The sequence below is a fragment of the Halobacillus sp. ACCC02827 genome (assembly GCF_030291935.1).
Classification (GTDB): Bacteria; Bacillota; Bacilli; order Bacillales; family Halobacillaceae; genus Halobacillus.
Genome location: NZ_CP128168.1, coordinates 2,011,221 through 2,472,593, shown reverse-complemented (window position 1 = coordinate 2,472,593; position 461,373 = coordinate 2,011,221). Strand labels below are relative to the sequence as shown.

470 protein-coding genes, 7 tRNA genes, 1 other RNA gene, 2 pseudogenes, 4 riboswitches and 6 other annotated features (2 of these 490 running past the window's edge) are annotated in these 461,373 nt (G+C 46.2%); of the genes and pseudogenes, 394 read left to right on the top strand and 86 right to left on the bottom strand.

Annotated features, from left to right (window positions below; all coding sequences use genetic code 11):
* Nucleotides 1-395 carry the 5' portion of a free L-methionine (R)-S-oxide reductase MsrC gene (gene msrC, locus QRD89_RS13135; RefSeq protein WP_008635418.1) on the bottom strand. 85 nt of this gene lie to the left of the window's left edge, so 395 of the gene's 480 nt are visible here — the first part of the coding sequence; it begins with the start codon at nt 393-395; its stop codon lies off the left edge, out of view.
* Between the two features lie 123 nt (nt 396-518).
* Between msrC and refZ the strand changes: the two genes are divergently transcribed.
* Entirely contained in the window at nt 519-1,118 is a 600-nt protein-coding gene (gene refZ, locus QRD89_RS13130) for a forespore capture DNA-binding protein RefZ (protein WP_286095421.1), read from the top strand.
* On the opposite strand, the gene hisJ is transcribed toward refZ, so the two are convergent.
* Nucleotides 1,108-1,911, bottom strand: a complete 804-nt coding sequence (gene hisJ / locus QRD89_RS13125; RefSeq protein WP_286095420.1) for a histidinol-phosphatase HisJ — start codon at nt 1,909-1,911, stop codon at nt 1,108-1,110. The two genes, refZ and hisJ, sit on opposite strands and share 11 nt — an antisense overlap.
* Before the next feature lie 158 nt (nt 1,912-2,069).
* Between hisJ and ezrA the strand changes: the two genes are divergently transcribed.
* From ezrA to QRD89_RS13100, 5 genes are all read left to right on the top strand, one after another.
* Nucleotides 2,070-3,761 carry a septation ring formation regulator EzrA gene (gene ezrA, locus QRD89_RS13120; protein WP_286095419.1) on the top strand — a complete coding sequence of 564 codons (1,692 nt, stop codon included), beginning with the start codon at nt 2,070-2,072 and terminating at the stop codon, nt 3,759-3,761.
* A gap of 12 nt (nt 3,762-3,773) precedes the next feature.
* Nucleotides 3,774-4,115, top strand: a complete 342-nt coding sequence (locus tag QRD89_RS13115; RefSeq protein WP_008635400.1) for a hypothetical protein — start codon at nt 3,774-3,776, stop codon at nt 4,113-4,115.
* Nucleotides 4,116-4,241: 126 nt separating this feature from the next.
* Nucleotides 4,242-5,381 (top strand): cysteine desulfurase family protein, encoded by a 1,140-nt coding sequence (locus QRD89_RS13110; protein ID WP_008635399.1) that lies wholly within the window; start codon nt 4,242-4,244, stop codon nt 5,379-5,381.
* A gap of 6 nt (nt 5,382-5,387) precedes the next feature.
* On the top strand, nt 5,388-6,593 hold the full coding sequence (gene thiI / locus QRD89_RS13105) for a tRNA uracil 4-sulfurtransferase ThiI (protein ID WP_286095417.1): 1,206 nt from the start codon (nt 5,388-5,390) through the stop codon (nt 6,591-6,593).
* A 107-nt stretch (nt 6,594-6,700) separates the two neighbouring features.
* Nucleotides 6,701-8,287 (top strand): amidohydrolase, encoded by a 1,587-nt coding sequence (locus tag QRD89_RS13100; protein ID WP_286095416.1) that lies wholly within the window; start codon nt 6,701-6,703, stop codon nt 8,285-8,287.
* A gap of 63 nt (nt 8,288-8,350) precedes the next feature.
* On the opposite strand, the gene QRD89_RS13095 is transcribed toward QRD89_RS13100, so the two are convergent.
* Entirely contained in the window at nt 8,351-9,157 is an 807-nt protein-coding gene (locus QRD89_RS13095; protein WP_008635394.1) for an NAD kinase, read from the bottom strand.
* A 246-nt stretch (nt 9,158-9,403) separates the two neighbouring features.
* Between QRD89_RS13095 and QRD89_RS13090 the strand changes: the two genes are divergently transcribed.
* The 4 genes from QRD89_RS13090 to QRD89_RS13075 all read left to right on the top strand — a co-directional run bounded on the left by QRD89_RS13090 (nt 9,404) and on the right by QRD89_RS13075 (nt 13,153).
* A complete protein-coding gene (locus tag QRD89_RS13090; protein WP_008635392.1) occupies nt 9,404-10,396 on the top strand; it encodes a class I SAM-dependent methyltransferase in 993 nt (330 codons plus the stop codon).
* A 122-nt stretch (nt 10,397-10,518) separates the two neighbouring features.
* Nucleotides 10,519-11,706: an acetate kinase gene (locus QRD89_RS13085; RefSeq protein ID WP_026577097.1), complete on the top strand. Its 1,188-nt coding sequence runs from the start codon at nt 10,519-10,521 to the stop codon at nt 11,704-11,706.
* A 104-nt stretch (nt 11,707-11,810) separates the two neighbouring features.
* The gene (locus QRD89_RS13080) at nt 11,811-12,638 is read left to right on the top strand and encodes an EcsC family protein (RefSeq protein ID WP_286095415.1); all 828 of its coding nucleotides are present in this window, start codon (nt 11,811-11,813) and stop codon (nt 12,636-12,638) included.
* A 2-nt stretch (nt 12,639-12,640) separates the two neighbouring features.
* The gene (locus QRD89_RS13075; protein ID WP_286095414.1) at nt 12,641-13,153 is read left to right on the top strand and encodes a MogA/MoaB family molybdenum cofactor biosynthesis protein; all 513 of its coding nucleotides are present in this window, start codon (nt 12,641-12,643) and stop codon (nt 13,151-13,153) included.
* A 35-nt stretch (nt 13,154-13,188) separates the two neighbouring features.
* Here QRD89_RS13075 and QRD89_RS13070 read toward each other — a convergent pair whose 3' ends face one another.
* Nucleotides 13,189-13,641, bottom strand: a complete 453-nt coding sequence (locus tag QRD89_RS13070; protein WP_008635381.1) for a universal stress protein — start codon at nt 13,639-13,641, stop codon at nt 13,189-13,191.
* Nucleotides 13,642-14,166: 525 nt separating this feature from the next.
* Here QRD89_RS13070 and QRD89_RS13065 point away from each other — a divergent pair.
* The gene (locus tag QRD89_RS13065; protein ID WP_008635379.1) at nt 14,167-14,931 is read left to right on the top strand and encodes an SDR family oxidoreductase; all 765 of its coding nucleotides are present in this window, start codon (nt 14,167-14,169) and stop codon (nt 14,929-14,931) included.
* A gap of 41 nt (nt 14,932-14,972) precedes the next feature.
* A complete protein-coding gene (gene ald / locus QRD89_RS13060; RefSeq protein ID WP_026577099.1) occupies nt 14,973-16,091 on the top strand; it encodes an alanine dehydrogenase in 1,119 nt (372 codons plus the stop codon).
* Between the two features lie 41 nt (nt 16,092-16,132).
* Here the strand turns inward: ald and QRD89_RS13055 are convergent, their stop codons facing one another.
* Nucleotides 16,133-17,098: a bile acid:sodium symporter family protein gene (locus tag QRD89_RS13055; protein ID WP_286095413.1), complete on the bottom strand. Its 966-nt coding sequence runs from the start codon at nt 17,096-17,098 to the stop codon at nt 16,133-16,135.
* A 222-nt stretch (nt 17,099-17,320) separates the two neighbouring features.
* Here QRD89_RS13055 and QRD89_RS13050 point away from each other — a divergent pair, with 222 nt between their 5' ends.
* The 6 genes from QRD89_RS13050 (at nt 17,321) to QRD89_RS13025 (ending at nt 21,958) form a co-directional block, all read left to right on the top strand.
* Nucleotides 17,321-17,833 (top strand): DUF4178 domain-containing protein, encoded by a 513-nt coding sequence (locus QRD89_RS13050; protein ID WP_286095412.1) that lies wholly within the window; start codon nt 17,321-17,323, stop codon nt 17,831-17,833.
* Nucleotides 17,834-17,848: 15 nt separating this feature from the next.
* Nucleotides 17,849-18,520 (top strand): PspA/IM30 family protein, encoded by a 672-nt coding sequence (locus tag QRD89_RS13045; protein WP_008635361.1) that lies wholly within the window; start codon nt 17,849-17,851, stop codon nt 18,518-18,520.
* A 64-nt stretch (nt 18,521-18,584) separates the two neighbouring features.
* Nucleotides 18,585-19,250 (top strand): DUF4247 domain-containing protein, encoded by a 666-nt coding sequence (locus QRD89_RS13040; protein WP_008635356.1) that lies wholly within the window; start codon nt 18,585-18,587, stop codon nt 19,248-19,250.
* A 16-nt stretch (nt 19,251-19,266) separates the two neighbouring features.
* Nucleotides 19,267-19,662 (top strand): DUF350 domain-containing protein, encoded by a 396-nt coding sequence (locus QRD89_RS13035; protein ID WP_008635354.1) that lies wholly within the window; start codon nt 19,267-19,269, stop codon nt 19,660-19,662.
* A 127-nt stretch (nt 19,663-19,789) separates the two neighbouring features.
* On the top strand, nt 19,790-20,470 hold the full coding sequence (locus QRD89_RS13030) for a metal-dependent hydrolase (RefSeq protein WP_286095411.1): 681 nt from the start codon (nt 19,790-19,792) through the stop codon (nt 20,468-20,470).
* Nucleotides 20,471-20,644: 174 nt separating this feature from the next.
* Nucleotides 20,645-21,958: a CBS domain-containing protein gene (locus QRD89_RS13025; protein ID WP_286095410.1), complete on the top strand. Its 1,314-nt coding sequence runs from the start codon at nt 20,645-20,647 to the stop codon at nt 21,956-21,958.
* A gap of 34 nt (nt 21,959-21,992) precedes the next feature.
* Here QRD89_RS13025 and QRD89_RS13020 read toward each other — a convergent pair whose 3' ends face one another.
* Nucleotides 21,993-22,295 carry a YtpI family protein gene (locus tag QRD89_RS13020; protein WP_286095409.1) on the bottom strand — a complete coding sequence of 101 codons (303 nt, stop codon included), beginning with the start codon at nt 22,293-22,295 and terminating at the stop codon, nt 21,993-21,995.
* A 120-nt stretch (nt 22,296-22,415) separates the two neighbouring features.
* Here QRD89_RS13020 and QRD89_RS13015 point away from each other — a divergent pair, with 120 nt between their 5' ends.
* The gene (locus QRD89_RS13015; RefSeq protein ID WP_008635347.1) at nt 22,416-23,375 is read left to right on the top strand and encodes a DHH family phosphoesterase; all 960 of its coding nucleotides are present in this window, start codon (nt 22,416-22,418) and stop codon (nt 23,373-23,375) included.
* Nucleotides 23,376-23,407: 32 nt separating this feature from the next.
* On the opposite strand, the gene ytrI is transcribed toward QRD89_RS13015, so the two are convergent.
* Together ytrI and ytrH are read right to left on the bottom strand one after the other, a co-directional pair.
* On the bottom strand, nt 23,408-23,905 hold the full coding sequence (gene ytrI, locus QRD89_RS13010; RefSeq protein WP_008635346.1) for a sporulation membrane protein YtrI: 498 nt from the start codon (nt 23,903-23,905) through the stop codon (nt 23,408-23,410).
* Complete coding sequence (gene ytrH, locus QRD89_RS13005; protein ID WP_008635344.1) at nt 23,906-24,238, bottom strand: sporulation membrane protein YtrH; 333 nt, start codon at nt 24,236-24,238, stop codon at nt 23,906-23,908. It abuts the gene before it with no gap.
* A gap of 131 nt (nt 24,239-24,369) precedes the next feature.
* On the opposite strand from ytrH, the gene dnaE reads away from it, so the two are divergent.
* From dnaE to QRD89_RS12965, 8 genes are all read left to right on the top strand, one after another.
* Complete coding sequence (dnaE, locus tag QRD89_RS13000; protein ID WP_286095407.1) at nt 24,370-27,717, top strand: DNA polymerase III subunit alpha; 3,348 nt, start codon at nt 24,370-24,372, stop codon at nt 27,715-27,717.
* Nucleotides 27,718-27,837: 120 nt separating this feature from the next.
* The gene (ystJ, locus tag QRD89_RS12995; RefSeq protein ID WP_008635333.1) at nt 27,838-29,076 is read left to right on the top strand and encodes an NADP-dependent malic enzyme; all 1,239 of its coding nucleotides are present in this window, start codon (nt 27,838-27,840) and stop codon (nt 29,074-29,076) included.
* Between the two features lie 80 nt (nt 29,077-29,156).
* The gene (locus QRD89_RS12990) at nt 29,157-29,753 is read left to right on the top strand and encodes a FadR/GntR family transcriptional regulator (protein ID WP_008635331.1); all 597 of its coding nucleotides are present in this window, start codon (nt 29,157-29,159) and stop codon (nt 29,751-29,753) included.
* A gap of 98 nt (nt 29,754-29,851) precedes the next feature.
* The gene (accD, locus tag QRD89_RS12985) at nt 29,852-30,712 is read left to right on the top strand and encodes an acetyl-CoA carboxylase, carboxyltransferase subunit beta (protein ID WP_008635329.1); all 861 of its coding nucleotides are present in this window, start codon (nt 29,852-29,854) and stop codon (nt 30,710-30,712) included.
* Entirely contained in the window at nt 30,709-31,671 is a 963-nt protein-coding gene (accA, locus tag QRD89_RS12980; RefSeq protein ID WP_008635326.1) for an acetyl-CoA carboxylase carboxyl transferase subunit alpha, read from the top strand. Before accD ends, accA begins: the two co-directional genes overlap by 4 nt.
* Nucleotides 31,672-31,886: 215 nt before the next feature.
* Entirely contained in the window at nt 31,887-32,846 is a 960-nt protein-coding gene (gene pfkA / locus QRD89_RS12975; protein WP_008635324.1) for a 6-phosphofructokinase, read from the top strand.
* Between the two features lie 31 nt (nt 32,847-32,877).
* Complete coding sequence (gene pyk, locus QRD89_RS12970) at nt 32,878-34,641, top strand: pyruvate kinase (protein WP_008635323.1); 1,764 nt, start codon at nt 32,878-32,880, stop codon at nt 34,639-34,641.
* Between the two features lie 105 nt (nt 34,642-34,746).
* Nucleotides 34,747-35,139: an FxsA family protein gene (locus QRD89_RS12965; protein WP_008635321.1), complete on the top strand. Its 393-nt coding sequence runs from the start codon at nt 34,747-34,749 to the stop codon at nt 35,137-35,139.
* 85 nt (nt 35,140-35,224) lie between these two features.
* Here QRD89_RS12965 and ytvI read toward each other — a convergent pair whose 3' ends face one another.
* A complete protein-coding gene (gene ytvI / locus QRD89_RS12960; protein WP_286095403.1) occupies nt 35,225-36,352 on the bottom strand; it encodes a sporulation integral membrane protein YtvI in 1,128 nt (375 codons plus the stop codon).
* A gap of 247 nt (nt 36,353-36,599) precedes the next feature.
* Here ytvI and citZ point away from each other — a divergent pair, with 247 nt between their 5' ends.
* The 25 genes from citZ to QRD89_RS12835 all read left to right on the top strand — a co-directional run bounded on the left by citZ (nt 36,600) and on the right by QRD89_RS12835 (nt 61,246).
* Complete coding sequence (citZ, locus tag QRD89_RS12955; protein WP_026577105.1) at nt 36,600-37,718, top strand: citrate synthase; 1,119 nt, start codon at nt 36,600-36,602, stop codon at nt 37,716-37,718.
* 116 nt (nt 37,719-37,834) lie between these two features.
* Nucleotides 37,835-39,109: an NADP-dependent isocitrate dehydrogenase gene (gene icd / locus QRD89_RS12950; RefSeq protein WP_008635318.1), complete on the top strand. Its 1,275-nt coding sequence runs from the start codon at nt 37,835-37,837 to the stop codon at nt 39,107-39,109.
* A 25-nt stretch (nt 39,110-39,134) separates the two neighbouring features.
* Nucleotides 39,135-40,073, top strand: a complete 939-nt coding sequence (gene mdh, locus QRD89_RS12945; protein WP_026577106.1) for a malate dehydrogenase — start codon at nt 39,135-39,137, stop codon at nt 40,071-40,073.
* Nucleotides 40,074-40,149: 76 nt separating this feature from the next.
* Nucleotides 40,150-40,626 (top strand): MaoC/PaaZ C-terminal domain-containing protein, encoded by a 477-nt coding sequence (locus QRD89_RS12940; RefSeq protein WP_286095402.1) that lies wholly within the window; start codon nt 40,150-40,152, stop codon nt 40,624-40,626.
* Between the two features lie 194 nt (nt 40,627-40,820).
* Nucleotides 40,821-41,516 (top strand): response regulator transcription factor, encoded by a 696-nt coding sequence (locus tag QRD89_RS12935; protein WP_008635304.1) that lies wholly within the window; start codon nt 40,821-40,823, stop codon nt 41,514-41,516.
* Nucleotides 41,517-43,271 carry a two-component system histidine kinase PnpS gene (gene pnpS / locus QRD89_RS12930; RefSeq protein ID WP_286095401.1) on the top strand — a complete coding sequence of 585 codons (1,755 nt, stop codon included), beginning with the start codon at nt 41,517-41,519 and terminating at the stop codon, nt 43,269-43,271.
* 196 nt (nt 43,272-43,467) lie between these two features.
* Complete coding sequence (gene hflK / locus QRD89_RS12925; protein ID WP_286095400.1) at nt 43,468-44,451, top strand: FtsH protease activity modulator HflK; 984 nt, start codon at nt 43,468-43,470, stop codon at nt 44,449-44,451.
* The gene (gene hflC / locus QRD89_RS12920) at nt 44,448-45,374 is read left to right on the top strand and encodes a protease modulator HflC (protein ID WP_286095399.1); all 927 of its coding nucleotides are present in this window, start codon (nt 44,448-44,450) and stop codon (nt 45,372-45,374) included. Before hflK ends, hflC begins: the two co-directional genes overlap by 4 nt.
* Before the next feature lie 161 nt (nt 45,375-45,535).
* Nucleotides 45,536-48,175 (top strand): DNA polymerase I, encoded by a 2,640-nt coding sequence (polA, locus tag QRD89_RS12915; protein ID WP_026577109.1) that lies wholly within the window; start codon nt 45,536-45,538, stop codon nt 48,173-48,175.
* Nucleotides 48,176-48,192: 17 nt separating this feature from the next.
* Nucleotides 48,193-49,032, top strand: coding sequence for a DNA-formamidopyrimidine glycosylase (mutM, locus tag QRD89_RS12910; RefSeq protein WP_008635297.1), 840 nt, complete (start codon nt 48,193-48,195; stop codon nt 49,030-49,032).
* Between the two features lie 48 nt (nt 49,033-49,080).
* Nucleotides 49,081-49,680 carry a sporulation membrane protein YtaF gene (gene ytaF, locus QRD89_RS12905; RefSeq protein ID WP_286095398.1) on the top strand — a complete coding sequence of 200 codons (600 nt, stop codon included), beginning with the start codon at nt 49,081-49,083 and terminating at the stop codon, nt 49,678-49,680.
* Nucleotides 49,681-49,736: 56 nt separating this feature from the next.
* The gene (gene coaE / locus QRD89_RS12900; protein WP_008635285.1) at nt 49,737-50,336 is read left to right on the top strand and encodes a dephospho-CoA kinase; all 600 of its coding nucleotides are present in this window, start codon (nt 49,737-49,739) and stop codon (nt 50,334-50,336) included.
* A 131-nt stretch (nt 50,337-50,467) separates the two neighbouring features.
* Complete coding sequence (locus QRD89_RS12895; RefSeq protein WP_008635284.1) at nt 50,468-51,502, top strand: glyceraldehyde-3-phosphate dehydrogenase; 1,035 nt, start codon at nt 50,468-50,470, stop codon at nt 51,500-51,502.
* A 246-nt stretch (nt 51,503-51,748) separates the two neighbouring features.
* The gene (gene speD / locus QRD89_RS12890; RefSeq protein WP_008635283.1) at nt 51,749-52,126 is read left to right on the top strand and encodes an adenosylmethionine decarboxylase; all 378 of its coding nucleotides are present in this window, start codon (nt 51,749-51,751) and stop codon (nt 52,124-52,126) included.
* 153 nt (nt 52,127-52,279) lie between these two features.
* A complete protein-coding gene (locus QRD89_RS12885) occupies nt 52,280-52,654 on the top strand; it encodes a hypothetical protein (RefSeq protein WP_008635282.1) in 375 nt (124 codons plus the stop codon).
* A 38-nt stretch (nt 52,655-52,692) separates the two neighbouring features.
* Nucleotides 52,693-53,157 carry a transcriptional regulator NrdR gene (gene nrdR, locus QRD89_RS12880; protein WP_008635281.1) on the top strand — a complete coding sequence of 155 codons (465 nt, stop codon included), beginning with the start codon at nt 52,693-52,695 and terminating at the stop codon, nt 53,155-53,157.
* 69 nt (nt 53,158-53,226) lie between these two features.
* The gene (locus tag QRD89_RS12875) at nt 53,227-54,582 is read left to right on the top strand and encodes a replication initiation and membrane attachment family protein (protein ID WP_286095396.1); all 1,356 of its coding nucleotides are present in this window, start codon (nt 53,227-53,229) and stop codon (nt 54,580-54,582) included.
* 16 nt (nt 54,583-54,598) lie between these two features.
* Nucleotides 54,599-55,531: a primosomal protein DnaI gene (gene dnaI / locus QRD89_RS12870; protein WP_008635274.1), complete on the top strand. Its 933-nt coding sequence runs from the start codon at nt 54,599-54,601 to the stop codon at nt 55,529-55,531.
* Between the two features lie 128 nt (nt 55,532-55,659).
* A complete protein-coding gene (ytxC, locus tag QRD89_RS12865; protein ID WP_008635272.1) occupies nt 55,660-56,478 on the top strand; it encodes a sporulation protein YtxC in 819 nt (272 codons plus the stop codon).
* Nucleotides 56,479-56,825: 347 nt separating this feature from the next.
* The gene (gene thrS, locus QRD89_RS12860; RefSeq protein ID WP_026577112.1) at nt 56,826-58,769 is read left to right on the top strand and encodes a threonine--tRNA ligase; all 1,944 of its coding nucleotides are present in this window, start codon (nt 56,826-56,828) and stop codon (nt 58,767-58,769) included.
* Between the two features lie 182 nt (nt 58,770-58,951).
* Nucleotides 58,952-59,072: a sequence feature (ribosomal protein L20 leader region), on the top strand.
* 84 nt (nt 59,073-59,156) lie between these two features.
* Complete coding sequence (infC, locus tag QRD89_RS12855; RefSeq protein ID WP_026577113.1) at nt 59,157-59,660, top strand: translation initiation factor IF-3; 504 nt, start codon at nt 59,157-59,159, stop codon at nt 59,658-59,660.
* Nucleotides 59,661-59,692: 32 nt separating this feature from the next.
* Nucleotides 59,693-59,890 (top strand): 50S ribosomal protein L35, encoded by a 198-nt coding sequence (gene rpmI / locus QRD89_RS12850; protein ID WP_008635267.1) that lies wholly within the window; start codon nt 59,693-59,695, stop codon nt 59,888-59,890.
* A 32-nt stretch (nt 59,891-59,922) separates the two neighbouring features.
* The gene (gene rplT / locus QRD89_RS12845; RefSeq protein WP_008635265.1) at nt 59,923-60,279 is read left to right on the top strand and encodes a 50S ribosomal protein L20; all 357 of its coding nucleotides are present in this window, start codon (nt 59,923-59,925) and stop codon (nt 60,277-60,279) included.
* A 77-nt stretch (nt 60,280-60,356) separates the two neighbouring features.
* Nucleotides 60,357-60,638 (top strand): DUF1294 domain-containing protein, encoded by a 282-nt coding sequence (locus QRD89_RS12840; protein WP_286095395.1) that lies wholly within the window; start codon nt 60,357-60,359, stop codon nt 60,636-60,638.
* A gap of 35 nt (nt 60,639-60,673) precedes the next feature.
* Entirely contained in the window at nt 60,674-61,246 is a 573-nt protein-coding gene (locus QRD89_RS12835) for a TVP38/TMEM64 family protein (RefSeq protein WP_008635262.1), read from the top strand.
* Between the two features lie 103 nt (nt 61,247-61,349).
* Here the strand turns inward: QRD89_RS12835 and QRD89_RS12830 are convergent, their stop codons facing one another.
* Nucleotides 61,350-61,757 carry a hypothetical protein gene (locus tag QRD89_RS12830; protein ID WP_008635260.1) on the bottom strand — a complete coding sequence of 136 codons (408 nt, stop codon included), beginning with the start codon at nt 61,755-61,757 and terminating at the stop codon, nt 61,350-61,352.
* Between the two features lie 113 nt (nt 61,758-61,870).
* Between QRD89_RS12830 and QRD89_RS12825 the strand changes: the two genes are divergently transcribed.
* Both QRD89_RS12825 and QRD89_RS12820 read left to right on the top strand, forming a co-directional pair.
* Nucleotides 61,871-62,353 carry a dUTP diphosphatase gene (locus QRD89_RS12825; RefSeq protein ID WP_026577114.1) on the top strand — a complete coding sequence of 161 codons (483 nt, stop codon included), beginning with the start codon at nt 61,871-61,873 and terminating at the stop codon, nt 62,351-62,353.
* A gap of 84 nt (nt 62,354-62,437) precedes the next feature.
* Nucleotides 62,438-63,523, top strand: coding sequence for a M42 family metallopeptidase (locus QRD89_RS12820; RefSeq protein ID WP_008635258.1), 1,086 nt, complete (start codon nt 62,438-62,440; stop codon nt 63,521-63,523).
* A gap of 40 nt (nt 63,524-63,563) precedes the next feature.
* Here QRD89_RS12820 and sspI read toward each other — a convergent pair whose 3' ends face one another.
* Nucleotides 63,564-63,779 carry a small acid-soluble spore protein SspI gene (gene sspI / locus QRD89_RS12815; protein WP_008635257.1) on the bottom strand — a complete coding sequence of 72 codons (216 nt, stop codon included), beginning with the start codon at nt 63,777-63,779 and terminating at the stop codon, nt 63,564-63,566.
* 104 nt (nt 63,780-63,883) lie between these two features.
* Between sspI and QRD89_RS12810 the strand changes: the two genes are divergently transcribed.
* The 3 genes from QRD89_RS12810 (at nt 63,884) to pheT (ending at nt 68,422) form a co-directional block, all read left to right on the top strand.
* On the top strand, nt 63,884-64,618 hold the full coding sequence (locus tag QRD89_RS12810) for a TrmH family RNA methyltransferase (protein ID WP_286095394.1): 735 nt from the start codon (nt 63,884-63,886) through the stop codon (nt 64,616-64,618).
* A gap of 55 nt (nt 64,619-64,673) precedes the next feature.
* Nucleotides 64,674-64,895: a binding site (T-box leader), on the top strand.
* Nucleotides 64,896-64,944: 49 nt separating this feature from the next.
* Nucleotides 64,945-65,979, top strand: coding sequence for a phenylalanine--tRNA ligase subunit alpha (gene pheS, locus QRD89_RS12805; RefSeq protein WP_008635255.1), 1,035 nt, complete (start codon nt 64,945-64,947; stop codon nt 65,977-65,979).
* Nucleotides 65,980-65,995: 16 nt separating this feature from the next.
* Complete coding sequence (gene pheT, locus QRD89_RS12800) at nt 65,996-68,422, top strand: phenylalanine--tRNA ligase subunit beta (RefSeq protein WP_286095393.1); 2,427 nt, start codon at nt 65,996-65,998, stop codon at nt 68,420-68,422.
* A 49-nt stretch (nt 68,423-68,471) separates the two neighbouring features.
* Here the strand turns inward: pheT and rnhC are convergent, their stop codons facing one another.
* Nucleotides 68,472-69,407 carry a ribonuclease HIII gene (gene rnhC / locus QRD89_RS12795; RefSeq protein ID WP_286095392.1) on the bottom strand — a complete coding sequence of 312 codons (936 nt, stop codon included), beginning with the start codon at nt 69,405-69,407 and terminating at the stop codon, nt 68,472-68,474.
* 149 nt (nt 69,408-69,556) lie between these two features.
* Between rnhC and zapA the strand changes: the two genes are divergently transcribed.
* From zapA to uvrC, 12 genes and pseudogenes are all read left to right on the top strand, one after another.
* Entirely contained in the window at nt 69,557-69,844 is a 288-nt protein-coding gene (gene zapA, locus QRD89_RS12790) for a cell division protein ZapA (protein WP_008635251.1), read from the top strand.
* Nucleotides 69,837-70,379 carry a CvpA family protein gene (locus tag QRD89_RS12785; protein ID WP_026577119.1) on the top strand — a complete coding sequence of 181 codons (543 nt, stop codon included), beginning with the start codon at nt 69,837-69,839 and terminating at the stop codon, nt 70,377-70,379. Before zapA ends, QRD89_RS12785 begins: the two co-directional genes overlap by 8 nt.
* A 101-nt stretch (nt 70,380-70,480) precedes the next feature.
* Nucleotides 70,481-72,199 carry a DNA polymerase/3'-5' exonuclease PolX gene (gene polX / locus QRD89_RS12780; RefSeq protein WP_286095390.1) on the top strand — a complete coding sequence of 573 codons (1,719 nt, stop codon included), beginning with the start codon at nt 70,481-70,483 and terminating at the stop codon, nt 72,197-72,199.
* 21 nt (nt 72,200-72,220) lie between these two features.
* A complete protein-coding gene (locus QRD89_RS12775) occupies nt 72,221-74,569 on the top strand; it encodes an endonuclease MutS2 (RefSeq protein ID WP_008635249.1) in 2,349 nt (782 codons plus the stop codon).
* A gap of 27 nt (nt 74,570-74,596) precedes the next feature.
* Complete coding sequence (locus tag QRD89_RS12770) at nt 74,597-75,004, top strand: DUF350 domain-containing protein (RefSeq protein WP_286095389.1); 408 nt, start codon at nt 74,597-74,599, stop codon at nt 75,002-75,004.
* Nucleotides 75,005-75,239: 235 nt separating this feature from the next.
* The gene (locus tag QRD89_RS12765; RefSeq protein WP_026577122.1) at nt 75,240-76,940 is read left to right on the top strand and encodes an AMP-binding protein; all 1,701 of its coding nucleotides are present in this window, start codon (nt 75,240-75,242) and stop codon (nt 76,938-76,940) included.
* Between the two features lie 97 nt (nt 76,941-77,037).
* Complete coding sequence (fadR, locus tag QRD89_RS12760) at nt 77,038-77,631, top strand: fatty acid metabolism transcriptional regulator FadR (RefSeq protein ID WP_026577123.1); 594 nt, start codon at nt 77,038-77,040, stop codon at nt 77,629-77,631.
* A 14-nt stretch (nt 77,632-77,645) separates the two neighbouring features.
* Nucleotides 77,646-78,419 (top strand): enoyl-CoA hydratase, encoded by a 774-nt coding sequence (locus QRD89_RS12755; protein WP_008635238.1) that lies wholly within the window; start codon nt 77,646-77,648, stop codon nt 78,417-78,419.
* A gap of 18 nt (nt 78,420-78,437) precedes the next feature.
* On the top strand, nt 78,438-79,211 hold the full coding sequence (locus QRD89_RS12750; protein WP_162129297.1) for an electron transfer flavoprotein subunit beta/FixA family protein: 774 nt from the start codon (nt 78,438-78,440) through the stop codon (nt 79,209-79,211).
* Nucleotides 79,212-79,236: 25 nt separating this feature from the next.
* Nucleotides 79,237-80,217 (top strand): electron transfer flavoprotein subunit alpha/FixB family protein, encoded by a 981-nt coding sequence (locus QRD89_RS12745; RefSeq protein ID WP_008635233.1) that lies wholly within the window; start codon nt 79,237-79,239, stop codon nt 80,215-80,217.
* Nucleotides 80,218-80,354: 137 nt separating this feature from the next.
* Nucleotides 80,355-80,672 (top strand): annotated as a pseudogene (trxA, locus tag QRD89_RS12740) (thioredoxin); the annotation flags it as partial.
* A 117-nt stretch (nt 80,673-80,789) separates the two neighbouring features.
* Complete coding sequence (gene uvrC, locus QRD89_RS12735) at nt 80,790-82,577, top strand: excinuclease ABC subunit UvrC (RefSeq protein ID WP_008635229.1); 1,788 nt, start codon at nt 80,790-80,792, stop codon at nt 82,575-82,577.
* Between the two features lie 38 nt (nt 82,578-82,615).
* On the opposite strand, the gene QRD89_RS12730 is transcribed toward uvrC, so the two are convergent.
* Nucleotides 82,616-83,059 carry a YslB family protein gene (locus tag QRD89_RS12730; protein WP_026577126.1) on the bottom strand — a complete coding sequence of 148 codons (444 nt, stop codon included), beginning with the start codon at nt 83,057-83,059 and terminating at the stop codon, nt 82,616-82,618.
* Between the two features lie 323 nt (nt 83,060-83,382).
* Here QRD89_RS12730 and QRD89_RS12725 point away from each other — a divergent pair, with 323 nt between their 5' ends.
* From QRD89_RS12725 to QRD89_RS12655, 15 genes are all read left to right on the top strand, one after another.
* The gene (locus QRD89_RS12725) at nt 83,383-84,003 is read left to right on the top strand and encodes a succinate dehydrogenase cytochrome b558 subunit (protein WP_026577127.1); all 621 of its coding nucleotides are present in this window, start codon (nt 83,383-83,385) and stop codon (nt 84,001-84,003) included.
* Nucleotides 84,004-84,063: 60 nt separating this feature from the next.
* Nucleotides 84,064-85,815: a succinate dehydrogenase flavoprotein subunit gene (gene sdhA / locus QRD89_RS12720; RefSeq protein ID WP_026577128.1), complete on the top strand. Its 1,752-nt coding sequence runs from the start codon at nt 84,064-84,066 to the stop codon at nt 85,813-85,815.
* 18 nt (nt 85,816-85,833) lie between these two features.
* Nucleotides 85,834-86,598 carry a succinate dehydrogenase iron-sulfur subunit gene (sdhB, locus tag QRD89_RS12715; protein ID WP_008635214.1) on the top strand — a complete coding sequence of 255 codons (765 nt, stop codon included), beginning with the start codon at nt 85,834-85,836 and terminating at the stop codon, nt 86,596-86,598.
* A 129-nt stretch (nt 86,599-86,727) separates the two neighbouring features.
* Nucleotides 86,728-89,052 carry a sensor histidine kinase gene (locus QRD89_RS12710; RefSeq protein WP_008635213.1) on the top strand — a complete coding sequence of 775 codons (2,325 nt, stop codon included), beginning with the start codon at nt 86,728-86,730 and terminating at the stop codon, nt 89,050-89,052.
* Nucleotides 89,049-89,702, top strand: a complete 654-nt coding sequence (locus QRD89_RS12705) for a response regulator transcription factor (protein ID WP_008635212.1) — start codon at nt 89,049-89,051, stop codon at nt 89,700-89,702. Before QRD89_RS12710 ends, QRD89_RS12705 begins: the two co-directional genes overlap by 4 nt.
* A gap of 94 nt (nt 89,703-89,796) precedes the next feature.
* Entirely contained in the window at nt 89,797-90,021 is a 225-nt protein-coding gene (locus tag QRD89_RS12700; RefSeq protein ID WP_008635211.1) for a helix-turn-helix domain-containing protein, read from the top strand.
* 176 nt (nt 90,022-90,197) lie between these two features.
* Nucleotides 90,198-90,659 (top strand): MarR family winged helix-turn-helix transcriptional regulator, encoded by a 462-nt coding sequence (locus QRD89_RS12695; protein ID WP_008635210.1) that lies wholly within the window; start codon nt 90,198-90,200, stop codon nt 90,657-90,659.
* 19 nt (nt 90,660-90,678) lie between these two features.
* The gene (gene racE, locus QRD89_RS12690; protein ID WP_008635209.1) at nt 90,679-91,500 is read left to right on the top strand and encodes a glutamate racemase; all 822 of its coding nucleotides are present in this window, start codon (nt 90,679-90,681) and stop codon (nt 91,498-91,500) included.
* A gap of 98 nt (nt 91,501-91,598) precedes the next feature.
* Nucleotides 91,599-92,690, top strand: a complete 1,092-nt coding sequence (locus QRD89_RS12685) for a GerMN domain-containing protein (protein ID WP_008635208.1) — start codon at nt 91,599-91,601, stop codon at nt 92,688-92,690.
* A 137-nt stretch (nt 92,691-92,827) separates the two neighbouring features.
* A complete protein-coding gene (gene rph / locus QRD89_RS12680; RefSeq protein ID WP_286095387.1) occupies nt 92,828-93,586 on the top strand; it encodes a ribonuclease PH in 759 nt (252 codons plus the stop codon).
* Nucleotides 93,586-94,179 carry an XTP/dITP diphosphatase gene (locus QRD89_RS12675; RefSeq protein ID WP_008635206.1) on the top strand — a complete coding sequence of 198 codons (594 nt, stop codon included), beginning with the start codon at nt 93,586-93,588 and terminating at the stop codon, nt 94,177-94,179. The genes rph and QRD89_RS12675 overlap by 1 nt, the downstream gene beginning before the upstream one ends.
* A gap of 15 nt (nt 94,180-94,194) precedes the next feature.
* A complete protein-coding gene (locus QRD89_RS12670) occupies nt 94,195-94,719 on the top strand; it encodes a metallophosphoesterase (protein ID WP_286095386.1) in 525 nt (174 codons plus the stop codon).
* 90 nt (nt 94,720-94,809) lie between these two features.
* A tRNA-Gly gene (locus QRD89_RS12665) sits at nt 94,810-94,883 on the top strand.
* An 18-nt stretch (nt 94,884-94,901) separates the two neighbouring features.
* A tRNA-Arg gene (locus QRD89_RS12660) sits at nt 94,902-94,975 on the top strand.
* A gap of 821 nt (nt 94,976-95,796) precedes the next feature.
* Nucleotides 95,797-95,988 (top strand): hypothetical protein, encoded by a 192-nt coding sequence (locus QRD89_RS12655; protein ID WP_286095384.1) that lies wholly within the window; start codon nt 95,797-95,799, stop codon nt 95,986-95,988.
* Nucleotides 95,989-96,166: 178 nt separating this feature from the next.
* Here QRD89_RS12655 and QRD89_RS12650 read toward each other — a convergent pair whose 3' ends face one another.
* Entirely contained in the window at nt 96,167-96,556 is a 390-nt protein-coding gene (locus QRD89_RS12650; protein ID WP_286096883.1) for a thiol-disulfide oxidoreductase DCC family protein, read from the bottom strand.
* Between the two features lie 127 nt (nt 96,557-96,683).
* Between QRD89_RS12650 and QRD89_RS12645 the strand changes: the two genes are divergently transcribed.
* Together QRD89_RS12645 and QRD89_RS12640 are read left to right on the top strand one after the other, a co-directional pair.
* Nucleotides 96,684-96,848, top strand: a complete 165-nt coding sequence (locus QRD89_RS12645; RefSeq protein WP_162129296.1) for a hypothetical protein — start codon at nt 96,684-96,686, stop codon at nt 96,846-96,848.
* A 93-nt stretch (nt 96,849-96,941) separates the two neighbouring features.
* A complete protein-coding gene (locus QRD89_RS12640; RefSeq protein ID WP_193743873.1) occupies nt 96,942-97,106 on the top strand; it encodes a hypothetical protein in 165 nt (54 codons plus the stop codon).
* 96 nt (nt 97,107-97,202) lie between these two features.
* On the opposite strand, the gene sda is transcribed toward QRD89_RS12640, so the two are convergent.
* Nucleotides 97,203-97,346, bottom strand: a complete 144-nt coding sequence (sda, locus tag QRD89_RS12635) for a sporulation histidine kinase inhibitor Sda (RefSeq protein WP_008635096.1) — start codon at nt 97,344-97,346, stop codon at nt 97,203-97,205.
* 360 nt (nt 97,347-97,706) lie between these two features.
* On the opposite strand from sda, the gene QRD89_RS12630 reads away from it, so the two are divergent.
* The 8 genes from QRD89_RS12630 (at nt 97,707) to QRD89_RS12595 (ending at nt 107,453) form a co-directional block, all read left to right on the top strand.
* Nucleotides 97,707-98,687: a tetratricopeptide repeat protein gene (locus tag QRD89_RS12630; RefSeq protein WP_286095380.1), complete on the top strand. Its 981-nt coding sequence runs from the start codon at nt 97,707-97,709 to the stop codon at nt 98,685-98,687.
* A gap of 160 nt (nt 98,688-98,847) precedes the next feature.
* Nucleotides 98,848-100,134, top strand: a complete 1,287-nt coding sequence (gene tig / locus QRD89_RS12625; RefSeq protein WP_286095378.1) for a trigger factor — start codon at nt 98,848-98,850, stop codon at nt 100,132-100,134.
* Nucleotides 100,135-100,458: 324 nt separating this feature from the next.
* Entirely contained in the window at nt 100,459-101,736 is a 1,278-nt protein-coding gene (gene clpX / locus QRD89_RS12620) for an ATP-dependent protease ATP-binding subunit ClpX (protein WP_008635093.1), read from the top strand.
* A 276-nt stretch (nt 101,737-102,012) separates the two neighbouring features.
* Nucleotides 102,013-104,343, top strand: a complete 2,331-nt coding sequence (lon, locus tag QRD89_RS12615) for an endopeptidase La (protein WP_008635091.1) — start codon at nt 102,013-102,015, stop codon at nt 104,341-104,343.
* Nucleotides 104,333-104,920: a ribosome biogenesis GTP-binding protein YihA/YsxC gene (gene yihA / locus QRD89_RS12610; RefSeq protein WP_008635084.1), complete on the top strand. Its 588-nt coding sequence runs from the start codon at nt 104,333-104,335 to the stop codon at nt 104,918-104,920. The genes lon and yihA overlap by 11 nt, the downstream gene beginning before the upstream one ends.
* Nucleotides 104,921-105,156: 236 nt before the next feature.
* Nucleotides 105,157-105,972 (top strand): transporter substrate-binding domain-containing protein, encoded by an 816-nt coding sequence (locus QRD89_RS12605; RefSeq protein ID WP_026577146.1) that lies wholly within the window; start codon nt 105,157-105,159, stop codon nt 105,970-105,972.
* A gap of 115 nt (nt 105,973-106,087) precedes the next feature.
* Nucleotides 106,088-106,702: an amino acid ABC transporter permease gene (locus tag QRD89_RS12600; RefSeq protein WP_051348872.1), complete on the top strand. Its 615-nt coding sequence runs from the start codon at nt 106,088-106,090 to the stop codon at nt 106,700-106,702.
* 16 nt (nt 106,703-106,718) lie between these two features.
* Nucleotides 106,719-107,453, top strand: a complete 735-nt coding sequence (locus tag QRD89_RS12595) for an amino acid ABC transporter ATP-binding protein (protein WP_026577147.1) — start codon at nt 106,719-106,721, stop codon at nt 107,451-107,453.
* Between the two features lie 35 nt (nt 107,454-107,488).
* On the opposite strand, the gene QRD89_RS12590 is transcribed toward QRD89_RS12595, so the two are convergent.
* Complete coding sequence (locus QRD89_RS12590) at nt 107,489-107,968, bottom strand: LiaI-LiaF-like domain-containing protein (protein WP_026577148.1); 480 nt, start codon at nt 107,966-107,968, stop codon at nt 107,489-107,491.
* A gap of 249 nt (nt 107,969-108,217) precedes the next feature.
* Here QRD89_RS12590 and hemA point away from each other — a divergent pair, with 249 nt between their 5' ends.
* The 7 genes from hemA (at nt 108,218) to spoVID (ending at nt 115,671) form a co-directional block, all read left to right on the top strand.
* Complete coding sequence (hemA, locus tag QRD89_RS12585) at nt 108,218-109,591, top strand: glutamyl-tRNA reductase (protein WP_286095371.1); 1,374 nt, start codon at nt 108,218-108,220, stop codon at nt 109,589-109,591.
* Between the two features lie 12 nt (nt 109,592-109,603).
* Complete coding sequence (locus QRD89_RS12580; RefSeq protein ID WP_008635073.1) at nt 109,604-110,422, top strand: cytochrome c biogenesis protein; 819 nt, start codon at nt 109,604-109,606, stop codon at nt 110,420-110,422.
* Between the two features lie 18 nt (nt 110,423-110,440).
* The gene (gene hemC, locus QRD89_RS12575; RefSeq protein WP_008635072.1) at nt 110,441-111,370 is read left to right on the top strand and encodes a hydroxymethylbilane synthase; all 930 of its coding nucleotides are present in this window, start codon (nt 110,441-110,443) and stop codon (nt 111,368-111,370) included.
* Nucleotides 111,370-112,143, top strand: coding sequence for a uroporphyrinogen-III synthase (locus QRD89_RS12570; RefSeq protein WP_286095366.1), 774 nt, complete (start codon nt 111,370-111,372; stop codon nt 112,141-112,143). Before hemC ends, QRD89_RS12570 begins: the two co-directional genes overlap by 1 nt.
* 2 nt (nt 112,144-112,145) lie before the next feature.
* A complete protein-coding gene (gene hemB / locus QRD89_RS12565; protein WP_286095365.1) occupies nt 112,146-113,123 on the top strand; it encodes a porphobilinogen synthase in 978 nt (325 codons plus the stop codon).
* Between the two features lie 25 nt (nt 113,124-113,148).
* The gene (gene hemL, locus QRD89_RS12560; protein ID WP_026577151.1) at nt 113,149-114,435 is read left to right on the top strand and encodes a glutamate-1-semialdehyde 2,1-aminomutase; all 1,287 of its coding nucleotides are present in this window, start codon (nt 113,149-113,151) and stop codon (nt 114,433-114,435) included.
* Nucleotides 114,436-114,666: 231 nt separating this feature from the next.
* Nucleotides 114,667-115,671, top strand: a complete 1,005-nt coding sequence (spoVID, locus tag QRD89_RS12555) for a stage VI sporulation protein D (RefSeq protein ID WP_062513879.1) — start codon at nt 114,667-114,669, stop codon at nt 115,669-115,671.
* Here the strand turns inward: spoVID and QRD89_RS19275 are convergent.
* Nucleotides 115,668-115,871, bottom strand: coding sequence for a YszA family small membrane protein (locus tag QRD89_RS19275; protein ID WP_008635067.1), 204 nt, complete (start codon nt 115,869-115,871; stop codon nt 115,668-115,670). The two genes, spoVID and QRD89_RS19275, sit on opposite strands and share 4 nt — an antisense overlap.
* Before the next feature lie 111 nt (nt 115,872-115,982).
* Nucleotides 115,983-116,216, top strand: a binding site (T-box leader).
* A gap of 53 nt (nt 116,217-116,269) precedes the next feature.
* On the opposite strand from QRD89_RS19275, the gene QRD89_RS12550 reads away from it, so the two are divergent.
* The 41 genes from QRD89_RS12550 (at nt 116,270) to yajC (ending at nt 152,824) form a co-directional block, all read left to right on the top strand.
* Nucleotides 116,270-118,912, top strand: coding sequence for a valine--tRNA ligase (locus QRD89_RS12550; RefSeq protein ID WP_286095362.1), 2,643 nt, complete (start codon nt 116,270-116,272; stop codon nt 118,910-118,912).
* 64 nt (nt 118,913-118,976) lie between these two features.
* Nucleotides 118,977-120,272: a bifunctional folylpolyglutamate synthase/dihydrofolate synthase gene (locus QRD89_RS12545; protein ID WP_062513878.1), complete on the top strand. Its 1,296-nt coding sequence runs from the start codon at nt 118,977-118,979 to the stop codon at nt 120,270-120,272.
* A 169-nt stretch (nt 120,273-120,441) separates the two neighbouring features.
* Nucleotides 120,442-121,722 (top strand): VanW family protein, encoded by a 1,281-nt coding sequence (locus QRD89_RS12540; RefSeq protein ID WP_286095358.1) that lies wholly within the window; start codon nt 120,442-120,444, stop codon nt 121,720-121,722.
* A gap of 30 nt (nt 121,723-121,752) precedes the next feature.
* Nucleotides 121,753-123,387: a GspE/PulE family protein gene (locus QRD89_RS12535; RefSeq protein WP_286095357.1), complete on the top strand. Its 1,635-nt coding sequence runs from the start codon at nt 121,753-121,755 to the stop codon at nt 123,385-123,387.
* Entirely contained in the window at nt 123,384-124,424 is a 1,041-nt protein-coding gene (locus QRD89_RS12530) for a type IV pilus twitching motility protein PilT (protein ID WP_008637913.1), read from the top strand. The genes QRD89_RS12535 and QRD89_RS12530 overlap by 4 nt, the downstream gene beginning before the upstream one ends.
* A 3-nt stretch (nt 124,425-124,427) precedes the next feature.
* The gene (locus tag QRD89_RS12525) at nt 124,428-125,633 is read left to right on the top strand and encodes a type II secretion system F family protein (RefSeq protein ID WP_008637914.1); all 1,206 of its coding nucleotides are present in this window, start codon (nt 124,428-124,430) and stop codon (nt 125,631-125,633) included.
* Between the two features lie 134 nt (nt 125,634-125,767).
* A complete protein-coding gene (locus QRD89_RS12520; protein WP_008637915.1) occupies nt 125,768-126,157 on the top strand; it encodes a competence type IV pilus major pilin ComGC in 390 nt (129 codons plus the stop codon).
* Between the two features lie 72 nt (nt 126,158-126,229).
* Nucleotides 126,230-126,982 (top strand): prepilin peptidase, encoded by a 753-nt coding sequence (locus QRD89_RS12515; RefSeq protein ID WP_008637916.1) that lies wholly within the window; start codon nt 126,230-126,232, stop codon nt 126,980-126,982.
* An 18-nt stretch (nt 126,983-127,000) separates the two neighbouring features.
* A complete protein-coding gene (gene pilM, locus QRD89_RS12510) occupies nt 127,001-127,954 on the top strand; it encodes a type IV pilus biogenesis protein PilM (protein WP_286095354.1) in 954 nt (317 codons plus the stop codon).
* 17 nt (nt 127,955-127,971) lie between these two features.
* A complete protein-coding gene (locus tag QRD89_RS12505) occupies nt 127,972-128,544 on the top strand; it encodes a PilN domain-containing protein (RefSeq protein ID WP_026577159.1) in 573 nt (190 codons plus the stop codon).
* Entirely contained in the window at nt 128,541-129,317 is a 777-nt protein-coding gene (locus QRD89_RS12500) for a hypothetical protein (protein WP_026577160.1), read from the top strand. The genes QRD89_RS12505 and QRD89_RS12500 overlap by 4 nt, the downstream gene beginning before the upstream one ends.
* A 93-nt stretch (nt 129,318-129,410) precedes the next feature.
* A complete protein-coding gene (locus tag QRD89_RS12495; protein WP_286095353.1) occupies nt 129,411-130,211 on the top strand; it encodes an SPOR domain-containing protein in 801 nt (266 codons plus the stop codon).
* A 164-nt stretch (nt 130,212-130,375) separates the two neighbouring features.
* A complete protein-coding gene (locus QRD89_RS12490) occupies nt 130,376-130,942 on the top strand; it encodes a Maf family protein (RefSeq protein WP_353477953.1) in 567 nt (188 codons plus the stop codon).
* Nucleotides 130,943-130,983: 41 nt separating this feature from the next.
* Nucleotides 130,984-131,673 (top strand): RadC family protein, encoded by a 690-nt coding sequence (gene radC / locus QRD89_RS12485; RefSeq protein ID WP_026577163.1) that lies wholly within the window; start codon nt 130,984-130,986, stop codon nt 131,671-131,673.
* Nucleotides 131,674-131,837: 164 nt separating this feature from the next.
* Entirely contained in the window at nt 131,838-132,878 is a 1,041-nt protein-coding gene (locus QRD89_RS12480) for a rod shape-determining protein (protein WP_008637929.1), read from the top strand.
* 10 nt (nt 132,879-132,888) lie between these two features.
* Nucleotides 132,889-133,770: a rod shape-determining protein MreC gene (gene mreC, locus QRD89_RS12475; RefSeq protein WP_008637931.1), complete on the top strand. Its 882-nt coding sequence runs from the start codon at nt 132,889-132,891 to the stop codon at nt 133,768-133,770.
* Entirely contained in the window at nt 133,767-134,294 is a 528-nt protein-coding gene (mreD, locus tag QRD89_RS12470; protein ID WP_008637932.1) for a rod shape-determining protein MreD, read from the top strand. The genes mreC and mreD overlap by 4 nt, the downstream gene beginning before the upstream one ends.
* A gap of 35 nt (nt 134,295-134,329) precedes the next feature.
* Nucleotides 134,330-135,016, top strand: coding sequence for a septum site-determining protein MinC (minC, locus tag QRD89_RS12465; RefSeq protein WP_026577165.1), 687 nt, complete (start codon nt 134,330-134,332; stop codon nt 135,014-135,016).
* Entirely contained in the window at nt 135,009-135,806 is a 798-nt protein-coding gene (gene minD, locus QRD89_RS12460; protein ID WP_008637934.1) for a septum site-determining protein MinD, read from the top strand. The genes minC and minD overlap by 8 nt, the downstream gene beginning before the upstream one ends.
* A 112-nt stretch (nt 135,807-135,918) precedes the next feature.
* A complete protein-coding gene (locus QRD89_RS12455) occupies nt 135,919-136,689 on the top strand; it encodes a M23 family metallopeptidase (protein WP_062513865.1) in 771 nt (256 codons plus the stop codon).
* The gene (locus tag QRD89_RS12450) at nt 136,676-137,533 is read left to right on the top strand and encodes a M50 family metallopeptidase (protein ID WP_286095351.1); all 858 of its coding nucleotides are present in this window, start codon (nt 136,676-136,678) and stop codon (nt 137,531-137,533) included. The genes QRD89_RS12455 and QRD89_RS12450 overlap by 14 nt, the downstream gene beginning before the upstream one ends.
* A gap of 17 nt (nt 137,534-137,550) precedes the next feature.
* Nucleotides 137,551-138,981: a ribonuclease E/G gene (locus QRD89_RS12445; RefSeq protein WP_286095350.1), complete on the top strand. Its 1,431-nt coding sequence runs from the start codon at nt 137,551-137,553 to the stop codon at nt 138,979-138,981.
* Between the two features lie 36 nt (nt 138,982-139,017).
* Nucleotides 139,018-139,089, top strand: a sequence feature (ribosomal protein L21 leader region).
* Nucleotides 139,090-139,102: 13 nt separating this feature from the next.
* Entirely contained in the window at nt 139,103-139,411 is a 309-nt protein-coding gene (gene rplU / locus QRD89_RS12440; protein ID WP_008637938.1) for a 50S ribosomal protein L21, read from the top strand.
* Nucleotides 139,412-139,422: 11 nt separating this feature from the next.
* On the top strand, nt 139,423-139,752 hold the full coding sequence (locus QRD89_RS12435; protein ID WP_008637939.1) for a ribosomal-processing cysteine protease Prp: 330 nt from the start codon (nt 139,423-139,425) through the stop codon (nt 139,750-139,752).
* Between the two features lie 14 nt (nt 139,753-139,766).
* On the top strand, nt 139,767-140,057 hold the full coding sequence (gene rpmA, locus QRD89_RS12430) for a 50S ribosomal protein L27 (RefSeq protein WP_026577166.1): 291 nt from the start codon (nt 139,767-139,769) through the stop codon (nt 140,055-140,057).
* Nucleotides 140,058-140,211: 154 nt separating this feature from the next.
* On the top strand, nt 140,212-140,727 hold the full coding sequence (locus QRD89_RS12425) for a Spo0B domain-containing protein (protein WP_008637945.1): 516 nt from the start codon (nt 140,212-140,214) through the stop codon (nt 140,725-140,727).
* Nucleotides 140,728-140,740: 13 nt separating this feature from the next.
* Nucleotides 140,741-142,024, top strand: coding sequence for a GTPase ObgE (gene obgE / locus QRD89_RS12420; protein WP_008637947.1), 1,284 nt, complete (start codon nt 140,741-140,743; stop codon nt 142,022-142,024).
* 14 nt (nt 142,025-142,038) lie between these two features.
* The gene (gene thrR, locus QRD89_RS12415; protein ID WP_008637949.1) at nt 142,039-142,488 is read left to right on the top strand and encodes a transcriptional regulator ThrR; all 450 of its coding nucleotides are present in this window, start codon (nt 142,039-142,041) and stop codon (nt 142,486-142,488) included.
* Nucleotides 142,489-142,503: 15 nt separating this feature from the next.
* On the top strand, nt 142,504-143,379 hold the full coding sequence (gene pheA, locus QRD89_RS12410) for a prephenate dehydratase (RefSeq protein ID WP_008637956.1): 876 nt from the start codon (nt 142,504-142,506) through the stop codon (nt 143,377-143,379).
* Nucleotides 143,380-143,553: 174 nt separating this feature from the next.
* On the top strand, nt 143,554-144,471 hold the full coding sequence (gene safA, locus QRD89_RS12405; RefSeq protein WP_286095349.1) for a SafA/ExsA family spore coat assembly protein: 918 nt from the start codon (nt 143,554-143,556) through the stop codon (nt 144,469-144,471).
* A complete protein-coding gene (locus QRD89_RS12400; protein ID WP_008637960.1) occupies nt 144,461-145,420 on the top strand; it encodes an aminoglycoside phosphotransferase family protein in 960 nt (319 codons plus the stop codon). The genes safA and QRD89_RS12400 overlap by 11 nt, the downstream gene beginning before the upstream one ends.
* Before the next feature lie 35 nt (nt 145,421-145,455).
* Entirely contained in the window at nt 145,456-146,193 is a 738-nt protein-coding gene (gene nadE, locus QRD89_RS12395; RefSeq protein ID WP_062513858.1) for an NAD(+) synthase, read from the top strand.
* Nucleotides 146,194-146,263: 70 nt separating this feature from the next.
* On the top strand, nt 146,264-146,818 hold the full coding sequence (locus QRD89_RS12390) for a YhcN/YlaJ family sporulation lipoprotein (RefSeq protein ID WP_008637964.1): 555 nt from the start codon (nt 146,264-146,266) through the stop codon (nt 146,816-146,818).
* Nucleotides 146,819-146,896: 78 nt separating this feature from the next.
* On the top strand, nt 146,897-147,649 hold the full coding sequence (locus QRD89_RS12385) for a YebC/PmpR family DNA-binding transcriptional regulator (RefSeq protein WP_286095348.1): 753 nt from the start codon (nt 146,897-146,899) through the stop codon (nt 147,647-147,649).
* Nucleotides 147,650-147,727: 78 nt separating this feature from the next.
* Nucleotides 147,728-148,297 carry a BofC C-terminal domain-containing protein gene (locus QRD89_RS12380; RefSeq protein WP_008637966.1) on the top strand — a complete coding sequence of 190 codons (570 nt, stop codon included), beginning with the start codon at nt 147,728-147,730 and terminating at the stop codon, nt 148,295-148,297.
* Nucleotides 148,298-148,496: 199 nt separating this feature from the next.
* Complete coding sequence (ruvA, locus tag QRD89_RS12375; RefSeq protein ID WP_008637967.1) at nt 148,497-149,114, top strand: Holliday junction branch migration protein RuvA; 618 nt, start codon at nt 148,497-148,499, stop codon at nt 149,112-149,114.
* 13 nt (nt 149,115-149,127) lie between these two features.
* Nucleotides 149,128-150,129: a Holliday junction branch migration DNA helicase RuvB gene (gene ruvB / locus QRD89_RS12370; protein WP_286095347.1), complete on the top strand. Its 1,002-nt coding sequence runs from the start codon at nt 149,128-149,130 to the stop codon at nt 150,127-150,129.
* Nucleotides 150,126-150,323: a DUF2905 domain-containing protein gene (locus QRD89_RS12365; RefSeq protein WP_008637970.1), complete on the top strand. Its 198-nt coding sequence runs from the start codon at nt 150,126-150,128 to the stop codon at nt 150,321-150,323. Before ruvB ends, QRD89_RS12365 begins: the two co-directional genes overlap by 4 nt.
* 31 nt (nt 150,324-150,354) lie before the next feature.
* Nucleotides 150,355-151,380 (top strand): tRNA preQ1(34) S-adenosylmethionine ribosyltransferase-isomerase QueA, encoded by a 1,026-nt coding sequence (queA, locus tag QRD89_RS12360; protein WP_008637972.1) that lies wholly within the window; start codon nt 150,355-150,357, stop codon nt 151,378-151,380.
* 34 nt (nt 151,381-151,414) lie between these two features.
* The gene (gene tgt, locus QRD89_RS12355) at nt 151,415-152,551 is read left to right on the top strand and encodes a tRNA guanosine(34) transglycosylase Tgt (protein WP_008637974.1); all 1,137 of its coding nucleotides are present in this window, start codon (nt 151,415-151,417) and stop codon (nt 152,549-152,551) included.
* A 15-nt stretch (nt 152,552-152,566) separates the two neighbouring features.
* Nucleotides 152,567-152,824 carry a preprotein translocase subunit YajC gene (gene yajC / locus QRD89_RS12350; protein WP_008637976.1) on the top strand — a complete coding sequence of 86 codons (258 nt, stop codon included), beginning with the start codon at nt 152,567-152,569 and terminating at the stop codon, nt 152,822-152,824.
* A 53-nt stretch (nt 152,825-152,877) separates the two neighbouring features.
* Here yajC and QRD89_RS12345 read toward each other — a convergent pair whose 3' ends face one another.
* Nucleotides 152,878-153,258, bottom strand: coding sequence for a TIGR04086 family membrane protein (locus QRD89_RS12345; RefSeq protein ID WP_008637977.1), 381 nt, complete (start codon nt 153,256-153,258; stop codon nt 152,878-152,880).
* A 127-nt stretch (nt 153,259-153,385) separates the two neighbouring features.
* Between QRD89_RS12345 and QRD89_RS12340 the strand changes: the two genes are divergently transcribed.
* Both QRD89_RS12340 and QRD89_RS12335 read left to right on the top strand, forming a co-directional pair.
* Complete coding sequence (locus QRD89_RS12340; protein WP_008637978.1) at nt 153,386-154,675, top strand: ArsB/NhaD family transporter; 1,290 nt, start codon at nt 153,386-153,388, stop codon at nt 154,673-154,675.
* 58 nt (nt 154,676-154,733) lie between these two features.
* Nucleotides 154,734-155,390, top strand: a complete 657-nt coding sequence (locus QRD89_RS12335) for a DUF421 domain-containing protein (RefSeq protein ID WP_008637979.1) — start codon at nt 154,734-154,736, stop codon at nt 155,388-155,390.
* Between the two features lie 37 nt (nt 155,391-155,427).
* Here the strand turns inward: QRD89_RS12335 and spoVB are convergent, their stop codons facing one another.
* A complete protein-coding gene (gene spoVB / locus QRD89_RS12330) occupies nt 155,428-156,984 on the bottom strand; it encodes a stage V sporulation protein B (RefSeq protein ID WP_286095346.1) in 1,557 nt (518 codons plus the stop codon).
* A gap of 109 nt (nt 156,985-157,093) precedes the next feature.
* Here spoVB and QRD89_RS12325 point away from each other — a divergent pair, with 109 nt between their 5' ends.
* From QRD89_RS12325 to dtd, 7 genes are all read left to right on the top strand, one after another.
* Nucleotides 157,094-157,378, top strand: coding sequence for a post-transcriptional regulator (locus QRD89_RS12325; protein WP_026577171.1), 285 nt, complete (start codon nt 157,094-157,096; stop codon nt 157,376-157,378).
* A 144-nt stretch (nt 157,379-157,522) separates the two neighbouring features.
* Complete coding sequence (secDF, locus tag QRD89_RS12320; RefSeq protein WP_286095344.1) at nt 157,523-159,805, top strand: protein translocase subunit SecDF; 2,283 nt, start codon at nt 157,523-157,525, stop codon at nt 159,803-159,805.
* Nucleotides 159,806-160,124: 319 nt separating this feature from the next.
* On the top strand, nt 160,125-160,451 hold the full coding sequence (locus QRD89_RS12315; protein ID WP_286095343.1) for a LapA family protein: 327 nt from the start codon (nt 160,125-160,127) through the stop codon (nt 160,449-160,451).
* Nucleotides 160,452-160,507: 56 nt separating this feature from the next.
* Nucleotides 160,508-162,835 (top strand): single-stranded-DNA-specific exonuclease RecJ, encoded by a 2,328-nt coding sequence (gene recJ / locus QRD89_RS12310; protein ID WP_286095342.1) that lies wholly within the window; start codon nt 160,508-160,510, stop codon nt 162,833-162,835.
* Nucleotides 162,825-163,337 carry an adenine phosphoribosyltransferase gene (locus QRD89_RS12305; RefSeq protein ID WP_008639488.1) on the top strand — a complete coding sequence of 171 codons (513 nt, stop codon included), beginning with the start codon at nt 162,825-162,827 and terminating at the stop codon, nt 163,335-163,337. Before recJ ends, QRD89_RS12305 begins: the two co-directional genes overlap by 11 nt.
* Before the next feature lie 138 nt (nt 163,338-163,475).
* Entirely contained in the window at nt 163,476-165,680 is a 2,205-nt protein-coding gene (locus QRD89_RS12300; protein ID WP_008639490.1) for a RelA/SpoT family protein, read from the top strand.
* A gap of 20 nt (nt 165,681-165,700) precedes the next feature.
* A complete protein-coding gene (gene dtd, locus QRD89_RS12295; RefSeq protein ID WP_026577174.1) occupies nt 165,701-166,147 on the top strand; it encodes a D-aminoacyl-tRNA deacylase in 447 nt (148 codons plus the stop codon).
* A gap of 46 nt (nt 166,148-166,193) precedes the next feature.
* On the opposite strand, the gene QRD89_RS12290 is transcribed toward dtd, so the two are convergent.
* Entirely contained in the window at nt 166,194-167,693 is a 1,500-nt protein-coding gene (locus QRD89_RS12290) for an N-acetylmuramoyl-L-alanine amidase family protein (RefSeq protein ID WP_286095341.1), read from the bottom strand.
* 160 nt (nt 167,694-167,853) lie between these two features.
* Nucleotides 167,854-168,072, top strand: a binding site (T-box leader).
* A 72-nt stretch (nt 168,073-168,144) separates the two neighbouring features.
* Between QRD89_RS12290 and hisS the strand changes: the two genes are divergently transcribed.
* From hisS to ssrS, 3 genes are all read left to right on the top strand, one after another.
* Complete coding sequence (hisS, locus tag QRD89_RS12285) at nt 168,145-169,425, top strand: histidine--tRNA ligase (protein ID WP_008639496.1); 1,281 nt, start codon at nt 168,145-168,147, stop codon at nt 169,423-169,425.
* 1 nt (nt 169,426) lies between these two features.
* Nucleotides 169,427-171,199, top strand: coding sequence for an aspartate--tRNA ligase (aspS, locus tag QRD89_RS12280; protein ID WP_286095340.1), 1,773 nt, complete (start codon nt 169,427-169,429; stop codon nt 171,197-171,199).
* A gap of 73 nt (nt 171,200-171,272) precedes the next feature.
* Nucleotides 171,273-171,465: non-coding RNA, 6S RNA (ssrS, locus tag QRD89_RS12275), on the top strand.
* An 89-nt stretch (nt 171,466-171,554) separates the two neighbouring features.
* Here the strand turns inward: ssrS and QRD89_RS12270 are convergent.
* Nucleotides 171,555-172,208 carry an RsfA family transcriptional regulator gene (locus tag QRD89_RS12270; RefSeq protein WP_008639500.1) on the bottom strand — a complete coding sequence of 218 codons (654 nt, stop codon included), beginning with the start codon at nt 172,206-172,208 and terminating at the stop codon, nt 171,555-171,557.
* An 82-nt stretch (nt 172,209-172,290) separates the two neighbouring features.
* Nucleotides 172,291-173,568, bottom strand: a complete 1,278-nt coding sequence (locus QRD89_RS12265; RefSeq protein WP_026577178.1) for a replication-associated recombination protein A — start codon at nt 173,566-173,568, stop codon at nt 172,291-172,293.
* 119 nt (nt 173,569-173,687) lie between these two features.
* On the opposite strand from QRD89_RS12265, the gene QRD89_RS12260 reads away from it, so the two are divergent.
* From QRD89_RS12260 to QRD89_RS12165, 20 genes are all read left to right on the top strand, one after another.
* Nucleotides 173,688-174,371, top strand: a complete 684-nt coding sequence (locus QRD89_RS12260) for a YczE/YyaS/YitT family protein (RefSeq protein WP_008639503.1) — start codon at nt 173,688-173,690, stop codon at nt 174,369-174,371.
* Nucleotides 174,325-174,744, top strand: a complete 420-nt coding sequence (gene cymR, locus QRD89_RS12255) for a cysteine metabolism transcriptional regulator CymR (RefSeq protein ID WP_008639507.1) — start codon at nt 174,325-174,327, stop codon at nt 174,742-174,744. The genes QRD89_RS12260 and cymR overlap by 47 nt, the downstream gene beginning before the upstream one ends.
* Before the next feature lie 22 nt (nt 174,745-174,766).
* Nucleotides 174,767-175,909 (top strand): cysteine desulfurase family protein, encoded by a 1,143-nt coding sequence (locus QRD89_RS12250; RefSeq protein WP_286095338.1) that lies wholly within the window; start codon nt 174,767-174,769, stop codon nt 175,907-175,909.
* A 15-nt stretch (nt 175,910-175,924) separates the two neighbouring features.
* The gene (mnmA, locus tag QRD89_RS12245) at nt 175,925-177,037 is read left to right on the top strand and encodes a tRNA 2-thiouridine(34) synthase MnmA (protein ID WP_286095336.1); all 1,113 of its coding nucleotides are present in this window, start codon (nt 175,925-175,927) and stop codon (nt 177,035-177,037) included.
* 9 nt (nt 177,038-177,046) lie between these two features.
* On the top strand, nt 177,047-177,766 hold the full coding sequence (locus QRD89_RS12240; protein ID WP_153017407.1) for a tetratricopeptide repeat protein: 720 nt from the start codon (nt 177,047-177,049) through the stop codon (nt 177,764-177,766).
* Nucleotides 177,767-177,786: 20 nt separating this feature from the next.
* A complete protein-coding gene (gene recD2 / locus QRD89_RS12235) occupies nt 177,787-180,114 on the top strand; it encodes an SF1B family DNA helicase RecD2 (protein WP_026577180.1) in 2,328 nt (775 codons plus the stop codon).
* A gap of 13 nt (nt 180,115-180,127) precedes the next feature.
* Nucleotides 180,128-180,946 carry a sugar phosphate isomerase/epimerase family protein gene (locus tag QRD89_RS12230; RefSeq protein WP_236096516.1) on the top strand — a complete coding sequence of 273 codons (819 nt, stop codon included), beginning with the start codon at nt 180,128-180,130 and terminating at the stop codon, nt 180,944-180,946.
* A 49-nt stretch (nt 180,947-180,995) separates the two neighbouring features.
* A complete protein-coding gene (locus tag QRD89_RS12225; RefSeq protein ID WP_201029303.1) occupies nt 180,996-181,172 on the top strand; it encodes a YrzR-like zinc ribbon domain in 177 nt (58 codons plus the stop codon).
* Nucleotides 181,169-182,230: an AI-2E family transporter gene (locus QRD89_RS12220; protein ID WP_286095334.1), complete on the top strand. Its 1,062-nt coding sequence runs from the start codon at nt 181,169-181,171 to the stop codon at nt 182,228-182,230. Before QRD89_RS12225 ends, QRD89_RS12220 begins: the two co-directional genes overlap by 4 nt.
* A 362-nt stretch (nt 182,231-182,592) precedes the next feature.
* Nucleotides 182,593-185,229 (top strand): alanine--tRNA ligase, encoded by a 2,637-nt coding sequence (gene alaS / locus QRD89_RS12215; protein WP_286095333.1) that lies wholly within the window; start codon nt 182,593-182,595, stop codon nt 185,227-185,229.
* Between the two features lie 64 nt (nt 185,230-185,293).
* Complete coding sequence (locus QRD89_RS12210) at nt 185,294-185,566, top strand: IreB family regulatory phosphoprotein (RefSeq protein ID WP_008640318.1); 273 nt, start codon at nt 185,294-185,296, stop codon at nt 185,564-185,566.
* Nucleotides 185,563-185,979 (top strand): Holliday junction resolvase RuvX, encoded by a 417-nt coding sequence (ruvX, locus tag QRD89_RS12205; protein ID WP_008640319.1) that lies wholly within the window; start codon nt 185,563-185,565, stop codon nt 185,977-185,979. Before QRD89_RS12210 ends, ruvX begins: the two co-directional genes overlap by 4 nt.
* Nucleotides 185,980-185,994: 15 nt before the next feature.
* A complete protein-coding gene (locus QRD89_RS12200; RefSeq protein WP_008640320.1) occupies nt 185,995-186,279 on the top strand; it encodes a DUF1292 domain-containing protein in 285 nt (94 codons plus the stop codon).
* A 243-nt stretch (nt 186,280-186,522) separates the two neighbouring features.
* Complete coding sequence (mltG, locus tag QRD89_RS12195) at nt 186,523-187,653, top strand: endolytic transglycosylase MltG (protein WP_201029302.1); 1,131 nt, start codon at nt 186,523-186,525, stop codon at nt 187,651-187,653.
* Nucleotides 187,654-187,748: 95 nt separating this feature from the next.
* On the top strand, nt 187,749-188,378 hold the full coding sequence (locus QRD89_RS12190) for an O-methyltransferase (protein WP_008638369.1): 630 nt from the start codon (nt 187,749-187,751) through the stop codon (nt 188,376-188,378).
* A gap of 51 nt (nt 188,379-188,429) precedes the next feature.
* Nucleotides 188,430-189,083, top strand: a complete 654-nt coding sequence (udk, locus tag QRD89_RS12185; RefSeq protein ID WP_008638367.1) for a uridine kinase — start codon at nt 188,430-188,432, stop codon at nt 189,081-189,083.
* Nucleotides 189,084-189,238: 155 nt separating this feature from the next.
* On the top strand, nt 189,239-189,715 hold the full coding sequence (greA, locus tag QRD89_RS12180) for a transcription elongation factor GreA (protein ID WP_008638365.1): 477 nt from the start codon (nt 189,239-189,241) through the stop codon (nt 189,713-189,715).
* Between the two features lie 144 nt (nt 189,716-189,859).
* The gene (locus tag QRD89_RS12175; protein ID WP_286095332.1) at nt 189,860-190,522 is read left to right on the top strand and encodes a YrrS family protein; all 663 of its coding nucleotides are present in this window, start codon (nt 189,860-189,862) and stop codon (nt 190,520-190,522) included.
* Nucleotides 190,523-190,538: 16 nt separating this feature from the next.
* Entirely contained in the window at nt 190,539-191,231 is a 693-nt protein-coding gene (mtnN, locus tag QRD89_RS12170) for a 5'-methylthioadenosine/S-adenosylhomocysteine nucleosidase (protein WP_062513834.1), read from the top strand.
* Nucleotides 191,232-191,299: 68 nt separating this feature from the next.
* Nucleotides 191,300-191,524, top strand: a complete 225-nt coding sequence (locus tag QRD89_RS12165) for a YrhC family protein (protein ID WP_008638358.1) — start codon at nt 191,300-191,302, stop codon at nt 191,522-191,524.
* A gap of 43 nt (nt 191,525-191,567) precedes the next feature.
* On the opposite strand, the gene sigK is transcribed toward QRD89_RS12165, so the two are convergent.
* From sigK to QRD89_RS12125, 8 genes are all read right to left on the bottom strand, one after another.
* On the bottom strand, nt 191,568-192,278 hold the full coding sequence (gene sigK / locus QRD89_RS12160; RefSeq protein ID WP_008638357.1) for an RNA polymerase sporulation sigma factor SigK: 711 nt from the start codon (nt 192,276-192,278) through the stop codon (nt 191,568-191,570).
* A 136-nt stretch (nt 192,279-192,414) separates the two neighbouring features.
* On the bottom strand, nt 192,415-192,801 hold the full coding sequence (gene mnhG / locus QRD89_RS12155) for a monovalent cation/H(+) antiporter subunit G (RefSeq protein WP_008638354.1): 387 nt from the start codon (nt 192,799-192,801) through the stop codon (nt 192,415-192,417).
* Nucleotides 192,782-193,093: a Na(+)/H(+) antiporter subunit F1 gene (locus tag QRD89_RS12150; RefSeq protein ID WP_008638352.1), complete on the bottom strand. Its 312-nt coding sequence runs from the start codon at nt 193,091-193,093 to the stop codon at nt 192,782-192,784. The genes mnhG and QRD89_RS12150 overlap by 20 nt, the downstream gene beginning before the upstream one ends.
* Nucleotides 193,093-193,569 carry a Na+/H+ antiporter subunit E gene (locus QRD89_RS12145; protein ID WP_008638349.1) on the bottom strand — a complete coding sequence of 159 codons (477 nt, stop codon included), beginning with the start codon at nt 193,567-193,569 and terminating at the stop codon, nt 193,093-193,095. The genes QRD89_RS12150 and QRD89_RS12145 overlap by 1 nt, the downstream gene beginning before the upstream one ends.
* Nucleotides 193,570-193,575: 6 nt before the next feature.
* A complete protein-coding gene (locus QRD89_RS12140; protein ID WP_008638347.1) occupies nt 193,576-195,060 on the bottom strand; it encodes a Na+/H+ antiporter subunit D in 1,485 nt (494 codons plus the stop codon).
* Entirely contained in the window at nt 195,053-195,391 is a 339-nt protein-coding gene (locus QRD89_RS12135; RefSeq protein ID WP_008638344.1) for a Na(+)/H(+) antiporter subunit C, read from the bottom strand. Before QRD89_RS12135 ends, QRD89_RS12140 begins: the two co-directional genes overlap by 8 nt.
* 3 nt (nt 195,392-195,394) lie before the next feature.
* A complete protein-coding gene (locus tag QRD89_RS12130; RefSeq protein ID WP_008638341.1) occupies nt 195,395-197,728 on the bottom strand; it encodes a Na+/H+ antiporter subunit A in 2,334 nt (777 codons plus the stop codon).
* A gap of 269 nt (nt 197,729-197,997) precedes the next feature.
* A complete protein-coding gene (locus QRD89_RS12125; RefSeq protein WP_081594838.1) occupies nt 197,998-198,150 on the bottom strand; it encodes a sporulation histidine kinase inhibitor Sda in 153 nt (50 codons plus the stop codon).
* Nucleotides 198,151-198,492: 342 nt separating this feature from the next.
* On the opposite strand from QRD89_RS12125, the gene QRD89_RS12120 reads away from it, so the two are divergent.
* Genes QRD89_RS12120 through QRD89_RS12085 form a run of 8 tightly spaced genes read left to right on the top strand, consistent with a single transcriptional unit; the run spans nt 198,493 to nt 203,529 of the window.
* Nucleotides 198,493-199,017: a YqeG family HAD IIIA-type phosphatase gene (locus tag QRD89_RS12120; RefSeq protein WP_008638337.1), complete on the top strand. Its 525-nt coding sequence runs from the start codon at nt 198,493-198,495 to the stop codon at nt 199,015-199,017.
* The gene (gene yqeH / locus QRD89_RS12115; RefSeq protein ID WP_026577188.1) at nt 199,017-200,117 is read left to right on the top strand and encodes a ribosome biogenesis GTPase YqeH; all 1,101 of its coding nucleotides are present in this window, start codon (nt 199,017-199,019) and stop codon (nt 200,115-200,117) included. Before QRD89_RS12120 ends, yqeH begins: the two co-directional genes overlap by 1 nt.
* A gap of 11 nt (nt 200,118-200,128) precedes the next feature.
* Nucleotides 200,129-200,965, top strand: coding sequence for a shikimate dehydrogenase (gene aroE / locus QRD89_RS12110; protein WP_286095331.1), 837 nt, complete (start codon nt 200,129-200,131; stop codon nt 200,963-200,965).
* Between the two features lies 1 nt (nt 200,966).
* Nucleotides 200,967-201,257, top strand: coding sequence for a ribosome assembly RNA-binding protein YhbY (gene yhbY / locus QRD89_RS12105; protein ID WP_026577189.1), 291 nt, complete (start codon nt 200,967-200,969; stop codon nt 201,255-201,257).
* A gap of 12 nt (nt 201,258-201,269) precedes the next feature.
* Nucleotides 201,270-201,842, top strand: coding sequence for a nicotinate-nucleotide adenylyltransferase (locus QRD89_RS12100; protein ID WP_008638329.1), 573 nt, complete (start codon nt 201,270-201,272; stop codon nt 201,840-201,842).
* Nucleotides 201,826-202,386: a bis(5'-nucleosyl)-tetraphosphatase (symmetrical) YqeK gene (gene yqeK / locus QRD89_RS12095; RefSeq protein WP_286095330.1), complete on the top strand. Its 561-nt coding sequence runs from the start codon at nt 201,826-201,828 to the stop codon at nt 202,384-202,386. Before QRD89_RS12100 ends, yqeK begins: the two co-directional genes overlap by 17 nt.
* A 50-nt stretch (nt 202,387-202,436) precedes the next feature.
* Nucleotides 202,437-202,790 (top strand): ribosome silencing factor, encoded by a 354-nt coding sequence (rsfS, locus tag QRD89_RS12090; protein ID WP_008638324.1) that lies wholly within the window; start codon nt 202,437-202,439, stop codon nt 202,788-202,790.
* A 16-nt stretch (nt 202,791-202,806) separates the two neighbouring features.
* Nucleotides 202,807-203,529: a class I SAM-dependent DNA methyltransferase gene (locus QRD89_RS12085; protein ID WP_286095329.1), complete on the top strand. Its 723-nt coding sequence runs from the start codon at nt 202,807-202,809 to the stop codon at nt 203,527-203,529.
* 232 nt (nt 203,530-203,761) lie between these two features.
* Here the strand turns inward: QRD89_RS12085 and comER are convergent, their stop codons facing one another.
* A complete protein-coding gene (gene comER, locus QRD89_RS12080) occupies nt 203,762-204,574 on the bottom strand; it encodes a late competence protein ComER (RefSeq protein ID WP_008638321.1) in 813 nt (270 codons plus the stop codon).
* Between the two features lie 76 nt (nt 204,575-204,650).
* Here comER and QRD89_RS12075 point away from each other — a divergent pair, with 76 nt between their 5' ends.
* From QRD89_RS12075 to QRD89_RS12065, 3 genes are all read left to right on the top strand, one after another.
* On the top strand, nt 204,651-205,226 hold the full coding sequence (locus tag QRD89_RS12075) for a helix-hairpin-helix domain-containing protein (protein ID WP_008638319.1): 576 nt from the start codon (nt 204,651-204,653) through the stop codon (nt 205,224-205,226).
* A 64-nt stretch (nt 205,227-205,290) separates the two neighbouring features.
* On the top strand, nt 205,291-205,845 hold the full coding sequence (locus QRD89_RS12070; protein WP_008638315.1) for a ComE operon protein 2: 555 nt from the start codon (nt 205,291-205,293) through the stop codon (nt 205,843-205,845).
* Complete coding sequence (locus tag QRD89_RS12065) at nt 205,842-208,097, top strand: DNA internalization-related competence protein ComEC/Rec2 (RefSeq protein ID WP_353477919.1); 2,256 nt, start codon at nt 205,842-205,844, stop codon at nt 208,095-208,097. The genes QRD89_RS12070 and QRD89_RS12065 overlap by 4 nt, the downstream gene beginning before the upstream one ends.
* Before the next feature lie 40 nt (nt 208,098-208,137).
* On the opposite strand, the gene QRD89_RS12060 is transcribed toward QRD89_RS12065, so the two are convergent.
* A complete protein-coding gene (locus tag QRD89_RS12060; protein ID WP_008638311.1) occupies nt 208,138-208,272 on the bottom strand; it encodes a YqzM family protein in 135 nt (44 codons plus the stop codon).
* A 343-nt stretch (nt 208,273-208,615) separates the two neighbouring features.
* On the opposite strand from QRD89_RS12060, the gene holA reads away from it, so the two are divergent.
* Nucleotides 208,616-209,629 (top strand): DNA polymerase III subunit delta, encoded by a 1,014-nt coding sequence (gene holA / locus QRD89_RS12055; RefSeq protein WP_026577193.1) that lies wholly within the window; start codon nt 208,616-208,618, stop codon nt 209,627-209,629.
* A 245-nt stretch (nt 209,630-209,874) separates the two neighbouring features.
* Here holA and rpsT read toward each other — a convergent pair whose 3' ends face one another.
* Entirely contained in the window at nt 209,875-210,135 is a 261-nt protein-coding gene (gene rpsT, locus QRD89_RS12050) for a 30S ribosomal protein S20 (RefSeq protein ID WP_008638309.1), read from the bottom strand.
* Nucleotides 210,136-210,296: 161 nt separating this feature from the next.
* Here rpsT and gpr point away from each other — a divergent pair, with 161 nt between their 5' ends.
* The 37 genes from gpr to QRD89_RS11865 all read left to right on the top strand — a co-directional run bounded on the left by gpr (nt 210,297) and on the right by QRD89_RS11865 (nt 246,387).
* Nucleotides 210,297-211,388, top strand: coding sequence for a GPR endopeptidase (gpr, locus tag QRD89_RS12045; RefSeq protein ID WP_026577194.1), 1,092 nt, complete (start codon nt 210,297-210,299; stop codon nt 211,386-211,388).
* Between the two features lie 77 nt (nt 211,389-211,465).
* Nucleotides 211,466-212,629, top strand: coding sequence for a stage II sporulation protein P (gene spoIIP, locus QRD89_RS12040; RefSeq protein WP_008638301.1), 1,164 nt, complete (start codon nt 211,466-211,468; stop codon nt 212,627-212,629).
* Nucleotides 212,630-212,645: 16 nt separating this feature from the next.
* A complete protein-coding gene (locus QRD89_RS12035) occupies nt 212,646-212,930 on the top strand; it encodes a hypothetical protein (RefSeq protein WP_008638300.1) in 285 nt (94 codons plus the stop codon).
* A 101-nt stretch (nt 212,931-213,031) separates the two neighbouring features.
* Nucleotides 213,032-214,849, top strand: a complete 1,818-nt coding sequence (lepA, locus tag QRD89_RS12030) for a translation elongation factor 4 (protein ID WP_008638299.1) — start codon at nt 213,032-213,034, stop codon at nt 214,847-214,849.
* A gap of 73 nt (nt 214,850-214,922) precedes the next feature.
* On the top strand, nt 214,923-216,062 hold the full coding sequence (gene hemW / locus QRD89_RS12025) for a radical SAM family heme chaperone HemW (RefSeq protein WP_286095326.1): 1,140 nt from the start codon (nt 214,923-214,925) through the stop codon (nt 216,060-216,062).
* 99 nt (nt 216,063-216,161) lie between these two features.
* Complete coding sequence (hrcA, locus tag QRD89_RS12020) at nt 216,162-217,184, top strand: heat-inducible transcriptional repressor HrcA (RefSeq protein WP_008638297.1); 1,023 nt, start codon at nt 216,162-216,164, stop codon at nt 217,182-217,184.
* A gap of 124 nt (nt 217,185-217,308) precedes the next feature.
* Nucleotides 217,309-217,842: a nucleotide exchange factor GrpE gene (gene grpE, locus QRD89_RS12015; RefSeq protein WP_008638295.1), complete on the top strand. Its 534-nt coding sequence runs from the start codon at nt 217,309-217,311 to the stop codon at nt 217,840-217,842.
* 35 nt (nt 217,843-217,877) lie between these two features.
* Nucleotides 217,878-219,698 carry a molecular chaperone DnaK gene (gene dnaK, locus QRD89_RS12010; protein ID WP_008638293.1) on the top strand — a complete coding sequence of 607 codons (1,821 nt, stop codon included), beginning with the start codon at nt 217,878-217,880 and terminating at the stop codon, nt 219,696-219,698.
* A 160-nt stretch (nt 219,699-219,858) separates the two neighbouring features.
* A complete protein-coding gene (gene dnaJ, locus QRD89_RS12005) occupies nt 219,859-220,986 on the top strand; it encodes a molecular chaperone DnaJ (protein WP_026577197.1) in 1,128 nt (375 codons plus the stop codon).
* A gap of 118 nt (nt 220,987-221,104) precedes the next feature.
* Nucleotides 221,105-222,043 carry a 50S ribosomal protein L11 methyltransferase gene (prmA, locus tag QRD89_RS12000; protein WP_008638290.1) on the top strand — a complete coding sequence of 313 codons (939 nt, stop codon included), beginning with the start codon at nt 221,105-221,107 and terminating at the stop codon, nt 222,041-222,043.
* 6 nt (nt 222,044-222,049) lie between these two features.
* Nucleotides 222,050-222,802 carry a 16S rRNA (uracil(1498)-N(3))-methyltransferase gene (locus QRD89_RS11995; RefSeq protein ID WP_286095324.1) on the top strand — a complete coding sequence of 251 codons (753 nt, stop codon included), beginning with the start codon at nt 222,050-222,052 and terminating at the stop codon, nt 222,800-222,802.
* An 86-nt stretch (nt 222,803-222,888) separates the two neighbouring features.
* Nucleotides 222,889-223,560 (top strand): deoxyribose-phosphate aldolase, encoded by a 672-nt coding sequence (gene deoC / locus QRD89_RS11990; RefSeq protein ID WP_286095323.1) that lies wholly within the window; start codon nt 222,889-222,891, stop codon nt 223,558-223,560.
* A gap of 165 nt (nt 223,561-223,725) precedes the next feature.
* Nucleotides 223,726-223,899: a 30S ribosomal protein S21 gene (rpsU, locus tag QRD89_RS11985; RefSeq protein ID WP_008638284.1), complete on the top strand. Its 174-nt coding sequence runs from the start codon at nt 223,726-223,728 to the stop codon at nt 223,897-223,899.
* 20 nt (nt 223,900-223,919) lie between these two features.
* The gene (locus tag QRD89_RS11980; protein ID WP_008638282.1) at nt 223,920-224,366 is read left to right on the top strand and encodes a GatB/YqeY domain-containing protein; all 447 of its coding nucleotides are present in this window, start codon (nt 223,920-223,922) and stop codon (nt 224,364-224,366) included.
* Between the two features lie 123 nt (nt 224,367-224,489).
* Nucleotides 224,490-225,830: an NfeD family protein gene (locus tag QRD89_RS11975; RefSeq protein ID WP_008638281.1), complete on the top strand. Its 1,341-nt coding sequence runs from the start codon at nt 224,490-224,492 to the stop codon at nt 225,828-225,830.
* A gap of 14 nt (nt 225,831-225,844) precedes the next feature.
* A complete protein-coding gene (gene floA, locus QRD89_RS11970; RefSeq protein ID WP_008638279.1) occupies nt 225,845-226,837 on the top strand; it encodes a flotillin-like protein FloA in 993 nt (330 codons plus the stop codon).
* 29 nt (nt 226,838-226,866) lie between these two features.
* A complete protein-coding gene (locus tag QRD89_RS11965; protein ID WP_008638277.1) occupies nt 226,867-227,343 on the top strand; it encodes a YqfB family membrane protein in 477 nt (158 codons plus the stop codon).
* A 72-nt stretch (nt 227,344-227,415) separates the two neighbouring features.
* The gene (gene yqfC / locus QRD89_RS11960; protein WP_008638275.1) at nt 227,416-227,718 is read left to right on the top strand and encodes a sporulation protein YqfC; all 303 of its coding nucleotides are present in this window, start codon (nt 227,416-227,418) and stop codon (nt 227,716-227,718) included.
* Nucleotides 227,715-228,896, top strand: a complete 1,182-nt coding sequence (gene yqfD, locus QRD89_RS11955; protein ID WP_286095321.1) for a sporulation protein YqfD — start codon at nt 227,715-227,717, stop codon at nt 228,894-228,896. The genes yqfC and yqfD overlap by 4 nt, the downstream gene beginning before the upstream one ends.
* Nucleotides 228,897-228,898: 2 nt before the next feature.
* Nucleotides 228,899-229,861: a PhoH family protein gene (locus tag QRD89_RS11950; RefSeq protein ID WP_008638272.1), complete on the top strand. Its 963-nt coding sequence runs from the start codon at nt 228,899-228,901 to the stop codon at nt 229,859-229,861.
* A 62-nt stretch (nt 229,862-229,923) separates the two neighbouring features.
* A complete protein-coding gene (locus QRD89_RS11945; protein WP_286095320.1) occupies nt 229,924-232,044 on the top strand; it encodes an HD family phosphohydrolase in 2,121 nt (706 codons plus the stop codon).
* Nucleotides 232,041-232,520, top strand: coding sequence for an rRNA maturation RNase YbeY (ybeY, locus tag QRD89_RS11940; RefSeq protein ID WP_062513813.1), 480 nt, complete (start codon nt 232,041-232,043; stop codon nt 232,518-232,520). Before QRD89_RS11945 ends, ybeY begins: the two co-directional genes overlap by 4 nt.
* The gene (locus QRD89_RS11935) at nt 232,495-232,875 is read left to right on the top strand and encodes a diacylglycerol kinase family protein (protein WP_286095319.1); all 381 of its coding nucleotides are present in this window, start codon (nt 232,495-232,497) and stop codon (nt 232,873-232,875) included. The genes ybeY and QRD89_RS11935 overlap by 26 nt, the downstream gene beginning before the upstream one ends.
* Before the next feature lie 72 nt (nt 232,876-232,947).
* Complete coding sequence (gene era / locus QRD89_RS11930; RefSeq protein ID WP_008638268.1) at nt 232,948-233,853, top strand: GTPase Era; 906 nt, start codon at nt 232,948-232,950, stop codon at nt 233,851-233,853.
* Between the two features lie 96 nt (nt 233,854-233,949).
* A complete protein-coding gene (locus QRD89_RS11925) occupies nt 233,950-234,102 on the top strand; it encodes a YqzL family protein (RefSeq protein WP_008638267.1) in 153 nt (50 codons plus the stop codon).
* A 17-nt stretch (nt 234,103-234,119) separates the two neighbouring features.
* Entirely contained in the window at nt 234,120-234,863 is a 744-nt protein-coding gene (gene recO, locus QRD89_RS11920) for a DNA repair protein RecO (protein WP_008638260.1), read from the top strand.
* A 283-nt stretch (nt 234,864-235,146) separates the two neighbouring features.
* Nucleotides 235,147-236,034, top strand: a complete 888-nt coding sequence (glyQ, locus tag QRD89_RS11915; protein WP_008638258.1) for a glycine--tRNA ligase subunit alpha — start codon at nt 235,147-235,149, stop codon at nt 236,032-236,034.
* Nucleotides 236,027-238,114, top strand: a complete 2,088-nt coding sequence (glyS, locus tag QRD89_RS11910; protein ID WP_286095318.1) for a glycine--tRNA ligase subunit beta — start codon at nt 236,027-236,029, stop codon at nt 238,112-238,114. The genes glyQ and glyS overlap by 8 nt, the downstream gene beginning before the upstream one ends.
* 81 nt (nt 238,115-238,195) lie before the next feature.
* A complete protein-coding gene (gene ccpN / locus QRD89_RS11905; protein ID WP_026577201.1) occupies nt 238,196-238,825 on the top strand; it encodes a transcriptional regulator CcpN in 630 nt (209 codons plus the stop codon).
* A 16-nt stretch (nt 238,826-238,841) separates the two neighbouring features.
* Nucleotides 238,842-239,663, top strand: coding sequence for a pyruvate, water dikinase regulatory protein (locus QRD89_RS11900; RefSeq protein ID WP_035387971.1), 822 nt, complete (start codon nt 238,842-238,844; stop codon nt 239,661-239,663).
* A gap of 254 nt (nt 239,664-239,917) precedes the next feature.
* Nucleotides 239,918-240,379: a YaiI/YqxD family protein gene (locus QRD89_RS11895; RefSeq protein WP_008638248.1), complete on the top strand. Its 462-nt coding sequence runs from the start codon at nt 239,918-239,920 to the stop codon at nt 240,377-240,379.
* 37 nt (nt 240,380-240,416) lie between these two features.
* Nucleotides 240,417-242,231, top strand: coding sequence for a DNA primase (dnaG, locus tag QRD89_RS11890; protein ID WP_286095317.1), 1,815 nt, complete (start codon nt 240,417-240,419; stop codon nt 242,229-242,231).
* 38 nt (nt 242,232-242,269) lie between these two features.
* Nucleotides 242,270-243,403 (top strand): RNA polymerase sigma factor RpoD, encoded by a 1,134-nt coding sequence (rpoD, locus tag QRD89_RS11885; protein WP_008638243.1) that lies wholly within the window; start codon nt 242,270-242,272, stop codon nt 243,401-243,403.
* A 72-nt stretch (nt 243,404-243,475) separates the two neighbouring features.
* Nucleotides 243,476-244,012, top strand: coding sequence for a hypothetical protein (locus QRD89_RS11880; RefSeq protein ID WP_286095316.1), 537 nt, complete (start codon nt 243,476-243,478; stop codon nt 244,010-244,012).
* Nucleotides 244,013-244,121: 109 nt separating this feature from the next.
* On the top strand, nt 244,122-244,490 hold the full coding sequence (gene cccA / locus QRD89_RS11875) for a cytochrome c550 (RefSeq protein ID WP_008638240.1): 369 nt from the start codon (nt 244,122-244,124) through the stop codon (nt 244,488-244,490).
* 62 nt (nt 244,491-244,552) lie between these two features.
* The gene (locus QRD89_RS11870; RefSeq protein WP_235601472.1) at nt 244,553-245,272 is read left to right on the top strand and encodes a tRNA (adenine(22)-N(1))-methyltransferase; all 720 of its coding nucleotides are present in this window, start codon (nt 244,553-244,555) and stop codon (nt 245,270-245,272) included.
* A complete protein-coding gene (locus tag QRD89_RS11865; protein WP_286095315.1) occupies nt 245,269-246,387 on the top strand; it encodes a Nif3-like dinuclear metal center hexameric protein in 1,119 nt (372 codons plus the stop codon). The genes QRD89_RS11870 and QRD89_RS11865 overlap by 4 nt, the downstream gene beginning before the upstream one ends.
* 135 nt (nt 246,388-246,522) lie before the next feature.
* Here the strand turns inward: QRD89_RS11865 and QRD89_RS11860 are convergent, their stop codons facing one another.
* Entirely contained in the window at nt 246,523-247,479 is a 957-nt protein-coding gene (locus QRD89_RS11860) for a 4-hydroxy-3-methylbut-2-enyl diphosphate reductase (protein WP_008638233.1), read from the bottom strand.
* 173 nt (nt 247,480-247,652) lie between these two features.
* Between QRD89_RS11860 and QRD89_RS11855 the strand changes: the two genes are divergently transcribed.
* A complete protein-coding gene (locus QRD89_RS11855; RefSeq protein WP_286095314.1) occupies nt 247,653-248,972 on the top strand; it encodes a DEAD/DEAH box helicase in 1,320 nt (439 codons plus the stop codon).
* A 17-nt stretch (nt 248,973-248,989) separates the two neighbouring features.
* On the top strand, nt 248,990-249,883 hold the full coding sequence (locus tag QRD89_RS11850; protein WP_286095313.1) for a deoxyribonuclease IV: 894 nt from the start codon (nt 248,990-248,992) through the stop codon (nt 249,881-249,883).
* Between the two features lie 38 nt (nt 249,884-249,921).
* On the opposite strand, the gene QRD89_RS11845 is transcribed toward QRD89_RS11850, so the two are convergent.
* Nucleotides 249,922-250,206, bottom strand: coding sequence for a DUF2624 domain-containing protein (locus QRD89_RS11845; protein ID WP_286095312.1), 285 nt, complete (start codon nt 250,204-250,206; stop codon nt 249,922-249,924).
* 208 nt (nt 250,207-250,414) lie between these two features.
* On the opposite strand from QRD89_RS11845, the gene QRD89_RS11840 reads away from it, so the two are divergent.
* The gene (locus QRD89_RS11840; RefSeq protein WP_008638224.1) at nt 250,415-250,951 is read left to right on the top strand and encodes a hypothetical protein; all 537 of its coding nucleotides are present in this window, start codon (nt 250,415-250,417) and stop codon (nt 250,949-250,951) included.
* Between the two features lie 38 nt (nt 250,952-250,989).
* Here the strand turns inward: QRD89_RS11840 and ispG are convergent, their stop codons facing one another.
* Nucleotides 250,990-252,096, bottom strand: a complete 1,107-nt coding sequence (gene ispG, locus QRD89_RS11835) for a flavodoxin-dependent (E)-4-hydroxy-3-methylbut-2-enyl-diphosphate synthase (protein ID WP_193743888.1) — start codon at nt 252,094-252,096, stop codon at nt 250,990-250,992.
* 258 nt (nt 252,097-252,354) lie between these two features.
* On the opposite strand from ispG, the gene QRD89_RS11830 reads away from it, so the two are divergent.
* The 17 genes from QRD89_RS11830 to phoU all read left to right on the top strand — a co-directional run bounded on the left by QRD89_RS11830 (nt 252,355) and on the right by phoU (nt 266,410).
* Nucleotides 252,355-252,975, top strand: coding sequence for an NfeD family protein (locus QRD89_RS11830; protein ID WP_026577204.1), 621 nt, complete (start codon nt 252,355-252,357; stop codon nt 252,973-252,975).
* Nucleotides 252,976-253,068: 93 nt separating this feature from the next.
* Nucleotides 253,069-254,052: a PDC sensor domain-containing protein gene (locus tag QRD89_RS11825; protein ID WP_286095311.1), complete on the top strand. Its 984-nt coding sequence runs from the start codon at nt 253,069-253,071 to the stop codon at nt 254,050-254,052.
* A 15-nt stretch (nt 254,053-254,067) separates the two neighbouring features.
* Nucleotides 254,068-254,844, top strand: a complete 777-nt coding sequence (locus tag QRD89_RS11820) for a methyl-accepting chemotaxis protein (RefSeq protein ID WP_286095310.1) — start codon at nt 254,068-254,070, stop codon at nt 254,842-254,844.
* A 209-nt stretch (nt 254,845-255,053) separates the two neighbouring features.
* Nucleotides 255,054-256,691 carry a Na/Pi cotransporter family protein gene (locus QRD89_RS11815; RefSeq protein ID WP_286095309.1) on the top strand — a complete coding sequence of 546 codons (1,638 nt, stop codon included), beginning with the start codon at nt 255,054-255,056 and terminating at the stop codon, nt 256,689-256,691.
* Between the two features lie 193 nt (nt 256,692-256,884).
* Nucleotides 256,885-256,961, top strand: a tRNA-Met gene (locus tag QRD89_RS11810).
* A 21-nt stretch (nt 256,962-256,982) separates the two neighbouring features.
* Nucleotides 256,983-257,058 (top strand) — tRNA-His (locus QRD89_RS11805).
* Nucleotides 257,059-257,061: 3 nt separating this feature from the next.
* Nucleotides 257,062-257,138, top strand: a tRNA-Ile gene (locus QRD89_RS11800).
* Between the two features lie 12 nt (nt 257,139-257,150).
* Nucleotides 257,151-257,243: transfer RNA gene (locus QRD89_RS11795), tRNA-Ser, on the top strand.
* Nucleotides 257,244-257,259: 16 nt separating this feature from the next.
* A tRNA-Phe gene (locus QRD89_RS11790) sits at nt 257,260-257,332 on the top strand.
* A gap of 309 nt (nt 257,333-257,641) precedes the next feature.
* A complete protein-coding gene (locus tag QRD89_RS11785; protein ID WP_008636963.1) occupies nt 257,642-258,256 on the top strand; it encodes a superoxide dismutase in 615 nt (204 codons plus the stop codon).
* A gap of 103 nt (nt 258,257-258,359) precedes the next feature.
* Nucleotides 258,360-259,595, top strand: coding sequence for an MFS transporter (locus QRD89_RS11780; RefSeq protein WP_008636964.1), 1,236 nt, complete (start codon nt 258,360-258,362; stop codon nt 259,593-259,595).
* A gap of 84 nt (nt 259,596-259,679) precedes the next feature.
* Nucleotides 259,680-261,848 (top strand): peptidoglycan D,D-transpeptidase FtsI family protein, encoded by a 2,169-nt coding sequence (locus tag QRD89_RS11775; RefSeq protein ID WP_286095308.1) that lies wholly within the window; start codon nt 259,680-259,682, stop codon nt 261,846-261,848.
* Between the two features lie 142 nt (nt 261,849-261,990).
* A complete protein-coding gene (locus tag QRD89_RS11770; RefSeq protein WP_286095307.1) occupies nt 261,991-262,965 on the top strand; it encodes a PstS family phosphate ABC transporter substrate-binding protein in 975 nt (324 codons plus the stop codon).
* A 79-nt stretch (nt 262,966-263,044) separates the two neighbouring features.
* The gene (gene pstC / locus QRD89_RS11765; RefSeq protein ID WP_008636970.1) at nt 263,045-263,992 is read left to right on the top strand and encodes a phosphate ABC transporter permease subunit PstC; all 948 of its coding nucleotides are present in this window, start codon (nt 263,045-263,047) and stop codon (nt 263,990-263,992) included.
* A complete protein-coding gene (gene pstA, locus QRD89_RS11760) occupies nt 263,992-264,870 on the top strand; it encodes a phosphate ABC transporter permease PstA (RefSeq protein WP_062513782.1) in 879 nt (292 codons plus the stop codon). Before pstC ends, pstA begins: the two co-directional genes overlap by 1 nt.
* Before the next feature lie 105 nt (nt 264,871-264,975).
* Nucleotides 264,976-265,731, top strand: a complete 756-nt coding sequence (pstB, locus tag QRD89_RS11755) for a phosphate ABC transporter ATP-binding protein PstB (protein ID WP_008636974.1) — start codon at nt 264,976-264,978, stop codon at nt 265,729-265,731.
* 19 nt (nt 265,732-265,750) lie between these two features.
* On the top strand, nt 265,751-266,410 hold the full coding sequence (phoU, locus tag QRD89_RS11750; protein ID WP_008636976.1) for a phosphate signaling complex protein PhoU: 660 nt from the start codon (nt 265,751-265,753) through the stop codon (nt 266,408-266,410).
* Nucleotides 266,411-266,441: 31 nt separating this feature from the next.
* Here the strand turns inward: phoU and QRD89_RS11745 are convergent, their stop codons facing one another.
* Nucleotides 266,442-266,885 (bottom strand): hypothetical protein, encoded by a 444-nt coding sequence (locus QRD89_RS11745; protein ID WP_008636979.1) that lies wholly within the window; start codon nt 266,883-266,885, stop codon nt 266,442-266,444.
* Entirely contained in the window at nt 266,882-267,268 is a 387-nt protein-coding gene (locus tag QRD89_RS11740; RefSeq protein WP_008636981.1) for a response regulator transcription factor, read from the bottom strand. Before QRD89_RS11740 ends, QRD89_RS11745 begins: the two co-directional genes overlap by 4 nt.
* A 180-nt stretch (nt 267,269-267,448) precedes the next feature.
* Here QRD89_RS11740 and rpmG point away from each other — a divergent pair, with 180 nt between their 5' ends.
* From rpmG to QRD89_RS11720, 4 genes are all read left to right on the top strand, one after another.
* Nucleotides 267,449-267,598, top strand: a complete 150-nt coding sequence (gene rpmG, locus QRD89_RS11735) for a 50S ribosomal protein L33 (protein ID WP_008636983.1) — start codon at nt 267,449-267,451, stop codon at nt 267,596-267,598.
* Between the two features lie 55 nt (nt 267,599-267,653).
* A complete protein-coding gene (locus QRD89_RS11730) occupies nt 267,654-268,223 on the top strand; it encodes a 5-formyltetrahydrofolate cyclo-ligase (protein WP_008636986.1) in 570 nt (189 codons plus the stop codon).
* Between the two features lie 81 nt (nt 268,224-268,304).
* The gene (yqgO, locus tag QRD89_RS11725; protein WP_008636994.1) at nt 268,305-268,496 is read left to right on the top strand and encodes a protein YqgO; all 192 of its coding nucleotides are present in this window, start codon (nt 268,305-268,307) and stop codon (nt 268,494-268,496) included.
* A gap of 95 nt (nt 268,497-268,591) precedes the next feature.
* Nucleotides 268,592-270,124 (top strand): rhomboid family intramembrane serine protease, encoded by a 1,533-nt coding sequence (locus QRD89_RS11720; RefSeq protein WP_286095305.1) that lies wholly within the window; start codon nt 268,592-268,594, stop codon nt 270,122-270,124.
* Here the strand turns inward: QRD89_RS11720 and QRD89_RS11715 are convergent.
* Nucleotides 270,118-270,978: a hypothetical protein gene (locus QRD89_RS11715; protein ID WP_062513776.1), complete on the bottom strand. Its 861-nt coding sequence runs from the start codon at nt 270,976-270,978 to the stop codon at nt 270,118-270,120. The genes QRD89_RS11720 and QRD89_RS11715 overlap by 7 nt on opposite strands.
* Before the next feature lie 202 nt (nt 270,979-271,180).
* On the opposite strand from QRD89_RS11715, the gene QRD89_RS11710 reads away from it, so the two are divergent.
* The 6 genes from QRD89_RS11710 to QRD89_RS11685 all read left to right on the top strand — a co-directional run bounded on the left by QRD89_RS11710 (nt 271,181) and on the right by QRD89_RS11685 (nt 277,624).
* Complete coding sequence (locus QRD89_RS11710; protein WP_051348876.1) at nt 271,181-272,584, top strand: spore germination protein; 1,404 nt, start codon at nt 271,181-271,183, stop codon at nt 272,582-272,584.
* Nucleotides 272,585-272,650: 66 nt separating this feature from the next.
* Nucleotides 272,651-272,869, top strand: a complete 219-nt coding sequence (locus QRD89_RS11705) for a YqgQ family protein (RefSeq protein WP_026577210.1) — start codon at nt 272,651-272,653, stop codon at nt 272,867-272,869.
* Entirely contained in the window at nt 272,866-273,825 is a 960-nt protein-coding gene (locus tag QRD89_RS11700) for an ROK family glucokinase (RefSeq protein WP_008637000.1), read from the top strand. The genes QRD89_RS11705 and QRD89_RS11700 overlap by 4 nt, the downstream gene beginning before the upstream one ends.
* 289 nt (nt 273,826-274,114) lie before the next feature.
* Nucleotides 274,115-275,995, top strand: a complete 1,881-nt coding sequence (locus tag QRD89_RS11695; protein WP_286095303.1) for an LTA synthase family protein — start codon at nt 274,115-274,117, stop codon at nt 275,993-275,995.
* A gap of 139 nt (nt 275,996-276,134) precedes the next feature.
* Nucleotides 276,135-276,821: an ABC transporter ATP-binding protein gene (locus QRD89_RS11690; RefSeq protein ID WP_026577212.1), complete on the top strand. Its 687-nt coding sequence runs from the start codon at nt 276,135-276,137 to the stop codon at nt 276,819-276,821.
* Nucleotides 276,822-276,835: 14 nt separating this feature from the next.
* Nucleotides 276,836-277,624 carry an ABC transporter permease gene (locus QRD89_RS11685; RefSeq protein WP_008637003.1) on the top strand — a complete coding sequence of 263 codons (789 nt, stop codon included), beginning with the start codon at nt 276,836-276,838 and terminating at the stop codon, nt 277,622-277,624.
* A gap of 49 nt (nt 277,625-277,673) precedes the next feature.
* Here the strand turns inward: QRD89_RS11685 and QRD89_RS11680 are convergent, their stop codons facing one another.
* Nucleotides 277,674-277,841, bottom strand: a complete 168-nt coding sequence (locus tag QRD89_RS11680; RefSeq protein ID WP_008637004.1) for a DUF2759 family protein — start codon at nt 277,839-277,841, stop codon at nt 277,674-277,676.
* 159 nt (nt 277,842-278,000) lie between these two features.
* Between QRD89_RS11680 and QRD89_RS11675 the strand changes: the two genes are divergently transcribed.
* The gene (locus QRD89_RS11675) at nt 278,001-278,624 is read left to right on the top strand and encodes an MBL fold metallo-hydrolase (protein ID WP_062513774.1); all 624 of its coding nucleotides are present in this window, start codon (nt 278,001-278,003) and stop codon (nt 278,622-278,624) included.
* Nucleotides 278,625-278,674: 50 nt separating this feature from the next.
* On the opposite strand, the gene QRD89_RS11670 is transcribed toward QRD89_RS11675, so the two are convergent.
* Nucleotides 278,675-278,920, bottom strand: coding sequence for a DUF2626 domain-containing protein (locus QRD89_RS11670; protein WP_008637009.1), 246 nt, complete (start codon nt 278,918-278,920; stop codon nt 278,675-278,677).
* Between the two features lie 242 nt (nt 278,921-279,162).
* Between QRD89_RS11670 and QRD89_RS11665 the strand changes: the two genes are divergently transcribed.
* Nucleotides 279,163-279,546: a Spx/MgsR family RNA polymerase-binding regulatory protein gene (locus QRD89_RS11665; RefSeq protein ID WP_008637011.1), complete on the top strand. Its 384-nt coding sequence runs from the start codon at nt 279,163-279,165 to the stop codon at nt 279,544-279,546.
* 149 nt (nt 279,547-279,695) lie between these two features.
* On the opposite strand, the gene QRD89_RS11660 is transcribed toward QRD89_RS11665, so the two are convergent.
* Genes QRD89_RS11660 through comGA form a run of 7 tightly spaced genes read right to left on the bottom strand, consistent with a single transcriptional unit; the run spans nt 279,696 to nt 283,539 of the window.
* Complete coding sequence (locus QRD89_RS11660) at nt 279,696-280,094, bottom strand: hypothetical protein (protein WP_062513772.1); 399 nt, start codon at nt 280,092-280,094, stop codon at nt 279,696-279,698.
* Nucleotides 280,054-280,470, bottom strand: coding sequence for a ComGF family competence protein (locus QRD89_RS11655; RefSeq protein WP_062513770.1), 417 nt, complete (start codon nt 280,468-280,470; stop codon nt 280,054-280,056). The genes QRD89_RS11660 and QRD89_RS11655 overlap by 41 nt, the downstream gene beginning before the upstream one ends.
* On the bottom strand, nt 280,454-280,780 hold the full coding sequence (locus QRD89_RS11650; RefSeq protein WP_008637016.1) for a type II secretion system protein: 327 nt from the start codon (nt 280,778-280,780) through the stop codon (nt 280,454-280,456). Before QRD89_RS11650 ends, QRD89_RS11655 begins: the two co-directional genes overlap by 17 nt.
* A complete protein-coding gene (gene comGD, locus QRD89_RS11645; RefSeq protein WP_008637017.1) occupies nt 280,770-281,216 on the bottom strand; it encodes a competence type IV pilus minor pilin ComGD in 447 nt (148 codons plus the stop codon). The genes QRD89_RS11650 and comGD overlap by 11 nt, the downstream gene beginning before the upstream one ends.
* Nucleotides 281,203-281,502 carry a competence type IV pilus major pilin ComGC gene (comGC, locus tag QRD89_RS11640; protein ID WP_026577216.1) on the bottom strand — a complete coding sequence of 100 codons (300 nt, stop codon included), beginning with the start codon at nt 281,500-281,502 and terminating at the stop codon, nt 281,203-281,205. Before comGC ends, comGD begins: the two co-directional genes overlap by 14 nt.
* A 20-nt stretch (nt 281,503-281,522) precedes the next feature.
* On the bottom strand, nt 281,523-282,575 hold the full coding sequence (locus QRD89_RS11635) for a type II secretion system F family protein (protein ID WP_286095300.1): 1,053 nt from the start codon (nt 282,573-282,575) through the stop codon (nt 281,523-281,525).
* Nucleotides 282,529-283,539 carry a competence type IV pilus ATPase ComGA gene (gene comGA / locus QRD89_RS11630; RefSeq protein WP_062513765.1) on the bottom strand — a complete coding sequence of 337 codons (1,011 nt, stop codon included), beginning with the start codon at nt 283,537-283,539 and terminating at the stop codon, nt 282,529-282,531. Before comGA ends, QRD89_RS11635 begins: the two co-directional genes overlap by 47 nt.
* Before the next feature lie 98 nt (nt 283,540-283,637).
* On the opposite strand from comGA, the gene QRD89_RS11625 reads away from it, so the two are divergent.
* The gene (locus QRD89_RS11625; protein WP_008637026.1) at nt 283,638-284,120 is read left to right on the top strand and encodes a shikimate kinase; all 483 of its coding nucleotides are present in this window, start codon (nt 283,638-283,640) and stop codon (nt 284,118-284,120) included.
* 49 nt (nt 284,121-284,169) lie between these two features.
* Nucleotides 284,170-284,355 (top strand): YqzE family protein, encoded by a 186-nt coding sequence (locus QRD89_RS11620; protein WP_008637028.1) that lies wholly within the window; start codon nt 284,170-284,172, stop codon nt 284,353-284,355.
* A 202-nt stretch (nt 284,356-284,557) separates the two neighbouring features.
* Here QRD89_RS11620 and QRD89_RS11615 read toward each other — a convergent pair whose 3' ends face one another.
* Together QRD89_RS11615 and QRD89_RS11610 are read right to left on the bottom strand one after the other, a co-directional pair.
* A complete protein-coding gene (locus QRD89_RS11615) occupies nt 284,558-285,364 on the bottom strand; it encodes a YqhG family protein (RefSeq protein ID WP_062513763.1) in 807 nt (268 codons plus the stop codon).
* Nucleotides 285,361-287,004 carry a DEAD/DEAH box helicase gene (locus tag QRD89_RS11610; RefSeq protein ID WP_286095299.1) on the bottom strand — a complete coding sequence of 548 codons (1,644 nt, stop codon included), beginning with the start codon at nt 287,002-287,004 and terminating at the stop codon, nt 285,361-285,363. Before QRD89_RS11610 ends, QRD89_RS11615 begins: the two co-directional genes overlap by 4 nt.
* Nucleotides 287,005-287,181: 177 nt before the next feature.
* A riboswitch (glycine riboswitch) is annotated at nt 287,182-287,270 on the top strand.
* 3 nt (nt 287,271-287,273) lie between these two features.
* Nucleotides 287,274-287,369, top strand: a riboswitch (glycine riboswitch).
* Between the two features lie 66 nt (nt 287,370-287,435).
* Between QRD89_RS11610 and gcvT the strand changes: the two genes are divergently transcribed.
* From gcvT to gcvPB, 3 genes are read left to right on the top strand one after another with little or no spacing between them, the layout of a single operon-like run.
* Nucleotides 287,436-288,536, top strand: a complete 1,101-nt coding sequence (gene gcvT, locus QRD89_RS11605; protein ID WP_286095298.1) for a glycine cleavage system aminomethyltransferase GcvT — start codon at nt 287,436-287,438, stop codon at nt 288,534-288,536.
* A 22-nt stretch (nt 288,537-288,558) separates the two neighbouring features.
* Nucleotides 288,559-289,908 (top strand): aminomethyl-transferring glycine dehydrogenase subunit GcvPA, encoded by a 1,350-nt coding sequence (gene gcvPA / locus QRD89_RS11600; protein ID WP_026577217.1) that lies wholly within the window; start codon nt 288,559-288,561, stop codon nt 289,906-289,908.
* Nucleotides 289,901-291,364: an aminomethyl-transferring glycine dehydrogenase subunit GcvPB gene (gene gcvPB, locus QRD89_RS11595; protein WP_286095297.1), complete on the top strand. Its 1,464-nt coding sequence runs from the start codon at nt 289,901-289,903 to the stop codon at nt 291,362-291,364. Before gcvPA ends, gcvPB begins: the two co-directional genes overlap by 8 nt.
* Before the next feature lie 81 nt (nt 291,365-291,445).
* Here gcvPB and QRD89_RS11590 read toward each other — a convergent pair whose 3' ends face one another.
* Nucleotides 291,446-291,826 carry a rhodanese-like domain-containing protein gene (locus QRD89_RS11590; protein ID WP_008637042.1) on the bottom strand — a complete coding sequence of 127 codons (381 nt, stop codon included), beginning with the start codon at nt 291,824-291,826 and terminating at the stop codon, nt 291,446-291,448.
* Nucleotides 291,827-292,180: 354 nt separating this feature from the next.
* On the opposite strand from QRD89_RS11590, the gene QRD89_RS11585 reads away from it, so the two are divergent.
* The 3 genes from QRD89_RS11585 (at nt 292,181) to QRD89_RS11575 (ending at nt 296,364) form a co-directional block, all read left to right on the top strand.
* Nucleotides 292,181-294,754, top strand: coding sequence for a vitamin B12-dependent ribonucleotide reductase (locus QRD89_RS11585; RefSeq protein WP_062513754.1), 2,574 nt, complete (start codon nt 292,181-292,183; stop codon nt 294,752-294,754).
* Nucleotides 294,755-294,924: 170 nt separating this feature from the next.
* Nucleotides 294,925-295,356: a transcriptional regulator MntR gene (gene mntR, locus QRD89_RS11580; RefSeq protein ID WP_008637045.1), complete on the top strand. Its 432-nt coding sequence runs from the start codon at nt 294,925-294,927 to the stop codon at nt 295,354-295,356.
* Between the two features lie 120 nt (nt 295,357-295,476).
* On the top strand, nt 295,477-296,364 hold the full coding sequence (locus tag QRD89_RS11575; protein ID WP_008637046.1) for a patatin-like phospholipase family protein: 888 nt from the start codon (nt 295,477-295,479) through the stop codon (nt 296,362-296,364).
* Between the two features lie 27 nt (nt 296,365-296,391).
* On the opposite strand, the gene QRD89_RS11570 is transcribed toward QRD89_RS11575, so the two are convergent.
* Nucleotides 296,392-296,793 (bottom strand): SA1362 family protein, encoded by a 402-nt coding sequence (locus tag QRD89_RS11570; RefSeq protein ID WP_062513750.1) that lies wholly within the window; start codon nt 296,791-296,793, stop codon nt 296,392-296,394.
* 313 nt (nt 296,794-297,106) lie between these two features.
* Here QRD89_RS11570 and QRD89_RS11565 point away from each other — a divergent pair, with 313 nt between their 5' ends.
* The 27 genes from QRD89_RS11565 to spo0A all read left to right on the top strand — a co-directional run bounded on the left by QRD89_RS11565 (nt 297,107) and on the right by spo0A (nt 320,042).
* Nucleotides 297,107-297,622, top strand: coding sequence for a YqhR family membrane protein (locus QRD89_RS11565; RefSeq protein ID WP_008637049.1), 516 nt, complete (start codon nt 297,107-297,109; stop codon nt 297,620-297,622).
* Between the two features lie 42 nt (nt 297,623-297,664).
* Entirely contained in the window at nt 297,665-298,120 is a 456-nt protein-coding gene (gene aroQ / locus QRD89_RS11560) for a type II 3-dehydroquinate dehydratase (protein ID WP_008637050.1), read from the top strand.
* 2 nt (nt 298,121-298,122) lie between these two features.
* Nucleotides 298,123-299,184 carry a M24 family metallopeptidase gene (locus tag QRD89_RS11555; protein ID WP_008637053.1) on the top strand — a complete coding sequence of 354 codons (1,062 nt, stop codon included), beginning with the start codon at nt 298,123-298,125 and terminating at the stop codon, nt 299,182-299,184.
* 18 nt (nt 299,185-299,202) lie between these two features.
* Complete coding sequence (efp, locus tag QRD89_RS11550) at nt 299,203-299,760, top strand: elongation factor P (protein WP_008637056.1); 558 nt, start codon at nt 299,203-299,205, stop codon at nt 299,758-299,760.
* A 156-nt stretch (nt 299,761-299,916) separates the two neighbouring features.
* Entirely contained in the window at nt 299,917-300,894 is a 978-nt protein-coding gene (gene spoIIIAA / locus QRD89_RS11545; RefSeq protein WP_008637058.1) for a stage III sporulation protein AA, read from the top strand.
* Entirely contained in the window at nt 300,839-301,348 is a 510-nt protein-coding gene (gene spoIIIAB / locus QRD89_RS11540) for a stage III sporulation protein SpoIIIAB (RefSeq protein WP_026577219.1), read from the top strand. The genes spoIIIAA and spoIIIAB overlap by 56 nt, the downstream gene beginning before the upstream one ends.
* A gap of 17 nt (nt 301,349-301,365) precedes the next feature.
* Nucleotides 301,366-301,572 (top strand): stage III sporulation protein AC, encoded by a 207-nt coding sequence (spoIIIAC, locus tag QRD89_RS11535; protein ID WP_008637060.1) that lies wholly within the window; start codon nt 301,366-301,368, stop codon nt 301,570-301,572.
* Nucleotides 301,573-301,575: 3 nt separating this feature from the next.
* Nucleotides 301,576-301,968 (top strand): stage III sporulation protein AD, encoded by a 393-nt coding sequence (spoIIIAD, locus tag QRD89_RS11530; protein ID WP_008637061.1) that lies wholly within the window; start codon nt 301,576-301,578, stop codon nt 301,966-301,968.
* A gap of 14 nt (nt 301,969-301,982) precedes the next feature.
* Entirely contained in the window at nt 301,983-303,161 is a 1,179-nt protein-coding gene (spoIIIAE, locus tag QRD89_RS11525) for a stage III sporulation protein AE (protein WP_062513746.1), read from the top strand.
* Between the two features lie 13 nt (nt 303,162-303,174).
* Entirely contained in the window at nt 303,175-303,777 is a 603-nt protein-coding gene (gene spoIIIAF / locus QRD89_RS11520) for a stage III sporulation protein AF (protein WP_008637063.1), read from the top strand.
* Nucleotides 303,770-304,399 (top strand): stage III sporulation protein AG, encoded by a 630-nt coding sequence (spoIIIAG, locus tag QRD89_RS11515; protein ID WP_008637064.1) that lies wholly within the window; start codon nt 303,770-303,772, stop codon nt 304,397-304,399. Before spoIIIAF ends, spoIIIAG begins: the two co-directional genes overlap by 8 nt.
* Before the next feature lie 15 nt (nt 304,400-304,414).
* On the top strand, nt 304,415-304,960 hold the full coding sequence (locus tag QRD89_RS11510) for a SpoIIIAH-like family protein (RefSeq protein WP_235601470.1): 546 nt from the start codon (nt 304,415-304,417) through the stop codon (nt 304,958-304,960).
* A gap of 143 nt (nt 304,961-305,103) precedes the next feature.
* Nucleotides 305,104-305,601 (top strand): acetyl-CoA carboxylase biotin carboxyl carrier protein, encoded by a 498-nt coding sequence (gene accB / locus QRD89_RS11505; protein ID WP_026577221.1) that lies wholly within the window; start codon nt 305,104-305,106, stop codon nt 305,599-305,601.
* Between the two features lie 16 nt (nt 305,602-305,617).
* Nucleotides 305,618-306,976 carry an acetyl-CoA carboxylase biotin carboxylase subunit gene (gene accC / locus QRD89_RS11500; RefSeq protein ID WP_008637070.1) on the top strand — a complete coding sequence of 453 codons (1,359 nt, stop codon included), beginning with the start codon at nt 305,618-305,620 and terminating at the stop codon, nt 306,974-306,976.
* Between the two features lie 14 nt (nt 306,977-306,990).
* A complete protein-coding gene (locus QRD89_RS11495; protein ID WP_008637072.1) occupies nt 306,991-307,392 on the top strand; it encodes an Asp23/Gls24 family envelope stress response protein in 402 nt (133 codons plus the stop codon).
* Between the two features lie 159 nt (nt 307,393-307,551).
* Nucleotides 307,552-307,929 (top strand): transcription antitermination factor NusB, encoded by a 378-nt coding sequence (gene nusB, locus QRD89_RS11490; RefSeq protein WP_008637074.1) that lies wholly within the window; start codon nt 307,552-307,554, stop codon nt 307,927-307,929.
* A gap of 23 nt (nt 307,930-307,952) precedes the next feature.
* Nucleotides 307,953-308,810 carry a bifunctional methylenetetrahydrofolate dehydrogenase/methenyltetrahydrofolate cyclohydrolase FolD gene (gene folD, locus QRD89_RS11485; protein WP_008637076.1) on the top strand — a complete coding sequence of 286 codons (858 nt, stop codon included), beginning with the start codon at nt 307,953-307,955 and terminating at the stop codon, nt 308,808-308,810.
* 12 nt (nt 308,811-308,822) lie between these two features.
* Complete coding sequence (xseA, locus tag QRD89_RS11480; RefSeq protein ID WP_062513743.1) at nt 308,823-310,169, top strand: exodeoxyribonuclease VII large subunit; 1,347 nt, start codon at nt 308,823-308,825, stop codon at nt 310,167-310,169.
* Complete coding sequence (locus QRD89_RS11475; protein ID WP_008637088.1) at nt 310,166-310,402, top strand: exodeoxyribonuclease VII small subunit; 237 nt, start codon at nt 310,166-310,168, stop codon at nt 310,400-310,402. Before xseA ends, QRD89_RS11475 begins: the two co-directional genes overlap by 4 nt.
* 12 nt (nt 310,403-310,414) lie before the next feature.
* Entirely contained in the window at nt 310,415-311,284 is an 870-nt protein-coding gene (locus tag QRD89_RS11470; protein WP_026577223.1) for a polyprenyl synthetase family protein, read from the top strand.
* A gap of 707 nt (nt 311,285-311,991) precedes the next feature.
* Nucleotides 311,992-312,591, top strand: coding sequence for a hypothetical protein (locus QRD89_RS11465; protein WP_008639239.1), 600 nt, complete (start codon nt 311,992-311,994; stop codon nt 312,589-312,591).
* Nucleotides 312,592-312,609: 18 nt separating this feature from the next.
* Entirely contained in the window at nt 312,610-314,502 is a 1,893-nt protein-coding gene (gene dxs / locus QRD89_RS11460; protein ID WP_062513742.1) for a 1-deoxy-D-xylulose-5-phosphate synthase, read from the top strand.
* A 7-nt stretch (nt 314,503-314,509) separates the two neighbouring features.
* Nucleotides 314,510-315,334: a TlyA family RNA methyltransferase gene (locus QRD89_RS11455; RefSeq protein ID WP_008639235.1), complete on the top strand. Its 825-nt coding sequence runs from the start codon at nt 314,510-314,512 to the stop codon at nt 315,332-315,334.
* A 62-nt stretch (nt 315,335-315,396) separates the two neighbouring features.
* Nucleotides 315,397-315,846 carry a transcriptional regulator AhrC/ArgR gene (ahrC, locus tag QRD89_RS11450; protein ID WP_008639233.1) on the top strand — a complete coding sequence of 150 codons (450 nt, stop codon included), beginning with the start codon at nt 315,397-315,399 and terminating at the stop codon, nt 315,844-315,846.
* A gap of 15 nt (nt 315,847-315,861) precedes the next feature.
* Nucleotides 315,862-317,589, top strand: coding sequence for a DNA repair protein RecN (gene recN, locus QRD89_RS11445; RefSeq protein ID WP_008639230.1), 1,728 nt, complete (start codon nt 315,862-315,864; stop codon nt 317,587-317,589).
* 189 nt (nt 317,590-317,778) lie between these two features.
* Nucleotides 317,779-319,020, top strand: coding sequence for a SpoIVB peptidase (gene spoIVB / locus QRD89_RS11440; RefSeq protein WP_008639228.1), 1,242 nt, complete (start codon nt 317,779-317,781; stop codon nt 319,018-319,020).
* A 242-nt stretch (nt 319,021-319,262) separates the two neighbouring features.
* Complete coding sequence (gene spo0A / locus QRD89_RS11435; RefSeq protein WP_008639226.1) at nt 319,263-320,042, top strand: sporulation transcription factor Spo0A; 780 nt, start codon at nt 319,263-319,265, stop codon at nt 320,040-320,042.
* 36 nt (nt 320,043-320,078) lie between these two features.
* Here the strand turns inward: spo0A and QRD89_RS11430 are convergent, their stop codons facing one another.
* Nucleotides 320,079-320,351: a hypothetical protein gene (locus QRD89_RS11430; protein ID WP_008639223.1), complete on the bottom strand. Its 273-nt coding sequence runs from the start codon at nt 320,349-320,351 to the stop codon at nt 320,079-320,081.
* Nucleotides 320,352-320,559: 208 nt separating this feature from the next.
* Between QRD89_RS11430 and QRD89_RS11425 the strand changes: the two genes are divergently transcribed.
* The gene (locus QRD89_RS11425) at nt 320,560-321,909 is read left to right on the top strand and encodes an aspartate kinase (RefSeq protein ID WP_286095295.1); all 1,350 of its coding nucleotides are present in this window, start codon (nt 320,560-320,562) and stop codon (nt 321,907-321,909) included.
* 51 nt (nt 321,910-321,960) lie between these two features.
* On the opposite strand, the gene QRD89_RS11420 is transcribed toward QRD89_RS11425, so the two are convergent.
* Genes QRD89_RS11420 through QRD89_RS11410 form a run of 3 tightly spaced genes read right to left on the bottom strand, consistent with a single transcriptional unit; the run spans nt 321,961 to nt 324,876 of the window.
* Nucleotides 321,961-322,707: a 3'-5' exonuclease gene (locus QRD89_RS11420; RefSeq protein ID WP_051348855.1), complete on the bottom strand. Its 747-nt coding sequence runs from the start codon at nt 322,705-322,707 to the stop codon at nt 321,961-321,963.
* Nucleotides 322,708-324,615: a DUF294 nucleotidyltransferase-like domain-containing protein gene (locus tag QRD89_RS11415; RefSeq protein ID WP_008639016.1), complete on the bottom strand. Its 1,908-nt coding sequence runs from the start codon at nt 324,613-324,615 to the stop codon at nt 322,708-322,710.
* A gap of 24 nt (nt 324,616-324,639) precedes the next feature.
* Nucleotides 324,640-324,876, bottom strand: a complete 237-nt coding sequence (locus tag QRD89_RS11410; protein WP_008639018.1) for a DUF2627 family protein — start codon at nt 324,874-324,876, stop codon at nt 324,640-324,642.
* A 134-nt stretch (nt 324,877-325,010) separates the two neighbouring features.
* On the opposite strand from QRD89_RS11410, the gene QRD89_RS11405 reads away from it, so the two are divergent.
* From QRD89_RS11405 to QRD89_RS11355, 11 genes are all read left to right on the top strand, one after another.
* Nucleotides 325,011-327,086, top strand: a complete 2,076-nt coding sequence (locus QRD89_RS11405; RefSeq protein WP_008639020.1) for a sigma-54-dependent Fis family transcriptional regulator — start codon at nt 325,011-325,013, stop codon at nt 327,084-327,086.
* A gap of 96 nt (nt 327,087-327,182) precedes the next feature.
* Nucleotides 327,183-328,085, top strand: coding sequence for a phosphate butyryltransferase (gene yqiS / locus QRD89_RS11400; RefSeq protein WP_286095294.1), 903 nt, complete (start codon nt 327,183-327,185; stop codon nt 328,083-328,085).
* Between the two features lie 15 nt (nt 328,086-328,100).
* Entirely contained in the window at nt 328,101-329,204 is a 1,104-nt protein-coding gene (bcd, locus tag QRD89_RS11395; protein ID WP_008639024.1) for a branched-chain amino acid dehydrogenase, read from the top strand.
* Nucleotides 329,167-330,303: a butyrate kinase gene (gene buk, locus QRD89_RS11390; RefSeq protein ID WP_051348877.1), complete on the top strand. Its 1,137-nt coding sequence runs from the start codon at nt 329,167-329,169 to the stop codon at nt 330,301-330,303. Before bcd ends, buk begins: the two co-directional genes overlap by 38 nt.
* Before the next feature lie 14 nt (nt 330,304-330,317).
* The gene (gene lpdA, locus QRD89_RS11385) at nt 330,318-331,739 is read left to right on the top strand and encodes a dihydrolipoyl dehydrogenase (protein ID WP_008639030.1); all 1,422 of its coding nucleotides are present in this window, start codon (nt 330,318-330,320) and stop codon (nt 331,737-331,739) included.
* Between the two features lie 21 nt (nt 331,740-331,760).
* Nucleotides 331,761-332,753 carry a thiamine pyrophosphate-dependent dehydrogenase E1 component subunit alpha gene (locus tag QRD89_RS11380; RefSeq protein ID WP_008639033.1) on the top strand — a complete coding sequence of 331 codons (993 nt, stop codon included), beginning with the start codon at nt 331,761-331,763 and terminating at the stop codon, nt 332,751-332,753.
* Between the two features lie 15 nt (nt 332,754-332,768).
* A complete protein-coding gene (locus tag QRD89_RS11375; protein ID WP_026577229.1) occupies nt 332,769-333,752 on the top strand; it encodes an alpha-ketoacid dehydrogenase subunit beta in 984 nt (327 codons plus the stop codon).
* Between the two features lie 18 nt (nt 333,753-333,770).
* Nucleotides 333,771-335,075, top strand: coding sequence for a dihydrolipoamide acetyltransferase family protein (locus QRD89_RS11370; RefSeq protein ID WP_062513732.1), 1,305 nt, complete (start codon nt 333,771-333,773; stop codon nt 335,073-335,075).
* A 109-nt stretch (nt 335,076-335,184) separates the two neighbouring features.
* A complete protein-coding gene (locus QRD89_RS11365; protein ID WP_193743892.1) occupies nt 335,185-335,652 on the top strand; it encodes a BrxA/BrxB family bacilliredoxin in 468 nt (155 codons plus the stop codon).
* A 95-nt stretch (nt 335,653-335,747) separates the two neighbouring features.
* The gene (locus tag QRD89_RS11360; protein WP_008639045.1) at nt 335,748-336,698 is read left to right on the top strand and encodes an aromatic acid exporter family protein; all 951 of its coding nucleotides are present in this window, start codon (nt 335,748-335,750) and stop codon (nt 336,696-336,698) included.
* 46 nt (nt 336,699-336,744) lie between these two features.
* Nucleotides 336,745-337,257, top strand: a complete 513-nt coding sequence (locus tag QRD89_RS11355) for a L,D-transpeptidase (RefSeq protein WP_008639046.1) — start codon at nt 336,745-336,747, stop codon at nt 337,255-337,257.
* A gap of 47 nt (nt 337,258-337,304) precedes the next feature.
* On the opposite strand, the gene prli42 is transcribed toward QRD89_RS11355, so the two are convergent.
* Entirely contained in the window at nt 337,305-337,418 is a 114-nt protein-coding gene (prli42, locus tag QRD89_RS11350; RefSeq protein ID WP_235601469.1) for a stressosome-associated protein Prli42, read from the bottom strand.
* A gap of 174 nt (nt 337,419-337,592) precedes the next feature.
* Here prli42 and QRD89_RS11345 point away from each other — a divergent pair, with 174 nt between their 5' ends.
* From QRD89_RS11345 to QRD89_RS11305, 10 genes are all read left to right on the top strand, one after another.
* Nucleotides 337,593-339,242, top strand: coding sequence for an acyl-CoA mutase large subunit family protein (locus QRD89_RS11345; protein ID WP_286095293.1), 1,650 nt, complete (start codon nt 337,593-337,595; stop codon nt 339,240-339,242).
* Between the two features lie 15 nt (nt 339,243-339,257).
* A complete protein-coding gene (mce, locus tag QRD89_RS11340) occupies nt 339,258-340,070 on the top strand; it encodes a methylmalonyl-CoA epimerase (protein WP_286095292.1) in 813 nt (270 codons plus the stop codon).
* A complete protein-coding gene (locus QRD89_RS11335) occupies nt 340,070-341,617 on the top strand; it encodes an acyl-CoA carboxylase subunit beta (RefSeq protein ID WP_062514126.1) in 1,548 nt (515 codons plus the stop codon). Before mce ends, QRD89_RS11335 begins: the two co-directional genes overlap by 1 nt.
* 68 nt (nt 341,618-341,685) lie before the next feature.
* Nucleotides 341,686-342,810, top strand: coding sequence for a M20/M25/M40 family metallo-hydrolase (locus tag QRD89_RS11330; RefSeq protein ID WP_008639051.1), 1,125 nt, complete (start codon nt 341,686-341,688; stop codon nt 342,808-342,810).
* A 157-nt stretch (nt 342,811-342,967) separates the two neighbouring features.
* Nucleotides 342,968-344,215, top strand: a complete 1,248-nt coding sequence (locus QRD89_RS11325) for a DNA polymerase IV (RefSeq protein ID WP_008639052.1) — start codon at nt 342,968-342,970, stop codon at nt 344,213-344,215.
* Between the two features lie 59 nt (nt 344,216-344,274).
* Nucleotides 344,275-344,403 carry a YpzI family protein gene (locus QRD89_RS19250; protein WP_008639053.1) on the top strand — a complete coding sequence of 43 codons (129 nt, stop codon included), beginning with the start codon at nt 344,275-344,277 and terminating at the stop codon, nt 344,401-344,403.
* A gap of 17 nt (nt 344,404-344,420) precedes the next feature.
* Entirely contained in the window at nt 344,421-344,573 is a 153-nt protein-coding gene (locus tag QRD89_RS11320; RefSeq protein WP_026577233.1) for a small acid-soluble spore protein P, read from the top strand.
* A 74-nt stretch (nt 344,574-344,647) separates the two neighbouring features.
* On the top strand, nt 344,648-344,872 hold the full coding sequence (locus tag QRD89_RS11315; protein WP_008639055.1) for a DUF3892 domain-containing protein: 225 nt from the start codon (nt 344,648-344,650) through the stop codon (nt 344,870-344,872).
* Nucleotides 344,873-345,066: 194 nt separating this feature from the next.
* Nucleotides 345,067-345,768: an ABC transporter ATP-binding protein gene (locus QRD89_RS11310; protein WP_286095291.1), complete on the top strand. Its 702-nt coding sequence runs from the start codon at nt 345,067-345,069 to the stop codon at nt 345,766-345,768.
* A complete protein-coding gene (locus QRD89_RS11305) occupies nt 345,765-347,999 on the top strand; it encodes an ABC transporter permease (RefSeq protein ID WP_286095290.1) in 2,235 nt (744 codons plus the stop codon). The genes QRD89_RS11310 and QRD89_RS11305 overlap by 4 nt, the downstream gene beginning before the upstream one ends.
* Before the next feature lie 97 nt (nt 348,000-348,096).
* Here QRD89_RS11305 and QRD89_RS11300 read toward each other — a convergent pair whose 3' ends face one another.
* From QRD89_RS11300 to QRD89_RS11285, 4 genes are all read right to left on the bottom strand, one after another.
* On the bottom strand, nt 348,097-349,458 hold the full coding sequence (locus QRD89_RS11300; protein ID WP_286095289.1) for an aldehyde dehydrogenase: 1,362 nt from the start codon (nt 349,456-349,458) through the stop codon (nt 348,097-348,099).
* A gap of 12 nt (nt 349,459-349,470) precedes the next feature.
* Entirely contained in the window at nt 349,471-350,397 is a 927-nt protein-coding gene (gene rnz / locus QRD89_RS11295) for a ribonuclease Z (RefSeq protein WP_008639255.1), read from the bottom strand.
* 121 nt (nt 350,398-350,518) lie between these two features.
* Nucleotides 350,519-351,535, bottom strand: a complete 1,017-nt coding sequence (gene namA / locus QRD89_RS11290) for an NADPH dehydrogenase NamA (RefSeq protein WP_026577237.1) — start codon at nt 351,533-351,535, stop codon at nt 350,519-350,521.
* Nucleotides 351,536-351,691: 156 nt separating this feature from the next.
* Nucleotides 351,692-352,438 (bottom strand): glycerophosphodiester phosphodiesterase, encoded by a 747-nt coding sequence (locus QRD89_RS11285; RefSeq protein ID WP_008639260.1) that lies wholly within the window; start codon nt 352,436-352,438, stop codon nt 351,692-351,694.
* Nucleotides 352,439-352,517: 79 nt separating this feature from the next.
* Between QRD89_RS11285 and QRD89_RS11280 the strand changes: the two genes are divergently transcribed.
* Nucleotides 352,518-354,140 carry a M20/M25/M40 family metallo-hydrolase gene (locus QRD89_RS11280; RefSeq protein ID WP_008639268.1) on the top strand — a complete coding sequence of 541 codons (1,623 nt, stop codon included), beginning with the start codon at nt 352,518-352,520 and terminating at the stop codon, nt 354,138-354,140.
* A 58-nt stretch (nt 354,141-354,198) separates the two neighbouring features.
* Here the strand turns inward: QRD89_RS11280 and QRD89_RS11275 are convergent, their stop codons facing one another.
* Nucleotides 354,199-355,728, bottom strand: coding sequence for an AbgT family transporter (locus tag QRD89_RS11275; RefSeq protein ID WP_008639270.1), 1,530 nt, complete (start codon nt 355,726-355,728; stop codon nt 354,199-354,201).
* A gap of 215 nt (nt 355,729-355,943) precedes the next feature.
* Between QRD89_RS11275 and QRD89_RS11270 the strand changes: the two genes are divergently transcribed.
* The 15 genes from QRD89_RS11270 (at nt 355,944) to QRD89_RS11200 (ending at nt 367,154) form a co-directional block, all read left to right on the top strand.
* Nucleotides 355,944-356,909: an MBL fold metallo-hydrolase gene (locus QRD89_RS11270; RefSeq protein WP_286095287.1), complete on the top strand. Its 966-nt coding sequence runs from the start codon at nt 355,944-355,946 to the stop codon at nt 356,907-356,909.
* A 4-nt stretch (nt 356,910-356,913) separates the two neighbouring features.
* Complete coding sequence (locus QRD89_RS11265; protein WP_008639274.1) at nt 356,914-357,708, top strand: SDR family NAD(P)-dependent oxidoreductase; 795 nt, start codon at nt 356,914-356,916, stop codon at nt 357,706-357,708.
* Between the two features lie 162 nt (nt 357,709-357,870).
* Nucleotides 357,871-358,575, top strand: coding sequence for a response regulator transcription factor (locus QRD89_RS11260; protein WP_008639276.1), 705 nt, complete (start codon nt 357,871-357,873; stop codon nt 358,573-358,575).
* Nucleotides 358,572-360,041, top strand: coding sequence for a sensor histidine kinase (locus tag QRD89_RS11255; protein ID WP_008639278.1), 1,470 nt, complete (start codon nt 358,572-358,574; stop codon nt 360,039-360,041). The genes QRD89_RS11260 and QRD89_RS11255 overlap by 4 nt, the downstream gene beginning before the upstream one ends.
* A gap of 2 nt (nt 360,042-360,043) precedes the next feature.
* Nucleotides 360,044-361,111 carry a LolA family protein gene (locus QRD89_RS11250; protein WP_026577239.1) on the top strand — a complete coding sequence of 356 codons (1,068 nt, stop codon included), beginning with the start codon at nt 360,044-360,046 and terminating at the stop codon, nt 361,109-361,111.
* Nucleotides 361,112-361,138: 27 nt separating this feature from the next.
* Nucleotides 361,139-361,291, top strand: a complete 153-nt coding sequence (locus QRD89_RS11245) for a hypothetical protein (protein ID WP_008639281.1) — start codon at nt 361,139-361,141, stop codon at nt 361,289-361,291.
* Between the two features lie 58 nt (nt 361,292-361,349).
* Nucleotides 361,350-361,556 (top strand): hypothetical protein, encoded by a 207-nt coding sequence (locus QRD89_RS11240; protein ID WP_008639283.1) that lies wholly within the window; start codon nt 361,350-361,352, stop codon nt 361,554-361,556.
* Complete coding sequence (locus tag QRD89_RS11235) at nt 361,549-361,734, top strand: hypothetical protein (RefSeq protein WP_008639285.1); 186 nt, start codon at nt 361,549-361,551, stop codon at nt 361,732-361,734. The genes QRD89_RS11240 and QRD89_RS11235 overlap by 8 nt, the downstream gene beginning before the upstream one ends.
* 144 nt (nt 361,735-361,878) lie before the next feature.
* A complete protein-coding gene (locus QRD89_RS11230; RefSeq protein WP_286095286.1) occupies nt 361,879-363,153 on the top strand; it encodes a Y-family DNA polymerase in 1,275 nt (424 codons plus the stop codon).
* Nucleotides 363,154-363,217: 64 nt separating this feature from the next.
* Nucleotides 363,218-363,547 carry an iron-sulfur cluster biosynthesis family protein gene (locus tag QRD89_RS11225; protein ID WP_008639289.1) on the top strand — a complete coding sequence of 110 codons (330 nt, stop codon included), beginning with the start codon at nt 363,218-363,220 and terminating at the stop codon, nt 363,545-363,547.
* The gene (locus QRD89_RS11220; RefSeq protein WP_008639291.1) at nt 363,544-363,768 is read left to right on the top strand and encodes a YqkE family protein; all 225 of its coding nucleotides are present in this window, start codon (nt 363,544-363,546) and stop codon (nt 363,766-363,768) included. Before QRD89_RS11225 ends, QRD89_RS11220 begins: the two co-directional genes overlap by 4 nt.
* Nucleotides 363,769-363,894: 126 nt before the next feature.
* Nucleotides 363,895-363,995: riboswitch (purine riboswitch) on the top strand.
* A 72-nt stretch (nt 363,996-364,067) separates the two neighbouring features.
* Entirely contained in the window at nt 364,068-365,360 is a 1,293-nt protein-coding gene (locus tag QRD89_RS11215; RefSeq protein ID WP_026577243.1) for an NCS2 family permease, read from the top strand.
* 121 nt (nt 365,361-365,481) lie between these two features.
* Nucleotides 365,482-365,979 carry a hypothetical protein gene (locus QRD89_RS11210; RefSeq protein WP_008639294.1) on the top strand — a complete coding sequence of 166 codons (498 nt, stop codon included), beginning with the start codon at nt 365,482-365,484 and terminating at the stop codon, nt 365,977-365,979.
* Nucleotides 365,936-366,715, top strand: coding sequence for a class I SAM-dependent methyltransferase (locus QRD89_RS11205; protein WP_035387979.1), 780 nt, complete (start codon nt 365,936-365,938; stop codon nt 366,713-366,715). The genes QRD89_RS11210 and QRD89_RS11205 overlap by 44 nt, the downstream gene beginning before the upstream one ends.
* A 46-nt stretch (nt 366,716-366,761) precedes the next feature.
* Nucleotides 366,762-367,154: a VOC family protein gene (locus QRD89_RS11200; protein WP_286095285.1), complete on the top strand. Its 393-nt coding sequence runs from the start codon at nt 366,762-366,764 to the stop codon at nt 367,152-367,154.
* Nucleotides 367,155-367,174: 20 nt separating this feature from the next.
* Here the strand turns inward: QRD89_RS11200 and QRD89_RS11195 are convergent, their stop codons facing one another.
* Nucleotides 367,175-368,296 (bottom strand): DUF2515 family protein, encoded by a 1,122-nt coding sequence (locus tag QRD89_RS11195; protein ID WP_286095284.1) that lies wholly within the window; start codon nt 368,294-368,296, stop codon nt 367,175-367,177.
* Between the two features lie 263 nt (nt 368,297-368,559).
* Between QRD89_RS11195 and QRD89_RS11190 the strand changes: the two genes are divergently transcribed.
* The 4 genes from QRD89_RS11190 (at nt 368,560) to QRD89_RS11175 (ending at nt 372,244) form a co-directional block, all read left to right on the top strand.
* Complete coding sequence (locus QRD89_RS11190) at nt 368,560-369,183, top strand: putative glycolipid-binding domain-containing protein (protein WP_286095282.1); 624 nt, start codon at nt 368,560-368,562, stop codon at nt 369,181-369,183.
* Nucleotides 369,184-369,291: 108 nt separating this feature from the next.
* Nucleotides 369,292-371,430 carry a type IA DNA topoisomerase gene (locus QRD89_RS11185; protein WP_286095281.1) on the top strand — a complete coding sequence of 713 codons (2,139 nt, stop codon included), beginning with the start codon at nt 369,292-369,294 and terminating at the stop codon, nt 371,428-371,430.
* 98 nt (nt 371,431-371,528) lie between these two features.
* A complete protein-coding gene (locus tag QRD89_RS11180; RefSeq protein ID WP_008639303.1) occupies nt 371,529-371,732 on the top strand; it encodes a hypothetical protein in 204 nt (67 codons plus the stop codon).
* 143 nt (nt 371,733-371,875) lie between these two features.
* Nucleotides 371,876-372,244, top strand: coding sequence for a rhodanese-like domain-containing protein (locus QRD89_RS11175; protein ID WP_008639304.1), 369 nt, complete (start codon nt 371,876-371,878; stop codon nt 372,242-372,244).
* Nucleotides 372,245-372,271: 27 nt separating this feature from the next.
* On the opposite strand, the gene QRD89_RS11170 is transcribed toward QRD89_RS11175, so the two are convergent.
* Nucleotides 372,272-373,795 carry a BCCT family transporter gene (locus QRD89_RS11170; RefSeq protein WP_286095280.1) on the bottom strand — a complete coding sequence of 508 codons (1,524 nt, stop codon included), beginning with the start codon at nt 373,793-373,795 and terminating at the stop codon, nt 372,272-372,274.
* A gap of 392 nt (nt 373,796-374,187) precedes the next feature.
* On the opposite strand from QRD89_RS11170, the gene QRD89_RS11165 reads away from it, so the two are divergent.
* The 15 genes from QRD89_RS11165 (at nt 374,188) to panF (ending at nt 392,921) form a co-directional block, all read left to right on the top strand.
* Nucleotides 374,188-375,444 carry an ammonium transporter gene (locus tag QRD89_RS11165; RefSeq protein WP_008639306.1) on the top strand — a complete coding sequence of 419 codons (1,257 nt, stop codon included), beginning with the start codon at nt 374,188-374,190 and terminating at the stop codon, nt 375,442-375,444.
* Nucleotides 375,445-375,466: 22 nt separating this feature from the next.
* Complete coding sequence (locus tag QRD89_RS11160; RefSeq protein ID WP_286095279.1) at nt 375,467-376,429, top strand: DUF294 nucleotidyltransferase-like domain-containing protein; 963 nt, start codon at nt 375,467-375,469, stop codon at nt 376,427-376,429.
* Nucleotides 376,430-376,431: 2 nt separating this feature from the next.
* Nucleotides 376,432-377,157, top strand: coding sequence for an exonuclease domain-containing protein (locus tag QRD89_RS11155; protein WP_286095278.1), 726 nt, complete (start codon nt 376,432-376,434; stop codon nt 377,155-377,157).
* Between the two features lie 130 nt (nt 377,158-377,287).
* Entirely contained in the window at nt 377,288-378,316 is a 1,029-nt protein-coding gene (locus tag QRD89_RS11150; RefSeq protein WP_062513693.1) for a phosphotriesterase family protein, read from the top strand.
* A gap of 124 nt (nt 378,317-378,440) precedes the next feature.
* A complete protein-coding gene (gene dcuS / locus QRD89_RS11145) occupies nt 378,441-380,051 on the top strand; it encodes a DcuS/MalK family sensor histidine kinase (protein ID WP_062513690.1) in 1,611 nt (536 codons plus the stop codon).
* Nucleotides 380,044-380,751: a response regulator gene (locus QRD89_RS11140; RefSeq protein ID WP_008639312.1), complete on the top strand. Its 708-nt coding sequence runs from the start codon at nt 380,044-380,046 to the stop codon at nt 380,749-380,751. Before dcuS ends, QRD89_RS11140 begins: the two co-directional genes overlap by 8 nt.
* 128 nt (nt 380,752-380,879) lie before the next feature.
* Entirely contained in the window at nt 380,880-382,205 is a 1,326-nt protein-coding gene (locus tag QRD89_RS11135; protein ID WP_026577248.1) for a 2-hydroxycarboxylate transporter family protein, read from the top strand.
* A gap of 234 nt (nt 382,206-382,439) precedes the next feature.
* A complete protein-coding gene (locus tag QRD89_RS11130) occupies nt 382,440-384,344 on the top strand; it encodes a PTS mannitol transporter subunit IICBA (RefSeq protein WP_286095277.1) in 1,905 nt (634 codons plus the stop codon).
* A gap of 89 nt (nt 384,345-384,433) precedes the next feature.
* Nucleotides 384,434-386,512 carry a BglG family transcription antiterminator gene (locus tag QRD89_RS11125; RefSeq protein ID WP_008639316.1) on the top strand — a complete coding sequence of 693 codons (2,079 nt, stop codon included), beginning with the start codon at nt 384,434-384,436 and terminating at the stop codon, nt 386,510-386,512.
* A gap of 5 nt (nt 386,513-386,517) precedes the next feature.
* Nucleotides 386,518-387,660 (top strand): mannitol-1-phosphate 5-dehydrogenase, encoded by a 1,143-nt coding sequence (locus tag QRD89_RS11120; RefSeq protein WP_286095276.1) that lies wholly within the window; start codon nt 386,518-386,520, stop codon nt 387,658-387,660.
* 115 nt (nt 387,661-387,775) lie between these two features.
* On the top strand, nt 387,776-388,600 hold the full coding sequence (locus tag QRD89_RS11115) for an MBL fold metallo-hydrolase (protein WP_062513684.1): 825 nt from the start codon (nt 387,776-387,778) through the stop codon (nt 388,598-388,600).
* A gap of 105 nt (nt 388,601-388,705) precedes the next feature.
* Nucleotides 388,706-389,644: a nucleoside hydrolase gene (locus QRD89_RS11110; RefSeq protein WP_008639322.1), complete on the top strand. Its 939-nt coding sequence runs from the start codon at nt 388,706-388,708 to the stop codon at nt 389,642-389,644.
* Nucleotides 389,645-389,768: 124 nt separating this feature from the next.
* The gene (locus tag QRD89_RS11105; RefSeq protein WP_008639324.1) at nt 389,769-390,983 is read left to right on the top strand and encodes a NupC/NupG family nucleoside CNT transporter; all 1,215 of its coding nucleotides are present in this window, start codon (nt 389,769-389,771) and stop codon (nt 390,981-390,983) included.
* A gap of 193 nt (nt 390,984-391,176) precedes the next feature.
* On the top strand, nt 391,177-391,458 hold the full coding sequence (locus QRD89_RS11100) for a YhdT family protein (protein WP_286095275.1): 282 nt from the start codon (nt 391,177-391,179) through the stop codon (nt 391,456-391,458).
* Complete coding sequence (panF, locus tag QRD89_RS11095) at nt 391,455-392,921, top strand: sodium/pantothenate symporter (protein WP_008639328.1); 1,467 nt, start codon at nt 391,455-391,457, stop codon at nt 392,919-392,921. The genes QRD89_RS11100 and panF overlap by 4 nt, the downstream gene beginning before the upstream one ends.
* 44 nt (nt 392,922-392,965) lie before the next feature.
* Here the strand turns inward: panF and QRD89_RS11090 are convergent, their stop codons facing one another.
* Entirely contained in the window at nt 392,966-393,976 is a 1,011-nt protein-coding gene (locus tag QRD89_RS11090) for an LLM class flavin-dependent oxidoreductase (protein WP_008639330.1), read from the bottom strand.
* A gap of 408 nt (nt 393,977-394,384) precedes the next feature.
* Nucleotides 394,385-394,494, top strand: a riboswitch (TPP riboswitch).
* An 89-nt stretch (nt 394,495-394,583) separates the two neighbouring features.
* Here QRD89_RS11090 and QRD89_RS11085 point away from each other — a divergent pair.
* The 12 genes from QRD89_RS11085 (at nt 394,584) to QRD89_RS11030 (ending at nt 404,313) form a co-directional block, all read left to right on the top strand.
* A complete protein-coding gene (locus QRD89_RS11085) occupies nt 394,584-395,159 on the top strand; it encodes a thiamine phosphate synthase (protein WP_051348856.1) in 576 nt (191 codons plus the stop codon).
* Nucleotides 395,156-396,277 (top strand): glycine oxidase ThiO, encoded by a 1,122-nt coding sequence (thiO, locus tag QRD89_RS11080; protein ID WP_286095273.1) that lies wholly within the window; start codon nt 395,156-395,158, stop codon nt 396,275-396,277. The genes QRD89_RS11085 and thiO overlap by 4 nt, the downstream gene beginning before the upstream one ends.
* Nucleotides 396,261-396,464: a sulfur carrier protein ThiS gene (gene thiS, locus QRD89_RS11075; RefSeq protein WP_286095272.1), complete on the top strand. Its 204-nt coding sequence runs from the start codon at nt 396,261-396,263 to the stop codon at nt 396,462-396,464. Before thiO ends, thiS begins: the two co-directional genes overlap by 17 nt.
* Before the next feature lie 7 nt (nt 396,465-396,471).
* Entirely contained in the window at nt 396,472-397,233 is a 762-nt protein-coding gene (locus QRD89_RS11070) for a thiazole synthase (protein ID WP_286095271.1), read from the top strand.
* Nucleotides 397,233-398,249, top strand: a complete 1,017-nt coding sequence (locus QRD89_RS11065) for a ThiF family adenylyltransferase (RefSeq protein WP_353477952.1) — start codon at nt 397,233-397,235, stop codon at nt 398,247-398,249. Before QRD89_RS11070 ends, QRD89_RS11065 begins: the two co-directional genes overlap by 1 nt.
* A gap of 50 nt (nt 398,250-398,299) precedes the next feature.
* A complete protein-coding gene (locus QRD89_RS11060; protein ID WP_286095268.1) occupies nt 398,300-398,803 on the top strand; it encodes a GNAT family N-acetyltransferase in 504 nt (167 codons plus the stop codon).
* Nucleotides 398,804-398,914: 111 nt separating this feature from the next.
* On the top strand, nt 398,915-399,766 hold the full coding sequence (locus QRD89_RS11055; RefSeq protein WP_062513660.1) for a VOC family protein: 852 nt from the start codon (nt 398,915-398,917) through the stop codon (nt 399,764-399,766).
* Nucleotides 399,767-399,819: 53 nt separating this feature from the next.
* Nucleotides 399,820-400,079: a binding site (T-box leader), on the top strand.
* A 66-nt stretch (nt 400,080-400,145) separates the two neighbouring features.
* Nucleotides 400,146-401,402, top strand: a complete 1,257-nt coding sequence (locus tag QRD89_RS11050; protein ID WP_062513657.1) for an MFS transporter — start codon at nt 400,146-400,148, stop codon at nt 401,400-401,402.
* The gene (locus QRD89_RS11045) at nt 401,390-402,046 is read left to right on the top strand and encodes a DUF429 domain-containing protein (RefSeq protein ID WP_008639358.1); all 657 of its coding nucleotides are present in this window, start codon (nt 401,390-401,392) and stop codon (nt 402,044-402,046) included. Before QRD89_RS11050 ends, QRD89_RS11045 begins: the two co-directional genes overlap by 13 nt.
* Nucleotides 402,047-402,186: 140 nt before the next feature.
* Nucleotides 402,187-402,879 carry a DUF1538 domain-containing protein gene (locus tag QRD89_RS11040; RefSeq protein ID WP_008639360.1) on the top strand — a complete coding sequence of 231 codons (693 nt, stop codon included), beginning with the start codon at nt 402,187-402,189 and terminating at the stop codon, nt 402,877-402,879.
* Entirely contained in the window at nt 402,876-403,643 is a 768-nt protein-coding gene (locus QRD89_RS11035; RefSeq protein ID WP_502875575.1) for a DUF1538 domain-containing protein, read from the top strand. The genes QRD89_RS11040 and QRD89_RS11035 overlap by 4 nt, the downstream gene beginning before the upstream one ends.
* Nucleotides 403,603-404,313: a P-II family nitrogen regulator gene (locus QRD89_RS11030; RefSeq protein WP_035387983.1), complete on the top strand. Its 711-nt coding sequence runs from the start codon at nt 403,603-403,605 to the stop codon at nt 404,311-404,313. Before QRD89_RS11035 ends, QRD89_RS11030 begins: the two co-directional genes overlap by 41 nt.
* A 41-nt stretch (nt 404,314-404,354) precedes the next feature.
* On the opposite strand, the gene cyoE is transcribed toward QRD89_RS11030, so the two are convergent.
* Complete coding sequence (gene cyoE / locus QRD89_RS11025; RefSeq protein ID WP_008639369.1) at nt 404,355-405,272, bottom strand: heme o synthase; 918 nt, start codon at nt 405,270-405,272, stop codon at nt 404,355-404,357.
* Between the two features lie 400 nt (nt 405,273-405,672).
* On the opposite strand from cyoE, the gene QRD89_RS11020 reads away from it, so the two are divergent.
* Nucleotides 405,673-406,527, top strand: coding sequence for an AraC family transcriptional regulator (locus QRD89_RS11020; RefSeq protein WP_008639371.1), 855 nt, complete (start codon nt 405,673-405,675; stop codon nt 406,525-406,527).
* A gap of 135 nt (nt 406,528-406,662) precedes the next feature.
* Here QRD89_RS11020 and QRD89_RS11015 read toward each other — a convergent pair whose 3' ends face one another.
* Nucleotides 406,663-407,088, bottom strand: a complete 426-nt coding sequence (locus tag QRD89_RS11015; RefSeq protein ID WP_026577265.1) for a hypothetical protein — start codon at nt 407,086-407,088, stop codon at nt 406,663-406,665.
* A 129-nt stretch (nt 407,089-407,217) separates the two neighbouring features.
* Between QRD89_RS11015 and QRD89_RS11010 the strand changes: the two genes are divergently transcribed.
* Both QRD89_RS11010 and QRD89_RS11005 read left to right on the top strand, forming a co-directional pair.
* On the top strand, nt 407,218-407,634 hold the full coding sequence (locus QRD89_RS11010) for a VOC family protein (protein ID WP_286095267.1): 417 nt from the start codon (nt 407,218-407,220) through the stop codon (nt 407,632-407,634).
* 21 nt (nt 407,635-407,655) lie between these two features.
* Nucleotides 407,656-408,672, top strand: a complete 1,017-nt coding sequence (locus QRD89_RS11005; RefSeq protein WP_286095266.1) for an NAD(P)H-dependent flavin oxidoreductase — start codon at nt 407,656-407,658, stop codon at nt 408,670-408,672.
* A gap of 84 nt (nt 408,673-408,756) precedes the next feature.
* Here the strand turns inward: QRD89_RS11005 and QRD89_RS11000 are convergent, their stop codons facing one another.
* Both QRD89_RS11000 and QRD89_RS10995 read right to left on the bottom strand, forming a co-directional pair.
* The gene (locus QRD89_RS11000) at nt 408,757-410,655 is read right to left on the bottom strand and encodes an LTA synthase family protein (protein WP_062513645.1); all 1,899 of its coding nucleotides are present in this window, start codon (nt 410,653-410,655) and stop codon (nt 408,757-408,759) included.
* Between the two features lie 243 nt (nt 410,656-410,898).
* Nucleotides 410,899-411,075 (bottom strand): hypothetical protein, encoded by a 177-nt coding sequence (locus QRD89_RS10995; protein ID WP_008639380.1) that lies wholly within the window; start codon nt 411,073-411,075, stop codon nt 410,899-410,901.
* A 406-nt stretch (nt 411,076-411,481) separates the two neighbouring features.
* On the opposite strand from QRD89_RS10995, the gene QRD89_RS10990 reads away from it, so the two are divergent.
* From QRD89_RS10990 to QRD89_RS10955, 8 genes are all read left to right on the top strand, one after another.
* Nucleotides 411,482-412,756, top strand: a complete 1,275-nt coding sequence (locus QRD89_RS10990; RefSeq protein WP_062513643.1) for an ABC transporter substrate-binding protein — start codon at nt 411,482-411,484, stop codon at nt 412,754-412,756.
* 60 nt (nt 412,757-412,816) lie between these two features.
* Nucleotides 412,817-413,770: a carbohydrate ABC transporter permease gene (locus QRD89_RS10985; protein ID WP_062513640.1), complete on the top strand. Its 954-nt coding sequence runs from the start codon at nt 412,817-412,819 to the stop codon at nt 413,768-413,770.
* Complete coding sequence (locus QRD89_RS10980; RefSeq protein WP_008639859.1) at nt 413,771-414,604, top strand: carbohydrate ABC transporter permease; 834 nt, start codon at nt 413,771-413,773, stop codon at nt 414,602-414,604.
* Nucleotides 414,605-414,649: 45 nt separating this feature from the next.
* The gene (locus QRD89_RS10975; RefSeq protein ID WP_255358519.1) at nt 414,650-415,705 is read left to right on the top strand and encodes a LacI family DNA-binding transcriptional regulator; all 1,056 of its coding nucleotides are present in this window, start codon (nt 414,650-414,652) and stop codon (nt 415,703-415,705) included.
* A 24-nt stretch (nt 415,706-415,729) separates the two neighbouring features.
* On the top strand, nt 415,730-417,073 hold the full coding sequence (locus tag QRD89_RS10970) for a GH1 family beta-glucosidase (protein WP_062513637.1): 1,344 nt from the start codon (nt 415,730-415,732) through the stop codon (nt 417,071-417,073).
* 598 nt (nt 417,074-417,671) lie between these two features.
* Nucleotides 417,672-418,421 (top strand): TerC family protein, encoded by a 750-nt coding sequence (locus QRD89_RS10965; protein ID WP_008639854.1) that lies wholly within the window; start codon nt 417,672-417,674, stop codon nt 418,419-418,421.
* Nucleotides 418,422-418,929: 508 nt separating this feature from the next.
* Nucleotides 418,930-419,262, top strand: a complete 333-nt coding sequence (locus tag QRD89_RS10960; RefSeq protein WP_286095264.1) for a hypothetical protein — start codon at nt 418,930-418,932, stop codon at nt 419,260-419,262.
* Nucleotides 419,263-419,487: 225 nt separating this feature from the next.
* Nucleotides 419,488-420,585, top strand: a complete 1,098-nt coding sequence (locus QRD89_RS10955; protein ID WP_286095263.1) for a hypothetical protein — start codon at nt 419,488-419,490, stop codon at nt 420,583-420,585.
* A 45-nt stretch (nt 420,586-420,630) separates the two neighbouring features.
* Here QRD89_RS10955 and asnB read toward each other — a convergent pair whose 3' ends face one another.
* From asnB to QRD89_RS10940, 3 genes are all read right to left on the bottom strand, one after another.
* Complete coding sequence (asnB, locus tag QRD89_RS10950) at nt 420,631-422,457, bottom strand: asparagine synthase (glutamine-hydrolyzing) (RefSeq protein WP_026577275.1); 1,827 nt, start codon at nt 422,455-422,457, stop codon at nt 420,631-420,633.
* Between the two features lie 212 nt (nt 422,458-422,669).
* Entirely contained in the window at nt 422,670-423,341 is a 672-nt protein-coding gene (locus QRD89_RS10945; protein ID WP_026577276.1) for an NAD(P)H-dependent oxidoreductase, read from the bottom strand.
* A 231-nt stretch (nt 423,342-423,572) separates the two neighbouring features.
* Nucleotides 423,573-425,129: an ABC-F family ATP-binding cassette domain-containing protein gene (locus tag QRD89_RS10940; RefSeq protein ID WP_008639841.1), complete on the bottom strand. Its 1,557-nt coding sequence runs from the start codon at nt 425,127-425,129 to the stop codon at nt 423,573-423,575.
* A gap of 151 nt (nt 425,130-425,280) precedes the next feature.
* On the opposite strand from QRD89_RS10940, the gene QRD89_RS10935 reads away from it, so the two are divergent.
* Nucleotides 425,281-426,177 (top strand): NAD(P)/FAD-dependent oxidoreductase, encoded by an 897-nt coding sequence (locus tag QRD89_RS10935; protein WP_286095262.1) that lies wholly within the window; start codon nt 425,281-425,283, stop codon nt 426,175-426,177.
* A gap of 118 nt (nt 426,178-426,295) precedes the next feature.
* Nucleotides 426,296-427,789, top strand: coding sequence for a potassium/proton antiporter (locus tag QRD89_RS10930; protein ID WP_026577278.1), 1,494 nt, complete (start codon nt 426,296-426,298; stop codon nt 427,787-427,789).
* 37 nt (nt 427,790-427,826) lie between these two features.
* Here QRD89_RS10930 and QRD89_RS10925 read toward each other — a convergent pair whose 3' ends face one another.
* Both QRD89_RS10925 and QRD89_RS10920 read right to left on the bottom strand, forming a co-directional pair.
* Entirely contained in the window at nt 427,827-428,333 is a 507-nt protein-coding gene (locus QRD89_RS10925) for a peroxiredoxin family protein (RefSeq protein WP_008639674.1), read from the bottom strand.
* A 121-nt stretch (nt 428,334-428,454) separates the two neighbouring features.
* Nucleotides 428,455-428,535: pseudogene (locus QRD89_RS10920) on the bottom strand (YjcZ family sporulation protein); the annotation flags it as partial.
* Between the two features lie 238 nt (nt 428,536-428,773).
* On the opposite strand from QRD89_RS10920, the gene QRD89_RS10915 reads away from it, so the two are divergent.
* The 3 genes from QRD89_RS10915 to QRD89_RS10905 are packed head-to-tail and all read left to right on the top strand — an operon-like array spanning nt 428,774 to nt 430,277.
* Nucleotides 428,774-429,367 carry a DUF7010 family protein gene (locus QRD89_RS10915; RefSeq protein ID WP_008639678.1) on the top strand — a complete coding sequence of 198 codons (594 nt, stop codon included), beginning with the start codon at nt 428,774-428,776 and terminating at the stop codon, nt 429,365-429,367.
* The gene (locus QRD89_RS10910) at nt 429,364-429,825 is read left to right on the top strand and encodes a GyrI-like domain-containing protein (protein ID WP_286095259.1); all 462 of its coding nucleotides are present in this window, start codon (nt 429,364-429,366) and stop codon (nt 429,823-429,825) included. The genes QRD89_RS10915 and QRD89_RS10910 overlap by 4 nt, the downstream gene beginning before the upstream one ends.
* On the top strand, nt 429,822-430,277 hold the full coding sequence (locus QRD89_RS10905) for an SRPBCC family protein (protein ID WP_062513623.1): 456 nt from the start codon (nt 429,822-429,824) through the stop codon (nt 430,275-430,277). Before QRD89_RS10910 ends, QRD89_RS10905 begins: the two co-directional genes overlap by 4 nt.
* A 33-nt stretch (nt 430,278-430,310) precedes the next feature.
* On the opposite strand, the gene QRD89_RS10900 is transcribed toward QRD89_RS10905, so the two are convergent.
* Complete coding sequence (locus tag QRD89_RS10900; protein ID WP_286095258.1) at nt 430,311-431,477, bottom strand: iron-containing alcohol dehydrogenase; 1,167 nt, start codon at nt 431,475-431,477, stop codon at nt 430,311-430,313.
* Between the two features lie 233 nt (nt 431,478-431,710).
* Here QRD89_RS10900 and QRD89_RS10895 point away from each other — a divergent pair, with 233 nt between their 5' ends.
* Together QRD89_RS10895 and QRD89_RS10890 are read left to right on the top strand one after the other, a co-directional pair.
* Nucleotides 431,711-432,754: a HEAT repeat domain-containing protein gene (locus QRD89_RS10895; protein WP_286095256.1), complete on the top strand. Its 1,044-nt coding sequence runs from the start codon at nt 431,711-431,713 to the stop codon at nt 432,752-432,754.
* Nucleotides 432,751-434,181, top strand: coding sequence for a glycosyltransferase family 2 protein (locus QRD89_RS10890; RefSeq protein ID WP_286095255.1), 1,431 nt, complete (start codon nt 432,751-432,753; stop codon nt 434,179-434,181). Before QRD89_RS10895 ends, QRD89_RS10890 begins: the two co-directional genes overlap by 4 nt.
* Nucleotides 434,182-434,284: 103 nt before the next feature.
* Here QRD89_RS10890 and QRD89_RS10885 read toward each other — a convergent pair whose 3' ends face one another.
* A complete protein-coding gene (locus QRD89_RS10885; protein WP_286095254.1) occupies nt 434,285-436,468 on the bottom strand; it encodes a hypothetical protein in 2,184 nt (727 codons plus the stop codon).
* A gap of 138 nt (nt 436,469-436,606) precedes the next feature.
* Between QRD89_RS10885 and QRD89_RS10880 the strand changes: the two genes are divergently transcribed.
* Nucleotides 436,607-437,686, top strand: a complete 1,080-nt coding sequence (locus QRD89_RS10880; RefSeq protein ID WP_286095253.1) for a GGDEF domain-containing protein — start codon at nt 436,607-436,609, stop codon at nt 437,684-437,686.
* A 54-nt stretch (nt 437,687-437,740) separates the two neighbouring features.
* On the opposite strand, the gene guaC is transcribed toward QRD89_RS10880, so the two are convergent.
* Nucleotides 437,741-438,724: a GMP reductase gene (gene guaC / locus QRD89_RS10875; RefSeq protein WP_062513616.1), complete on the bottom strand. Its 984-nt coding sequence runs from the start codon at nt 438,722-438,724 to the stop codon at nt 437,741-437,743.
* A gap of 123 nt (nt 438,725-438,847) precedes the next feature.
* Nucleotides 438,848-439,486 (bottom strand): FusB/FusC family EF-G-binding protein, encoded by a 639-nt coding sequence (locus tag QRD89_RS10870; RefSeq protein WP_286095252.1) that lies wholly within the window; start codon nt 439,484-439,486, stop codon nt 438,848-438,850.
* Between the two features lie 514 nt (nt 439,487-440,000).
* Between QRD89_RS10870 and QRD89_RS10865 the strand changes: the two genes are divergently transcribed.
* A complete protein-coding gene (locus tag QRD89_RS10865) occupies nt 440,001-440,708 on the top strand; it encodes a DUF421 domain-containing protein (RefSeq protein ID WP_062513610.1) in 708 nt (235 codons plus the stop codon).
* Between the two features lie 11 nt (nt 440,709-440,719).
* On the opposite strand, the gene QRD89_RS10860 is transcribed toward QRD89_RS10865, so the two are convergent.
* Nucleotides 440,720-440,923: a hypothetical protein gene (locus tag QRD89_RS10860; protein ID WP_008639707.1), complete on the bottom strand. Its 204-nt coding sequence runs from the start codon at nt 440,921-440,923 to the stop codon at nt 440,720-440,722.
* Nucleotides 440,924-441,187: 264 nt separating this feature from the next.
* Here QRD89_RS10860 and QRD89_RS10855 point away from each other — a divergent pair, with 264 nt between their 5' ends.
* The 4 genes from QRD89_RS10855 to uvsE all read left to right on the top strand — a co-directional run bounded on the left by QRD89_RS10855 (nt 441,188) and on the right by uvsE (nt 444,832).
* Nucleotides 441,188-442,078 (top strand): LPXTG cell wall anchor domain-containing protein, encoded by an 891-nt coding sequence (locus tag QRD89_RS10855; protein WP_062513606.1) that lies wholly within the window; start codon nt 441,188-441,190, stop codon nt 442,076-442,078.
* Between the two features lie 61 nt (nt 442,079-442,139).
* Nucleotides 442,140-442,769 carry a class D sortase, LPxTATN-specific gene (srtD, locus tag QRD89_RS10850; RefSeq protein WP_062513604.1) on the top strand — a complete coding sequence of 210 codons (630 nt, stop codon included), beginning with the start codon at nt 442,140-442,142 and terminating at the stop codon, nt 442,767-442,769.
* Nucleotides 442,770-442,795: 26 nt separating this feature from the next.
* Complete coding sequence (locus QRD89_RS10845; RefSeq protein ID WP_286095250.1) at nt 442,796-443,260, top strand: SRPBCC family protein; 465 nt, start codon at nt 442,796-442,798, stop codon at nt 443,258-443,260.
* 594 nt (nt 443,261-443,854) lie between these two features.
* Complete coding sequence (gene uvsE, locus QRD89_RS10840; protein WP_286095249.1) at nt 443,855-444,832, top strand: UV DNA damage repair endonuclease UvsE; 978 nt, start codon at nt 443,855-443,857, stop codon at nt 444,830-444,832.
* 2 nt (nt 444,833-444,834) lie between these two features.
* Here the strand turns inward: uvsE and QRD89_RS10835 are convergent, their stop codons facing one another.
* Nucleotides 444,835-446,028 carry an acyl-CoA dehydrogenase family protein gene (locus QRD89_RS10835; RefSeq protein WP_026577287.1) on the bottom strand — a complete coding sequence of 398 codons (1,194 nt, stop codon included), beginning with the start codon at nt 446,026-446,028 and terminating at the stop codon, nt 444,835-444,837.
* Between the two features lie 12 nt (nt 446,029-446,040).
* Complete coding sequence (locus QRD89_RS10830; RefSeq protein WP_286095248.1) at nt 446,041-447,228, bottom strand: CaiB/BaiF CoA transferase family protein; 1,188 nt, start codon at nt 447,226-447,228, stop codon at nt 446,041-446,043.
* Between the two features lie 280 nt (nt 447,229-447,508).
* Between QRD89_RS10830 and QRD89_RS10825 the strand changes: the two genes are divergently transcribed.
* The 5 genes from QRD89_RS10825 (at nt 447,509) to QRD89_RS10805 (ending at nt 453,473) form a co-directional block, all read left to right on the top strand.
* On the top strand, nt 447,509-448,684 hold the full coding sequence (locus tag QRD89_RS10825; RefSeq protein ID WP_286095247.1) for an aminotransferase class I/II-fold pyridoxal phosphate-dependent enzyme: 1,176 nt from the start codon (nt 447,509-447,511) through the stop codon (nt 448,682-448,684).
* Nucleotides 448,681-450,336 carry a thiamine pyrophosphate-dependent enzyme gene (locus QRD89_RS10820; RefSeq protein WP_286095246.1) on the top strand — a complete coding sequence of 552 codons (1,656 nt, stop codon included), beginning with the start codon at nt 448,681-448,683 and terminating at the stop codon, nt 450,334-450,336. The genes QRD89_RS10825 and QRD89_RS10820 overlap by 4 nt, the downstream gene beginning before the upstream one ends.
* Nucleotide 450,337: 1 nt before the next feature.
* Nucleotides 450,338-451,834 (top strand): aldehyde dehydrogenase family protein, encoded by a 1,497-nt coding sequence (locus QRD89_RS10815; protein WP_286095245.1) that lies wholly within the window; start codon nt 450,338-450,340, stop codon nt 451,832-451,834.
* Between the two features lie 27 nt (nt 451,835-451,861).
* Complete coding sequence (locus tag QRD89_RS10810) at nt 451,862-453,010, top strand: saccharopine dehydrogenase family protein (protein ID WP_286095244.1); 1,149 nt, start codon at nt 451,862-451,864, stop codon at nt 453,008-453,010.
* Nucleotides 453,011-453,173: 163 nt separating this feature from the next.
* Nucleotides 453,174-453,473, top strand: a complete 300-nt coding sequence (locus QRD89_RS10805; RefSeq protein ID WP_008639745.1) for a hypothetical protein — start codon at nt 453,174-453,176, stop codon at nt 453,471-453,473.
* A gap of 29 nt (nt 453,474-453,502) precedes the next feature.
* Here the strand turns inward: QRD89_RS10805 and QRD89_RS10800 are convergent, their stop codons facing one another.
* Complete coding sequence (locus QRD89_RS10800) at nt 453,503-453,928, bottom strand: YusW family protein (protein ID WP_286095243.1); 426 nt, start codon at nt 453,926-453,928, stop codon at nt 453,503-453,505.
* Nucleotides 453,929-454,059: 131 nt separating this feature from the next.
* Between QRD89_RS10800 and QRD89_RS10795 the strand changes: the two genes are divergently transcribed.
* The gene (locus QRD89_RS10795; protein ID WP_286095242.1) at nt 454,060-454,767 is read left to right on the top strand and encodes a GDSL-type esterase/lipase family protein; all 708 of its coding nucleotides are present in this window, start codon (nt 454,060-454,062) and stop codon (nt 454,765-454,767) included.
* A gap of 17 nt (nt 454,768-454,784) precedes the next feature.
* Here QRD89_RS10795 and QRD89_RS10790 read toward each other — a convergent pair whose 3' ends face one another.
* Together QRD89_RS10790 and QRD89_RS10785 are read right to left on the bottom strand one after the other, a co-directional pair.
* Entirely contained in the window at nt 454,785-455,156 is a 372-nt protein-coding gene (locus tag QRD89_RS10790; RefSeq protein WP_286095241.1) for a fluoride efflux transporter FluC, read from the bottom strand.
* Complete coding sequence (locus tag QRD89_RS10785; protein WP_008639752.1) at nt 455,153-455,530, bottom strand: fluoride efflux transporter FluC; 378 nt, start codon at nt 455,528-455,530, stop codon at nt 455,153-455,155. The genes QRD89_RS10790 and QRD89_RS10785 overlap by 4 nt, the downstream gene beginning before the upstream one ends.
* 127 nt (nt 455,531-455,657) lie before the next feature.
* On the opposite strand from QRD89_RS10785, the gene QRD89_RS10780 reads away from it, so the two are divergent.
* Nucleotides 455,658-456,797 carry an FtsW/RodA/SpoVE family cell cycle protein gene (locus QRD89_RS10780; RefSeq protein ID WP_286095240.1) on the top strand — a complete coding sequence of 380 codons (1,140 nt, stop codon included), beginning with the start codon at nt 455,658-455,660 and terminating at the stop codon, nt 456,795-456,797.
* Nucleotides 456,798-456,832: 35 nt separating this feature from the next.
* On the opposite strand, the gene QRD89_RS10775 is transcribed toward QRD89_RS10780, so the two are convergent.
* Entirely contained in the window at nt 456,833-457,228 is a 396-nt protein-coding gene (locus QRD89_RS10775) for a sporulation protein (protein WP_008639755.1), read from the bottom strand.
* Nucleotides 457,229-457,506: 278 nt separating this feature from the next.
* On the opposite strand from QRD89_RS10775, the gene QRD89_RS10770 reads away from it, so the two are divergent.
* From QRD89_RS10770 to QRD89_RS10755, 4 genes are all read left to right on the top strand, one after another.
* Nucleotides 457,507-458,055, top strand: a complete 549-nt coding sequence (locus QRD89_RS10770; protein WP_286095239.1) for a GNAT family N-acetyltransferase — start codon at nt 457,507-457,509, stop codon at nt 458,053-458,055.
* A 160-nt stretch (nt 458,056-458,215) separates the two neighbouring features.
* On the top strand, nt 458,216-458,485 hold the full coding sequence (rpsN, locus tag QRD89_RS10765) for a 30S ribosomal protein S14 (RefSeq protein WP_008639759.1): 270 nt from the start codon (nt 458,216-458,218) through the stop codon (nt 458,483-458,485).
* Nucleotides 458,486-458,513: 28 nt separating this feature from the next.
* Nucleotides 458,514-459,650 (top strand): FAD/NAD(P)-binding protein, encoded by a 1,137-nt coding sequence (locus QRD89_RS10760; protein ID WP_286095238.1) that lies wholly within the window; start codon nt 458,514-458,516, stop codon nt 459,648-459,650.
* A gap of 16 nt (nt 459,651-459,666) precedes the next feature.
* Entirely contained in the window at nt 459,667-460,836 is a 1,170-nt protein-coding gene (locus QRD89_RS10755; RefSeq protein WP_286095237.1) for a GTP-binding protein, read from the top strand.
* 83 nt (nt 460,837-460,919) lie between these two features.
* Here QRD89_RS10755 and QRD89_RS10750 read toward each other — a convergent pair whose 3' ends face one another.
* On the bottom strand, nt 460,920-461,373 hold the 3' portion of the coding sequence (locus QRD89_RS10750) for a peroxiredoxin family protein (protein ID WP_286095235.1). 80 nt of this gene lie beyond the right edge of the window; 454 of the gene's 534 nt are visible here — the last part of the coding sequence; its start codon lies beyond the right edge, outside the window; its stop codon occupies nt 460,920-460,922.

The window sequence follows — 461,373 nt, the reverse complement described above, 5'->3', positions numbered from 1 at the left end:
ATATCAAGGACCCCATAGACCTCCCCATCTTTGTAAATAGGAACAACGATCTCAGAACGGGAGGCGGCATCACAAGCGATATGACCAGGGAAAGCATGGACGTCAGCGATTCGCTGCACTTTGCCTTCGGATACAGCAGTCCCGCAGACCCCTTTGGCCGCCGGAATTCTGACACAGGCAGGAAGGCCTTGGAACGGCCCTAATACAAGTTGGTCCTCTTTCCACAGGTAAAATCCAACCCAGTTCACATCCTCAAGGAATTGGTTGAGAAGAGAAGAAGCATTGGCTAAGTTGGCAATTGCGTCGGATTCATCCTCAATTAATGCTTTTAATTGTTTGTTTAATAGATCATAATTTTCCTGCTTCGTTCCAGTGTACATAGATGTTTGAAACACAATATTACCTCCATATTCAATAGATTCGACAAAATCAAGGAGCGATCTGTCGGGATTTGGTGCACGATTACCGGCAGGAATAACCACAAAGGTGGAGAATTTATTCCCAGAGGGGGAAAAGCAATGAACCGACAGAATGTAACTCGTGACAAAGTCTTAGATGTCGCCTGCCGTCTTTTCTACAGCAACGGTTTCCATGGCACCTCTGTACGCGATATAGCCAAGGCGGCCGATGTCAATGTCTCGTTAATCCATTATTACTTCAAAAGTAAACAAGGTCTGTTTGAATCTCTCGCCGTCAGTTATTTCGAACCTTACTTGGAAATGCTGGAAAGCGAGCAGCCCTCTGCTGCTGAGAATAACATGAATGAATTAGTGAAAAAAATTCTACATTATAAGCAATCCCATTATCAACTATCTTGTTTGCTGTACAGAGAATTATCGTTGAATACTGTATTTGCACGGGAGATGCTTGTGACGTATCTTGCGAAGGAAAATCATTTGTTCAGCCAGCTTTTATTCAGCAAGAGCTCACAAATGGGCATCACTTTTAAGGAAAAAATCTGCCTCCTTCAGTGGAAGGGTTTATTAAATGCTCCCTTTATGATGCCGCAGGAGTTTAAAGACCCGTTCATTACAGAAGCTTCTATCGACCACTTCGTCCGTGTGTATAGTGAGCTTATGGAAGAACGTAAGTCCGTCCAGATGATCTCTAACGTGTAAGAAGCTGGGTTGAAATGTCCGACAGTCCCTGGCCGAGAGCAGTGGCTTGGTGTGCGTCAGATCCATATATAAGAGGTATTCCCATAGCATAGGCCTTTCTTGCGATCTCCACCGGCGGATAGGTCTCTTTGCAATGGGCCTTTTTCAACCCGGCGCCGTTATAGTCAAGCGTCATGGCGCAATCTTTAACAACATGTAGAACGTGGGAAGACAGAGTTTCCCATCCTTCAGGGGCGGGATACAGCTCCTGAAACTTTTTCACCAACGTCATATGACCGATTCGTCCGGGCTTCCATGGCCCTAAATCAGCCCTTACAGAATCAATCAAACGCTGGTTGTATGCCGCATACAGCTGTTGGAGATCTCCAAAGTCCTTAACGGCTTCTTGAAACATTTCCGGACTGTAATCAATACAGTACCAGCCTTGACTGCCTTTGAGGAAGTGGACGGATAATATGCTGTCATCGAGAGAAGGCCCGTACGTATCCAGCAGAGCTGTCGTTTCTGACTCATGCCCTTTTATATAATCGATTTCCAGCCCCTTTTGCACCAGTATATCTCCACTGTATTCATTTTTCACTACATCAACCGCATGTAAATAGGCCTCTAAATCTTCCAATTTCATACCGCTGTCTTTTTCCGGAACAGGATCCTGGAAGGTAGCGGGGAGAGGGGCGTGTTCCGTGAATGTCATGGATTGATAGCCTAGTTCGATTGCCTGCTCCACGTACATTTTTAAGCTGTCAGATGTACCGTGAGGGCAGTAAGGGGAGTGAATATGTCCATCTTTCATAAGTGGTTTCTCCTTTGTGATAGAATTTTTTGTCAATAAGTAGATATTTTTGAAATAATTTAGCCAAAAAGTTGATTTACATGGTATCATTATAAACAATAAAAACATATATCGGAACGTAATTAATCCGTTGTACAGTCAGGGTAAGGAGGCTATTTATGAAGTTCGTCATAGGGGCTATATTACTACTAGTGGCATTTTTCATCATAGGGATGATCTGGCGGAAAAGAGTCTATGATGAAGTAGATCGCCTGGAGAGTTGGAAGATGGAAATCATGAACCGTCGAGTGAGCGAAGAGTTATCCAAGGTTAAGAACTTGAACCTCTCCGGTGAAACGCAGGAGAAGTTCGAAGCGTGGCGCGAGCGCTGGGATCGGATCCTCACCGTAGAACTGCCAAGCTTGGAAGAAGACCTTTTTGATGCCGAGGAAGCTGCTGACCGCTATCGGTACAGAAAAGTGAAAACGACCATTCAGCAGACGGAGAGGAAGCTGATCTCTGTCGAGGAAGATATCGACGGTATGCTGCAGGAACTGGAAAATCTCCTTGACTCAGAGAAACAGAGCAGGCAGGAGATTGAAGCGATTGAACCGGAATTAAAAGAGCTGACGAAAATCCTGATTCAAAACAGGCACCAGTACGGAAAGGCTGTACGGATCTTTGAAGAGCGTGTCGATGCTCTTAAAGAAAAATTAGCTGAGTTCGAGCGTTTAACGGAACAAGGGAATTATTTGGAGGCAAACGCTCTCGTGCAAAGTGCGCGTGAAGAGATTTCCGCACTTCAGGAAGATGTTGAATCCTTCCCGGATCGTTTTAAGAAGGTAAAGACGGAACTTCCGGGGCAGTTGAAAGAATTGAAGAGTGGAATGGAAGATATGAAAGCCGATGGATATCGAATTGAACATTTCGATTTTCTCCCGGAAGTCCACGACTATGAGAGCCTTCTCGCGGACAAGTTAGTGAAAATGGAGCAAGCAGACCAGTCAGGTGTAGAAGAAACGGTTGTAGAGATAGAATCAAGAATTCAAGAGATGTATCAGCTTTTGGAAAGTGAAGCGGTAGCACATCATCATGTAGAGAAGCAGTTCCTTCCCCTTAAAAATCAGCTGGAAGACCTAGAACGAGTCATCGTTTCCACCGAAAATGAGCTGGATGAGATGCAGACAACTTACCAGCTGGAAGATGGAGATACGGAAACATATCGCGGGCTGAAGCATGCTTTTAGTCAGCTTGCTAAGAAGATGATGAGCATTGATTATAAGAGGGATGACGGGGAAACAGCTTTCGTTGAACTTCGTGATGAGTTGAAGCAGGTTCAGGAGCAGTTGAAGGAGTTGAAAGAGCAGCATGAATCCTTTGATGAACGGGTCCAAACGCTTCGTAAAGATGAACGTGAGGCGAAGCAGAAACTCGGCAGGATGGAAGATCTGCTCCTGGAGACACATCGACGCTTGAAGCGGAGCAATATACCTGGAATACCGACGTCTATTTATGCAGATATGAAGGCTGCAAGTGAGAAGATCGATGAGGTCTTTCTGAATCTTGAACAACAGCCGTTGGATATGCCGCTCGTTCTTGAGAAGCTGGAGGAGGCAGTCCAGATGACAGAACGATTAAATGAAGATGCCGAGTCGGTGATGGAGAAAGCTGCATTGGCTGAACGTGTGATTCAATACGGCAACCGCTACAGAAGCAAATACCCGCTCCTCGCTGCCAAGCTGCTGGAAGCGGAAGAGAAGTTCCGAACGTATCATTACGAAGAAGCTTTGAACGAGGCTGCGAGAGCAGTGAAAGAGGTCGATCCTCAGGCAATGGCTAAAATCGACGCGGAAGAAGAAGTGATGGTTTAGGATGTGGAGCCTATGAAAGAGAAGTGGTTGGCTGCCGGACTGGGCGCCGGAATGTGCCTCGTTTGGTTCGGTGTTCTGGCTGTTTATCTTTGGATGCCTGAAAGCGCAGATGATAGGACAGCGAGCAATCACAGCATGCATGCACCGCAAATGAAGGATAAAGCGGTCAGCTCTCAAGAGCTTGCCCGGCGGTATGTAAGTTCCGGCGAGGAGGCGGTCGAGCACAACACCGTCCTCGGAAAACAGATGCTCACGAAAGAGTGGACAGAAGATATGCAGAAAGACGGTAAGGTCAGTATCGATACAGTATTGAACTCATTGGAACTGCAAGTTTCTGTTGCAGATAACAGTTGACGAAGCACCTGCTGAAGCGGGTGCTTTTATTTTGTGGTGATGGGATGATACGGTGCAGCGGTTTTCATTACCCTGAGATTATGGTACAATTATGGACTGCAATTTGATAAAAAGGAGTCAATTCCCATGATTTATTTAGACAATAGCGCGACTACTCATCCACTGCCGGATGTATTGGATAGTTATCGGAAAGTAGCAGATCAATACTACGCTAATCCGTCCTCTGTCCACCGTTTTGGTAGTGAAACCGAACGTCTGCTCCATCATTCCAGGAAGCAGGCCGCTTCTCTCCTGGGAATAGGGGAGAACGAAGTTGTTTTCACTTCAGGCGGCACGGAAGGCAACAATATGGCGGTCAAAGGTATAGCGCTTCAACACCAGGCTCGTGGAAGACACCTGGTCACTTCGAAGGTTGAACACCCTTCTGTATTGGAAGCATTCCGTTCCTTGGAATCTTTGGGTTTTGACGTTACTTATATAAATGTAGGGCGGGACGGGAAGGTTAACGTGCAGGAACTGAAAGAGAGCCTGCGGTCCGATACAATTCTAGTCAGTATTATGTCTGTGAACAATGAGCTTGGAACAGTGCAGCCGATAAAAGAAATAGGAGCCTTGCTTAAGGATCGTCCGAAAACGTTCTTCCACGTCGATCATGTTCAGGGGCTGGGCAAGGTAGATATGCCTATACAGCAATGGGGGATTGACCTTTGTACGGTTTCCGGACATAAGATCCATGGTTTGAAAGGGACCGGTGCCCTTGTGGTGAGGAGTCATGTCACTCTCTTTCCACTCCTCCATGGTGGGAGTCAGGAGGTGGAATTCCGGGCTGGAACCGAGAACCTTCCAGGAATCGTATCCTTTGTAAAGGCATTAAGATTGTTGATGGAAGACCGGGACAGTAAATCGGAACGGCTTTCCTTGTTGAGAACGAAGATCGTTAATGAGCTCTCCAAAAGGGATGACTGCAAGGTGAATTCCCCGGAGGATGGTGCTCCACACATTATTAATTTTTCCATCCCGGGATTCAAGCCGGAAGTAGTGATCCATGCTCTCGGCGAACAGGATATATTTATATCCACTAAGTCAGCCTGTTCTTCCAAGCAGCCGGACGTTAGTGCGGTGTTAAAAGCGTGCAACATGGATTATGAACGGACGACATCGGCTTTACGGGTAAGTTTAAGTTATTTGAATACATTGCAGGAAGTGGAAACGTTTTTGACAGCATTATTTACTACGATAGATAAATTAAAAGCAACGATGAGGTGAGCATCCATGAACTTTGATCGGATTATGATTCGGTACGGAGAGATGGCGTTAAAAGGAAAGAACAAGCGGGCATTTGAACAGAAGCTCCAAAGGAATTTAATCAGCAAGTTGAAAGATTTTCGTGTGACTAGAATAGAGAAGACGCAGGGGCGTATGTATGTTCTATTGAACGGTGCTGACCCCCAGGAAGTGATGCAGGCCTGTCAACAGGTCTTCGGCATCCACAGCTTAAGTTTCGCCGTGAAAGTCGAGAAGGATGAAGAACAGTTAAAAGAAGCTGTCCTCCTTGCTTTCCAAGATGCAGAAAATGCGAGTACATTCAAGATCTCATCCAAAAGGACGGATAAGACCTTTCCGATTCCCTCTCAGGAGCTTAATCCGCTCCTGGGTGGTCATATTCTAAGAAATACAGAAGGTGTCACCGTGGATGTGCGAGACCCGGATGTGGATATTAAAGTAGAAGTCCGCCATGAAGGAGCGTATATTACAGCCCAGGTGTATCCTGGGGCTGGAGGTTTGCCTGTAGGAACGACAGGGAAAAGTTTGTTGATGCTGTCTGGAGGAATTGACAGCCCGGTTTCCGGGTACCTGACGATGAAGCGTGGAGTAGCTATCGACGCGATTCATTTCCACTCCCCTCCATATACCAGTGATCGAGCTAAACAAAAGGTGATTGAACTTGCACAGGAACTATCCAAATTCGGGACAAACATCAAGATACATGTGATTCCTTTCACTGCTATCCAACAGAAAATTCAACGCGAGATGCCACAAGGATACAGTATGACAATCATGCGTAGAATGATGATGCGGATCAGTGAGAGGGTGGCCGAGCAGAATAATATTCTTTCTATCACGACAGGAGAGAGTCTTGGTCAGGTCGCGAGTCAGACGATGGAGAGCATGAGTGCTATTAATGAGGTGACGAATTATCCTGTTATTCGTCCGCTCGTAGCGATGGACAAACTCGAAATCATAGACATTGCACGAAAAATAGGCACGTATGATATCTCCATCCGTCCATTTGAAGATTGTTGTACCGTCTTTGTACCGAAAGCACCAAAGACGAAACCGAATCGCCAGAAGGCGAATTATTATGAATCGAATGTCGACTTCACAGAAGATATTGATAAAGCTCTCACCGAGTCTTATGTCATAGATACAGCTCAATATAAGCATGAGGAATTGGAAGAATTCGATGAACTATTTTGACCTCTGCACCTTCCCCCGCTTCTGTAAAGCGGGGGTTATTATAAGGGGGGAGTTCTCGTTTTCTTCCGGGACGATATAGATAGTAATAGAACAGGAGGAGTGATCTGATGGAACTTTGGTATGGTGGGAAAATCTATACGATGGAACAAGAAGGCGAATGGGTGGAAGCCGTTATTAGTCATAATGGCGTTATCGTTGCAGCTGGCGATACGCAGGATCTTTATGGATCGTATCAAGACAAGATTGAGACAGAGCACGATTTGAAAGGTGCGGTTATGTATCCTGGATTCACGGACAGCCACCTTCATATTATCGGTCACGGGGAAAGATTAATGCGGCTTGATCTTTCATTTATGAAGTCGGCGGAAGAAGTGAAGCAAGCGTTGAAGCTTCACTCGGAGCAGGTACCGGCAGGAGAATGGATCATCGGTGATGGTTGGAACGAAAACCAGTGGGAAGACAAACGAATTATACATAGAGACGAGCTGGATGAGGTTTCTTCGGATCACCCGATCATGTTAACGCGTGTTTGCAGGCATGCGTTACTTGCTAATTCGTATGCCATGGATACGGCCGGCGTCGATGACAAGACTCCTGATCCTCAGGGGGGTGTCATCGTCCGGGATAAGGACGGAAAGGCGACCGGGTATTTTCACGATCAAGCGCAGGAGCTGATTAAAGGAGCTATGCCTGCAGTCAGCCCTGAATATTTAAAGAAGGCAACACAGCTTGCTGTAAGTGATATGCATGCGAATGGTCTGGTTGGTGGTCACAGTGAAGATTTGAACTATTACGGAGGCTTCCGTAAAACGTTCGATGCTTTCCTTCACGTTATCGATGGGGAGGAAACAAAATTCCGCGCTCACCTGCTTATTCATCACGGCGTCATTGAACAGGTGGATGGAGAGAATCTCGGCTTTAAAAAAGGGACAGACTTCGTGGAGCTTGGTGCGTTGAAGATCTTTTCAGACGGTGCTCTCGGTGGCAGAACGGCATGGCTCAAGGAAGAGTACGCAGATGATCCCGGAAATTACGGAGTAGCCATCCATTCGGAACAAGAGTTGGATGGATTGGTGGCAGAAGCAAGAAAGCGGTCCATGCCTGTTGCCGTTCACGCTATCGGGGACGGAGCTGTGGAAGCTGTAGTCGACGCTATTGCGCGTAACCCGCTGAAGACAGGAGAAAGAGATCGGATTATCCATGCTCAAATTTTAGATGCTGCAATCATTGAGAAGATGAAGTCATTGAATGTCGTCCTTGATTTACAACCGACTTTCGTTTCCTCGGACTTTCCGTGGGTGATCGATCGTCTTGGAAACCTGCGTATGAAGACTTCGTATGCTTGGAAGACCTTGATTAATGCAGGAATCAAATGTGCCGGCGGCTCGGATGCACCGATTGAAGAGATCAACCCCTTGCTTGGGATTCGAGCAGCAGTGGATCGCCGCGCGACTTATGATCACGAGGTTTATCAAACCGAAGAAAGGCTATCTGTATATGAAGCGGTCTCTTTATATACGAAGGGCAGTGCCCAGGCCATTCATAAAGAAAATAGTCAGGGAATGATTGCGAAGGGTTTTGTAGCGGATTTCACCATTCTTGATAGAGACCTGTTCGCATTGAAACCGCATGAGTTGGCGGACGCGAACGTAATGATGACGGTCGTTGACGGGGAGATCATGTATCAAAGGTGACGAAAAAAATAATCAGATAAGAAAAGAACGATCAGGGATTTCTGATCGTTCTTTTTTCTGTGGTCAATCTAGGAACGTGCGTTTGACGCGGTCCCAATAGGTATTATTTTTCAGTTTCACTGTTTTAACAACTTTATCGCTTAAACTTACGGTAATGTCTTGAATGTTGCGAATCGAGAATGCTTCGTTGTCCATGCCGATAATCGGAAAATCGTTCCCGTCCTGGCGTACATCCAGCCGCAAGGTTCTTTCCCCGCTGAGGATAAATGAGGAGCCTAAGGTGCGGTAGCGGTTGTTGTTTAAAGAAGCAAGCTCGCTGATTTGGAAACAGGGAAGTTTCGGATCGACGACCGCTCCTTTTGTCGATTTATTGTATCCTGTACTGCCGGTAGGGGTAGCGATGATCAGCCCGTCTCCTCGAAATGTTTCAAAGTGTAGATCGTCGATGTGAACATCAATAACAATCGATTTAATAAGTGTGGAACGTACGCTGCACTCATTGAGGCAAAGGAACGTCGATTCATCATTGACGGTCGTTTCAATGAGAGGAAACCTTCTTACTTCCACTTCCGAGTTCTTCATAGAAGCAATCATTTCGTCGTGATCGTCGATGTGAAAGTCACAGTACAAACCAGCTTCGCTCTTCGTACGAATCCCTACATAAAGACAATCCTGACGGAAGCCCGTTTTCCTGACCGCCTGAAGGAAATTGCCGTCTCCCCCGACAGAAATGATGATGTTGGCGTCTTTGGAATCTTCCACGATATGAAAGGCGTTGTCTCTCGCCAACTGGAACAGTTTCTCCAGTTTATCTGTTAATTCTTCCTTTTTATGATAATAAAAATAGAGATTTCTTCTTTGATCAGTCATGGAACTTCCTCCTTCTATGTAGTAACCTTGCCTATATTTTATCATTTCATTCTTGAAAACGTACACAATTTTCGCGCAAATCCGTAAAGTTTCTCATTGTTGAATTGCCGGCCATATTTCGATATGGTTGATATAGACAACCATGAAAGTGGATACGTTGGTAGAAGGGAGGCGCACTTTTCTCGATCGTTGAAAGAAGGTGCGCCGATTTTCTGTGAAAACTCTTGATAGTTAAGGAGAATGATGATGAAGCAAGCACAAGTGGAGAAACTGTTTCAATGGGTAGATGATACGGCTACGACCATTTCTGAAGATATGAACATTACGTACCTTGAAGCCATTGCGGAAACAATGGACGTCCTTTTCAATGGCAAACCCTTCGATGATATGGGGGACAGTCTGCAAACCTTTCTTACCAATGAATTGGTGAAGGTGAAAAAAGAGGATTTTGAAAAAGAGGAAGTCCGCAAAGCGGTCCAACTAGCCATTTTGAAAGGGATGAAAGGTGCTACCCAGCAGCAGCATTTAATTACCCCTGACTCTGTAGCAATGTTCCTCGGGTACCTTGCTACAAAGTTATTTGATGGGGAAGAAGCATTAAAGCTGTTTGACCCGGCCGCAGGTAGCGGGAACCTTCTTACATCCGTCATGAATCAGCTCGGTATGCCTTTGACGGCTTATGCCAGTGAAGTGGATCCTACATTGGTCCAACTGGCTGTCGCTAATGCCAACCTTCAGGAGAATGAAATTGAGTTTTTCCACCAGGACAGTCTCAAACCTTTCTTAATGGAACCGGTCGATCTTGTGTTAGCAGATCTGCCTGTCGGATATTATCCGGATGATGTTAACGCAGAAAGGTTCGAACTCCAAGCGGAGGAGGGCCACTCCTATGCCCATCACCTATTTATCGAGCAGGGAATGAGCTATACAAAAGACGGCGGCTATCTCATGTTCATCGTTCCAAACTTCCTGTTTGACAGCGATCAGTCCAAATCCCTGAACGCCTATCTGCGTGAACATGCCCATATCGTCGGGATGCTGCAACTGTCTGATTCCTTATTCAAAGACGAAAAACACGGAAAGAGCATCCTTATTCTTCAGAAGAAAGGGAAAGAAACCAAAGCACCGAAGCAGGCATTGCTTGCGAAGCTGCCTTCCTTCAAGAATCCGAACGCCATGGCGGATATCCTCTCTCAGATGAACGGGTGGTTTGATGCTTATAAAGCCGGAGAATTGTGAGAAAATAATGAATATATGAAGTAAACGTTATCATCACGTAACCGCCTTGAAATTGGCAGGATCGGGTGATTAAATAGTAATGGTAGAAAGTTACGAACCTAAATTTAAGGGGTTGAGCAACATTGAGTAATAACATTCTTGCTATTAACGCAGGTAGCTCATCATTGAAGTTCCAATTGATTGAAATGCCTGAAGAGAAAGTCATCACTGTCGGCCTTGTTGAGCGTATCGGGCTGGATGATGCGATTTTCTCTATTGAATTCAATGGGGAAAAAGATAAAACGGTCACGAATATTCCTGACCACGAAGAAGCAGTTAAGATTCTTCTAAATAAATTGACAGCCAACGGTATCATTAAATCATTGGATGAAATTAACGGTGTTGGTCACCGAGTTGTTCACGGTGGAGAGCGTTTTAACGAGTCCATTCTGATCACAGATGAAATCGTTAAGGAAATTGAAGATATTTCTGATTTGGCTCCACTTCATAACCCGGCAAACCTGACGGGGATTAAGGCGTTCCGTGAAGTACTTCCAAACGTGCCTCACGTAGCTGTATTCGATACGGCGTTCCACCAGTCTATGCCGGAGCAATCGTTCCTTTACAGCCTTCCTTACGAATACTATGAAGATTACGGCATTCGTAAGTACGGGTTCCATGGAACTTCTCACAAATACGTATCCGAGCGTGCCGCAGAGATGATCGGTCGTCCTGTTGAGGAACTTCGCCTGCTTTCCTGTCACTTAGGTAACGGGGCAAGTATTGCCGCTATCGAAGGCGGGAAATCCATCGATACATCTATGGGCTTCACTCCGCTTGCAGGGGTGACGATGGGAACGCGTTCCGGTAACATCGACCCTGCCTTGATTCCGTTTATTATGGAAAAGACAGGTAAAACTGCGGATGAAGTCATGAACGTCCTGAACAAGGAAAGTGGCCTGCTGGGACTTTCCGGTGTATCCAGCGACCTTCGTGATGTGGAGAAGCGTGCGAATGCAGGAGACGAGCGTGCAGAAATGGCGCTGGAAGTATTCGTTACCCGTATCCATAAATATATCGGCTCTTACGCTGCGCGTATGCATGGAGTAGACGGAATCATTTTCACTGCCGGTGTTGGAGAAAATAGTATTACGATGCGCGAACGTATCCTGAAAGGGCTGGAATTCATGGGCGTATACTGGGATCCATCCTTAAACCAGACACGTTCGGAAGCTTTCGTTAACTATCCACACTCACCAGTAAAAGTCATGGTCATTCCTACGAACGAGGAAGTCATGATTGCACGTGACACGGTTGAAAAAGGTCTATAATGTTTTTTCGCAACGGTCCTTCTATGACTAGAAGAGCCGTTGCTTTTTTTTATCCTTTAGGTCTACAATAAATGGAAAGTAGTGAAAATACAGGGGGTGTCGTCGTGTCCTATAACCGAATTTCTTCTGAACTGGATAGTTGGCTTGCCCAATATGAACAATATCAACCTAATGATTTTGAGAGTATCTATGACGAGTGGATCCGTCAGAGCTTCTTATCGCTGAATCCGGTTGTGCGCAGGAAGTTCTTTACGCAGCTGGATACTTGGTTCTTTCACACGCATGCCTTTCTTCAAGGTACCTCTTATCAGCATGAAGCGAGGGAGCGCATTCTGACCGTGGGGCGTGTATTCGATGAAAATATTGAACGCGTTTCTGACATGAAGGAGCGGCTTACCGTTGACCAGCTGACGTATATCGCTGAACAGCAAACGACACGAGGCCGTTTTTATTCTTTCGCGCAAGGTGGGTTGACCGGGACCGGGGGATGGCTTTTTTTAGGAGTGGATTATCCACTCATGATGTTCATGAACCTTCGGGCGGTTCAATTAATTGGATTGACATTCGGTCATGAAATGAATCATCCGTATGAAATGATGGTCTCCCTTAAGGTCTTCCATGCAGCCACGCTGCCCAAACGGTTGAAGGCGGCCGCCTGGGACGATCTTGTGAAAGAAATAAAAAGCAAGGAACATCCTTACATTTACGAGGGAAATGACAGCCTGACGGATGAGGGATGGCTGGAGCAGCCGTTAAAACAATGTTTTAAGTCCTTGTTCATCCTCATGTTCCGTAAAAAGCTGATCCAGGGTCTTCCGTTCATCAGTATTGCAATCGGCGCATATTCCAATTTTCACTTGACGAAGCAGGTGACGGAGTTTGCGATGAAGTTCTATCAATACAGATTTATTCTGGAGAAGGAGGAGGATTGAAGATGGCGGTACATGAACATAGGAGAAAAACGGAAGAATCTATCCGTTGCCTTGTGCTCACCGTAAGTGATACGAGAGATGAGCGAACGGATAAAAGTGGGAAGTTGATCATGAAAGGACTGGAAGAGGCAGGACATGTTACTTCTGACTATGGAATCGTGAAGGATGAAAAAGGAGCGATCGCTTCCTGGATTCATAAAGGCGTGGAAGAGGCTTCCATCGATGTCATTCTTTTGAACGGGGGGACCGGAATTGCCGGGCGCGATGTGACGGTGGAGGTCGTGGATGGATTGCTTGATAAGGGGATGCCGGGATTCGGAGAGATATTCCGGATGCTCAGCTTTACGGATGATATCGGTTCCGCCGCCATCTTGTCCCGTGCAACGGCGGGAGTTATCAAGCGAACAGCGGTCTTTGCGATGCCTGGTTCGACAGGTGCTGTGAAGCTTGCAATGGAACGCCTGATTCTTCCTGAGTTAAATCACGTGGTAAATGAGTTGAAGAAAGATACATAAGGAAAAGAGACCGGTCTACTACCGGTCTCTTTTGTCTATTTTTTATCTTCATCTGCCCGTACCACCAGTACGTCACATTTTGCATACCGAGTAATATGTTCGGAAACACTACCGATGAAAAACCTTTCCATGGCATTCAATCCTGTAGCGCCGCATATAATTAAGTCCGCATGAAATTTGGGAGCGACATCTTTGGCAATCTTCACCTTTGGTGATCCGTATTCAATATGGACGACTACATTGGTTACACCGGATTTCAATGCTTTTTCCCGATATTCTTCCAAAAGCTCGGACGCATACTTTTCTGCTCGGATCGCCAATGATCTGTCATAGGCCTCCACAGTCGCAAAAGCCCTTGTATCTACAACATGGGACAAAACGAGATTTGCATCATTCCTATTTGCGATGTCGATCGCTTTTTTAAATGCCACCTCTGCCGTTTCCGATCCATCCACTGCAACCACAATATCTTTATATTCAAACGTCATGCCTTGATGCCCCCTTCCTTGTAATTATTTTCATTATATCACGCAGGAAGCTTCTCTAGACCATTCTTCCATGTATAAAAATGTGAATTTTGCGAACATTATTTACCGAGGTGATAAAGGTGAAGAAAAAACCGATCAATCCATTGGAACGCGAGAATGAAAGACAGCAGGAAGAGACGGCGCCACTTAATGAAACGTATCAATCGGGTAGAAAAGGTAAATAAACAGAAACAATCCCCCGCACTTTAGTTGCGGGGGATTTATCTCTGTCAGCAAAAGGGTACAGAGTAGGAAAGAGAAATTTCAACCTGCTCGGAAGCATTAACAATGATGGGATGGGGGTATTTATAGTAAAGTAAAAGGTAAGCACCTGTTAAAGGTAAGGTGCCCCGCAAAAGATATCCCCTGCTGGAAAGAACTCTGTAAGCAGTGCGATCAGGGTTCACAAACATTTTACTCATCCCCTGAGTCGAAGTCATATAAATGGCTTACATAGAACGTTTTGACGGAAGAGGAGGAAGGAATATGGTTAGGAGACACGCAGTCATTACAGCAGGAACGAAAGGGTTGGGGCGGAAAGTCACAGAAAAGATGCTGGAGAACGGTCATAGTGTGACAGTCACTTATTTAAATGACACAGAAAAAGCCGAATCGTTACGGAATGACTTTAAAGAATGGGAAGAGAGAATACAACTGATTCGGGCTGATGTTACGCATAAAGAAGATGTAAAGTCTGTTATTCAGGAAGCGTTTAGTCAATTCGGAAGAATCGATTTTCTAATCAATAATGCAGGTCCATATATTTTTGAGCGAAAGAAATTGATGGATTATTCAGAGGCAGAGTGGGATGCTATGATCAGAGGGAATCTTGATGCTGTCTTCTATTTGATGAAAGAAGCGGTTCCGCACATGAGGAATCAAGGATTCGGTCGAATTATAAATTATGGTTTTCAAGGTGCGAATGCAGCATCTGGGTGGATTTATCGTTCTGCATTTGCTGCAGCAAAAGTCGGACTTGTTTCTTTAACAAAGACCATCGCCTTTGAAGAAGCGGAATACGGCATCACATCCAATATGATTTGTCCCGGTAACATTGTGGGAGAATGGAAGGAAGCTTCTATAAAAGAAAGCAGGAAAGTTTCGGATGAAGAAACACCGATCGGCAGACCGGGTACAGGAGAAGATATAGCCAGAACCATTGATTTTCTCTGCAGGGAAGATTCAGATATGATTACAGGATCCATTTACGAAGTGACTGGGGGTTTAGATGTCATTCACCGACATCGGTAAGAAAGGGGAAGTATTTAATTTAGACAGGAGGTTCGATCTTTATGAAGATCGGAATACCAAAAGAGACGAAGAATAATGAGAACCGGATTGCAATGACTCCTGCTGGTGTCGTCAGTTTGACAGGAGCGGGTCACGACGTTTACGTCGAGACAGGAGCAGGGTATGGCTCAAGCTTCACGGATGAACAGTTCCAGGAAGCAGGTGCGACGATCGTCCCGTCTGCAAAAGAAGCATGGGATCAGGAAATGGTGATGAAGGTGAAAGAGCCTCTGCCTGCAGAGTATCATTATTTCAGGGAAGGCCTTATCTTGTTCACCTACCTGCATTTGGCGCCGGAACCGGAGCTGACTCGTGCTTTAATGGACAGCAAGGTCATTTCCATCGCTTACGAGACTGTCCAGCTTGCAAACGGCTCCCTCCCTTTACTGACTCCGATGAGTGAGGTTGCAGGAAGAATGGCTTCCCAAATCGGTGCTCAGTTTCTTGAGAAATCCCACGGAGGCAAGGGCATTCTCTTAAGTGGAATACCAGGAGTCCCAAGGGGCCGGGTGACGGTTATCGGAGGAGGCGTAGTCGGCACGAATGCTGCCAAAATCGCCCTTGGTCTGGGAGCGGATGTAACCATTATTGATGTCAATCCCGAGCGCCTTCGCCAATTGGATGATATATTCGGGGATTCAATTCAGACACTCATGTCCAATCCACTGAACATCCAGGAATCCCTGGCAGTGTCCGATTTAGTCATTGGAGCTGTATTAATTCCCGGAGCGAAAGCCCCTAAGCTGGTAACGGAGGAAATGGTTAAGGCGATGCCGGAAGGGTCGGTAATCGTTGATGTAGCTATCGACCAAGGTGGTATTTTCGCGACGACGGATCGAATTACGACACATGACGATCCAACCTATCTAAAGCACGGCGTGCTGCATTATGCCGTTGCGAACATGCCTGGAGCAGTTCCCAGAACATCTACAATCGGGTTGACGAACGTCACGGTTCCCTATGCGCTCCAACTGGCAGGTAAGGGATATTTGCAGGCCTTGAGAGAGAATGAAGCGTTGAAGAAGGGCCTGCATACAGTGGATGGATATCTTACTTATAAAGCCGTAGCTGACTCCCAGGGGTTGGAGTATACGCCGCCAGAGGATCTATTGCATGCATAATAAAAAAGAAGCAGGGAATTTACCATTCCCTGCTTCTTTTTTTACGCTGATTTGTGAAAGTTCTCCGCCTTTGTCTCTTTCTTCTCTTGTTGTTTCCGAAAAATTGTCGCAATGATCGGTCCGGAAATGTTATGCCATACGCTGAAGATGGCACTAGGTACAGCTGCAAGTGGACTGAAGTGGACAGCTGCGAGCGATGCTCCGAGTCCGGAATTCTGCATTCCGACTTCAATAGCGATGGCGCGTTTTTGAGGTGCTTTCATGCGGAACAGCTTGCCAAGCCCGTAACCTGCCGCGTACCCGAGTATATTGTGAAGAAAAACAATAGCAAAAATGACAGCTCCGGTTTGAGCGATTTGTGCTTGGTTGACGCTCACGACCGCACCGACAATGGCTACGATGCTGACGACAGATACGAGCGGCAGTGCTTTAACCCCCGCTTCCACCTTCTCTTTCAAAACAGCCTTCACTACCAATCCCAGCAGAATAGGTACGAGTACCACCTTTACAATGGATATAAATAAGTCAGACGCCGATACGGACAGCCACTGGCTTGCGAAGACCCAGATTAAAAACGGAGTCAGGAATGGTGCCAGCAGCGTCGATACAGAGGTGACGGCTACAGAAAGTGCGGTATCCCCCTTGGATAAATAAGTCATGACGTTGGAGGAAGTACCTCCAGGACAGCATCCGACGAGGATGACTCCTACCGCAATTTCCGGAGAAACAGGAAGAATGTTTACAAGTAGGAATGCAAGGATCGGCATGAGTACAAACTGAGCCCCGACTCCGATGACAACGTCTTTGGGACGCTTGAACACTTCTTGGAAGTCCTTTTTGGAGAGGGTCAGCCCCATTCCGAACATGATGATTCCGAGAAGCGGAACGATATAAGGAGCGATCCATGTGAAACCGGAAGGCAGAAAAAAGGATAATGCCGCAAATAAAACGACCCAGAGGGCGAAGGTACTGCTTACGAATTGACTTGCTTTTGCTAATGCTCTCATTTAATGTCAGCTCCTCAAGTAGAAATATATTTTCTGATTATACTCTCTTTTCAGAAAAAACAAAGGTTGAAGAAGGGGAAAAAAACGAAAAAAAAATGAAGAGCAGTTATTGATTTAGATAAAGACGGAAATACGATAAAATATTTAGAAAGAGTGAAACCTTTGAAACGTTCATTCGTACGTATAGTACACAGGAGCAAAGCAAGAAGGAGAGGTGAGGATTTGGGTTTCTTTTCAAGGCTTTTTTCAAAAACAGAAAAACAGCAATCAAGCGTAGAAGAAAGAACGGTCTTAAACATACAGGTCGGGGATATCATCACCTACGATTTGGCAGACTATGAAGTAGTAGGTAAAATCACGTATAGAGATGGATCATATGAATGGTTCTCTTATCAACTTCTCGAAGGGGATACGACCAAATGGCTCGCTGCTGAAATGGATGATGAATTGGAACTGGGGATCTATGAAACCGTTCAGATGCCCGTTCAAATGCCTTACCCGAAGCAGCTGACACACGAGGGGAAGACTTTCTATAAGGACGAGGAAGGCGAAGCGCGTGTCACCGGTGAAGGAAGAAGTAAAAACATAAACGGAAGGACGACGAGGTATGCGGAGTATGTTTCGGAAGATGAGGAGACTTACTTGAGTCTGGAGTCCTGGGGCAGCGAAGTGGAAGCAAGTACAGGATATGATATTGAACCATACGAAATAAAAATTATTGCAGGTTCGAAATAATAAGGAGGAACTAGAATGTTTAAATTTTTCAAGCGAGTGAAAACAGTGGTTGGATCGGAATTGAATGCGATGTTGGATAAAGCAGAAGACCCGGTGAAAATGCTGGATCAGTTCATGCGCGATATGGAGAACGATATTCGGGAAGCCGAGAGTGCTGTAGCCAAGCAGATTGCGAACGAGAAAATGTTAAAGCGTAAGTACGATGACTCTCAGGCATTAGCTGATAAGCGGATGAAGCAGGCGGAAAAAGCGCTGGAAGCAGGTAACGAAGATTTGGCACGACGCGCTTTAGAAGATAAGAACAACCACCAGGAACAAGCAGAGCAGTTGAAAGCTTCCTGGGAACGTGCGCAGCAGGATGCCAATACGCTTAGAGAAAAGCTCGATGACATGAAGAAAGAATATCAGGAAATGAAATTGAAGAAAGACTCACTGAAAGCACGTGCAGAATCGGCGAAGACAAGGACAAAGATGAACCGTACGATGTCCAGTATCGGAGGGGACGAATCACGTCAGGGATTTGAGCGTATGGAAGAGAAGGTCATGCAGTTTGAGGCGGAGGCGGAAACGAGCGATGACATGACATCTGCCAGCCGTTCTCTTGATGATGAATTCGAAGCGCTTGATGATAAGGGTAATGTGGATAGCGAACTCGAAGCCTTGAAGCGTAAAATGAATAAAGAATAAGACAGAACGTGCCTAACTGAATCTTAGTTAGGCACGGCTGTTTTTTGTGAAAGGAGGAGATAGGGTGAAGAATTATACCGGTCTCATCTTCATTGGTATCATCGCACTTGCTGTCATTATTAATCTTTTTAACAGCGGGGATGCACAAAGAGGGATGTCGGGGTCTGTTGCCGAAAGTACTTATGAGAACCTTCCTGAAGAACCGGATCGTTCGGAAATTCTGGAAGATATTGAAAATTCGGATGCGCAGTCTGCAGAAGTATTGATTCGAAACAATTTTCCTTTATTGGATGTAGTGAATACGGATCAAGGTACGTCAGAGGTGTATGCGACCCGCCAATTATCCTTGCCGGAAACAGCAGATGCCTTGTCAGAAGCGATTCCCCCGGAGGAAATTAGTGAAAGGCAGGATGGGAAACAGGTTCTTGTATATGATGATGACTTTGTCATCATACAAGAGAGTGAAGAAGAACCAGGGGTTGTAACCATGGAAATAGCTTCCGATGAGTTCGTAAGGAATAATTACTCACCGAGCTTCTTCAATGGATTATTCGCCGGATACCTTCTTAATCGGATGCTGGGTTCAAATAATTGGTATGATCAGCGCCGTTCTTCCTGTCAGGCAGCTGGAGATTGTTATGGCGGTTATGGAAGCTACAATTCTGGTTCCGGCGCCGGATCAATCAGAAGTTCGAATAATCGCGGGGGCGGCCCCGGAGTAGGGAAATAAAAGGAGGCAGATATAAATGGAGCCATTTTTAATTACACTGGGTTACTTTGCAATTGCCATTGCAGTCGTAGTCATAGGGTTAGTCATCTTTGAATGGATGACCAGACAATACAAGGACTGGGATGAAGTGAAAGAGGGAAATCAAGCAGTGGCGTTGTCCATTGCTGGAAAAGTGATCGGAATCTGTATCGTTCTTTCGTTCGCTATTTATCACAGCCTTACTGTATGGGATACGTTGATATGGGGAGCGTTCGGTGTCGTATTGCAAATGGTCGCATATGTGTTATTCGAGCTTTTCACTAGAAAGTTCTCTGTAGAGACGCAGTTGAAGAATAATAATACGGCAGTGGGGATCATTTCTGTAGGGGTCTCCATAGGACTGGCGCTTGTCATTGGAGCTTCGATTACATAAGGGAGCGCTGACTTTCCACCCAGGAATCCCTGGTGTTTTGAAAGGAAAGAGAAAGGGAAAATCCCCCGTGAGGTAGTAGGCCTGACTGTAATCCGACTTAACAATAATGGTGAAGGAGTGTTGGAGAATGAAAGTATCCTATCATGGACATTCAGTTATCAAGGTTGAAGCGAATGGAAAGACGATCCTGTTCGACCCATTCATTTCAGGGAACGGGAATACAGATTTAAAGGCAGACGAAGTAGAAGCAGACGTCATCCTTCTGACGCACGGGCACAACGACCACGTCGGGGATACGGTGGAGATAGCAAAGCGCACCGGTGCTAAAATCGTGGCTCCCTTTGAGTTAGCAGAGTATTTGGGGAATAAAGGAGTCGACACCCATCCGATGTCGATCGGCGGAGGTCATGAATTCGACTTTGGACATGTGAAGTTCACGCAAGCCTTCCACGGTTCTTCCTATACGGAAGAAGACGGTACGATCGTTTACACAGGAATGCCGATGGGGATTTTATTAACGATTGACGGGAAAACGATCTACCATGCAGGTGATACCGGCTTGTTTTCTGATATGAAATTGATTGGTGAAAGAAATGATATCGACTTGGCTTTTCTTCCAATCGGTGATAATTTCACCATGGGGCCGGAAGATGCGTTGACGGCAGCAGAGTGGATCCGAGCAAAACAGGTCGTTCCAATCCATTACAACACGTTTGAGTTAATTGAGCAGGATGGGAAAGGTTTTGCGAACAAGGTGCAACCTGGAAAAGGAACAGTGCTTGAACCTGGAGATGAAATTACAATATAAAGGCCGTAAAACAGCCATCTGTCGACTTTTCGGGCAGATGGCTGTTTTAGTTAGAAGTTTGTGCAACGGGTTTTTTATTTGGATTTTTGTGGGAAAAATTGCGGAAGTACTGTATCAGTTGTATAATAACAATAATAAACAAATGACTGGTACAGTTAGAAAGAATGGTGAGTTATGGCTACAAAGCACGAACAAATTCTTGAACACATCGAATCACTCTCCGTTGGAAGCAAAATATCCGTGCGCGGAATCGCTAAAGCATTGAACGTAAGTGAAGGAACGGCATACAGGGCAATTAAAGAAGCGGAAAACCAGGATCTTGTCAGCACAATGGAACGCGTGGGTACAATCCGAATTGAGAAGAAAAAGAAAGAAAACATCGAGCGGCTCACGTTTGCTGAGATTGTAAATATTGTAGATGGTCAGGTGCTTGGTGGCAGAGAAGGGCTGTACAAGACACTAAATAAGTTCGTTATAGGCGCGATGAAGCTGGAAGCCATGATGCGATACACAGAAGCAGGGTCTCTTCTTATCGTGGGGAACCGCACGAATGCTCATGAACTGGCCGTCCAGGAGGGTGCTGCAGTATTGGTAACCGGTGGTTTCGATACGAGCGATGCGGTTAAGAAGCTTGCAGATGAAAAGAAGCTGCCTGTCATTTCAACCAGTTACGATACATTTACCGTCGCAACGATGATCAACAGGGCGATATACGATCAGCTGATCAAAAAGGAAATCGTATTGGTGGATGATATTTATACAGCCTACGAGGATTCTAAGTTTTTAAAGACAACGGACAGCGTTGATCACTGGCATGACCTGAACGAAGAAACAAAACACAGCCGCTACCCCGTCGTGGATTCTCAAAATCGAGTGGTCGGCATCGTCACTTCCAAAGACGTAATAGGAAAGAGTGCCGATACGAAAATTGACAAGGTGATGACGAAGAACCCTATGACCGTCCATCCGAAAACATCGCTTGCCAATGCTGCTCACGTAATGGTATGGGAAGGAATCGAGTTGATGCCTGTCGTAGATGCCGCTCAGAAACTGCAGGGAATCATCTCCAGGCAGGACGTGCTGAAGGCTCTCCAGCATATACAACGGCAGCCACAGGTTGGTGAAACCATCGACGACCTTGCCACAAACCGTATGGAAGTACTGGCGGAAGAAGGTGAGCCTGTAAAGTGGAAGACAAAAGTCACACCCCAAATGACCAACCAGCTCGGCACGATGTCCTATGGCGTCTTTATATCGCTTATTACAGAGTCCTCCTCAAGGCTGCTTCGGAAACATAAAAAAGGGGACCTTGTCGTTGAGAATATATCCGTTTATTTCATCAAACCGGTTCAGATCGATAGCGAAATTGAAATAAGTCCGCAGATATTAGAAGTCGGTCGGAAATTCGCTAAGGTGGATGTAGAGGTCCATCAAGGGAAGGCAATTGTTGGAAAAGCCTTGCTCATGGCCCAATTAATTGATAGATGAGAAAAAGCCGCTGTATGTTGACAGCGGCCTTGGCTCAAGGGGCGGTTGGTGTTTCATGTTTTCGGTATTCCGCCTGGTAATGTTTACTTGCTTTCCAGCCGAGTCTCGCTTGAAAGATACCGAGTAGAAGAAAAACGATTCCTATAAACAAGGACAGCTTGGTCTGATAAAATACATACTGGTTAATACCGAAAAAGAAAATGAAGCTTCCGAGGAAAACCCGGGATCTGCTGTTCAAGTATTCCTGGGTCAGCGGGTCTTTTGTCCGGAATATCATCACTTTGTAGTACAGGTAAAGAACAAAGGAAACCAATATGAGAATCGGAAAAATAATCATCCATGATCGACTCCTGATTAGATTAATTTGTCTTTATTGTAGCGTTTTTTGTTGGGAATAGCTACCTGTCAGGTGGAAATCTATGGTTTAATTGTGAGGAAGATAGAGAGGGAGGCGCTTATGAGTAAGCCAAAACAAATAGTCGAACAGATTAAGAAATATGAAACCATCATTATTCACCGTCATGTCCGCCCAGATCCGGACGCTTACGGCTCTCAAGGAGGGCTTGCCGGGATTATTAAAGAATCGTTTCCGGAGAAAAAAGTCTATGTGACTGGAACGGGTGAACCGTCTCTTAACTATCTCCAAACGATGGATGCTGTTCCGGATGAAGCGTTTGAGGAAGCACTGGTAATCGTGTGTGATACTGCCAATCAAGCGAGAATCGACGATGCTAGATACGACAGCGGTGCGGCGCTTATTAAAATCGACCACCATCCCGAAGTGGATAAATATGGTGACATCCAGTGGGTTGATACGTCATCCAGCTCTACTTCCGAAATGATTTATCAATTATATAAAGAGAATCAAGAGGAAGGTCTGCGGTTAAATGACAATTCAGCCCGGCTTATATACGCGGGGATTGTCGGAGATACCGGCCGATTCCTGTTCCCCAGTACAACAAACAAGACGCTCGGCTATGCGGCGGAATTGGTTCGATTTGACTTTGACAGACCAGCTTTATTTAAGGAAATGTACAAAACTCCTTTGAATGTAGCTCGATTGAAAGGGTATGTCCTGCAAAATTTTGAACGGCATGCTTCTGGTTATTCCACGATCCGTCTGGATAAGGAAACACTGAAAAAGTTTGATGTAACAGTCACAGAGACGAGTCAGCTTGTCGGCCTGCTCGGGGATATTGAAGGTATTCTTGCATGGGCGTTCTTTGTGGAAGAGGAAGATACGATCCGTGTCCGTCTTCGCTCCAGAGGTCCTGTCATAAATGGGGTTGCAGCCAAATTTAACGGCGGAGGACATCCGATGGCTTCCGGTGCTTCTGCTTCATCCTGGGAGGAAACAGAACAATTGGCAGCGGAGCTCGAATCCGTATGCCGGCAATACAAAGAAGAGCAGCAGTGATTTGCTGCTCTTCTTTGTATCTGCCTGTCTTTTCATGGGGATATGATGATTTCTAGATTCAACGAAAGGGTTTCGTAGACGACCAGGCGTTCTACCTTAAGTTCATAGGAGAGGTCGTCAACAGCATAACTTTTACTTTCCACTGATGCGATCATCAGATCGACTTGACTACCCACGACTTTAATATCTTTCCCGGGGATGGACGCTAATTGTTGTTTAACAAGGGTTGTTAATTCGTGCTGTGTCAACAAATCAATATTCAGTTTCTTTGCATTGGTGTAGGATACGGCGATGTCTTTGACGCTCAGCGGCTTCGCTTGTGGATCTTCTTCCTGGTTTTTTAGAAGCCCTTCATACTTTGCTTCCATTTCGTTCATCTTGGCATTCATTTCAATATATTCTTCTGTATATTTTTCTTGGAGCTGTCCATGTACATAAAGGAAAAACAAATAGCCGATGACCGCTCCTAATACAATGCCGGCAAATAAACGCCTCCACTCCTTTTTTTTATGATAAGGAGGAAACTGCATTCACGTCACCTCTTCACCTAGCAGCCATTCAAATAAAAGGAGAGCGGCTTTCACTCCACCCATGGCAGCGACGATTATCATCACTTGCTTGAAGATATCGAAGGTAGAACCATCGAATATCCCTTTTTCAAAATTGCTGATGGCATCGAATGTTCCACCAATAGCGGCGACTATGGCCCATATCCTGAGCCCTTTTGCAATCCGGAACATGGAGGTAAGAGGAGCTTCTCCGGTCAGATAACTCCCGATGCTGCCGATGATTGTCCCTCCTACAATAACTCCAAAAGCGATAAAGAAGCACTGTATCATCGAAATAACCAGACGATCTTCCATTTTGTCCCTCATTTCAAAGACGCAATAGTATCCATATATTGAAAAATATTCCCCGGCCCGTCCAATTATGCAGGAGGCTTTCATCCTCCTGTTCTTATCGATATAATTTAGTGGAAAGAAGGTGTTCGTGAATGACTTTTACTCATTTGAATGTAAAGAGCGGTTTCAGCTTAATGGAAAGCACGGTGAAAATTCCCGAACTTGTAGATGAAGCAAAAAGGTTGGGGTTTCAATCGCTTGCTTTGACGGATGAGAATACGATGAGTGGATCGGTCTCCTTTTACCGGGCCTGCAAGCAGAAGGGGATCAAACCTCTAATCGGGCTTAAAACGAGAATCGAGGATCAGGACCTTCACTACCCTGTCCTTCTTTTCGCAGAGAATAACGAAGGCTATAAAAATCTTTTGCAGCTCAGTTCCGCTATCCAGCTGGAAGGGCGGCCGGTATCCCTGGACCTGCTTGAACAGAAGCGCAGCGGTCTGATCGTCGTTCTGCTGACCTCTCAGTCCCCCTGGGCGCAGACGATTGCCGGTCGTATGTTTGACCATATAAAGGACTCCTTAAACCGGTGGCGGCATATGGTAGGAGAGGATAATTTCTATTTGGCAATCCAGGATCTCGATCTTCATGAAGAAAGACAGCTTCATCAACCGCTCCAGGAGTGGTCAAAGAGGGAGGGGGTCCCGGTCGTCGCAATTGGAGACGTCCGTTACCTGAAAAAAGAGGATGCTGCGGCATATGAAAGCTTGAAGGCTATAGAAGCGAATACCCGCTTCTCAGGGGAAACAGCAGGAGCGCGCTTCTATTTAAAAAAACCGGAGGAAATGGAAAACTATTTTCAAGAATGGTGGCCGGGAGTGTTGAGAGCGACGGAGGAGATTGCAGAGAGGGTAAACCTTGCACTTTCGTTCGACCAGCAGCTTCTGCCCACGTACCCAACACCTGGAGGCGTCCGTGCGGATCGTTATCTGGAGGAACTTTGTTTAAAAGCTTTAGCAAAGAAATACCCGGCAACTTACAAGGCGGCGGAAGAGCGCTTACATAAAGAGTTGTCCGTTATCACATCGATGAATTTCAGCGATTATTTTCTAATTGTATGGGACTTTCTTGCTTATGCGAAGAAGCAGGGCATACACGCAGGCCCGGGACGTGGATCCGCAGCAGGATCATTGGTGGCGTATCTTCTTAATATTACTCAAGTCGACCCGTTAGAGTATGATTTACTCTTTGAAAGGTTTTTGAATCCTGAACGGATCACTATGCCTGATATTGATATCGATTTCCCTGATCACCGCAGGGATGAAGTCATCGCCTACGTTGCTGAAAAATATGGAGCGGATCATGTTGCTCAGATTTGTACGTTCGGCACATTCGCCGTCCGAAGTGTCCTGAGGGAGCTCTTCAAAGTTCTCGCGGTTGATGAAAGTGATGCAGCCTTCATATTAAAACAAATACCAAAAACGGCACCGTCCACGATCACGGAAATCGTGAGAGATTCAGAAGAATTGAGTGACTACATCCGAAACTCACCGAAATTGCAGCGACTCTTTCAAATTGCTACGAAGTTGGAAGGTCTGCCGCGGCACGTTTCCACCCATGCGGCAGGTGTTGTAATCAGCGAGCGGCCGCTCCAGGAATATACAGCACTCATGGACGGACATAACGGGATTCCATTGACGCAGCTGGCCATGGGGGACTTGGAAAAAGTCGGATTGTTGAAGATCGACTTCCTTGGACTGCGGAACCTGACCTTCATCGAGAAGATGGAGGGGAAAATAAAGCGGTTCCGGGATTCCAGTTTCTCTGTAGAGCGTATACCGCTTGATGATGAGAAAACGTTCCAGCTGCTCGCACAAGGACGTACAAACGGGGTCTTCCAATTGGAATCCCAGGGAATGAAAGGTGTGCTGCGTCGTCTTCGTCCCTCTCATTTCGAGGATGTCGTAGCTGTTAACGCTCTTTATCGGCCCGGCCCTATGGATTATATACCGGATTTTATATCGCGGAAACAAGGGAACCAGGCAATGGAACTTCCACATCCCGATTTGAAAGGGATTCTGGACAAGACGTACGGTGTCCTTGTCTATCAAGAACAGATTATGCAGGTTGCGCAACTGGTCGCCGGATATTCTTTAGGCGAGGCGGATTTACTGCGAAGAGCAATCAGTAAAAAGCAGTCCGGAATACTAGAAGACGAACGGGAGAAGTTTGTAAAAGGATGCAGAAATCGCGGCTACACCGAGGCGGTCGCCCGGCAGGTGTTCGAATGGATTGTCAAATTTGCCAACTACGGATTTAACCGAAGTCACGCGGTCGCCTATAGTCTGATATCCTATCGTCTCGCGTATATGAAAGCACATTACCCTTCTTACTTCCTTGCAGAGCTGATCAACTCTTATGTAGGTGACAGGGATAAGCTCACCCTTTACTTGCGAGAGGCGAAAGAAAGTGGACTGAAGGTACTTCCTCCTTCGATCAACCGCAGTCACATTGTTGCAAAAGATGAACAAGGTGCCATCCGCATCGGCCTCCTTTCCGTGAAGGGGGTAGGCTATCAAGCGGCCCAGGCTGTTGTAGAAGAAAGAGGCAATGGAAGATTCCGCAGCTTGAATGACTTCTGTCTTCGTGTTCGGACGAAGATCGTCACTCGCGGGGTGATAGAGTCGTTAATACTTGCGGGTGCCTTTGATGAAACCCATGAGAATCGTGCGGCGCTGCTTGCAAGTATCGACCAGGCACTGGAACAGGGAGAGTTATTTAAAGAATTCCAGGACCAGCCCGGCTTCTTCGGAAATGAATTCGAAATGGAACTGATAGAAGTGGACCCGTTTCCTCCATTAAAACTTTTGGCTATGGAAAAAGAAGTTCTGGGTACTTATATGTCAGAACACCCCTTGGAACACCACCGGCAGCTGCTTCAGGAGAGAGGGATCAATTCTTTGAATAAGGTCGTTAACATCAAAGGAACGGTCAAGACAGCAGGTGTAGTAGAGACGATAAGGGAAATCAGGACCAAACGGGGAGAGTCGATGGCATTTGCCACGCTCGGTGATGAAACGACAGAGCTGGAGGCGGTTATTTTTCCTGATTCTTACCGTAATATAAAGCGATGGCTGCAAGAGCAGATGCTTGTAACGGTTACAGGTAAAGTCGAGGAAAGGAACGGCAGAAAGCAGTTGATCATCAACGAAGCGTCTGTTTTCAATGTCGAAGAGAAACCGACAGCTTCCGAGCAACGTCTGTTCATTAAAGTAACCAAAGAGACAGAACCGATTGCAATGGAGAAACTGAAAAAAGTGTCCGGCTATTTCCCGGGGAATATTCCGGTCTTCATATTTAAATCACAGGAAAGAAAGACATACAGGTTGGGGGAATTGTACAACCTGTCTGCATCTCCTGAGTGCATGGAGATCTTGACGGGGTACTTCGGGGATGATTCCGTAGCGTTGAAAGAGTACAGCAAAGATACGAAAAATTAAAAACTCAGTCCGAAGTTTTGAAGTTCTTTACACGCCAAATTCATCTGTTATAATTAAGGAGTTAATGGTGGTCTGACCACCTGGATCGGTACAATTAATAGTTAAAGGGAGCGTGTCGACGTGTCAAATTTGCGAGATGAAGCACTGCATATACACCGTGTAAACAAAGGGAAGCTGGAAACCACTTCTAAAGTACCTGTAAGAAATTCCAAAGACTTAAGCCTGGCGTATTCTCCAGGGGTAGCAGAACCTTGTAAGGAAATTTACGACCATAAGGAAACAGTTTACGACTATACCATGAAGGGGAATATGGTGGCTGTCGTAAGTGACGGTTCAGCGGTGCTCGGATTGGGAAATATCGGGGCGGAAGCATCTCTTCCTGTCATGGAAGGGAAGGCTGCATTATTTAAAAGCTTCGCGGGAGTAGATGCGTTCCCTATATGTCTAAGTACGAACGATATTGATGAAATCGTGCAGACGGTTAAGCTTATGGAACCGACATTCGGAGGCGTCAACCTTGAAGATATAGCTGCTCCGAACTGTTTCATTATTGAAGATCGTCTTAAGAAAGAAACCAATATCCCGATTTTCCATGATGACCAGCACGGCACTGCCATCGTTACCGTTGCCGGACTGGTGAATGCTCTGAAAATCACCGGCAAGAAGTTCTCTGACATCAAGGTGATTGCTAATGGTGCAGGAGCCGCCGGAATAGCTATTATTAAACTGCTTTACCATTTCGGTGTGCGCGATATCATTATGTGTGATTCTAAAGGCGCGGTATATGAAGGCCGTGAGTACGGTATGAATGATGTGAAAGATGAAATTGCTAAGATTACGAATAAAGATCGTATGGACGGCAGTCTTGAAGAAGTGATGGAAGATGCCGATGTGTTTATTGGTGTATCTGTTGGCGGACTGTTGTCTAAAGAGATGGTCTCTCGTATGAATGATGATGCCATCATTTTTGCAATGGCGAACCCTGATCCGGAAATTATGCCGGAGGATGCCAAAGAAGCCGGGGCCCGTGTCATCGGGACTGGCCGTTCCGATTTCCCTAACCAGGTGAACAATGTGCTGGCCTTCCCGGGAATCTTCCGTGGAGCTTTGGATGTGCGAGCTACAAGAATTAACGAGAAGATGAAGATTGCCGCTGTGGAAGCCATTGCTTCCCTTGTCAGTGAAGATGAATTAAGTGAAGACTACGTCATCCCTGCCCCATTTGATCCGCGTGTTGCACCGGCTGTTGCTGCAGCTGTTGCGAAGGCGGCAATGGAGTCCGGTGTAGCCCGTCATCACGTCGATCCTGAAGAGGTGGCAGACAAGACGAGACAACTCACCTTAATAGACGAAGATTGATTTGGACAGGAGAAAAGTGTAAACTTTTCTCCTGTTACATAGAATTCTAAGGGAAAGCTAAAGAGAGGTGTTCGTGAAACGTGACCCGAGTGCAGCATGGAAAAGTCTACGAAGGTGTCCTTCATCAGTTGAGAACCTACATCGAAGAGCATAAACTGGGCCCCGGAGATAAGTTGCCGTCTGAACGGGAGTTAAGCGAACAACTCCATGTAGGAAGGTCTTCGATCAGAGAAGCTTTCCGGGCGATGGAGCTCCTTGGGTTGATTGAAACCAGACGCGGCGAAGGCACGTTCATGAGAGCTTATCGTCCTTATCATATGGTAGAGCTATTATCCAATTTTTTACTCAATGAGACGAGAACGAAAGATGAACTCGTTACAGCGAAGCAGATGCTGGAGAAAGAAGTGTTATGTCTCGTGAAGGACAGGCTTACACATATTCATTATGCTGAGATGGAAGAAATTTTGAACATACAATCCCTGGAAACCCGCCATCAAGCTCTGTTCCTTTATTTGTTTGAAAGGTGTGAACATCCGCTGCTGCTTTCCATGTGGCAATTCATTTCCGGATTCACCCGAACGGTCCATGACCTGCATTTCAAGGAAGATTGGTACCTGGCCCTGCTTAAGGCTCTCCGGAGTAAAGACACCTTAGAAATTCTTAAGTTATTCAGGTAATGATTTTGTCGAACTCCCTTCGACAGAATCAGTGATATTACGTAAGGGACTTTCAGTATATTGTAAAGAGGAAGCTTTGTCCCAAAGGAGGAATCACCTTGCTACGAGATATATTCAGCAAGAAAAAAAGATACGCATCCATTCCCAGACAGGAAGCAAAGCAGGATGTACCGGAAGGTCTGATGCAGAAATGTCCAAACTGCCAGAAGATCTTCTACAGAAAAGAACTGAATCGAAATATGAACGTTTGTCCACACTGTGACCATCATCACCGTATCAGTGCTTACGAAAGAATTGAGCATTTGTTTGATGAAGGAAGTTTTGTTGAATGGGACAAGCATATGATATCCAATAACCCTTTAGGGTTCCCTGAGTATGAAGATAAATTGGAAAAAGACCGCAAAAAATCCGATCTTAATGAAGCGGTAGTCACCGGTAAAGCATCCGTTAACGGTTTCCATACAGCTGTGGCGGTCATGGACTCCCGTTTCCGAATGGGAAGCATGGGTTCTGTCGTCGGTGAAAAGATAACGAATGCCATTGAGCAGGCACGGAAAGAAAAAATTCCTTTCGTCATATTTACGGCATCCGGTGGAGCTCGAATGCAGGAAGGCGTTTTAAGTCTGATGCAGATGGGGAAAACTTCAGTAGCCCTTCAGCGGCTTCATAAAGATGGAGGTTTATTCATATCCGTCATGACTCACCCGACTACTGGTGGTGTTTCTGCAAGTTTTGCCTCCCTTGGAGACTATAATTTTGCAGAACCGGGAGCCTTAATTGGTTTCGCCGGCAGAAGAATTATTGAGCAGACGATACGGGAAAAACTTCCGGAAGATTTCCAAACAGCAGAATTCCTGTTGGAACATGGCCAGTTGGATAAGGTCGTGCACCGTCACGATTTAAGGAAAACACTGACAACTGTGTTGGACATCCATTCTGCAGGAGGCGAAGAATCGTGAAGCACGTTTTAGAATTTGAAAAACCCGTTATTGAATTAAGAGAAAAAATCGCTGAACTGAAACGTCTTACGGAGAACAGCGAAATGGATCTGACCGATGAAATCGATACACTTGAACAGCGGCTGGAGAAGTTGGAAAGCGACGTTTATGATCGCATGGCTCCCTGGGACCGTGTCCAAATGGCCCGTCATCCGGAGCGCCCGACGACGACAGATTATATAGATCATTTGTTTACAGACTTCATCGAGCTGCACGGGGATCGTACGTATGGAGACGATGCGGCCATCGTTGGTGGGATCGCCAAATTTGATGGGACCCCCGTAACGGTAATCGGCCACCAGCGCGGGAAGGACACGAAAGAGAATATCCACCGCAACTTCGGAATGCCGCATCCGGAAGGCTACCGTAAAGCGCTTCGCTTAATGAAACAGGCGGATAAATTCCACCGTCCGATCATTACTTTCATTGATACAAAAGGTGCTTATCCCGGTAAAGCAGCGGAAGAGCGCGGCCAGAGCGAAGCCATTGCCAGGAACTTGATGGAAATGGCAGGTTTCACTGTCCCAATCATCTGTGTCGTCATCGGAGAAGGTGGAAGCGGTGGAGCACTTGGGCTTGGAATTGGAGACCGTATCTTCATGCTTGAGAACTCTACTTATTCCGTTATTTCTCCAGAAGGCGCTTCTTCTATTCTTTGGAAGGATTCGGGTCTCGCTCAGGAAGCAGCTGAATCCATGAAAATTACCTCCTATGATTTGAAGAAATTAGAAGTGATTGATGGTGTTGTTCCGGAAGTCAGGGGTGGAGCCCATCGTGACATTCCTGCACAAGCAGAGCAAATTAAAGCCGTCCTCAAGCAAGAGCTGGAGGAGCTATCCAGAAAATCGGAAGAAGATCTGCTGGAGGAAAGATTTGTGAAGTATAAAAATATTGGCGATTACACTCATCTTGATTTATAATGATATGGTTGAAAAACATGTCCGTATGTAAAAGGTCGCACGTATGTGCGGCTTTTCACATCTTAACTGAATGGTAACGTTACCATATGGTCGGATTGTTGATGATCCAATCAGTTGTATAGACTAGAGGATAGCCTGTGCATGTCCGTTTGGACGGATGTTTCCTTCCATGTGCGTTTATGGACAGAACTAAGAACTTTTGAGGTGATGAAAGAATGAAGAGAATTGGAGTGCTTACCAGTGGAGGAGATGCTCCCGGTATGAACGCCGCGATCAGGGCGGTCGTAAGGAAAGCTATCTACCATGAAGTAGAAGTGTACGGCATCAAATACGGCTACCAGGGCCTGATTGATGGAGACATCGAGAAGATGGAACTCGGTTCGGTCGGAGACATCATCCAACGTGGTGGAACGAAACTGTACTCTGCCCGATGTGAAGAGTTTAAGACAGAAGAAGGCCAATTGAAAGGTATTGAGCAATTGAAGAAACATGGCATTGAGGGCTTGATAGCTATCGGTGGTGATGGTACCTTTATGGGGGCAAAAAAATTAACCGAAAAAGGATATCCTTGCATCGGTGTGCCTGGGACAATCGATAATGATATTCCGGGAACGGATTTTACTATTGGTTTTGACACGGCTCTGAATACGATTATCGACGCAATTGACAAAATTCGTGATACAGCGACTTCTCACGAGCGTACGTATGTAATCGAAGTCATGGGCCGTGACGCCGGAGATCTTGCCCTTTGGGCTGGTCTTGCTGACGGAGCGGAAAGTATTCTTATTCCCGAAGTGGAGGATGAATTCGATGATGTTATCGATCGTCTTAAGCGTGGACATGAGCGGGGCAAGAAACACTCCATCATTCTGCTGGCTGAAGGAGTAGGAAGCGGAATGGAGTTCGGTAAACGAATTGATGAAGCTGCCGATCTCGAGACCCGAGTGACCGTTCTTGGACATACGCAGCGTGGAGGAGCACCAAGTGCTGCCGACCGTGTTCTTGCCAGTCGTCTGGGGGCGTACGCTGTCGATCTGCTTCTTCAAGGAAAAGCAGGCCGCATGGTAGGTATTCAAAAGAACCAATTGGTCGATCATGATATCGTAGATATCTTAGGTCAAAAGCACGTTATCGACATGGATATGTACCGCCTTTCCAAAGAACTATCTATATAATTTGCAAGAGGCATCTGAGGAGGAAATAAATATGTTTAGAAAAACCAAAATCGTTAGTACGATCGGTCCTGCATCGGAATCAGTAGAGAAATTAACTCAGCTTATGGAAGCAGGTATGAACGTCGCCCGTCTGAATTTTTCACACGGTGACTTTGATGAGCACGGAGCACGAATCATCAACATCCGTGAAGCTTCCAAAGCTACAGGCAAAACAGTAGCGATCCTATTGGATACGAAAGGTCCTGAAATTCGTACCCGTACGCTTAAAGATGGCGAAGCATACCTTGAGAAAGGTGCGACGGTCTACGTGACGATGGAGGATATTGAGGGCGATGCAGAGCGCTTTTCCGTCACTTACACAGGCTTGATCAACGATGTTCATCCTGGTTCCAAAATCCTTTTGGATGATGGACTGGTAGAACTAGAGGTAGAAGAAATAGATAAAGAAAACAATGAAATCAAGACGACTGTCCTTAACAACGGGCTTCTTAAAAATAAAAAAGGCGTAAACGTTCCGAATGTCAGCGTGAATCTTCCAGGAATTACAGAAAAAGATGCCAATGACATCGAATTTGGAATTCAGCAGGGTGTAGATTTTATTGCGGCATCCTTCGTGCGTCGTGCTTCTGACGTATTGGAAATCAGAGAGCTTCTTGAAAAGCACGATGCTTCTCATATTCAAATCATTCCTAAGATCGAAAACCAGGAAGGTGTCGACAACATCGACGATATTCTTGAAGTCAGTGACGGTCTGATGGTTGCGCGTGGAGATTTAGGTGTGGAAATTCCAGCCGAAGATGTTCCACTTGTACAGAAACAGCTGATTCGTAAGTGTAATGAAGCAGGTAAACCAGTCATTACAGCTACTCAAATGCTTGACTCTATGCAGCGTAACCCTCGCCCGACACGTGCAGAAGCTTCTGACGTAGCTAACGCCATTTTCGATGGTACGGATGCAATCATGCTTTCTGGCGAAACAGCTGCCGGTGACTACCCTGTAGAAGCTGTGCAGACGATGCACAATATCGCAAGCAAAACGGAAACGGCGCTTAACCATTTCCAACTGCTTCAAGAGCGTTCCAAGCACAGTGACATGACGATCACGGATGCGATCAGTCAGTCGGTTACACACACAGCCATTAATTTGGATGCAGCTGCAATCGTCACACCGACGGAGAGTGGCCATACTGCTCGTATGATTTCTAAATACCGTCCGAAAGCACCGATTGTAGCCATTACTTCTGATGAAAAAGTACACCGTAAGCTATCTCTTGTCTGGGGCGTGTATGGCGTCATGGGATCCCGTGCTTATTCCACAGACGAAATGCTTGATGTAGCTGTTGAAAACAGCCTGGCCTCCGGTCTTGCATCTCGCGGAGATCGCGTTGTCATCACCGGCGGTGTGCCTGTTGGTGAAAGTGGTACGACGAACTTGATGAAGGTTCATGTTATCGGTGACGTTCTCGTCAAAGGGCAGGGTGTAGGACAGAAAAGTGCCTATGGCCGTGCTGTCGTAGCCAACAATGCCAAAGAAGCTTTGGATCGTGTAGAAGACGGCGATATCCTCGTTACTCATGGTACAGATAAAGATATGATGCCTGCTATAGAAAAAGCAGCAGGAATCGTTACCCTTGAAGGTGGTTTGACTTCCCATGCAGCGGTTGTCGGCTTGAGCTTGGGCATTCCTGTCATCGTTGGTGTTCAAGACGCATTGAACATCATCAAAGATGGCTCTGATATTACAATTGACAGTTCCCGCGGGGACATTTACGAAGGACATGCAAGCGTCCTGTAAAAGGAAGATAAAGGCAGAGAAGACACCTTCTCTGCCTTTTCTTTTTATAGAGGAGATCATTCCCGGTATAATAGAAGTATAAGTCGGGAAGAAGGGAAGGATCCTATGTTTCGTTGGTTATTTCTATTAATAATAATTGTTCCTGCACTGGAAATCGGATTATTCGTTTGGGCAGGCAGCTATATCGGACCTTGGTGGATCATTCTGCTTATCATCTCTACAGGTGTCGTTGGGGCCTGGCTTGCAAGAAAGCAGGGCCTTGAAACGATCCGGAACGTCCAGACTTCCATGTCGAGAGGTCAGATGCCTCAGGATGCCTTGTTAGACGGGGCTTGTATTCTTATCGGCGCAGCTTTTTTGTTAACGCCCGGCTTTATTACGGATGCAGCAGGTTTCGGTCTACTGCTTCCCGTGACGAGAGGGCCGATCAAGCACATCATCCGAGGTGCGATTCAAAAAGCACTTCAAAAAGGTACCGTAACGATATACAGACGATAACAGCATAGTTTTGAAATATATATTCGGACGTTTGTGCAGTGTGTTTTTAGAAGCTGCAGGCGTCCGTTTTTTTATAAGAAAAAATTCAAGGTCTATCTCCTTTAATGAATGCGGTTATTTCCTTAGTCAGTCCTGTTTTATTCAAGGTCTGTACGATCATTAGAACCAGCGGACTCAATATGATTCCATACCCTCCAAAGAGCTGGAAACCTGTGAACATCGCAGCTAATAAAATTATGGGGGGCACGCCGAAGTGATCGCCGAGGAGCTTCGGCTCAAGTACCTGTCTTGTAATAATGACCACCATGTAGACAATGATCAAACCGATGGTCATTCCATAGGAACCTGTGAAGAACTGAAAGATTATCCAAGGGAGAAAAACGACACCTGTACCAATGTAAGGAATGAAGTCTACAAAAGCAGTGAAGAGTGTAATCGGTAAAACATAGGGAGCACCGATGATGGTTAGTCCAATACCTGTGAGAACAGACGATATTAGGACAAGTGTACATTGAGCTTTGATCAGCCCGGTCCAAGTATAGTGCCACTCTTTACGAAAAGCAAAGGCCTTGGCGGTGAGTACCGGGGGGGTACATGTATAGACAGCTGTTCTGATGGTTTCCCAATCTTTACATAAGAAGAAAGTTGCCAGAAACGTAATAAAGACCATGGCGATAGAGGTGGGGAGACTTGTTAATAATACGCCCAGGCTTTCCAAAATCTCATTAAGGACCGTCAACCCTCCCTCCGTAACCTTTTCCTGAACGGTATCCAAGTAGGTATTCAAACTCAACTGCTGATCCATATTCAAATTTCCGGTAAGGGATTCGAAGGAACCAATGATTTGTTTGGATAATTGAACGGCTTTGCCTGTCAGATAAGTAGAGAATAAATGGAAATACTCCGGCAATCCGGCTGCGATGTACTGCATCCCTTTAATCAATTCGGCGATGACCAAGGCAACAAGGCTTGCCGCTAAAGTTCCTACAAGGGCAAGTACAATCAGAACCGCTGCAGCACGTGGTAATCTAAGTCTCCTTTGAAGGAGAAGGATGAACGGGCGTAGTATTATGGACAGCAGGACTGCAAACAGGAAGGGGTATAAGTATGTCCAGACGAAAGTTGTCACGTACACAAACCCGGCAGCAAGAAGAAGGACGACGATGAATCGGATAAAACCAAGGAGAAAAGTCTGATTTCGAATAGAAAACACTCCTTTCCCTAAATCTTCCTCTACACCGGTTATACAGAGGAATTCAGCCTTTTTATTACATAATTATCCATAAAATGAAGAATAAAATTTCGATAAATTCCTTCAAATTAAACGGTTTCAATTCACATTCTCTTCAGAATACTTTATAATTAGCCTTGGGGTTGATTTCCAATCATAGGGGACAACAGTAATTTAAGCGTTTTCTTGTCTTTTCGACAAGTGGAATTTTTTAAAAAGGAGAGATTATATGTCATCATCAACCAAAGGTCTTGAAGGAATTACCGCAACGGAATCTTCCATCAGTTCCATCATCGATGATAAGTTGACATACGTCGGCTATGATATCGATGATTTAGCGAATAACTCCAGCTTTGAAGAAGTTATTTATCTTCTTTGGAACAAAAAGCTTCCGAAACAAGAAGAATTAGATGCATTTAAATCAGAACTGATCTCTAACATGGATATTCCATCCGAGATCGTTGACCATCTTAAATCGTATGATCTATCAACGGTTCATCCTATGGCAGCTCTTCGTACTGCTGTATCGATGCTTGGACTATTCGATCCTGAATCTGACGTCATGGAAGAGGAAGCGAACAATCGTAAAGCGCTCCGCCTCCAGGCAAGAATCCCTACAGTCGTGACCGCGTTCTCACGCATCCGTAACGGCCAGGAACCTGTCTCCCCTAGAAAAGACCTCAGTTTTGCAGGGAACTTTCTTTATATGCTGAACGCAAAAGAACCCGAGGAGTTGGAAGTTACCGCATTTAATAAAGCGTTGGTGCTTCATGCCGACCATGAATTGAACGCGTCCACTTTCACTGCACGAGTGTGTGTGGCTACTCTCTCTGATGTTTATTCAGGCGTAACAGCTGCCATTGGTGCACTTAAAGGTCCTCTTCACGGCGGAGCTAACGAGCGTGTCATGAAGATGCTTACAGAGATCGGCAGTGTTGAGAATGCCATTCCTGCCATTGAAGAGAAGCTTGCCAACAAAGAAAAGATCATGGGTATGGGACACCGCGTGTATCGCTCCGGAGACCCTCGTGCCAAACATTTGAAGGAAATGTCCCGGGAATTAACTGAATTGACCGGTCAATCCAAATACTATGACATGTCTATTAAAATTGAAGAATATATCAAGGAGAACAAAGGCCTGCCTGCAAACGTAGACTTTTACTCTGCATCTGTCTACCACAGCCTCGGTATCGATCATGATATCTTCACACCGATCTTTGCTGTAAGCCGTGTATCCGGATGGCTTGCACATATTTTGGAGCAATACTCCAACAACCGCTTGATCCGTCCTCGCGCGGAATATACCGGTCCTAAAGGACAAACGTACACTCCGATTGCAGAGAGATAATCAGGCATGCCGGTTAAATACCGGCCTCCCGCTACTTTTTATTCAACTTAATTTAACGTATGATAGAAATGGATGATCCATCCATAAATTGTTACAAATTTTTAGGAGGGTTTATTTTGACACAAGCACAGAAAATTTCAGTAGAACAAGACGGAACTTTGAACGTACCAAACACACCAGTAATCCCATTCATCGAAGGAGACGGCATCGGACCGGATATTTGGGCAGCAGCCAGCCGTGTAATTGAAGCTGCAGTAGATAAAGCGTACAACGGTGAGAAGTCTATTGAATGGAAAGAAGTTCTTGCTGGTCAGAAAGCATTTGATAACACGGGCGAATGGCTTCCTGCTGAAACGCTGGAAACGATTCGTGATTATAAAATTGCCATTAAAGGTCCATTAACTACACCAATCGGAGGCGGAATCCGTTCCTTGAACGTAGCACTTCGTCAAGAACTTGATTTATTCACATGTCTTCGCCCTGTCCGCTACTTTGAAGGAGTACCATCTCCAGTGAAACGTCCGGAAGATACAGACATGGCTATTTTCCGTGAAAATACGGAAGATATTTATGCAGGAATTGAATGGCAGAAAGGTTCTCCAGAAGTGAAGAAAGTCATCGAATTCCTTCAGAATGAGATGGGTGTACATAAAATTCGTTTCCCTGAAACGTCCGGAATCGGTATCAAGCCGGTATCGGAAGAAGGTACGAAGCGTCTGGTCCGTGCAGCGATTGATTATGCATTGAACGAAGGACGTAAGAGCGTCACACTTGTGCACAAAGGAAACATCATGAAGTTCACAGAAGGTGCATTTAAAGCTTGGGGATACGAAGTAGCAGAAGAAGAGTATGCTGATAAAGTATTCACTTGGGCTGAGTATGACCGTATTGTGGAGAAAGATGGCAAAGAAGCTGCCAACAAAGCCCAGGAAGCTGCCGAAGCAGAAGGTAAAATCATTGTGAAAGATGCCATTGCAGACATCTTCCTTCAGCAGATCCTTACACGTCCGAAAGAGTTTGATGTCGTAGCGACTATGAACTTGAACGGTGACTACATCTCTGATGCACTTGCTGCCCAGGTTGGCGGTATCGGAATCGCACCTGGAGCTAATATCAACTTCGAAACAGGACATGCTATTTTTGAAGCGACTCACGGGACAGCCCCTAAGTATGCCGGTTTGGACAAAGTGAACCCGTCTTCTGTCATCCTGTCTGGTGTTCTTATGCTTGAGCACCTTGGCTGGAGAGAAGCGGCTGATTTGATTACCAAGTCTATGGATAAGACGATTGCAAGCAAAGTTGTCACGTATGACTTTGCACGTATGATGGATGGCGCTACAGAAGTGAAGTGCTCTGCATTTGGTGATGAGCTTATCAAGAATATGGGTTAATCTCTCATAAAGGAAGGGGATCGTTATGGCCATTCGTAGAAATAAAATATCTGTGATAGGTGCGGGATTCACCGGCGCGACGACAGCCTTGATGCTCGCGCAGAAAGAACTGGGTGATGTCGTCATCGTGGATATCCCCGATATGGAAGATCCGACGAAAGGAAAAGCGTTGGATATGCTGGAAGCCAGTCCGGTTCAGGGGTTTGATGCCGACATTACGGGTACCTCCAATTATGAGGACACGAAAGGTTCTGACCTTGTTATCATCACCGCAGGAATTGCCCGCAAGCCGGGCATGAGTCGTGATGATCTTGTCAGCACGAATGCCAAGATAATGAAAAGCGTCACTAAGGAAATCGTGGCGCATTCCCCGGATTGCTTTATCGTCGTTTTGACCAATCCGGTCGATGCTATGACTTATTCCGTCTTTCAGGAAGCAGGATTTCCTAAGAACCGGGTCATTGGTCAGTCGGGTGTGCTGGATACTGCCCGTTTCCGTACATTCGTAGCGGAAGAGCTGAACGTGTCCATCAAGGACATTACCGGCTTTGTCCTTGGGGGTCATGGGGATGATATGGTCCCGATGATTCGATATTCTTTCGCCGGAGGTATTCCGCTTGAAAAATTGATTTCGAAAGAGCGCTTGGATGCCATCGTTGAACGGACGCGCAAAGGCGGGGGAGAAATCGTCGGCCTGCTCGGAAACGGCAGTGCCTATTATGCTCCAGCCGCATCCTTGGTGCAAATGGCAGAAGCTATCTTGAAAGATCAGCGAAGAATTCTTCCGTCCATTGCTTACCTTGAAGGAGAGTATGGATACGACGGTATCTACCTTGGTGTTCCTACTATCCTTGGAGGAAATGGGATTGAGGAAATTCTTGAACTTGAACTGACGGATGAGGAAAAGCAGCAGCTTGATAAATCTGCGGATTCTGTTAAAAGTGTGCTGAATGTATTAGAATAAACACAAAGGGATTCGAGGCCAACCCTCGGATCCTTTTTTTACCCATTAAAGAAAACGCTTACGAGGAGGTTTGCTGATGCTTGGTAAAAAGAGAAAGCTTGGAAAGAAACTTCAGGATTTAAAAGTAGGGGAGCGCTACAATGCCGCCTTTACTATCGAAGACCGTGATTTGTTGATATACCTCGGCTTGACCGACGACGCCAACCCTTTATATGTTCAGCACGATTATGCCTCACAAACACCGTTCAAACAACCGATTGTACCTGCTGTGATGCTGTTTGGTATGGTATCGTCGATTGTTTCCATGCACCTTCCCGGGCCTGGAAGCCACATTCTTAGTCACTCTATCGAATATCCGAAACCGGTCTACCATTATGCGGATGTACGCTTCCAATTAGAAATTACGGAAATCGACAAACGCAGCGAAGTGATAACGCTTCACGTGAATGGATACGATACGGACGGGGAGGAAGTCGTCAAAGGTTCGCTTGTCGTCCGCCCCCCTTCTGAACCATATTCTATGAATGCCACGTCTTTAGAAAATTTTTATTGAGAATAGGAAAAAGGAAACGATGTCTTGCTATTCTCATTAAGACAGAAAGAGCAGCCTTTACATGGCTGCTTTTTCTTTTTGAGTATAAAAGGCGTCAAAGAGTATATTAAGATTAAGTAAAGTTTGTAAGGATCTGTATTCAAAATGTAAACTTCGTTGTATGATGAAGAAAAATGCTGGTTGGGGTGAGGGTTTTGGAACAAAAAATATTGATAGTGGATGATGAAGAATCGATTGTGACTTTATTGAAATATAACATAGAGCAGGCCGGTTATGTGACGGAGGTTGCTTACTCCGGTACCGAAGCTTTGGAAAAAGCATCGAATACGGCGTTCGACTTTATTGTTCTGGATATCATGCTGCCGGGTATGGATGGGATGGAAGTTTGCAAGCAGCTGAGGCAAAAGCAGGTACAAACACCAATCCTTATGCTGACGGCCAAAGATGATGAGTTTGATAAAGTCCTGGGACTGGAACTCGGGGCGGATGATTACTTGACGAAACCATTCAGTCCGCGGGAAGTAGTTGCCCGAATAAAAGCAATTTTAAGAAGGATGGACAGGGATACACCAACCCAGGTATATGATGAAATAAAGGTAGGCAGCTTATCAATCTACCCTGAACAATACGAAGCGACTATGAACGGGGAAGCATTGACGTGTACACCTAAAGAATTTGAACTACTTCTGCACCTGGCTAAGAATCTGGGCAGAGTTTTGTCGAGAGATCAGCTGTTACGTTCTGTTTGGAATTACGATTTTGCGGGAGATACACGGATCGTTGATGTCCATGTGAGTCATCTGAGAGAGAAAATTGAGCCGGATACGAAAAAGCCGGTCTATATTAAAACCATCCGCGGGCTCGGCTATAAAATGGAGGAACCGAAGTAAATGTCCTCCAGTACTCGTCCGCTTTTGACGTATGCGATTTTAATTGTCATCGTCATGATCGGTTTAGGCGTGTTGCTGGCTCAGTTGACCAGGGGATACTTCGTCAATATTCTGGAAGACAGGGTGGAAGTGGAGAGCCGCTATTTTGTAACGTATTTGGAGAGCTTTACAGAAAATAGTGAGGTATCTCGGGATGAGTTGGAAGAATTTAGTTCACAATTAGACACCGGCATCGTCTTTCTGGATGAGTCAGAGGAGATTATTATCGATACCGTTGACGCCGTAGACTCTATTTCCAATGCGGAGAAGGAAAAGATTCTTTCAGCTGTTCCTTCAAATGGAGAAATAAGCAACAGCGGTCGTCTGATAGGGGATGTTTTCTTCTACCCTACTACTATTGAAGTAAGCAACTTGGAAGGCACACTCGTGCTGCTTTCACCAGTCGATTCATTATCAAGCATTACACGGAATATATGGCTCCTGATCAGCTGTACGATGTTTCTCGGCCTCTTGGTCATCTTTATCATAGGATTTAATGTGTTTGGTAAGTATGTTCGGCCGATAAGGGCGGCCACTACTGCTGCGAAAAAGCTGGCTAAAGGGGATTACCGGGCTCGAACATATGAAGGTTACTTCGGTGAAGCGGGAGAACTTAGTCAGGCAATCAATATCCTTGCCCGCAATCTTCAAGAAGTGAACCAGACGAAAGGCATGCAGGAAAATCAGCTGGAGGCTGTTATCAATCACATGGGGAACGGCTTAGTGCTGATAGACGAAAAAGGCTATATTCTTTTGCAGAATCGTGCGTTCCTTGAAACTTTCGGTGGTGAAAAACAACAATATGTAGGCTACCTGTACCATGATGCGATCCCATATACGGCGATACATGAAACGGTGCAGCGTGTATATATGTTTGAAGAAACTGTGAGAGAGACCTTCGTTCTTCCGGTTAACATAAGCAGAAAGCACTTGGAGGTTACCGGTGCACCAATTTTGAGTGAGGACCAGAAATGGAAGGGTGTCGTTCTTGTCTTCCATGATATAACAGACTTAAAGCAGTTAGAACAGACAAGGAAGGACTTCGTAGCCAATGTCTCTCATGAACTGAAAACTCCGATTACATCCATTCGTGGATTTTCGGAGACCCTTTTAGATGGAGCGATGAAAGATGAGCAGATGCTGGAGCAGTTTTTGAGGATTATCCTGAAGGAAAGTGGCCGGCTGCAGTCCTTGATCCAAGACTTATTGGACCTTTCTAAGCTCGAACGGGAAGACTTTCACTTGAATATTGAACAGGTAGATGTCGGTCGGCTGTTCCAGGACTTAGGTCCGATTGTCGAACAGCATGCTGGAAGAAAAGGGAACGTTTTATCTATGGATTGGAAAGACGGAGTTCTCATCGAAGGTGATTCAAGCCGGCTTAAGCAAGTATTTATGAATCTGATCACCAATGCTGTCAACTACACACCAGAAGGCGGCCGGGTAGCACTTTCCGTGGAGGAGCAGGAGGAATCCGTCACCGTAATTATATCGGATACGGGTGTGGGAATTCCTGAGTCGGAAATATCGCGGATTTTCGAAAGGTTTTACCGGGTGGATAAAGCAAGAAGCAGAAATTCCGGGGGAACCGGTCTCGGGCTTGCCATTGTGAAGCATATTATTGAAGCTCATCGTGGAAATATCCGCGTGGAAAGTGCTGTCGATGAAGGAACGACTTTTTATGTAGAAATACCGAAGAAGTTTACGGAAAATTAATACAAGCATAAGATTACTTTAACAATATCTAGATATAATACCAGTGAAACCCTTTCATCCAAGGTGTTTTCTCTTTTAAGCAGAAGCTTCCCTCGCTTCTGCTTTTTTTTGTGATTTTTGGTAAAAATGTACTCGTCTTGAAACCTTTTTGTAACAAAAACGTAACTAAAATATACATAGGTGAGGGGGATTCCGGATGAGTATGAAGCAGTTCTATACATGGGTTGGTCTCGGACTGGCCGGATGTCTATTAATTCTTGTACTTATTACTACGTGGTACACGGTGGATGAGTCGGAGCAGGCGGTCGTTTTAACCTTCGGTAAGGCGGAAGAAGGGGTCAGCGAACCAGGACTTCATTTCAAGATGCCGTGGCCGATACAAGAGGTCGAAAAATTATCGAAGGAAACGTTCAGTCTGGACTTCGGTTTTAATGATGGAGAAGAGGCAGATAAAGTTACGATGATTACAGGGGATGACATGATCGTACAGGCAGACCTTGTCGTTCAATGGAAGATTACCGAGCCCACTGGGTACTTATTCGCGTCCGAAGATCCGGAGCAGGTACTTTTCAATGCCACCTCTTCTTCGTTAAGAGGGGTAATCGGAAGCAGTCAAATTGATGAGGCGCTTACTTCCGGGAAAGCCGAGATTGAGAACCAAGTGCGTGAAAATCTCGTTTCCTTGATGGATCAATACGATGTCGGCATCTCGATCATTGATGTCCGTCTGCAGGAGGTGGATCTGCCGAATGAAGAAGTGAGAGAAGCTTTCACGAAAGTTACAGATGCCAGAGAACAAAAACAAAGCAAAGTCAACGAAGCGGAGAAGTATGCCAATCAGATGAGAGAGGAAGCGCTCGGGGAGAAAGATGCAATTATTCAACGTGCCGAAGGGGATAAGGTAGAACGAATCCAAAATGCAAACGGGGCCGTTTCCAGGTTCGAGGCTTTATTATCGGAGTATGAAAGTCACGAAAATATCACCAAAGACCGGCTGGTCATGGAGACGTTGGAAAGTGTATTACCGGACGCGAACGTATATATTATGAACGACGATGGGGATACCATGAAGTATTTGCCGATACAGCAGCAACCGGTCCTTGATGGGTCTGTCCAACAGGAGAAAAAGCAGGAGCAAAGTCCGGAAGCGGATCAGTCTGAAGAGGAGGGTGCATCTTGACGGACGATATATTTGAAAAAAAGAAGACGAAGAATAGAGATATAAAGAAATACGTGAAGGCGGGGGTTGCTCTGCTTGTCATCATCTTTCTTCTCTTAACAGGAATAAGCTCTGTTGTTATTGCGAAGGAAGGGGAGTACAAAGTAGTCCGGCAATTTGGTGATATTGTGAAGATCCATGAAACACCCGGACTCAAATTCAAGGTTCCTTTCGTTCAGGAAGTATCGACATTGTCAAAGAAGAAGATGGTGTACGACGTAGAAGAGAAAGAGATTACCACATTGGATAAAAAGCGTATGATCATCGACAATTACGCCGTTTGGAGCATTGAAGATCCGGAGAGAATGATTGCCAATGCCAGGACGGTAATCGGTGCGGAAGCAAGAATGGGTGAGTTCATCTTCTCCATTGTCCGCTCGGAGCTTGGAAAGATGGACTTTTCGGAAATTATTAACGAAGAAGAGAGTTCCCGAGGTGTGCTCAATGATGAAATTACATCGAAAGTAAATGAATATCTGGCTCGTGACAACTATGGAATTGTCGTGGACGACGTCCGGATTAAACGGTCGGACCTTCCCGAATCGAATGAAGCAGCTGTCTTCAACCAAATGATTACGGACAGAGAAAAGATAGCGCAACAGTATTTGTCGGAGGGGGAAGCGGATAAGAGCAGAATCAGGGCGGAAGTCGACAGGGAAGTACAGGAGATGTTGTCGACAGCCAGAGCAAATGCAGAGAAAATCCGTTCGGAAGGAGAGCAGCAGGCAGCGGCTGTTTACAATGAATCTTTCTCCAAAGACCCTGAGTTTTACCGACTCTACCGAACCCTTGAATCCTATGAAACGACAATTGATGGAGAAACGACGATTATTCTCCCTCAGGATTCTCCTTATACCGATCTCTTGCAGGGTTATATCGAATAACAGGAAGGTGGCGTCTTTTTCTTCTCTGCTGTAATCATGGTAGAATGAAGAAAAAGGCGTTTTATTCATGCTCATGGGGTAACATAGGATGGAGAGGACAGGACGAATGACGTCGCCCCCTGTGATCCCGGATCGCCGTTTTTAAGAATAGGAGTGAGTTCATGGCTGAGAAGGTCATTTTAATTGATGGAAATAGTATAGCTTACCGGGCATTCTTCGCTCTCCCTTTACTGAACAATGATAAGGGAGTTTATACGAACGCTGTCTATGGTTTTACGACGATGCTGCTAAAAATACTGGAAGAAGATAAACCGGATCATTTACTTGTTGCATTTGATGCAGGGAAGACCACTTTCCGCCATGCTACGTATAAAGAATACAAGGGCGGCCGTCAGAAGACACCGCCGGAGCTCTCGGAACAGTTTCCTGTACTGAAAGAACTGCTCGAGACATTCGGGGTTCACAGTTACCAGCTGCAAAATTATGAGGCGGATGATATCATCGGTACGCTTGCCACAGAAGCCGGCGAGAAGGGAATGGATGTCCAAGTCATTTCCGGGGACAAAGACCTGCTGCAATTGGTCAACGAACAGATTACGGTCCGTCTTACGAAGAAGGGGATTACAAATGTCGATACATATACGCCTTCTTTCCTTCTGGACAAAATGGAGGTCAGACCGGATCAGATCATTGATTTAAAAGCGCTTATGGGAGACAGCTCTGATAATATCCCCGGAGTACCGGGTGTCGGTGAAAAAACAGCGGTCAAGTTGTTGAAGCAGTTTGAAACGCTCGAGAACCTGTATGAGAACATAGATCAGGTGAGCGGGAAGAAGCTGAAAGAAAAATTGGAGGACAATAAGGAAGAAGCTTTCATGAGTAAGCAGCTTGTGACGATTGAGAGACAAGCGCCGATTGAAGTGGGTCTTAAGGATATTGCGTATGAGGGATATCCCTCCCAAGCAGTCAGTAACTTCTTTAAAGACCTTGGATTTCAATCCCTGCTTTCCCGCATTCAAGGGGAAGAAGGAGAATCCGAAGCGAAGACGGAACTTCCCGATATAGAAGTGGAAGTGATAGAAGAGCTGAAAGAAGAAATGTTTACGGGCAGGGAAGCGCTTGTGGTGGAAATGCTTTACGAGAATTATCACACGGCTCCCATAGAGGCCATTGCTATAGTTAATGAGGAGAAGAAATATGTCCTGACTCTCGAGCAGGCGGTTAAATCCCCGGTCTTCAAAAAATGGGCTGAGGATGACACACGGGAGAAATGGGTGTTCGATGCCAAGAGAACGCTTGTAGCGATGCTTCGGTATGGAATTGAATTGAAAGGAATTACCTTCGATTTACTTTTAGCTTCTTATTTGATCAATCCTTCTGAGAACAATCACGACATCCCGGCTGTCGCACACAGACTTGGGGAGGCGGAAGTGAACTATGATGAAGAAGTGTACGGAAAGGGTGCGAAGCTGAAGCGTCCGGATGAAGATCGTACGTTCTACGAACATATCAGCAGGAAAGCATCTGCCCTATACCATATGAAGAGTAAAATGGAGGATCAGCTCGTCCAAAATGAACAGTTTAACCTCTACAATGATTTGGAAATGCCGCTTGCGCTGATCCTTGGCAGAATGGAACACAGAGGTGTCCGTGTGGATGTTGGTCGTTTGGAAGAGATGGGAGAAGAACTGGAAGCACGCTTAAACAAGGTGGAGGAAGAAATTTATGAACTTGCCGGTGAGCCGTTTAACCTCAATTCGCCTAAACAGCTCGGCCCTATTCTGTTCGAAAAGCTCGAACTTCCCGTCATTAAGAAAACGAAAACGGGGTATTCCACTTCGGCGGATGTATTGGAGCAGTTGGAAGACAAGCATCCAATCATTACGAAAATATTGTTGAATCGTCAATTAAGGAAGTTGAAATCGACCTATATCGAAGGCCTTCTGAAGGTTGTTCACAAGGATACACACAAAATTCATACCCGCTTTAATCAAGCTCTCACACAAACAGGTCGGTTGAGCTCGACGGATCCAAACCTTCAGAACATTCCAATCCGCCTGGAAGAAGGACGGAAAATCCGTCAGGCCTTCATCCCTTCAGAAGAAGGATGGGTGATGTTCGCAAGTGACTATTCCCAAATTGAACTGCGTGTTCTTGCTCATATTGCCCAGGACGAAAAGTTGATTGAGGCGTTCCGTGGAGGCGAGGATATTCATACACAAACGGCTAGTGAAGTGTTTGGAGTTGCGCCGGAAGAAGTTACGAGTAATATGAGGAGACAGGCGAAAGCGGTCAATTTCGGAATCGTTTATGGAATCAGTGATTACGGCTTGTCTCAGAGCCTTGGCATCACGAGGAAGGAAGCTCAGGCGTTTATTGATAAATATTTCGAATCCTATCCAGGCGTCAAATCCTATATGGATGAATCGGTTCGTGAGGCTAAGGATACCGGGTACGTGAAGACGTTCATGAACCGGAGACGTTACCTTCCTGACATTAAGAGTCGTAACTTCAATAAACGCGGGTTTGCCGAGCGGACTGCTATGAACACCCCGATCCAGGGGAGCGCAGCCGATATCATCAAGAAGGCGATGGTCGATTTGGAAAAACGCCTCGTGGAAGAAAAACTGGAGGCGAAAGTGTTATTACAGGTACATGATGAATTGATCATTGAAGCACCGAAAGAAGAAATTGAGAAACTGCAGGATTTAGTAGCCTCCGTCATGGAAAGCACCGTGGAACTGGATGTACCTTTGAAGGTGGATTCCTCTTACGGAGATACTTGGTACGATGCAAAGTAAGTGAGGAGAATGAAAGAATGCCAGAACTACCGGAAGTAGAGACGGTCAGGAGAACGCTCCACCATCTCGCCATTGGAAAAGAAATCGCCTCCGTATCCGTCTATTGGGGGAACATCATCAAACATCCGCAGGATCCAAAGGAATTTGATCGTCTACTGAGAGGGCAGACGATCAGGGATATCGAGCGAAAGGGGAAGTTTTTGATTTTTCAACTGGATGACCTCTCTCTCGTTTCCCACCTGAGAATGGAAGGGAAATTCGGTGTCTATGAATCCTCGATGGAGAAGCCTAAACATACGCACGTCATTTTCCACTTCACGGACGGCACGGAACTCCGTTATAACGATGTGAGGAAGTTTGGCACGATGCATGCGTTTCGAAAAGGGGAAGAGTCTTCGGTGAAGCCGTTAGTACAGCTTGGACCTGATCCATTTGAGGAAGCATTCACTTTGGATTACTTCTATATGAAACTTATGAAGACGTCCCGTAACATGAAGGCCGTTCTCTTGGATCAATCCATCGTAGCGGGGCTCGGCAACATTTATGTGGATGAGGCACTCTTCCGCGCCAAAGTCCATCCGGAGAGAATAGCGAACACGTTGACACGAGAGGAAGCTGCAAAAGTACGCGAGGCGAGTATTGCTGTTATTCTCGAGGCGATCGAACAGGGGGGTACCACCATTCGCTCCTACTTGAACAGCCAGGGGGAGATCGGTATGTTCCAACAGAAGCTGCGTGTCTATGGAAAACAGGACGAGGATTGTGTGGAGTGCGGGACGCCTATTGAGAAGCGGAAGGTGAGCGGTCGCGGCACCCATATATGCCCAAATTGCCAGCGGCTGGTTGTCTCCGAGTAACCTCAGGTCTGTGAACCCATATCCTGTGTAGCAGGAGGGTGATCGACCTTGAGTATCGGTTTGTTCGTTTTTTTGTTTGTGACAGCAGTCAGCATCGACAGCTTTGGAATCGGCTGTGTATTAGGTTTGAAGAAAGTAACCATTGCAAAGAGAGCTGTCCTATCGATCGCTTGTTTGTCCGGTGTTGTGTTTCTGCTTTCCTCCTATTTCGGGCATTTGCTGATCGCTTATGTCTCACCGGAAGTGGCGGAGAAAACGGGAGCATCAGCCCTGATTTTCATAGGTATATTCTTTCTTTGGCAGTTTTTTAAGAAGAGGAAGCCGCAGAAGGAAGATGATTCATGGTTTAAGCCGGCGGAGGTACTGAATGATCCCGTCGCGGCAGATGTGGATCATTCCGGGGGTATCCGGGGGAAAGAAGTGTTTCTCTTGGGTATCGCCTTGTCCCTGGACTCTATCGGAGCGGGAGTAAGCGGAGCTATGATCGGGATGCCTACACTAATGACGTCGTTGTTTATTACACTGGCTACGTTTCTCATGCTGGCAGGCGGTATATGGAGCGGCAGACATTTAAGTGAGAAAGTGGAGAGTATATCCATCCTGCCGGGCGTCCTGCTCATTATCATCGGCTTAATTAAACTTTCATGAGTGTTGGAATAAGAGGAGAGCCATGTCTCTTCTCTATACATAAAGGGGGTCGTGTCATGACTGTTGTCATCGGATTAACCGGCAGTATAGCCAGCGGTAAAAGCACTATCTCTGCTATGTTTAAAGAATTGGGTATCCCGGTTGTAGATGCCGATGTGATATCGAGGAAAGTGGTGGAACCTGGTGAAGCTGCATACACACGTATTGTTGAAGCATTCGGCTCTGATATTTTGTTGGAGGACAGGACGATTGACCGTAAGAAACTCGGGGGCGTTGTCTTCTCCAATGAAGAAAAGCGTAAGGAATTAAACGGCATCGTTCACCCTGAAGTGAGAAAAGAAATGGTTCGTCAACGGGAATGCTATAAGGAAGAAGGACACCGTGCTGTTGTATTGGACATCCCGTTACTTTTTGAAAGCAAGCTGACGGATTATGTCGAGAAGACGTTAGTCGTTTATGTAGAGGAAGAAACGCAGCTCCGACGTTTGATGGAACGTGATCAGTCGACCAGTGAGGATGCAGAAGCAAGAATTGCTTCCCAAATCCCGGTAAAGAAAAAAGCGGCTCTTGCCGATGCGGTCATTGATAATAATGGATCTGTCGAGCAAAGCTTCGACCAATTAAAAGACATACTTCAAAGGTGGAACATCGTATAATAACACGTCGGGATTCCGACGTGTTATTTTTTTGTGAAAAAATGCACTCTTTTATGTAAAAGCGCTTGCAATATGTTATACTGTTTCTGTGAAAAGGGTTAAAAAGTATATCATATATAGGGGGCTGGAACATGGGAAAAACAAAGATTGCCATTAATGGGTTGGGAAGAATTGGCCGTATGGTTTTTAGAAAGGCTGTCATCGATAATTCTGTAGAATTGGTGGCTGTAAACGCCTGTTATCCAGCTGAAACCATTGCTCATATGCTGAAATATGATAGTGTTCACGGTCGATTTGAAGGCAAAATCCAAGCGGCGGAAGGGAATCTTGTCGTCGATGGGAAGGTCATTCGCTTGTGTTCAACACGAGATCCGCATGAGCTGCCGTGGGATGAACTGGGTGTCGATATTGTCATTGAGGCTACAGGCAAATTCAAAACGAAGGATGAAGCGTCCCAACATATCGAAGCAGGAGCAAAAAAAGTCATCATAACAGCTCCCGGTAAAGAAGTAGATGCTACGATTGTTATGGGAGTAAATGAAGATAGTTATGTACCGGAACAGCATCACGTCCTGTCCAATGCTTCTTGTACGACCAACTGTCTTGCTCCTGTTGTAAAAGTATTGGAAGACCAATTTGGTATCGTCAACGGCTTGATGACTACTGTTCACTCTTTTACAAACGATCAGAAGAACCTGGATAATCCACATAAGGACCTCCGCCGCGCCCGGGGCTGTACACAGTCAATTATCCCGACTTCGACAGGGGCTGCAAAAGCATTGGGAGAAGTGATCCCGAGCATGCGGGGGAAACTGAACGGAATGGCGCTGCGGGTGCCTACTCCAAATGTATCCCTTGTTGATCTCGTCGTTGATGTGAAACGCGATGTGACGAGAGAAGAAGTGAATGAGGCGTTTGCTGGTATGGCAAGGTATGAAATGAAAGGAATCTTGGAATTTAATGAGGAGCCGCTCGTTTCCATAGATTATACGACGTCCCCTTCTTCTGCGATCATCGATGGATTGTCCACCCAGGTGATCGAAGAGCGTAAAGTGAAGGTGCTGGCTTGGTATGACAATGAGTGGGGATACTCCTGCCGGGTTGTTGACCTTGCTAAATATGTCGGGAATATGATGCAGCAGGAGAAAGCGGTCCGCGTGTCTTGAGAAAGCACTAGAAAGCATCCCGAATGTATCGTATACTAGGACCCGGTGACTATGGTTTGCTATATTTGAAATAAATCTTGCAAATTACGGGTAAACCATATATACTTTCTTTTGAACTTCTGAATTTCTTATGTTTTCATGTCTACTCAAAGGGTTAGGACCTCTCAGGACTAACTTTCCCCCATGGTAGTGCATGACTGTTATTTCAGAGGGGAAGAAGTTAATGTACAAAGGGGGATCCTTAATATGGATACAATGGGAAGACACGTAATTGCTGAACTATGGGATTGTAATGAAGAGAAATTGAATGATATGTCGTATATAGAGCAGGTTTTTGTTGATGCTGCTTTGAAAGCGGGAGCAGAAGTAAGAGAGGTCGCTTTTCATAAGTTCGCTCCACACGGGGTGAGCGGAGTGGTCATCATTTCCGAATCGCACTTGACGATTCACAGTTTTCCGGAGCATGGATATGCAAGTATCGATGTCTACACGTGCGGCGACCGTATTGATCCGAACGTTGCAGCCCACTACATCGTTGAAGCACTGGAAGCAGGGAAGAATGAAACCGTGGAAGTACCGAGAGGGATGGGACCTGTGGAAGTACAGGAATCTCGTGCCCTTTAAAAAGAGAAACGCAGTAAATCGAGCCGCGCAGAGAAGTCTGTGCGGTTTTTTTGTATGGGGTCAACTCTCCTTTGGTAACTGTTATTTCTTATTTTGAAGAATCATGTTAAAATGATGGAAGATCATGTCGAATGGATTGAAGGGGCCAGATAAGTGAAAGCATTTATATCAAGATATATCAGTAATCACTCAGAAACCAGTGAACAGCATAAGGATGAAGAACTTGTCACACACTATTATAAAGCAAAGCGTGATGACGTTTTCCGTGCCGTGGAAGAACTGTTTCCCGCACCCTCACAGATTGTAGCATCCTCGAAGGAACGCGGCGAACTTACGATTAAATATAAAGGGAAAAGGCGTGCTTTCATTGTTGTGACTATCATTATGGTCCGTCCTTTCCGTACCGCTGTTGATTTTTCCGTAACAACGGATTCCGGTGGACCCGTTGATTTCGGATACAGTCGGAACACCATTGTTTCGTTGTATAAGCAGTTGGACAGCCAATTTCAGCCTGTCGATCCATCATAAGCGATGTGGAAACGAAGACGATGTGGAGTTGATCAATTTTGAAATGCCCTAATTGCCACTACAAGAGTACGAAGGTGCTTGATTCGCGGCCGATTGAGGATGGCCAGGCCATACGCAGGCGGAGAGAATGTGAACAGTGTGACTTCCGCTTTACCACGTTTGAACGAATTGAAGAAGTTCCTTTGATTGTAGTGAAAAAAGAAGGCACAAGAGAAGAATTCAGTAGAGAGAAATTGATGCGGGGCTTGATCAGAGCTTGTGAGAAGCGCCCGGTTGCGGTCGAGGAACTGGAAGGTGTGACACTGGACATCGAGAAAGAACTCAGGAACCGCGGCGTCTCGGAAGTGTTGAGTAAAGATATAGGAGAAATGGTCATGGGGCGTCTTTCTGGAATTGACGAAGTCTCTTATGTCCGTTTCGCATCCGTCTATCGACAATTTAAGGACATCAATGTTTTTATTGATGAACTGAAGGATTTAATAAAACACGAAGATGACAAATGAGCCGGCATTGGCTCATTTTCTTTTTCAAGGGAAACCGGGTAATATGAAAGGAAGAAGGAGGTGCGGAAGATGAATCATTCGATAGGGAAGTTACTCCCGGTAGATGGTTTTCGAGTTGTGAAGCGGGGGGAGCTGCCGAGGAATTTTCATCGTTCGTTATCCCATTTGTATCAACCGATCGTCGGTCGTCTGGCGATTTCTTTATATCAGATTTTATTATCGGAGTCTGAAATGAATGCTGCAGAACAAGTACAGACCCACCACACGTTGATGGGCTATCTGTCTGCGCCATTGGATAAGATCTATGAAGCCAGGAAGAAGCTGGAGGCAATCGGCCTTCTGCGTTCTTTCCAGGCAGAAGGGGGAGGGGCTCATGCCGAATACATGTATTACCTGTATCCTCCCTTCTCTGCGGAGGAATTCTTCATGGATGATATGCTCTCCCTTCTGCTTTACCATGAAATCGGACAGCGCAAATATGAAAACTTAAAAGAACGGCTCATCTGCAAAGAGTACGTTCTGGATGGTTTTGGAGAAGTCACTGCAACTTTCGATCAGGTATTTCATGCGAAAATGCTTGAGACCGTACAGGCCGAGACCACCTCCCTTGCGGATAAGCAGAATCAGAAAGAGAGCCGAGGGCCTGTGACGTCCCAAACGAAAGTGGATTTCGACTGGCTCCATCATGCTCTAAAGAAACGGATGTATCCGAGTGAACAGATTCTTACAGGACGGAATAGAAAGTTAATTCTTCAGCTAGCCACGCTGTATGATTTATCAACGATCGACATTGAAAAAGCCGTGACGTGGGCGATTGATGAAAATCATTATCTCGTAGAAGAAGAATTTAAAGCCGCCTGTCATGATTTTCTGAAGGAAAAGCCTGTCCCGAAGAAGCAGTCTAATATAGATGCTCGAGAAAAAACACAGGACACAGGAGCGGAAGAAAGTGTGAGTAAAGAAGATCAGTTTATTGCCATGCTTGAAAGAAAATCACCAAGGGAACTTCTTGAAGACCTTTCTCAGGGCAACAGGGCATCTGACCAGGATTTGAAGCTGATTCGGGACGTCATGACAGAGCAGGGAATCAACCCCGGGGTCATGAATGTTCTTGTTCACTACGTGCTTTTGAAAACAGATATGAAATTGTCCAAGTCTTATTTGCAGAAAATAGCCGGGCACTGGGCACGGAAAAACGTGACTACTGTGCGTCAGGCGATGAATCTTGCTAAGGCTGAGCATCAGAAGTATCAGCAGTGGGGTCAGCAGAAGTCACAGAGACGTGTGAATACGAAAGAAGAAGTCATTCCGGCTTGGTTCAACAAGGACGCAGGATCCGGTGAGAAAGTTTCTGCTTCGGTTAACGTGGATACGGATGATATCGCTGCACGTATAAGGAAGTTGACAAGCAGAGAGAACGGATGAATGAGGAGGTGGCAGAATGGAACCGATCCAGAAATCATTGAAGAAATGGATGAGAAACAATAAAACCTTTCAAGATCGAATGAACAAAATGAAAGAAGAAGTGCTCCAGTCGGAAGATGTACGGCAGCTGATAGAACACCATCCGGAGTTGACGGAGAAGAGCATGGAGAAGAATCTCATTAAGCTCTATGAGTACCAGTCCCAATCGAAAAACTGTGAAAAGTGTCCGTCACGTGAAGCGTGTATTAATATTCTCCCTGGATACGTGCCGCGTGTGGAAGTAGATGGCCAGGAAGTGAAGCTTGCTTACGATAAGTGCAGCCGACAAAGGAAGCGGGAAGAGCATGAACAGCAAAAGTCACTTGTCCGGAGTCTTCACATGCCGAGGGAGATCTTGGAAGCCTCTCTTTCAAGACTGGATCTTCAAGACCCCGACCGCAGTGCGGCAGTGGAACAAACGGTCCGTTATATTGAAAGTCTTTCTGAAGAGCTTCCGAGCAAAGGGTTGTATTTTCATGGACCTTTCGGTGTCGGGAAAACGTATTTTCTCGGAGCTATAGCCAATGAATTGAGCGAAAAGCATATTCCATCCATGGTCATCTACATGCCGGAATTCGTCAGAGAGATGAAAGCGTCTATAAAGGACGATTCCATCAATGATAAAATCAATGCGTTTAAAGAAACCCCCGTATTAATGTTAGATGACATTGGTGCAGAATCACAATCAGCATGGTTCCGGGACGAAGTATTGGGGAGTATTCTTCATTACCGAATGATGGAGAGACTTCCTGTGTTCTTCACATCGAACTACACGATCGATGAGTTGGAGAAAGTCTTGATGACATCCAATCGCGGCGATGTAGATCAAGTGAAGGCGAAGCGGATTACCGAACGAATTCGCCAGCTCAGCGAGAGTGTGTTAGTGACCGGCCGGAACCGAAGAGGGTAACAATGAGGAAAGATGAAGATGGAAATGGCATGATTTCTTCTGGACTGACATAAACATAACAAGGAATAGACGGCGTCGCAGGCGCCTTCTAATACCGTATCGGAAAGTCGGGATGAGGGGGAATCTTGGTGTTTGGCATTCACTTTTCTAATCGCGCGGAAGCGGTTATCTTTTATAATGCAATTGTCACGGAGCAGAGGTTGTGGTTGTTCAAGGAGTACAATGAATTCTATGAAGTCGAGTTGGTCAACGCCTCTCTGAACGGCAAGGCTTACGTCGAGGCAATCCGTTCTTTTCTTCAGGTCATAAGGAAAAGGAAGATGCTTGGTTGGATGGAAGGAGTCCTGAAGCATCGTTACCATTACGAAGATATGGAAGAGATACACCGCATGCTCGAGATCGGACAGGACTTTGAAGCGCATCCCCCGGCAGGTGTAAAGCTTCCGCCCGTTTATCACTATCTGCGCGCCTTCATCCAGGATTATTTGGCCGGGCGGACGTACGTGGAATTTGATGAGATGGCTGCTGCCTGTTTAGAAAACGTTCATGAGTCTGTTATTGAATACACGGGTAAAATCATTGACGAGTACAAGCAGGAGGAGTCCTATCAGTTGATGCTCGATTCCTGGCGGCAGCGTGTCCACCATAAAGATACCGGTGTCCAACTGCTTCATCTCCTGGATGATGGCGGACTGGTTTATTACCATGATGAAGGAAATCCTGTCCGGGATTCGGAAACAACGCTATACAAGAAACAATATCCGGATGCATCCATTTCAGAACTCCCAATCAAGTGGCCGGTCACGACCGCTCTTGTTCATGCCCCTGAACAGTTGATCATATATTCAGATCGATCGCAGGATTCCAACCTGGAGCTCTTGATGAATATTTTTGAAGAAAAAGCATCTTGGAAACCGAAATCGAACTTTCCATTCGACAACGCTTGATTTCCTCTTTGTTAACGGATATAATACCTACATATTAATAAATCAGCATGGAAGAGGACACGAGCGATTAGTGACGCATGACCAGAGAGAGGGGCCTATAGGCTGGAAGCTCCTTCCTGACGGCTACATTGTTTACCACCTCCGAGCTCTGCCTGTGAACAGTTTTTAGTAATGGGCAGCGTTTGATCCGCGTTAAGGATGACGAACGAGCCGCGTACGTCCTGGACGGAAGCGGAAACTAGGGTGGAACCACGAGTGCTAACGCTTGTCCCTTGGCTTATTTTGCCGAGGGATAAGCGTTTTTTGATTTGTCTGCAAGGAAGAAAGTATAGAAGGAGTGTTGGGAAATGGCAACAATTCAAATGAAATTTCCAGATGGTAACGTAAAGGAATTTGAACAAGGAACTACAGGGGAAGCAATTGCCCAGTCTATTTCACCGGGGTTGAAGAAACAGGCGCTGGCTGTCAAATTAGATGGAGAACCTTATGATCTGCGACGTCCGATAAATCAGGATGGATCCATTGAGATTCTGACTTATAAAAACCAGGAAGGCATTGAAATCATGCGTCACTCCACAGCTCACTTGATGGCGCAGGCGATCAAGCGCATTTATGGGGATGTGAAGTTCGGTGTAGGCCCTGTGATTGAGAACGGTTTTTACTATGATATCGATATGGAAGAATCGCTGACGCCGGAAGATCTGCCTAAGATTGAGAAAGAAATGCAAAAAATCATTGATGAGAACCTGGAAATTGAGCGCATTGAGGTATCCAGAGAAGAAGCAATCGAGAAGTTTAAAGAGATTGGTGATGACCTTAAATTGGAACTGATCGACGCTATTCCGGAAGGAGAGCAGGTTACCCTTTATCAGCAAGGGGAATTCTTCGATTTGTGCCGCGGGGTCCACGTTCCGCAGACGAGCAAAATCAAAGTGTTTAAGCTGTTGAGCATTTCAGGAGCTTACTGGCGCGGGAACAGTGATAACCAGATGCTCCAGCGTATTTACGGGACTGCTTTTGAGAAAAAGGCGCACCTCGATGAGCACTTAAAGATGCTTGAGGAAGCGAAAGAGCGTGACCACCGTAAGTTGGGGAAAGAGCTGGAGATTTTCACAATCAATCAGAAAGTCGGACAAGGTTTGCCGATGTGGCTTCCTAAAGGTTCCACCATTCGTCGCACAATCGAACGTTATATCGTGGATACTGAAGAACGACTCGGTTACGATCACGTCTATACGCCGGTGCTTGGAAGTGTAGATTTGTATAAAACGAGCGGTCACTGGGACCACTATCAGGACGATATGTTCCCGACAATGGAAATGGACAATGAAGACCTCGTTCTCCGCCCGATGAACTGTCCGCACCATATGATGGTTTACAAGAATCAGCTTCATAGTTACCGGAATCTGCCGGTACGTATTGCGGAGCTTGGTACGATGCACCGCTATGAGATGTCTGGAGCTCTTGCCGGCCTTCAACGTGTTCGTGCGATGACGTTGAATGATGCCCATATCTTTGCAAGACCTGACCAGTTGAAAGATGAATTCATGCGTGTCGTTCGACTCGTCCAGGAAGTGTACCGCGATTTTGGTATTGAAGATTATTACTTCCGCTTGTCCTATAGAGATCCAGAAGACAAAGAGAAGTATGTTGACAACGACGCTATGTGGGAAAAAGCACAGGCGATGCTGAAAGAAACAATGGAAGACATGGAACTTGAGTATGTGGAAGCAGAAGGAGAAGCTGCTTTCTATGGTCCGAAGCTTGATGTCCAAGTGAAAACAGCTCTCGGCAAGGATGAGACGCTGTCAACGGTTCAGCTGGACTTCCACCTCCCTGAGCGCTTTGACCTTACGTATGTAGGGGAAGATGGAGCGGATCACCGTCCTGTCGTTATTCACCGTGGAGTCGTATCCACGATGGAGCGCTTCGTTGCTTTCCTTATTGAGGAATACAAAGGTGTCTTCCCAACCTGGCTTGCTCCTGTTCAGGCGAAAATCATTCCGGTTTCTGCAGATGCGCATCTGGAATATTCTAAGAAGCTTGAGGATGAACTCCGTGAAGCCGGCATTCGTGTCGAGGTGGATGAGCGCAATGAGAAGATCGGATATAAGATAAGAGAAGCACAAATGCAGAAAATTCCGTTCCAGCTTGTTGTCGGAGACCGTGAGATGGAAGAGAATGCAGTGAACGTTCGCCGATACGGCCAACAGAATTCAGAAACGAAACCACTGGAGCAGTTCAAATCTGAAATTCGTAACGAAATCGATCAAAAACTGCTCCGTAAGTAATGCCAAAGAGATCGGAAGTGTCTGCTTCCGGTCTCTTCTTCCTTTCCAGATGGGAAAAAGCTCTTGATTTTTCCTCGTCTTTCCCTTATCCTAGGAAAGGTAGTCATGAAGACACCTCGTTAGGTGTTGACATGTACCATCAGGCATGCTATTATTATTTAGGTAACTGAATGAACGGATCTAGAGACAAGTAGAAGCACCCGCTTCTCACCTGATCGACGCGTAAGCAGTTGGCAGGTCACTATTCCTTTGATTTATTAGGAGACGTGTGGGTGCAGTATGTGCCGACACTTTTTTTATTTGCAACAGGAAATCTCTTGTCGATGACAGATCTCATATAAGTTTTCTAAAATATGTTGGAGGTGGCTCGATATTAGCAAGGATAACATGAACGTTAATGAAAAAATCCGTGCCCGTGAAGTTCGTCTGATCGATGTGAATGGGGAGCAGCTTGGAGTTAAATCCCGTAACGAAGCCCTGGATATTGCTGCAAATGCAAATCTTGATCTCGTTATGGTGGCGCCAAATGCGAAGCCTCCGGTTTGCCGAGTGATGGACTACGGAAAGTATCGCTTCGAGCAGCAGAAGAAAGAAAAAGAAGCTCGTAAGAAACAAACCGTCATCAAAGTCAAGGAAGTTCGTCTCAGCCCTGGGATCGAAGACCATGACTTTAACACGAAACTGCGTAACGCACGCAAGTTCCTCGAAAAAGGTGACAAAGTGAAAGCATCTGTCCGTTTCCGCGGTCGTGCAATCACACACAAAGAACTTGGACAGAAAGTACTCGAACGCCTTGCCGAAGAGTGCAAAGATATTGCCCAAGTTGAGACCAAGCCTAAAATGGAAGGTCGCAGTATGTTCTTAATGCTTGCTCCTCTAGGCGAGAAGTAAGTATGTGTATCAAGTAAAAGGAGGAAATTCACATGCCAAAAATGAAAACCCATAAAGGTTCTCAAAAACGCTTCAAAAAAACCGGAACAGGTAAGGTGAAACGTTCTCACGCTTACACTAGCCACTTGTTCGCAAACAAATCTACGAAACAAAAGCGTAAGCTACGTAAAGATGCATTGGTTTCTGCTGGAGATTATCGCCGCATCAAGCACATGCTTCCAAAAGACTAATAACGATATCGATTTAATCAGGAGGGATTATTATGCCACGAGTTAAAGGTGGAACAGTGACACGTCAACGTCGTAACCGTGTCCTTAAACTAGCAAAAGGTTATTATGGTTCTAAACACGCACTATTCAAAACAGCTAAGCAACAAGTAATGAAATCCGGTCAGTACGCTTACCGTGACCGTCGTCAGAAGAAACGCGACTTCCGTAAGCTTTGGATCGCACGTATTAACGCTGCGGCTCGCTTGAACGATATTTCTTACAGCCGTCTAATGCACGGTTTGAAACTTGCGGGTATCGAAATGAACCGTAAGATGCTTGCTGATCTAGCTATCAACGATGCTCAAGCTTTCTCTGCACTTGCAGAGCAGGCAAAAGCAGCACTTAAATAAAAAAGATTGTAGAAGAGTCATTTCCGTTCGGTAGGAAATGACTTTTTTTATATAAAAAGATAAAGGGGGTACATTCTATGGGTTTTCTGGGTGCTTTATTTATCGTTTGGGGGAGCATGAGTATCTGGCTGTTTCTTTTAATGGGGTCGGATAAGAAGAGAGCAGTGAAGCAGGCATGGAGGACCCGGGAGCGTACCATTTGGTTACTAGCAGTCCTTGGCGGTGCACTTGGCGGCTGGGCAGGAATGAACGTGTTCAGACATAAGACGAAACACCGGGCATTCGCGTTCGCCCTTCCTTTCCTGTCCCTTCTTCACATTGCGGGAGCGGGCTATCTCATCGGTAAGTTCTACCTTTGATTCTCCTGTCATAATATGTAGACAGGGGGGATGAAATGGGCGAGATAACAACATCCGTATTGGCATGGTTGGAACAGCAGGAAGCTTGGGCACCGCTCTTATTCATCGGTATTCATTTACTGCGTCCATTCTTATTTCTGCCTGTTATGCTTGTATGCATCACAGGCGGGGTACTATTCGGACCAATTGCCGGCACCGCTTATTCCGTGATCGGGACAATGTTATCCAGTCTGGTTTTTTACAAAATGATCCGCATCTTACCATCAGGATTGAAGAAACTTAAACGTGTGAAGGAGAAATGGCTGAAGAAACAAACCAACCTTTCGGTAAAGCAGGTGGCGGTTCTTCGACTTGTCCCGTTTATTCATTTTCATCTACTATCCTACTGTCTCTTGGAAATCAGTTCGGATTTCAAGGAATATACGAAATCCTCGCTGTTTGCAAATTTTCCGCTGGCAGTGGTTTATACATCGGTAGGTCAATGGATCACTTTGTTGTCTCTTCCAATGATGATTATTTTTTCCGGCGCCCTGATCGGCCTCACTTTCTTGATCAGGAAGAAATACGAAGTGGTGCTCTGGCGTGACTTCTTTCAGCCGGCACCTTAAGAATTCATGGAATATCAGCATGCAGGAAGTTCTTTCTCTCCCATGTGAAAAATCCGACCATTCCTGGTCGGATTCTTTTGGTTGGAGACACTGTATCGAGCTCTTAGAGCTGTTCGTCATCGTTCCAACGGCTTAGAATAAGGCGGTTCATCGGATATTTCCATTCAATAGTGGCGTACGGGTACCGTATGAGGATTTCCTTCTCCATGAAATAGATATCCTCCCGGTCAAGTCCTTGCAGCCGTTCCGGATGATGTGCGCTGACGCTGATATTGACGACTTCAAATGCATCTTCGGTTGCCCCCAGGTACTTTTCACCTTCGAAAACCAACCCTTTCCATGTAAGTAGAAAATTTTCCTTGGAATTTTCTTTATTGTCATGGAAGTAGAACTGTTTTTTATCTTTAGCGGTGTCTAGTTTCCTTCGTGGGTTGATGAGGAACTTGTAGGCTGTATAAAGGATGAAGGCGATAGCGACCAATAATAACAAGCGGAACAGGATGATAATCATGTGTATCGACTCCCTATATATAGCATCATAGCTACCATACGATTGTGCATGTCCTTTTGTTTCAAAAAATGATACATTTATTGAAGACAATTTTTGAGTAGAGGAGAATTTTAATGGAATGGAATCGATTGTATGACATGCAGCGAGCGTTGGATCAATATATTGAAGACCAGCACGACATTAAACAAGGGACAAAAACAGAGGAAAAAATCCTTGCCCTGCTAGTGGAAATCGGGGAACTCGCGAATGAAACCAGGTGCTTCAAATTCTGGAGTAGTAAAGGACCTAGTGAAAAAGAGGTCATTTTGGAAGAGTATGTAGACGGAATACATTTTCTGCTGTCGCTCGGCCTCGATTCAGGCTTTCATTTTGAGCCGGGCGCCTATGTTTGCCGGGAAACGGAAACCGAGGCGTTTCTTAATGTATATAAAGCGGTGGAAGCGTTTCGGGAACAGAAGGACAAACAATCCTATCACGCACTGTTCCTTGGGTATTTACAGCTGGCAGCGACCATCGGCTTGACGGAGGAAGAATGGTTTCACGCCTATCTATCAAAAAATGAAGTGAATTACCAACGTCAGGACGAAGGATATTAAAGGAATAATAGACGCAATTTTTTGTGAAATCGCTTTAAAGAGGTTATAATATGGTTGGAATGAGTAAAGGAGGATGCAGTACATATGTCTAAAAGAGATGAAACGTTGAATATGCTTAAGGATTTGACAGATGCCAAAGGTGTGCCCGGAAACGAACGTGAAGCTCGCGATGTGATGAAACGTTATATCACACCATACGCAGACGAAGTATTCACGGACAATCTTGGCAGCCTCGTTGCCAAGAAAGTCGGAAATAAAAAAGGCCCGAGTATCATGGTGGCTGGTCACTTGGATGAAGTGGGCTTTATGGTCACCCGGATTGACGATCATGGATATATCTATTTTCAGACTGTGGGAGGCTGGTGGAGTCAGGTTATGCTCGCGCAACGTGTGACAATCATGACTCGTAAAGGCGACCTGACGGGGATCATCGGCTCCAAGCCGCCTCATATTCTTCCTGCAGAACAGCGTAAGAAAGCTGTTGATTTGAAGGATATGTTTATTGATATCGGTGCATCCAGCAGGGAGGAAGCAGAAGAGTTCGGTGTCAAGCCGGGGGATTCTGTTGTTCCATATTTTGAATTCACCCAAATGAAGAACGAGAAGATGCTCCTTGCTAAAGCATGGGACAACCGTATCGGATGTGCCATAGCGATTGACGTACTTAAGCAGTTGAAAGGGCAAAAGCATCCGAACATCGTCTATGGTGTCGGGACAGTTCAGGAGGAGGTAGGGCTTCGAGGCGCCCGTACTTCTGCCAATATGATCAATCCTGATATTGCTTTCGGTGTCGATGTCGGTATTGCCGGCGATACACCAGGTGTATCAGATAAAGAAGCTGCAAGTAAAATGGGAGACGGTCCACAGATCATTCTTTATGATGCCTCCATGGTTTCTCATAAAGGTTTGCGTGACTTCGTGACAGATACTGCAGACGCACACAACATCCCGTATCAATTTGACTCTATGCCCGGCGGGGGGACGGATTCCGGTTCCATTCACTTGAGCCACAACGGTGTACCTGCGTTGTCCATCACGATTGCGACACGTTATATCCATTCTCATGCTGCTATGCTCCATAGAGATGACTTCGAGAATGCTGTGCGTTTAATCGTGGAAGTGATCAAAGGATTAGATGCAGATAAAGTAAAAGAAATTACCTTCCAGTAAAGGGAAGAAAGCCAACCTGATTTTCAGGTTGGCTTTCTTATTAATTCGTCTGTCTTAACCCTTGCTCAAGCGTGTCCAGAATTTCCTGTCTTTCCTGTTCATCAGACTCTCTCCAAAGCGTCTCGAAGAAAACGCCAAGGCCTGGTAACGTCTTCTCTTCGCCTTTTTGCATGGCATCATCGATCGTCGCTTCCAGCTGCTCTGCACTGTGGCCGGTCACATTGGACAGAATAGCTCTTCTCAAATCCAAATTCATCGTAACATCCTCCTTGCTTATGCGTAATATTCCACCTTAGTTTGACCAACCCGGCCTTTGCTATGTATGATAGTTGAGAAATAACATGTAAATGAGGGAATAACATGCTGACTTCGGTACAAAACACCAAAGTGAAAGAATGGAAAAAGCTGCATAAGCGTAAATATAGAAAACAGACAGGTCAATTCCTGGTGGAAGGACATCATCTGGTGGAGGAAGTCCTTGCAAGTGATTGGACAGTCCTTGAACTCATAAGACGTGAAGGAACAGACTTTACAGCACCGCCCGAAATCAAGGTGACAGAAGTAGACGCACAGGTATTTGCTGCGGTTGCGGAAACGGAAACACCACAAGGCATTGCGGCGGTTGTCGAACAAAAAACGTACGAATTCCTTCCAGCGAAAAGGACCCTCATGATTGATGCAGTCCAGGACCCGGGTAATATCGGAACGTTGATTCGAACGGCAGACGCGGCCGGGTTTGATCAGGTTTTGTTAGGAACAGGATCAGTGGATCCGTTCAACGATAAGGTCATCCGTGCAACGCAGGGATCTATTTTTCATCTTCCCATCCTGACTGGTGAACTTACAGAGTTTATGAATGAATTAAAAGCGGAAGGTGTCGAGATCTGGGCAGCGGCTCTGCAGGAAGCAAAGCCCTATAAGGATATGAAGACCCCGGATCGAGTGGCGCTGCTGGTCGGAAACGAGGGCCAGGGAATTGCAGAGCACTTACTGGAGCAGTCCGAGAAGAAAGTCTACATTCCAATTTACGGCCGGGCTGAGTCATTAAATGTAGCCGTAGCCGGTGCTGTTTTGATGTATCACCTGCAAAGCTGAACTTGCATGAACGCTCATCTTTGACTATAATATATTCAGTTGAATGAAATATGTTTAATAAGCGTAGAAAGAGCCTAGTAGGTGAATGTAAATCGTTAAGAGGGAGGGAACGCCCTGGACTGTAAGTGTTCCCAACGTGTCATTCATTGAAATTTCACTCTGGAGCTTGACCTTTAATGGTCCGGATGCCAAGTCCGTTATTGTAATCGAAGTGGGCACATAGAATGTGTCAACAAGGGTGGTACCGCGAAACAACCATACAAGTCTCGTCCCTTTTTACAGGGAGGAGGCTTTTTTATTTTTATTCATAAGGAGGAGTTGGAGTCATGAAGGAACGTTTAGAACAGTTGAAGCAGGAAGCTTTGCAGAAAGTAGATGCTGCAGAAGCTGTCCAAGGGTTGAAAGATATCCGTGTCGAGTACTTAGGTAAGAAAGGCCCGATCACAGAAGTGCTGCGGGGAATGGGGAAACTATCCAAAGAAGAACGTCCGGTCATCGGACAGCTAGCGAATGATGTCCGTGAGAACATTGCTGCGGCAATTGAAACGAAACAAACGAAACTGGAGGACGAAGCGCTTGAGAAACAGCTGGAAGAAGAGAGTATTGATGTGACGCTTCCGGGACGACCTGTCCAAGTCGGAGGTCCTCATCTGCTTACAAGCATCGTTGAAGAAATCGAGGATTTATTTATTGGGATGGGATTTGAAATTAAAGAAGGTCCGGAAGTGGAGACGGATTACTACAACTTCGAAGCCTTGAATCTTCCGAAGGGGCACCCGGCACGCGATATGCAGGATTCTTTCTATGTGACGGAAGAGCTGCTGATGCGAACCCACACTTCTCCTGTACAGGCACGTACAATGGGGGCAAAAAACGGTAACGAACCGGTCAAAATGATCTGTCCGGGGAAAGTGTACCGTCGTGATACGGACGATGCGACACACTCCCACCAATTTACTCAGATTGAAGGACTTCTTGTCGATAAAGATGTGCGCATGAGTGACTTGAAAGGTGTCCTGAACGCATTTGCCAAGCAGATGTTCGGTTCCGACCGTGAAATCCGCCTACGTCCAAGCTTCTTCCCATTCACAGAACCCTCTGTGGAAATGGATATTTCCTGTAAAGTGTGCGGGGGTAATGGTTGTTCCGTTTGTAAAGGAACCGGCTGGATCGAAATTCTCGGAGGTGGAATGGTTCACCCGAACGTTCTGGAGATGGCTGGATACGATCCGAAAGAATATTCCGGATTTGCATTCGGTATGGGACCGGAGCGAATTGCCATGCTGAAATACGGAGTAGACGATATCCGTCACTTCTACACAAACGATATTCGATTTATTGAGCAGTATCATAAAGCATAAGGGGAGGAACTGAATCATGCTCGTATCACTAAATTGGTTACAAGAATATATTGATGTCAGCGCGTATAAGCCTGAAGAGCTGGCTGAAATTATAACGAAAACAGGAATTGAAGTGGAAAGCGTGGAGCCGGTAGCCGAAAATGTCACCGGTGTGGTTGTCGGACACGTGCAATCCTGCCTACAGCATCCGAATGCGGATAAACTTAACCTTTGTCAGGTGGATGTAGGAGAAGAAACGCTTCAAATTGTCTGCGGAGCTCCAAACATTGGAGAAGGCCAGAAAGTAGCGGTGGCTGCTCCGGGAGCTGTTCTGCCGGGTAATTTTAAAATCAAAAAAACTAAACTGCGCGGAGAAGTCTCCAATGGTATGATCTGTTCGCTTCAGGAACTTGGTGTGGATGAGAAAGACGTACCGAAGGAGTATGTGGACGGAATATTTGTGTTTCCAGAAGATGCAGAAGTGGGAGCGGACGCTGTTTCCCTTTTAAATCTCGACGATCTGATCATCGAACTCGGATTGACTCCGAACCGGGCGGATGCAATGAGCATGGCTGGTGTTGCCTACGAGGTAGCAGCAGCCATTGACGGTGAATACCAATTAGCAGAAGAGCACGTGGAGACATCGGATGAGAAAGCATCCGACTACATTTCTGTAAAGGTAGAGGATCAGGAAGCAAACCCGTATTACGGTGCGTTTGTAATTAAGGATGTGACAGTGGGACCTTCCCCGCTGTGGATGCGTAATCGTTTGACTGCGGCAGGCATACGTCCTATTAATAACGTTGTCGATATCACGAACTATGTCTTGATGGAATACGGGCAGCCCCTTCACGCCTTCGATTATGATCGTTTCGGATCGAAAGAAATCGTGACTCGTCGTGCAGAAGAAGGAGAAACGATAGAAACGCTGGATGGCCAGGAGCGCGAATTGAGTGCCGGCCACCTTGTCATTACGAATGGATCCAAGCCGCATGCCATCGCAGGAGTCATGGGTGGTGCGCATTCCGAGGTCCACGATGATACAACGACGATTCTTTTGGAGGCAGCCTACTTCGCTCCAGCTGTTGTGCGTCAGGCATCCAAAGATCACGGCTTAAGAAGCGAGTCCAGCAGCCGTTTCGAGAAAGGTGTCGATCCAAACCGCGTGGAACGTGCAGGGAAACGTGCATGTGAACTTCTTGCCGAATATGCTGGGGGGACGGTACTGGACGGAGTGGTCCGTTTTGATGAACTCGACAAATCCGAGAAACAAGTAACCATAGAAACAGATCGTATCAACGCCCGTTTAGGTACGGAAATATCCGCCGGGGAAATCGCAGACATTCTTCGCCGTCTTCAATTCGGCTACGAGCAGAAAGAGGAAGTATTTACAATCTCTGTTCCTACAAGACGAGGAGACATCACGTCTTTCGAGGATATTCTTGAGGAAGTTGCTCGTATTTACGGTTATGACAACCTTCCGTACACGCTGCCGCAAGGCGCATCTCAGGCAGGCGGATTGACAACTCGTCAAGCGCTTAAACGTAAAGTGAAAGCGTACCTGCAAGGTGCCGGTCTGCATGAGACGATCACGTACTCCCTGACACATAAGAATAAAGTGCATCAATTGGTAAGTCCGGAGATTAAGGCAAAGGCGAAGGGTTCCGTAGACCTGGCTATGCCGATGAGTGAAGATCATGGATCCCTGCGTTTAAGTCTGCTTCCGGAATTACTGGAGTCTCTTTCCTACAACGTAGCGAGAAAACAGGAAAATATTGCTTACTATGAAGTCGGGACAGTGTTTGTTACTGAGGAAGAGAAAGTGACGAAACAGCCGGATGAAGTGCTCCGCGCTTCCGGAGCTTTGACAGGCCAATGGCTGGTTCATCCATGGCAGCAGGAAAAGAAAGCGGCCGACTTCTTTGTTGCAAAAGGAATGGTGGAAGGGTTGAGCAATCTGCTGGGTATATCTTTCACTTATGAAAAAGCAAAACTTGAGGATCTCCACCCAGGGAGAACCGCTGTCATCCGCTGTGGTGGGAATACTGTCGGTTTCATAGGACAAATTCATCCGAAGCTCCAAAAAGAGCTTGGATTAAAAGAGACGTTCGTCTTCGATATTAACTTAGAGGCACTGTTTGAGCAGTATGAAAAAGAAGAGACGTTCCGTGCTATTCCAAGACATCCGTCAGTATCAAGGGATATTGCTCTCGTCGTGGACGAAGAAGTGTTTGCCGGTGACATACAAGCTACCATTGAGCAGGCGGGATATCCTCTCGTTCAGAATGTTCAAGTATTTGACGTATATCAGGGAGAACACCTGGAAGAAGGGAAGAAATCACTTGCCTTCAATCTGCTTTACCTTGATCCAGTCCGTACGTTGAAGGACGAGGAAGTAGAAACAGCACACGAGAAGATCCTTGCTGCTGTAAAAGATCAGCATCAGGCTGAACTGCGTGGATAATATAATAGAAGAAAAGAGGAACCTCCTTTCCGGAGGTTCCTCTTTTAATTTATGGACGGACTAGTTTTTTCGCTTTCTGCGTGTTGGCGAAGTGCACCTTCGCCAATTCTTCCAGCTTTTCTTCTCCATAAGCCTCGATAACGGCCGCGGCAGCCTGATCGACTTTGGAAGAAGCTCCTTTCGGTATCGGTAGACCGGTATCGAATTCTAAAGTGTTCATTGCTTTAACGAATGCGGACCTTGCAAGGATCGATGCCGCTGCAACGGCGATGGAATAGCTTTCTGCTTTCGTCATGAAATAAACATTATCCTGAAGCGTAAAGTTCTCACTCTTCAAATGCTTCTGGTACACATGCGGCTCAGAAAACTGGTCGATAAGAATTCCATGCGGCTTTACCGGTGCTATTTTTTTCAGGAGCTTGTCCAGAGCCTGGTGGTGAAGCATGGTTTTCATTTTGCCCTGACTCCAACCTCTTCGCTGCCATTGGTTATACCGTTTGTTTGGTAGTCGCAGAAGACTGTAGGGAATCTTCATCTGGACGATGTCTTTGGCCAGTTCAGTAATCTGTGGATCGGATAAGTGTTTGGAGTCCTTTACTCCAATCGCCTTCAGTTGTGGAACCTGCTCTGCTGTGACATAGGCAGCTGCTACGGTGATCGGTCCGAAATAATCGCCGGTACCCGCTTCGTCCGATCCGATATGGGAACTGGTGAAGAGGCTTTCTTCCGGGTGATACGCATGTCTGCCTGCCCCGGCTTTTTTGGAAGGTGCACTTGAGGTAATGGGAGATCCCCACTTGGAAGCTTCCTCCTCAGGTCTGCTTCCCTGGAATAATACTTTTCCTGATCGATAAGCGGTGATGGTGCATGCGCTTGTTTTAGCAGCAAAAACGGCATTGGCAGGTGTCGCTTTCGTCTGGCTTCTATAATGAGCTTTCATCTCTTCTATTTTGGTAGAGGTTACTTTTAGTACGACTTGGGGCATAAGGCATTCCTTTCTGTTACTTCTAGGATAGGAACAGTATAGCAAAGGGATTGGAAAAAGAGAACATTTGTGAAAAACATGTATATTGGTTTCCTAATTGTCAGCCTTCATGTTAATATAAAGTTTAGGATTGAGAGAAACTAGGGGGTATGAATGTGTCGCAGTCAGACCAAGAGAAAAAAAGAATTACAGTGGAGATCAACAGGAGATCTTACACTATAGTTGGTCATGAAGAGCCCCATCATATCCGTATGGTATCTAGTCTTGTGGACCAGAAAATGCGTGAAATCCATGAAGCAAACCCTAGTCTAGATACAGCAAAGCTGGCCGTTTTGACCGCTGTCAACACAATGAATGAGTATATAAAGCTGAAAGATGAGTGTACAGAACTCATGAACTATATTGATAAGATAGAGGAAGAGAAGGACAATGATTGATTTACTTATACTATTTCTATTGCTGATCGGAGTCATAACCGGGCTCAAGAGAGGCTTCATATTGCAATTATTTCATTTAATCGGTTTTGTGGTAGCTTTCGTTGTTGCTGTCATTTACTATGATGACCTTGCGCCTAAGCTGACACTATGGGTTCCTTATCCGGAACTGCCGGCGGACTCTTCATGGGCCGTGTTTTTGAACGATCTTCCCCTTGAACAGGCATTTTACAATGCGATAGCCTTTGCCATCCTATTCTTCGGAGCAAAGATTATTCTTCATATTATCGCTTCCATGCTGGACTTCGTCTCCGAACTTCCGATATTGAGTTCCATTAATACGTTATTGGGCGGAATCCTCGGTTTTGTCGAGAACTACGTGATTCTTTTCATTGTATTGTATATAGCCGCACTCGTTCCCGCAGCAGGTGTCCAGAACGCGTTGGACAGCTCGATACTTGGGCAGCTGATTATAGAACATACACCAGTGTTTTCCGATCAGTTGAAAACACTGTGGATCGACCGTGTAGCCGGCTGATGAGACGTGTTTAGAGGAGATGCAGGTGGAGCCGCTATGATTTCGATCATGGCGGTTTTTTTATTCAGAAATAAAGATTATAGGAACAAGGAGTGGTTGGAATGGCCGTCGATAAGAAGCAAGTCATCAAATTACTGGAGACGATTGCCGTCTATCTGGAACTGAAAGGGGAGAACCCTTTCAAGATTTCCGCTTACCGTAAAGCCGCTCAGGCATTAGAGCGCGATGATCACTCTTTAAGTGAAATAGATGATTTTACGAAAATGAAAGGGATCGGGAAAGGCACAGCTGCCGTTATTGATGAGTATGTGGCGGCTGAAACCTCGGAAACGCTGCAGCAGCTTCAGGCGGAAGTGCCGGCAGGCCTTGTCCCTCTTTTAAACATACAGGGACTCGGTGGAAAGAAACTGGCCAAGCTCTATCAACAATTGGGCGTAACGGATGCAGAATCTCTGAAGGAAGCGTTGGAAAGCGGAAAGGTGGAGGCATTGGAAGGCTTCGGTAAGAAATCTGCCGAGAAGATGCTGAAGGCATTAGAAGACGCTCATTCCCGACCTGAGCGTCTCCCTGTTGCCGTCATGCTGCCGCTGGCTGAGAAAATTGAAGCATTTCTTGCGAGTGCAAATACTTTCCATCGTTATTCCAGAGCAGGGAGCCTCAGGAGGATGAGAGAGACGATTAAGGATCTTGATTTTATCATCGCTTCTGAAGACCCTGCAGCTACGAGAGACGAGCTTCTCGCTTATCCGGACATCAAAGAAGTTATCGCTTCCGGCGAAACGAAAGTATCGATTGTCGTCCATGAAGGATATGACATCGGCATCGATTTCCGCATTGTTGCTCCTGATGAATTCGTTACGACCCTGCATCATTTTACAGGGTCGAAGGATCATAATGTGGCCATGAGACAGCTCGCCAAAACAAGGAACGAAAAGATCAGTGAATATGGCATAGAGAATGCTGAAAGCGGGGAAATCCAAACGTTCGAAAGCGAAGAAGAATTCTTCCGTCACTTTGGTCTTCATTTCATACCGCCGGAAGTCAGAGAGAATTACGGAGAAGTAGAGCGGTTTAAAGAGCCCGTTGATCTTATTGAGTTATCCGATATCCGTGGGGATCTCCATATGCACTCGACTTGGAGCGATGGTGCTCAATCGATCAAAGAGATGGCCGAAAAGGCCCGTTCCAAAGGATACGAGTATATTTCCATCACCGATCACTCCAAGTATTTGAAAGTAGCCAACGGCCTTGATGAGGAAAGACTGAGGCTGCAGAGGGAAGAAATAAATAAGATCAATGCCGAAATGGAAGACTTTCATATTTTTGCAGGAGTAGAGATGGATATCCTTCCCGATGGTAGCCTGGATTTCCCGGATGAGTTTTTGCAGGAAATGGATTTCGTCATCGCTTCCATTCACTCCAGCTTTTCTCAATCGGCAGATGACATTATGAAACGGATGTGGGCAGCGCTTGAGAACCCTAACGTTCATATGATTGCCCACCCGACAGGCAGGCTGATCGGCCGGCGGGATGGGTATGCTGTAGATTTGGATGCATTGATTAAAGGCGCGGTGGAGACCGGAACCATTCTTGAGTTAAATGCTAATCCGAACCGGCTTGATTTAAGCTGGGAGTGGTTGATGAAAGCGCAGGAAGCAGGTGCGAGTATTGCCATCAACACGGATGCCCACAGCTATCCGATGCTGGATCATATGAGGATCGGGGTAGGTGCGGCGCGTAAGGGCTGGCTCAGGAAGGATACAGTAATGAATACATGGACGAAACAACAGTTGATGGATAAATGGAACATCCATCAGTAGCAATAAAGGAGACGGTAATGCATGAATGAACGAATTCTCCGTACACTGGAATTCAAAAAAATTATTGATCAATTGAGCGGTAAAGCGGCTTCCTCGCTTGGAAAAGAGAAGACTGCCGCTCTTAAACCCTCTTCCGATTTGGGAGAGGTGCTGGTGAAGCAGCAGGAAACAGATGAAGCGGCACAGGTCCTGCGCTTGAAAGGACATATTCCTTTAGGGGGAATTTTTGATATTAAACCGAGTTTGAAACGGACCACGATCGGTGGGATACTCAGCGCCACCGAGTGCTTGGATATTGCCAGTACCATTTACGGCGGTCGTCAGCTCAAACGCTTCGTAGAAGAAATGGAAGAACCGGAAATGCCGATCCTTCGGGAAATGGTCCTAGGTATTGACCCGATGAAAGAATTGGAAGATGAGATCAGACACTGCATTGATGAAAATGGAAAGGTGATGGACGGAGCCTCGGATAAACTCCGTACCATTCGTTCTAAAATCCGTACGAATGAAAGCCGCGTACGGGAGAGAATGGAGTCTTTCACCAGGTCTAAGTCCAAAATGTTGTCCGATTCCATCATTACCATCCGAAATGAACGCTATGTCCTGCCCGTAAAGCAGGAATATAGAGGATCGATAGGTGGTATTGTACACGACCAGTCTTCATCAGGAGCCACCTTGTTCATTGAACCCCAGACGGTAGTCGATTTGAACAATCAGCTCCAGGAAGCACGGGTGCAGGAAAAGAATGAAGTGGAACGCATCTTGAAAGAGTTGTCCCAGACCATCGCGGAGTACAATAGTCCACTCTATGAAAACGTGACAATCCTGGGGGATATCGACTTTATGTTCGCCCGGGCTAAACTCGGTGCAAGTATGAAAGCGTCCATGCCAAAAATGAACGATAAGGGCATCATTAAGATGAAACAGGCCCGACACCCGCTCATTCCAGCCGAAGAAGTCGTTCCGAACGATGTAGAACTTGGAGAGGATTATACGTCCATCGTCATCACAGGACCAAACACCGGTGGTAAAACCGTAACGCTTAAACTGGTCGGATTATTTACCTTAATGGCTCAATCCGGTTTACAGGTGCCGGCTTTAGATGGCTGTGAGCTGGCTGTGTTTGATGAAGTGTTCGCTGACATTGGGGATGAACAGTCCATAGAACAAAGTCTATCCACCTTTTCTTCCCACATGACGAATATTGTTGACATCCTGAATCGTGTCGACCACCGTTCGCTCGTTCTGTTTGACGAGCTGGGTGCGGGGACGGACCCTCAGGAAGGTGCCGCTCTTGCCATGTCCATTTTGGATGAAGTCGTAAGAAGAGATGCCCGTGTTATTGCAACGACCCACTACCCGGAATTGAAAGCATATGGTTATAATCGCCCTGGTGTCATCAATGCATCCGTAGAATTTGACATTCAAACATTGAAACCGACGTACCGTCTTTTGATCGGCGTCCCGGGTCGCAGTAATGCATTTGAGATCTCCAGAAGACTCGGACTGGATGAATCCATCATCGATGATGCCAAGGGGCATGTCGGTGTCGATTCTCAGAGCGTCGAGAACATGATTGCCTCCTTGGAAGAATCCAAACGGGGAGCAGAAAAAGATTACGAAGAAGCAGAGCAGATGCTGGAGGAAGCAGAGAAGCTTCGTAACGAGCTTCAGGTTAAGTGGAACCAGTTTGAACAACAACGGGAGAAGCTTTATGAGAAAGCAGAAGCGAAGGCGGAGAAGGCGATTAGGAAGGCGAAAGAAGAAGCCGAGGAAATCGTTAGTGTAATCCGCAACATGAAGTCCCAGGCAGGTATGAAAGAACATGAATGGATTGAAGCCCGCAAGATGTTCGAAGAGGCACAACCGGAACTTACAAGCAAGAAACCTAAGGCACAGCCTGCCAAGCCTAAGCAGACGCAGAAGGAATTACAGCCTGGGGATGAAGTCAAACTTCTTACCCTCAACCAACAGGGTACCATCGTTGAAAAGACAGGCAAGAATGAGTATCAGGTACAAGTAGGCGTTATGAAGGTAAAAGCAAAACAAAAAGACTTGGAATTCGTCAAAGCCAAAGAACCGTATAAAGAAAAACCGATGGCTACGGTCAAAGGGAAGAGCTTCCATGTGAAAGCGGAACTCGATTTGCGCGGGGAAAGGTATGAAGATGCTCTTAATCGTCTGGAGAAGTATATCGACGACGCGCTTCTCGCCGGATATCCGACGGTGTCCATTATTCACGGAAAAGGAACAGGGGCGCTGCGTACCGGTGTTCAGAATTTCGCAAAGAACCATCGTAGTATTTCCGGACACCGTGCCGGAGGTATGAACGAAGGAGGCAGCGGAGTCACCGTCTTGGAGCTCCGTTAAACTTCAGTAGAGAAAGGAGCAGTAAGAATGGATGGTTTTTGGGAAATTCCGCTTGTGGAAACCGCAGCCAGATACAGCGTCGTCGTTCTCTGTCTGGTCGTTTCCATGGCGGTATTCGAAGCAGTAACATCCTATAATAATTGGAAAGAGATAAAAAAGGGGAATATGGCCGTGGCAATGGCTACAGGGGGTAAGATATTCGGAGTGGCGAATATCTTCCGCTTCTCCATCCAGCATAATGACTCCTTGCTGATGACGATGGGGTGGGGCCTTTACGGCTTCGTTCTTCTGTTATTCGGCTACTTCATCTTTGAGTTTCTCACTCCCTCTTTTAAAATCGATCGGGAAATTGAAGAGGATAACCGTGCGGTAGGATTTATCTCCCTTGTCATTTCTGTCGGACTTTCCTACGTCATTGGTGCGAATATCATTTAAGGGGGAAGCCATGGAAACGCTGGCGAAAATATTGTTGGTCGTAGCTGCATTATTTTTACTTATTGGTGTCCTTTTCTTCATCTTATGAAAGCTCTTCTTAACAGAAGGGCTTTTTTTACAGTTTTGTGCGAAAAATGTCGTTTGAAATATTTTCAAAATTAGAAATTATATTTCAAATGTCCCGGTTGAATAGTTATAATGGAGTAGAAGACCTAAATAAGGGAGGCATTTACGTATGACAACCTTTCAGCGTCCTTGGCATCAATATTATCCGCCGGAGGTCCCTGTCCAAATCGATTACGATAAGCGTCCGATCCACGATTATTTGAAAGAAAGCGCCGAACGTCACGGAGAAAAGAAAGCGCTTTATTTTATGGGGAAGGAAATGACGTATCAGGAAGTCTACGAACAGGCTGTCACCGTGGCCGGGTATCTCCAATATCTTGGTTTGGAGAAGGGGGATAGGGTTTCGATCATGCTCCCCAACTGTCCACAGTCGGTCATCTCTTACTATGCGGTACTGATGGCAGGAGGAATTGTAGTACAGACAAACCCGCTGTATATGGAAAGAGAGCTGGAATATCAATTGAAGGATTCCGGGGCGAAAATGATCATCTGCCTCGATATTCTGTACCCTAAAGCCGCAAATGTAAAAGCGGAGACTTCGCTGGAACATATCCTTGTGACCGGTATAAAGGATTATCTCCCCTTCCCGAAAAATAAAATCTATCCGTTCATCCAAAAGCGGCAGTATCAAGTATTGGTAAAGCCGGAGCAGTCGATGGATACTCATTTGTGGCCCGGCGTGCTGAAGAAGAACCATTCCTTCAAAGCGGTGGACGTGGATGCCGTGGAAGATTTGGCGCTGCTGCAGTACACAGGAGGAACGACAGGGTTTCCGAAAGGTGTCATGCTCACCCATTACAATTTGGTAGTTAATACTCAAATGGCACAGAAATGGCTGTATAAATGTGAAGAAGGGAAAGAGTCTGTTCTTGCAATACTTCCTTTTTTTCATGTGTACGGGATGACCTCTGTCATGAACCTTTCAGTCATGATGGCTAATGAAATCATTCTGATGCCGAAGTTTGAAGCAGAAGACGTGCTGAAAGTGATTGAAAAAAGAAAGCCTACTTTATTCCCCGGAGCGCCTACTATCTATATCGCTCTTCTCAATCATCCGAATCTGCAGAAATATGATCTTTCTTCTATTGAAGCGTGTATCAGCGGGTCTGCGCCGCTTCCAGTGGAAGTACAGGAACGTTTCGAGGCGGTTACCGGAGGTAAGCTTGTCGAAGGGTATGGTTTGACGGAAACGTCACCGACGACACACTCCAACTTGATTTGGGGCAAACGGGTGAGTGGAAGTGTAGGAATCCCTTGGCCGGATACAGATGCCAAAATTATTCAAATGGAGTCTGATGTGGAAGCTCCTTTTGGTGAAATAGGAGAAATCGCCGTCAAAGGACCGCAGGTGATGAAAGGGTACTGGAATAAGCCGGAGGAAACAGCTCAGGTGTTGAGCGAGGACGGTTGGTTCCGGACAGGTGACATGGGGTACATGAACGAGGACGGATATTTCTACATTGTTGATCGGAAAAAGGATATGATCATTGCCGGAGGTTATAACATCTATCCAAGAGAAGTCGAAGAGGTACTTTATGAGCATTCGGAGATTCAGGAGGCAGTCGTTGTCGGTGTGCCGGACCCTTACAGAGGAGAGACCGTCAAAGCTTTTATCGTGAAAAAACAAGGAAGCGACATCACGGAAGAAGAATTAAATGAATACTGCAGAAAAAATATTGCCGCTTATAAAGTACCGAGGCTCTATGAATTCCGGGAGGAACTTCCCAAGACGGCTGTAGGTAAAATACTGAGGCGGTCGTTAGTGGAAGAGGAGCGGCAGAAATATGAGGATGCAGAGAGCATCCAGTAAATTTCTCGAAGAAAGTTGACAGAATATTCTCCTGTATGTAGAATAATAGATGAATGATGATTCATTCATTTTCAGTGAAGATGGGCAGGAGATATTCATGAAGAAAGACAAACCAAAGTTCAAACAAATTATAGATGCAGCAGTCGAAGTCATTGCTGAAAATGGCTACCATTCCTCACAGGTATCAAAGATAGCCAAAAAAGCAGGAGTGGCAGATGGAACCATCTATCTTTATTTCAAAAACAAAGAGGATATTCTCGTTTCTTTGTTCCAGGAAAAGATGGGGCAATTCATCGAAAGGATCGAGCAGGAAACAACCTCGAAGCAGTCAGCGGAAGAGAAGCTCTTAACGTTGATCGAAACACATTATGAGCAGCTGGCAGCGGACCACCATCTTGCGGTCGTCACACAATTGGAGTTGAGACAATCCAACAAAGACCTGCGGTTGAAGATCAACCAGGTATTGAAAAGATATTTGGATGTCATCGATCAGATCGTGGAAGAAGGTGTAGAGGAAAAGCTGTTCCGGAGCGATTTGGACCGCCGTCTCGTTCGTCAGATGATTTTCGGAACGATGGATGAGACGGTGACAAATTGGGTAATGAACGAGCAGCGCTATAACATAGCAGACCAGGCGGAAGAAGTCCATAGCTTGATCATTCGTGGGTTGACCCGCAATCATTCATCATAAAGGAGCGAATCGCTTTGTCCACACTGGCATGTAAAGTCAAAGGTAATGTTGCGGAGGTCACTATAGAAAGTCCCCCTGCGAACGCCTTATCATCCGCAATTTTAAAGGATTTAGAACAACAGTTGAACGAAATAGAAGCAGACAAATCCGTAAAAGCAATCCTCTTGAAAGGGGAAGGGAAGTTCTTCTCAGCGGGCGCGGATATTAAAGAATTCACCTCTTTACAGGGGGCGTCCGACTATGAGGCGCTTGCCGGCAGAGGACAGCAGCTCTTCGACCGAATTGAGAAGTTCCACATTCCAGTCATCGCTGTCATTCACGGGGCTGCCTTGGGAGGCGGGCTTGAACTTGCCATGGCTTGTCACATCCGGGTCGTTTCTTCGGATGCCAAGCTTGGTCTTCCTGAAATGAATCTCGGGATTCTGCCCGGTTTCGCAGGGACGCAGCGTCTTCCGCGTTATGTAGGAGTGGCAAAGGCTTATGAAATGATACTTACAGGGACCCCGATTTCGGGGGAGGATGCTGTCCGGCTTGGTCTCGCCAACCACAGCTATCCTGTAGAAGAGCTGCACGCACAGGCTGAAAAGCTTGCTGCGAAGATAGCTGCTAAGAGCGGCCCCGGCATCCATCAGGTCATGAAGTTGATTCCTTATGCCCACACCTCCCGTTTGGAAGAAGGCGTAAGGGCAGAAGCAGAGGCATTCGGTGCCGTGTTCGGCAATGAGGACGCCAAAGAGGGAATTCAAGCGTTTATCGAAAAACGGAACCCTGCGTTCCGAGATCAATAGTACTGGAGGGTATGAAGGATGAATATTTACGTGTTGTTGAAGAGGACGTTTGATACGGAAGAGAAAATAGCAGTTAAAAACGGAGCTATCCAGGAGGACGGTGCGGAATTTATCATTAACCCGTATGATGAGTATGCCGTTGAGGAAGCGATCACCCTCCGCGACGCTCACGGGGGAGAAGTGACGGTCGTGACGATCGGGGAAGAAGAGTCTGAGAAACAGCTTCGTACAGCACTTGCAATGGGAGCGGATAAAGCTGTATTGATCAATACGGAGGATGATCTGGAAGACGGGGATGCTTTTACGACCGTGAAGATATTAGAAGCCTTCTTTGAAGATAAAGACGTGGATATCATCTTAGGTGGAAATGTTGCGATCGATGAAGCCAGTGGGCAAGTCGGTCCCCGCTTAGCGGAAAGACTGGATATCCCTTGTGTAACGACGATTACAAATATAGAAATCGATGGCACAACGGTCCAAATCGAACGCGATGTTGAGGGAGATGTGGAAAAAGTCGAAACGTCTCTGCCACTTCTTGTCACCTGTCAGCAAGGGCTTAACGAACCTCGTTATCCCTCTCTACCGGGTATTATGAAGGCCAAGAAGAAACCACTCGAGGAACTGGAGTTGGATGACTTGGATCTGGAAGAAGACGATGTAGAGGCGAAAACAAAGACGGTGGAAATATACCTTCCTCCTGAGAAAGAAGCAGGTAAAGTTCTTGAAGGTGAAGTGGATGAACAGGTGAAAGAACTTGTTTCCTTACTGAAAACAGAAGCGAAAGTACTGTAAATAGAGAAGGGAGAGGAGAATGGTTATGAGTAAGAAGGTACTGGTAATCGGAGAAGCAAGAGAAGGAAGCCTGCGTAATGTCACGTTCGAAGCGATCGCGGCTGCTCATTTGATCAGCGACGGTGGAGAAGTCGTCGGAGTTTTGTGCGGTGATGGTAACCTCGAAGCGATGGGACAGGAAATGGTTTATCATGGTGCAGCGAGGGTCATCACTATTTCAAACCCAGAATTGAAAACGTATACATCTGACGGGCACGGTCAGGCAGTCCATCAAGTCATTCAGGATGAATCGCCAGACGGGATCGTCCTTGGTCATACGGCAGTAGGAAAAGACCTTGCGCCGAAACTGGCAAGCAAACTTGGTTCCGGTCTTGTATCTGATGCGACGGAGGTCGTCGTGGAAGGTGGAGAAACGATTTTCACCCGTCCCATCTATTCCGGGAAAGCTTTTGAAAAGAAAAAAATCACGGAGGGCCTCATTTTTGCAACGATCCGTCCTAACAACATACCAGCTCTGACCCGTGACGATTCTCTGACCGGGGACGTCTCCACGAAAGATGTAGAGATCTCTAACATTCGTACAATCATTAAAGATGTTATTCGCAAATCTTCAGACGGTGTCGATCTATCAGAGGCGAAAGTGATTGTGGCCGGAGGCAGAGGAGTGAAGAGTGCGGAAGGATTTGAACCATTAGAGAAGCTTGCAGAAGTCCTTGGCGGGACAGTGGGAGCTTCCCGTGGAGCGTGTGATGCAGGCTACTGTGATTACTCCCTCCAAATCGGTCAGACCGGAAAAGTCGTTACGCCTGATTTGTACATTGCCTGCGGAATTTCAGGAGCGATCCAGCACCTTGCCGGTATGTCGAACTCTAAAATCATTGTCGCCATCAACAAAGATCCGGAAGCGAATATTTTCAACGTCGCGGATTACGGGATTGTCGGAGATCTTTTTGATGTCGTACCAAAATTGATTGAAGAAGTGAAACAAATAAAAGTGAATGCATAAGCTGAACTTAGAAGCCGAAGCCAAATATTTGGCTTCGGCTTTCATACATGTTTAAATAAGGTATAAACAAATTGTTAGTCACTAAAAATAGATAGTGATATACTCTAAACAGACTTAAAAGGTCGAGGAGGAATTATTGTATGGCAATTGTAAAAGCAACTGACCAAAACTTCACCGAAGAAACAAGTCAAGGACTTGTTCTTGCAGACTTCTGGGCACCATGGTGCGGTCCATGTAAAATGATCGCTCCTGTCCTTGAAGAATTGGACGCTGAAATGAGCGACAAAGTGAAAATCGTCAAACTTGACGTGGATGAAAACCAAGAAACAGCCGGCAAATTCGGTGTTATGAGTATTCCGACACTGCTTCTGTTCAAAGACGGTCAAGTCGTTGATCAAGTAATCGGATTCCAACCTAAGGAAGCTCTAGCTGAATTGGTTTCGAAACACGCATAAGGGGATACCATTCCTTTCAAGCCGCGCTGCTCAGCAGCGCGGCTTTTAACATGCATAATTTCCTGCCATTGTGGTATTTTCAATATATAACTTCTTGAAGGGATGGGGTGAACGTGTATGAATTCAATTATTAAAGAGAAACTGGCCGTTCTGCCCGACCAACCCGGCTGCTATTTGATGAAAGATAAGAACGATACCGTTATTTATGTGGGGAAATCCAAAGTTTTAAAAAACCGCGTACGCTCTTATTTTACCGGCGCTCATGACGGGAAGACCCAGAGGCTGGTGCGGGAAATTGTAAACTTTGAGTATATTGTAACGACTTCTGAAATTGAAGCCCTAATTCTCGAGATGAACTTAATTAAGAAGTACGACCCCAAGTACAATGTCCTGTTGAAGGATGATAAAACTTATCCATACTTGAAAGTAACAGGAGAACGTCATCCTCGCCTGATTGTCACGAGAAACGTGAAGAAGGATAAAGGGAAGTATTTCGGACCGTACCCGAACGTTATTGCCGCTCGTGAAACGAAGAAGCTTCTTGATCGACTGTATCCTCTTAGGAAGTGCAATACGATGCCGGACCGTGTTTGTTTGTATTACCACATGCATCAGTGTCTCGGCCCCTGTGAATTTCCTGTTTCCAAGGAAACAAATGAAGACATCGTACAGAGCATCACCTCTTTCCTGAGCGGAGGACATAAAGAGATCAAGAAAGACCTGAAGAACAAGATGCTTCAGGCTTCGGAAGCGCTGGACTTTGAGCGTGCGAAGGAGTTAAGGGATCAAATCGAACATATTGAATCGGTCATGGAACAGCAGAAAATGACGATGAACGATCAAGTAGACAGAGACATTTTTGGTTATGCTGTGGATAAAGGATGGATGTGTGTTCAGGTATTCTTCGTGCGTCAAGGGAAGCTTATTGAAAGAGACGTCGCTCTTTTTCCATTTTTTGACGACCCGGAAGAGACGTTCCTCAGCTATATCGGACGATTTTATCTCCATCAAAATCATCCGTATCCGAAGCAGGTGTTGGTCCCTGTGGCTACGGATGTGAATGTTCTGGAAGGAGCGTTGGATACGAAAGTCCATATTCCGATGCGGGGGCGTAAGAAGGAACTGGTGGAACTCGCCAGGAAGAACGCCCAGATTTCTTTAGAGGAGAAGTTCGCCTTAATTGAGCGTGATGAAGAGCGGACAATTAAAGCCGTGGAGTCGTTGGGCAGCCATCTGCATATCGAAACGCCGCACCGGATAGAAGCTTTCGATAACTCGAACATCCAAGGAGCGGATCCGGTGTCTGCGATGGTCGTATTTATTGATGGAAAGCCGAATAAGAAGGAATACAGAAAGTATAAGGTAAGAGACGTAAAAGGGCCGGATGATTATGAGACCATGCGGGAGGTCATTCGAAGAAGATATACGCGGGTTCTTAAAGAGAATCTCCCTCTTCCGGATCTTATTGTAGTGGACGGCGGGAAAGGGCAGATGACAGCGGCTCTTGACGTCCTGGAGAATGAGCTGGGTCTTGACGTCCCGCTCTGCGGGTTGGCGAAGGACGATAAACACAAGACGAGTGAACTTCTTTATGGAGAACCGCCTGTCCCGATAGATCTTGACCGGAAATCGCAGGAGTTTTACCTTGTCCAAAGAATTCAGGATGAAGTGCACCGTTTTGCTATTTCTTTTCACCGCCAGCTGCGCGGAAAAGGAGCGATCCAGTCGGAATTGGACAGCATCCCCGGCGTAGGGGAAAAACGCAGACGGCTTCTGCTCCGTCATTTTAAATCTATACAGGCCATTAAAGAAGCGGACCCGACTGAAATTACGAAGCTCGGTGTACCCGAACCGGTCGCGCAGACGATTCTCGACCATTTAAATGAAGAAGAACCAGCTGAATGACAGCTGGTTCTTCTTTTTATGGTCGGAGTTAAGTACCTTCAGCCTTTCAGCGCCTTTATTTCCACCAAATTTTGTTTTTTATCCAATTCTTCAAAACACTCGTATGTATCGCCTGCGATCGCTTGGATCATTTCTGATAAGAAGCCGCACTCCAAACGAAAGTCGACGGGGAACAGCTTTTGATGAAGGCGCTTCTCAATGATGTGGCCCTTCAAATGAAACAGCATTTCTTTCTTCTTATCGTGAATGAGAACAAGTTCTCCCCATCCCATGTACTGGAAAAATTCATAAAGTTCATCAAAGGTTTCCATTTCTGTTTGTCTTGCCATGTTTTTACCCATGTAGTAGAGAAGGTAAGGGGCGTCTTTCCCTAAGAAATCCGGTAAGGTGTAGTACCGCATCAGGTCGAATCCGGCCCCTGTGCCTACAAGCGATGAAATGTTGCTCGTTGTTAACTTCGTAGATTCTTTCAAAACGCTCATTCCTTTCTACCCTCATTATCACTCGAAACGAAAAAGTCCGCAATATCCTTTCTGTATTTTTACGGGGGCGATGGCAAAAAAGTGAACAAAAAGAAGGGATATGAAGGGAATAGGAAATAAATGTGTTTTTTTGAGCAATATATGGATTAGCTTTCTTGACGCTAATAAAGGATAGAAGTACAATGAACTTGTCACAAATTGCACATTGGTCAGACAACTTGGGAATTTGGGGCTTTTCCTATTATTTTTTTAAGCGTTATTAAAGCGCTTAACTGTCTGAATAATGTTCATTTTCAATCAGTTATCATCTGAGGGGGGTAAATATGGCGGGAACACGCGGATACGTCAATCGAAGACTGCATTCACTGCTAGGAGTAGTACCGATCGGGATCTTTTTGATCCAACACTTGACTGTGAACTATTTTGCAACACGTGGTCCAGAAGCATTCAACGCGGCGGCTCACTTTATGGAGAGTCTGCCATATCGTTATGTACTGGAGATTTTCATTATCTTTTTACCACTACTTTTCCACTCTATTTATGGGGTGTATATTGCATTCACAGCTACGAGTAACATCTCCAATTTCGGTTATTTCAGAAACTGGATGTTCATCTTTCAGCGGATTACAGGAATTATTACGCTCATTTTCATTGCGTGGCACGTATGGGAAACAAGAATTGCCATCGGCTTTGGCTGGGCGGATCTGAACTATCAACTGATGGAGAGTATCCTTACTGAACCGTTCTTCTTCTGGTTCTACATAGTAGGGGTGGTTTCAACTACTTTCCACTTCTCTAACGGTCTATGGTCCTTCTTTGTCAGCTGGGGAATCACTGTTTCTCCACGCTCTCAAAAGATCATGACTTATGTAAGCATCATCGTCTTCCTGGCGATTTCTTACGTAGGTGTACGTACACTGATTCAATTCGCATACGGAATATAATAGATTTATAGAAACATAACTTTGATCGATTTATAGTATTCAAGGGAGTGAGCTTCAATCATGACTAATAAAAATATTGTTGTTGTCGGTGGAGGACTTGCCGGCCTAATGGCAACAATTAAAGCAGCTGAACAAGGGGTTCACGTGGATTTGCTCTCGATCGTTCCTGTTAAACGTTCTCACTCTGTCTGTGCCCAGGGCGGTATCAACGGGGCGGTTAACACAAAAGGAGAAGGGGACTCTCCTTGGGAACACTTTGACGATACGGTTTACGGAGGGGACTTCCTTGCCAACCAACCACCTGTTAAGGCTATGTGTGAAGCGGCGCCTGGGATCATCCACCTGCTCGATCGTATGGGGGTCATGTTCAACCGTACACCGGAAGGACTGCTTGATTTCCGCCGCTTCGGGGGAACACAGCACCACCGTACAGCGTTCGCCGGTGCAACAACGGGGCAGCAGCTGTTATATGCGTTGGATGAACAAGTCCGTAGACACGAAGTAAACGGCCTTGTAACAAAATATGAGAATTGGGAATTTCTTTCCGCCATTATCGATGATTCGGGTGTCGGCAGAGGTGTCATCGGTCAAAACCTCAGCTCCCATGAAATAAAGGCGTTTCCTTCTGATGCTGTCATCATGGCTACCGGAGGTCCTGGAATCATTTTCGGTAAATCGACGAACTCTGTCATTAACACTGGTTCAGCTGCAGCAGCTCTTTACCAGCAGGGTGTCGATTATGCAAACGGTGAGTTCATTCAGATTCACCCGACAGCGATCCCCGGCGATGATAAACTCCGACTGATGAGTGAGTCTGCCCGCGGGGAAGGCGGCCGTGTTTGGACGTATAAGGATGGCGAACCTTGGTATTTCCTTGAAGAGAAATATCCGGCCTATGGAAACTTGGTGCCGCGTGATATTGCAACCCGTGAAATTTTCGATGTATGTGTCAACCAGAAGCTTGGTATTAACGGTGAAAACATGGTGTACCTGGACCTGTCCCATAAAGATCCAAAAGAATTGGATGTCAAATTGGGAGGGATCATCGAAATTTATGAGAAGTTCGTAGGCGAAGATCCTCGTAAAGTACCGATGAAGATCTTCCCTGCCGTTCACTATTCCATGGGTGGTATGTGGGTCGACTATGACCAAATGACAAACATTCCTGGTATTTTTGCTGCTGGAGAATGTGATTACACGCAGCACGGTGGAAACCGACTTGGGGCAAACTCTCTGCTTTCTTCTATTTATGGCGGCATGGTCGCAGGACCGAACGCAGTGAAATATTTGGACGGGCTGGAGAAGCTTGCTGATGATATGTCTTCCACGCTCTTTGACGCGAAAGTGAAGGAAGAACAGGAGAAATTCGATGAAATTCTGAAGATGGACGGCGATGAGAACGCCTACCAGCTTCATAAAGAACTAGGGGAATGGATGACGGATAACGTGACTGTGGTTCGTCAAAATGACAAGCTTCTGAAAACAGATGAGAAGATTGTCGAATTGATGGAACGATACAAGCGGATCAACATCAATGATACTTCCAGGTGGAGTAACCAGGGAGCTATGTTTACCCGTCAGCTGTGGAATATGCTGCAGTTGGCCCGTGTTATTACTCAGGGAGCTTATAACCGTAACGAAAGCCGCGGCGCCCATTACAAGCCTGATTACCCGGAACGTAATGATGAAGAATGGTTGAAGACGACCGTCGCCAGCTACGATAAGGAAAACAATAAACCGGTCTTCCGTTATGACAAAGTAGATACATCCCTGATTGAACCTCGTAAACGAGACTATTCGAAGAGTAAATAATAAAGGAGGTCATGGATGATGAGTGAAAATAAAACGATTACGTTGATTATTACCCGCCAGGATCATCCGGATGAGCCGTCATACGAAGAGAAGTTTGAGGTGCCATACCGTCAGAATATGAACGTCATCTCTGCTCTCATGGAAATTCGTCGTAACCCCGTAAATGCGGATGGCGAAAAGACGACGCCTGTCTATTGGGATATGGGCTGCCTGGAAGAAGTCTGCGGCGCCTGCTCCATGGTCATCAACGGCACGCCGCGTCAATCGTGTACGGCGCTTGTCGATCAGCTGGAACAGCCGATCCGCCTGCAGCCGATGTCCACGTTCCCGATCAATAGAGACCTTGCTGTCGATCGTTCCCGTATGTTCGACTCGCTGAAAAAAGTGAAAGCCTGGATCCCTATTGATGGAACGTACGACCTTGGTCCGGGACCGAGGATGCCGGAAAGCAAACGCCAATGGGCTTACGAACTATCCAAGTGTATGACATGTGGTGTCTGCTTGGAGGCTTGTCCGAACGTTAACAGCAAATCAGATTTCATTGGTCCTGCTCCTCTATCGCAGGTGCGTCTATTTAACTCCCACCCAACTGGAGAGTTGAATAAGAGCGAGCGACTGCAGACGATCATGGATGAAGAAGGCTTAATGGGCTGCGGTAATGCGCAGAACTGTGTGCAGGCTTGTCCGAAAGGGATCCCTTTGACGACATCCATCGCAGCACTTAACCGCGATACAGCAATCGAATCCTTTAAGAGCTTCTTTGGAAGTGACAAACGCATATAAGTGGAAAAACCCCCTTCGGTCTTCTCAGGCTGGAGGGGGTTTTTGACTCTAAGAGGTTTCGTGGGGTTGATGGTCGATAGATCGATAGTATAATAGGAATGATTGACTTTAGTTAAAGGGTGAGTCTTCTTGCAGAAATTCAAATGGCAGCAGTGGATAATCTTAGCGTTCTTCCTTATATCTGCCTGTTACTTAATCTTATTATCCATCACGCAGCCGTTTCTCGGGATCGATGTTGAATTTAAAGACGGGACCTGGGTGACGACAGATGTGCAGAGCGGCAGCTGGGGGGACAAGCATCAGGTTCCTGAAGGGGCAGAGCTGCTTTCTGTTGACGGTAAGGATCCGGGAGAGCACCGGTCGGTCAACATGTTCCATGAAGTGGAGATGGCCTCTTCTTTCACCGTTCAATATCAAGGCGAGGAGATTCAATACGACCATATTGATCACTCGAGTCCGTGGCACTGGGCTTTATATATTATCCTTCCCGCCGTTTTCTTTGTATTTATATTAGGAATCTCTTATTTAGTTCATAAACGAGTGCCGGAACGCTTTTCAGCCAAGCAGTTGATTTTGTTCTTTTTGGCCATCGCCACTGGATACATCAGCAACAGCGGGGCAGTCCGGGATGACTTGTACAGTCTTTTTCTCAACACGAGCCTGTTTCTGGCGGCTCCCGTTATGTTGATGCAATTTATTTATAACTACTTTAAAGAATTAAAAATAACCTGGTTTTCCAAGAAGGTAGTTTACTGCTTATACGTGCTTGTCTTAGCAGTATCTCTTGCGGAAAGTTTCTTTTTAATGCGTCGTGATTACCCGGGATGGTTTGATCCTGTCCCGCCGTATCTTCTGCTTGGTCTATATATTGTTCTGTTCCTGATCGTTTTCAGGGGGCTCTATATTCACAGAGACTTCCCGGAAGCACCAATATTCAAGTACATGGCCATCGGTATCACCATCGCTTTCGGTCCATATATAGCTCTTTATCTCCTTCCAGCGCTGGTATTCGGTGTCAAAGTTATTTCGTTGGAATTGGCGGCGATGTTTCTGCTTGCACTTCCTGTAACGTTTCTATACTTAGTGACGAGGGAGCGGCTGATTGATATCAATTTCGTCATAAGCAGGGTGCGGTACTATTCCCTGTTATCGGCCCTTCCCAGTCTTCTGTTGACAACAGCAACAAACTTCTTTGTACAGGCGGAAATGTCCATTGTAACGAACGTTCAAATTTATCTTTCTTATCACATCGTGCTTATCATTTTCTTATCCATCAAAGAAGTTCTGGATTTCCGGCTGCAGCCCTATATGTTCTCAGCACGATACAGTTACCAGGAAAGTATGCACCGGATGGCGCAGGATATGAAGGAACAGTCCAACGCGGTCGATCTGATGAGGGTGATGCGCGAAGAGGTAAAGAATGTCCTGAACGTCCGGGAAATGTACTTCTATTCCAAACATAATAGAAGAAAAGTCTATTGTGTGTATGACCCCATTCCGCAGGATATCATTGATCATTTTGATAACCATTACCAAGACTATTCTTACGATATCGGTTCCATTATCGAGACGGATAAGGGCTTCGGGTTCGTCGTAGGTTACACCATGGATAAGGTCACGATGATGTGGTGTAAAGGGAAGAAGGACTACACATCCTTGAACAGAGATGAGAAGACGTACCTTCAGACGATTTCCTATAATGCGAACATCGCTATTCAGAACATGAGCCTGATTGAGGATCTTGTAAAGGAGTTACGCAAACTGAGAAGCGATCAGACACAGAAGTATCCAACGTGGCTTTCCCGACTTCTTTTCACGATCGCAGAGAATCAGAGGAAGCAGCTTTCCATTGACCTGCACGATACGGTTCTTCAGGAGCAGCTGTACTTATATCGGCGCATGGACGATTTGATCAGTCAGCGAAAAGACCTTCCAAAGAGTCTTCATTCAGAACTGCTGATGTATAAGGAGTCACTCCTTGACAGCATTCATTTAATTAGAGAAACATGCAACGAGCTCCGTCCTGCTTTCATAGAAGAGCTTGGACTTGTACAATCCTTGAAAAATCTGATTCAGCAATATCAGCTCCGCTCTAATTTTACGGTGTATTTTGCGCATGAGCGTTTCGACGCTGAATTGGATCAGGAGCGGATTCTGGCAATCTTCCGAATTGTACAGGAACTGTTGACAAATGCGATGAAACATTCCGATGCGAAGATCGTAAAACTGTCGCTGTCCAGTAACGAAGATCATGTAATGCTTTTATATTCTGATAACGGTAGAGGGATGGACTACTCGGTTCAACGGGATTTATTTTCCCATATCGGCCTATCGGGAATTGAACAGCGGGTAAATGGTTTAAACGGAAACTTATCGATAGAAACATCGCCTGGGGAAGGATTTAAAACAATTGTTACTTTTCCTTGTACGGCGAGCAAGGAGGTCCATGTATGAAGCAAGTATTAATTGTAGATGACCACCCGGCTGTTGGAGCCGGAACGAAAGCAATGCTGGAACAAGAAGGAGATCTTGTCGTGGATGTCACCCACGATAATGAAATGGTTCTTTCCATTATGGAAGAAAACGATTATGATATCGCTTTGCTGGATTTATACATGCCCGGCATAAATGGTATTGAACTCGCGAAAAAAATACGCAATAACTATCCGGACATCAAGCTTCTCATCTATACAGGGTTCGACTTGAGCACACACTTCAATATGCTGGTCGAAGCAGACATTAACGGTTTTGTAAGCAAAACCGCGACAAGTGAGCAGCTGTTGACCGCTATTCGATGCGCCGCAAGAGATGAAGTCGTTATTCCCCTTCATCTCTTTAAACAGCTGCGCCGCTCAGAAGCAAGCGTCAGTGGAAATGCGGAGGAGAAAGAGAAGAATAACGGCCTCTCCTTAAATGAGAAAGAACAGTCGATTCTTAAGGAAGTGGCATCCGGCTTAACGAACCGTGAGATTGCACAGCTGCTGCATATGTCACAGCGGAGTGTGGAATACACGCTTACCGGGATTTTCAATAAACTGAATGTAAGATCCCGTACAGAAGCCCTCTTCAAAGCGCAGGAACTCGGGCTTGTGACTAAATCTTGAAAGCGAAGCACAGGGCAACCTTATGCCTCATACGATAACATTGACTAAATAATTCCCCTCGTTCAGCTCAGAGACAACAAGGAGGGGTACGCTTGTGAAGGAGGACGGCTATCGGCCAACACAAATTCTTACCAAGCGGGAGCGAGAAGTTTTCGAGCTTCTGGTGCAGGATAAAACGACTAGGGAGATCGCAAAAGAGCTCTTCATTTCAGAGAAGACTGTGCGGAATCACATTTCAAATGCCATGCAGAAATTGGGGGTCAAAGGTCGCTCGCAGGCAGTCGTAGAGCTGTTGCGGATGGGTGAACTGGAATTATAATCTCCATAATAGAAAGTTGTGGCGGGATTATTTGAGGTGTACGGAGTCCTTTCAGGTATAGTCACTATACTGATACCTGAAAGGGTTTTTTGTTTAAAAGGAACATTTATGTTGAATTTTTCTCCAATACGAGTGAAAATGGAGTTTATTAAGTATTTTCGTTAGGGGTGCTGATTGTGTCTAACAGACAACAGACGTCTATAGTGGCGGATATAGAGAAAGAGTTAAGATACATATCCGGAATCATCAAGCAAAGAGGACGGGAAATCCTGAATCATTACCCGATCACAGCCCCGCAGTTTGTTGCACTGCAGTGGCTGCTGGAGAAGGGGGATATGACGATCGGTGAGCTCTCCAACTATATTCATCTGGCGTGTAGTACGACGACGGATTTAGTGGACAGGATGGAGAAGAACGGGCTTGTCGAGCGGGTGCGGGACACGAAGGACCGCAGGGTAGTCCGCATTCACGTGCAGTCCAAAGGTGAGGAAATTATTCATGAAGTAATTGCCAAACGTCAAAACTATCTGGAAGATGTACTGAAAGACGTACCGGTAGAAGATGTAGAGACGCTGAATCGGCTGCTGCATGTTCTGCATGCCGAAATGAAAGAGACAGAGCACGAGGGACAACAATGAGAAAAAGAGGGATGAAACAATGAAACGACCGATAGGGGTGATCGATTCCGGCGTAGGCGGGTTGACGGTGGCGCGGGAATTGATGAGACAGCTGCCCAGAGAAACGTTTGTCTATCTAGGGGATACGAAGCGCTGCCCGTACGGACCGCGTTCAGAAGAAGAGGTGCGTGCGTTCACATGGCAGATGGTCAACTATCTTTTGAGCAAAAACATTAAAATGCTTGTGATCGCCTGTAACACGGCGACTGCGTATACGCTCAAGGAGCTGCAAGAAGAATTGTCTATACCTGTGCTTGGTGTCATTGAGCCGGGCGCCCGGGCAGCTATCAAAGTCAGTCAGAATAAACGGATCGGCGTCATCGGGACAGAAGGAACCATTCAAAGCCGTGCATACCCGAACGCTCTTAAGGCGATTGATCGCTCGATCCGCGTGAATGACCTCGCCTGCCCTCCGTTTGTACCCATGGTGGAAGATGGTATCTTGTCCGGTCCTGAAGCGGAAGGGATCGTTTCCAACACCCTCAAGCCGTTGAAGGAGATGAATCATATAGATACGCTCATTCTCGGCTGCACCCATTATCCTTTGATCAAGGATCTGGTTCAACGGGAGATGGGCAACCATATCCAGGTAATCAGTTCTGGGGAGGAAACCGCCCGGGAGGCAAGCCTGATCCTGTCTTATCAAAAAGCGCTGGAGACGGAGGACCATCAGCCGGTCCACGAATTCTACTCTACCGGTGACATCGAGAAATTCCGTGTAGTGGCGAACAGCTGGTTTGATGAGCCGGTACAGGTACTGAAAACTGTAGAATTGGAACATGTTCAAAACTCTGCCTATTGAGGGCAGGGTTTTTTTATATTCGGATGAAAATTTATCTGGTCTAAACCCTCCAGGTGCTCGTATATATGGTAGTACAAACTATCTCGGGAGGGAAAGCTATGAAGAAATACAGATACAAACCATTATGGATCGCGCTTCTATTATTAATGTGTACAGGGCTGCTCTCCGGCTGCCTTTTTGAAGGGGAACAATCAATGGAGAAGATGGATGCTCCGGAAGAGGCGGTTACGACAACGCCGTCTGCTGAGAGTGAAGAACCGGCAGCAGAAGGCGAAGAAGAAGGAGCCGAAGAAGGGGAAAGTACAGAGGAGGAATCAGCTTCTACGGTAGAAAGGGAATTGTACTTGATGGATGCCAATGGCATGGTCGCCCCACAGACGTTAGAGCTTCCTGCCTCGAAGGAAGTGGCGACTCAGGCTTTGGAATATATGGTTAAAGACGGACCGGTTACAAACCTGCTTCCGAATGGATTCCAAGCTGTCCTGCCTGCAGGGACGGAGATACTTGGAGTAAATGCTCAGGAGGATGGTACCTTGGTCGTTGACGTATCCGAGGACTTTAAGAATTATGAAGCACAGGATGAAGAGAAGATCCTTCAAGCCATGACGTACACGTTGACTCAGTTCGAAGGTGTCGATCGGATCAAGCTGTGGGTTAACGGCCATGAGCTTACAGAAATGCCTGTCAACGGGACTCCGATTTCGGAAGGAGTCTCCCGTTCCGACGGGATCAATAATCATATCGGTGTCAACACAGATATCATGAATTCCGAAGCAGTCACCGTTTACTTCCCGGCACAAAACGGAGATCAGGTCTACCACGTTCCGGTCACGACGCGCATCGAGAAGAACGATGATGATTATGCCGCAATGGTACAAGCGCTTCTGAACGGTCCTGAGCTGGGAACTTCCCTCATGAACCCGTTTAATGACGGTGCGGAGATGGTCAGTTCGAAATTAAGTAACGGGGTGCTCGCCGTGTCCTTTAATGAAAAACTGCTGAGCGGCGAGGACAACCCATCTTTATCCGACGAAGCTTTGGCAAGTCTCGTCATGAGTCTGACAGAGCTTAAGGATGTAGAATCGGTTGAGGTTCACGTGGATGGAGCAGAGCAGGTGATGACCGAATCCGGGCAGCCACTTGCCGAGCCGGTCTCCCGTTCTGATATCAGCGGGGCAGAGGAATTGTAGAAAGCCGACAAGATAAGAAGCGTTCCGAAAGTTCGAACTTTTGGTGCGCTTTTTACATTTAGCTAGAACTATCGGGCGGCGGTAATATGTGTTAAGATGGGCAAGGATAATGGTGAAGAAAAAGGAGGTCGATATCGATGAGAAGTGATCATCGAGAAGTGAATGAATTGAGAACCGTAACAATTGAAACAGACTATGTGAAGCATCCGGAGGGTTCGGTGCTGATCAGTTTTGGAGATACGAAAGTCATTTGTAATGCCAGCGTTGAGGATCGTGTACCTCCTTTTTTACGTGGTCAAGGAAAGGGCTGGATTACAGCGGAATATGCCATGCTGCCAAGAGCTACCGAGCAGCGTAACATCCGCGAATCTTCTAAAGGTAAAGTCTCCGGCCGTACGATGGAGATTCAGCGTTTGATCGGTCGTTCCCTGCGTGCCGTTGTCGACTTGGACAAGATTGGGGAGCGGACCATTTGGGTGGACTGTGATGTCATCCAGGCGGACGGCGGGACTAGAACAGCTTCCATCACAGGAGCCTTTGTAGCGGTTGTCCTTGCTTTAGGCAAACTTGTGAAGAAGGGGACGCTGAAAGAGCTTCCGATTACGGACTTTCTGACCGCGATTTCTGTAGGTGTCCTGCCTGACGGGAAGGAAATTCTTGATTTGTGCTATGAAGAGGATAGTAAAGCCCAAGTCGATATGAACGTCATCATGACAGGCAAAGGCGAATTTGTGGAGCTTCAAGGTACGGGAGAAGAAGCTACTTTCTCCATGCAGCAGCTGCAGAAGATGCTTTCTCTTGCCGAAAAAGGCGTTTCTGACTTAATCGTCCTTCAGGAAGAAGCGATTGGAAAATGGGCGGAAACTATCAGTAACAAATCCGGAGCGGCAAAATAATGAAAGAATTGTTGATAGCGACAAAGAACGAAGGGAAAGCCCAGGAGTTCAGGCAGATGTTTTCGAAATACGGCATTTCAGTAAAGTCTCTGCTTGACTTTGATTATGCTCCTGATATTGAAGAGACCGGTACGACATTCGAAGAGAACGCAATAATCAAGGCAGAAGCTATGATGAAAGAGTGGAATATTCCCGTCGTCTCCGATGATTCCGGTCTTGAGGTCGATGCACTCGACGGAGAGCCTGGGGTTTACTCAGCGAGATATGCTGGATTAGAGAAAGATGATAAAAAAAACATGGAGAAGCTGCTCCGGGAGCTCGGCGATACGCCATCCCATCAGCGTACAGCCCGTTTCGTCTGTGCCGTAGCAGTCGCCCGTCCGGGACAAGATACGTTTACGAAGCGCGGCACTTGTGAAGGTAGAATAGCGGAATCGCCACAAGGGACCAATGGATTCGGATACGATCCGGTTTTCATTCCGGAAAACGCTGATCGAACGATGGCACAGCATACCGCGGATGAAAAAAATGCAATCAGCCACAGACACCATGCTATCAAACAGTTGGAAGCATGGCTTGAGAAAGAGGCATAAAAGGGAGAGATCAGCGTGCCTAAAGTGTTAATCATGAGCGACAGCCACGGACTGGAACAGGAAGTTCAGGTCATCAAAGCAAGGCATAAAGACGCAGATGCGATGATCCATTGCGGCGACTCAGAGCTCGCTTATGGATCAGAAACGTTGAACGGCTTCTATTATGCTAAAGGAAACTGTGATTTTGAACCGGACATGGAAAATGAACAAGTGTTAACAGTCGGAGACGTTACTTTTTATGTGACGCACGGCCATCTGCATCAAGTAAAAACGACGTTGATGCCTCTTAAGTACAAGGCGCAGGAAAACGAAGCGCAGGTCGCCTGTTTCGGGCACTCCCATATAGCGGGAGCGGAAGTCGTCGATGGTGTCCTCCTGATCAACCCGGGAAGCGCAAGGCTTCCAAGAGATCGGGAAGAGCCGACATATGCTCTCCTTGAATGGGATGACCCGGCAGAAGCTACCCTTCAGTTCTATCATGTGAACGGGGAGAAAATGGACGGATTGGTTCTTTCAACAGACCTTACAGCAAAGAATTAATTTCTTTGCTGTAACCTGTTGACTTTCAGCCAAATTCCTTATATAATAATTCTTGTCCGCTTCTGATGGAGGCGAAAAAATACATAACCTGCGGGTGTAGTTTAGTGGTAAAACCTCAGCCTTCCAAGCTGATGATGAGGGTTCGATTCCCTTCACCCGCTCCATACATATTTTAATCTTGTGTCCCAGTAGCTCAGCTGGATAGAGCAACAGCCTTCTAAGCTGTGGGTCGGGAGTTCGAATCTCTCCTGGGACGCTAACGAAAAAACGCTGAAACCTTTGTTGGACAAGGGATCCAGCGTTTTTTAATGTTGTCAGTATTTGGGACGAAATATAATCATCAAAAAAGAAACAATAACGTTTCCTAATAAGAGAGGTAAAGGGGCGGAGCTCTCCTTTACCATTTTAAATGCCTTTCTGGAAAATTATTGCTCACATGTTTGACTTAACAGCACCCCCTTTTATCTAAGTGTTTAGTCTATGGATGAAATGTAAAGTGGTATATGGATATGAAATACTCAAGGATTGAGACCCGAGCGTTCCTGCTCGTCATCGTTCAATAATCTCTGAACGACCAGCAGCTTGCCTTCTTTCATCCATTTAAACCCAAAAGTTTTCATGTTATTCTTTTAATGAGTAGGTAATATTTGGCTGAATCGCGAGGGGCGAACGCCATTGCGGCAGGAGAGACTTTCCTGTTCTTTTTATGAACACCATGCGAAAGAAAGATGAGGTAAGATGTTGGACAAAATGATGGATTGGTTAGGTGTCCTGGCTTTTGTCGGGTATATGTCCGCCTAGATAGTTGAGAGGACGAGTAGAACCCTTCCGTTTCCATCCGGCCGTTTACGGCATGCTCTCTATGGCCGCCGTCTTTTCCTTTGGTTACAGGTATTACTTACGTTATGGCAGGAAATGGTGGGGAATGATCTACATGAGCATCACCGGCAAATTTTTTTCATTTCCCTTATATGGACATTAGCATAAAGGTGCGGGTGGATTTTATGGGAAACCGCGCAACATCCCTGTCTATACAATGATTTGAGGAGCTGCCGAGATAAGAAAGGGTGTGTTGAAATGCTCGAGAGTATCAATCAGCTGGGGGTATTATTATTTCTCCTCTGCGGCTTTGCTTTCTATTTACATCTCCGTCGGATCAAGAAGAAAAGAGGGTTTACGTTTTACGAGCGAATCATGTATGTGACCGTCCAACTTGCTTATCTTCTGTGGGCGGGAAGTTACTTGTTGATAATGATCAGTGAAGCGTAATACTTAAAAAACGAACGATGCTTTCTTTTTTAAGGAAGCATCGTTCGTTTTTTTATTTTTTGCGGCTATGATTGGCGGACAATAGCCCTATGAAAATGGTTATCCCGTACGTCCTGTAATTATTTTTATATAGCAACGTACCTGTTGGGAATAGTGGATAGCTCTGGACGATTGGATGTCATAGAAAACGCTGTCGAATTTCCGGAGAAGGGATGGTGCATGCTTCTTTCTTTCCGAACCAGCGGTAACGATTTTTGGCGATATACTTGTAAACGAGATCCCGCAGCGGCTTCGGAATGAGAAGCAGGCCATAGGCTAACTTCCACCCGCCATTCAATTTACCAGCGATACGCAGCGCCGCTCCCGATTGATCGAATGCTTTACTGCCGTCGATCAAGATCAGACTGTCCAAATCTTCGCTTACGTTAAGCTCAGCCATCAATCGACGGCCGGTATCACTCTGCTGGGATGCGAATCGAAAGTGAGCTTTAGTATCCCGTTTAATAATGAATTGGACGCTTTGGTCACAGAAGTTACAGTCCCCGTCAAATAGAACGATCATAGCAATCCCTCCTTCTATGATCAGTGTAACACGGAACCCATATGCCATGCGCAAAAAATTCTTACCTTGCTTTTGGAGTGGAGTCACTCGCTGTCTGTTCCTCATACCTTATGCATGAGAGGAGTGATTTGCGGTGATGGCATTAGCCTATGTTCTTATTGGTACGTTTTTCTGCTTCTTTCAACGGGAGCCTGTTCATGCCGGTAAAGAAGAGCAGACCGTATATATGTTCTACATGCTGGCATGGCTTATATTCTGGCCGTTCTTACTGATATGGAAGTTGTTCAAAGGGAAATAACGGCAGATTACTCGGATTTTTACTCGTGTTTATCCTGAAGGACGAGGGATATTAAGAGTGGCCTCAGGCCGAATGATTAGAGGAGTGATCGTAATGGAGAAGAAAAATGTCCAGTGGCTTCCGGTTATTGCATCAATCGGTATCGGAGCAGCTACGTACAGCATGATGACAGGTCAGGCGGGACAGCTGCAGAAGGTCATACCGACGCTCAGCAAAATGTCCGGACAAATGCAGAACGGTTCCAACTCTTATCAGTAAAAGAATCAGGCAGGTATTAATACCTGCCTGATTTTTCATCTAAAAAACGCCATTTCCTGCCGGGGAGGAATGACGTTTGGTGTGTATTCGTGTATGTTAATTTGCTTGTACGGGCAATTCGATAGAACGCTTGTCAATTTCCTGTGTGACGAGGTGCAGGAATTCATCATCTAATTGAAGTTTCACGGACTCCAAATACGTCTCTAATAATGTTTGATCATCTAGCAGTGACAAAACCATACAGCTCCTTAAATGATTTAATTCGGTGTTTTTTTATTCACATTTACTTATTCTAACAAAAAAAACGGAATCATCATGAGTCTTTAGTCTTATTTTCGAAAAGGTTTATACATATTGAGATATTATCTTGAAATAAAATTGTGGACGCATGGAGAGGAGTGTCTGCTTTTGTCATGTCTTCTCATAAGCCGTATGATAAAGGAAAGTCAGTCACATTTTTCGATCGGTTTCTTTGAGTTTCTCTTCTTTATCCGATAGTATTACTAAACAGGTTCATGGAGATGGTATGAAAAACAGGTTTGAAACATACGGATTAAGGAAAGACTGAGGGGAAGTATGAATTCCAGGGAAGGGTGCCTTATGGACAATAAGAACGGGAATCTAGTAATGTTTCCCAAATGGAAAACAGCGTTGGAACGAGTTGGTATGGAAGCTCTGAAAGACAAGCGTTACGAGGAAGCGGCGGAAGCCTTTGAACCGCTTGCGGAATATGGCGTAGCTTCTCATGACATTAATACAGGGTTGTTAATGAGCTGGATCGAACTCGGAAAGTTCGATGATGCCGAATCGTTATGTCATCATTTAATGAAAGAAGAACATGACCAGTACTACCACTATCTACATATTTATATAACAGTCCTGTTCCAGAGCAGCAGGTATCAGGAGATCGTGGATCTACTGGATGAAGTATTTGAAGCAGAAGACATTCCGCATCAAAGCCGCACACAGCTCTGGCAGATGTATGAAGTGAGTGGTAAACTGTTGGAAGATCAACAGAAGGAAATAGGCAGCAGTCTTATGGAAGATTTTCGATCCGCAATGGAAAATGAGGATATACATAAGCAATGGCAAGTCATGGAGCAAATGAAGAACCAGCCGTCTGCTCCTTATATAGAAGAAGTTGAGCCGGTATTGCAGAATGATTCTGTCCATCCTGTCATAAAGTCAGCGGTTATTGAATGGTTCCGTGATGAAGAAGTGGACAAGGAAATGACAGTGGTGAAGTTCGGTCAGGAAATGAAAATAGTTCCGGCTGAATTGACACAACTGCACTCGGATTACATCATTAAACAGATCCAGATGCGTCTTGGTCAGGTAGAGCAGAATAATCCATCTATGTATGAGATGATCAATAAACTGCTTTTTCATTACTGCTATGTCCGTTATCCGTTTTTCCCGGATGAGGAGGAAGTGGTTCTGTTGGTGGAGGCGCTGAAGCAGCTTGGACACGAGTACCTACAGCTTCCTTACGAACCGCAATACTCTTCGGAGGACGTTGCCAAGTACAAGGAAGAAGTGGAGATTTGCGAACAGCACTATATGATGATTGCAGGGGAATGAAAAACACCCGCTAACCGAACAGTCCCTCCTTGAAAGCCAGGGGGATTATGTTATAATGTAGTGGTTGCAAACGAGATTCGTATGTATTCAGAGTCATAGAATCATTAAACCATCGTCCTCTGGACGAAAATGAATGAATAGATGTTGGAGGGAATTTTTTATGTCAGTAAAATGGGAAAAGCAAGAAGGCAACCAAGGTACACTAACAGTAGAAGTACCGGCAAGTGAGTTCGATCAAGCACTTGACCAAGCCTTCAAAAAAGTAGTTAAACAGGTACAGGTACCTGGATTCCGTAAAGGTAAAGTACCACGTAAGCTGTTTGAACAACGCTTCGGTGTGGAGTCCCTTTATCAAGATGCTCTTGATATCGTTCTTCCAAAAGCATACGCAGAAGCTGTAGATGAAGCGGGTATCGAGCCTGTCGATCGTCCGGAAGTAGATGTGAAGCAGCTGGAAAAAGGCCAGGACGTTATTTTCACAGCGGAAGTTACTGTGAAGCCTGAAGTGAAGCTTGGCGACTACAAAGGCCTTGAAGTGGAAGAAGTGAATACAGAAGTAACAGATGAGGATGTTCAGAACGAATTGACTCAACTGCAGGAGCGTCAGGCTGAGCTTGTCGTTAAAGAAGAAGGCGAAGTAGCAAACGGCGATACAGTCGTTATGGACTTCGAAGGATTCGTTGACGGAGAAGCTTTCGAAGGCGGCCAAGCAGAGAACTATTCTCTTGAAATCGGTTCTGGTTCCTTCATCCCAGGCTTCGAAGAGCAGTTGGAAGGTAAGAAAGCCGGCGAAGAAGCAGAAGTGGAAGTTACATTCCCTGAAGAATACCATGCAGAGGATCTTGCTGGTAAAGCGGCTACTTTCAAAGTTAAAATTCACGAAATCAAAGCGAAGGAACTTCCTGAGCTTGATGACGAGTTCGCTAAAGATGTCGATGAAGATGTCGAATCTCTAGAAGAACTAAAAACAAAAACACGCGAGCGTCTGGAACAGCAGAAGAAAACAGAAGCAGAAAACAATAAGCGTGAAACACTTGTGAACAAAGCATCTGAAAATGCAGAAGTTGAAATCCCTGATGCAATGGTTGATACAGAACTTGACCGCATGGTTCAGGAATTCGAACAGCGTCTTCAAATGCAGGGCATGACGAAAGACATGTACTTCCAGTTCACTGGTCAGGACGAAGATGCACTTCGTGAGCAGATGAAAGAGGATGCTGCGAAACGAGTGAAAACGAACTTGACGCTTGAAGCGATTGCTAATGCAGAAAACGTTGAACCGACAGAAGAAGACGTTAACGCTGAATTGGAAAACATGGCTTCTATGTATCAGACAGATGTTGCTCAGCTTACTCAAATGCTCGGCGGCAGCACAGATATGATTAAAGAAGACTTGAAAGTCCGTAAAGCGATCGACGTTCTAGTTGCAAATAGCAAAGCAGAATAATAAACTGAGAAGACAAGGTGCATCGTAAGTGCCTTGTCTTCTCATATATATCTGGGAAACAGGTATAGGCGTATCACATTGTGGAGAAGATGATTGATACTTCTCTCTGTTTTTACATACAATAGTAAATGTACTCTATCGTTTGACTTATCTGTCCCATATCTACATAATGAGGGTGGTGCTATGAGTGGATCGCACACCTCTGAAAGGTATTGCTTTTTTGTTTGGAGTTAATTTGGTATGATGAGCAAAAGAGCGGAAACGTAGACGTCGTACTAATGAACTTCAGTCGCGATTGCGTCATTTTATGAAGGGGTGAAACGTATGTTTAAATTTAACGATGAAAAAGGACAATTGAAATGTTCTTTCTGCGGTAAGAGTCAGGAGCAGGTTCGTAAACTAGTCGCTGGGCCTGGTGTATATATATGTGACGAATGTATCGAACTTTGCACGGAAATCGTGGAAGAGGAACTGGGCAACGAAGAAGAAGTAGAATTCAAAGAAGTTCCGAAACCACAGGAAATTCGTGAGATCCTTAATGACTATGTTATTGGTCAGGATCAGGCTAAGAAAAACCTGTCCGTTGCCGTTTATAACCACTACAAGCGGATCAATGCAGGTGTTAAGAATGATGAAGTAGAGCTTGCGAAGAGTAACATTCTCATGCTCGGGCCGACAGGTAGCGGTAAAACATTGCTGGCACAGACGCTTGCCCGCATTCTGAACGTGCCATTCGCGATTGCGGATGCTACATCACTGACAGAAGCTGGTTACGTAGGGGAAGATGTAGAAAACATTCTTCTTAAACTGATTCAGGCTGCAGACTATGATGTGGAAAAAGCGGAGAAGGGCATCATTTATATTGATGAGATCGATAAAGTAGCCCGTAAATCCGAAAACCCTTCGATTACGAGAGATGTCTCCGGGGAAGGTGTCCAGCAGGCACTGCTGAAAATCCTTGAAGGAACACAGGCCAGTGTACCGCCTCAAGGAGGACGTAAGCACCCTCATCAAGAATTTATTCAGATCGATACGACGAACGTATTGTTCATCGTAGGTGGAGCTTTCGATGGAATCGATCAGATCATAAAGCGTCGCCTTGGACGTAAAGTCATCGGATTCGGATCGGAGCAGGCGACAGATGAATCAGAGAAGAAAGAACTGCTTACAAAAGTTCTGCCTGAAGATCTGTTAAGCTATGGCTTGATTCCGGAATTCATCGGTCGTCTTCCGGTAATTGGAAGCCTCGAGCATTTGGATGAAGAGGCGCTTGTAGAAATCTTAACAAAACCGAAAAATGCGCTGGTCAAACAGTACCAGAAACTGTTCCAAATCGACCATGTAGAGCTGGAGATGGAAGAAGACGCGCTTCGTGAAATTGCTCGTCTTGCCATCGAACGTAAAACGGGTGCCCGTGGGCTGCGCTCCATCATTGAAGGAATTATGCTGGACGTGATGTATGAGCTGCCTTCCCGTGACGATATTGAGAAATGTATCATCACGAAAGAAACGGTGACAGCGAAGAACGGTCGTCCTAAGCTTGTTTTGACGGATGGAACTGTCGAAGATGAGAATAAAGAATCCCCGAAAGAGAGCGCTTGATCCGCCTTCTTTTGACATTCTTTAATGGATGAGAGCCGTGCTACTTAACGTTGTAGCACGGCTTCTCTTTTGTGGGTTCCTCTTTTGCAAGCGGGCCTTTTCTTCCAAGCATGAAAGCTTTGTTACTGCTTATAATATGGATACCATATAAGAAACCCCTCGCCACTCCATGACAGGGGGTTTCCGTGTTGGTTTGAACGGTTCCGTTTCATTTACTTTCCACATACATTTATATATGATTAAACTACCTATTTGCATTAACTGGAGGTGCAAGTAATGACTGACAAACAAAGAAAACAGATCCCTCTTCTTCCATTGAGAGGGTTGCTTGTCTACCCATCCATGGTTCTTCATCTTGACGTAGGTCGGGAGAAGTCTGTTCAGGCATTGGAACAATCGATGATGGATGATAATGAAATATTTCTCGTTTCCCAAAAAGAAGTGAATATAGATGAACCGGCAGAAAGTGACCTTTATACGATCGGAACGGTAGCGCGTGTGAAGCAGATGGTCAAGCTGCCAAACGGTACGAATCGTGTTCTTGTAGAAGGGCTCTACCGGGCAGGTATAGAAGAAATTCGGGATGACGATTCGTTTTATCAGGCGGAGATCACCGTTATTGATGATGAGCATGCGGATCGCAATGAGGAAGAAGCATTGATGCGTACGCTGATGGATCAATTTGAAAAGTACGTCAAAGTGTCGAAGAAAGTGAGCCAGGAGACGTTCAACACCGTTTCTGACATCGATGATCCGAGTCATCTCGCTGACATGGTTTCTTCTCATCTTCCAATCAAGCTGAAAGATAAACAAGCCGTTCTGGAAACGCGGAATGTTAAGGAACGTCTGAAGAAGTTGATTGAAATTATCGGGAATGAACGGGAAGTTCTTCAAATAGAGAAGAAGATCGGTCAACGTGTGAAGAAGTCGATGGAGAAAACGCAGAAAGAGTATTATCTCCGTGAGCAGATGAAGGCGATCCAAAGTGAGCTTGGCGATAAGGATGGGAAAACCGGAGAGGTTGCCCAGCTCAAAGAAAAAATCGAGAAGGCTGCTATGCCGGAGCGGGTGGAAGAGGTCGCTTATAAGGAGCTTGGGCGTTATGAGAAAATACCTCAAAGCTCTGCAGAAAGCTCTGTCATCCGGAATTATATCGAATGGCTCGTTTCTCTACCCTGGTCGGAGGAGACGGAAGATAACTTAGATGTCAATCATGCCGAAGAGGTACTGGATGAGGACCACTATGGGCTGGAGAAAGTGAAGGAGCGGGTGCTCGAGTATTTAGCTGTCCAGAAATTGACACAGACGATCAAAGGGCCGATTTTGTGTCTTGCCGGACCACCCGGTGTAGGGAAAACGTCTCTCGCAAAATCAATAGCACGCTCCATCAACCGGAAATTCGTCCGCATCTCTCTCGGAGGCGTCCGGGACGAAGCAGAAATCAGAGGCCACCGGAGAACGTATATCGGTGCTATGCCCGGACGAATCATTCAAGGTATGAAACGTGCAGAAACGGTCAATCCAGTATTTCTGCTTGATGAAATTGATAAAATGGCCAGTGATTTTCGTGGGGACCCTTCATCTGCCATGCTGGAAGTACTGGATCCGGAACAAAACGGGACTTTCAGTGATCATTTCATTGAAGAAAATTATGACCTGTCGAAAGTTATGTTTATCGCAACAGCCAACAACATTTCCAATATCCCTGGTCCGCTGCGCGACCGTATGGAAATCATTACGATTGCAGGCTATACAGAGGTGGAAAAGCTTCACATTGCAAAGGATCACTTACTGCCGAAGCAGGTGAAGGAGAACGGTTTGAAGAAAGGACAGATGCAGGTACGGGACGACGCCCTGCTTAAGTTAATTCGCCGTTACACTAGAGAAGCTGGCGTGCGAGGATTGGAAAGAGAGCTTGCAAGCTTGTGCAGAAAGGCAGCGAAGATCATAGTTTCCGGTGAAAAGCAACGGGTCGTCGTGACCGAGAAGCAGCTGGAAGAACTGCTTGGGCGCCCGAAATTCCGTTATGGACGGGCAGAGTTGGAAGATCAGATCGGTGCAGCTACAGGTCTTGCGTATACGACAGCAGGAGGAGACACGTTGTCGATCGAAGTTTCCCTGTATCCTGGAAAGGGCAACCTCACTTTGACAGGAAAGCTCGGGGATGTCATGAAAGAATCTGCTCAGGCAGCTTTCAGCTATATTCGTTCACGTGCTGAGGAGCTGAAGATCGATCCAGAATTCGTTGAGAAAAACGATATTCACATCCACGTTCCGGAAGGCGCAACCCCGAAAGACGGCCCTTCTGCCGGCATCACGATGGCAACCGCCCTTGTTTCTGCTTTGACGGGAAGGCCCGTCCGTAAAGAAGTAGGAATGACCGGAGAAATCACCCTCCGCGGCCGTGTGCTGCCGATCGGTGGCCTGAAAGAAAAATCACTGAGTGCACACAGAGCCGGCTTGACAAAGATCATCATTCCGGATGAAAATAAAAAAGACTTGGAAGATATCCCGGCAAGTATCCGGGAAGGATTGACTTTTGTACCGGTCAAGCATTTAGATCAAGTCCTAGAACAAGCGTTAGTGGAGGATATACATGAAGGTTAATACCGCAGATATTGTCATCAGTGCAGCGAGCAAGAAACAGTACCCGAAAGATTTCATTCCTGAAATCGCACTTGCAGGCAGGTCCAATGTAGGGAAATCTTCTTTCATCAACCGGATGATCCAAAGGAAGAACCTTGCGAGGACTTCCTCCAAGCCTGGGAAAACGCAGACGTTGAATTTCTACATCATCAATGATCAATTTCATTTTGTCGATGTGCCTGGATACGGATATGCAAAGGTATCCAAGAAGGAGCGCGCCAAATGGGGAGAAATGATGGAGGAATACTTTGCAGAGCGGGAGCAATTGAAAGCGACCGCGCTCGTGATCGACGTCCGTCACAAGCCTACGGAAGATGATCAACTGATGTACGACTACTTGAAACATTTCGGCCTGCCGGTCATGGTGGTCGCGACGAAGTTGGACAAAATTAAAAAAGGTCAAAGAACGAAGCAGTTCAAGCTTATCCGTGAAGTGCTTGGAATGAAAGAAGAGGACGCTCTTATTCCATTCTCTTCGGAAACAGGCGAAGGAAAAGACGTCGCTTGGAGGATTATGCTTTCTCACTTAAACAGTTAAGGGAAGTAGCCCGCTCCATCTTATGGAGCGGGCTTTTTTGTGTATTTAACAGGATAGGGAAGGATATGAGCGTATTCCTAGGTGTGATTAGGTATTTGGTCCTTATATAGGTGCAGGGACTAGAAATTGCCATTCTTTCCCGTTTTATAAATTTTGGGAAAAGTCTGTTTTTTCTATATACTTTAATTTACCGCAATGATTTATACTATGTTCGAGTCGGAAGGGGAGTCAGGTAAATGCAGAAACGTTGGGGATTGCTTTTATTCAGTGTCCTGCTTGTTTTAGTACTAACCGCTTGCGGAGGCGGAGAAGAAGAGGAAGAATCATCCGGGGATTCCGGGGGAGATTCTGAAGCAGGCAGCGAATTTGAATTAGTTGAGGATGGGAAGTTCACCTTTGCAGCCTCCGGTGAATTCCGTCCGTTCAGTATGACGGAGGGCGGGGAATTATCAGGATTTGATATTGACGTCGCCAATGCAATCGCAGAGGAGCTGGGCTTAGAACCAAGCCCACAGAAGCAAAAGTTTGCAAGCATTGTGGAAGGTGTGAAAACCGGACGTTTCGACGCAGCTGTCGCCAGTCACACCATTACGGAGGAACGGCAGCAGGAAGTCAGCTTCTCCACTCCTTACTATTACTCCGGAGCTCAAGTGTTCACACGACCGGATAGTGATGTAGAGACGCTTCAAGACCTGGAGGGGATGGAGGTCGCTGTTTCCAAAGGATCTACTTATGCTCCTTTCGCAGAGGAAGTAACCGATAATATCAAAACGTATGACAGTGATGTCGTTGCTCTTCAATCCTTAGCTAAAGGCAGACATGATGCGGTCATCACGGATTTCCTTACGGGAAAAGAGGCCCAGGGTGAAGGACTCGATATTGAAGCGAAAGAGTTGATTGAACGTAGTGAGCAAGCCGTCGCCGTTTCGAAAGAGAACGAGGCGTTGTTGGAAGAAATCAATGCAGCACTGGAGACGCTTCGAGAAAATGGAACCCTTACGGAAATCAGTGAGGAATACTTCGGGGAAGATATTACAACAGCCCCTGAGTGAGGTCCCGGTTAAAGAGCGAAGGGGCAAAAGAGTGCGCGTAAGCGTACTCTTTTTTACCTCGTGAATAGGAGTGGATGACGTGAATTTTTGGGAATCATTGTTGGAAAGCAGAGGCATGTTCTTTGAAGCAGCGCAGATGACGCTTGCTTTGACGGCTGTCTCCATCTTCATTGCGGTCTTTATCGGATTATTGTTTGCATTTATGAAAATTTCAGGCGTTAAAGTACTTGAGTGGATCGCAAACATCTATATTTATATTGTTCGCGGTACTCCGCTTATCGTACAAATCTTTGTATTCTACTATGGGTTGACGGAAATATGGATGATCAGCGGTTTCTGGTCGGTTGCGCTCGGTCTCGCTTTCCATAATGGTGCATACATAGCAGAAATATTCCGGGGTGCTATCCAATCGATCGGGAAAGGGCAGACGGAAGCTGGACGTTCCCTTGGAATGAGCGGCGTGTTAACGATGAGACGAATTATTTTGCCGCAAGCCCTCCGTCGTGCATTGCCTCCGCTTGGAAATCAGTTTATCATTGGGTTGAAAGACTCATCATTGGCCGCATTCATCGGGGTTTCGGAAATATTCGCCGTTGCCACGACAGAAGGGGCGAACACGTTTGACTATATGACGTGGCTGCTCGTAAGTGCGGTATGGTACTTAATTCTCGTCTTCATTCTGACGATGCTGGTCAGTTTGATTGAGAAAAAATTGGCGGTCAGTGATTGATAGAGGAGGATGTTGAATGACGGAACATATGATTCAAGTGGAGAAATTAAATAAATCATTCGGGGACAATCATGTTCTGAAGGATATAGATTTTCATGTGAAGGAAAGGGAAGTAGTCGTGCTGATCGGGGCGAGCGGATCAGGAAAGAGTACACTGCTCCGATGTTTAAACTTCCTGGAGATGAAAAATGATGGGGAATTATTCATTAAAGGAAAGCAGATTGATCCGAAGAAAGAAGATTTGAACAAAGTCAGGCAGCAGGTGGGGATGGTATTTCAACACTTTAATCTGTTTCCCCATAAGACAGTACTCGGTAACGTTATAGAAGCACCGATTCAAGTGAAAGGGATGCCGAAAGCAGAAGCCAAGCAGGTAGGATTGGAGCTTTTGGAGAAGGTCGGCCTTTCTGAGAAAGCGGAGGATTATCCGTCCCGTTTGTCCGGAGGGCAGAAGCAGCGGGTGGCTATAGCACGGGCACTCGCTATGAAGCCGGAGATCATGCTTTTTGATGAACCTACCTCCGCGCTGGATCCGGAGCTTGTCGGTGAAGTGCTGCAGACTATGAAGGCATTGGCACAGGAAGGAATGACCATGGTGGTTGTGACGCATGAAATGGGATTTGCCCGGGAAGTGGCCGATCGGGTCGTCTATATGCATGACGGGAAAATCGTAGAATCAGGAACACCTGCAGAGATTTTTGAATCGCCTAAAGAGGAACGTACGCAGGCATTTTTAAGTTCCATACTATGAACAAAGGCGCGGGGCTGTGATCCCGCGCCTTTCATTTATTTTTTTCTGATGACGTACATTCCGTATGCAATCAGCACTACCGGCCAGAATCTTTCCAGAACATTAACAATCCTTTGGACCCAGAGAGACCAGGCAGGAGTTCCCGGTGTGAAAACAGCAAAGAGACCAATGGTGATGCAGACGATTGCCGGGATCAATCCGCGCTTCGTTTTAGAGTAATAAAGGAGAAAGGAAATCCCGATGATCCATAGGTACACCGCCCAGTGATCGATCCAGAAGCTGGTATGCGCCTGAAGGGTGAAGTGAACCCCAAGTCCTGTCACTAATGCTCCTGTGAACAGGTTGGAATAGTCTTTTGCCACATAACTATGTAAGAGCAGGGCGATACCGATGATGACAAGCAGGGATGACCATGAGTAAAAAGGGATCAGTTCGGGAATATTGAGGTGGCGTAGTAAAAAATAAACACCAAAGCCGATGAATAGAAACCCGATTAAAGAATTTTGTTTCGTCAAAATTAATCACATCCTTGCTGAAAATATAAGCGAAGATCTTTGCACTGTCTATATTATTTTGCTATATTACAAATGGGTTATAAATTATAATATTTCTAAAGTAATACTCATACTTTATAAATGGACTACTTTTTTATCGTATCACAGCAGATTCAAAATCTGTTCATATTTGATGCGGAAAATCGTCGAGGTTTTGTGCTATAATACAGGATATGTGAGAAGTTTTGAACGCTAATGGGGGTAGATGAAATGCATATTTTAGCTATCGGTCTTAATTATAGAACAGCCCCTGTGGAAATTCGAGAGAAGCTTACTTTTTCGGAGGATCGGCTGGAAGAAGCGATGACACAGCTCAACACACAAAAAAGTGTGTTGGAGAATGTTATTATTTCAACGTGTAACCGGACGGAAATCTATGCCGTGGTGGATCAGCTCCATACAGGGCGTTATTATATTAAGCAATTCCTTGCTGATTGGTTCCGAATCGATAAAGACGAATTTTCACCGTTTCTTTCCATTTACGAAACGGACGGGGCGGTCGAGCATCTGCTCAGGGTTACCGCAGGACTGGATTCGATGGTGCTCGGTGAAACACAGATTCTCGGTCAAATGAAGCAGGCTTTCCTGCGTGCTCAAGAGGCAGGTTCAACAGGGACGATCTTTAATCAATTATTTAAACAGGCCGTTACAATGGCGAAGAAGGCGCATAAAGAGACAGAGATCGGTGAAAACGCTGTCTCAGTCAGCTATGCGGCCGTAGAGCTGGCTAGAAAGATTTTCGGGGACCTTGTTCATAAACATATCGTTATTCTTGGTGCCGGCAAGATGGGGGAACTGGCTGCTAAGAATCTTCACGGTTCCGGTGCTCGTAAGGTGTCTGTGTTGAACAGAACACTATCCAAAGCAGAGGCGGTCGCCGACCAGTTTAACGGGGAAGCGAAGACGATGGATCAGTTGGAGGAAGTACTGACAGATGCGGATATCGTTATCAGCTCTACTGGTGCAACAGAATACGTCATCACCAGGAATCAGATGGAGCCGATCCACAAGCAGAGGAAAGGGAAGCCGTTGTTTTTCGTGGATATCGCTGTACCACGGGATCTTGATCCTGCTATGGAGTCGTTGGAGAGTGTGTTCCTGTATGATATTGATGACCTGCAGGGAATCGTTGACGCCAACCTTGCATTAAGGAAACAGGCGGCTGAAGAGATCGAACTGATGGTGGAAGCAGAAATCGTCGAGTTTAAAGAATGGCTGCAAACGATCGGAGTTGTACCGGTCATTTCAGCACTACGGACGAAGGCTCTGGATATTCAGGCAGAAACGATGAAGAGTATAGAACGGAAGATGCCGGAATTGACAGATCGGGAACGGAAAGTGTTGAACAAGCATACGAAGAGCATTATCAACCAAATGCTGAAAGAACCGATTTCTCAGGCCAAGGAGATTGCCGCCAAGCCTGATGCAGAGGATTCTCTACGCTTGTTCACGCAGATATTCGGTATAGAAGAACAAGTGGAAAAAGAGGTAGAAAAACAGGAAAAAAAGAATAACACAACGGTGAAGCATCATCCGGAAACGGCAAACCCGATCGCATTTTTAAGCTCCATGGTTAAATCTTAAGGTGGACATCCAATGCTAGAATTCAAATGGGTTTATGAACTCATCCTTTTCTTGTACGGGCTTAGTCTCATCGGATATTTCATCGATTTTGTACAGACGAACCGGAGGGCGAACCGCATCGCCTTCTGGTTACTTAGTATGGTCTGGGGTTTGCAAACCTTTTTCCTGTTGGCACAGATTCTGATCAAGGACAACTTCCCTATTATGACAGTGTACGATGGACTGTATTTCTACACCTGGATTCTTGTGACGTTCTCTTTGATAATCAACCGGCTGTTCCGGATGGACTTTCTCGTGTTTTTCACGAATGTAGTAGGATTTCTCATTATGATCATTCACCTTTCCACACGGGCACAGAGTGTTCTTGGAAACAACGGGGTCGGGCTTGTCAATGAACTGCTCGTCATTCACATCAGTCTTGCCATCATATCCTATGGGTTCTTCACATTATCCTTTATTTTTTCCATGATGTATTTACTTCAATACCGTCTGCTGAAAAGAAAGAAATGGAATGCGAAGCTTTTCCGACTCGGTGATTTGACGAAATTGGATCAGTTCTCTTATGTGGCTGTTATACTCGGAGTACCGCTCCTTTTGATCGCCATTATTCTCGGGGTGGTTTGGGGGTATGTCTCCCCTGATGTCTTCTACTGGTATGATTCGAAGACGCTCGGATCTTTCCTTGTGCTGAGTGTCTATATCGTCTATTTGTTCTTAAGAGTCGTAAAGGGGTATCAGGGACGAGTGATTTCGATCTTCAATACCGCCGCTTTTCTATTTCTTTTAATTAATTTCTTTCTGTTCGGTTCTTTATCTAATTTTCATTTCTAGTTATGAGGAGGCTGTCTTGTGCGAAAAATCGTCATTGGTTCACGTAAAAGTAAATTAGCGATCACCCAGACGGAATGGGTGATTGAACAATTGAAACAAATCGATCCGGGTTATGAGTTTGAAATCAAAAGGATTTCAACTAAAGGGGATCGAGTCCTGGATGTTACGCTTTCCAAAGTGGGAGGAAAAGGGCTGTTCATTAAAGAAATCGAACAGGCCATGTATGACGGAGACATCGATATGGCCGTCCACAGTATGAAAGACATGCCGGCTGTTGTCGCGGAAGGGCTTGTCGTAGCGTCCGTTCCGATTAGGGAAGACCACCGCGACGCCTTCGTTTCTGTCGGAAATGTTGCTCTGAAGGACCTGCCGACAGGAGCGGTCGTTGGGACAAGCAGTCTGCGACGCGGTTCCCAAATCAAAGCCGTCCGTCCTGATTTGGAAATCAAATGGATCCGGGGAAATATCGATACCCGCTTAAAAAAACTTCACGAAGAGGATTACGATGCCATCATTCTCGCAGCCGCAGGCTTAAAGCGGATGGGGTGGGATGACGATGTGGTCACCGAATACTTAGAGCCGGATGTTTGTGTACCTGCCGTCGGTCAGGGGGCGCTGGCCATCCAATGCCGGGAGGATGACAAGGAGCTGAGAGACTATTTGATGAAGCTGAATCATGAATATACCTCGTCCACCGTCACAGCGGAACGTAAATTTCTTCATGATTTAAACGGGGGCTGCCAAGTACCTATTGGGGGTTATGCTTATAGAAAAGCAGACGAAATCGTACTGACTGCTCTCGTGGGAAGCCCTGACGGCACGACGATCCTTCATGAAACGGTTTCGGGAACTGATCCCGTGTCTGTAGGAGCGGAAGCTGCTGCGCGCTTGAAGGACAGGGGTGCTCAGGAAATCGTTGATAAAGCGAAAGAGGAGTATGAGCAGTAATGAAACCGCTGGAAGGGAAAGGCATCCTCGTTACAAGAGGAAAATCCCAGGCGCAGCGTTTCATCAAGCACATTGAAAAGCAGGGGGGAGTGGCTTATCATGCCCCTCTTCTTACCTTCCAATTGAAAGATACAAAAAGCAGTTCCCACCTTCTGCATGAACTTCACGACTATTCTTGGGTTTTTATGACGAGCTCTAATGGCGTGAAGTTTTTTTTCGAGCTTTTGAGAAAGCACGGAAGGACGGTCCCTCCGGAACTCAGGTTTGCAATCGTCGGGAAGAAGACGGAGCAGCAGCTGAAACAATTCGGGTACAAGGCCGATTTCGTTCCAACGGAATACCGTGCGGAAGTAATGGGAGGAGAATTTCTCGAAGCTTTTCCGGAACCGGGAAAAATTTTGTACATAAGAGGTAATTTATCGAGAGATGTTCTCCCTGCATATTTCAAAGCTGAGCAGGTGTTTTTTCATTCGATGACCGTGTATGATACGCTACTAGTGGACGATCACAAGCGGCATATAGCGGCTTGGCTTGAGGAGGGGCGCCTTGATGCTTTGACTTTTACCAGCCCCTCTACCGTCAAGGCCTTTCATACTGCTGTCAGTGATTCGGAAAATAAAGGACGGAAGCTTCCCTGTTTCTGCATCGGCCCAACAACAGCAGATGCGGCAGCGCGCTTCGGTTTTACAAATATCTGTATACCAGAGAATTACACCATTGAATCCATGATTGAACGCATCGTTCAGTACTTTTCTAGCGAAGGGAAACGATAATTATGAAAGAAACAACATTTAAACGACACCGTCGTCTGCGCCGCACAGACTCTATGAGAGCGCTCGTGCGTGAAACGAAGCTCAGTACGGATGATCTGATCTATCCGATTTTCGTTGTGGAAGGAGAAAACATCAAAAATCCAGTGGCTTCCATGCCTGGTGTCCACCAGGTCTCTCTAGATTACCTTACGGAAGAGATGCAGGAACTCGTGAATCTGGGTATCCGGTCGGTCATCGTGTTCGGCGTACCGAAGGAGAAAGATGAGGTCGGAACACAGGCTTTCCATGAGCATGGAATCGTCCAGCAGGCAATCCGTCAAATCAAGGAAGAGGTGCCGGAGCTCACGGTCATCGCGGATACCTGTCTCTGTCAATATACCGACCACGGCCACTGCGGCGTTGTTCGCGACGGGGAAATAATCAATGACGAATCGTTGAAGTACCTTACGCAAACCGCAGTGACACAGGCGGAAGCCGGAGCGGATATTATCGCACCTTCCAATATGATGGACGGGTTTGTCGCTGCCATCCGTGCGGGTCTGGATGAAGCTGGTTTCCATCACATTCCTGTGATGTCCTATGCTGTTAAATATGCATCTGCCTTCTATGGTCCTTTCCGTGACGCCGCTCACAGCACACCACAATTCGGCGACCGTCGGGCGTATCAGATGGATCCTGCCAACCGTTTGGAAGCGCTGCGTGAAGCGGAATCTGATGTAGAAGAGGGAGCAGACTTCCTCATCGTCAAGCCGGCTCTTGCTTACTTGGATATTATGAGAGAAGTGAAAGATCGTTTCCGTCTTCCGCTGGTCGCCTACAATGTCAGCGGGGAATATTCCATGATCAAAGCAGCTGCCCAGAACGGCTGGGTTAAAGAGCAGGAGATCGTTATGGAGAAGCTGTTGTCCATGAAACGCGCAGGTGCGGATCTGATCATCACCTATTTTGCCAAAGATGCAGCGAAGTGGCTGAACCAATAAAAGAATAGAAGAAAGGGTGCAGATTATGAGGAATTTTGATCAATCAAAGCAGGCGTACGATAAAGCAGTAGATTTGATGCCCGGCGGGGTCAACTCCCCTGTCCGTGCGTTCAAATCCGTAGATATGGACCCGATTTTTATGGAAAGAGGGGAAGGGTCGAAACTTGTGGATATCGATGGAAATGAATATATCGATTACGTACTTAGTTTCGGTCCGCTCATTCTTGGCCATGCAGACCCTAAAGTGACGGAAGCCTTAACGAAGGTGACGGCACACGGGACAAGCTTCGGGGCACCTACCAGAATGGAGAACAAGCTTGCGGAGCTTGTCATTGAACGTGTACCATCCATTGAAATGCTTCGGATGGTGAACTCCGGTACAGAAGCGACGATGAGCGCGCTGCGTGTAGCCAGAGGCTATACCGGCCGTGATAAAATTCTTAAATTTGAAGGGAATTATCACGGACACGGGGATTCCCTGCTTATCAAAGCAGGTTCCGGTGTTGCTACGCTCGGTCTGCCTGATTCCCCGGGAGTTCCGGAGTCGATTGCTCAGAATACGATTACGGTCCCCTATAACGATTTGGAAAGCGTTCGTTACGTTTTCGAACAATACGGAGAAGATCTCGCTGCCGTCATCATCGAACCGGTATCCGGGAATATGGGTGTCGTACCGCCGACGGAAGCATTCCTTAAATCTCTGCGTCAGTTGACAGAAGCCAACGGCACGGTTCTTATCTTTGACGAAGTGATGACAGGGTTCCGTGTTGGTTATCACAGCGCCCAAGGGCACTTCGACGTCACTCCTGACATGACCACCCTCGGTAAAGTGATCGGAGGAGGCCTTCCTGTGGGGGCTTACGGTGGAAAGCGGGAAATCATGGAGCGTGTCGCTCCAGTTGGTGATATTTATCAGGCCGGAACACTTTCCGGGAACCCGCTTGCTATGACGGCCGGATTTGAGACGCTTTCCGCTCTGACGGAAGAATCCTATACTTCTATTAACCACAAAGTAGACCGATTGGTGGAAGGTTTTCTTCATGCAGCGGAAACGCACGGCGTTCCATTGACGGTTAATCGAGCGGGATCCATGGTTGGATTCTTCTTTACGAACGAGCCGGTCACTAATTTCGAAACGGCCAACCGGTCGGATTTAGCATTGTTTAAGAAATATTTTCAGGGGATGGTCCAAGAAGGAATTTATCTCCCGCCTTCGCAGTTTGAAGGAATGTTCTTATCGACGAAGCATACGGATGAGGATATCGAGAAAACGATACAGGCCGCAGAAAAAGTATTCGCCGGTCTTAAGTGACTATTATACAAAAGCGTACGGGTCCTTCCCGTACGCTTTTGTTTTTGTGGAAAAAGTGCTGGTCAAGAGGAGCGTACTGGGAGTCTCCTGATTAACCGCATTCGTTGGAGGCTGGAGTTTTTCAGCTGTTGGGCCTTTTTCTGCTTTTCAGCTCTTATGTATATATCTGCTCCTGTCGCATATGGTGATAAAAGAGAATCGTGTTTATTACCTTAGGGAGGGGACCTGACATTGCAGAACAAACAAAATGTATTTTCCTTTTATTTAGATGAATCGATTTGGTTCAAGGAGGGACAGGGAGTACGAGAGCTGATTGGTATCTCCTTAGAACCTGAGATATCCATTGAAGAGCTGGGAGATGTCGTCCGGTTGAAGGGGACGGTGGAACTTGCGGGAGAATATATCCCGACAGGAAACACGGGGGATCCCGAGGATGCAGCATTCACGAACTCGGTGAGGATTATGGATCATGTCGCGCCGGTCGAAGGGGATGCGTATGAATTCCGTCACCAATTCCCGGTAGAAATAACGGTACCATTAGAGAGAGTATCGAATTTAGAGGATGTTCTCATCGATATTGAAAGTTTCGATTATGAACTACCAGCCACACGTCAGCTTCGCCTGCATGCCCACATTAATATCAACGGCATCGAAGAAAAGGATAAAGGGGCTGCGAATGCAGAATCCTTTGACGAATCTGCAAGGGTTGGGCCGGTCAATTTCCCTGAAGATAAAGCCCAGGATATTCCGATTTTCCCGGAACGCGAAGCTCCTGTTTTTCAGTTCGACCAGCAACAGGAATCGGTGGATGATAAACCGAGTTCATCCAGTGATGGACGGTGGACGTACAAAAAGTCACAGAGCTTCCCGGAATTTTTCGGTCATACAGCTCCGGCATCGGAAACACCACCTGCAGGTGACGAGGCCGAGCCTTCGATGGAGACGATCGTCGATTGGGAGGAAGTAGAGGTCAGTGTGGAAGAATCGCAGACGTCTTCTTCGGAAGAACAGGAACAAAAAGCGCCGGGCGGAATGGACGGAATTAAACAGATTTTCAAACACCTATTTCCGAATAGGGAAGATACGTACACACAAATGAAGATGTATATTGCACAAGAAGAGGAGACACTTTCGTCAATCGCTGAGAAGTATGGTGTAACGGTGAAACAGCTGGAGCGGGTGAATGAACATACAGAGGATGTGTCTCCGGGTCAAATTGTATATATTCCGAGCTAAATCCATTTGTATTTGAAAGCAAGAAAAAGCCCCAATAAAAAACCAAACAGGAAAATATCGAACGTCGTCGGGAAAATGATCATTCGGATGGTTTGAAAGATGACGATCGGCAGTAAGCATTTCTCGAGAACATACAGCCAGTTTCTGCACCAGATCGGCAGACGGTACCTATATAAGCGGCTGAAGAGGAACACCTCCATACTTTTTTTGAGCGTTTTCCCATCATGGAATGGGCGGACGCTCATTTTTTTTGTTACAGGTTGACTAAAGCATTGTTTTCTATATACAATATGTTATATAACCTTTATACGTGAAATGCTTAGATAGGGAAGAGTACATGAACAATTCCTAAAGAGAGGAAAACATTCGGTGAGAGTTTTCCAGGAACCCTGTTGATGGAAGGTCGCCCTTGATGCAGCTTCTTTGAACCAAAGAGTAGGAGAAGCCGGTTAGAAGCCGTTATGTCAGTCGAGTGTACAGGAAGAGTATGTTGTTTTCCTGTAAATGAAGGTGGTACCACGGAATGAATCCCCTCCGTCCTTTTTTGGACGGAGGGGTTTTTATTTTATACAAAGAGAATAGAAGGAGGAAGATCGGAATGGATCAACAAGATCTTTCGATGCCGACAAAGTACGATCCGGCAGCAATTGAAAAAGACCGGTATCAGTACTGGGTGGACGGCAAGTTTTTTGAAGCAACAGGAGATAAAGAGAAGGAGCCTTATACTATTGTCATCCCGCCGCCGAACGTCACAGGGAAACTGCACCTTGGCCATGCGTGGGATACGACATTGCAGGATATTTTAAGCCGTGTGAAGCGGATGCAGGGATATGACGTCCTTTGGCTGCCGGGAATGGATCACGCGGGCATTGCGACACAGGCGAAAGTCGATGCCAAACTTCGGGAAGAAGGAATCAATCGTCATGATTTAGGACGGGAGAAGTTCCTGGAAAAGTCCTGGGAGTGGAAGCATGAATATGCAAAATTCATTCGCGCCCAGTGGGAGAAACTCGGCCTCGGTTTGGACTATTCAAGAGAGCGTTTCACTTTGGATGAAGGTCTTTCAAAAGCGGTTAAGGAAGTATTCGTCAAGCTTTATGAGAAAGGTCTCATTTACCGCGGGGAGTACATCATCAACTGGGACCCTGCGACACAGACAGCTCTTTCCGATATTGAAGTGGAATATAAAGATGTCCAGGGCGCGTTCTATCATATGCGTTATCCGCTGAAGGGCGAAGAAGGTTCGATTGAAATCGCAACGACACGCCCGGAAACCATGCTTGGAGACACAGCCATTGCCGTTCATCCGGAAGATGATCGTTACAAACATTTGATCGGCAAAAAAGCGATCCTTCCTATCGTTGGAAGGGAAATTGAAATTGTCGGAGACGATTATGTCGATATGGAATTCGGATCAGGAGCGGTGAAAATCACACCGGCCCACGATCCAAATGATTTTGAAATCGGCAACCGCCATAACCTTGAACGCATTCTTGTCATGAATGAAGACGGAACAATGAATGACAACGCCGGTAAGTATCAAGGGATGGATCGTTTCGAGTGCCGGAAGCAGATTGTCAAGGACCTTCAGGAATCCGGCGTTCTCTTTGAGATTGAAGAGCACATGCATTCTGTCGGCCATTCGGAACGGAGCGGAGCAGTAGTTGAACCGTATCTTTCCACCCAGTGGTTCGTTGACATGAAGCCTCTCGCAGAAGCGTCCGTCGATCTTCAAAAAGGAGACGATCGAGTAGCATTCGTGCCGGAACGATTCGAGAAGCCGTACCTGCACTGGATGGAAAATACGCGTGACTGGTGTATTTCCCGTCAATTGTGGTGGGGACACCGCATTCCAGCCTGGTACCATAAAGAAACCGGGGAAGTGTATGTCGGCAAAGAAGCACCGGCAGATGAGGAAAATTGGAAGCAGGAAGAAGATGTCCTCGATACATGGTTCTCTTCCGCTCTGTGGCCGTTTTCCACAATGGGCTGGCCGGATGAGGACAGTGAAGATTATAAGCGCTACTTCCCGACGAACGTTCTTGTTACCGGTTATGACATCATCGGATTCTGGGTAAGCCGGATGATCTTCCAGTCGCTTGAATTCACAGGGAAGCGTCCGTTTGACGACGTTCTTATCCACGGTCTTGTCCGTGATGCTGATGGACGGAAAATGAGTAAGTCCCTCGGAAACGGTGTCGATCCGATGGATGTCATTGAGAAGTATGGCGCGGATTCGCTGCGTTACTTCCTATCTACCGGCTCTTCTCCGGGGCAGGATCTGCGCTTCCACTGGGAGAAGGTGGAATCAACGTGGAACTTCGCCAACAAGATTTGGAACGCCTCCCGCTTTGCGCTCATGAATATGGGAGATTTAACGTTTGAGGACATTGATTTGTCCGGGAAGAAATCCGTTGCCGATCAGTGGATTCTGACTCGTTTGAATCAGACGATTGAGCAGGTGACGACGAACATCGATAAGTATGAGTTCGGGGAAGCAGGACGTCACCTGTATAACTTCATCTGGGATGACTTCTGTGACTGGTACATTGAAATGGCGAAGCTGCCGTTATACGGAGAAGACGAGGCGAGAATTCATACGACCCGTTCGATCCTAGCTTACACGCTTGATCAGACGATGCGTATGCTTCATCCGTTCATGCCTTTCATTACAGAGGAAATTTGGCAGCATCTTCCGCACCAAGGAGAGTCCATCACGCAGGCGTCCTGGCCGGTAGTCCGGGATGACTTCCATAACGAAGGAGCAGTGGCGGAAATGGAGCGTCTCGTTTCCATTATCCGATCCGTGCGGAATATCCGCTCCGAAGTGGATACGCCGATGTCTAAAGAAATTCAGTTGATGATTCAGGCGAAAGATCAAGCTGTCGTTGATGAGCTTGAGAAGAACCGTGCCTACCTGGAACGTTTCTGTAATCCAAGCGAGCTTGAAATTTCGACAGATCTTCAGGCACCTGAAAAAGCCATGTCAGCGGTTGTTACCGGAGCGGAACTTTATCTGCCGCTTGCAGGTTTAATCAATATCGAGGACGAGATCAAGCGTTTGGAGAATGAATGGAAGAAGTGGGATCAGGAAGTCACCCGCGTCCAGAAGAAATTGTCCAATGAAGGTTTTGTCAAAAAAGCGCCGGAACAGGTTGTCGAAGAAGAACGGAAGAAAGAAACCGACTATTTGGATAAACGTGCAAAAGTCGAAGCGAGAATCAAGGAATTGAAAGCATAAACAATGGAAAGGGAGTGTATTCTTTAGGAATACGCTCCCCTTTTTGAAGGTAGGGAAGACAGCTATGAATTATCAAGAAGCTTTGGATTGGATTCATTCGAGAGAGAAGTTCAAAGTGAAGCCGGGTTTGAAGCGCATGGATTGGATGATGGAACGCCTCGGCCATCCGGAGAAGGGCTTTAAAGCGATTCACGTCGCCGGTACAAACGGCAAAGGCTCGACCGTTTCCTTTCTGAGGAATCTCCTCCAAGCACAGGGATACACGGTGGGAACCTTCACTTCTCCTTATATCGAAAGATTCAATGAGCGTATCAGCCTGAACGGGGAGCCGGTTTCTGATGCGGTGATTGCACGCCTTGTGGATCGGATACGTCCGCTTGCTGAGTCTTTGAAGGAAACCCCTTTAGGAGAACCGACAGAGTTTGAGATCATAACTGCTATGGCGATGATCTACTTTGACGAGCAGCCGATCGATTATGCCGTCGTGGAAACGGGACTTGGTGGACGGTATGATTCGACGAATATTCTTCATCCCATCGTTTCTGTCATCACAAATATCGGACATGACCATATGAATATCCTCGGTTCGACAGTAAGGGAGATAGCTGGTGAAAAGGCGGGGATCATCAAGCAGAAGGTCCCGGTCGTGACAGCAGTTAAACAGCCCGAGGCAATGGAAGTCATCCTTGAAGAAGCAACGAGTCAAAAAGCACCGTTATTCTCTTTAACTACGCATTTTCACGTCACACATGAGGCAAGTACACCGGAAGGGGAAACATTTATATTCCGGTCGGGTGCGTATGAATCGGAACTTCTTCTCAGTAGAATGAAAGGGCATCATCAGGTGGAGAACGCATCGGTCGCCCTCCAGACAATGGAGAGTTTAAAGCAGGCCGGAGATGCCATCGACCGCAGGCATTATAGGAGCGGATTGGAACAAACGACATGGCCGGCACGCTTCGAAACGGTCCGGAATCAGCCGCTTACTATTATTGACGGGGCTCATAACGAAGAAGGGACCAAGGCTCTCGTGGATACAGTGAAAGAACATTACAGGGGACGGTCGGTTGTTCTCGTTTATGCAGCTTTGGAAGACAAGCCGGTTATAAAGATGATGAATCAATTGAAAGAAGTAGTCGATTTCGCAGTCGTGACCAGCTTTGACTTTCCGAGAGCCTTGCAAGAAGAAGACCTTGCTTCTCTCTCCCCAATTAAACCGACGCTTCCTGCGGAAAACTTACAGGAAGCGTTGAGGCTCGCCGAGCAGCAGTTGGATGATAAGAGTGTGTTGTTAATAACGGGGTCCTTATACTTTATCTCGGACGTTAGAGCATACTTTAAATCAAAAATGAAGAAGTGACTGAAAACGTCTGGGCTTCCTCTATGAGGGAGTCCAGTTTTTTTGGTTTTTGTGATGCTTTATGCTTATTTGTTAAGGTTACAGTGCGACAAATGTCGGTTTATAAGATATAATTTGGTGGTAAAAAAGATTCATTTGATAAGTGGCTGACAAGGAGCGTTGAATAGATATGGTGCATAAGAAAACCGCTTGGAAACTGGTGCTTGTTTTAACGATCGGTATATTTCTGCTCTTCCTCACCACCCAGGAGGCGGCAAAGGCTTTCACTTTTGTAACCGGGGGAGGCAACTACGCGGAAAATACGACGGTCGCTTCTATATCTCTGGCCGGCAAGAACCAGAAAGAAGCGGAAAAAATCTTAGCAGACAACATAGAGGAATGGCGGGATGAAACAGCCGTTACGTTATCAGCATCAGGAAAACGTATTGTTCTGGATACGGAAGAAGTGACGTTTGATGTGAAGGAAACATTGGAGGAGGCGGTCCAAGGGTCTGATAACGGTCTGGTCGTTGTACTCTCCGACCGTTTTTTTGATCCATTAGAAGAAGAGATGGACAGCGAATTAAGAGATTCACTCTCAGAAAAGATGCTGCGTGACGTTGTAAAAGAGGATGCTGCTTCCCTCCCGGAAGATTCTTTGGAATACGACGCCTATCATTTTCTTGATCAGGAGAATGAAGAACTCTATGAATCGATTGGAAGCCAGACGATGAACGTACCGGCAGAGGTGGATATGGAGCGAATGAGAAAGCTGTTCGATCATGCAGAAATGGAAAATGGGGAGACATTCTCCATGCTTGATTTGTTGTTTGTGGAAGGTGTATATGATGAACAAGCGCTGAATATGGCGGCAACAGCCATCTACGGTGCGAGTCTGAAAGCTGGGTTTGATGTGGAGGAAAGACACATCAGCCAAAGGAGACCGGCATTTGCTGAAATTGGCATGGAGGCAGGTGTGAATCTAAAGGACAAGCAGGACCTGAAGCTGTATAACCCTTATTCTCATGACTACATATTGAACTGGGAGGAGACGTCTTCTGGATTCGAGGTGTCCTGGACCGGCTACCCGACAGGCTCAGATTATCAGATTTATGTCCGATCGGCAGGCACCGTACCGCCGAAAGCGATTGTCGAGTATTCCACCTTGTTGGAACCCGGGCAGGTGGAAGTGGTGCAGCAGGGACAGGACGGGGAAAGCGCAGAGACATGGCGGGAAGACCGTGCGTCCCTTAACGGTGATGAGGAGCTCTTAACGGAAGATTATTATCCTCCTGTCCCTGGGGTGGAGGTGCATTCCAGTTTTGTCGTGCTGAACGAGTTGGAAGAGGAAGCACAAGTGGATTCCGAAGTCGTGAAGCACCCGTCCCTGGATGGTACGAAAGCTTCCAATCCTGTCGGACCAGGAGAAGTGGATGTGTGGGAAAATGTGCAGGAGTGGGAGAAGAAATGATGGAACGTAAAGTGAAGGTGGGAGGATAAGATGACAAGAAGGAAGCGGCTTGGTGATCTGTTGAAAGAAGCAGGTGTCATTGAGGAAGCTCAAATAGAAGAAGCCCTGAAAGAAAAGCAAGCAGACCAAAAGCTCGGAGACGTATTGGTGGAGAAAGGGTATGTGACGGAACAACAGTTGATCGAAGTATTGGAATTCCAACTGGGCATTCCGAAGGTTTCCCTTTTTCACTTTCCTGTTGATTCCCAAGTTATCTCTATCGTGGATAAGGACTTCGCCCTTCGTAATCTGCTTGTTCCCATTCAGCGTAAGGGTAGAGAATTAACGGTTGCAATGGCGGATCCCATGGACTACTACTCCATCGATGACATGAAAATATCGACAGGGTTTCAGATTTCGCCGGTCATTGCCACGAAGTATGAAATCATTCAGGCGGTGAACCGTCATTATAATTTGAGCGATTCCGACCTTGAGGAAGAAAAGGACGGGGAAGCTCCTGCCATCCGACTGGTGGATCAGCTGCTCCAGGCAGGAGTGCAGATGAAAGCGAGCGATATACATATCGATCCACAGGAATCAAAGGTGTTGATCCGGTACCGGATTGACGGCGTATTGAGGACGGAGCGTACGCTGCCGAAAAGTCATCAAAACAGTTTGACTGCCCGTGTGAAAATCATGGCGGACATGAATATTACAGAAACACGTCTGCCCCAGGACGGACGGATCAAGACGAAGGTCGACCACGGAACGGTAGATTTGCGAATCTCGATTCTCCCGACAGTGTTTGGGGAGAAGGTCGTCATTCGAATTTTGGATTTGGCGAATACGCTCGGCGGAATCGATGAACTCGGTTTCCATCCCGTCAATAGAGATAAGTACCTCGACTTAATTCAACAACCCTCGGGTCTGCTGTTGATCACCGGCCCTACTGGTTCTGGAAAATCCTCTACACTCTATGCTTCTTTAAACCGTCTTAATACGGAGAATGTCAATATTATAACGGTGGAAGATCCGGTAGAGTACCAGATTGAGGGGCTCAATCAGGTGCAGGTCCATACCAAGGTCGGGTTGACGTTTTCGGAAGGCCTGCGTTCGATTCTTCGCCAGGATCCGAACATCGTCATGGTCGGAGAGATCCGCGATTCCGAAACAGCAGAAATTGCCGTGCGCGCATCGTTAACCGGTCATCTCGTTCTTAGCACGCTTCATACGAACAGCTCCATATCGGCCATTCCCCGCCTGTTTGATATGGGAATCGAACCGTATTTAGTCGTATCCTCTTTATCAGGGGTTGTGGCTCAAAGGCTTGTAAGAAGGATATGCCGGGATTGCAGACAGGCGTATACGCCAAGTGAGATGGAGAGAAATCATTTTCGGAAACGCGGGATTCAGGTGGATCAAATATACAAAGGCGCCGGCTGTAACAGCTGCCAGAATTCCGGCTACAGAGGGCGGATGGCCATCCAGGAGGTGCTTGTCATTGATGATGAAATTCGAAGTTTAATGATGCAGCACAAGAGTATGGAGGATGTTCAGCGCTATGTGAGGGACGCAGGCATGATGTTTCTTTTGGATGACGGACTTTTGAAGGCGCAGCAGGGGTTGACGACACTGGAAGAGGTCCTCCGAGTCGCAAAAGCATATGGAGGGAGGGATGGGCAATGAAGGAACAATTGGATGAGTTATTGACACTTGCGAACAGCTATGGTGCATCTGATATTCACATGACGGTGGGAGTCCCTCCGATTTTCCGGATCCATGGAGAACTGCAGCGGTTCGGAGAAGAGAAGGTGAGGCCGGAAGATACAGAAGCGATGGCAGAAGCGATCCTGTCCGACGTTCTTTTGGAGCAGTTGAGGAAAGTGAGAGAAGTGGACGTTTCTTACGGCATTGCCGGTGTGTCCCGGTTCCGGATCAATATTTTCTATCAGCGCAATTGTCTGTCCCTTGCCGTCCGAATCGTGCCCCGTAACATTCCGACCATCAGCGAACTGCACATGCCCGACGTGTTGAAAGATATCAGCATGTTTCCTCAGGGGCTCGTGCTCGTGACCGGGCCGACCGGGTCGGGGAAGTCGACCACACTTGCATCGATGGTCGACCATATTAATCAAACCGGTAAAAAGCATATCATTACACTGGAGGATCCGATCGAGTACACGCATAATCACAAGAACTCGATCGTTGATCAGCGGGAAATTGGTTTCGATACACGAAATTTCGCGAATGGTCTCCGCGCGTGTTTAAGGCAGGATCCGGACGTCATCTTAGTTGGGGAACTCCGGGATTACGAAACCATTTCGACAGCTCTGACCGCAGCAGAAACCGGTCACCTCGTTTTGGGTACGCTGCATACTACAAACGCACCGGATACGATTGACAGGATCATCGATGTTTTTCCACCGGCACAGCAGGGGCAGGTAAGGGTCCAGCTTGCGAACGTCCTGCAGGCAATCGTTTCGCAGCGGCTGTTCCAAACAATGGACAGGAAAGGGCGCCGTGCAGCCGCAGAAGTGTTGATCAATACACCTGCCGTTAAGAATTTAATTAGAAACGCAAAGATTCATCAAATTAAGAATGTACTGCAGACGTCCAGAGCTAACCGGATGCAGACGCTGGAAATGTCTATTTTGGAGCTTCTTGGTAAGAAAGTGATTGATGAGAGGGATGCGGCTCCATTCCTGAAAGAAGGGGGCGTTTAATTCATGCCCTACTATTCGTATGAAGGCCGAACGATCGCCGGGAAAATCAGAGGGAAAATACGAGCAGAAACAAAAAACGAAGCGGTGTCGAGATTGAAAACGGACGGGGTCGTCATCAAAGACATCAAGGCATCCACCAACCCACTGCTTTACGACATCCATATAGGGAGGGCTGTGAAGCAGAAAGACTTCGTGATCTTCCTCCGGCAGTTCGCCACTTTGATCAAAGCAGGGATCTCCCTTTTGGAATCGACGAGAATACTGGCCCAGCAAACGAACAGCCGGAAGCTTGGAGAGGCGCTTCGGGACGTTTCAGGTCATTTGGAGAGTGGAAGGGCCTTCTCGGAAGCTTCTGCTCTTCATCCAAAAGTATTTCCGAACTTGTTCGTCCAATTGATCCGTGCGGGAGAAGCGGGTGGAAACCTGGAGGAGATTTTGGAGAGATTGGCTGTTTACTATGAGAAGCAGTTCGATACACGCCAGAAAATCATTTCCGCCTTGTTATATCCTTCCATCGTCGGTGGTGTTTCCTTCTTGATCATCCTCTTTCTGCTGACATTCGTCGTTCCACGGTTTGCGGATATGTTTTTAAGTATTGGTGGAGATCTCCCTGCCATGACGAAGTTTACACTTCAAGCAAGTGGAATGGTGGAGAGATTTTGGTATATCTTGATCCTTGTCCCTGCACTTGCCGTCGTTCTTTATCAGGCACTTATCCGGCGAAGCCCGAAAGTAAGCTATACATTAGACGCGTGGAAACTTCGCGTGCCGGTTTTCGGTCCGTTACTAAAAAAGGCTGCTCTCGTGCGGATGACGAGCACCCTCAGTTCTTTGATGAACAGTTCCGTTCCCATCCTGAAGTCGCTCGAGATTACCCGGAAGGTTGTGGAAAATAAAGTCATTGAAAAGGCGATCGAGGACAGCTTCCAATCTCTGGAGCAGGGGGAAACCTTGTCCCGTCCCTTGAAGGAGTCTCCTGTGTTTCCGCCTCTCGTCGCTCAAATGATCGCCATCGGGGAGGAAACGGGGTCGCTTGACTATATGCTCGCCAAAGTAGCAGAGTTCTACGACTCAGAACTGGAATACGCGACAGAACGATTGAAGACGCTGATAGAACCTGTGATGATTCTGTTTTTATCCATTGTGGTAGGAAGTATCGTCGCATCAATCGCCATCCCGATGTTCTCCGCGTTCGAGAACATTCGCTGAGTATGTTGGATCGGTAAAAAAGTGCTAGTCGTAAATCCTTTTATCCTTTATAATGAACATAGGTCATTTTGCTAATGAAAAAAGAACTATCTTGTATTAGTAACTACCTTACTATCATTTGAAGGAGAGAGAAGATGAAAAAGTGGAAACGTTTGTTGAAGAATGAGAAAGGTTTCACGTTAATTGAACTGCTGGCCGTCATCGTCATTTTAGGAATTATTGCACTGATTGCCGTACCGGCTATTGGGAATCTGCTGGCTGATACGAAGGACGATGCACATGACTCGAATGCCCTTGCGCTTTTGGAGGCTTCTCGTATTGCGGAAGTGAATGGAGAGTTTACATTTCCAACGGATGCAAGTAAATTGTATGAGGCCGGTTATTTAGATTCTGTCCCTCAAGATCCTGTTACAGGAAAGCCATACGTAACGACTAAAGTTGAGAAAAATTCAGATGGTGTATTCGAGGTTACCTTGGACAAATATGTAGAAGGTAAAACAAAATCTGACTTATCTAACGAATAATTTTAAAATTTAATGTTAAGGGTCCCTAAATTCGGGACCCTCCTTAATTATATTAATCGAGGAGACCAAACCATGCATGTCATTCTACCCCTCTATATATTCTTAACCGGTACGATTCTCGGCTCGTTTTACAACGTCGTCGGAATCCGCCTCCCCAAACACATTCCCTTCGTACAAGGCCGCTCCGCCTGCCCCGATTGCGGCACGCAGCTCGAACCCCGGGATTTGATCCCTGTCTTATCCTACGTAATCGCTAAGGGCAGATGCAGGCACTGCGGCCGTCCTGTTTCCTTCCTTTATCCCGCAGTCGAGCTTATAACGGGAGCGTTGTTTTTTATTGCCTATGTTCACTATGGATTAACGGTTGAATTCACAGGTGCTCTCTTGTTGATTTCGCTTGCTGTTATTGTCAGCATCGGGGATTTCAAATATATGCTTATCCCGAACCGTCTGCTGCTCTTCTTTACAGGTGTCTTTTTCCTGTATCGAATCGCCTTTCCGCTCGATCCCTGGTATGACTCGCTTCTTGGTGCTTTGACGGGAAGCGGTATTGTGTTCGTCATTATTGTAGTCAGCAAGGGCGGCATGGGGGCGGGAGACATGAAGCTTCTCGGTGTTTTAGGTCTTTTTCTCGGTATGAAAGCGATGGTTTTGACGCTTTTTCTTGCTTCCTTGATCGGAACCGTCGTAAGCCTCTCCCTCATAGGGATCGGCGTCGTTAACCGGAAACAGCCGGTTCCATTCGGGCCTTCGATCATGGCTGCGGCTTTGATTGTCTACTTTTACGGGCAGCAGATGATGGATGCTTATTTCAAAATGTTGTAAGGATAGGAGTCGTTATGTATGTTCTCACTAATAAAACAGTCCGGACGGATTCATTTTATTATTAAAACCCACGTCATCCGTTTTCTTCATAGTAAGTCGGCAGGAGGAAAAGAGGACCTAGTGGAAGCCGGGGAAATTCCCATTCCTAAAGGGGTATGGGCTGATGGAAGGCTGCAGGATCCGGAAGAGCTCTTCCGGATCGTGGGAAGTTTGGTGGAGGAGAGAGAATGGAAGAAGAAACAGCTCTACTTCACTGTGCCGGATCATTCTGTCGTGATCCGTATGTTGGATATCCCGGCAGAAGTAAAAGAAGAAGAAATAAAAGGCTATTTATATATGCAGGTCGGGGACACGCTGCACCTGCCCTTTGATAACCCGAGCTTCGATTTCGCTATGATTAGAGAAGAAGAGGATGGGAAAAAGACAATAGTCATCTTCGCCTACCCAGAAATTCAGATGGAAGAGATGAGCCGTTTATTCGAACGGACCGGTTTAAAACCGGTGGTGGCGGATATCAGCGCACTGGCGATTCACCGCGCCTACCTTCAATCGATGTCCAATGAAGAAGGGGAACATCTCCTTCTGGCGGATTGGAATATCGACGGCTGTGTGCTGACCGTCTTTCGCGATGGTGCACCAGTCGTACATAACCATACCACCTGTCCCCTGTCTTTCGAACAATGGAAGCGGACGGACGGGTGTTATACGTGGTCCGGGGAGGATCCTGCGGAGCCCTCCAGGCACACGATGGATCAGGTCAATGAAATAGAGAGAGTGATGGCGTTTTATCGTTATTCCGTCATGAATGATGAGGCCGGCGTAACAAAAGTCATGATCACGGGAGATTGGCCGGATAAGGATCGCGCTGTAGATTTATTGACAGAGCGGAATGTGAAAGCAGAGCGCTGGTGCGGCGATGAAGCGTACCCTGGCGTGGAAGCGGATGTACTCGGTTTGTCATGGAGACAGTAAAGCGGGAGAGGGATTGAATGTCGATAAACATTAACCTGTTGGAGGAAAAAGAACGGCGTAACATGCTTCCGTGGATGGTCTGCATCAGCACATTCCTCCTGATCAGTGTTGTTTTGGGTGCTTTCTTTATTCAAAAAAACAAGCTGATGGAGGAAGCGGATGCGTTGGCAGGAAAAAGTACGTTTACTCAGGAAGAGCAGCAGCCCTTTCAAGATTTTTTAGACGGGGAAGGACAGGAACGGGAACAGCTGCAAAAATCCCTTCAACAGCTCAACGAGGCCGTTGTACCGGCCATACTTGTTTTGCAAGAGTTGTCGGCCGCCCTTCCAGAGCGTGGTACATTCCAGTCGTTCACCATGGAAGGTTCTTCAGAAATCCAGATAGAAGCTGTGTTCGATACAATCCAGGAAGCGGCACAGTATTTGGATGAGCTCAAGCGATCGGATCTTGTTCTGCAAGTGGATCTTGTCGAAATGGTGACACCGGAAGGGGAAACCACGCTTTCCGGAGTGTACAGCAGTTACACAGCGACCTACATAATCAAACTGGATGTGGAAGAAGTGAGGAAACAAGGAGGGAATGAGCAGTGAAGGTCGAATGGTCACGATCGGTTCTTTATCTAGTCATCGTCTGCTGTTTGCTTACTTCTGCCGTCCTGGTTACAGGCTACCGTCTCCTCGTAAGTCCCGCTAAGACGGAAGCGAAAGCAGCGGCAACTTTATTAGCGGAAGAGACAGCTGTGTTGGACGCAATGAAATCAAAGAAGGAAAAATTGGAATCAGAGTCTCTGCGCTCCTCAAGAACGATCCAACAGCAGCTCCCCGTCATCCCGTTGATCGATCAGCTTTTGTTAGAATTGGAAAAAGCGGAAGCAGCGAGCGGCAGCATGATCACGAAATTGGAAACCTTAGAGAAAGAAGAAGAGGAACCGGGTGAGGAGGAAGAAGGTGTTGAAACGGATGTGGAGGAAGAGGCGGTCTCTTTAGAACCAGAAGACCAGTCAGACAATACCGCAGTCAAAGCCATAGAGGGGCTGCGCACGATCCGATTTTCTGTCGACGTTACTTCTCTTTCCTATCCGGATATGATGGATTTCTTGGAATCCCTGCGCGAGGCGAAGCGCGTGATCCAGATAGAAGCCATTAAATATGAAAGACCGGATCCGGGCGGTCCTTTGTCTTATTCCATGGTTATAGAGAGTTATTACCAACCGCTCTATGAGGAGCTTGTTAATGAAGCGCCCCGCTATCAATACGAAGCACGTTCCGGCAAAAGCGTACCTTTTTCCATAGAGCATGGGGAAGAAGGGGAAGCAGCGATGGAAGAAATTGAATTATTGGATGAAACCGGGGAAGCCCAGTGATAAATTTGTCGATGGTCGGTTGACAAATTTCAGCTATCTTTTCATTTTTCCTGTGGTAGGGTTGGGACAAACCTTGCAGGAGTGATCAAATCCATGGACTCGAAAAAGAAAATCTCCATTTCCTTTCGCAATGATGAGAATAATGAATGGAAGAAGGAAGTCGTCCGAACCCAGGTGGAACAGGCGGCCGCAGTAAAAGAGGAAGAGGACAACAGCGGGGAAAGGACAACGGTTTATCATCTGCCTGCAAAGAAAAAGCTTTTCTCCTTCCCTGTCCGCCATATAGCAGCGACGCTGCTTGTTGCTTTGGTTGTCAGTCTCGGCATCGGTTTTGTCCTTTTAAGGGTGTTTGTGTCTCTTACGGAAAGTGGTCCCTCGGAAGCAGGAGCCGGTCAGGCTGCGAATGGCCCTGGTCCGGCCGTAGAAGTCGCTGGGGACAAACAGCCGGATGCTGCATCAGGAGGAGGAGGGACGTTTGAGGCATACATCGTCCAAGCAGGCGCCTTCTCAACCGAAGGCAAAGCAGAAGAGTGGAAGAGCCGATTGAATGCCATCCATGTTCCTTCTGTCATTTGGGAGCGGGACGGACAGTTCTTTTTATTCGTCGGTTCTGCTGCAACCAAAGCGGATGCCGATGCGATCGCTGCCAAACTTTCAGAGAAGAGCGTGGATACGTATGTGAAACCGTTTGTCGTCCAAACGGACAAGCCTGTCCCTGAAGAATTAGAAGCCGATCTGCGGAATCACACATTGAACGAGCTGACAGAGTCCGAGCGCAGCGGCTTGTTGGATAATTCAGAGAAAGGGAGCCCCTTAAAGGAGGCGTTACAGGGCTGGGAATCCCAGGACGACGCGGATGTGAATTGGTTGAAAGTAGCACGTGCATTAGAATAAGTGTTATGCTCACTGACAAGTGGAGAGAAAGAGGTATTCTTTAAGGGGATACTTCTTTTTTCTTACGGTGGAAAAGGGAAATCCTCGTGTTTACGAAGCACGGAGCAGGAAGGAAATTTTGTAGAATGATACATAACCCCATGTGGAGAAAGGTTGTGACAGCTGTGCCTTCTTTGGTATTAGGTTCAGGCTCTCCGAGGCGGAAGCAGCTCTTGGAACTCGCCGGCTATGATTTCTCTATCCGGACATCTGAGGTGGATGAGTCATTGGAGCCGGGGATGCGGCCCGAAGAAGCAGTCGTCTATCTGGCGGATAAGAAAGGGGAAGCATTAGAGCGGAAGCATGGAGAAGTGCTGCTTACCGCAGATACGGTCGTTGCCGATCAGGGAGAGATTCTCGGCAAGCCCCGGAATGAAGAAGAAGCACGCCGTTATCTGAGACAGCTGAGCGGGGGAACTCATCAGGTTTACACCGGTGTTTGCTTGAGAGGGGAAGATGGATGCAGAAGCTTCTTTATTTCGACAAGCGTCACTTTCCTGAAGCTGAGTCCAGAGGATGTGGAATGGTATATCCGAACCGGAGAATGGCTGGATAAAGCGGGCGGATACGGTATTCAGGGGAAAGGCTCGCTGCTTGTCGAAAAGCTCGAAGGGGATTTTTACAACGTCGTCGGTCTGCCAATAGCAAGGGTTGTACGTGCATTGGAGCAGCTGGGAATCAGAAGGCCCTGACTCTCTTTCATGGGGAATGAGGAGAAGAAGGAGCGGTGACATTGACCCGTACAAGTATTTTAATCAAGGATGTCCCCAAAGAGGAGAGGCCGAGGGAGAGGTTGATGCAGCTCGGTGCTGGACGTCTGTCTAATCAGGAGCTGCTTGCGATCATGCTCGGGAGCGGTACGAAGCAGGAGTCTGTTATGGAACTTGCCGGCCGCCTCCTTGTTCATTTCGAAGGGATCCTGCTCCTGAAAGATGCAACCATCGAGGAGCTGACAGCGATCCGGGGGATAGGTTCGGCAAAAGCGGTGATGTTGATGTCTGCCATTGAATTAGGAAGACGTCTTCATCAAATGAAGCCGGTGGAGCGTTACATGATTCGCAGTCCTGAAGACGGGGCAGACTTTATCATGGAAGAAATGAGAGATTTAAAGCAGGAACATTTTATCTGCCTTTTTCTGAACACGAAGAATCAGGTGATCCACAGACAAACAGTCTTCATCGGAAGTTTGAATGCCTCCATTGTGCACCCGAGGGAAGTCTATAAGGAAGCGGTCAAGCGCTCCGCCGCCTCCATCATCTGTGCCCACAATCATCCCTCCGGAGATCCCACCCCTTCACAGGAAGATATTCAGGTGACAAGAAGACTGAAAGAATGCGGAAAAATGATCGGAATAGAATTGCTGGATCATTTGGTTATAGGGGATCGCAAATTTATTAGTTTGAAAGAAAAAGGCTATCTCTAACACTATCTATTTTTGTTGATTTTTCGTATAATTGAATAGATGGAAACGTAAGGCGCCAATTCATAGGAGCATTCCTACGCAATTGGCGCTTCTTCTAATCGAAAAATTCGGGATTGCTTAACCCCGCCTGATCAAAAAGCGGGATTTTAGAAAGGAAGATATTATTGGGGATTTTTGGCTTCTCTCAAGATTTAGGTATTGATTTAGGAACCGCTAATACGCTGGTTTTTATGAAGAACAAAGGCGTCATAGTGAGGGAGCCGTCTGTGGTAGCAAAAAATGCTCAAACAGGCGATATCGAAGCGGTCGGTAACGATGCAAGGAACATGATTGGTCGGACTCCCGGTTACATAAATGTCATTCGTCCAATGAAGGACGGAGTCATTGCTGATTATGATACGACAGCTCAAATGATGAAATATTATATTAAGAAGGCTCTAAAGACGCGCTCTTCTTTTGCCAGTAAACCGAACATTATGGTTTGTGTCCCGTCCGGTATAACGATGGTCGAAGAACGGGCAGTTATCGACGCTACGAAACAGGCCGGAGCGAAAGAAGCTTATCCGATTGCTGAGCCGTTTGCTGCAGCCATCGGTGCCGGACTCCCTGTTTGGGAACCGACGGGAAGCATGGTCGTCGATATCGGTGGTGGAACGACGGAAGTGGCGATCATTTCACTTGGTGGAATCGTGACCAGCCAGTCGATCCGGGTTGCCGGGGATGAAATGGACGACAGTATCATCCAGCATGTCCGCAAGAAGTACAACCTCATGATCGGGGAACGTACGGCGGAAGAAGTAAAGATGGAGCTGGGCGGCGCAGGAGAAGTCAAAGAAGTCGACGAAATGGATATCCGGGGCCGTGACCTTCTGACTGGTCTTCCTAAAACGATTACGATCCAGAATGCCGAGGTTGTTGCTGCCATGAAGGATACCGTCGATGCGATCATCGAAACGGTGAAGAATACGCTCGAGAAGACGCCGCCGGAACTTGCAGCGGATATTATGGAACGGGGAATTGTCCTTACGGGAGGCGGCGCCCTGCTTAAACAAATCGATACAGTCATCAGTGAAGAAACGAACATGCCGGTATTCATAGCGGATGAACCGCTGGATTGCGTAGCAATCGGAACCGGTAAATCATTGGAATACATCCAGCATTTCCGTTCTCAGCCGAACGTGGCCAGCCGGGCTAAGATGGAGTAGTTGATATCCAATGCCTTCGTTATTCCGTAGAAAAAGACTGATGATTGTTTTAGTAGGATTTATCGTTCTCGTGGCGCTGATCGGATTCTCCATCCGTGATCGCGATTCTTTAAGTACGCCGGAGAAATTTCTCCAGGATACCATTGGGTGGGTGCAGACGGTCTTCCATAAACCGGTAAGCCTCGTTGATAATACGGTCGAGAACGTTAAAGATATGTTCGGTGTCTACGAACAAAACCAGGTGTTAAAAGCAAGGCTGGATGAGTACAAAGGAGTCATCCAGGAGAACCAGCGTCTGGAAAGTGAAATTACCGACCTCCGGGAAACACTGGATAAAACGGAGAGTCTGAGCGATTATTCTCCGATTCAGGCAACGGTCATCGCAAGAAGTTCGGACCGGTGGTTCGAGCAGATGACAATCAATAAAGGAGAAGAGGACGGAATTAAGAAAGATATGGCCGTAATGACGAGTGATGGATTGGTCGGAAAAGTGAAGTCTGCCGGAGCTTTCCATTCCACTGTCCAGCTTTTAAGCGGGTTCGATCGGTCAAATAAGATTTCCGCATGGGTCGTCCGCGAAGGGGAAGATGAGGCATTCGGCCTTATTGAAGGCTTCGATGATGAAACCGGACAGCTGCTGCTGGAGGGGATTAAGATGGATGAGAAGCTGGAGGAAGGCGATACAGTGATTTCCTCCGGTCTCGGTGGAGTGTTCCCGAGTAATCTGCGCATCGGTACGGTGGAGAAGGTGGTCAACGACCAGTACGGCCTTACGAAAACAGCCTACGTAGAGCCTTTCGCAGATTTATTCGATATCAGTCACGTAATGATCGTGGATCGTACGGCAGAGACGATCAATACACAGAGCCAGAGTGAGGAAGAGGAATCATGAGCCGTTACTACATCCCGCTTATTTGTTTGTTTCTGCTGGTGATGCAGGGAATGGCGATGAGTCTGCTTCCGGCTAAGCTCGTCTATTCGGATTTATTGATGACACCTCACTGGATTCTGATATTCCTTTTTCTTGTCACCATTTTCTATGACAAGGATGACACGTATCATGCGGTATGGTACGGCCTGGTTTTCGGCCTTTTGATGGACGTCGTATATACGGGTGTGCTCGGTGTATATATGATTACTTATACGCTTGTCATTTATATCGTCCACGGATTAAATAAACTGGTGCATGCGAATTTTTTCGCCGCTTCTATTTTGGCAGTTGTCGGAGTAGCTCTTTGCGATACGATTCTGTACGTCGTGTATTCTTTCGTCCAGATCACATCCATGGGCTGGGGAGATTATCTACTTCTGCGTCTTCTGCCTACCCTGGCGGCGAATATGATCTTCTTCATCCTTCTGTATCCGCTTTTGAAAGAGCGTGTCTATACGTGGGGAGAAGAAATAAATAATGCTTGAAGTGTCGGATATGTCTAAGGTTTGAGGTGAAAGCCATGACGGCGAATGGTCAGATAATCATGATAAAAGGGACGAGAGATGGATTAACACTGCGCTTAGATGATCAGTGTACGTTTGATACCATCCTCTCTGAATTAAAAGAAAAGCTCTCTATGAACGGTATTACCGAAGACCAGCCAATGATTCGTGTCACCATCCAGTTAGGGAAGCGGTATTTGGATGAGGAGCAGAAAAAACTTTTGGCTGAAGTGGTCAGAGAGAAACAGAACCTTGTAGTCGAACGGATTGAATCGGACATCTTGACCAAGCAGGAAGCATTAGAATGGAAAGAAAATACCGACATGACACCAATGGCAAGAACGGTAAGATCCGGACAAGTCATTGAAGTCCGGGGAGACTTGCTGTTGGTGGGGGATGTTAACCCTGGTGGACAAATCAATGCGACAGGTAACATTTTCGTCCTGGGGCGGCTGCGAGGAATCGCCCACGCAGGGTTTGAAGGAAATACGGGCGCGGTGATCGCTGCTTCCTATATGCAGCCCAACCAGCTCCGGATAGCGGATCAGGTCAGCCGTTCACCGGATTATGAGTCGGAAGGGGTCTATATGGAATGCGGCTTCATTGACGAAGCGCTCGGTAAGATTCGGATCGACCGCCTTCAGGAAGTCTTGAAGCGGCGGCCGGATCTCGTTAGTTTTGAAAGGAGAATGATTGATGGGTGAAGCGATAGTCATAACCTCTGGCAAGGGAGGAGTCGGAAAGACAACGACGACAGCTAATCTTGGTACTGCACTCGCCTTGCAGAATAAGAAGGTCTGTCTGGTGGATACGGATATTGGTCTAAGAAACTTGGATGTTGTCATGGGACTTGAGAACCGTATCATCTACGACATTGTCGATGTTGTTAATGAGCGTTGCAAAACAAAACAGGCGTTGATAACGGACAAACGGTTCGATTGTCTGCATCTGCTGCCTGCAGCGCAGACCTCCGACAAATCGGAGGTCACTCCTGAGGGGATCAAAGCGATCGTCGATGAATTAAAGCAGGATTATGACTATGTTGTCATCGACTGCCCGGCAGGAATCGAACAGGGATACAAGAACGCTGTGGCCGGTGCGGATAAAGCGATCGTCGTAACGACTCCGGAAAAAGCGAGTGTCCGTGACGCCGACCGAATCATCGGGTTGTTGGAACAGGAAGACATGGAATCACCCCGATTGATCATTAACCGGATTCGTAACCACATGATGAAAAATGGAGAAATGCTGGACGTCGATGAAATCGTCAATGTCCTGTCCATTGATCTTGTCGGTATCGTGATCGATGATGATGCGGTCATCAAAGCCTCCAACAGCGGAGAGCCTGTTGCAATGAAGCCGAATTCCAAAGCTTCTCTCGCTTATCGCAATATCGCCCGGCGCATCCTTGGGGAAACGGTTCCCCTGATGAATCTGGAAGAAACGCAGGGCGTATTCGCCAAAGTGAAGCGGTTCTTTGGAATACGCGCTTAACTGCAAAAGCTGCCACACACCATGTGTGGCAGCTTTTTTTTTGGAAAAATAAATATTACCACTCCTTGTCCCATAGAATGGTAAAAAGGGTCCTTGGAGAGGGGTTTGTTTTGTGAAAAGAGACATTCGTGATATACGAAGGGACATAGCGGGAAGAAAGAAAAAGAAACTGTACAGCAGCGGGTCTGTGCCACCGAAAAAGTGGGTGGCCCCGCCTGGAGATGAAGAGGTGCATGGATATCCACCACTTGTAACAAGCAGTACGTATGGAAGGGAAGAACCCTCTGGGTCGAAGGGGACAAGCCGGCTCGGTCTGCAAATGCTGTTCGCCGTTCTGTTATTCGGTGTTGTCGCTCTTGGTAAGAACACGGAATTACCAGTGTTAAGCGGCCCCGGAGAATGGGCTGTCAGTCAGATGCAGGAAGAGTTCCCATTTGCAAGCGTCAGTGCGTGGTATAGTGAGCGTTTCGGTGATCCGCTGCAGGTTATTCAGCCTGTGGAGGATGGTGGGAAAGAACCACTGGCTATGCCTGTAAGCGGGACGGTAACCACGTCTTTTCAAAATGATGGAAAGGGGATTATTATGAGGACAGAGAATGATTCCCAGGTGAAAGCGGTTCGTGCGGGTACGGTCATTTTTGCAGGGAAAGATGAGGATACAGGAAATACAGTGACCTTGCAGCATGAGGATGGTACGAAAACGACATACGGCTATTTATCAAGTATTGACGTTCATCTCTATGAAAATGTTAAGGCGCAGAAAGGTTTGGGGTCAGTTGAGGCAGAGGCGGGAGAATCAGCAGCTGAATTCTTTTTTGCGGTGGAGAAAGACGATCAGTTCCTCGATCCGGCTGAGGTGATCCAAGTGAATGAAGGGTCTTAATTTGAAAGACACGATCCACGTGCACCCCCTGTTTTTTCTCCTGGCTGGATCGGCACTTTTGACCGGTGCGATTTATGAATTTGTCGTTCTTTTCACCATTGTGTTTATTCATGAACTCGGACACTTCACCGCCGCCCGCCGCTGTGGCTGGAGGGTGACGAAAATGGAGATTTGGCTTTTCGGCGGAGCTGTAGTAAGTGAAGAACATAATACAAGGCCTTTTCGCGAGCAGATGCTCGTGATACTGTCTGGTCCTCTGCAGCATGTATGGATCGCGGGACTCTTAATTGGTCTGGGGAATTTGGTCGGCCCTCATCCGCTTCTGGAAAAAGCTCTCCTGTATAACGGAGTGATCCTGCTTTTTAATCTTCTTCCTGTCTGGCCGCTGGACGGGGGGAAAATCTGCTTCTATGCAGCAACCCAGGTTTGGTCGTTCCGGCAAAGCCTTGCCTTTACGATTCTACTCTCCTGTACGGTTTTGATTCTGGCCTTTCTTTGGCTGTTTATGGAAGGGCGTTGGACTCTCTCTGCCATTCTGCTTGCCTCTTTTCTCATTGTTGAGAACGGCTTGGAGTGGAAACGCCGCTCCTACACTCAGATGCGGTATTTGTTGTACTGCGCATCTCAAAACAGAACGGGCTTGAAGACAACATACAGGAAGGCGGATTCTGATACGCTTGTACGGGATGTGTTGAAGAATGTCCGGGCTAACCGTCGCTACAAATACGTCTTGAAACAGCCATCCCAATTATATATAGTAGATGAACAAGAGTGTTTCCGGGTCTTTTTTGACGAAAAGAAAACCGACCTGCGATTGGGGGACGTTCGTAAAATTGCATTATGAAAAGGGATGGAACAATCATGAGAAAGCTCGTGCTACATACAGAAACGACGGAAAAGTCCGCCGTTGTCATAGAAAACGGCGTTATTCAGGAATATGTCCTGGACCGGCCCGGAGCGGAAGCGCTCGCGGGTTCTTTATATGCAGCTAAAGTTAGAAAGGTTGATCAAGGGTTACAGGCCGCCTTTCTTGATATCGGCGAAGAAAAGAGTGGATTTCTAAGAAGGGAATCCATTCCGAGGTCTGGAGAGAGCATTCAATCGGTTCTTAGGGAAGGGGAATCCCTGATTGTCCAAGTGATAAAAGAGCCCCTTGGCGAGAAAGGGCCGCAGGTAACAGCGGATGTAACCATCCCGGGTCTGAACCTCATTTATCAGCCTTTCGGTGGAAAAGTGGTGTTCTCACGCAAACTGAAAGAGGAAGATCGGGCAAGGCTGGAAGGTCCTGTCCTTCATCAAATAGAAGATGGAGAAGGGGTGATTGTCCGTACTGGAGCGGCCGAGGCGGCAGTGAATGACGTTTGTGAGGAGCTTTGTCACCTGCGCAGGAAATGGGAGTCCGTTTTAAATGGGAGGACGGACAAATCGGGAAAACTGTTTCAGGAAAGTCTGATTCCGGATCAGCTGCTGCGAAAATTCCCCGTCACTTCTATCAAGGAGATCGTCTTCGACAGCGGAACGCCTGCCAAAGAGGCAAGGGAACGGTATCCATCTTTATCTCCTCTCATCCGCTGGAGCAGAAATTTATCCGAAGAGCTGCCTGTTTCGTTGGATCTTCTGCAGCAGCAAATGCTATCAGATAAGGTGGAAATCGGAAACGGGACCCGTCTTAATATTAATCAGACGGAAGCAATGGCGGTTATTGATGTAAACAGCTCTACATTCAAAGGACGCGCTTTCTCCAATTCCCAGGCGCTTCAGGTCAATCTTGAAGCGGTCCCGGAAATTCAACGGCAGATCCGTCTCCGTAATCTGTCCGGGATCATCATCGTCGACTTCCTTTCTATGAAAGATCAGAAATCCAACGCACGACTGATCGCGGAAATAAAAAAGGCGCTTCGGTACGACCCGGTCCATACAACGGTGCTCGGGTTGACGAAGCTCGGACTCTTGGAAATGACAAGGAAGAGAGAAGGTGCGAGACTGCCGGACCTTCTTGCTGAACAGCAATCACCATCGTTCACGATGGAGACTGCCGTCTATCGTCTGGAGCGGGAGCTAATCGATTCCAAGGGAGACGGCACGGAGGCGAAGCTCCTTGTAGTGAATCCTCTTTTCCATAATGAAAAAAAACGATTGCTTTCCGGGGCGATTTCTAGTAAAATTCCACAGGAGCTGTTTGTTAGGGAGGATTCCCAAATTCTTCACTATCAAATAGAGCTTGAAGGGTCTTTAAACATGATCCGGGATGCTGTTCAGCGCCGCGGATATCATGTTGACAACTTGTTTTGATCTGTGGTAACATTGTTTTGTTATTCAAGTAGCACTTCGATGCTACAACCGCGCAGAACAGGTTTTAAACCGATTTCCGGTACCTGAATGGCGAGTCTGAGTAAATCGAGGAGGTGCAAGTATGTACGCAATTATTGAAACTGGTGGCAAGCAAGTGAAAGTGGAGAAAGGCCAGGAGATCTTCGTTGAGAAAATGGACGTAGAAGCTGGTGAATCTGTTACTTTTGACAAAGTTCTTTTCGTAGGCGGAGATGACACGAAAGTGGGAGCTCCTTACGTTGACGGTGCTTCTGTAACGGCTAAAGTTGAAAAACAAGGTCGTCAAAAGAAAATCACTGTATTCAAATACAAGCCGAAGAAGAACTACAAGCGCAAACAAGGTCATCGTCAGCCATACACGAAACTTATCGTTGAAGACATCAACGCGTAAGGATCGTCCTGATGATACATGTATCGATGTTTCGCTCGCACGGCTCGATTACCGGATTTGAAGTATCCGGTCATGCAGAGAGTGGTCCTTATGGCCATGATCTCGTATGTGCAGCTGTTTCTGCTGTTACCTTTGGTGCAGTGAATGCAGTCATCAGTCTGTGTGAATTCGAACCTGCTGTCGAACAAGGCGGAGAAGGTGGATACTTAAAGATCACCCTTCCCGGGAATATGGATGAATCCGTTCATTCTAAAGCCCAAACGCTCTTGGAAGGCATGTTGGTTTCATTGGAAACCATTGAAAATGAGTACGCTCAATATATTAAAATATCCCATCGATAAGGAGGTGAAGACTCATGCTACGTCTTGATTTGCAGTTTTTCGCCCAGAAGAAGGGTGTAGGTAGTACAAAGAACGGCCGTGATTCCGAGTCTAAACGTCTTGGAGCTAAACGTGCAGACGGACAAACTGTAACAGGTGGTTCTATCCTTTACCGTCAACGCGGTACGAAGATCTACCCTGGTGCAAACGTCGGCCGCGGTGGTGACGACACGTTGTTCGCGAAAGTGGACGGTGTTGTTAAATTCGAACGTTACGGACGTGACCGTAAGAAAGTCAGCGTCTATCCTGTACAACAGGAAGCGTAACTGAATACGATCCTGCAGCACAAAAGCCGCGCTTTGCTTTTCGCATAAGCGCGGCTTTTTCTATATTGTTTGCCATGCGCTTCGAGGGCTGTTTAGGTTTCCTTGGATTTTTGCTATACTTTTTATTATTATGGGTGAACGAGGAGCTGACAGGATGGGAGAACAGGATATCATTACCGTGTTGAGGCATAAGCGTCATGACTGGATGAATCAAATTCAATTGATCCATGGGTATGCGTCTCTCGGAAAGCAGGACAAACTTATGGAACAGATTGAAGAAGTGAAGGAAGAGGCGGAAGAGGAGCGGAAGTTGTTAAATAGTCATGCAGGAGCATTCTCCATCTGGCTGTTGACGTTCAATTGGACGCACGATTCCTATCGAGTGAAATTCTCCTTTGTGGACGATGTTGATTTATCCCGTCATGATCAGAGGTTGACCGCTTATGGGATACGGATGATACAGCTCATGGACGAGCATACAGTACCGGGCGAGTTGTATGAAGGGGTGCTTACGATTTATGTGGGCGGCCAGAATGCTTTAGGACTGAGTTGGGAATGGGAAGGACCTTTCATTAACGGGGACGATTTAAAGCAGAAGCTGAATCATGAAGGGTTCATCGTAACATTATTTGATAACAAAGAACTTTCTATCGAAATGACGATAGAATGAAGAGGTGAATAGAATGTTTGTCGATCAGGTCAAAGTATTCGTTAAAGGTGGCGACGGAGGGAACGGTCTCGTCGCATACAGACGTGAAAAGTACGTTCCAATGGGCGGTCCTGCCGGCGGTGACGGCGGAAACGGTGGAGATGTCGTATTTGAAGTGGATGAAGGACTCAATACATTAATGGACTTCCGGTATCAGCACCATTTCAAGGCGACCCGCGGACAAAACGGTATGAACCAGAAACAGCACGGCAAGAATGCGGAGCCGCTCGTCGTGAGTGTGCCTCCTGGAACAACGGTTAAAGTAGCAGAAACAGGCAAGGTGATCGCCGATTTAACGGAACATAAGCAGCGCTCAGTCATCGCTAAAGGAGGCCGGGGAGGGCGTGGGAATGCCCGATTCGCTACGGCACGCAACCCTGCACCGGAAATCGCTGAAAATGGAGAGCAGGGCCAGGAATTAGATGTCATCGTTGAGCTGAAGCTTCTTGCTGACGTCGGTCTTGTCGGGTTCCCAAGTGTCGGGAAATCCACCTTCCTTTCCGTAGTGACGGCAGCAAAACCGAAAATTGCCGATTATCACTTTACGACGCTGTCTCCAAACTTAGGTGTCGTGGAGAGTCAGGATCATCGTAGTTTCGTTCTTGCCGATCTTCCTGGTCTGATTGAAGGGGCGCACGAGGGAGTAGGTCTTGGCCATCAGTTCCTTCGTCATGTCGAACGGACTCGCCTGCTTCTGCATGTCATTGACATGTCCGGCGTGGAAGGACGGGACCCATATGACGATTACGTGACGATTAACAATGAATTGTCGTCGTATGATAAACGATTGGAAAACCGCCCGCAAATCATCGTGGCAAACAAGATGGATATGCCGGAATCTGCGGAGAACCTAGAGGCTTTTAAAGAGCAGCTGGGTGATACGGAAGCAGACATTTATTCCATATCTACGGTAACGAGAGAAGGGTTAGAGGAGCTTCTTTATGCAGTCGCCGACAAATTAGATCAGATTCCTAAGCAGGAAGAAGAGATTGAAGAAGTCGACGAGCGTGTGATCTATAAGTACGAGAAAGAAGAAGCAGCGTTCAAAGTCCGTCGTGATGATGACGGAGCATACGTATTGTATGGCGATAAAATTGAATCCCTGTTCCGCAGGACCGACTTCTCGCGTGATCAGTCGATCAACCGATTCGCGCGTCAAATGCGGAGCATGGGGGTAGATGAAGAATTGCGTAAACGTGGTGCGGAGAACGGAGATACTGTCCGTCTGCTTGACTACGAATTTGAATTCGTCGATTAAGGGAGGCAGAGCCGATGGCGGATTATAATGAGAAGTTTTATTTAGTCCGTAGTGACATCCTCCCGGAAGCGATGAAGAAAACGATTGATGCGAAAGCCCTGCTGGAGCGGGGGAAAGTGGAGTCGATTTTCGATGCCGTCCAGAAGGTGGGACTTTCCAGAAGCGCTTTTTACAAATATAGAGATGCCGTGTTCCCTTTTCAGGCAATGGTCAAAGAACAGATGATCACGTTGTTCTTCCATTTAGAAGACAGGAAAGGGACACTTTCTGATCTGCTGATGATCGTAGCGAGGTCAGGTTGTAACGTTTTGACGATCCATCAGACGATTCCGTTACAGGGGAAAGCAAACGTCACGTTGTCCCTGAATACGTCAGGAATGACAGGATCAATTGAGAAATTACTGCAGCAACTGCATAAGCTGGACTTTGTGGATCGTGTAGAGATTCTCAGTTCGGGAGCATAATTTGGAGGGGAAATCATGTCGGAACAACGGATCGGATACTTAGGACCTAAAGGAACATTTACGAAAATGGCCGTGGACGCTATGTTTGATGGAGGGACGTATGTAAGTTTTGAAACCATTCCCTCCTGTCTGGATGCCGTTGAAAAGGGAGAGATAGCGACAGCAGTCGTACCGTTGGAAAATGCTATCGAGGGATCGGTGCATTTGACGATCGATTACCTGGTCCACCAAGTGGATCAATCGATTATTGCAGAGCTTACGGTGCCGATCAAACAACACCTGCTTGTCCATCCTGATCATCACGGGCAGGAAATTGAAAAAGTGTATTCACACAGTCATGCCATTGCCCAGTGTCACCAATATCTGCACAGCCATTATCCGGATGCGCAATTGGAATCGACAACTTCCACGGGCAGAGCGGCTGAAATGGTTTCTGAAATCGGTCCCGGGGTTGCAGCGATTGCCAATCATCTGGCTGCTGAACAGAATGGTCTGCGGATGCTGGCTTCGGATATCCATGATTATGATAATAACCATACCCGTTTTGCCGTCGTCCAGAAGACGCCGCATACGCTGAAAGTGAAGGACCATCCGGTGTCAAGCCATAAGACGACAGTGATGGTAACACTGCCGAAAGATTATGTAGGGGCGCTCCATCAGGTGCTTGCTGCCTTTGCTTGGAGGAAGATGAACTTATCCAAGATCGAATCCCGTCCGATGAAGACCGGGCTCGGCAACTATTTCTTCCTGATAGATGTGGATCAGCCTTACGATCAGGTGCTGTTTCCAGGTGTGCAGGCAGAGTTGGAAGCGTTAGGCTGTCAGCTTCGCGTTCTTGGGACCTATCCGACCTATCAGTTGGACATTCCTACTCCGGTACAAAAAGCATAAAAAAAAACACAAACCCCCGGAATCCTATAAACATAGGGTTCCGGGGGTTTGTTTATATTTTTTTCGAATTTATTGTAGGCTTTTTCATCAATCTTTCGGGTTGTCTTGCATAGAGTGTTATTGAGCTATTATTGTCTTATCGTTTTTTAGATTGACAGGAAGGGAGTTGCAGATGTGAGAATTCACATTGTACAAAAAGGAGATACACTCTGGAACATTGCCAAGAAATATGGGGTTAACTTTGAAGAGTTGAAATCCGTAAATACCCAGCTATCCAATCCTGATATGATCATGCCGGGTATGAAGATCAAAGTCCCTCAAGGTACGAAGCAGGTGAAAAAGGAAGCACCCAAGCAGCAAATGGCTCCAGCGCCTGCACCGAAGAAGGAAATGCCGATGCCTTCTCCTCCGCCGGCAATGAAGGAAGATGAGAAAAAACCGGTCAAGGGTGTCATGGAAAAACCGATGATGCCGATGCAGCCAATTAACATGAATATGCCGATCACCATGCCGAGCATCGATCAGCAGATGCAAAATTATTATACGACCTTCCACCTGCCGCAGATGCCCGCGCCGCAGCCGAAAGAGGAAGAGTCTCCGGAAGAAGTGAAGGCTCCGGAAGTGAAAGGGGAACAGTTCGTACCGGCACCTATGCCACAGCAGCCGTATTGCCCTCCACAGGGTCCCCAACTCGTTCATACCGACTTCTATTGCTGTCCTCCGCATCCGGTCATGATGCCGATGCACATGCCGATGCAGCAGCCAATGCCAATGCAGCAGCCGATGCCAATGCAGCAGCCGATGCCGATGCACATGCCAATGCAGCAGCAGATGTGGGAAGAAGAGTCCAATAACATGATGAGTCCCGGTACACAGTCCGGTGGCTGTGGCTGTGGGGGCGGCCAGTCACTGCCGCAAGGACAGATGGGCTATGGCGCACCGATGCCGTACCATCACGGGGGCTGGCAGCAGGGTTATCCTGGTTGGGGTCAACAAGGACCATATATGCCGCAGGGACAGCAGGGCTGGGGGCAGCCGATGTGGCCGGGTTATCAGCAACCTTGGCGGGAAGATGATTTAGATGAGAGCTGACAAGAGGAAGGGCGATTCATATACGGATCGCCTTTTTCATTGGCTCCAGGCAGAGGAAGGTCTGCCGATCACTTTCGAGCGGCATATTAAACCAAAAGTGTACCAGGTCAACTACAAGGATCAATCGTTCATCTTGAAAGGGTATCGCAGGCCCCGTGTCATTGACCAGCAGCTGGAATTTTTTAAGCATTGGAATTACGCTTACAGAATAGCAGCGCGTCCGGTGCCGTTTCCCGATAGAAAAGAAACGAAAGGAAGGCTTGGATGTGAGTGGGCGCTTTTTGAACATGTGAACGGACACCACGCAGATTTCAACAAGCACCATGACCGTAAGCAGGCAGTACGCATCCTTCACCATTTCCACCGAACTACGAAAGGGATCGGGGTGCTTTCGGTTCCCAAAGACCCGCTTTACGTCAAATGGGAGCGGCGTCTGGAACAATTTGAAGAGACGAGAGACACCTTCCTTGATTTAGGAAAGAAACATATGTATGAAGAAATTCGTTCTTCCATGCTGCAGCGCCTGGAGGATTTTTCTGAACATCCATGGGGGGAAATCGAAGAACGGGCGTGGAATCATCATGAATGGCTGCATGGAGATGTCGCCCACCATAATTTCATGGTGACAAAGGATAAGCAGATCAAATTGATCGATTTCGATCTTCTTCATACCGGACCCCATTTATACGACCACATTCAATTAGCTCAACGCTTTCTCCCCTGTTTAGAAAAAGACCGTACAGCATTGATTTCTTACTTCCCGCATGTGAAGGAGAAGGAAATCTGGTGGAAAGGGGTCCTCGTTCCTGCTGACCTGCTGCGCGAATGGCTTTACGGGTACAGAAGCGGTGTGAGGGAAGGATCGACGATGCAGCGGCCGATGCGGAAGCTGGAAAAAGCCTGGGAAAGTAGAAAGATGTTTGTCCGATATGCAGAACATATGCTATGATTGTATATCATATGTGTGAAAGGATGAACAATCCGGTGGAACAAAAAGTAAATCAAATCGTAGCATGGTTGCAGGAACAAGTAGAAAAAGCAAATGTAGAAGGTTTGCTTGTCGGGGTAAGTGGAGGAATCGACTCTGCAGTTGTTGCCAACCTAATCAAGAAAGCCTTTCCTGAACGCTCTTTAGGCGTAATTATGCCTTGTAAGAGCCAATCGGACGATCAAACGCATGCCCAGAGCGTAATTGATGCATGCGACCTGTCTTCCATCGTCGTAGACTTGACCGAAACGCATAATGTCATGTTCTCCACCATTAAAGAACAGCTGGAGAGCGAGGGGCAGTGGAATGAAGAGCAATCCCAGCTCGCAGATGCCAACCTTCGTGCCCGTTTGAGAATGAGTACGCTTTACACAGTTGCTACAAACCACAAATACCTTGTTGTAGGAACAGACAATGCTGCCGAATGGTACACAGGTTACTTCACTAAGTTCGGGGACGGCGGGGTAGACCTCGTTCCACTTGTGAACTTGACAAAAGGAGAAGTCCGGGAAATGGCAGAATACCTTGGAGTTCCGAAAGAAGTCATCCATAAACAGCCGAGTGCCGGCCTATGGGAAGGACAGACAGACGAAAATGAAATGGGAACCAGCTATGAGATGATCGATCGTCACTTGAAGGGGGAAGAAATCCCTGAGAAAGACCGTCAAATCATTGAAGCTTTACACAAACGTTCCGCTCATAAGCGTCAGCTGCCGCCTGCACCGCCTCAATAAGCTTGGCGAATATTGTCAGATTAAAACATTCTTCTTGGACCCATAGTAAGGGAAAAAGGAGAATGTTTTTATGTGGAAATTATTCATCGTCTTCATCCTCATACCGGGGGTGCTCGCAGCCTGCCAGACAGGAAAGGAAGAAACGGTTCCCGAACCGAAAGAGTCCATTTATGAACCGATGGAATATCAAGCAGACGAAGGAACCGAGCGAAGAGGAAAGATCCCTACAGGGAAAGACAGCTACTTCAAGCGGACGGCAGACGAAGAGTTCCGGCAGTCCAAATATCAAGAAACAAATCGTTCCCACGATAACGACTTCAATAACGAAGATGCGATGCGTGTCGTCGAAAAGGTCAATGAGCTGGATGAAGTGACCATGGCCCAGGCGTTTTCAACCGATGACCGTATGTACGTCGCTGTCATGATTAACCCTTATGACCGGAGAAATCAATCGATACCGGACAAAATTGAAGAGAAAGTAGCAGAGGTTTCAGATAAGAAAGTCACGATATATACGAACAACAATAACTGGGATCACATGAAAGATTTAAATTCCAGATTAAAAGCGTCTGACATGCCGGATAAGTGGAAAAACCGCTTCCAAAGTTTCTTTAATCAGAACTAATTCGGCAGACTTTCAAGCATTTTGGGGATTATGATATATTTATAAAGGAAAAGATTTGCATGGGAGAGGAGAATGTCCATGGCTGGTCATTCAAAATGGAGTAACATTAAGCATCGCAAAGGGGCGCAGGACGCAAAACGCGGCAAACTGTTCATGAAACTGGCCCGGGAAATATTTATGGCTGCCAAGCAGGGAGGCGGAGATCCTGAGACGAACCCGCCTCTACGCTTAGCTATGGATAAAGCACGTGCCAACAACATGCCCAAAGATAACGTTGATCGTGCCATCAAGAAAGCTACAGGGGACCTGGACGGCGTCCATTATGAAGAATATACGTATGAAGGCTACGGCCCTGGTGGTGTTGCGGTTATGGTGAAAGTATTGACAGATAATAAGAATCGCACGGCGGCGGATGTACGACATGCGTTCAACAAAAATGATGGGAACCTCGGTGAAAATGGATGTGTTTCCTTTATGTTTCAACGTTCTGGTTATTTAGTGATTGATCGTTCTTTGACAGATGCAGATGAAGAAGACATGATGTTGGAAGCGATCGAAGCCGGAGCGGAAGAATTGGAAACATATGAAGACCGGTTTGAAATATATACTGCGCCGGAGTCGTTCTCAACTGTCAAAGATGCCCTAAAGGACAGCGGATACCAATTTCTTACCAATGAAGTGACGATGATACCGGAAACATACACAGACCTTGATGAATCAGGAGTAGAGAAAATGCTCAAACTGATTGATATGCTCGAGGATAATGATGATGTCCAGGAAGTTTATCATAACCTGGATGCAGATGAATCTGTTCTGGCGAAATTGTCCTGACCCTTTTCTATCATAATAACTTTCATTCCCGGACACACTAGGAATGGAAGTTATTTTAGTTTATGGGGGGAACCGAGTATGAAACGCTTGTGGTGGGCTATCGGCATCAGTCTCCTTCTTGTTGGCTGGCAGGGGATGGAAAACAGTAGCGACCGACCTTTGAAGGTAGAAGACCATCCTTTCCAACGAAACATTGACGGGAAGGTGTCAGAAAGCAGCACAGAAGAGACGCGTGTGCAGGCGGAACCTCTGACACTTATAGTCGTGTTGAAGAAGCATTATAGGGATGGAGTCACAGAAACGACTCAGGAAGAAGAAACAATCTGGTCCATGCCGGATTTTTGGGCGGAATACGCTGGTTGGACAGTAGAAGAGCAGGAAGTCGGGAAAATCGTGTTTCAACGACAAGTGGAAGATATCTCTCCATTGACGAAGAGCCAAGGATATTTCGGTCTAAATAAGGATGGGGAGCTTGCGGTCTTTCAAGGGCTTCCGGATCATGGGGAAGTGATAGAATCATTCAAGCCCGTACCTGTGAAGCCGCTGGAATCCAAGTATAAAAATAAATTGAAGACGGGGATAAAAATAAAAGATTTCCGCCATTTTGAACAAGTGGTGCAGAGGGTGACGGAGGAAGAGCATGCCTGATCCATGCATAAGAAATTATAGAAAAAACGAATGCCGACCCTTTGTTAATTAAGGAAGCATTCGTTTTTTTGTGAAAAGTTGTCTCCTCTTTTTTTTCGGAGAAAAGGATCCGTGTTGCAAGGTTTGAAGGATGGGCGAACATGTGCTTCTATGTTACAATAACAGTATTAGTTATTAAAGGTTGGAGAGGATTAGTTACATGATCAGTTATGTCAGAGGAATCGTTACGACGCTTGATGAAGGGTCGATGACTATAGAAACGAACGGGATAGGGTATGAGATTTTATGTGCCAACCCCTTTCATTTTCAAGATGAAATGAATCAGGAAGTGAAAGTACATACGTATCATTACATCAGGGAAGATAACCAGTCGCTGTTCGGTTTCCGCAAGAAAGAGGATAAACAGTTGTTTGCCCAGCTGCTGAACGTGTCAGGAATTGGACCGAAGGGCGCACTCGCCATTCTGGGGACGGTAAGTGTTCCGGAATTCGTATCCGCGATTGAGCAGGAAGATGAGAAGTACTTGACTAAGTTTCCCGGTGTTGGGAAGAAGACAGCCCGCCAAATGATTCTTGATCTTAAAGGCAAACTTATCGTCTGGCTTCCGGATGAAGAGAACGAAAATACGCTGTTCTACAAAGAAGATTTGACCTCCGTAGAACGCAGAGAACGTCTGGATGATGCTATTGAGGCACTCAAGGCGCTCGGTTATACAGAGAAAGAAGTGAAGTTTGTTCGTAAAGAACTGGAGAAGACGAAGCAGGGGAGTGTGGACGATTATGTCCGCCAGGGTCTGCAGCTATTGATGAAAGCTTGAAGGAGGATGACTGGTGGAAGATCGTATGATATCTGGAGAACAGCAGGAGGTAGATCAGGATATAGAGCTGAGTCTCCGTCCTGAAACGCTTAGGCAGTATATCGGCCAGGACCAGGTGAAGGGTAATTTGAAAATATTCATTGAGGCAGCGCGAATGAGAAACGAACCGCTGGACCATGCTCTTTTGTACGGGCCGCCGGGATTGGGGAAAACGACGCTCGCTTCTATCATAGCCAATGAAATGGGTGTTCAATTCCGTACAACTGCTGGTCCTGCCATTGAAAGGGCTGGAGATTTGGCAGCTATCTTATCTTCGCTGGAACCCGGGGATGTTTTATTTATTGATGAGATTCACCGACTCCCGAGATCGGTGGAAGAAGTACTGTATCCTGCCATGGAGGACTTTTGCCTCGATATCGTCGTTGGTACAGGTCCGAGCGCCCGTTCTGTCCGTCTTGACCTCCCGCCTTTCACGCTTGTAGGAGCAACGACTCGGGCCGGGCTGCTTTCCGCACCGCTGAGAGATCGTTTCGGGGTCCACAGCCGCTTGGAATATTATGATACCCAGGCGTTATGCTCCATTGTGGAAAGGACGGCTGAAATTTTCCACGTGGACATCGATAAAGAAGCGGCATCTGAAGTGGCACGGCGTTCTCGTGGAACACCGCGTATCGCCAACCGGCTCTTGAAGCGGGTGCGTGATATTGCGCAAGTGAAGGGAGAATCCGTCATTTCCAAGCAAACGACGAGAGAAGCTCTTCGAATGCTGCAAGTGGATGCGGAAGGACTGGATTTCATCGATCATAAGCTTTTGGAAGGAATTATGGACGGTTTTCAAGGAGGTCCGGTCGGGCTGGATACAATCGCTGCTACGATCGGGGAAGAACCACAGACGATCGAAGACGTGTACGAACCTTATCTCCTTCAAATCGGTTATATCCAACGTACGCCGAGGGGCCGGGTTGTGACACCGAAAGCTTATGCTCACTTCAACAGGGAGGTGCCCGGCTCTTGACTGGGTTCGGTAAAATCTTTATTGTTATAGGGATTGTGTTTATCGTCATCGGTCTACTGTGGAGTATCTTTGGCAAGCTTCCAGGAGACATCAGCTTCAGGAAAGGAAACATGACCTTCTATTTTCCTATTGTGACCTCGATTGTCGTGAGTATCGTCCTTTCCTTCCTTTTCTATTTGATAAACAAATGGTGAATTAAAAACATAGCAAGAATAGGGGATTAGCATGGATATTAAGCAATATGATTTTGAACTGCCGGAAGAACTGATTGCCCAAGTGCCTTTGGAGGATCGTTCTTCGTCCCGTTTGATGGTTTGCAACCGCGAGGACCAATCTATTGAACATACGCGCTTTTCCAAAATTACCGACCATCTTAACGAAGGAGACTGCCTTGTATTGAACAATACACGTGTGCTTCCTGCGCGGTTGTATGGGGCCAGGGAGGACACAGGCGGCAAGGTGGAAGTTCTTCTTCTTCATCAGACAGAGGCGGATGAATGGGAAGTGCTTGTGAAGCCTGCCAAGAAAATCAAGCTGGGGACACGAATCGTCTTCGGCGACGGTCAGCTCGCCGCGGAATGTACGGAGATACAGGAGCATGGCGGTCGTAAAGTCAAGTTTCATTATGAAGGGATCTTCCTTGAGGTTTTGGAATCGTTGGGGGAAATGCCTCTGCCTCCTTATATCAAGGAACAGTTATCCGACCGTGAACGTTACCAAACCGTCTATGCGAAAGAAGAAGGATCTGCGGCCGCACCGACGGCAGGCCTCCATTTCACAGAGGAGCTGTTGACAGAGCTTCAGGAAAAAGGAGTCGAGATTGCTTATCTGACTCTTCATGTAGGACTAGGCACATTCCGCCCGGTCAGTGTTGATAATATAGAAGAACACGATATGCATGCAGAATTTTATCGTTTAAATGAAGAAACAGCTGCGCATCTTCGTAATGTAAGAGCGAAGGGAGGCCGTATCATTTCTGTCGGTACGACCTCGACACGAACACTTGAAACGATAGTTAGAGACCACGGGGACTTCAAAGCAGCAAGTGGATGGACGGATATCTTCATTTACCCGCCACAGAAGTTGCAGGCGATCGACGGGTTAATAACGAATTTTCACCTGCCTAAATCGACATTGATTATGCTCGTCAGTGCATTTGCCGGTACGGAGTTCGTTATGGAAGCCTATCATAAAGCCGTCGAAGAGCGCTATCGTTTCTTCAGCTTCGGAGACGCGATGTTCCTTACATGATTTTGTATCTTAAGAGTAAGAAAGGGAAGAAAACATGGCAATCACTTATGAATTAATAAAAACTTGTAAACAGACTGGGGCGCGGCTTGGGAAAGTACACACGCCTCACGGTTCTTTTGAAACTCCGATGTTTATGCCGGTAGGGACGCTTGCTACCGTTAAAACGATGAGTCCGGAAGAACTGGAAAGAATGGGCGCACAAATCATCCTTTCCAATACGTATCACCTGTGGCTCCGCCCGGGGGAGGATATCGTCGAAGAAGCAGGCGGCCTCCACAAATTTATGAACTGGGACGGCTCTATCCTGACAGATTCCGGCGGGTTCCAGGTATTCAGCCTGAGTGACTTAAGAAGAATTGAAGAAGAGGGCGTCCATTTCCGCAATCATATCAGCGGAGAAAAACTTTTCCTTTCTCCAGAGAAAGCCATGCGTATTCAGAACTCACTGGGAGCGGATATTATGATGGCCTTCGACGAATGCCCTCCTTATCCCGCAGAACATGAGTATATGAAAAAGTCCGTCGAACGGACAAGCCGCTGGGCGGAACGCTGTCTGGAGGCACATAAGCGACCTAACGACCAAGGGCTGTTCGGAATCATCCAAGGTGGAGAGTACGAAGACCTGCGCCGGCAGAGTGCGATGGATCTAACGTCTATGGACTTCCCGGGGTACGCTGTAGGAGGTTTGTCTGTTGGGGAACCGAAGGACGTCATGAACCGCGTACTTGAATTTACGACTCCTCTGCTTCCTTCCGAGAAGCCCCGCTATTTAATGGGAGTCGGCTCCCCCGACTCGCTCATTGACGGTTCCATCCGTGGAATCGACATGTTCGACTGTGTCCTTCCAACAAGGATTGCGAGGAACGGTACATTGATGACATCGGAAGGCCGATTGGTCGTGAGAAATGCTAAATATGCGCGCGATTTCCGACCAATTGATGAGAATTGCGATTGCCATACGTGCCGGAATTACAGCCGTGCATACATCCGTCACCTGGTTAAAGCGAATGAAACATTCGGATTCAGACTTACGACTTATCATAACCTTTATTTTCTGTTAAACTTAATGGGGCAAGTGCGTGAAGCCATTCGAGAAGATCGACTCGGTGACTTTAGAGAAGAATTCTTTGAAATGTATGGTTTCAACAAACCAAACGCAAAGAACTTTTAGAAAGGGGGGAAATAAATGGAGACATTAGTAGGATTATTGCCGATTATTCTAATGTTTGTCATTTTCTATTTCCTATTGATCCGACCGCAGCAAAAGAAACAGAAACAAGTGCAGCAGATGCAGTCGGACTTACAAAAGGGTGATAGAATCATAACAATTGGAGGACTACACGGTACGATTCATGCTATAGATGAAGGTACGCTGGTTGTCACTGTTCAAGATGGTACACAGCTTAAGTTTGATCGTTCTTCTGTTCGTGAAAAACTCAGCTGATGAGACAAAAAATCCCGTTACACACCGTGTAGCGGGATTTTTTATGCATTCTTTCACCTGGCCGCTTTTCTCGGCAGGTTTACTCCGATCATGCCTCCGAGCCATGCAGCCAGGACAAGGCCGCCGAAATAACTAAGCTGTGGCAGGGAGATTAACGTGTTTTCAAAGATGATTTGAAACAGTATCATGGCACTAACAAATATTACTCCCGTCATCCCGCCTGACAGCCATCCTTTTTGTTCGCCTTTATAAGCGGCAAGCATTCCACCCACGGCGAGGATCGTTAAACCAGTCACCAGAGCAATCTGGTTCAACGTGCCGTATTCCATGGATGTAAAGCGAAGGAGCAGAGCCAGTACACCAGCCGCTGTAATCATCAAAAGGAAGATAGAACCGACACCATACCCAAGTACTCCCTGTAGTAATTTCTTCATCCCATCCCTCCTCTCTATAACGCCTGTCTTTTCTATCTATATGCATGTTTTATACAGGGATAGAAGTAGATATTTCCCCTTCCATATGAATAGGTATAAGTAAAAGTCCACGTAAAGGGGAAGGTCTATGACAACTGTACTTGCATTGCTTATATTCGTGGCTAGTTATGTATTGATCATGACGGAGAAATTGAACCGTGCTCTTGTGGCCATTGCCGGAGGGGTTTTGCTGCTGATGGCAAATGTGTATGAGTGGGAACAGGCTTTCGGATTCATTGATTGGGAGACAGTTGCTCTGTTGTTTTCGATGATGGTCCTTGTTTCCATCACGAAAAAAACTGGAATTTTTACGTACATGGCTATTCGGCTTGCACAGGTGGTCCGTGGCCGTCCTGTCCCGCTGTTATTCATGACGGCTCTGTTCACAGCTGTCGGGTCCGCTTTTCTGGATAATGTTACGACGGTACTTTTATTTGTTCCGGTATTATTGTCATTAGTGGACCGTTTAAAGCTGCCGGCTTTTCCATATTTAATTACGACCATCTTCAGCTCCAATATCGGGGGGACGGCAACCTTGATCGGAGATCCGCCGAATATCATGATCGGACAAGCGGTCGATCATTTCAGCTTCGTATCGTTTCTGTATCATCTGGGTCCAGTAGTATTGATCATATTCACCGTGGTCATCACCGGCATACTTCTCCTCTTCCGGAAAGGGCTTGTTTATAATAAAGCGCTGGCAGAAGAATTGATGCAGATGGATGCAAAGGAACACTTGACGATTTCCCGGTTGCTTATCCAATCCATCTCCGTGATGGTTCTTACCATAGCAGGTTTTATGCTTCATCCATTCATTCATATGGATATAACAACCATTGCTGTTTCCGGTGCCCTGCTTCTCCTCTTCCTGTCTGAAAAAGAAGTCGAGGTGGAACATGTCTTTCAAGAGGTGGAATGGGTGACTTTATTTTTCTTCATTGGACTTTTTATGCTTGTCGGAGGTCTTGAGACGGTAGGAATTATCGATGAACTGGCAAGAGGGATGGTATGGATATCCGGTGGAGACATGCCGATCACGGCGACCGTCATGTTGTGGAGTGCCGGACTGCTCTCCGGCGTTGTCGATAATATTCCTTTTGTCGCTGCCATGATCCCTGTCGTTCAGGAGCTGCAGGGATACGGGATGATGGATGTTGACCCTGTTTGGTGGTCCCTGGCGCTTGGAGCCTGCCTCGGAGGTAATGGGACCTTGGTGGGTGCTTCTGCCAATGTAGTGGTGGCAGGGCTTGCTGCCAGTCATAATCAACCGATTCCTTTTCTGAAGTTTTCTTTTTACGGGGTGCCGGTATTGTTCTTGTCGCTTATCATCTCATCCATTTATATATGGGTGCGATATTTGCTTCCATTTCTCTCATAAATTCGGGGAAATAGGTGATGTTAAGTAGAGGAGAACCTACAAGAAAGGGCGTGGATCGATGGATTTCGTCGTCGTTTCCGTTATAGGTCGAACACTGCTCACCTATTTCCTTATTCTGCTTGTCTTCCGTTTCATGGGTAAACGGGAGATTGGAGAGTTGAGTATCATGGACCTCGTCGTCTATATCATGCTTGCGGAAATCGCTGTCTTTTTAATCGAAAAGCCGGATTCCGGATTATGGCACGCCCTCGTTCCAATGGGAGTGCTGCTGTTAATTCAACTGGCAAGTGCCTGGCTTTCTTTGAAAAACCAACGCTTCCGAAACTGGTTCGATGGGAAACCCTCCATCATCATTAAGCATGGTCACGTGGATGAACATGAAATGAGACGGCAACGTTATAATTTCAATGATTTACTACTGCAGTTAAGAGAACATGGTATTCAGCAGGTGCAGGATGTTTCCTATGCTATTTTGGAACCGTCCGGAAAACTTTCCGTCTTTGAAAAGAAGAAAGATGGTACTTCCGATTACGCTGTTGTTCTCATTGCTGACGGCTTGATACAGTATAGTGGACTGAGGACGGTCCGCAAGAATAAGAGCTGGCTTTTGAACGAGGTTAAGAAGAACGGTTTTTCATCCGTCGAGGAAGTATCCTTATGTACGATCAACGATCAGGGGGAGCTTTTATTTGACAGCAACGATGCCTTTCAATAGGAATTTGTTTATAAAAAAATAACCGCGATTGCTGCGGTTATTTTTTATGGAATAATCGTTTCCATGGGATCATCTTCCACTCTTCCACGCGGAGAAGCTGGAAGAAGAATAATAAGAAAAGGTAGAAGACAGTAAGCGTTACGCCCATCGTCAAGAGTTGAGAGACCGGCTTGCTGGCATCCAGCCATGCGTGTTTCCAGGTCATTCCTGCATATCCTGTGATGCCGATTACAGCAGCAAACTTAAGGAACATGGAAACAGGGAAGGTGATGATTTTGTACTTGATTAATACAGCCATGTGCAGCAGGGTTACGACGACCACCCCTACAACGATTGCCAGCGCGACTCCGTGTATACCGAATTCAGGTCGTGAACTTAAACCGACAAGGACGACAAATTTTACGACCGAGCCTATGAGTGTGTTCCACATAGCCGGCTTGGCTAAATCAAGTGCCTGGAGAGTCGCCTGAAGGGGTGTTTGTATATAGTGCAGCAGAAAGAATGGTGCCATGAACTGCAGCATAAAAGCGGCGCTGCTTGTCCCGTAAATAGTCATGAGAATGACGGCGGGGAAGATCATAAAAATAATGGTGATGACACCACCGGAAGCAATGGAGAGTCTGATGGACTGCATGATGCGGTACTGAATCGTCTCTGTTTTTCCTTGAGCTGCAGCTTCACTGATGGACGGAACGAGAGATATAGACAAAGCATGCGTCAAAAAGGTGGGCAGGAACAATAACGGCAGCACATACCCGGTAAGCTCTCCATACTGTTTCGTTGATTCAACGGCTGCGATTCCCGCAATGGCCAGACTTTGTGCGACGAGAATGGGTTCAAAGAAATACGTCAGCGATCCAATAAATCGGCTGCCGGTTGTCGGAAGGGCAATGGTCATCAACTCATTCAACGTTTTTCGTCCCTCACCGATATGACTTTTCCATGTCTTCCTCAAACGGAACCGCTTGTGTACGTTGAATTGTCTTAGCATATAGAAAAGAGAAGCAAGTTCTCCGAGGACAGCTGATGCCATGGCCCCTGCGGCTGCAAATTGGACACCGTAAGGATAGAGCAGTTTTGTAAGAAGGACGACAGCACCTATTCGCACGACCTGTTCGATCACTTGAGACATCGCCTGAGGTTTCATATTCTGACGGCCTTGGAAGTAGCCTCTTATTACAGAGGAAACAGCGATGATTGGAATGATTGGTGTAACGACAAGCAGTGGATAGAGGGCTCTGGAATCCGTCAGAAAGTGATTGGCAATGACGGGAGCCATGATGAACAGCAGCGCTGTGAATAAGATACTGAGTGTACCTGTTACGGAGAGAGATACGGCCAGAATCCGCTTGATTTTCCGTTCATCTCCGCCTGCTTCCGCTTCTGACACCCTCTTTGAGATAGCAACGGGGAGTCCGAACTGAGTGATCGTAATGGCGAGAATGAGTGTAGGCAGTGCCATCATGTAAAGGCCCACCCCTTCCGCCCCCATGACCCTGGCTACAACGATCCGGTTAATGAAGCCAAGCAATCTCGTGATTAGTCCTGCAGCTACGAGAATGAGAGCTCCATGAAGAAAAGTTTGTTTAGACATAACATTGATCCGCCTTCTCAAAGTATTGAATTTCCGCTACAATGAAGTATATGCGTATGGTTGGACAAGCCATGACAATAGATTAAATAGCGGAGAGAGGCGAATGGATATGGATCAAATGAAAACGGTCGGAGAATGGAGAAGGCGCGTGTCTCCGGTGTTGCAGAGCAAAGTGGAAGAACTGCATTTGTTAGGCTATGAACAAGCGACAAAGGAAGAAGTTTGGAACTGCTTGATCAAGAAGGTCTGGAACGGAGAACCGGAGAAGAGGCTTCATGAAATCGTTCAGGACATCTTTCGCCTCTCGAGTCATACATACACCGGTTATTTGACGGCTGAAGCATACGAAAGCGACGACCTGCTTGCTTCGATCGAAGCCTTGGAAGGTTCCTGAAACGCTCTCCGGTACAGTTGCCATTTTTAAAAAAAGTAGTAGAATGGAGAACGAGTGATTCTAATTTGTCAGATTTTGATACATAATACATAACAAGTGGTTCAACAACCGCCTGTGTGAAACAGAATAGAAGGAGCGGTATATATGGTGAAAAGAGGGCGGATCGTCGCCTTTTTCCTTGTGGTCTTGTTGATAGCGGCTGCAATCGGGACGACCATCACGGGAATTACAAAAGACATAAAACTCGGACTGGATCTTCAAGGAGGATTCGAAATCTTATACGATGTCGAACCGTTGAACGAAGACCAGGAAGTCAATGATCAAGTGTTGGAAGCGACTGCTGAGTCATTGAACCAGCGTGTCAATACACTAGGTATCAGTGAGACGAATATCTCCATTGAAGACGGAGGAAGGATTCGTGTTCAACTTGCAGGTGTAGAAGACCAACAAACGGCTCGGGAGCTTTTATCGACATCCGCGCAGCTCTCTATGAGAGGCACGGACGGGAAAGAATACTTAAACGGTTCGGACTTGGTGGAAGGAAGCGCTCAGCAGACCTTCAATCCGGATACAAACGAGCCGGTTGTCACGTTGAAAGTGAAAGATGCTTCTAAATTCTATGATGTATCCAAGGAGATTTATGAAACACCGGACGATCCGGAAACGCCTTATCCGGATGATTTATTAGTCATCTGGCTTGATTACAATGAGGATACATCCTTTGCAGAGGAGTATGGGAAAGAGGATCCTGGTTATATTTCTGCTCCGTCGTTCAGACAGAATGGTCCGATCCGAAGTAACTCCATCATGATCAGCGGTGATTTCACTGTTGAGTCGGCTAAACAGCTGGCGGATGTTCTCAATGCGGGATCCCTTCCGGTTAACTTGGAAGAGACGTACTCGACTTCTGTAGGTGCTCAATTCGGGGAACAAGCCATGAACAAAACGATCCTTGCCGGATTTATAGGAGTAGCTGTTATCTTCTTGTTCATGATCGCTTATTACCGGTTCCCGGGTGTCATCGCTACGATTACATTGACGACTTACATTTATTTAATTCTGCTTGTGTTCGAATGGATGAATGGTGTCCTGACCTTACCGGGTATCGCTGCCCTGATTCTCGGGGTGGGAATGGCTGTCGATGCCAATATCATCACATATGAACGGATTAAAGAAGAATTGAAATCAGGTAAATCACTCATGTCTGCCTACAAAGCAGGAAATAAACGATCGCTTTCCACAATATTGGATGCCAACATCACTACCTTGATTGCTGCAGCAGTATTGTTCATTTTCGGTACAAGTTCCGTCAAAGGGTTTGCGACGATGCTGATTGTAAGTATCCTTGTCAGCTTCATCACTGCAGTTTACGGTACACGCCTGTTCATGGGGCTCTGGGTGAAGAGCAGATTCCTGAACAAGCGACCGAAATGGTTTGGGGTAAAGCCTGAGGATATTCAAAATATTGAGGATGGACAGGAAGTTGAAGCAACGTTCGCCAAACGTCAATTTGACTTCGTGGGTCTAAGAAAACGGTTCTTTGCAGTTTCTATTGCCCTGGTAGTAGCGGGAATCATAGCCATCGCGATCTTCCGCTTGAATCTGGGGATTGACTTCACGAGCGGTTCGCGGGTTTCCATCCTTGCTGACGAGAATGTCTCTTCAGAACAGATCGAACAGACAATGGAAGATGAATTCGATCTGTCACCGAAAAAAGTCGTTATTTCCGGAGATAATAACGAAATAGCTGTAGCTCGTTTCGATAAGGAACTAAGCAAAGACAAGGTGTCTGAGATTCAGGCCTACTATGAAGAAGAATACGGGAACACACCGAACGTCAGCACGGTGTCTCCTGTTGTCGGACAGGAGCTTGCGAAGAATGCGGCACTTGCTGTGTTATATGCATCCATCGGGATTATCATTTACGTGACTATCCGATTTGAAATTTTCTTCGCCCTCACAGCAATCATTGCTTTGCTGCATGATGCATTCTTCATCATCGCTTTGTTCAGTATCACAAGGCTTGAATTTGACGTCACTATCATTGCGGCAATCCTGACAATTGTCGGGTATTCCGTCAACGATACAATCGTTACGTTTGACCGAATCAGAGAGAACCTGAAGCAGAAGAAAAAGGTCAAGTCCTTTAAAGAACTTGCTAAAATCGTCAACGACAGCTTGATGCAGACATTGACGAGGAGTATTAATACGGTACTTACCGTTATTTTTGCGGCTGTTATGCTCTTGTTCTTCGGTGCTTCTTCCATCACGAATTTTTCCTTTGCGCTGGTAATTGGTTTGCTCGCAGGTACGTATTCGTCCCTGTTCATTGCTTCTCAGCTGTGGCTGATATGGCGTGGACGCAACATCAAAGAAAAGCCAATTAACTACGTGAAAAAGAAAAAAGTGGATGGACCACAAGTCTAAGAATAGAGAAAGAAAAAATCCCCGCCCTGAAGGCGGGGATTTTTTCAGCTTGTTGTGATATATAGGGGGAGGAGGAGGACTTCGGGAAACAGGACGCTTTCCGCGGTGCGGCTCATCCTTTGCAGATTCTGCTTCCATATGTAAGTTTTACAGAAAGCCCGAGGAAAATCCCTGTCCCTACAGGTGAGGGTTGGACCCCTTGGTGTGGAGCGCTGATCATGGAAGGATAGCTGCAGCTTTCTGGTGATAACGGGCATTTTTGATTATTATTATAGTGTTCGGGGTATATCAATAAAGACAAAAAGAAAGGAGTGGGAATGTGAAAGGGCAAACTTACATTATCCTTGCACTTATATTCGCTTTACTCATTGCGATCTTCGCCGTGATCAACGTGGATGCCGTGCAGGTCAATTATTTATTCGGCACCGGAGAAGCACCATTGATTCTCGTTATTCTGATATCTGTACTGCTGGGTGGACTGGCAACAGCTTCTGTAGGAGCCATTCGCTATTACAGGCTCAAACGGGAAAACAAGTCGCTGCGCGCTCAACTGGATGCGCCTGCTGATGTCCATACTAATACAGATGAACCTGTCCATGATCCTGCTGTAAATGATGAGCAGGAGGAAAACTCCAAACTCACATAATCCGGTTTGCTACCCCTGGTCCGCTCTAGTATAATAGACGGGTCAGGGGTGAACTTATGATACAAAGTAAGATGAAATGGAATTTTACATATAGAGAAGCCGCGGCAACCGGTGAGGATGTACAGGGGATTACCCCCCTTACACAACAGCTGCTGGAGAAGCGCGGAATCGTCTCACCGGAAGATGTGCGGACATTTTTGAACCCATCTGTCACACAACTTCACGACCCTTTCCTGATGGATGGGATGGAGAAGGCGATCAACCGTGTAAAAGAAGCGGTTGAAAAAGGGGAGCCGATTCTTGTTTTCGGAGATTATGATGCAGACGGTGTCACGTCGACAACTCTTATGGTAGAAGCAATCCGCAAAACGGGTGCTGACTGTGATTTCTACATTCCCAACCGTTTTACGGAAGGATATGGTCCGAATAAAGAAGCCTTCCAGTTTGCGAGTGATTCCGGCTTCAAGGTAATCATTACGGTTGACACCGGCATTGCCGCTATCGAAGAGGCCGCCTTTGCAAAAGAGCTCGGCATTGACTTGATCATTACCGATCACCACGAAGTGCAGGAACGCCTGCCCGACGCCTACAGCATCATTCACCCGAAAACTTCGGCGGACTATCCGTTTCAGGAGCTGGCAGGTGTCGGCGTCGCATTTAAATTTGCCGAAGCGCTCCTGGGGCATTTTCCGACGGAATTCCTTGATTTGGTGGTCATAGGTACGATCGCCGATCTCGTCCCTCTGAAAGGGGAAAATCGTGTTCTGGCCTCCGCCGGTCTAGAAGCGATTTCCCGTTCTACTCGTCCAGGTATTCAGGCACTTAGACAGGTTTGTGGAATCGAGGGGGATATGGAGGAAGAAACCATTGGTTTTACGATTGGGCCGCGTTTGAATGCGGTCGGTCGACTTCAAGATGCGACACCGGCCGTGGACTTATTGATATCAGACAGTCTGGATGAGGCGCAGGAGATCGCCGCTTTTATCAACCAGTTGAATATAGAACGGCAGAAAATCGTCGCCTCCATCGCGAAAGAAGCGGAAGCGATGGTCAAGAATGAAAAAGGTGAAGCAGACAAGGTTATTGTCGTCGCCAAGGAAGGCTGGAACCCCGGAGTCCTGGGAATTGTAGCATCGAAACTCGTGCGTCAATTTGACCGTCCTGCCATCGTTCTTGCCATTGATCCGGAAAAGCAGCAAGCGAAAGGTTCGGCAAGAAGCATCGCTGCTTTTGATTTATTTACGAACTGCATGGAAGTCAGGGATCGATTTATTCACTTCGGTGGACATGCGCAGGCAGCGGGTATGACTCTTGAAACAGGAGAAGTGAATAACCTGCGGGAAGACCTGATCCAAAAGGCAGAAGAAAAGCTGACCGAAGAAGACTACCACCAGGTACTTGATATTGAATCTACGGTGGAAATCGAAGAAATCTCATTAAAGCAGATTGAAGAAGTGAACAGGCTGCGTCCTTTTGGTATGGGCAACCCGAAGCCGCTGTTTCACCTGAAGCATACGCCGAAGGAAATACGTTTGATTGGAAGCAAGAAAAATCATCTGAAGTTCCAGTTTCTACAAAATAAAGCCAAGGTGGACGGGATCGCTTTTCATATGGGGGATTTGTATTCGCAGATTGCTCCACATACCCCGTTGGACATCGTTGGTGAGCTCGGGATAAATGAATGGAACGGTCGGAAAAATGTGCAGGTCATGGTCAAGGATCTGGCTGTAAAGGAGCAGCAGCTTTTTGACCTGCGCGGCTCGAAACATTTGGAAAAGAGCATCGATATACCGGAAGGGGAAACATATGCGGCTATCCGTTTTCTAAAGAAGACGAAGGCCCCGTTTGACATACCTGTATACGGTTCAAACGATCTTACCGAAGAGCTTCATCTGGACGGGCTCCTGCTCCTCGATCTTCCTTCTGAAATCGATCAGTTGAAAAAGGTTTTAGAAATAGTGGATGCGCGTAAAGTGTATGTCTGTTATCAGCTTGAAGATGGCGCTTTTCTTAAGAGATGGCCGACGAGGGATCATTTCAAATGGTTTTATGGTATGCTTTTAAAACGCGGGCGTTTTGATCTTCGTAAAGAAACGGAATTGCTTGCCAACCGTAAAGGCTGGGACCGTTCCATGGTGGAATTTATTTCAGAGGTGTTTTTTGAACTGGACTTTGTTAGAATAGAGAATGGGATTATTACGGTTGAATCACAACCTTCACAGAAGGACTTGAAAGAGTCACAGCTCTATCGCAGACGCGAAGAACAACTTCAGATGGAACAAACGCTCTACTATTCCACTTATCATGAGTTGAAAGATTGGTTTGACCAATATATGAACCAAGGGTCTAAGCACGTCAAGGAGGAAGTATTTAATGGATTTTAAAGAACATATCGCAATCGTACAGGACTGGCCGAAAGAGGGAGTGCAGTTTAAGGACATCACCCCACTTATGGATAATGGTCCTGCATTCAAACAAGCGGTTGACGAAATCGTGGAATATGCCAAAGACAAGGACATCGACATCGTCGTAGGACCGGAAGCACGCGGGTTTATCGTAGGCTGTCCTGTGTCTTATGCACTCGAAATCGGTTTTGCACCGGTACGTAAAGAAGGAAAACTGCCTCGTGAAACAATCAAAGTCGATTACGGCCTCGAGTATGGTAAGGACGTATTGACTATTCATAAAGATGCGATCAAACCGGGTCAGCGTGTCTTGATTATCGATGACCTTCTTGCTACAGGAGGAACAATCGAAGCAACGATTAACCTTGTTGAGCAGCTCGGTGGAGAAGTTGCGGGATGTGCGTTCTTAATTGAACTTACTTACCTGAACGGCCGCAGCAAGCTGAAAGGCCATGATGTCTGTACGCTAATGCAATACTAATAAAAAGAAAGAGTGCCCTTGTTGGGGCGCTCTTTGTTTTACAATTAAGTAAGCTTTTCCTTTACAAAAGCCGCGCTTTTTTTGATAATGATACCAAATAGAAAATAAAGAAAGTTTTAAAGAAACTAGGGTGATGGAATGGCCAAAGATACAGTTCTAACTGCAGAAGAAGTCATAGAGCAAGCAAGTCAGTATTTGAATGAGTCAGATCTGGCATTTATTCGTCGTGCGTACGAATTCGCCGAGAAAGCCCACAGCAATCAATTCAGGAAATCCGGAGAACCTTATATTATCCACCCGATTCAGGTAGCAGGGATATTAGTTAATCTGGAAATGGATCCGGAAACTGTTGCTGGTGGGTTTCTTCACGACGTGGTGGAGGATACGGATATTACCTTGGAAGAAATCGGCGATGCATTTAACACTGAAGTGGCTATGCTGGTGGACGGAGTCACAAAGCTTGGTAAAATCAAATATAAGTCCAAGGAAGCGCAGCAGGCAGAGAATCACAGGAAGATGTTCGTCGCGATGGCGAAGGACATCCGTGTTATTCTGATCAAACTAGCCGACCGCCTTCATAATATGCGGACATTGAAGCATCTCCCTGCGGAGAAGCAGCGCAGGATCTCGAATGAGACATTGGAGATTTTTGCACCGCTTGCGCATCGCTTAGGAATTTCTACAATTAAGTGGGAGCTGGAAGACACGGCCCTCCGTTATTTGAACCCGCAGCAGTATTATCGAATCGTTCACTTGATGAAGCAAAAGCGTAATGAACGCGAACATTATATTGAGGAAGTAATTAACGAAATCCAGACGCAGTTGGATGATGTGAACATCCAAGCGGATTTAAACGGAAGACCGAAGCATTTGTACAGCATCTATAGGAAAATGGTTCTGCAGAATAAGCAGTTCAACGAAATCTATGACTTGTTAGCCGTTAGAATTACCGTAGAAAGCATTAAGGATTGCTATGCCGTCTTAGGTATCATCCATACGTGTTGGAAACCGATGCCGGGAAGGTTCAAAGATTATATCGCTATGCCTAAACCGAATTTGTACCAGTCTCTGCATACGACGGTAATTGGTCCAAAAGGTGATCCTTTGGAAGTGCAGATCCGCACACATGACATGCATGAGATAGCCGAATACGGAATTGCGGCTCACTGGGCATACAAAGAAGGCAAACAAAGTGCGGCAGAACAGTCATTTGAAGAGAAGTTGACTTGGTTCCGTGAGATTCTGGAATGGCAGAATGAAACGCATGATGCAGAAGAATTTATGGAATCTCTGAAAGTCGATCTATTTTCGGATATGGTTTATGTGTTCACACCGAAGGGAGATGTTATTGAACTCCCGTCGGGTTCTGTACCTGTTGATTTTGCCTATCGCATCCACACGGAAGTCGGCAATCAGACAATAGGGGCGAAGGTTAACGGTAAAATGGAGCCGCTTGACTATGAATTGAAAACAGGAGATATTGTCGATGTCATGACATCCAAGCATGCCTACGGCCCGTCTAAAGACTGGATTAAGCTAGCACAGACCTCCCAAGCTAAAAATAAGATTAAACAATTCTTCAAGAAACAGCAGAAGGATGAAAATATAGCTAAAGGGAAAGAGCTTGTCGATAAAGAAATCCGTAATTTCGGTATCCAGCCAAAAGACGTCTACACACAGGAGAACCTGATGCGTGTCTCTGAGAAGTTTAACTTTGCAAACGAGGAAGACATGTTCGCCGCTGTCGGTTATCAGGGAATCACAGCAGCTCAAATAGCGACACGCCTGACGGAGAAAATCAGAAAACGTCAGCAGAAGGAACAGGACCTGGAACAGACCCTTGCGGACGTTAGTACCACGGAGATTAAAACACCACCGAAAGTCGGGAAGCGTGATTCAGGCGTACGTGTGGAAGGTGTGGACAACCTCCTTGTTCGATTATCCAAGTGCTGTAACCCGGTACCCGGTGATGAAATTATCGGATATATAACGAAAGGCCGTGGTGTATCTGTGCACCGGACGGATTGTCCGAATGTGCAGACGGAAGAAGCACAGCCTAGGCTGCTTCCTGTCAAATGGGAAATGTCGGTTACCGATTCGAAACAGTATCACGTTGACCTTGAAATCTGGGGCTATGATCGCAGAGGGCTTCTAAATGAAGTGCTTCAGGCTGTCAACGAAACGAAAACGAACATAACAGCCGTTTCCGGGAAATCGGACCGCAACAAGATGGCTACGATCCATATCACCATCTTGATACAAAATACGAATCACTTAAGAAAAATTGTTGAACGGATTAAGCAGATACAGGAAGTATATACAGTGCGTCGTGTTATGCAGTAAAAGAAGATGAGGTGAATGGAGTGCGGGCAGTTATACAACGTACCTCCGGAGCTTCTGTGGAAGTGGCTGGAGAGACGATCGGACAAGTAGGACAGGGAATTGTCGTCCTCTTGGGCGTTACTCAGGAGGATACAGAGGAAGATGCCAGGTATTTGGCGAAGAAAATTCCTTATCTCCGGATTTTCGAAGATGAGAATGGGAAGATGAATCATTCATTAATGGATGTAGAGGGGAAAATGTTGTCGATTTCCCAATTTACTTTATATGGTGACTGCCGCAAAGGACGGAGACCTAATTTTATGGGTGCTGCAAAACCGGAGTTGGCAGAACCGTTATATAAAACCTTTAATGAGATGGTCACACAGGAGGGCATTCCGGTTGAGACAGGCGAATTCGGAGCAATGATGAATGTCCAGCTTACGAATGACGGGCCGGTAACCTTGATTATCGACAGTAAAGAAAGATGAGGAAAAAGCGCCGGAGCTAGATGCTCCGGCGCTTTTTTGACCTTGCTTATTTAAAATAATTGATAAGGCCTTGAGTGATTCCTTGACTTGCTTTCTCCTGGTATTGATTGGTGCGAACGGTCTGTTCTTCGCGGGCATCAGAGATGAATCCCAATTCTACCAGAACGGCAGGTTTATTATTCTCTCTAAGTACGTGGAAGTTCCCGTTCAAAATTCCCCTGTTGTTTAAACCGGTAAAATCTACGACAGAGTTTTGTACGGAGGTAGCCAGTCCCTTATCTTTTGAATGATAGTAGAACGTGTTGATTCCCCTCGCCGTTACTCCGGATGGCGCACTGTTTAAATGCAGGCTTACAAATGCATCAGCGTCGGAACGTTTTGCATAATAGGAACGGATGGATAAGGAAATATATTCATCCTTCGTCCGTGTCATTAATACTTTTGCCCCTTTACTCTCCAACTGGTTCTTCAATTTTTGAGCTGTGCTTAATGTAAGGTTTTTCTCCAAGCTGTTGTTTCTCCCAATTGCGCCGGGGTCTCTTCCGCCGTGACCAGCATCGATCATGATAGTTTTGCCGTTCAGGCTGCCGGAGGAGACTGGTGTTGCTGTTTGGCTTCCTTTACCGCTTTCTTCGACAATCCAACCGGCTACGTAGGCGGTTTTTCCGCTGTAGCTGATCTTGTACCACTGTCCTTCTTTGGAAAGAACCTGGAATTGATCCCCTTTATGAGCCCTTCCAAGAATCTTGTCATTTGTTGAAGGACCGCTGCGGATATTTGTCCCGTTATAAGACAATGTAATAGAGGTATCGGCTTTCGTACTGGAGTTGTCCTCTACTTTGTTAACCAGCCACCCTGCTACCCATCCTGTCTTTCCGTTTCCCCATTTAATATGAATCCAACGATTTTGTTCGCCTATGTATTCATATGTCTGACCTCTTTGAATCTGGGTTAACACTTTTCCTTGCAGGGAGCCCTGACTCCTTACGTTCAAAACGTCCGTGCCGACCTTCACTTTTCCTTTGACAGTTTGGTCGGAGCTGTTTGAACCAGTCGTGCTTGAGGACTCTTTCTTAACGGATTTGGTCGTCAGGTAATCGCTGTGGACCCATCCTTTGATTCCACTGTGAGTGATAAGGACCCATTTTCCGGTCTTATCCTGTGCCTGTACCTGATCCCCCTTCATCAAGTGACCTTTGATCGTTCCGTTTAAACCTGCATCGGAACGTATCCTCAAGTAGTCATACTTGGTGGTGTAGACGGTACCTCCGGGAGAAGCACTATCCGTTTTCACTTTTGTGAGCCATGCTGCGACCCATCCTGTTTTGCCATTCCATTTGATCTTCAACCAATCGCCTTTTTTATCGACGATGGTGTAGGATTCATTGGTATGGACTTTTCCTATGGAATCATGGTTGGTTCCAGGTCCGGATCGTACATTCATATTATCCGTTTGAATGACGGCCTGATCTGCAAAGACAGTTTCATTTCCCTGAAATAGGGCCGCTGTCAGGATAACAACCATGACAAATAGCCATTTCTTCAAATACTTACACCTCCTGTTAAAAGTATACATCACACATTATTCGACAGTGAATTGGATTATCCTTCCGTCTTTCGATAGATTTAAACAAATTATTTGCCACAGATAACTTGACATTGGAATGAAGGAAACTATATGATAGTAATCAATTCAAAAGCGAATCGTAAAACCATTGAGGAAAAGAGTAACCCTTTCCCATGCGGACAGAGAAGGTGTTCCCTAGGCTGAAAGAACACCCCCCGTTATGATCGGATGAAAGACGTTTCCTAGGTGCTGTATCGAAAGACCAAGTAGGTACAGACGTACACAGGCGTTAACTGTTTTGAGTGGAAGCTTCATGCTTCAATCAGGGTGGCAACGCGGGTAGTAACCCGTCCCTTTTTCCTATATCGGAAAAAGGGACGGGTTTTTTAATGGTTAAAAATGGTTTGTAACGTATGAAGGAGGAATTTTTATGGCTATCAATGCCCCACGAGGCACCCAGGATATTTTGCCTGGTGTCGTAGAAAAATGGCAGTTTGTTGAACAACAGCTGACAGAACTATGCAGACGCTTTAATTATAAAGAAATCCGGACACCTATTTTCGAACACACGGAGTTGTTTCAAAGAGGTGTCGGGGACAGCACGGATATCGTACAGAAAGAAATGTACACCTTCCAGGACAGAGGCGACAGGAGTATCACACTGAGACCGGAAGGGACAGCCTCCGTCGTGCGTTCCTTCGTCCAGAACAAAGTGTACGGTCTTCCGAACCAGCCGACGAAATACTTCTATATGGGACCGATGTTCCGTTATGAGCGTCCGCAGCAGGGGAGACAGCGTCAATTCGTTCAGTTCGGCATTGAAGCACTCGGCTCTGACGACCCGGCCATAGATGCAGAAGTCCTTTCCCTTGCTTTGAACTCCTATAAGACGCTTGGCTTGAAGTCGTTGAAACTCGTCTTGAACAGTCTCGGAGATAAAGAAAGCAGAGAAGCTCACAGACAAGCACTGGTGGAGCACTTCGAACCTCACAAAGAAGAACTATGTTCGGATTGCCAACTTCGGTTAGATCAGAATCCTCTCCGCGTATTGGACTGCAAAAAGGACAGAGATCATCCGGCAATGGCCACGGCACCATCCATCCTGGATTATTTAAACGATTATTCGAAAGATTATTTCCAACGTGTTAAAGGACACCTGGATACTATGGGGATTGAATATGTGATCGATCCGAATCTTGTTCGTGGTCTTGATTATTATAATCATACAGCCTTTGAAATCATGAGTGAGGCTGACGGTTTCGGTGCGATCACCACCCTCAGTGGAGGAGGCCGTTACACGGGACTTGTTCAGGAAGTAGGAGGTCCTGAAACTTCCGGAATCGGTTTTGCTATGAGTATCGAGCGCCTTCTTATGGCGTTGGATGCAGAAGGGGTGGAACTTCCGGTGGAGCAGGGGATGGATTGCTTCGTTGTCGCTATGGGAGAAGAGGCCGAAAAGGAATCCGTTCGAATTACGAATGAGCTGCGCTTGAACGGTATACAGGCGGACAAAGATTATCTAGGGAAGAAAATGAAAGGGCAGTTTAAAGCTGCCGATCGTCTTGGGAGCCGTTATGTATTAGTCATCGGTGATCAGGAGCTGGAAAAGCAAGTCATCAATGTGAAAGACATGGAGACCGGCGAGCAGAAAGAAATAGCGCTTGAGGAAGTCGTCCGTTATATGCAATCCAAACTGGCTGGAGGGAAATGACATGGAAAGAACGAATGGCGGTAAATTAAGGAAAGATCATATAGGTCAGGAAGTTACGTTAAAAGGATGGGTACAGAAACGAAGAGATTTAGGTGGATTGATTTTCATCGATCTCCGCGACAGGTCCGGTATCGTTCAAGTCGTCTTCAATCCGGCAACTTCAGAGAGGGCGCTGAAGACGGCAGAAGAAGTACGCAGTGAATTCGTCCTGGAAGTGAAAGGACAGGTCGTCGCCCGTGAGTCAGCAACCGTCAATAAAAATCTTGGAACCGGAGAAGTGGAAGTGGCGGTTCAAGAGGTCAACATTTTAAATAAAGCGAAAACCCCACCGTTCATGATTGAAGATGAAACGGATGTATCGGAAGATCTTCGCTTGAAATACCGCTACTTAGATCTTCGTCGTAAGGAAATGCAGGATACTTTCCGTCTTCGTTCTCAGACAACGAATGCTATCCGGAACTTCCTGGACGGGGAAGAGTTCCTGGATATGGAAACGCCGATGTTGACGAAGAGTACACCGGAAGGAGCACGTGATTATCTCGTTCCAAGTCGTGTTCATGAAGGGCAGTTTTATGCGCTGCCTCAATCTCCACAGCTGTTTAAACAGATGCTGATGATGGCTGGTTTTGAAAAGTATTATCAGATTGCCCGCTGTTTCCGTGATGAAGACTTAAGAGCGGACCGCCAGCCCGAATTCACCCAAGTCGATATCGAAACTTCGTTCATGTCCAAAGATGAAATCATGAGTATGACAGAGCGCATGATGAAGCACGTCATGAAAGAAGTAAAGGGATTGGATATAGAGACGCCTTTCCTGCGCATGCCGTTTGATGAAGCAATGGAGCGCTTTGGTTCCGACAAGCCGGATACACGTTTCGGCCTGGAGCTGGTCAATATCTCTGAACTTGTGAAAGATTCCGGTTTCAAAGTATTCAGTAGTGCTGTAGCTTCCGGAGGACAAGTCAGCGCAATCAATGTGAAAGGAAAGGCGGACGATTTCTCCCGCAAGGACATTGATAAGTTGACAGAGGACGTCAAAGTATACGGCGCTAAAGGGCTTGCTTGGTTAAAAGTGAAAGAAGGTGCGTTCAACGGGCCGATTGCCAAATTCTTTGGTGATGAGGAAGCAGATGCCCTAAGCGCAGCGCTGGAAGCAGAAGAAGGAGATCTTCTTTTGTTCGTAGCGGACAAAACATCGGTTGTTCAAGACAGCCTCGGTGCGCTCCGCTTGAAATTGGGACGTTCCTTGAACTTAATTGATGAAAGCAAGTTCCACTTCCTTTGGGTAACAGATTGGCCGCTGTTCGAGTACGATGAAGAGGATGGTCGTTACTATGCAGCCCATCACCCGTTCACGATGCCTGAAAACGGAGACGTGGATCGATTGCAGGGGCATCCGCAGGACGTCAAAGCGGAAGCATATGATATCGTACTGAACGGATACGAACTAGGCGGCGGCTCCCTTCGTATTTATCAGAAGGAAATGCAGGAAAAAATGTTTGAAGTACTAGGGTTCACGAAAGAAGAAGCGGATGAACAGTTCGGATTCCTTATGGAAGCCTTAGAGTACGGGACTCCTCCACACGGGGGAATCGCTTTTGGATTGGACAGACTCATCATGCTTCTTGCCGGACGCACCAATCTCCGTGACACGATTCTATTCCCTAAAACGGCATCTGCTCAAGATCCATTGACAGATGCACCAGGGGTAGTAAGCACCCAGCAATTGGAAGAACTTCATCTGCAGCTGAAAGAATCCGGCTCGGATAAATGAGCTGAGTAAAACTGTTTCTTCCTTCTTGCTTAGCTAATGGATATATGCTAAGATAACATTACAATTAAAGAGATCAATCCTGATGTGTACGTTGCTCTAATGTACGTTTTGACCTAACATTTTTGAATCGGGAGCCTGGCGTTTCCACATGGAATGCAAGCCTCATAACCATCACTGATGGGAGGACGCAAGAAATGTGGAGCAGGGCACCCACCTGCCAGGAGCAGGTTCAAAACTCATGATGCGACGGCACGATTGGGATTGATTTTTTTATTGTGTTATAGGATTTACGAGAGAATTTTTACATAATAAAAAGGCTTCGGGCATTTAAATGCTCGGAGCCTTTTTTATTATCCTAGCGGGCTACATTCTCCAGATTTCCATTCTTCTCCATTCGGAACTGCGGTTTGAAAGTAGCATCCTGCTCGTCGAATAGAACCATTTTTCTTGCGCGGTCCATGATCTGTATCAATGCCTGGTAATCCTCTGACATCGATTCTAGTTGACGTGACAGTTGATTGTTCCGTTCCATCAATTCTTCGTTCTGTGCCTCCAATTGATTCAACTGTTGTTGAACTGGTCCGGAAGCGGACGTTTCTTTTTGAAGAGTATCCAGGAAACGGATAACATCTGTTAGGTTAAGGTCGTCTTTACGTGGGCCGGGAATCGCTTGTTCCAGCGGTTCTGTATAGGTGTAGGCATGGTGTTCGGCCACTTCTTTCTCTTCCGGAACAGAACGGGAAGGCTGCGGGTATTCCACTTGCTGCTTCGCTTCATTCCGTTTCTTTTCTTTCCGCTGTTTCTTCGCTAGTTCTACTGCTTGTTCATACTTTTGGCGTACTTCTGCATTCCAACGGAAACCACAGGCGGCAGACGTACGGTTTAAAAGGTCGCCGACTTCATCAAAGGCACGTAACTGAGTGCTTCCTTCACGGATATGACGAAGCACCGTTTCTGCTAATAATAAATCATCTTCATGAGACCAGGCATCCTGCCTTACTTTAGGCATCTACACCACTCCTAACTTTATCGGTAAGCTGATAGTTTGTCAGATTTAATAGTAGTGTAGCCAACAAGGCAGCCGTTTATACTCACGTGGATTTTTGTTTCTTTATTTTATTATTGACTTGCTCCAGTGCCTGTTCGAATTTCCCTGTCCGTTTCGCTTCGTAATAGGTACGGTTTTTCAATTTGTCTGGTAGATACTGCTGATTGACCCAGCTGTTTTCATAGTTGTGCGGGTATTTGTAGTCGATTCCCCGCCCGAGCGTTTGTGCCCCTTTATAGTGGGAGTCTTTCAGGTGGGCAGGTACGTCCCCGCTCTTGCCGGCCCGGATATCTGCCAAAGCTGCATCCAGCGCTTTATAAGCACTGTTGGATTTCGGGGAAAGAGCAAGCTCTGTTACAGCTACCGCCAGCGGTATTCTTGCTTCGGGAAATCCGATTCGTTCAGCGGCTTCTACGGCAGCGAGTGCGCGCGGCCCTGCCTGGGGGTTTGCGAGACCGATATCTTCATAGGCGATGACCACGAGACGTCTGGCTATACTGTCTAGATCACCGGCTTCAATGAGACGGCCTAAATAATGAAGGGATGCATCTACATCACTCCCGCGTATCGATTTCTGAAAGGCGGACAGGACATCATAATGGGCGTCCCCGTCTTTATCGTGAGAGAAGCTCTTTTTCTGCATGCATTCTTCCGCCACTTCCAGCGTGATCTGTACGGTTTCTGCTTCGTCTTCCGGTGTAGAAAAGGCGGCAAGCTCCAAACCGTTTAAAGCGGACCTCAGATCCCCGTTCGACGCAGCAGCAAAGTGATCAAGGGCTTGATCGGTGACAGAGATGTTCATATGACCGAGTCCTTGGTTTTCGTCGTTGATGGACCTTTCCAGAGCGGTTTTCACATCTTCCTCTGTTAAGGAATGAAGTTCGAAAAGGTGGCATCTGCTCCTGATTGCCGGGTTGATCGAATGGTATGGGTTGCTCGTTGTGCAGCCGATCAGTGTTAAACGGTTACTCTCCAGGTGAGGAAGGAGAAAATCCTGCTTCGCTTTATCCAGACGGTGTACTTCATCGAGGATCAGCACGAGCTGTCCGTGCATTTTGGCTTCCTCAACAGCAATCTCCATGTCTTTCTTCTTATCTGTCACAGCATTCAATAATTTATGCGGAATGCGTAAGCTCTTGGCCAATGCTGTTGCCATGGACGTCTTCCCTGTACCAGGCGGACCGAAGAGGATCATCGAAGCGAGTCTTCCTGCCGTTACCATGCGGTGGATCGTTTTACCTTCGGCTACCAGATGCTGCTGACCGATAATTTCATTGATATTAGATGGACGCATGCGGAATGCGAGTGGTTGTTGACTCATTGTTCAGTCTCCTTATTCTCATTGTAATGGTAAGCGTAGAATGATTCCGTATAAAATGCAAGAGGGTTGCCATCCATGCTATAATAGCGTTTGGTATAATAGAGAGAGGAGGATGACGTGTGAGCAACAAGAAAAAGACGAAGTACGAAGCGGTTCTCCGCTGGAGTTTCTTCGCAATCGGATTAGTCATCCTGGGCCTCGGTATCTCTATGACGATGCAAGTCAAGGACTTTGGAATCGGACCATGGGACGTATTTCACTATGGTCTGTTTTTACAGTTCGGATTAACTGTGGGGACATGGTCAATCATTGCCGGACTTATCATTGTTTTATTGAGCGCTGTCGCCCAAAAGAAATTGCCGCAGATCGGTACCGTGTTGAACATGGTGTTGATCGGCGTATTTATTGATTTTTTCAACTGGGTTCTGCCTGAGCCCGAGTCTTTACTTTTCCAGCTTATCGTTTTTGCCGGTGGTACGTTCATCACGGCCCTCGGGGTCGGTGTATATGTATCTTCCGAGATAGGTGCAGGACCGAGGGACAGCCTTATGCTGCTCCTTACAAATGCCACCGGCTGGAAAGTTTCAACCGTAAGGAATGGAATTGAGATTACAGTCGCTGTCCTCGGTTTCGCCCTCGGCGGACCTGTAGGATTGGGTACCGTATTCATCGCGTTATTATTAGGTACATTTGTCGGTTATACCCTTCCTCAAGCGAAGAAGTGGTTACAGTTTCTTATAATGAAAGGTGATTCCTATGAAGATATCTACCAAAGGCCGCTACGGGCTGACCATTATGATTGAACTTGCACGCAAGTATGGGGACGGGCCCATATCCCTAAAGCAGATTGCCAGGGATAATGATTTGTCCGAGCACTATTTGGAGCAACTTATTGCGCCACTGCGGAATGCAAGTCTCGTCAAAAGTGTCCGCGGGGCATATGGCGGTTACATGTTGACAAGGGCTCCACATGAAATAACTGCCGGAGACGTTATTCGTGTGTTGGAAGGGCCGATTACGCCCGTCGAAGGCATTGAAAATGAAGAGCCGGCCAAACAGGCGTTATGGAAGCGTGTAAGGGATGCGGTGAAAGACGTGCTCGATACGACAACGCTTGAGGATTTGAAAGATCACGTGGAAGATCAGACGCAGGACGCCTATATGTTCTATATTTAATACCTTTGATGGAGTGAACGAAATGAAACCTATCTATTTAGATCATGCTGCGACGTCACCGGTTCATCCGGATGTTGTCAAGACGATGGTTCCCGTATTTGAAGAGGTGTTCGGGAACCCGTCCAGCGTCCATCAATTCGGGCGGAAAGCACGCCGGATTCTCGATGAGGCGAGACGAACTATTGCAAAGAGCATCCAGGCAGATGAGAAAGAGATTATCTTTACAAGTGGAGGTACGGAAGCGGATAACCTTGCAGTCATCGGATCTGCTTTAGCAAATTCCGGGAAGGGTAAGCATATCATTACCACCTCGGTCGAACATCATGCTACATTACATGCAGTCGAACACTTGGAAAAGCAGGGGTTTGAAGTGACTTACCTTCCTGTCGATGAACAAGGAATCATCAGGATGAAGGATTTGGAAGAAGCATTGAGAGAAGAAACCATTCTTGTCTCGATTATGATGGTCAATAACGAGACGGGAGCTGTCCAGCCTATTGAGAAGGCAGCAGCACTTTTAGCTGATCATCAGGCTTTGTTCCATTCGGATATCGTCCAGGCGTATGGATTGATCGATATTGATGTGTCCGAGCTTCCGGTAGACCTGCTCGCTGTCTCCGGTCATAAAATTAATGGTCCGAAGGGTATCGGATTTTTATATGCCAGGGAAGGAACGCCGCTTGAGTCTCTTCAACATGGAGGAGAACAGGAACGGAAGCGTCGTGCCGGTACAGAGAACATCCCTGCCGTCAAAGGCTTGGAGAAAGCCGTGGAGATCATGCAGGCGGAGAGAAGCTCTACGAAAGAAAAATATGCAGGATTTAAACGGCTGTTTCTAGAGACACTGAAAGAAGGAGCGGTTGATTTCCATGTGAACAGTCCGGAAGAATGGACAGTGGAATCGATCGTAAACATCAGTTTTCCGGGGATGAACGTAGAAGCACTTCTGACAAACTTTGATCTGGACGGCATCGCCGCATCCAGCGGAAGTGCCTGCACTGCCGGGTCCGTAGAGCCTTCTTATGTACTGACGGAAATGTTCGGAAAAAATGACCCAAGAACCACAAATTCGATTCGTTTTAGTTTCGGCTTGGCGAACGATGAAGAAAATATAGTAGAAGCAGCAAGACGAGTCAGTCGAATCATTAAACGTTTGACTGTCTAAAGGAAGGTGAGAGTAATGAAAGAACCGAAAGATACACGCGTCGTCGTAGGAATGAGCGGGGGTGTCGATTCCTCCGTTGCCGCTCTCCTTTTAAAGGAGCAGGGTTACGATGTCGTAGGAATCTTTATGAAGAATTGGGACGATACAGACGAGAACGGGGTATGTACAGCAACGGAAGACTATGAAGATGTCATCCGTGTCTGCAACCAGCTGGATATCCCGTACTATGCCGTCAACTTCGAGAAACAATATTGGGATAAAGTGTTCACCTACTTCCTTGAGGAATATAAGAAAGGAAGAACACCGAACCCGGATGTGATGTGTAACAAAGAAATTAAATTCAAAGCATTCATGGACCATGCCATGTCCCTTGGTGCAGACTATCTCGCTACAGGTCATTACGCGCAGGTGCGTGAAAACGAAGGCACATACGAAATGCTGCGAGGTGTCGATAACAATAAAGACCAGACGTATTTTCTTAACCAACTTTCTCAGGATGTCCTTGAGAAAGTCCTGTTCCCACTCGGACATATGGAAAAGAAAGAAGTCCGCAGTATCGCAGAAGAACACGGCCTTGCAACGGCTAAGAAGAAGGATTCCACAGGAATCTGCTTCATAGGTGAACGTAACTTCAAGGAATTCTTAAGTGAGTATCTGCCTGCCCAGCCCGGCAATATGGAGACGTTGGACGGGGAAGTGAAAGGCCGGCATGACGGACTTATGTATTATACACTTGGACAACGTCAAGGTCTCGGCATCGGGGGTGCGGGGGATCCGTGGTTCGTTGTCGGGAAGAATGTAGAGAAGAACGTCCTTTATGTGGGCCAGGGCTTCCATCACGAAGCTTTGTATTCCGACGGTCTGATTGCTTCTGAAGCAAATTGGACAAGAGGGGAAGTCCCTCAGGAGCCGTTTGAGTGTACGGCTAAATTCCGTTATCGTCAAGATGACAGTGCGGTCACGGTATATCCGCTGGATGATGGAACGTGGAAGGTCATGTTCCATGAGCCGGAACGTGCAATTACACCAGGACAAGCAGTTGTTTTGTATGATGGCGATGTCTGCCTCGGCGGAGCTACTATCGATGTTGTATTAAAGCAAAATGCAGCCATCACCTATGTAGGATAAAACCAGGCCATGTCCCATCAACGGACATGGCTTTTTTATGGGAAACAAAGAACGGAAAGGGGAAAAACGATGGATAAATTGAAACAGGGAATTGAACGCATGCAGAACCATGATTACGAGGAAGCCGCAAAACTGTTTACCGAAGCAATTGACGAAAATCCTAAAGAGCCTGTGGGGTATATCAACTTTGGTAACCTGCTCACACATATGAACGACTATGAACGGGCAGAACGGTTTTACCATCGAGCTATAGAGTTAGATGAGACAGCAGCGACGGCATTTTACGGTTTGGGGAATGTCTATTATGAACAGGAAGATTATAATAAGGCACAAACACAGTTCCTTACTGCCATAAAGAAGGGCCTGAATGAAGCTGATGTCCATTTCATGCTCGGCCTGACCTTCCTGCATCAAGATCAAGTGAAAATGGCGCTTCCATATTTGTTAACGGCTTCCGAACTCGCTCCAGAAGATGTGGATATTCAGTTTCAATACGGCCTGTGTCTCGCCCAAAATGGAGCGATTGAACAGGCTGAACAGGTCATGCATCATGTGCTACAATTGGAAGAACAGCATAGTGACGCCCATTACAATCTTGGTGTGGTGGCTCTTCATAAAGAAGAAGCGGAAAAAGCTTTGGAACACTTCTCCAAAGCCTTGGAAATAAACCCCGAGCATATGCTTGCCGCCCACGCCAAAGGACAAGTGGAACAAGCGCTAAACGAGTAGAACGAAGGAGAACGACGCATATGATGCAACCATCCCTTTTTAATGAAACGGAAGAAGAACGCCCTTATGTCAAAGGGGAACTGGCCCGGATGATCTTCCATAAGGAGACGGAGCAGTTCTCCATCGCTTCGATCAAGGTGACAGAAACGAACGAAGACTTCGATGATAAGAATCTTGTGATCAAAGGTCATTTCTCCCCCCTCGAAGAAGGGGAGACGTATATCTTTCATGGAGAATTTAAAAATCATAAGAAGTTCGGGAAGCAGTACGAGGTTCAGATGTATCATCGTGTACTTCCGGAAACGAAAGACGGGTTGGTTCTGTATTTGTCCAGTGATCTCTTTCATGGAATCGGAAAGAAAACGGCAGAGCGGATCGTGGAGCATCTTGGAGAGAAGGCCGTTTCCAAAATCCTTTCCGATCGCGATGTGTTGAAGGAAGTACCGAAGCTGCCTGAAGAAAAAGCAGAGCAGCTTTACTACGCACTGAAAGAGCATCAAGGATTCGAGCATGTGATGGTACATCTGTCCCAATATGGATTCGGTTTGAAACTTGCTCAGAAAATTTATCAGGCGTTCCAAGATCAAACGATGGCCATCATCGAGGAAGATCCTTATCAACTCGTCTTTCATGTAGAAGGATTCGGTTTCCATCGCGCGGATGAGATCGCCAAAGCCCAGAATCTGTCTTTGGATCATCCGACAAGGATCCGGGCTGCCTGCCTCTATATCATGCAGAAAAGCATGGGAGCGGGACACGTGTACCTTCCGACAGAAGAGTGCCTGTTACAGGTAGAACAACTGCTTAATCAGGGAGAGAACGGGTCCATCTCCTTTGAACAGCTTTCTGAACAGATCATCAATCTTGGTGAAGAGAAATATGTCTACATCGAAGAAAATCGTGTGTATCTGCCTTCGCTTTATTTTGCGGAAAACGGGGTTCGCACGCACTTGGACCGCATTCAAATAGAAGAAGTGGAAGCGGAACACACGCAGGCGGATTTGTTAAAGCTCATCGGCAAGTTGGAGGAAGAGGAAGCCATCAGTTACGGAGAAGAGCAGTATAAGGCGATTGAACAAGCTCTTCAGTCCAAACTAATGATTCTTACCGGTGGACCGGGGACAGGGAAAACGACCGTCATTAAAGGGATTCTCCAAACATATGCCGGCCTGAACGAGCTTTCTATGGATCCGGAAGACTATGGAAGTGATAAGCCGTTTCCGTTCGTTTTAGCAGCTCCGACCGGTCGTGCCGCGAAACGTATGACCGAATCGACAGGGCTGCCGGCGAGTACGATCCACCGTCTTCTCGGCTGGGACGGTCACGACTCGTTTGAAAGGAATCAAAATAATCCATTGGAAGGCAATGTTTTGATCGTGGATGAATTCTCTATGGTGGATGTTTGGCTTGCGAATCAGCTGTTCCGGGCTGTTCCGTCTAATATGCAGGTGCTTCTCGTCGGGGATGAAGACCAGCTGCCGTCTGTCGGCCCCGGCCAGGTGCTGGCGGATTTATTGGCATCAGGAGTCATCCCTTCCACTAAATTGACGGAGGTGTACCGCCAGAAAGAGGGTTCGAAAATCATTCAGCTCGCGCACGAGATCAAAAACGATACCTGCTCGATCCGCTCGCTTGTGAAGGAGCATGATTTTAATTTCATCCCCGCTAAAGAACACCAGCTGAGCGACCTCGTTACAAACATCGTGAAGAAAGCGCAGGAGAAAGGGATCGAGATGAAGGATCTTCAGGTCCTGGCACCGATGTACCGGACAGAAGTAGGGATTCATCAGCTTAATCGAAGCATTCAGGAATCGGTCAATCCCAAGCATAAGCAGAAACGGGATTTGACTTATTTTGACGTCACCTATAGAAAAGGGGACAAAGTGATCCAATTGGTCAACCAACCGGAAGACGGAGTGTACAATGGGGACATTGGAGAGGTGGTCGCCATTTTCCGTGAAGAAGAGAATACGGACGGTGTCGAGCAGCTGGTCATTGACTTCGATGGGAAAGAGGTAGTCTACCCGAAGAAGGATTTGAATAACGTCATGCACGCCTACTGCACGTCAATTCACAAGTCACAGGGGAGTGAGTTTGCGATCGTTGTTCTTCCTGTTGTAAGAAGTTACCGGAGGATGCTCAGGAAAAACTTACTTTATACGGCTATCACTCGTTCGAAGCAGTCATTGATCATCTGTGGAGATAAAGAAGCATTTCTGGACGGCATCGGGACGACGGATACCAACACCCGATACACCATGCTCAAAGAGAAGCTGCAGTCCGAGGAACCTCAGGACGTAAATGGAGAGGAAGAAGAGGAACAGCTCTCCCCGTACGATTTCATGTAGAAAGGCGGGATTGATGATGGGTCATACACTTGGTATGTCCGGCAGTACCATCATGTCGGATCCTGATAAGTTCGATGAATTGTTTAAATGGGGACACGCTCATGTGGAGATCGGAGAGTTTCGGGACCGGGCATCGATGGAACAGTTTTTATGCTTACAGAAAGAACAGGGTGGCACGTTCGGCGTTCATGCACCTCTTCTTCGCGGAGGAAGCAAATACGACCTGATTGAAAAAGTAGCCATGGATCCGAAAGACGGAAGGAATCGGTTTAAGAGCGATGTCGAAATGGTAAAGGAAGCGGGAGCCTCCTACATCCTGGTCCATTTCCCTTATTTTAAAGGGAGCCACAATAACCCGATGCAAGCCATGGAGGAAGGGATCTCCTACCTTGCAGAACTTCAGAAGACCTATGATATCCCGATCGTTTGTGAGCCTAAGCTTGGACAGGACATGTCCGTGGACGGCATCCGCTATCTCCATGAGTTTTTAATGTCTGGCCGGACGTTTAGTCCTCTGGATATCTGTGTTGATATCGGTGATTACATGATGGCATGCAAAAACGACTGGAGAACGTACATAGAACCGCTGCTTCCATACATTCGTGTGGTCCACATGCACAATGTCACTTCTTTACTCGAAACATACTTCTGGGCGCCCATTCACCCTGACTATCATCAGTGGCAGGGAGGTTTTGACATGAAAGATTTGCTGCAGGTTTTATGTCAGGGAAGAGAGAAGTTTTTTATTTTTGAACATACACCACACACACATCCATCAGAAAAGCAGGTAGAAGAGGGGATCCAATGGGTACGTAATCTGCTGAATGTATGAATAAGAGAGAGTCGGGCATACTGATTGGTAAAAAAAGGGGTTTGTACCAATGAGGTGTCCGAACTGCAAAGAAAAACAGCTGGGCAAAATCGGTAACGACCAGTATTATTGCTGGACTTGTTGTCTTGAACTGACAATGGAGGACGGGAAGATGAACATCAACCAAATCGAAGAGGACGGCAGTCTCAGCTCGCTAAATGATATTTTCTATCAGCAAGGTTCATGACGGACCGCTCTTCCAAATGGCTGCGTCGTCTCTCTATACTATTCATCATCCTGCTTACGCTGCTGCTGCTTGCCTGGCTGTTTCCATACTACGATCATGTACTCGTAATGGTTGGACGAGTGCTGTTACCATTTGTCCTTGCTCTTGTACTCTCGCTTTTACTTCATCCACTGGTGAAAACGCTGGAAGGTGTTGGAGTGCGGAGGGCAATTGCAATTCTGCTTATATTCCTGCTGTTCTTTTCCCTTACGAGCTGGGGCATCTACAAGGGGTATCCCCGTCTTTTGGAGCAAGTAAAGCTTCTTAATGACCAACTGCCTGATCTTGCTGCGTCATACCAGGCATGGACGAAGGAATACTATGCCCATACGGAACGACTTCCGGATGGGATGCACCATAAGCTGGATCAAGCCATCACAACCTTCGAAGAAGGATTGAGCGCCAGACTGATGGCCGTATTCACGGGTTTGAGTGGCATCTTCAATATGATCATCCTGCTGGCGGTCATCCCGGTTATGACGTTTTATTTCCTGAAAGATTATAAAAGAATCGGTCTTGCCTTTCTCCACCTCCTGCCCCGCAGCTGGCACCAGGAAGCACAAAGGCTGGTTATTCAGTTAAATCATTCTCTTGGCGGATATATCAGAGGACAGTTGTTGATCAGTTTATTTGTCGGTGTATTTGCGACAATTGGATTCTGGCTGATCGATCTGCCATACCCGCTCGTACTTGGATTGGTCGCGGGGGTCACGAATATTATCCCTTATTTCGGTCCGCTCCTTGGAGCAGGACCGGCTCTGATTGTGGCTTTGACGGTTTCTTTTCAGGCCTTGCTGTTTACTCTTGCCGTCGTAGTTGTCATTCAGGTGCTGGAGGGGAATCTATTATCCCCTTACATTATGGGGAGAAGTATCCATATCCACCCGCTTTTGATTATTCTCGCCCTCCTGGCAGGTGGGGAACTTGCCGGCATACCAGGAATGATTCTTGCTGTACCTGTCCTCACCTGCCTCAAGGTCGTCGTTGATGAAATCAGGGCGGGAAGGCTCGGGCATTGACAGATGAAGGACAGTTATCTATAATTACGCATAGCGAAGACTATTTGGACGAAGAACACGAAGAAGGAACCGAGTAAGCGACATTGTTTATGGATAGAGAGGTACGTCCCTGGCTGAAAGACGTGCTCCATGATCGTTGCCGAACGCTATTCCGGAGTGCGGCTAATCCCCGCCGGATTCATGCTACGTTATCAGCATTCGAGATGATAGATGCAACAGGTCTATAATCAGGGTGGTACCGCGGAAAAACTCCCGTCCCTGCCGAATCATCAGGCAGAGACGGGAGTTTTTTCTGTGTCTGTCAAAGATGAAGCTTCGTCCAGTACCGTCTAAATTGTATATAATTCAAGGAGGTTTCTGTTATGAAGAAATTGACATCCGCAGATGTTCGACAAATGTTCCTTGATTTTTTCAAGGAGAAAGGCCACCGTGTGGAACCAAGTGCATCCCTCGTTCCTCATGAGGATCCGACGCTTTTATGGATCAACAGTGGTGTAGCGACATTGAAGAAGTATTTTGACGGACGGGTGGTTCCGGAAAACCCGAGAATCGTCAATGCCCAGAAGTCGATTCGAACCAACGATATTGAGAATGTCGGTTTTACGGCAAGACACCATACCTTCTTCGAAATGCTGGGGAATTTCTCTATTGGAGATTATTTCAAAGAAGAGGCTATGGAGTGGGCGTGGGAGTTTCTAACAAGCGAGAAATGGATCGGCTTCGATCCGGAGAAGCTCTCTGTGACTGTCCATCCGGAAGATGATGAGGCTTATCAAATCTGGGAGAAAAAGATCGGTCTTCCAGTCGAGAGGATCATCCGAATTGAAGAGAACTTCTGGGACATCGGAGAAGGGCCGAGCGGACCGAACACCGAAATTTTCTATGATCGCGGCGAGAAATACGGCAGCGACTCCAACGACCCGGAATTATATCCAGGCGGCGAGAATGAACGGTATTTGGAAATCTGGAACCTTGTGTTCTCGCAGTTCAACCATAACCCTGACGATACGTACACTCCGCTTCCGAAGAAGAATATCGATACAGGAATGGGCTTGGAGCGGATGGTATGTGTCATCCAGGAGACGGAAACGAACTTTGAAACAGATTTGTTTATTCCAATCATTAGAGCAACAGAAGAAATTGCCGAAGCAGCCTATGGAGACAGTGTCGATGGAGATGCAGCATTTAAAGTCATCGCCGATCACATGAGAACCGTAACGTTCGCTGTCAGTGATGGAGCCCTGCCTTCCAACGAAGGACGCGGGTATGTCCTGCGCCGTCTGCTGAGAAGAGCGGTTCGCTTTGCTAAGCAGATTGGAATCGATAAACCGTTTATGTATAAACTTGTCCCGCAAGTATCTAATATCATGGTCGATTTCTATCCAGAAGTGAAAGAGAAGGAAGCATTCATTCAAAACGTCATCAAGACCGAAGAAGAACGTTTCCACGAAACGCTGAATGACGGACTGCAAATCCTCTCTACTATTATGAAGCAGGAATCAGAGAAAGGAAGCAGCGTCTTTCCTGGAACGGAAGTTTTCCGCCTTTATGATACGTATGGGTTTCCAAAAGAGCTCACAGAAGAATATGTAGCAGAAGCTGGATTCACCATTGATGAAGCAGGTTTCCGTGAAGAAATGGAGAAACAGCGGGAGCGTGCCCGCAACGCCCGCCAGAAGACGGACTCCATGCAGGTGCAGGACGGAGTACTTGGAGATGTCCATGTGGAAAGCTCCTTTATCGGGTATGATCACCTGCGGACAGAAGCGGTGGTTGTTGAAATGATAAAAGGAAAAGATTTCGCTGCGCATGCCGAAGCGGGGGATACGGTGTATCTCTTCCTCGATCAAACGACTTTCTATGCGGAAAGCGGAGGTCAGGTATCAGATAAAGGGTTCCTGCGTTCGGAAGCGGCTCTTTTGGAAGTGACGGATGTAAAGAAAGCTCCTAATGGACAACATATGCACGAAGCAATCGTCCGGGAAGGATCCATGGAGAAGGGTACGAAAGTGGTTGCCGAGGTGGATCCGGGAAGCCGTTCCTTTATCGTCAAGAACCACACAGCGACCCATCTCCTTCATCAGGCATTGAAGGATGTCCTTGGAGATCATGTTAATCAGGCGGGATCCCTCGTTGAACCGGATCGCCTCCGCTTTGACTTCTCCCATTTCGGCTCTGTATCCGACGAAGAAATGGAGCAGATTGAATCCATCGTAAACGAGAAGGTGTGGCAGTCGATCCCTGTAACGATCGAGCTGAGCTCTATCGAAGAAGCAAAAGAAAAGGGAGCAATGGCACTTTTCGGAGAAAAATACGGAAACACTGTAAGAGTCGTTCAAGTCGGCGATTACAGCCTTGAGCTTTGCGGCGGCTGTCACGTGCAGAACACAGCGGAAATCGGCCTGTTCAAGATCGTTTCCGAATCCGGTATCGGTGCAGGGACGCGCAGGATAGAAGCTGTGACTGCCAAAGATGCTTATCTGTATATGAATAAAAAGGAAAACGTCCTGAGAGAAGCGGGAGCGCTTCTTAAAACGAAGCCGGAACAGGTGCCGGACCGGATCGATGCTCTTCATAAAGAAATGAAAGAGCTTCAGAAAGAGAAGGATTCACTCAGCGCTAAACTATCCAACCTGGAAGCTTCCAGCATCCTTGATGATGTAGAGGAAGTAGCAGGCGTGAAGGTCCTTGCGAAGAAAGTGGATGTCAAGGATATGAACAGCCTTCGTTCCATGGTGGATGACTTGAAGCAGAAGCTTGGATCCGGCATTATTCTGCTGGCTGCACCTAACGGCGAGAAAGTTCAATTAATTGCAGGAGTATCCAAGGATTTAGTAGAAGAAGGGTATCATGCCGGTCAATTGATTAAAGAAGCAGCTGCTATCTGCGGCGGCGGCGGCGGAGGCCGTCCGGATATGGCGCAGGCAGGCGGCAAAGATGCTTCCAAAATCCCGGATGCTCTTACGTATGCCAAAGAATATGCGGGACAGAAAGCCTAGTTTTTCTAATCCTGCAAATAGGTATATAATGGAGTAAATACAATAAATGTGCGAGGTGACTGTAATGAGTTCAATGGATAAGACGATGAGGTTTAACTTCTCGGAAGAACCGTTTGATCAAGATGTCCGATCCGTACTGCTATCTGTGCACAGTGCACTGGAGGAGAAAGGGTATAACCCGATTAATCAAATCGTAGGCTACCTCCTTTCCGGAGACCCTGCTTATATTCCTCGTCACCAGGATGCAAGAAACCTGATCAGAAAAATCGAAAGAGATGAGCTGATCGAAGAGTTGGTAAAGTTTTACATCAAAGAGAATAAAGAGGGCATGGAATGAAGAAAATAGGTTTAGATGTGGGGGAAAAGACGATAGGCATCGCAATTTCTGATGCCTTCGGCTGGACCGCCCAGGGGCTTACGACGCTCCGATGGGACGAGAAGGACTTCAACACAGCGAAAGACAATCTGGCCGAGGTCATCAGAGACCATGAGGTGACGGAAGCGGTGGTCGGTTTTCCGAAGAACATGAACGGAACCGTCGGTCCACGTGGAGAAGCCAGTCAAAAATTCGCTGCTTGGCTTGAAGAGGAATTTCGTCTCCAAACCCATTTGTGGGACGAGCGACTTACGACAATGGCTGCTGAACGAGTGTTGATCGACGCTGATGTCAGTCGTAAGAAAAGGAAGAAGGTCATCGATAAGATGGCTGCCGTTATGATTTTACAAGGATATTTGGATTCGAAACAATAAAGGAGGATGTCTGATATGGCATTAGCAAAAGAAGAACGCATCATTATACCGGACGAGAACGGAGAAGAGCATCTATTTGAGGTGTTGTTCACGTTCGACGTCGAGCAGACCGGACATTCTTACATTGCCGTCATCCCTGCGGAGCAGAAAGAAGGCGACGAAGTCGAAGTTTTCGCTTTCCGTTATGAGGAAAAAGGGAACGAAGAGGATGATCTTGCTCTATTCCAAATCGAATCAGAAGATGAGTGGGAAATGGTCGAAGAAATGCTGAATACATTGACAGATGAAGACCTTACCTGATTATAGTCACGCCCAAAAGCCTGCAGCTCTGCTGCGGGTTTTTTATGTTGTTAAGAAGATCGGGCGGTGAAGAGACCTTGGCTCTCATTCCCTGAAAATCACAGCATGTATAAAGGGCAGGTTTATTTAAATAAAGGTTCTGAAAAGGAGCTGTCTCGGCGGCATTTGTAGAAAATCCGGGCAATTTGTAGAAAGGTTCTTTCAATTTATAGTATAATGTACCGGATGAAAGGAGGAAGGCTGTTGTCTAAATCTGACTTTAATACACAGTATAAGAAAAAGCTGAAAAATAGAATAGAAGAAGCAAGTACCGTAAGAAAGATTGTAGCCGGTATATTGACGGCACTCGTCCTCATCCTGTTGATTGGAGGGCTTTCGGGCTATTTGTACGTCCGCTCCGCTCTTCAACCGGTGGATCCGGGAAACGAAAAGCAGAAAAATGTTGAAATCCCCCTCGGTTCTTCCACTTCGCAAATCGCATCGATATTGGAAGAGAATGATATCATCAAGAACGGCATGATCTTCCGTTTCTATACGAAATTCAAGAATGAGTCCGATTTTCAGGCTGGAGATTATCAGTTCACTTCATCCATGAGCATTGATGAAGTTATTGAATCCTTGAAAGAAGGAAAGCTTGTCAAGGATGCAGCAGTTACCGTAACCATTCCAGAGGGAAGGGATTTGGAAGAGATCGCGGGAGCTTATGCTGAGAAAATGGACTTTACAAAAGAGGAATTTCTGAAACGGGCCAATGACGAGGAATATGTCAAGACGTTAATGGAGAAGTATCCGGATTTACTTACGGAAGACATCCTGAACGAGGATATTCGTTATCCTTTGGAAGGCTACTTATTTGCTTCTACTTATCCTTTTAATGTAGAGGACCCAAGCATTGATCAAATCATTGAGAGTATGCTCGACCGCACCCAGTCCGTCGTTCTTCCATATATGGATGAGGTGGATGGATTAAAAGGTATAGAAAACGTCCATGATCTCGTAACCATGGCATCCCTTCTTGAGAACGAAGCAAGGACGGCAGAAAGCAGGGAGGAGATTTCTGGTGTCTTCCAGAACCGACTGGAAGAAGAGATGCCCCTGCAAACCGATCCTACCGTCCTTTATGCCCTTGGAGAACATAAGGACAGAGTGCTGTATGAAGATTTGGAAGTAGACTCTCCTTATAACACGTATCAGGTGAAAGGACTTCCGGTCGGCCCGATATCCAACTTCAATGAAAACTCTTTAAAAGCTGCAGCGGAACCGAATGATAACGATTATCTTTACTTCCTTGCAGACAGTGATGGAGACATTCATTATTCTGAAACCTTGAAGCAGCATAATATATATAAAGAAGAACATATAACCGGCCAGTGAATTTTTTAGAAGGAATGACGGGAACACTCGCATTCCTTCTTTTTTTTGTGTTAAAATAGTGTGGTTGTAAAATTATTGTGAAGGGATGAAACTTGATGGAGCAAGAGCAATATTTACAATCATTGCTTTCAGAGCCTTCCAGACCTGTCAAAGAAATGGAAACGTATGCCAAGGAAAATCATGTTCCCATCATGGAGCCATTAGGTATTGAATTTCTCATGCAGCTCATACGGATCCAGAAACCAACAGCCATCCTGGAAATCGGAGCGGCGATCGGATATTCTGCGCTTAGAATGGTAGAAGCTAATCCGGACTGCACCGTTACGACGATCGAAAGGGATGAAGAACGTTATAACGAGGCACTGTCCAATATTCGCAACATGCATAAAGAAAATCAGATTCGCGTCATTCATGGAGATGCTTTGGACGTGAAAGAAGTGGTAAGCGGTCATGGACCATTCGATATGCTGTTCATCGACGCTGCGAAAGGGAAGTATGAGGAATTTTTCCATCTCTATTCCCCGTTAGTGAAGCAGGACGGAATGATCATTTCCGATAACGTCCTCTTTAAGGGATATGTAGCGGACGATACGGATGCCGGTCCGCGTATGGCAAAGATCGCACGCAAGATCCGCGGTTTCAATGAATGGCTGGTTCGTCATCCGGACTATCATACGACGATTGTTCCGATCGGGGACGGAGTAGCGATTACGAAGAAGAAATAAATAAAAGGTCATAGATATCCAAGGAATTGGATGAAAGGAGAAGCCAGAAGCATGCACGACAAACCAGTAGTTATCGGCGTTGCAGGAGGAACCGGGTCAGGTAAGACATCTGTCACCAAATCCATCATCCAGCGCTTTACGGACAAGACGTTATTGATGTTAGAACAAGATTATTATTATAAGGATCAGAGCCACCTTCCGTTTGAGGAACGGCTGGAGACGAACTATGACCACCCGCTGGCTTTCGACAATGATCTATTGATTGAACAATTGGAACAGTTGATTGATCAGAAGCCTGTGGAGAAGCCCGTATATGATTATACAAGACACACGAGGTCTGAAGAAACGATTCACGTAGACCCTAAGGAAGTCATAATCGTCGAAGGGATCCTGGTCCTGGAAGATGAGCGTTTAAGAGATATGATGGATATCAAAGTATTCGTTGATACGGACGCTGATGTACGCATTATCCGCCGTATGATGAGGGATATCAACGAGAGGGGCCGCACGCTCGATTCGGTCATCGACCAATATATTAACGTTGTACGCCCGATGCATCTGCAGTTTGTAGAACCGACGAAACGCTATGCGGACATCATTATCCCGGAAGGCGGACAGAACCACGTGGCGATTGATTTGATGGCTACGAAGATACAAACGGTGTTGTACGAAAAGGGACAAGCGGTAAGCAAAGAAAATAGTTGAAATACTGGCAGAAATCTGGCATAGTTTCAATAGTAGTTCTAAATCATCATGTCCTCGGGTAAAGTATAGTAATTTGCAAATGAGCGTACCGGTGTACTGCTCATTTCCTATATTAAGGACTATCATTTTTTCTTGTATTAAAGGAGTGTTCGACCATGGCAGAAGATAAAAGCTATTACATGACTGAAGAAGGTAAACAGAAGCTCGAAGATGAATTGGAGCACCTTCGCACGGAGCGTCGTAAAGAAGTAGTGGAACGCATCAAGATCGCCCGCGGATTCGGCGATTTGTCTGAGAACTCTGAGTACGATGCAGCGAAGGACGAGCAGGCTTTCGTTGAAGCCCGTATTACGCAGGTGGAGAACATGATCCGCAATGCTGTCATCATTGAAAACGATACTGAAAACCCGGATACGGTTACAATGGGTAAATCTGTTACATTCCAGGAACTTCCTGATGGTGAAGAAGAAACATACACGATCGTAGGTAGTGCAGAAGCAGATCCGTTTGAAGGGAAAATCTCCAACGATTCTCCTATGGCTCAAAGTCTGATCGGACATGTAGTAGGCGATCAGGTCAAAGTCGCTACACCAGGTGGAGAAATAGACGTGAAGATCGTTACCGTTAAATAATTCTATGAATCGTAAAGGCAGGGCTTATTCTCCCTGCCTTTTTTTTCTACATTTCCCGGGCAATAGCAGGGAGGACCATGGAAGTATTGGTTGGCGCATTGACATCATGTATAATATACACGAGTCAAAAGGAGGAGAAGGACAATGTCAGAAAAACATACATCGAATTCCCGTTCATCGCGCAATGAGAAGAAGAGACGCAGCTTCAAGTGGGTCACGTGGTTATCAGGGGTAGGCGTCCTCGTTGTTGCCGTATTCATCTCGGTTATGGTATTCAGCACTAATGACGAACCCGGTAAAGCGAAAAGCACCGAGGCATCGTTAATTGAGAAAGCAAAGCAGGATAAAGAGCAATCCAGTAAGTCCAAAGACGATTCCAAGCAGAAAGAAGAAAACGAAGGCACACAAGTCTCACTCGAAGGTTTTGAAGAGCTGAAGCCTATTGAGGATGAGGAAGGATTGAAAGTGGAAGAGAGTGAAGATCCTAACGTAGAACGTGTGGTAACGAAAGATTGGTCCTCTGTACCGACAGAGCAGGATACAGGCGGGAACCACAGCATAACCTATCAGGAAGGCTCTCAAGACTATGAAGAGTTGAAGCAGGCGATTAGAAAAGGGGTAGGACTTGCTGAAGACGATATCATCTATTGGTGGATCGGCAACGGCGGAGGTCCGAACAAAGCGGTCGCTACTGTATCGGATAAAAGTGAAACCGGCTATCTTCGTGTTTCTGTTGAATGGGTCGACGGCCAAGGCTATAAGCCGACGAAGCTGGAAGTGTTGAAAGAGAAAGAAATCAATCGTTAAAAGGGGAAGTTTAAATATGACTATCGGAATTATTGGTGCAATGGATGAAGAAATCGAACGCCTGCAGTCGGAAATGGAAGTGACTGCGGAGAAAGAAGTGGCTGGAAGTAAATATATCGAGGGTACGCTTTACGACGTGCCGGTGGTATTGCTGTTATCAGGGATAGGGAAGGTCAATGCAGCGGTGTCCGCTACGATTCTTCATGAGCAGTACGAAATAGACGCGGTTATAAACACAGGTTCGGCGGGCGGATTTGCCAAAGATCTGGAGGTGGGGGACGTCGTCGTATCAACCTCCGTCACCCATCATGATGTCGATGTTACCGCTTTTGATTATGCGTACGGGCAGGTACCTGGAATGCCGGCTATGTTCGATGCCGATGAACAATTAATGGAGAAAGCGATGGAAGCCATTGCTAAGACGGATGCACGTGCAGCTAAAGGAATCATTGCTACAGGCGATTCTTTCATGCAGGATCCCGTCCGAGTGGATTTTGTAAGAGGGAAGTTCCCGGATATGATCGCAGCAGAGATGGAAGCAGCGGCCATTGCTCAGGTTTGTCATAAATACGGGACACCTTTTGTGGTCATCCGTGCGCTCTCGGATATTGCCGGCAAAGAATCATCTATTTCTTTCGATGAGTTCCTTCCGAAGGCGGCAGAAAACGCGGCACAAATGATTATGACGATGATCCAGTCTTATAAATAACAGTAATTTCCACCGACAAATGGGTATGGATATGATACGATATCTATAGATCAGGAGGTGGAAGTTTTATGGAATCTACCGAATGGAAAAAGAAGATAGCCGACTATAAGCGGTTTATCATGACTTTACTGATATTCAGCAGTTATTTATATATTGGAACTTTAATCAGCCTTTATGAGTATGGAACGGCCACCTATATGTATCTGTACCCATTAATCGGCGCGGCGCTGATCACTGCCTTCCTCATGACTATGAAAATAAGAAAATGGCAGCGGCTGTCGGCAGATAAATAAATAAAAGAACCGGGTTCCTCATTTGGGGACCCGGTTCTTTTATTTATTTCTTTCCTTGTTTACTCTGTTTATAGAATTCGTGGAATATCTTCATAAGGGCTCTCTTTTCAATGCGAGAGACATAACTTCTTGAGATGCCGAGTTCCTTTGCTATTTCCCTCTGAGTCTTTTCTTCCGTGGAATTTAATCCATAGCGGAAAATGATCACTTCTTTTTCCCGCTCATCGAGAATAGTAATGAAGTCCTTGATTTTCTCTAATTCCATATGAAGTTGGATTTCTTCGACGATATCCGTTACGTCCGCCTGCAGGATATCGAGTAAATTAAGCTCATTACCCTCTTTGTCGTGTCCTATGGGGTCTTGAAGGGAAACGTCCTTATTTGTCTTTTTCGTCGATCTGAGGTGCATTAGAATCTCATTTTCGATACATCTCGCAGCATAGGTGGCGAGTTTCGTTCCTTTGCCTGTCGAATAGCTTTCGATTCCTTTGATGAGGCCGATCGTTCCAATAGAAATTAAATCCTCGAAATCCTCTTTCGTGTTTTCGAATTTTTTAACGATATGAGCAACGAGACGAAGGTTATGTTCGATTAGTTTGTTCCTTGCCTCATGACTGCCTTCCTGCATCAATTTCAACTGCTCCGCTTCTTCTTCGGAGGACAGCGGGTTCGGAAAGGCCTGGTTCTTAACGTAGGACATGAAGAAGAGGGACTCTTTAAAAAAGTATAGGATAGAAGCGATCAGACTGCTCACAGGATGCACCTCCTCGTGGATTAGGCAAACGCCTATCACATACTTATGTGCCTGTGGGAAGGTCTGTGCTTGTACCCCTTAAAATATAGTTGTCATGATAAAGAAAATCCCCCAGCGATATTCGCTGGGGGAGCTTTTATTTATCCGGCATCTGCCGCTTTTGTTCTTCCTTCAAAACTTCAGCGTATTCATCTTTAATGCTGTTTTCCCATAAAGGGACGCCGCTGCGGTAAGCAGCACGTGAAATCATATGTCCGGAAACCGGTGCGCTCAACAGTACGAATACGATGCCGAGCAGTAATTTTCCACTTACGATGTCGTGTTCCACATACAGGAAAAGAAATGCTCCGATCATAATACCTGCCACACCCAGAGTCGAACTCTTCGTGGCCGCATGCAGCCTTGTATATACGTCCGGAAATCTTAAAATACCGATGGATCCCGATATGAGGAAGAAAGCACCGCTGAGCAGTGAAAGGCAGATGATGATGTCAAATATGATGTTAATCCATGTCCCGCTCAATGATAACACCCTTTTCTAGGAATTTCGCCAGGGCAACCGTACCTATAAACAGCAGGATCCCAATCAATAAGACGACATCATTAAATTTGGTTGTCACAAGCAGGATGGCGAGTAATCCTGCCAATGCCATCAAGTTGATGCCTATAATATCAAGCGCAACCGCCCTGTCCGGGTTCGTAGGACCGGTGATGGCACGATAAAGGAGCATGATGACGGAAACGGCAACGGCGATAATAGCAATGGTTGCCGAAATATCCACGAGGGTTTTTGTGAAACTTGCTACGCTGTCCATTATCTCGTCACCTCCAAGATCATACGTTCAAATGTCTCTTTAATATCATTCACAGACTTCTCAACGTCCGGCATATCCATTGCATGGATATAAATTTTTGTATGGTCTTCGCTCACGATGACCGACAGGGTACCGGGTGTCAGGGATATTAAATTAGCCAGCAGCGTAATTTCAAAATTTGTCTTGACATCTACCGGCAGCGCGAAAATCCCTGGTTGAACATTCAGCTTGGGCTTGTACACGTGTTTGACGATATCAATGTTAGATAAAATCAATTCTCTTATGAATAAGAGGATGAGCTGAAGGAACTTCCAGGCACGTTTCATGTAGAAAGAATCAGGGATGAACCTTCGCAGAACGAACAATAAAACGATACCGAGAATATATCCAACAAGAAAGGAAGAGAAATTGTACGTTTCACTAAGGAACATCCACATGATAGCAATAATGATGTTTATAACGATTTGTAAAGGCATCAGCTTCTACTCCTTTAACACAGAATCAATATAGATTTGCGGATCCATCAAATATTGGGCGATGGACTGGATCGTCGGGTAGAATAATTCTGCACCGACTCCCAAAAGAACGGATAGAGTAAGCAGACCGGCGGCCGGCCAAGCCATACGTGTGCCTTTCTTTTTACGTTCAGGAATTGGAATATCTGTTTTTTCTCCCCAAAAACCACGAATGAAAATGCGGATCATGGAGAAGAGGATCATCAAACTGGAAAGCAGAGCGATGATCACGATTCCGATTTCTTCCTCTGCAAGCCCTCCGCGCAGCAGCTGAAGTTTACCGATAAAGCCGCTGAACGGTGGGATACCCGCAAGTACAAGGGTAGCGACAAAAAATAACCAGCCGAGGACAGGGTAGTGGTGAATCAATCCTCCCATTTTTCTGAGGTCGGAAGTTCCTGCTACGTAAACCACAGCGCCGACAAGGAGGAAGAGTACACTCTTGATGATCATATCATGAACCAGATAGTACACCGTTCCGCTGATGGAAACTTCCGTGAAGATTCCAATGCCCATTAACATAAATCCAACAGCAGGAATGATGTTATAGGCGACAATCAATTTAACATTGTTCGTGGAGAGCGCTCCGACCACTCCGAAAATCATCGTCAAACCTGCGAGGATGATAAACAGGGAGTGGGTAAGCTGAACTTCCTGATTAAACATCAAAGTGAATGTTCGTAGGATCGAATAGATTCCGACTTTTGTAAGCAATGCACCGAAAAGGGCAGATACTACAGGATTGGGTGAAATATAAGGTCTTGGCAGCCAATAGTAAAGAGGGAATACAGCTGCCTTCGTTGCGAAAACGAAGAAAAGCAGGATCCCGATTGTCGTCAAGATTCCATCCTGATTCACTTCCTGTACACGCTCTGCTATTTGAGCCATGTTTACGGTTCCGACAACAGAGTAAAGGAAAGAGATGGTCGTAACGAACAACATGGAAGAAAACAGGTTGATCAATACATACTTAATGGATTCACGAAGCTGAGCTTTTCCATTTCCTAAAACAATGAGGCCGTAAGACGCCATCAACAGTACTTCAAAGAATACGAAGAGGTTGAACAAGTCACCTGTAAGAAAAGCCCCGCTGACGCCTGCAATCAGCATAAAGAAGAATGTATAGAAGTAAAAGGATTCTTCTTTCTCAGAGAGTGACTGCGGGGCGAAAAATACGCACGCGACAGCGACGACGTTCGTTGTTAAAACAAGGGTCATGGATAACAGGTCGCCGACGAGTACAATTCCGAACGGAGCCTGCCAATCCCCTAATTCAAGAACGAGAGTGCCGTTGCTTTTTACCTGCCAGAAGGCGTAGATGACGACAGCAAGATTAAAGACAGCGAATAGTTTAGATATGTTCCTGGCAAGTGCTGTCTTTTTGTGGATGAATGCGACGATAATGCCGGCTAAAAGCGGCAGGATGATAGGTAGTACAGCTAAGTTACTCATAATCGTTACCCCTCAATTGCTCCATATTATCGGTGCCGTTGATCTTAGCGGCCCGATAAGCTAATACGAGTAGTAGACTTGTGACACCGAAGCTTATGACGATGGATGTCAAAATTAATGCTTGCGGCAGCGGATCTGCATAATTTTCTACTCCTTCGGTCAACACCGGTGGAGCCCCGCGTTTCAGTTCACCCATGGTTAGGATGAAGAGGTGGGCTCCGTGCGAAATCAGTGCGGTCCCGATAATGATGCGCAACAGTTGTTTTTGAAGGAGGTTATAGATTCCTGTTGCGAATAATAGTCCGGCAAGTACGGCCATGATGAGTTCCATCTATTACTCCTCCCCCTTATCTTTTCTAAATCGGATTAATGCGAAAATCGCCATTGCAGCAATGCCTAATACGACCACTTCGAATAATGTATCCAGTCCACGGAAGTCGACAAGAATGACGTTGACAATGTTGTCTCCCCCGCCCAGCTTATAGGAGTTATCCACGAAGTATTGAGAAATGGTTTCGAACCACTTACTGCTGTGGGAACTGATGGCAACCATCGTCATCATCGCTCCGAATCCGATGGAAATGATTAAATTCAATACTTTCGTACTTAATGCATCGTCTTTCTTCTTAAGCTTCGGAAGATGGTAAAAGACGAGCAGGAAGAGAGCTACTGTTACCGTCTCTACGATAAGCTGGGTCAGAGCAAGGTCTGGAGCACGGTAAAGGACAAACAGCATAGCTAACCCGTAACCGACGACACCAAGAATGAGAATCGCTGCTATCCGGTTATTCGTTAGCGCCGTTCCAAGCGCGGCAATGACCATTGTTACAGCGACGAGAATTTCGGGCGCTGTGATGTCGGCCAGGTTGGAGGTGTCGATGGAGAATCCTCCTGTAATAGCCATCATGACAAACGTTACAATAATGATCGCTGATAGGATCAGACGTACGTATCTTCCCAAAGATCCGTTCATGTATCCTTTTGTTACTGTAGTGGAGTAGCTCTCTAAACGAGCGACTGCTCCATCATAAACTTTATTTGCACTCAGTACCCCTGGAAGGAAGCGGTACACCGGCTGCCATACTTTAATGGACAGTGCTAAAATCGTACCGAATACGACAACGGCAAGAGACATAATGAATGGTGGAATCAAGCCGTGCCAGAAGTAAATCTCTTTCTCGATGGCTGTTCCTTTCACTGCTTCTGCAGCATGGGCGATAAACGATTCATTAATCAGCCCCGGAAACAGACCAATAATGATGACGCCAGCTACGAGAATGAATGGTGATACAAGCATCCCGACCGGTGCTTCGTGCGGCTTTTTAGGAAGCTCCTCTAGTTTCGCCTTGCCACGGAATGTTCCGAAGAAGAAATACATGGAATAGACGAAGGTGAATATGCTTCCGAAAACCGCCAAATAAGGGATAACCATCTGGAGGAATCCTGCAAAACCTGTCGTTGCAGCTTCCAGTTCCAAGGAAGCATCGAAAAACATTTCTTTACTATAGAACCCGTTTAAAAACGGTAAAGGAACACCGGCCATGGAGAAGGATGCAAATACGGCAAGCGTTGCGGTCATCGGCAGGTAGGTCATCAAGCCGCCAAGTTTCCGAATGTCCCTTGTACCGGTTTCGTGGTCTACGATACCGGCAATCATAAATAGACTTCCTTTAAATGTCGCGTGGTTTAAAATATGGAATACCGCTGCGAATACGGCTACTTTCGTACCGAATCCGAGCATAGCCATAATCATACCGAGCTGGCTGATCGTGGAGAAGGCCAGAATACCCTTCAAGTCTGTCTGTCTTACAGCCATATAAGATCCCCAGCACAAAGTTACAATACCCGCTGTGGATACGATAATGAAAAACCACTCATTGGCAGAAAGCATCGGTGAATACCGTGCCACCAAATAAATACCTGCCTTAACCATCGTAGCGGAGTGCAGGTAGGCACTGACAGGTGTCGGCGCTTCCATCGCATCCGGGAGCCAGATGTGGAAAGGGAACTGAGCGGATTTAGTAAAGGCGCCCAAAAGAAGCAATACTAAAATCAGCGGAAAAAATTCGCTGTTCAAAATCAGATCCTGCTGCTCGATCATTCCGCGAATACTCGTCGTATTCGTAAGTATCGTCATGAACACAAGCGCACCCAGCAGGCTTAACCCCCCGAATACAGTGATCAGCATGGATTTTAATGCACCGTATCTGGACTCTTTCTTAAAGTTCCAGAAACCGATCAACAAGAATGAGGAAAGCGATGTGAATTCCCAGAAACTGTAGAGGGCGAACACGTTATCCGAAAGGACAACTCCAAGCATCGATCCCATAAAGATTAGAAAGTACACATAAAAATGACCCAGTTGCTCCGTCTTGCTTAAGTAGAAGATGGAATAGAAAGCAACCAGGGAACCGATACCACTAATCAAAAGTACGAAGAGCAGACTCAGTCCATCCAGATGGAAGACCATATTCATATCAAGCGATGGTATCCAGCTGTACTCCGAAATAACAGGTTCAAAACCTGATCCGATATAACGGATGAAGAAGATGAAGATGAGGACAGGCACGATTGTTACGAAATAGCCTGTGTGGATTTTGTCTTTCCATTTACTGAGAAATGGAATGAAAATAGCAATGATAAAAGGCAATAATACAGCCACCAGCATGTGGTTTGTTCCTCCCTTGACATATGTTTCATCTATCAAATGATTTGGATGATCGTAACAAAGTATTCACTCAATTGTAATCAAAAAAAGCAGGTTTGTTCAACTCTCGTATATCGGGCGTTGTGAAAGGACGCATGGTTTTATTATTCCCTCTTAAATAAGAAGAGAGTCATCATTTCGTAAATAAAAATTCATAAAAAAAAAAACCCGTCCTTTGATGGGATCGAGTTTAAAATCAATGGGATTTGCCTTTATCTGCCTCGTTGATGTTAACCTACTTGGGATATTTGCTTTCTGAGGCGGTGGTTGAGGGACCGTTTTTTCATTTCTGCTTCAATTTGTTGTATGAATTCTTCTGAAAGATTGAGTTCAATGGCTTTGTGGTAAGATTGTATGAGTAGGGAATCAGATAACTGTTTCATACCGCTGTCACACATGTGACAGTCACCTCCCGAATGAGTAGATGGCTCGACGAGTCATTTTTAATGTATTCTTACCTTACCATGACCTCAAAATCGCCACAATATGGAAGTTATCTACAAGAAAATGTAGATAACTTTTGAACACGTCTGCACAAATGAGTGATAACAAAGAAGTAACTGTGTGGAAACTGTGTATAAACTTATCCACAGCCTGAAGTTGTCAGTATTTGTCGAACGATTTTTGTTCTTTACAAGAGTCTTTTTGAAACATGACGAATTTTTGTATATGATGGTGAAGGACTATTTTTTGCCGTTGTATAAGAGATGGAGTGAGTATGTGATATGTTAAAGAATTTTTTGCCGGGCGAGCACGTTGCGAGCGTCTTTGATATCGATCCAGTCGAATTGAAGAACAAAGGGATAAAAGGAGTCATTACAGATCTGGATAATACCTTGGTTGCATGGGATGTACCGGATGCCACAGAGGACATCAGAAACTGGTTCCAAATGATGAGAGACCATGGAATTCAGGTAATGATCGCCTCCAATAATAAGGAAGCGCGTGTGAAATTGTTTTCGGAACCTTTGGATGCAGAATTTATTTACAGTGCCAGAAAACCACTGTCCAAAGCCTTCCGTAAAGCTTGTAAACGAATGGGATTGAAAAAGGACGAAGTCGTTGTCATCGGAGATCAGCTGCTTACGGATGTACTGGGCGGCAATTCAGCCGGGCTTCATACCATTCTGGTAGTACCGATCGTTGAAACAGACGGCTTCTTCACGAGGTTTAATCGAAAAATTGAGCGGAGAATCCTTAATTGGATGAGAAGAAAAGGAAAAATTACATGGGACAGGAGAGATACATGATGGCGGTGATACAATGCCAGGGTTGCGGAGTAGAGATACAGACAACAAATCCGGCAGAAGCAGGCTATGCGCCTGCTTCTGCCCTTGAGAGGGAAGACATCATCTGTAAACGATGCTTCCGCCTCAAACATTACAATGAAGTACAGGACGTTCCATATCAGGATGATGATTTTCTGGAAATGCTTAATCAAATAAGCGCAACAGACGGATTAATTGTCCAGCTTGTTGATATCTTCGACTTTAACGGAAGCTTTATTCCAGGACTGAAACGTCTGACGGGTAACAATCCGGTTCTGCTTGTTGGTAATAAGATGGATGTCCTTCCAAAGTCGGTCAACCACGGTAAGGTTAAACATTGGTTGAAGCGGTCGGCAAGAGAGAATGGTTTGGAAGTCGAAGATGTTTATCTAATTTCCGCGGAGAAAAACGAAGGCATAGAGACCCTCTCAGCGGCAATCGACCGTTACCGAAATGGCGGAGATGTTTATGTGGTCGGAACGACGAACGTTGGTAAATCGACGTTTATTAATACATTGATCTCAAATACATCTGGAGTGAAAGACGCTATTACAACTTCCTATTTCCCTGGCACAACACTCGGCTTTATTGATATTCCTCTGGATAATGACAGTTCACTCTATGATACGCCTGGTGTTATCCACCGTCATCAAATGGCTCATTATGTATCAGATAAGGATCTAAAGTTAATTACACCGCGTAAAGAAGTTAAGCCGAAGGTGTACCAATTAAACGAAGAGCAGACATTGTTCATTGGTGGACTTGCCAGACTTGACTTTGAGACCGGCTCCAGAAGTTCATTTATATGTTACGTTTCCAATGAACTCTCCATCCATAGGACAAAGTTGGAAAAGGCTGATGATTTGTATCAGAACCACCTGGGAGAGCTGCTTTCTCCACCAGATGCTGCAACGAAGGAAAAACTCCCGCCGTTAAAAGGGCACACATTAAAGATCAAAGAGGATAAGACGGATATCGTCTTTTCAGGTCTTGGATGGATAACCGTTCCTGAAGGCGGAGTGACCGTTCAGGCGTATGCTCCTGAGGGTGTGAAGGTATCTTTACGAGAGTCTTTGATATAGGAGGGGTTCCTTTGTTGAACTTAGGATTGATTGGACATCCGGTCGGACACTCTTTGTCGCCTTGGATTCATAACCAGCTTATGCAACAGCAGGGTTTAAACGGGGAATATAAACTTTATGATATAGATCCGGAACAATTTGATGAGCGAATGGCATGGCTGAAGACGCAAAATCTTGACGGGTTTAATGTAACCGTTCCTTATAAAGAGAAAATAATAGCACACCTGGACGGCTTGGACACGAGCGCCCGCCACCTTGGAGCGGTCAATACGGTAAAGTGTACGGAAGAGGGCTGGATCGGATATAACACAGACGGAATCGGATTCGTCTATTCTTTGAAGCAGCGCTATCCTGATTTATTCAACGGCAGTGCAAAAGCTCTTCTTCTCGGGAGCGGCGGCGCAGCGCGTGGTATATTCGAAGCATTAATACGCGAAGGGATACGGGAGGTCAACGTATCTAACCGTACCGTAGAACGCGCGGAGAAACTGATCAAGGAGCTGCCGTTTGATGGGAAAGCAGTTGCAGTTACTTTAGCGGACGCAGAGCAGACACTCGGCATGTATGATCTGGTTATCCAGACAACTACTGTAGGAATGAGTCCTGAGGAAGACAGCCTTATAATAGCTATGGAACGCTTGACAAAAGGGACGGTTGTGAGCGATATTGTTTATCGTCCTATGAAGACGAAACTGCTGGCAGAAGCAGATAAGAGGGGAGCTCGTCTCCATTTTGGCCATGAAATGCTTTTGCAGCAAGCAGTTTATGCATTTTCCATTTGGACAGGGACCAGTCCCGAGTCCAAGCTGCTGCTTCAAGAGTTCGAACAAAAGTTGAAAGGGGTATAGAATGTTAACAAGTAAACAGAAAAAGCATCTTAGAACAATATCTCATCCGATTCAGCCTATTTTTCAAGTAGGTAAAGCGGGTGTTAATGAAAATATGACCGTTCAAATCAGTGAAGCGCTGGAGAAACGGGAGTTAATTAAAGTGAGTATTCTCCAAAACTGCTTTGAGGATAATCGTCAGGTGGCTGACGAAATTGTAGAAGCAACAGGAGCTGAGCTCGTTCAACTGATTGGAAACACGATTATTTTGTATAAAGAATCCGAAGAAAACAAACAAATCGAACTACCTTAAAGGAGTTTAGATATGAAGAGGATTGGAATACTCGGCGGAACCTTCGATCCACCCCACCTCGGACACTTAACGATGGCCGAGTATGTGTATGAAGAAATGGACCTCGACGAGGTTTGGTTCATGCCTTCTTATATTCCACCGCACAAGGAAGAGGCTTCTACGGATGCCGATAAGCGGGTGGCCATGGTGGAACGTGCCATCAGCGGCCATCCGGACTTCCGAGTGTGTGATATTGAAAGAAAGCGGGAAGGCACGTCTTATACAGTCGATACCATGCGTGATTTAAAGCGGCTGTATCCGGAAGTCATTTTCTATTTCATTATCGGCGGAGACATGGTAGAACATCTGCCGAAGTGGAACAGGATTGAGGAGTTGGTGGATATCGTCCAGTTTGTAGGGGTGAACCGCCCTGGGTATGAACGCAGCCATGAAATACCCGTCGAATTCGTCGATATCCCATCTGTAGACATTTCTTCGACTGTGATCAGGGAGAGGGTCGCTGCCGGAAAGAGTATCCGCTATATAGTCCCCGAATCCGTCACACAATACATGAAGGAGTATGGTCTATATGAAACTGACTCGTGAACAAGCGCTGGCATATGTGAAACCGTATTTAAAGCCGGAGCGGTATGAACACACAGTAAGGGTGGCGGACACTGCGATTGAGCTTGCTTCCCGTTTCGGAGTGGATAAATCGCAGGCGGAGCTTGCTGCAGCCCTCCACGATTATGCAAAGTATATGCCCACAAACTTGATGGAGCGCTGGATTAAGCAGGACAGGCGCCTGCCGAAAGACCTGCTGCATTACCACCACGAATTGTGGCACGGACCTGTAGGGGCATTGATGCTGGAACAGGAGCTGGGACTCGAAGATGAGGCGGTTCTTTCGGCGATCACTTACCATACCACAGGAAAGAAACACATGTCTCCATTAGACAAGGTCGTATTTCTGGCTGATTATATAGAACCTGGCCGTAACTTCCCCGGGGTTGATGAAGTGCGCGAAATTGCAGAAACTAATCTGGAGCAAGCATGTGCCCTTGCCTTGAAGAATACCATTGTATTTCTAATTAGTAAGGAAAGGACCGTTTATCCGGACACGTTTCATGCATATAATGATTTAATCTAACTTTTATTCTTAAAGGATAAAAGTTATGGAGGATTAAGGGAGGAAACTCATTGGAAAGCAAAGAACTAGTGACACTGGCCGCACAGGCCTGTGACGAAAAAAGAGCAAACGACATTGTCGTACTAGATATGGCCGAAGTATCGCTGATTGCCGATTATTTTCTGATCTGTGAGGGATCAAATGAACGTCAAGTGCAGGCGATTGCAAGGGAATTGAAAAACCAGGCCGAAGAGCAAGGGATCGAAGTGAAAAGAATGGAAGGTTTTGAGCAGGCGCGTTGGATACTGGTGGATCTGAATGACGTTGTTTGTCACATTTTCCACAAAGATGAACGCCACTATTATAACCTCGAAAGACTATGGGGAGATGCGGATACTGTTCCTGTAGAAGGGATCGGCAGTTAAAGTGAGCTATAGGGAGATGGCGCAAGTATATGATCGTCTGATGGAGGATGCTCCTTATGACCGCTGGGTTGAATTCACGGATCGTATGCTGAAGAAATTCCATCCGAAAGCTGCAGCCATTATTGATCTGGGTTGTGGAACCGGTGAAATCACCCATCGCCTTCACAAACGTGGATACCATATGACGGGCATCGATCTTTCTTCCGATATGCTGACCATTGCTCAGCAAAAGGATCCAAAGGCTCCGATTGCCTGGCATAGGCAGGATATGACATCCTTGAGTGGCTTCCATGATGTAGATTGTATCATCAGTTACTGTGATGTTATCAACTACGTAACAGAAGAGGATGCGGTAAAGGATTCTTTCCGCCATATTCACGAAGCTCTTGGTAAGGATGGTCTATTCTTGTTTGATGTTCATTCTATAGAGCATATTCAACAAGACCTTTTAGGTGCCACATTTGCCGAAGTGTATGACGATTTATCTTATGTATGGTTTTGTGATCCTGGTGAAAAAGAGAACAGCTTCGTCCATGATTTGACGTTCTTCGTTCAGACGAATGGTTTGTATAATCGTTTTGATGAAGTTCACTACCAACAGGGGTACCAGACAGAAGATTTGGCAACCTGGCTCAAAGATGCAGGCTTTCTTTTGAAAGGCATTTATGCCGACTTTCGTGAACAGCCTTCACAAGAAGGAGATAGGCTTCTGTTCGTTTGTCAAAAGGAAAGCAAATGATATCTATAGGAGGGACTCCTCTAAATGGGGCCCATTCCACTGAGGCATCTGCCTTAATAAGTTTTAGCTGAGGCGTTTTTTCTGAAAAAAAACGTTCTATGTGAAGCAAGCTAAGTCTGTTGATCATATATGATTGGAAGTTGAAGTTGCTCCACAGCCTGCAAAGAGTCCGATTTTTAGTCGGACTCTTTTTTTTTTGCAGGAAACAGGCAGCTTTTGTCGAATACGTTATTTAGCTTAAATCAATTGTTGCTTTATCCTCTTTATGCTTCTTCTGGGTTGCTTCAAACATCTTTTGAAACAAAGGACCTATATTGTCTTCCAACGCCTGAAGTCCTTCTCCGGTAACTCCGCCCTTCACGGTCACTTTGGCCATCAGCTCTTCAAGGGTCATCACCTTTTGGGAGAGCAGCTCTCCAAGTCCCACCACCATTTCTTCGGTCAATGCCGTCGCTTTATCTTCCGGCAGGCCGGCAACTTCTCCTGCTGCCTTAATCCAATTACTAAGTAAATAACTGATGAAGGCTGGACCGCACGAAACGATATCGGAAGAGACTCTGATATGTTCTTCTTGGATATCTATCGGCGTGGAAATGTTTTCAAATAATTTTTCTAACAGAGCACGGTTGGATGCTGTCACTCTGTCGCTGAATGTGAACAGACTTACTCCTGCCAGTGCGTGATTTGTGATCGAAGGGACGATTCTTGCGACCTGACACGGAGTCACCTCTTCCAGCTGTGAAACAGAGACCGGGCTTGTAATGGAAATGAGGCATTGCTGTTCGCTCCATCCTGCTTTTAAGGCATCCAACACATCCTTGTAGTTATGCGGTTTCACACAAAGGAATACGATATCGCTGTTCTTCTGAAGGGCCGCTAAATTTTCCGCCACCTGAATGGTTGGGAATTGATCTTTTAATGCGTCCGCTTTTGCCGGCGTCCGGTTGAATATGGTAATGTCTTTTTCTGCGACCGCACCACTTCTAATAAAACTGGTTACCAGCAGATTTCCCATGTTTCCAGTTCCGATGATTCCTATATTCAAATGGAATCCCTCCCTTTATCCTTATCTAATTATCCATATTCTCCAAAATCAAATATATGAAAGGAGGTCCACTGCCATGACCAAATGGAAAAGGTACCTATGGCTGGGAGCCCCTCTCTTGATCATTCTTCTTCTTTACTGGCGGGAATCGACGTCACCTACACCGGCAGCGGTAGAGAAAGTGGAAGCTAAACACGAAGAGGAAGCAGAGGCGAAGCAAGAAGAGACTGCAACGTTCCGTGTGGATGTAAAGGGAGAAGTGAGCAAGCCGGGCGTATATGTCGTCCGCCCGGGAATGCGGGTGGACGATGTAATTCGTGAGGCGGGCGGTATGACGGAATTTGCAGACCCGCTTCAGGTGAATTTAGCACAGATCCTCCAGGACGAGATGGTCGTTTTGGTACCGAGTGCTGCTGAAGAAGCGGCCGTACCCGGTCCGAGTGCTTCAGCGGTGGGAGAGAAGCTGGCCGTCAATCAAGCGACTGCGGCGGAAATGGAGACACTACCGGGAATTGGTCCTTCTAAGGCTGAGGCGATCATCCAATACAGGGAAGAGAACGGCCCCTTTGCATCTGTTGATGATCTAGTGAATGTACCCGGGATAGGAGAGAAGACCCTTGAGAATATGAGGGACAGTATAAGGGCTCCTTGATCGTTTGACGACCGGTGTTTCGGGAGAGTAAACTGAAGGAGAATAAATAGGAGGAGTACATAAAATGGAACGGATTACTTGGAATCAATATTTCATGTCCCAGAGTTACTTGCTGAAGTCTCGAAGCACTTGTCAGCGGCTCGCCGTCGGGGCAGTCATTGTTAGAGATAAACGAATGATCGCAGGAGGATATAACGGCAGCGTCTCAGGCGGTGTCCATTGTATCGATGAAGGGTGCTATGTGGTGGACGGCCATTGTGTACGTACCATTCATGCAGAAATGAACGCCCTTCTTCAATGTGCCAAGTTCGGTGTTGCAACGGAAAATGCAGAAATTTACGTCACTCACTTTCCGTGCCTTCACTGTACAAAAGCCATCATTCAAGCTGGTATTCAAGCTGTTTATTATAGTGAAGACTATAAGAATGATCCTTATGCGGTCGAAATGCTTCAGCAGGCAGGTGTACGCATTCAGAAAGTCGCTATTGAACGGGAGCCGATGCACGTGGAGCATCAACAGCTCATGGTTGAACTTCTCGACAAACTGGAACATTATGAAGATCCTGACGTCCAACATTTGAGAAAAAAGGCGGACGAACTCTTCCGTTATTCTGAATGATGTGGAAGGGGATATGGCATGTCCCCGTCCTGGCCTTCGTGCTTGGCGGGGTAACTGCTATACAAAGCATCGCGATTCAACTTGTAATGGGTTTCCTTGTTGTGGTGTGGCTGTTCATCCATAGAAAACAAACCTACTGGTGTTTTATCCTCGCCTCTTTTTTTATCCTCGGCTGGTCCTACCTCCCTCTCCCTGAGTCTCCTCCCTTTGAAGCGGAAAAAGCGCGGAGTTTTCAAGGGACGCTCTCCTCAAATAGAACAGAAACGAGCCATACCTATCAGACAATAATTGAAACTTCCGATGGTACCGGATTTATTCTCCGTCTGTTTAAAGAGGAGGAAGGGCCTGTACCTGATTGGCCGCATGGAGCCTCGTGTGTTGGTGTCGGTGATGTTGAACAAATAGAAGGAGCTAGAAATCCCGGTAATTTTGATTATAAGAATTACATGGCTTCCAAAGGGATATATCAACAAATCACACTTGCCTCGCTTAGTGACCTGGAGTGTGAAGGGCGATCTTTTCTCAGTTATTTGTTTGAATTCAGAAAAAATATGATGGATGCTTTAGAGGAGCAGGTAGAACCTTCGTTATATCCTTGGATGAGGGCGCTTCTCTTCGGGGATTCAGGGGAGCTTCCGGAGGATACCTTGTTCTGGTTTCGGAAATTTAACCTCGCTCATGTTCTCGCGATTTCCGGCCTGCATGTCGGATTGACCGTCGGGGGCATGTATCTCGTTCTTTTCCGAAGCGGCGTGGCAACACGACGTCAAGCTTCTCTGTTCCTTATGTTCTTCCTGCCTTTTTATATCGTTTTTGCTGGATCGGCGCCTTCGGTCATCCGAGCAGGATTGATGGCACTTGTCCTTCTTCTTTTTTCCTTTTTAAAAATACGGATTCCATTATCAGACCTCCTGTCCGTGACGGCGTTCGTTCTTCTTCTCCTTAATCCTTCCTACTTCCACCATATCGGTTTTCAATTTTCCTTTCTGGTTACATTCAGTCTCATTCTGTCGTTGCCCATTCTTAAACAATACTCGAATGCTGTTCTCCAATCAGCCGTTATCAGCCTCATCAGTCAATTATCGATCCTATCCCTTCAAGTACACTACTTCTACGAATTCCAGCCGCTCTCCTTATTTGTGAATACCGTCTTGGTTCCCTACTTCTCTTTTGTATTTATTCCACTTCTATTTCTCGTCTTTGCCTGCAGTTTTCTGCTGCCGCAAACAGCTGGACCCTTCTCTTCTTTTGTCTTTCAGTTGCATGAATACGTTATGGACGTGTCCAAAGGAGTGACTTCCTATATGGATATCCCCTGGGTAATCGGTGCTGTTCCTTCTTCTGTGATCCTGCTCTATAGCACATGCTTCATCCTTATGGTTATATGCTGGTCGAAAAAGAAACGGATTACAGCCTTTCTGGCTGCTTGTGGAGCGGTGGGGGTGCTGATGATATACAGTGCGATTCCTTATTTCTCTGACAAGGGTGCTGTAACCATGCTGGATGTCGGCCAGGGGGACTCTTTTATCATAGAGCTTCCCTACAGAAGCGGTGTATTGATGATTGATGCAGCTGGTCCGCCGACTTTTCAAAAAGCAGGAGATGAAACAGCCAAGCAGATTATCCTGCCCTTTCTTAAATCCCGGGGCATCCATCAGCTGGATGCGTTGATTGTTACTCATGAGGATCAGGATCATAGTGGGAGTGTTTTCCCGTTGTTTCGAGAAATGCAGGTTGGACAGCTTGTGGTCAGTCCTTTTTATGAAGGGGAGACGATAGCTGATAAGACAGAGGTGATAGAAGCGGGTGACGTGTTGGAAATCGGATCGTATCGTTTTGAAGTGCTTCACCCGAATGAGGATCAGAACGATGCGAATCATAACTCTTTAGTTCTTGCTTCCGAACTGGGTGGTAAGCGGTGGCTTTTTACAGGAGATGTTCCGCTGGAGGTAGAGGAAGAAATTCTGTCCGGTCATCCCGATATTCATACGGACGTATTGAAAGTTGGTCATCATGGAAGTCGTACATCTACTTCCGAATCCTTTCTAGAACAACTATCCGTGGAATATGCATGGATTTCCGTCGGACGGAATAATCGCTACGGCCATCCCCATGAGGAAGTGACGCAGAGGCTGGAGGAGAGAGGAACGGTGATCTTCCGTACGGACCTTCATGGAGCGGTAAGCTATATTTTTTCCGGGCAAAGTGGAACATTTAGGACCTATCTTCCGTATAATGCGAGCAGAGAATAAAAAAAGACTGCCGTTACAGCAGCCTTCCTGACACAAATGGTCATTGTCCGAGGATGGAAAATACCACACCTATGAAGAAGATGACGAAGAAGAAAACAAAGGAAAACACAAACCCTAATCCAGAATCAATGACGTCGTTCGTCTTAGATTGTATGTCGTTCTTAAATTCGTTCATTGTTACCCCTCCTCTTATCTACATCCAGTATAGTCCAAGATAAGGAAAAAATCTACATTCCTTGAAAACAGTCAAGAATCATTCCCACAGCTAGCAAGACTTGTCACAGATAATTCTTTTGGAAGCGGTCAAACTAAACGCAAGCGAGGAACAACATCGTCCTCTTCAAAAGCGCCCGGGGCTTTTGGAATGGCGTTTATATAGATGGAACATACGGCGATACGGTTCACTGTTTTGACAGATGTCCGAAACGGGCATAAAATGGTGACACCGGCACCCGACAGGGGTCGCCGTATCTTTTTTTCATGGAAATGGAAACATAAAAGGAAGGTTAGCCACTATTATGGTCAAAGTAAAACAATCACAGGTATATTTATTATATGGAGAAGAATCCTACCTCATTCAGGAATATAAGAATAAAATCATTGGACAGACACTGAAAAAGGAAGATCAGGAATTCAATATTTCGCAATACGATCTGGAAGAGACACCGATTGAGGATGCGGTCACAGATGCAGAAACGTTTCCTTTCCTCGGAGACGGCAAAGTTGTCATTGCCAATCATCCCGGATTTCTAAAGGCAAAACCGGATAAACTGCCTTTTGAACATGATGTGGATACGCTGTTGTCCTATATTGAAAACCCCGCGGATTACTCGGTGTTGATCTTGATTGCTCCTTATGAAAAACTGGATGAACGTAAAAAAATCTTTAAGCAGCTGAAGAAGCACGGCGAGGTTATCTCTTGTCAGCCGGTTAAAGAGTGGGACATGGATAAATGGATTCAAACACTAGCCGGGGAATTACATATTACCGTACCGGAATCGATCCACGAGCTTTTCACACAGGAAATCGGAGCAAATTTGATGGCGCTGCGAATGGAAATGGAGAAGCTCGCATTGAATGTCGGGGAGGGCGGCGTCGTAACCAAAGAATTGGCGGAAGAGCTCTTATCCCACAGTGCCGAAGCATCAGGATTAAAGCTGGTGGATGCGGTAATGGAACGAGACCTTGGAAGGGCGATCCGTATTTATAAGGATTTGGAGAAGTTGAACGAGGAGCCTATTGCATTGACGGCGCTTCTTGCTTCCCAGTTTCGGATCATCAACCAGGCAAAAGTATTGAAGCAGAAAGGATACGCCCAAAACCAAATGAAATCTTACATCAAGGCGCATCCATATGTACTTAAAATGGCTTTGAAGCGGGAGAAGTTCTTCACAAATGAGGAATTAAATCAAATAATGGAGCAGCTTGCGGAAACGGATCATACGCTTAAACAGGGAATGATGGACAAATCTCTGGCCTTTGAGATGCTTCTATATAAGATGATTAACATCAAACAAGGTCATGCTGTATAAAATAGGGGAAATTGTGATTAAGGGGAAAGGCCGCCGTCTCCGGGAAATGGTTGCATCGTATAGCTGTTACAGCTTTTGCTGAAGCGGGAGATCTTTATTTATGTGGTAGGAGTTAAAAAAATCACTGGTTCTCTTAAATATGTAGTTTGAAGAAGCCCTCCCGGAATACCGGGAGGGCTTCTTCATGAGAAAAACGATCCGTTCATAAGAAGGATCGTTTGTGTTGGTCATAAATAACAAATTAATTATAATGCGTTAACTAATTTAGTTAGGCGAGATTTCTTACGGTTTCCTGTGTTTTTATGAAGGGCACCGCGTTGCACTGCTTTGTCAATTTTCTTGACAGCTGTAGGAAGTGCTGTTTTCGCGTTGTCAGTATCTTTCGCTTGTACAAGCGTTTCAACACGCTTGACAGCAGTACGCATGTCAGATTTGAAAGCTGCGTTCAAAGCACGAGCATCGCTGTTAACACGTACACGTTTTTTCGCTGATTTAATGTTAGGCATAGTTTCACCTCCTAGGTAAAAACAAAAAGACTCATTCATATCGAACAAGAGACATTTTACCAGAGCGGGACGTGCTTTTCAATACTTATATGCATCTGTTGGAGGATTTGCATAGGATCCCGTCCATTGGGAGAACATGGATATAAGGAGGTTGAAGCGTAATGGATGAACAAATACCTTATACACTGCGTACCGATTTAGCTTTGGAAGCCCACGAAATGAACGTAGATAATGACCCCTCATCGACGGATGATGATGGTGTTCAGGTCAAAGAAGAAGAAGCGGATGATATTAAAATCACCTACGTCACCATTGATCAAAAAGGAGCGGATCGAATCGGAAAGAAAGCAGGGCACTACGTCACCCTTGAATCGCTGGCGATTCGTAAGCAGGATACGGCTATGCAGGTGCGCCTGGCTAAGACGCTTTCTGCCCAGATCAGACAACTGCTCCTTGAATGCGGCATTAGTGAAATGGACAGAGGTTTAATTGTCGGTCTTGGCAACCATAATGTCACGCCGGATGCTCTCGGACCGCTTGTCACAGAGGAGGTGCTCGTAACGAGTCATCTGTTCGAACTTCATCCCGAAACGGTTTCTGAAGGATACAGACCTGTTTCAGCCGTTACACCGGGAGTCATGGGTGTGACCGGGATTGAAACGAGTGATATGGTACACGGAATCATTGAAGAAATTAAACCGGATTTCGTGCTGGTCATTGATGCTCTCGCATCCAGATCCATTAACCGAATCAATGCTACCATCCAATTATCTGATACGGGTATTCATCCGGGTTCCGGTGTAGGAAACAAACGAAAGGAAATCAGTAAGGAAACGTACGGTATTCCTGTCTTATCTATTGGTGTACCAACCGTTGTGGACGCGGTTACCATCACAAACGATACGATTGATTATGTATTGAAACATTTCGGAAGAGAATGGAAAGAGAAAGACAGACCTTCTAACGCTTTGTCCCCTGCAATGAATCCATTCGAGAGAAAATCGCTGACGGACGAAGACCATCCGAATGAAGAACAGAGCAAAGCACTCCTCGGCATGTTTGGAGAGCTGGAGCACGAAGAGAAAAAGCAGTTGATTAAAGAAGTTCTAACCCCTCTTGGTCACAACTTGATGGTCACTCCGAAAGAGGTGGACAGTTTCATTGTGGACATGGCTCACGTCATTGCCACCGGTATCAACGGCGCCCTCCATTCCGGGATAGAGGATGGAGAAGCAGAATCTTTTTCCAGATAAATTCAATAGAGACAGGTTCTATTAAATCCCTCTCATTCATACCATCTACTAGATAGAGTATGAGGAGAGGATTTTTAATGTCTCAATACCCGAAGAAGTGGAAAGGGAAAGAACCGGGCTATATGAAACAGGTAACAAGGTGGACGATCGTCTCCATCACGGTCTTGATTTTACTCTTTATTGGTATTGGAATTCTGACAGGAGCGAAGACGACTTACCGTTTGTATTCCGATACAATCCAGGAATGGACGACTAAGTTGGAAGGGAGTTCTTTTCTTTATCTATTTGAGATGGAGAACAAATCGTATAAAGAAGCGCATCCGGAAGGGAACAGGATTCCCGGGCTTGGAACCCTTTCTTTTCAATTGTTCACCAGTCTTACTCCTAACGATCCACGCAGCCTGCTCGGAAGAGAGATACCCGGCCTGTCTTCTTATAACAGTCAGATTATCATAGCGGGGGAAGGAACCGATTTTTCTAACCTCCCGATCGAATCCGAGCCGCCGGATGAAGTGAAGGAACGGGGCGAAGAAGGTGTGGTCGAGGAGGATCAAGGAAAGGACCAGCAGCAGGAAGAACAGGAGGAAACCCCGGTAGGCGAGGATAAGGTTTACATCTATCATACGCATAATACAGAGTCTTTCTATCCTCACCTGCCTGATGAATCAACCAGCTACGATGGCAAAGTCAACATTACACTGATCGGAGACAGGCTTGGAGAGAGCCTTGAAAAACAAGGGATTGGCACCATAGTAGATAAAACGGACGTTGCAGCAATAAGAAGTGAAAAAGGGTTGGAGTATTATCAATCTTACGACGCTGTCCGCCCTGTAGTCGAAGAAGCCATCAGTCAAAATGACGGACTCACGTACCTCTTCGACCTTCACAGGGACAGTATCGGAGGGGAGCATACGACAACAACGATCGAAGGGAAAAAATACGCAAGGTTCGCTTTCGTGATCGGGGCCGAACACCCAAATTATGAACAGAACTTGAAATTTGCCTCCGCCCTCCACCAACGCCTTGAGAAGGAGTATCCGGGAATCAGCCGTGGTGTTATTACGAAAAAGGGATCAGGTGTTGACGGGGTGTATAACCAGGACCTTAATCCAAACGCTATTTTAATTGAGTTTGGAGGGGTGGATAATCACTTGGAGGAATTATACCGTTCTGCGGATATTCTGGCAGAGGTATTCGGTGAATATTATTTCGAAGATCAGAAAGTGGACACACCATCTTGAACAAGGAGGTCCTAGTGTGAAGGCGATATTGGCTGTGATCTTGATAGCTGCTTCCTTCTTGTTCGGGGCTTTGACAGGGATCGATCGTAACAATCTTAAGGAACCGGAAGAGAAAATCGTAACCAGTGAGCAGGCAGAATCGGCGTCCGCCGTCTCTTCTGCCGGGCTCTCCTGTGAAGTCGGCCCCCAAGAGACGGATATTCCTTGGATTGCCAAACTTGCAGGAGCTATAGGGGAGGGTGTAGCGATTTGTTTCCATGCTGTCATTCTTGTTTTTTCAGGAATCATTCAAAGCGGTTAGCTCTTTAAAAGGGAACAGCTTTATGGTTTAGATTGAATAATGCCCTTTGTATTGCTATAATCAAGCTAGATATTTGTGCCGAATTTCAGTAGGAGTGATTTATGTTGACAACACAATCGAAACAAGAAAGGGTACGCAACTTTTCGATCATCGCCCATATTGACCACGGGAAATCGACGCTTGCTGACCGAATTTTAGAAAAAACAAACGCCCTTACCCAAAGGGAAATGAAAGAACAGTTCCTTGATGCGATGGATCTGGAAAGGGAACGCGGAATTACGATTAAGCTGAATGCCGTTCAGCTGAACTATAATGCTAATGACGGGCTTGACTATACCTTTCATTTAATCGATACACCAGGACACGTCGACTTTACATACGAAGTGTCAAGAAGCCTTGCTGCCTGTGAAGGTGCCATTCTTGTAGTAGATGCCGCACAAGGGATTGAAGCGCAGACGCTTGCAAACGTCTACCTTGCATTGGAGAACGATCTGGAAATTATCCCGGTCATCAACAAAATCGACCTTCCAGGTGCGGACCCGGAACGGATAAAACAAGAAATCGAAGACGTTATCGGCATTGATGCGTCGGATGCAATCCTCGCTTCTGCAAAAGAAGGAATCGGGATTGATGAAATTCTGGAACGGATCGTAACGGATATTCCTGCTCCGGAAGGTAATGCGAACGACCCGACGAAGGCGCTTATCTTTGATTCTTTATATGACTCTTATCGTGGAGTCGTTGCGTACACATGTGTGCGGGAAGGATCTATTAAGCTTGGTGATAAGATTAAAATGATGGCTACTGGTAAAGAGTTCGAAGTTAATGAACTCGGTGTTTTCCGCCCTACACCGACGCCATTGAAAGAATTGAATGTCGGGGACGTCGGGTACCTCTCTGCATCCATCAAAAACATCGGCGACAGCCGCGTCGGTGACACGATTACTTTAGCCAACAATCCTGCTGCCAATCCGCTGCCGGGATATAAAAAGATGAACCCGATGGTGTTCTGCGGGATGTACCCGGTGGATGCCAGTAAATACAACGATCTCCGTGACGCGCTTGAGCGTCTGGAGTTGAATGATTCTTCCCTCCAGTTCGAGCCGGAGACCTCCCAGGCACTCGGTTTCGGTTTCCGCTGTGGTTTCCTTGGTATGCTCCATATGGAAATCATTCAGGAACGGATTGAAAGAGAATATAAAATCGATTTAATAACGACTGCTCCGAGCGTTATCTACAAAGTCCGCATGACGGATGGCTCCGAAATGGACGTGGACAACCCATCCATGATGCCGGATAACCAGAAATTAGAGGAAGTGCAGGAGCCCTATGTGAAGGCGAGCATCATGGTGCCGAATGATTACGTAGGTCCTGTCATGGAGATCTGTCAGAGAAAACGCGGGAATTTCATGGATATGCAGTATCTCGATGATAATCGTGTCAATGTCGTCTATGAGATTCCGTTGTCAGAAATCGTTTATGACTTCTTCGATTCCTTGAAATCCCAGACGAAAGGTTATGCATCCTTTGACTATGAATTGATCGGTTATCGTTCTTCCAACCTTGTGAAGATGGATATTCTTCTTAACGGGGACACAATCGATGCCTTGTCCTTTATCGTCCACCGCGACTTCGCTTATGAGCGAGGGAAGCTGATTGCCGATAAACTGAAGAAACTTATTCCGAGACAACAGTTTGAAGTCCCTGTTCAGGCTGCTATCGGCAACAAAGTCGTTGCGCGTACGACAATCAAGGCCATGCGCAAAAACGTTTTGTCCAAGTGTTACGGGGGAGACATTTCGAGGAAGCGTAAGCTCCTTGAGAAACAGAAGGAAGGGAAAAAGCGCATGAAGATGGTCGGCTCTGTAGAAGTGCCGCAGGAAGCGTTTATGTCCGTCCTTGATTTGAATGAAGACTAAAAAGGTGCGAAAGAAGCAAACCGCAGGAGATTTTCTCTTGCGGTTTTCCTTATGAAAGGTGGAAACACATCCAATGACTATATCATCCGCTTATATACACATCCCGTTCTGTCAGCAGATCTGCCACTACTGTGATTTTACGAAGTTTTTCTATAATGAGCGTTTAGCTGATGAATATCTTATTGCTCTTGAAAAAGAGATTCACACATACATTCCGAGCGGAAAGGCAAGTGTGCGTACCATTTTCGTCGGAGGCGGGACCCCGACGGCGGTAAACCATCAGCAATTGGAAAAGTTATTGAAAATGATCGACGCCCATTTCGATGTCGCCGGTTGTGAGGAATATACATTTGAGGCGAACCCGGGCGATTTGGATATGGAGAAAGTCCGGCTCTTGAAAGCCTATGGAGTCAACCGCATTTCCCTCGGTGTTCAAGTGTTCGATGATGATATGCTGGAAAAGATCGGCCGTGTCCATAAAGTGAAAGATGTCTATACAAACATCGACAGACTTTTGAGCGGCGGGTTGTCGAATATAAGCATCGACCTCATGTACGCCCTGCCGGGTCAGACGGTCGAGGATTTTAATAAAACCATTGACGAAGCCCTGCAGTTCGGGCTTCCGCATTACTCCTCTTATTCGTTGCAAATTGAACCGAAAACGGTGTTTTATCAAAGGTACAAAAAGGGTAAGCTCTCCAAGGCTCCGGAGGAACGCGAAGCTGAAATGTATGAGCTGCTGCAGCGCAGGCTTGCTAATGCAGGAGCAGTCCAATATGAGATCAGCAACTTCGCAAAGCCGGGGTTTGAAAGCAAGCATAACTTGACATACTGGGATAATGCTTATTATTACGGAATAGGTGCCGGGGCACATGGATACATGCCCGGCAAGCGTACCATCAATATTCGTCCGCTTCCTGCCTATGTTAAGCAGGCGATGGAAAACGGGAAACCTGTCCTTCACGAGGAACCGATAACGAGGAAAGAAATGATGGAAGAAGAGATGTTTCTCGGCCTTAGGAAAACGCAGGGGGTAAAAGTGGAACGTTTCAAAGAAAAGTATGATCAGCCAATAGTCGATGTGTTCGGGCAGGCGATTTCAGCGATGAAGGACCGCCGGTTAATGGAGGAAGAACAAGGATACCTCCGCCTGACTCCAAAAGGTCGCATCCTCGGCAATGAAGTATTCCAGGAATTTTTATTAGATGACTGAAAAAACCGAGCTTAACCGTTGACATGGGAAAGTCCTTTTGATAATTTATTATTAGATTTAGCACTCGCTGTATAGGAGTGCTAACAGAGGTGATCATCGATGTTAACAGATAGACAATTGCTGATACTGCAAGTCATTGTTGATGATTTCATTTCGACTGCGCAGCCGGTCGGCTCGCGGTCCATATCAAAGAAGGACTCTGTGACATTCAGCTCGGCGACTATACGGAATGAAATGGCCGACTTGGAGGAAATGGGCTTTATTGAGAAGACACACTCTTCTTCCGGTAGAGTGCCCTCAGAGAAAGGCTACCGTTTCTACGTCGATCATCTGCTGTCACCACTTCGATTATCCGGTTCAGAGATAACCACTATTCGGGGAGCATTCGCTGAACAAATGATGGAATTCGAACGGGTGGTTCAGAAATCGGCAAGCATACTTTCCGATTTGACGAACTACACTTCCATTGTACTCGGGCCGGAAATATTCGAGACGAAATTGAAGCAGCTGCAAATTGTTCCTTTATCCGAACAATCAGCTATAGCCATCCTCGTCACGGACACCGGCCATGTGGAGCACAGAGCTTTCAACGTTCCATCCGAAATCTCTGGTGCGGATCTGGAGAAGATGATGAATATCCTGAACAGTCGGCTGCAGGGTGTACCGTTAGTGAAGCTTCATGAGAAGCTTTTCACAGAGATTGATGAACTGATCCGTAAACACACTTCCCAGCATGAGGAAGCTTTCACTTATTTGAGGGCTGCCCTTATTGACGATCATCCGTCCAAACTGTATATCGGAGGGAAGACCAATATTCTCATGCAGCCTGAATTCAGGGATCTGGATAAAGTCCGCTCTCTTTATGCCACTATGGAAAAAGAGGCAGAAATGGCAGATCTCCTCCGTTCTGATCCAGAGGGCATCCATGTGAGAATCGGACAGGAAAATCCTTTTGACAGCATGCAAAACTGCAGTTTGATTACAGCAAGTTATCATTTGGGAAATGATCAAGTAGGAACGATTGCACTGCTAGGTCCTACGCGTATGGAGTATAATCGAATGTTTTCCCTTATGAACGTGTTATCCAAGCATATGACCAGGACCTTCCGCGATTGGTATTGAATCGTGTGAGAAAACTTCAGATGGGTGCATGATTCCCATCGCTTCTTTTTGTCTAATGCTTTTTTATGGATAGGAATTCATGTTATAGTCAGTAACGGCTAATGGAAAGTAGGAGGTGGAAGTCATGGAAGAGAACAAACAGGAAATCATTGATGACAAAGAATTAGAAAACGAACAAGATGCAGACCAGGAAGTTGTAGAAGAAAGCAACGACGAGCTGGAACAACTGCGACAGGAGAAAGAAGAAATTAATAATCGTCTGCTTCGTCTGCAGGCAGATTATGATAATTTCCGCCGCCGTACTCAGAAAGAGAAAGAAGCGGATCGGAAATATAGATCCCAAAGCTTGGTGGAAGAGTTGATTCCGGCATTGGATAACTTTGAACGTGCCTTGGCGGTTCAAGTAGACGGAGATTCTGCCAAAAACTTCTCTGAGGGTATGAAGATGGTGTATAACCAGTTCAAGACTGCTTTGGAGAAAGAAGGGGTGGAAGCAATCCCTGCCGAAGGAGAAGAATTCGATCCTCACTTGCACCAGGCTATCATGCAGGTGGAAGATGAAAACTACGAATCCAATGTCGTAGTAGAAGAGTTGCAAAAAGGTTATCGCTTGAAAGACAGGGTTATTCGCCCGTCTATGGTTAAAGTAAATCAATAATATTAGAAGAGTATGTTAAAGGAGGACACAAACCAATGGGTAAGATCATCGGTATTGATTTAGGTACAACAAACTCTTGTGTTGCAGTTATGGAAGGTGGAGAAGCGAAAGTTATTCCCAACCCGGAAGGAAACCGCACGACTCCATCCGCTGTAGCCTTCAAAAATGGGGAACGTCAAGTAGGGGAAGTCGCTAAGCGTCAAGCGATCACAAACCCGAATACAATCCTTTCTGTGAAACGTTACATGGGTACAGACCACAAAGTTGAAGTAGAAGGCAAAGAGTACACACCACAGGAAGTGTCTGCCATCATCCTTCAATATATCAAGAGCTATGCAGAGGACTATCTTGGAGAAACAGTGGATAAAGCTGTTATCACTGTTCCAGCATACTTCAACGATGCAGAGCGTCAGGCAACGAAGGATGCAGGGAAGATCGCAGGACTTCAGGTAGAGCGTATTATTAACGAGCCTACGGCCGCAGCACTTGCTTACGGCATTGACAAAGAGAATGAAGATCAAACAATTCTTGTATACGACCTTGGTGGCGGTACATTCGACGTCTCTATCCTTGATATCGGTGAAGGTACCTTTGAAGTAGTTTCTACTGCCGGAGATAACCGCCTTGGCGGAGATGACTTCGACCAGGTTATCATCGATCACATGGTAGCTGAATTCAAGAAAGAGAACGGCATTGATTTGTCTCAAGATAAAATGGCGAAACAACGCCTGAAAGATGCAGCAGAAAAAGCGAAAAAAGACCTTTCTGGTGTAGCTCAGACGCAGATTTCCCTTCCGTTTATTACGGCTGGCGAAGCTGGTCCACTTCACTTGGAAATGAACTTGACTCGTGCAAAATTCGAAGAGCTTGCATCTGACCTTGTAGAACGCTCTATGAAGCCGACTCGTCAAGCGATGAAAGATGCCGGTATGAGCGCAAGCGAAATCGATAAAGTTATTCTTGTCGGTGGTTCCACACGTATTCCTGCTGTACAGGAAGCCATTAAGAAAGAAATCGGTAAAGAACCGTCTAAAGGTGTTAACCCTGATGAGGTAGTTGCGCTGGGTGCATCCATCCAAGGCGGCGTATTGCAGGGAGATGTTAAAGACGTTGTTCTTCTTGACGTGACACCACTTTCCCTGGGTATTGAAACAATGGGCGGAGTAACAACGAAATTGATCGAAAGAAATACGACGATTCCGACAAGCCACTCCCAGGTGTTCTCTACTGCTGCAGATAATCAGACAGCGGTTGATATTCATGTCCTTCAAGGGGAACGTGAAATGGCTCAGGATAACAAAACACTCGGCCGTTTCCAATTGACGGATATCCCGCCTGCACCACGTGGTGTTCCGCAAATCGAAGTTAGCTTTGATATCGATGCGAACGGTATTGTAAACGTGCGTGCGAAAGATATGGGTACCAATAAAGAGCAATCCATCACGATTAAATCTTCTTCAGGCCTTTCTGATGAAGAAGTGGAAGATATGGTACGTCAAGCGGAAGAAAACGCCGAAGAAGATAAGAAGAAGCGGGAAGCTATCGAACTTCGTAACGAAGCAGACCAGCTAATCTTCACAACAGATAAGACTATCAAAGATCTTGGCGAGCAGGTAAGTGAAGAAGATAAGCAAAAAGCGGAAGCAGCGAAAGAAGAACTTCAAACGGCGCTTCAAGGAGAAGATCTTGAAGTGATCAAAGAGAAGAAAGAAGCTCTTCAAGAGCACGTACAGGCTCTTTCTGTAAAACTTTATGAGCAGGCGCAGCAGCAGGCTCAAGAAGCGCAGGGTGCTTCTGGAGATGATGATGTCGTTGATGCAGATTACGAAGAAGTCAACGAAGACGATAAAAAGTAAGAGAAGGTAGAATTCAAAAGTCAAAGTCAGGTTCTTCTTGACTTTGGCTTTTTTCTTGAAGAGGAAGGACGATGGTTTCGGCAAGAGAACCATTTGCCTGCCTCCTTCTTCAATGTTAATATAAACGTTATGTAATAGCGTCCGGGAGAGTGATCGACAAGTGAGTAAACGTGACTATTATGAGGTTCTAGGAGTTTCCAAAGACGCCTCCAAGGAAGAAATCAAGAAAGCTTATCGTAAACTGGCACGTAAGTATCACCCTGATGTCAGTCAGGAAGAAAATGCATCAGATAAGTTTAAGGAAGCGAAAGAAGCTTACGAAACGCTGAGTGATCAACAGAAACGTGCACAATACGATCAATTCGGCCATGCCGGTCCAAATCAGGGCGGCTTTGGTGGTTTCGGCGGCGGAGGAGAAGACTTCGGCGGCTTCGGTGACATCTTTGACATGTTCTTCGGTGGCGGCGGTCGTCGTCGTGACCCGAACGCTCCGCAAAAAGGTCAGGACCTTCAATACACGATGACCCTGCAATTTGAAGAAGCGATTTTTGGTAAAAGTGCAGATATTCAAATTCCGACGGAAGAAGAATGTGATACCTGCGACGGTTCCGGTGCGAAGCCCGGCACGAGTCCTGAAACCTGCCCGCATTGTCAAGGAAGCGGTCAAATTAACCAGGAGCAGAATACACCATTCGGCCGTGTCGTGAATCGCCGCGTCTGCCATCACTGCCAGGGGACTGGTAACCTTGTAAAAGAAAAATGCCAGACCTGCGGTGGCGATGGTCGTGTGAAGAAACGCAGAACCATCCACATCGACATTCCTGCCGGCATTGACGATGGTCAGCAGATCCGCGTTCAGGGCAAAGGCGAAGACGGTGTCAATGGAGGACCGGCAGGAGACTTGTTCGTCGTTATCCGTGTCCAGCAGCACGAGTTCTTCCGCAGAGACGGCGATCACATTTTCTGTGAAATTCCGCTCACGTATGCACAGGCGGCACTTGGCGATGAAATCGAAGTTCCGACTGTTCACGGCAATGTGAAGCTGAAAGTGCCTGCGGGTACACAAACGGGAAAAACCTTCCGCTTAAAGGAAAAAGGGTCTCCGAATGTTCATGGCCGTGGTCATGGCGACCAGCATGTCAAGATGAAAGTGATCACACCGAAGAACCTGACAGAGCGTCAAAAGGAACTGTTGCGTGAATTCAATGATATTAGTGGAAATGAAGCGACAGAAGAGCAGCATGGGAATTTCTTCGAGCGTATGAAGCGCGCGTTTAAAGGAGAATAACAGATGTACGTGTCTGTACGAAAAGGTCTAAAGGGTCTTCTGACAGGATTTCCCTGTCCTGTCGTACAGGCACTTTTTGTATGAGAAGAATTCAATATAATGAAAAGGGTGGGAACCTATGAAGTGGTCTGAAGTCTGTATCCATACGACCAGTGAAGCAGTTGAACCGGTATCGAATATTCTCCATGAGTCTGGAGCGAGCGGAGTCGTCATCGAAGATCCGGAAGATATGAAACGATATAAGACTAAGCTTGGAGAAATCTATGAGCTTAATCCGGATGACTATCCGAAAGATGGAGTATATGTCAAAGCTTATATGCCGATGACTAGTTTTCTTGGGGAAACCGTGGACGGCATTAAACGTTCGGTTAACAACCTAACCGAATTCGGTATCGATATCGGGAGAAATGAAGTCACGATCCAAGAGGTACATGAAGAAGATTGGGCAACATCGTGGAAGAAATATTATAAACCGGTGAAGATTTCCGAGAAAATTACCATTATCCCTACGTGGGAGGACTACACGCCGGTATCCAGTGACGAAATCATTATTGAAATGGATCCAGGAATGGCATTCGGTACGGGGACTCACCCAACGACGGTTCTCAGCATTCAGGCACTGGAACAGTACCTTGTTCCGGGAGACAACGTGATCGATGTAGGAGCAGGGTCCGGCATTTTAAGCGTAGCATCCATTCTTCTGGGAGCGGAACACGCGTATGCTTACGATTTGGACGACGTTGCTGTGTCCAGCTCAAAAAATAATGCTGCTCTAAATAAGGTCGATGATAAAGTGACGGTTCAGGTCAATGATCTTCTTCAAGGGGTGGACTGGGAAGCGGATCTGATCGTTTCCAACATCCTTGCAGAAATCATTGTTAAGTTTACTGATGACGCGTATAACGTGGTGAAACCGGGTGGCTATTTCATCACATGTGGTATTATTTCAGCCAGGAAAGAAATGGTCAGAGATCGTCTGGTGGAATCTGGTTTTGAGATCGTCGAAACAAACATGATGGAAGACTGGGTCAGCATTATTGCACGAAAACCGGAGTGATGGACGATGCAGCGATATTTCATTGATCGAGAACAGTGGCGGGATAGCCATATCACCATAGTTGGTAATGACGTACATCATATAACGCGTGTGATGAGAATGGGAACCGGTGATGAAATCATAGCCATCCATCCCGATAAGGGACCGGCTCTTTGTAAAATTACGGATATATCGGAGGACACCGTTGTATGTAAGTTTGGTGAATGGCGGAAGGAAGACAGGGAACTTCCGGTACAGGTGACGATCGTGTCCGCAATCGGCAAAGGCGACAAGCTTGAGCAAGTTGTTCAGAAAGGAACGGAGCTCGGTGCCCATGCCTTCATCCCGTTTAAAGCGGAGCGTTGTGTCGCGAAATGGGAGAATAAAAAAGTGGATAAAAAAATCAACAGGCTCGAGAAAATCGCTAAGGAAGCGGCGGAGCAGTCAGAGCGGTCTCACGTTCCTGACATTTATCCACCCGTATCATTATCAGATTTAAGAACCAGAAAAAAAGCTTTCGACCGGTGCTTTTTTGCATACGCAGACGAGGCAAGAAGAGGAAGTTCGTATGCACTGCACACACGATTGGCAGAAGCATCTCCGGGAGAGAAGGTTCTCGTGGTCTTTGGTCCCGAGGGCGGCTTTTCTGACCAGGAAGTGCAGACGCTGGATGGGGATGGATTTTTATCTATCCGCTTAGGACCCCGGATCCTTCGTATGGAGACAGCCCCTCTTTACTTCTTGTCCAGTATTTCTTTTCTATTCGAGGAACAGGAATAAGTGTGCGGTTTTTATATTTGAATCGCTTTCATGCTGTGCTACAATAAGATGTACGAACAACTAAACCGTGAAAGGACGAATCATCCATGGAACAAAACTTAGCTAAAATGATAGACCACACGCAACTGAAGCCGGATACACCAAAAGAAAAAATCACTCAGATTTGTGAAGAAGCGAAAGAGAACCATTTCGCTTCTGTTTGTGTAAACCCACACTGGGTCGAGTATTGCTATAGTCTGTTGAAGGATACAGATGTGAAGGTTTGTACCGTTATTGGTTTCCCGCTTGGAGCCACTTCGAAAGAAACGAAAGCTTTTGAAACGAAGCAGGCAATCGAGAACGGTGCTACAGAAGTGGACATGGTTATTAACATCGGAGAGCTTAAATCAGGGAACAGTGCTCTTGTACGGGAAGATATCGAAGCTGTCGTTAACGCTGCCAAAGATCAAGCTCTTGTAAAAGTTATTATTGAAACATCTCTTCTGACAGACGAAGAAAAAGTAACGGCATGCAAACTTGCCAAAGCAGCAGAGGCTGATTATGTTAAAACATCAACAGGTTTCTCCGGCGGCGGTGCAACGGTTGAAGATATCAGCCTGATGCGCAAAACCGTAGGCCCGGAAATGGGTGTCAAAGCATCCGGCGGTGTCCGCGACTATGATGGAGCAAAAGCGATGATTGAAGCGGGTGCGACCCGGATCGGTGCAAGTGCCGGGATTTCCATCATTAATGGAGGACAGGGTACCTCTGATTACTAATCAAGGATTAGCAGCTGGTTAACGTGGAAGAAAACGGTAATAAAGATCGGTTATTCCGCAAAAAAAGTTGACCATATGTGCTCCTTATAATATAATTGTCAAAGGTATGGGGGGTTCCCATACAAGAGAAACAGTTTTGTTTGCTTCGGAGGGAGGGAAATTAGCATGTCAAAAACAACTCGCGTTCGTAAAAACGAGTCTCTTGAAGATGCTCTTCGTCGCTTTAAGCGTGATGTATCAAAAAGTGGTACATTAGCGGAATATCGTAAGCGTGAATATTACGATAAGCCTAGCGTACGCCGTAAGAAAAAGTCTGAGGCGGCTAGAAAGCGTAAGTAATTGTAGAGGGTGTTGAAGAGATGACTATTACAGACCGTCTAGCCCAGGATATGAAAACGGCCATGAAGGCACGTGACAAGGAACGTTTGTCAACGATCCGCATGGTCAGAGCTTCTATGCAGAATGAAGCGATTAAACTGGGGAAAGACTCATTATCTGAAGAAGAAGAATTGACTGTTTTAACCCGTGAGGTAAAACAGAGAAATGATTCCCTCCATGAATTCAGAGAAGCTGGACGTGAAGATCTTGTAGAAGGACTCGAACGTGAACTTGAGATTTTACAAGTATATATGCCGAAACAGCTGACAGATGAAGAACTCAAGCAAATCGTTGATGAAGCGATTGCGGAAGTAGGAGCTGCTTCCAAGAGTGACATGGGTAAAGTCATGAGCGCCGTCATGCCTAAAGTTAAGGGCAAGGCCGACGGAACCAAGGTCAATAAACTCGTTCTTCAGCAATTATCTTAAACAATATAAAGGCCTCTCTTATTAAGTAAGAGAGGCCTTTTTATATTTTTGAAACCTGAAACCGCATTCGTTCGTATAGGAATGGTACGATGGGAAAACTATCTGGAGGGAGGTGATGGAGGAATGAAGAAATCGGTTCGCGTTTCGCTCTATGCGGCAATCCTTATCTTCGCCTTATACTTAGCAATCAGTCCTGGAGATATCATAACTCAAGCAGATGGTGAAGGAGAGACTGTATATATCGTTCCTGTAAGGGATACGGTGGAAAGGGGAATGGCAGCCTTTCTTGAAAGGGTAACGTCTGATGCCGAGGAAAACGGTGTCGACCACATCATTTTTGAAATTGATACTCCCGGCGGAAGGGTAGATGCGGCCGGTGACATCGGCGAGATCTTTCAGGATCTCGACATTCCCAACACAGCATTTGTCACAAGCAGAGCGTATTCAGCCGGTTCTTATATAGCATTGAATGCAGATACTATATACATGAAACCACAGGCGACGATGGGAGCTTCCGGAGTAATCAATTCTGATGGGACAGCGGCCGACAAAAAAGCACAGTCTGCCTGGATTTCAGCTATGGTGGCAGCCGCTGAAGCGAATGGAAGAGATCCACAGTACGCAAGAGCCATGGCGGATAGTAATGTAGACCTCCCCGACTATGGTGCGCCGGAAGGAGAATTCCTTACGTTGGGTCCGAAAGAAGCAGAGGAAGTCGGTTATGCAGAAGGAATCGTAGAAGATCGTAATGAACTGTTGAGTGCGCTTGGTTTATCGGATGCAGAGATAGTTGAAGAGAACCCCACGCTTTCAGAGAACGTGGCCAGATTTTTAACGGATCCTGTCGTCATTCCGATCTTGCTTTCAATCGCAAGTATAGGGCTTGTGGTGGAGCTTTATTCACCTGGTTTCGGTATACCTGGAATTATGGGAGCGTTGGCACTCGTCCTGTTCTTCTACGGACATATTGTCGCAGGACTTGCGGGATATGAGGCGATCATTCTGTTAATTCTTGGTGTAGGCCTGGTGATAGCGGAGTTGTTCCTTCCGGGAGGGATAGCCGGGGTGATTGGGGTTGTAGCTATTGTCGCCGCCCTTATGATGTCCTCCGCGGATATGGGGCACATGGCGATGAGTATCGGAATTGCTCTGATTGTTACCATTATCGTGTCCGTCATTCTTTTCAAGACGATCGGACTCGAAAAGGGATTTTTCCGCCACATTATTTTAAATGACTCCACCTCCAGTGATAAAGGATACGTGTCGTCGGTAAGCAGGCTGGAGCTTATAGGTTTGGAAGGAAGCGCCATCACCCCGCTTCGCCCATCCGGAACCGCTGATTTCGATGGAGAAAGGCTTGATGTAGTTACGGAAGGTGGTTTCATCGGAATAGGAGAAAAAGTGAAAGTTGTGAAGACAGAAGGGTCCAGAATAGTTGTCAGGGCCTTAAAAACAGACGAATAAGAGGAGGAAGTATTTTGACACTTCAGGAATTAATGCCGTTAATTATCATCGGTATCATTATTATCGTATTAGCAGTTCTGTTCACGTTTATACCCGTTATGCTGTGGATCAGTGCCTTGGCTGCGGGAGTGAAGATCAATATCTTTACACTGGTAGGTATGCGTTTGAGAAGGGTTATTCCATCCAGAGTCATTAACCCGTTGATCAAGGCCCACAAAGCGGGGGTAAACGTCGATACAAACCAGTTGGAGAGTCACTACTTGGCGGGAGGTAACGTAGACCGCGTTGTTAATGCCTTGATTGCAGCGCAGCGTGCAAATATCGAACTAAGCTTCGAGCGGTGTGCGGCCATTGATCTTGCCGGCCGTGATGTACTGGAAGCTGTGCAGATGAGTGTTAACCCTAAAGTTATTGAAACGCCGTTTATCGCCGGTGTAGCGATGGACGGGATTGAAGTGAAAGCGAAGGCGCGGATTACTGTGCGTGCCAACATTGACCGCCTCGTCGGTGGTGCAGGGGAAGATACCGTTATTGCCCGTGTAGGTGAAGGTATCGTCTCTACTATCGGTTCCAGCTCCAGTCATGGTCAAGTGCTGGAGAATCCGGATCGTATTTCGCAGAATGTTTTAGGCAAAGGGTTGGACGCGGGGACTGCATTTGAAATTCTATCGATTGATATTGCAGACATTGATATCGGGAAGAACATCGGTGCCATCCTTCAAACCGATCAGGCGGAAGCAGATAAAAACATTGCCCAGGCGAAAGCGGAAGAACGCCGCGCTATGGCAATTGCCCAGGAACAAGAAATGCGCGCCCGTGTTCAAGAAATGCAGGCGAAGGTTGTTGAAGCAGAGGCGGAAGTTCCACAAGCCCTTGCTGCGGCTCTCCGTTCAGGAAAAATGGGTGTGATGGATTATATGAACTATCAGAATATCAATGCCGACACAGATATGAGGAATACACTCGGCAAAGGATCTGACGAAGATTCCGAAGGTGAAGATAAATAATCCAATGATGGACGAAAAGGAGAATGGATATGGGAGATCTTCTTGATCTGATATTCAGTAACTTCCTCGTCGTCGCTGCAATCATCGGTGGAATCATCAGCTTTTTCAGTGGAGCAGGGAAGAAAGAGCAGCAGGCAGACAAACCAGCCCGGCCGATGCCGTCTTCCAGCCCGGCTCCTGAGAAGGTGCCGGAACAGAAGGTGGAAGCAGACAAGACGAGTGGAGAAGATCGTCTGAAGCGTTACTATGAAGAGAAACAGCAGCGCTTGAATGAAGTGCAGCAATCCAGAGAGAGAATGCGCGGGTCGGAGCGACGATCGTCCGGTCCCGGCCCCCAGGTGGAAGTAACTTCTGCGCAGTCAGCAGGAACAGGGCGCAGAGAAGTTAGTGTTGCAAATCCGAAGAGCTGGAATAAAAAGAAGCTTGCGGAAGGAATTTTGATGGCGGAGGTGCTTGGTCCTCCCCGGGCACACAAGCCCCATTCCTCTCATCCGCGAAAAAGATAACCGAAACGCACGAATTGTAGTGATACAATTCGTGCGTTTTTCGTATAAATAAAGAGAGAGGAGGGCGGGCGCATGTCAAAATGGCAGCAGCATATCCGTACATGGATCGGTCGTTACTTTGATTTACCTTCTGATGTCATGCTGGATTTGCCAAGGATCACGACGATCGGCTCGATTCATTTGTACATAGAGAATCATACAGGCCTCCTGCATTTCTCGGATCATGAGATCAGGATTCAATATAAAAAAGGGCAGGTTCGCATTTTAGGTAAGGACCTTGGTGTGAAAATGATGTTGAAGGAAGAGCTGCTACTGGAAGGAGAACTGCAGTCGGTGGAATTCTTGCCTGACTCGGCCGGGGGGGTGAAAACTTGAGGAACCAGCGTGACTTTTTTCATGGCAGGATGACGGTGGAAGTTCAGGGGTCATTGATGGAGCCGTTTCTGCAGGCGTGTGTTAAACGCGGGTGCCATATATCGGATATGAAGCGCACGGAGGAGGGGAAGGTCCTCCTTACGATCCGGTTGAAAGACTGGCAGATACTTCGTCAATTACGGAAAAAGTATCGATGTAAAATATCTATTAAAGGTGGAAACGGGCTGCCGTTTTTTATTAATCAAATGCTGGGGCGGTTGTATTTAGTCTTCGCCTTCCTTGCTGCAGTCGTCGTCATATTTCTCCTCGCTAACACCCTTTGGTCCATCAAAGTGGACGGGCTGACGCCGGAATTAGAAGCGGATGTGGAGACACATTTGAAGGATTATGGAATCAAGCCGGGTAAGTTGACCATCGGGATGAGTGATCCAATCGAGATTCAGCAGAAGCTGCTTGATGATGTACCTGATCTGCTTTGGATAGGGGTCAAGAAGCAGGGGACGAGTTATCACCTTTATGGTGTGGAGAAAACTCGCTATGATACGAAAATGGACAACCGTCCCTCAAACCTGGTTGCTGCAAAGAAAGGGATGATAGTGGAGACGTTTATTAAGAAAGGCCGTCCACTTGTTTCCGTGTACGACGTCGTTAAAAAAGGACAAGTGCTGGCGACCGGAAAACTTGTAGAAGACAAAGAAACTGTCATTCATTCGGACGGGGAAGTAATTGCAGAGACATGGTATAAAGTGGAGCAGAACCTGCCTATGAAACAGGTGCTGACGCTTACAGACGGTCAAGTGGAGTCGGAGTATCACTTCCGCCTTGGGGAGTGGGAAGTTCCCTTCTGGGGATGGTGGAAAGGGGAGGACGGAAATTTTCGAGAAGAGAACCACAGGGATGGCTGGGACTTGTTCGGTTGGGAAAGTCCGTTTGGAATGAAGACGACGGATCACTATTCTATTGACCCGAAAGCATATGCGTCCTCAAGGGATGAGTTAGAGAAACTGGGTCTTGCATCGGGAAGACGAAGCTTGCAGCAGGAGATCCCTAAAGATGCAGAAATCAAGGAGGAAAAAGTTTTGCACCTGGGTGAGGAGCATGGTAAAGTAAGATTAATCCTATTGTATAAAGTACATGAAAATATTGCAGTCACAAAGTATTTAAGCCAAGGAGATTGAGTATGCCAGAAGACTTGAAGAACATGGACATTCAATTAGATAATACGACAGAAGCATTAGCTCTGTTCGGTACAGAAGACCGCAATTTAAAACAGATTGAAGAGCAGTTGAAAGTGACGATCATCACCCGTGGGGAGAAAGTGCGTGTGTCCGGCCCGGCTGAGCATGTGAAGATGGTAGAGGACATCCTTATGAGTGTACTCGCTATTATCAGAAAGGGACTGACTGTAACAGAACGTGATATTGTCTACGCGGTGGAACTTGCTAAAAAAGGGAAAATAAATCAATTTGAAGCATTATATGAAGATGAGATCACCAAAAACGCCAAAGGTAAGTCGATCCGTGTTAAGACGCTTGGGCAGCGGAATTATATTGCTGCTATTAAGAAGAATGACCTAGTCTTCGGTATCGGGCCTGCGGGAACAGGTAAGACGTATTTGGCTGTCGTCATGGCGGTAAATGCACTGAAGAACGGAGATGTTAAACGAATTGTCCTGACAAGACCAGCGGTTGAAGCAGGCGAAAGTTTAGGTTTCCTGCCTGGAGACCTGAAGGAAAAGGTAGACCCGTATCTTCGTCCGCTATACGACTCCCTGCACGATGTGTTCGGTGCCGAGCACACGGCGAGGCTCATTGATAGAGGAACGATTGAAATTGCCCCTCTGGCCTACATGCGCGGGCGGACTCTGGATGACGCTTTCGCAATTTTGGATGAAGCACAGAACACGACACCTGAACAAATGAAAATGTTTTTGACTCGACTAGGATTCGGATCCAAGATGATCATAACGGGTGATATCACCCAGGTCGATCTTCCTAAAGGCGTGAAGTCCGGACTAAGAGTGGCGGAAGAACGCTTAGGGAAAGTGAAAGGCTCGGCATTCATCCACCTGGAGCAATCCGATGTAGTCAGACACCCGCTCGTTCAACGGATCATAGATGCGTACGAAAGGGAAGACAAATAAGGCCCTGAGAAAAGGGTCTTATTTTCTGTTCTGCAAGGAAAATTATGTAAGGGAGTGGCGTGATGTTCGATAGGATGCGTGAAAGATTCTTTAAGGGCCAATGGCGTACATCGAAGCCGATCATCGGATTGTTGGCCTTGGTCGTTGCAGCCTTTTTCTTTATACTGGCGATACCGAACATACAGACTCAGACCTATAATTTGGAGAAATACGGAACGGCCCCGGAGACGATCCGGTCCCCGATTACGATCGAAAACGAACAGAAAACAGACCAGCAGATAAGGGAAGTCACGAGAGCGGTAGATGACCGCTACACGGTTTCTGAGGATATAACGGAAGAGCGGATATCCATGATCGAAGAAATTTTTGATGTAGTGGAAGAAACGGGCGCTGGAGGAGACGATGCCGCTGGGAAGGAAGAGCAGCTTAGGAAAGTGCAGGCTCTTCTTTCTGATGAAATTACTTCAGAGCTTCCGACGGAGATTTTTCTACCGCTGCTACAGGCAGACAAAGAGGAAAGGGAAACGGCGGAACAATTTCTTATCCCCTCCGTACATACTGCTTTAGAAGATGGAATCCGTGCGGAAGATCTGCCGGATGCCGAGCGGAACATTCATCTCAAAGCAGAATACTCCAGCGTGCCTGCTTCTTTAAAGCAAGTGGTTTCCGACATTGCAGCGTTTGGGCTCGTGGAAAATTCGCTTTACGATCCGAGGAGGACGGAAGAAGCAATTAAGTCAGCAGCCTCCCAGGTCGAACCCGTCATGATCCGTGCAGGGGAGGTGCTGGTCCAAAAAGGGTCAACCATTACCAATGATATTTACGAAGACCTTCGTTTAACGGGTGTGTTGAAAGAGCAGAGAAACCTTTTGCCATTTTTGGGACTGGCATGTTTTGCGCTTCTTTTGGGGACGATTATGTATATGGAAAGTTTCCGTGCTGTGCATCATTACGGCCTTTCACTAAGTCACCTGGCGATTACGGCGCTCATATCCATCTTTATGGTTTTTTTGATGAAGATGATCAGTCTTTATGATAGTATGGATCAGCCTATCTTTTATTTAGTTCCGGCAGCGACAGGGGCGGTGTTGATCAAAGTCCTTTGTCGGGAGAGACTGGCTCTTGTTATGGCGATCCTCTATGCGCTTATGGGCTGTGTATTGTTCAACGGACAATTGTCCGGTACGCTGAATGCTGCTGCCGGTATGTACCTGCTCTTATCCCAGTTGGCCGGTATCTTCTTTCTTACAAGGAAGAAAGAAAGGTTGTCCATCGTGAAGGCGAGTGCCGGTGTTGCTATCACCAATATATGTACCATCTTGTTCTTCCTATTCATTTCTTTTGAGAAATACACCTGGTCGGAAGTGCTCCTTTGTTGCGGGTACGGCTTTGCTGCTGCCATGATTGCGGCGGTTCTTACCCTTGGTCTCCTTCCTTTCTTCGAGACAGGTTTCGGTATACTGTCCGACCAGAAACTGTTAGCCTTGGCAAGTCCCAATCACCCGGTCCTGCGGAAAATATTGATAGAAGCACCCGGGACGTACCATCACAGTGTTATGGTCGCTAACTTAAGTGAAGCGGCATGCGAGTCCATTGGTGCCAACGGACTTTTGGCGAGAGTAGCTGCTTATTATCATGATTTAGGAAAAACGGTAAAACCGCATTTTTTTATCGAGAATCAAATGGGGATGAAGAACCCTCATGATTATATGGAACCGGAAGAGAGTGCCGAAATCATTATCGATCACCCTTATGCAGGAGCGGCCATGCTGGAAAAGGAAAACTTTCCGCCCGAGATTATTGCAATTGCGGAACAGCATCACGGAACGACTCTGCTCAAATATTTCTTCCATAAGGCACAGGAACGTAGAGAGAGCGTGAAGGAGGAAGAGTTCCGTTACCCGGGGCCCAAACCTCAAACAAAAGAAGCTGCGATTATCAATATCTGCGATTCCGTTGAGGCTGCTGTTCGTTCTTTGGACCATCCGACAGCAGATAAAATTCGCTCCATCGTCCGCTCCATTATGGAAAGCCGCTTGCTTGATGGGCAGTTAGACGACAGCCATTTGACGTTTAATGACCTTAAGAAGTTGGAATATGCCATATGTGAGACGCTTCAAGGGATCTACCATTCAAGAATTGAATATCCGGATACGAAACAATTAGTCAGGGAGGCTAAATAATGATTACCATTGATTTTCATGATGAAACGAATTCCGTCGACGAAGCGTTCGTTGACTTGATCCACCGCATCATTAGTTTTGCAGGAGAGAAAGAGGGAATTGAAGCGGAAGCAGAAGTGTCTGTTAGTTTCGTGGATGATAAAGAAATTCAGGAGATTAACCGAAATTACCGACAAAAAGATACACCGACGGATGTGATTTCCTTCGCTATGCAGGAATTGGGAGAAGGAGAAGAAGAAGTGAACGTGCTGGATGAAAATATGCCGATGATTCTCGGAGACATCATTATTTCTGTTGATACAGCGAAGGTGCAGGCGGAAGAATATGGGCATTCCCTTGAAAGAGAGCTCGGTTTCCTTGCTTTGCACGGTTTCCTGCATCTCCTGGGATATGACCATATGAATACTGAGGATGAGAAGAAGATGTTTGGCCGTCAAGAGGAAATCCTCCATGAGTTCGGACTCGAAAGGTCGTAAAAAGAAACGGGGAATTGGATTTCGATATGCTTGGCACGGTCTTGTTCGTGTCATAAGCTCTGAGCGAAACTTTCGAATCCATCTCTCCGTCGCTTCCATCGTATGTATCGCGGGTGCTGTGTTCTCGATTTCCGCTTTGGAATGGGCGGTTGTTGTGGGGATCATCGCTCTTGTAATGACACTGGAGATGGTGAACTCCGCGATTGAACGGATCCTGGATCATCTCGCTCCAGAGCGGCATCCTGCGGTGGGGGAAGTTAAAGATATAGCGGCAGGTGCGGTGCTCGTCGCGAGCGCCGGATCGATCGTGATCGGATTGATCATTTTCCTGCCGAAACTCATTCCGTTGCTCTAACTTCATGAAAGTATGGGCAATGTATAGTAGAATATAGAGAGTAACGTTTAAGTAATTATTGGAGGAACAGCTATGACAGACAATTTCAAGTCCGGTTTCATCACGATCGTAGGTCGTCCGAATGTCGGGAAATCGACATTTATGAACCGCGTCATCGGGGAAAAAATCGCAATTATGAGTGATAAGCCGCAAACAACGAGAAACAAAATTCAAGGGGTCTATACAGATAAAGAAGCACAAATGATATTTATTGATACACCCGGTATCCATAAGCCGAAGCACCGCCTCGGGGACTATATGGTCAATGTTGCTGAGAATACGCTGAATGAAGTGGATGCCGTCTTGTTTATGATCAATGCGGAGGAAGGATACGGCCGGGGAGACCAATTCATCATTGATCGTCTCCAACGCGTCGACCAACCGGTATTCCTGATCATCAATAAGATTGATAAGGTGCATCCGGATGAATTGCTCCCTTTAATTGAGCAGTATAAAGGAATGTTCGACTTTGAAGAAATCATTCCTATTTCCGCCCTTGAGGGGAACAATGTGAACCACCTTGTCTCCGTCCTGAAGAATCATCTTCCGGAAGGTCCTCAGTTTTATCCGGAAGATCAAATCACCGATCACCCGGAGCGCTTTGTTATCAGTGAATTCATCAGGGAAAAAGTACTGCATCTGACAAGAGAGGAAGTTCCGCACTCCATCGCGGTGGTTATCGAGGGAATTGAAAAGCGGAAAAACTCTAATGCCGTTTATATCCAGGCTGCCATCATTGTAGAGCGGAAATCACAGAAAGGCATCATCATCGGCAAGCAGGGCAGTATGTTGAAGGAAGTCGGAAAGCGTGCCCGGAAGGATATTGAAGCGCTGCTTGGCAGTAAGGTGTTCCTGGAGCTTTGGGTCAAGGTGCAGAAAGACTGGCGCAACAAGCAGATCCAGCTCAGCGATTTCGGCTATCGGGAAGACGAATATTGATACTTGGAAAAAATTAAGCCTTATGGTTTCAAGGAGAAGAACGCATTCTAATATTGTGTATTTGTTTAACAATGATTATGAAAGGCGGTGTTTCTTGTGCGCGACAAACTTTCATGGAATGTTTTCAGTATGACTGGAAGCGTGGAGACGTATTTGTTAATGAAAGAGTTGGAGTCTCAAGATCAACAGTCTGAAGAGAAACATGCTTCTTCTCCTGAATTTTTATCAACAGATGAGTGGAGACACTAACGAAGCAGGTGAGCCATTTGTTAGACAAAGTGGAAGGCTTGGTCATCCGGACGAACGATTACGGGGAGACTCATAAGGTCGTAACCCTGATGACTAGAGAAAAAGGTAAAATTGCTGTGATGGCGCGCGGGGCTAAAAAGCCGAAAAGCCGGATGTCATCGGTGACGCAGCCTTTCATCCATGGGATGTACCTCATTCATTCGGGGTCCGGATTAGGTTCTATGAGTCAGGGCGAGATGCTCTCTTCGCTGCGATCGATCCGCGAAGATATCGTTAAAACAGCGTACGCTTCTTATATTGCTGAATTGACGGACAAACTCATGGAAGAAAAACAGCCGGATCCTTTTCTTTTTGAACAGCTCCTGCAGACACTGTCCTGGATGAACGAAGGCAAGGATCCGAACATCCTTTCGATGATGTACGAACTGAAGATGTTCAAGAAAGCGGGCTTTGCTCCGGTCGTGGATCAGTGTATTCACTGCGGCAGTCAGGAAGGACCGTTCTCTTTCTCCATCGTGGAAGGAGGCGTCTTGTGCTTTCGTTGTAAAGGGCGCGATCCGGAAGCCTATGGACTGCCGGAACCGCTGCCGAAGCTGTTGCGTGTATTTCTACATATGGATGTCAAGCGTTTGGGTACCATCACGATGAAGGAAGAAAATAAGAAACTGCTCAGGCAGTTGATGGATGATTATTACGAACGATACGGCGGTTATTTTTTGAAATCAAAAAAGTTCCTCAGACAGCTTGATCAGTTCTCCTGATGTTATTTGACAGACATCAGTCAGTAGAGTATGATTTGAATACAAAATATCGTTTTGCGTTGAAGGAAAGTAGTAGCTGAACAATGCTGGTTAAAGCGAGCCTGTGGGGGTGAGAGTCAGGCATCATGCGGTTTGGTGAAGGCGTTCCGGAGCAAATTCTTTAAAAGTGGCTTTCTTATGGAGAAAGCAATTAGGGTGGAACCGCGGAGACCCCGTCCCTATGCCTGAAACAGGCATAGGGACGGGGTCTTTTTTATCTACCTATAATTCGAGGAGGGAAACAATGAACATACAAGATATGATCTTAACATTACAAAAACACTGGTCCGACCAGGGGTGTCTGCTCATGCAGGCATACGACACAGAGAAAGGGGCAGGGACGATGTCCCCGATGACACTGCTCCGGAGCCTTGGACCTGAGCCTTGGAACGTGGCATACGTGGAACCATCACGTCGCCCTGCGGATGGTCGATACGGCAAGAACCCGAACCGTCTTTATCAGCACCATCAATTTCAAGTGATCATGAAGCCTTCCCCGGATAATATCCAGGAACTCTACTTGGATTCTCTCCGCGCACTCGGTATCGACCCGGATAAGCACGATATCCGTTTCGTGGAAGATAACTGGGAGAACCCGACGCTTGGAGCTGCCGGGCTGGGCTGGGAAGTATGGCTCGACGGTATGGAAATTACGCAGTTCACTTATTTCCAACAAATCGGTGGATTGGAAGCACGCCCGGTTTCTGCTGAAATTACGTATGGCTTGGAGAGACTTGCCTCTTATATTCAGGATAAGGAGAATGTTTTCGAACTGGAATGGACGAATGGAGTTACGGTCGGAGATATTTTCACACAGCCGGAATATGAACATTCGGTCTATACGTTCGAAGCATCGGATGAACAAATGCTTTTCGATCTCTTTAATACTTACGAGCAGGAGGCAAAGCGCATTATGGAACAAGGCCTTGTTTTCCCTGCCTATGATTACGTATTGAAGTGTTCCCATACGTTCAACCTGCTTGACGCTAAAGGAGTCATCAGTGTGACAGAGCGTACCGGTTACATCTCAAGAGTTCGTAACCTTGCAAGGAAAATTGCCAAGACTTATGTGGAAGAACGCGAGCGCCTCGGATTCCCGATGCTGAAGGAGGAGAAGGATACCAATGAGTAAAACCGTATTGTTTGAACTTGGAGTTGAAGAATTACCGGCACGATTTATCGATGATGCCATCGGTCAATTAAAAGAGAAGACCATCGCTTGGTTGGAAGAGAACCGCATTCCTTACGGGGCTGTGAAAGACTTCGCCACCCCACGTCGTCTCGCTGTACAAATTACGGACGTAGCGGAAAAACAGCCGGATGTCGAGGAAGAAGCAAAAGGACCGGCCAAGAAAATCGCATTGGATGAAGAAGGCAACTGGACGAAAGCTGCCATCGGTTTTTCCAAGGGACAGGGAAAAGGTGTCGATGACATCTACTTCAAAGAAATCGGCGGAACGGAATATGTCCATGTCAACAAGTATATCGAGGGCCAGGAAACTTTCGAACTGCTGAAACAGTTTCGTGAAGTCTTCCTTAGTCTCTCGTTCCCGAAAAACATGCGCTGGGGAGATCGTGATCTTCGCTATGTCCGCCCGATTCGCTGGATTGCAGCACTTTTTGGAGAAGAAGTCATTCCTTTCACCATTGAGAATGTAGAAGCCGGTAAAACAACATTCGGTCATCGCTTCCTCGGTGGAAAGACGACGATCCCTTCTGCTGACCAGTACGAACAAATAATGAAGGATCAAAACGTTCTTGCTTCAGCCGAGGAGAGGAAACAGGAAATCCATCGTCAATTAAAAGCTTTGGAAGCATCAAAAGGCTGGAAACTCATCATTGATGAAGACCTGTTGAATGAAGTTACCCATCTTGTGGAATATCCAACAGTGTTCAGTGGAAGCTTCTCCGATGAATTCCTCGCCATTCCGGAAGAAGCATTGATTACTTCTATGAAGGAGCATCAGCGATATTTCCCTGTTCGTTCTAAAGAAGGAACGCTTCTCTCCTATTTCGTAGGAGTAAGGAACGGGAATGAAAAGCATATAGAGAATGTTGCACGAGGGAATGAAAAGGTTCTAAAGGCCCGTTTAAAAGACGCTCAATTCTTCTACGAGGAAGATCAAAAAGGCAGCATCGATCAGAAAATGGAGAAGCTGTCCCGGATGGTCTACCAGGAAGAGCTCGGGACGCTTGCTGATAAAGTGCAGCGGATCGTTGCCATTACAAAGAAATTGAGTGAGTGGCTTGACCTGGATGAAACGACTGGAAAACATGCGGTACGCGCAGCAGAAATCAGCAAATTCGACTTGGTTACACAAATGGTGGATGAGTTCACGGAACTTCAGGGCGTGATGGGGGAGAAGTACGCCCGCATCTTCGGAGAACCGGAAGAAGTTGCTGTCGCAATTAATGAGCACTACATGCCTCGTCAGGCAAATGGAGAGGTGCCAGCAAGCGTCATCGGCTCCATCGTAAGTATAGCTGACAAACTCGATACCATTGTCGGAAGTATCTCTATCGGCATTATTCCAACCGGTTCTCAAGACCCATACGGCTTACGTCGTCAAGCCCTTGGAATCTTACAGACTTTGAATGAGAGAAAGTGGAACGTGCCAGTGGAAAACCTCATTGACCTTGTGCACCAGTTCTACATAGAACTGAGCCTGCCGACCCGCACGAAAGAAGAAGTCCATGAAGATCTTCACGAATTTTTCCGTGTTCGTGCCGCGTATTTGTTAAGAGAAGACCATATCGATCCGGATATCGTCGAAGCGGTGCTTGCAAACGGCATCGGTGTCTTTCCTTCCGCTTCTGCTAAAGGACGTATCCTCGTTGAGAAAAGACAGGATCAGGCATTTAAACCAGTCCATGAAGCACTGGGGCGTGTACTGAATCTTGCTAAAAAGGCTGAGGATGCAGGAACAGTCGATCCATCCTTGTTTGAAAACGCGGAAGAAGAACGACTTCATCAAGCACATCAATCCATACACGAAGCGTATGTGGCACTTCTGCAACAGGAGCAGTGGGAGGATGCACTGAATAAGTTGTCCGGACTTGCTGAACCTATTCACGCATTCTTTGAACACACCATGGTCATGGCCGAAGACAAGAACGTACGCCTTAATCGTTTAAGCATGCTGAAAGCCATTGCTGAAGATGTTTATCTGTTTGCAGACTTGAATGCAATCGAGTGGAAACAGCAGTTCTGAGTCACCCCCTTTTACCCGAAGAAGAATATGAGCTATAATAGTAAATAGTATGTCACATTGAGTGATCAGGGTGGTGATGGATTGGAATTATCTAATCGACAGGAACAAATCATACAAATCGTGAAAGACAATGGACCGATCACCGGGGAGAACATAGCGGAGCGCTTGAATTTGACGCGGGCTACCCTGCGTCCGGACCTGGCCATTTTGACTATGGCCGGTTACTTGGATGCCAGGCCCCGTGTCGGATACTTCTTCACCGGCAAGACGGGGTCCGAGCTCTTCACTGAAAAGTTGAAGAAATTCAAAGTAGAGGAATACCAATCGATACCGATTGTCGTCGACGAAAACGTGTCTGCATATGATGCGATCTGCACAATGTTCCTGGAAGATGTAGGGACCCTTTTCGTAATCAATGAGCACACGCACCTCGTCGGTGTTCTTTCGAGGAAAGATTTGCTGCGTGCAAGCATCGGCAATCAAGATTTGACCTCTGTACCCGTCCACATCATCATGACACGTATGCCGAATATAACCGTATGTCAACCCGAAGACCTTCTTTTGGATGCCGCACAAAAATTGATTGAGAAGCAGATCGACGGACTTCCTGTCGTTACACCCGAGGAAAGTGGGCAGGTCGTAGTCGGAAGGTTGACGAAAACAAATATTACGAAGGCTCTCGTTGAGCTTGCCCGGGATCAACATTTATGAGTCGAGGAAGGTAGGGATGGGAATCGTGGATAAACCATTGATATATGTACTCTCGGATTCCGTCGGTGAAACAGCGGAATTGGTCGTGAAAGCCTGTCTCAGCCAATTCGATGATGGACCGTTCGATTTGCAGCGCATTCCGTATGTAGAAGATAAGGGGACCATTAACGAGGCGGTCCAGCAGGCAAAGGAGCAGGGCGCTATGATCGGTTTCACTCTTGTTGTTCCGGAATTCAGGGATCATCTTATGAAAGAAGCCGACAAGCTGGGCGTTAAGTGTGTAGACATCATGGGACCTATGATGGAGTTAATGGAAGACCATCTGCATATCAAACCACGGCTTGAACCGGGTCTTGTTCACAAACTGGATGCAGATTACTTCAAGCGGGTGGAAGCGATAGAGTTCGCCGTCCGTTACGATGACGGCAGGGATCCAAGAGGGATTACCAAAGCGGACATCGTTTTGATCGGCGTATCAAGGACATCTAAAACTCCGCTATCGCAATACCTGGCTCATAAGCGTTTAAAGGTAGCGAACGTTCCAATTGTTCCGGAAGTCCAGCCTCCTTCTGAGTTGTTCCGGGTTGATCCGGAGAAATGCATCGGCTTGAAGATCAGTGCGGAGAAGCTGAACGATATCCGTAAAGAACGTCTGAAGTCGCTTGGTCTTGGGGCGCAGGCGAGCTATGCGAATATGGACAGAATTAATCAGGAACTTAATCATTTCAACAAGATCGTAGAGCGGATCGGCTGCCCGGTCATCGATGTTTCCAACAAAGCAGTGGAAGAGACAGCTAACGTTATTTTGAACAAACTCCGCAAAGATGCTCAGCAATAGTAAAGATGAAGGAAGTCGCGCTTTGATTAAGCGCGACTTTTGTTGGGAAGAATGAATTTAGGTAAAATTGGACATGGCATAAACAGGAGGAATGTATTATAATATCTATTTGTGGTAAAAATCCTTAAGGGAGAAGCGCTTTTCCCTTATCTTCCAACAGGGAACGCTGCTTAACACCCCTGTGAACTTTTCAGAATAATAAAACATTCGTAATTTAGGAGGATTCTACCGCTTATTGTAGAAATACTGATACTATGCCAAAACATAATGTAACCGTATGGGTGGATGCAGACAGCTGCCCGGTCCAGGATGAAATAGTCGAAGTATGCAGCCAGTATGAACTAACTCCTCAATTCATCGCGACCGTCAATCATTACAGCATGAACAAATCGATGATGGAATGGACGTTTGTAGATCACGGATCGCAGTCTGTCGATTTATACATTCTCAATCATGTAAAAAAGTACGATGTCGTCATTACACAGGACTTGTCTCTGGCCGTCCTGCTTACGCCCAAAAGGGTTTATGTCATGACGCCTAGAGGTAAACTGATTAGAGAAGGCGATGCCGATCATATTATGAATCAGAAGTTTCTCCGTCAGCAGACGATGAAACAGAGGAAACGATGGAAAGGCCCTTCTTCCTTTACAATGGAAGACCGGGACAAGTTTCGCGAAGTTTTTTCAGCGCTGTTGAGAGAGCAAGAAGGATTTTGAAGGAAGAGCAAGAATAATGGAGTAGTATGGTGATAATATGGCTGGACATATCCCAGAAGAAACTGTCGATCAGATTAGAAAGTCGATAGATATCGTCGATGTTATCGGTAATTATATCGACTTAAAGAAGCAAGGAAGAAACTACTTTGGTCTTTGTCCTTTTCATGGAGAAAGCACTCCTTCTTTTTCCGTTTCTCAGGATAAGCAGATATTTCACTGCTTTGGTTGTGGAAAGGGAGGGAATGTTTATACCTTTCTGATGGAAATGGAGGGCTTCAGCTTTATACAGGCGCTTAAGCAGCTCGCCGAGCAGGCCGGCATTGATCTGCCTGATCAGGTGACAAATGAGCGGCCATCCGAAAAGAGTACAGAAGCCCAAGCAATGTTGGAAGCACACCAGTGGCTTACCAAATTATATCATCATTTGTTAAAGAATTCCAAAGAAGGCCGGGAAGCCTATCAGTATCTGATTGATCGGGGGTTTACCGATGAGACGATACAAAAGTACCAAATGGGCTACTCCCCGGAATCGAAGGACTTTGTGGTCACGTTTCTTGAGAAGAAAGGTTTTCATCCGCAGACAATGGTGAAGGCGGGTTTGCTGAGTGTTAACGATCAGGGAGATTACGCCGACCGTTTTCGAGGGAGAGTCATATTCCCCCTGCGCAATCACCTTGGAAAGACAGTCGCATTTGCCGGCCGTTCTCTTGGGAAGCAGGAGCCGAAATATTTAAACAGCCCGGAGACCGAACTGTTTCACAAAGGAAGACTCTTATACAATTTCGACCAGGCGAGGGCGTCGATTCGAAAAGAAAAATCGGTTATCCTTTTTGAAGGGTTCGGGGACGTTATTTCCGCAGATCAAGCCGGGGTTCATAATGGTGTAGCGACCATGGGAACTGCCATTTCAAGTGCCCAGGCAAACCTTCTCAAAAAATATGTGGATCAGATTATTGTCTGTTATGACGGGGACAAGCCGGGTATAGAGGCAGCCGTAAAGGCGGCTAAACTTGTGAAAAGCGTAGGGTGTCAAACGTATGTGGCCCGAGTGCCAGATGGACTTGATCCGGATGACTTTATTCAAAAACACGGCGGTGAACGTTTCCGGAAAGAAGTGCTGGACACGAGCGAAACGTATATTTCGTTCATGATGAGCTATCTCAGGCGCGATTATAACCTCCAATTAGAAGGAGATCAAATTGCTTATATCGAAAAGGTATTACAAGAGATTTCCACGTTGGACCGTGCGATTGAAAGAGAGCACTACCTTAATGATATCGCGTCGGAGTTTGGATTATCGATCGACACGCTGAAAGAGGAAGTACAGTCGATCAGGGGCAGGGAAGCTCCCAAGGATAAGGAAAGCAATAACCGATATACTAACACTACAACGAGACAGTCATCGGTGCAGAAGAAGCTGCTTCCTGCTTTTCATAATGCGGAGAGAAAGCTGATTGCGTATATGTTGAACGATCCTTATATTGCTGATAAAGTTCAGGAGGAAATAGGGGGAGCTTTCAATATTGAAGATCATCAGGTCATTGTGACCCATCTTTACGCATATTATGAAGACGGCAATGAATCAGATGTCAGCCAGTTTGTGGAACGAATTGAGGATCCTTCTATTAAGAATCTGGCCGTTGAGCTGGCGATGGCACCGAACGGAGAAGAAATCTCCGATCAGGAAATCCAGGATTATATCGTAAGGATACGATCAGAACAGACGGATCGGACGGACATTAAAGGATTAGAAGCCGAACTGAAAAAAGCAGAACAGCAAAATGATCCAATTAAAGCAGCCCAGATTGCAATGGATCTCATTAAAAGGAAACAAGCCTTAAAACACAACTAGGTTTTAGTTTGTATAGATTGTTGGAAGGAGGGGGACACATGGCAAATAAGAAACAACAGCCATCACGTTCTAAAGAAACGGAAAATCAGACAGAATTGACCCTTGAGCAGGCAAAAGAGCAGGTAGTGGAAATAGGTAAGAAAAGAGGGGTGCTTGCATACGAGGAAATCGCTGAAAAGCTCTCCAATTTTGAATTGGATTCAGATCAGATGGATGAATTCTACGAGCACTTAAGTGAGCAGGGAATCGAGGTAATCGGTGACTCTGAATCGGATCCAAGTATGAAACAGCTCGACAAAGAAGAGGAATTCGACCTCAACGATTTAAGTGTACCTCCCGGTGTGAAAATCAATGACCCAGTCCGTATGTACTTGAAAGAAATCGGGCGCGTCAACCTTCTTTCTGCTAAAGATGAAATCAGTCTGGCACAGCGGATTGAAAGTGGAGATGAAGAAGCGAAGCGGGACTTGGCGGAAGCAAACCTTCGTTTGGTCGTCAGTATCGCCAAGCGTTATGTAGGTCGCGGCATGCTGTTCCTTGATCTCATTCAAGAAGGGAACATGGGCCTGATCAAAGCGGTTGAGAAATTTGATTACCGAAAAGGGTACAAGTTCAGCACGTACGCAACGTGGTGGATCAGACAGGCGATTACCCGCGCCATTGCTGACCAGGCTCGTACGATTCGTATTCCTGTTCACATGGTGGAAACGATCAACAAATTGATTCGCGTCCAGCGTCAGCTTCTGCAGGATCTTGGCCGAGAGCCTACACCGGAAGAAATCGCACAGGACATGGATCTTACCCCGGATAAAGTAAGAGAGATTCTGAAGATTGCTCAGGAGCCTGTATCTTTGGAAACGCCTATCGGGGAAGAGGATGATTCTCATCTGGGAGACTTCATTGAGGATCAGGAAGCGACATCTCCTTCTGACCATGCAGCCTATGAACTATTAAAAGAGCAGCTCGAAGACGTGCTTGACACATTGACGGACCGTGAGGAAAACGTCCTCCGCCTTCGTTTCGGTCTGGATGATGGCCGCACACGCACGCTTGAAGAAGTAGGGAAAGTGTTCGGTGTCACCCGCGAAAGGATCCGTCAAATCGAAGCTAAAGCTCTGCGTAAGCTGAGACATCCGAGCCGAAGCAAACGTTTGAAAGACTTCATGGAATAAGCCCACAGACTCAGGACCCTTTTCTTGCAGAAAACGGGTTCTGGGTTTTTATTTTGGCTTCAGGAGGATGCTATGAGAGATGAGCGTACGAAGGTCATAATCAATGAGATCCATTACTGGAAGCAAAATCGTCTACTGCCTGCTACGTACTGTGATTTCCTGTTGGCTCTCTATACTCAGGGAGACGGTCAGGAGGAAAAAAGAGGTTCCCGGCTGAGGTGGAGCAGTCTCCTGTTCTACAGCTTTTTAGCTGTTACCCTGATTTTGTTACCCCTTTCATTTCTTGTCATTTATTTTACTCAAATGGGAATCATAATGCAAACAGGGCTTTTGTCGAGTTTTGTAATCACTGCATGGATTCATTCGGGTTGGTTAAAATATAGAAAATCGATTTGGTTTCCGCTTCCTCTGATTGTCGGTCTGCTTATCTTCTTCGTTCTTTCGATAACAGCGGTGGGGTATTATTTCCCTGGTTCATCCAGTTTGGCGTGGACGGCCGCTTTTCATTGCTTTCTTTGGGTAGCCATCGGACACCGTCTCAGCGTGAAAACCCTTACGATTTCTGGTTTGGCGGGATTTTTACTACTTGCAGTACTTGTGAATTTGTAAAATTTCACAGGTTTACTCTTTTATATGAAACAGTTTTCAAGTAGAATAAAGATAGTCGGACAGACGTGAAAAATTTAATAAGTGGGAATACATAAGGAGGTTGCAACCGATGAGAAGAAACCCTGTGATTCCATTCGCAGTGATTGCTGTTCTGGGGATCATCGCTATGATCATTGTATCCACAGCAGGTAACAATCAACGCGAAGCCATTCAGAACGAAGAAGAAGGCGGCGGAGAGCAGCAAGAAGAAACGGTAGATGCTAACCCTGAAGAGATGTTCCAAAGCAAATGTTCCAACTGTCACGGAGGCGACTTAAGCGGTGGCGCAGGTCCTAACCTGCAGGAAGTAGGCAGCCGCTATTCCGCTGAAGAAATTGAGGATATTATTGTAAACGGAAAAGGTTCCGCGATGCCTGCCGGGCTTTACACCGGAGAGCAAGCTACACAGCTGGCCGAATGGCTGGCAGAGAAAAAATAAGTAACAGGTAAGAAAAGCTTTCTGGGCTGTTTCAGAAAGCTTTTCTTTTTATGAGAGAGGGAATGAAGAAAACTATGAATGTTAACCAATTATCTGACCGTCTGGCTGTTGTAGCCGACTATTTGCCGAAAGGGGCCCGCTTTGCGGATATCGGTTCCGACCATGCCTATCTGCCTTGCTATGTCTGCCTTAAAGATGAAGCGGCGAGTGCTGTTGCCGGGGAAGTAAATCAAGGACCGTTTCAAAGTGCAGTAGACGAAGTGCAGACACATAACCTGGAGGCACGGATTGATGTACGGCTTGGAAATGGGCTCGAAGTGATCCAGCCAGAAGACGGCATCCAACAAATCACGATAGCGGGAATGGGCGGTCCCTTGATCCGGGATATCCTCGATCAGGGCAAAGATAAACTTGATTCAGTCGAAAGGATCATTACACAGCCGAACATCGATGCTAAGGCACTTCGCCTTTGGTACATCGCTAACGGGTACGAGCTCATCGAAGAACAGATACTCGAAGAGAACGGTCACATCTATGAGGTGCTCGTTGCAGAAAAAGGAGAACCGGAAAGACCTTATACATCGAACAAAGAGAAGGAATTGTGGCTCGGACCGTTTCTCTTGTCTGAAAGAAATGATGCGTTTATACAGAAATGTAAAGAGGAAAAGCAAAAGAAGGAATACGTGCTCAGCCAGGTGAAGCAGGCGGCGCGATTCGATGAAGAGAAAATAGCCCGATTGCAGCAAGAAATCGATTGGCTGAAGGAGGAATTGGGGTCATGAATGCAACCATGACAGCACAACAGATTATTAAACGGTTGGAAGAGTGGTCACCTAAAACGTTGGCCTACGATTGGGATAATGTCGGCCTTCAGGTGGGATCATTAAATAAACCGGTCCGTAACGTTATGGTGACGCTGGATGTGTTAGAGAACGTCGTGGATGAAGCCGTTGAAAAGAACGTCGATTTAATTATTGCCCATCATCCGCTACTATTCGTCAAGCTTCATCAAATTAACTTTGATACGCCGAAGGGGCGGGTCGTTCGCAAACTGATCCAACATGATATCACCGTCTATGCCGCCCATACCAATCTGGATATTGCAAGTGGCGGTGTAAACGATGTGATGGCAGATGCCCTCGGGTTGAAGGACACGAGACCATTGATGGAAACAGGGAAAGAAGAGCTTGTAAAGCTTGTTGTTTTCGTCCCGGAGACACATACGTCTAACGTCCAGGCAGCCCTGGGGTCCGCCGGCGCGGGCCATATCGGCAATTACAGCCACTGCTCTTACCAAAGTAAAGGGCATGGAGCTTTTCTCCCTCTGGAAGGTACGGACCCTTATCTCGGGGAAAGCGGAAAACTGGAAACCGTCGATGAGGTGAGGTTGGAGACGATTGTGGAAAAGCGTAAGCTCAAAGATGTGCTCCGGTCTATGGAAGAGGCGCATCCTTATGAGGAAGTCGCCTATGACATCTATCCACTATTGAATGAAGGTGCCTCTTATGGGCTTGGCCGGATTGGGGAGCTGGATGCTCCTGAAGCACTGGAACTGTTCGCTGAAAAAGTGAAGGTTGCCTATGAGATTCCGGCTTTACGTGTTACAGGCAGAATGGACAAGCAAGTGAAAAAGGTTGCTGTTCTCGGAGGAAGTGGAGAGAAATACATTCATGCAGCGAAGCGCATGGGCGCAGATGTCTATATAACAGGCGATATGACGTTCCACGCAGCGCAGGACGCTTTGGAAATGGGGCTTGCTGTCATTGATCCCGGTCACCATGTCGAAAAGCTCATCTGTCCGGTCATTAAAGATTTCCTTGAGCAGGAGTGTAATAAGGATGAAAGGATGAACATTATGGTATCCGAGGCGGTAACGGAACCGTTCACTTTCCAGTAAAAAGAAGGGTGAACAATCTATCCTTAGCTGTCCGGCACCATAAAAGTAGTCCTCAGGATTCAAGGGACCGGCGTTGGTTTATGTTTCTCCAACATACAAAAAAAGCAGGGGGCACGATGTGCTCCCTGCTTTCCTTTATTTACGTTCGCGGTTCTTAACCTTGACGCGGGGCAGGATCTTTTTCTGCTCCACTTTGGATTCACGGATCCATGTTTCTTCATTATTTCTATCGTATTGTTCAATGAATTTAATGACTTCTTTCGTAATCGGTGTCGGTGTGGAGGCACCGGCAGTAACGGCTACCTTCTCTACTCCTTCCAGCCATTCCAACTGGATTTCCGTTACATCGGCGATCCGGTAAGCGGTTGTCCCGGCCTTCTCCATGGAAACCTGCGCGAGACGGTTGGAGTTATTACTCTTAGGGTCACCGACGACAAGTGTGAGATCTGCGGCTCCTGCCTGTTCGGAAACAGCCTCCTGCCTTACTTGCGTAGCCATGCAGATCTCCTGCTGTTTCTCGAGCTGTGGATACTTTTCTTTTGCTTTTTCCATGACATCATACACATCCCATTGACTCATCGTCGTCTGGTTGGTAATCATCAGCTTGTCATGTGTCAGCGTGAGGTTTTCGACATCTTCTTCTGTCTGTACGAGATGCACTTTTCCGGGGGCAACGCCCATGGCTCCTTCAGGCTCCGGGTGTCCCTTCTTCCCGACATAAATGATTTCATAACCTTCAGCGACCTTCTTACGAATCAGATTATGTGTGTTCGTTACGTCCGGACAGGTTGCATCCAGCGTGACCAGCCCTTTCGCTTTCGCGCGCTCTTTCACTTCCGGGGATACTCCGTGAGCCGTGAAGATAACAGTGCCTTCATTGATTCCTTCCAAGAGATCCATCCGGTTCTTCCCGTCGACGGTGATAATTCCTTCTTCTTTGAAGGCATCCGTGACGTGGGAATTGTGGACGATCATCCCTAATATATGAATAGGGCGAGGCAGATTAGGGTCTTTGGCAGCATTCTGTGCAATGACCATGGCATCTACTACGCCATAACAATAACCGCGAGGGGCGATTTTAATGACTTCCATTTGTTAGCGTCCTCCTCTTTATACAATCCAGTGACTATTAAAGTACCATTTTCATTATAAAGGGTAAAGCGAAAGATGACAAAGAAAGTTGTCGCAATAGAACGTTATCGTGCATTTTGGCTCCCACTCCCTTATAATAGGGAAGGAACATTTTACATTAAAGGAGAACGGTTATGAGTAAGCATACATTTGATCAATACGCCATCACTTCGACAGTTAGTCGGATCGTCGAAGGATTGGGCTTTAAGACACCGACACCAATTCAGCAGCAGGTCCTGCCTCCTGCATTAAGAGGGGAGAGCCTGATCGGTCAATCACACACAGGCTCTGGAAAAACCCATGCATACCTGCTGCCTTTGTTGAACAAAATGGATGAATCGCTCGATGAAGTGCAGTTCGTTATTACAGCACCCACAAGGGAGCTAGCTATCCAAATTCACGAGGAAGTGAAAAAGGCAATAAGATTTGCTGGTAAAGAAGAAGCATGGTTGTCCAAGCTTTTGATCGGCGGAACGGACAAGCAGAAGATGGTCGATAAGCTTGCTTCCCGCAAGCCGCATATCGTTGTTGGAACACCGGGTCGTATTTTGGATATGGTGAAGGAAGAGGCGGTCGACCTCTATCATGCGAAAGGTTTTGTCTTAGATGAAGCGGACTTAATGCTTGATCTCGGTTTCATTGAAGAAGTCGACCAAATCCTTGTACGGATGGATGAAAACGTCCAAATGCTTGTATTCTCAGCAACGATCCCGGAGCGTTTACAGCCGTTCCTCAAAAAATATTTGACGAATCCTGTCCACATTCAAATCGAAGATGATAAACCGTCACCGGAAACAATGGAGCACCGTTTAGTACCGCTCCGTCATAAAGATCCGGCAGACGTAATCATAGAAATATCCAAATCGATTCAGCCGTACCTAGCGATTATCTTCACCAACGGAAAGAAACATGCAGACCAGCTTGCAGATGATCTGATTAGCCGTGGTCTTGAGGTCGGAGTCCTGCACGGTGGACTATCGCCAAGGGAACGAAAGCGGATGCTGAAGGAATTGCAAAGTCTTCGCTACCAGTATATTGTGGCAACGGACCTTGCTTCCCGTGGTATTGATATCCAGGGTGTGAGTCACGTCATCAATGCCCAAATGCCGAAAGAAGAAGAGTTCTATGTGCACCGCGTCGGAAGAACGGCCCGTGCCGGTCTTCAGGGAACGGCAATCAACCTGTATAAAGAATCTGATTTGCCGCTGATTCAAAAGCTCGAGAAGAAAGGCCTTACGTTCGAGTTTTATGAGGTGAAGAATGGCGAATGGAAAGAGATCAACGCCTACAATGAGCGTCAGAACAGAGAACGACGAACATCTGATATCGAGCGAAAAGCGAAACAGATGGTCCGGAAGCCGAAAAAAGTTAAACCAGGATATAAGAAGAAAATTAAAAAGGAAGCAAGTAAGAATCTGCGTAAATTGAAACGGGAAAGTTATAAGAGGAAATAAGAAAGGGAAGGGATTCCATGCTTAAAATCGGTTCACACGTATCGATGAAAGGGAAGAAGATGCTGTTAGGTGCCAGTGAAGAAGCGGCTTCCTATGGCTCCGGTACGTTTATGATCTACACAGGTGCGCCCCAGAATACGAGGCGTCGTCCGATCGAAGAATTGAATATCGAGGCGGGCCTGCAACATATGAAAGAACACGGTATTAATGATATCGTTGTTCACGCCCCGTATATCATTAACTTAGGAAATACAACGAAACCGGAAACGTTTGAACTCGGGGTTGATTTCCTTCGAAATGAAATCGAGCGTACAGAGGCTCTGGGTGCAAGACAGATTGTCCTGCATCCAGGATCTCATGTTGGACAAGGAGTAGATAAAGGGCTGCCAAAGATCATTGAAGGTTTGAATGAAGTGCTTCACAAAGATCAGCACGTCCAAATCGCTCTGGAGACGATGGCAGGTAAAGGATCCGAGATCGGCAGAAGTTTTGATGAACTGGCAAAAATTATGGATGGCGTAACGTTGAATGAAAAGCTGTCCGTATGTATGGATACGTGTCACATCCACGATGCGGGTTATGATGTCGTGAACGACTTTGACGGAGTGCTGGAAGACTTCGACCGGATCGTAGGGCTTGACCGCCTCAAGGTTGTACACGTGAATGACAGCAAGAACGTATGCGGCGCTCAGAAAGACCGTCATGAAAACATCGGGTTCGGACATATCGGCTTTGATGCTCTTCATAAAGTCGTCCATCATCCGGAGTTAAAGGATCTTCCAAAAATTCTCGAAACGCCTTATGTCGGAGAAGACAAAAAGAATAAAAAACCTCCGTATCGCTTTGAAATCGATATGATCAAAGAGGGTACGTTTGATGAAGGCTTAAAAGAGAAAATAATGGAACAATAAGGAAAAAAGGCAGGGGATCTTTCCCCTGCCTTTTTTTATTAGAGCCAATGCTCGACTCCGTATTCTTTAGCAACCTTTTTAAGTAAACGATGAACGGAAAGCGCTGTTTCTTTTGAAGTGATTTTAGCCAGTTTACCAAGCATACGTTTCCGGTCCTCAGAATCGAAGGGGTTCTCCTTCGATTTCCTCAGTTCTTTGACGATTTTTTCTGCTTCCTGCCGAGTGATTGGAATACCGTACTTCCGACTGTAGGATAATAAGTCATCAACGGTCATCTCTTTCAACTTCTGTGCAATGAACTGTTGGGCCACATGCTTCATCATTGGCAGATACTCCCCTTCTTCCCGCTATTTATAACACAGTATGAAAAGTGGGAAGGATTTGTGTTTTTTGAATGGCCCCAACTAAGAAGAAGTGAGTGGTGTGACGCCTCGCTGGCAACACGAATTTACCATGAACTCCCTCACTTAAAATCACCGTCAGGCACACATACTAAACGTGATTCTCCAAACAGAAAGTGAGGGTGTTCGTATGTATGATCCAAAGAAGCCTGTTGAGAATCAGGAAACAGAAAAAGCTCCGAGACACGGAGATGAATTAGAACAAGTGCACAATGGAGATGAGCCGACTACCGATGAAGTTTTGAATGAAGCTTTTGCAGAGATGCAGGAGCAGGATTTCAGACAGGAAGCCGGTTACCGTGAGCGTGCAGAAGATGTGGACGATCATGGACGTGGACCGGACCAGCCGGTTTACGGGGACAGTTACGAAGAGGAGTTCGCTCAGGAAGCGGCAATCGGCCGTATAGACGAACCGATGAACCATAGAGAACAAGAAACCACTATGGAAGAAAGGGAAGACGTCAAAGTCGGTATGGGCTGGATCGGGCTCACGGCTGCCATTCTCTCCTTCTTCTTTGCACCAATTATACTTGGTGTAACAGGCATCATTTTCGGTGCCATAGGGAAACGACGTGGTGCAGATACGCTTGGAAATATGGCGATTATCATCAGTATCGTATCTATTGCCTTTTCGTTGTTCTTCGCTCCATTTTTTAACTTGATCTGAATGTGAAAAGGGTGGACCTTTATGGTCCACCCTTTTTGTCAGGATTGTTTCTGTTCTTCTTTCTTCAAGCGTTCTTTCTCATAATGTTCTTCAGCGAGTTTGTCGACTTCTTTCTTCAATTCTTCCACCATGATATCTTCCGGTACCTTACGGATGATTTCCCCGTGACGGAACAATAGTCCTTCGCCTCTTGCTCCAGCGATTCCAATATCCGCTTCTCTCGCTTCTCCCGGTCCGTTTACGGCACATCCGAGAACGGCCACTTTGATCGGGGCTTTGATCGTCTGGATGTATTCTTCGACTTCATTGGCAATGGAAATCAAGTCGATTTCAATACGTCCACACGTCGGGCAAGAGATTAGTGTCGCTGCATTGGCAGCAAGACCGAAGGATTTCAGAAGTTCCTTCGCCACTTTTACTTCTTCGACAGGGTCGGCACTCAAACTGATGCGGACTGTGCTGCCGATTCCTTTACTAAGAATCGCACCAAGGCCTGCGGCACTTTTTACAGTTCCGGCAAAAAGCGTTCCTGATTCAGTAATTCCCAAGTGGATCGGATAAGTGAAGGCTGCTGCCGCTTTCTCATAAGCTTCAATAGCCAGTTTTACATCCGAAGCTTTAAGGGAAACAATAATATCATGAAAATCAAGATCTTCCAGGATTTTGATATGATGCAATGCGCTTTCCACCATACCATCCGCAGTCGGATATCCATATTTCTCAAGGATATGACGTTCCAGGGAACCGGCGTTCACACCGATTCGGATGGGAATGCCTTTCTCTTTAGCTGCTTTTACGACAGCTTCCACTTTCTCGCGGCTTCCGATATTTCCCGGATTGATGCGGATCTTATCCGCGCCGCCTTCGATCGCTTTTAATGCCTTTCTGTAATCGAAATGAATGTCGACGACCAACGGGATGTTGATGCGTTTTTTGATTTCCGGAATGGCATCGGCTGCGCGGTCATCCGGACAGGCGACACGGACAATTTGACATCCTGCCTCTTCCAGACGCTTGATTTCGGCAACGGTCGCTTCCACATCGTGTGTTTTGGTTGTGGTCATGGACTGGATGACTACTTCGTCCGATCCACCTATGGTCACGTCGCCGACTTTTACGGGACGGGTATCTTTTCTGTGCGTAATTGGCATGTAAAATCGCTCCTTTATTTATTAACAAAAAGGTATGCAAGGTTATTTTCCAACCTTCATTATAAGGGCTACCGGCAGAAAAGAGAAGCATAGACACTCAAAAGAGATGCCGGTAAGGCAGGAACCCTTCGTAATTATTGGTACCCATGGAATTATACCATGCCGTGGAATTTAAAAAAATGGATAACGTTTGAAACGAATCCGTCTGCTCGCACGTATAAAGTATCATAGAAGGAGAGGAAGTGAAATGCCGTGTTAACCTATGACTGGGTCGCCTTATTCATTACCTTGCTCGGGACGATGTTCCTCATCGGAGAACTCCTTGTCAATATGCGGGGGGTCTTCGCGGTTCTCGGTCTCGGATTCATAACCGTTTATTTTTCCAGTTATCTAGCGCCGGAGATGTTCGTCATTATGATGCTTGTGTATTTACTCGGCATCGCCTTGATCATCATTGATGGAAAAGTCGTCAATGATGGGACACTTGCGACTATTGGAGCCGTTACAATGATTATTGCCGTCGGTTTCAGTGCCCCCAACTGGGTTGCCGGCCTATACAGCGTGATCGGTGTAATTATCGGCGGGGCCGCCTCGCTCGTATTTCTTAAAGTGTTCAAACGTCGGGATATGTGGACGAAGATGACGTTGAATGACCAGCTCACATCAGAAATGGGATACAATTCCATGAACGAATCTTACAGTCATTTAGTAGGCAGCAGTGGAACAACGTTGACAGACATGAGGCCTGTAGGGACGATCCGTGTGAATGGAAAAGAGTACAGTGCCGTATCCAATGGAAAGTGGCTGGGCAAAGGAGAATCGATAAGGGTGGCTGCTGTGGACGGGACTAAAATACTGGTTGAAAAGACTTAAAATTACAATTCATTAATACATCATTCATATTCGCTCAACAAATCTCCTTCATACTTTGGAATGGAATGATTCAACGTATGGGAGTGGAGAGGTTTGTTAAATGATGTTGGAAGGAAATTTAAACAGCGCAGGATGGGTAGCAGAAGACGATCTTTAAGCTTTCAATGGAGATTATCGCTCGTCCTTGCGCTCTTTTTGTTAATAGCGGTAATTCTTATTGGTTTCCTTTCCTATTCAAAAGCGAAAGAAAGTCAAATGCAGTTTATCCAGGACCGCCTGGACAGGGAATTGGTGATGATACAGGATATTTCGAAGCAGCTCATGTATGCCTTTGTAGGAGAGGAGGAACAGTTTCAGAAAAGAATGCAGGTCTATGTCAACGCTCAGCAAGCTCAACTGGTACAGGACGGCCTGGATGCTGAAATGTATCTTCTTACTGATTCTGGAATCATTACTTATTCTTCCAATAGGGAGGAGATCTTTCCAGAAGAGTATTTGGATAAAATAAAGGAAACGGAAAGTGGTACGAAAACATGGAAAGTGGATGGGGAGGAGATCCTAGTCACCTTTGCTCCCGTTCAGGAGTTGCAGGGCATATACATCATCCGTATACCTGCTGCCGATATTATGGAGGAAATCAACAATCTGGCCGCATATATCTTCTTTATAGGAGTGCTGGTATTTGTCCTTACCGTTCTGGTGGTATATTGGGCCGTGAAGAAGATAGTCCGGCCGCTCAACCGCTTGGAGGGCGTGATGGATAAAGCCGGGGAAGGGACGTTGAAGGACCCGTCTTTTGTGAAAACAACGATACCGGAAATACAGTCCTTGAAAAAAAGTTACAGCAAACTGATCAGCAAAATAACTGGAATCTTGTCCTCCGTTACTGCTGCCGCTCACCGGTTGGGAGAAGGTGGGGAAGGTTTAAGAAGAGCTTTTGAGGGGATGGACCAGTCAAGAAATAAAATCATTCAAGACACAGAACTTTTACGGGAATCTAGCCGACAAACTATCTGTCATCTCAATAAAGAAAAAGAAGTTTTTCAAGACTTAACGGAGATGTTTGAAAGCTTATAACAGGAACTGGAAGTAATGTGGAAACAACAAGAGGCAATGAAGGGTGCGATTATGACTGGACAGGAAGGGATGAATGCAATGGACCGTTCTTTTCTTCGGTTAAAAGATGAAATAGAAGAAATGAGGGAACGGGTCGGAACGTTTGAGCGGTATATGTCCACCATTAAAGATTCTGGTTCTTTGATTCAAGCGATTGCAGAGCAGACAAGAATGCTTGCACTGAATGCTTCAATCGAAGTAGGGAGAACAGAAGGAGAAGGTCGGGGCTTCCACGTCATAGCAGAAGAGATTCGAAAGTTAGCCGATCGTTCGAAGTCGGCAGCGATAGAAATTGATCAGCGTATGAAAGATGTTTTGTCTTTAGGAAGATACTTCTCCGATAAATGTAAGGATTTAGGCAGAGAGATCGAAACGCAGGAGAGGATCGTCGACAGTGGAAAGGATAGCTTCCATGAAATTATGACTGGGATGGAAAGCCTCCGTGCCTATATGGACCTTTCGGAAAGTCATTTGATTACAGGCAAAGAAGTCATTCCTAAAATGGCGGACGCTCAGAATGGAATGGACCATATCGTACATAAACAATCCACATACACCGAAGACCTTTTCGAAATCATGAACCATCATCAGACAGACATGAGAAACTTAGAAGAGATTCAGACCGGCATCACAGAGATGACGAAGGAAATGTTGGCCTTGGTTTTGTCCAATCAATGGAAGGTTGAAGTGGAGACACATGAGCCGGCGGACGGACGGGGCTCTGAGAAGCTAAAGTCCCGCATAGCATCTTAACAAAGGAGCACCTTAAACACAGGTGCTCCTTTGTTGTGTCGGGTTTGTAAGGAAGGAAGAGGGTATAGAGTATTGTCCTTTGTAAATTTAATGTTAAGATTCATTTTTATCCTTTACAAATAAAGAGCGCATCGTTAATAATGAATGAGGTGTTTTTAATAGATAAATATAAAAATGTACAACTTGGATGAGGAAAGGGTGGAGAAAAATTGGATATCAACGTGCAGCAGATGATATTTGAATTCATCGGCGGACTCGGTATTTTCCTTTTTGGTATTAAGTATATGGGGGACGGACTTCAGAAAGTAGCTGGAGACCGCCTGAGAGAACTGTTAGATCGCTTTACCAGTAATCCATTGATGGGTGTCATCGCTGGTATGGTCGTAACGATCCTCGTTCAAAGTAGTTCGACAACTACTGTTTTGACCGTCGGACTTGTAAACGCTGGTTTTATGACATTCCGACAAGCAATCGGAGTTATTATGGGGGCCAATATCGGTACGACGTTTACAGCGTTCATCATTGGTATCGATATTAAAGCTTACGGTCTTCCGATCTTAGCAGTCGGTGCCCTGATGATTTTCTTCTTTAAGAATAAAAAAGTAACAAATATTGGACAAACCGTCTTCGGTCTGGGATCTCTGTTCTTCGGACTGGAGCTCATGAGCGGTGGAATGAAGCCTCTCCGATCCTTGGAAGCTTTCCACGAATTGACGTTAAGCATGAGTGAAAACCCGATCCTCGGTGTCGTCATCGGTACATTGTTCACCGTTATTGTTCAGAGTTCCAGTGCAACAATTGGAATTCTGCAAGGGCTGTTCGGGGAAGGTCTGGTCGATTTACAGGCAGCTCTTCCTGTGCTTTTCGGGGATAACATCGGAACGACGATTACTGCTGTCATCGCAGCTATCGGTGCCAGTGTCGGAGCGAAGCGTGCGGCTACCGTCCACGTTATATTCAACGTAATTGGAGCAACGGTATTCTTAATCCTTCTTCATCCGTTTACGCTTTATGTCGGCTGGCTTCAGGATAAATTTAATCTGGGACCAGAAATGACCATTGCTTTTGCCCACGGATCTTTCAACATTGCTAACACGATCGTGCAGTTCCCGTTCGTAGCTTTCCTTGCTTGGCTCGTCGTGAAGCTGGTACCTGGAGATGACTCTTTGATCGACCATAAGCCGCAGCATTTGGATCCGATCTTTATTGAACAGTCTCCATCTCTTGCGCTCGACCAGGCCAAAGAAGAAGTGGTCCGCATGGGAGAGTATGCATATAAAGGCTTGGAGGAAACGAGCCTTTACTTGAACAGTAAACAGCAGAAACACTCAGAAATTGCTTTGCAGATCGAAGAAGCCTTGAACAATCTCGATCGGAAGATTACCGACTATCTTGTCGATCTTTCCCAAGCTTCCTTAACGGACGAAGAGAGTAAGAAACACTCCACCCTTATGGATTCTGTCCGGGATATCGAGCGTATGGGAGATCACTTCGAGAACATTATCGAGCTGATCGATTACAAGAACTCCAACAAGGTGAATTTGACACCGCAGGCAATCGAAGATTTAAATACGATGATTGATTTGACTTTGATGACGGTGAAACAGTCCATTAAATCTCTGGAAACAATGAGCAGAGAAGAAGCGCTCGCCGTTGTTCAGAAAGAGAATGAGTTGGATCGTATGGAAAGAAGCTACCGCAAGAAGCATATCATTCGTTTGAATGAAGGCGTCTGTACAGGACAGGCCGGTATCGTCTTTGTAGATATGATCAGCAACCTGGAACGTATCGGCGACCATGCCGTGAACATTGCGGAAGAAGTTCTTGGTGAAAAAGAAAGCCTGTAATTAGTATAAACGGCCATTTATAATGGCCGTTTATCTTTTTTTTATCCATGAAATACTTTTCTTTTAAAAAACCCTTGAACTATTCTGGACAGGATGGTATATTATTCTTGTCGCCAAAAACGACACCGAAAAAACTTGTTGACATTACAGTTCGTAAATGTTATATTAATAAAGTCGCTTCAAGCGATATCATGGCGGTGTAGCTCAGCTGGCTAGAGCGTACGGTTCATACCCGTGAGGTCGGGGGTTCGATCCCCTCCGCCGCTACCATACATATTAAATAGAAACATGGCGGTTGTGGCGAAGTGGTTAACGCACCGGATTGTGGTTCCGGCATTCGTGGGTTCGATTCCCATCAGCCGCCCCATGTGGACCCTTAGCTCAGCTGGTTAGAGCTATCGGCTCATAACCGATCGGTCGCAGGTTCGAGTCCTGCAGGGTCCACCACATACATGATACGGAGGAGTACCCAAGTTTGGCTGAAGGGAGCGGTCTTGAAAACCGCCAGGGGCTTTACGGCTCGCGGGGGTTCGAATCCCTCCTCCTCCGCCATCATACATAATGATACGGCTCGGTAGCTCAGTCGGTAGAGCAACGGACTGAAAATCCGTGTGTCGGCGGTTCGATTCCGTCCCGAGCCACTTTTGAAAAAGAACAAGCCTTAAGGCTTGTTCTTTTTTTTAGCAACAGCCGAGTCTCCCCTGTTCCGATGATTCCGACACCAAGCTTCTTCTCTCCGTAATTTTATGCGTATGTATTCTTCGTAGGATGAAGAATAGGACGTGAAAATTTCATGTTTGAATTTCTATTCAGGGGGAATTCTTAATACCGGAAGAGAAATAGCTTTCTTCCGGATGCAAAAAATTTGCATGTCATTTTGCGGTTTGATAATGTAAGATGAGAAGCGAGGCTTCTGTTCTTACATATTAATTTAAAGGAGGAGTTACATTATGGCTAAATTTGAACTACCAGAACTACCTTACGCCTATGATGCACTAGAACCAACAATCGATAAGGAAACAATGAACATCCACCATACGAAGCACCACAACGGCTACGTTACGAAACTGAACGGCGCGTTGGAAGGTCACGCGGATCTTCAGGACAAATCTCTTGAGGAATTGCTTGCCAATAACCTTTCTGTCGTACCGGAAGAAATTCGTACAGCTGTTCGCCGCAACGGTGGTGGACATGCCAACCACAGCTTGTTCTGGACAATTCTTTCTCCGAATGGCGGCGGTGAGCCGGCAGGAGATCTTGCTACGAAGATCAATGATACGTTCGGAAGCTTTGACAAGTTCAAAGAAGAATTCGAATCCGCAGCAACAGGCCGTTTCGGTTCCGGTTGGGCTTGGCTAGTAGTCAATAATGGCAACCTTGAAGTAATCGATACCCTTAACCAGGATTCACCGATTATGGAAGGAAAAACTCCAATCCTAGGTCTTGACGTTTGGGAGCATGCATACTACCTGAACTACCAAAACCGTCGTCCTGACTATGTTTCCGCATTTTGGAACGTTGTCAACTGGGATGAAGTATCGAAGCGCTTCGACGCTGCAAAATAACTAAATGAGGAGAAGGGTACGGATTTATATCCGTACCCTTCTTTTTGTATATCTCCTTTTGTTCTGATAACACTAAAGAGGAACACAAAGGAGACGTGGATTTATGGTGAGCAGCTTGCGAACGTGGCTCGGCCGCGAAGACGTACCGAAAGATTTGTTGTTGTTGCTTTTGATCGGAGGCTTATACTCGCTTGGCATCTTCTTATCCAGTACATTTGTGAACATATATTTGTGGAAGCAATCCAACAGCTATACAGATATAGCCATGTATAATTTGGCCATTTATGTCATGCAGCCATTGACATTCATCTTTGCTGGAAAGTGTGCCAAACGAATCGACAGAGTCATTGTGCTTAGAGCCGGGGTGACCGTTTTATCTCTTTTCTTTATGACGGTATTGATTGTAGGGGAACGGGCGGCCGAGTTCAATATTATGCTCGGCGCACTGCTTGGTATCGGCTATGGCTTTTACTGGCTTGCCTATAATGTCTTGACCTTTGAAATTACGGAACCGGAAACGAGGGACTTCTTCAACGGATTTCTAGGGGTTCTACAGTCCCTTGGTGGAATGAGTGGACCACTGCTTGCTGGTTTCATCATTTCCCGGCTGAATAATTTTACAGGATACACCGTCATCTTTACGATATCTTTCAGCTTATTTATCGTAGCGGTGCTTGTAAGCTTCGGTTTATCGAGAAGGAAGGCGGCGGGGGTATTTTCTTTCAGGCAGATTGTAAGGGAGAGAAAGCGAAACGGCAATTGGCGAAAAATCCTTCATGCCCACGTATCTCAGGGCTTCCGGGAAGGGATCTTCTTGTTTGCTGTCACCATCTGGATTTTTCTAATGACCCAGAATGAGCTGTCGCTTGGCGTTTTCAACCTGGTTTATTCCGGCTTCTCCTTCCTTTTTTACTTCCTTGTAAGTAAAATAGTGAAGCCTTATAACAGAAAAAAGGCCATCTTCATATCGGGGCTTGTCTTATATTTGAATGTCCTGCTTTTGCTCATCAGTGATACGATGCCGCTCCTCCTTTTATACGGTGCCATTGCCGGAATGTTCTTCCCGCTGTTATATGTTCCCTATGTCTCCCTGACCTATGATGTGATAGGGAAGTCCTGGAACGCTGCCGAAATGAGGATCGAATACATCGTTGTGCGCGAAATTTTCTTGAATATCGGCCGTGTCGTATCGATTATCATTTTCCTTCTGGCGATTGCGCTCATATCTCCGGAAACGGGAATTCCTTATATTCTTTTGATTGTAGGTGGAGGACATTTCTTCATTTACTTCTTTATAAAAGGGATTGATACGAGGGTGTCCAGAGCGTCACATAATTGAAACATAATCCCATGTTCTCCTATCCTTCATAACAGGAAAAATGCTATAATGATGGAAGGATTTTTTTAAGAAGGAGAGGAGTCCATGGGGAAGAAAAACAAGAATAAATACAATCAGAATTCACATCTTCCTTTCCGTTTGAACATCGTGTTTTTTGTTGTCTTTGTCCTATTTGCAGCGATCATTCTGCAGCTGGGTGTCGTACAGATACTCAACGGGGAAGAAGCACAGGATGAAATTGACCGAACAGAGAATACGACTACGACCATACCGGTCCCCCGCGGGGAAATGTATGATCGCTATGGAAGGGTAGTCGTCGATAATAAGCCGCTGTATTCCATTACATACACGCCGTCCAAAGGGGTACAGGCGACGGATAAATTGGAACTGGCAGAGAAGCTTGCCGCGTACATCGATATGGACCATGATAATTTGACCGATCGGGATCTGAAAGAGTATTTCTTCTTATTACATGAAGAAGAGATTACAGAACGGGTCGAAGATAAAGTCGATGATGATATGGATAATGGAGAAGTGTATAAGGTTCAGCTCGACAGCATCAAAGATGACGAAATTTCCGGCTATGATGATCAGACGAAGGAAGTCATCGCGATTAAGAAAGAACTGGACCAGGCCTACGCGCTTGCTCCGCACGTGGTGAAAAATGCAGATATATCGGAGAAGGAGTATTCTGCTGTAGCGGAAAACTTGGAGATGCTTCCCGGTATTAACGTAACCGCAGACTGGGAACGCGACTATCCTTACGAGTCCCTGTTCCGCAGCTACATCGGAGGCATCACGTCAAGCAAAGAAGGTATCCCGAAAGATCAGATGGATCGTCTCATGTCGCTCGATTACAGTCGGAACGACCGTGTCGGCGTCAGCGGCCTCGAACAGCAGTATGAGGACGTCTTAAGAGGAACAAAAGAGAAAGTCCAATACGAAACTGACAGCCGCAACAACGTTGTCAACACGAAAGTCGTGAGAGAAGGAGAGCGGGGGAAAGATCTCGTTCTGACAATCGATGCGGAATTACAGGAACAAGTCGATAAAATCGTCCAGGAGGAGCTGGCGGCTGCCATTCAGAAGGCGCCGGGACAGAACCGTCATTTAAGGTCCTCCATGGCTGTCGTCTCCAATCCGAAGACCGGTGAGATTCTAGCCATATCCGGTCAGCAGTACAACCGCGTCATCGAAGAGGGCAGCTCGCGGTTCACCGACGTTTCCCACCAGGCGGTGTACAACTCGTACACTCCGGGGTCCTCTGTTAAGGGAGCGACGATTTTGACCGGTTTACATGAAGGAGCTATTCAGCCCGGTCAGACATTCTTTGATAAACCAATGTATCTGGCCGGAGAAAGAAAAGCCTCTTTATCGCAGAATAACGGAACGGTCAGTGACATTACCGCCCTGCAGAAATCTTCGAACGTGTACATGTTCTTCCTTGCTCGACGACTGGGTGGGGACTACGGCATGGATTACAGGATCCCTGGGCTTTCGTTAAAAGAGGGAACGTTCGATAAATTTGTCTATAATTTCAATCAGTTCGGGTTAGGTGTAGAAACAGGCATTGATTTCCCTTATGAATCGGTTGGAGTAAAAGGGGAAATTACGCAACCCGGGGAGATTCTCGACTTCTCCATCGGGCAGTTCAGCAGTTATACGGCGATGCAGCTCAATCAGTATGTATCCACGATCGCGAACGGCGGTTACCGGATTCAGCCGCATCTTGTGAAGAGCATTCACGACCCTTCCCAACAGGAGGGACTGGGACCGATATACAAAGACTATGAACCAAAGGTCTTGAATCGTATCGATATGGATCCCTCCTATATCGAACGGGTGCAGGAAGGATTCCGCCAAGTATTCCAGACGAGCGGGGGAACGGCGAGCAGCGTGTTCTCCAGTCCTGCCTATAAAAAGTATAAAATGGCAGGGAAGACTGGAACAGCGCAAGCACCGGCTACCGTCCCGGACGGGCAGGGCGGCAATATCTATGTAGAGGAATTATTGAACAAAGTGCTGGTAGGGTATGCGCCTTACGATGATCCGGAAATCGCCTTTTCCGTCGTTACCCCGCACGTCGGTGAAGACGCCAACAGTACGTTCAATGTCAGTAACAATATAGGTGCCCGGATCGGCAAAGCCTACTTCGATCTGAAGGAAGAGCGCGCAGAGAAGGGCTTGACGATGAGTGGAGATGAAGAACAGGCACAAGGAACAGAAGAAGAGCAGACGACCGAAGAAGAGTGATGCGAAAGCATCGCTCTTTTTTTCTATTTACAAAACCTTTACGTATAGTTCATATGTCCTTAAAATACCCCCGTTATGATGTAGTTGTGGGTCGGCCGGGGCCGCCTACATAGATCTGAAAAGATATAGGGGGAGAAAAGAAATGAAGAACTTGAAGAAGTTTGCACTACTTTCTGTATTAATGCTTGTACTGGGTGTATTAGCGGCATGTGGGTCGGACAACGATTCATCTGCAGAAGGTTCTGATTCCAAAAATGGAGACGGAGTATCCGGTCCAATCGCCATTGACGGTTCATCTACTGTATTTCCAATCATGGAAAACCTGACATATACGTATAACCAGGACAATCCGGATGTCAATGTGACAGTTAACGCTTCCGGATCAGGCGGCGGATTCAAGAAATCAACGGTCGGAGAAATCGACTTGAGCAATGCTTCCCGTCCTATTAAGGAAGAAGAGATGGCTGCAGCAGAAGAAAACGATGTACAGTTGGAAGAGCTTGAACTTGCCTATGATGGTCTTTCCGTCGTAGTAAGTAAAGAAAACGACTTCGTAGACGAATTGACAATCGATCAGCTGAAGCAGATCTTCCTTGATTCTTCTGATGCACAAACTTGGTCTGACATCAATCCGGAATGGCCGGATGAGCAAATCAAAATCTTCAGCCCTGGTCACGATTCCGGTACGTTCGACTACTTCAATGAAGTCATTCTTGAAGAAGAGCCGATGAAAGAAGGCAAGAACACGACCCTTTCTGAAGACGACAACGTACTTGTACGCGGAATTGAAAATGATCCAAATGCAATCGGATTCTTCGGATACGCTTACTATGCAGAGAATGAAGACAAGCTTAAAGTCCTTGGTATCTCTGAAGATGGTGGAGAAGCAGTTAAACCGAATCCAGAAACGATTCAGGATGGTTCTTACACACCGCTTTCCCGTCCATTGTTCACTTACGTAAACGTGGATGCATACAAAGAGAAGGAGCAGGTTCAGGATTTCACAACATACCTGCTTGAGAATGCCGGTAAGGCAGCAGAAGAAGTTGGTTATGTAGCTCTGCCTGAAGAGAAGTATCAAGAACAGCTGGAAACAGTAAAAGGCTGGACGGAATAATAAATTTGGAAAACTGAACAAGGAGAGGTGAGACTGATTCTGGTCTCACCTTGCCTTATGGATGAGAGGAGTTTTGAAGATGGACAAAGGATTGCAATCAGAGGGGAAAATGATTGATGTCCAACAGATGATAGAAGAGAACAAAAGAAAGAAAACCATGGGGGAGCGTATGGAACGTGTCATCCCGTTCTTCCTTCTATTGTGTGCAGCCGTTAGTGTACTGACAACAGCAGGTATTTTGTTCACATTGTTACGGGAGTCTATCGGATTTTTCTCCGAGGTGAATCTCTTTGATTTTTATACAGGAACCCAGTGGTCCCCGTGGTCCGGGGAATATGGGATTGCCCCATTGATCGGTGGAACGCTTTTGATTACATTGATCGCTACAGTTGTAGCAGTTCCGCTCGGATTAATGTCCGCTATTTTCTTGAGTGAGTACGCAAGTGATCGAGTAAGAAGGATTATCAAGCCGATTCTGGAAGTGTTGGCTGGTATTCCTACGGTCGTTTATGGATATTTCGCATTGACGTTCATTACACCTTTGTTTCAGTCCTTCATTCCTGACTTAGGAATATTCAACGCCATGAGTGCAGGTGTCGTCGTTGGAATTATGATTATTCCCATGATCGCCTCTTTGTCGGAAGATGCAATGAATTCCGTGCCGAACGCGCTTCGGGAAGGTGCGTATGGACTAGGTGCAACCAAGTTGGAAGTTGTCTTCAAAGTGGTCCTTCCAGCTGCATTCTCTGGAATTGTCGCTTCCGTCGTTCTCGCTGTATCGCGGGCCATTGGAGAAACGATGATTGTAACGATTGCGGCAGGTGCCACCCCTAATATGACATTCAACCCTACGGAATCCATTCAGACGATGACGGCGTTTATTGTGCAGGCGGCAACGGGTGATACGACGTTTGGATCTACAATCTATTACAGCCTTTATGCTGTAGGAATGACGTTGTTCGTCTTTACGCTTGTCATGAACCTAATTGCACAATTTATATCACGCAGGTTCAGGGAGGAATATTGATGCTTGGACAAAAGGAACAAACCATAAAGAGACGAATGGAAGGAAGAGTAGCTGTCAATAAAATCATGATGGCACTGTTCGGGCTTGCGACCGCTGTAGGACTCGTCTTCCTCGTCCTGCTCTTTTATCGTGTATTGACTCAAGGAATTGGCTATTTAAGCTGGGATTACATTTCTAACTTTCCTGCTCCCTATCCGGAAGAAGCAGGAATTTATGCCGGTCTCATCGGTTCGATCTTTCTTATGATCATCGTTGCGATTGTATCGGTGGTCATAGGCGTGGCTACGGCCATTTATTTAGAGGAATATGCACCGAAGAATAAGATGACGGATTTCATCCGTGTCAATATCCAGAACCTTGCCGGCGTTCCATCTATCGTGTTCGGTCTACTGGGTCTGACATTTTTCGTTTACATGTTCAGCTTCGGTTATACCTTGCTTGCTGGAGGATTGACGATGGCTCTCTTGATTCTTCCGGTCATCGTTGTAGCTGCGCAGGAATCCATCCGGTCTGTACCGGCGGAAATTAAAGAAGCGTCATACGGAATGGGAGCTTCCAAATGGCAGACGATTCAGCGGGTAATCCTGCCGGCTGCCGTACCTGGTATTCTGACGGGAACAATCATTGCCCTTTCCAGAGCCATCGGAGAAACGGCTCCGCTCATCATCGTCGGAGCGGCCACAGCGATCTATACGCTGCCGGAATCGCTGCTTGCGAAGTACACGGTCATGCCGATTCAAATTTATAACTGGACGGGCCGCCCGCAGGAAGAATGGCAGTTTGTTGCAGGGGCCGGGATCATCATTCTTCTTGCCGTATTGCTGCTCATGAACTCTATTGCCGTTGTAATCAGAAACAAATATCAAAAACGTTTTTAACTTGGATGAGGAGGGTTTCTCATGATGAAAGTCATGGATAAAACAAAAAAGAACCAAACGACACCAGCGGTGGATCAGACTGCGGACCATGGTAGCAAGGAAAGCATGAAGAACATCATGGAAGTGGAGAATTTGAACCTTTGGTACGGATCAGACCAAGCACTGTACGATGTGAATATGGAGATTCCGGAACGAAATGTGACGGCAATTATCGGCCCATCGGGTTGTGGGAAATCTACATTCCTGAAAACGTTGAACCGTATGGTGGAAATGGTGCCGATTGTAAAGACATCCGGAAGTATTAAATACCGGGATGAAGAAATATTCAACAGTAAATTCAAGAAGGAATACTTGCGGACGAAAGTCGGTATGGTTTTCCAAAAGCCGAACCCTTTTCCAAAATCCATCTATGACAACGTTGCTTACGGACCGCGTATCCATGGAATCAAGAAGAAAGCGGTGCTGGACGAAATCGTAGAAAAAAGTTTAAAGGGCGCTGCTATTTGGGATGAGCTTAAAGATCGTCTGAACGAAAATGCCTATGGTTTGTCCGGTGGTCAGCAGCAGCGTGTATGTATTGCCCGTGCTCTTGCCGTGGAACCGGATGTCATTTTAATGGATGAGCCGACTTCGGCCCTGGATCCTATTTCTACAGCTAAGGTCGAAGAGCTCGTTCAGGAGTTGAAGAAGAAATACAGCATCATCATCGTCACTCACAATATGCAGCAGGCTGCGCGTATATCTGACAAGACAGCCTTCTTCCTAAACGGGGAATTAATCGAATATGCCGCTACGGATGACCTGTTCCAAACCCCTAGAGATAAACGTACAGAAGATTACATTACAGGCCGTTTCGGTTAAGAAACAAAAGGGGGATACTATGACGACACGAACACACTTTGAAGAAGCACTTGATGGTTTAAAGAAACAGATTCAGGATTTGGCTTTATCGACGAAAGAATCTTTGGACACGGCTATCCATGTTTTCTACGAGGGAGACCTGGAGGGAGCAAGGAAGATCATGGAAGAGGATGAATGGATTGATTTAAAAGAAGAAAAAATCAATGACGAAGCGATTCTTATGCTGGCAAAGCAGCAGCCTGTTGCCAGGGATCTGCGTAAGATCATCATTTCCATCAAGATATCTGCAGATTTGGAAAGAATGGCAGACCATTCCACGAACATTGCGAAGGCAACGCTTCATCTTGGTGAAAATCATGGGATAGCTATCAACCCGGAACTTAGGGAAATGGCGGTCATGGCGATGGACATGGTTGACCTCGCCATCAAGGCTTTCGAGTACGAAGATATTTCCCTTGCGAGGAAGCTTCAGGAAATGGATGATATCGTGGATGACAAATACGGGAAAATTACACGAGAAACACTTGAATTGACGGCGATTAACCCGGAACAGATCCAGCATATCATGCAGGTTTCCTATGTGGCGCGGTATATCGAGCGTTTCGCTGATCATATCACGAACATTGGAGAGAACATTTATTACCTGGTTAAAGGGAAGACGCTTGATTTGAATAAATAATGAAAAGGCCGCCAAAAGGCGGCCTTTTTCATTATTTAGTAGAGATGGCTTCCGCTATTTCTTCCATAGACATGTTGGAATTGACGGTAACGGTACCCTGGCGTATATATCGGCTGTAATCGTTCTCCTCCATGTAGTCGGAGAGAGCGTCCGGGTCTTGAAGGATGTTTGTTCGGGCCAGTTTCTCAATAATATCAGGGAGCGTAGTTCCTGCTGTTATATCAAGGGAAAATGTGTGGACAGCTGTATCAGGCTTGGCAGCTTCCACAGGCTGTTCAGCAGTAAGGGCAGCCCTTTCGTCGCTGGTCATAACGGCATATCCATCATCTTCCAGCTGGCTGATCATTTCCTCTTTCGCAGGCAGCTGCCTGCTCTCCACTTTCTTAACCGGTTCGTCCGTAATCCAAAGGAATCCTGCAAGGATAAGAGCGGAAGTCATCAATCCCAGGGAGAAGGCTCTGAGTGACGTCTTCATTGCTTCACACCTGCCGCTTTCTCTTCCTCAATCAAGGACTCCACCGTATGTTCACTGAGTTTTGTCTGTTTCGCTATGTAATGTGTCTTATAGCCTTTTCTGTACATATGCAGTACGGTTTCTTCAGCCGGAAGGTCTTCGGGAACAGGCGCGGACGGACGCGGGGAAGCCGGGCGCGGAGCTTTATCTTCCACTATATGATCACTTAAAAGTTCTTCTTCCAGGACCTTCATTTTCTTTTTCATTTGATAATTGTTCTGCATCATCGTAAGAGAGACCTGCTCTACCTGCTTCTCTACTTCCTTCACACGATCTTTCATGAAAAAAGAGAGGATGAACAGGACCGCGGCAATGATGACGATGGTACTAATGATGGATATCATAAAAACCACTCCTTTTTTTTCTCCAAAATTAGTTATATCATAGATGGTCTCCGGTGACTATGGGTTTTCCGATGTTTTCCGTGAATATATACTTGAAAGGAAAGTTTCTTTTTGTTATTATGATTAAGTCTGATAGTGAAGGATAGACAGTGAATTCGATGATGATTAGGAGGAATACACATGCGCGTAAATATTACACTTGCTTGCACTGAAACTGGTGACCGCAATTATATTACTACGAAAAACAAGCGTAAAAACACAGAGCGTCTGGAGCTTATGAAATACAGCCCACGCCTAGGTAAACACACGCTTCACCGTGAAACGAAGTAAGCAGTAGGATTTTTTCCTACTGTTTTTTTTGTATCAAAAGAAGGGAGAGGACGTTGTGGACAAGACGGAGCTACGTTTCAGAGGAAAGCGTCTGCTTAAAGGGATTGGTGCCGGGGATAGGGAGAAGCTGGAGGCATCTATGCAGGAGAACCTGTTCCGCAGTTCTTTATGGAAGACAGCCGACGTCATAGGGGTGACGCTCTCCCAGGCTCACGAATGGTCGACTAAGGGGATCATTGAGGAAGGGTGGCGGGATGACAAAACGATTGTTATACCGAAGTGCTTCCCTGATACGAAACAGATGGCATTTTACCGCCTGGAAGATTACGACCAGCTGGAAAAAGTGTATTTCGGTCTTTTAGAGCCGGATCCCGAGCGAGCCGAAATGGTCGACAAAATGCAGATTGATCTTCTTCTCGTACCAGGGCTGTTGTATGACGCGGAAGGATACCGGATTGGGTACGGAGGGGGCTATTATGATCGTTTCCTGGAGGATTTCCGAGGGACTACGATGATGATGGCAGCGGAAATGCAGCAGCAGGAAAGGCTTCCCATCGAATCTTATGATCAGCCTGTCCATTATATTCTGACAGAGTCAGGCATCCGTTCCACAGTGGAAAAGTGAAGGAACTTAACTTTTCATGAATAAGACTACATCCGCCCGCGGAAAATAGGGATATCACAGAAAAGAGTCGAGGTGGTTTGGATGCGCCGTTTCTTCCGTTGGGCGGTTTTCGTGAGCACCATGATCAGTACGCTGTATCGCTACCGGTATATGGTTCTCGATGTGGTGGCGAAGGTCCCTGTATTAAGGAGAATACTGGTCCGTTTCTCGATGAACATTCCTTGGATCAGAGAAAGAATGCTGAGCCAAATGTTTCGAAGAGGTGGAGAGTAAAGCTGTCAGGTTCCCTGATGGCTTTTTTTGTGCACGCTATTAGCCCGCTTGAATGCCGTCATGGTATGATGAACGGGAAGAGGGGGGAATCGGTTGTGTTTATCGAACAGGAGTTTCACTTATGGAAAATGACCTATGATTTAGTGTTAAACAAAGGTTTCCAAGTTTTACATATGAATACTCAAGCAGGGGAAGTCTGGCTTGAGAAACAATACAAACGGAAAAATCATGTCGTCCGCATGAAACATAAACAAATCAATTGGAGAAGTGAATGGAAAAGAGATTTGGAAATCACCCTCACCCAGCTTAATCAAAATAAACAGCTGTTCCGCGGGGCGAAAGTCGTCTTTCATTCCATTTATATATCCGAGCATCCGCCGGTTGATGATTGGGAGGATGTGTCCGAAATCACGTCCTCATTTAAGACGACGACGGAGCTCTACTATCTCCATGATGAGAACAAGAGGGAAGGGACAGCAAAATTCTATGATCAATTAGGCTTGACGCCGATGGAAGAGACCGGAGATTGGGATGCAGATCAGAAAGAGGCTGCCATTCCTCAGCTGCAGCGTCAGATTGTAGCTCATCATGAAAGAAAGAAACAGGAAGTACAAGAGTTGTTCGGAAATGGAAAGCCGTTCGTCACTTATCTGCTTTTGGCTGTGAACGTCGCCCTGTTTCTTTTACTGGAGTGGGCGGGGGGAAGTACAAACGTGGAAACCCTCATTGAGTATGGAGCGAAATTTAATCCTGCAATCATGGAGGGGGAATGGTGGAGGCTCGTGACTTCCATGTTCCTTCATATTGGTCTTATCCACTTAATGATGAACATGCTTGCGCTCTATTATATAGGAACGGCAGTGGAGCGTATTTACGGATCGTGGCGTTATATCATTATCTATCTGCTTGCCGGAGTATTCGGAAGTGTTGCCAGCTTTATGCTTAACCCACAAGTCTCCGCAGGTGCTTCCGGGGCGATATTCGGATTGTTTGGTGCCCTGCTGTATTTCGGAGTTTGGAACAGACGGTTGTTCTTTCAGACGATGGGCTGGAATCTGCTGTTCATTATTGGACTGAACATCGCTTTCGGACTATTTGTTCCACAAATTGATAACGGAGCTCATATGGGTGGGTTAATCGGCGGTTTTATCGCAGCGGCGATCAGTCAGCTGCCGAAACAGAAGCGGCCAGGGCTGCGGACGGTGTCGGTGCTCGTATTTGCAGCAGCTCTTGGGGCGATGGTCCTTCTCGGATGGAATGGCACATTCAACGGCGGCCAGGTCTTTTCGGAAGTACAGAAAACGCAGGAACTAAATGAACAAGGGGAGTTTCAGGAGGTCATCGATCGTACGACAGATGCGTTGGAGGCCCCTGACTTGTATGAAGCGGAGCTTTTGTTTAACCGTTCTTATGCGTATTTTCAAGAAGGGGAGACCGCTCTTGCAGAGAAGGATCTGAATAAAGTCGTAGATCTAGCTCCGGAGATGGCCGAAGCTCATTATAATCTCGCTCTTCTGTATGAAGAGCAGGGAGATATAGAGAAAGCAGCCTCTCATGCGAGAGAGGCTGCCCATTTGGTTCCCGGCAATGAAGATTTCCATCGGTTTTATCAGGAACTCAATCAATAATATTGGAGCAGCTGATGTTTCTTACCTGTGTCGTCTTCATACAGAACCATTACATGCTTCCCCTTTTTATCGAAGAGAAGGAGTGGGATATAGCTTTGGATCGGGTGGCTGGATTTCGTATCATGGATACCCAGAATGTAGTTCTTATACAATCCTTCCCAAAGCTGTCCCTTAATCCTCTCTGACTGCCCTTTAGGAACTCCTGGAAGTTCTTTATCTTCAAAGTCTGCCAGGCGTGTGAGGGGAACAGCGGTATAGTCGCTTTCTTTCACTTGAAAGTGAGCGAGAAGCTCATCCCACTGGGCGCGGATCTGTTGATTAATGGTATGATCAAGCCGTTGTTTCCACTCTTCTTCCTCCGGTGTTTCCGGGGATGTAAAAGAGGTGCGCTTCGTATGCGGAGAATCGATGACGTAGAGCTCATCTCCGGATGTTGCCTGAATGCTCCTGATTGCTTCCTCCCCTTGATGAAGCTCACCGTGATGGAACGATACCGCTTGATATTTCTGACTGTCCTCTCCGTGGATGCTCGTTTTCTTCTTGATGATGGACGCGTTCTCCTCCCATTTGCTCACCACTCCTTTTAGTCTTCCATTTACATATAGAAGGGAAACATCCTGACGCAGATACATCGGTTTTTCGCTCTCGGAAGAAACTTCCCAAACCACTTCATATTCATCTTCGTCTTCCTGGCCGGAAAATTCCAGACTCGTCCCAAAAGATTTGAATGCCGTTGTCTCATCCAGCGGGAAATATTTAATGACTGCTTCTTCCGTGTAAGATTGTGTGAACACAGCGATGGTGGCGGCTAATACGAGCAAACCCAGCACCCAATAAATCCATACCTTCTTCACCACTACCAACTCCCTTGAAGGCTGAAAGCTATTCTATATAGGGAGGATATGATGTTTTTCTCCGGGACATGCCTGTGAATTCCTTGATCGTCCATGCATGATTCCTCTTGTTTGGAAAAAACTAACCGGTAGCAAGGAAGAAGGAGGAAATGCTGTGGAGGAACAACGGTTATTTCAGGACTACTCAAAAAATGTTTCCTATATGAAAGAGCGGCTCGGTGTGGATGAGAGCTTTGACATGATCCACCTTGATCTCGTCTACGCAGGCAGGGGCATGTCCCTGTTCATGGTCGACGGCTTTGTGAAAGATGATATACTCCACTATTTAATGAAGTTACTATCGGAGCTTGATAAAGATCAGCTTGAGCCTGATCCGCTGGAACGCCTGCTTCGAACACACCTTCCTTATATAGAACTGGATAAGCAAAAGGATTTAAATAAAGCAGCAGATACGGTATTGGCAGGACCAACGGCGCTTGTCGTGGAAGGTGTGGATGAAGTCATACTCATCGATGCCAGGACGTATCCGGTACGCGGCCCCCAGGAGCCCGATTTAGAGCGGGTGGTTCGAGGATCCAGGGACGGTTTTGTTGAGACGATCGTTTTTAATACGGCACTAACACGGAGAAGAGTGAGGGATCGCTCCCTTCGGATGGAGTACTTGCAGATTGGAAGACGTTCCCAAACGGATGTGTGTATCTGCTATATTAAAGACATCGCAGACACAGAACGCGTCGAGCACCTCCAGCGTGTGTTGAAAGAGATCGATACGGATGCTCTTCCAATGGCGGAGAAAACGATCGAAGAATATATCAGTGGGAGATATTGGAATCCTTACCCTGTCATTCGATATACGGAAAGACCGGATACAGCCGCCGCCCATCTATATGAAGGGCATATTCTGGTCATCATTGACGGATCACCAAGTGTAATGATTACGCCGGCTACTTTTTTTCATCACTTGCAGCACGCGGAGGAATACCGGCAGAAACCGCTTGTCGGCGCATATTTGCGCTGGGTTCGTTTCTTTGCATTCTTTGCGTCTATCTTTGTATTACCTTTATATTTCCTTTTCTCTAAACAGCCGGAATTACTGCCGGAATTATTGTCATTTATTGGTCCATCAGAGGCGGGAATCATTCCGCTGATCATCCAGTTCCTGATTGCCGAGATCGGTATTGACATGCTGCGTATGGCGGCCATCCATACACCATCATCGCTCGGGACAGCACTTGGTCTTGTAGCGGCGATCTTAATCGGACAGGTTGCCGTCGAAGTCGGCTTGTTCTCGAGTGAAGTCGTCCTCTATTTAGCACTCGCTGCCGTGGGTACGTTTGCAACACCGAGCTATGAAATCGGTCTCGCAGACAGACTCTCACGAATGGCGCTGTTGTTGTTTACCGGTGTGTTCGGAGTGAAAGGGTATGTCATAGGTGTGACGTTTTGGATATTGTATCTTGCGAACATGCAGACCTTTAAGACTCCTTATTTGTGGCCGTTTCTTCCTTTCGCCTGGAAGCCGTTGCGGGATGTCCTGCTCCGTTCACCGATCCCTCTCAAAAACAGACGGCCTGCGTTCCTGCATCCCCAAGACCCCGACCGTTAATGGTATCGGGGTTTTATTATTTTCAGAATGCGATGGACTTGGTATAATGGATAAAGGTGATGCTTCGTGAAAACGATTTATGATATTCAGCAATACTTAAAAAAGTTTGGAACATTTATTTATATCGGAGATCGTATTGCCGATCTCGAGTTGATGGAAGAGGAAATCAGGGAGTTGTATAAGGCCCAATGCATGTCCTCCCATGATTACCAAATGGCCATTTTACTGCTGCGTAGTGAAATGGCAGAAGAGAGAGAACGATTGAGGGGAGAGGGAACATCATGACACAAACCTATTACATAGGTGCGGATATCGGAGGCACGACCGTAAAACTGGCTGTTATTAAAGAGGACGGCGACATTCTTACGAAATGGGAGATACCTACGAACACCACAGACATGGGGGCATCTATACCTGCTGATATTGCAGAAGCAATCGCTTCCAAATTGCAGGAAAGCGGAATTGACAGGGAACAGGTAGCCGGTATAGGTGCAGGAGCTCCCGGTTTTGTTGATACAGAAACCGGCTTCATACATGAAGCGGTCAATATCGGCTGGAAAGATTTCGATTTCGGTATGCACTTGAAGGAATTGACTGGTTTACCTGTCTGGGTCGATAATGATGCCAACCTGGCCGCTCTCGGGGAAAATTGGCTCGGAGCCGGGCAGGGATGCAAAGAATTGATTGCAGTAACGATCGGAACCGGCGTCGGTGGCGGCATTATTGCGAACGGCAATATCTTAAACGGCGCAAATGGAACAGCGGCTGAACTCGGCCATGTGACCGTCCTGCCTTCAGGCGGGGCGCCATGTAACTGTGGAAAGACCGGCTGTTTGGAAACGGAAACATCTGCTACTGGAATTGTTCGTAAAGCAACGATTGCTGCCAATAAGGACAAGACTTCTATATTGAACGATCTTATCAATAAAGGGGAACTATCTGCGAAAGCAGTCTTTGAAGCAGCAGCAAATAAAGATGCTTCAGCTGCCCAAGTCGTGCATGAAGTGACAGAGACCCTGGGGATGGCCATCGCCAACCTGGCCATTGCCATTAATCCGGAGAAAATCGTCATTGGCGGGGGCGTTTCCAAAGCCGGCGACATTCTGCTCAAGCCGCTGGAGGAAGCGTATAGAAAATATGCACTGAAGCGGACGGCGCAAGCTTCGTCCTTCGGTATCGCCCAATTAGGGAATGATGCAGGAGTAATCGGTGGTGCCTATTTAGTCAAAAAAAATCGATAAAGAAAAAGGAGCTGAGTGATCAGCTCCTTTTTCTTTTTATAAAACAAATTTTTCCTTTCAAAATTATAGGGATAAGGCTTCCCTTTTTAGTTTTCCTTTATTATGATAGGAGATGGATTATGTTCGGTTACAAATGATGGAAAAATATTTTTTTGAAACTTTTAGCGTATGATACTCGTCATATAAGACGAAGCTGTTTAATAATCTTATGGAGTGGAATAAGCTAAAGGATCATGCGGGGCACGATAACAACGTGCAGAACCGCTATTGCTATAGAGGAGGAGCCATCATGCAGGTAAGAAATAATCGCATTCCGCTTTTTGTGATTGCGACATTACTGTTCGGGCTGAAAACCTACCTGGTTTATCGGTTCTTTTTTGATTTATCAATAGAAAATCCGATGCAGGAATTCATCTTGTTCTTTAACCCGATTGCAAGCGCCTATCTCGTTTTCGCTGTCAGTGTTTGGTTTAAGCCTAATAGCCAGCGGAAATATTTGAGATGGACCACGTTACTCGGTACTTTAGTATTGTTTTTTAATCTGATTTTTTATAGAAATTTCACGGACTTCATTACCCTCCCGGTATTATTCCAAGGAAATAACGCAGCCGATTTGTCAGGAAGCATCCTGACACTGATCCACTGGGAAGATATCTTTCTGTTCCTTGATGTGGCGGTTGTCTGGTATTTGAGTACGAAAAAGTTCGATTTGACCGTCAGACTTCCAAAGAACGGCAAGATTGCAGCAACAGCGATTACGTTCCTGCTGCTCGCCGGCAACGTGGTTCTTGCTGAAATTGAAAGGCCCATGCTGTTCGTGAGGACGTTTGACAGAGAATACCTGGTGAAGAACATCGGGATTTATAACTATCATCTTTATGACGCGACGATGCAGACGAAGACCAAGGCACAGCGCGTATTCGCCGATGGAAGTGAAATCAGTGAGATTGAATCCTACATTGAGGAGACTTCGCCGGATACGGTGGATAAGAAAGATGACCTTTTTGGTATCGCTGAAAATAAAAATGTCATTTTCGTCAGTGTGGAATCTTTCCAGAATTTCCTGCTTGATTCGGAAGTGAACGGGAAAGAGATTACGCCTTTCCTTGATGAATTGAAAGAACAAGATGATACCATATTCTTTAATAATTTCTATCATCAAACCGCACAGGGAAAAACGTCGGATTCTGAATTCATCGTTGAAAACTCCCTTTATCCTTTGGGAAGAGGAGCGGTCTACTTCACCAATGCCGATAATGAATACCACGCTTTACCGGAAATACTGAACAATAACGGATATGAAACGTCTGTTTTTCATGCAAACAACGCCAGCTTCTGGAACAGGGATGTCATGTACGACAACATCGGATATGACGAATTTTACGATGAGAACTCCTACCAGATCACACCGGACAATTCGTTCGGATGGGGGCTGGAAGACAAAGCCTTCTTTGAGCAGTCGATCAAGTATTTACAAGCGCAGGAGAAGCCGTTTTACAGTAAGTTCATTACACTTACGCACCATTTTCCTTTCGAACTGCCGGAAGAAAAAGCACATATCGACCCATACGATTCCAATTCAAACACCCTTAATGCCTATGTGCAGACGGCTCGTTATACGGATGAGGCCCTGGAGCAGTTCTTTCAACAGCTAAAGGATTCAGGGATATATGAAGACTCCATTATTGTTCTTATGGGGGATCATTATGGTATCAGTGATTTCCATAACAAAGCCATGGGACAGTTCCTGGGAGAGGAAGTGACTCCTTATGTCCAGACTCAACTCCAGCGTGTCCCTTTCATGGTCCATATTCCCGGGTATGAACAAGGTGGGATCAATGAGAAAGTGGTCGGCCAAATCGATGTCAAGCCGACATTGCTTCACCTTCTCGGTATCGATGCTTCGGAGGATATGACCTTTGGAGACAACATGTTCGGGGAAAGGAAAAAAGATTTTGTCGCAATGAGAGATGGAAGCTTCGTGACGAATGATTACGTCTATGCAAGTGAAACATGCTATGACAGGGAAACGGGAGAACCTCTTCCGGAAAATCAGAAGGACGCATGTGATCAAACAAAAGAGGCAGTGAATAAAGAATTAAGTTATTCTGATAATATTATCTATGGAGATTTGTTCCGTTTTTACGATTTTCAGAAGACCGGAAAATGATATGACAAACCCTTATTCCCTATGGGAGTAGGGGTTTTTTATGTGAAATTCTGCGCGGGGTGGTTTGTCTACATATTTTTGTGCATATGGGGGTATGGTTACATATATACATAGTGATTTAAGAAATGGGGGAAGCCTTATGTTCCAATTGAAGCATGTGTATCAAGATCCTTTGGAAGACATCAACTTCACGATGGAGAAGAATGAAAAAGTCATTCTCTTCGGACCTTCAGGTGCAGGGAAAAGCACTCTGTTGTTCCTGCTGAACCGCTTGAGCGATCCGCAAAAAGGAGAAATTTATTTCAAAGGAGAACCGATTGAGAATTATTCGATAACTAAACTTCGTAAAGAAGTAGGACTTGTTCTTCAATCTCCGAACCTTTTTCCAGGAACGGTTCTTGACAATATTAAATATGGACCAAGTCTGTCTGGAGAATGGAATGATAAAGAGGGGAAAAAGCTGATGGAGTATGTTCAGCTGCCATCCAGCTATCTCAATCGGGACGTGGAACAGCTGTCCGGCGGTGAAATGCAGCGCGTGTCTCTTGCTAGAACCCTCGCGAATTCTCCGGACGTTCTGCTTCTGGATGAGCCGACCAGTGCTCTGGATTACCGGACGGCGGAAGAGATCGAAGAGGTGCTGGAGGAATTGATTCATGAACATTCTTTAACGATGCTGATGGTTACACACAATCTCTCTCAGGCACGCCGCCTGGGAGACCGTGGTCTTTTTATTGCAGATGGACATCTGCAGGAAGACGGCCCCTTCCCGGATATGCTGGACCATCCGAAAACAGAAAAACTTTCTCAATTTCTTGAAGATTAAGGATGTGAGTACTTTTGACGCCTGAGATATCTAACCAATCTTTGCTATTCCTGATTATTTTTGTGATCGTTCCACTTGCCTTATCTTATTATTATCAACTGGGTGTCAGTAAAAGTGTCATTTGGTCGACGCTTCGCGGGACGGTTCAACTGTTTGCCATCGGCTATATCCTGACTTATTTATTCGATCTCCCTGCCGCATACGGCATTCCCTTCATGTTGACCGTTATGATTATCATCGCTACATTTCATGCCAGACAGAGGGGAAAGGAGCTCCCTTATGTAGGTTTCATCCTATTTTTCGGGCTTTTGGTTATTGAGGTCGGAGTATTAACACTTTGGCTGGTGTTTGATATGATCAATTTTGAACCCTCGGAGGTCGTACCAATGAGCGGGATGGTTATTGGAAACAGCATGACAGCAATGGGACTCGCGCTCGAACGAATGAAGGAGGAATACAAAGAAAACAACGGACGGATCCTTGCAGCGTTGTCCCTCGGGGCTGAACCAAAGCAGGCTTCCCATATGATCGTCCAAAAAACGCTGCACGCCTCTCTCATTCCAAACGTGGATCGTTTAAAAACGATAGGTCTTGTTCAACTGCCGGGGATGATGACCGGACTAATCCTTGGGGGAGTCTCACCGGTAATGGCTATAAAGTATCAGCTCGTCATATCGCTAAGTATCTTTTCATCTGTCTCCCTTAGTGCGATGTTCATTACACTTGCCATGTACCGTTACTTCTTCAATCAGAATAAACAGCTGCTTGAAACAGAAGAGGAGATACGTAACAACCGATCCTGATTAAGCACAAATAAGCGGCCTTCCATTGGGAAGGCCGCCTATTTGTCGTTCATGCCACAAAAAGGTTGTGCCAAATCGTCATGACGGAGAACCATCCAAAAACCAACGCGGATGCACCTGCAAAGACGACAGCGAAAAAGTTCTTTGTTTTCAGCTCTCTTAAGACTGCGAAGATACATAAGATAGTTGCGAGTAAAAGAAGTATAGCTGTTACCATGATCAGCACCTCCAAAGCTCTTTTCTTTATTATCATCCACTAGGCATGGATGTTATACTATATGTATCGAGTATATTCTATCTTTCATTTTATAGGAAAATTTTGAAAAAGTCGAGTTGCATTCTGTGTATTTTGAAAATTATCAGTGAGGTGTATGTTTTGATTAAAATTTCCAGATTACCACTGGGTCCGGTGGCTACCAACGCTTATATCATTCATGAAAACAAAAAAGCAGTTGTTTTTGATCCTGGTGGAGATTTCAATAAGTTGGATGATTACTTGAAAGAGCGGGAACTCGAGGTAGAGGCTATCCTTCTCACTCACGCTCATTTCGACCATATAGGTGCCGTTGATCAACTGAGAGAAGCCTATCATGCCCCTGTTTATGTACATAAGGAAGAGGCGGACTGGCTGCAGAATCCTGATAAGAACGGATCGAAGCTGTTCGGATTGGGAGAGATAACAGCAGCACCTGCCGATCAGTTTATCGAAGTGGGTCCAATGGAGATTGCGGGCATGCCTTTTGAGGTCCGACATACTCCCGGTCATTCTCCGGGGAGCGTCTCCTATGTTTTTCGGAACCAGCGACTGACAATTGCCGGGGACACCTTATTCCAGGGCGGAATCGGCAGGACAGATCTTCCGGGAGGCGATCGTTCCTTGTTGAATCGCAGTATACAAGATCAATTGCTCACTCTTCGAAATGATATGAGAATCTTCCCGGGACACGGGATGCCGACGACCGTTGGAGAAGAATTAGGCACCAATCCGTTCCTTAAATGAATCGCACTATGAAAAAAACCTGTTATCCTCAACTGGATAACAGGTTTTTTTCAGTGCCCTCCGAATGTTGGTACGAGAATGAATGAAGTATAATACGTGAAACCGATCATAAAGACTGTCAAGTATGAGAAGAATATGTAGACATACATACGTTCAGACAGCTTCAGATAACCAATAGTAAGGAAAAATGCCGTTTGAGCAAGTGACAATAGTGCTGCTTCCATCATATCGCCGGCAAAGAACATGACAGTGAAGATCCCTGTCCAGAAAGCCAGCACCCGGAACATACGGTCCATGCTTTTCCCCCTCCTTCTCGCGCGTTAGAGTATCAACTGTAATTATATCCGAACCAGTAAAAATTGTAAATAAAACGCATACATAAATACCTTCTTTCAGTTTGTGCATTTTTCGTCGGCATATTCACTCAAAATTAAAATTATTTTCGAATTTTATGTCGAAATAGGTTTCAAATATTGTACAAAGGTTATACAGGTACTATACAATAGAGGCGTACCAAAAAAAGCGAGGAGCGAAAAAAATGGAAGAGTTAAAATTCTACACATACCCAAGTTGTACATCTTGTAGACGGACTAAGTCATGGTTGAAGAGCCAAGGGGTGGATTTTAACGAACAGCACCTATTTCGTGAGACTCCTACAAAGGATGAATTGAAGAGAATACTAGCACTGACGACCCATGGAATTGATGAAATACTGGCTAAACGCAGCAAGGAATATAAAATGTTGAACATGGATGTAGAGGATATGACATTAAACGAATTTCTCGAACTTGTTACAGAAAAGCCTAAACTGCTTAGAAGACCGATCCTAACCAACGGAGAAAAATTGGTTATCGGCTATGACCTCGATGGTTTGAGAGGAATTACCAATAATCGTTTGGAATATACGGCTATCATTTCATAAACCATATACAAAAAGAGCGCCTTTCTAAATAGAAAAGCGCTCTTTTTGTTTGTAAAAGTATCCCTAATCCATAAGGAGGGACCATCATTCAAATGTGCATGTACATGTTCTGCAGCAAAGAAATAAAGAGGGAACACCGGCCCCGTTCCTCATTTGGAGGGGTCTTGATAGGTGACTACTGATTTTACAGATTCGTCTGATAGGGAAATGGTCCAGTTGCAAATCCACCCGCCTATCTGATCTTTTGTGCAGACCGATTTGATTTCCCCCTCGGGAAGCTGTCGAACGAATGTATAGGTTGATTCACGGTCTGGAGTAGAAACAAGTGCATCGTTTAAAATGCTCTGTGTCGACTGCACAAGGTATTGGGAGGTGAGGGCGCGTTTGGTCATCTCTGTATTGCTAAGCTGGTTCTTATACATGGCTGTTGTCGTCAGTAAGGCGGAGCAAAGCACCAGGCATATTAACAATGCCCATGGAAAGATGACTCCTTCCTCTCGTTTTTCTTTAAGGCAGATGTATGAGTCGTTGAAACCTACTGTCCTCATGGATCTGTACCTCCAAAGTAAGGGTGGATGGACCATTATCGTGTATAGTGAAAGATTCAACTGGAGTGAGTAATGTTTCGTGACCTGTTCCATTTACGGTTCTACGTACGATGGTGCCGTATTGCTCAATTTGAATGATCCGGTCATCCCAAGAAACAATTTGAAGGGTGTTGCCGTTTAAAGAGAAGCTTTTAGAGGCATTGATCTCTTCCTGTATGAAGTGAAACAGGTGGAGCGAAGCCTGTTCTTCATAGTAAGAAGGGTTGCGGATAGAAGTGAGTATAGGAGTCGATAAGAAAAGGATGATGGTAATGATAGTGAGGCTGAACAGTGCCTCCATAAAAGTAAACCCATTAGACTCATGAAGACGGGGCATGTAAGCAAAACTCCTTAGTCTCTTTATCTTTCCTTTGCCAGGTAATACAGCCGGTCAGGGTGGAATCGCTTTTCCATAATTGGATTTCATAAGCGGTCGGCTGTGTTCCGGTATAATGAAAGGAAAGAGGTTTTTCATCTGTATGCAGCTGAAGTTCATCATATAGTCGGACTGCCATTTCTCTTTCCATGGCAAGCTCTTTTTGATCAGAGCGGAGTTGAGTCAGAGCAGGCAGGACGGTAAGACAGATGACCATGACCGTGCTGAAAGCGGCGATTGTTTCAAGGAGCGTAAAACCTTCATTCTTCATCTATTCTCACCCTGCTCGTTCCGAATGGAAAGGTGACTTTGTATGACGTGTCTCGAGAGGTGAACTTCATGGTTCCCGGGGATTGAATGATTCCTCTTTGATTAAACTTTACTTGGGGCTTGAGTGTCAGCATATTGATTCTCCAATCAGCTGGTAATGTGCGCTGAAATACCATTCGTTTTTCCTTGCTGTCATATAAAGCGTACTGATTGTTCGTTTCATAGAAGTAAAGGGTGAAGTAGGGGTGTTTATATTGAGTCAGCTGCTGGGATAACAGGACGTCTTCCTGGAATTGCTGCAGAAAGAGCTTTTCTTGAACGTGGTGGAGGGTGTGATGGTGCAGAGGTGCGATACAGAGGAGGAGGATGGACCATGATAACAGGACGAGGACTGTTTCTGTAAACGTGTAACCGCTCTGTGAATTAGGAAGGGGCATGATCAACTTTGCCGTCTGTAATCGTTAAGGTATCTCCATTCGGACACTTTGTTTCTTTCAAATATCCCTCGGTTTTTAATACGTCTATCGTCGTTGGATAGGCATCATTATCAAGAAAATAGGCTTCTGCCTGGGCTTCCGCCGTCGCTGTGAGTGCCTCGCATCCTTTGTCGCGGATATTCTGACTATTCTTGGTCATGTTTGGAATCGTGATGATAAGCAGTACGGAAATGACCAGCAGCACGATAAGCATCTCGATTAGTGTGAATCCTTTTTCATTTTTCATGTTTGAACGACTCCTTTTCGTTATAGTTGATTCATCCATCCATATAGAGGAAGCATGATGGATGCATAAATACTTATGATCACCACAGCTACCAGAACGAAAAATATCGGCTGTATTCTCTGGATCCAAGTCGTAATCTTACTCTGAATATGTTCAATGAAAAATTCAGCCAGTATTTCCAGTTCGCTTTGCAGTGCTTCCACATCGTTGGTGTGGTGGAAGATATCAGTCAGCTCTGTTCGGAATAACGGGCAGCTGTGTAATGCCTGTCCAAAAGACTTTCCCTCGCCCAGCTGAAGGAGGATCTCTTTACTGTAAGTGCACAAAACCTCATCCCCGTGATGGTCCCGCATCGTTTCCATCGATTGCTTTAAGGTCAATCCCGCACGCAGTAAGGAGTGAAGGTGGGTAGTGAAGGAATAGGAGGCAGAATAGGAGTAATAAACGCGCAGTACTGGAAAACGCTGATAGAAATCCAACTTGTTTTGTACGGACATCCTCGGTAATATAAACAGGAGAGATACAAGAGAACCGCCCAGGAGCAGGAAAATGATTACCATTCCGGTCATGAAATAATCGACCCCCATCAGCAGCCACAAAGTGCTGGTGGATTCTCCTTCAAAGAGTTGGATGAAATTAGGCAAGACGGTCCTTTTCATGATTGTAAAAGCACCAATGAGGAAAACTAAGAGCAGAAGAGGGTATCGGAGGACGCGGGTGATTCTTTCTTTGTATTCTTTCTTCATTTCCATAAGCTGTTTGGTCTGACGGAAGATGTGAGGCAGGTCGAAGTGGATGTTGCTGAAATATAGAAAGTTGGTTACGGTTTTTGAGAAGCAGGCGTGTTTATAGGCCTGATAAATCGTATCTCCTCTTCCAAGTGCTGTAATCAGTGACTCTGCGACAGGCTTTAACCGTGCGTCCCAACCGGTCATTCTTAAAGCCTCAAGCAGAGGATATCCCTTACTGAGGATATGACTGAGTCTATGAAGGAACAGGATTTGCAAATGATCCGGCAGCCTTCGATCAGAGGAGCGGACCTGCTTCCTTTTTCTCAATAAAGCCGAGAGCATAGGCTTTCCTCCTCAGTTTCTGGAATGAATGAAAAAGATGTGGGGAAGGTGCGGTCCCGAGCATCGCCCGGCGTAGGAGCTCTCCTTCAAGCATTTCGAGAATAGCCGCTCGTTTCGGCAGCTGTTTGTTTGCCGTAATTGGAACGAGCTGCTGAGCGGCGATAGCAATGAGGGACTGCTCCAATTCCGCCTGCTGGATGTCCATCTCCTTCAAACGGTGAATGGTTCCATAGGCATTCATTGCGTGAATCGTACTGATGACGAGGTGCCCGCTGAGCGCTGCTCGAAAAGCGAATTTTGCTGTTGCCTGGTCCCTGATTTCTCCGACCATCAATAGATCAGGATCATGACGAAGTGCCGCTTTGAGACCGGTGTCATAGGTAACACCGGCCCGTTCATTTACCTGGACCTGAATGATGTTGTTCAGATTCTTCTCGATGGGATCTTCAAGCGTGATGGCCTGGAAGGAGCTCTGTGTCATGAGGGATTGAATCAAGGCGTACAGGGTGGTTGTTTTTCCACTCCCTGTCGGTCCGGTAAACAGGATCATTCCGCTTCGGTGACGAAGCCAGGATTCCAGACGGTTCCGCTGATGAGGGAAGAGGAAGAGTTGTTCGAGTGGCATATGGTTCATCGGATTCAGTATGCGAATGGCGAGACTCTCCGTTCCGGTAATGGGAAGAGTGGAGAGACGGAGATCGAAAATCGAGTGGTTGTTTCTGTAAGGGATGGTGCCGTTCTGGGGGCGCTTCTGTTCACCAATGTCCATACCGGAAGTGAACTTGTAATAGGAAAGGATTTTCTGATACATAGGCAGTGGAAGTTTCGAGTGGAAAATTCGTTCCCCATGGATGCGGAAATGGACGTTCGCGTTCTCGGAGTAAGGTGTGAAATGGATATCGGAGGCAGACTGCTGAATCGCGGAGAGGACGAGGTCGTTTGCGCGGGTGGCGACGGAGTTCAAATGAATAATCACCTCATTTCTAAATTTATACATAGAATTATATTCGACAATGATCGAGTAAATCCTGCTTCAGGAAAAAATAAAAAGGGGGCCCGTCAATGATTTTTATCGTAGGTTTCATGGGAAGCGGAAAAACGACCGTAGCAGAACAGCTTGGAGAAGCAACCGGGTACAAAGCGGTGGAGATGGACAGAGAAATCGAACGTCTGGAAGGGATGACGATTCCTGAGATGTTCGAGCGATACGGAGAAGCGTATTTCCGTTCTGCGGAAACGCGTTTTCTAAAAGGGCTTCACGGGGACGGCATTGTTTCCACCGGGGGAGGCGTCATTCTCCAGGAGGAAAATCGAAGAATTCTTGCAGAAGGAACCGTCGTTTATTTAAGGGCGGAGTGGGAGACGATCACAGCACGTCTCGCCGGCGATAAAAATCGTCCTTTGTGGTCCGGTGCATCTTCTGACAAGCAGAAGCGGTTTCAAGAACGCCTTCCTTATTATAAGGAAGTGGCGGATATCACCATTGATGTAGATAAGAAATCACCACAGGTAATAGCGGAGGAAATACAATTGCGTCTAAAATAATGGTGATAGGTACATACTAGAACCAAACGGTTAAAAAAGAGGGATTCAAATGGACAAGAATGATTATGTGAAATTTTTGACAGAAGAAATGGTCAAGTACATGCATTTGTCTAAAGAAGAAAAAAGGTTGAGGAAGGAAGAGAAACCTTCCAAGAAATCATCCTCGTATTGGTTCGGCATTCTTCCCTTTGCTTGGAAGTTGTTTAAAAGAAAAAGAAGGATTACAAATCCTTGAAACCGAAAAAGCCGCTGAGAAATCAGCGGCTTTTTTCAGCTTGTTGAAGAAGTGATATGCAGGAAGGGAAGGCGAATCAAGTAAAATGAGCGCTTCCACTGGCCCGTATGCCTTTTCTCTATGTCTTATCCGTTTGTGGATTCCCGCTCGCCAAACGCAGACGCGGCAGATGAGAGGTTCTTCTCTTCCGCCGACTGTTTTGTTATCGTTTGGTCAGCCACTCGGCACTCGTATTCTGCGATAGGTAAAAAAGACCGCCGTTTATAACGTCCCACTCAATTCTCGGTTTGTAGCGGATGTCGAGCTGTTCTCTTTCCCTTGTGAAAGAATCGAGGTCAATGTCTTCCGACTGATAAAATGTTTCTAACAACTCTCTCTCTTTATTCCATTCTAAAATGGATTCTTCCGCCCATTTATTCGTTCTCGTTTGAATATGCTGTTCCAGATGCTTTTGTATGCGTACATAGGCGTTCTTCAAGGAAATCACAGGTGTCATCGGGAACGTATAGTCGGATACGGTTGATTCAAACCGCAGCGGCATGATCCGCTCCATCATTCCGACCATAAGCGTCCCGTGAATGAGGTTTATACCAATGGATAAAGGTTCGTCCTTAGCTTGTTTTCCTCTGTATTGGAGCTGCAGGTTTAAGATGAGCCATGGACTCATCGCCCTGTTTGTGCCAGGGGTATCGATGACTTCGTACAAACGAGCCGTCTTCCCTTTCTTAATGGCTGTATGATAGAGCGAGTGCAGCTTCGGAGTGCCGGCATGAAGATAAATTCCTTCTTTTTCTGTATGGTTGGTATCGGTGAAGGTCAACTGCATCGGGTTTCCATCCCGGTTCATTTTCTTCATATAATGCCAATAGAACGGGCGGTTCATAATCTCTTCATCCATTTCACTGGTCAGCTGGACCGTAAAATGTCCTTTAGCTTTGTCTATAATGGAACAACCGTATGTTTCAAAGAAAGATTGGACGAAACTTTCGTGCGGGTTTGTTTCATTCAACTGGATTCTCTCCTCTCATTTACGCTGTATTCTACGTAGCTGACCAGATTGTTCAGTTTTATATTCACTTCGCCCTGACTCTCCGACTGCTTAAGGATCGACTGTATCTGCTGATCGAATGACCCTCCAGGTATTTGCTCCAGAATGTGATCCAGGTCTCCGACCGCATTCTTAAAGACTTCAATTTTCTCATAAAGCATATTCATGATATGGTCTTCAATCGTATTTTTGATGGCAAAGTTATAAATCTTGACGTCGTTTTCTTGACCGAACCGGTGAATCCTGCCGATTCTTTGTTCGAGGCGCATCGGGTTCCAAGGCAGGTCGTAGTTGATCATGTGGTGACAGAACTGCAGATTAATACCTTCTCCGCCCGCTTCGGTTGCTACCATGACTTGAGCCTTATCTCTGAACAGCTGCTTCATCCAGTCCCGCTTCCCTTTATTGAACTTTCCGCTGAATGGGACCGAGGTAATTCCGTGCTGCTGCAGGTACCACTGGAGATAGAACTGGGTTGCCCGATACTCTGTGAAAATAATGAACTTTTCTTTTGTCTGTTCAATTTTTTCGATCATTCGCTTCGCTTTCACATGGTGGGGAAGACTACCGACCGCCTCCATGATGTCATCATACAAGGCGCTTTTCTCTTCCGGTGCTTTCTTCTTTAATTCTTGAAGCGACAGGAAACAGGCTTCTCTGGAAGAACATAATTCTTTCGCAAGGGTCAGCCACGTAAACGAAGGGTGTGAAGCTTTCAATGTCTCGAGGCTTTGGTAGACTTTTGCCTCTTCCTCGGAGAATTCCAGGCGTTCATTCGTCACTTTCCGCTTGGAAGCATCCAGTCCTGTATCCTTCCGCCGGTTCCGAATCATTAATTTTCCAACAAGAGAATGAATGTGTTCTGTACGTTCGTCTTGATCGGCATTCTTCTGGTATTTCTTTTTGAAATCTGTCAGGTTTCCCAAATATCCTGGTTTCAATATGGAGACGAGATTGAACAGGTCGCTCAGTTTGTTCTGTATCGGTGTTGCCGTGAGTAACAGGCAGTAAGTCTTTTTCAACGACTGGACAAATTGATAGTTCTTCGTCTGGTGATTCTTCAGTTTATGTGCCTCATCAATGATCACCAGGTCGTAATCAATATTAAGTATTTCCTCTTTATGCTGTTCTCTTTTCGCCATATCAATCGATGTGACCGTTATTTCCCATTCTTTCCACGATGCATGTTTTTTTCTGGGAGAAGCGGCCTGAATATAGAATTTCTCGTTCAATTCCTGTATCCATTGGTTTACGAGAGATGCAGGCGTGAGAATCAATACTTTCTTCGCCCGCCCTCTGATCATAAGCTCTTTCAAAATCAGCCCTGCTTCCAGTGTCTTACCTAGCCCCACTTCATCAGCCAGGATCGCCCTTCCATGCATATGGTGGATGACCTTGGAGGCAGCTTCTATCTGATGTTCCATGAAGTCGATATGGGGAAGGTGTTCAAGGGAAAGCAGACCATCAAAGTGTGGGACCGTTTGGAACTGTGCCGCTTTATAGGCAAGTTTGAATCCCTCCCAGGAACTCAGTCTTTCCGAAGAGTCCAAATGACCGGATAATGTGTGTAAAAACGCTTCATCTGGATGAATTTGAATCATATGGAATCGCTCCTTTTTCTAATAGTTTGCCTTTCGTAAAGATTGTGAATAATTTGTTGAATTCCCATGTCTTTTGTAAAGAATGCGTGATATAATGTAGCTGAATTTGAAGTGAAAACCGCATCCATAAGCTATAAAATAGTATGCCCGCTGCAATCTAATAAAATACGAAAGCGGATGACTGTAATGGGAGAGACTACTACCGTGGCGCCGAAGGAGCAAACAATCTTTGTGAATCTCTCAGGCAAAAAGACCTTTACAGGACGCAACTCTGGAGAGCGTCTGCGAAGAAGCAGACCGCCCAAGAAGCAAGCGGACGGATATAGGAATCCGTACGTGAAACTTTCTGGCTTACATGGACAGAGACTCCCTTGATTACAGGAGGAGTCTCTTTTTTTATGGATGATCACATTGCATAAGGAGTGGTTTGGATGACAGAGTTGAAGCGTACCCCTTTGTTCCCTGAATACAAAGAACTCGGAGCAAAAACGATTGATTTCGGAGGTTGGGATTTACCTGTCCAATTTACGAGTATCAAGGAGGAGCATGAGGCTACACGAACGGCTGCCGGGTTGTTCGATGTATCCCATATGGGAGAAGTGATGGTGGAAGGACCGGGCAGTCTTCCTTTTCTACAGAAAATGTTGACGAATGATGTTTCTAAATTGGAACCGGGAAAGGCCCAGTATACGATCATGTGCTATGAGAACGGTGGAACGGTCGATGATTTGATCGTCTATCATCTGGACGAAGCGAAATACTTGCTCGTCGTCAATGCAGCGAACAGAGAAAAGGACTATCAGTGGTTGAAAGATCACCAGACAGGCGATGTGACAATCCAGGATGTATCGGATGAATACGTTCAACTTGCTGTCCAGGGTCCCAAAGCAGAAGAGATCATGCAGACATTGACGGACAGCGACGTTTCTTCCATTAAGTTCTTTCGTTTTCTATCCGATGTCCGCTTGAAAGGTGTATCAAAAGAAGCTATTGTCTCACGGACCGGATACACCGGCGAGGATGGGTTTGAAATATACCTTCCTGCAGAAGCTGGAAGGGAGCTATGGCAGGCGCTTCTTACTGCCGGTGAGCCGCACGGATTACAGCCGATCGGGCTGGGGGCGAGGGATACGCTTCGATTTGAAGCGAATCTGGCGTTATACGGCCAGGAGTTAAGTGCGGATATTACTCCGATGGAAGCAGGTCTTGGCTTTGCGGTAAAAGTGAACAAGGATGCGGACTTCATAGGAAAGAACGTGTTGAAAGAACAGAAGGAAAACGGCCCTCAAAGGAAGCTTGTAGGAATTGAAATGATCGATAAAGGCATACCGCGTACGCATTATGAAGTGTTCGTCGGAGAAGAGAATATCGGTTTTGTAACGACAGGTACCCAGTCTCCGACTTTAGGAAAAAACATTGGACTTGCCTTATTGAAGAAAGAGTTTACGGAACCTGGCACGGAAGTCATTGTCCAAGTGCGGAAACGCCGTTTAAAGGCGAAAGTCGTAACTACACCATTTTATAAACGATAATTAAATGAAGGGGGAACTACGTATGGAATTTCGTTACCTGCCCATGACGGAGAAGGATAAGAAAGAAATGCTTGCAGCAATCGGAGTGGAGCACTCCGATGAGCTGTTTTCCGATATACCGGAAAGTGTACGTTTCAAAGGAGACCTCGATATAAAGGATCCGAAGAATGAGTTCCAATTGACGAAAGAGCTGTCCAATCTCGCAGAACAAAACGTTCATTTGAAATCCCATGTTTCCTTCTTGGGTGCGGGAGTCTACGATCACTATATCCCGTCGATCGTCGATCATGTTATTTCCCGTTCTGAATTTTATACGGCCTATACACCGTACCAGCCGGAGATTTCTCAAGGTGAACTCCAGGCAATTTTTGAGTTTCAAACAATGATCAGTGAATTGACGGGGATGGATGTAGCGAACTCTTCTATGTATGACGGCGGAACGGCACTTGCAGAAGCCGTAAACTTATCAGCCGGCCAGACGAAGAAAAAGAAAGTGCTCGTATCGAAAGCGATCCATCCGGAATCCCTTGACGTTATTCGATCTTATGTGAAAGGTCCCGGCCTTGAAGTCATTGAAATCGATCACAAAGAAGGAAAGACAGATTTGGAACAGCTGGAGAGAGAATTAGATGAGAATGTAGCAAGTGTCGTCGTTCAATATCCGAACTTCTTCGGTCAAATCGAACCCTTAGCCGAGATCCGCTCTATTGTGGATCAGGAGAAAAAAGCGATGCTTATTGCTTCCAGCAATCCTCTTGCGCTGGGTTATCTGACACCTCCTGGTGAATTTGGAGCAGATATCGTTGTTGGTGATGCGCAGGTATTTGGTATCCCTGCTCAGTTTGGGGGCCCACACTGCGGATACTTCGCCACGACGAAGAAACTGATGCGCAAAGTACCTGGCAGACTGGTCGGCCAGACGGTAGATGAAGATGGCAGACGTGGCTTTGTGCTCACGCTTCAGGCTCGGGAGCAGCATATCCGGAGGGACAAAGCTACTTCCAACATCTGTTCGAATCAGGCACTAAACGCTCTGGCAGCATCTGTAGCGATGAGCTCCCTGGGCAAGCAGGGCTTGAAGAAGATGGCGCGGATGAATATACAGAAAGCTGCCTATATGAAAAACCAGTTGGAGGCAGCGGGTTTTGAACTTCCATACAAGGACGCTTTCTTTAATGAGGTCGTTGTAAACGTCGGCCGTAATATTGCGGAAGTAAACAAAAAACTCCTTGCGAAAGGTTTCATCGGAGGGTACGATCTCGGTCGGATGTCAGAAGGATTGTCTGAACACATGCTGCTTGCTGTTACAGAAATCAGGACAAAAGAAGAAATTGATCAATTTGTTAAGGAAATGGGGGATATTCGTGGCTAATCAGGACTTTCCGTTAATTTTTGAATTGAGTCAAGAAAGCCGTACCGGATTCAGTCTTCCGGAGTTGGATGTACCGGAAGTGGACGTGGAAGGTATGATCGGCGAGAAATATGTTCGGAAACAGGAACCGGATCTCCCGGAAGTAAGTGAACTTCAAATTATAAGGCATTATACGGGACTTTCTAAACGGAATCACGGGGTCGACTCCGGTTTTTATCCACTCGGCTCCTGTACGATGAAGTATAATCCTAAAATGAATGAAGATGTTGCCCGCTTTCCTGGCTTCAGCCACATCCACCCGTATCAGCCGGAGGAGACGGTACAAGGTGCCCTGCATTTAATGTACGACCTTCAAGAATCGCTTGCTGCTATAACCGGGATGGATACCGTCACTCTACAACCGGCAGCGGGTGCGCATGGAGAGTGGACGGGATTAATGATGATTCGTGCCTACCATGAAGCGAATGGGGATTACAACCGTACGAAAGTTATCGTTCCGGATTCTGCGCATGGAACGAACCCAGCCTCCGCAACAGTCGCAGGATTTGAAGCTGTAACCGTTAAATCCGATGATCGCGGGCTCGTCGATCTGGAAGATTTAAAACGTGTGGTCGATGAAGAGACGGCCGCCTTAATGCTGACAAACCCGAACACGCTTGGTCTGTTTGAAGAGGATATTGAAGAAATGGCAGCGATCGTTCATGAAGCAGGCGGAAAGCTTTATTATGACGGTGCCAATCTGAATGCTGTTTTAGGTTATGCCCGCCCCGGGGATATGGGATTTGACGTCGTCCACTTGAATCTGCATAAGACGTTTACAGGTCCACACGGCGGGGGAGGACCTGGTTCCGGGCCTGTAGGGGTAACTGCAGAACTGGCGGCGTACCTGCCTAAGCCGATTCTGGTGAAACAGGGCGGTCAGTACATCTTTGATTATGATCGACCGGATTCTATCGGCCGGGTGAAGCCGTATTACGGTAATTTCGGCATCAACGTTCGTGCCTACACGTATATACGTACAATGGGGGCGGAAGGCTTGAAGAAGGTAAGTGAGTATGCTGTCATCAATGCCAACTACATGATGCGCCGCCTTCAGGAGTATTATGACCTTCCATTTGACCGTCATTGTAAGCATGAATTTATTTTATCTGGCAGACGTCAGAAGAAGCTCGGAGTACGGACGTTGGACATAGCAAAACGCCTGCTTGATTTTGGGTACCATCCACCGACCATCTATTTCCCGATTAACGTCGAGGAAGCAATGATGATCGAACCGACGGAAACCGAATCCAAGGAAACGCTGGACGGCTTTATCGATGTGATGATTCAAATAGCCAAAGAAGCAGAAGAGAATCCTGAAATTGTTCAGGAAGCTCCTCATACGACAATCGTGAGCCGCATGGATGAAACACAGGCGGCAAGGAAACCGGTGTTGAGATACCGGAAAGGCGAATGAAAATAACCGGAGTCCCTTCAAGGACTCCGGTTTGCTTTTTTCTATCATGATTGGGATAATGAGTAATCTCCCGGCAGGATATTACTTCTTCGTTTTGATCTTTCCGGACCATTTTTTGAATCCGCTCTGCAGCATGTTCAAATCTTTGTAGCCGTTTTTATGCAGCAGCATAGCTGCACGTGCAGACCTGGCACCGCTTTGGCAGTACAGGTACACCGGCTTATCTTTGCGGATTTCAACAAGACGATTGCGCAGCTGCGATAGTGGAATATTTCTCGCGCCCAGTATATGTCCGCCTTCGTATTCTTTCGGTTCCCGGACGTCGATGAGCTGGGCTTTTCTGTATCCTTCGCGGAACTGTTCTTCCGTCAGTGTCGTCATGATTTTTCTAGCTTTGAAGTATCTATATAATCCAAAAGCAATGATCAAGACCAGTGCACCGATTAAAATCCATAAATCCATATGTGCCTCCCCCTTTTCTCTCTTTCTCTATCTATTATAGGAGGGAATCGTTTGCATTTCAAAAATATTTTTCCGTGTTTAAGCAAAAACATGCGCCATCATGGTTTTCCGATGGAAGTGGGAATGCAACAGATGAATAAATGGAAAAGAAGGATAATCGGCTGTTTTTGCTTCGGATTGCTTTTCAAATCGGCTTCGCTCGTAATATTATTAGATTGACAAATTTCTACCTTTTTGTTCAAAACACAAGATATTGAATATATTCTGAAAAAGGGCACAAGATATTGATTATATTTTTGAAAATGTGGTATGTTACTTATATCGATTTTTTATTTAGTAAGGGAGAGATGCAAGATGCAGACGTCAACCTCCACCGATGTCCATACAAAGATTAATGTGGAAAGACTGAACGCAGATATCCGTCAGTTTCCGCAAGTACATGAAATTACAGAAAACATGTCTATTACACACAAAGGCGTGTCCCGGCTTGTCATGTTGGACCGCTATGCATTCAAAGATACAGAGAAACTTACATTGTCGGAGGGAGACTTTGTTGTTCTCACGGTCAAAGACGATCCTAAGTTCCCGGCTCGAGGCTTTGGCTTCATTCATGAGATTGATTGGGAGAAGCACGAAGCTGTTGTCCGTGTCGAAGATGAATTCCTAAGCGTCCTTGACAGACCGGAAGAGCAGGAGTCAGGATTGATCCGCAGAAACCTTGACACGATTGATAAACCGTTAGAGGTATATTACGAACAGATCGCTCTTCGGAATGCGACAGGCCTGTCCGAAGTGGAAACAGATCCGCTTAAGAAACAGGAAAGTTTCGAGAAATTCTACGAAGAACTTTCTGATATGAATTTCATCCCTGCCGGCCGTGTGCTTTATGGTGCCGGTTCCCAAACGGATGTTACGTATTTCAACTGTTACGTGATGCCTTATATCCAGGATTCCAGGGAAGGCATATCCGATCACAGAAAACAGGTGATGGAAATTATGTCACGAGGAGGCGGTGTCGGTACGAATGGTTCCACACTGCGCCCACGCAATACGCTGGCCCGTGGAGTGAACGGTAAATCATCCGGATCCGTTTCCTGGCTTGATGACATTGCGAAATTAACGCACTTGGTTGAACAAGGTGGATCGAGACGCGGTGCGCAGATGATTATGCTTTCAGACTGGCATCCGGATATTCTTGAATTCATCATTTCTAAAATGCAGAATCCACGAATCCTGCGTTACCTGATCGAAAATACAGAAGATGAACAAATTAAGCAGCTTGCCAAGGACAAGCTTAAATTCACCCCACTTACGGAGACGGAGAAAGATCTCTATCAGAGCGTCGTGAATTACAAGCATATCCAAGGACAAGGGGGCTTTACGGACCAAAGCATCCGCGAAGCAGAAGAAAAGCTTCAAATCGGCGGCACTTATACCGTTCATAATTCCGAGTTTTTGACGGGAGCCAATATCTCCGTCTGTGTCACAAAAGAATTTATGGAAGCTGTCGATCAGGACGCTGCCTACGAACTGCGATTCCCGGACGTGGAGAATTACACAGAAGAGGAAATGCGTGTGTATAACGAAGAATGGCACAACAGCGGCGACGTCCGTGAATGGGAGGAACGTGGTTTTGGAGTCCGTACGTACCGTACAGTCAAGGCGAAAGAACTTTGGAACTTGATTAATATTTGTGCTACGTACTCAGCAGAGCCGGGTATCTTCTTCATCGACAATGCCAATGAGAAAACTAATGCGACCGCTTATGGTCAAAAAGTCGTTGCGACAAACCCTTGTGGAGAGCAGCCGTTAGCGCCGTTCAGCGTTTGTAACCTTGCTGCCGTAAACTTGGCCAGTGTCGCCGATAAGGCTAACAAGCAGGTCGATTTCGCTAAGCTGAAACAAACGGTCGAGCGTGGTGTGCGTATGCAGGATAACGTTATTGACGCAACGCCATACTTCCTGGAAGAGAATAAGAAGCAGGCTCTTGGTGAACGTCGTATTGGATTAGGGGTAATGGGGCTCCACGATCTCCTTATTTACTGTGAATCCGTCTACGGTTCCGAAGAAGGAAATAAACTTGTCGATGAAATCTTTGAAACCATTGCGACCACGGCTTATCGTGCATCGATTGAACTCGCGAAAGAGAAAGGAAGTTTCCCGTTTCTGATCGGAGAGACAGAAGAAGAAACAAAGGAGCTTCGTGAGCGTTTTATCAACACAGGTTATATGAAAGACATGCCTGAGGATATCCGTAAAGATGTATTGACTTACGGTATCCGCAACTCCCATTTGTTGACTGTTGCTCCGACAGGTAGTACAGGCACAATGGTGGGCGTTAGTACTGGTCTGGAACCTTATTTCTCCTTCTCTTACTACCGAAGCGGACGTCTAGGTAAGTTTATTGAAGTGAAAGCAGATATTCTTCAGGAATATTTGGATGAACACCCGGAACAGGATCCAAACGAGCTTCCAGAATGGTTCGTAACCGCAATGACTCTCAGCCCCGAAGCACATGCAGATACGCAGTGCATTATCCAACGCTGGGTCGACAGCAGTATTTCCAAGACGGTAAACGCACCGAAAGGATACACGGTCGAACAGGTAGAGAGCGTCTATCAACGCCTATACCGCGGGGGAGCGAAAGGCGGTACGGTGTATGTGGATGGAAGCCGTGACAGCCAGGTGCTCACGTTGAAAGCAGAAGAGAATGATTTCGACGGCGAACAGACAGAACTCTTTGAAGAAGAGGAGAAGACGCCGCGTGTCGTTCTCATGGATACGATTCAGGAGCTCGACAAAACAAATGTGACGATTGGATCGGAAGTCGGTGACACCTGCCCGGTCTGCCGTCAAGGAACGGTAGAAGACATCGGCGGATGCAATACGTGCACGAACTGTAATGCGCAATTGAAGTGCGGACTGTAAAATGGAAGAAGCATCGGACAGGCTGTCCGATGCTTCCTTTTTTCTGGGTGCAGCATTCCTTGTCACTCAGGTTAAACTAGTGTATCATTTTATATTGGGAAACAGATCACCAGACCATTATCGGTAGGGTCGTGCCCATTTGTACATACAATGGTAATTGGGGGTTCATCATGCCAACACCAAGCATGGAAGACTATATTGAACAAATATATATATTAATAGAAGAAAAAGGATATGCCCGCGTGTCGGATATCGCAGAGAATCTCCAGGTTCACCCGTCATCCGTCACCAAAATGGTGCAGAAACTGGACCGCGATCACTACTTGAATTACGAAAAATACCGGGGTTTGATTCTGACGGCTAAAGGGAAAAAAGTAGGAAAGAGACTGGTGTACAGACATGAATTACTGGAGCAGTTTCTTGAAATCATAGGGGTCGATCATGAGAACATTTACGAGGATGTGGAAGGGATTGAGCACCATATGAGCTGGAATTCAATCGACAGGATTGGAGATTTGGTGCAGTACTTTGATGAAAACCCTGAACGTATGAAGGCCCTCCGTGAAGTGCAGAAGAAGAATGAAGAACAAAATGAAGAATAAGACATCAAGAGACGCTTGGAAAGATTCCATGCGTCTTTTTTTATTACATAGGGATTAGGTCCCGGTTGTTCTAAATTCCATTTGTCGCGTTTATAATGAACTAAAGTGGGGTGAGGCAGTATGAAAGTGGATGGAGTATTTTCGGGAGGCGGCATAAAGGCTCTGGCGTTTATCGGGGCCTTGGAAGAGCTCGAGGAACAAGGGTACAAATTCCGTCGTCTGGCCGGTACCTCCGCCGGAGCGATTCTGGCATCGCTGACAGCAGCTGGATTCACTTCGACAGAAATAAGGCAACGAGTGGAGAAACTCTCTTTTGAACAATTGGTAGATGTGTCGATTACAGACCGGCTCTTCCCCTTCTTGAAGTGGCTGCTCCTCTATTTCCGGATGGGGTTATATAAGGGGAACAAGCTGGAAGCGCTACTGTCTGAATGGCTGGAGGAGAAAGGAATACGGACGTTCGCAGACCTCCCTGAAGGTTCCCTGAAGGTCATCTGTTCCGATTTGACCCTTGGAAGGATCGTAGTTCTGCCCGATGATCTAAAGAAAGTCTATGGGATTGATCCTGCCACCTTTTCTGTAGCGAAAGCCGTTCGGATGAGTTCAGGCCTCCCTTATTTTTTCATTCCTGTCAAGATTCATGGCAAACGGGGGAAGTCTTTTATTATTGACGGAGGGGTTTTGAGCAACTTTCCATTATGGATATGGGAAAAAGCCGACGGATGCCGTACGAGGCCTATCATCGGAATGAAGCTGAGTGACGAACCGGATAAACTGCCGGAGCAGCAAATCAGCAATGCGATACAAATGTTCCACGCCCTTTTTAAGACGATGCAGCAGGCACATGATGCACGCTACATTTCCAAAACGATGAGCAAAGACGTTATTTTCATTCCGGTAAATGATGTGGAAACCACTGATTTCCATTTATCGGACGCGGAGAAGGAAGCTCTAATTGAACTCGGGCATGTCCATGCGCGGAAGTTTCTTAAGCGTTGGAGCAGATGAATAAGAATACATGAAAAAATCGAGCCATTAAAAAGTGGCTCGATTTTTGTCTTTGCTCTTATTTCCTTCTATAACGCGAAGCTGTGGACCGCTGCTTCTTTTTCTTCCGCGCTTACCTAAAGGGGAAGGCTTGCTTTGTGCTTTGACTACTGTTTTCTTCTTAACTACAGGAGCAGGCTGTTTATACTTTTGTTTGGATTGTTTAACCGCTTGTTTATATTTCTTCATCTCATTACGGTTCCCGCCGCCTCCAAATCCTCGGTTGCGGAGGAAAAGGAAATAAATAGCACCATAGATCAATACGGCGAAACCGACCATCATCAGGATGGAGTTCAGAAAGCTGGATGTGTTGGTGAACAGCTGGACAGCAACGAAGAAGACAGCAAGGCCGATGAGCGTGTACATGACAGGAGTCATCCACTTACGCATATATGTTCCTCCTTTCTAATATAAGGGTCATGGGTCATCTTCTGAAACACCCGTTGATTGTCTATACCCTAAACAGGGACATCTTTATCATGGAAAATGCTTTCTTGTGTGCTTATATGTGTTATTCAAATTGTTTCCTTATTTCATCGTTTTATGCAAATATTGTCTGCCTTATTCATCTGTACATTCAGGGTTTTCCAATGGAGGGTCGTACCTTTATTTTATAACATTCCTCCCTTAATCTCCAGCATTTGCCCGTGCTCAGGCATGAAATAATAGCGGTTGGTTAAAATGAGTATAGGAGGTATGAGAAATGGCAGATAAACAGAAAGATCAAAGACAGCAAGAACCACAGCAGAGTGTGTTAGGAAAAGCGTTGATTACAGGTTTTGTAGCGGGAATATTGTGGAGTGGATTGGGAACAATTGCTTATTACTTCCATTTCGCCGAAGTGTCCGCCGCTTCCTTCTTCTTTCGGTCTTTTTTTCAAACGGACTGGACGGGGACATGGCTCTCGGAAGTACTTGCCATCCTGCTTACAGGCATCCTATCCATTCTAACCGCGCTGGTCTATTATTTTTTACTTAAAAACAAAAATGGACTTTGGCCGGGGATGTTGTACGGAGGGATAATCTGGGCCGTAGTATTCCTCGTTCTGACACCGGTCTTTCCGGCGGTGCCAACCTTTTTGGAGATGGACAGCGATACGTGGGTGACGACGGGCTGTTTATTTATTTTATACGGCGTATTCATAGGGTATTCCATTTCTTATGAGTATAGAGAGTCGAGCGAGACTTCGAAATCTTATTCAAAGCAGGGGAGAGTGTGATAAACTGGAACTGTAATTGAATCGTTTAGTGGGGGTCTAGGAATGGGGAATAAACGAATCTTCTTGATCAACGGTCCGAACTTGAACATGCTCGGCAAGAGAGAGCCCGATACTTACGGGCACGACACGCTGGAGGATGTCGTTCAATTAGTGAAGGACACGGCATGGGAAGCCGGGTATGAAGTAGAGGACTTTCAGTCGAATCACGAGGGAGAGTTGGTTGATCGCATACAGCTTGCTGAGGAAAAGGCTGCGGGGATCATCATTAATCCGGCTGCTTATACACACACAAGTATTGCCCTGAGGGATGCGATCAGTGCTATTACCCCTCCTGTGATTGAAATTCATATATCCAATGTACACAGCCGTGAGACGTTTCGGCACACATCCATGCTGGCTCCTGTTTGTGCGGGTCAAATCGTCGGATTCGGTATCGATGGATATCGCCTTGCCGTAATGGGGATTATTGACAAGATAGAAAAGGAAGGGAGAAATTAATTATGAGTAAGTTGTCAAGTCTAAGGAAGGCTGTTGCCTCCCGGGAATTAGACGGGATTCTTGTCATGAGTGAAATGAACAGACGATACTTGTCTGGGTTTACGGGGTCGTCAGGAGCGCTACTGATTACAGCACAAGAGTCCGTTCTTGTCACGGACTTCCGATATACGGAACAGGCAGGGAACGAAGCGCCTGATTTTCGTATCGTTGAACATAAGAAACCGCTCCACGAGGCGGTTGCGGAACTATCCCAGCAGTTAAACCTTCATAAAATCGCCTTTGAAAAAGATTATGTTACATATAGTCAATATGAGCAGTATAAACAAGCATTAAGCGCGGAACTAGTTCCGACTTCCGGGTTGATTGAAAAATTACGCTTGATAAAGACGGATGAGGAGATTAGTATATTAAAGGATGCCGTCAAGATTGCGGATGATGCCTTTGAACATATCCTCAATTACATAAAGCCTGGTGTCAAAGAAATAGATGTATCAAATGAACTCGAGTTCTTCATGCGTAAACAGGGAGCAGCTTCCTCAAGCTTCGATATCATCGTCGCATCCGGCTACCGTTCCGCATTACCGCACGGAGCGGCTTCTGAGAAGACGATTCAATCCGGGGAGCTGGTCACTCTTGATTTCGGGGCTGTATACAAAGGTTACAGCTCAGATATGACACGGACAGTCGCTGTCGGTGAAATCAGCGATAAGCTAAGAGACATTTATGATACAGTTTTAGAGGCGCAGCTTAGAGGTATGAAAGGAATAAAAGCAGGCATAACCGGTAGACAGGCAGACGCATTGTGTCGTGATTATATTAAGGAAAAAGGATACGGCGATTACTTCGGACACTCGACAGGTCATGGAATAGGTCTTGATGTCCATGAAGGGCCGGGGCTTTCCTTCCGTTCGGATCAGATTCTCGAAGAGGGCATGGTCGTTACGGTGGAACCTGGTATTTATATTCCTGAGGTAGGTGGATGTCGGATTGAAGATGATCTGATCGTCACTGCGACCGGTAATGAACGCCTGAACACCACAACCAAAGAATTGATCACGTTGTAATTTAAAGGAGGAATCATCATGATTTCAGTAAACGATTTTCGAACAGGATTAACAATCGAAGTGGACGGTAATATCTGGCAGGTTATGGAGTTCCAGCACGTCAAGCCTGGAAAAGGTGCCGCATTCGTCCGCTCAAAACTCCGTAACCTTCGTAACGGCAACATTACGGAGAAAACGTTCCGTGGTGGAGAAAAAGTAGAGCGTGCTCATATTGAAAACCGAAAAATGCAGTATCTCTATGCAAATGGGAACATGCATGCGTTTATGGATATGGAAACATATGAGCAAGTAGAGATTCCTGGTGCAACGATTGAAACAGAACTAAACTATTTGAAAGAAAACATGGAAGTCCAAATTCAGTCCTACCAGAGTGAAGTGATCGGAGTAGAGCTTCCGAAGAACGTTGAACTGACGGTAACTGAAACGGAACCTGGTATCAAAGGGGACACAGCAAGCGGCGGTACGAAGCCGGCTACGCTGGAAACCGGATTGTCCGTACAAGTACCTTTCTTCATCAATGAAGGAGATGTACTGCTTATCAGCACAACTGAAGGTAAATACGTTTCGCGTGCTTAATGCATGCTGCAGCCCTTCCCATGCGGGAAGGGTTTTTTTTGTTCCTTAAGCTCTATCAGAATCCTCTATTAAACCTCTATTTTTTCTTCTCTCACCTGTCATAACCCGGAAGTATAGGCATACATATGAAGTAAACCAATTAAAGGAGGGAGAGGAATGAAAGAGATTGTCCGATTGTTTCCTCCTTCTTTCCAACGATTTCTGATGAATGATGTTTCCTGGGGGAAGGTGCAGGAAATTCGCTTGAGGGTCAATCATCCATTAGAAGTGTTAGATGGAGCAAGCCATACCAGTGTGAAAGGAATTATCGTTACAGCGGAACACCTTGCCTTTGTGCTCAACCAGATCAGCCAATTTTCTCTCTATCGGCTCCAAGATGAACTGAAAGAAGGGTTCTTGACGATTGAAGGTGGACATAGAGTCGGTCTGGCAGGGAAGGTGAACACTTCCGGACACCGGATCGATACATTAAAGCATATCACTTTCATGAACATCCGAGTCGCTAGAGAAGTGGCTGGACAGGTCTCTTCTCTCCTCCCGTTTTTATATGCAGATGGAAGGTGGAAAAGCACGATGATTATCGGCCCTCCCCATTCAGGAAAAACGACCCTGCTCCGGGCCTTAAGCAAATGGATTGGTTCGGATCATACGGGATACCGGGGGTGCAAGGTGGCAGTCGTGGACGAGCGTTCTGAAATTGCTGCAAGTTTAAGAGGCGTCCCCCAGTTGGAGGTAGGAGTCAGAACGGACGTCATGGACGGCTGTCCGAAAGCAGCCGGAATGATGATGATGATCCGTTCCATGTCGCCCGACGTCCTCATCGTCGATGAAATCGGCGGTCTGGAGGATGCGGATGCCGTCAGGGAAGCTTCTTACACCGGTGTACAAGTCATTTGCAGTATACATGGCCGGACGTTGGATGGCGTGAGGAAACGCCCTTCGGCACGAAGCTTGGTCGAGGAACAAGTCTTTGAACGGTATGTTGTGTTGGAACGAATGTCTCCGGAAAGAAATGGAGGCGTAGTGATTCTGGATGAATCCGGCAAAAAGCTGGCGGGATGGAAAGGATGGGATGATCGTGCAGTGGATCGGAGCCGTCATTATTCTGACTGTCACCACGTGGACAGGGTTTGACATCGCCTCTCGTTTTCGTAAGCGGCCCGGCCAAATCAGACAGTGGAAGAGTGCTCTTCAGATGATAGAAGCAGAAATGGTCTTCGGACATTCGTCTTTGTGGGAAGTATGTGAGAACTTATCGAAACAGCTGCCGGACCCGATCGCTCGGTTCTTTCAAGAAATGGTGGAGAATATAGATGACTGCGATGATTTTCCTTCATGGTGGTCAGGACATCTTCAAAGGCACTGGTCACAGAATGCACTTGGTAAGACGGAACTGGAAATTCTTCATCAGTTTGGAAGGACACTTGGACAGCATGACTTGGAGCAGCAGCAGAAACAGATTCAGCTGACCCTTCATCATCTAGACAGAGAGCTTCATGAGGCAATGGAAGGGGTGGAGCAGTATCAGAAGATGGCAAGAGGGATGGGAGTTTTGAGTGGTCTGTTAGTCATAATCTTAATTATGTAAAAGGAGGACGAAACATTGTGCTTCAGGATGCAACGATCCTTTTTCAAATAGCCGGTGTCGGGATAATCGTAGCAATGATTCACAGTATTTTAAAACAGATGGGGAAAGAGGAAATCGCCCAAGCTGTCACGCTGACCGGTTTCATTATCGTATTATTTATCGTTCTCCATCGTTTGGCCGATCTTTTTCAGCAAATCAAATCGGTATTTCTATATCAAGGGTAGGTCATGGATATTATTCAAGTCGTTGCTTTAGGACTGGTCGCGGCACTCTTGATCATCCTGCTTCAGGAACACAAATCGACGATTGCTTTCCTGCTGTTATTATTTACGGTCCTCATTATTTTTCTGACGATCCTTGATCAAATACAGCACATATTCTCTCTGTTATCCTATATGGCCAACCAGGCGCAGGTAGAGCCGGTTTATTTCAAAACCATCCTGAAAATAATCGGCATCGCCTATATTGCGGAATTCGGTGCCCAGTTGATTCGCGACGCAGGATTAAACGCCCTGGCATCCAAAGTAGAACTGGCTGGAAAGTTGTTCATTCTAATGCTGGCCATCCCGATCATCACGGCCGTTATTGAGACGATTATCGGATTCATTCCAGGGGCATGAAGAGGAGGGGTGCAATGAAACAGATAATTGCCGTGATTTTCCTTTGTCTATGTTGGGGGAGCTTCCCTGTTGTTTCCTCTGCATCCCCCTCTCCATCCTCGGTAGAAACGGATGATGGGTCGGATATGCTTGATCACTTATCGGTGGACGAGCTCGAACAGAACTGGCTGGATGTTCAACGGCAGTATGGGGAGTATCTCCCGGCTTTCAACGGGGAGAATTTCAGGGATTTCATTGACAAAGAGAGCACAATCGAAGCGTCGAAATGGTATTCCGGTATTTTGAAGTTCTTTTTTCAGGAATTGATGGTCAATGGGAAGCTCTTGGCAACGTTGTTATTCCTTACGTTATTCAGTACCCTGCTTCGGTCCATTCAGTCGGCCTTCGAGAACTCTGTTGTCAGCAGAATTGCTTACATGGTCATATATCTGGTGCTTATCACGCTGGCTTTGGAGAGCTTTCGGCAGGTGATTACTTATACGCTGGATACAATCGAACGGATGAGCAGTTTCATGATTGGTCTACTGCCTCTGTTGCTCGGGATCATGGCTTCATTCACGAACCTTATGTCTATATCTTTCTTTCATCCGATCATTATTGCACTTGTGCAGTCGAGCGGGCTGCTTGTGAAATATTTGTTGATCCCTTTGTTTGCATCCTCTGCCCTCCTGCTTATTGTAGGTACGTTGAATGATGATTACAAGGTCGATCAGCTTGCAGAACTGCTTAGGAAAACGGGGCTTGCTGTCATGGGCGTGTTTTTAACTATCTTTCTAGGTGTCATTTCTGTACAGGGGACGGTTACCGCTGTGCAGGACGGAATTACCATGAAGACGGCAAGGTTCGTTACCGGTAATTTCGTCCCGGTAATCGGCCGTCTGTTTACAGATGCTACGGACACGATCTTAGGCGCATCCCTTGTGCTGAAGAATACGTTAGGAATTGCCGGAGTGGTTATTCTGCTTGGAATTGCCATTTTCCCGGCCTTGAAGGTACTCGCCATTGCTATTATTTACAAAATTGCTGCCGCACTTCTGCAACCGCTTGGAGATGGTCCCGTTATTGAGGCGATGGCTGTTGTAAGCCGGCACATTTTTTATATATTTGCAGCATTGCTGATGGTTTCAATGATGTTCTTTCTTGTAATTGTCATTATGGTTGCAGCGAGTAATATAACGATGATGATCAGGTAAGGGGGCTTTAAGTTTGGAAGCTTTCGTAGAATGGATTACGAGAATTGTGCTGTTTCTTATTCTGGCGATTGTAGCAGATGCACTCTTGCCTTCCGGGGTCATGAAGAAGTATGCCAGGCTCGTCATGTCCATCCTTCTGCTGCTGATCTTCCTCGGGCCTCTTTTCCGGTTATTGAACGTCGATCCTGAAGTGTTGATGAGGGAGACGAATGCAGCGCTTGACGAACAAGTGGATGGAGAGATGCTTGATGAAGAAATAGAATCGAAGAAAAAGGAAATACTCGAGGGACAAGATGCATATAAATTAGAACAAGTTACCCAAGCTTTATCTGCCGAGCTGGAACAACCGTTGGAGGAAAACTATCAAATGACTCTCGCTGATGTGGAAATGAGCTTTTATCAGGAGCCCTACGGCATGGAGACGTTGGACAAGTTGACCTTAACTCTCTCCAGTGAAAAGGAAAGAGAAGCGGTGGAAGAGGTGGACATTTCAATCAAAGAGGAAAAGCAAACGGAAGCTCGGGGAAACGATGAAGAAATTCAACAATGGGTGGCCGAACAATTAGACTTGGACAAAGAACAAATTGATATCCGCTGGGAGGAAGAGAATGGATAAATGGTGGAAGAAGCTGTTGCAACCTTTGTCTAGTAAAGAAGGGAGAAAGCTCCATAAACCCAAATATTTGATCGCTCTCGGAATTATCGGGGTGTTGATCATCCTGACGAGCAACTGGTTTCAGTCTTCGGACCAGCCGTCGCCCGGCGATCTGGAGCAGAGTACAGCCCAGCAGGCAGGTACCGGTCAGGCGGCTGCGGAAGGGGCAGAAATGACCGATTCCATCACACAACTGGAGACGGAATATGAGAAGCAGCTCCTTCCGCTGCTCGAAAATATTCAAGGGGTGAGCAATGTTGATATTATGATCAATTTATCCTCCACTCATAAAAAAGTGTATGACAAAAACTTGATCATCGGGAAGCAGACGACGAAAGAAAACGATAAGAACGGAGGCGAAAGGGAAATTGAGGATTATTCTCGTGAACAGCAGCTAGTGCTCGTGAGGCAAGGAGACCGGGAAGTACCGCTGCTCACCCAGACATCCAAACCGGAAGTAAGCGGCGTATTTGTGACCGCTGAAGGGGTGGATCAAATGAAAGTGAAAGCCTGGGTTGTGGAGGCGGTCTCTAAAGTATTGGATGTTCCTACCCACCGTATTTCGGTGCTGCCTAAAAAATAAGGAGGGATTCCCTTGGTGAAAAAACAAACAGTATGGTTGTTAACGATGTTGAGCTTGTTGATTGTCCTGAGCGTCTACTACATGACCTCCCCGGATAATGGTGAAATGGCATTTATTCAGGAAGATGAATGGGCAGAGATGACAGGGGAGAATGCAGAAGACGTAGAGACGAGTGGTGACGGTGCCTCTATTTCCCAGATGTCTACAGATGAATTGTTTTCTGCTATTCGTCTGGATATGCAGAACGAACGCGATCAGCTGCAAGAACAGCTGTCCGAGATTGTTGCTTCCAGTGATTTCACCACTCAGGAGAAGAATGATGCCTTGGAGAAAATGGAAACCATCAAGTCGAACCAGTCTAAGGAATCCATCATTGAAAATACCATTCTTGCCAGCGCGGAATATGATGATGTTCTCGTCCGGGCCGAAGATGAAGTCGTCCATGTGACGGTTCAGGCGGATGAATTAACCAAGACAGAAGCCAATCAGATCAATAAGATGGTATCCGATGAATTTGGAGAGAAGAAAGTCCAGGTTCAATTCCAGCCATCCAGTAAATAAGAGCGAAACCCGTTCCTTTAGGAGCGGGTTTTTTCACGTATAACAGAAGGCAAGTTGCAGGGATGTGGTACTTTATAATAGAATGTTAAGAGGAGTTATTAGTACCAGTTATAAAAAGTTAACTACATAAAGGGGTGCCACATATGTTAAAGGTACAAGAAATCCGTGAAATCATTAAACTAATTGATCAATCTAATATCGATGAGTTCGAGTATGAAACGAACGGAACGAAAGTAACAATGAAGAAACAGCAGGGACAAGTCGTTTCTGCACCGGTTCAAACTTCACAGCCGGTCCAAGCAGTTCCAGAAGCACAGCCGGAAGCTGTTCAGGCTGCACCACAGCAGGAAAGCAAACCTGAGGCTGCCCAACAAGAGGCGGCGGCTCCAAAAGCGGACTATGATGCAGAAGTGACTTCACCAATGGTGGGGACGTTCTATCAATCACCGTCACCGGATCAGGGAGCTTATGTGAAGGTCGGCGATGAAGTGAAAGAAGATTCCGTCGTATGTATCGTCGAAGCGATGAAACTGTTTAACGAAATCGAAGCGGAAGTCTCTGGAGAGATTGTCGAAATTCTCGTCAAAGACGGTGAACTCGTAGAATACGGACAACCGCTATTCCGTGTAAAGTCTAAGTAATCGGGGGATGAGACGTTTGATTAAAAAAGTTCTGATTGCAAACCGAGGAGAAATCGCAGTTCGGATCATCCGTGCCTGCAAAGAAATGGGTATAGAAACGGTTGCCGTTTATTCGGAGGCCGATAAAGAAGCTCTGCACGTGCAGTTGGCGGATGAAGCCTACTGTGTTGGTCCTAAACTCAGTAAAGACAGCTACTTGAGTTATACAAATATTTTGAGTGTCGCGACATCGACAGGTACGGATGCCATTCATCCGGGGTACGGCTTCCTTGCGGAAAACGCCGAATTCGCGGAAATGTGCGAAGAGTGCAATATCACCTTCGTCGGACCGTCCGCCTATGCTATCCAGAAGATGGGTACGAAAGATGTAGCGAGAGAAACAATGAAAGAAGCAGGTGTACCGGTTGTTCCAGGATCTGCAGGAATCATTGAAAATGTGGAAGCCGGTCTGAAGGTCGCAGAAGAAATCGGGTATCCGGTTATCATCAAAGCGACTGCCGGCGGCGGTGGTAAAGGTATCCGCGTAGCCCGTGATGAAGAAGAACTGAAAACAGGAATCCGTATGACGCAGCAGGAAGCGGAAACGGCTTTCGGTAATCCTGGTGTGTATATTGAGAAATTCATTGAAGATTTCCGTCACGTGGAAATCCAGGTGTTGGCGGACAATCATGGAAACGCCGTCCATTTAGGGGAGCGTGATTGTTCCATCCAGCGCCGTCTTCAGAAGCTTGTAGAAGAAACGCCTTCTCCGGCAATCTCTGAAGAAATGCGTGCAAAGATGGGAGATGCAGCTGTTAAAGCCGCATTGGCTGTCGACTACTCTGGAGCGGGCACGGTAGAATTTATCTTTGATCAGGCAGCGGACTCTTTCTATTTCATGGAAATGAACACAAGGATTCAAGTAGAACACCCGGTTACAGAAATGGTGACGGGCGTCGACTTGATTAAAGAAATGCTCTTGATTGCTAATAATGAGAAACTAAGCTTTAAACAAGAAGATATTACTTTTGACGGATGGGCAATTGAATGCCGTATTAATGCCGAAAACCCAGCGAAGAATTTTATGCCTTCTGCAGGTAAGATCGAGATGTACCTTCCGCCAGGCGGTCTTGGTGTGCGTGTCGATTCAGCTGCCTACCCGGGTTACAGCATTCCTCCTTATTATGATTCCATGGTCGCTAAGCTGATCGCATACGGAAAAGATCGTGATGAAGCGGTTCGTCGCATGAAGCGTGCCCTCGATGAGTTCGTCATTGAAGGCGTTCATACAACTATTCCTTTCCATCAGCGCTTGATGGAACACGAAGTTTTTGTAGGCGGAGACTTTAATACAAAGTTCCTGGAGAAATATACTATAATGAAGGATGAATCTTAAGGGGAGTGATCGTAGTGAGTGAAAAGCAATTGTTAAATGTCACAGACGGCTCGACTCTCGGTAACGTCGAGATTGCACCGGAAGTGATCGAAGTCATTGCCGGAATTGCTGTTTCAGAAGTCGCTGGTGTCGCTTCTATGCGCGGGAACTTTGCCTCCGGAGTAGCAGAGCGCCTCGGCAAGAAGAATCACGGAAAAGGTGTGAAAGTCGAATTGACGGAAGAAGGTATCTTAATCGACACCTATGTCGTCATGGACTATGGAATATCTATACCTGATACCGCTCAAAAGATTCAGGATAACACCCGTCAGGCGTTGAAGAATATGACGGCATTGGATATCAGCGAAATCAATGTTCATATTGTAGGCGTCCAGATGGAGACAAAAGAAGAAGATACAGATATGGAAGAAATTTAATGAGTTAAAAATCAGAAAGGGGTCCTCCTTTTCTGATTTTTCTTTTTTTGCAGAGGAAAAATCGAAATGTTCTGTCATCATCGAACATTCCTGTTCTGATAGCTTTTATTCCGCTAAAATGTTATTATGCAAACGGATATTACTTAAAGGAGAATGAAAATGAAACGACGCACAGCACGCGAAAAAGCCTTTCAGGCGCTTTTCCAAACGATTACGAGTGAAATCGATACCGATGAGGCGATCCGGCACGTAATCGAAGATCAGGAAGTAGACCCCTTCCTTCATGACCTGGTGCACGGTGTTATGAAGAACAGGGACGAGCTGGACGGATGGATCTCTGAGCATTTGGATAACTGGACACTGCCGCGTCTTCCAAAAGTGGAAAAGACGGTACTCAGAATGGCAGCCTACGAAATGCGCTACAAGGAAGATGTGCCGACTCAGGTCGCTATCAACGAAGCCATTGAGCTTGCTAAAATCTTCGGTGAAGAAGATTCAGGTAAGTTTGTCAACGGCGTTCTATCGAAAATGGTTTAACACAAACAAGGGGGAATGGGAAAATGTCAGCAGAAATTATTTACGGTAATCAGTTAGCGGAAGAATTACGTCAGGAAATGAAAGAAGAAGTACGTACTTTAAACGAAAGCCGGATTCATCCTAAATTGGTTGTTGTCATAATCGGGGAAGACCCTGCATCCATGTCCTATGTCAAAGGGAAGCAGCGCGCTTCAGAGAAAGTCGGTCTGGATTCTGATTTGATTGAGCTTCCAGAAGAAACGACAGAGGAGGAACTCCTGTCCCTGATCGATCGTCTGAATCACGATGAAACGGTTCATGGGATCCTCGTTCAACTGCCGGTTCCTGACCATATTTCAGATCAGAAGATCATCGAAGCTATTGCTCCTGAAAAAGATGTCGATGGATTCCATCCTTCAAATGTTGGGAAAATGATGACTGGTCAAGACACCTTTTTCCCATGCACCCCTTATGGAATTGTTGTCATGCTTGAACGAGCAAACATTGATTTGGAAGGGAAGCACGTCGTTATCGTCGGGAGAAGTAACCTCGTCGGCAAGCCGGTGGGACAGCTCCTTCTTAATAAAAACGCGACCGTGACCCACTGCCATTCACGGACAAAAGATTTACGTTATCATACGAAACAAGCAGATATACTCATCGTAGCAGCTGGGAAAGCTTCTCTTGTGTCCGGGGATGATATTAAACAAGGTGCTGTCGTTATTGATGTCGGTGTGAACCGGGTGGACGGGAAATTGACAGGAGATGTTGATTTCGAATCCGCTCTTGAAGTAGCCTCCCACATTACTCCTGTACCAAAAGGAGTCGGCCCTATGACGATCACTATGCTTCTCCATAATACAATTAAAGCGGCCAAGCGCATCCATCACTACGATCAATAAGGGGATTTTACTGTGAGCGATCAATATTTAACGGTTACGGCACTTACGAAGTACATTAAGCGGAAGCTGTCGGGAGATCCTCATCTGAAAACCGTGTGGCTGCGGGGGGAAATCTCTAACTTTAAGCATCACAGCCGCGGCCACATGTATCTTTCCCTGAAAGATGAACAGGCGCGTATTCAGGCAGTCATGTTCGCCGGCAGCAACCGGTCGTTAAAGTTCGTTCCGGAAAATGGGATGAACGTACTTGTTAAAGGTGAAATTAACGTCTATGAACCGATGGGGCAGTATCAATTGTATATCAAGGAAATGCAGCCGGACGGAATCGGAGCTTTGTATTTTGCATTTGAACAATTGAAGGAGAAATTGGAAAAAGAGGGCTTATTCGATGTAGAGAGAAAAAAGCCTCTGCCTACATATCCGAAACATATCGGTGTCATTACTTCTCCAACCGGAGCAGCTGTAAGAGACATCTTGACGACAATAAAGAGGCGTTACCCAATTGTTCCTGTCTCTATTCTTCCTGTTCTTGTTCAGGGCGAGAGAGCGGCAGACTCTGTCGCTCAGGCAGTCCGTTATGCAAACGAACACCTCGACTGCGACGTGTTGATTGTCGGCAGGGGCGGGGGTTCGATTGAAGATTTGTGGGGATTTAATGAAGAGCAGGTCGCGAGAGAAATTGCTGATTCCCGGATCCCTGTTATTTCTGCCGTCGGTCACGAAACGGATACCACCATTGCGGATTTCGTGGCAGACGTCCGGGCTGCGACTCCGACAGGCGCAGCGGAATTAGCTGTTCCGTCGATTGTAGAACTGAGAGAGACCGTTCAAGGACGGCAGCGCCGCTTGAATCGATCCATGATCGTCAAGAAAGATGAGTCTCTACAAAGGCTTCAACGCATCAAGAAATCCTATGCCTTTAAGTATCCGGAACAACTGCTCAGACAGAAGGAGCAGGATCTTGACAGGATGCTCGAACGATTGACGCGCAGGCTTGAACAGAACAGGACACAGACGCTGGAGCGGTGGACTTCCTTGACGAGGAGACTCCGTCAACAGGGACCGGAAATGAAAATCAGAGACGGGTCCCGAGCTCTCCAACGGACAGAAAAACAGCTGAACACCAGAATGGATCAGATCATTAAAACGAAAAAAGATCGTTTCCACAATCACATAGACAAGTTGACGCTCCTCAACCCGCTGGAAATCATGAAACGCGGATATGCGATCCCGTTCAACGACCAGGGCGGGGTCATAAAAAAGACTTCTGAAGTCAAAGAAGGGGAAGCAATCTCGCTTAAGGTGCAGGATGGAAGCATTAATTGTCACGTAACCGCTGTGAAGGAGGATGAAAAATGACCGAGAAGAAAGATGAACTCAGTTTCGAAGAAGCGATGGACCAGTTAGAAGGCATTGTAGAGAAATTGGAGACGGGGGAGGTCCCTCTGGAGAAAGCTATCCAATATTATCAGGATGGTATGAAGCTTTCTAAATTATGCAGCGAGAAATTGGGCAATGTGGAAGAGCAGATGCAGAAAATAATGAATGAGCATGGCGAATTTGTACCATTCTCCGTCCAGGAGGAAGAATAAACCGTGGCATTAATGGATTACCTCAGCGATAAACGTGAGACAATCAATGACTATTTGGATATGTACCTGCGCGAATACTCGACTCCCGGGAGGCTGCAGGATGCCATGCTGTATTCGTTAAGAGCAGGAGGGAAGCGACTGCGGCCGATTCTGCTTATGGCGACAGCCGAGGCGTTTGGAGTAGAAGAAACAAAAACATTGGGAGTATCGTCGAGCCTGGAAATGATCCATACCTACTCCTTAATCCACGATGACCTTCCGGCAATGGATGATGATGATGTGCGTCGAGGTCAGCCTACCAATCACAAACAATTTGACGAGGCGACAGCGATTCTTGCAGGGGATGCACTGCTTACGATGAGCTCCCGGATCGTTGCAGAAGATCCTGCGCTTTCCGATCGAGAGCGTGTGTATCTGATTAAAGAACTGGCAAAAGCAAGTGGAGCCACCGGCATGGTCGAGGGACAAATGCAGGACATGCTCAGTGAAAATAAACAAATTACGCTGGATGAGCTTGAAAGTATCCATAGAAATAAGACGGGACAGCTTCTCCGTTTTTCTGTCATGGCAGGTGCTTATTTAGGAGGAGCTTCCTCCGAAGCAAGTGCAGCCATGGAGAAAATGGCGGATGCACTCGGTCTTATTTTCCAAATTCAGGACGATATCCTGGACGTAACAGGAGACGCAGCCGTCATTGGAAAGCCGACAGGAAGCGATGAAGGCAATCATAAAAGCACCTACCCTCAACTTCTTGGCCTCGAAGGTGCCGTGGAGCAGAAGGAGCAATATGTCGGTATAGCAAAACAGGCACTTAAAGACGCCGGAGTGGAAGGGACGTTTCTATCCCAACTGATCGAGTACTTAAGTGATCGTGACCATTGATCCCGGATGTTTTCAATTGAGCGGCTGATCATTCTATGGTATATTTGATTTATATAAAGGAATGGTGCAGTATCCTAGTCGGCCCTCCGTTCCTGAAGGCGGGCCTAAAAATCCGCCGAAGGGCACATCGATGAAGTTCCTTGTGTTGGCTTGAGGCGCCCAGCCTTGGGTCGATGCTGGGAGTTAAGGTCGCAGGGCGATCCACAAAGGCATGTGGGCGTTGACCCTGCTTCCGCGGAGGCCCATTCTTGTGATGGCATCTGAGCCAGATGCCGTTATGAAATGGGGTATGAACCTGCAGCATATGGAGTAGTCTCTATGTGCGCAGCGTAGCCTGCCTTGAGTGGTGTTTGAGGGGATTATAGCATGAATGTCAGTTCATCTTCAGATGGCCACTGAGGTGCTGATGCGTAAACTATATGAAATCATGACTGCAAAAGAGGCTAAGGAACGGCTAAAGGCTGTCGGGGAAATCCCCTAGGCTGTTCGTTTATGGACATGGAACAGGAATTATAGTGCGGACTGAGTGGCAATCTAGTCCAGTTTTCGGAGACGGAGCTGAGCTGAGTTTAATGGGGAACCGCCAGAGTGGTGACACTCGGTACTCAGTTGGGAAAACCTACTAGACCTAAGCCGCAATTTTTACCTGTTTCATGACCATTCCTTTCCTACATATGAAATGTAATTCTAATATATAGAGGTATAGAATGGACAATAAATTTAAAAGAGCCGTACAATTTAGTTTGAGTATTGCCGTTATCACATTCGTGTTAGCGGCTATTTTTTCAGTTATATCTTCTTCCGTGTTAAGTGGTGTCATATGGATCTTCGGCCTCGTCATTGTATTGATCATCGTATTGATTGGTGTCGTTTTCGATATGCTGGGCATAGCAGCCACTGCTGCAGATGAAACCCCGTTTCATGCCATGGCCTCTGAAAAGGTCCCAGGTGCGAAAGAAGCTATTGTCATCGTGAGAAACGCGGATCGATTCGCTAGTTTCTGTAACGACGTAATAGGGGATATATCTGGTATAGTCAGCGGAACAGCATCTGCTGTTGTCGTCATCCAACTCGCCAACTCCTTCGGCTACAATGAAGGTTCGACTGTGCAGATCGTCATCTCTGTCACACTGACAAGTATTGTCGCTGCGCTTACGGTCGGAGGGAAGGCTTTAGGGAAATCCTTTGCTATTCACTCTTCCACGAAGATTATCTTTACAGCCGCAAAAGTAATTGCATGGTTAGAAAAGCGTCTGAAAGTAAAAATAGTAACAGGAACGGCGGCATCCGCAAAAAAATCAAGATAAATACAAGGGGGTCCATTTATGGATCTGTGTAAAATCAAAAATCCTTCCTTTCTAAAGGAAATGAATACAAAGCAGCTAGAAGTACTAGCGCAGGAAACAAGACAATTCCTTATTGAAAATCTGGCAGCGACAGGAGGGCACCTGGGGGCTAACCTCGGCGTAGTCGAACTGACGCTTGCTTTGCATAAAGTGTACAACAGTCCGGAAGACCGCCTGCTGTGGGACGTCGGACACCAGTCCTATATCCATAAAATCCTGACAGGGAGAGCAGACCAATTCGGCTCGCTTCGCCAATATAAAGGTCTGTGCGGATTCCCTAAGCGGGATGAGAGCGAACACGATGTCTGGGAAACGGGACACAGCTCCACGTCTCTTTCCGCAGCCATGGGAATGGCGATCGCAAGGGACCTTAAAAAAGAAAACCATTCGATCCTTCCGATTATTGGAGACGGCGCCCTTACAGGGGGAATGGCCTTGGAAGCGCTGAACCATATAGGGGATGAGAAGAAGAATGTAACCGTCATCTTAAATGATAACGAAATGTCCATCGCCAAAAACGTCGGTGCGCTGCACGGGGCACTTGCTCGAATGAGAAGTGCCGGGAAATATAACCGTGCAAAAGACGACTTAGAGTGGATCATGAAGAAGATCCCAGCCGTCGGCGGTAAGATTGCCCAAGTCGCTGAACGATTGAAAGACAGCATGAAATATTTCGTCGTTCCCGGCATGTTTTTTGAGGAACTGGGATTTACTTATTTTGGTCCTGTGGACGGGCATGATTTCGACGACCTTATCGAAAATCTCAAATATGCGAAGAAAACAGATGGTCCTGTCATCGTCCATGTCATGACCCAAAAAGGTAAAGGCTATCATCCGGCTGAGAATGATGTGAAAGACAAATGGCATGGCGTGGGCCCTTACAAGATCGAGTCCGGGGAGAAAATCAAGCCTGTAGATGCCCCTCCAGCATGGAGCTCGGTCATCAGTGAAGCTCTGCGGGTGGAAGCAAGAAAAGATGATCGTATTGTTGCAGTCACACCAGCAATGATTCTCGGTTCCAAGCTTGAAAAATTCGGCGAGGAGTTTCCGGACAGGCTCTATGATGTAGGTATCGCAGAACAACATGCGACCACGCTGTCTGCGGGGCTGGCAACTCAGGGGATGAAGCCGTTTTTGGCTATTTACTCGACATTCCTTCAACGCAGTTACGACCAGGTGATCCATGACATCGCCCGTATGAAACTGAATGTCATCCTTGGAATCGATCGTGCCGGGCTTGTCGGTGCGGATGGAGAAACACACCAGGGAGTATTCGATGTCGCGTTTCTACGTTCCATTCCGAATATGATCATTACTATGCCTAAAGACGAAAATGAGGCGCAGCACCTCGTTCATACGGCCGCGTCTTATGATGATGGTCCGTTTGCCATCCGCTATCCACGTGGAAATGCAAAAGGTGTGGAAGTGGATCGTGTTCAGAAGACGATACCGATCGGCAGTTGGGACGTTCTTAAAGAAGGTAAAGATGCTGTTATACTCACCTTCGGAACTACGATCGATATGGCTCTGGAAGCAAGCAGGCGTATGGAGAAGGAAGGACGCTCTGTCCGGGTTGTCAACGCCCGATTCATCAAACCGCTTGATGATGCGATGCTCCATGACATTATGAAGGAAGGTCTACCTATTATTACAGTCGAAGAAGCTGTTCTTCAGGGCGGTTTCGGAGCAAGCATCCTGGAATTTGCCGAAGAGAATGGGTATAACGGACAATTTGTGAAGCGTATGGGAATTCCGGACCGTTTTATTGAACACGGAAGTGTAAGTCAATTATGGGAAGAGATTGGATTGACGGAGGATGCGCTCGTCAAGAATCTAAAAGAATTGGTCCCAACTAAACAGCAAAGGGCATAACTAAGATATGGGCAGAAAAGTACGATTAGATGTTTTGTTAGTTGAAAAAGGCTACGTGGAGACGAGGGAGAAAGCCAAGCGCACCATCATGGCCGGTCTCGTCTTTCACGAGCAGAACCGTTTAGATAAGCCTGGCCAAAAGGTGGAGGAAGACCTGGAACTGACGGTTAAGGGAAAAGCCATTCCTTACGTAAGTCGTGGAGGACTGAAGCTGGAAAAAGCCTTGAAAGTGTTTGATTTGTCAGTTAGAGACAAAGTTATGATCGATATCGGCTCTTCCACCGGAGGATTTACCGATTGCGGTCTACAGAACGGTGTGAAAATGAGTTATGCCGTCGACGTCGGTTACAATCAGTTGGATTGGAAGCTGCGTAACAACGACCAGGTCGTTGTTATGGAACGAACCAACTTCCGTTACATGACGTCCGAGGACTTGTCCTACGGCACCCCTCAATTTGCTTCCATTGATGTATCATTCATATCCCTTCGAATCATCCTGCCGGTACTGGCGGATATTTTAGAAAAGGGCGGCGATGTCGTAGCTCTTATCAAACCCCAGTTTGAAGCAGGGAGAGAACAAGTAGGGAAAAAGGGCATCGTCAGAGATCCCGCCATTCATGGTCAAGTCGTTGAAACAATCCTTGATTTTGCTACAAAGTACGGATATTCTGTTTATGGACTCACGTATTCTCCGATCACCGGGGGAGACGGAAACATTGAATTTCTTGTTCATCTTCGTCTGACGGAGCAGGGGCAAGCGGTTATTAACAATAATGTCGATGTTCAGGCAGTTGTCAAGGAAGCGCATGATGCGCACGGCAAAAACGCATAATGTATAAAAAGGGCTGAGCTTCGGCCCTTTTCTTATGGAAGGACTTGAAATGGAGGATGGTCATGAATAAAGGACAACGTCATATCAAAATCAGGGAATTGATTACAAACGACGATATTGAAACGCAGGATGAACTGGTGGATCGTTTAAAGGGAATGGGGTACAACGTCACACAAGCAACGGTATCCCGTGATATAAAAGAACTGCACCTTGTCAAAGTTCCTATGATGGATGGTCGTTATAAATACAGCCTGCCTGCCGATCAGCGGTTCAACCCGTTGGAAAAGCTGAAAAGACTGATGATGGATGCTTTCGTCAGTATTGACCGCGCAGGTCACTTCATCATTTTGAAGACTCTGCCCGGGAATGCGAATGCCATTGGCGCATTGGTGGATAACTTAGATTGGGACGAGATCATGGGCACGATATGCGGGGATGATACGTGTTTGATTATTTGTCGAAGTGAGAAGCAGACAGAGGCGATAAGCGAACAGCTGCTAAATATGCTATAACTGAGGTGTATTTTCATGTTAACGGAATTATCCATTCGTGATTTTGCAATTATCGATCAGATTTCCATTACATTTAAAGAAGGTTTGACCGTTTTAACTGGAGAGACCGGTGCCGGTAAGTCGATTATCATCGATGCTATTCAACTGCTGTCAGGCGGAAGAGGCTCTGTAGAGTTCGTCCGGCATGGAACGAAAAAGGCGGAAATAGAGGGTTTATTTATCGTGGAGCGCGACCACCCGATTTACCGTACAGGGGAAGCGTTTGGAGTGGACATTCAGGATGATGGAATGGTTGTCTTGAACAGGACGATTACAAATCAGGGAAAGAGCATATGTCGCGTAAACGGAAAGCTTGTTACACTTGGCATTATGAAGGAGTTTGGTCAGGCCCTCATTGATATACACAGCCAACATGAAACACAGTCATTGATGGACCCTGATCGACACATAGAGCTTCTCGATGTATTTGCCGGGGAAGGCATTCGTCCGACGCTTGAGGAGTATCAGCAGGTCTTTGATAAGTACAGGACATTGAGGAAACGGTATAAGGATTTGAGTCAGAATGAGCAGGAGATGGCGCAGCGGCTTGACCTTCTTGAATTTCAGCTTCGCGAACTTCAGGAAGCGGAGATGGAACCTAAAGAGGATGAAGAGCTGGCTGAGGAACGTAAGAAACTGCTTAATTATGAGAAAATTTATCAAGGCATTCATGATGCCTATTATTCCCTTTATGGTGAACAGCGGGGTCTCGATTGGCTTAGTCATGCGATGACTTCCTTGGAAAGCACGGCGGATGTCGATGAGAACATCGCAAAAATATCAGAGGAATTGGCTAATTCTTATTATTTAATCGAAGAAATGACCTTCCAGTTGAGCAGTCAAATGGCTGAACTGGAATTTGATCCTGAACGATTGAATCAAATGGAGTCAAGGTTGAATGAGCTCAACCGTTTGAAGAAAAAATATGGTGGTACAGTGGATGATATGCTTCAATACGCATCTAAGATTGAGGAAGAAATTGATGAGATTAGGAACAAGGACTCTCATTTAAGTAAGATGGAATCAGACATATATGAACTTGGTCAGGATGCCGTATTAGAAGCGAAAGCAATCCACGACATACGAATGGAAGCAGCTTCGCGTCTAGGGGAATACATTCATGAAGAGCTGCGCGATTTATATTTAGAAAAAGCATCTTTTGCGGTTGATATCCGTATGAAGGAAGGAAAAGAACAGGATCCAATGTTTGAAGGTAAGCCGGTTCAGCTGATGCCAAACGGTACGGATATTGTGAAATTCCTCATTACCACAAATCCAGGAGAACCGCTTAAAGAATTACATAAAGTAGCTTCCGGTGGAGAAATGTCACGTATAATGCTTGCACTAAAGCGGATATTTTCCAGACACCAGGGAGTAACGAGCGTCATATTCGATGAAGTCGACACAGGTGTAAGCGGCAGAGTAGCTCAGGCGATTGCTGAGAAGATATACGGCATCTCCGAAGGATCCCAAGTGCTCTGCATCTCCCACCTGCCACAAGTAGCTGCAATGGCCGATACGCACATTAGGATTGAGAAGCGCGTGGATAATGATCGAACCCACACAGCTGCTTCGGAATTAACACACGAAGAGCAGGCGGATGAAATTTCACGAATGATTACCGGCGCAGAATTGACGGAAACGACAGTCGAGCATGCAAAAGAACTACTCGTTATGGCAGATAAACATAAACGTAATAAATAACAGGGATCAGGTAAAAATAGGCGCAGATGCTTTTTCTGCGCCTATTTTGTTTTATTCAAGGGATATCTTACATGGGCAGGGAATGGGTACTATATTTACTGTGATTATGCTCGTTTAAAAAAAGGGGCGGAAGACCACATTATAAGTAAGCCATTTAGTTGGTACTGGAGTTAGAAGGAGAGTGAACCCGTGAATGTAAGGATAATGAAATATATATGTGGTTCTGTTCTCCTGCTGTTCATGCTCACGTTACCATTATTGACACCTGTTCAACAATATTTGTCCATCCCAACAGAAATGAAAGTGACGACTGCCAATTCTGTATCTACACCTGTTTGGAATGACGATTCCAAGGCACTTACGGCATTTTCATCTACTGATGATGACGAAGTGTTCCATGAGTTTGCAGGAATTCCTCTTAAGAAGACGAGCGTACAAGGGATGAAAGACATCCGGCTCGTACCGGGGGGACAGTCGGTAGGCGTCGAACTGCATACGAAAGGCGTCCTCGTAGTCGGCCACCATTTAGTTAGTGGTGAAGGAGCGGAAAAAGCCTCTCCTGGTGAAGAAGCAAATATCCATGTGGGGGATATTCTCCTTAAAGGTAATGGCAAGGACCTTCACAGCATGGAGCAGCTGTCCTCCATCGTCAAGGAGTCAGGAGAGAAAGAAAATGCTGTCGACCTTACGATTAAACGTGGAGAAGAAACGATTCAAACTTCGTTAACACCGGCGTTCAACGCGCAGGAAAACGAGTATCAGATCGGCCTGTATATTAGAGATTCCGCTGCAGGAATCGGAACGATGACATTTTACCATCCACAAAGTAAGAAATATGGAGCGCTCGGGCACGTGATCTCGGATATGGATACAAAAAAACCGATCGAGATTCATGAAGGTACCATAGTAAAATCCCAAGTAACTTCCATTGAAAAGGGAAGTCGGGGAATCCCGGGAGAAAAGCGGGCTAAGTTCTCATTGAAAGACGATAAGCTCGGAAATATTACTAAGAATACGCCGTTTGGTATATTCGGCGAACTAGAGGGCGATATGGAGAACAGCGCTTACCCTGAAGGCTTACCAGTCGGATTTGCGGAAGAGGTTAAAGAAGGACCCGCACAAATCATGACGGTGCTGGATGGAGAAAGAATGCAGACTTTCGATGTGGAAATCGTGAGCAACACGCCGAAGAAATCAGCCGTTACAAAAGGCATGATCGTCAAGATTACAGATAAAGAACTGTTGAAGAAAACCGGAGGAATTGTTCAAGGAATGAGTGGAAGTCCAATCATTCAGAATGGCAAAATTATCGGTGCCGTCACGCATGTTTTTGTCAACGATCCTACTAGTGGTTACGGTGTGCACATCGAATGGATGCTGCAAGAAGCGGGAATCGATATTTATGAAGAAAAAGGTCAAAAAGCAAGCTAAGAAGAACCCTGAACGGGGTTCTTCTTTTTTTTGGTAGAAATATCTGCAACGTCATCGACATGATTCGACAAACGGAGGATATCAATGTCGAAACAGTGCGATTTTTAAAGTATTTTAAAGCATTTAAGAGATAATCTCGAATATTAAAATTTTTTTGTTATAATAAAAAAGGGTTAGATTTCCTGTCTGTCGAACTTATGAATTACAGAGAAAAGAGGACAATTTTGTAAGGAGGAAAATTAATGGAAAAAATTCAAGTTTGTTTGGCTGATGATAATCGCGAGCTGGTGAAGCTTCTTGAGGATTATTTTGAGGACACGCACGATATCGATGTCATTGGGACGTCATTTAATGGTAAAGATTGTCTCCAAATGGTCGAAGAAAAGAATCCCGATGTGCTCATTCTCGACATCATCATGCCTCACTTGGACGGATTAGCGGTTTTGAATAAATTGAGAGAGCTGGACAAGCAGCCGGAAGTGATCATGTTAACAGCGTTCGGTCAGGAAGAAGTGACGAAAAAAGCGGTGGAATTAGGTGCTGCCTACTTCATGATGAAACCGTTCGACCTGGATCACCTGGGAGAGCAGGTCCGCCAGATCAAGCATGCCGGAGATCCGATAAATCGTGCACTTGGAAACACCTACACGTCTACGAAGTCCAAGAAACCAGACTTGGATACGAGCATTACGCATATCATTCACGAAGTCGGTGTCCCTGCGCATATTAAAGGGTATCAATATCTGCGGGAGGCCATCACGATGGTGTATCGCGATTTGGAACTGCTCGGCTCCATTACGAAAGTCCTTTATCCTGATATTGCAACGAAATACAACACGACGGCTTCCAGAGTGGAAAGGGCGATCCGTCATGCGATTGAAGTAGCCTGGAATCGTGGAAACATTGACGCGATCTCTTCCTTGTTCGGTTACACCATCTCCAATACGAAAGCAAAACCGACGAACTCAGAGTTCATCGCGATGGTGGCGGACAGGCTCCGCCTGGAGCATAAAGCAAGTTGAACGCGAAACACGAGGGGGTATTTCCCCTCGTGTTTTTTATTTCATCATCCTGACAATTTCTTCTGCCATGGACATATCATCGTAAAACCCTTCATCAATCCGATCCAATTCAGGCAGCAGGCACGTATAAATATGTTCCTCCAAGAACAATAATCCATCCCGGTTCAACTGTCTGTAGCTGAAAGGAAGATCCAAGTAGTGGATGATGATATAGCGATGGCCCGTTTCCATGTATGTACAAAGGATATGAATTTCGCTGTTCTCCGGATAATACCTTGTTCCTCCGAATCCATCTCTGCGTAACACCATCTGACTACTCCTCCTTTCATATCCATAATAAAGCAAATAAGACAAAGATGTAACAGATATACATAAATAATGTAAAAATTCCCAACATAAAGTCGAAAATATTTTATATAATCTTTTTTTTCATAAATATCTATTCTATTCTCCTCTTATTTTGTGGTACAATTCTTAATTATTAATTACTTTGGTTCACTAATGGGGTGTTGTACATATGAAAGTTATTAAATTTGGTGGCAGCTCTGTAGCAGATGCGGGGCAAATCAAAAAAGTAAAAGGGATTATTGAATTGGATGACAGCCGGCGTGTTGTCGTTGTGTCGGCGCCTGGCAAGCGATATAAAGAGGATACAAAGGTAACCGATTTATTAATCGAGCTGGGAATGGCCTTACAGGCAGGAGTTATGAAAGAAGATGTGTATAAAAGAATTCTGGATCGTTTCCGGTCTATGACAGAAGAGCTCGACCTTTCGATAAGCGTGATGGAGTCTGTAAAAGAACAAATCGACAAAGCCGTTCAGATGATACAAGAGGAGCACAGCCATGGGCTTGATTCCCTGAAAGCTTGTGGTGAAGACGGATCCGCACGTATCATCAGTGCTTATTTGAAGAAGTCAGGTCTGTCTGCTTCCTATGTAAATCCCAAAGACGCAGGTATTCTCGTCAGGGATGAGCCTGGAGGAGCCATCGTTTTAGAGGAAAGTTTCGATCGATTGTATGAATTAAGAAGTCGGAACGAAATTTTAGTCATACCCGGATTCTTTGGGTTTACACCGGAAGGAGAGATCGTAACTTTCTCCAGAGGAGGTTCGGATATAACCGGTTCTATTGTTGCTGCCGGGTTAAAAGCCGAGCTTTATGAGAACTTTACTGATGTTGATTCGGTATTTTGTGTTAATCCAATGTATGTGGACAAACCAAAGCCGTTGACATCCTTAACCTACAGGGAAATGAGAGAGCTGTCTTATGCAGGCTTTTCCGTCTTCCATGACGAAGCTCTCATACCGGCCTTTAAAGCGAAAATACCGGTATGCATAAAAAACACAAATAATCCTTCTGCTCCAGGGACGATGATCGTAGCAGAGCTGCCTGAGCGGGAAAGCCATGTCGTAGGAATTGCAAGTGATGACGGCTTTCTGAATTTATATGTCAGTAAATATTTGATGAACCGTGAGATCGGATTCGGTCGAAAACTACTTCAAATACTGGAAGATGAAGAGGTTTCCTTTGAACACGCTCCTTCGGGAATCGATGACATGTCTGTTGTCATCAGGGAACATCACCTTCCACCAGAGAAGGAAGAAGTGGTGGTAAATCGGATCAAAGAAGAGTTGAAAGTTGACACGGTACTGATTGAACGAGAGATGGCTATGATTATGATTGTAGGGGAAGGGATGAACCAAACGGTCGGCATTGCCAGTCAAGCAGCATCTGCTTTCAGGGAGGCTGGTGTGAATATAGAAATGATTAATCAAGGATCATCCGAAGTATCCATGATGTTCGGTGTGAAATCCTCCGGGCTTTCGGATGCTCTTCAATCCCTTTATCATACGTTCTTTGAATAAGAAGCATGGACGTTCTGTGTAAGGACGGGGGCAGAAAAAAAGGCGAAACAGCTACGATTGCTGTTTCGCCTTTTGTTGTTTCCGGCATACCGTGTAAAGGTCATCCAGTGTCTGAATATCATGATTCATCGCTTTAGAGAGGAGGAATTGGAACAACTCTGCGGTCATGATGGCATCATTCAACGCGTGGTGGCGCTCCCGTTTGTCTATCCCTACATATTTTAATAATGGATCAAGCTGGTGTTTGACGTGTGGCAGAAGCCATTGTGCCATTATCTGTGAATCCAATACATGGGGTTCATAGTCCGGCAGCTTCCATCGTTTTAACATAGCTCTCAGAAAACGCATATCAAACTTTGCCGGGTGGGCGACCAAGACGGACCCTTCACTGAATTCCAGGAAATTTGTAAAACCTTCGATGAAAGGACTTGCATCCATGAGCTGTTGCTTAGTGAGTCCTGTAAGGCGTAATGTTTGATTGTTAACAGGACGGATAGGACGGATGATTTGATGAAACTTCCGACTCCTGCAGGCATGAAGACCGTTTAAACGGATGGCCCCTATAGAAATGATCTCATGACCAATTTCCGGAAAGAAGCCGGTTGTTTCTAGATCGAAAATTGTAAAATCCAATTCTTCCAATTTTTTTTGGTGGAAACGAGTGTCTTTTTCATATAGAGACAATGTTTCCTCCAGCGATTGATAAATGTTCCATTTCAAAAATGGTTTGATTTTAAAATGATACATCGGTTTCTCAAAAAAGATATATTTAATAATTTGTAAGTCAACAGGTAACAACTATACCACCCGATTTCGGTTATAGCTCAACTCTAAAACTTGCTGCAGTCGTTTGGCGATGATCAGCGCTTCCTTTAAAGAGCGGCGCTCTTCTTTTTTCAGAGAGCCGAGCTTCAAATCATTGGACAATGGTTCATCGTCGTCAAGTTGATCTAGATTTGCTTTTAGCCGGAACAACATCAGCCTGTGCAGGGCTGTCTTTGCATTTTCCACATCCCGTGGATGGAAGCGCTCCTGCTCAGCCAATGCCTCCAGCCTGTTTACGGTATTGATTTCTTCGATGCCGTACTTCATGCTGTATATCCTGACGGCATTCACAATCTGCATAATTGCAGATTTCTTTAAATTTAATGTCCGTTTTTTTCCGATTCCGGTAATCCGTCCGAAGGGCTGGACAGGGACGCGGAATCTCAATGTATCCTTCATCAGAAGTTGATGGAGGTTCAATGATTTTTGAACGCGCTTGGTCACATATTTTTTTAAATCATAGGCTAGTGAATAATCTCCAATGATCGGACGGAAATCCATGAAGATAGTAAAATCGCGGATCTCTTCCGCATCCATTTTGGCAATCCAGCGGTCGATACTTGCGTGCCACTGGCTTGTCTGCTGACGCCACTTATCTTCTCTTGCCATAATTCCGCCTGTACAATAAGGATAGCCGCACTCATTCAGCATGTCGTTAATTTTACCGGCGAAGATTCGGAAGTATTCTTCTATCGTCTTTTTATGCTTGGAACTGCTGTAGTCAGCGAGAATCATGGCATTGTCCTGATCCGTGGAGAAGGCTTGCTCTTTACGTCCCTCACTTCCCATGACCAGGAAGCAGTAATTGATTGGAGGTGCTCCGTACCCCTCTTTCACCATTTCATCTTCCGCGATTTGTACGACCTGTTTGTGCAGCCTGTCGTTGTAGTTGGTCATTAATTCAGCAATATCGTACGCAAACATGTTGTCTTTAATCAGACTGGACACAAACTGCTGGAATCTTGCATTGTAAATGGGAGAAAGTGGACGGATTTCATCAATGCTGGCTGCGTTTGATATTTTGTACGTTAAATCGAAATAAACGGAGTTTTTGATGGTGAAGAAGGAAGACTGTCTGAGGATTCCAACCACCTTATCTTTGTGGAGAACCGGTATGATTTCCGTTGGATGGTGTTTCAAATAACTCAGCGCATCATAGATGAATTCCTGTTCGTTAATCTCATAGGACTCCTCCGTCATGTAAGTCCGAACGGGATTTTTGTGCTCATTTTCAAAATAGGCCTTTAAAATCTGGCCGTATCCGATCATCCCAAGCATCGAGCTTTGGTCGTCGCTTACAATAAGCGCTTCTATCTTCTGCTGCTGCAGCATGCGGGCTGCTTTCTCAATGGAGGATTCCGGGTGTATAAACGTTGGAAGTTCCATATAGGCATCTGCACGCTTTTTGTAAAGCTCACGATCGTCCTGCTCATCCGTGGTGGAACTTTTATACTTCACCTCGTCATAGAGGCTCTTCATTAAATGGCTGATTCCATCCATGACGACCTTGGAGAAATGAGTGTTGTTCGACATCGTTTGTAAAAACGATTCCCTCTCGAAGCAGACCGTTTTGACCGGTTCCAGCGCCTGGACAGAAAAGCGCATTTCTCCGCTCGTAAGAAGAATCATCACTCCTACCAGGTCTCCCGGGTAGTAGAACCTTACAGAGAGCTGGCGACCATTGGACCGGTGCATGATGTTTTTTGCAAGACCGGATACGAGGAAGTGGATGTCAATTCTGTCTTCATCCTGATCTTCATGAATGATAAATTCATTGGTGCTGTATTCTTTGACTACGGCTTTGCCGAAAATCTCTTCAAATTCCTCGTCCGAAAGCAAGTCAAAAGGATATTGCTTTCGAAACAATTCGAACTCTGTCACAGAGCAAAACTCCTTTGTATCTGTTTAGTGATCCTGTTTGAAACGACCTTTTGTCAGTCCTCTTTTTCTGTCTCTGTATAAGATGAAACCGCCGATCCAAAGAAGGCCGCCGAGGAAAAAAAGCAAACCGGTAAGACCTTGGACAGCGATGTGAAAATATATCTCGTGGAATTCTCCGAAGAGAGCATCCCGGATTAATTTAATTCCATAGACAGCGAGTATTCCCGGTGTGACTAACACTAATAAGGCAAGTAAGCGCATGAGCACAGCTCCTTTGTTTCAATCCAAGTTAAGTATATCAAATGGAGCCGTGGGAGGGAACTGTTGGTCTTCTTGCTAAAACATGCAGAATGTTATAGGATGAAAGTACGCAAAATATTGCAGGGTGTGGTGAAATGAAACGTGTGTTGATTGTTGGTGCAGGGAAGGGTGGCGCGGCTCTTCTTAAATTATTGAATGAAATTGAGCGCATGCAGGTCGTTGCTATTACCGATATCGATCCTGATGCGGAAGGCTTAATGCTGGCAGAGCAGATGCAGATTCCGTCAGACCGTCATTGGGAGAACTGGATACATAAAGACATCGATATCGTCATTGAGGCGACAGGCAGTGATGCCGTCTTTGGGGAAATCCGTGCAAAAAGGATGCCTTCCACAGTTGTTATACCTGGTTCGGTAGCGTACGTAACATCGGAACTTCTAGAAGAAAAAGAGGCACTTGTTCAAGAGTTGAAACAACAGACGCAAAACCAACACCTTATCTTGAACAGCATTCACGACGGGATGATCGTCATTGGTGAAAACAGCCGCGTCTCCTTTGTGAATCAAAGTGCTGCACGTATTCTTGATAAAGACAAAAGAGAGATCGTTGGTTTTCCGGTAACAGATGTCATTCCGGCTTCCAGACTTCCCCGTATTCTCGCTTCCAGGAAGAAAGAACTGAATCAGCAGCTCGAATTGGAGAACGGAAAGAAAGTCATTACGACAAGGATTCCTATGATTGGGCAAGATCAGAAAGTTATAGGTGCTTTCGCTGTTTTTCAAGATATTACGGAAGTAGTGGATCTCGCAGAAGAGGTTACGAATTTAAAGGAAATACAGACCATGCTTGAAGCGATCATCCATTCTTCGGATGAAGCGATTTCCGTAGTAGACGAAAATGGAAGCGGTTTAATGATTAACCCCGCCTATACAAGGATTACCGGACTTTCTGAAGAGGAAATCGTGGGCAAACCGGCAACGGTGGATATAGCAGAAGGGGAAAGTATGCACATGAAAGTACTCCGCACGCGCCGCCCGGTGAGGGGCGTGCGGATGAAGGTAGGGCCGGCGAATAAAGATGTCCTCGTCAACGTAGCTCCGGTAATCGTTGACGGCCGACTGAAAGGGAGCGTAGGTGTTCTTCATGACGTGTCGGAGATTCAGTCGTTAACGTCTGAATTGAAGAGGGCCCGCCAGATCATCCGCAGTCTGGAAGCTAAGTACACCTTTGATGATATAGTGGGAAGGTCACAGGAGATGACGCTGGCGTTGGAGCAGGCAAAAGTAGGCGCCAGAACTCCTGCAACGGTCCTGCTCCGCGGCGAATCGGGCACAGGAAAAGAGCTTTTCGCGCACGCCATTCATAATGAAAGCAAGCGGCGGCATAATAAGTTCATCCGTGTCAATTGTGCGGCGATCGCCGAATCGCTTTTGGAGAGTGAGTTATTCGGTTATGAGGATGGAGCATTCTCCGGTGCGAAGCGAGGAGGAAAAAAAGGGCTTTTTGAAGAGGCGAATCATGGAAGTATCTTTCTTGATGAGATTGGGGAGCTTACCCTTTCCATGCAGGCAAAGCTTCTCCGCGTCCTGCAGGAAAACGAAATTGTCCGTGTGGGAGGAACGAAACCTGTACATGTAGACGTCCGCGTCATTGCGGCCACGAACGTCAATCTCGAAAAAGCGATTATGAACAAAACCTTTCGTGAAGATTTGTACTATCGCTTGAACCGTCTTCCGATCTATATACCTCCCCTCAGGGAAAGAAAGGAAGATGTTATATCTTTAGCCCGTCATCTGATTAGTAAACTGAATGAAGATTACGGGAGGCATGTACAGCATATGGATGAGGAAGCCTACGGGTTGCTGAAAGAGTATGGATGGCCGGGGAACGTTCGTGAGCTTGAGAACGTACTCGGGAGAGCGATGATCTATATGGAGAATATGGAGGATACGATTCTTGCAGAACATCTTCCTCCGTTGACGAAAGCTGCACGTACGGAGTACATTCCTTCAGAAAACACCTCTTGGCCGGAAGTTACATTACAAGAAGCTGTGGATGATTATGAGAAGAAGTTACTGGCAAAAGCGTACCGTTCCCACGGCTTTAATAAAACGAAAACAGCCAAAGCGCTTGGAATCTCGATCCGGAACTTATATTATAAATTAGAGAAGTATGATTTGGACAAAAAAAGCATGCAAGAATTTTCATAGTGAAAAACTTTGCATTCCCGCTTTGTGCATTTCTCGGCTTTTTACGCGGCTGCGAGTTGGCACCGTTCTTGCAAGTAATGAAGAGGGAGGGAAAGTATGATAACTACTTTAGATGCATTAGTGGATCAAATAGACAGGACGAACAAAAAAACAGTTGCAGTAGCTCAAGCGGCGGATGCTGCCGTTCTTACAGCAGTAAAACGAGCGTTGGACCAAGAAATAGCCGATTTTATTCTGACTGGAGAAACGGAGGCAATCAATCAGGCTGCCAAAGATGCAGGCATTGATTTGTCCGAAAGGGGCGTGCGTGTTCTGGATGTTCCATCTATAGAAAGTGCAGGCGCTGCAGTAAAGGCAGTCCATGATGGAGAAGCCCATGTGCTTATGAAAGGGAATATCGACACGAAAACCTTGCTTAAAGCAGTCCTGAATAAAGAATACGGGCTGAGAAAAGGGTCTGTTCTGTCCCATGTGGCTCTTTTTGAAATACCCGGAAGGGATAAACTTATATTCCTTACGGATGCGGCGATGAATATTACTCCTTCACTGGAAGAGAAGGTTCAAATTATTCAGAACGCAGTCGAAACAGCGAGACGTGCTGGTTGGGAGATGCCGAAAGTAGCACCGCTTGCTGCTGTTGAAGTAGTAAATCCGGCGATGCCTGCAACACGGGATGCGGCTGTTCTTTCACAAATGAACCGGCGCGGTCAAATTAAGGACTGCCTGGTTGATGGTCCGTTAGCTTTTGATAATGCTGTCGATGAGAAAGCAGCCAGACAGAAAGGGATACATTCAGAAGTAGCGGGTAAAGCCGATATTCTGGTTGTCCCTACCATTGAAGTGGCTAATGCCTTATATAAATCATTCATGTACTTTGCAGGCGCGAAGGTGGCAGGTGTCATCAGCGGTGCTAAAGCACCGATTGTACTAACCTCCCGAGCGGATGATGCACAAAGCAAGATATATTCCCTGGCACTCGCACTTCGGGCCAGCTATTAATAAGGAGGAATCACCATGGAAATTTTCAACTATATGAAAGAATACGATTATGAGCAACTGTTATTTTGTCACGATGAGCAATCAGGATTAAAAGCAATCATTGCTATTCATGATACAACATTGGGTCCGGCTCTCGGCGGTACCAGGATGTGGACATATGCATCAGAAGATGAAGCGGTGGAAGATGCGCTTCGACTCGCGAAAGGAATGACCTACAAAAACGCGGCTGCCGGTTTGAACCTTGGCGGCGGAAAGACGGTCATCATCGGCGATCCTAAGAAAGAGAAGAACGAGGAAATGTTCCGCGCATTCGGGCGCTACATACAAGGACTGAATGGTCGTTACATCACGGCAGAGGACGTAGGGACAACGGTACAGGATATGGACTTGATTCATGAAGAGACCGACTATGTTACAGGTATCTCTCCTGCATTCGGTTCTTCCGGAAACCCGTCTCCAGTAACAGCATACGGCGTGTATCGAGGGATGAAAGCGGCGGCTAAGGAAGGTTTCGGGACGGATTCCTTAGAAGGAAAGACCGTAGCTGTGCAAGGAGTAGGAAACGTTGCCTTTAATCTTTGCCGTCACCTGCATGAAGAAGGTGCGAACTTAATAGTGACAGACATTAATAAAGAGGCAGTTCAGCGAGCGGTAGAAGAATTCGGTGCGAAAGCGGTCGAGCCGGATGAAATTTACGGGGTTGAATGTGATATCTATGCACCATGTGCGCTTGGTGCGACCATCAACGACAATACGATTCCTCAATTAAAGGCCAAAGTAATTGCAGGAGCAGCAAATAATCAGCTGAAAGAGACGCGTCATGGAGATATTCTTCATGAGAAAGGCGTTGTTTATACACCTGATTATGTCATCAATGCCGGAGGTGTCATCAACGTTGCCGATGAACTTTACGGGTATAACAAAGATCGTGCTATGAAGCGTGTGGAAACAATCTACGATAATGTCGCGCGCGTTTTCGAAATATCCAAGCGTGACCACATTCCGAGTTATGTAGCTGCAGATCGAATGGCGGAAGAGAGAATTGAACGTATGCGTCGTTCCCGCAGCCAGTTCCTTCAAAATGGACATCACATTCTTAGCAGAAGACAGAACAGATAAAGGAGATTTATCAGTGAGTACACATCGGATTCTTGTGATTAACCCTGGGTCTACATCGACAAAAATCGGAGTCTTCGATGGAACAGAGTCCGTTCTGGAGAAGACAATCCGTCACAGCGCAGATGAGCTGAGTGAATTTAAACGTGTTATTGATCAATATGAGTTCCGAAAGCGTATCATTCTCGATGTGCTGGATGGAGAGGGCATAAATATCAGTAAATTGAGTGCCGTCTGTGGACGCGGCGGCCTGCTTCGGCCGATTGAAGGCGGTACTTATGAAGTGAACGATGCCATGCTTCAGGACTTGAGAGATGGATATAATGGAGAACATGCGTCGAACCTCGGTGGGATCATCGCCCACGAAATCGCGAAAGGGCTGAATATTGGTGCCTATATCGTTGATCCTGTCGTCGTTGATGAACTTCATGATCTGGCAAAGGTGTCAGGAGTACCGGAAATCCCACGTAAAAGTATATTTCACGCACTTAATCAGAAGGCGGTCGCAAGGAGAGCGGCTGCCGACCTAAAGCGCTCTTATAAGGAAAGTCGCTTGATCGTTGCCCATATGGGAGGGGGGATCACGGTCGGTGCACATTCCGGCGGCCGTGTTATTGATGTCAACAACGGTTTACACGGAGACGGGCCGTTTTCCCCGGAAAGAGCGGGAACCGTTCCAGCGGGTGACTTGGTCTCTTTATGTTTCTCGGGACAATATTATCGGGATGAAGTCATGAAGAAACTTGTCGGTCAAGGGGGACTGATGGCATATCTTGACACAAATGATGCGCGAGAGGTCGAACGCTTGGTAGAGAACGGGGATAAAAAAGCTGCCTTGATCTTTGATGCGATGGCCTATCAGATTGCCAAAGAAATCGGCAGCATGAGTACAGTCCTTGAAGGTAAGGTCGATGCGATCGCATTAACCGGAGGGCTTGCTTATGGGAAAGACTTCGTTGAAGCGATCTCCCGCAGAGTCCAGTGGATTGCCGATGTCCTCGTGTATGCTGGTGAGAATGAGCTGGAGGCTTTAAATGAGGGCACACTCCGCATATTAAATAAGGAAGAAGCACCTAAGCAGTATCCTAATTTTATGGAATAGGAAGGAGAATTCCGATGGCGCAAGAATATGACTTGGTTATTTTGGGAGGCGGCACAGGCGGTTACGTGGCTGCCATCCGCGCATCCAAACTCGGATTAAAGACAGCTGTCGTCGAAAAACGTGAATTAGGGGGGACGTGCCTGCATCGCGGGTGTATTCCATCCAAAGCGCTGCTTCGTAGTGCAGAAGTTTTCAGACAGACGAAGGAAGCAGGTCAGTTCGGTATTACAACAAGTAAGCCGGAATTGGACTTCTTGAAAGTCCAGGAGAGGAAGCAGTCCATTATTGATACGTTACATAAAGGCGTACAAGGGTTGATGAAAAAAGGAAAGATTGACGTTTATGAAGGGTTCGGAAGAATTCTCGGGCCTTCCATTTTTTCACCGACAGCAGGAACGATTTCTGTAGAGATGAACAACGGGGAAGAGAATGAGATGCTGATCCCGAAGAATGTCCTCATCGCTACAGGGTCGAAGCCGAAGACGCTCCCAGGTCTCGAGATAGATGGCGAATACATCATGACATCGGACGAAGCGCTTCAAATGGACACCCTTCCTTCATCAATCATCATTGTCGGCGGAGGAGTAATCGGTATCGAATGGGCTTCGATGCTGGCTGATTTCGGCGTTGAGGTGACGGTGCTTGAATACCTTCCGCACATTCTCCCGACAGAAGATGAGTCTATTTCCAGGGAAATGATGAAGCAGATGAAGAAGAAGGGGGTATCTATCGTTACAGGAGCGAAGGTTCTTCCGGATTCGACCAGGAAAGAAGATGGAATCTCGATCGACGCAGAAGTCGATGGGGAAACCAGGACATACAAATCCGATCGTATGCTCGTTTCGGTAGGAAGAGCTGCGAATGTGGAGAACATCGGATTGGAAAACACCGACATTGTCGTGGAAAATGGTGTCATTCAGACGAATGCCTTCTACCAGACGAAGGAAAGTCATATGTATGCAATCGGCGATGTGATCGGCGGCATGCAGCTTGCCCACGTAGCTTCCCATGAAGGCATTACAGCAGTGGAGCACATGGCTGACGGCGATCCACACCCGGTGGATCCGGAACAGGTACCTACGTGCATTTACTCCAGCCCGGAAGCAGCAAGCGTCGGCCTTACAGAATCACAGGCGAAGGAACAAGGGTATGAGGTGAAAGTAGGAACCTTCCCGTTTCAAGCGGTTGGAAAAGCTCTCGTATTCGGCGAGTCGGACGGATTCGTTAAGATCATTGCCGATAAAGCAACCGATGATCTGCTCGGAGTGCATATGATCGGACCCCATGTGACCGATATGATTTCGGAAGCAGGGCTGGCTAAGGTGTTGGATGCAACGCCGTGGGAAATTGCAGGCAGCATTCATCCACATCCGACCCTTTCAGAAGCGATCGGAGAAGCCGCAATGGCTGTGGACGGTAATCAAATTCACGGGTAAAAGAACAAAGGAGGGATCCACATGGCTGAGAACCGCCATAAATCTCTAGGATTAAGTGATGAGCAAGTATTGGACATGTTCCGAACGATGTTACTAGCAAGAAGAATAGATGAACGCATGTGGCTGTTGAATCGTGCAGGTAAAATACCGTTTGTTATCTCCTGTCAAGGGCAGGAAGCGGCGCAGGTAGGGGCATCGTACGCCCTTGACCGGGACAAAGATTATGTACTGCCGTACTACCGGGACATGGGCGTGGTACTTGCTTTCGGCATGACGGCACGTGACCTGATGTTGTCCGGGTTCGCCAAAGCGGAAGACCCGAACTCGGGCGGCCGTCAGATGCCGGGCCACTTCGGACAGAAGAAGAACAGAATCGTAACAGGATCCTCTCCTGTTACGACACAGGTTCCGCATGCAGTGGGAATTGCGCTTGCCGGAAAAATGGAAAAAAAGGACTTCGTATCTTTCGTTACCTTTGGAGAGGGCTCTTCCAATCAGGGGGATTTCCACGAAGGAGCGAACTTTGCAGGTGTCCATAAGCTGCCGGTTATTTTCATGGTTGAAAACAATAAATATGCTATTTCTGTTCCAGTGTCCAAACAGTTGGCCTGTGAAAAGGTCTCTGATCGTGCCATCGGATACGGGATGCCGGGGTACACAGTGGACGGGAACGATCCGTTGGCTGTATATGAAGCAGTTAAGGCAGCTGCCGACAGAGGCCGAGGCGGAGAAGGACCGACATTAATCGAGACCGTATCCTATCGTTTGACACCACACTCCAGCGACGATGATGATCGTACGTACAGAGAGCGGGAAGAGGTGGATGAGGCGAAGAAGAAGGATTCGATTGTCACATTTGCGGAGTATCTGCGGGAACACGGTATTCTTTCTGATGAGAAAGAGAAAGAAATGAATGACGAAATTGAAAAAATCGTAAACGATGCAACGGACTATGCGGAGAATGCAGCTTATGCCGAAGCGGAATCCGCTATGAAATATGTGTATGAAGAGTAAGGAGGGGGAGCTATTATGCCAGTAATATCATATATACAGGCCGTTACCCAGGCGTTGAAAGAAGAAATGCAGCGGGATGAGAAAGTGTTCGTACTTGGAGAAGATGTCGGGAAACGTGGCGGTGTTTTCCGGGCGACAGACGGACTTTATGAAGAGTTCGGTGAGGACAGGGTATTGGATACACCGCTTGCAGAATCTGCTATTGCGGGAGTCGGAATCGGAGCGGCTATGTACGGCATGCGCCCTGTAGCTGAAATGCAGTTTGCAGATTTCATCATGCCGGCCGTCAACCAAATTGTATCCGAGGCGGCTAAAGTACGTTATCGCTCCAATAATGATTGGACAGCACCAATAACAATCCGCGCTCCTTACGGCGGTGGAGTGCACGGCGCGCTGTATCATTCCCAGTCCGTAGAAGCACTATTTGCCAACCAGCCGGGACTGAAGATTGTCATGCCGTCGACTCCATATGATGTCAAAGGGCTGTTAAAAGCATCGATACGTGACAACGATCCTGTGCTTTTCTTCGAACATAAACGGGCGTATCGTCTTATTAAAGGCGAAGTTCCAGAGGAAGATTATACGCTTCCGATTGGGAAAGCGGATGTGAAACGGGAAGGATCGGATATTACGGTAATTACCTACGGCTTGTGCGTTCATTTCGCTCTTCAGGCAGCGGAAAAGCTTGCGGAAGAAGGAATTGATGCGCATATTCTGGATCTTCGTACGGTCTATCCACTCGATCAGGAAGCTATTATAGAGGCAGCCTCCAAAACCGGCAAAGTCCTGCTCGTAACAGAGGACAATAAAGAAGGCGGCATCATATCCGAGGTTTCTGCCATTATTAGTGAGCACTGTCTGTTCGATCTGGATGCACCGATTAAACGTCTGGCCGGCCCGGATATTCCATCCATGCCTTATGCACCAACAATGGAAAAGTACTTCATGATGAATCCGGATAAAGTTGAAAAAGCGATGCGGGAGCTAGCAGAATTTTAATCGAAGGAGGAGTTTCTTGTGGGTTTAGAAAAAATCAATATGCCCCAGCTCGGTGAGAGTGTTACCGAGGGCACGATCAGCACATGGCTCGTCCAGCCCGGGGACAAAGTGAACAAGTACGATCCGATTGCAGAAGTCATGACGGACAAAGTGAATGCAGAAGTACCGTCATCGTTCTCCGGCACCATTAAAGAACTGGTTGCTTCAGAAGGAGATACCATCTCCGTCGGAGAATTGATGTGTTATGTAGAAGTCGAAGGGGCAGGTTCTTCCGAGGAAAAAACGGAAGAACCTGCAGTAGAAAAGCAGGCTTCCCAGGATGACGTACAACAGCAGGTAGAAAAAAAGCAGGTACCGCAGAAAGATAAGACGAAGAAAAGGTATTCACCTGCCGTCATGACTCTTGCCCAAGAACATGACATCGACTTGAATCAGGTGGAAGGATCGGGCCGTGGCGGAAGAATCACAAGAAAAGATTTAGAAACAATTATCCGTTCTGGAAATATTCCGTCTGCTTCGAATGACCGGAGTAACGATAAAGAGGAAGCAGCTCCTTCCTCCCGAACGGAGACTGCCGCATCTAAGCAGAGGACTGCGGTCTCTTCTTCTGTAACTGCTGCTGACGGCGATATCGAAATACCTGTCACAGGAGTTCGTAAAGCTATTGCAGCAAATATGGTGAAGTCCAAGACGGAAATCCCTCATGCCTGGATGATGGTGGAGGTCGATGTAACAAACCTTGTAGAGCTTCGTAATGCGAAGAAAACGGCGTTTAAACAGCAGGAAGGATTCAGCCTTACTTATTTCGCTTTCTTCGTTAAGGCAGTCGCCCAAGCGTTGAAGGAGTATCCTCAACTGAACAGTACGTGGGCCGGAGATAAGATCATACAGCGAAAAGCGATCCATTTAAATATCGCTGTCGCCAAGGAAGACCAATTGTTCGTGCCGGTTATCCGGAACGCAGATGAAAAAAGCATCAAAGGAATTGCCAAGGACATCACCGATCTTGCCAACAAGGCGAGAGCTGGTAAGCTGACGACATCGGATATGGAGGGTGGTACCTTCACGGTCAATAACACCGGTTCTTTCGGCTCCGTCCAATCCATGGGTGTTATCAATCATCCGCAGGCAGCCATCCTCCAGGTGGAATCAATTGTGAAGAAGCCTGTCTATCAGGACGGGATGTTTGGGGCAAGAGACATGGTCAACCTTTGTCTATCCCTTGATCACCGGGTGCTTGACGGACTTGTGGCGGGTAATTTCCTTGCACGGGTTAAAGAAATACTGGAGAAGATGTCAGAAGAGACGACGTCCGTTTATTAATGAACCAGCTGCCCTCTTTTTCTATGGAGGGCAGTTTTTCTCTTTTTTCGGAAGTATACTTGAATTTCCAGTCGCAATTCAATTGAAAGCAGCCGGATATGTTGGTAAAATGTTCATAGTATTTATAGAAAAGGGGCCATGTCACATGGATTTTAATATTTTCATGAACGATGTTGTTACAAAAGCTCGGGAAGAAATTACAGGAGCAGGCTATACACAATTAACGACGCCTGAGGATGTAGACGCTGCGCTTACAAAGAAAGGAACGACGCTCGTCATGATCAACTCCGTTTGTGGCTGTGCAGGAGGAATCGCCAGACCGGCAGCTGCTCATGCGATCCATTATGATAAGCGCCCGGATCAGCTGGTCACCGTTTTCGCCGGTCAGGATAAAGAGGCAACGGAACGAGCGAGAGAATACTTCGAAGGTTTTCCACCTTCCTCCCCGTCCTTTGCTCTTTTGAAAGACGGAAAGATCCAGACGATGGTGGAACGTCATGACATCGAAGGCTTCGAACCGATGGAAGTAATCGGTAAGCTTCAGCGGAGCTTCGAAGAATACTGCGAGGAAGTTTAAGCATCCTAACGAGGATCTTTGTTAATAGACAAAGGTCCTCTTTTGCTTCCCTGTGCGGGAAGGAAGGGACTAAGAAAATAGAGGTGGAGAAATACGTGAAAATCGGCTACAGAACCATCAAGACGGCATTGGGCACACCGATCGCCATTTGGATTGCCCAATTGTTGCAACTGGAGAATTTTGCTTCGGCAGGTATATTGACCATTCTCTGCATCCAAGTCACAAGAAAAAGATCTTTCCTTAGCGCATGGCACCGTTTTGCCGCCTGCTTGCTCGCTATGGTGTTCTCTTTCGTATTCTTTGAATTGCTTGGATATAACCCCATTGCGATCGGACTTATGCTTTTTGCATTTATTCCGGTCACGGTCTGGTTGAAAGTATCACCTGGAATCGTAACAAGTTCTGTCATTATCCTTCATTTATACGGATCCGGTAATATCGGGGTTAATATCATATGGAACGAAATCTGCCTGATTGCTGTCGGTATCGGGACGGCATTAATTCTTAACTTGTATATGCCGAATCTGGACAGCGAACTGAAGAAATACCGGGATGAGATTGAAGAGAATTTCTCGATCATCATGGGAGAGATTGCTCAATTCCTTAGAAAAGGGGACTATGACTGGACAGGGAGAGAATTAACAGAGACGGCTGCTCTTTTGGAGAAGGCCAAATCGCTGTCTTACAGAGAAGTGGAAAACCATCTGCTTCGGTCCCATAATCATCACTACCATTATTTCCACATGCGGACAAAACAGTTTGAGCTCTTGGAACGTATGCTTCCCCTGGTAAGCCGGATATCGGGCTCGGATAAACACGGCCACCAAATCGCTGACTTTTTTGAGGAGTTGGCAAAAGGGATACATCCTGGAAATACGGCCCTCATTTACTTAAGAAAATTGAAAGAAATGAAAGAAGAGTTCCGTGAAGACAAGCTTCCGGAAACGAGAGAAGAATTTGAAATCAGAGCAAGCCTCTACCATTTGTTGAATGAAATTGAGGAATATTTGATCATTAAACGCTCCTTCAAGAAGAGTGATGTATAGCCCGTCTTCCTCGGGGGAAACTTGGACTAAAAGAGGTTGACAGATCATGAAGATACTCGCATTAGTCCTATTGTTGACAGGCCCTCTCTTTCCACCGGTTATGGAAGATTCCGTTATTATAGTCAATAAAGCAACCCACGAGCTTGTCTTATTCAAGAATTCCAAGCCGGTGTTCCGTGCAGATGCAGCGGTTGGGAAGACAAAAGATCTAACTCCGGAAGGCATCTTTTCCATCAAAGTAAAAGCAGAAGATCCTTATTATCGGAAACTCGATATTCCCGGAGGAGATCCAGAGAATCCCCTTGGTACAAGGTGGATCGGTTTTGATGCCAGAGGCACCGATGGTCGAATGTACGGCATCCATGGGACGAATCGTCCTGATTCGATTGGGAAATCCGTGTCAGCGGGGTGTGTTCGGCTGTTAAACGAGGATGTCGAGCGGCTTTACGAACTGGTACCAGTGGAGATGGACGTTGTTATTGTCGACACAGACGCGGATATGAAAGCCGTGCATGATCAATGGGAAAAGAATAAATGGAAAGAAATGATACAGCCATAAAAGAAAAGACCGAAGCGGCATAAACAGTCGCTTCGGTCTTTTTTAAATTATAGGAAAAAGCTTGCGCCTGCCAACAGGGTTGATAAAACCATGGAAAGGATCATCAGATAAATGATAACTTTCATGCGGCGTTCGCGTTTCGATTTCTTATTTCCAGCCAAGGTGTAACCCCCTTCTCGTCCATCCTGACTCATATTTTACATAAAAAAGAGAAATTGGACAAGGTTGTTTGACCATTTACAATTATCTTGTGAATAATAGTAATTTTTAGACAGGTAAGCGCTTTATTTCTGGTATGCTAGAAGGAGAATGGACTGTATAAGGAGGTTTTTCCTGTGAAGCATTCATCAAGTGATAATAAAAATAAATGGGAAGAAGCAGTGGAAAAGACAATAAAACGGTTTCCGGAGCGCAAAGAAGCGTTCTATACGAGTTCAGAAATACCGATTGACAGACTTTATACGCCGGAGAATCCTGACGATCATTACATAGCAAAGAATGGGTATCCTGGCCAGTATCCCTACACGAGGGGAATACAGCCGACCATGTACCGCAGTAGATATTGGACGATGCGCCAGTACGCCGGTTTCGGATCTGCAGAAGAAACTAACCGAAGATTTCGGTACCTTCTCGAGCAGGGGCAGACGGGGCTGTCTGTTGCCTTCGACTTACCGACTCAAATCGGCTATGACTCCGATGATCCTATGGCAGAGGGCGAAGTGGGGAAAGTCGGTGTAGCGATTGATTCCCTTAAGGACATGGAACAGCTGTTTGATCACATTCCTTTGGACCGCGTAAGTACGTCCATGACGATCAATGCCCCTGCGAGTATTCTTCTTGCCATGTATATTGCCGTCGGTGAAAAGCAGGGCGTATCTCCGGAACTTCTGACAGGCACGATTCAAAACGATATCCTGAAGGAATATATTGCACGCGGAACGTATATCTATCCGCCTAAGCCGTCCATGCGGTTGATTACAGATATTTTTGCTTATTGTCAGGAGCATCTGCCTAAGTTCAATACCATAAGTATCTCAGGCTACCATATCAGGGAAGCGGGGTCGACGGCCGTTCAGGAAGTTGCCTTTACCATAGCCAACGGGATGGCTTACGTCGATGCAGCTATCGAAGCCGGTTTGAAAGTCGATCAGTTCGCCCCCCGCCTCGCCTTCTTCTTTAACGCGCACAATCAGTTCTTTGAAGAAGCAGCAAAATTCAGGGCTGCCAGGAGGATGTGGGCGAACATCATGAAGGAACACTTTGGTGCGAAGGATCCGAAGAGCTGGAAGCTGCGTTTTCATACACAGACAGGAGGCAGTACATTAACAGCGCAGCAGCCGGATAATAACATTGTACGGGTGACATTACAGGCGCTCGCTGCCGTCATGGGAGGTACACAGAGCCTCCATACGAATTCACGTGATGAAGCGCTCGCACTTCCTACAGAGGAATCAGCCCGGATTGCTCTTCGTACCCAGCAGATCATTGCAAATGAAAGTGGAGTAGCAGATACGATTGATCCTCTGGCCGGTTCGTACTATGTGGAAGCACTCACGGACCAGATAGAAAAAGAAGCGAATGTATATCTGGATCGAATCCGTGAAATTGGCGGTGCTGTCCAAGCGGTGGAAGAAGGTTATATGCAGCGGGAAATCCATCAGGCAGCCTATGAAGCACAGAAGCGGATCGAGTCGAAAGAAGACATTGTTGTCGGCATGAATGAGTTTCGGATAGAAGAAGAGATCCATGCTGACTTATTGAGAGTAGACGAAGCACTAGAGAAAGCACAAGTGAAAAAGACAAGGCAGGTAAGGGAAGAAAGAGACTCGGAAGAAGTGGCCGCGTGCCTGGACGCACTCCACACTGCCGCCAAAGGATCGGAAAACGTCATGCCGCATATAGTCAAAGCAGTGAAGGCGTATGCGACCGTAGGTGAAATTGCTAACGTACTACGAGAAGAGTATGGAGAATATACGGGAATGTAGAAAGGAAGGATAGAGATGAAATCAATACGTGTACTAGTAGCAAAGCCGGGTCTTGACGGCCATGATCGAGGGGCATTGATCATCGCTCAGGCGCTCCGCGATCATGGGATGGAAGTCATCTATACAGGACTTCGTCAGTCGGCAGTTCAAATCGCAAGAGCGGCCATACAGGAAGATGTCGATGTCGTCGGGTTGTCTTCTCTCTCCGGTGCCCATAAGTCTTTGTTTCCTAAAGTGGTGGAAGCGTTGGCTGCACAGGGGGCTTCTGACATTCCGGTCATAGGGGGGGGAGTCATACCTGCAGAAGATATTCCATTCCTTGAGTCGCATGGCGTGAACAAGATATTTACGAGCGGTTCCCCGACAGATGCGATAGCCGTTTATATCAAGCAGCTCGTCCAAAGGGATATGTTCGAAGAGCCGAAACGCATCGCGCACATCGGAATTGCCGTTATGAGCATTGATGCCGTTCTTCCTTTTTATCAGCATACGCTCGGTCTGTCTTTGGAAGCGGTGGAGACCGTGGATTCGGAAGGAGTGCGCGTAGCTTTTTTGAAAATCGGTGAAACGAAGATAGAATTACTGGAACCTTTAAACGATAAGTCTCCGATCCAGTCTTTCTTAACGAAGAAAGGGGAAGGAATCCATCACATCGCAGTGGAAGTCGATCACTTGGATGCCCGTTTGAAGAAATACAAGGAGCAGGGGGTACGTCTAATCCATGAGGAACCGGCTGTGGGAGCCCACGATACGAGAGTGGCGTTCCTTCATCCGAAAGCGGCAAACGGTGTGCTGTATGAAATGGTAGAAAGCAAGGAGGATGAGTGATGGATATTTTTGATAAAATAAATGAACTGTATGATAAACGGCGCCAGGTTGAGCTTGGCGGCGGAGACGACCGCATTGAAAAGCAGCATGAAAAAGGAAAGTGGACGGCGCGTGAGCGGGTGGAATACCTCTTGGATGAAGGGACGTTTGTCGAGCTGAATCCTTTTATGGAGCACAGGCATGACGCATTCGGTATGGATGGGAAAACGGCTCCCGGGGAAGGAGTTGTCACCGGATTCGGGAAGATAAACAACCGCGATGTCTATTTGTTCGCTCAGGATTTCACTGTATACGGAGGTGCCCTTGGCGAAATGCATGCCAAGAAGATTGCGGCAGTTATGGATCTCGCGGTCAAAAATGGAACGCCGTTTATCGGACTTAATGATTCCGGCGGAGCGAGAATTCAGGAGGGCGTTTCTTCTTTGGACGGATATGGTCAGGTATTTTATCGGAATTCTATTTATTCCGGAGTCATTCCTCAGATTTCCGTCATTATGGGGCCGTGTGCAGGCGGTGCCGTTTACTCTCCTGCTATCACGGATTTCGTCATTATGGTCGAAAAGACGTCGCAGATGTTCATTACAGGTCCAAAAGTCATAGAAACCGTAACGGGAGAGAAGATTTCTGCCGAGGACCTCGGTGGGGCGGGCGTTCATAATTCCTTGAGTGGGAACGCTCATTTGAAGGCAGCAGATGAAGCGGGTGCATTGGACGCCGTCCGCGATCTGCTTTGCTATCTTCCTCAAAACAACAAAGAACTGCCGGAAGTACTGGAGGGAAGCGAAGAGGATGACTATCGACCCGATCTGACTGATAAAATTCCATTCGATCCTGTTCGCCCTTATGATGTACGGATCATTATTGATGAAGTGGTTGACGATCAATCTTTCTTTGAAATCCATAAAGACTTCGCAAAGAATATTGTCGTCGGTTTCGCCCGCATAAAAGGGAAGTCCGTAGGGCTCGTCTGTAATCAGCCAAAGTACATGGCAGGGGGGCTCGATATCGACTCCAGTGATAAGGCGGCCCGTTTTATTCGAACATGCGATTCCTTTAATGTTCCTATCATAACATTTGAAGATGTCACCGGTTTTTTCCCGGGGATCAAGCAGGAGCACGGGGGCATTATCCGCCACGGAGCAAAAATCTTATATGCCTATTCTGAAGCTACCGTTCCGAAGCTTACGGTTATTACACGGAAAGCATATGGGGGGGCATACGTCGCACTGAACAGTAAATCGATAGGTGCAGATCTTGTTTTTGCCTGGCCCAATGCGGAGATAGCCGTCATGGGGCCGGAAGGGGCAGCGAACATTATATTCGCAAAAGAGATCAAGGACAGTGATGCACCGGAAGAGACAAGGAGTAGGAAGATTGACGAATATCGGGAGCGGTTCGCTAATCCATATGTCGCTGCAGGTCTCGGCATGATTGATGACGTCATTGATCCAAGAGAAACACGGAAGGTGCTTATTCGTTCGTTGGATATGCTAAGGAATAAGCAGGAGGACAGACCGTATAAAAAGCACGGAAACATCCCGCTCTGATTGACACGACTCTCCAGTTCCGCTAACGTACTAAGTGGAACGTGTTACATATGAAGGAGGACCTATAGATGGTAGCAATCAACAAAGAACGTTTATTGGAAGAATTTCTGGAACTGGTTCAAATTGATTCGGAAACTGGTCAGGAAGCGGAAATATCCCGTGTGTTAAAAGATAAATTCGAAGCGCTTGGGCTTGAAGTACTTGAAGACAATGCCGCGGAAGAAACCGGACATGCCGCCAACAACCTTATTTGTAATTGGAAAGGCACGAAGGAAGGGGTCGATACGATCTACTTTACGTCTCACATGGATACGGTCGTCCCCGGGAACGGCGTCAATCCTTCCGTAGAGGACGGGTATATCATTACAGATGGAACGACGATATTGGGGGCGGACGACAAAGCGGGCTTGGCCGCTATACTGGAAGCTATTCGATCTATTGAGGAAAACAAAGTAGAACACGGGGATATCCAGTTTGTCATCACTGTCGGAGAGGAAAGCGGTCTTGTCGGAGCCAAAGCATTGGACAGCACGCTTCTTAAAGCGAAGTTCGGCTACGCTATCGACAGTGACGGGCAGGTGGGAAACATTATTATTGCAGCGCCTACCCAGGCAAAGATCAATGCCGTCGTTAAAGGGAAAACAGCCCATGCTGGTGTAGCGCCTGAAAAAGGTGTCTCGGCGATTACGCTTGCGTCCCGCGCTATTGCTAAAATGCCGCTTGGCCGTATCGATGATGAAACGACTGCCAATATCGGACGTTTCGAAGGTGGACAGAAAACGAATATCGTTTGTGACCATGTCGAAATTTTGGCTGAAGCCCGTTCCCTGAACCCTGCTAAGATGGAAGAGCAGGTAGAGAAAATGAAACAGGCGTTCTTGGAAACGGCAGAAGAAATGGATGGAGATGTTGAACTTGATGTCCAAGTGATGTACCCGGGCTATAAGCAGGCAGCCGGGGACGAAGTGGTCGAAGTCGCAAGGGCTGCAGCCAAGCGTATCGGCCGTGAGAGTGAACTGTTGACGAGTGGTGGAGGAAGTGATGCGAACGTCATCGCGGGACACGGCATTCCTACCGTCAATTTAAGCGTCGGCTACGAGGAGATCCATACTACGAACGAACGCATGCCGGTCGGTGAGTTGGAGAAAATCGCCGAATATGTAACAGCAATCGTAGAAGAAGTAGCAAAATAATTTTACAAGAACCTTCCCGTTTTTAAAGGGAAGGTTTTTTTATCTTCCTCCGGACATTACTTGGGAATATTATTCCGAGGTCCTTTTCATGATTAACCGGCTCGTTTTTGATATAATGGAAGAACAGATGTTCTAATGAAGGAAGAAGGGAAGTTGTATGTCATCGAAATGGTACCCAAAGAACGGCCGGGTCATTTTTCATGTGGATATGAACAGCTTTTATGCATCCGTCGAAGCTGCCTATGATCCGGCTTTGAAAGGGAAACCACTAGCGATTGCAGGAAACCCTGAAGAACGGAAGGGGATTGTCGTAACGAGCAGCTACGAAGCCCGTAAATACGGGGTGAAAACGACCATGCTTGTCGGTGAGGCCAAACGTTTATGTCCGGATTTAATCGTCATGCGCCCCAATTTCGAAAGGTATCGGGCTGCATCAAAAGAAATGTTCAAAATCCTTTCCGATGTGACGCCGACTGTCCAGCCCGTTTCCATCGATGAAGGGTATATGGATATAACGGACTGTGAGGATCAAGGCTCCCCTCCTGAAATTGCAGAAAAAATCCAGCAGCGCATAGCGAATGAGCTGGATCTCCCCTGCAGTATAGGAATTGCGCCGAACAAATTCCTTGCCAAGATGGCATCGGATATGAAAAAACCGATGGGAATTACTATTTTAAGGAAACGAAAGCTTGATGAACAGCTTTGGCCGCTTCCAATTGAAGAAATGTACGGTGTAGGTCAGAAAACAGCAGAGAAGCTCAGACGGCTTGGGATAGAGAACATTGGACATCTTGCTTCCCATTCTGCTTTAGAGCTGAAGAGGGTCCTCGGTATTAATGGAGAGCGGCTTAAAAATCGTGCCAACGGATTAGATGACCGCCCCGTTGACCCTGATGCTGTTCATGAGTTCAAAAGTATTGGAACTTCAACCACGCTGCCGGCAGACACGGTGGATGATCATGAGATCCGCTCCGTTCTCCGCCGCTTATCAGGTAAAGTAGAGGCAAGGATGAAGAGCAAAAATGTACTGGCCCGGAATGTGCAGCTGATGATTCGTTATCATGATAGGAAGACCGTTACAAGAAGCAGACAACTGCGCGATTTCATTGCGACGACAGACGACTTATTCCAAATCGCCATCCGGCTTTTCGATGAGCATTGGAATCAGCAGCCCGTCCGTCTGCTTGGAGTGACCGCAAGTGATCTCGCAGAGAAGTCCGAAGTTACCCAGCAGCTGGACCTTTTCAATTATGAGCAGTATGCGGGGAAAGAAAGGCTTTACAAAGCGATCGATGAGCTTACGGATAAATATGGGAAGAACCCGTTCCGGAGATTGACGGACAAAGAGGAGAGTCCAGTGACGACCAGTTTTCAAAAGGATTTCCTTGATGATTTTAAAAAGTGATTCCCAGGAATGAGCCTTCTTTTCTGTTTCATACTAAACAGGAAGGGAGGTTTTTTCTTATGGGTAGAGATCGTCAGGAGAAGAAATTGAAGCGTTCTGGAAAGGTTCAGTCGGATCGCGATCAAAAGTTGAGTTACAATGGTGCAACGATGATGGAAGGGCCGGAAGAAGCCCGGAAGCGCCGATAAAAGAAGGAGTGTTTTCTATGGGTGGTAAACGAATGGGTCCGAAACAACAGAAGCAGCCGAATTTACCTTTAGGACCGGATCAGGGTTACGGGGAACCGGCACAAGGTTCTCATAAAGTGAAGACGGCCAATCATTCCCGCCAGAAACAAAAGTCATCCCATGACATGTGAGTCGATTCTGGCATAACTTGACAAGGATAGTTACAGGAAGGAAGGTCAAGATAGGATAGAGGAGGATGATTAAAATGCCGGAACGAATTGTGGCAGTCAGAAAAAACGGACAAGGCAGCATTATAGAAATGCAGTTATCGTCTGGAGATGTTGTCGATTATAAACAGGCACACGAAATGGCGCGCAACGGGGAACTGGAACATGTGAACCTCATCAGAGGGAAGGATGGAGAAGACCATCTGCGCAGTGAACCGGATGGCATTACCTCCAACAATCTGGATAACCTTCCAACCTTTTAATGTTACAGGAAGAGCATATGCTCTTCCTGTTTTTTGGTTGTTGACGAAAAGAGAACAGCACTTATGTGATATAATTATGAAATATAAACGTATATATATTACATAATTATGTTGACTTCTCTCCTGCATGAGGTACACTTGAAATGAAACATTGTAAATATTATATTTCATATTTTAATTAGAGGGGTGCGCGGATGGCTATTTCAGTCCAGAACGTAGAGAAAACGTATCAAAGCGGAGAAGTGAAAATAGAAGCGTTAAAGCATGTGACATTAGATATTGATGATAACGAGATCGTAGCCATTTTAGGGCCTTCAGGGTCCGGGAAATCGACTTTATTAAATGTGATCGGAGGCATAGACCGCTGTGATTCAGGGACGGTTATCATGAACGGATTGGACCTTAGCACCTGCAAAGATAAAGAACTTACAGAATATCGAAGAAAACATGCGGGGTTCATATTTCAGCAATACAACTTGATTCCGACTTTAACAGTGAAAGAAAATATTGAAGTCGGAAGAGAACTGAGCAGCCGACCGCTTGATATGGAAGAAATACTTGGCAAGGTCGGGATGTATGATAAGAGGGATAAATTCCCTTATCAGCTGAGTGGAGGAGAACAGCAGCGTGTCGCCATTGCGCGTGCCTTGATCAAAAACCCGGAAGTTCTTTTATGTGATGAGCCAACTGGTGCCTTGGATGAAGAAACCGGAAAGAAAGTCCTGGCACTGCTCCGCTTCGTTCAAGAAACATACGGAACGATGGTGCTGATTATCACCCATAATCAGGGAATCGGAGAAATGGCGCATAAAGTCGTCCGAATGAAAAGCGGAGCAATCGTAGAGACGTATAAGAACGAACAACCTGTTGATCCGGAGAAGGTGAAGTGGTCATGATTCTTCGGAAGTCTGTGCTTCGTACCCTGAAAGAGAGGAAGTTTCAATACGGCGGGGTCATGCTCCTGCTTATGCTTGCGGTCATGCTTTACGTCAGTTTATCTATGGCAATCGCTGCCTTGGATAAAAGAAATGAAACATTTATAGAGGATTACAGGCAGGAGTCTTTTCATATAGTTACGAGCGAAGAGCCGTCGGCCCGCCTGCTTACCAGTTGGACTGATAAATATGAAGCAACGCTTGAAAAGCGGAAATTTAAAGATCTGCAGGTATCCGAATCGTCTACGCTTCGCCTCCTTACTCCTACGGAAAAGATAAATAAGCCCTACCTTTCAGAAGGAAAGATGCCGAATAATGCCGGTGAAGTTGCCATCGCACCGGTTTTTGCAGAGGCCAATGGGATTTCCATCGGAGATGAGTTGGAAACGGAGGCAGGCGTTTTAGAAGTCACTGGTTTTGTATATTTGCCTGATTATATCTACATGGTCAAGGAGCAGACGGACGTGCTGAGCCATGCAGAGGCATTTGGTATCGGTGTTGCCACCGAAGAAACCATCGATCATTTTCCGGGAAACGCAAGGACAGAGGTTCTCGGGATGTCCGTAGAAAACCCGGATCGATTCATGGAAGCCATTCGTCAGGAGATTTCCGTCCTGCAGTACGTTCCGGCTGATGAGAATGCAAGAATTCAGTACGTCGAGACAGAGATCGAAGGGGCGGAACGTATGGTAACGACGCTCCCGCTGGTCATCCTTGCTCTCTCCGTATTCATGGTGCTGCTTTTGATGAAGCGCAGGATCGATATGCAACGGCGGGAGTTAGGTACGCTGATGGCGATGGGGTACAGGAGGGGAGAGTTGATGAAGCATTACTTGACCTATGCCTGGGTCATTGGTTTATCCGGTACCCTTTTAGGAGTGGCTGCAGGTTCCTTGTTATCCCTGCCGTTATCTGATTTGTACGCAGTTTATTTCAACTTGCCGGCTTTCGAAACCTTTACCTGGAATCTCTCTGTTCTTATCATCGGCCTTCTTGTACCGGTGGTGCTCCTTTTATTATCTACAGCGACACTCATTTGGCGTGCGCTTCAAAGTGACCCTTTGACGCTGCTTCGTCCAAAGGAGATGAGCAGAGGGAAGAAATCCTGGTTGGAAAAGCTGCCCTTTGTGAGGAATGGAAGTTTCCTGCGGCGTTTCAGGCTGCGGCTGATCATTCGCAGTAAAGCGAGGGCGTTGTACGTGTTCGCCGGGGTTATTTTCTCGTCGGTCCTGCTGCTTATCGGTCTCATCACCTTTCAAAGCATGGATCGACTGGTAGAGCAAACATACGAAGAAATACAGGCTTATAATTATGCTGTCCACTATTCAGGAATCAAGACTGCGGATCCGGAAGAAGAGGCCAGTCCTTTCACAATGACAAATCTATCCGTCAAGGGAACAGACGTAACGATCAACGGTTTCGGCATAGATCCCGAAACAGATCACATGCGGTTTCAGGCCGGAGGAGAGAATATGAACGAGCGTTTGAAAAAGGGAGCAATTCTCAGCGCACCTTTGGCTGCCGTACTGAAGGTGAAGGAAGGGGATACGGTTACCTTTCATGGAGAAGGCGGCGAACTGCGTGCAAAGGTCACCGGTATTGCCGATATGTACATCGGAAACAACGTGTTTCTCGAGAGGACACAGATGAATGAAAAGCTCGGTCTTCCTGAGAACGGATATACGGGGGTATGGCAGGACCGGAAACCGGAAACCGCCGATGATATCTATATGGTTGAGGACAAACAAAGGCTGATGGACAGCTTTGAAGCCACTTCAGGAGCTACTCGCAGTTCTGTACTAGTTATGGCAGCTTTCGCATTTTTTATCGGTGTACTTATATTGACATTGCTGATCCATTTAATCGTCGAGGAAAACAGCTCCTCCATTTCCTTGCTTAAAGTCATGGGATATCGTGATGAAGAAATTTCCAAGTTGCTGCTGCGTGTTTACACGCCTGTCGTTTTTCTCGCCTATTTTGTTTCCATTCCACTTGCCGGCTGGTCCCTGGAACAGACGATGAATTCATTGGTGGAAGAAACGGGATTCCTTCTCCCGACGGATGTGAACGTGTGGATGGGGGCCATCGGGCTGGCGGCCATCGGTTTTACCTATTGGTTCTCCCTGTTTTTATCCAAACGGAAATTAAGGAAAGTATCGCTTCAGGAAGCACTCAGTAAACAAGCAGAGTAGGGAGGAGGCCTGTTTGTAACATAAGGAAATGCTTCTGGAATAAAAGAAGCAAGAAAAAGTCAAGGGAAGTATCCCTTGACTTTTTTGTATTGTATGATCAGCCGAATATCCGTTTCATGATGGATAGTCCCAAACTAGAGCCGGGGTAGCGGAAACTTTGGTCGAATTTCGTAGTTTGTTTCGTAATACTCTTCGAATGAGAGAACGTATCAAAACTTGCTTGTCCATGATAACTGCCGATTCCACTTTCTCCAACCCCTCCGAATGGGAGGTGGGGGTTGATAATGTGATAAAGGGTGTCATTAATGCATCCGCCACCGAATGAAATGGAAGACAGGATCTCCTGCTGATCTTCTTCCGACTCTCCGAAGTAATATAAGGCAAGCGGCTTTGGTTTTTCTGTGATCTGTCCTGTGACTTCTTCCAGGGAATCATACGTCAGGATAGGAAGAATCGGCCCGAATATCTCTTCCTGCATGACAGGGTCCTGCCAGGAGACTTGGTCAAGGATCGTAGGCTCAATTTTTTGATTCCTTTCATTAACGGCGCCACCTGATACGATGGTTCCGGAATCCAGGTAGGCAGCGACACGATCGAAGTGTGCCTTGTTTACAATCCTTGTATACTCTTCATTATTTAAAGGATTGGAGCTGTAGAATTCTTGAATATACGCCTGCAGAGATTTCATAAGCTCCGCCTTAACTTCATGATGGACGTACAGATAGTCCGGTGCAATGCACGTTTGCCCTGCATTGGTGAACTTACCCCAGACAATTCGTTTCGCTGCCAGGTCGATCGATGCATCCTTATGGACGATGGCAGGGCTTTTCCCGCCTAATTCAAGTGTGACTGGGATGAGACGTTTCGCTGCCTTCTCCATAATGATCCTTCCTACAGGCACGCTGCCGGTAAAGAAGATGTAATCCAGCGGCTGATCGAGAAGCTCCTGGGTAACCTCTTTGTCCCCTTCGACGACGGCTATGAATGCAGGGGGGAAGTATTGTTCGATCATTTTTTTTAATACCCAGGAAACCGTAGGCGTCAATTCCGATGGTTTTATGATTACTGTGTTTCCGGCTGCGACCGCTCCGATAACAGGGGCAAGCGCTAATTGAACCGGATAATTCCAAGGCGCGATGATGAGCACCGTACCATATGGTTCTTTCATAATAAAGTTTTTGGAGCCGGTGTGAGTTAACGGCGCTTTTACTTTCTGCGGTTCCATCCATGATTTCAACTGTTTGAGATGATGATCTATTTCGCTTTTTAAGAAGGCGATTTCAGATGCGTAAGCTTCGTATTCGGATTTGCTCAGGTCGAATTTTAACGCTTCCAGAATCGGCTTCTCAAAGGTTGACAGCATCTTCTTCATTGTTAAAAGCTGTTCTTTACGGAAGGAATAGCTTTTTGTATGTCCCTCTTTGAACCATGCTTTCTGCTGCTGCACGATGGTTTGCATAAATTATCCCCCTTAACGGTTTCTGCTTATAGTATGACGATAGAAATCATGGGCAATCGTCGTGTTCGGAAAGATAGAACGTGCCTCTTCCGCCAACTGTTCCACGGCTTTCCCTTGATACCTTGAGGATACATGGTTGAGAATAAGTTCGCCGGCTCCCGCTGCATCTGCCAGTGACGCAGCCTGCTTGACTGTGGAATGATAATAGTCATATGCCATCTGTTCTTCATCACCGGCAAACGTCGCCTCGTGAACGAGGACATCTACAAGCTGAAGTTTATCTGCAAGGGAGGGGAGGTATCTGGTATCCCCGAGAATGGCCAGCTTTCTGCCCTTCTCCGCAGGGCCGAGCACGTCGGAACGATGGATAACCCGGCCGTCTTCCAATCGGGTCGTTTCCTGCTCTTTGATCGTCTGGTAAATCGGCCCGGGCTGTATGCCGAGTTCCTTTAATCTGTGCGGCTGCAGTTCTCCTAATCTGTCTTTCTCTTTCAAAAGATACCCGTAGCTTTCGAGGCCGTGTTGTAATTTGACGGCTTCTACAATGAACTGATCGTCTTCGAAAAGCATCCCTTCCTTTACTTCCACTACGCGGAGCGGATAGCGGAGGTGGGTGCCGCTGAGCCGAAGACTCCAGTCGATATACTCTTTCAATCCTGCCGGGCCGTAAACGGTTACAGGCGATTCGCCACCCTGGAAAGACCGGCTGCTCAGCAGACCGGGAAGACCGTAGATGTGATCTCCGTGCAGGTGGGTGATAAAAATGACCTCAATGCGCCGAGGGCGGAGGTTCGTGTTCAAGATTTGATGCTGCGTTCCTTCACCGCAGTCAAAGATCCATGTCGTACCGCGCTCTTCCAGCATGCGGAGTGCCAGAGAAGAGACGTTGCGTTCTTTTGAGGGGACTCCTGATCCCGTTCCGAGAAAAAATAATTCCATCATACATTCACTCCTACTACCATCTACCCCCATCATACCACCTGGGGGCGGGGAACACACTTCTAATATAGAAAAAACCTGCCGGCTGAAAGCGCGGCAGGTTCGTTCCTTAAAGAGCGGATCACCATGCTCTTGTGTACTGAATCGGTCCTTCGAGGGGATATCCAAGCTCATCGGCAGCCTGCTTGGCCCAGTATGGGTTGCGCAGAAGAGGCCTCGCAAGAAAAATCAAATCCGCCCGGTCGTTCTGGAGAATTTCTTCGGCCTGGTTTCCAGTCGTAATCAGCCCGACAGCCCCTGTATCGATAGAGGCACCTTCTTTCACTTGTTCAGCGAATTTCACCTGGTATCCAGGGTACGGTTCGATGCTTGCCGGAACGACTCCTCCTGAACTGACATCGATCAGGTCCACGCCCTGTTTTTTCATTTCCTCGGAGAAATAGATGAAGTCTTCCATCTGATTTCCGCCTTCCCGGTACTCTTCACCGGAGATGCGTGTGAACAATGGTCCATCCCATACCTCTTTAACGCCCTTGATAATTTCTTTAAGGAAGCGGTATCGGTTGGCACGGCTTCCACCATATTCATCAGTCCTTTTGTTTGTAAGTGGAGAAAGGAACTGGTTGATCAAATATCCGTGAGCCGCATGAAGTTCGATAATATCGAATCCTGCGCGCTTGGAACGGGAAGCGGCTTCTCTGAAGGCATCGATGGTCCTGTCGATATCCGCTTTCGACATTTCCGTAGGTACTTTCATGGAAGAGCTGAATGCTTCTTGCGTCGGTGCGAAAATCTCATCGCGTAAATTGGCCTTCCTGCCGGCATGGGCCAGTTGGATGCCTGCTTTTGCACCGTGACGATGGATGCCTTCATTTATCTGCTTCAATCCTTCGATTTGTTCGTCTTCCCATATTCCGAGATCTTCATGGGAGATACGCCCTTCCGGGAGGACGGAAGTTGCTTCAATGATGACCAGTCCTACCTGTCCTGCCGAACGGCTCTCATAATGAGCCAAGTGAAAAGGCTGGACTTTTCCGTCCTGGTCGTGAGCTGAATACATGCACATAGGTGACATGACGATTCGATTCTTCAATGTAACATCTTTTACTGTATAAGGGTGAAATAGTTTGTGCTTCATGAACGATCCTCCTATGGATGATGAGGTGTACCCTCGTATAGAACGGGAGGCACCATAAGTATAAAATATCAAAGGACGATCGATCGTGCGAATAATTAGGCTCGGTGCAGAAGGCAGGGAGGAGGCTGTCTTCTCCAAGACGCTTCAGACGGGAGGTTATTTTCGAACTTTTTCTTTTGCCAGGTCCCTGTATTCCAAAGCCTGGTGCGGGACGTCCGTAAAGATACCGTTCACACCGAGCTGGTAGCATTTTTTCATCAACGCCGGCCTGTTCACCGTATAGATCCGCAGGTCCAATCCTTCCTTCCGGCATTTCTTAGCGAGCTTCTTGTCCAATAGCCGGTGCTTAACGTGAAGAGCATCGGCTCCTATGGATTTCGCATACTGGCACAAATCCCGCATTTTCGTAGAGGTGAGAAAGGCAGTTGGAACAGAAGGGTTGATCTCTTTCAGTCTCACAAGGGAGTCCGGGTTGAAAGAGGAGAAGACCGTCCTTTCGAGCACCTGATGCCGCTTCAGAGTATCGTAGACGATCTGTTCTATATTCTTATAAGGAATGACATTTGTCTTTAATTCTATATTCAAAAACATAGGTTTATCATGGAACCACCGCAGGAACTCTTCTAATGATACAATATAGGTGTCAGAATATTCAGGGGAAAACCAGCTTCCGGCGTCAAGCAGACGCAGCTGGGCATACGTGTAGTCCTGAACAAATCCTGTCCCATTTGTCGTCCGGCGGAGGTTTTCATCGTGTATTAACACGGGAACTTGATCTTTGGTCAGCTGCACGTCTGTTTCGATTCCGTCTGCGCCTGACTCCGCAGCGATCTCGAAGGCGGGCATCGTATTTTCCGGCGCTAATTTGCTTGCTCCTCTATGCGCAAAGATCAATGTTTTCATAAAGATGCACCTCTTCCAGATAGACTTTGTGTTTGATTGTGTGGGAAAAACTAGTAAAAGTCAATAAGGAGTGTTGACCATGACCCTGTGGCAGACAAGGGAACAATTGACCGAATTGCTATGCTCTCTGGTAGAATACCCGAGCATAACCAACAGCAACGAAGAAATCGCCATCATTGAATACTTATATTATATTTTAGAGGATCGGAATTATTATCAAAACAAGCCCGATCACCTGAAACTGCATCCCTTGGATGACGGACGTCAACTGTTGACTGCACTTGTGAAAAAGGACGAGGCCGCAGATACGATCGTGTTGATCGCCCACGTCGATGTCGTTGGGATCGAGGATTACGGATCGTATCAGAACCTGGCTTTTTATCCGAGAGAATTGACGCAGGAGTTCCTTAAGAACATCGACGACCTGCCGAAGGAAGCAGCGCGGGATTTAAAGACCGGAAACTGGCTCTTCGGCCGGGGAGCCATGGATATGAAAGCGGGACTTACGGTTCACCTGTCCCTGTTGGAAAAAGCGATGGCGGGTGAATTTGACGGTAATCTGCTGCTTGTTGCTGTGCCGGATGAAGAGGTGAACTCCGAAGGGATGCTTGCCGCTCTCCCGGCACTTGCCGAGATAAAAGAAAAAGAGAACTTGAACTTTAAAGCCGCTTTGAACGGCGAGCCTATGTTCAGCAAGTACCCAGGGGACCCTGCCTATTATCTTTATACAGGATCGATCGGCAAGACGCTCCCGGGCTTTCTATGCTACGGGAAAGAAACGCACGTCGGTGAGCCCTTCGGCGGTTTGAACGCAAACTTGATGATGAGTTATCTCGCCCAGGAGCTGGAGTTGAATGAAGCATTCATCGAGAATGTCGGTGGAGAGCGCACGCCGCCTCCTATCAGTTTGATGCAGCGGGACTTAAAGCATGAATATTCCGTGCAAACACCACAGGCAGCCGTTACGATGTACAACGTGCTCTATATGAAGCAGACGATTCAGGAGCTGAATGAGAAGCTGCTTCAGGCCGCCCAGCGGGCCCGGGCGAAAATTATCCATCACTATCATCATCAAGCCTCCTTTTATTTAAAAGGAACGCAAACCTCTTCCTTCCAGCCTGATATTACGATTCTGACTTATGATCAGCTGTATAAGGAAGCCGTCAAACGTTTTGGAAAGGCGGAAGTCGACCGTCGCCAGAACCGGTTAGTGAACTTAAGGGATCAGGGAGACAGGGACTTTTCCACAACACTCGTGCAGAGCCTTGCATCCATATGTAAAGATATCAGTCCGATGATCGTCCTTTTCTACAGTCCGCCGTTCTATCCGTCTGTATCGTCTCATGACGATCCTTACATTCAACATGCGGCGAAGACAGCGATGGATTATGCCAGGGAGCATTATGGAGAAGAGTTGGAGATGGTCGAATATTTCACGGGGTTATCGGATTTAAGTTTCATAGGACCAGCTTCGACGGCAAGTTCGCTTCAGGACCTTACGAAACAGATGCCGATTCACGGCAATGGATTTGAATGGCCGGCAGAGGCGATGGAAATGATCACGATGCCGATCCTTAATGTTGGTCCGCTCGGCAGGGATCCGCACCAATGGACGGAGCGGCTGGAATTGAGCTACAGCTTTGAAAAACTTCCGGTGATTCTGACTCATACGATCCATGAACTTTTTCGAACGCAGGAATAGTAGATAGAGGTAATAAAAAAGCGCCGGAGATTATTCTCCGGCGCTTTCTTCCTGTGGTTTATCCATTATAATAGATGCCGGCACCCGGGCCGATTTCCGCGCCTGGAATGAACATCCAGATCAGCAGCATGACGATCCAAATGATGGAGAAAGCAATCGAATAAGGAAGCATGGTGGATATCAATGTTCCGATTCCCACCTTCTTATCGTATTTCTGTGCAAAAGCGATGACGATTGCAAAATACGGCATCAACGGAGAGATGATGTTTGTCGTTGAATCAGCAATTCGGTAGGCCAATGTCGTGAGCTCAGGGGAATACCCGAGGTTCATCATTAACGGAACGAAGACAGGAGCCATGATCGCCCATTTGGCAGAAGAACTTCCGATAAACAAGTTGATGAACCCTGCTACGAAAATGAAGGCAATGATTAAACCGATTCCTGTGAATCCGATAGAATCCAGGAATTCTGCACCGCTTACGGCGATGACTTTCCCAAGATTGGTGTGGTTGAAATATGCGACGAACTGACCGGCTGTGAAAGCGAGTACGATATACATCCCCATCGAAGCCATCGTATCGGACATCTGGTTGGCAACGTCTTTGTCGTTCTTGATTTCTTTCGTAATCCGTCCATAAACATAACCAGGTACGATGAACATGATCAAAATGACAGGTACAAGGCTTTGGAAGAACGGAGAGGCAAGAAAGTCATCAGGATCACGAAGCGGCCCCCAGGATGGTAAGACGAGCAGGGACAAAAGTCCGATCGTTACGATGAAAGCGATGAGGGCACCGAGCATTCCTTTTTTCTCGATAGGAGTGACATATTGAGCCTCGTCCTCGCCTATGTCTCCTTTATACGTTCCTAACCTCGGTTCGACGATCTTGTCCGTTACGATTGTTCCGATTATTGTCAGGACGAATACGGAAGCGATCATGAAGTAGTAGTTCATCGTATAAAGAATGGTGTCTGCGTATTCAGGATCGATCGTAGCTGCCGCCTGAATAGTAAGGTCACCGAGCAGTGGATCAAGGGATGTCAAGAGCAGGTTGGCGCTGAACCCGGCAGATACACCGGCGAACGCAGCTGCCAGTCCTGCAAGGGGATGGCGTCCAAGACCTGCGAACAATACGGCTCCAAGCGGTGTCAAAACGACATACCCGGCGTCCGCTGCCATGCTCGACATGATTCCTCCAAAAACGAGAGCAGCCGTCATCAAAGACCGCGGTACCGATGTGACGAGACCACGAAGCATGGCACTTATAAGTCCGGACCGTTCCGCGATACCGATTCCAAGCATCGTGACAAGGACGGTTCCGAGCGGAGCGAAACCTACAAAGTTCTCCACCATGCTGTCAAATATATATTGAATTCCATCGCCTGACAGCAGGTTGACGACTTGAAGCGTTTCTCCTGTTGCCGGATCTTCCACTTCCACGTTCATGGAAGAGAAGATCCACGAAGCGATGATGACTAACAATGCAAAAATTGCGAACAATGTGACAGGGTGAGGGAGTTTGTTGCCGATCCGCTCGATTCCGTCAAGCATCCGCATCGTAAGCCCTTTCTTTTCTGTTTGGTCCATTTTTTTCCTCCTACTTTTTACTGTGGTATTATTTATTTACGATAACGCGTTAAAGTATATAAAATAATTATTTGTATTTGAAGGCATTTGGAAAAAGTGCCACTAGAAAAAACATTTTGAGTTCAAGAAGTATTACGAATTGTTACACAAGGGAAAAATATACATAAACATGCTACAATAGAAATGAATGATGATTCAGTTAGGAGGGGTTTGATATGCGTACGTTAAAAGATACCATTTCACAAATCACTTTACCTACGCCTTATGCGGTCGGTGATGTACACATATATTTATTGAAAGGAGACCGCTTGTCACTCGTAGATGCGGGTGTGAAAACGGAAGAGGCCTGGACGGTTTTGAAAGAGCGGCTCAAAGAGTTGGGATATGCACCGGAGGATATCGAGCAGGTCATCCTCACCCATCACCACCCGGACCATATGGGGCTCATCGAGCGCTTTCCGAAACTCGACTCCATTATAGCACACCCTAAACTTAAGCCTTGGCTGGAGCGTGAGGAAGAATACTTGCAGCGTTATGAGAGGTTTTTCAAAGCTATGTATATAGAATCCGGCGTTCCGGAGAGGTTTTTACCGATGCTTAAAGGGCTGCGTAAATCCTTGAAATGGTCCGCCCGCGGCACGTTAACCGGCACTCTGCAGGAGGGGGATACGCTTCCTGGTCATGACAATTGGAAGGCATTAGAGACACCGGGGCATGCCCAGAGTCATCTTTCTTTCTTACGGGAAGCAGACGGGGCGTTCATCGGCGGCGATCTTCTTTTGTCTCACATTTCCTCCAACCCTCTGCTTGAGCCGGGTTTCTGTGACGGGGATCCACGTCCTCGTCCACTTCTGCAGTACAGGGAATCGTTGGAGCGACTGCTTGATCTTCCTATTACTTCCATTTACCCGGGGCATGGGAAGATCTTTGACGGTCACGTCCCTTTGATCAAAGAGAGGCTGGAAAAGCAGGAGAAACGAGCACGAAAGGTGAAAGAAATGGTAAGGGAAGTTCCGCTTACGGCATATGAAGTGTGTGAACGGCTGTTTCCGAAACAGGTGGAATCCCAGCTCGGGCTTACGATGTCGGAGAGTATTGGCCAGCTCGATTATTTGGAGCATCATGGAGACGTCAAGACACAGGTAACAGAAGGACGAAAACGATATGTAGTGGAGGAATGATCTTGTGAATGAACTTGTAAAAGGAAAGAAAGTGCTGATAACCGGAGCTTCCAGCGGCATCGGCCAATACATAGCGATCCATACGGCCATGCAGGGGGGCGTACCAATTCTTGTCGCCCGGTCAACCGACAAACTTCGGATCATTGCTGAGAAGATTGAGGAATCTTTCTCTATCGAATGCCCGTGGTATACGGCAGATTTATCGATGGATGCCGAGTGGAAAGATGTCATCGACCAGATCTGCTATGACCATGGATCGATCGATGCACTGGTAAACAATGCAGGGATGGCCGTTTTCGATCTGGTGGAACAGGCGAAGTGGAAGGATATTGAACGGATGGTTGCGGTAAATGTGACTTCCTTGTTCCGTTCTACCCATCAGCTGCTGCCTCATTTCCTTCAAAAAGGGGAGGGGCATATCGTCAACATCGCTTCCCAGGCCGGGAAAATGGCGACACCGAAATCGTCGGTCTACGCAGCGACAAAGCATGCTGTGCTTGGCTTTACGAATGCGCTGCGCATGGAGGTGGAACCGAAGGGAGTGTTCGTCACTTCCGTCAATCTTGGACCTGTCCAGACCAACTTCTTCGAACAGGCGGATCCGGCGGGTACCTACCAGAAGGCGGTCGAACAAATGATGCTTGACCCCAACCATGTCGCTAGAACCGTCGTCGACCACTTGTTTACCAAATGCCGGGAAATCAATATGCCTGCCTGGATGAATGCAGGAAGCAAACTCTATGCACTGTCACCGGGAACGATTGAGAAAGTGATGAAAAAGCAGTTTGAGAAGAAATAATGGCTTCCTCTCTTCCGTTTGCAGCGGAGGGGCGGGAGCTTTTTTCTTGTTATTCCATTCGTTCGTTTCAGAAGCTGAAGAAGGATAAAATAAAGGATTTATTAAATCGGGTGCGTGTACCGGATTCGTGTCTACAATGAAAGTGTCAGGAAGGGGAACAGAATGGCTGCTATTTTATTGGTAGAAGATGACAAAGAAATTGCGAGAATTGTAAAGGACCATTTCACACGGCAGGGGATGGAGGTGACATGGGCTTCGACTGGACAGGAGGGATGGGAGGATTTTCACGATAAGGCGTATGATTTGATACTGGTCGATTTGATGCTTCCGGAAATGGACGGATACAGCCTTTGCAGAAACATCCGTCTGAAAAGCGATCTGCCGATTGTAATCATCAGTGCCAGGCAGGAAGAAGAATCGAAAATCAAAGGCCTCGACCTCGGTGCGGATGATTATGTTACCAAACCCTTCAGTCTGATGGAACTTACAGCCAGAGTCCAGTCCCATTTGCGCAGGTATGACCGCTACAGAAACCCGGAACAGGAACTGTCACGGGAGTGTTTGTACTCCGGTGAGCTTGCAGTGGATGTGGAGAAGAGGACGGTGAAAGTGGCAGGGAAGGAAGTTATGCTGACGGCTAAGGAGTTCGCGATGCTCCGGTTGTTCATTCAACATCCGCTTCGTACCTTCACCAAAGCGGAACTGTACGAACACATCTGGGGAGAGGTGGAGCTTAATGGTAATAACACGATCAATGTCCATATCAAGAGTCTTCGAAATAAGCTCGGGGAAAATGTCAAAGAACCGATATGGATCGAGACCGTCTGGGGAACCGGCTATCGTTTTATCGGGGAAGTCCTCTCATGAAAATAAGGACATGGCTGATGATTACGTATCTGCTCGTCATGATCCTCCCGCTCGCCGGCGCGTATGGCTTTTTTCTCTGGGTGCAGGAATGGAACCATGAGAAAAGGGTGGCGGATACGTTTGAGTTAACAGAGCGTATCCATGAACTGGAAGCATCATTACAGTCCGTGGACTGGTATGAGCGCAGACCACGCGAAGAATTTAATCGAGAATGGGAAGCGGTGACGAATGATTCCGACGTAGCCGTTAAGCTGTTTCGATCGGATGGGTTGATGGTCTATAATTCTGAATCCAATGATTTACGGATCGAGCCCCGTCAATCGCTGCTGCAGGGTCTTTATCACTATGACTTATCTTTTCAGTCCCTTTCCGTAAAAAAGCCGGTATTCGTTGACGGGGAGATAAAAGGGATCTATGACATCCGGATCGACCGTTCGGAATGGGTGGAAGGGGTGAAGAACAGGCGCATCGGTATTCTTGCATTATCCGGGGTTTTATTTCTACTCATTTACTCCGGGGTGCTTTGGATGCTGCACCGCAAGTGGAACCTTCCCTTAAAGCGTTTAATTTCTGGTATGGACCGCTTTGCAGATTACCAGACGACGGTGCGTTTCCCGGATAAGAAGAAGGATGAGCTCGGCCAGTTAATGACTCATTTCGAAAGCATGCAGGAGCAGGTGGAAGCGGCCAACAGAGAAACCGTCCGGGAGCAGGAAGAAAAGCAGCTCATGATGGCTTCTTTCTCCCACGATATTAAGACGCCCCTGACATCTTTACAGACCTATGCGGAGGCTCTGCAGGGAGAAGGGTTGACGGAACAGGAAAGGAAAGAATACCTGCAGATCCTCGCAGGTAAATCCAATCACTTGAAAGGTCTGATTGAGGATTTGACGACATTCGCCAAGTTTCAGTCCAGCAGCTATGAGATGGAGCGGCCTGAAGTGGATGCAGAAGAATTCTTTGATATGTTGTTTGAGGGCTACGATGAGATGGCCCGTGCCCGAGGAGTCCTGTTTCTAAAAGAAGAGAGAATCGAAGGAACGGTGCGGATGAGCGCCAGGGAAATGATTCGTTACCTCGATAATCTTATGAGCAATGCCCTGCGCTATACGCCGGAGGGAAAAACCATTTTTGCCGCCGTCCTTGGCGAAAAGGAGCCGCTGCCCGGGTGGGTTTTCCCGGAGGCAGCAGAAGAGATGTTCCAGGAAAGAAAGGGCCGAGCGCTCTTGCTTGTACAGAATGAAGGGCCGGCGATTGCGGAACAGCAGCTGGAATCGGTACTCAAGCCATTTTATCAAGGAGAAGCTTCCCGGACGTCGGATGACGGCAAACAATCGGGGCTTGGATTAAGCATCGCCCATATGATTGCTGAAAGCCATGAAGGAGAGATGAAGCTTTGGTCCGTGCCCGGGCGCGGGATGATCATTGCTATGTTGTTCAATCAAGTACATGAAGGAGAGGGTTAAACGTGAGGAAGTGGTTAATTGGAGTCATTACAGCAGGTGTGTGTCTCGTATCGGCTTGCTCCGCTGAGTCGGGCGGAGCGTACTCGCCGGATCAGATTGTAGCAAATGCGGTCGAAAAAGAAGATCAGTTGGATCGCTATTATATGAAAATGGAGATGGATGTCCAAAAAGGAGACGATACCATTGACCGCTCTACAATGGAACAGTGGTCGGATGTTGCTAATAATCGGATCAAGGTCATCGCAGATACGGAGGGTGGTGCTGTCCAGTCGTTGAATGATGGGAAGACAACTATGTTTTATTCGGAAGAGCAGGGAGAAGCATTCACCATAGACAGTCCCGGGACAGAACAAATGCTTTCCGGGGAGTCTCAACGGGAGCAGCTGCAGCAAATGCTTCAAGAGACAAGGAAAACCCATGACGTCGAGCTCATTGGGGAGGAAGAAGTGAACGGATTTGGAACGTACCATATCAAAGCCGTGCCGAAAGAGGACGGGGGATTCCGCGGGAACGAGGAGTATTGGATTTCCGATAAGCATTGGATCATTATCAAAATGGTCGCCCATAGTGAGGATCTTAAGACGGAATATACGGTGACGGAATTGGATGTGGACCCTTCCTTCGACGACCGTACCTTTACGATGGACCTTCCTCAGGGTGTCGAGGTGAAAGAGATGGATGATCTCGGTTTAACGGAGGAGACGTCTCTTGAAGAGGCAGAGGAAATCTACGGTCAGCCTGTTTTGAAGGTCAAGGATGAGGCCTATGAATTAACAGCTGTTGATCGTTTCTCCAGCAAAGAGCTAAAGCGTACCGAGGTGAATCAATCCTATAGCAAAGATGGATACGGGCAGTTCACACTGACTTCTTTTGAAGCTCCGGAAGACAACCTTTCTGCCGGTTTCAGCGGGGAAGAAATAGTGGAAGTCCGAGGGACGAAGGGCGTCTTTACGGAAGATGTCATTACAAACCTCCTTTGGGAAGAAGGTGGACTTCGGTATTCGCTCCTTGTGGAAGACCCGGAGCTGACAAAGGAAGAAATATTTGCCATTGCCGAGGCGTTGGAATGACGGTCGAGGAAAGGATGGAGAGTAAATATGGGGATGATTGCTATCGCATCTATCTGGATATGGGCAGCAGCAATAAAAGAGCTGCTCAAACCTTCGGACAGGCAGGGTCACCGTAAAATCATCATTCTTACAGCTGTAGGTACTTTATCTGCTGCGGTCCTCACGGTTTCGCTTCTCTAAGCAGGTATATGATTGTAAGGAGCAGTATCGGTACGATTGATGGCAGGAGGTTGAATCGATGGGAGTTGTTCATTGGTACGATTGGATTATTCCGACAAGTCCATTTGCTTCGTTTCTTTTCGGCATGCTCTTCACCGCCGCCACCGCCGGGTTAGCCTGGTGGGAAACGAGGAGCAAGCGGGTGATGCTGCTCGTATTTTCAGTGGGGGCGGTCGTCACATGCGTCGGGGTGCTTTTGCTTAAGTGGATCGGTCACTATGGCTGAAGGGATAGATAAGAAGACGATAACGGGATTTTGTGCGGCGTCCCTTTTCAGTCTTCTTTCTGTTTTATCTGCAGTCCTTTCCAGTGAGTATTTTGTCTTTTACCTTGTGCTTGCTCAAATCGCAGCGTTTTTGAGCGTGGCCCGGGCAGAAAAGGTACATAGAAGCCGGGAAAAGTAATGGTTTCTCATAAAGGTCCCCCTTATCCTTCTGCAGGAAAGGGGACTTTTTCTTTTTTGTCAGTTTTCCTCTAACAGTAATTGCCACTTGCAAATGCGAACATATATTCGCATAATAGTATGTAGAGGAAAAGGAGGAGCAGGTATGAAAAATCCGAACATCGATTACGGTAGTTATCCAGACCGGGGGATCCTCTGTGTCGATATGAAGAGTTTCTATGCCAGCTGCGCGGCTGTCGCGCGGGGACTCGACCCGCTGATATGTCCGCTCGCGGTCGTTGCAGATATGGAGCGCAGGGGAAGTGTCGTTCTGGCGGCGACGCCCGCTATGAAGGAGAAGTACGGCATCCGAACAGGCAGCCGCCTGTTCGAAATTCCCTCCGTTCCGGAAATCGTCATCGTCTCCGCTCAAATGAAAACCTATTTAGAGATTTCCACGCAAGTGACGGATTTGTTCCATAAATTCGTGCCGAAAGAGAAGATCCACACCTACAGCGTCGATGAAAGCTTTCTTGAAGTGGGGAACGGAGAAGGGAGATTCAGCAATCCGGAAGAAACTGCCCAAATGATTATAGATGAGCTGAAGGAAACGTTCCATCTGGATGCAGCGATCGGCATCGGTCCGAACATGCTGCTTGCGAAGCTGTGCCTGGATCTGGAAGCGAAGAAAAAGGGTGTTGCCCGTTGGACGTATGACAACTTCAGAGAGAAGCTGTGGCCGGTGGCACCATTGTCCGAGATGTGGGGGATCGGTCCTCGTCTGGAACGGCGGCTCAACCGGATGGGGATCTGGTCTGTCGGCCAGCTGGCGAAGTTTCCGTTGGAACAGCTGGAGAAAGCGTTCGGGGTCATGGGCAATCAATTTTTTTACCATGCAAACGGTGTCGATCTGTCCGATCCCGGGGCACCGATCATCCAGGGGCAGGTCAGCTACGGGAAGAGTCAGATTCTCTTGAGGGATTATCATAAGCCCGAGGATGTTAAGTACGTCATCTTGGAGATGTGCGAGGAAGTCGCCCGTCGCGCCCGGCGGAAAGGGCATGCGGGACGAACGATTTCCCTCGGTATCGGCTACAGCAAAACGGAAGGCGGGTCCGGTTTCCACCGGTCGGTTTCCGTCGAGCATCCGACGAGTATTACGATGGACCTTTACCGGGCATGTCTCGTCTTGTTCAGCCGCTATTATAACGGCGAGGTCGTACGTAAGATTTCCATTTCTCTTGGGAATATAACGGAAGACTCGGACATCCAGCTTGATTTGTTCCAGCACGCCCGGGACAGGAAAAGGGATCTTGGGTATGTAATGGATGAAATAAGGGAGCGGTACGGTCAGGATATGCTGCTGCGGGCCGTGTCATGGACCGATGCGGGCACGGCCCGCCATCGGAGCCGGCTTGTCGGAGGTCACTATGCAGAATAGAGAAACAGAACGATTGCACGAACGTCCCGGATTTTTTAAAATAGAGGAACAGGAGGGATGAAAGATGAAATTAAGGATAACAGACGAAGCAATGGAACAACTGAAGCGGATGGAAGAAACGGAGCGTCCGATTATTCGGCTGTTTTATGATACCGAAGGCTGCGGCTGCGGTGTGAACGGGCTTCCTATGATCCGCTTTGATGATAAACGGTACGATACGGATAAAGAAGTGGAAAATGAAGCGTATCCTGTCGTCATCGACGACCAGCAGTCTGTCTTTTTCAAGCAGGAAATGAAGCTGGATTTTGCCAAGGGAACGTTCCGCCTGTCCAGCCCGGACGGTATCCTAAATCCGATCATCCCGATTAAAACGGTCAAAGGAGCTGCGGTATGAGCAAGAAGAAACAAACGAGTGGAACACTTGCGGATCAGCTTGGTGCCGATGTTTGGACGAAGCTGGAGTCTAAAAAGGCCGAGCTGAAAAAGCAGGAGGAGATCCGTGAAGCGAAAGAGAAGGAACGCCGGATCGCTGAACGGAAACAAAGAGAAGCGAACAAAAGCTTTGAAGAGCTGCTCAACGAGAGTGACATGGATTGGAAGAAATTTAAAAAATGAGTCCCCATCCCGGGGGCTTTTTTCATTGGAAGGAGATCGATGAACCGTAGTCAGAAAAGCGGGAATTCCCGGACTTCGACGGAAACGATTGACCCACAGCCCCTTCGTTGTTATGATTCTCGTTATAAATTGATACATGAAGTACCTTGTATAAGTTCAGGAATATGGCCTGAGCGTTTCTACCAGCTACCGGAAATAGCTTGTCTACAGGGAAGAGTGAATGTTGATTCCTTTTTCCTATGGATGAGCACTGGTGCTGGGACCGGTGCTTTTTTTGTTGCATTATAGGAGGGTACATCATGAGAAACTTCTTTCAGTTCCAGGACCGTGGTACGAACTACCGCAAAGAAACCATGGCTGGAATTACAACGTTTCTGTCCATGGCTTATATTCTGGTCGTTAATCCGACCATATTGAGCCAGGCAGGTATGGATAAAGGGGCGCTGTTTACGGCGACTGCCCTGTCAGCCATCGTAGGTTCACTGTTGATCGGACTGCTGGCGAATTTCCCGGTAGGAATCGCTCCGAGTATGGGGTTGAACTCTTTCTTTACTTTTTCTGTTGTTATCGGAATGGGGATTGACTGGGAAATCGCATTGACAGGGGTATTCGTAGCCAGTGTCATTTTCGTTATTTTGAGTCTTTTTAAGATCCGTGAGAAAATTATAAACGTTATTCCCAAGGATTTAAAGCATGCTATTGCCGGAGGAATCGGCTTCTTCATCGCATTTATAGGTTTGAAGAACGCCGGCATCATCGTCGGGGCGGAATCGACGATTGTTTCGATCGGTCAGTTCACAACACCTACAACAGCCCTTGCTGCCTTCGGGTTCATCATTACGCTAATGCTGATGGTCCGTGGTGTGCGTGGAGGCATCTTCTACGGGATCGTCATCACGAGTATCGTCGGGATGCTTGCGGGACTGGTTGCTGTTCCGGATTCAATTGTCGGACAGGTGCCCAGTCTTGAGCCTACGTTCGGTGTCGCGTTTGAAAACCTCGGGAATATTTGGACGCCTGAAATTCTTGCTGTCATCTTCACGTTCCTGTTCGTGGCGTTCTTTGATACCGCTGGTGCCCTTATTGCCGTGGCGAGCCAGGCGGGAATTATGAAGGATAACCAAATTCCCAATGCCGGTCGTGCGCTTCTCGCCGACTCCACTTCTGGTGTTGCGGGAGCGGTCTTCGGTACTTCCACGACGGCGTCCTTCGTCGAGTCATCAGCAGGCGTTGCAGTCGGTGGACGGACCGGTTTCACCAGTGTCGTCATATCCGTCTGTTTCTTCATTGCTTTATTCTTTTCCCCGCTTCTCGGCGTCATCACGCCGGAAGTCACAGCTCCGGCTCTCATCATTGTCGGGGCATTGATGGCGACAGAAGTGAAGGAAATCAACTGGGATCGATTTGAAATCTTTGTCCCTGCCTTCGTGACGATCATTATGATGCCGCTCACGTCCAGTGTGGCGACAGGGATTGCGCTCGGGTTTATTCTTTACCCGTTTGCTATGATTGCGAACAGAAATTGGAGACAAGTCCATCCGATTATGTACGTTCTCGCTTTTCTGTTTCTGCTTTATTTTATATTTTTATAATAGGGACAGCCCTCGGAGTAGAACTCCGGGGGTTTTTTTGATTTAAATTAGGAGACAATTCGGATAATTGAAACGATGATCAGCCGTCACCCGTATAGAAAAGAAAAGGGGGATGCGTGCGATGCGTTTTCTTTACAGTAACAGAGAAACCTGGATCAAGAAATCGAACCAGTCTTTTTTGGAAATCGGTGGCGTCATGCTGACCGTAGTTTTTTCATTATACGTACACGACAGGGTGGAACCATTCTATATGCTTGCGAGTGGATTTCTTTTTGTGCTGGGAATCGCTAAATTCATTTACTACAGAAAGATGCCGGAACGGGTATATGTCTCCCTTGGGAAAGACCACTTGAAGATCCGGGCTAATTGGATCGACAGGAATATCTCTGTTCCCTTTGAAGAGATTACAAGGATGCAGCTGGTTGACGGAGAAATTCTCGTGCTACAAACAGGAAAAGACAGAGAAGAAGAAGAAATATATTTAGAGAATATGAAAAAAGAGGATAGGGAAACGCTGCTTAGAGAGCTTGACGGATTGTCTGGAAAGCGTGTATCGATGTCATTCTTACATACAAATGAGGAAGAGGGGGAAGAACGTGGAGCATGTAACAGAACATAACAGCAAAGCATGGGACAAGAAGGTTGAGGAAGGAGTCCGCTACACAGCATCGGTTTCCTCTCTTACTGTGGAAGAAGCGAAGGCAGGCGTCTGGTCGATCGGGGTAACGGCAGATAAGCAAATACCGAGAAACTGGTTCCCACCTTCCATGGAGGGGCGGAAGGTTCTTTGTTTAGCTTCAGGGGGAGGGCAGCAGGGCCCGGTACTTGCAGCCGCAGGAGCAGACGTCACGGTTTTCGATCTGTCGGAGAAGCAGCTGGAGCAGGATCGTAAAGTTGCAAAAGCCGAATCGCTCTCTTTGCAAACAGTGAAAGGGGATATGACAAATCTGTCCTGTTTCCGTGATGAAACGTTCGATTTGATCATCCATCCCGTGTCTAATGTATTTATTCCTGACATTCGTCCCGTTTGGGGGGAAGCCTCCCGCGTACTGAAAGAAAAAGGGGTGCTTATCTCCGGGTTTATGAATCCAGTGCTATATCTGTTCGATGAGGAAAAAGAAGCGGCAGGCAAGTTGGAAGTGGTACATAAGATTCCATATTCTCCGCTGGAGGAAGAAGTACGAGAAGGCGAAGCGCTCGAATTCGGCCATACGCTGGAGGACCAGCTCCAGGGACAGATGGATGCCGGCTTCGTAATCACGGATATGTATGAAGACAACTTCGGGGACGGGAGGCTGGTCGATTCTTACATCAAGACGATGATGGCGACAAGGGCAGTGAATGTTAGGCTTTAGGTGCCGAGCGCTTCGTTAAGGTTGTATAGAAGAGGAGGGTGATTTTTTGAAGGGCAGGATGCGGGTGGGAACCATTTATTTACCAGTTTGTGATGTGAAGAGAGCGAAGGATTGGTATGAAGAGAAGGTGGGCATCCGCAGTCATTTTGTGGATAGAGATAAAGCGATCTTCGACTTTGCCAATTTGAGCTTCTTTCTTGTACGTTCTCCATCGGGGCAGACGTCTGATTTTATTGACGCGGAAGGAGTTGTGCGTCCGTCTCTTACGCTGGAAGTGGATGGGGTCACAGAGTTGGAGGAATTTCGAACCCGTTTAATCGCCGCGGGCGTTTCGGTTGGGGAGTTGGAAGACAGGGGGCACCCGGGCAGAAATTTTATCTTCTTCGATTTGGACGGTAACAGGATTGATGTATGGAGTGGGAGTGGAGAGTATAAGTGAGGGAGGGGGCGGGAAGCAAATCAGGCTTCTTCCTCCCTCTTAAAGGTGTGTTTGGCAGTGACAGCCATCTCCACCTCTTCAATCGTTCGACAATAGCTGGACTCGATGTCCTCGTCCAACTCTTTTGTTTTCGCTTTCATCCAGCGAAGGGTGGTTAAATTTCGGAACCAGTCTCCAGGCTCTGCTTCCTGATGTGTCCAGTCTTCCCATGCCTGCTCAAGTGGAGGACTGTATATTTTAGGACCCTTATGCTTTCTTCTGCATGGACTTTCTAACAGCTCATGAACCTTCCCTGGTGGTGTTTCCTTTACAAGGCTGAACAAGTCCGGCCAGTAATCGCTTCGTGATCCGGAATGCACATGTGCTTCTGACCACGCTGTAATCTGCTCCAATCGTGACTTTACAGAGAAAAGAGTATGGTATAAAGACTTGCCGAAGAAGACACGCGCATCGACGGCAGAGAAGTGATGAACCGTTCCTCCAATCAGCTTCGTTTTCTTCTGGTTCGGAGTCTCGTAAGGGAATAGGATGTGATTAAAGTCAAGAATGTCCTGCAGCTTAAACATGACTTTGTCCGTCACGGTCTGCATATATTGATGATTCTGGACGACACGTTCCTCAATATACATCTGCTCGTTAACGATCAGGGCTTTGGTGATTCTTTCACTGTTCCCATCGTCCCAGAACTTCTCCCAAAAAGGAAGCATGAACGCAGAAATTCCGAGGGGGGCGAGCAGGTGGAAGAGAGGTCTGCCGATCTGCCTGCTGTATTGATACAACAGCAATTGCGGATAAGCATCCTGAAAAATAAGCCAGTTTCCCCGCTCCAAAAACACGAAGAAATCGACTTGTTCTTTTCCTGATAATAATACAGGGAGATATTCCCCCTTAAGGTCCGTCATGTTCCACCCTGCATTTCTGGAAACAAGGTGAGCGAGCAGGGACCAGTGCATTTCCGGGTTGTTTCGATAATACTGGAAATATGCTGCAGTTCTGGTGCAGTTGTTCCGGTTCGCCGTTACCGTCTCTTTCCGGATGGCTTCGATGATCTCTTTATCCTTCATCGATAAGGGGTGACTCACGCCCTTCGCTTTCAGCGTTTGTTTCAATTGTTTCTTCAACCAGCGACCGCCGTCCAGCATGCCTGTCGTCTCCTCTCTTACCTTGCCGTTTTTTTATACTATATAGTATCCGCGAAACCTTCCTTTTCATGTAAAAAAAGGAAGGTTATTTTGCACTCGATGACGAATGTCAAAGAATAAGGAACAGGCGTTTTCTTATCCGTTTATCCAAGGATATGAAAAGGGCAGAGGAGGTTATGTCCCATTTATTCCTTTGTTTTCTTCGCAGGGGAAGGAATAAGTGAAGCGTTGGATGAAAGCTGAAAAATCGAAGGAGGGATAGGATGGAACAAAAGCTGTTGTGGACTAATTTTGAAGACCAGGGAGCAGAATTTGTGACGATCAAGCATCAGACAGATTACATGCAGGCGGAAGGGACGGTCCTGCTGGTCCGTGAAGAGCGTCCGGTACGAATCAGATATTCGATCAAGCTCGGATCCGACTGGAAGACGAAGAAGGTGAAAATATATAAGGAGGACAGGGAGGAGCCGTTTGTCGTCCAGACAGAGAAGGAAGATAAATGGTATGTGAATGGGTGCTATGACGAGAATATGGATGGAGCTACGAATGTGGATCTGTCCATCACCCCTTTATCCAACATGTTTCCGATCAACCGGGTGTCGTGGGAGATCGGGCAGAAGCGGACGTTTAAGATGGTATATATCGACGTGTGGAAAGAAGAGGCTGCGCCTGTACTCCAGACCTACACGTATTTAGGCGTTGACGGCGGAGAACGGGTTTTCCAGTATAAATGCAGAGAATATGAAACAAAGATTTTTGTCGATGAAAGTGGAGTAGTCATGGAATATCCAAGGGTGTTTACCTTGGCTGCTTCTGCACAGTCGGAAGAGAGCGGGGAGAAGCCTCCTTCCACAAATGAAACCATGGCCTTCCACGCGTTTTATTAACTGGTGCTTTCCCTACCCCGTTCCGCGGGGTTTTTGTTTTATACAGGAAGAAGTTTTATACTTAAAGTAGAGTGGACCAATCAGCTAAGAGGAGAGGAAACAACATTCATGAACACGGTAGTTATATTGGCGGAAAAGCCTTCCCAGGCGAAGGCATATGCAGACGCCTTTCAAGTGAAAGAAAAAACGAAAACCCATATTGTCATAAAACCGGACCCCATTTTTCCGGAAGGGGCTGTTATCACTTGGGGGATTGGTCATCTTGCAGAATTAAAGGAACCCCACGATTATAAGAAAGAATGGAAAACGTGGAAATTGGACGAACTGCCGATCATTCCTGATAATTTCCGTGAAAAGGTACAGGCAGGAAAAAGCGCTCAATTCCGGGCGGTGAAGAACTGGTTCCAGTCGGCGGACATGATTATTAATGCTGCGGACGTCGATCGGGAAGGATCGAATATTTTTTATAGTATACTCCGTCTCACAGGGGTACGTCATAAACCAATTAAGCGTTTGTGGATCAATTCCCTGGAGAAGGATGAAGTCAGGAAAGGATTCCAAAACCTCCAGTCGAACGAACGGGATCTGTTAATGTTCCAGGAAGCCAAGGCAAGGCAGATCAGCGACTGGATCGTCGGCATTAATGCGAGCCGGTTATTTTCTCTTTTAATGCAGCAAAAAGGTTTTGCCGGAAGTCTCTCGATCGGAAGGGTGCAGTCCCCGACTGTTTATATGATCTACCAAAGGCAGATGGAGATAGAGCAATTCGTTTCTACCCCCTTTTATCAGCTCGAAGGGACCTTTACATCCCGGCAGGGGACTTATAAAGGGATGGCTGAGGTTAAAGCAGATAAGAAAGATGTCGTGGAGGAGCTGTTAATAAAACATAACATCGAGGAAGGTGCCCGGGCAGCAGGAAGCGTGCAGACGGTGGAGAAAAAACGAAAACATATTAAATCTCCGAAGCTTCATTCCTTATCGACCCTGCAGAGTACGGCGAACCGAAAATGGAAGTACAGCCCTTCCCATGTGTTGAAGACCGTGCAGAAGCTGTATGAGAAGAAGCTGGTCTCCTACCCGAGAACCGACAGCCAGCACATAACAAAAAGTGAGTTCAGTTACCTGCGCAATAATCTGGAAGGGTATCAGCAGTCGATGGGAGTGACGTTCCAACCGTCCTCTACCTATCCAAAGAAGCGGTACGTCGATGATGGAAAAGTACAGGAACACTATGCTATCGTCCCCACGAAGAAGGTGCCGACTGCGTCTGCTATAGAACGCCTCACACGCGATGAGACAAACTTATACAAAGAAGTAGTCCTGACGACACTCGCCATGTTTCATGAGGATTATATTTATGAAGAGACAACGATTAAGACGGAAGTTCAGGAACTGCTGTTCACCTCCGTTGGGAGAGTAGAAGTACAGAAGGGCTGGAAGGAATTGTTTCCGACTGGGAAGAAAACAAACGACGAGGACATCCTCCCGCCTGTAAAGCCGGATGAAGGCGTGGAAGCTGTTGTACATATTAAAGAAGGAATGACGAAGCCGCCGAAGCCGTACACCGAGGGGCAGCTGATCAACATGATGAAGACGTGCGGAAAGTATATCGAGGATGAAGCGGATCATGAGATTTTGAAAGAGGTGGAAGGGCTAGGAACAGAGGCCACCCGTTCAGGGATCATCGAGACAATTAAAGTACAGAAGTACATCGAAGTGAAGAAGAACATCGTCAGCATTACAGAGAAAGGCCGTATGCTCTGCGAAGCGATCGACGGTACATTATTGTCGAGTCCGGCCATGACGGCGAAGTGGGAGACGTATTTGAAGAAAATCGGGAACGGACAAGGTTCCAGTGACTCATTTCTTAAGCAGACGGGACAATTCATTCATAAGCTTATAGAAGAAACGCCGGGTCAAGTAGAAAAAGTGAAAGTACGCGCAGCTGCTCAAACAAGAACGGGGGAAGCCATCGCGCAATGTCCAGCCTGTAAGCAGGGAGGCGTGATGGATCGAGGACGGTTCTACGGATGCTCCGCCTACAAAGAGGGATGTAAGCTTTCTTTTCCAAAGCGGATCGCCGGAAAGACGCTTACAAAGCATATGATTAAAACGCTCTGCGAGAAACGGAAGACGAGAGTTCTGAAGGGTTTCAAAGGGAAGAAAAAATTTAATGCAGCGCTGCTTCTGGATGAAAAGAACAAGATAAAATTTGATTTTGAGAATAAAACGAAAGACAATAAGTAACCCTTCATCCATATTTACTTAACATTTATTACAAATAATGTATAATGTTCAGGGAGAGATAGATACAGGGGATACGTAACAAAGGATGGGGATAGGAAATGCCGGATAAGGAAGAAAAGTCCACTGATGAAATGAGTCAGGCGATGGGGAAGAAAAAGCAGCAATATAAATCTGTCCGTATTTATCCGGAAGATTTTCAAGAGTACAGACGTCTGGCATTTCATAATGATACGTCTATTGTAGAGACGATATCACAAGCGCTCGCAGCTTATAAAGAAAAATTCGAAGACGGGAACAGATGAATGGAAGAAGAGTACCAGCATAAAGCTGGTACTCTTTTCGTCTTTTGCAGACTTCATTTGAATAGATGGATCATGGGAGTGTCTATTCTTTGACTTCATTACCCTATTGGGTATATAGTGTGTGGATGGAAAGGCGTGATTGTATGATATTAGCTGTCATTATTCCATTATTGATCCTAATCCTGTTTTCCAAGCGCTATTTACCTGTGTTTGGCTTGAAGGATTTCAACAGGCACCCCTCTTCCTCACTTGAAAAGGGAGTCATCGTCGTGGATACGAGGGATTACCAAGTGTCCTCCAAGGAGGCGTGCGACGGCACGCTGCTTCTCCCGCTTGCGTATCTGCGAAGGTATTACCCGAATATTTCGTCGACCCGCGTTGTGTTGATCTGCGCGGATAAGGTGGAGAGGAACCTGGCCGTGCGTTTCCTGGAACGGAAAGGGTTTAAAGTAGAAGGGTTCTATGTACCGCAGGAAACAAACCGCCTCTCCAAGCCTTGTTTAGGAGAGTAGAATACTGAAAAAAAGGAGCTGTCCTTATTAGGACAGCTCTTTTTTATGGGTGCGTTTTCTCTTTCGTTTCTTTCTTTTTACTTCAGCGTTTATTGCTTTATAGAAAGATATGCCCATTAACATAAGAATAATGGAGAATGGAAAAGCAGCGACGATCAGGACGTTTTGCAGCCCCTGTGTTCCGCCGAAATACACGATGATGGCTGCCATCGCTGACAGCGAAACGCCCCAAAGGATTTTGACGAATCCCGGAGGGTTCATGGATCCCCCTGTAGAAAGCATCCCCAGGACAAATGTCGCTGAATCGGCGGATGTAATGAAGAATATTGCTATGACAAACAGTGTAAGGAATGACATAACTGTACCGAGGGGATAATGCTGTAACGTTGCAAACGTCGCCGTTTCAACTGGGAATTGTGAGATTTTCTCTATGCCCAACTGCTCCAGGTTCAATGCAGAAACACCGAACACGGTGAAGAAAATGAAGCAGATCAATGATGGGACGAGTAGAACCCCAAGCATGAATTCTTTAACGGTTCTTCCTTTAGATATACGGGCAATGAATATACCGACGAATGGTGCCCAGGAGATCCACCATGCCCAATAGAAGAGAGTCCAGTCATTAATCCAGCTTCGGCCGTCTTCATCAAGGGGAGCGATCCGGAAGCTCATATCTACGAAATTTGCGATATAACTCCCGATAGAAGAAGTAAACATATTCAGGATGTACAGGGTCGGACCAACGATGAACAGCATGATCATAAGTAGGAAACCGAGTCCCATATTGGCATTACTCAAATATTTGATTCCTTTACTTACACCGGACCATGCTGACGCAAGGAACAGGACTGTTGATACAGTAAGGATAATCAGCTGTACCGTGAAGTTGGTCGGAACGTTGAACAGAAAGGCGAGTCCCTCGTTGATTTGAGCAGAACCGAAACCTAGTATGGCTGCGACCCCTACGACAGTAGCTACAACAGCCATCGTATCCACAGCCTTCCCGAGCGGTCCGTTCATTCGTTCTTCACCGAAGAGAGGAATAAGCGTCGGGCTGATCAGGCCGGAGTAACCTTTGTAAAAACGGAAGTAGGCAAGGACGAGGGCAGTCAAGGCGTAAATCGCCCAGGCGTGGATGCCCCAATGGAAAAACGAAAACTGAAGCGATTGCTTAATCGCTTCGTCACTGCCTTCTTCCGCAATCGGGCTGTTGATGAATGCGTGGGAAATGGGTTCGGCGGTCGTCCAGAACACAAGTCCCATTCCCAACCCTGCGCTAAATAACATAGCAAACCATGTCGGAAGATTGAAATCGGGTTCGTCTGATTCCTTTCCTAATTTAATCGTATTGAACCTCGAGAAAATAAGGTACACACAAAAAATTAAAATCAAAACGACGAGAAGCAGATAATACCAGCCGAAACGATCGGAAACAAACGCAGTTATTGATTCTGTTACATGTTGTAAATGTTCAGGGCCGACAGCCCCCCAAATGATGACAAGCGCACAGATGGCGATGCCATACCAAAATACACTAGATACATTTTTCAAACTTCTTTCACCTCATACGTGTATGTAAGCAGACGCTTCAAACTTCCTTATACCCTGTTTAGGTATAAAGAAAACCAGTGTCTATTCATGATGCCTGACATACTTATTTTTTCGTAAATTTGAGCGACATTTAAGAGCATAACATAAGATTAGAAAACGGCAAAATCACGTAGGGAAGCTTTAAAGGTGATGCTTATGTACCTCGGCGACCTATTCGACATATCCTCTAAATCATGCTGTAATCGTCCGTTTTCTTTAAGAATAAAACGAAATTGTCTCTTTTTTAAGGTCATGTAAAAAAAGTTAACATAGGTATTGTGAAAATTTTCAGTATTTGCTAAACTCTTAACTAACATACAATGTAATAAAATCTAACATTAGGAGATGGGCTGATGGATTCAACGTTTCTTATGAATAATTTATGGATCATCGTTTGTACAATCCTCGTATTACTGATGCAGGGAGGATTCATTTTACTGGAAGCAGGCTCAACGAGAATGAAGAACGCGGGACACATTGCGGGCAAAACAGTTTTCACTGTAGGGATTGTTTCTTTAGTTTTCTGGGCTGTCGGTTACGGTCTTATCTACGGTGAGGGCAATGCCATCATTGGATTTTCTGATTTCTTTTTCGGTGATGCCACAACGATGGGCGAGGGGCTTGCCGGTTCGGTTGATTTCATGTTCCAACTCGCCTTTGCGGCCATTGCTATGACTATTGCCTTTGGGGGGTTCGCTGAGCGTGCCAAGTTGATCGCTTATGTCATATTCGCTGTTTTGTTTTCCGTTATCATCTATCCTGTCATTGCTCACTGGATCTGGGGCGGCGGATGGCTAGCCGAGCATGGAAAGCAGGATTTCGCAGGATCGACAGTCGTCCATTTGACAGGTGCCATGGCCGCGCTTGCGGCTACGATGATCCTTAAACCGAGGATCGGCAAATACAATAAGGACGGATCATCCAATGAAATTGCGGGACATAACCAAGTATTCACGGCGCTTGGGGTACTGCTTCTTTGGGTGGGATGGTTCGGATTTAATGCGGGAAGTACCTTCGGGGTGGCAGATGCTTTCTTCGGATATGTTGCTTTGAACACTCAGCTTGCAGCTGGGGCAGGTGCGGTTGGAGCCATGCTGATGGTGTGGGTGATCACGGGTAAAGCAGATGTGCCGACAACGCTGAACGGCGCATTGGCAGGGTTGGTCGCCATTACGGCTTCCTGTGCCTTTGTTGAGCCATGGGCGGCTGTCGTTATCGGTTTGATTGGCGGTGCGTTTGTATTCTTCAGTATGCGTTTCTTTGACAAACGTAGAATTGACGATCCTATCTTTGCTCTTTCTGTTCACGGAACGGTCGGAGTATGGGGGACGTTGTCCAACGGTCTTTTCGCTACTCCGGAATTGGCGACCGTCGGGCGCCCCGGGTTGTTTTACGGCGGCGGGTTTGAACAACTTGGAGTCCAGCTTTTAGGTGTCGTAAGCTGTGGACTTTATGCATTCATCGTTTCCTATATTATCCTGAAGGTAATGGATAAATCGATGGGAGGCTTGCGCGTAACGGAAGAGGAAGAAATTATGGGTCTTGACTTGAGTGAGCATGGAGGATATGGATATCCAGAGAACCTGACACCTCCGAAAACGGGTGCTTAAATAAGAATCGGGAAGGGATACGATGTTGGATACTTATGAAGCTTTAAGAGAGTATCGGGATATGAGATTGCAGTCTGTTCTCTATGGCCATAAGGAACTGCACGCACTTCATGATCGTTTGATTACAAGGACGTTTCGTCTGGCCAGGCGGCAGGTAGCGAAAGAGCAGGGTGATCCCCCTGCTCCTTTTGCTTTCTATTTAATGGGTAGTGCCGGCAGAGGTGAGCAGTCGGTTTGGAGCGATCAGGATCACGGCATTCTTTTTTCAGGAGAGGACCACCTACAGGGATACTTCCTGCGTCTTGGAGAAGAAGTGAGCCGTGGGTTGGAAGTTGTTGGTTATGATCGGTGTGAAGGAGAAGTCATGGCTTCCAATCCGCTATGGTGTCAAAGTACAGTTAGGTTCAAGGAACAAATTCGCAGTTGGCTCGAAGCGGAAGATTGGCAAACGCTGCGCCATTTTACAATATTTTTTGATTCGAGGGTGCTGCATGGGGATCCTGTTCTTTTGGAAGAGGTAAAAGCCCATGCGTTCTCACAATTGCACAAGGCCCCTCACCTTTATAAACGCTTGTATGAAAATATGGAATTCATGAAAAAAGGGACAGGAGTATTTGGTCAGCTTTTGACGGAACAGACAGGGGAGGGCAAAGGGAAAATAAACGTGAAAGAAACCGTTTATTTTCCTTATGTGAACGCCTTGAGAATTCTGGCACTATGTGAAGGCATCTATCCACCTTCCACCCTGGAGAGATTCCGTGCGCTGTTATCGTATTATCCAAGCCTCTCCGAGTATGAAGATGACTTTCGGAAGTTGTTGGAATACCGAATTCAATGGGGTCGGGATGCGGATCATTATGAAAACGTACATCTGATTTCTCCTTCTATTTTGGATAAGGAAGAGAAACGGTTGTTAAAGCGATGGATGAAGCATGGGAAGCAGTTGGTGTCAGAAACGCGGCACCACATAAGGGGAGGAGGATAAGTATGAACCCCTTCTTTCAATTCGTAAAGGATCTTTCCGGGAGATTGGGGAGCGGTTTCTCTTCCTTGAATGAGAAGGATCCGACGAGCGTGGCCTATATGAGAAGTCTGGAGCGTCTAATGAAAGAGAAGGATGTGCTCTCTCTTCCGTTTAATGAACTTCCGATTACAGTTTTTGACTTAGAAACAACCGGATTTCATCCATATAACGGGGACCGCATCCTGTCCATAGGCGCCGTAAAGGTCAAAAGAGGAGAGGTAGTGAAGGAGGATACCTTCTATTCCCTCGTCTCCTCAGAGGTTCCGCCATCGGATGAAATCACGCAGCTTACGGGAATTACGGAAGAAATGATCCATGGCGCCCCGTCTCTCCAAGAGGTACTTCGAGAGTTTTATACGTATATTAAGGATGATGTACTCGTAGCACATCATGCATCCCATGAGAAACAGTTCATGCAGCATGCCACGTGGCTTGCTTTAAAGAAGAAGTTTCAGCATCGACTCGTCGATACTTCTTTTCTGACGAGACTCACCCTTAGTGAGGAACACCAACTTAGTTTGGATGCCTGTTGTGACGTTTATGGTATAACGAATGAACAGAGGCACCATGCCCTGCACGATGCGGTAGCAGCAGCGGAAATTTGGGTGGAAAGCGCGCGGCTCGTTCAAGGGCAGGGATATTCCAACTTGAACGATGTCTACGAAAGACTTGCCAATATGGAAGATTGACAGCACAAAAACCTTTTTGTGCTGTTCGGTTATTCAAATAAACGTTGTTTCCTTTCTTTACTTATACTATATTTAATGCATACTACCACGAACATACCAACCAGTTAGTATGTAAAGGGGATGAGCAAAAGTGAGTAAGGTGGAGACGGTACGAGGACTTGTACATGTGGATCAATTGGGTAAAACGTTGATTCACGAGCACTTTTTTTTCGGATATCCTGGATTTCACGGGGACTTGACACTTGGCGGCTTCGATTTTGACGAGAAGAAAGCACAGGGCATAAAAACGGCGGCTTTGATGATGGAACACGGCGTCCAAACGGTTGTCGATCCCACGCCTAATGAGTGCGGGAGAGATGTGAAGTTGTTGAGAGCGGTGTCTGAAGCTACAGGCCTTCATATCATCTGCGCGACGGGGTTTTATTATGAAGGAGAAGGAGCAACGCCTTACTTCCAGTTTCGACAACAGCTCGGTACAGCGGAAGAAGATATCTATAGTATGTTCATGACAGAGATTACGGAAGGGATCGAAGGCACGGGAATTAAACCCGGGATCATTAAATTGGCATCAAGCAAGGGCCGGATCACGGAGTATGAGCAGATGTTTTTCCGGGCAGCGGTGCGGGTTCAAAAAGAGACGGGGATTGTCCTTTTGACACATACCCAGGAGGGAACGATGGGACCGGAGCAGATAAACTTCCTGACGGACGAGGGCGCGATTCCGGAGAAGGTCGTCATTGGTCATATGTGTGGCACAAGTGACTTAAATCAGCATTTACAAGTATTGAAAAAGGGAGCGTATGTGGCACTCGACCGTTTTGGGCTTCAAGGCATTGTTGGCGCACCGGAAGATGAAGAGAGGCTTGCTGTATTAACGGCCCTTGTAGGCATGGGCTATGAAGATCAGTTGTTTCTTGCTCACGATACGGTAAACACATGGTGGGGAAGGGAGCCCGTTCTTCCGGAAACTTTACAATCCCTGCTTGCCAATTGGCATCCTGATCATCTTTTTAAAAATATCCTCCCGGAGCTCCTTGAGAAGGGGATCCTTTCATCAGAACAGATAACTACGATATTTCATTCCAATGCTGCCCGCTTATTTGGAGGAGGAGCGGTGGAAGGAAAAATGGACAGGCTTGAAACAAAGCATATAAATTAGATCGTACACCGGTTCCGAAAACAGGAACCGGTGTTTTTTTGACGGTCCTCCTGGTTTCATCGCAGTATTCTTTTGGTATGATATAGAAAGTCGATTAAACTTAGGTCGGAAATGAGGGGGTTCTATGTCAAAACCACGCATGAAACTCAGCACGATTATTATGATATTCGTCTGCCTGGTCGTGCTCTTATCTTTGTTGATTACAGATCTCTTAATTACCCGGTCGACCGGCAGTGACATAGAGAACCAGCTGGAAGAAAAGGCCGGGATCGTTTCCAAGACAGTGGCCCAGTCGAGACTGGTTCAGCAGGAACTGGAGAATGGGGAAGCGGACATGGATATACAGGAATATACCATGTCGGTACAGGAAGCTTCTGATGTGTTATTTATTGTTGTCATGGATATGAACGGGATCCGCCTTTCTCATCCAAACCAATCCTTGATTGGAAAGCCGTTTCAAGGAGGAGATGAGCAAAGGGTGCTCGAAGGGAAGACTTACGTATCGAAGTCGGAAGGTACACTCGGGCAGTCGCTGCGCGCTTTTGCTCCAGTAATAAACAGAAAGGGCGAACAAATCGGAGCGGTGTCCGTCGGTATTTCTCTTGAGGCGGTGGAAGAATCGATTCATCAAAACCAGAGGCAGATTCTTATTGGATCGATCATCGGTGTGCTGATCGGTATCGCTGGTGCTTTTCTGCTGGCTTGGTATATTAAACGGAGTTTATTCGGACTGGAGCCCTATGCCATTGCAAGAATTCATGAAGAGCGTAACCAAATGCTTCACTCGGTGAGAGAAGGTATTATTGCAATTGACCGTGATGGAGTAATTGTGATCGTCAATGAGTCGGCGCGGCGAATCTTTCGAAAAGCGGGTCTGGGAGCCAAAGAACCGATTGGGATGGTCATCCATGATTTTCTGCCGGGAACTTCTTTGGAGCGGGTTTTAAGTACGAAAGAGGGCGAATTGGATGAAGAGCAGGTAATCAACGGGGTGGCCATTATTACAAACAGGGTCCCGTTAATCGTTCAAGAGGAAGTGATCGGTGCCATTGCGACGTTCAGAGACAAGACGGAAGTGAACAGGCTGGCAGAGGAACTGACCGGCGTTAAGCTCTATGCAGACACGCTGAGAGCCCAGTCCCACGAGTTCATGAATCAACTGCACGTCCTGCTTGGATTAATCGAAATGAGAGAATATGAACGGTTGAAGGAGTTCATCGGAACCCTTGTGGAGCATCAGGCGCATGAGGTCGGTCATGTGACGAAGTATATTAAAGATTCCGCCTTGGCAGGTTTTCTTATCGGCAAGATCAGTTATGCGAGGGAAGCGCAGGTTGGAATGACCATCGAGTGCGAGACGGAGATCCCGCCATCTAAAAATCCGGCTTTTTCACACAAATTAATTACCATTCTAGGTAATTTAATCGATAACGCAATCGAAAGTTCCGAAAACAGCGGTCGTAAACGGATCCGCGTCTTCCTTTCTTATATCGACGGCCTGCTGGAGGCTGCTGTAGAAGATCAAGGAACAGGGATCCCAAGGGGAGCTGAAAATAAAATTCTGGAGAAGGGTTTTTCAACCAAGGAAGGATTCCACAGAGGCTTCGGCCTGTTCTTGGTTAATAAAACGGTCGAAGAAGAAGGTGGTACGCTGGAAATGGAGAGGAACGATTCGGGCGGCATGACCTTTACGGTGCTTCTGCCATATGAACCAGGAGGGAAATATCATGATTAAAGTTCTGATCGTGGAAGACGATCCCATGGTGGGAGAATTGAATAAGCAGTATATCCACCAAATGGAAGGTTTTACGACGGTAAAAGTCATCAAAGAAAGTGAGAACGTTCTTCCATATTTGGAAGATGCAGCGGTTGATCTGGTACTTCTGGATATATACATGCCCAAAATGAACGGTTTGGAACTGTTGAAAGAAATTCGCAACCGTAATGCGAATGTCGATGTCATCCTGATAACGGCAGCGTCCGACAGGGAACATATACAAAAAGCGATGCGTTATGGTGCCATTGATTATTTGATCAAGCCGTTTGAATTTGAAAGGTTTGAAGAGGCCGTATTGCGATATAAAGGGCGGCGGAGTAAATGGATTCAGAAAGACCATATGAGTCAAAGAGATCTGGATTCATGGCTGCGGCCTTCGTCGGAAGCGTCTCCTCTTCCGGCAGAACTCCCGAAAGGGTTGACGAAGAACACGCTTCACCGCGTTCATAAAGCAATTCAGGCTAGAAAGGGGGAAACCTTCTCGACGGAAGATCTCTCGGATGCAACCGCCATTTCAAGGGTGTCGATCCGTAAGTATTTGAAATTTTTGAGTCGAATACAATACCTGGAGGAGACGCTCAGTTACGGTGTAGGGCGTCCGATATATCTCTATCAGACGAAAGAAGGGCAGGATCATGTCCTCCATCCATACTTATGAAAGCAGCTTCCGCAGCTGCTTTTTTTAGTTTCAATAAATAAATTAATTTCACAATATGTTCATAAATAACAGAATTTCTTATGATAGGTTCAACAATTGAAAACGCTTACTATAAAGGGAGTGGTGAAATGGCGCAAACAGCAGGTAATATGTATGAGCAAAAGCAGACAGGAAATGTCACGGAATTAAAGCAGGAGAAAAGAACGCCGAAAATCTTCGGGTTACCGGTAGTATGGTTCGGAATTTTTGCTGTAATCACGTTGGTTAGTTTATATACTGGTAATCTTCCCGGTGGTATGATCGGCAGTCTTCTCCTCATGATCGTTCTCGGAGAACTACTTGGTTGGATCGGCGACCATACACCGATCGTTAAAACGTTCCTTGGCGGGGGAGCGATCGTAGCCATTTTCGGAGCAGCATTTATGGTCTATATGAACTGGCTCCCGGCGGCTTCGGTCGACAGCATGACCACGTTCATGACGGATGGCGGTTTTCTTAATTTCTACATCGCCGCACTCATTACAGGAAGTATTCTCGGTATGGATAAGCAGGTACTTGTTAAAGTCGGACTGCGCTATTTCGTTCCGATCTTCGGTTCTTTGATTGGTGCAGCATTATTTGCCGGCCTGCTTGGTGCGATCGCCGGTTTTTCCATTCGAGATGCGGTACTAGTCATTACGATGCCGATCATGGGCGGGGGTATGGGAGCAGGTGCTGTGCCAATGAGTCAGGTTTATTCGGAGTTGATGGGGAATGACCCGGGATACTATATTTCCATGCTTGTTCCCGCACTCGCTCTGGGCAATGTTTTTGCTATCGTCCTTGCCAGTATGCTGGATATGCTCGGTCGAAAGGTTCCTTCCTTAAGCGGTAACGGACAGTTGATGAGTGGTTTCAAAATAAAGGAAGAAAAGCATACGTACGACATTAAGAAAATGGGTGTCGGAATGCTTGCTGCCATAGCATTCTTCTCTCTGGGGGGGCTTCTTGGCGATTTCATTCCTCTTCATCCATATGCGTTAATGATTATCCTGGTAGCTGTAGCCAAAATAGCGGATGTCATTCCGCAAACGGTCCTGGACGGTGCCAGTCAGTGGTATAAATTTGTTGCATCCAATTGGACGCTTGCCCTGTTATTTGGAATCGGTATCGCTTATACGGATTTAAATACTGTCATCGAAGCGTTGACACTTCCTTACATTCTAACTGTTTTCGGGGTAGTCTTCGGTGCGATCATCGGCGCCGGTCTGCTTGGAAAGCTGGTCGGGTTCTATCCAATAGAATCCGCCATTACAGCTGGTCTGTGTATGGCGAATATGGGTGGTACGGGAGATGTGGCTGTTCTTTCTGCCTCGAAGCGTATGGAGCTTATGCCTTTTGCGCAGATTTCTTCCCGTCTTGGAGGAGCGCTGATTCTGCTTCTTGCCGGTCTGCTTGTTCCCTTGTTTATATAAGATAAAGACCGCTTTGTGAATAGGCAGAGCGGTCTTCCTTTTTATAGGTAGACTACACCCTCAAAAGGCTGAGCGAAGACGAATGATTATATAAGTGGAAAAGGAGTACATGAGGAAAACCAACTTTGTCACCCGCCGGGTGACAAAGTTGGTTTTCCTCTTTCTTGTGAATATGCAAGCGCTATCCTATCATAAAACATGTAACGATAAACGATTTATGAAAGGAAGAGGAAAGTGGCAGAATCAAACATTAAAGTAAAAGTTCAGAAGTTTGGTAACTTCCTCAGTTCAATGGTATTGCCTAATATCGGCGCTTTTATTGCTTGGGGATTAATTACGGCTTTATTTATTCCTACTGGTATTATCCCAAATGAAAGCCTTGCCAATCTGGTGGATCCTATGGTTTATTATCTGCTGCCTCTATTGATTGGTTATACAGGCGGTAAGCTTGTCCATGATCAACGTGGAGGAGTGGTAGGTGCCATTGCAACGATGGGAGTGATCGTCGGGGCACCGGAAACACCGATGTTCCTGGGTGCTATGATCATGGGGCCGCTCGGAGCATGGGTGATTAAGAAGTTCGACCAGATGATCGAAGGTAAAATTCGGGCAGGTTTTGAAATGCTCATCAACAACTTTTCCGCAGGGATACTCGGTGGCCTGCTGGCCATCCTTGCTTATCTCGGTATTGGTCCGGCCGTTGACGCCTTTACAGAAGTCCTGGTAGCAGGAGTGGACTGGCTGGTTGGAGCAGGATTGCTTCCTTTGACAAGTCTTCTCATAGAACCTGCAAAAATATTGTTCTTAAATAACGCCATCAATCACGGCGTTCTTTCTCCGATCGGGCTGGAACAGGTTCAACAAGGCGGAAAATCCATCCTGTTCTTATTGGAAGCAAACCCGGGGCCGGGTCTTGGTGTCTTACTCGCTTTCATGATTTTTGGAAAAGGTACAGCAAAGAGGTCGGCACCTGGAGCAGGTATCATCCATTTCTTTGGCGGTATTCATGAAATCTACTTCCCGTATGTGCTGATGAAGCCGCTGCTCTTTGTATCTGTAATTCTGGGAGGCATGAGCGGAATCTTTACGCTGGTCCTCTTAAACGGAGGCTTGGTGTCACCAGCTTCCCCTGGTAGTATTTTCGCTATTCTTGCCGTCACACCGCCGCAGGGCGTGTCGTACGTGGCAAACATTGCCGCTATCCTGGTAGCGACAACCGTCTCTTTCCTCGTCTCGGCCGTCATATTGAAATCAAGTAAGGCTGCAGAAGAGGATATCGATCAAGCTACAAAGAAGATGGAAGAAATGAAAGGGAAAAAGAGCTCTGTTTCAGGACAATTGAATCAGGGTACCCTTCCTCAAGAGGTCAGCAAGGTTGTTTTCGCCTGTGATGCAGGTATGGGATCAAGTGCAATGGGAGCCTCTCTTTTACGTAAAAAGATGAAAGAAGCCGATCTTGATATCAAAGTAACGAACACATCAATAAGCAATCTTCCTTCGGATGCGGAAATCGTAATTACACAGGAAGAATTGACACCACGTGCCAAAAGCAAGCTTCCATCCGCTCATCATATTTCCGTAGATAACTTTTTATCAAGCCCGGAATATGAGAAACTGATTACGAGCTTGAAGAAAGACACCAGCGACAAGGTAGACAACAAAGAGCCGGCTGCTGGAAATGATGGAAAGACAGAACAGACTTCCGGTCAAGAGGAGGAGCTCTTGAAAGAGGAGAACATCTTTATGAACCAGCACTTTTCCACAAAAGAGGAGGCCATTCGTTTTGCTGGTGAAGCACTCGTTAAGGCCGGTTGTGTGGAAGACGATTATGTAGAAGCTATGCTGGAGCGGGAAACCATTACTTCTACTTATATGGGTAACAATGTAGCTATTCCTCATGGTACGGAAAATGCGAAGAAAGCTGTCATTAAATCAGGGTTTACCGTTATTCAAGTCCCGGATGGGGTTGACTTTAACGGAGAACCGGCGAAGCTGATCTTCGGAATTGCCGGGAAAGACGGAACGCATTTGGAAATTTTGTCAGGCATTGCTGTTATTTGTTCGGAACAGGACAATGTTGACCGCATGGTTCAGGCTAAAACCGCTAAAGAGTTGAAGAATATTATCAGCAGCAATTGATGGACATTTGAGAAAGGCGGAATTTCCGCCTTTCTCTTTGCATGGATGGACAAGATTAACCGGCACCTTTAAAGAAATGAGAGGATCGCATGTTTATTACATCCAAGGAAAAAGCAATCATCGATTTAATTGTAAGAACATCAGGAAAGCATACTGTCTATTCTCTTTCCGCAGCGCTTGAGGTAAGCGGAAGGACAATTCAACGAAATTTGAAATCTATTGAAAAGCTTCTTCAAACGTACCATTTGACATTGAAGCGGACAAAAGAAGAAGGTTTATTTATTGACGGTAGGAATGAACACATTTATAAGCTCATTCAGGACCTCGCCGCCGTCCATACGACCGATGAAACCCCGGAAGAAAAAAAGCTGAAACTTCTTCTCATACTGTTCCGGGAAGGGCCTTCTTTCAAGAAACAAGTCCTCTCCAACCAACTTGGGGTGAGTATTGCAACTCTGGATGCCCACTTGGAGGACTTGGAGAGCTGGTTAAAGAAATTCACGATTGCCATCTCCAAAAAAAGGGGAGTCGGCTTGGAGCTTTCGGCATCAGAAACAAGCATGCGTCAGGCTCTTGCAAGTTTTATTCTCGCCTATTTCTATGAAGAGATCATGGAGCAGTTTTATCTTTTGAAAGAAGAAAAGCACGGAGGAGAGGATGTGCTCGGCTATTTGCATGCCGGATACCTGCTGCTTGCGGATGAAGCGGTAAGTGTTCCGTTTGAAGAAGAACAGTGGAAACTTGTGGATGTGGATTACCTCGGCTTCCTTATCCATTTATGTCTTTCCATTCAAAGAACCCAGGAAGGTCACCTTCTGGAACCGATAGACATGGATGAAGAGGCCATGGCGGAACACCGTGTAGTGAAGAGGATAAAAAGCAGGTTGTTCGAGAAAGACATAACGATGACCGAAGAAGATATCCAGTATTTAACGATTGTACTTAAGGGTTCTAAGGTTCAGAGCGATCAGAAAATCTATGATGATAAAATTCTCCTCAGCCATATGATCAGGAAAGTGATCCGGGAGGTTTCATTAAATCTCCATGAAGATATGACTGATGATTTTTCTCTTTTCCAAGGGCTTGTTGCTCATATGGGACCTTCGATCTTCCGACTGCAGCAGCAAATGGATTTATATAATCCATTGAAAGAAGAAATAAAAGCGAAGTACCCTGTCTTGTTCATGGCCGTCAAACGAAGCCTGGAAACGGTATTTGAAGACATGGAATTCCCAGATGATGAGGTTGCCTTTATCGTTCTCCATTTCGGTTCCGCCCTCGTCATGAAAGAGGAGCGGGTAAGAATTAAAGCGGTGGTTGTCTGCCCGACGGGAATCGGGGCTTCCAAAATGCTTGCCAGCAGAATCCAAAAAGAACTTCCGATGATTCAGGACGTGGATATTTTATCCATTCATGATTTTCAAAATGCAGATCTAAACCGATATGATATTGTCATCTCGACGGTCAGGCTTCCGTTTTCAGGAGTGGAGTATATATTGACAAATCCATTGCTGAAGGAAGAGGATATTGATGTGATTCAAGCGTATCTTCAAAATAATGTGGATAAATTGACGACGAAGGCAGAGTGGAGCACGGCTGCTAAGGAAGAACAGCCGTCGCCGCCTGTGAAGACCAAAGTAAAATCACTTCTTCAAGAAATTCGTGATGTTCACCGGAGTATGGATTCCATTCTTCACCATTTCCGTGTCTTCAGGAAAAAAGAAGCGGAAAGCCACTGGGACGTTTTGCGAGAAATGGTGATACAAGCAGACAGGGACGGAATTCTGGACTATCCCGATAGAGTCATAAATCGGTTGAGGGAACGGGAACAAATGGGTGGACTCGGTATTCCCGCTACGAGTATGGGGCTGTTCCACTGCCGTGATGCTAATGTCAAAGAGCTGACGTTTCAGGTGGCGCATATGGATAAGCCGGCGGTCGTCAAAGGGATGGACGGCGGTCGGGTTGCAATGAAGAGTTTACTACTCATGCTTGCACCGGAAGATTTGAGCAATAGGGAGCAGGAGATATTGAGCATGATCAGCACCGGACTTATTGAGGATCAGACATCAATGATGATTTTTTCCTCATCTAATCATGCGTTGATAATGGAAAAATTGGAGGAGTTGTTCTTAGACTATCTTCAAACTAAACTAATAAAGGAATGATAACATTGAGTAAAACGGTCCATTTTGGAGCAGGAAACATAGGACGTGGATTCATCGGAGCTCTATTTGCTAAATCCGGGTACCATGTCACATTCGTTGATATTGCAGATACAGTAATAGATCGATTGAACGAGGAAAAGGGTTATGACGTGAAAATGGCCTCGGAGAGTGGGGAGTCGGAGCGGATCAATAACGTATCCGGCCTTAATAACAGAACCCAGGAGAATGAGGTGGTAGCCGCAATTACGGAAGCTGCCTTTGTAACAACGGCCATCGGTCCGAACGTTCTACCAAGAATTGCCCCTCTCATTGCCAAAGGAATTGTCGAGCGGACGAAGGAGTCGGATGAGAAGCTGTATATCATTGCGTGTGAGAACCAGATCGGTGCGACGGATATCTTGAAACGCCACATTCTAGAACAGCTGAACGAGGAGGAGAAGGCAAGTCTTAAAGGACAGGTGTACTTCTTCAATTCCGCCGTGGATCGGATTGTACCGATTCAGGACCAAAGCTCTCTTGATGTCCTAGTTGAACCTTATTATGAGTGGGTGGTAGAAGCTCCAGCATCCATTCCTTCTGTGGAAGGAATGACCATCGTCGACGAACTCGATCCTTTCATTGAGCGGAAGCTTTTCACTGTGAATACCGGACATGCGGTTATCGCCTATCTCGGTTATCTCTCGGATAAAGCGACGATTCATGAAACTCTCCTTGACGAGGCTATCAAACAACAGGTCCATGCTACGTTGAAAGAAACGGGAGCCTATCTCATACATCGATACGGGTTGGAAGAACAGGCACATGAAGCCTATATAGAAAAGAATATTGAACGTTTCCAAAATTCTTATTTGAATGATCAGGTAACCCGTGTAGGAAGAGCACCTATTCGAAAATTAGGACCGGCTGACCGATTGATCCGGCCCGCTGTCCGTGCGGAGGAAGCTGGGTTGTCCTATACCATGCTTGCAGAAGCCATTGCAGCAGCGCTCCAGTTTGACTATCCGGAGGATGCAGAAGCGGTGGAAATGCAGAATATGATTCGTGACAAAGGGGTAGCGGCTGTTTTAGAAGAAGTGAGCGGCTTAGAGGAAGACCATGCCGTTGCTCAGGAAGTCATCCGTATATACAAACAAAAGACAGCGGAATAAAGCTGCAAAGAACCAGTCGTGAGGAAAGCGGCCGGTTCTTTTTTTTTCTTCATAGAAAGTTGAATAGACACTTCTGTTTAATAAAGGTAAAATATGGTTGAACAGGAGGGGGAGCATGAGTAAATTTGTTTGTATTACTTGCGGGGTTCAGTATCCGGAACAGAAAGAAGAGCCCGAATATTGTCCGATTTGTTTGGAGGAGAGGCAGTATGTCCATCCGGATGGACAGCAATGGACGACGCATAAAGACATGGTGGGCGGCGGAGTCTTCCGTAATGAGATAAAGCAGGTGGAAAAAGGACTTTACAGCATTACGACGGCTCCGTCATTCGGTATTGGACAGACGGCTTACCTCGTCTTGGGTAAAGAGTATAATGTCTTGTGGGATTGTATCACCTACTTGGATGAAGCGACGATCGAGCAGATAGACGCGCTTGGCGGGGTGGGTGCGATCGCTTTATCTCACCCTCACTATTATTCCCGCCAATTAGACTGGGCAGAAGCGTTCAAGGCTCCGATTTACATTCATGCCGATGATGCTGACTGGGTGATGGAACCTGGTGATGCCATTCAATTATGGGAGGGCGAAGTGTACTCTTTACAGCCGGGAGTTACGCTTCACCGGCTGGGCGGTCATTTCAAAGGAGGAGCCGTTCTGCACTGGGAGCACGGATTGGAAGGGGACGGGGTCCTTCTTTCCGGCGACATCATTCAAGTCGTCCAAGATACAAACTGGGTCAGCTTCATGTACAGTTATCCTAATTTGATTCCTCTGCCTGCAGAGAAAGTGAGACATATGGTGGATAGAATCGAAGGAAAGAGGTTCACTCGTCTATATAACGCTTTTCATAAGACCGTAAGGAAAGACGCGGATGCAGTCGTACAACGGTCCGCTGATCGCTACATACAAGCGTTGGAAGGCGAACTTTTTTCCACTTAAACAGAGAATTCCGAGTCGTTTGACAATGGTTCGCTTTCCCTTCTGACCTTTGATAGAATAAGCAGGTAGGATGCAAATTTGTTGTAGAAGAAGGGGAGAGAGTCAATGGGAAAGCCTGTCTATTTGAATCATGACGGCGGCGTGGATGATTTGGTGTCGTTGTTTTTACTTTTACAGATGGAAGAAGTGGATCTTCTTGGAGTCGGAGTCATTCCGGCAGATTGTTACCTGGAACCAGCCGTTTATGCAAGCAGAAAAATCATCGGCCGATTTGGAAAAGGGAAAGAGGTCGAGGTTGCTGCTTCCAATTCACGCGGGAAAAATCCTTTTCCGAAGGATTGGCGGATGCACGCTTTTTACGTAGATGCCCTACCGTTATTAAACGAGTATCCGGATAGGCAGTCGGAGCCTGTGGGTGTCCCTGCTCATGAGCATTTGGTCGATAAGGTGACAGAGAGCAAAGAGCCGGTGACGCTCGTATTCATTGGACCGTTGACGGATCTTGCAAGAGCCTTACAGTTGTCTCCTGAAATCGAATCCAACATAGAAAGGTTAGTCTGGATGGGCGGGACGTTTCTAGAGGAAGGTAATGTGGAAGAACCGGAACATGATGGAACGGCGGAATGGAATGCTTACTGGGATCCGGAGGCGGCCGCCCGCGTTTGGGAAAGTTCCATTCCCATTGATTTAGTTGCGCTTGAAAGTACAAATATGGTTCCTCTGACGCCGGAAGTTCGACAGGATTGGGCTTCCAAACGAGAGGATATCGGTATCGACTTTCTGGGTCAATGCTATGCGATGGTTCCCCCGCTTGTCCACTTCCAGACGAATTCAACGTATTTCCTTTGGGACGTACTTACGACAGCGACCGTTGGAAAGCCTGATTTAGTCAAGAAGAAGGTTGTGAAAAGCATTGTCATCGAGTCCGGAGCCAGTCAGGGGAAAACAGAGATTGCGGAGGATGGAAGAGACGTCTCTCTCGTTTATGAAGTGGATCGTGATCAATTCTTCCATTACATAACAGACCTTGCCCGGCAAGGATAAACAAAGGCATGTTCCTATTGGAGCATGCTTTTTTCATTCCCCTCTTGGAAAACTACTTCTTCTAATGATATGATGGTATTTTTGCAAAAGGCACATACACACCATAGAAGGAGTGGGAAACATCATGAATCAAATCTTATGGGGAATCGGGGGCATGCTGACGGTAGTAGCATTAGCGGTGCTTCTGTCTACAAACAGACGCCTCATTAATTGGAGAACCGTCGGTGTCGGCATCTCCCTGCAGCTATTCTTCGCATTTCTTGTCTTTCAGACCAGTGGGGGCCGTGCGGTCCTTGACGCCATGTCCACTGGTATAAGCACGTTGATCGATTATACAACAGAAGGGATTTCCTTCCTCTACGGCCCGCTTATCGATCATGAGGGCATGGGAACGATGTTTGCTTTCCAAGTCCTTCCGACCGTCATTTTCTTCAGTTCTTTGATTGCTGTTCTTTACCACCTGGGGGTCATGCAAGTGGTCATTAAATGGATCGGCGGCATGCTCTCAAAGCTGCTTGGGACAACGAAAGTCGAAAGCATCAATGCAGCTGGAAATATCTTTGTCGGACAGACGGAAGCACCTTTGCTAATCCGTCCGTTCATCTCTTTTATGTCGAAGTCAGAGCTTTTTGCAGTCATGACCGGCGGGTTCACCTCCATCGCAGGCTCTACGCTTGTTGGATATACGCTGCTCGGAATTCGTGCTGATTATCTTTTGGCAGCCTCTTTCATGGCAGCACCAGCTGCATTGGTTCTCGCCAAAATCATCGTCCCCGAGACGGAGGACAGAGTAGAAACAGCAGAAATAGTGGAGCCGGAGGATGATGATTCAGCGAACGTTTTCGATGCGATTGCGAACGGTGCAACAGCAGGTTTAAAGCTTGTCTTGAATATAGGGGCTATCTTACTTTCCTTTATTGCTATCCTTGCGCTGATGAACGGGATCATCGGATATGTCGGCGGCTTTTTCGGTATTTCCATTACGATTGAGAAGCTTCTTGGCTATCTTTTTGCACCGATGGCATTCGTAATTGGGGTGCCTTGGGAGGAGGCGGTCCGTTCTGCAAGCTTCATCGGGCAGAAACTAGTCGCCAATGAATTTGTCGCATTCACCAGTCTCGGGGAAGTCAAGGAACAGTTGAGTGAGAAAGCAGAGATTGTAACGACGTTTGCGTTGACAGGGTTTGGCAGCCTTTCCGGAATCGGGGTACAGATAGGGGCCTTGGGCGGTCTCGCTCCGGACAGACGCAAAGATGTTGCGAGGCTGGGTCTCCGGGCTGTCGTGGCGGCGACTCTAGCTAACTTTCTATCAGCAAGCATAGCGGGTATGTTTCTATAAGGGGGAACGGTGGTAAGCTTCGTCGGGTGTCCCGTCGTATTCTTACCACGTTCATCTCCAGTTTGGTAATAGGAGGAAATGATAAGTAGATGGATGGACATAATCGTTTATATAAAATAAGCTATAAAAGGGTTTGTCCATACGATACATAACAAGGCTGGCCGTCTTTATGGTCAGAAAGGGGTAAGGGAAAGTGGAACAAAATCGAAACAAACAAGATGATCCGCGGTACCGTATTGCCAACCGTGAAGCATGGATTGGTATCGGCATCGTAGTTGTAAACTTCCTCCTGTGGTTCGGCTTCGCTTACGGGCTGGGGGCGGAACCGGTCGAAGATTATCAATATATATGGGGTCTGCCGGCGTGGTTCTTCTACAGCTGTATCGCTGTAACAGGATTTATATTCGTTGTCGTGATCTTTGCTGTGCGCTGCTTCTTTACAGAGGTGCCGCTGGATGAGGAGGGAGACCGATGAATTGGGAAGTCGTACTACCCCTCCTCGTTTTTCTCGCCGTCATATTCTTTATCGGCTTTTATGCATCGGCACGAATGAAGACCGCATCTGACTTCCTTCAAGAATACTTTCTTGGCAGTAGAGAACTGGGCGGTTTTATCCTCGCCATGACGATGACAGCAACTTATGGGAGTGCATCTAGTTTTGTAGGGGGCCCCGGAGTTGCCTATACGATGGGGCTGGGCTGGGTGCTGCTATCGATGTCCCAACTAGCCACCGGATATTTCGTGCTGAGCGTTTTAGGTAAGAAATTTGCCATCATGGCTCGTAAAATCCGTGCTGTTACCCTGATTGATTTTCTTAAGGAAAGGTATCGCAGCAAATGGGTCGTGCTGATTGCCGCATTCAGTATTATCGTTTTCTTATTTTCCGCAATGGCTGCCCAATGGGTTGGGGGAGCGCGTCTTATTGAAACGATGACCGGCCTTTCGTACACAACGGCACTGGCGCTGTTCGCCGTATCGGTGCTCATCTATGTCATTATCGGAGGGTTTCGTGCGGTCGCGATTACCGATACGGTTCAAGGAATTGTCATGTTCGTCGGTACCGTCATCATTTTAATCGGTACGATCGTCGCAGGAGGCGGCGTGGAAGCGATCATCAACGATCTGGCTCAGGAAAATCCTAACTTGATATCACCTTATGGAGCCGATGGATCCCTGACACCGGCGTATGTATCTTCTTTTTGGGTACTTGTCGGGATAGGGGTCATCGGTCTTCCGCAGGTTGCTGTCCGAGCAATGAGCTATAAGAGCTCAAAAGGGATGCATCGGGCGTTAATCATCGGCACCATCGTTGTCGGAGTCATTATGCTTGGCATGCACTTAACAGGAGTCTTTGCCCGCGCCGTTTTGCCTGGTATAGAAATAGGAGATACCGTTATGCCGAGAATAGCAATGGAAGTATTGCCGCCGTGGCTTGCAGGAATTGTGCTTGCCGCTCCAATGGCCGCGATCATGTCCACCGTTGATTCGCTGTTGCTGTTGGTTAGTTCTGCGGTCGTTAAAGACGTCTATATCAACTATATAAAGCCGGATGCTTCCGATTCTACAGTAAAGCGTATAAGTTTCGGAGTAACTGCCATGATCGGAATACTCGTCTTTGCTATGGCCATACAGCCGCCGGAATTATTAATATGGCTCAACTTATTCGCTTTCGGCGGGCTTGAAGCCGCGTTCATCTGGCCGGTCGTGCTCGGTTTGTATTGGAAAAAAGGAAACGCAAGCGGCGCACTTGCTTCTATGTTGACCGGCGTTGGCAGCTATATCATTATCTACAGTTTTTGGGATAACCCTTTTGGGATGCATACCGTCATTCTGCCTGTTCTTACGGCACTTGTCATCTATGTCCTGGTAAGTCTTTTGACAGGTGAACGCCATAGAAGGGTGCAGGAGGAAATTATAGAGAAGCTTTGGAAGGTATAGAAAGAAGCCACGATTATATAATAATCGTGGCTTTTTTCTATACATCAATGATTATTGGTTTCTTTCATGATCTCTGAGACGATTTCATAGGAACGAAGACGTGCTTCATGGTCATAGATCGGAGAGGTGATCATAATTTCGTCCGCTTGTGTTTCGGATTGGAATTTTTCCAGCTTCCGTTTAACGGTTTCTTTGCTCCCGATAATTGAAGCGCCAAGCTGTTGATGAAGGGCCATTTTCTCTTGAGACGTCCAAACTTGTTCTATATCATCTACAGGCGGCTGCAGCAGTTTTGTCGTGCCGCGCACGAGATTCAAGAACTGTTGCTGCAGTGAAGTCGCAAGCCTTGTCGCTTCTTCATCGGTATCCGCTGCAATCAAGTGAACGCCGAGCATGGCATAAGGTTGTTCCAGCTCACCAGATGGCTTGAAGCTTCCACGATAAAGATTCAGTGCTCCGTGTGTATTGTTCGGAGAGAAGTGACTTGCAAACGAGAACGGCAGCCCGAGCTGTCCTGCAAGCTGTGCGCTGAACCCGCTTGACCCGAGCAGCCAGATCGGCACGTCTGTTCCTTCTCCTGGGTAGGCATGGACCGGGTTATCCCCTCGGAAGTATCCCCTAAGTTCGTCTACCTGCTGTGGAAATTCATTTGGATCACTCTCCAAATGCCTCCGCATCGCTCTTGCCGTCATTTGATCCGTACCCGGAGCACGGCCAAGTCCAAGGTCGACTCGTCCCGGAAATAGTGTTTCCAGCGTTCCGAACTGCTCGGCGATAATCAGTGGTGCATGGTTTGGAAGCATCACACCCCCGGAACCAACGCGGATCTCAGACGTATGGTGAAGGACGTGACTGACAGCGAGAGCCGTAGCAGAACTTGCGATGGCGGGCATGTTATGATGTTCTGCCATCCAGTATCGGTTGTAACCGAGCTTTTCTGCGTGTTGGGCTAAGCTTATCGTATCTTCAAAAGCCTGTTTCGTAGACCTGCCTTCTTTTACACTGACAAGGTCAAGAACGGATATTTTTGTATCGGAAAAAGATGTATTCGTCATATCGTTTACCTTCTTTCTTTAGGAAAATCCTATAGCATATCTTAACAAGATTATTTCGTGTTTCAAAATGTTTTGTTTCTCTATTATTTACGGGACTAAAATACTGGTATATTATAACTAGATATGGGTGTTTTTTAAGACAGAGAAGATAAGGGGGACGAAGCATAATGAAAAATTTTTTGAACCGGTGGCTTGGCAGGAAACGTTGTGTGATATGTGGACGTAAACCAGTAGATCCATCGCGGTATTACAATGATGAAGGCAGGGCTGTCGTCGTTTGCCGGACGTGCGTTACCTATGCAGAACGGAGAGCATTCAGGAAAAGATGACGGAGTACCTTGCAAAAATATGGTAGACGAAATTTTCAATGTATTGTAGGATGAACACATGCATTACAAAATCAATAAGCACATGCACTAGGGGTGCCTTTAAGAAAAGGCTGAGATCGAAGTGATACTTCGGGACTCTTTGAACCTGAACTGGCTCAAACCAGCGGAGGAAAGTGGCGGCTATATCAAAACAATCACGCTGCACTCACGTGTACGTATGTTCAAGTATGCCACTTTCCTTCTGGAAAGTGGCATTTTTTATTGGGGGGAACAAAGCAATGAAGCTTTTAGCCGTTACAAAAGACGAGATGGATCCCGTCACCTTGAAGAGTATAATTCCAGCCATTGATCCGTATGTCGACACTGTCATTTACCGAGATAACTCAAAGTCTCTGGTGGATTATGAAGCTGCATTTAGAGACTTGATGGATGTCTCTGATAAGTGGACGGTTCACAAGCATAGTGGAATTGCAGATCGTACGGATCGAAGCGTCCATTATCCAGAGAGGTGTATGGATGATCTTAAGGTAGGAACAGGGAAGGTTAGAGGGGTTTCCGTTCACAGTTTGGAATCAGGCAGAACAGCACAAAGGGCAGGCGCGGACTATGTTCTCTTCGGTCATATATTTCAGTCGGACAGTAAGCGGAACGCGCCACCCAGGGGGATAAGCTCGTTGATGGAGCTTACCGGAGGGTTGGCTATTCCTGTTTTCGCTATCGGAGGGATTCAGCCACAGCATATATCTCTGTTGCGGAAGGCAGGAGCAGCAGGCGTGGCTGTGCAGTCGGGTATTTTCGACGCGGAGGATCCAATTTCGGCAGCAGAAAATTATCGGGAGGCGATTCTTTCATGAAGAACCATTGGGATACGGTAATCGTTGGTGGGGGCATCATCGGTCATTCTATTTCTTATCACCTTAGTAAGGCAGGGGCCGATGTGTGTGTGCTGGATAAAGGTACAGGTGGCAGACGAGCGACAGGGGCTGCTGCAGGGATGCTGGGGGTCCACACGGAAAACCGGACGCCGGGACTGTACCATGAATTTTGTGTCAAGAGCAGAGATATGTATAACGAATTGCAAACAGAATTGTACCAGTGTTCCGGAATCGACATTCAGCTGACTACAAACGGTATGCTCCAAATCGCTTTGGATGAGAGGGAGGCGAAAGAACTGCAGGAGAAGCAGCAATCTTTTCCCTCTCTCTCCTGGCTGGACGATCGAGAGATGAAAATCCGTCATCCGTGGGTTAAGTCCTCCGGGGCTTTATGGATGCGGGAGGACGGCAACGTAAAACCGGAAAAAGTGGCTGAAGCGTTCAAGCGAGGCGCACGGTCATTCGGAAGCACCGTTAAGGATGGGTGCTTCGTCATCCGCATACGGAAGAGCGGACAAGGATATGAGGTGACGACGAATGAAGGAGAGATCTTCGCAGAGCGTATCGTCGTCGCTGCCGGGGCAGACAGTGGACCATGGTTCAGGGAAACAGGCCTACCAAACCCGATGGTTCCAGTGAAAGGGGAATGCTTCTCTATTAAACCGAGGAACCTGTTGTTTCAGGAAACTTACTTCTCTCCTTCTTTTTATGTCGTACCGAAGAGGGACGGAAGCATCGTTATTGGAGCCACCTCCAGAGAAGGGGATGGCAGCGAATCGACTTCTGCCGGCGGAATTGCCGACTTGATGGATCAGGTGTTTCGCGTTTTCCCGGCGCTTAGAGAGGAGCCGCTTGAGAAGTGGTGGTCCGGAGTAAGGCCTGGTACGTCGGACGGGCGCCCGGTCATCGGAGAGCATCCACAAGAGAAAGGCATCTTCTTTGCAACGGGTCACTACCGGAACGGCATCCTTCTTGCTCCTGCAACAGGAAAACTGATTCAGAGCTTGTTTGAGAAAGGCACGTTTGCAAAGAAGTATGAGGGTTTGTTTTCACCGGCAAGATTTCAGATTGGAGGAGTCTATGAACATACACGTTAATGGGAAAGTGGTGGAATGTAGAGGAGAAGACAGCACCGTAGCTGATCTCCTGGAACAATTAGATATTCGGACACGTTTTTCTGTTGTGGAACTTAACCGGAAAATACTAAATAAAGAAGAATACGATAAAGAGCGTCTTCAAAGTCGGGACAGCGTGGAGATCGTTCATTTCGTAGGAGGAGGATGAAGGAAAAATGAAGATTAATAACGAGACATTCACATCGAGATTGATGCTAGGAACAGGAAAATATCCGTCGTTTGATGTGCAAAAAGAAGCGGTAGAGGCTTCTGGAACGGAAATACTTACTTTCGCTGTGCGGAGAATGAACATCTTTAATGAAGAGGAACCGAACCTCCTGGAGTCCATCGATTTAGAGAAGTATTCCCTGCTACCAAATACGGCCGGAGCGAAGACTGCAGAGGAAGCGGTTCGAATTGCCAGACTAGCGAAAGCATCCGGATTATGCGATATGATCAAGGTCGAGATAATCGGCTGTGATAAAACGCTGCTGCCGGATCCCTTTGAAACGATGAAAGCGTCGGTTCAATTGCTGGAGGAGGGTTTCACTGTGCTTGTTTATACTTCTGATGATGTCGTCCTTGCGAAACGGCTGGAGGAGGCCGGGGTGCATGCCATTATGCCGGGTGCTTCCCCTATCGGATCGGGGAAGGGTATTGTAAATCCATTGAATCTGCGTTTTATCATAGAACAGTCGGACATTCCTGTCATTGTTGATGCGGGAATCGGAAGTCCGAAAGATGCAGCCTGGGCGATGGAACTCGGTGCGGATGGTGTACTTCTTAACACGGCTGTAGCAGGAGCATGTGATCCAGTAAAGATGGCAGCAGCAATGAAGCTTGCCGTAGAAGGGGGGCGGTTTGGGTATGAAGCAGGCCGTGCGGAGGAACGGCAGTATGGTACGGCAAGCAGCCCGAAAGCAGGGATGATCCAGTGATAAATGATCGTTATTCAAGGCAGATGCGTTTTAAAGGAATCGGTGAGAATGGTCAGCATTCCCTGGCGAATAAACATGTGCTGATCATTGGAGCCGGGGCCCTGGGCTGCGCGGCTGCGGACATGCTTGCAAGGGCAGGGGTTGGAAAATTGACGATAGTTGATCGTGATTATGTAGAGTGGAGCAACCTCACAAGGCAGCACCTTTATACAGAGGATGACGTCCTGGCCGTACACGCCAAGGCCAAAGCAGCAGAACAGCGGTTGGCCAAAGTCAATTCTTGTATTAGCGTGGAAGGAATCGTCCAGGAGTTTCATAGTGGAAACGCAGAGAAACTTATGGAAGGTGTCGACTTGGTGATGGACGCTACAGACAATTTCCATACCCGTTTTCTTATTAATGATGTCTCTGCCAAACACAGCATCCCGTGGATTTATGGAGGGTGCGTGGAAGCAAGCGGAGGAGCAGCCTTTATCGATCCTGAGGAACCTCCCTGTCTCCAATGTTTGAAAGACTATATCGACACAGATGGAGGCTCGTGTGACTCATTAGGCATCATCGGTCCCGCGGTACAAATGACCGCCTCTTATCAAACGGTGTTGGCTCTACAATATCTGACCGGTAAAATACCGAATAGAGAATGGATTTATTTTAATGTGTGGGAAGGGGAGCACGCATCGATTTCTCTGGATGGTCTGTCCGATGAGGAATGTCCATCCTGTTCGGAGTCAGCCTCCTACCCTTACCTGATCCAACGCAAAAAGATGAAAACAGCCGTTCTCTGTGGGCGGGATACGGTTCAAGTCCGACCGATCCAGCCCCAAGACGGTATGTTTGAAAACCTGCGCAGAAGGTTGTCCACCCGCGTTTCCGATTGGAAAGCAAACAGCCATCTGATATCTTTTTCCGTCGATACTTACCGGTTTGTCCTGTTCAAGGATGGGAGAGCCCTTATTCACGGGGTGAAAGATGCAGAGAAGGCACAATTGCTTTATCATAAATATATTGAAACATGAAAAGAGGCACTGGAGGTGTCTCTTTTTTTAACCGAAAAGGAGGAGAAGCCATGGAAACTACTCGTACAATTCTCAGGCCGTATACTCAGGAGGATGAAGATTTTTTATTCCATATGTTAAAAGCACCGGAAATGGTGCGTTACATAGGAGACGGGAAACCGAAAGATCGAGATGGTACCCGCAGGTTTCTCCAATGGATAATGCGGGCGTATGCTGAGGATGAGCGTAATGGACTGATGATTATACTTCATAAAGATTCAGGACAACGAATAGGTCACGCCGGTTTGGTTCCACAGGTCGTCGAAGGACAACAGGAGATGGAAGTTGGTTACTGGATATGGCAAAAGCATTGGAGGAAGGGATATGCGACGGAAATTGCCGAAAGCCTCGTTCGACGGGGGAGGGAACGAAGGTTAAGTCGCTTGATAGCTCTCATTCATCATGAAAATCTACCATCTATATCCGTAGCAGAAAAGATAGGCATGGTATATGAACAGGACGTCGTCGTAAATAATAAAACGGTTTGTCTGTATGCTCTCAAAATAAGGGATTAGATAAAGAGGTGCCTGCGGCATAGTATCTCGAAGGATACGAAGTTACTTGAAAGTGCCTTCTTGTCAGGCAATGGTTATCGTGTAAACTGGTAGGAAAAAGGAGGCAGAGGATTGGAACATCATTTCTTTAGTAACCCGGCCGTTCATATAGATAAAGTCGTACTTCAGGTAAAAGACATAACCCGATCTCTCGAATTTTATACAGCTGTTCTTGGCTTGAAAGTGCAGGAGGAAAATCCGGAGGCCGTGGAACTCTCAGCAGATGGCGTACACAGTATTCTGAGCATCCGTACCAATAACGAAATTGTTTCTAAAGATGAACATGCAGCGGGTCTATACCATTTTGCCATTCTGCTTCCGGAGAGAAGCGATCTTGGGCGATTGCTCGCCCATTTGATGAAGGAAGGTATCCAACCAGGCGGTGCCGATCACCTGGTAAGTGAAGCCCTCTACTTCGAAGATCCGGACGGTAACGGTATCGAAGTCTATCATGATCGTCCATCCGCGAAATGGAGTTGGAAGGATGGCAGAGTCGGTATGACGACGGAACCATTGGATGCCGGAAGCTTATTGAGTGAACGGCATGGACACTGGAGTGGGATGCCTGAGAAAGCACGGATCGGGCATATTCATCTCCATGTATCGAATTTAGACGACGCTCGGACTTTTTATGTAGAAGGGTTAGGATTTCAAGTCGTTGCAGATTCCATTCCACAGGCTTTATTTCTCTCCGATTGTGGATATCACCATCATATCGGCCTTAATACATGGAAAGGAGAAGGAGCGCCGGCACCGTCTTCCACTTCAACGGGTCTCCATTATTTCGATCTTGTGCTCCCCGGACGCAGCGCGGTAGATGAAACGACAGAACGTCTCCATGCGCTCGGATACCGTTCTACAGGCAAGGATACCCCCATGTTTTTGGACCCTTCTGGAAACCGGGTACGGCTCGTGACGAATTGATAAAATAGGTGGACTTTACAAAAACTATGTTTATGTGGATAATATTAGAAATAGTAAAGGCGATGAAGAGAAGAGTAGGAAGAGCTGATGCTTCACAGAGAACCCCTGCAGCTGGAAATGGGGTAGGCGGATATCTTCTGAACCAAATCTCCGAGCCTCTTATCGGAACCATACAGGGGATGATAAGACGGGAGCTCCCGTTACAGAGCAGGGGTATAAGCAAACGCAGAGTTTGTCGTACTTGAAAAGATCGGTATGGTGACGTATCGGTAAACTGGGGTGGCACCGCGAGGATAAGGATCTCGTCCCCAAGACAAATGTCTTGGAGAGGAGGTTCTTTTTTTATTCTCTAAAAAACCATAGACAAGGAGGAAATTCTATGGAGAGCGGCCGCGTTCCCTTTACACGAAGGTACCATAAGCTGTATCTGACAACGATTGGACTTTCCAACCTCGGTGATTGGATTTACCTGATCGCTTTAAACTTGATTGTCTTCGAAAAAACCGAATCGGCGATGGCTGTAGCAGCCCTGTATCTTCTGAAACCACTGGCCAGCTTATCGACCAACTTTTGGGCAGGTACTTTGATTGATCGATGGAACCACAAATACATGATTATCTTCCTCGATCTTATAAGAGGAGCATCTATACTGATTCTGGCGTTTCTGACAGAGCTTCCTGCCATATATGTGATTGTCTTCTTCGTTAACATGGCAAGCGCTGTCTTTGAACCAAGCTCGCTTACTTATGCAACACTGCTTATACCAAAGGACGACAGGCAGAAATTTCAAGCTTGGAAAAGTTTCGTCATGTCCGGCGGTTTTCTTATCGGTCCGGGAGCTGCCGGTTTGATCTTACTTTTTTGGCCACCTGAGGCGGCTTTTTATGTGAACGCAGGTACCTTTCTTCTCTCTGGTTTATTGATGCTACTGCTCCCTGATGTCTCTGTAAAAGAAAATGATTCTGCAGAGCATCGTCTTACATTTCGGATGTTCCATGAGGACTGGAGAGAGGTTATCCGCTTCAGCCGTCATGTTCCGGGGGTCTTTTTCATCTATGGTTGGTTTCAATTCATGATGGTGATGGCGGCAGCCGTCGATTCGCTGGAAGCGGTATTTGCGAAAGATGTTCTGCATATATCCGATGCTGCTTATGGGATGCTTGTAAGTGTTGCAGGAGTGGGCATAGCAGTTGGATCTCTGTGTAACGCCGGATATACGCACAAATGGAAGGCGTCTTCTTTGTTAAGCACGGGCCCTCTCTTCGTGTCGGCCGGGTACCTGCTTTATGCATGTTCAACGACTGTTGTAGGTGCAGCTTCCGGTTTCTTTATTCTATCCTTTTCCTTAGCTTTTGCGAACACAGGGTTTTACACGTTTTATCAAAACCATGTTCCTGTTAGAATGATGGGACGTATTGCCAGTGTGTACAGCATGATGGAAGCTGTCCTCATCATAATGATGACCGTTTTTATATCTATTGCTGCGGAGTGGGGATCTGTACGCTTGGCCGTACTGACGGGGACGATCATTATGTTCAGCGGAGCTGTCGTGCTTCGAAGAATATGTATTCGCGGCGCAGGGAGCGATCTGTTGAATGAAGAGATTAAAGAGGAGGAAGGATCTTGTACTATATAGGAATCGATTTATCCGGCCCGAGCAATACAAAGGATACGGTATTGGTTTGTTTTGAGAGGAAAGGAGAGGCATTGGGTTATCACACACATATACAGCCGGCAGGAGATGAAGAAATCCTTGCTTTTATTGAAGAAAAATCGGAACATGCGGAAGTAGTGATTGGGATGGACGCACCGCTCTCGTATGAAGACGGTGGAGGAGAGAGGAAGCAGGACAAAGAATTGAAACGTTTCATAATAAGTTTAGGGATGAAACCGGGATCCATTATGGCTCCTACCATGACCAAAATGGTCTACCTTACATTAAGGGGCATTCGATTGTCCCGAGAAATAACCACAGCAGAGACAGCATACCCTGTCCACCTGGTAGAAGTTCACCCCGGTGCGGTCATTGGATCGAGAATGGGAACCAGTCTTTCCGAAGTACTGGAATATAAAAAGGATTTGCAGATTCGCAGTAAGCTTCTCCGCTGGTTCCAAAGCCAGCAGTTAATCGGTATTCCCGAAAGCTTTGCTCAAGAATCCCACACGGTGGATGCATGTGCAGCAGCGCTCGGAGCATGGCATTGGATCGACCCTGCTTATCACTCTCCATGGCTGTATCCGGCAGAACCGCCTCTTCATCCCTATGATTACTGCATTTAAAAATCGCCTGCCTATCCATCGATAGGCAGGTATTTAGTATATCCGGTCATGTTTCCATTCTTTTCATGATATAATAAGATAAATTCTTATCAAACGTACGCCGTTAATTTACTGAATATTCGGAATTAAGGAGGTTTGCGATGGACAATATTAAAGAGACCGTGATGGAAGTGACTCTGTCGATTCTTCCCATAACCTTGGTTGTAACCATTCTCCAGTTTTCCCTCATCTGGCTTCCTATGGAAGTTTTCTTTCAATTCCTCGCTGGTGTCGTCTTTGTAGGCATTGGTCTTATCCTTTTTCTGCTTGGTGTGCAGATCGGACTGTTGCCTGTTGGTGAGTGGATCGGTTCTGCTTTGTCGAAAACAAAGAAGGTAGGGGTAATCGTAGGCTTTGGCTTCATCCTCGGTTTAGTTGTGACCGTGGCGGAGCCGGATGTCCGCGTTCTCGCTACACAGGTCGATCAAGTATCCGGAGGTGACATTCCGAGGAATATCCTCATAGTAGCCGTAGCTCTTGGTGTGGCCCTGTTTGTTGGCCTCTCTATGCTTCGCATCATTTTCCATGTACCAATTACATACCTGTTAGCCCCGGGGTACGGGCTTGTGTTTCTGCTGGCATTATTCACTCCTCCTTCTTTCATTCCGATTTCGTTTGATTCCGGAGGGGTGACGACGGGACCACTGACTGTACCGTTTATTCTTTCTCTTGGAGTGGGGGTTGCTACGGTCATGAGAGGACGCACCTCTGCAACGGACGGTTTCGGACTGGTTGCCCTTGCCTCCATAGGGCCGATTCTTTCTGTGTTGCTGCTTGGGGTGATTTATGGATGATGATTGCCGACGTTTTTCACGGATTCGGAACCGTATTAGTGGACGTGGCCCTGGCTCTAATTCCGTTATTAGTCCTTTTCGTTTTATTTCAACTCTTTCTCCTCAAGCTATCCTGGAGCAAAATGAAAGACATCGCTGTCGGATTTCTTCTCACCTTCCTTGGGCTTTCCTTCTTTCTGCAAGGGGTCCACATTGGGTTTATGCCTGCAGGTACGATGATGGGAGAAAAGCTTGCCACGATCCACCATCGTTGGATGCTTATCCCGATCGGCTTCGTTATCGGCTTCGTAGCGATTTATGCAGAGCCGGCGGTAAGCGTCCTGACCCATCAAGTAGAAAAGGCGTCGGGCGGATACATACCACAAAAAATTCTCTTATACACCTTGTCGTTCGGGGTGGGTATTTCCATTGCGCTTTCCATGATCCGGATCATTCTCGGCATACCCATCTGGATTTTTGTTGTGCCAGGCTATATTTTAGCGCTGATTATAGTAAAATATTCTTCGAAAACGTTTACATCCATCGCCTTTGACTCCGGGGGTGTAGCCACAGGACCTATGACGGCGACATTTGTCCTTGCTTTATTTGTTGGTATTGCTACCGTGATGGAAGGAAGAGACCCCTTAGTTGATGGATTCGGAATGGTTGCTCTCGTCGCTCTGGCACCCATCCTGTCTGTCTTGGTGTTAGGGATGATTTACAAACGGAAGGAGCAGCATCAGGATGATGAAGGACGGTCAGAAGCTCATTATTACGATAGTTAAAAAGGAAAAGGCGAAAAAAGTTGTTCATGCATCTACTCTCGCGGGGGCGCAGGGCGGTACAACTTTCTTTGGCAAGGGATTTCGGACGGACGAGAAAAAACGCTTCCTAGGTATTCCTGTAGAAAGAGAACGGGAGATTATATTGACACTCGTATCCGATTCCATTTACCCGAAGGTCATGAACGCCATTGAGAGAACGGCCCAATTACAAAAACCGAGAAGCGGAATAGGGATGGTTATTGATGCGAAGAGAATAAGCGGAATCAATCATATGGTCGGTCTAGGCCTTGAGGAGGAAGATGGAGGGAAGGAAGTGGCTCAGCCAATGGTGAAAAAGACGCTTGCTTACGATCTTATCGTAACAATAGTGAATAAGGGAGATGCAGAAAAAGTGGTGGAAGCTTCAAAGGAGGCAGGTGCCGAAGGAGGAACGATCCTTTCCGGACGTGGAACAGGCATTCATGAAAAGGCACGATTGTTTAATATGTTGATTGAGCCGGAAAAGGAAGTCATATTGACATTGATTGAAAAAGAAAAAACAGATGCCGTTCTGAAATCAATCGAATTGGGAGCTAAACTGAATCAGCCGGGGCGGGGGATAGCCTTTGTCATGGATGTGGAGCACACGGCCGGCATCAATCATCTGCCCGTTGGGAAAAGTGATAAATAAAAACACCGCCGTTACGGCGGTGTTTTATACTGCTTTTGACATTATAAGCCGAACAATACACCCATAAGGGAGTAGATGATGACGGTAGTGAACAATACAGTCATGTGGATGAGGGAATAGATGAACATATATTTTGCCCATTTCTCCGAATCCATCTTCCTGTATCCGTATAGGCTGAGCACCAACCAGCCTATACCAAGCAGCAGAGACACGAGGAGAAGGCCGAGGCTGAGCGTTCCTAAAAGAAAGCTTGTGCCGATCAGTATAACTAAATAGATATTCGTCTGAATATAAGTACGGCGTGCACCTTTCACCACTGGCAGCATGGGTATCTTGGCAGCCGTGTATTCTTCCTGTTTTCTAATGGCTATAGAGTAAAAGTGCGGCATCTGCCAAATAAGTGCGATGACGAAAAGTCCTAAAATTGCCGGGTGTGTAATGTCCGGATAAATGGCCGCCCAACCAATTAAAGGCGGTGTTGCTCCTGACAAACTTCCAACTTCCGTATTGTAAATGGTTCTTCGCTTCGTCCACATAGTGTATGGCACGACATAAAAAAACAACCCGAGGAAACCGAGAAATCCTGCGAGCGGAGTAGCAAGCGATAAAATGATGACTCCTAAAACGGCCATCAGACTGGCAAGCCAGAGCACCTGGCGCGGTTTAATTTGTCCGGTTACAGTCGGCCTTGTCTTCGTTCTTTCCATAATGGCATCAATGTCCCGGTCATACCAGTTGTTGAACGCTCCGGCAGCACCCATCACCATGATCGATCCGATCAAGGCAAAAATTATCTCCGGCAGCTTTTCCAACAATCCGTATTCATACGTGTATAATGCTAATGTAAGCCCGGCGAACATCGGGACAAGGTTAGACTTGATAATGCCTGTTTTTACAGTCTTCGCTAAAATGTCTGTAAGAGGCTGTTTCTCTGTTGTCCGAATATCTTCCCTTTCCATGATTCTCCTCTTTCCTGTTACTAGATTATCGATCCGACCTTGATAATAAATGACACTCTACGGTATGTTAAATCCAGTTTTAATTAATGTCAAGGTTACGTACAGGCGGACCACGTCGCATGCTGGTAAAGTTTAAAACAGGTATTGCGGCTGACAAAGGGTCTTCTACCAGCCTTGCCTGTGCTTGTATGATACATACATTCGGTAATGGTCTCCCACTCAACTATTTTACGGAAAGCATTCCTGACAAGCAACCATAAGAAACGACAAGTTTTTGACATTTATCCATTATGGATTTTTTTGGGAGTGTAAACGTCTTATCTGTCCTGAAAAAGCACAAACAGACAGGAAGGGCGAAGGAATAACTGATATGATTTTTTTAAGAGAGGAGGAAGTTCGGATGTGGATCGATTCCATGCAGCGTGCTGTTGATTATATGGAGAAACATCTATTGGAAGGACTGCGTATAGAGGATATTGCGAAAGAAGCCCACATGTCTGTTTATCATTTCCAGCACCTATTCCGGATCTTGACAGATACGTCTGTCATGGACTACTGCAGAAGGAGAAGAATGACGCTTGCTGCGGGAGAGCTGATGGCAGGCAGAAGGAAAGTCCTTGATCTCGCCTATAAGTACGGATATGACTCTCCGGAATCTTTCTCGAAAGCTTTTCGTAAACAGCATGGCATGTCACCACGGGATGCGCGAAACTATAATGGATCCTTAGTATTCTATAACCGCCTGGTTATTCAAGTTTCCTTGAAAGGAGTAGAGCCGATGAGGTATCAAATCATGGAAAAAGAAGCAATCAGAATCATGGGAAGGAAAGAACGGATCTCCTGCAAAGAAGGAGAGAACTTGAAAATAATTCCACAGATGTGGCGGCAGTTTAATGAGGATGGTGTATTAGATGATCTGGATGATTGGAATGATGGAGTAATGGAAGGGCTTATCGGGGTTTGTTGTACCATTGGGAATGGCGAATCCATCGACTATTGGATCGGGGCTTCCTATCAAGGGAAACAACCTGATGGATCGTATGATATGTTGGAAATACCGGCATCGAAATGGGCGGTTTTTGAAGTGCATGGCTCCATGCCGGGTGCCATACAGAAGGTTTGGAAACAAATTTACTCGGAATGGTTTCCTTCCAGCGGATTTACACAAGGAAATGGACCGGAAATGGAAGTCTATCCGGACGGAGATCCTTCCAGTGACTCGTATTACTCAGAAATATGGATTCCAGTAAAATAAAGAAAGGATCACCCCTCGGCGGTGATCCTTTCTTTATTTATAGGAAATTTTGGTCCAGACATGGAGGTTTTTCCTTATCGAACACGAATGTAAGGAAGGGGAAAAGAAAAAACAGTCAAGGGGTAAATTTCTCGATTATAAACGGCCATTTAGCAGCATGCCGTCCCTTTCTCGTACGATATCATACGATTGTTTCAGACGGTCAGGAACGAGTTCACGTCCGTAATCCCATGCATTCGTTTCTATTTCTGCTTTAAGCTCCGCGACTTCCGCGTCCCCGCCGTATAGAAGGGTGCGCATATCCGGCCGATGCTTTTTAAACGTAATATAATAGCCAAGTTCACGGTAAATCATGATTCGGACGAAGTCTTCCTCTGACTCCTGAATTTTAACTTTGCTCATGTATCCATTGACTTGAAGGTAATTGAAAGCAAGCGTATTGGTGGATACATTGAAGCTCATCGGTGATGGCAGGGTGCTGTTGACTTCGTATTGTAAATCCAACTGGTTTTCTTGATAGATTTCCTCAATGATTGTTTCGATGTTTCGTATGTAAAGCATGTTGATTCCTCACAATCCTTTCTTTTCCTAATTATAGGGGTGTCGAGCTTTGGAATCAATTCATTTCAACAGGAAGATATGCTTGAAGTTTCGAAAAGCAACTCATTACATAGGAATGGAGTGGTTTGAATGGCAGGTCATGCATCAGAAGAGCTATCCAAAGGGGACAAGAAAAGTACTACAGATATAAAAAAAGACGGTGCGATTCTTCCGGAAATCGGAACGGTCTTCATTCCCGTGCAGGATATCAGACAGGGAGCCATGTGGTATTCCAGGCTGTTGGCTGTTCCGTATAAAGAAGAATTTCCTCACAACCATTTGTATATCTTACCTTTATCAGGTGTAAATATTGTATTGGACAGCAAACGATACAATCAGGAATCGATATATATAAATCCGGTCTTTCATTTGAATACAAATGACATCCATGAGGCTTACCTTCAAGTACAGGAAATGGAAGCAGGATGGATCGGTTCCATTGAACATGGCCATTACTTTAGTTTTCAGGATCCGGACGGTAATATGCTGATGATATGTCAATGTTAAATCATAGAGAGGAGTTATTATATGAAGGAGATATTAGGTTTGACCTACCCGATTATACAAGCAGGAATGGCCGGAGGGGTGACAACACCGGAGCTGGTCGCTGCAGTTTCCAACACCGGAGCGCTTGGAAGTCTGGGGGCAGGTTATATGACCGGGGACGCTTTGAAAACATCTGTTCAGCGGATTAAACAGCTGACAAATCGTCCCTTTGCCGTAAACCTGTTTGTGCCGGAATACCCAACATACAGCAAGGCGGAGATGGAGGAGGCAGAACGATGGCTGGAACCATATCGACGTGAACTGGGGGTGGAGGTGAGTCCGATTCCAGAAGCAGACATGGACCATTTCGACAGGCAGGTATGTATCCTAATCGAAGAAAACGTACCAATTGTAAGTTTCACGTTCGGTATCCCTCATCGTAAAACAATGGAAAGACTGAAGCAGGAGGGAATTCAATTAATTGGAACTGCCACGAATGTGGAGGAAGCAGTCTTGAATGAGAGAAGCGGAATGGATATGGTCGTTGCTCAAGGGAGTGAAGCAGGAGGCCATAGAGGAACCTTTCTTGGATCAGAAAGAGGAGGCATGATCGGTACGATTTCTCTCGTACCGCAAATCGTCGATCAAGTAACAATCCCTGTCATTGCTGCAGGAGGAATTATGGACAGTAGGGGAGTCCGTGCTGCAATGGCCCTGGGAGCATCTGGAGTACAAATGGGGACTGCTTTTGTAACGTGCAAAGAGAGTGGAGCACATCCACGCCACAAGGAAGCCATTTTGGGAGCAAGAGAGACGGAAACGGCAGTTACGGCAAGTTTCAGTGGAAAGCCGGCAAGGGGGATAGAGAACGCGTTTATACGCCGTATGGAAGGGAAGCCACACCTCCCGTATCCACTTCAGAACTCCCTGACGAAACCGATTCGATCGGCAGCCGCTCAAAATGGGGATACGAGGTACATGTCTTTGTGGTCCGGACAAAGCCCTCGATTAAGTGATAATCGTTCTGCTGCTGAGGTTATCAAGTCCGCCATGGAATGATTATGATTTACTGCAAAAAGCGAGAAGGCACTCACAATTGGGGTAATTAAAAAACTCGGCTGCATCGCAGCCGAGTTTTTTTGGTTATTTCTCTGTATTCTGATTTTGTTTTTCATCTAAGAAACGCAGCAAGTCTCCATAAACAACTTTATCAGAGTAATTCAACTCCGTTTGAGCGTCTTTTTTCAACGGTGTACATGCTTCCCCGTCGATTTCTTCTCCTGTCGATTTGTCGTAACAGTGGTCTCCTTCGGCAGCATAGACATAGTCGTCTGTAACGACACTTCCATCACGGAAGATTGTCTTACTTTCCCGATCTTCTTTGAACAAATCGGTACCGAATTGAACATCATTTTCTTCCTCTATGCCGAGAAGGCTGAGAATCGTAGGTTTTAAATCGATTTCTCCTCCAACCGTATCCATTTCTTTTCCTTCCATTCCAGGAATATGGATGATCAAAGGAACTTTCTGAAGCTGTGTATGTTCAAACGGAGTAATTTCCTTATCAAGGATTTCACTCATAGCACGGTTATGGTTTTCGGATATTCCGTAGTGGTCGCCGTAAAGGATAAAGATACTGTCTTCGTATTCTCCCTGCTCCTTCATCAATTCGAAGAACCGTTTGATAGATTCGTCTTCGTATCGAACCGTTTGGAAGTAGCGGTCAACAGAACCGTCTCCGGTATCGGCCGGATCAATCATCTTCATGTCTTCGCTGTTCATAATGTATGGATAGTGGTTCGTCATCGTTATGAATTTTGCATAATACGGTTTATCCAGCTCTTTGAGTAAAGGCATGGATTGTTCAAAGAATGGAATATCCTTTAAACCATAGTTGACGGAGTTCTCATCTGTTACATCATAATATTTCTTCGAGTAGAATTCGTCGTACCCGAGGTTTTGATACATGACATCACGGTTCCAGAAACTTGCGTGGTTTCCGTGGAAACTCACAGGTGTATACCCGTGCTCTTTTACAATTTCCGGAGTAGCATTGTATTCGTTGTTTGCATTCGTTGTATAGACAGCACCTCGCGGCAGTCCATACAGGGAATTATCAATGATGAATTCTGCATCTGAGGTTTTCCCTTGTCCGGTATTGTGATAAAAATTGCTGAAATAGAAGCTGTCATCTTTGAGATCATTAAGGAAAGGAGTAATTTCCTGTCCATTTAATTCTCTGTCGATAACAAAGTTCTGCGTGGACTCAAGCGAAACGAGTACAATGTTCTTTCCTTCCGCTTTTCCGAAGAACTCTCCGTGCGCTCCCATTTTCCCTTGCTGGGAATTGACGTAGTTCAAGACGTCAACAAGTTCATTGCTGTCTGCAAGAACTCGGTGGGACGATGTTTTAGCTGTCATCACAGAATCATAGATGTGATAATTGTAGATTCCTAGCAGTTTGACGAGTTTGGCGCGATCAAACGTACGTACGAGCAGTTCTGGCCTTTGAACCTCAGCCATAGACAGGTTTACTGCCGCAAAGCCTATGGATGAAGCAAAAAGCATAGCGACGGTTCTTTTCTTAAAGTGCATCGTAGGATTAGTCTTTTTCGCTACCAACCATGCGATTAGAAGAACGAAATCAACCCAGTACAGTACATCAGAAACGTGCATCAATGATTGAGCACTGCCTCCTAGATCCCCGAAGTTCTTGTACTGCATCAACACAGGAAGGGTGATGTAATCGTTAAAGAAACGATAATACACGACGTTTGCATAAAGAATGAATGACATTAAGAAGTAAATGGTCATAAATGCTTTATTTCTTCTCTTTGGTGAGAAGAAGAATGCAAAACTGAAAAAGAATAAGATAGAACTGATTGGTGTAAGGATCAGAATGAATTGTTGTGCGCCGTTTTCAATATCTAACGTAAATGCTGTTTGTAGGGCGTAATAGGTTTTTGCCCACAGTAATATTACTGCGGTCCAGAAGAAAACCCAGCCTTTGTTTAATGGATTGGTAGTTTTCATGTAAATCATGAACCTCCTGGTAATGGTGTTTAACAATAATAATCAAATCTATCAGATTTCCATCATAAAGTAAATAGTTGTACTTTACAAACATAGGCGGGGAGGTATGGTGCGTTTTTTCACAAAAAAAAGGGGAGGCCCTCGGGACCATCCCTGCAGTGTACTGTAAATGGTGAAGCCATTTATACCCTTATAGAATTCACACCATTTTTTAGTGGGAATCTAAATTCTGAAAGGCTTTCCTATATCAATTTAGAAGTTCTTTGTATATTTTGGATCTGCGGACTTAGTAGCGGCACCTTTATTTTCATAGATTTCCTCATACGTCTTTTCGTTATCCACACCTGTTTTGTTCTTCTTTGATTTATCAAAATATAAAGCAATTCCAATCAGGCATACCAACGGAATCAGCAAAAGCATCCATATCATGTGGCGATTCCTCCCTTGATTGATTTAGGTTTCACTTATTCTATTCCCTAAGTTAAAGGAAATTACTTCTTTGTATATTAAATTCATTCTTTAGTACTATCAGTCTTGTCATGGTAGTAAATGGGGGGTTAAACGAAAACATTAATAGTGATACATTTTTTCTTCTGCAAAAAAGATGCCGGCATGGAAGAGGAAGGATCATCTTGTCTTGTATGCAGACAAGGAGAAGGTTAAACATTGTTTAGGAAACCGATTTCCTTATATGTTAATAAAATATAAGTAAAATTCTGAAATTTATATTGAAAACGGATACATTACTAGATATAATCAAAATATCACGAGTGATCAATCGATTTTTTTTGACCATTAACGAAACCGGTTTCGTAAATGGCATTTCAGAGGAGGAATGAAGTTGAAAAAGAGTTGGATGATTGCAATGTTATTATTGTTGACTACTTTTCTTTATGCGTGCAGTGGAGGAGATGATTCTGCTTCGGGAGAAGGTAAAGTAACCCTTGATTTCTGGGTTTTTGGTGCAACCAATTATGAAGATCTTGCAAAAGAATATGAAAAAGAGAACCCTGACGTGAAAATCAACATAAAAAACTCTGAGTTAGAAGACCATCATAATAGCTTATTTACAGCTATATCCGCTGGAACCGGCGCACCGGATCTGACAATGATTGAAATCGATCAGCTGGACCGTTATAGGGAAGCGCAGGATCGATTCGTCAATTTTTATGATTTAGGCGCAGAAGATCTGAAAGGCAAATACTTAGATTGGAAATGGAAGATGGCAGAGAACGGCGACGGAGATTTTTTGTTTGGACTGCCTACGGATATCGGCCCGAAAGCCATGTATTATCATACCGGGATTTTTGAAGAAGCAGGTCTGCCTACGGATCCGGATGAAGTGACTGCCATGATCGATTCTCCCGAAAAATTCAAAGAAGCAGCAGAGACCGTATGGAAAGAGACCAATAAACCGATGGTCGATAGTATGGAAATGGCATTCCGTGCCAACATGGACGCTCTCGAGGTCAGCTACTTCAACAGGGATGGCGAACTTCTTATTGAAGAATCCGATAACGGTGTCAAAGCGGCTTATGATTATGCAGTGGAGTTAAATGATATGGGGGTTGTCTCTAATTTTGATATGTGGACACCTGAGTGGGCGAACGCCTTAAATGAGGGGAGTTTTGCAGCAGAATTGGCTCCTGCATGGTTGAAAGGATACATGACAGAAAATGCACCCGATGCGGAAGGGGATTGGCGCGTGACGACTATGCCTACACAGTTTGCAGGTAACTGGGGCGGATCCTACGTAGCGATGCCGGCTGAAACAGATTATAAGGAGGAAGCTTACGACTTCGCTCAATGGTTGTTATCACCAGAAAATCAAATGAAATCCTTTACGGAGAGCGGTTTATTCCCATCCACACCGGATACGTATGAAATGGAAGCGTTCACCAATAATGAGGACGAATATTTTGGAGGGCAAAATACAGCCGCTTACTTCGCTGAAGCAGCACAGGAAATTCCAGAAGTTTACAAAGGTCCTAAATATGTGACCGTAAACAACGAAGTGCTTACAGCCCTGAAGAATGTCCAGGAAGGTGCTGATCCGGAGAAAGAATGGGATGCAGCCGTGAAACGGATTAATGATCTTTTGAAACGATGAAGGAGGCCGGGCTGGACAGCACTTGTTCAGCCTGCCTTACATAACGAAGGAGGAAATTGGATGGAGAGTGTGGAGAAGCAACAGAGAGTCTCCCGAGCGAAGACGAGTCACATGTCCGAGAAGAAGAAAGATATGCTTTCCGGGTATCTCTATATCGCTCCCTTTTTTATCATATTTGGCATTATAGGTTTGTATCCTGCAGGTTTCAGCATCGTTCTTGCTTTTCAAAAGTGGAATGGTCTGGGTGAAATGGAGTTTGTAGGAATGAGCAATTTTATAATTGTTCTACAGGATCCGCTGTTTTGGAAGTCACTCTATAATACAGTAATTATTGGATTGATGGGCACTGCGCCACAGCTGATTGTCGGTATCATTCTAGCTTACTTCCTGAACCTTGCCGTCATCCGGTTCACTAACTTCTTCCGGGTGACGATCTTTATGCCGTATATCACTTCTATGGTTGCGGTTGCGCTCGTATTCGGTGTGTTTTTCAGCAGCAGCGAAACAGCTCTTGCCAATTACTTTATCGGTCTTTTCGGTATCGATCCTGTAAGTTGGAAAACATCGGAATGGGGGGCGAAGATCGCAATCGCTCTGATGGTTTTCTGGCGATGGGTAGGATATAACACCATTATTTACCTGGCAGGTCTACAAAGTATTCCAAAGGATCTGTATGAGGCTGCCACCATTGATGGTGCAGGGAAGGTGCAGCAATTCTTCCATATTACGATTCCATTGCTGAAACCGTTCATTCTGTTAACCGTCTTTATGTCTACGGTTGGTGCCCTGCAGCTTTTTGCAGAACCGACAGTATTCCTCGGATCTTCTGCCTTTAGTCGTGATGAAGCGATGACAGTGGTCATGTACTTATACAGGGATGCTTTTAATCTGGGTTCTTTCGGTACAGCATCGGCTACGGCTGTCCTTTTACTGATCATCATCATTGCAGCAGCAGCCATCAATACGTGGTTAACCTCAGGATTCAATCGTGAGAAGAAAAGGAAGGTGTCTTAAATGAGAAAACCGGCAGAAGGGAAAGGCGGAAGAGTCCCGATATATATATTACTGAGCTTGGCATCCTTGCTGTCTCTCTTTCCATTCTATTGGATGTTTGTTATGGCAACGAGACCGAGTGCTGCCTATAACTCGATCCCTCCGACACTGTTACCAGGGGATCAACTGGTCGAAAACTTTACCAAAGTGTTGGATACCATTCCATTCTTTCAAGCGATGTGGAATACGATCCTTTTATGTACGACTGTTACGCTTGCTGTCTTGATAATCAGTTCTTTAGCAGGCTTCGCGTTTGCTAAATTCAACTTCCCGGGCAAGAACTTTTTCTTTATCTGTATCCTGCTGACGATGGTCATCCCTCCCCAACTGGGATTGATCCCTCAATATTACCTTGTGTCGCAGCTTGGGTGGTTAGATACATTGTTCGGTGCAGGTGTATTGTTTCTGTTAAATCCGCTTGGCATTTTCCTTATGCGCCAATATATCAGTGAATCGGTTCCGGATGAAATTATGGAGGCTGCGAAACTGGACGGCTGCTCAAACTTCCGTATTTATCGAAGTATCGTCCTTCCGATTATTAAACCGGCATTTGCTACACTTGGAATAATCGTATTCACTCTTGTGTGGGGAGAGTTTTTGTGGCAGTTCACCGTCTTAAGAGACCCGTCTTCTTACACGCTGCAAGTAGCTCTGGCATCCTTGAACAATGCATTCCGGGTGGATTTCGGTATGTTATTGTCAGGCGTATTCTGGGCGACCGTTCCGTTGATCATCATCTTCCTTATCTTTAATAAATGGTTTATATCCAGTATCACGGAAGGATCGGTAAAGTAATCGATCCATTATGTTAAATATTCCAATTGTTGATACAATAGAAACATAGTTTTTACAGGAAAGTGTCTAAGGAGAGAATACAAAACCATGGATTTAACGATCAGGGATATCGCGAAGATGGCCGGTGTATCACCGGCTACTGTATCAAAAATTATTAATAATTACGGTGGCATCAGTGATTCAACAAGGCAGAAAGTCTTTAAAATCATCGAAGATACGAAATATCAGCCCACTTTTTCAGCCAAATCACTGGCTACAAAGAAATCCAACTTGATCGGTCTGATCTATGCGGGGAAAATCAACGTAGATTTCAAGCACCCTTTCTTTAACGAGGTCGTCAACTCTTTTAAGAAAACGGTAGGCGCCCTTGGGTATGATTTACTGCTCTTCTCAAATGAAAAGATTTATGAAGGGGAGAGCAAGTATTTGGAAAGATGCAAACACTTCCATGTCGATGGTTGTTTGATTATTGCTGGAGATGAGATTGAAGATGCGGTCCACGAGATCGCAGCAAGCGACATCCCCTGTATCGGAATCGATTTAAAATTGGAAGGCCCCCGTTCCAGTTACATCATGACAGATAATGCAAAAATCGGCTTTAATGTAGTCGAATATCTGTATTTAAATCAGGTTCGGAATATTGCTTACATCGGAGGGAAACAAGACTCTTTAGTATCCAGTATCCGTAATATCGGATTCGTGGACGCTATGAACCAATTTGGTCTGAACGTAGAGAAGGACTGGATCCATTATGGGGACTTCTTTGAAGACAGCGGGTATGACGCGATGAAGAAGATTCTGAATGGAGGAAGGCTTCCGGAAGCCGTATTCGCCGCTTCTGATATGATGGCTCTTGGTGCTTTAAAAGCCATAAAAGAACACGGACTCTCCGTACCTCATGATATACAGCTGGTCGGCTGCGATGATATCGAGGCTTGCCGGTATAGTGATCCGCCGCTTACCACTGTAAAGCAGGATAAACAGAAACTTGGAAAACTTTCTGCATATATGCTGGAAGATTTAATGAAATCAGATCATGCCATTCAGGCAGTAAAAGTAGACCCTGAACTGGTACCGCGGGCAACGACAATCGAACGTTGAGTCATTATTTATGGAGGGGATAGCATGACAACTATAAAGTTTCCTGAAAGCTTAAAATGGGGTGCCGCCACGGCATCTTATCAAATCGAGGGTGCGGTGGAAGAAGGAGGCCGTACCCCTTCTATATGGGATGTGTTTTCCCATACGCCAGGCAACGTAAAAAACGGGGACACCGGTGACCGTGCATGTAACAGCTACCATTTATACAGGGAGGATGTCCGACATTTAAAAGAACTAGGCGTCGATCTTTACCGTTTCTCCATTTCATGGTCGCGGATATTTCCAGACCGAACAGGAATCCCAAATAAAGAAGGGGTCGACTATTACGCTTCCCTTGTTGACGCACTTATTGCAGAAGGTATAGAGCCGATGGTCACCCTATATCACTGGGATCTTCCTCAATATCTTCAGGAAAACGGCGGATGGGAAAGCAGATCTACCGTTGATGCGTTCGATACATATGCGACATGCATGTTCCAATTATTCGGAAACCGCGTGAAGAAGTGGTTAACAATCAACGAACCTTGGTGTGCATCCTTTCTTTCTAACTTCTTGGGTGTACATGCCCCCGGGAAAAAAGATCTGCAGGCGGCGGTGGATGTCTCTCACCATTTGCTTCTTGCACATGGGAAAGCGGTAAAATCATTCCGGGAAGAGGTTCCGGACGGGGAAATCGGCTACGCTCCAAATATCGGCTGGCTTGAACCATATACTAGGAAACAGGAGGATGTTCATGCCTGTAAGCTCGGGATGATGTGGCAGAAGGAATGGTTCATGGATCCTGTATTCAAAGGATCATATCCAGAAGAGTTAGTCCAACTTTTCGCTGGACACGGGGCACAGCTCCGGTTGATGGAAGGGGATATGGATACCATTGCCCAGCCTATCGACCTTATGGGAATCAATTTTTACACAGGGAGTCTCGGTCGTTACCATGAAGATGGCGGGATGTTCCAAGTAGAGGAGGTTCCTCTTGATGAAAGAAGAACGGATATAGGGTGGCCGATCTATGCAGAAGGTTTTCATAAAGCATTGACGGATATTCATCAAACTTACGGGAATGTTCCTATCTACATTACGGAAAATGGCGCATGCTACAATGACGGTGTCAAGGATGGAAGGGTTCATGATCAGGAGCGGATTGATTACTTAAAGCAGCATTTGACCGCACTGGATCGTTCCATTCAATCCGGAGTTCCGATCGCCGGTTATATTGTATGGTCGCTCCTGGATAATTTTGAATGGGCGGAAGGATATGATAAGCGGTTCGGGATCATTCACGTAGACTTTGAAACATTCAAAAGAACGAAGAAAGACAGCTTTTACTGGTATAAAGAAACCATTAAGAATAATTCGTTTAACCGGTAAAATTTTTTCCGTTACGAAATCGATTTCGTCTTAAAAGAAAACGACTTTCCTTAAGCTTTTGATGGGGGACGTTGCGGAAGTAATCACATTCATATAGATGATGTGACACTCCAGATTCAATAGAGGAAAACCGTTTCCTGACCTCGGGAAACGGTTTTTTTAAAAGCTTAACCATTTGAATGGACGGACCATATGGTTAAAGAGAAGAGGTGATCAAAAAGTGAAAGAATTTAATATCACGAGCAGGAGACTTATATCCCCGGTTAGGATACCGCCTTGGTCAAGCGACATACGATTACGGGAGCGGCCACCATCCAGGTCCATTCGATAAGTCCTATCTCTTGTGTCCGGCTGTCATCCTTGAATTTACAGTTGACAATAACATTTTCTAAATAATGCTCGTGGGTAATGGTGAAGATTCGAATTGACCATCCAGGTCTTTGTTGATATAGTTCTTATATTCATCAAAGGAGCATGCTCCCACAGAGTCCTGCCATTTTCATAAGACATATGCAGAATGCGGATACGTGCAGAAAGCTGAACCTTTGCAAACGATGCAAGGGTTTTTTATGTGGGGCATAAGGAAAGAAGGGGAAAAATGGACTCATTATGGATAGAATATGCTTGGACCCTGGTTATCCTCATTGGTTTAGAGGGTTTGTTGTCTGCGGATAATGCCCTTGTGCTTGCCGTTATCGCCAAACACTTGCCGGATGATCAGAAAAAGCGGGCCATTAACTATGGAATTATTGGTGCCTTTATCTTCCGGTTTATCGCACTTTTTGTTATTTCATTTATTGCAAACGTTTGGCAGGTTCAGGCTGTCGGTGCTGTGTACCTCATCTACTTAGGTCTGAAAAATATTATTGGTAAAAAAGAAGAAGACCAAGAGGAAGAGTTGTCTTCCGGACAAGGGTTCTGGCCGACGGTTTTAAAAATTGGTGCAGCGGATTTAGTGTTTGCTATTGATTCTATTCTTGCTGCTGTGGCTCTCGCATTAGCATTGCCTAATACCCCCCTACCGGAAATCGGAGGAATGGACGGCGGTCAATTTTTGGTTGTACTTGCCGCCGGTGTTGCAGGATTGATCTTAATCAAATTTGCTGCTACCTGGTTTGTTAAACTGCTGGATAAGCGGCCGTCTCTGGAAACTACAGCCTACCTTATCGTCGCATGGGTTGGTGTGAAACTTGCTGTTATTACACTTTCTCATGAAAACGTTGGTGTTCTCAACGAGCATTTTGCACATGGAGCGGCCTGGACCATCACTTTTTGGACGGTTCTATTAGGGGTGGCAATAGGCGGTTGGTTCTACTCCGGGAAGAATAGAAGAGAAGTAAATAGTTAAAGAGTTAGCAAAGACGCAGGGGAGAAGCTGTGTCTTTGCTTTTTTTCGATACGTTCGCATCGATTCGGTTGGAGGGCTGCCTATCGAGGGTAAAAGGAGGATACCTTATCCGCAGTCACCCGATGAACCTGTGAGTGTAATAGACTCATCCAAGTACGGATAGGTGTTAGCTCACGTCTGATAGGATAAATGTCTAAACTAAAAGGAGAAGATCCTGTCGTTAGCTATGCTATTATTACAACAGTTATTTACAAAATGTGCTATATTTTTGTGAGGAAATCTTACAATAAATCTTTGTCCAAATTAAAGTTTCCTGTATGATACGATGTGGTCATCCATAAAACACATGCCATTTCTGCTGGTGTAATGCAGTCCAGAACGAATTTTCTTAATTATCTGATCATTATAGAGGTTAGATATAACTAGGTATGGAGCTATATAGGGATAGGTTTGCCTATCGTCCGTTAAGGGAATCAGTTTTCCACAGCAGAAAGGAGAGGTCAGTTTTATGGATCAAATCACTGTTCACCATTTTAATCAATGGGATGATTTCGAGCAAAAAGTGTTGGTGGAAGGAGTACTCGTTTTTCCAGAGTTAGAAGCGGTCTTGCGCCAATATTTACTAAGTCAGCCCCGGGAGGTTATGGAATTTAAGGAGTGTATAATAAAGGAAGAGGAAGGCATTCGAAATGTAGAGGTTGCTTTCCACGATCATCGTTCAGACTATTACATAAGGTTGTGGGGGCAGAAATCAATGAAAGATGATTCTGTTTTGGAAATGGTTGTTGACGCAGTCGATCTTCGTACTAAGGAAGAAATTTATAAGCGGCAGCTGGTTTGAATCCTGTATCCTCTGTGAAGACCAGCACATTTATTCGGAAAAGAAGGCGTGACACGTCTTCTTTTTGTTTTGTGCACTGTTGTGAAGGGTAGAGTTGGTTGAATTAGGAAGGGGGAATATAGATGAGACTTTCTGTTCAATTTCAAATACCAGCCACAAAATAATTCATCCTGTGTTAAAATGTAGAAAGTTTTTGGAACAAATTACATAAGGAAGTGACAAATAGTGAAGAAATTCAGTATTCTTTTGTTGTTGGCTGTCGTTGCATTTTTCCTTGCTGCGTGCTCGGAAGATACGGCATCAACGAATAACGAAAAGACGGCCGATGAGGAAACGGACCAGAAAGTTGAAAAGAAAGAAGCGGAGCCGGAAGAGGAAGAACCTGAAACTCCTTACAAGGCATTGGAACCAGCAGAAGGGTCCGAGCCGATTGCTGATGGTCTCACCGAAGAGGAGAAAGAGAAGATGCCGGCCGTTCAGGCGCATGGCGGCGAACGGGAACGTATGGTGCCTGTAGGGCAGACGCTTGTTAAGGGTGCAGAAGATAAATCGGATGGACCGTTGAAAGATCATAGAATTGTAGCTTACTATGGTCACCCAAACTCTGAGAATATGGGTATTCTTGGAGAAATGGAGCCGGAAGCACTGATGAGCAAATTGAAGGAGCAGACACAGGCTTATTCCGATGCGGATCCTGAGCGGCCGGCCATACCAATGATTGAGCTGATCACTACGGTGGCACAGCGCAATCCGGGCGAAGAAGGAAAATATTTTCACATGACTTCTCCGGAAGATATTGACCGTTATGCAGAACTGGCGGAAGAGAACGATGCACTATTAATGCTTGATGTGCAACTTGGCACAGATTCGGTTATGAACCAAGTGAAATTGATAGAGAAATGGCTTAAAATGCCGAATGTACATTTAGCAATTGATACGGAATTCCACGTTGCTGAAGGAGAAACACCCGGAATTAACCTGGGACAGGTCGATGGTGCGGAAGTTCAGGAGGCGGTAGAATACATATCGAAAATGGTGGAAGAGAACAATCTCCCTGATAAAATCGTACTTGTTCACCAGTTTATGGACGAGGCTCTGACTAATAAGGACGCTATCCAGCCCACGGATAATGTCGAAGTTGCGCTAAACTATGACGGATGGGGAGCCGCTGGAACGAAGATGAGTCTATACCGCAAATTTGTTCGGAATGAGGCCGTTCAATATGGTGGATTCAAAGTCTTTTATAAGAAAGACGAGCCGGTACTGACCGCAGAAAAAGTATTGAAAATGGATCCGAACCCGTCCATCATTAACTATCAATAATTTACTAAAAATCCCCACTGCTTAAGCAGTGGGGATTTTCCTTCTTCATAGTTCTACTTTAATGTCGTATTCCTTCATCCATTCATTGATCTGAATCAAATAGTCGAATAGAGATTTAGCAGCATTGGCATCGATATCCGTCGCTTTTTCTTCTGCAATGCTGCGAATTTTATCCGTATCGATAAAGGCAAGGACAGGAGAATCAGGATCATCAAGGATTCTAAGCATCCAGTTTCTCACCCCTGCCAAATATTCTTCATCTTTCGTACTTGGGTAGGCACTCTTTTTGCGGTATCGTACATCCTCCGGCAAATAGTCGGCAAGGGCACGGCGCAGAATTCCTTTTTCTATTCCATCTACGTTCTTCATTTCAATCGGTACATTCCATAGGTACTCTACAAGTCGGTAGTCACAGAAAGGAACGCGTACCTCAAAGCCTGTCATCATACTGGAACGGTCTTTTCGATCCAGCATGAAAGGGAGAAAGCGTGTAATGAACATGTAAGACATACGTCTTTGTTTTGCCTGTGTCTCTGTTTCGCTATCAAGCGTCGGCACTTCTTCGAGTGCTTCCTGATAGCGTGCTTTTTGATAGGCGGGAATGTCTAATTTTTCTTTCATATCGTCGGAAAGGATGCCGGATATCCCCTGCATGTTCAATAACCAAGGGAACGTGTCTGCATCAAGAAATTCTTCTTTATGAAACCATGGATACCCACTGAACACCTCATCCGCAGATTCACCGGATAGAGCAACCGTTGCGTCTTTTTCCATTTCTTTAAAAAGGAGGTAAAGAGAGGTTTCAATTTCTCCGACACCCGGAAGATCTCTTGCTCTCATCGGAACTAATAAGTTGTTCACAAGAGACTCAGCGTCAAGGATGATCGATTCATGGTTTGTACCTGCATGTTCGGCTACTTTCTTGACCCATGGCTCGTCTTTGTCTACGCGCAGGAAATCCTGAGCAAAGCTGTCGTCGCTGTTTTCAAAATCCATAGAGTACGTATGAAGTGTGTTCCCGGTCTTCTCCAGCTGTTTAGATGCAATGGCTGTCAATCCGCTGGAATCCAGGCCGCCGGACAGCATAGAGACGACAGGTCGATCCGCATATAATTGGCGGTTTACCGTATCTTCCAAATACCACTTGATGTTCTCGACCGTTTCATCCAGGTCATCTTCATGTGTTTTACTTTCCAACTTCCAGTATCGTTCCGTGTGACGCTCATCTTTCGTAAAAAGAACGTAGTGGCCGGCACGTACTTCTTCGATATCCTTGAAGACACCTTGTCCCGGCGTGCGGATCGGCCCGAGACCGAATACTTCAGATAAACCGTTCTTATCAATAACAGGTTCGATGGAAGGGTGAGCGAATAAAGTTTTCAATTCGGATCCGAAAATAATTTCTCCATCCCTGTTGGCGAAGTAAAGTGGTTTTACGCCAAGATGGTCGCGTCCCAACATCAGTTGGTCTTTGCGTTCATCCCAAATAGCGAAAGCGAAGATCCCGTTCAGATGATGGACACAGTTCTCTTCCCATTCCAGATAGGAATGGAGGAGGACTTCCGTATCGGAGGAGCTTTGGAAGGTGTGACCAAGCACTGTCAACTCTTCGCGAAGCTCTTGGAAATTATAGATTTCCCCGTTGTAGGAAAGGGCGACTTTATTTCCGTCTGCTTCGTAAATCATTGGCTGGAGGCCGCCTTCCGGATCAACGACAATCAGACGACGATGACCGAAAGCGGCTTGTCCATCAAGCCAAAAACCATCTGCATCCGGTCCTCTGTGAGTAATGGATTCTGTCATTTCTTTCAGTGTTTTCTCTTGATTCTCTAATAAACGGGTCCATGAGACCCATCCTGTAATTCCACACATGATGTAACCTTCTTTCATAGCTGGTTGATTTGCCGTAAAGAAACTTTTTCAACGGCATGCTTGAATAAATAGTTGTATGTTACAACTTTATATTTGTATGATACAACTATAAGATTTTAACCGTCAATGAGACATTTGGTTGAGTTTTTTGTTAAGAGAGGGAGAAAGTAAACAGGGATTTTCCTACATAAGGAAAATCCCTGTAACATTTATTAGATCCATTTTACGACATTATCGATTGGGCGGCGTGTTTTTTTCGGTTGTTCTTCGTTCCTGTAACCGAAAGCGCACATGACAGACAGTTCAAAGCTTCCATTATCCAGAAGTCCTTCTTCTTCAAGAAGATCGTGCATTGCTTTTATCGGAAACCCTTCAATTGGACAAGAATCAATTCCGATCTCAGCCGCTGCTGTCATCATATTTCCCAATGCAATATAGGTTTGTTTACCTGCCCAGTCAAGTAGGGCGCGATCTGTATCTAATTGGAAGTCCTGCTTCTGGAATTCTTCTATTCTGCCTATGAATTTTTGAGCATGTTCTTCCGGCATACCTTTTACTGTCTTTAACTGATCTTTCAAATAATCCGAGTCGAATCGTGTGTCCTTTCCCGTTCTGGAAAGATAAAGGACAAAGTGGCTTGCATCCGGCAGCTTTCCGTATGCGCCCCATGCAGTCTCCTTAATCTTCTGTCTAAGTTCTTCGCTTTCAACAACGACAAAACGCCAAGGTTCATACCCGAATGAACTTGGGGAAAGTCTGCCGATTTCTAAAAGAAATTGAAAGTCTTCATCGGAGATTTTTTTATCTGGATCGAAATTCTTTGTCGCATAGCGGAAGTGTGCTGCTTCTAACAGTTGTTGCTTCTTTTTTTCATGTACAGACATGGTAGTATCCCTCCTTGGAATTTGCATACGTAATATAACACAAATTCCTTATACCATTCCTCTTATATGCTTGGTTCCGGGTTTGACAGGTGAAGAAATGAAGCTTGTTAAAGAAGTTTTAAGGAGACGGCTGGTGAACCTGGTTATGGTTTTTGGATTGAATTTCCTGACCGCTTAAACTTTCTCCAAATACTGAAAGAAGCTTCCTTGTTAAAGGAAGCTTCTTTCTAATCAAAATAATTTAGTTGTCCAGTCTTCGCAGTTCCAAACATCCGTGACGATGTCCTGATAAAACTCAGGTTCGTGGGAGATGAGGAGTACGCTTCCTTTATAATCTTTTAATGCCCGTTTCAGTTCATTTTTAGCATCGGCATCCAAGTGGTTGGTCGGTTCGTCAAGTACAAGCAGGTTCGTTTCTTTGTTGATTAACTTGCAGAGTCGGACTTTGGCTTTCTCTCCACCGCTTAACACTTGAACTTTACTTTCGATATGTTTTCTGGTGAGTCCGCACCTTGCTAAAGCAGCTCTTACTTCATACTGAGTGAAGTGACGGAACTCCTCCCATATTTCTTCGATGCACGTTTGACTGCCAATGTCTTTCTGCTCTTGTTCAAAGTAACCGATATGAAGATGCTCGCCGAGTTCGACCGATCCGGAAACAGGACTGATCTCTCCGAGAATACTTTTCAGGAGGGTCGTTTTTCCAATTCCGTTAGCACCGGAAAGGGCAAGTTTCTGGCCTCGTTCCATAGATAAGTTGAGAGGCCGTGATAGAGGTTCGTCATAGCCGATGACGAGATCCTTTGTCTGGAATAGATACTTGCCGGGAGTGCGAGCCTGTTTGAAGTCAAATTTCGGCTTTGGTTTTTCGGCATCCAATTCAATGACATCCATTTTATCCAGTTTCTTTTGGCGGCTCATTGCCATCTTACTTGTTGCGGCATTTGCTTTATTACGTGCGACGAAGTCTTTTAAGTTAGCGATTTCCTTCTGCTGTTTCTTATAGGCGGAGGCAAGCTGCTGTTTCTTCATTTCATATACACGAACAAATTCATCATAATCACCAGGGTATCTGGAAAGTTCCTGGTTTTCCATATGATAAATGAGATTAACCACGCTGTTCAGGAATGGAATGTCATGAGAGATGAGAATGAATGCATTCTCATATTCAATCAGGTAATTCCTCAACCATTCGATGTGTTCCACATCCAAATAGTTGGTTGGCTCATCAAGAAGAAGGATATCCGGTTTCTCCAATAGAAGCTTTGCAAGTAACACTTTCGTTCTCTGGCCGCCGCTTAGATCGTGCACATCCCGGTCGAGACCTATTTCATCCAAACCGAGTCCATTAGCCACTTCTTCCACTTTTGCGTCAATCGTGTAGAAATCGTTATTTGTCAATGCGTCTTGTAATACACCTGTTTCTTCGAGAAGGTTCTCCAGTTCCTCAGGATCCACTTCTCCCATTTTTGCAAACAGGCTGTTCATTTCTTCTTCCATATCAAACAGGTATTGGAAGGCGGTCCGCAAGACATCGCGGATGGTCATTCCCTGTTCCAAGTCGGCGTGCTGATCTAAATAACCGACCCGGACCCGTTTTGCCCATGAAATGTGGCCGGCATCTGGCTCCAGTTTTCCGGTAATGATATTCATGAAGGTTGATTTACCTTCCCCGTTTGCACCGATCAACCCTATATGTTCGCCATTAAGCAGGCGGAAGGATACGTCTTCGAAGATTGCTCTGTCCCCGAACCCATGACTTAAATTCTTTACTGTGAGTAAACTCATCTGTTAACACCTTTTCTTTAGTTAAAATTCATTCTTTCTCATTATAAAGGGCGTCCGGATGGATTGAAAGGAGGGAATCCCTCTATTCGTACAAACCGAGTAAAATGGATTGCTGCCGGGAACGTTAAAAAGAAAAAGGAGAGATGGTGGAATGTATGATTGTATCGTAATAGGAGGCGGCATAGCCGGCCTCCAGTGCAGCATCATGTTGGGAAGGTACCGAAGAAAAGTTTTAATCATTGATGCTGGCGGTGGAAGATCTTCCTTATGCCGGCAATACAATAATATTCTCGGCTTCCCGGAGGGGATCAGTGGGGAGGAATTAAGAAAGGATGGGTGGTTACAGGCTGCACGTTACAGTGTAGAACGGAAGGAAACCAAGGCCGTATCCTTAAGTCAGGAGTCAGGGGGTTTCGAAGTGGAGACGAGAGAAGGGGTACGATATAAGTCAAGAACCGTTTTGCTCGCCACGGGAGTGGAAGATAATTTACCCGATATAGCCGGTCTCTTTCCATGCCTCGGTCGTTCTATATATGTTTGTCCGGATTGTGACGGGTATGAAATCACTAACAAAAAGACGGTTGTCATCGGCTCAGGAGACGCAGGAGCCCGCATGGCCGAGACACTCATGTATTGGACGAAAGACTTAATAGTCATTGATCACTTATCAAAGGAAATATCACCGGTTTTTGACGAATTATCGAGAATGGAAGCAATTCCTGTCATACAAGGGAAAGTAGACCAAATTGAGCAGAAGGATGGAATAATGGCAGGATTGAAATTGGATTCAGGGAGAGTATTGAGAGCGGAAAAAGCATTTCTTGCCCTGGGGGGAAGCCGCCCTGTGACGGCTCTTGCAGAAAAGCTGGGAGCCATTGTGAAAGGCAGCGGACCGGTAATGACGGATACAAGAACAACCGCTACTAATATTGAGGGTCTGTTTGCTGCAGGCGATGTATCTATTCATTCTCAGCTTGCGACGGTAGCCATGGGGGAAGGGGCCCAGGCGGCGATTTGGATTCAAAAGTGGCTTCGAAAAAGAGAGTGAAACGTTGAGCATTTACTTTGATTTTATAAAAAAATTCCGATAATCTAAATGTATCATCTCTTTTGCCTCTTTCTTTCCACAATTACTATATGACCTTTTAAGGAGCATCCAAAATTCCATGTTTTTTGACTCTTATGGACCAAATACCATCCTGTTATTAACCGCTCTTTTATTTTTCAGCGGTGTACTCGTCGCTAAATTCTCCAGTCGCTGGGGCATACCTGCTCTGATTCTTTTCATAATGGTGGGGATGCTGTTCGGAAGCGACGGGCTGGGGATTATATATTTCGATGATGCCAAAACCGCGCAGACCATCGGTGTTTTTGCACTTGTAATCATCCTCTTTGAAGGTGGTCTACATACAAAGTGGGCGACGGTCCGTTCGGTTGCGCTGCCATCTTTGTCTCTCGCTACCATTGGTGTTCTGCTCACTTCCCTGATGGTGGGGATAGCTGTTTATTTCCTTGTCGATTTTACTCTGCTGGAAAGTCTTCTCTTCGGTGCCATCGTTGGTTCTACAGACGCTGCAGCCGTATTCGCCTCTTTAAAGGAAAGAAATATTAAAGCTAAAATGGGAGCAACATTGGAAGCTGAATCAGGAACAAACGATCCGATGGCCGTATTTCTGACCCTTTCCCTCATTCAACTGATCACCCAAGAAGGGACCTCCATTTGGATACTGATTCCGGAATTTTTCCTGCAGATGGGCATCGGCATTCTATTTGGTGTCGGTCTAGGAAAATTAGCATCTCTGTCCATCAACAAAATCAAACTGGATTCTAGTGCACTCTACCCGGTACTATCGGTTGCCTTTGCACTTGCGACCTACAGCGTGACGGCCTATATAGGAGGAAGTGGGTTCCTAGCTGTATATGTGGCAGCATTAGTGATTGGCAACAGTGAATTGACTTATCGTTATTCCATTTTCCAATTTAATGAAGGGTTTGCCTGGATGGCACAGATTCTCATGTTCGTAATCCTCGGGCTGCTCGTATTCCCGCAGGAGCTTTTCTCCTCCGGTATCATCCTTAACGGCTTGCTCATTTCCATCGTTCTTATCCTTATCGCAAGACCACTGGCGGTTTTTCTTTCCTTGATCAAAATGAATTATACGGTCAAAGAAAAGCTGTTCATCTCCTGGGCAGGGTTGCGGGGCGCTGTACCGGTTGTGCTTGCAACATTCCCAATTGTCGATGGTTTGGAAAACAGCCAGGGAATTTTCAATCTTGTATTTTTCGTCGTACTGACTTCTGCACTGGTTCAAGGATCAACCATCAATTATGTAGCCAATAAGATGCAGTTGGTCGGGCCGAAAAAGGATGTCCCGCACCATTCGATTGAGCTTATATCAATGGGGAAGGCGAAGGCGGAAATGATACAGTACCAGACGAATGCAGAGTCTGTCATTGTGGGACAGAAGCTGCGTGATGTCCAATTTCCAAATCGAGCTAATATAAGTGCGATCATACGCAACAATGAAATTATTACCCCGTATGGAGAAACGGAGATTCATGCTGGAGACTTCCTGTATATTCTCGTTGAAGAAAAGCATAAAGAAGAACTCAAGAAGACACTTGAGCAAAAACGTGCCAAACAATCTCAGGCCACATAACAAAAGGACCCTTTTGGGGTCCTTTTGTTATGTGGTTTTACTTTAAGTTCTTTTTGATGTATTTTATTGTTTTTCTGAGCTCATTAGGATGGGGGCGACCAAATGGGCTTGTCTGTCTCTGCTGATATAGGACTTTTCCTTTCTCATCCAGTAGGAAATAAGCCGGTTCGCCGTGGGTACCATGATCTTCATAGGGAGCCTGCTCGTCATGGTAATGAACGCCGTAGGAGGATGCGAATTCCAGATCTTCGTCCACCAGAACGGGGAAAGTAAAGCCATGGTCTTCCACCATTTTCTCCAAATCTTCCACACGATCCTGTGTAATTGACACCACACGGACGTCATGCTTCTTAAAATAGTCCAGGCTGTCCTGGAATTCATCCAATTCGCTCATGCAGGCAGGGCACCAGGAACCACGGAAGAATGTAATCAGGTACCACTGATCCTGAGATTCCAGCGCCTCGGAGAGGCTGAAGCTGCCACCGGATATTTTCGGTAATTTGAAATCAGGCGCGTCCTGATTCAGTTTGAATGTTTGAGTCATTGAAATGACACTCCTTCCCTATTACGTACGACATCCTTTACCCTGTTTCTTTTATAGTTAACCTATGTAGTGTGGAAGCATGTCGAAGAGCGGAGCAGTAAAGACCGCTCCGCTTCATGGTTTACTTAACGTACGCTACTCCAACGATGATGAGAAGGATGAACAGCACGACAATCAATGCAAAGCCGCCGCCGTAACCACCACAGCCGCCGCCATAACCTCCGCATCCGTATCCGCCGTAACCTCCCCAGCCGAATCCGCCATATCCGAAGCCCATGTAAAACACTCCTTCATTAATAGAATAGAGGCAATGAATACCAGCCTCACTACTCTTATACTATGTAGTCGCCTTCGATTCGGGTGTGTGCTCGTCTAGAAGTCTTCAAATAATTACAATAATTTTGGTATAATAGAAAAAAGAGGAATAGAAAGGGGCGTGGATGTTGGATATTAATCAAGCAAGAAGGGAATTGGCGGACTACAACAGGAAAGGGGTTCCTGTTTTATGGAGTGCACTCCTTTACTGGACGGCCCTGCTTCTTTTATCTTTCTTCATTACGGACGAAAAGCTGCTTGCCATCATTTATTTGTACGGCACCGGGTTATTGCTTCCGATCGGTGTCCTGTTTGCTAAATGGATGGGTATCGAGCTGTTTCGAAAATTAAATCCGCTTTCCGGACTTTCCGGTGTCCTGGCAGCTGTTCCTGCAATAATGGGACCTCTCACCGTGTACATATTTTTCTCAGATCCAGGGGCGCTTCCTTTTGCCATTGCTATTATCACAGGCGGCCATTTCTTTCCGTTTGCGTGGCTGTATGAATCAAAAGCTTATATTTTTCCCCCCGTCGCAATGATGATTTTCTGCTTATGCAGCATAATCGTTTACCCCGAGCTTCAATTTCTTCTTGTTCCAATCATTGTGATTGTATCTATCTCCGCTATCATTGTTGGAACAAAGATGGAGTCAAGAAACAAAAAGCTGGAAATGGACGGTTATTCTGCCGCTGATCCAAAAAAGGAGAGAAGGATATGACGTTAAAATATATAAAGGAGGAAAGCCGGACTCTGATCGGCTTCCATATTCTGTGTTCAGAAGCTGCTTATGGAAAGGAAATCGCTTCTGCCTCCCGTGTTCTTTCAAAGGAATTTCCAGCTTCCGCATGTCAAATCGGAGCATTCATTCCTGGTCCGTGCGAAAAGGATGAGGATGGGTATTGGCTTGGGGTACCTCTAGAGGAGGCGGGAGAAAAAAGAGCTGGAATGTCGGTACTTACAATACCAGCCCAGACTTACGCCGTCATGACGCATACGGGCTCAGGTGTGGATATTCGACGTACATATGAAACTTTACATTCTATTATGGATGTAAACGGCTACGAAAGGATTTTTACTTCTTTTTGTATGGAAGTTTACCGGCGGTGGGGTAACCAAGAAGAGCTTGTTGTAGACCTGTATGAGCCCGTCGCGACGGAGGGAGGATATCATACATGATTAAATGGAAGGAAGAAAGGAAGCTACAGGAGAACATCGAGGACGTCTGGGTGTTGTTTTCCGATGAAAATATAAAGCGTATTATGCCTAAAGTGGTCGAACACCAGCTGATAAAAGGAACAGAAACAGAGGCAGGCGCAGTCCACCAACAGACATATAAAGAAGGAGATCGGTTGGAATCCTATGAAGTAAGGACGCTCGCATATGAGGACATTCCACAAAAGAAACATAAAAAAATTCAATTTGTAATCAGCGGTATGTTTGAAGTGACGGCTGATTTTCAACTACGTGAATCCGAAGACGGGCTAACGATGTTTCAATATTCGGGCCGAAATAAGGGAATCACCGTTTTATCAAAACTGATGTTATTATTCGCCAATAGAAAAGGGAATGCACGTGTTGTTAGGGAATTCATGGATCGTGTGGAAAGAGAAGCGGAGATGAAACATTAAAGAAGCTGCCTCAATGAGGCAGCTTCTTTCGTGTTAAACGGTAACGGCTTTGCCATGGTATGCAGCGGTGAATAGATCTTTCATTTCTTCTTTGGATGTTTCACGCGGGTTGGTGCCCGTGCACGGATCCTCCACAGCATTTTCGGCCATTTTGTCCACGTGGTCATGGAACAATGCTTCTTCAATGCCGAAGTCCTTCAAGTTGTTCGGCACTTCCATTGCCTTATTTAAATCCCGGACCCACTCAATGAGAGAATCAACAAGCTCTTTATCGTTACTTCCGACAAGGCCGATTCGTCGAGCGAGTGCAGCGTATCGATCTTCTACTACGGAGCGGTTGAATTGGATGACATAGGGAAGGTAGATACCATTTGCACAACCATGCGGGATTCCGAATGTAGGTCCGCTTTTATGAGCCATACTGTGTACATTCCCCAGCACAGCATTAGCGAATGCCATACCAGCCATCGCTTGAGCGTAATGGACTTTCTCACGTGCTGCCTCCTCTCCGTTATAAGAAGCCAGCAGATTCTGATTTAATATGTCCAGTGCTTCGATGGACAGGGAATCGGTGAATGTAGTCCGTGGTTTAGCTACATAGGCTTCAATACTATGGGTCACTGCATCCATTCCACTGTATGCAATGACCTTTTTAGGCATGGATTCCACCATGACCGGATCGATAATCGCAAGGTCGGGAGTGAGCTCGAAGCTTGCGAGAGGATATTTGACGCCGGTTTCTGAATCGGTAATGACAGATAGGTTGGATATTTCAGAGGCCGTTCCGCTTGTCGTGGGAATGCCTATGAATTTGGTTTTATTCCTTAGCTCCGGAAGCTGAAAAGGTTCTACAGCTTCTTGGAAGGTCAAATCCGGATGTTCGTAAAAGAGCCAAAGGGCTTTTGCTGCATCCATCGGAGAACCGCCGCCTACTCCAATGATCCAATCAGGGGCAAAATCATTCACCTCGTCCAGATACTTATTTATTAAATCAGTCGAAGGTTCTTCTGTGACGCCTTCCAAAACTTTCGTTTCCAAACCAGCCTCCGATAAGTATCCTTCAATTTTATCCAGGTTTCGGTTCTTTTTGACGGATCCTCCTCCGATTACGATCAATGCTTTCTTTCCTGCTACCGTATTCAGCACTTCCAATGCGTTCTCGCCAAAATATATGTCTCGGGGTATGGTAAATCGGTTCATTATACATCCTCCTATGCTGAGTTTCTTGCCTACCTTCCTGTGCATTGCCGATTGCTGATACATGTAAACATAGCAATATGGAAAAAAGGAACATTCAGACCATTTGTCTACCATGTACCTAGGTAATAAGGGGTGAAATGAAGCTTATTATATCGTGATTGCGAGTATTTAACTTCCAAAACACGGAAAGTATTCGTATAATGTTCATTATAATTAACAAGTGAGGTGATGGGATGCTGCAACTTGTGTTCATCCTTGTTGGAGTCCTTTTTGCTCTTCAAGTTTTTTTGCTTTGCTATTTATTGGTTATGAAAGCAAACAGATTGAGGATCCAGGAACACCGGAATGATCTTTATGCTTTTTACTATGGTAGTTTTCGATCCTTCCTTGCCGGTGAGGAGGAAGAGCCGGAGTACATCATGTCAAAAACAGACAAGGTTAACCTGATCGAACGAATGCTCAATGATATCGTCGATCGCAAGGACCCGGCTGTTTCAGAAGAGCGGGTGGAAGAATCTGCTCATAAACACCTTGCCCAGTCCTACCAGCTTTTACTAAAGAAGGGAAGCTGGTCTCAGCGCGTAAACACTCTGTTCTACATAGAAGACTTTCATATGACCCAATTAAAGGATGACGTATGGGAACATTTCCAATCGTTAAGAAAAATAGATGAAGAATATCGGCAGACCGTAAGGACGGCTGCTGCACTTGGGGATGAGAGAGTCATTCGAGTGATTCTTGAAACTCCACACATGACTCAGAGACTTGCAAAGCAAATGCTCAGGCGTATGCCCGCTGATTTTCTTAGTACATTAATCTATTTGATAGAGGAAGGAGCGGATACAAAAAAAGATGTAATTATTGGAATCCTTACCTACTGCGGAGAAACAAAAAATCAGGAACATGTCGCTTTTATTAAGGGATGGCTTCAGGATGAGGATAAGGAAATACGTTTAAAAGCACTTCGCAGCTATGCTGATGCGGATGCGGACGTGGAAATGAGCGTAATCGCCTCTTTCTTCCAATCAAATTATTGGGAGGAACGAATGTTAGTGGCACGACTTGCAGGCATGCGTAGAGTAAAGGAGAGCAGAGAAGCGCTTCATGATCTAACCGGGGACAGAGAATGGTGGGTGCGGTACACCGCATGTCAAGCTATCCGGCAGCTGCCTGCCGGACAGGATATGTTGGCTCGTATAGCGGAGGAGCATCCCGATGGTTTTGCTCGTGATATGGCTCGTCAATTTATGAGCATGAAAGTGAGGGAAAGCGTATGATGCAGGAAATATTATCGGTTATCGTAGATGTAACTGCGGTGTTTGTCATTCTCTATATGGTAATCGTTGCCATATTATATGGCGTATTATTTCTTCTCGCCGGGCCGAAAATTAAAAAGGAGAAAGAGCTGAACAGGGAAGAATTGATTGAAGACACGGCTGTTAATACAGATACGTTCCCTCTATCTGTTCTCGTGCCGGCTTATAATGAAGAAGTGGGTATTCTTAATACGGTGGAATCGATGCTTGCTTTACACTATCCTCAATATGAAGTCATCGTCATTGATGACGGATCCAAAGATCGGACGGCAGAGAAAATGATCCATACGTTCGAGATGGAGCCGTTTAATCTAGCTACACGACGGCACTTTCAAACGAAGGATGTGACCGCTGGGTATCAATCCACTCTTTATCCTCATGTCTATCTATTAAGAAAAGAAAATGGAGGAAAAGCCGATGCCTTGAATGCCGGCATTAATTTCTCCAAGTATCCCTATTTTGCAGCTATCGACGGTGACTCTTTATTAGACAGGGATGCCTTACTTAAGACGATGAAACCGATCATTGACTCAAACGGGGAGGTGACCGCTACTGGGGGGACCGTCCGGATCGCCAACGGATCCCTTATCGTGAAAAGTGTGGTGGAAAAGATCGGTCTTGCCAGAGAACCGATGGTGCGAATGCAGATCATTGAGTATTTTCGAGCATTCCTGATTGGGAGACTAGGCCTCAGCCGTTTAAATATCCTGCTGATTATATCCGGTGCTTTTGGTGTGTTTGAAAAGAAACGGGTGATTAAAGCCGGGGGTTACGATACGAATACAGTTGGAGAGGATATGGAATTGATCGTTCGTATGCACCGTACTATTAAGGAAGAGAACTCAAAGCAGCGAATTGAATACATTCAGGATCCTGTATGCTGGACAGAGGCTCCATCTACGATTTCCTCTCTTCGTGCGCAAAGAAAGCGCTGGCAGCGTGGGCTTGCAGAGACAATATGGAAGCATCGGGACATGCTTTTTAATCCTAAATACAAAGGAATTGGAATGTTTTCTCTTCCCTATTATCTCTTCGTCGAATTGTTGAGTGCGGTTTTCGAATTACTGGGGTATGCCATTATCGTAATCGGTTTGATTTTTTCCTTTATATCTATTGAAGTGAGTATTGCTATGGGGCTGTTAACCATATTCTATGGTTCCATGTTGTCCTCACTGGCGGTCCTTCTTGAAGAGTGGACCTATCACAAGTACCCTGATTTGAAAAGTGTCGTCGTGTTATTTCTTTACGCACTTACAGAGAGTTTCTGGTATCGGCCTATGCTTGTTTGGTGGCGCGTCGCAGGCCTTTATCAAGCAATCCGTAAGAAAAAAGGAAGTTGGGGAGATATGAATCGGAAAGGTTTATCTCAAACCAATGCAGAGTCTTAGTCCCATGGTTTCCTATTTTCATGGTTATAAAGCGATAAGACGGTGCTTTCCTTGGGGCGCTGATAAAACAAAGAACCACAGTGGTTTACTGTGGTTCTTTGTTTTATTTCACATCTTTAAATAGCTGCTGGATGATGGGGTAGGAGTCCTTCAGCCGCTCTTCATATTGTGGAAGGTCCCAGTTGTCCCACGTGTAAAGAGACGGCCCGTCAGGAAATTTCTCTACGTTTGAATTGTCATCTGTAATCGCGGCAGCAACTTCCACCCCGTCCACTTTGATGGAGGCGTCTATTCCGTTCTTATATATATCCCCCATAAACTCTTTCTGACTGGGGTCTTTTGCGTTAACGAGCATCCACGGTATACGGATTTCTATTCGTCCATCCTTTGTGAAAAAGTAGTCGGCGAGGGAATCGTAATCATCTGCATTTGGATTTCCGTTTCCAAAGCGGAAGACGCCCGTTTCGTAGGATTCAAATGGAATCTCTTCTCCAGTATCCGGACGGACAAGTCCTTTGTTCAAGGCGAGATGGATGGGGCGGAAAATCTTCTCTTTCCTCTCCAGTTCTTTCTCCGGTACCTTGACCATGTTCAAATCTTCGGTGTAGTGAAACAGGAATGGATCATAATCCCCGGCTGTTTCGAGGACTGCCTCATCCTTTCCACGAATCGTCAGGCGGAAGTCTGCTCTCATCGATGCGTCACCAAAGACATCGATGCCCTTTTCCGGCCTTATGCTGAAATAAAGGTTGATGTGATGATTGTCCCAAAACGTATCGGAAAGTGTCTCAAGCTCGGTTTTTATGTAGAGGTAACGTTCATCATGGTCTACCGCTAAGCTCTGCAGGCTGCCTTCATTTTTGGAAAGGAGCGTTTTCGATGCATCCCAATCGTTCTTTCCGTCGACTTTAATTTTGTGTCTGTCAAAACTTAGTAGTCCGAATTGTTGTTCGTTAGTCTGCGCGTTGGACCAATAGGGGCGTCTGTCCGGGTTATCATAATCCATAGTGTTCCACGTCCGTTTAAACCACTCATCCTGCCAAGTAAAGATAAGTCCTCCCATCATATTTTCTTCCAGGATATCTTCATAGAGCCGTTTGACAATCTGCCCTTGCTCTTTTTCGGAGTGAAAGCCCTGGTTCCAACCGAAAGGGTTACGATGGGTTAGACCCCGGGATGCAGGAACTCCGAATTCCGCAATCAGGACCGGCATATCATTCGCTTCGGATAAATCATGCAGGTAGCCTGCATAATTATTACGTTCACCTCTGTGATCCAAATACTTTGTGTACTTTTCTTCCAGGTTCATAAAGTCAGGGTAATAGGGGTAGACGTGATAGGAAGCGAACATTCCCGGTTTTGTACCGGCTCCTTTTCGGTGAATGTGATTGGGATCTATAGACGCCAAATCCTCTTCTTCCAACGGCTCTGCCGGCTGATCTATGTGATCTGTGGTTACCCAGTTCGTAAAACTGATGGGACGCATGCTTTTGTAATTTTCGCTTTCATAGGCTGTGAGGGTTTCCAGTTGGACGGCAAGCCAGTGTTCCATCGGACTCGCGCCTTCAGTGAAAACATACTCTCCGTCGAAGTCACCAAGATCAGGATACCCGCGATCCATAGAATCCACCATTTTAGGGTGCCATTCAATTCCGATAATCCAACCGATCACATATGGGGAAACATCGATGTCATAAACCCCGGATGCATGTCCAGGAGAAGGTTTTACTTCCGCATGACCGTGAATGGCATCGGCTATTTTCTTCATTTCGTTTTGAAAGGAATCTGTTATTTCTTTATGAAAAGCATCCTCTGTTTCCTCTAGCGGAGTTTCATCGACCCATACGCCGTGCAGGACATAGAGCGGCTGTTCTGCCTGAGCATTATAGGCGGCCAGTGCTTTGTAAAAGCCCGGGGGATGAAGGGTATAAATCCGTATGGCGTTCGCGTTCATGTCCCCAATCTGCTGGAACCAACGCAGGTATTCATCCTCGTCAATAGCTGCTTCACCAGGAAAGTGCCCAGGCTTGCCCATACCAATGTTCACCCCTTTAATGGTAATAGGCACCCACTTTCCATCCTTATATACGTGCATTCGGTTATCTTCTATTTTGGATGGATAAGACAAGTCGTCGACAGAGGCCAGTTCCACTTTCTTCATCTCCTCATTCAAAGATTTGTTCGATGGAAGCTTACTTTCCGGCTCGGTTGAGAGATTCTGCCAAAAAAGAACGCCCCCTGTCACGATCATTACAGCCAAAAAAAAGAATATAAGTAAGTTTTTCAAAAAAACAGCTCCTTAGAGGAAAAAATTTCTACTTTTATATGTTCATTATAATAGCTCGTGATAAAATTGGGTAGATGGATGGATGATTTTAAGTGTTCACGTAGTAAGGATAGATGGATGACAGGAGAGATTACAGGGATGGTGTATATATTGAAAGAATTAGTGGCTAACTTAGCAATTATGATAGCCGGGTTCTATCTGGCAGGAAAAATTATTAAAGAACCGATCGGCAGGCAGTCAGGCAAATGGGATCGATGTCTTATGAGTGTGTTAGCAGCGGGTATAGGCTTGGTTCTCATGTTCTTCTCTATAGAAGTTGGAGACAATATCATGATTGACCTCAGGCATATTCCGATCATTATTCTTGCTTACTATGCAGGGTTTGTCCCGACGATGGTATCTGCCGCGCTGATCGGCATATCCCGGCTTTTATTCGGTTTCGATGAGACGTCGCTTTTCGCTTTAATGACTACTCTTATCTTCGGTTTGATCGTAGGCGTTGCCAGCAGATTTATTTCCTTAGGGACAACCAAAAAGATATCCGTCCTGAACATCATCAGTCTGCTGATCATCAGTACACATTTGTATGTAGTTATGGGAGGAGATAGGGAATATTGGGAAGTGTTGATATATTATTGGTTTATTGCTGTTCCAGCCGGCGTTTTTGCAGCAGTTTTCTTTCAGGACATCCAATATTCCAAGCGCATGTTTCAGCAGTTGAAAAACGATTCAAAGACGGACTTCTTAACCGGTTTAAGCAACGTACGTCACTTTCACTTTACCCTGAACGATTTATTTAAGAAGAGCGGTAATCAAGTGAAAGGTGTATCTTTACTGCTCATGGATCTTGACCATTTTAAACGCGTTAATGATACATACGGACATGACGCCGGGGATGCCGTCCTTAAACAACTGGGTGGGCTTCTGCAGGCAAATGCCAGACCGACAGACCAGATAGCAAGAAACGGGGGGGAGGAGTTTTCCGTGCTGCTTCCCGACTGTTCTAGGAAAGATTCCTTGGAAATTGCAGAAAGAATCCGGGCCGCGGTGGAAAGGCACCGTTTCGTGCTGCCGGAGGGAGATGAAATCAAACTTTCGATCTCAATAGGGGTCAGCCAATTAGAAAAAGAAATGAAGAAGCCGGATGATTTATACAAGAACGCGGATAAAGCTTTATATAAGGCAAAAACCACTGGCAGGAACCGGGTCGTTTACTGAATAAAAAAAGGAGCCTCTATGGCTCCTTTTTTGTATGGATTTTATTTGAGTATTTTAGAAGACTTTATCTCCGTTAAAGATCGAGTTCTTCACAATGACATAGTCGACGTGGCGGATAGCGTTTAAGTCCGTGCCTCCTGCGTAACTGACAGCTGATTGTAGATCCTGCTCCATTTCGTCAAGTGTATCCTGTAGGTTTCCTTTGTGCTCTACATGCATTTTCTTGCCTTCTACGTTCTTTTTCTCCCCTTTTTGGAACTCAGACGCAGATCCAAAGTATTCTTTATACAATTTTCCATCTACTTCGATGGTTTCTCCTGGAGATTCTTCGTGCCCGGCAAATAAGGAACCGATCATGACCATAGAAGCGCCAAAACGAACAGATTTTGCAATGTCTCCGTGGGTTCGGATTCCTCCGTCAGCGATAATCGGCTTCTTAGCAGCTTTGGCGCACCAACGAAGAGCTGCAAGCTGCCACCCTCCGGTACCAAAACCGGTCTTTAATTTCGTAATGCATACTTTCCCCGGGCCGATCCCTACTTTTGTTGCATCCGCTCCGGCATTTTCCAGTTCCCTGACTGCTTCCGGAGTACCGACATTACCTGCAATAACGAAAGTCGACGGTAAATGTTCCTTTATGTGTTGAATCATTTCAATAACAGCTGTTGAGTGTCCGTGTGCAATATCAATGGTAATAAATTCTGGAACAAGACCTTTATTTGCAAGGCCTGTAATAAATTCATATTCTTCATCCTTCACCCCGACACTTATGGAAGCGATTAAATTTTTCTGCTTCATCGTGTGGATGAATGCTTCCCGTGTTTCCGGCTGGAACCGGTGCATTACATAGAAATATCCGTTTTCCGCGAGGGTCGCAGCGATGGATTCATCGATGATCGTCTGCATGTTTGCAGGTACTACAGGAAGTTTAAATGTGTAAGACCCTAAGGTAACGGAGGTATTACATTCTGAGCGGCTGTTCACTATACACTTAGCAGGAATTAATTGAATATCTTCGTAATCAAATACATTTTCCATTTAAAACACTCCTAAAACCGAATGTTATTCGATTTAATATCTTTTATCGTTCGTACATATTGTAATTTACAGCATTTTCTTTTGAAAGTCAAAATAAAAAACCTCCAAGGAATGGGAGGTTTTTTATGATTTCATTCGCTTCATGAAGTTTTCCAGATGATCTCTCGATTTCAAATTCTTGTTGCACGTTTGACTGTCTACGCAAATATAGTTACCCCGACTCACCATTTCACCATTTGTTTGTCGTGATACGACGGATGTAAGAAGTCCCACATTTCCCTGTTCATGACAAATGGAACAGATTCCATGCTTAACGGATGATGAGAAATGTCCGGATAAACCAACCAGTCTGTCATCGATTGTAGTAACGATAAATTTCTTTGCTGTTCCATAATCATTCCATCCTATATACGACAGTTCCGTCCACTCCAGCTTATTAAGGTCTGGAATAGTCAATTTCTTTGTTTTAGGAAAAAGCAGCTGGATGGTTTCCTCTGTGATATCTGCAAGTGGATTAACATATTGCTTGATACGAGAAAAATAAAGGATGGCATCCGTTTCATCCTGCACATTTTTTATTTGATCTATAATTTGCTTTTGAGGCAGTGTGAGGCTTTGAAAAGCTTCAAGAACTTTTTCATGGGTCATCTCTTTCAAAGCATTGGTGACGGCAGCATCTTTCGAGATGAGGTTGTTTTTATATAAATGATGTGCACAAGACTGAATGAAATGGTATTGGTCGGGACGAATGAATTTTTCCATGAATCCTGCCTCCGTTCATTGTGGTGACTCTTATTATTTCAGGTCAGGGACTTTCTATCAACTTATTCACCTTCTTAAAAAGAATAGTTTGTTTTATGTATGCAGAACAGGAAATTGAAACAAGCTAGGAAGAAAAACTGATGAAAGGGGAAGAACTATGATTTTTCGAAATTTCCGTAAGTTTAAAGAGGTGTGGTTTCTCCTGTTTCTGCTTTCTTTTACGATCTTACATAATATAGCAGATCGAATCTTTAAAGAGGACTGGAATTCTACTGCTTATCTGTTTACCTTTTTCCTGTCCTATGCTCTTTTTTTATGGATGAGGAAATCTGTTCATTGGTTGAGGCTCCCGCTCCCGATATCAGCATGGATCGGTTTATATGCAGCGGGGATGTTTCTGCTGGGAGTGGTTTTTATCTCTGTTTAAGATGGAAATTCCATTATAGAGGGAGGGAGAGGGCCGCGGCTTTCTTCCTTTTGTACGGTGAATGAGTGGGTATTGGAGGGAGTGTTAATGGTCCTTGTTGATTTCCTTTTGCGTGGTTTTATTATGTTTGCCCTATTGTATATACTGGCAAGAATTTTAAGTAAAAAGCTTATATCCCAACTGACCTTATTCGATTTTATTGCGGGTATTACGTTAGGATCTATGACTTCCAACACATTTCTTACCCCGGATCTCCCTTTATGGCACGGGATTGCTGCTCTCGTTTTGTTTTCCGCTCTGGTAATGATTATGGATATATGGACAATCAAGTCGTTCCGTGCAAGAAAATGGTTGAACAGTGAACCGACGCTGCTGATCGACAACGGAAAAATTTTAGAGGAGGGGATGGCGAAAGTGCGTTTCACGGTGGATGAATTGATTGGGGAGTTGAGGAAAAGTGGCGTATTTCACTTCCGTGATGTTCAAGTCGCAGTCCTGGAAACGGATGGAACCGTGAGCGTATTAAGAAAATCACAGTATACGCCATTGACTCAAGGGGATATTGGAATGAAGGGAAACGAACAATCTTTTCCGCAGGTAGTTATTATACAAGGGAATCTTCTGCCTAACAGTTTAGCTGCTACCGGTTACAGTGAGGAATGGATAGAGGATAAGATAGCAGAGAGGGGAATATCGGACTGGGCAGAAATCGTCACGGCACAGCTGGATACAGAAGGGAATCTTTATATAGATCGGAGCGAAGACAGCCTTGGTTTGACACGAAAAGACATGTAGAAATCATTCTGTTATACCGATTTTTCTTTAGTACGGCGCTTTTGTGTGGCTTGCTTCTTAGATAAGTATAAGGCTTCCTCTAATAGATTAATCTGCGAATTGAGTATCGACAGGTGAGAGGAATCCTGTGTTTTTTGTTTCAGGCATCGCAAGGAATGCTTATCTCTTTCCAGCAGCAATATTTCTGTATTATCTAATGTTAGTTGATCCTCCATTCGGCAGAACTCCCGTCTCATTCATATCTGAAGATATCAATTCCCACGATTTCATAGAACTAAACGTAATAATTGCAGAGTCAAGTTTTAATATGCGGAAATTTAGATGTTTTTCGTTTTTTTTGTCATTCTATCACCTAAAAATGTTTAATGATGTAATAATAAGGAAATAGGGACTTTGGTGGGGAAAGTGGATGCATCTTTTGTCCCTTACATACATAATGACTGCTGCTCTTTCACCAAATTTGATAGGGGAGTGTTTGGATGGCGAAAAAATGGGTAAGTCTGTCGTTGATTTTGGTGGTTTTGTTCGTATTACCGATGCAGATATCCGCAGAGGAGATGGAAGCAGAGGAGATTCTGAAGAAATCCAATAAGGCTATGATGGAACTTGATAGTTACAAAATCCATACCGTATCGGAAATGACGGATGGTTCAAGCGAAGAAGCCGTTAAGACAGAAATGTCGGCGGATGTTCAAAACAATCCGTTAGTCATGCATATTCAGACTATGCTTGATGGGGAGACGATCGAATCCTATCTATCGGAAGAGGGTTATTTTACAGAAATTCCTGGAGAAGGATGGGTTAAAGTAACGGATGGTACCATGATCAAGAATGCGATGATGGCACAAGCGCAGGTGGATCAGGCGGCCGGCCTTGCTAAAGACATGAGTGTGGAAGAGTCGGATGATGGCTATGTTTTAACTTATGAAGGAGATGGACAAGAACTTTTGGAAATGTCCATGAAGATGATGGAGTCCAATATGTCTTCCGGAGAAGACAGCGGGGAAATGCAGAAAATGATGGAACAACTGCAGGATCAGATGACAATCAATGATGTGTCCTATAAAATAACTGTAGATAAAGAAAACCATTATTTAACCAGTGTGGATATGATGATCGATATGAGCCTTTCCATGGAAGGCCAAACGATGAATATTTCCCAGTCATCTAAAACAACGGTCAGCGAGTTTAACAATGTCGGGACCGTAGAAATACCACAGGAAGTAATAAACGGAGCGGAGCCTTTGGAGGAAGCGGGCGGGGAAATGCCGGATACGGCTACTTCCGAACCAGCGTTTACGCTTCTTGGAGCTATTCTTGCTTTAACTGCAGGCGGTGTGTTGGTGTTTAGAAGAAAACAGAACGCTTAATATGGAAGGGGAGACCGGTTTGTCGGTTTCCCCTCTATACATAATGGAAGGAGATCGACTTTTGAATAAGATACTTGCTGCTGTAATGACTGCCGGAATTGTCATAGCATTCTTTTTCGGCTTCCAGTGGTGGAGCTCGATCCAGGCGGTGGAAGAAGTACCACTGGAGGAAATTGAGCAATGGGATCAGGTCAAAGATGCTCCGTCTATGGAAAAACAAACAATCGAGAGGAAAGAAAAACCTCCTGTTTATACGGAAGATCTGGAGACGTTTAAGCAAGGGGATGAAGTGGGGAGAGTGATCATTCCCAAGCTGGAGAAAGGGTTCAAAGTTTATTGGGGAGCCGATGAAGAATCCTTGAAAAGAGGGGTAGGAATGTATGTTAGTCAATGGACAACGACTCCCAAAGAACAACGCCATACGGTTTTGAGCGGCCATAGAGAGACAGTTTTTACGGGGCTTGGTGAAGTGGAGGAAGGAGACAGTATATTTGTGGAATTCCAAAACAAGCGATACGAATACCGCGTGGCCAAGACTTGGGTCACTGATGCAAAAGATCGCACTGTCATTGTTGATAAGGATGAACCTGTCCTGACGCTTACTACCTGTTATCCCTTTGAATTCGTTGGAGACGCCCCGGACAGGTATATTATTGAGGCGACTCTCGAAAGTGTGAATAAAATAGAATAATGGTTTTTTATGGGGGAGAAGAATAGATGCCCGTTCTTATACATCATCAGTACATCCACGCACCTGTGGAGATTTGCTTTAATATGGCCAGGAATGTAGATGTACATACAGAAACAACGAAGAAGAGCCGGGAGAGTGCAATCAGTGGAGTGACCAGCGGCATTATGGGGCTTGGAGATCAGGTAACGTGGAGAGCCAAGCACCTTGGTGTTTGGCAGTCATTGACCGCTCAGATTATTGAATTGAACGAGCCGTGGAATTTCACGGACCAAATGCTGGAAGGCGCATTTCATTCTTTTACACATACACACCGATTCCAGAATACCCAAAGCGGCGGTACAATCATGACGGATGTATTTGAATATGAAGCGCCGTTCGGATGGATAGGTAAGCTTGCCGATGTGCTTTTTTTGAAAAGGTATATGCAACGGTTATTGATGGAAAGAGCAGAGGCTCTCGCGGAGATTGCTTTGAGAAGACAATTGGAATGATGAGAGAGTAATGAAAAACCCGGCAGTTATGCCGGGTTTTTTTAGACCACTGAAGGGACCCAACCATTTCAGAATCGTTCGCGATCCTGTGGTGAAAAGCTGATCGGAAGGATTCTTGCTTGTGAATCCGTTTCCTGTTGTGCTTTTTCCCTTCAAGCGTGTAATGACTCTTTCCACTTCCTGTTCGGCTTCATCAGGGCTCTGCCTATACCCATACACGGGAGATGTTCCCTTTATCCGCCAATGATTCGTTCCTTGGGAAACGAACTCGCAATGGTTGAGCCTCTTCAATAGTCTTAGTGAGTATATACCCTGAAGCAATGTGACATAAACCTCTCCCTACCCTGTTTTTTTAAAAAAATAAAAAAATATTGCAGCATTTATTTTGTATTTTTATGGAATGGCGTACCTTGCCGTCCTAGGCGCAGGTTTTTATTGGGAAAAAGGAATTTGGATACTGCCGGCTCTTTCTTATGCACCCTTATCGAAGTTTGGATTGGCTGGGGGCAGGTTTACCGCGTGCTGAAGTTTCAATATTTAAAGTACATGAAATTGTGATTTCACCCCAAACTAACGAAAAAGAAGGAGAAAATCATGACTTTATTTAGACTGGGATACGTAGCAATGAGCCTGGAGCTTGAAAATGCTTCACCGTCACAGACGTTAACCTTCAAGCGATTTTCTGGGATGAAAGACCGGGAAGCAGCGTTAAGAAAGCTTGAAAGCATCGCTGTATCTAACATTCATAATTGTCTGCGTATCTTAAAACATAACCTCGTGGAACAAATTGAATTTTTCCGGTTCAGTTCACGACTTGTTCCCCTTGCTACTCATAAAGAACTGACCGACTGGGATTATATCTCCTCTATTAAGAAAGAGCTTAACATGCTTGGAGACTATGCCATTTCACATGCGATGCGCGTAGACTTTCATCCAGATCATTTCGTCGTTCTTAACTCTCCGAGTGAGGATGTCTTTCGTAATTCCATGGAAGTATTAAAGCACCATTACCTGCTGCTTCACTACATGGGGATCGATCCTATGCACCGCTGTGTACTTCATCTGGGAGGAAAGTATGGGGATAAAGAAAAGTCTCTGGAAAGGTTCCTTGACCAATGGGCGCATGTACCGAGCGGACTGCAGAAGCTTGTGATGATTGAGAACGATGATACTTCCTTCACTCTTTCCGATTGTTTGTATATATGCGAAAAGCTGGGTATCCCTCAAGTGTTTGACCTTCACCATCATTTGGCTAATAACGATGGGGAAGATTGGACGTCACACTGGTCGAGGGTGATCGACACGTGGCGGGGATCCCAGCTTCCAGTTAAAATGCATATATCCAGTCCGAAAAGTGAAAAAGCTTTTAACAGCCATGCTGATTTCATTGATAGGGACATGTTCTTAAATTTTTTAAAAAATGTAGATGGGTCGACTTCGATGATAGACTGTATGATTGAGGCGAAACAAAAGGATCAGGCACTGAAAAAGCTGATGAGGGAATTACAGACTCATCCCAATATCCTTATTGAAACACCTTCCACTTTTCGTTGGAAAGGAACAGGTGTTTAGCTTCAAATCTTAGGTTCATAGGGAGGGAGGTTGTTATGAAGCGGCTTATCCTTCCTGTAACCAAGGACGTATTCCGCCTGCATGATCGTATGGATTTCTCTCGTTCCCTCATAAATGACAGGGGCCTTCGAATTCCTTAAATACCGCTCTACTGGATATTCACCGGAGTAGCCATACGCTCCGTGGATTTGAACGGCATCGTCGGCAGCAGCATTTGCGAAGTCACAGGCCTGCCATTTGGCGAGGGAGGTTTCCCTGGTATTTCGAACACCTTTGTTTTTTAGTTCTCCTGCCTTATAGACGAGTAATCGGCTCATCTGAAGACCTGCTTCCATCCTGGCGATCATTTGCTGAACGAGCTGGTGTCTTCCTATTTCTTTACCAAAGGTCTTTCTGTCCTTGCAGTATTGAACACTTGCTTCGAGGCATGCCATGATTTGCCCGCAAGCTCCGGCTGCCACAGTGAATCTGCCGTTATCAAGGGAAGCCATGGCTATTTTGAAACCATCTCCCTCTTTACCTAGCAGGTTCTCTTTTGGAACTCGGACGCCATCAAAAAACAACTCGCCTGTATTTCCAGCCCGTATCCCCAGTTTTCCTTTAATCGCTTTGGAAGAGAAACCTTCCCACGTCCTCTCCACAATAAACGCAGATATCCCATGATGTTTTTTGCTTTTATCTGTGTAGGCGAAAACAAGAAAGTGATCAGCCGTATCACATAGGGATATCCACGTCTTCTGACCGTTTAAAATATAGTGATCCCCATTCTTATGCGCGGTCGTTTGAAGGGCAGCCACGTCCGATCCTGCTCCCGGTTCCGTCAAGCCGAATGCCCCTATTTTCTCGCCTTTCGCCTGTGGGATGAGGTACTTCTTCTTCTGTATGTCATTCCCCCATTGGAGCAGCGACATGCTGTTGAGTCCGGTATGTACGGAAACAGCTGTTCTAAATGCCGTGTCTCCACGTTCGAGTTCTTCACAGACGATGGCCAGCGCATTATAATCCATGCCGCTCCCGCCGTACTCTTCCGGGATGCATACCCCCATTAAACCTAAATCCGCAAGTTTTTTATAGATACCGGCATCTATAAATCCTCTCGCATCCCATTCCTGAATGTAAGGCATAACTTCCTTATCTACAAAATCCCTTACTGTTTTTTTCAGCATTACCTGTTCATCACTATAGTCGAAATTCATTAGTAAGCCTCCCTATATGATGCGCTTTTTTTTCCATTCATCGATAATTTCTCTGCTGTAACCAAGCATGTTTAAAATTTCTATTGTATGTTCCCCGGGTTCTGGCGGGGCATGGTTGACACGGAAGGATGATCCGGATAACTTCAGCGGGCTTCCGACCATCCGAATGGGGCCTGCCGCCGGATGGTTCGCAGTCACGAACATATCCCTTGCCATCAGCTGTTCATCCTGCACAACGTCGGTAAGCGTATGAACAGGTCCTATTGGTATTTGAGAATCCCGGCATATTTTCAACCAATAGGCTGTTTTTTTCTCCTCCATAGTTTTTTGCAGAATAGCGGTCAACTCTTCCCTGTTCTTAACCCGGACAGCATTCGTGCAGAAACGGGGATCTTCGGAGAGTTCCGGCTTTTGGACAGCATTGCAAAAATGATAAAACTGCCTGTCATTACCGACTGCAACTATAACCTCCCCGTCTTTTGTTTTGAACATCTGGTAGGGGGCTATGTTTGCATGATGATTTCCCATGCGGGTCGGTTCTTCTCCTGTCATCAGAAAATTGCTTCCGATATTCACTAAAGCACTGACCGCTGAGTCGAGCAGGGATAAGTCTATTTTCTGCCCTTTATTGGTGTGTTGCCTCTCGAGCAGCGCTGCCTGAATTCCAATAGCTGCGTACAGACCTGTGAGAATATCGGAAATTGCAACACCTGTTTTTTGAGGGCCGGACTGAGGCGTACCTGTAACGGCCATCAATCCGCTCATGGCTTGGATGATAAAGTCATATCCTGGTAAATGGCTGTAGGGACCGGTTTCTCCAAAACCTGTAATGGAACAATAGATGAGAGCGGGATGAAGCTCGCTCATACTCTCATAGTCCAGTCCGAATTTTTCCATCGAACCGGTTTTGAAATTGTGGAGAAGAACATCACTCCGGCTCGCCAGCTCCCGTATGATTGCTTGTCCTTCGGCTGTTTTCAAGTCAACAGTTATGCTTTTTTTGTTCCTGTTTGCACAGAGATAATAAGCGCTGACCCCCTGTTGGAACGGCGGTCCCCAAGTCCTCGTGTCATCACTTCCACCGGGCGCTTCCACTTTGATTACTTCCGCCCCAAGATCTCCTAGGATCATAGAGCAGTAGGGACCGGCAAGGACTCTCGATAAATCCAACACACGTATGCCGCTTAGTGCGGTTGTCATACCACCACATCCTATCTGGATTGGGATTATATGGGCGTACCCTCATGGGAAAAGCCAGAAGAACCCATACGAAGTATGAATCCGACTGGCTTGGGAACAACATGATCATTTCTTGAAACAAGGGAGGGAAGTTGTCCGGATGTACACTTTAATTTATGCCGGTCCCCTATTATTTATGATTCTTAAAATCAATGATCATGAATCAGAACAGCAGACCATAGAATGAGATAGTGGGCAGTTCATTTGATCAATTATGGTTCCGCTTGGAGGTTTGAATGGTATGATGCATAGCTCGAAGTTAGTGGATCGTTTACCGGTCTATTTATTTTCTATTTTTCAAAAGAAGAAGCAGGCGCTTCAGGCGCAGGGGATAGACGTGATTGATCTTGGAATAGGGGCTCCGGACCTGCCGACGCCTCCATTCATCATCGACCGGTTGGTGGATGAAGTCCATCAACCGGCGAATCACAAATATTCTCCATACAGCGGCTGCGAAGAGTTTAGACAAGCGGTCGCTGATTTCTATGAGAAACGCTATGATGTTCAATTGGATCCGGAAACGGAAGTGCTTGCCCTGATTGGTTCCAAGGAAGGGTTGGCCCATATGCTGGAAGCCGTCATCGACCCGGGAGACGGTGTCCTTATGCCGGATCCCGGGTATCCTGTTTATCAATCCGCCATTCACTTGGCTCATGGTGTAGGGATTAAATACCGGCTGTATGAGGAGAGCGGGTACAAGCCCCTTTTTGAAAGGCTCCTTGGTCAGGAGGACCAGCGATTAAAACTGATGCTCATGAACTATCCAAACAACCCTACCGGAGCAACCGTGGAACGGAAAACATTCGAGCAAGCGGTAACCTTTGCGCGTAATAAAGGAATCTTTCTAATTCAAGATGCCGCCTATGACCTGGTTACTTTCGGAAGCTATCGTGCACCAAGCATTCTTCAGGTAGAAGGAGCGAAAGAAGTCGCGGTCGAGTTCGGTTCTCTGTCAAAGAGTTTCAACATGTCGGGGTGGAGGATCGGATATGTCGTAGGTAACGCTCGATTGATCCAGGCGTTGTCGGTAGTAAAGAGCAATAAAGACACTGGTCAGTTCCTCCCGATTCAGAAGGCAGCGGCTACTGCGCTTCAAAGTGATCTATCGGAAGTTATAAAGAACAACTGCATCTATGAAAAACGTTTGGAGATGATGATGGGTGCTTTAGAATCTCTAGATATGAGAGCTTTGAAACCGAAGGGAACGCTGTTTATATGGGCAAAGGTACCGGCGGGAGAAACATCTGCAGAGTTTTGTGAGAAGATGCTCGACAATGCGGGAGTCATTATTACCCCTGGCACGGCTTTCGGCGAAGGTGGAGAAGGGTATGTAAGGATCAGTTTGTCTGTTCCTTTAGATAGGCTGGAACAAGCGGTCATTCGTATGAAGAAAGCGAGGAAGGGGGGATCTGTATGAAAGAAGAAAAAACAATGACAAGCGCAGAGGCCATCGTTGAATGTCTAAACAGGGAGAAAATATCCAAAGTGTTTTGCGTTCCCGGAGAGAGTTACCTTCCTGTGATGGACGCCATAAAGAAGAGGCAGAATATCGAGCTAATCTCTGCGAGACATGAGGGTGGAGCATCCTTCATGGCAGAAGGTTATGCCAAGGCAAGCGGAAAACCCGGGGTGGTTCTGGCTACGAGAGGGGTCGGGGCATCGAACTTAACCATTGGGGTTCACACCGCGTACCAGGATTCTACACCAATGGTCGTTTTGCTTGGTCAGGTACACTCAGGTTTTCGTGGCCGTGAAGGCTTTCAGGAAGTGGATCTTGAGGCTTTTTTGCGTCCGATTTCAAAATGGGTGGCTGAAATACGTGAGCCTCCAAGGACAGCGGAACTTGTACAAAGAGCATTCCGGATTGCAAGGACAGGAAGGCCGGGGCCTGTGGTGCTTTCTCTGCCGGAAGATGTATTAAAGCAGACGTCCTCCATGGTATTTCAAAAAGCCCCTGTAAAGATTCCGAAACCGAAGCTCTCGGACAGTCAAATCCAAGACATCCTCGATCTGCTGAAGGGGGCAGACCGGCCGGTTATCATTGCCGGTGGTGGAATCGTTGCATCAGGGGCCGAAGCTTCATTAAGAACATTTGCGGAGAAAAATGATATTCCGGTGCTGGCTGCATTTCGGAGGCACGATGTGTATCCAAACGACTCCATTCACTATGTCGGCCACTTAGGTTTAGGGCTGGACCGCGGTGTCAAAGAAACCGTCCAACGTGCGGATGTGATTCTTGCGGTCGGCACGAGACTTTCCGAAGTGACCACCCAGGATTATTCCTTAATTCAGCCGTGGCAGAAACTCATACACATCGATATATCCTATGATACTCTCGGAACAAGTTTTGCGCCGGATGTCGGTTGTGTAGCGGATGCAAAGGAATCATTACATTCGTTAAATGCTCTCTCTCTTAATAGAACGTGGGAGGAATGGAGGAAGGAACGAAGGTTGGTTTATGAAAGAACGCTTACGTCGAGAGACGAAACGCTGAATGGTCAAATAATCGGTCATCTGCAAGCAACGGTTCCGGAAGATACGATTATAACCAATGATGCAGGGAACTTTGCCGGGTGGCTTCACTCCTTTTTTCAATTCAGGAAGGATCGGACTTATATCGGCCCTACTTCAGGAGCAATGGGATATGGTCTGCCGGCAGCGATTGGAGCAAAGCTTGCTTCCTCTACAAAGAAAGTGGTATCCCTGTCCGGTGACGGTGGATTTATGATGACGATGCAGGAGTTGGAAACAGCGGTAAGGTATCACATCCCTGTCATCAGTATCGTATTTAACAACCGCATGTACGGTACTATTCGGATGCATCAGGAAATGCATTATCCAGGTGAAGTCATCGGTACAGAACTGGGACAAGTTCCATTCCATGAATGGGCAAACAAAGTTGGAGCAAAAGGGTTTTATGTCAAAACGGCTTCCCGATTCCGTGAAGTATTGGAAGAAGCCCTGCAGATAGATGGACCGGTCCTCATTGAAATTGAAGAGGACCGCGAGCGGATATCGGTAGGAGCAACGATCGACCAAATTAGAGAGCGTCATATGGAGGAGGAATAGTATGAGTCATATTCAAACGGAAACACTGCGTAACTTTATAGGTGGTAAATGGGAGGAAATCAAGTCAGGAGCCGCGGTGCCGGTTGTCAATCCAGCTACATCCGAAACGATCGTTCATGTTCCGTTGTCGACGCGCAAGGAAGTCTCCGATGCGGTGAAGGCTGCAAAGAAGGCTCAAAGAAAATGGGCACTAGTACCCGCACCACAGCGTGCAGAAATTCTATACAAAGTCGGTCAGAGGATGAAAGAAGAAAAGGAACGCCTTTCTCAATTATTAACGATGGAAAACGGAAAGGTGATTGAGGAAGCCCGCGGTGAAGTGCAGGAAGGAATTGATATGGCGTTTTACATGGCCGGTGAAGGAAGACGACTTTTCGGTCAAACAACACCATCTGAGTTAAAGGATAAATTCGCAATGAGTGTCCGCGCGCCCGTCGGTGTTGTCGGCATCATCACCCCCTGGAATTTCCCTATTGCCATTGCTACATGGAAATCATTTCCGGCAATTGTAGCTGGAAATGCAGTCGTTTGGAAACCTGCGACGGAAACACCGATTATGGCTTTCGAACTGGCAAGGATCTTTGAGGATTGCGGACTTCCGGAAGGCGTACTTAACGTCGTCTTCGGCTCTGGTTCGACAGTGGGAGAAGCCATGATCGAAGCAGAGGACATCCGCGTCATCTCTTTCACAGGGTCCAACCAGGTCGGGCGCACCATTGCAGGGAAATGCGGGGAGCGTCTGAAGAAAGTATCACTTGAAATGGGTGGAAAGAACGCGGTTATTGTCATGGATGACGCAGACTTGGACCTTGCCGTAGAAGGGATCTTGTGGAGCGCCTACGGAACAAGCGGCCAACGATGCACGGCGTGCAGCCGTGTGATGGTACATGAGAAGGTGAAAAATGAGCTGGAAGAGCGCCTTCAGAAAGCAATTGCCAGGCTTTCCATCGGCAACGGCTTGGATGAATCGATCAAAGTAGGACCGATTATTAACCGGTCCGGCCTCGAAAAAATAAAAGGCTATGTTGATGTTGGGAAAGCGGAGGGAGCCAAGCTGCTTACGGGCGGCTATATTATGGAAAACGGCAGCCATAAAAAAGGCAATTACTTTGCCCCCACCCTGTTCACAGATGTCACAAAAGACATGCGTATAGCCAAAGAAGAAATTTTCGGACCGGTCGTTTCGCTTATTCCTGTCCAGAGTTTTGAAGAAGCCGTTGATATCAACAACAGTGTAGAATATGGTCTCTCCAGTTCCATTTTTACAAAGGATGTCAACAAAGTCTTTACGGCTCAAAGAGATTTAGATACAGGAATTGTTTACGTAAACGCCGGAACGACAGGAGCTGAAATCCATCTTCCTTTTGGAGGTACGAAGGGGACAGGCAACGGTCATCGAGACTCCGGGGTTGCTGCGTTGGATGTATTTACAGAGTGGAAAGCTGTATATGTCGATTTCAGCGGAAAGCTCCAAAGGGCCCAAATCGACGTGGATTAAGATCAATATATAAAAGGGGATGGGACAATGAGAGTAGCTGTTCTAGGGTCTGGTTTAATGGGAAAAGAAGCAGCGCGTGATTTAGTGCACAGTCCCGGCGTGAAGAAGGTCGGGCTTGCAGATATCGACCTTAAAAGAGCAGAAGCGGTCTGTAAATCGCTGAGCAGCGGTAAAATCAGTGCTCATGTCGTCGATGCCGGGAATACGAACGAGCTAGCGGCCTTTCTCAAGGACTATGACGTCGTCATCAATGCTTTGTTCTATTCTTTTAATGAAATAGTAGCGAGGACAGCAATCGATGTTGGTGTTCATTCGGTGGACCTTGGAGGGCATATCGGGCACATAACCGATAAAGTGCTCGAACTTGATGAACGGGCTAAGGAGGAGGGTGTGACTATTATACCGGATCTAGGTGTAGCTCCGGGGATGATAAATATTCTCTCCGGATTCGGTGCTGGAAAGCTCAATCACCTGTCTTCGATCCGGCTGTTCGTAGGAGGGATACCGGTTCGTCCAGAACCCCCGCTTGAATATAATCATGTCTTCTCCATGGAAGGTCTGCTCGATCATTATTCGGATCCTTCTACAATCATTCGTGGTGGAAAACTTACGGAGGTGGAATCCCTTACAGAAGTGGAAAAAATCTATTTCGCAAAGTTCGGGCCGCTGGAAGCTTTCCATACGTCGGGCGGGACTTCGACGCTGTTGAAATCCTACCCGAATATAGAGACGCTCGAGTACAAAACGATCCGCTACCCGGGCCATGCTGAAAAAATGAAGCTGCTCGTAGATTTGAACTTAACCGGAGCCGACAATACAGTCGAAATAGGCGGAACACTGATAAAGACGAGAGAGGTCTTACTAAAGTCCATTGACCCAATAGTCGACTTGAAAGATAAAGAGGATGCTGTGCTCCTGCGCGTGAGCGTTGGTGGAAAGAGGGCAGGCGTCGAGAAGACATACGAGTACGAGATGGTGACGTATAAAGACCCGGAAACAAAGGTGACAGCAATGGCCCGTGCGACGGCTAATACGATATCTGTTGTCGCACAAATGATCGGAAGCGGTGCCATATCCAAGCGAGGTGTATGTCCGCCGGAGTCCATCGTTCCAGGTGCGTTGTATATCGAGGAAATGGCGAAGCGCGGAGTCATGATTAATGAGGACCTAAAGTAAGAAGGAATAGGGCGGCAGAGACCGCCCTTTCCTGTTTTAAGAAAACCTTCACACTAACTTTACAGTCACTGTAGATGGAAGGGTAGGATTTCAAGTAGAGGATATGGAATGTTATTATAGGCCTAATAAAATTCTGTAAAAATGCGGAGGTGGTTTGTTGTACTTGGAAGAAATAAATAATCTAACGTTTCACAGCCAGCTTTCTTTGAAGCAGGTAGAAGATCGATTGTTGATCACCGCGCAGTTTCCAAAAAATTACCTCAGACAGATTGAAATGAGGGACCCGTTCCTCTATGTGACTCTTTATGTAAGGGGAGGAGAGCGGATCAAAATCATTGACGAGGATAGTGCTAAACTTTATATCCCTTTAAAGAAAGAGATTCATCCGGATGTTTACCGCCGTATCATCGCCTTTGCCAAGATGCATGCGCGACAATTCAAAAACCAGGGAAACCGCCTTTGAGCTGAGTTTCTCTGGTTTTTATAGTTTATTTATTCTTCCATTTTGAGTTTTGTTCCATCTTCGAAGGTCACTTCCATGGAGAATTCCTTATAATCTGTGGAAATCGCAAACATCTCAAGCACAGCATTTTTATAGAAGGATTCGTCCAATTCTTTAGATAAGATAAGGCTTTCAAGAACGCCATCGAGTTCCCTCCATGCCTCTTCCCCTTTCCAGTTGATCAGGTTCCGGTCGTCTCTATAGGCTGCAGACTGTTGATTGCCGGAATGGAATCGAATGCGCACGACCTTATTATTTGGATAAATGACTCCTATATGGATTTGTTCCACGTGTTGGGGAGAGGAAGAAAGGGACTGTTTCAGGACCCTATCTTCCTTTTTTGCTGTTTCCGGGCTGGACATCCATCCACTTAAAAGTAGAAAGCCTGTCAATAGGCAAATGAAAACGACTTTCATTCTTCCTGCCGCCTTCCTTTATCGGATTTGATCTTAGTTTATGCTGAAAAATCATTGACTAAACGTCGCAGTAAAAGTTTTATTCCTTTGTAACTGGGGAAACTACGTGTCATGGATTCGGAGGTGCAGTCATGAAAAAAACAACAACTAAGGCCATCCTTGCTGTATTAGTCGTCTTCGTCCCTATTATTCTGATAGGTGTGGGAAATGATTGGTTCGGTCCAAAAGAGGAGCGAATTGTCGCATTGGGAGATTCATTGACCTATGGAATTGGAGATGACAGCGGACAAGGGTACGTGGAAAACCTTAAACAGTGGTTTGAAACGAATGGAGAAGATGTGAAAGTAGATAATTACGGAATTCCTGATCAGCAGACGGACGGGATGCTAACCCAGATGAATGATCCGGAAGTTCTGAAGTCATTGCAGAAGGCAGACTATATCCTGTTATTCATTGGAACCAATGACTTGATTGAAAGTAACGGGGGAGACTTGTCAGAAATCAATAAGGAGGCAATCGCTGCGGGTAAAAAGGATTATGTAAAGAATTTAAAATCAATCTTGAAAACGGTGAGGGGTTCGAACGGAGATGCTCCCATCCTCTTTCTCGGTCTTTATAACCCTTACCCGAATAATGGAAAAATAGATGAAATTATTAAGGAATGGAATAGCACGAGCAAGGGTCTGATCGATTCTTATACAGGTATCACGTTTGTAGAAACCAATGATCTTTTTGAAGAAAAAACGACACGTATTTTCAGTGACGAACTTCATCTGAATGAAAAAGGGTACGAACGATTGACGAAACGGATTATCCAGGCATATGATTTTGATGAATAAAAACTCGGGCACAAGGTTCAGTATACGAACCATTGCCCGAGTTTTAGTCCTGTAAACGCAAAGAACAAGCCGCCTGCGTAGCTGAAGGTAAGATACACGTAGAATGTTATCCGCTTCTCCTGCGCAAGTAATTTAACAGCCTCAAACTTAAAGGTGGAAAAGGTTGTAAAGGCGCCCATCAATCCTGTTCCGGCGAATAACAATACCAACGGGGGCGTATCCCTGCCTATTAAGAATCCCAACAGGAAGGAACCCAGGAGGTTCACTGTGTACGTTCCCCATGGGAAGTCCCCATTCATCCACCCTTTCATACGCTCGCTTGCCTCATACCGAAGGATGGCACCGAGGAAACCTCCCGCACCCACTAAGAAAATTTTTAAGAAAATCAAGATGCGACCCTCCTTCTTCCGAGTTCGAAACCGAATTTAGATAATAGAAGCCCCCCGGCAAGGCTGATGATAATATAAGTAATGGAAAGAATAGACGCGCCTGTTCCGTAAAGAGCCAGTGCATCTGTCGTCAAAGTCGAGAAAGTCGTATAAGATCCGACTAATCCTGTACCAATTGCGCTCTTCCATTCTCTTGAAATATCATGCTTCTCTAAAAAGCCTATCGTCAGGACGGGCAGCAGGAAGCTGCCGGTCAAATTGGCAAAAAGCGTGGCGTACGGGAAACCTGTAACCGGCCCCATCAAAAACAACCCGACGAGGTAACGCAGGACAGCCCCGATAAAACCACCCATACCGACATAAAGGTATACCATCTTACAAAACACCTGCCTATCTATATGACATTATAATTACTTTCGAAGTTATTTGAAAGGAATGCTTTTTTTACGGGAAGATAAGCCTTATAATTTAAGGGAAGGAACAGATGAAAGAGGGTTACCAATGATTCTGAAGATTTTAAAAAACATGGATTTTTCCATCCTATTCGCAGTTCTGGCCCTTTCCGCTTTCGGTACAGTGATGGTGTACAGCGCGAGTATGGTCAGTAGTGTGATGGTGTACGATGTAACCCCTGATTTTTTCTTTAAAAGGCAGGTGGTTTCGTGGATACTAGGCTTGTTCGCTTTGTTCCTCGGAATTGTCCTTCCTTACAGGAATTACAGGAAGTTGTTCAAACTACTGCTTTTATTGACCATCGTGCTTCTGCTGCTTGTATTTGCCATCGGGCATACTTCCAATAACGCCCAATCCTGGCTGCCGATCCCGTTTTTGGGGCGCTTTCAGCCTGCGGAGCTGGCCAAGATGACATTGATTATCTACCTTGCAGCTATTTACACGAAGAAAAAAGATTACATTGAAGATTTTGCACGCGGATTGCTGCCGCCTATCATCATGACCATGCTCATCATCGGTATGATATTTAAACAGCCTGACTTAGGGACAGCCGTTATTGCGCTTGCTGTATCCGGACTAGTTATTATGTCAAGCGGCCTGAAGCGGTCCCACCTTATATTCCTGTTGACACTTGCTAGTGTAACAGCCGTCTGTTTGTATATGTTCGGACTTAGTGAAGAGCAGATGTCGCGCTTTGAGGGAGCCTATCAGCCCTTTCAAAACGCTGATGATTCCGGCTATCAACTGATCAATTCCTACCTTGCAATACATAATGGCGGTTTGATTGGTACGGGTCTCGGAGCAGGTGTCCAGAAGCTCGGTTATCTGCCGGAAGCACACACGGATTTCATCATGGCTGTTGTGGCAGAAGAACTTGGCATTATTGGAGTAACTGTGGTACTCGGATTGATTGCCTTGATTGTACTCAGGGGACTTTTCATTAGTATGAAGAGCCATGATATGTTCGGGCGTTTATTGGCAATAGGGATATCGGGTCTGATAGGAATACAAACAGCTGTAAACCTCGGAGGGTTGACGGGAATGATTCCGCTCACTGGAGTTCCACTTCCTTTTGTGAGTTACGGTGGAACGTCATTATTGATGATGATGTTTTCTGTCGGAATCCTGATCAATATTCACGCTGTATCGAAAGTAAAGAAAAACCAGGAAGACAAAATAGCCGCATAACGGAAAACGCCGGCCCTCAAAGGGACGGCGTTTTTTTATTCGTGTCTCGGAATGATATGAATCATATCCGTATCGGATGTTTTCTTATCGTTCGTAAAAACAAGACGTGTTTTTAGTTCATATGTCAGAGCCGGATTGGAGCAGTCGATGTTATCTGGTATCTCAAAGCTGAATGGATACTCTTCACGGGTCCCTGATTCCATCGTGCGGGCCATTAAAATGGTTGTGACGGCTTGGATCCATACGGGGTTTTCCCCGGGCTCTTTCTTCATCAGATCACATTCAAGCCGTTTCACAGTTTGTGTACTAATTCCTCCCCGGAAATGGAATGCACCGGTTACCGTATCCCCAGGGTGAAAATTCGTTTTCGATAACACAAGATCAACATTTGGGGATCCAACTCCAACCAGGTTCAGTAGTTTCGCAATCATAGGTAAGACCTCCGAACAAAAGTGATAGCTGCTCAAAATTATAATTCCCGACGGAGAAATAAAGGTCCATCGCCATTCCTGTGAAAAAGAGGCAGATCCATCACGAACAGCTCCCACTGAGCCTTCGCCTCGCTGCACAAAAATCAATGATCTTTCTTTTTCTAAAGACTGTAGCCATATATTACCTAACGCTTCACTCCTCGTCAACATTTTTTCGAAATTTCTTTATTCTTTTCTCTAAGGGTGTGGTATGGTTGATTTTATCAGGAGGGATGGAGATGGAATTTCCCATTTTGGAGACAGAAAGATTGTCACTTACTAATGTATCAAGAAAGCATTCTGCTGCATATTTAGACATCATGTCCAGAGAAGAAGTGACCAAATATTATGGGATGGATGCATTGAAAACTCTAGAGCAGGCGAGAGAAATCATCCGGTCTTTCCAATCCACTTGGAAGGAAAAGCGGGGAATCCGCTGGGGCCTTACAGTGAAGAACGAGTCAAGATTTATAGGTACAGTTGGTCTCAACAATTGGAATCCAAGAGCCATGAGGGCGGAGATCGGTTATGAGATTCATCCTGACTTTTGGCGTCTCGGATTGGGATCTGAAGCAGTAAAAGAGATTATCCGTTTTTCCTTTCTTGAGCTGAAGATACGTAGGCTCGGGGCTGTCACTTTTCCTGATAATATTCCTTCCAACCGTATGTTGGAGAAGTTCGGATTTAAGAAAGAAGGGACGCTGCGGAACTATTTAGTCCGTGAAGATCAGAGTCACGACGCTTTCATTCACTCGCTATTAAGTGAGGAATACGATCTGTCTTCGTAGTGTTGGAGAGGACGGTATTCTTCATGAGAGGAAAGAAACTTTACAAGATTGGAACGATACGATATCATGTAAATCGTAATCGTTACTAAAAAACATCCTCGAGGGTGTTTTTTTAACGTTTTTTAAATCGTAATCATTACTTTTTAGGGAGAGATACAGGATGGCTAAAAAATCGAAGATTGCCAAGGAAAGAAAACGTCAGGAATTAGTCGCGAAGTATGCGAGCTTGAGAAGAGAACTAAAGGAAAGGGGTGACTATGAGGCCCTTCGTAAACTGCCGAGGGATTCTTCTCCTACAAGGTTGACTGGAAGGTGTGCAGTCACAGGAAGGCCCCGCGGATATATGCGAAAATTCAAAATGTCACGTATCACGTTTAGAGATTATGCCCATAAAGGCCAGATTCCCGGCGTGAAGAAATCAAGCTGGTAATCTCAAAACAGAGGAATAAGAGGTGAAAATGATGTTTGAGTGGGTGATTATTGGGGGAGGGGTACACGGTTGCAGCGTTGCCACAAGGCTTTTAATTCAGGAGAAAACGCGAAAGGAAGATGTAGTAATTATCGACCCGCATGATCATCCAATGGAAAAATGGAAAACATTAACTTCTAAAGTGGGGATGAAATATCTTCGGTCCTCTTCCGTTCATCATCTTCATCCCGATCCTTACAGCTTGAGAAAATACAAGAAGCAGAAGGAATATACGAAAGGGTTTGTCGGTCGATATGACCGTCCGATGCTTAAAATGTTTAATAATCACTGTGAAGATATGTTTCATGCTGTTGATCTTAAGTCGTGTTGGAAAAAAGGGAAAGTAAGAGGTCTCTGGAAGCTGAACGATGTTTGGAAGATCCAGCTTGACGACGGGGAAGAGATGATAGCTGAAAATGTCGTTCTTGCTGTTGGTGCGACGGAGTATCCATCTATACCTGCCTGGGCGGAGGGGTTGAAAAGAAAGCCTGTCCACGTCTTTTCCCACGATACGTTTCAAAAGGAAGGGGAAGTGGCGGTGATTGGTGGTGGAATGTCAGCCGTTCATTTGGCGGCATCGCTTGCTGAGACTTCAGAGAAGCCGGTCCATCTTATCAAACGTCACCCGTTCAGAATCAAGGACTTTGACAGTGATCCTGGATGGTTAGGTCCAAAATATTTAAATAAATTTAATGAAACCACCTGCTATATAAAGCGAAGAGATATGATCCGTCATGCCCGTAATAAAGGGTCGATAACAAGGGATCTTCACATAAAGGCTGACAGGTTGGAAAAAAAGAAGATGCTGACTGTTCACACAGGTGAAATAGAGAAAGTAGAGGATAAAGGGATGGAAATCCAGCTGTCCTTGGACTGTTGTACGATCGAAGTGAACGAATGCATTTTTGCTACTGGATCAGAGCAGAAGCTTCCTCTCTGGTTAAAAGAGACCATATGCCAAGCCGACCTGCCTTGTGCCCCGTGTGGGTTTCCAATACCCGATAAAAATCTGGCGTGGGCATCGGGCCTTTTTGTCACAGGTCCGTTAGCTGAGCTTGAAATTGGTCCAGCTGCAAGGAATATTGCAGGTGCAAGAAAAGTGGCAGAGCGCATCTCTGTTTTATAAGAAAGGAAAAGGATGAATGAGAGTACCTGTTACGGTATTAAGCGGATTCTTAGGTTCGGGTAAAACTACAGTTTTAAACCATATTCTGCATAATAAAGAAGGGGTCAAAGCAGCCGTTATCGTGAATGATATGAGTGAAGTGAATATAGATGCTTCTTTGATTAAACACGGGGCGTTTAAGCGCACGCAGGAAAAATTGGTGGAACTTCAAAATGGGTGCATCTGCTGCACATTAAGAGAAGATCTTATTATAGAAGTGGAAAAATTAACTAAATTGGATATTGATTATATTATCATTGAATCGACAGGAATTTCCGAACCTATCCCCGTCGCACAGACATTCACTTATAAAGATGAGGAAACTGGAATTGATTTGAATTCTATCTGCAGACTGGATACGATGGTCACAGTTGTTGATGCCTATCGCTTCTGGCATGATTATCAATCTGGCGAGTCACTGATAGACAGAGGGGAAGGGTCAGGTCAGGAGGATGAGCGGGAAGTAATCGATTTACTAATAGACCAAGTCGAGTTTGCCAACGTAATCGTCGTCAATAAAGTGGATCTTGTTAGGGATGAAGACAGGGAGTATCTTTCTGCCGTGTTGCGTCGATTGAACCCGGATGCCAAAATTGTCGAAACATCCTTTGGGAAACTGGATGTAAAAGAAGTGTGGGGTACTTATTCATTTGATTGGGAGCAGGCCAGTCAGTCTGCAGGCTGGATCAAAGAATTGAATGAAGTACACGTGCCGGAAACGGAGGAATACGGAATCGCATCGTTTCTTTATAAAAGGAAAAGACCCTTCCATCCGGAAAGGTTCCATCAATGGCTCGAGAAATGGCCGGATACAGTCATCCGTTCTAAAGGTTTTTTCTGGCTTGCTTCCAGGAATGAAGCCATTGGTCTGCTTTCCCAGGCCGGCCCGTCCTTATCCATCCAGAAGGCAGGTTCCTGGATAGCGTCCTACCCCGCAGAGGAGCAGTCTGCTTTGTTGGAAGAAGATCCGGCTCTCTATGATGAGTGGGACAATATGCATGGGGATCGATTGACGGAGCTGGTATTCATTGGTGCAAATATGGACAAGGAAACCATTCAAAAGGAACTGGATGGATGTCTGCTGAGTGAGGAAGAGATGCAGATGGATTGGAGGTCCTTTCCAGATACTCTTCCTTCCTACCAATAGCACAGAAAATGGGCATTCTTTTTGGACCATTCACATGCTTAATTCATTCCGTGTTCAGAAAGCTTCTGAAGTTGATTTCTTAATTATCCACTTTCTTCTTTTTGAGGCGTAGTCTTCATATGACTTCGGATCAATGCAGCGGTCTGTAAGATTGCTTCTGGAGAAGGGCGCCCGAATGGACCTGTCTGTTTCTGCTGGTACATAAGCGTCCCGCCTTTATTGAAAAGAAAGTATGCTGGTTCGCCATGCGCGCCGTGATCTTCATAGGGGGCTCCTGTCTTATGAATGTAGACACCGAAAGCGTCGAGAACGGAAAAGAATTCATCGGATAGAACAGGGAATGTCAGGTTCTCTTTTTCCTTCATTCTTTTCAATTTATTCAAAGGCTCTGCGCTTATGGCAGTTACTTGTATATCGTTCTTATGAAGCTCTGCATGGTACACTTCCAGTTCCTTAAGGGTTTCTATACACACAGGGCACCAGGACCCGCGAAAGAAAACAATGAGATGCCACGATTCTTCATAGTGTTTCCGCTGT

Excerpts from the sequence above, each read along its gene's own strand:
- refZ (WP_286095421.1), top strand. The coding sequence starts at position 519 with ATGAACCGACAGAATGTAACTCGTGACAAAGTCTTAGATGTCGCCTGC.
- hisJ (WP_286095420.1), bottom strand. The coding sequence starts at position 1,911 with ATGAAAGATGGACATATTCACTCCCCTTACTGCCCTCACGGTACATCT.
- ezrA (WP_286095419.1), top strand. The coding sequence starts at position 2,070 with ATGAAGTTCGTCATAGGGGCTATATTACTACTAGTGGCATTTTTCATC.
- QRD89_RS13115 (WP_008635400.1), top strand. The coding sequence starts at position 3,774 with ATGAAAGAGAAGTGGTTGGCTGCCGGACTGGGCGCCGGAATGTGCCTC.
- QRD89_RS13110 (WP_008635399.1), top strand. The coding sequence starts at position 4,242 with ATGATTTATTTAGACAATAGCGCGACTACTCATCCACTGCCGGATGTA.
- thiI (WP_286095417.1), top strand. The coding sequence starts at position 5,388 with ATGAACTTTGATCGGATTATGATTCGGTACGGAGAGATGGCGTTAAAA.
- QRD89_RS13100 (WP_286095416.1), top strand. The coding sequence starts at position 6,701 with ATGGAACTTTGGTATGGTGGGAAAATCTATACGATGGAACAAGAAGGC.
- QRD89_RS13095 (WP_008635394.1), bottom strand. The coding sequence starts at position 9,157 with ATGACTGATCAAAGAAGAAATCTCTATTTTTATTATCATAAAAAGGAA.
- QRD89_RS13090 (WP_008635392.1), top strand. The coding sequence starts at position 9,404 with ATGAAGCAAGCACAAGTGGAGAAACTGTTTCAATGGGTAGATGATACG.
- QRD89_RS13075 (WP_286095414.1), top strand. The coding sequence starts at position 12,641 with ATGGCGGTACATGAACATAGGAGAAAAACGGAAGAATCTATCCGTTGC.
- QRD89_RS13070 (WP_008635381.1), bottom strand. The coding sequence starts at position 13,641 with ATGACGTTTGAATATAAAGATATTGTGGTTGCAGTGGATGGATCGGAA.
- QRD89_RS13065 (WP_008635379.1), top strand. The coding sequence starts at position 14,167 with ATGGTTAGGAGACACGCAGTCATTACAGCAGGAACGAAAGGGTTGGGG.
- ald (WP_026577099.1), top strand. The coding sequence starts at position 14,973 with ATGAAGATCGGAATACCAAAAGAGACGAAGAATAATGAGAACCGGATT.
- QRD89_RS13055 (WP_286095413.1), bottom strand. The coding sequence starts at position 17,098 with ATGAGAGCATTAGCAAAAGCAAGTCAATTCGTAAGCAGTACCTTCGCC.
- QRD89_RS13045 (WP_008635361.1), top strand. The coding sequence starts at position 17,849 with ATGTTTAAATTTTTCAAGCGAGTGAAAACAGTGGTTGGATCGGAATTG.
- QRD89_RS13035 (WP_008635354.1), top strand. The coding sequence starts at position 19,267 with ATGGAGCCATTTTTAATTACACTGGGTTACTTTGCAATTGCCATTGCA.
- QRD89_RS13030 (WP_286095411.1), top strand. The coding sequence starts at position 19,790 with ATGAAAGTATCCTATCATGGACATTCAGTTATCAAGGTTGAAGCGAAT.
- QRD89_RS13025 (WP_286095410.1), top strand. The coding sequence starts at position 20,645 with ATGGCTACAAAGCACGAACAAATTCTTGAACACATCGAATCACTCTCC.
- QRD89_RS13020 (WP_286095409.1), bottom strand. The coding sequence starts at position 22,295 with ATGATTATTTTTCCGATTCTCATATTGGTTTCCTTTGTTCTTTACCTG.
- QRD89_RS13015 (WP_008635347.1), top strand. The coding sequence starts at position 22,416 with ATGAGTAAGCCAAAACAAATAGTCGAACAGATTAAGAAATATGAAACC.
- ytrI (WP_008635346.1), bottom strand. The coding sequence starts at position 23,905 with ATGCAGTTTCCTCCTTATCATAAAAAAAAGGAGTGGAGGCGTTTATTT.
- ytrH (WP_008635344.1), bottom strand. The coding sequence starts at position 24,238 with ATGGAAGATCGTCTGGTTATTTCGATGATACAGTGCTTCTTTATCGCT.
- dnaE (WP_286095407.1), top strand. The coding sequence starts at position 24,370 with ATGACTTTTACTCATTTGAATGTAAAGAGCGGTTTCAGCTTAATGGAA.
- pfkA (WP_008635324.1), top strand. The coding sequence starts at position 31,887 with ATGAAGAGAATTGGAGTGCTTACCAGTGGAGGAGATGCTCCCGGTATG.
- pyk (WP_008635323.1), top strand. The coding sequence starts at position 32,878 with ATGTTTAGAAAAACCAAAATCGTTAGTACGATCGGTCCTGCATCGGAA.
- QRD89_RS12965 (WP_008635321.1), top strand. The coding sequence starts at position 34,747 with ATGTTTCGTTGGTTATTTCTATTAATAATAATTGTTCCTGCACTGGAA.
- citZ (WP_026577105.1), top strand. The coding sequence starts at position 36,600 with ATGTCATCATCAACCAAAGGTCTTGAAGGAATTACCGCAACGGAATCT.
- mdh (WP_026577106.1), top strand. The coding sequence starts at position 39,135 with ATGGCCATTCGTAGAAATAAAATATCTGTGATAGGTGCGGGATTCACC.
- QRD89_RS12940 (WP_286095402.1), top strand. The coding sequence starts at position 40,150 with ATGCTTGGTAAAAAGAGAAAGCTTGGAAAGAAACTTCAGGATTTAAAA.
- pnpS (WP_286095401.1), top strand. The coding sequence starts at position 41,517 with ATGTCCTCCAGTACTCGTCCGCTTTTGACGTATGCGATTTTAATTGTC.
- hflK (WP_286095400.1), top strand. The coding sequence starts at position 43,468 with ATGAGTATGAAGCAGTTCTATACATGGGTTGGTCTCGGACTGGCCGGA.
- polA (WP_026577109.1), top strand. The coding sequence starts at position 45,536 with ATGGCTGAGAAGGTCATTTTAATTGATGGAAATAGTATAGCTTACCGG.
- mutM (WP_008635297.1), top strand. The coding sequence starts at position 48,193 with ATGCCAGAACTACCGGAAGTAGAGACGGTCAGGAGAACGCTCCACCAT.
- coaE (WP_008635285.1), top strand. The coding sequence starts at position 49,737 with ATGACTGTTGTCATCGGATTAACCGGCAGTATAGCCAGCGGTAAAAGC.
- QRD89_RS12895 (WP_008635284.1), top strand. The coding sequence starts at position 50,468 with ATGGGAAAAACAAAGATTGCCATTAATGGGTTGGGAAGAATTGGCCGT.
- speD (WP_008635283.1), top strand. The coding sequence starts at position 51,749 with ATGGATACAATGGGAAGACACGTAATTGCTGAACTATGGGATTGTAAT.
- QRD89_RS12875 (WP_286095396.1), top strand. The coding sequence starts at position 53,227 with ATGAATCATTCGATAGGGAAGTTACTCCCGGTAGATGGTTTTCGAGTT.
- dnaI (WP_008635274.1), top strand. The coding sequence starts at position 54,599 with ATGGAACCGATCCAGAAATCATTGAAGAAATGGATGAGAAACAATAAA.
- thrS (WP_026577112.1), top strand. The coding sequence starts at position 56,826 with ATGGCAACAATTCAAATGAAATTTCCAGATGGTAACGTAAAGGAATTT.
- infC (WP_026577113.1), top strand. The coding sequence starts at position 59,157 with ATGAACGTTAATGAAAAAATCCGTGCCCGTGAAGTTCGTCTGATCGAT.
- rpmI (WP_008635267.1), top strand. The coding sequence starts at position 59,693 with ATGCCAAAAATGAAAACCCATAAAGGTTCTCAAAAACGCTTCAAAAAA.
- rplT (WP_008635265.1), top strand. The coding sequence starts at position 59,923 with ATGCCACGAGTTAAAGGTGGAACAGTGACACGTCAACGTCGTAACCGT.
- QRD89_RS12840 (WP_286095395.1), top strand. The coding sequence starts at position 60,357 with ATGGGTTTTCTGGGTGCTTTATTTATCGTTTGGGGGAGCATGAGTATC.
- QRD89_RS12835 (WP_008635262.1), top strand. The coding sequence starts at position 60,674 with ATGGGCGAGATAACAACATCCGTATTGGCATGGTTGGAACAGCAGGAA.
- QRD89_RS12830 (WP_008635260.1), bottom strand. The coding sequence starts at position 61,757 with ATGATTATCATCCTGTTCCGCTTGTTATTATTGGTCGCTATCGCCTTC.
- QRD89_RS12825 (WP_026577114.1), top strand. The coding sequence starts at position 61,871 with ATGGAATGGAATCGATTGTATGACATGCAGCGAGCGTTGGATCAATAT.
- QRD89_RS12820 (WP_008635258.1), top strand. The coding sequence starts at position 62,438 with ATGTCTAAAAGAGATGAAACGTTGAATATGCTTAAGGATTTGACAGAT.
- sspI (WP_008635257.1), bottom strand. The coding sequence starts at position 63,779 with ATGAATTTGGATTTGAGAAGAGCTATTCTGTCCAATGTGACCGGCCAC.
- QRD89_RS12810 (WP_286095394.1), top strand. The coding sequence starts at position 63,884 with ATGCTGACTTCGGTACAAAACACCAAAGTGAAAGAATGGAAAAAGCTG.
- pheS (WP_008635255.1), top strand. The coding sequence starts at position 64,945 with ATGAAGGAACGTTTAGAACAGTTGAAGCAGGAAGCTTTGCAGAAAGTA.
- pheT (WP_286095393.1), top strand. The coding sequence starts at position 65,996 with ATGCTCGTATCACTAAATTGGTTACAAGAATATATTGATGTCAGCGCG.
- rnhC (WP_286095392.1), bottom strand. The coding sequence starts at position 69,407 with ATGCCCCAAGTCGTACTAAAAGTAACCTCTACCAAAATAGAAGAGATG.
- zapA (WP_008635251.1), top strand. The coding sequence starts at position 69,557 with ATGAATGTGTCGCAGTCAGACCAAGAGAAAAAAAGAATTACAGTGGAG.
- QRD89_RS12785 (WP_026577119.1), top strand. The coding sequence starts at position 69,837 with ATGATTGATTTACTTATACTATTTCTATTGCTGATCGGAGTCATAACC.
- polX (WP_286095390.1), top strand. The coding sequence starts at position 70,481 with ATGGCCGTCGATAAGAAGCAAGTCATCAAATTACTGGAGACGATTGCC.
- QRD89_RS12775 (WP_008635249.1), top strand. The coding sequence starts at position 72,221 with ATGAATGAACGAATTCTCCGTACACTGGAATTCAAAAAAATTATTGAT.
- QRD89_RS12770 (WP_286095389.1), top strand. The coding sequence starts at position 74,597 with ATGGATGGTTTTTGGGAAATTCCGCTTGTGGAAACCGCAGCCAGATAC.
- QRD89_RS12765 (WP_026577122.1), top strand. The coding sequence starts at position 75,240 with ATGACAACCTTTCAGCGTCCTTGGCATCAATATTATCCGCCGGAGGTC.
- fadR (WP_026577123.1), top strand. The coding sequence starts at position 77,038 with ATGAAGAAAGACAAACCAAAGTTCAAACAAATTATAGATGCAGCAGTC.
- QRD89_RS12750 (WP_162129297.1), top strand. The coding sequence starts at position 78,438 with ATGAATATTTACGTGTTGTTGAAGAGGACGTTTGATACGGAAGAGAAA.
- QRD89_RS12745 (WP_008635233.1), top strand. The coding sequence starts at position 79,237 with ATGAGTAAGAAGGTACTGGTAATCGGAGAAGCAAGAGAAGGAAGCCTG.
- uvrC (WP_008635229.1), top strand. The coding sequence starts at position 80,790 with ATGAATTCAATTATTAAAGAGAAACTGGCCGTTCTGCCCGACCAACCC.
- QRD89_RS12730 (WP_026577126.1), bottom strand. The coding sequence starts at position 83,059 with ATGAGCGTTTTGAAAGAATCTACGAAGTTAACAACGAGCAACATTTCA.
- QRD89_RS12725 (WP_026577127.1), top strand. The coding sequence starts at position 83,383 with ATGGCGGGAACACGCGGATACGTCAATCGAAGACTGCATTCACTGCTA.
- sdhA (WP_026577128.1), top strand. The coding sequence starts at position 84,064 with ATGACTAATAAAAATATTGTTGTTGTCGGTGGAGGACTTGCCGGCCTA.
- sdhB (WP_008635214.1), top strand. The coding sequence starts at position 85,834 with ATGAGTGAAAATAAAACGATTACGTTGATTATTACCCGCCAGGATCAT.
- QRD89_RS12705 (WP_008635212.1), top strand. The coding sequence starts at position 89,049 with ATGAAGCAAGTATTAATTGTAGATGACCACCCGGCTGTTGGAGCCGGA.
- racE (WP_008635209.1), top strand. The coding sequence starts at position 90,679 with ATGAAACGACCGATAGGGGTGATCGATTCCGGCGTAGGCGGGTTGACG.
- QRD89_RS12685 (WP_008635208.1), top strand. The coding sequence starts at position 91,599 with ATGAAGAAATACAGATACAAACCATTATGGATCGCGCTTCTATTATTA.
- rph (WP_286095387.1), top strand. The coding sequence starts at position 92,828 with ATGAGAAGTGATCATCGAGAAGTGAATGAATTGAGAACCGTAACAATT.
- QRD89_RS12675 (WP_008635206.1), top strand. The coding sequence starts at position 93,586 with ATGAAAGAATTGTTGATAGCGACAAAGAACGAAGGGAAAGCCCAGGAG.
- QRD89_RS12655 (WP_286095384.1), top strand. The coding sequence starts at position 95,797 with ATGCTCGAGAGTATCAATCAGCTGGGGGTATTATTATTTCTCCTCTGC.
- QRD89_RS12640 (WP_193743873.1), top strand. The coding sequence starts at position 96,942 with ATGGAGAAGAAAAATGTCCAGTGGCTTCCGGTTATTGCATCAATCGGT.
- sda (WP_008635096.1), bottom strand. The coding sequence starts at position 97,346 with ATGGTTTTGTCACTGCTAGATGATCAAACATTATTAGAGACGTATTTG.
- QRD89_RS12630 (WP_286095380.1), top strand. The coding sequence starts at position 97,707 with ATGGACAATAAGAACGGGAATCTAGTAATGTTTCCCAAATGGAAAACA.
- tig (WP_286095378.1), top strand. The coding sequence starts at position 98,848 with ATGTCAGTAAAATGGGAAAAGCAAGAAGGCAACCAAGGTACACTAACA.
- clpX (WP_008635093.1), top strand. The coding sequence starts at position 100,459 with ATGTTTAAATTTAACGATGAAAAAGGACAATTGAAATGTTCTTTCTGC.
- lon (WP_008635091.1), top strand. The coding sequence starts at position 102,013 with ATGACTGACAAACAAAGAAAACAGATCCCTCTTCTTCCATTGAGAGGG.
- yihA (WP_008635084.1), top strand. The coding sequence starts at position 104,333 with ATGAAGGTTAATACCGCAGATATTGTCATCAGTGCAGCGAGCAAGAAA.
- QRD89_RS12605 (WP_026577146.1), top strand. The coding sequence starts at position 105,157 with ATGCAGAAACGTTGGGGATTGCTTTTATTCAGTGTCCTGCTTGTTTTA.
- QRD89_RS12600 (WP_051348872.1), top strand. The coding sequence starts at position 106,088 with ATGTTCTTTGAAGCAGCGCAGATGACGCTTGCTTTGACGGCTGTCTCC.
- QRD89_RS12595 (WP_026577147.1), top strand. The coding sequence starts at position 106,719 with ATGACGGAACATATGATTCAAGTGGAGAAATTAAATAAATCATTCGGG.
- hemA (WP_286095371.1), top strand. The coding sequence starts at position 108,218 with ATGCATATTTTAGCTATCGGTCTTAATTATAGAACAGCCCCTGTGGAA.
- QRD89_RS12580 (WP_008635073.1), top strand. The coding sequence starts at position 109,604 with ATGCTAGAATTCAAATGGGTTTATGAACTCATCCTTTTCTTGTACGGG.
- QRD89_RS12570 (WP_286095366.1), top strand. The coding sequence starts at position 111,370 with ATGAAACCGCTGGAAGGGAAAGGCATCCTCGTTACAAGAGGAAAATCC.
- hemB (WP_286095365.1), top strand. The coding sequence starts at position 112,146 with ATGAAAGAAACAACATTTAAACGACACCGTCGTCTGCGCCGCACAGAC.
- hemL (WP_026577151.1), top strand. The coding sequence starts at position 113,149 with ATGAGGAATTTTGATCAATCAAAGCAGGCGTACGATAAAGCAGTAGAT.
- QRD89_RS19275 (WP_008635067.1), bottom strand. The coding sequence starts at position 115,871 with ATGGAGGTGTTCCTCTTCAGCCGCTTATATAGGTACCGTCTGCCGATC.
- QRD89_RS12550 (WP_286095362.1), top strand. The coding sequence starts at position 116,270 with ATGGATCAACAAGATCTTTCGATGCCGACAAAGTACGATCCGGCAGCA.
- QRD89_RS12545 (WP_062513878.1), top strand. The coding sequence starts at position 118,977 with ATGAATTATCAAGAAGCTTTGGATTGGATTCATTCGAGAGAGAAGTTC.
- QRD89_RS12540 (WP_286095358.1), top strand. The coding sequence starts at position 120,442 with ATGGTGCATAAGAAAACCGCTTGGAAACTGGTGCTTGTTTTAACGATC.
- QRD89_RS12535 (WP_286095357.1), top strand. The coding sequence starts at position 121,753 with ATGACAAGAAGGAAGCGGCTTGGTGATCTGTTGAAAGAAGCAGGTGTC.
- QRD89_RS12530 (WP_008637913.1), top strand. The coding sequence starts at position 123,384 with ATGAAGGAACAATTGGATGAGTTATTGACACTTGCGAACAGCTATGGT.
- QRD89_RS12525 (WP_008637914.1), top strand. The coding sequence starts at position 124,428 with ATGCCCTACTATTCGTATGAAGGCCGAACGATCGCCGGGAAAATCAGA.
- QRD89_RS12520 (WP_008637915.1), top strand. The coding sequence starts at position 125,768 with ATGAAAAAGTGGAAACGTTTGTTGAAGAATGAGAAAGGTTTCACGTTA.
- QRD89_RS12515 (WP_008637916.1), top strand. The coding sequence starts at position 126,230 with ATGCATGTCATTCTACCCCTCTATATATTCTTAACCGGTACGATTCTC.
- pilM (WP_286095354.1), top strand. The coding sequence starts at position 127,001 with ATGTTCTCACTAATAAAACAGTCCGGACGGATTCATTTTATTATTAAA.
- QRD89_RS12505 (WP_026577159.1), top strand. The coding sequence starts at position 127,972 with ATGTCGATAAACATTAACCTGTTGGAGGAAAAAGAACGGCGTAACATG.
- QRD89_RS12495 (WP_286095353.1), top strand. The coding sequence starts at position 129,411 with ATGGACTCGAAAAAGAAAATCTCCATTTCCTTTCGCAATGATGAGAAT.
- mreC (WP_008637931.1), top strand. The coding sequence starts at position 132,889 with ATGCCTTCGTTATTCCGTAGAAAAAGACTGATGATTGTTTTAGTAGGA.
- mreD (WP_008637932.1), top strand. The coding sequence starts at position 133,767 with ATGAGCCGTTACTACATCCCGCTTATTTGTTTGTTTCTGCTGGTGATG.
- minC (WP_026577165.1), top strand. The coding sequence starts at position 134,330 with ATGACGGCGAATGGTCAGATAATCATGATAAAAGGGACGAGAGATGGA.
- minD (WP_008637934.1), top strand. The coding sequence starts at position 135,009 with ATGGGTGAAGCGATAGTCATAACCTCTGGCAAGGGAGGAGTCGGAAAG.
- QRD89_RS12450 (WP_286095351.1), top strand. The coding sequence starts at position 136,676 with ATGAAGGGTCTTAATTTGAAAGACACGATCCACGTGCACCCCCTGTTT.
- QRD89_RS12445 (WP_286095350.1), top strand. The coding sequence starts at position 137,551 with ATGAGAAAGCTCGTGCTACATACAGAAACGACGGAAAAGTCCGCCGTT.
- rplU (WP_008637938.1), top strand. The coding sequence starts at position 139,103 with ATGTACGCAATTATTGAAACTGGTGGCAAGCAAGTGAAAGTGGAGAAA.
- QRD89_RS12435 (WP_008637939.1), top strand. The coding sequence starts at position 139,423 with ATGATACATGTATCGATGTTTCGCTCGCACGGCTCGATTACCGGATTT.
- rpmA (WP_026577166.1), top strand. The coding sequence starts at position 139,767 with ATGCTACGTCTTGATTTGCAGTTTTTCGCCCAGAAGAAGGGTGTAGGT.
- QRD89_RS12425 (WP_008637945.1), top strand. The coding sequence starts at position 140,212 with ATGGGAGAACAGGATATCATTACCGTGTTGAGGCATAAGCGTCATGAC.
- obgE (WP_008637947.1), top strand. The coding sequence starts at position 140,741 with ATGTTTGTCGATCAGGTCAAAGTATTCGTTAAAGGTGGCGACGGAGGG.
- thrR (WP_008637949.1), top strand. The coding sequence starts at position 142,039 with ATGGCGGATTATAATGAGAAGTTTTATTTAGTCCGTAGTGACATCCTC.
- pheA (WP_008637956.1), top strand. The coding sequence starts at position 142,504 with ATGTCGGAACAACGGATCGGATACTTAGGACCTAAAGGAACATTTACG.
- QRD89_RS12400 (WP_008637960.1), top strand. The coding sequence starts at position 144,461 with ATGAGAGCTGACAAGAGGAAGGGCGATTCATATACGGATCGCCTTTTT.
- QRD89_RS12390 (WP_008637964.1), top strand. The coding sequence starts at position 146,264 with ATGTGGAAATTATTCATCGTCTTCATCCTCATACCGGGGGTGCTCGCA.
- QRD89_RS12385 (WP_286095348.1), top strand. The coding sequence starts at position 146,897 with ATGGCTGGTCATTCAAAATGGAGTAACATTAAGCATCGCAAAGGGGCG.
- QRD89_RS12380 (WP_008637966.1), top strand. The coding sequence starts at position 147,728 with ATGAAACGCTTGTGGTGGGCTATCGGCATCAGTCTCCTTCTTGTTGGC.
- ruvA (WP_008637967.1), top strand. The coding sequence starts at position 148,497 with ATGATCAGTTATGTCAGAGGAATCGTTACGACGCTTGATGAAGGGTCG.
- queA (WP_008637972.1), top strand. The coding sequence starts at position 150,355 with ATGGATATTAAGCAATATGATTTTGAACTGCCGGAAGAACTGATTGCC.
- tgt (WP_008637974.1), top strand. The coding sequence starts at position 151,415 with ATGGCAATCACTTATGAATTAATAAAAACTTGTAAACAGACTGGGGCG.
- yajC (WP_008637976.1), top strand. The coding sequence starts at position 152,567 with ATGGAGACATTAGTAGGATTATTGCCGATTATTCTAATGTTTGTCATT.
- QRD89_RS12345 (WP_008637977.1), bottom strand. The coding sequence starts at position 153,258 with ATGAAGAAATTACTACAGGGAGTACTTGGGTATGGTGTCGGTTCTATC.
- QRD89_RS12340 (WP_008637978.1), top strand. The coding sequence starts at position 153,386 with ATGACAACTGTACTTGCATTGCTTATATTCGTGGCTAGTTATGTATTG.
- QRD89_RS12335 (WP_008637979.1), top strand. The coding sequence starts at position 154,734 with ATGGATTTCGTCGTCGTTTCCGTTATAGGTCGAACACTGCTCACCTAT.
- spoVB (WP_286095346.1), bottom strand. The coding sequence starts at position 156,984 with ATGTCTAAACAAACTTTTCTTCATGGAGCTCTCATTCTCGTAGCTGCA.
- QRD89_RS12325 (WP_026577171.1), top strand. The coding sequence starts at position 157,094 with ATGGATCAAATGAAAACGGTCGGAGAATGGAGAAGGCGCGTGTCTCCG.
- secDF (WP_286095344.1), top strand. The coding sequence starts at position 157,523 with ATGGTGAAAAGAGGGCGGATCGTCGCCTTTTTCCTTGTGGTCTTGTTG.
- recJ (WP_286095342.1), top strand. The coding sequence starts at position 160,508 with ATGATACAAAGTAAGATGAAATGGAATTTTACATATAGAGAAGCCGCG.
- QRD89_RS12305 (WP_008639488.1), top strand. The coding sequence starts at position 162,825 with ATGGATTTTAAAGAACATATCGCAATCGTACAGGACTGGCCGAAAGAG.
- QRD89_RS12300 (WP_008639490.1), top strand. The coding sequence starts at position 163,476 with ATGGCCAAAGATACAGTTCTAACTGCAGAAGAAGTCATAGAGCAAGCA.
- hisS (WP_008639496.1), top strand. The coding sequence starts at position 168,145 with ATGGCTATCAATGCCCCACGAGGCACCCAGGATATTTTGCCTGGTGTC.
- aspS (WP_286095340.1), top strand. The coding sequence starts at position 169,427 with ATGGAAAGAACGAATGGCGGTAAATTAAGGAAAGATCATATAGGTCAG.
- QRD89_RS12270 (WP_008639500.1), bottom strand. The coding sequence starts at position 172,208 with ATGCCTAAAGTAAGGCAGGATGCCTGGTCTCATGAAGATGATTTATTA.
- QRD89_RS12265 (WP_026577178.1), bottom strand. The coding sequence starts at position 173,568 with ATGAGTCAACAACCACTCGCATTCCGCATGCGTCCATCTAATATCAAT.
- cymR (WP_008639507.1), top strand. The coding sequence starts at position 174,325 with ATGAAGATATCTACCAAAGGCCGCTACGGGCTGACCATTATGATTGAA.
- QRD89_RS12250 (WP_286095338.1), top strand. The coding sequence starts at position 174,767 with ATGAAACCTATCTATTTAGATCATGCTGCGACGTCACCGGTTCATCCG.
- mnmA (WP_286095336.1), top strand. The coding sequence starts at position 175,925 with ATGAAAGAACCGAAAGATACACGCGTCGTCGTAGGAATGAGCGGGGGT.
- QRD89_RS12240 (WP_153017407.1), top strand. The coding sequence starts at position 177,047 with ATGTCCCATCAACGGACATGGCTTTTTTATGGGAAACAAAGAACGGAA.
- recD2 (WP_026577180.1), top strand. The coding sequence starts at position 177,787 with ATGATGCAACCATCCCTTTTTAATGAAACGGAAGAAGAACGCCCTTAT.
- QRD89_RS12230 (WP_236096516.1), top strand. The coding sequence starts at position 180,128 with ATGATGGGTCATACACTTGGTATGTCCGGCAGTACCATCATGTCGGAT.
- QRD89_RS12225 (WP_201029303.1), top strand. The coding sequence starts at position 180,996 with ATGAGGTGTCCGAACTGCAAAGAAAAACAGCTGGGCAAAATCGGTAAC.
- QRD89_RS12220 (WP_286095334.1), top strand. The coding sequence starts at position 181,169 with ATGACGGACCGCTCTTCCAAATGGCTGCGTCGTCTCTCTATACTATTC.
- alaS (WP_286095333.1), top strand. The coding sequence starts at position 182,593 with ATGAAGAAATTGACATCCGCAGATGTTCGACAAATGTTCCTTGATTTT.
- QRD89_RS12210 (WP_008640318.1), top strand. The coding sequence starts at position 185,294 with ATGAGTTCAATGGATAAGACGATGAGGTTTAACTTCTCGGAAGAACCG.
- ruvX (WP_008640319.1), top strand. The coding sequence starts at position 185,563 with ATGAAGAAAATAGGTTTAGATGTGGGGGAAAAGACGATAGGCATCGCA.
- QRD89_RS12200 (WP_008640320.1), top strand. The coding sequence starts at position 185,995 with ATGGCATTAGCAAAAGAAGAACGCATCATTATACCGGACGAGAACGGA.
- QRD89_RS12190 (WP_008638369.1), top strand. The coding sequence starts at position 187,749 with ATGGAGCAAGAGCAATATTTACAATCATTGCTTTCAGAGCCTTCCAGA.
- udk (WP_008638367.1), top strand. The coding sequence starts at position 188,430 with ATGCACGACAAACCAGTAGTTATCGGCGTTGCAGGAGGAACCGGGTCA.
- greA (WP_008638365.1), top strand. The coding sequence starts at position 189,239 with ATGGCAGAAGATAAAAGCTATTACATGACTGAAGAAGGTAAACAGAAG.
- QRD89_RS12175 (WP_286095332.1), top strand. The coding sequence starts at position 189,860 with ATGTCAGAAAAACATACATCGAATTCCCGTTCATCGCGCAATGAGAAG.
- mtnN (WP_062513834.1), top strand. The coding sequence starts at position 190,539 with ATGACTATCGGAATTATTGGTGCAATGGATGAAGAAATCGAACGCCTG.
- QRD89_RS12165 (WP_008638358.1), top strand. The coding sequence starts at position 191,300 with ATGGAATCTACCGAATGGAAAAAGAAGATAGCCGACTATAAGCGGTTT.
- QRD89_RS12150 (WP_008638352.1), bottom strand. The coding sequence starts at position 193,093 with ATGGACAGCGTAGCAAGTTTCACAAAAACCCTCGTGGATATTTCGGCA.
- QRD89_RS12145 (WP_008638349.1), bottom strand. The coding sequence starts at position 193,569 with ATGCCTTTACAAATCGTTATAAACATCATTATTGCTATCATGTGGATG.
- QRD89_RS12140 (WP_008638347.1), bottom strand. The coding sequence starts at position 195,060 with ATGAGTAACTTAGCTGTACTACCTATCATCCTGCCGCTTTTAGCCGGC.
- QRD89_RS12135 (WP_008638344.1), bottom strand. The coding sequence starts at position 195,391 with ATGGAACTCATCATGGCCGTACTTGCCGGACTATTATTCGCAACAGGA.
- QRD89_RS12130 (WP_008638341.1), bottom strand. The coding sequence starts at position 197,728 with ATGCTGGTGGCTGTATTATTGCCTTTTATCATTGCTATTTTCATTCCA.
- QRD89_RS12125 (WP_081594838.1), bottom strand. The coding sequence starts at position 198,150 with ATGAAACAGTTATCTGATTCCCTACTCATACAATCTTACCACAAAGCC.
- QRD89_RS12120 (WP_008638337.1), top strand. The coding sequence starts at position 198,493 with ATGTTAAAGAATTTTTTGCCGGGCGAGCACGTTGCGAGCGTCTTTGAT.
- yqeH (WP_026577188.1), top strand. The coding sequence starts at position 199,017 with ATGGCGGTGATACAATGCCAGGGTTGCGGAGTAGAGATACAGACAACA.
- yhbY (WP_026577189.1), top strand. The coding sequence starts at position 200,967 with ATGTTAACAAGTAAACAGAAAAAGCATCTTAGAACAATATCTCATCCG.
- QRD89_RS12100 (WP_008638329.1), top strand. The coding sequence starts at position 201,270 with ATGAAGAGGATTGGAATACTCGGCGGAACCTTCGATCCACCCCACCTC.
- yqeK (WP_286095330.1), top strand. The coding sequence starts at position 201,826 with ATGAAACTGACTCGTGAACAAGCGCTGGCATATGTGAAACCGTATTTA.
- QRD89_RS12085 (WP_286095329.1), top strand. The coding sequence starts at position 202,807 with ATGGCGCAAGTATATGATCGTCTGATGGAGGATGCTCCTTATGACCGC.
- QRD89_RS12075 (WP_008638319.1), top strand. The coding sequence starts at position 204,651 with ATGACCAAATGGAAAAGGTACCTATGGCTGGGAGCCCCTCTCTTGATC.
- QRD89_RS12070 (WP_008638315.1), top strand. The coding sequence starts at position 205,291 with ATGGAACGGATTACTTGGAATCAATATTTCATGTCCCAGAGTTACTTG.
- QRD89_RS12065 (WP_353477919.1), top strand. The coding sequence starts at position 205,842 with ATGATGTGGAAGGGGATATGGCATGTCCCCGTCCTGGCCTTCGTGCTT.
- QRD89_RS12060 (WP_008638311.1), bottom strand. The coding sequence starts at position 208,272 with ATGAACGAATTTAAGAACGACATACAATCTAAGACGAACGACGTCATT.
- holA (WP_026577193.1), top strand. The coding sequence starts at position 208,616 with ATGGTCAAAGTAAAACAATCACAGGTATATTTATTATATGGAGAAGAA.
- rpsT (WP_008638309.1), bottom strand. The coding sequence starts at position 210,135 with ATGCCTAACATTAAATCAGCGAAAAAACGTGTACGTGTTAACAGCGAT.
- gpr (WP_026577194.1), top strand. The coding sequence starts at position 210,297 with ATGGATGAACAAATACCTTATACACTGCGTACCGATTTAGCTTTGGAA.
- spoIIP (WP_008638301.1), top strand. The coding sequence starts at position 211,466 with ATGTCTCAATACCCGAAGAAGTGGAAAGGGAAAGAACCGGGCTATATG.
- lepA (WP_008638299.1), top strand. The coding sequence starts at position 213,032 with ATGTTGACAACACAATCGAAACAAGAAAGGGTACGCAACTTTTCGATC.
- hemW (WP_286095326.1), top strand. The coding sequence starts at position 214,923 with ATGACTATATCATCCGCTTATATACACATCCCGTTCTGTCAGCAGATC.
- hrcA (WP_008638297.1), top strand. The coding sequence starts at position 216,162 with ATGTTAACAGATAGACAATTGCTGATACTGCAAGTCATTGTTGATGAT.
- grpE (WP_008638295.1), top strand. The coding sequence starts at position 217,309 with ATGGAAGAGAACAAACAGGAAATCATTGATGACAAAGAATTAGAAAAC.
- dnaK (WP_008638293.1), top strand. The coding sequence starts at position 217,878 with ATGGGTAAGATCATCGGTATTGATTTAGGTACAACAAACTCTTGTGTT.
- prmA (WP_008638290.1), top strand. The coding sequence starts at position 221,105 with ATGAAGTGGTCTGAAGTCTGTATCCATACGACCAGTGAAGCAGTTGAA.
- QRD89_RS11995 (WP_286095324.1), top strand. The coding sequence starts at position 222,050 with ATGCAGCGATATTTCATTGATCGAGAACAGTGGCGGGATAGCCATATC.
- deoC (WP_286095323.1), top strand. The coding sequence starts at position 222,889 with ATGGAACAAAACTTAGCTAAAATGATAGACCACACGCAACTGAAGCCG.
- rpsU (WP_008638284.1), top strand. The coding sequence starts at position 223,726 with ATGTCAAAAACAACTCGCGTTCGTAAAAACGAGTCTCTTGAAGATGCT.
- QRD89_RS11980 (WP_008638282.1), top strand. The coding sequence starts at position 223,920 with ATGACTATTACAGACCGTCTAGCCCAGGATATGAAAACGGCCATGAAG.
- QRD89_RS11975 (WP_008638281.1), top strand. The coding sequence starts at position 224,490 with ATGAAGAAATCGGTTCGCGTTTCGCTCTATGCGGCAATCCTTATCTTC.
- QRD89_RS11965 (WP_008638277.1), top strand. The coding sequence starts at position 226,867 with ATGGGAGATCTTCTTGATCTGATATTCAGTAACTTCCTCGTCGTCGCT.
- yqfC (WP_008638275.1), top strand. The coding sequence starts at position 227,416 with ATGTCAAAATGGCAGCAGCATATCCGTACATGGATCGGTCGTTACTTT.
- QRD89_RS11950 (WP_008638272.1), top strand. The coding sequence starts at position 228,899 with ATGCCAGAAGACTTGAAGAACATGGACATTCAATTAGATAATACGACA.
- QRD89_RS11945 (WP_286095320.1), top strand. The coding sequence starts at position 229,924 with ATGTTCGATAGGATGCGTGAAAGATTCTTTAAGGGCCAATGGCGTACA.
- QRD89_RS11935 (WP_286095319.1), top strand. The coding sequence starts at position 232,495 with ATGAGTTCGGACTCGAAAGGTCGTAAAAAGAAACGGGGAATTGGATTT.
- era (WP_008638268.1), top strand. The coding sequence starts at position 232,948 with ATGACAGACAATTTCAAGTCCGGTTTCATCACGATCGTAGGTCGTCCG.
- glyQ (WP_008638258.1), top strand. The coding sequence starts at position 235,147 with ATGAACATACAAGATATGATCTTAACATTACAAAAACACTGGTCCGAC.
- glyS (WP_286095318.1), top strand. The coding sequence starts at position 236,027 with ATGAGTAAAACCGTATTGTTTGAACTTGGAGTTGAAGAATTACCGGCA.
- QRD89_RS11900 (WP_035387971.1), top strand. The coding sequence starts at position 238,842 with ATGGGAATCGTGGATAAACCATTGATATATGTACTCTCGGATTCCGTC.
- QRD89_RS11895 (WP_008638248.1), top strand. The coding sequence starts at position 239,918 with ATGCCAAAACATAATGTAACCGTATGGGTGGATGCAGACAGCTGCCCG.
- dnaG (WP_286095317.1), top strand. The coding sequence starts at position 240,417 with ATGGCTGGACATATCCCAGAAGAAACTGTCGATCAGATTAGAAAGTCG.
- rpoD (WP_008638243.1), top strand. The coding sequence starts at position 242,270 with ATGGCAAATAAGAAACAACAGCCATCACGTTCTAAAGAAACGGAAAAT.
- QRD89_RS11880 (WP_286095316.1), top strand. The coding sequence starts at position 243,476 with ATGAGAGATGAGCGTACGAAGGTCATAATCAATGAGATCCATTACTGG.
- cccA (WP_008638240.1), top strand. The coding sequence starts at position 244,122 with ATGAGAAGAAACCCTGTGATTCCATTCGCAGTGATTGCTGTTCTGGGG.
- QRD89_RS11870 (WP_235601472.1), top strand. The coding sequence starts at position 244,553 with ATGAAGAAAACTATGAATGTTAACCAATTATCTGACCGTCTGGCTGTT.
- QRD89_RS11865 (WP_286095315.1), top strand. The coding sequence starts at position 245,269 with ATGAATGCAACCATGACAGCACAACAGATTATTAAACGGTTGGAAGAG.
- QRD89_RS11860 (WP_008638233.1), bottom strand. The coding sequence starts at position 247,479 with ATGGAAGTCATTAAAATCGCCCCTCGCGGTTATTGTTATGGCGTAGTA.
- QRD89_RS11855 (WP_286095314.1), top strand. The coding sequence starts at position 247,653 with ATGAGTAAGCATACATTTGATCAATACGCCATCACTTCGACAGTTAGT.
- QRD89_RS11850 (WP_286095313.1), top strand. The coding sequence starts at position 248,990 with ATGCTTAAAATCGGTTCACACGTATCGATGAAAGGGAAGAAGATGCTG.
- QRD89_RS11845 (WP_286095312.1), bottom strand. The coding sequence starts at position 250,206 with ATGATGAAGCATGTGGCCCAACAGTTCATTGCACAGAAGTTGAAAGAG.
- QRD89_RS11840 (WP_008638224.1), top strand. The coding sequence starts at position 250,415 with ATGTATGATCCAAAGAAGCCTGTTGAGAATCAGGAAACAGAAAAAGCT.
- QRD89_RS11820 (WP_286095310.1), top strand. The coding sequence starts at position 254,068 with ATGTGGAAACAACAAGAGGCAATGAAGGGTGCGATTATGACTGGACAG.
- QRD89_RS11785 (WP_008636963.1), top strand. The coding sequence starts at position 257,642 with ATGGCTAAATTTGAACTACCAGAACTACCTTACGCCTATGATGCACTA.
- QRD89_RS11780 (WP_008636964.1), top strand. The coding sequence starts at position 258,360 with ATGGTGAGCAGCTTGCGAACGTGGCTCGGCCGCGAAGACGTACCGAAA.
- QRD89_RS11775 (WP_286095308.1), top strand. The coding sequence starts at position 259,680 with ATGGGGAAGAAAAACAAGAATAAATACAATCAGAATTCACATCTTCCT.
- QRD89_RS11770 (WP_286095307.1), top strand. The coding sequence starts at position 261,991 with ATGAAGAACTTGAAGAAGTTTGCACTACTTTCTGTATTAATGCTTGTA.
- pstC (WP_008636970.1), top strand. The coding sequence starts at position 263,045 with ATGGACAAAGGATTGCAATCAGAGGGGAAAATGATTGATGTCCAACAG.
- pstA (WP_062513782.1), top strand. The coding sequence starts at position 263,992 with ATGCTTGGACAAAAGGAACAAACCATAAAGAGACGAATGGAAGGAAGA.
- pstB (WP_008636974.1), top strand. The coding sequence starts at position 264,976 with ATGAAGAACATCATGGAAGTGGAGAATTTGAACCTTTGGTACGGATCA.
- phoU (WP_008636976.1), top strand. The coding sequence starts at position 265,751 with ATGACGACACGAACACACTTTGAAGAAGCACTTGATGGTTTAAAGAAA.
- QRD89_RS11745 (WP_008636979.1), bottom strand. The coding sequence starts at position 266,885 with ATGAAGACGTCACTCAGAGCCTTCTCCCTGGGATTGATGACTTCCGCT.
- QRD89_RS11740 (WP_008636981.1), bottom strand. The coding sequence starts at position 267,268 with ATGATATCCATCATTAGTACCATCGTCATCATTGCCGCGGTCCTGTTC.
- rpmG (WP_008636983.1), top strand. The coding sequence starts at position 267,449 with ATGCGCGTAAATATTACACTTGCTTGCACTGAAACTGGTGACCGCAAT.
- yqgO (WP_008636994.1), top strand. The coding sequence starts at position 268,305 with ATGCGCCGTTTCTTCCGTTGGGCGGTTTTCGTGAGCACCATGATCAGT.
- QRD89_RS11710 (WP_051348876.1), top strand. The coding sequence starts at position 271,181 with ATGAAAGAGCGGCTCGGTGTGGATGAGAGCTTTGACATGATCCACCTT.
- QRD89_RS11700 (WP_008637000.1), top strand. The coding sequence starts at position 272,866 with ATGACACAAACCTATTACATAGGTGCGGATATCGGAGGCACGACCGTA.
- QRD89_RS11695 (WP_286095303.1), top strand. The coding sequence starts at position 274,115 with ATGCAGGTAAGAAATAATCGCATTCCGCTTTTTGTGATTGCGACATTA.
- QRD89_RS11690 (WP_026577212.1), top strand. The coding sequence starts at position 276,135 with ATGTTCCAATTGAAGCATGTGTATCAAGATCCTTTGGAAGACATCAAC.
- QRD89_RS11680 (WP_008637004.1), bottom strand. The coding sequence starts at position 277,841 with ATGGTAACAGCTATACTTCTTTTACTCGCAACTATCTTATGTATCTTC.
- QRD89_RS11670 (WP_008637009.1), bottom strand. The coding sequence starts at position 278,920 with ATGGACCGTATGTTCCGGGTGCTGGCTTTCTGGACAGGGATCTTCACT.
- QRD89_RS11665 (WP_008637011.1), top strand. The coding sequence starts at position 279,163 with ATGGAAGAGTTAAAATTCTACACATACCCAAGTTGTACATCTTGTAGA.
- QRD89_RS11660 (WP_062513772.1), bottom strand. The coding sequence starts at position 280,094 with ATGAGGACAGTAGGTTTCAACGACTCATACATCTGCCTTAAAGAAAAA.
- QRD89_RS11655 (WP_062513770.1), bottom strand. The coding sequence starts at position 280,470 with ATGCCCCGTCTTCATGAGTCTAATGGGTTTACTTTTATGGAGGCACTG.
- QRD89_RS11650 (WP_008637016.1), bottom strand. The coding sequence starts at position 280,780 with ATGAAGAATGAAGGTTTTACGCTCCTTGAAACAATCGCCGCTTTCAGC.
- comGD (WP_008637017.1), bottom strand. The coding sequence starts at position 281,216 with ATGCCCCTTCCTAATTCACAGAGCGGTTACACGTTTACAGAAACAGTC.
- comGC (WP_026577216.1), bottom strand. The coding sequence starts at position 281,502 with ATGAAAAATGAAAAAGGATTCACACTAATCGAGATGCTTATCGTGCTG.
- QRD89_RS11635 (WP_286095300.1), bottom strand. The coding sequence starts at position 282,575 with ATGCTCTCGGCTTTATTGAGAAAAAGGAAGCAGGTCCGCTCCTCTGAT.
- QRD89_RS11625 (WP_008637026.1), top strand. The coding sequence starts at position 283,638 with ATGATTTTTATCGTAGGTTTCATGGGAAGCGGAAAAACGACCGTAGCA.
- QRD89_RS11620 (WP_008637028.1), top strand. The coding sequence starts at position 284,170 with ATGGACAAGAATGATTATGTGAAATTTTTGACAGAAGAAATGGTCAAG.
- QRD89_RS11610 (WP_286095299.1), bottom strand. The coding sequence starts at position 287,004 with ATGATTCAAATTCATCCAGATGAAGCGTTTTTACACACATTATCCGGT.
- gcvT (WP_286095298.1), top strand. The coding sequence starts at position 287,436 with ATGACAGAGTTGAAGCGTACCCCTTTGTTCCCTGAATACAAAGAACTC.
- gcvPA (WP_026577217.1), top strand. The coding sequence starts at position 288,559 with ATGGAATTTCGTTACCTGCCCATGACGGAGAAGGATAAGAAAGAAATG.
- QRD89_RS11590 (WP_008637042.1), bottom strand. The coding sequence starts at position 291,826 with ATGGATTTATGGATTTTAATCGGTGCACTGGTCTTGATCATTGCTTTT.
- QRD89_RS11585 (WP_062513754.1), top strand. The coding sequence starts at position 292,181 with ATGCAGACGTCAACCTCCACCGATGTCCATACAAAGATTAATGTGGAA.
- mntR (WP_008637045.1), top strand. The coding sequence starts at position 294,925 with ATGCCAACACCAAGCATGGAAGACTATATTGAACAAATATATATATTA.
- QRD89_RS11575 (WP_008637046.1), top strand. The coding sequence starts at position 295,477 with ATGAAAGTGGATGGAGTATTTTCGGGAGGCGGCATAAAGGCTCTGGCG.
- QRD89_RS11570 (WP_062513750.1), bottom strand. The coding sequence starts at position 296,793 with ATGCGTAAGTGGATGACTCCTGTCATGTACACGCTCATCGGCCTTGCT.
- QRD89_RS11565 (WP_008637049.1), top strand. The coding sequence starts at position 297,107 with ATGGCAGATAAACAGAAAGATCAAAGACAGCAAGAACCACAGCAGAGT.
- aroQ (WP_008637050.1), top strand. The coding sequence starts at position 297,665 with ATGGGGAATAAACGAATCTTCTTGATCAACGGTCCGAACTTGAACATG.
- QRD89_RS11555 (WP_008637053.1), top strand. The coding sequence starts at position 298,123 with ATGAGTAAGTTGTCAAGTCTAAGGAAGGCTGTTGCCTCCCGGGAATTA.
- efp (WP_008637056.1), top strand. The coding sequence starts at position 299,203 with ATGATTTCAGTAAACGATTTTCGAACAGGATTAACAATCGAAGTGGAC.
- spoIIIAA (WP_008637058.1), top strand. The coding sequence starts at position 299,917 with ATGAAAGAGATTGTCCGATTGTTTCCTCCTTCTTTCCAACGATTTCTG.
- spoIIIAD (WP_008637061.1), top strand. The coding sequence starts at position 301,576 with ATGGATATTATTCAAGTCGTTGCTTTAGGACTGGTCGCGGCACTCTTG.
- spoIIIAE (WP_062513746.1), top strand. The coding sequence starts at position 301,983 with ATGAAACAGATAATTGCCGTGATTTTCCTTTGTCTATGTTGGGGGAGC.
- spoIIIAG (WP_008637064.1), top strand. The coding sequence starts at position 303,770 with ATGGATAAATGGTGGAAGAAGCTGTTGCAACCTTTGTCTAGTAAAGAA.
- accB (WP_026577221.1), top strand. The coding sequence starts at position 305,104 with ATGTTAAAGGTACAAGAAATCCGTGAAATCATTAAACTAATTGATCAA.
- nusB (WP_008637074.1), top strand. The coding sequence starts at position 307,552 with ATGAAACGACGCACAGCACGCGAAAAAGCCTTTCAGGCGCTTTTCCAA.
- folD (WP_008637076.1), top strand. The coding sequence starts at position 307,953 with ATGTCAGCAGAAATTATTTACGGTAATCAGTTAGCGGAAGAATTACGT.
- QRD89_RS11475 (WP_008637088.1), top strand. The coding sequence starts at position 310,166 with ATGACCGAGAAGAAAGATGAACTCAGTTTCGAAGAAGCGATGGACCAG.
- QRD89_RS11470 (WP_026577223.1), top strand. The coding sequence starts at position 310,415 with ATGGATTACCTCAGCGATAAACGTGAGACAATCAATGACTATTTGGAT.
- QRD89_RS11465 (WP_008639239.1), top strand. The coding sequence starts at position 311,992 with ATGGACAATAAATTTAAAAGAGCCGTACAATTTAGTTTGAGTATTGCC.
- dxs (WP_062513742.1), top strand. The coding sequence starts at position 312,610 with ATGGATCTGTGTAAAATCAAAAATCCTTCCTTTCTAAAGGAAATGAAT.
- QRD89_RS11455 (WP_008639235.1), top strand. The coding sequence starts at position 314,510 with ATGGGCAGAAAAGTACGATTAGATGTTTTGTTAGTTGAAAAAGGCTAC.
- ahrC (WP_008639233.1), top strand. The coding sequence starts at position 315,397 with ATGAATAAAGGACAACGTCATATCAAAATCAGGGAATTGATTACAAAC.
- recN (WP_008639230.1), top strand. The coding sequence starts at position 315,862 with ATGTTAACGGAATTATCCATTCGTGATTTTGCAATTATCGATCAGATT.
- spo0A (WP_008639226.1), top strand. The coding sequence starts at position 319,263 with ATGGAAAAAATTCAAGTTTGTTTGGCTGATGATAATCGCGAGCTGGTG.
- QRD89_RS11430 (WP_008639223.1), bottom strand. The coding sequence starts at position 320,351 with ATGGTGTTACGCAGAGATGGATTCGGAGGAACAAGGTATTATCCGGAG.
- QRD89_RS11425 (WP_286095295.1), top strand. The coding sequence starts at position 320,560 with ATGAAAGTTATTAAATTTGGTGGCAGCTCTGTAGCAGATGCGGGGCAA.
- QRD89_RS11410 (WP_008639018.1), bottom strand. The coding sequence starts at position 324,876 with ATGCGCTTACTTGCCTTATTAGTGTTAGTCACACCGGGAATACTCGCT.
- QRD89_RS11405 (WP_008639020.1), top strand. The coding sequence starts at position 325,011 with ATGAAACGTGTGTTGATTGTTGGTGCAGGGAAGGGTGGCGCGGCTCTT.
- yqiS (WP_286095294.1), top strand. The coding sequence starts at position 327,183 with ATGATAACTACTTTAGATGCATTAGTGGATCAAATAGACAGGACGAAC.
- bcd (WP_008639024.1), top strand. The coding sequence starts at position 328,101 with ATGGAAATTTTCAACTATATGAAAGAATACGATTATGAGCAACTGTTA.
- buk (WP_051348877.1), top strand. The coding sequence starts at position 329,167 with ATGGACATCACATTCTTAGCAGAAGACAGAACAGATAAAGGAGATTTA.
- lpdA (WP_008639030.1), top strand. The coding sequence starts at position 330,318 with ATGGCGCAAGAATATGACTTGGTTATTTTGGGAGGCGGCACAGGCGGT.
- QRD89_RS11380 (WP_008639033.1), top strand. The coding sequence starts at position 331,761 with ATGGCTGAGAACCGCCATAAATCTCTAGGATTAAGTGATGAGCAAGTA.
- QRD89_RS11375 (WP_026577229.1), top strand. The coding sequence starts at position 332,769 with ATGCCAGTAATATCATATATACAGGCCGTTACCCAGGCGTTGAAAGAA.
- QRD89_RS11365 (WP_193743892.1), top strand. The coding sequence starts at position 335,185 with ATGTTCATAGTATTTATAGAAAAGGGGCCATGTCACATGGATTTTAAT.
- QRD89_RS11355 (WP_008639046.1), top strand. The coding sequence starts at position 336,745 with ATGAAGATACTCGCATTAGTCCTATTGTTGACAGGCCCTCTCTTTCCA.
- mce (WP_286095292.1), top strand. The coding sequence starts at position 339,258 with ATGAAATCAATACGTGTACTAGTAGCAAAGCCGGGTCTTGACGGCCAT.
- QRD89_RS11335 (WP_062514126.1), top strand. The coding sequence starts at position 340,070 with ATGGATATTTTTGATAAAATAAATGAACTGTATGATAAACGGCGCCAG.
- QRD89_RS11330 (WP_008639051.1), top strand. The coding sequence starts at position 341,686 with ATGGTAGCAATCAACAAAGAACGTTTATTGGAAGAATTTCTGGAACTG.
- QRD89_RS11325 (WP_008639052.1), top strand. The coding sequence starts at position 342,968 with ATGTCATCGAAATGGTACCCAAAGAACGGCCGGGTCATTTTTCATGTG.
- QRD89_RS19250 (WP_008639053.1), top strand. The coding sequence starts at position 344,275 with ATGGGTAGAGATCGTCAGGAGAAGAAATTGAAGCGTTCTGGAAAGGTT.
- QRD89_RS11320 (WP_026577233.1), top strand. The coding sequence starts at position 344,421 with ATGGGTGGTAAACGAATGGGTCCGAAACAACAGAAGCAGCCGAATTTA.
- QRD89_RS11315 (WP_008639055.1), top strand. The coding sequence starts at position 344,648 with ATGCCGGAACGAATTGTGGCAGTCAGAAAAAACGGACAAGGCAGCATT.
- QRD89_RS11310 (WP_286095291.1), top strand. The coding sequence starts at position 345,067 with ATGGCTATTTCAGTCCAGAACGTAGAGAAAACGTATCAAAGCGGAGAA.
- QRD89_RS11305 (WP_286095290.1), top strand. The coding sequence starts at position 345,765 with ATGATTCTTCGGAAGTCTGTGCTTCGTACCCTGAAAGAGAGGAAGTTT.
- QRD89_RS11300 (WP_286095289.1), bottom strand. The coding sequence starts at position 349,458 with ATGCAAACCATCGTGCAGCAGCAGAAAGCATGGTTCAAAGAGGGACAT.
- rnz (WP_008639255.1), bottom strand. The coding sequence starts at position 350,397 with ATGGAATTATTTTTTCTCGGAACGGGATCAGGAGTCCCCTCAAAAGAA.
- namA (WP_026577237.1), bottom strand. The coding sequence starts at position 351,535 with ATGAAGCACAAACTATTTCACCCTTATACAGTAAAAGATGTTACATTG.
- QRD89_RS11285 (WP_008639260.1), bottom strand. The coding sequence starts at position 352,438 with ATGAAAACATTGATCTTTGCGCATAGAGGAGCAAGCAAATTAGCGCCG.
- QRD89_RS11280 (WP_008639268.1), top strand. The coding sequence starts at position 352,518 with ATGACCCTGTGGCAGACAAGGGAACAATTGACCGAATTGCTATGCTCT.
- QRD89_RS11275 (WP_008639270.1), bottom strand. The coding sequence starts at position 355,728 with ATGGACCAAACAGAAAAGAAAGGGCTTACGATGCGGATGCTTGACGGA.
- QRD89_RS11270 (WP_286095287.1), top strand. The coding sequence starts at position 355,944 with ATGCGTACGTTAAAAGATACCATTTCACAAATCACTTTACCTACGCCT.
- QRD89_RS11260 (WP_008639276.1), top strand. The coding sequence starts at position 357,871 with ATGGCTGCTATTTTATTGGTAGAAGATGACAAAGAAATTGCGAGAATT.
- QRD89_RS11255 (WP_008639278.1), top strand. The coding sequence starts at position 358,572 with ATGAAAATAAGGACATGGCTGATGATTACGTATCTGCTCGTCATGATC.
- QRD89_RS11245 (WP_008639281.1), top strand. The coding sequence starts at position 361,139 with ATGGGGATGATTGCTATCGCATCTATCTGGATATGGGCAGCAGCAATA.
- QRD89_RS11240 (WP_008639283.1), top strand. The coding sequence starts at position 361,350 with ATGGGAGTTGTTCATTGGTACGATTGGATTATTCCGACAAGTCCATTT.
- QRD89_RS11235 (WP_008639285.1), top strand. The coding sequence starts at position 361,549 with ATGGCTGAAGGGATAGATAAGAAGACGATAACGGGATTTTGTGCGGCG.
- QRD89_RS11230 (WP_286095286.1), top strand. The coding sequence starts at position 361,879 with ATGAAAAATCCGAACATCGATTACGGTAGTTATCCAGACCGGGGGATC.
- QRD89_RS11225 (WP_008639289.1), top strand. The coding sequence starts at position 363,218 with ATGAAATTAAGGATAACAGACGAAGCAATGGAACAACTGAAGCGGATG.
- QRD89_RS11220 (WP_008639291.1), top strand. The coding sequence starts at position 363,544 with ATGAGCAAGAAGAAACAAACGAGTGGAACACTTGCGGATCAGCTTGGT.
- QRD89_RS11215 (WP_026577243.1), top strand. The coding sequence starts at position 364,068 with ATGAGAAACTTCTTTCAGTTCCAGGACCGTGGTACGAACTACCGCAAA.
- QRD89_RS11210 (WP_008639294.1), top strand. The coding sequence starts at position 365,482 with ATGCGTTTTCTTTACAGTAACAGAGAAACCTGGATCAAGAAATCGAAC.
- QRD89_RS11205 (WP_035387979.1), top strand. The coding sequence starts at position 365,936 with ATGAGGAAGAGGGGGAAGAACGTGGAGCATGTAACAGAACATAACAGC.
- QRD89_RS11195 (WP_286095284.1), bottom strand. The coding sequence starts at position 368,296 with ATGCTGGACGGCGGTCGCTGGTTGAAGAAACAATTGAAACAAACGCTG.
- QRD89_RS11190 (WP_286095282.1), top strand. The coding sequence starts at position 368,560 with ATGGAACAAAAGCTGTTGTGGACTAATTTTGAAGACCAGGGAGCAGAA.
- QRD89_RS11185 (WP_286095281.1), top strand. The coding sequence starts at position 369,292 with ATGAACACGGTAGTTATATTGGCGGAAAAGCCTTCCCAGGCGAAGGCA.
- QRD89_RS11180 (WP_008639303.1), top strand. The coding sequence starts at position 371,529 with ATGCCGGATAAGGAAGAAAAGTCCACTGATGAAATGAGTCAGGCGATG.
- QRD89_RS11175 (WP_008639304.1), top strand. The coding sequence starts at position 371,876 with ATGATATTAGCTGTCATTATTCCATTATTGATCCTAATCCTGTTTTCC.
- QRD89_RS11165 (WP_008639306.1), top strand. The coding sequence starts at position 374,188 with ATGGATTCAACGTTTCTTATGAATAATTTATGGATCATCGTTTGTACA.
- QRD89_RS11160 (WP_286095279.1), top strand. The coding sequence starts at position 375,467 with ATGTTGGATACTTATGAAGCTTTAAGAGAGTATCGGGATATGAGATTG.
- QRD89_RS11155 (WP_286095278.1), top strand. The coding sequence starts at position 376,432 with ATGAACCCCTTCTTTCAATTCGTAAAGGATCTTTCCGGGAGATTGGGG.
- dcuS (WP_062513690.1), top strand. The coding sequence starts at position 378,441 with ATGTCAAAACCACGCATGAAACTCAGCACGATTATTATGATATTCGTC.
- QRD89_RS11140 (WP_008639312.1), top strand. The coding sequence starts at position 380,044 with ATGATTAAAGTTCTGATCGTGGAAGACGATCCCATGGTGGGAGAATTG.
- QRD89_RS11135 (WP_026577248.1), top strand. The coding sequence starts at position 380,880 with ATGGCGCAAACAGCAGGTAATATGTATGAGCAAAAGCAGACAGGAAAT.
- QRD89_RS11125 (WP_008639316.1), top strand. The coding sequence starts at position 384,434 with ATGTTTATTACATCCAAGGAAAAAGCAATCATCGATTTAATTGTAAGA.
- QRD89_RS11115 (WP_062513684.1), top strand. The coding sequence starts at position 387,776 with ATGAGTAAATTTGTTTGTATTACTTGCGGGGTTCAGTATCCGGAACAG.
- QRD89_RS11110 (WP_008639322.1), top strand. The coding sequence starts at position 388,706 with ATGGGAAAGCCTGTCTATTTGAATCATGACGGCGGCGTGGATGATTTG.
- QRD89_RS11105 (WP_008639324.1), top strand. The coding sequence starts at position 389,769 with ATGAATCAAATCTTATGGGGAATCGGGGGCATGCTGACGGTAGTAGCA.
- panF (WP_008639328.1), top strand. The coding sequence starts at position 391,455 with ATGAATTGGGAAGTCGTACTACCCCTCCTCGTTTTTCTCGCCGTCATA.
- QRD89_RS11090 (WP_008639330.1), bottom strand. The coding sequence starts at position 393,976 with ATGACGAATACATCTTTTTCCGATACAAAAATATCCGTTCTTGACCTT.
- QRD89_RS11085 (WP_051348856.1), top strand. The coding sequence starts at position 394,584 with ATGAAGCTTTTAGCCGTTACAAAAGACGAGATGGATCCCGTCACCTTG.
- thiO (WP_286095273.1), top strand. The coding sequence starts at position 395,156 with ATGAAGAACCATTGGGATACGGTAATCGTTGGTGGGGGCATCATCGGT.
- thiS (WP_286095272.1), top strand. The coding sequence starts at position 396,261 with ATGAACATACACGTTAATGGGAAAGTGGTGGAATGTAGAGGAGAAGAC.
- QRD89_RS11070 (WP_286095271.1), top strand. The coding sequence starts at position 396,472 with ATGAAGATTAATAACGAGACATTCACATCGAGATTGATGCTAGGAACA.
- QRD89_RS11060 (WP_286095268.1), top strand. The coding sequence starts at position 398,300 with ATGGAAACTACTCGTACAATTCTCAGGCCGTATACTCAGGAGGATGAA.
- QRD89_RS11050 (WP_062513657.1), top strand. The coding sequence starts at position 400,146 with ATGGAGAGCGGCCGCGTTCCCTTTACACGAAGGTACCATAAGCTGTAT.
- QRD89_RS11040 (WP_008639360.1), top strand. The coding sequence starts at position 402,187 with ATGGACAATATTAAAGAGACCGTGATGGAAGTGACTCTGTCGATTCTT.
- QRD89_RS11035 (WP_502875575.1), top strand. The coding sequence starts at position 402,876 with ATGATGATTGCCGACGTTTTTCACGGATTCGGAACCGTATTAGTGGAC.
- QRD89_RS11030 (WP_035387983.1), top strand. The coding sequence starts at position 403,603 with ATGATGAAGGACGGTCAGAAGCTCATTATTACGATAGTTAAAAAGGAA.
- cyoE (WP_008639369.1), bottom strand. The coding sequence starts at position 405,272 with ATGGAAAGGGAAGATATTCGGACAACAGAGAAACAGCCTCTTACAGAC.
- QRD89_RS11020 (WP_008639371.1), top strand. The coding sequence starts at position 405,673 with ATGTGGATCGATTCCATGCAGCGTGCTGTTGATTATATGGAGAAACAT.
- QRD89_RS11015 (WP_026577265.1), bottom strand. The coding sequence starts at position 407,088 with ATGCTTTACATACGAAACATCGAAACAATCATTGAGGAAATCTATCAA.
- QRD89_RS11010 (WP_286095267.1), top strand. The coding sequence starts at position 407,218 with ATGGCAGGTCATGCATCAGAAGAGCTATCCAAAGGGGACAAGAAAAGT.
- QRD89_RS11005 (WP_286095266.1), top strand. The coding sequence starts at position 407,656 with ATGAAGGAGATATTAGGTTTGACCTACCCGATTATACAAGCAGGAATG.
- QRD89_RS11000 (WP_062513645.1), bottom strand. The coding sequence starts at position 410,655 with ATGATTTACATGAAAACTACCAATCCATTAAACAAAGGCTGGGTTTTC.
- QRD89_RS10995 (WP_008639380.1), bottom strand. The coding sequence starts at position 411,075 with ATGATATGGATGCTTTTGCTGATTCCGTTGGTATGCCTGATTGGAATT.
- QRD89_RS10990 (WP_062513643.1), top strand. The coding sequence starts at position 411,482 with ATGAAGTTGAAAAAGAGTTGGATGATTGCAATGTTATTATTGTTGACT.
- QRD89_RS10985 (WP_062513640.1), top strand. The coding sequence starts at position 412,817 with ATGGAGAGTGTGGAGAAGCAACAGAGAGTCTCCCGAGCGAAGACGAGT.
- QRD89_RS10980 (WP_008639859.1), top strand. The coding sequence starts at position 413,771 with ATGAGAAAACCGGCAGAAGGGAAAGGCGGAAGAGTCCCGATATATATA.
- QRD89_RS10970 (WP_062513637.1), top strand. The coding sequence starts at position 415,730 with ATGACAACTATAAAGTTTCCTGAAAGCTTAAAATGGGGTGCCGCCACG.
- QRD89_RS10965 (WP_008639854.1), top strand. The coding sequence starts at position 417,672 with ATGGACTCATTATGGATAGAATATGCTTGGACCCTGGTTATCCTCATT.
- QRD89_RS10960 (WP_286095264.1), top strand. The coding sequence starts at position 418,930 with ATGGATCAAATCACTGTTCACCATTTTAATCAATGGGATGATTTCGAG.
- asnB (WP_026577275.1), bottom strand. The coding sequence starts at position 422,457 with ATGTGTGGAATTACAGGATGGGTCTCATGGACCCGTTTATTAGAGAAT.
- QRD89_RS10945 (WP_026577276.1), bottom strand. The coding sequence starts at position 423,341 with ATGTCTGTACATGAAAAAAAGAAGCAACAACTGTTAGAAGCAGCACAC.
- QRD89_RS10940 (WP_008639841.1), bottom strand. The coding sequence starts at position 425,129 with ATGAGTTTACTCACAGTAAAGAATTTAAGTCATGGGTTCGGGGACAGA.
- QRD89_RS10935 (WP_286095262.1), top strand. The coding sequence starts at position 425,281 with ATGTATGATTGTATCGTAATAGGAGGCGGCATAGCCGGCCTCCAGTGC.
- QRD89_RS10930 (WP_026577278.1), top strand. The coding sequence starts at position 426,296 with ATGTTTTTTGACTCTTATGGACCAAATACCATCCTGTTATTAACCGCT.
- QRD89_RS10925 (WP_008639674.1), bottom strand. The coding sequence starts at position 428,333 with ATGACTCAAACATTCAAACTGAATCAGGACGCGCCTGATTTCAAATTA.
- QRD89_RS10915 (WP_008639678.1), top strand. The coding sequence starts at position 428,774 with ATGTTGGATATTAATCAAGCAAGAAGGGAATTGGCGGACTACAACAGG.
- QRD89_RS10910 (WP_286095259.1), top strand. The coding sequence starts at position 429,364 with ATGACGTTAAAATATATAAAGGAGGAAAGCCGGACTCTGATCGGCTTC.
- QRD89_RS10905 (WP_062513623.1), top strand. The coding sequence starts at position 429,822 with ATGATTAAATGGAAGGAAGAAAGGAAGCTACAGGAGAACATCGAGGAC.
- QRD89_RS10900 (WP_286095258.1), bottom strand. The coding sequence starts at position 431,477 with ATGAACCGATTTACCATACCCCGAGACATATATTTTGGCGAGAACGCA.
- QRD89_RS10895 (WP_286095256.1), top strand. The coding sequence starts at position 431,711 with ATGCTGCAACTTGTGTTCATCCTTGTTGGAGTCCTTTTTGCTCTTCAA.
- QRD89_RS10890 (WP_286095255.1), top strand. The coding sequence starts at position 432,751 with ATGATGCAGGAAATATTATCGGTTATCGTAGATGTAACTGCGGTGTTT.
- QRD89_RS10880 (WP_286095253.1), top strand. The coding sequence starts at position 436,607 with ATGGTGTATATATTGAAAGAATTAGTGGCTAACTTAGCAATTATGATA.
- guaC (WP_062513616.1), bottom strand. The coding sequence starts at position 438,724 with ATGGAAAATGTATTTGATTACGAAGATATTCAATTAATTCCTGCTAAG.
- QRD89_RS10870 (WP_286095252.1), bottom strand. The coding sequence starts at position 439,486 with ATGGAAAAATTCATTCGTCCCGACCAATACCATTTCATTCAGTCTTGT.
- QRD89_RS10865 (WP_062513610.1), top strand. The coding sequence starts at position 440,001 with ATGGTCCTTGTTGATTTCCTTTTGCGTGGTTTTATTATGTTTGCCCTA.
- QRD89_RS10860 (WP_008639707.1), bottom strand. The coding sequence starts at position 440,923 with ATGGAGGATCAACTAACATTAGATAATACAGAAATATTGCTGCTGGAA.
- QRD89_RS10855 (WP_062513606.1), top strand. The coding sequence starts at position 441,188 with ATGGCGAAAAAATGGGTAAGTCTGTCGTTGATTTTGGTGGTTTTGTTC.
- QRD89_RS10845 (WP_286095250.1), top strand. The coding sequence starts at position 442,796 with ATGCCCGTTCTTATACATCATCAGTACATCCACGCACCTGTGGAGATT.
- uvsE (WP_286095249.1), top strand. The coding sequence starts at position 443,855 with ATGACTTTATTTAGACTGGGATACGTAGCAATGAGCCTGGAGCTTGAA.
- QRD89_RS10835 (WP_026577287.1), bottom strand. The coding sequence starts at position 446,028 with ATGAATTTCGACTATAGTGATGAACAGGTAATGCTGAAAAAAACAGTA.
- QRD89_RS10830 (WP_286095248.1), bottom strand. The coding sequence starts at position 447,228 with ATGACAACCGCACTAAGCGGCATACGTGTGTTGGATTTATCGAGAGTC.
- QRD89_RS10825 (WP_286095247.1), top strand. The coding sequence starts at position 447,509 with ATGATGCATAGCTCGAAGTTAGTGGATCGTTTACCGGTCTATTTATTT.
- QRD89_RS10820 (WP_286095246.1), top strand. The coding sequence starts at position 448,681 with ATGAAAGAAGAAAAAACAATGACAAGCGCAGAGGCCATCGTTGAATGT.
- QRD89_RS10815 (WP_286095245.1), top strand. The coding sequence starts at position 450,338 with ATGAGTCATATTCAAACGGAAACACTGCGTAACTTTATAGGTGGTAAA.
- QRD89_RS10810 (WP_286095244.1), top strand. The coding sequence starts at position 451,862 with ATGAGAGTAGCTGTTCTAGGGTCTGGTTTAATGGGAAAAGAAGCAGCG.
- QRD89_RS10800 (WP_286095243.1), bottom strand. The coding sequence starts at position 453,928 with ATGAAAGTCGTTTTCATTTGCCTATTGACAGGCTTTCTACTTTTAAGT.
- QRD89_RS10795 (WP_286095242.1), top strand. The coding sequence starts at position 454,060 with ATGAAAAAAACAACAACTAAGGCCATCCTTGCTGTATTAGTCGTCTTC.
- QRD89_RS10785 (WP_008639752.1), bottom strand. The coding sequence starts at position 455,530 with ATGGTATACCTTTATGTCGGTATGGGTGGTTTTATCGGGGCTGTCCTG.
- QRD89_RS10780 (WP_286095240.1), top strand. The coding sequence starts at position 455,658 with ATGATTCTGAAGATTTTAAAAAACATGGATTTTTCCATCCTATTCGCA.
- QRD89_RS10775 (WP_008639755.1), bottom strand. The coding sequence starts at position 457,228 with ATGATTGCGAAACTACTGAACCTGGTTGGAGTTGGATCCCCAAATGTT.
- QRD89_RS10770 (WP_286095239.1), top strand. The coding sequence starts at position 457,507 with ATGGAATTTCCCATTTTGGAGACAGAAAGATTGTCACTTACTAATGTA.
- rpsN (WP_008639759.1), top strand. The coding sequence starts at position 458,216 with ATGGCTAAAAAATCGAAGATTGCCAAGGAAAGAAAACGTCAGGAATTA.
- QRD89_RS10760 (WP_286095238.1), top strand. The coding sequence starts at position 458,514 with ATGATGTTTGAGTGGGTGATTATTGGGGGAGGGGTACACGGTTGCAGC.
- QRD89_RS10755 (WP_286095237.1), top strand. The coding sequence starts at position 459,667 with ATGAGAGTACCTGTTACGGTATTAAGCGGATTCTTAGGTTCGGGTAAA.